This is a genomic window from Raoultibacter timonensis (assembly GCF_022845715.1).
Taxonomy (GTDB): Bacteria; Actinomycetota; Coriobacteriia; order Coriobacteriales; family Eggerthellaceae; genus Raoultibacter; species Raoultibacter timonensis.
This window is the reverse complement of sequence record NZ_AP025564.1, coordinates 1,672,470-2,133,842: the sequence shown is the minus strand read 5'-3', so window position 1 is coordinate 2,133,842 and position 461,373 is coordinate 1,672,470. Positions and strand designations below refer to the sequence as shown.

At 61.0% G+C, this 461,373-nt stretch carries 403 protein-coding genes and 10 tRNA genes (1 of these 413 cut by a window edge); 166 read left to right on the top strand and 247 right to left on the bottom strand.

Going from position 1 to position 461,373, the window contains the following annotated elements:
* The first annotated feature begins 120 nt into the window (after window positions 1-120).
* The 7 genes from mihF to holA all read left to right on the top strand — a co-directional run bounded on the left by mihF (window position 121) and on the right by holA (window position 7,100).
* A complete protein-coding gene (gene mihF / locus MWL89_RS08750) occupies window positions 121-429 on the top strand; it encodes an integration host factor, actinobacterial type (protein WP_102378045.1) in 309 nt (102 codons plus the stop codon).
* Between the two features lie 10 nt (window positions 430-439).
* Window positions 440-1,006 (top strand): guanylate kinase, encoded by a 567-nt coding sequence (gene gmk, locus MWL89_RS08745; protein ID WP_244385750.1) that lies wholly within the window; start codon window positions 440-442, stop codon window positions 1,004-1,006.
* 14 nt (window positions 1,007-1,020) lie between these two features.
* Window positions 1,021-1,281 carry a DNA-directed RNA polymerase subunit omega gene (locus MWL89_RS08740; protein ID WP_102378047.1) on the top strand — a complete coding sequence of 87 codons (261 nt, stop codon included), beginning with the start codon at window positions 1,021-1,023 and terminating at the stop codon, window positions 1,279-1,281.
* Between the two features lie 68 nt (window positions 1,282-1,349).
* The gene (gene thiI, locus MWL89_RS08735) at window positions 1,350-2,639 is read left to right on the top strand and encodes a tRNA uracil 4-sulfurtransferase ThiI (protein ID WP_102378048.1); all 1,290 of its coding nucleotides are present in this window, start codon (window positions 1,350-1,352) and stop codon (window positions 2,637-2,639) included.
* A gap of 388 nt (window positions 2,640-3,027) precedes the next feature.
* A complete protein-coding gene (locus tag MWL89_RS08730) occupies window positions 3,028-3,741 on the top strand; it encodes a ComEA family DNA-binding protein (RefSeq protein ID WP_244385748.1) in 714 nt (237 codons plus the stop codon).
* Window positions 3,738-6,119 (top strand): ComEC/Rec2 family competence protein, encoded by a 2,382-nt coding sequence (locus MWL89_RS08725; RefSeq protein ID WP_244385747.1) that lies wholly within the window; start codon window positions 3,738-3,740, stop codon window positions 6,117-6,119. The genes MWL89_RS08730 and MWL89_RS08725 overlap by 4 nt, the downstream gene beginning before the upstream one ends.
* Before the next feature lie 9 nt (window positions 6,120-6,128).
* Complete coding sequence (gene holA, locus MWL89_RS08720) at window positions 6,129-7,100, top strand: DNA polymerase III subunit delta (RefSeq protein WP_244385746.1); 972 nt, start codon at window positions 6,129-6,131, stop codon at window positions 7,098-7,100.
* Between the two features lie 152 nt (window positions 7,101-7,252).
* On the opposite strand, the gene rpsT is transcribed toward holA, so the two are convergent.
* Window positions 7,253-7,747 (bottom strand): 30S ribosomal protein S20, encoded by a 495-nt coding sequence (gene rpsT / locus MWL89_RS08715; protein ID WP_244385745.1) that lies wholly within the window; start codon window positions 7,745-7,747, stop codon window positions 7,253-7,255.
* Window positions 7,748-8,292: 545 nt separating this feature from the next.
* On the opposite strand from rpsT, the gene lepA reads away from it, so the two are divergent.
* From lepA to recO, 27 genes are all read left to right on the top strand, one after another.
* Window positions 8,293-10,098 (top strand): translation elongation factor 4, encoded by a 1,806-nt coding sequence (gene lepA, locus MWL89_RS08710; protein ID WP_102378053.1) that lies wholly within the window; start codon window positions 8,293-8,295, stop codon window positions 10,096-10,098.
* Between the two features lie 74 nt (window positions 10,099-10,172).
* Window positions 10,173-10,364, top strand: a complete 192-nt coding sequence (locus tag MWL89_RS08705) for a hypothetical protein (protein WP_102378054.1) — start codon at window positions 10,173-10,175, stop codon at window positions 10,362-10,364.
* A gap of 61 nt (window positions 10,365-10,425) precedes the next feature.
* Window positions 10,426-10,962 carry a nitroreductase family protein gene (locus tag MWL89_RS08700; protein ID WP_244385744.1) on the top strand — a complete coding sequence of 179 codons (537 nt, stop codon included), beginning with the start codon at window positions 10,426-10,428 and terminating at the stop codon, window positions 10,960-10,962.
* A 14-nt stretch (window positions 10,963-10,976) separates the two neighbouring features.
* Window positions 10,977-11,987, top strand: a complete 1,011-nt coding sequence (gene dusB / locus MWL89_RS08695) for a tRNA dihydrouridine synthase DusB (protein ID WP_244385743.1) — start codon at window positions 10,977-10,979, stop codon at window positions 11,985-11,987.
* The gene (hemW, locus tag MWL89_RS08690) at window positions 11,971-13,080 is read left to right on the top strand and encodes a radical SAM family heme chaperone HemW (RefSeq protein ID WP_102378056.1); all 1,110 of its coding nucleotides are present in this window, start codon (window positions 11,971-11,973) and stop codon (window positions 13,078-13,080) included. Before dusB ends, hemW begins: the two co-directional genes overlap by 17 nt.
* 167 nt (window positions 13,081-13,247) lie before the next feature.
* A complete protein-coding gene (hrcA, locus tag MWL89_RS08685) occupies window positions 13,248-14,255 on the top strand; it encodes a heat-inducible transcriptional repressor HrcA (protein WP_244385742.1) in 1,008 nt (335 codons plus the stop codon).
* 28 nt (window positions 14,256-14,283) lie between these two features.
* The gene (dnaJ, locus tag MWL89_RS08680; RefSeq protein WP_244385741.1) at window positions 14,284-15,405 is read left to right on the top strand and encodes a molecular chaperone DnaJ; all 1,122 of its coding nucleotides are present in this window, start codon (window positions 14,284-14,286) and stop codon (window positions 15,403-15,405) included.
* Between the two features lie 12 nt (window positions 15,406-15,417).
* A complete protein-coding gene (locus tag MWL89_RS08675) occupies window positions 15,418-16,200 on the top strand; it encodes an RsmE family RNA methyltransferase (RefSeq protein ID WP_244385740.1) in 783 nt (260 codons plus the stop codon).
* The gene (locus tag MWL89_RS08670) at window positions 16,197-17,507 is read left to right on the top strand and encodes a MiaB/RimO family radical SAM methylthiotransferase (protein WP_244385739.1); all 1,311 of its coding nucleotides are present in this window, start codon (window positions 16,197-16,199) and stop codon (window positions 17,505-17,507) included. The genes MWL89_RS08675 and MWL89_RS08670 overlap by 4 nt, the downstream gene beginning before the upstream one ends.
* 245 nt (window positions 17,508-17,752) lie before the next feature.
* Window positions 17,753-20,503, top strand: coding sequence for a hypothetical protein (locus tag MWL89_RS08665; protein ID WP_244385738.1), 2,751 nt, complete (start codon window positions 17,753-17,755; stop codon window positions 20,501-20,503).
* 121 nt (window positions 20,504-20,624) lie between these two features.
* Window positions 20,625-21,581, top strand: coding sequence for a PhoH family protein (locus tag MWL89_RS08660; RefSeq protein ID WP_102378062.1), 957 nt, complete (start codon window positions 20,625-20,627; stop codon window positions 21,579-21,581).
* Between the two features lie 3 nt (window positions 21,582-21,584).
* Window positions 21,585-22,094 carry an rRNA maturation RNase YbeY gene (gene ybeY, locus MWL89_RS08655; RefSeq protein ID WP_244385737.1) on the top strand — a complete coding sequence of 170 codons (510 nt, stop codon included), beginning with the start codon at window positions 21,585-21,587 and terminating at the stop codon, window positions 22,092-22,094.
* A gap of 19 nt (window positions 22,095-22,113) precedes the next feature.
* Entirely contained in the window at window positions 22,114-22,533 is a 420-nt protein-coding gene (locus MWL89_RS08650; RefSeq protein WP_244385736.1) for a diacylglycerol kinase family protein, read from the top strand.
* Window positions 22,534-22,541: 8 nt separating this feature from the next.
* The gene (gene era / locus MWL89_RS08645; RefSeq protein WP_244385735.1) at window positions 22,542-23,468 is read left to right on the top strand and encodes a GTPase Era; all 927 of its coding nucleotides are present in this window, start codon (window positions 22,542-22,544) and stop codon (window positions 23,466-23,468) included.
* A 4-nt stretch (window positions 23,469-23,472) separates the two neighbouring features.
* Window positions 23,473-24,606 carry a C39 family peptidase gene (locus MWL89_RS08640; RefSeq protein WP_244385734.1) on the top strand — a complete coding sequence of 378 codons (1,134 nt, stop codon included), beginning with the start codon at window positions 23,473-23,475 and terminating at the stop codon, window positions 24,604-24,606.
* Window positions 24,607-24,825: 219 nt separating this feature from the next.
* A complete protein-coding gene (locus tag MWL89_RS08635) occupies window positions 24,826-25,332 on the top strand; it encodes an FKBP-type peptidyl-prolyl cis-trans isomerase (RefSeq protein ID WP_279611910.1) in 507 nt (168 codons plus the stop codon).
* Between the two features lie 18 nt (window positions 25,333-25,350).
* The gene (locus MWL89_RS08630) at window positions 25,351-25,641 is read left to right on the top strand and encodes a hypothetical protein (RefSeq protein WP_244385733.1); all 291 of its coding nucleotides are present in this window, start codon (window positions 25,351-25,353) and stop codon (window positions 25,639-25,641) included.
* A 20-nt stretch (window positions 25,642-25,661) separates the two neighbouring features.
* Window positions 25,662-26,897 carry a GAF domain-containing sensor histidine kinase gene (locus MWL89_RS08625; RefSeq protein WP_244385732.1) on the top strand — a complete coding sequence of 412 codons (1,236 nt, stop codon included), beginning with the start codon at window positions 25,662-25,664 and terminating at the stop codon, window positions 26,895-26,897.
* Window positions 26,884-27,582, top strand: a complete 699-nt coding sequence (locus MWL89_RS08620; RefSeq protein WP_244385731.1) for a response regulator — start codon at window positions 26,884-26,886, stop codon at window positions 27,580-27,582. The genes MWL89_RS08625 and MWL89_RS08620 overlap by 14 nt, the downstream gene beginning before the upstream one ends.
* 203 nt (window positions 27,583-27,785) lie before the next feature.
* Window positions 27,786-30,440, top strand: a complete 2,655-nt coding sequence (locus MWL89_RS08615) for a molybdopterin-dependent oxidoreductase (RefSeq protein ID WP_244385730.1) — start codon at window positions 27,786-27,788, stop codon at window positions 30,438-30,440.
* Window positions 30,441-30,455: 15 nt separating this feature from the next.
* Window positions 30,456-31,256: a 4Fe-4S dicluster domain-containing protein gene (locus tag MWL89_RS08610; protein ID WP_244385729.1), complete on the top strand. Its 801-nt coding sequence runs from the start codon at window positions 30,456-30,458 to the stop codon at window positions 31,254-31,256.
* 97 nt (window positions 31,257-31,353) lie between these two features.
* Complete coding sequence (locus MWL89_RS08605) at window positions 31,354-31,605, top strand: zinc-ribbon domain-containing protein (RefSeq protein WP_244385728.1); 252 nt, start codon at window positions 31,354-31,356, stop codon at window positions 31,603-31,605.
* Window positions 31,606-31,643: 38 nt separating this feature from the next.
* Entirely contained in the window at window positions 31,644-32,456 is an 813-nt protein-coding gene (locus tag MWL89_RS08600) for an SDR family NAD(P)-dependent oxidoreductase (RefSeq protein WP_244385727.1), read from the top strand.
* Between the two features lie 243 nt (window positions 32,457-32,699).
* Complete coding sequence (locus tag MWL89_RS08595) at window positions 32,700-33,218, top strand: VOC family protein (RefSeq protein ID WP_244385726.1); 519 nt, start codon at window positions 32,700-32,702, stop codon at window positions 33,216-33,218.
* Between the two features lie 24 nt (window positions 33,219-33,242).
* Complete coding sequence (locus tag MWL89_RS08590; RefSeq protein ID WP_244385725.1) at window positions 33,243-34,682, top strand: MFS transporter; 1,440 nt, start codon at window positions 33,243-33,245, stop codon at window positions 34,680-34,682.
* Window positions 34,683-34,908: 226 nt separating this feature from the next.
* Window positions 34,909-36,333, top strand: coding sequence for a PASTA domain-containing protein (locus tag MWL89_RS08585; protein WP_244385724.1), 1,425 nt, complete (start codon window positions 34,909-34,911; stop codon window positions 36,331-36,333).
* Between the two features lie 6 nt (window positions 36,334-36,339).
* Window positions 36,340-37,113 (top strand): DNA repair protein RecO, encoded by a 774-nt coding sequence (gene recO / locus MWL89_RS08580; RefSeq protein ID WP_102378068.1) that lies wholly within the window; start codon window positions 36,340-36,342, stop codon window positions 37,111-37,113.
* Between the two features lie 17 nt (window positions 37,114-37,130).
* Here the strand turns inward: recO and MWL89_RS08575 are convergent, their stop codons facing one another.
* Both MWL89_RS08575 and MWL89_RS08570 read right to left on the bottom strand, forming a co-directional pair.
* The gene (locus MWL89_RS08575; RefSeq protein WP_102378069.1) at window positions 37,131-37,376 is read right to left on the bottom strand and encodes a TIGR03905 family TSCPD domain-containing protein; all 246 of its coding nucleotides are present in this window, start codon (window positions 37,374-37,376) and stop codon (window positions 37,131-37,133) included.
* 36 nt (window positions 37,377-37,412) lie between these two features.
* Window positions 37,413-38,309: a C39 family peptidase gene (locus MWL89_RS08570; protein ID WP_244385723.1), complete on the bottom strand. Its 897-nt coding sequence runs from the start codon at window positions 38,307-38,309 to the stop codon at window positions 37,413-37,415.
* Between the two features lie 190 nt (window positions 38,310-38,499).
* On the opposite strand from MWL89_RS08570, the gene MWL89_RS08565 reads away from it, so the two are divergent.
* From MWL89_RS08565 to hflX, 24 genes are all read left to right on the top strand, one after another.
* On the top strand, window positions 38,500-39,195 hold the full coding sequence (locus tag MWL89_RS08565) for a response regulator transcription factor (protein WP_102378072.1): 696 nt from the start codon (window positions 38,500-38,502) through the stop codon (window positions 39,193-39,195).
* 9 nt (window positions 39,196-39,204) lie between these two features.
* The gene (locus MWL89_RS08560) at window positions 39,205-40,335 is read left to right on the top strand and encodes a sensor histidine kinase (protein ID WP_102378073.1); all 1,131 of its coding nucleotides are present in this window, start codon (window positions 39,205-39,207) and stop codon (window positions 40,333-40,335) included.
* Window positions 40,336-40,552: 217 nt separating this feature from the next.
* The gene (locus tag MWL89_RS08555) at window positions 40,553-42,604 is read left to right on the top strand and encodes a transporter substrate-binding domain-containing diguanylate cyclase (RefSeq protein ID WP_244385722.1); all 2,052 of its coding nucleotides are present in this window, start codon (window positions 40,553-40,555) and stop codon (window positions 42,602-42,604) included.
* Window positions 42,605-42,782: 178 nt separating this feature from the next.
* Entirely contained in the window at window positions 42,783-43,070 is a 288-nt protein-coding gene (gene rpsO / locus MWL89_RS08550) for a 30S ribosomal protein S15 (protein WP_102378075.1), read from the top strand.
* Between the two features lie 185 nt (window positions 43,071-43,255).
* Complete coding sequence (locus tag MWL89_RS08545) at window positions 43,256-45,484, top strand: polyribonucleotide nucleotidyltransferase (RefSeq protein WP_102378076.1); 2,229 nt, start codon at window positions 43,256-43,258, stop codon at window positions 45,482-45,484.
* A 393-nt stretch (window positions 45,485-45,877) separates the two neighbouring features.
* Window positions 45,878-46,642, top strand: coding sequence for a 4-hydroxy-tetrahydrodipicolinate reductase (dapB, locus tag MWL89_RS08540; protein ID WP_244385721.1), 765 nt, complete (start codon window positions 45,878-45,880; stop codon window positions 46,640-46,642).
* Between the two features lie 74 nt (window positions 46,643-46,716).
* On the top strand, window positions 46,717-47,616 hold the full coding sequence (gene dapA / locus MWL89_RS08535) for a 4-hydroxy-tetrahydrodipicolinate synthase (RefSeq protein WP_244385720.1): 900 nt from the start codon (window positions 46,717-46,719) through the stop codon (window positions 47,614-47,616).
* 21 nt (window positions 47,617-47,637) lie between these two features.
* Window positions 47,638-49,527 carry a ribonuclease J gene (locus MWL89_RS08530; protein WP_102378080.1) on the top strand — a complete coding sequence of 630 codons (1,890 nt, stop codon included), beginning with the start codon at window positions 47,638-47,640 and terminating at the stop codon, window positions 49,525-49,527.
* A 134-nt stretch (window positions 49,528-49,661) separates the two neighbouring features.
* Window positions 49,662-52,136 (top strand): DNA translocase FtsK, encoded by a 2,475-nt coding sequence (locus tag MWL89_RS08525; RefSeq protein ID WP_244385719.1) that lies wholly within the window; start codon window positions 49,662-49,664, stop codon window positions 52,134-52,136.
* A gap of 4 nt (window positions 52,137-52,140) precedes the next feature.
* Window positions 52,141-53,250, top strand: a complete 1,110-nt coding sequence (locus MWL89_RS08520; RefSeq protein WP_244385718.1) for a helix-turn-helix domain-containing protein — start codon at window positions 52,141-52,143, stop codon at window positions 53,248-53,250.
* A gap of 209 nt (window positions 53,251-53,459) precedes the next feature.
* The gene (locus MWL89_RS08515) at window positions 53,460-53,957 is read left to right on the top strand and encodes a YajQ family cyclic di-GMP-binding protein (protein WP_102378082.1); all 498 of its coding nucleotides are present in this window, start codon (window positions 53,460-53,462) and stop codon (window positions 53,955-53,957) included.
* 39 nt (window positions 53,958-53,996) lie between these two features.
* Window positions 53,997-55,283, top strand: a complete 1,287-nt coding sequence (gene rimO / locus MWL89_RS08510; RefSeq protein WP_425226266.1) for a 30S ribosomal protein S12 methylthiotransferase RimO — start codon at window positions 53,997-53,999, stop codon at window positions 55,281-55,283.
* A gap of 3 nt (window positions 55,284-55,286) precedes the next feature.
* Window positions 55,287-56,531 (top strand): CDP-diacylglycerol--glycerol-3-phosphate 3-phosphatidyltransferase, encoded by a 1,245-nt coding sequence (gene pgsA, locus MWL89_RS08505; protein WP_244385716.1) that lies wholly within the window; start codon window positions 55,287-55,289, stop codon window positions 56,529-56,531.
* Between the two features lie 226 nt (window positions 56,532-56,757).
* Window positions 56,758-57,810: a recombinase RecA gene (gene recA, locus MWL89_RS08500; RefSeq protein ID WP_102379516.1), complete on the top strand. Its 1,053-nt coding sequence runs from the start codon at window positions 56,758-56,760 to the stop codon at window positions 57,808-57,810.
* Between the two features lie 14 nt (window positions 57,811-57,824).
* The gene (locus MWL89_RS08495) at window positions 57,825-58,406 is read left to right on the top strand and encodes a regulatory protein RecX (RefSeq protein ID WP_102378085.1); all 582 of its coding nucleotides are present in this window, start codon (window positions 57,825-57,827) and stop codon (window positions 58,404-58,406) included.
* A 217-nt stretch (window positions 58,407-58,623) separates the two neighbouring features.
* Window positions 58,624-60,156, top strand: coding sequence for a ribonuclease Y (rny, locus tag MWL89_RS08490; RefSeq protein ID WP_102378086.1), 1,533 nt, complete (start codon window positions 58,624-58,626; stop codon window positions 60,154-60,156).
* Complete coding sequence (locus MWL89_RS08485; protein WP_244385715.1) at window positions 60,157-61,248, top strand: ATP-binding protein; 1,092 nt, start codon at window positions 60,157-60,159, stop codon at window positions 61,246-61,248.
* A gap of 129 nt (window positions 61,249-61,377) precedes the next feature.
* Entirely contained in the window at window positions 61,378-61,725 is a 348-nt protein-coding gene (locus MWL89_RS08480) for a stage V sporulation protein S (RefSeq protein WP_279611909.1), read from the top strand.
* A 27-nt stretch (window positions 61,726-61,752) separates the two neighbouring features.
* Entirely contained in the window at window positions 61,753-63,141 is a 1,389-nt protein-coding gene (gene miaB / locus MWL89_RS08475; protein WP_244385714.1) for a tRNA (N6-isopentenyl adenosine(37)-C2)-methylthiotransferase MiaB, read from the top strand.
* Window positions 63,131-64,099 (top strand): tRNA (adenosine(37)-N6)-dimethylallyltransferase MiaA, encoded by a 969-nt coding sequence (gene miaA / locus MWL89_RS08470; RefSeq protein ID WP_244385713.1) that lies wholly within the window; start codon window positions 63,131-63,133, stop codon window positions 64,097-64,099. Before miaB ends, miaA begins: the two co-directional genes overlap by 11 nt.
* Window positions 64,100-64,114: 15 nt before the next feature.
* The gene (gene dapF / locus MWL89_RS08465; protein ID WP_244385712.1) at window positions 64,115-65,041 is read left to right on the top strand and encodes a diaminopimelate epimerase; all 927 of its coding nucleotides are present in this window, start codon (window positions 64,115-64,117) and stop codon (window positions 65,039-65,041) included.
* 84 nt (window positions 65,042-65,125) lie between these two features.
* Window positions 65,126-66,292: an LL-diaminopimelate aminotransferase gene (locus MWL89_RS08460; RefSeq protein WP_244385711.1), complete on the top strand. Its 1,167-nt coding sequence runs from the start codon at window positions 65,126-65,128 to the stop codon at window positions 66,290-66,292.
* Between the two features lie 175 nt (window positions 66,293-66,467).
* Window positions 66,468-70,283 (top strand): InlB B-repeat-containing protein, encoded by a 3,816-nt coding sequence (locus MWL89_RS08455; protein WP_244385710.1) that lies wholly within the window; start codon window positions 66,468-66,470, stop codon window positions 70,281-70,283.
* 189 nt (window positions 70,284-70,472) lie between these two features.
* Window positions 70,473-71,783, top strand: coding sequence for a GTPase HflX (gene hflX, locus MWL89_RS08450; protein ID WP_244385709.1), 1,311 nt, complete (start codon window positions 70,473-70,475; stop codon window positions 71,781-71,783).
* Between the two features lie 78 nt (window positions 71,784-71,861).
* Here the strand turns inward: hflX and lexA are convergent, their stop codons facing one another.
* Window positions 71,862-72,506, bottom strand: a complete 645-nt coding sequence (gene lexA, locus MWL89_RS08445; RefSeq protein WP_244385708.1) for a transcriptional repressor LexA — start codon at window positions 72,504-72,506, stop codon at window positions 71,862-71,864.
* A 115-nt stretch (window positions 72,507-72,621) separates the two neighbouring features.
* Here lexA and MWL89_RS08440 point away from each other — a divergent pair, with 115 nt between their 5' ends.
* The 10 genes from MWL89_RS08440 (at window position 72,622) to MWL89_RS08400 (ending at window position 80,535) form a co-directional block, all read left to right on the top strand.
* Window positions 72,622-72,921, top strand: coding sequence for a hypothetical protein (locus MWL89_RS08440; RefSeq protein ID WP_102378095.1), 300 nt, complete (start codon window positions 72,622-72,624; stop codon window positions 72,919-72,921).
* A gap of 411 nt (window positions 72,922-73,332) precedes the next feature.
* A complete protein-coding gene (locus MWL89_RS08435; RefSeq protein WP_244385707.1) occupies window positions 73,333-74,853 on the top strand; it encodes an ATP-binding cassette domain-containing protein in 1,521 nt (506 codons plus the stop codon).
* Between the two features lie 97 nt (window positions 74,854-74,950).
* Window positions 74,951-75,397 (top strand): transcriptional regulator NrdR, encoded by a 447-nt coding sequence (nrdR, locus tag MWL89_RS08430; protein WP_102378097.1) that lies wholly within the window; start codon window positions 74,951-74,953, stop codon window positions 75,395-75,397.
* Between the two features lie 3 nt (window positions 75,398-75,400).
* Window positions 75,401-75,844: a dUTP diphosphatase gene (gene dut / locus MWL89_RS08425; RefSeq protein WP_102378098.1), complete on the top strand. Its 444-nt coding sequence runs from the start codon at window positions 75,401-75,403 to the stop codon at window positions 75,842-75,844.
* Window positions 75,845-76,183: 339 nt separating this feature from the next.
* Window positions 76,184-76,597 (top strand): MerR family transcriptional regulator, encoded by a 414-nt coding sequence (locus MWL89_RS08420; RefSeq protein WP_244385706.1) that lies wholly within the window; start codon window positions 76,184-76,186, stop codon window positions 76,595-76,597.
* 142 nt (window positions 76,598-76,739) lie between these two features.
* A complete protein-coding gene (locus MWL89_RS08415) occupies window positions 76,740-77,171 on the top strand; it encodes a hypothetical protein (protein ID WP_102378100.1) in 432 nt (143 codons plus the stop codon).
* Entirely contained in the window at window positions 77,137-77,418 is a 282-nt protein-coding gene (locus MWL89_RS16320) for a helix-turn-helix transcriptional regulator (RefSeq protein ID WP_279611908.1), read from the top strand. The genes MWL89_RS08415 and MWL89_RS16320 overlap by 35 nt, the downstream gene beginning before the upstream one ends.
* A gap of 164 nt (window positions 77,419-77,582) precedes the next feature.
* Window positions 77,583-79,841: a molybdopterin-containing oxidoreductase family protein gene (locus MWL89_RS08410; protein WP_244385705.1), complete on the top strand. Its 2,259-nt coding sequence runs from the start codon at window positions 77,583-77,585 to the stop codon at window positions 79,839-79,841.
* A gap of 4 nt (window positions 79,842-79,845) precedes the next feature.
* A complete protein-coding gene (locus MWL89_RS08405) occupies window positions 79,846-80,169 on the top strand; it encodes a 4Fe-4S binding protein (RefSeq protein ID WP_102378121.1) in 324 nt (107 codons plus the stop codon).
* Window positions 80,170-80,361: 192 nt separating this feature from the next.
* On the top strand, window positions 80,362-80,535 hold the full coding sequence (locus tag MWL89_RS08400; protein WP_244385704.1) for a DUF6019 family protein: 174 nt from the start codon (window positions 80,362-80,364) through the stop codon (window positions 80,533-80,535).
* A gap of 173 nt (window positions 80,536-80,708) precedes the next feature.
* Here MWL89_RS08400 and MWL89_RS08395 read toward each other — a convergent pair whose 3' ends face one another.
* The 5 genes from MWL89_RS08395 to MWL89_RS08375 all read right to left on the bottom strand — a co-directional run bounded on the left by MWL89_RS08395 (window position 80,709) and on the right by MWL89_RS08375 (window position 84,618).
* Window positions 80,709-81,578, bottom strand: a complete 870-nt coding sequence (locus MWL89_RS08395; RefSeq protein ID WP_244385703.1) for an ABC transporter ATP-binding protein — start codon at window positions 81,576-81,578, stop codon at window positions 80,709-80,711.
* 32 nt (window positions 81,579-81,610) lie between these two features.
* Window positions 81,611-82,354: a hypothetical protein gene (locus MWL89_RS08390; protein WP_244385702.1), complete on the bottom strand. Its 744-nt coding sequence runs from the start codon at window positions 82,352-82,354 to the stop codon at window positions 81,611-81,613.
* 32 nt (window positions 82,355-82,386) lie between these two features.
* Window positions 82,387-83,061 (bottom strand): hypothetical protein, encoded by a 675-nt coding sequence (locus tag MWL89_RS08385; RefSeq protein ID WP_244385701.1) that lies wholly within the window; start codon window positions 83,059-83,061, stop codon window positions 82,387-82,389.
* A 133-nt stretch (window positions 83,062-83,194) separates the two neighbouring features.
* Window positions 83,195-84,061, bottom strand: coding sequence for a hypothetical protein (locus MWL89_RS08380; protein WP_244385700.1), 867 nt, complete (start codon window positions 84,059-84,061; stop codon window positions 83,195-83,197).
* A complete protein-coding gene (locus MWL89_RS08375) occupies window positions 84,058-84,618 on the bottom strand; it encodes an RNA polymerase sigma factor (protein WP_244385699.1) in 561 nt (186 codons plus the stop codon). The genes MWL89_RS08380 and MWL89_RS08375 overlap by 4 nt, the downstream gene beginning before the upstream one ends.
* Window positions 84,619-84,810: 192 nt before the next feature.
* Between MWL89_RS08375 and MWL89_RS08370 the strand changes: the two genes are divergently transcribed.
* The 3 genes from MWL89_RS08370 to MWL89_RS08360 all read left to right on the top strand — a co-directional run bounded on the left by MWL89_RS08370 (window position 84,811) and on the right by MWL89_RS08360 (window position 88,842).
* On the top strand, window positions 84,811-87,018 hold the full coding sequence (locus tag MWL89_RS08370; protein WP_341801918.1) for a HelD family protein: 2,208 nt from the start codon (window positions 84,811-84,813) through the stop codon (window positions 87,016-87,018).
* Window positions 87,019-87,537: 519 nt separating this feature from the next.
* Window positions 87,538-88,170: a transglutaminase-like domain-containing protein gene (locus tag MWL89_RS08365; RefSeq protein WP_102378127.1), complete on the top strand. Its 633-nt coding sequence runs from the start codon at window positions 87,538-87,540 to the stop codon at window positions 88,168-88,170.
* Between the two features lie 177 nt (window positions 88,171-88,347).
* Window positions 88,348-88,842 (top strand): GyrI-like domain-containing protein, encoded by a 495-nt coding sequence (locus MWL89_RS08360; protein ID WP_244385698.1) that lies wholly within the window; start codon window positions 88,348-88,350, stop codon window positions 88,840-88,842.
* A 118-nt stretch (window positions 88,843-88,960) separates the two neighbouring features.
* Here the strand turns inward: MWL89_RS08360 and speB are convergent, their stop codons facing one another.
* On the bottom strand, window positions 88,961-89,962 hold the full coding sequence (gene speB, locus MWL89_RS08355) for an agmatinase (protein ID WP_244385697.1): 1,002 nt from the start codon (window positions 89,960-89,962) through the stop codon (window positions 88,961-88,963).
* Window positions 89,963-90,060: 98 nt separating this feature from the next.
* Window positions 90,061-92,133, bottom strand: coding sequence for a HelD family protein (locus MWL89_RS08350; protein ID WP_244385696.1), 2,073 nt, complete (start codon window positions 92,131-92,133; stop codon window positions 90,061-90,063).
* Between the two features lie 301 nt (window positions 92,134-92,434).
* Between MWL89_RS08350 and MWL89_RS08345 the strand changes: the two genes are divergently transcribed.
* Window positions 92,435-93,019 (top strand): TMEM175 family protein, encoded by a 585-nt coding sequence (locus tag MWL89_RS08345; protein ID WP_244385695.1) that lies wholly within the window; start codon window positions 92,435-92,437, stop codon window positions 93,017-93,019.
* Window positions 93,020-93,075: 56 nt separating this feature from the next.
* Here MWL89_RS08345 and MWL89_RS08340 read toward each other — a convergent pair whose 3' ends face one another.
* A complete protein-coding gene (locus MWL89_RS08340) occupies window positions 93,076-93,540 on the bottom strand; it encodes a low molecular weight protein-tyrosine-phosphatase (RefSeq protein ID WP_244385694.1) in 465 nt (154 codons plus the stop codon).
* A 3-nt stretch (window positions 93,541-93,543) separates the two neighbouring features.
* Complete coding sequence (locus tag MWL89_RS08335; RefSeq protein WP_244385693.1) at window positions 93,544-93,993, bottom strand: acyl-CoA thioesterase; 450 nt, start codon at window positions 93,991-93,993, stop codon at window positions 93,544-93,546.
* A gap of 35 nt (window positions 93,994-94,028) precedes the next feature.
* On the opposite strand from MWL89_RS08335, the gene MWL89_RS08330 reads away from it, so the two are divergent.
* Both MWL89_RS08330 and MWL89_RS08325 read left to right on the top strand, forming a co-directional pair.
* Entirely contained in the window at window positions 94,029-95,201 is a 1,173-nt protein-coding gene (locus MWL89_RS08330; protein WP_244385692.1) for an Mbeg1-like protein, read from the top strand.
* Between the two features lie 86 nt (window positions 95,202-95,287).
* Window positions 95,288-96,187: a prenyltransferase gene (locus tag MWL89_RS08325; protein WP_244412597.1), complete on the top strand. Its 900-nt coding sequence runs from the start codon at window positions 95,288-95,290 to the stop codon at window positions 96,185-96,187.
* Here MWL89_RS08325 and gluQRS read toward each other — a convergent pair.
* The 17 genes from gluQRS to MWL89_RS08240 all read right to left on the bottom strand — a co-directional run bounded on the left by gluQRS (window position 96,184) and on the right by MWL89_RS08240 (window position 113,492).
* Window positions 96,184-97,167 carry a tRNA glutamyl-Q(34) synthetase GluQRS gene (gene gluQRS / locus MWL89_RS08320; RefSeq protein ID WP_244385691.1) on the bottom strand — a complete coding sequence of 328 codons (984 nt, stop codon included), beginning with the start codon at window positions 97,165-97,167 and terminating at the stop codon, window positions 96,184-96,186. The genes MWL89_RS08325 and gluQRS overlap by 4 nt on opposite strands.
* A 4-nt stretch (window positions 97,168-97,171) precedes the next feature.
* The gene (locus MWL89_RS08315; protein ID WP_244385690.1) at window positions 97,172-98,497 is read right to left on the bottom strand and encodes a phenylacetate--CoA ligase family protein; all 1,326 of its coding nucleotides are present in this window, start codon (window positions 98,495-98,497) and stop codon (window positions 97,172-97,174) included.
* A complete protein-coding gene (locus MWL89_RS08310; RefSeq protein ID WP_244385689.1) occupies window positions 98,491-98,928 on the bottom strand; it encodes an amino acid-binding protein in 438 nt (145 codons plus the stop codon). Before MWL89_RS08310 ends, MWL89_RS08315 begins: the two co-directional genes overlap by 7 nt.
* Window positions 98,925-99,524 carry an indolepyruvate oxidoreductase subunit beta gene (locus MWL89_RS08305; protein ID WP_244385688.1) on the bottom strand — a complete coding sequence of 200 codons (600 nt, stop codon included), beginning with the start codon at window positions 99,522-99,524 and terminating at the stop codon, window positions 98,925-98,927. The genes MWL89_RS08310 and MWL89_RS08305 overlap by 4 nt, the downstream gene beginning before the upstream one ends.
* Window positions 99,514-101,277 carry a thiamine pyrophosphate-dependent enzyme gene (locus MWL89_RS08300; protein ID WP_244385687.1) on the bottom strand — a complete coding sequence of 588 codons (1,764 nt, stop codon included), beginning with the start codon at window positions 101,275-101,277 and terminating at the stop codon, window positions 99,514-99,516. Before MWL89_RS08300 ends, MWL89_RS08305 begins: the two co-directional genes overlap by 11 nt.
* Before the next feature lie 70 nt (window positions 101,278-101,347).
* Window positions 101,348-101,800 carry an FHA domain-containing protein gene (locus MWL89_RS08295; RefSeq protein ID WP_244385686.1) on the bottom strand — a complete coding sequence of 151 codons (453 nt, stop codon included), beginning with the start codon at window positions 101,798-101,800 and terminating at the stop codon, window positions 101,348-101,350.
* A gap of 43 nt (window positions 101,801-101,843) precedes the next feature.
* Window positions 101,844-103,250 (bottom strand): D-alanyl-D-alanine carboxypeptidase family protein, encoded by a 1,407-nt coding sequence (locus MWL89_RS08290; protein WP_244385685.1) that lies wholly within the window; start codon window positions 103,248-103,250, stop codon window positions 101,844-101,846.
* Complete coding sequence (locus MWL89_RS08285) at window positions 103,243-103,668, bottom strand: ACT domain-containing protein (RefSeq protein ID WP_244385684.1); 426 nt, start codon at window positions 103,666-103,668, stop codon at window positions 103,243-103,245. The genes MWL89_RS08290 and MWL89_RS08285 overlap by 8 nt, the downstream gene beginning before the upstream one ends.
* Complete coding sequence (locus MWL89_RS08280) at window positions 103,665-104,975, bottom strand: phenylacetate--CoA ligase family protein (RefSeq protein ID WP_102378139.1); 1,311 nt, start codon at window positions 104,973-104,975, stop codon at window positions 103,665-103,667. Before MWL89_RS08280 ends, MWL89_RS08285 begins: the two co-directional genes overlap by 4 nt.
* Before the next feature lie 20 nt (window positions 104,976-104,995).
* Window positions 104,996-107,041, bottom strand: coding sequence for a VanW family protein (locus MWL89_RS08275; protein ID WP_244385683.1), 2,046 nt, complete (start codon window positions 107,039-107,041; stop codon window positions 104,996-104,998).
* Between the two features lie 200 nt (window positions 107,042-107,241).
* Window positions 107,242-107,904: a CDP-alcohol phosphatidyltransferase family protein gene (locus tag MWL89_RS08270; protein ID WP_244385682.1), complete on the bottom strand. Its 663-nt coding sequence runs from the start codon at window positions 107,902-107,904 to the stop codon at window positions 107,242-107,244.
* Between the two features lie 143 nt (window positions 107,905-108,047).
* Window positions 108,048-108,425, bottom strand: a complete 378-nt coding sequence (locus MWL89_RS08265; protein WP_102378142.1) for a 4Fe-4S dicluster domain-containing protein — start codon at window positions 108,423-108,425, stop codon at window positions 108,048-108,050.
* Between the two features lie 5 nt (window positions 108,426-108,430).
* Window positions 108,431-109,519, bottom strand: coding sequence for a hydrogenase large subunit (locus MWL89_RS08260; RefSeq protein WP_102378143.1), 1,089 nt, complete (start codon window positions 109,517-109,519; stop codon window positions 108,431-108,433).
* 1 nt (window position 109,520) lies between these two features.
* Window positions 109,521-110,216, bottom strand: coding sequence for an NADH-quinone oxidoreductase subunit C (locus tag MWL89_RS08255; RefSeq protein ID WP_244385681.1), 696 nt, complete (start codon window positions 110,214-110,216; stop codon window positions 109,521-109,523).
* Window positions 110,213-110,656: an NADH-quinone oxidoreductase subunit B family protein gene (locus tag MWL89_RS08250; RefSeq protein ID WP_102378144.1), complete on the bottom strand. Its 444-nt coding sequence runs from the start codon at window positions 110,654-110,656 to the stop codon at window positions 110,213-110,215. Before MWL89_RS08250 ends, MWL89_RS08255 begins: the two co-directional genes overlap by 4 nt.
* Window positions 110,657-110,669: 13 nt before the next feature.
* On the bottom strand, window positions 110,670-111,539 hold the full coding sequence (locus MWL89_RS08245; RefSeq protein ID WP_102378145.1) for a complex I subunit 1 family protein: 870 nt from the start codon (window positions 111,537-111,539) through the stop codon (window positions 110,670-110,672).
* Window positions 111,540-111,551: 12 nt separating this feature from the next.
* Window positions 111,552-113,492, bottom strand: coding sequence for an NADH-quinone oxidoreductase subunit 5 family protein (locus tag MWL89_RS08240; RefSeq protein WP_244385680.1), 1,941 nt, complete (start codon window positions 113,490-113,492; stop codon window positions 111,552-111,554).
* A gap of 328 nt (window positions 113,493-113,820) precedes the next feature.
* Here MWL89_RS08240 and MWL89_RS08235 point away from each other — a divergent pair, with 328 nt between their 5' ends.
* Both MWL89_RS08235 and MWL89_RS08230 read left to right on the top strand, forming a co-directional pair.
* Complete coding sequence (locus tag MWL89_RS08235; RefSeq protein ID WP_102378148.1) at window positions 113,821-114,252, top strand: MOSC domain-containing protein; 432 nt, start codon at window positions 113,821-113,823, stop codon at window positions 114,250-114,252.
* A 230-nt stretch (window positions 114,253-114,482) separates the two neighbouring features.
* Window positions 114,483-114,686: a cold-shock protein gene (locus tag MWL89_RS08230; RefSeq protein ID WP_102378149.1), complete on the top strand. Its 204-nt coding sequence runs from the start codon at window positions 114,483-114,485 to the stop codon at window positions 114,684-114,686.
* Between the two features lie 105 nt (window positions 114,687-114,791).
* On the opposite strand, the gene MWL89_RS08225 is transcribed toward MWL89_RS08230, so the two are convergent.
* A complete protein-coding gene (locus MWL89_RS08225) occupies window positions 114,792-115,052 on the bottom strand; it encodes a GlsB/YeaQ/YmgE family stress response membrane protein (protein ID WP_102378150.1) in 261 nt (86 codons plus the stop codon).
* Between the two features lie 273 nt (window positions 115,053-115,325).
* Between MWL89_RS08225 and MWL89_RS08220 the strand changes: the two genes are divergently transcribed.
* Window positions 115,326-115,790 carry a GNAT family N-acetyltransferase gene (locus tag MWL89_RS08220; protein WP_244385679.1) on the top strand — a complete coding sequence of 155 codons (465 nt, stop codon included), beginning with the start codon at window positions 115,326-115,328 and terminating at the stop codon, window positions 115,788-115,790.
* Window positions 115,791-116,279: 489 nt separating this feature from the next.
* Here the strand turns inward: MWL89_RS08220 and MWL89_RS08215 are convergent.
* Both MWL89_RS08215 and MWL89_RS08210 read right to left on the bottom strand, forming a co-directional pair.
* Window positions 116,280-116,356 (bottom strand) — tRNA-Pro (locus tag MWL89_RS08215).
* A 159-nt stretch (window positions 116,357-116,515) separates the two neighbouring features.
* Window positions 116,516-117,478: a helix-turn-helix transcriptional regulator gene (locus MWL89_RS08210; protein ID WP_244385678.1), complete on the bottom strand. Its 963-nt coding sequence runs from the start codon at window positions 117,476-117,478 to the stop codon at window positions 116,516-116,518.
* Between the two features lie 322 nt (window positions 117,479-117,800).
* Between MWL89_RS08210 and arcA the strand changes: the two genes are divergently transcribed.
* The 3 genes from arcA (at window position 117,801) to MWL89_RS08195 (ending at window position 121,724) form a co-directional block, all read left to right on the top strand.
* Window positions 117,801-119,018, top strand: coding sequence for an arginine deiminase (gene arcA / locus MWL89_RS08205; protein ID WP_102378155.1), 1,218 nt, complete (start codon window positions 117,801-117,803; stop codon window positions 119,016-119,018).
* Window positions 119,019-119,105: 87 nt separating this feature from the next.
* Window positions 119,106-120,545 carry a basic amino acid/polyamine antiporter gene (locus MWL89_RS08200; RefSeq protein ID WP_244385677.1) on the top strand — a complete coding sequence of 480 codons (1,440 nt, stop codon included), beginning with the start codon at window positions 119,106-119,108 and terminating at the stop codon, window positions 120,543-120,545.
* Window positions 120,546-120,605: 60 nt separating this feature from the next.
* A complete protein-coding gene (locus MWL89_RS08195) occupies window positions 120,606-121,724 on the top strand; it encodes an aminotransferase (RefSeq protein ID WP_244385676.1) in 1,119 nt (372 codons plus the stop codon).
* Between the two features lie 78 nt (window positions 121,725-121,802).
* On the opposite strand, the gene coaBC is transcribed toward MWL89_RS08195, so the two are convergent.
* Window positions 121,803-123,032: a bifunctional phosphopantothenoylcysteine decarboxylase/phosphopantothenate--cysteine ligase CoaBC gene (coaBC, locus tag MWL89_RS08190; RefSeq protein WP_244385675.1), complete on the bottom strand. Its 1,230-nt coding sequence runs from the start codon at window positions 123,030-123,032 to the stop codon at window positions 121,803-121,805.
* Window positions 123,025-124,050: a ferrochelatase gene (gene hemH / locus MWL89_RS08185; protein WP_102378159.1), complete on the bottom strand. Its 1,026-nt coding sequence runs from the start codon at window positions 124,048-124,050 to the stop codon at window positions 123,025-123,027. The genes coaBC and hemH overlap by 8 nt, the downstream gene beginning before the upstream one ends.
* 107 nt (window positions 124,051-124,157) lie before the next feature.
* Here hemH and MWL89_RS08180 point away from each other — a divergent pair, with 107 nt between their 5' ends.
* Window positions 124,158-125,060 carry a putative ABC transporter permease gene (locus tag MWL89_RS08180; RefSeq protein ID WP_244385674.1) on the top strand — a complete coding sequence of 301 codons (903 nt, stop codon included), beginning with the start codon at window positions 124,158-124,160 and terminating at the stop codon, window positions 125,058-125,060.
* Window positions 125,061-125,165: 105 nt separating this feature from the next.
* Here the strand turns inward: MWL89_RS08180 and MWL89_RS08175 are convergent, their stop codons facing one another.
* The 3 genes from MWL89_RS08175 to ileS are packed head-to-tail and all read right to left on the bottom strand — an operon-like array spanning window position 125,166 to window position 129,659.
* Complete coding sequence (locus MWL89_RS08175) at window positions 125,166-126,185, bottom strand: RluA family pseudouridine synthase (RefSeq protein ID WP_244412569.1); 1,020 nt, start codon at window positions 126,183-126,185, stop codon at window positions 125,166-125,168.
* Entirely contained in the window at window positions 126,185-126,811 is a 627-nt protein-coding gene (gene lspA / locus MWL89_RS08170) for a signal peptidase II (RefSeq protein ID WP_244412568.1), read from the bottom strand. Before lspA ends, MWL89_RS08175 begins: the two co-directional genes overlap by 1 nt.
* Before the next feature lie 4 nt (window positions 126,812-126,815).
* Window positions 126,816-129,659 (bottom strand): isoleucine--tRNA ligase, encoded by a 2,844-nt coding sequence (gene ileS, locus MWL89_RS08165; protein ID WP_244412567.1) that lies wholly within the window; start codon window positions 129,657-129,659, stop codon window positions 126,816-126,818.
* A 196-nt stretch (window positions 129,660-129,855) separates the two neighbouring features.
* Between ileS and MWL89_RS08160 the strand changes: the two genes are divergently transcribed.
* Window positions 129,856-130,728: a DegV family protein gene (locus MWL89_RS08160; protein ID WP_102378164.1), complete on the top strand. Its 873-nt coding sequence runs from the start codon at window positions 129,856-129,858 to the stop codon at window positions 130,726-130,728.
* Window positions 130,729-130,922: 194 nt separating this feature from the next.
* On the opposite strand, the gene MWL89_RS08155 is transcribed toward MWL89_RS08160, so the two are convergent.
* Complete coding sequence (locus MWL89_RS08155) at window positions 130,923-132,062, bottom strand: pyridoxal phosphate-dependent aminotransferase (RefSeq protein ID WP_102378165.1); 1,140 nt, start codon at window positions 132,060-132,062, stop codon at window positions 130,923-130,925.
* A gap of 105 nt (window positions 132,063-132,167) precedes the next feature.
* Here MWL89_RS08155 and dinB point away from each other — a divergent pair, with 105 nt between their 5' ends.
* Window positions 132,168-133,493, top strand: a complete 1,326-nt coding sequence (gene dinB, locus MWL89_RS08150) for a DNA polymerase IV (protein ID WP_244412566.1) — start codon at window positions 132,168-132,170, stop codon at window positions 133,491-133,493.
* A 101-nt stretch (window positions 133,494-133,594) separates the two neighbouring features.
* Here dinB and MWL89_RS08145 read toward each other — a convergent pair whose 3' ends face one another.
* Together MWL89_RS08145 and glf are read right to left on the bottom strand one after the other, a co-directional pair.
* On the bottom strand, window positions 133,595-134,623 hold the full coding sequence (locus MWL89_RS08145) for a glycosyltransferase family 2 protein (RefSeq protein WP_482124269.1): 1,029 nt from the start codon (window positions 134,621-134,623) through the stop codon (window positions 133,595-133,597).
* 8 nt (window positions 134,624-134,631) lie between these two features.
* Entirely contained in the window at window positions 134,632-135,852 is a 1,221-nt protein-coding gene (gene glf, locus MWL89_RS08140; RefSeq protein WP_244412565.1) for a UDP-galactopyranose mutase, read from the bottom strand.
* Window positions 135,853-136,031: 179 nt separating this feature from the next.
* Here glf and pta point away from each other — a divergent pair, with 179 nt between their 5' ends.
* Window positions 136,032-137,036, top strand: a complete 1,005-nt coding sequence (gene pta, locus MWL89_RS08135; protein WP_244412564.1) for a phosphate acetyltransferase — start codon at window positions 136,032-136,034, stop codon at window positions 137,034-137,036.
* A 122-nt stretch (window positions 137,037-137,158) separates the two neighbouring features.
* On the opposite strand, the gene MWL89_RS08130 is transcribed toward pta, so the two are convergent.
* The 6 genes from MWL89_RS08130 to rnd form a co-directional block, all read right to left on the bottom strand.
* On the bottom strand, window positions 137,159-138,373 hold the full coding sequence (locus MWL89_RS08130) for an acetate/propionate family kinase (RefSeq protein WP_102378168.1): 1,215 nt from the start codon (window positions 138,371-138,373) through the stop codon (window positions 137,159-137,161).
* 276 nt (window positions 138,374-138,649) lie between these two features.
* Window positions 138,650-138,997, bottom strand: coding sequence for a histidine triad nucleotide-binding protein (locus MWL89_RS08125; RefSeq protein ID WP_244412563.1), 348 nt, complete (start codon window positions 138,995-138,997; stop codon window positions 138,650-138,652).
* Between the two features lie 65 nt (window positions 138,998-139,062).
* On the bottom strand, window positions 139,063-139,314 hold the full coding sequence (xseB, locus tag MWL89_RS08120) for an exodeoxyribonuclease VII small subunit (RefSeq protein WP_102378170.1): 252 nt from the start codon (window positions 139,312-139,314) through the stop codon (window positions 139,063-139,065).
* Window positions 139,304-140,623, bottom strand: coding sequence for an exodeoxyribonuclease VII large subunit (gene xseA / locus MWL89_RS08115; RefSeq protein ID WP_244412562.1), 1,320 nt, complete (start codon window positions 140,621-140,623; stop codon window positions 139,304-139,306). Before xseA ends, xseB begins: the two co-directional genes overlap by 11 nt.
* A 10-nt stretch (window positions 140,624-140,633) precedes the next feature.
* Window positions 140,634-141,305 (bottom strand): zinc metallopeptidase, encoded by a 672-nt coding sequence (locus MWL89_RS08110; RefSeq protein ID WP_102378172.1) that lies wholly within the window; start codon window positions 141,303-141,305, stop codon window positions 140,634-140,636.
* A gap of 110 nt (window positions 141,306-141,415) precedes the next feature.
* Window positions 141,416-142,564, bottom strand: coding sequence for a ribonuclease D (gene rnd / locus MWL89_RS08105; protein WP_244412561.1), 1,149 nt, complete (start codon window positions 142,562-142,564; stop codon window positions 141,416-141,418).
* Window positions 142,565-142,627: 63 nt separating this feature from the next.
* Between rnd and MWL89_RS08100 the strand changes: the two genes are divergently transcribed.
* Window positions 142,628-143,533 carry a diacylglycerol/lipid kinase family protein gene (locus MWL89_RS08100; RefSeq protein ID WP_102378174.1) on the top strand — a complete coding sequence of 302 codons (906 nt, stop codon included), beginning with the start codon at window positions 142,628-142,630 and terminating at the stop codon, window positions 143,531-143,533.
* A gap of 122 nt (window positions 143,534-143,655) precedes the next feature.
* Here the strand turns inward: MWL89_RS08100 and MWL89_RS08095 are convergent, their stop codons facing one another.
* Window positions 143,656-144,630 carry an endonuclease domain-containing protein gene (locus MWL89_RS08095; protein ID WP_244412560.1) on the bottom strand — a complete coding sequence of 325 codons (975 nt, stop codon included), beginning with the start codon at window positions 144,628-144,630 and terminating at the stop codon, window positions 143,656-143,658.
* A gap of 475 nt (window positions 144,631-145,105) precedes the next feature.
* Window positions 145,106-146,218, bottom strand: coding sequence for a TerC family protein (locus MWL89_RS08090; protein ID WP_102378175.1), 1,113 nt, complete (start codon window positions 146,216-146,218; stop codon window positions 145,106-145,108).
* 250 nt (window positions 146,219-146,468) lie between these two features.
* On the opposite strand from MWL89_RS08090, the gene MWL89_RS08085 reads away from it, so the two are divergent.
* The 6 genes from MWL89_RS08085 to MWL89_RS08060 all read left to right on the top strand — a co-directional run bounded on the left by MWL89_RS08085 (window position 146,469) and on the right by MWL89_RS08060 (window position 152,201).
* A complete protein-coding gene (locus tag MWL89_RS08085; RefSeq protein ID WP_244412559.1) occupies window positions 146,469-147,248 on the top strand; it encodes a teichoic acid transporter in 780 nt (259 codons plus the stop codon).
* 191 nt (window positions 147,249-147,439) lie between these two features.
* Window positions 147,440-148,030: a 4Fe-4S dicluster domain-containing protein gene (locus tag MWL89_RS08080; RefSeq protein WP_244412558.1), complete on the top strand. Its 591-nt coding sequence runs from the start codon at window positions 147,440-147,442 to the stop codon at window positions 148,028-148,030.
* An 86-nt stretch (window positions 148,031-148,116) separates the two neighbouring features.
* Complete coding sequence (gene napA, locus MWL89_RS08075) at window positions 148,117-150,672, top strand: nitrate reductase catalytic subunit NapA (protein WP_244412557.1); 2,556 nt, start codon at window positions 148,117-148,119, stop codon at window positions 150,670-150,672.
* 10 nt (window positions 150,673-150,682) lie between these two features.
* On the top strand, window positions 150,683-151,024 hold the full coding sequence (locus tag MWL89_RS08070; protein ID WP_244412556.1) for a hypothetical protein: 342 nt from the start codon (window positions 150,683-150,685) through the stop codon (window positions 151,022-151,024).
* 20 nt (window positions 151,025-151,044) lie between these two features.
* Complete coding sequence (locus MWL89_RS08065; protein WP_102378180.1) at window positions 151,045-151,293, top strand: chaperone NapD; 249 nt, start codon at window positions 151,045-151,047, stop codon at window positions 151,291-151,293.
* Between the two features lie 8 nt (window positions 151,294-151,301).
* The gene (locus MWL89_RS08060; protein WP_102378181.1) at window positions 151,302-152,201 is read left to right on the top strand and encodes a 4Fe-4S binding protein; all 900 of its coding nucleotides are present in this window, start codon (window positions 151,302-151,304) and stop codon (window positions 152,199-152,201) included.
* Between the two features lie 107 nt (window positions 152,202-152,308).
* On the opposite strand, the gene MWL89_RS08055 is transcribed toward MWL89_RS08060, so the two are convergent.
* The 3 genes from MWL89_RS08055 to MWL89_RS08045 all read right to left on the bottom strand — a co-directional run bounded on the left by MWL89_RS08055 (window position 152,309) and on the right by MWL89_RS08045 (window position 154,504).
* Window positions 152,309-152,959: a response regulator transcription factor gene (locus tag MWL89_RS08055; RefSeq protein ID WP_102378182.1), complete on the bottom strand. Its 651-nt coding sequence runs from the start codon at window positions 152,957-152,959 to the stop codon at window positions 152,309-152,311.
* Window positions 152,956-154,146 (bottom strand): GAF domain-containing sensor histidine kinase, encoded by a 1,191-nt coding sequence (locus tag MWL89_RS08050; RefSeq protein WP_244412555.1) that lies wholly within the window; start codon window positions 154,144-154,146, stop codon window positions 152,956-152,958. Before MWL89_RS08050 ends, MWL89_RS08055 begins: the two co-directional genes overlap by 4 nt.
* Window positions 154,147-154,429: 283 nt before the next feature.
* Window positions 154,430-154,504 (bottom strand) — tRNA-Val (locus MWL89_RS08045).
* A gap of 158 nt (window positions 154,505-154,662) precedes the next feature.
* Here MWL89_RS08045 and MWL89_RS08040 point away from each other — a divergent pair.
* A tRNA-Gly gene (locus MWL89_RS08040) sits at window positions 154,663-154,738 on the top strand.
* 65 nt (window positions 154,739-154,803) lie between these two features.
* Window positions 154,804-154,877: transfer RNA gene (locus MWL89_RS08035), tRNA-Cys, on the top strand.
* Window positions 154,878-154,976: 99 nt separating this feature from the next.
* Here MWL89_RS08035 and MWL89_RS08030 read toward each other — a convergent pair.
* From MWL89_RS08030 to uvrC, 13 genes are all read right to left on the bottom strand, one after another.
* A complete protein-coding gene (locus MWL89_RS08030; protein WP_102378184.1) occupies window positions 154,977-155,429 on the bottom strand; it encodes an 8-oxo-dGTP diphosphatase in 453 nt (150 codons plus the stop codon).
* A 136-nt stretch (window positions 155,430-155,565) separates the two neighbouring features.
* Window positions 155,566-156,258: an HAD family hydrolase gene (locus tag MWL89_RS08025; RefSeq protein WP_244412554.1), complete on the bottom strand. Its 693-nt coding sequence runs from the start codon at window positions 156,256-156,258 to the stop codon at window positions 155,566-155,568.
* A 105-nt stretch (window positions 156,259-156,363) separates the two neighbouring features.
* A complete protein-coding gene (locus MWL89_RS08020) occupies window positions 156,364-157,272 on the bottom strand; it encodes a cation diffusion facilitator family transporter (protein WP_102378186.1) in 909 nt (302 codons plus the stop codon).
* A gap of 89 nt (window positions 157,273-157,361) precedes the next feature.
* A tRNA-Leu gene (locus MWL89_RS08015) sits at window positions 157,362-157,450 on the bottom strand.
* A gap of 73 nt (window positions 157,451-157,523) precedes the next feature.
* The gene (secG, locus tag MWL89_RS08010) at window positions 157,524-157,775 is read right to left on the bottom strand and encodes a preprotein translocase subunit SecG (RefSeq protein ID WP_102378187.1); all 252 of its coding nucleotides are present in this window, start codon (window positions 157,773-157,775) and stop codon (window positions 157,524-157,526) included.
* A gap of 74 nt (window positions 157,776-157,849) precedes the next feature.
* On the bottom strand, window positions 157,850-159,403 hold the full coding sequence (gene gpmI / locus MWL89_RS08005) for a 2,3-bisphosphoglycerate-independent phosphoglycerate mutase (protein ID WP_244412553.1): 1,554 nt from the start codon (window positions 159,401-159,403) through the stop codon (window positions 157,850-157,852).
* Between the two features lie 10 nt (window positions 159,404-159,413).
* Entirely contained in the window at window positions 159,414-160,187 is a 774-nt protein-coding gene (tpiA, locus tag MWL89_RS08000; RefSeq protein ID WP_244412552.1) for a triose-phosphate isomerase, read from the bottom strand.
* Between the two features lie 29 nt (window positions 160,188-160,216).
* The gene (locus MWL89_RS07995; protein WP_102378189.1) at window positions 160,217-161,401 is read right to left on the bottom strand and encodes a phosphoglycerate kinase; all 1,185 of its coding nucleotides are present in this window, start codon (window positions 161,399-161,401) and stop codon (window positions 160,217-160,219) included.
* A 186-nt stretch (window positions 161,402-161,587) separates the two neighbouring features.
* The gene (gene gap, locus MWL89_RS07990) at window positions 161,588-162,589 is read right to left on the bottom strand and encodes a type I glyceraldehyde-3-phosphate dehydrogenase (protein WP_102378190.1); all 1,002 of its coding nucleotides are present in this window, start codon (window positions 162,587-162,589) and stop codon (window positions 161,588-161,590) included.
* Between the two features lie 188 nt (window positions 162,590-162,777).
* A complete protein-coding gene (whiA, locus tag MWL89_RS07985) occupies window positions 162,778-163,707 on the bottom strand; it encodes a DNA-binding protein WhiA (RefSeq protein WP_102378191.1) in 930 nt (309 codons plus the stop codon).
* On the bottom strand, window positions 163,686-164,810 hold the full coding sequence (locus MWL89_RS07980; protein WP_102378192.1) for a gluconeogenesis factor YvcK family protein: 1,125 nt from the start codon (window positions 164,808-164,810) through the stop codon (window positions 163,686-163,688). Before MWL89_RS07980 ends, whiA begins: the two co-directional genes overlap by 22 nt.
* Window positions 164,807-165,763 (bottom strand): RNase adapter RapZ, encoded by a 957-nt coding sequence (rapZ, locus tag MWL89_RS07975; protein WP_425226283.1) that lies wholly within the window; start codon window positions 165,761-165,763, stop codon window positions 164,807-164,809. The genes MWL89_RS07980 and rapZ overlap by 4 nt, the downstream gene beginning before the upstream one ends.
* Entirely contained in the window at window positions 165,760-167,751 is a 1,992-nt protein-coding gene (gene uvrC, locus MWL89_RS07970; RefSeq protein ID WP_244412551.1) for an excinuclease ABC subunit UvrC, read from the bottom strand. Before uvrC ends, rapZ begins: the two co-directional genes overlap by 4 nt.
* 509 nt (window positions 167,752-168,260) lie before the next feature.
* Between uvrC and gdhA the strand changes: the two genes are divergently transcribed.
* The 3 genes from gdhA to MWL89_RS07955 all read left to right on the top strand — a co-directional run bounded on the left by gdhA (window position 168,261) and on the right by MWL89_RS07955 (window position 171,255).
* Window positions 168,261-169,592 carry an NADP-specific glutamate dehydrogenase gene (gene gdhA / locus MWL89_RS07965; RefSeq protein ID WP_244412550.1) on the top strand — a complete coding sequence of 444 codons (1,332 nt, stop codon included), beginning with the start codon at window positions 168,261-168,263 and terminating at the stop codon, window positions 169,590-169,592.
* Window positions 169,593-169,791: 199 nt separating this feature from the next.
* The gene (locus MWL89_RS07960; protein WP_244412549.1) at window positions 169,792-170,586 is read left to right on the top strand and encodes a glycoside hydrolase family 25 protein; all 795 of its coding nucleotides are present in this window, start codon (window positions 169,792-169,794) and stop codon (window positions 170,584-170,586) included.
* Between the two features lie 18 nt (window positions 170,587-170,604).
* Window positions 170,605-171,255 (top strand): GNAT family N-acetyltransferase, encoded by a 651-nt coding sequence (locus MWL89_RS07955; RefSeq protein WP_244412548.1) that lies wholly within the window; start codon window positions 170,605-170,607, stop codon window positions 171,253-171,255.
* A 61-nt stretch (window positions 171,256-171,316) separates the two neighbouring features.
* On the opposite strand, the gene MWL89_RS07950 is transcribed toward MWL89_RS07955, so the two are convergent.
* The 4 genes from MWL89_RS07950 to uvrA all read right to left on the bottom strand — a co-directional run bounded on the left by MWL89_RS07950 (window position 171,317) and on the right by uvrA (window position 177,780).
* Complete coding sequence (locus tag MWL89_RS07950; protein ID WP_102378196.1) at window positions 171,317-172,300, bottom strand: ICP22 family protein; 984 nt, start codon at window positions 172,298-172,300, stop codon at window positions 171,317-171,319.
* A 112-nt stretch (window positions 172,301-172,412) separates the two neighbouring features.
* The gene (locus tag MWL89_RS07945) at window positions 172,413-172,991 is read right to left on the bottom strand and encodes a GNAT family N-acetyltransferase (RefSeq protein ID WP_244412547.1); all 579 of its coding nucleotides are present in this window, start codon (window positions 172,989-172,991) and stop codon (window positions 172,413-172,415) included.
* 154 nt (window positions 172,992-173,145) lie between these two features.
* Window positions 173,146-174,660: a GNAT family N-acetyltransferase gene (locus tag MWL89_RS07940; RefSeq protein WP_341801952.1), complete on the bottom strand. Its 1,515-nt coding sequence runs from the start codon at window positions 174,658-174,660 to the stop codon at window positions 173,146-173,148.
* Window positions 174,661-174,867: 207 nt separating this feature from the next.
* Window positions 174,868-177,780, bottom strand: a complete 2,913-nt coding sequence (uvrA, locus tag MWL89_RS07935) for an excinuclease ABC subunit UvrA (protein WP_244412546.1) — start codon at window positions 177,778-177,780, stop codon at window positions 174,868-174,870.
* Between the two features lie 523 nt (window positions 177,781-178,303).
* Here uvrA and MWL89_RS07930 point away from each other — a divergent pair.
* Window positions 178,304-178,648, top strand: coding sequence for a nitrous oxide-stimulated promoter family protein (locus MWL89_RS07930; RefSeq protein ID WP_102379534.1), 345 nt, complete (start codon window positions 178,304-178,306; stop codon window positions 178,646-178,648).
* A 357-nt stretch (window positions 178,649-179,005) separates the two neighbouring features.
* Here the strand turns inward: MWL89_RS07930 and MWL89_RS07925 are convergent, their stop codons facing one another.
* From MWL89_RS07925 to rplS, 13 genes are all read right to left on the bottom strand, one after another.
* On the bottom strand, window positions 179,006-181,156 hold the full coding sequence (locus tag MWL89_RS07925) for an ABC transporter permease (RefSeq protein ID WP_244412545.1): 2,151 nt from the start codon (window positions 181,154-181,156) through the stop codon (window positions 179,006-179,008).
* On the bottom strand, window positions 181,146-181,985 hold the full coding sequence (locus tag MWL89_RS07920; protein WP_244412544.1) for an ABC transporter ATP-binding protein: 840 nt from the start codon (window positions 181,983-181,985) through the stop codon (window positions 181,146-181,148). Before MWL89_RS07920 ends, MWL89_RS07925 begins: the two co-directional genes overlap by 11 nt.
* Before the next feature lie 233 nt (window positions 181,986-182,218).
* Window positions 182,219-183,256 (bottom strand): sensor histidine kinase, encoded by a 1,038-nt coding sequence (locus tag MWL89_RS07915; RefSeq protein ID WP_244412543.1) that lies wholly within the window; start codon window positions 183,254-183,256, stop codon window positions 182,219-182,221.
* A gap of 9 nt (window positions 183,257-183,265) precedes the next feature.
* The gene (locus MWL89_RS07910; protein ID WP_244412542.1) at window positions 183,266-183,931 is read right to left on the bottom strand and encodes a response regulator transcription factor; all 666 of its coding nucleotides are present in this window, start codon (window positions 183,929-183,931) and stop codon (window positions 183,266-183,268) included.
* Between the two features lie 64 nt (window positions 183,932-183,995).
* Window positions 183,996-184,484 (bottom strand): hypothetical protein, encoded by a 489-nt coding sequence (locus tag MWL89_RS07905; protein WP_102378201.1) that lies wholly within the window; start codon window positions 184,482-184,484, stop codon window positions 183,996-183,998.
* A 9-nt stretch (window positions 184,485-184,493) separates the two neighbouring features.
* Window positions 184,494-185,063: a TetR/AcrR family transcriptional regulator gene (locus MWL89_RS07900; protein ID WP_244412541.1), complete on the bottom strand. Its 570-nt coding sequence runs from the start codon at window positions 185,061-185,063 to the stop codon at window positions 184,494-184,496.
* Window positions 185,064-185,272: 209 nt separating this feature from the next.
* The gene (locus MWL89_RS07895) at window positions 185,273-186,214 is read right to left on the bottom strand and encodes a tyrosine recombinase (RefSeq protein WP_244412540.1); all 942 of its coding nucleotides are present in this window, start codon (window positions 186,212-186,214) and stop codon (window positions 185,273-185,275) included.
* On the bottom strand, window positions 186,207-187,568 hold the full coding sequence (gene trmFO / locus MWL89_RS07890) for a methylenetetrahydrofolate--tRNA-(uracil(54)-C(5))-methyltransferase (FADH(2)-oxidizing) TrmFO (protein WP_244412539.1): 1,362 nt from the start codon (window positions 187,566-187,568) through the stop codon (window positions 186,207-186,209). Before trmFO ends, MWL89_RS07895 begins: the two co-directional genes overlap by 8 nt.
* A 28-nt stretch (window positions 187,569-187,596) precedes the next feature.
* Window positions 187,597-188,592, bottom strand: a complete 996-nt coding sequence (dprA, locus tag MWL89_RS07885; protein ID WP_244412538.1) for a DNA-processing protein DprA — start codon at window positions 188,590-188,592, stop codon at window positions 187,597-187,599.
* A gap of 13 nt (window positions 188,593-188,605) precedes the next feature.
* Complete coding sequence (locus MWL89_RS07880) at window positions 188,606-190,096, bottom strand: YifB family Mg chelatase-like AAA ATPase (protein WP_244412537.1); 1,491 nt, start codon at window positions 190,094-190,096, stop codon at window positions 188,606-188,608.
* A 15-nt stretch (window positions 190,097-190,111) separates the two neighbouring features.
* Window positions 190,112-190,600 carry a YraN family protein gene (locus MWL89_RS07875; protein ID WP_244412536.1) on the bottom strand — a complete coding sequence of 163 codons (489 nt, stop codon included), beginning with the start codon at window positions 190,598-190,600 and terminating at the stop codon, window positions 190,112-190,114.
* A gap of 265 nt (window positions 190,601-190,865) precedes the next feature.
* The gene (locus tag MWL89_RS07870) at window positions 190,866-191,645 is read right to left on the bottom strand and encodes a ribonuclease HII (RefSeq protein WP_102378207.1); all 780 of its coding nucleotides are present in this window, start codon (window positions 191,643-191,645) and stop codon (window positions 190,866-190,868) included.
* Window positions 191,646-191,747: 102 nt separating this feature from the next.
* Window positions 191,748-192,095 carry a 50S ribosomal protein L19 gene (gene rplS / locus MWL89_RS07865; protein WP_102378208.1) on the bottom strand — a complete coding sequence of 116 codons (348 nt, stop codon included), beginning with the start codon at window positions 192,093-192,095 and terminating at the stop codon, window positions 191,748-191,750.
* 335 nt (window positions 192,096-192,430) lie between these two features.
* Between rplS and MWL89_RS07860 the strand changes: the two genes are divergently transcribed.
* Genes MWL89_RS07860 through MWL89_RS07845 form a run of 4 tightly spaced genes read left to right on the top strand, consistent with a single transcriptional unit; the run spans window position 192,431 to window position 198,524 of the window.
* Window positions 192,431-193,849 carry an MFS transporter gene (locus MWL89_RS07860; protein WP_244412535.1) on the top strand — a complete coding sequence of 473 codons (1,419 nt, stop codon included), beginning with the start codon at window positions 192,431-192,433 and terminating at the stop codon, window positions 193,847-193,849.
* 9 nt (window positions 193,850-193,858) lie between these two features.
* Window positions 193,859-195,838, top strand: coding sequence for a glycoside hydrolase family 2 protein (locus MWL89_RS07855; RefSeq protein ID WP_244412534.1), 1,980 nt, complete (start codon window positions 193,859-193,861; stop codon window positions 195,836-195,838).
* Window positions 195,835-197,049, top strand: coding sequence for a galactokinase (locus tag MWL89_RS07850; RefSeq protein WP_244412533.1), 1,215 nt, complete (start codon window positions 195,835-195,837; stop codon window positions 197,047-197,049). The genes MWL89_RS07855 and MWL89_RS07850 overlap by 4 nt, the downstream gene beginning before the upstream one ends.
* The gene (locus MWL89_RS07845; protein ID WP_244412532.1) at window positions 197,049-198,524 is read left to right on the top strand and encodes a UDP-glucose--hexose-1-phosphate uridylyltransferase; all 1,476 of its coding nucleotides are present in this window, start codon (window positions 197,049-197,051) and stop codon (window positions 198,522-198,524) included. The genes MWL89_RS07850 and MWL89_RS07845 overlap by 1 nt, the downstream gene beginning before the upstream one ends.
* On the opposite strand, the gene MWL89_RS07840 is transcribed toward MWL89_RS07845, so the two are convergent.
* The 3 genes from MWL89_RS07840 to MWL89_RS07830 all read right to left on the bottom strand — a co-directional run bounded on the left by MWL89_RS07840 (window position 198,514) and on the right by MWL89_RS07830 (window position 201,042).
* A complete protein-coding gene (locus MWL89_RS07840; protein WP_244412531.1) occupies window positions 198,514-198,849 on the bottom strand; it encodes an AzlD domain-containing protein in 336 nt (111 codons plus the stop codon). The genes MWL89_RS07845 and MWL89_RS07840 overlap by 11 nt on opposite strands.
* Window positions 198,846-199,529 (bottom strand): AzlC family ABC transporter permease, encoded by a 684-nt coding sequence (locus tag MWL89_RS07835; RefSeq protein ID WP_244412530.1) that lies wholly within the window; start codon window positions 199,527-199,529, stop codon window positions 198,846-198,848. Before MWL89_RS07835 ends, MWL89_RS07840 begins: the two co-directional genes overlap by 4 nt.
* A gap of 469 nt (window positions 199,530-199,998) precedes the next feature.
* On the bottom strand, window positions 199,999-201,042 hold the full coding sequence (locus MWL89_RS07830) for a deoxyguanosinetriphosphate triphosphohydrolase (protein ID WP_102378215.1): 1,044 nt from the start codon (window positions 201,040-201,042) through the stop codon (window positions 199,999-200,001).
* A gap of 376 nt (window positions 201,043-201,418) precedes the next feature.
* Here MWL89_RS07830 and MWL89_RS07825 point away from each other — a divergent pair, with 376 nt between their 5' ends.
* Window positions 201,419-202,195: a hypothetical protein gene (locus MWL89_RS07825; RefSeq protein ID WP_244412529.1), complete on the top strand. Its 777-nt coding sequence runs from the start codon at window positions 201,419-201,421 to the stop codon at window positions 202,193-202,195.
* A 23-nt stretch (window positions 202,196-202,218) separates the two neighbouring features.
* Here the strand turns inward: MWL89_RS07825 and mtnA are convergent, their stop codons facing one another.
* The 45 genes from mtnA to MWL89_RS07600 form a co-directional block, all read right to left on the bottom strand.
* Window positions 202,219-203,253 carry an S-methyl-5-thioribose-1-phosphate isomerase gene (gene mtnA / locus MWL89_RS07820; protein WP_244412528.1) on the bottom strand — a complete coding sequence of 345 codons (1,035 nt, stop codon included), beginning with the start codon at window positions 203,251-203,253 and terminating at the stop codon, window positions 202,219-202,221.
* Window positions 203,254-203,540: 287 nt separating this feature from the next.
* Window positions 203,541-206,279 (bottom strand): pyruvate, phosphate dikinase, encoded by a 2,739-nt coding sequence (ppdK, locus tag MWL89_RS07815; protein WP_244412527.1) that lies wholly within the window; start codon window positions 206,277-206,279, stop codon window positions 203,541-203,543.
* A gap of 575 nt (window positions 206,280-206,854) precedes the next feature.
* Complete coding sequence (locus MWL89_RS07810; protein ID WP_102378219.1) at window positions 206,855-207,742, bottom strand: pyruvate, water dikinase regulatory protein; 888 nt, start codon at window positions 207,740-207,742, stop codon at window positions 206,855-206,857.
* A gap of 4 nt (window positions 207,743-207,746) precedes the next feature.
* Window positions 207,747-209,834, bottom strand: a complete 2,088-nt coding sequence (gene glyS / locus MWL89_RS07805) for a glycine--tRNA ligase subunit beta (RefSeq protein WP_244412526.1) — start codon at window positions 209,832-209,834, stop codon at window positions 207,747-207,749.
* A 1-nt stretch (window position 209,835) separates the two neighbouring features.
* The gene (locus MWL89_RS07800) at window positions 209,836-210,786 is read right to left on the bottom strand and encodes a glycine--tRNA ligase subunit alpha (RefSeq protein ID WP_102378221.1); all 951 of its coding nucleotides are present in this window, start codon (window positions 210,784-210,786) and stop codon (window positions 209,836-209,838) included.
* A gap of 40 nt (window positions 210,787-210,826) precedes the next feature.
* Complete coding sequence (gene lepB / locus MWL89_RS07795; protein WP_102378222.1) at window positions 210,827-211,396, bottom strand: signal peptidase I; 570 nt, start codon at window positions 211,394-211,396, stop codon at window positions 210,827-210,829.
* A 198-nt stretch (window positions 211,397-211,594) separates the two neighbouring features.
* Window positions 211,595-212,161 carry a signal peptidase I gene (gene lepB / locus MWL89_RS07790; protein ID WP_102379539.1) on the bottom strand — a complete coding sequence of 189 codons (567 nt, stop codon included), beginning with the start codon at window positions 212,159-212,161 and terminating at the stop codon, window positions 211,595-211,597.
* 73 nt (window positions 212,162-212,234) lie between these two features.
* A complete protein-coding gene (trmD, locus tag MWL89_RS07785) occupies window positions 212,235-212,981 on the bottom strand; it encodes a tRNA (guanosine(37)-N1)-methyltransferase TrmD (RefSeq protein WP_244412525.1) in 747 nt (248 codons plus the stop codon).
* A 61-nt stretch (window positions 212,982-213,042) separates the two neighbouring features.
* Window positions 213,043-213,558: a ribosome maturation factor RimM gene (locus MWL89_RS07780; RefSeq protein ID WP_244412524.1), complete on the bottom strand. Its 516-nt coding sequence runs from the start codon at window positions 213,556-213,558 to the stop codon at window positions 213,043-213,045.
* Complete coding sequence (locus MWL89_RS07775; RefSeq protein ID WP_102378225.1) at window positions 213,559-213,813, bottom strand: KH domain-containing protein; 255 nt, start codon at window positions 213,811-213,813, stop codon at window positions 213,559-213,561.
* A 4-nt stretch (window positions 213,814-213,817) separates the two neighbouring features.
* Window positions 213,818-214,063: a 30S ribosomal protein S16 gene (gene rpsP, locus MWL89_RS07770; RefSeq protein WP_102378226.1), complete on the bottom strand. Its 246-nt coding sequence runs from the start codon at window positions 214,061-214,063 to the stop codon at window positions 213,818-213,820.
* Window positions 214,064-214,235: 172 nt separating this feature from the next.
* Entirely contained in the window at window positions 214,236-214,727 is a 492-nt protein-coding gene (locus MWL89_RS07765; protein WP_244412523.1) for a GNAT family N-acetyltransferase, read from the bottom strand.
* 35 nt (window positions 214,728-214,762) lie between these two features.
* Entirely contained in the window at window positions 214,763-215,602 is an 840-nt protein-coding gene (locus MWL89_RS07760; protein ID WP_244412522.1) for a hypothetical protein, read from the bottom strand.
* The gene (locus tag MWL89_RS07755; RefSeq protein WP_244412521.1) at window positions 215,596-216,342 is read right to left on the bottom strand and encodes an ABC transporter ATP-binding protein; all 747 of its coding nucleotides are present in this window, start codon (window positions 216,340-216,342) and stop codon (window positions 215,596-215,598) included. The genes MWL89_RS07760 and MWL89_RS07755 overlap by 7 nt, the downstream gene beginning before the upstream one ends.
* A 30-nt stretch (window positions 216,343-216,372) precedes the next feature.
* A complete protein-coding gene (gene ffh, locus MWL89_RS07750; RefSeq protein ID WP_244412520.1) occupies window positions 216,373-217,788 on the bottom strand; it encodes a signal recognition particle protein in 1,416 nt (471 codons plus the stop codon).
* Window positions 217,789-217,914: 126 nt separating this feature from the next.
* A complete protein-coding gene (ftsY, locus tag MWL89_RS07745) occupies window positions 217,915-218,835 on the bottom strand; it encodes a signal recognition particle-docking protein FtsY (protein ID WP_102378231.1) in 921 nt (306 codons plus the stop codon).
* A 1-nt stretch (window position 218,836) separates the two neighbouring features.
* On the bottom strand, window positions 218,837-222,379 hold the full coding sequence (gene smc, locus MWL89_RS07740; RefSeq protein ID WP_244412519.1) for a chromosome segregation protein SMC: 3,543 nt from the start codon (window positions 222,377-222,379) through the stop codon (window positions 218,837-218,839).
* 6 nt (window positions 222,380-222,385) lie between these two features.
* Window positions 222,386-223,249 carry a ribonuclease III gene (gene rnc / locus MWL89_RS07735; protein WP_102379540.1) on the bottom strand — a complete coding sequence of 288 codons (864 nt, stop codon included), beginning with the start codon at window positions 223,247-223,249 and terminating at the stop codon, window positions 222,386-222,388.
* A 5-nt stretch (window positions 223,250-223,254) separates the two neighbouring features.
* On the bottom strand, window positions 223,255-224,298 hold the full coding sequence (gene plsX / locus MWL89_RS07730; protein ID WP_244412518.1) for a phosphate acyltransferase PlsX: 1,044 nt from the start codon (window positions 224,296-224,298) through the stop codon (window positions 223,255-223,257).
* Between the two features lie 328 nt (window positions 224,299-224,626).
* Window positions 224,627-224,806, bottom strand: a complete 180-nt coding sequence (gene rpmF / locus MWL89_RS07725; protein WP_102378234.1) for a 50S ribosomal protein L32 — start codon at window positions 224,804-224,806, stop codon at window positions 224,627-224,629.
* 181 nt (window positions 224,807-224,987) lie between these two features.
* On the bottom strand, window positions 224,988-226,796 hold the full coding sequence (locus tag MWL89_RS07720) for an ABC transporter ATP-binding protein (RefSeq protein WP_244412517.1): 1,809 nt from the start codon (window positions 226,794-226,796) through the stop codon (window positions 224,988-224,990).
* Between the two features lie 43 nt (window positions 226,797-226,839).
* Window positions 226,840-227,385 carry a YceD family protein gene (locus tag MWL89_RS07715; RefSeq protein ID WP_244412516.1) on the bottom strand — a complete coding sequence of 182 codons (546 nt, stop codon included), beginning with the start codon at window positions 227,383-227,385 and terminating at the stop codon, window positions 226,840-226,842.
* Window positions 227,385-227,855, bottom strand: coding sequence for an ATP synthase subunit B family protein (locus tag MWL89_RS07710; protein WP_102378236.1), 471 nt, complete (start codon window positions 227,853-227,855; stop codon window positions 227,385-227,387). The genes MWL89_RS07715 and MWL89_RS07710 overlap by 1 nt, the downstream gene beginning before the upstream one ends.
* 257 nt (window positions 227,856-228,112) lie before the next feature.
* Window positions 228,113-228,694, bottom strand: coding sequence for an acyltransferase (locus MWL89_RS07705; RefSeq protein WP_279611966.1), 582 nt, complete (start codon window positions 228,692-228,694; stop codon window positions 228,113-228,115).
* 3 nt (window positions 228,695-228,697) lie between these two features.
* Window positions 228,698-229,663, bottom strand: a complete 966-nt coding sequence (locus tag MWL89_RS07700) for a Gfo/Idh/MocA family protein (protein WP_244412515.1) — start codon at window positions 229,661-229,663, stop codon at window positions 228,698-228,700.
* Window positions 229,663-230,787 carry a DegT/DnrJ/EryC1/StrS family aminotransferase gene (locus tag MWL89_RS07695; protein ID WP_244412514.1) on the bottom strand — a complete coding sequence of 375 codons (1,125 nt, stop codon included), beginning with the start codon at window positions 230,785-230,787 and terminating at the stop codon, window positions 229,663-229,665. Before MWL89_RS07695 ends, MWL89_RS07700 begins: the two co-directional genes overlap by 1 nt.
* Window positions 230,788-230,955: 168 nt before the next feature.
* Complete coding sequence (locus MWL89_RS07690) at window positions 230,956-231,303, bottom strand: EamA family transporter (RefSeq protein ID WP_102378240.1); 348 nt, start codon at window positions 231,301-231,303, stop codon at window positions 230,956-230,958.
* Window positions 231,293-231,682 carry a DMT family transporter gene (locus tag MWL89_RS07685; RefSeq protein ID WP_102378241.1) on the bottom strand — a complete coding sequence of 130 codons (390 nt, stop codon included), beginning with the start codon at window positions 231,680-231,682 and terminating at the stop codon, window positions 231,293-231,295. Before MWL89_RS07685 ends, MWL89_RS07690 begins: the two co-directional genes overlap by 11 nt.
* A 17-nt stretch (window positions 231,683-231,699) precedes the next feature.
* Window positions 231,700-232,779: a DegT/DnrJ/EryC1/StrS family aminotransferase gene (locus MWL89_RS07680; RefSeq protein WP_244412513.1), complete on the bottom strand. Its 1,080-nt coding sequence runs from the start codon at window positions 232,777-232,779 to the stop codon at window positions 231,700-231,702.
* Window positions 232,779-233,735, bottom strand: coding sequence for a dTDP-glucose 4,6-dehydratase (locus MWL89_RS07675; RefSeq protein ID WP_244412512.1), 957 nt, complete (start codon window positions 233,733-233,735; stop codon window positions 232,779-232,781). The genes MWL89_RS07680 and MWL89_RS07675 overlap by 1 nt, the downstream gene beginning before the upstream one ends.
* An 85-nt stretch (window positions 233,736-233,820) precedes the next feature.
* Entirely contained in the window at window positions 233,821-235,950 is a 2,130-nt protein-coding gene (locus MWL89_RS07670) for a sulfatase-like hydrolase/transferase (protein ID WP_244412511.1), read from the bottom strand.
* The gene (gene yidC / locus MWL89_RS07665) at window positions 235,943-237,856 is read right to left on the bottom strand and encodes a membrane protein insertase YidC (RefSeq protein WP_244412510.1); all 1,914 of its coding nucleotides are present in this window, start codon (window positions 237,854-237,856) and stop codon (window positions 235,943-235,945) included. The genes MWL89_RS07670 and yidC overlap by 8 nt, the downstream gene beginning before the upstream one ends.
* A gap of 246 nt (window positions 237,857-238,102) precedes the next feature.
* Complete coding sequence (locus MWL89_RS07660; protein ID WP_244412509.1) at window positions 238,103-238,897, bottom strand: GNAT family N-acetyltransferase; 795 nt, start codon at window positions 238,895-238,897, stop codon at window positions 238,103-238,105.
* 31 nt (window positions 238,898-238,928) lie between these two features.
* Complete coding sequence (locus MWL89_RS07655) at window positions 238,929-239,672, bottom strand: SDR family NAD(P)-dependent oxidoreductase (protein WP_244412508.1); 744 nt, start codon at window positions 239,670-239,672, stop codon at window positions 238,929-238,931.
* A gap of 7 nt (window positions 239,673-239,679) precedes the next feature.
* Complete coding sequence (locus tag MWL89_RS07650) at window positions 239,680-240,753, bottom strand: acyl-CoA reductase (RefSeq protein ID WP_244412507.1); 1,074 nt, start codon at window positions 240,751-240,753, stop codon at window positions 239,680-239,682.
* Window positions 240,754-240,880: 127 nt separating this feature from the next.
* Entirely contained in the window at window positions 240,881-241,924 is a 1,044-nt protein-coding gene (locus MWL89_RS07645; RefSeq protein WP_244412506.1) for a LuxE/PaaK family acyltransferase, read from the bottom strand.
* Window positions 241,918-243,285 (bottom strand): AMP-binding protein, encoded by a 1,368-nt coding sequence (locus tag MWL89_RS07640; protein ID WP_244412505.1) that lies wholly within the window; start codon window positions 243,283-243,285, stop codon window positions 241,918-241,920. The genes MWL89_RS07645 and MWL89_RS07640 overlap by 7 nt, the downstream gene beginning before the upstream one ends.
* 25 nt (window positions 243,286-243,310) lie before the next feature.
* Complete coding sequence (locus MWL89_RS07635) at window positions 243,311-243,550, bottom strand: acyl carrier protein (protein WP_102378250.1); 240 nt, start codon at window positions 243,548-243,550, stop codon at window positions 243,311-243,313.
* Window positions 243,551-243,576: 26 nt separating this feature from the next.
* A complete protein-coding gene (locus MWL89_RS07630; RefSeq protein ID WP_244412504.1) occupies window positions 243,577-244,512 on the bottom strand; it encodes a glycosyltransferase in 936 nt (311 codons plus the stop codon).
* A gap of 97 nt (window positions 244,513-244,609) precedes the next feature.
* Complete coding sequence (locus MWL89_RS07625) at window positions 244,610-247,180, bottom strand: YfhO family protein (RefSeq protein WP_244412503.1); 2,571 nt, start codon at window positions 247,178-247,180, stop codon at window positions 244,610-244,612.
* Between the two features lie 61 nt (window positions 247,181-247,241).
* Complete coding sequence (gene coaD / locus MWL89_RS07620; RefSeq protein ID WP_244412502.1) at window positions 247,242-247,724, bottom strand: pantetheine-phosphate adenylyltransferase; 483 nt, start codon at window positions 247,722-247,724, stop codon at window positions 247,242-247,244.
* Window positions 247,721-248,320, bottom strand: a complete 600-nt coding sequence (gene rsmD, locus MWL89_RS07615) for a 16S rRNA (guanine(966)-N(2))-methyltransferase RsmD (RefSeq protein ID WP_102378254.1) — start codon at window positions 248,318-248,320, stop codon at window positions 247,721-247,723. Before rsmD ends, coaD begins: the two co-directional genes overlap by 4 nt.
* Before the next feature lie 2 nt (window positions 248,321-248,322).
* On the bottom strand, window positions 248,323-250,554 hold the full coding sequence (locus MWL89_RS07610; RefSeq protein ID WP_244412501.1) for an ATP-dependent DNA helicase RecG: 2,232 nt from the start codon (window positions 250,552-250,554) through the stop codon (window positions 248,323-248,325).
* Window positions 250,555-250,575: 21 nt separating this feature from the next.
* Window positions 250,576-252,210: a DAK2 domain-containing protein gene (locus MWL89_RS07605; RefSeq protein WP_102378256.1), complete on the bottom strand. Its 1,635-nt coding sequence runs from the start codon at window positions 252,208-252,210 to the stop codon at window positions 250,576-250,578.
* Between the two features lie 77 nt (window positions 252,211-252,287).
* The gene (locus MWL89_RS07600) at window positions 252,288-252,635 is read right to left on the bottom strand and encodes an Asp23/Gls24 family envelope stress response protein (protein WP_102378257.1); all 348 of its coding nucleotides are present in this window, start codon (window positions 252,633-252,635) and stop codon (window positions 252,288-252,290) included.
* A gap of 203 nt (window positions 252,636-252,838) precedes the next feature.
* On the opposite strand from MWL89_RS07600, the gene rpmB reads away from it, so the two are divergent.
* On the top strand, window positions 252,839-253,042 hold the full coding sequence (rpmB, locus tag MWL89_RS07595) for a 50S ribosomal protein L28 (protein WP_425319338.1): 204 nt from the start codon (window positions 252,839-252,841) through the stop codon (window positions 253,040-253,042).
* 364 nt (window positions 253,043-253,406) lie between these two features.
* On the opposite strand, the gene queD is transcribed toward rpmB, so the two are convergent.
* The 6 genes from queD to rpe are packed head-to-tail and all read right to left on the bottom strand — an operon-like array spanning window position 253,407 to window position 258,866.
* Window positions 253,407-254,483, bottom strand: a complete 1,077-nt coding sequence (gene queD, locus MWL89_RS07590; protein ID WP_219724275.1) for a 6-carboxytetrahydropterin synthase QueD — start codon at window positions 254,481-254,483, stop codon at window positions 253,407-253,409.
* A complete protein-coding gene (locus MWL89_RS07585) occupies window positions 254,483-255,205 on the bottom strand; it encodes a zinc ribbon domain-containing protein (RefSeq protein WP_244412500.1) in 723 nt (240 codons plus the stop codon). Before MWL89_RS07585 ends, queD begins: the two co-directional genes overlap by 1 nt.
* Window positions 255,206-255,215: 10 nt before the next feature.
* A complete protein-coding gene (locus MWL89_RS07580; RefSeq protein WP_102378261.1) occupies window positions 255,216-256,112 on the bottom strand; it encodes a Nif3-like dinuclear metal center hexameric protein in 897 nt (298 codons plus the stop codon).
* 27 nt (window positions 256,113-256,139) lie between these two features.
* Window positions 256,140-256,949, bottom strand: coding sequence for a histidinol-phosphatase (locus MWL89_RS07575; protein ID WP_244412499.1), 810 nt, complete (start codon window positions 256,947-256,949; stop codon window positions 256,140-256,142).
* A 2-nt stretch (window positions 256,950-256,951) separates the two neighbouring features.
* Window positions 256,952-258,145 (bottom strand): cysteine desulfurase family protein, encoded by a 1,194-nt coding sequence (locus MWL89_RS07570; RefSeq protein ID WP_279611965.1) that lies wholly within the window; start codon window positions 258,143-258,145, stop codon window positions 256,952-256,954.
* Window positions 258,138-258,866, bottom strand: a complete 729-nt coding sequence (gene rpe, locus MWL89_RS07565; protein WP_244412498.1) for a ribulose-phosphate 3-epimerase — start codon at window positions 258,864-258,866, stop codon at window positions 258,138-258,140. The genes MWL89_RS07570 and rpe overlap by 8 nt, the downstream gene beginning before the upstream one ends.
* 265 nt (window positions 258,867-259,131) lie before the next feature.
* Between rpe and MWL89_RS07560 the strand changes: the two genes are divergently transcribed.
* Complete coding sequence (locus MWL89_RS07560; RefSeq protein WP_102378264.1) at window positions 259,132-259,611, top strand: methylated-DNA--[protein]-cysteine S-methyltransferase; 480 nt, start codon at window positions 259,132-259,134, stop codon at window positions 259,609-259,611.
* Between the two features lie 53 nt (window positions 259,612-259,664).
* Window positions 259,665-261,704 (top strand): NAD(P)H-hydrate epimerase, encoded by a 2,040-nt coding sequence (locus MWL89_RS07555; protein ID WP_244412497.1) that lies wholly within the window; start codon window positions 259,665-259,667, stop codon window positions 261,702-261,704.
* A gap of 22 nt (window positions 261,705-261,726) precedes the next feature.
* Here the strand turns inward: MWL89_RS07555 and MWL89_RS07550 are convergent, their stop codons facing one another.
* From MWL89_RS07550 to MWL89_RS07425, 26 genes are all read right to left on the bottom strand, one after another.
* Window positions 261,727-262,350, bottom strand: a complete 624-nt coding sequence (locus MWL89_RS07550) for a hypothetical protein (protein ID WP_244412496.1) — start codon at window positions 262,348-262,350, stop codon at window positions 261,727-261,729.
* Between the two features lie 39 nt (window positions 262,351-262,389).
* The gene (locus MWL89_RS07545; RefSeq protein WP_102378267.1) at window positions 262,390-263,391 is read right to left on the bottom strand and encodes an NAD(P)H-dependent glycerol-3-phosphate dehydrogenase; all 1,002 of its coding nucleotides are present in this window, start codon (window positions 263,389-263,391) and stop codon (window positions 262,390-262,392) included.
* A 116-nt stretch (window positions 263,392-263,507) separates the two neighbouring features.
* Window positions 263,508-264,236, bottom strand: coding sequence for a glycerol-3-phosphate 1-O-acyltransferase PlsY (gene plsY / locus MWL89_RS07540; RefSeq protein WP_102378268.1), 729 nt, complete (start codon window positions 264,234-264,236; stop codon window positions 263,508-263,510).
* A 9-nt stretch (window positions 264,237-264,245) separates the two neighbouring features.
* Window positions 264,246-265,565, bottom strand: a complete 1,320-nt coding sequence (gene der, locus MWL89_RS07535) for a ribosome biogenesis GTPase Der (RefSeq protein ID WP_102378269.1) — start codon at window positions 265,563-265,565, stop codon at window positions 264,246-264,248.
* A gap of 41 nt (window positions 265,566-265,606) precedes the next feature.
* A complete protein-coding gene (locus tag MWL89_RS07530) occupies window positions 265,607-266,962 on the bottom strand; it encodes a DUF512 domain-containing protein (RefSeq protein WP_244412495.1) in 1,356 nt (451 codons plus the stop codon).
* Between the two features lie 4 nt (window positions 266,963-266,966).
* Entirely contained in the window at window positions 266,967-267,803 is an 837-nt protein-coding gene (gene ispH, locus MWL89_RS07525; protein WP_244412494.1) for a 4-hydroxy-3-methylbut-2-enyl diphosphate reductase, read from the bottom strand.
* Window positions 267,800-268,666: a lysophospholipid acyltransferase family protein gene (locus MWL89_RS07520; RefSeq protein WP_244412493.1), complete on the bottom strand. Its 867-nt coding sequence runs from the start codon at window positions 268,664-268,666 to the stop codon at window positions 267,800-267,802. The genes ispH and MWL89_RS07520 overlap by 4 nt, the downstream gene beginning before the upstream one ends.
* A 62-nt stretch (window positions 268,667-268,728) precedes the next feature.
* Window positions 268,729-269,406, bottom strand: coding sequence for a (d)CMP kinase (cmk, locus tag MWL89_RS07515; protein WP_102378273.1), 678 nt, complete (start codon window positions 269,404-269,406; stop codon window positions 268,729-268,731).
* The gene (aroA, locus tag MWL89_RS07510; protein WP_244412492.1) at window positions 269,403-270,731 is read right to left on the bottom strand and encodes a 3-phosphoshikimate 1-carboxyvinyltransferase; all 1,329 of its coding nucleotides are present in this window, start codon (window positions 270,729-270,731) and stop codon (window positions 269,403-269,405) included. The genes cmk and aroA overlap by 4 nt, the downstream gene beginning before the upstream one ends.
* Entirely contained in the window at window positions 270,721-271,869 is a 1,149-nt protein-coding gene (locus MWL89_RS07505) for a prephenate dehydrogenase/arogenate dehydrogenase family protein (RefSeq protein WP_244412491.1), read from the bottom strand. The genes aroA and MWL89_RS07505 overlap by 11 nt, the downstream gene beginning before the upstream one ends.
* A gap of 51 nt (window positions 271,870-271,920) precedes the next feature.
* A complete protein-coding gene (locus MWL89_RS07500) occupies window positions 271,921-272,733 on the bottom strand; it encodes a pseudouridine synthase (protein WP_244412593.1) in 813 nt (270 codons plus the stop codon).
* Window positions 272,734-272,839: 106 nt separating this feature from the next.
* The gene (gene scpB / locus MWL89_RS07495) at window positions 272,840-273,748 is read right to left on the bottom strand and encodes an SMC-Scp complex subunit ScpB (RefSeq protein WP_244412490.1); all 909 of its coding nucleotides are present in this window, start codon (window positions 273,746-273,748) and stop codon (window positions 272,840-272,842) included.
* A gap of 3 nt (window positions 273,749-273,751) precedes the next feature.
* The gene (locus tag MWL89_RS07490) at window positions 273,752-274,543 is read right to left on the bottom strand and encodes a segregation and condensation protein A (RefSeq protein WP_102378277.1); all 792 of its coding nucleotides are present in this window, start codon (window positions 274,541-274,543) and stop codon (window positions 273,752-273,754) included.
* Window positions 274,544-274,555: 12 nt separating this feature from the next.
* Entirely contained in the window at window positions 274,556-275,230 is a 675-nt protein-coding gene (locus tag MWL89_RS07485) for a site-2 protease family protein (RefSeq protein ID WP_102378278.1), read from the bottom strand.
* 531 nt (window positions 275,231-275,761) lie between these two features.
* Window positions 275,762-276,349, bottom strand: coding sequence for a tRNA (cytidine(34)-2'-O)-methyltransferase (locus tag MWL89_RS07480; RefSeq protein WP_341801951.1), 588 nt, complete (start codon window positions 276,347-276,349; stop codon window positions 275,762-275,764).
* Complete coding sequence (locus MWL89_RS07475) at window positions 276,349-278,463, bottom strand: ABC-F family ATP-binding cassette domain-containing protein (protein ID WP_244412489.1); 2,115 nt, start codon at window positions 278,461-278,463, stop codon at window positions 276,349-276,351. The genes MWL89_RS07480 and MWL89_RS07475 overlap by 1 nt, the downstream gene beginning before the upstream one ends.
* 198 nt (window positions 278,464-278,661) lie before the next feature.
* Complete coding sequence (locus tag MWL89_RS07470) at window positions 278,662-278,997, bottom strand: 4Fe-4S dicluster domain-containing protein (protein WP_244412488.1); 336 nt, start codon at window positions 278,995-278,997, stop codon at window positions 278,662-278,664.
* Window positions 278,998-279,024: 27 nt separating this feature from the next.
* Window positions 279,025-281,310, bottom strand: a complete 2,286-nt coding sequence (locus MWL89_RS07465) for a molybdopterin-dependent oxidoreductase (protein ID WP_102378281.1) — start codon at window positions 281,308-281,310, stop codon at window positions 279,025-279,027.
* Between the two features lie 454 nt (window positions 281,311-281,764).
* A complete protein-coding gene (locus MWL89_RS07460; protein WP_244452965.1) occupies window positions 281,765-282,946 on the bottom strand; it encodes an MFS transporter in 1,182 nt (393 codons plus the stop codon).
* A gap of 133 nt (window positions 282,947-283,079) precedes the next feature.
* On the bottom strand, window positions 283,080-284,282 hold the full coding sequence (locus MWL89_RS07455; RefSeq protein WP_244412485.1) for an MFS transporter: 1,203 nt from the start codon (window positions 284,280-284,282) through the stop codon (window positions 283,080-283,082).
* Window positions 284,283-284,357: 75 nt separating this feature from the next.
* The gene (locus tag MWL89_RS07450; protein WP_244412483.1) at window positions 284,358-285,668 is read right to left on the bottom strand and encodes a trigger factor; all 1,311 of its coding nucleotides are present in this window, start codon (window positions 285,666-285,668) and stop codon (window positions 284,358-284,360) included.
* Between the two features lie 49 nt (window positions 285,669-285,717).
* Window positions 285,718-287,106, bottom strand: a complete 1,389-nt coding sequence (locus MWL89_RS07445; RefSeq protein WP_102378285.1) for an MmgE/PrpD family protein — start codon at window positions 287,104-287,106, stop codon at window positions 285,718-285,720.
* Window positions 287,107-287,452: 346 nt separating this feature from the next.
* Complete coding sequence (locus MWL89_RS07440; protein ID WP_102378286.1) at window positions 287,453-288,961, bottom strand: MFS transporter; 1,509 nt, start codon at window positions 288,959-288,961, stop codon at window positions 287,453-287,455.
* Window positions 288,962-289,020: 59 nt separating this feature from the next.
* Window positions 289,021-289,353: a 4Fe-4S dicluster domain-containing protein gene (locus MWL89_RS07435; protein WP_102378287.1), complete on the bottom strand. Its 333-nt coding sequence runs from the start codon at window positions 289,351-289,353 to the stop codon at window positions 289,021-289,023.
* A gap of 26 nt (window positions 289,354-289,379) precedes the next feature.
* Window positions 289,380-291,644, bottom strand: coding sequence for a molybdopterin dinucleotide binding domain-containing protein (locus MWL89_RS07430; protein WP_102378288.1), 2,265 nt, complete (start codon window positions 291,642-291,644; stop codon window positions 289,380-289,382).
* 27 nt (window positions 291,645-291,671) lie between these two features.
* Window positions 291,672-291,908 carry a hypothetical protein gene (locus tag MWL89_RS07425; protein WP_102378289.1) on the bottom strand — a complete coding sequence of 79 codons (237 nt, stop codon included), beginning with the start codon at window positions 291,906-291,908 and terminating at the stop codon, window positions 291,672-291,674.
* 102 nt (window positions 291,909-292,010) lie between these two features.
* Here MWL89_RS07425 and MWL89_RS07420 point away from each other — a divergent pair, with 102 nt between their 5' ends.
* Window positions 292,011-293,624: a helix-turn-helix transcriptional regulator gene (locus tag MWL89_RS07420; RefSeq protein WP_244412482.1), complete on the top strand. Its 1,614-nt coding sequence runs from the start codon at window positions 292,011-292,013 to the stop codon at window positions 293,622-293,624.
* A 53-nt stretch (window positions 293,625-293,677) separates the two neighbouring features.
* Here MWL89_RS07420 and MWL89_RS07415 read toward each other — a convergent pair whose 3' ends face one another.
* Window positions 293,678-297,010, bottom strand: coding sequence for an ABC transporter permease (locus MWL89_RS07415; protein ID WP_244412480.1), 3,333 nt, complete (start codon window positions 297,008-297,010; stop codon window positions 293,678-293,680).
* Between the two features lie 6 nt (window positions 297,011-297,016).
* Window positions 297,017-297,718 (bottom strand): ABC transporter ATP-binding protein, encoded by a 702-nt coding sequence (locus MWL89_RS07410; protein ID WP_244412478.1) that lies wholly within the window; start codon window positions 297,716-297,718, stop codon window positions 297,017-297,019.
* A 1,707-nt stretch (window positions 297,719-299,425) separates the two neighbouring features.
* Here MWL89_RS07410 and hdcA point away from each other — a divergent pair.
* The 3 genes from hdcA (at window position 299,426) to trpS (ending at window position 303,231) form a co-directional block, all read left to right on the top strand.
* A complete protein-coding gene (gene hdcA, locus MWL89_RS07405; RefSeq protein WP_102378301.1) occupies window positions 299,426-300,379 on the top strand; it encodes a histidine decarboxylase, pyruvoyl type in 954 nt (317 codons plus the stop codon).
* A 19-nt stretch (window positions 300,380-300,398) separates the two neighbouring features.
* Entirely contained in the window at window positions 300,399-301,892 is a 1,494-nt protein-coding gene (locus MWL89_RS07400; RefSeq protein ID WP_102378302.1) for a basic amino acid/polyamine antiporter, read from the top strand.
* A gap of 292 nt (window positions 301,893-302,184) precedes the next feature.
* Window positions 302,185-303,231 carry a tryptophan--tRNA ligase gene (gene trpS, locus MWL89_RS07395; RefSeq protein WP_244412476.1) on the top strand — a complete coding sequence of 349 codons (1,047 nt, stop codon included), beginning with the start codon at window positions 302,185-302,187 and terminating at the stop codon, window positions 303,229-303,231.
* A 158-nt stretch (window positions 303,232-303,389) separates the two neighbouring features.
* Here trpS and MWL89_RS07390 read toward each other — a convergent pair.
* Both MWL89_RS07390 and MWL89_RS07385 read right to left on the bottom strand, forming a co-directional pair.
* Window positions 303,390-303,464: transfer RNA gene (locus MWL89_RS07390), tRNA-Asn, on the bottom strand.
* A gap of 101 nt (window positions 303,465-303,565) precedes the next feature.
* On the bottom strand, window positions 303,566-304,117 hold the full coding sequence (locus tag MWL89_RS07385; RefSeq protein ID WP_244412474.1) for a YcxB family protein: 552 nt from the start codon (window positions 304,115-304,117) through the stop codon (window positions 303,566-303,568).
* 172 nt (window positions 304,118-304,289) lie between these two features.
* Here MWL89_RS07385 and MWL89_RS07380 point away from each other — a divergent pair, with 172 nt between their 5' ends.
* Window positions 304,290-305,225 (top strand): DUF1848 domain-containing protein, encoded by a 936-nt coding sequence (locus MWL89_RS07380; protein ID WP_244412472.1) that lies wholly within the window; start codon window positions 304,290-304,292, stop codon window positions 305,223-305,225.
* A gap of 102 nt (window positions 305,226-305,327) precedes the next feature.
* On the opposite strand, the gene MWL89_RS07375 is transcribed toward MWL89_RS07380, so the two are convergent.
* A tRNA-Ile gene (locus MWL89_RS07375) sits at window positions 305,328-305,402 on the bottom strand.
* Between the two features lie 157 nt (window positions 305,403-305,559).
* On the opposite strand from MWL89_RS07375, the gene MWL89_RS07370 reads away from it, so the two are divergent.
* A tRNA-Val gene (locus MWL89_RS07370) sits at window positions 305,560-305,634 on the top strand.
* 47 nt (window positions 305,635-305,681) lie between these two features.
* Here the strand turns inward: MWL89_RS07370 and MWL89_RS07365 are convergent.
* Window positions 305,682-305,963 carry a hypothetical protein gene (locus MWL89_RS07365; RefSeq protein ID WP_244412470.1) on the bottom strand — a complete coding sequence of 94 codons (282 nt, stop codon included), beginning with the start codon at window positions 305,961-305,963 and terminating at the stop codon, window positions 305,682-305,684.
* A 217-nt stretch (window positions 305,964-306,180) separates the two neighbouring features.
* On the opposite strand from MWL89_RS07365, the gene MWL89_RS07360 reads away from it, so the two are divergent.
* Together MWL89_RS07360 and MWL89_RS07355 are read left to right on the top strand one after the other, a co-directional pair.
* Window positions 306,181-306,429 carry a hypothetical protein gene (locus tag MWL89_RS07360; RefSeq protein ID WP_244412468.1) on the top strand — a complete coding sequence of 83 codons (249 nt, stop codon included), beginning with the start codon at window positions 306,181-306,183 and terminating at the stop codon, window positions 306,427-306,429.
* Between the two features lie 115 nt (window positions 306,430-306,544).
* Window positions 306,545-306,709: a hypothetical protein gene (locus MWL89_RS07355; RefSeq protein WP_180995043.1), complete on the top strand. Its 165-nt coding sequence runs from the start codon at window positions 306,545-306,547 to the stop codon at window positions 306,707-306,709.
* 143 nt (window positions 306,710-306,852) lie between these two features.
* Here MWL89_RS07355 and MWL89_RS07350 read toward each other — a convergent pair whose 3' ends face one another.
* The gene (locus tag MWL89_RS07350; RefSeq protein WP_244412466.1) at window positions 306,853-308,016 is read right to left on the bottom strand and encodes an ABC transporter permease; all 1,164 of its coding nucleotides are present in this window, start codon (window positions 308,014-308,016) and stop codon (window positions 306,853-306,855) included.
* An 8-nt stretch (window positions 308,017-308,024) separates the two neighbouring features.
* Complete coding sequence (locus MWL89_RS07345) at window positions 308,025-308,801, bottom strand: ABC transporter ATP-binding protein (RefSeq protein ID WP_244412464.1); 777 nt, start codon at window positions 308,799-308,801, stop codon at window positions 308,025-308,027.
* A 280-nt stretch (window positions 308,802-309,081) separates the two neighbouring features.
* Here MWL89_RS07345 and MWL89_RS07340 point away from each other — a divergent pair, with 280 nt between their 5' ends.
* The 5 genes from MWL89_RS07340 (at window position 309,082) to MWL89_RS07320 (ending at window position 311,744) form a co-directional block, all read left to right on the top strand.
* Window positions 309,082-309,522 carry a universal stress protein gene (locus MWL89_RS07340; protein ID WP_244412462.1) on the top strand — a complete coding sequence of 147 codons (441 nt, stop codon included), beginning with the start codon at window positions 309,082-309,084 and terminating at the stop codon, window positions 309,520-309,522.
* A gap of 145 nt (window positions 309,523-309,667) precedes the next feature.
* The gene (locus tag MWL89_RS07335) at window positions 309,668-310,000 is read left to right on the top strand and encodes a hypothetical protein (RefSeq protein WP_244412460.1); all 333 of its coding nucleotides are present in this window, start codon (window positions 309,668-309,670) and stop codon (window positions 309,998-310,000) included.
* Window positions 310,001-310,233: 233 nt separating this feature from the next.
* A complete protein-coding gene (locus tag MWL89_RS07330) occupies window positions 310,234-310,428 on the top strand; it encodes a hypothetical protein (RefSeq protein WP_244412458.1) in 195 nt (64 codons plus the stop codon).
* A 12-nt stretch (window positions 310,429-310,440) separates the two neighbouring features.
* The gene (locus tag MWL89_RS07325; protein ID WP_102378312.1) at window positions 310,441-310,584 is read left to right on the top strand and encodes a zinc ribbon-containing protein; all 144 of its coding nucleotides are present in this window, start codon (window positions 310,441-310,443) and stop codon (window positions 310,582-310,584) included.
* 161 nt (window positions 310,585-310,745) lie between these two features.
* Complete coding sequence (locus MWL89_RS07320) at window positions 310,746-311,744, top strand: FAD:protein FMN transferase (RefSeq protein WP_244412456.1); 999 nt, start codon at window positions 310,746-310,748, stop codon at window positions 311,742-311,744.
* On the opposite strand, the gene MWL89_RS07315 is transcribed toward MWL89_RS07320, so the two are convergent.
* From MWL89_RS07315 to MWL89_RS07300, 4 genes are all read right to left on the bottom strand, one after another.
* Entirely contained in the window at window positions 311,731-312,957 is a 1,227-nt protein-coding gene (locus tag MWL89_RS07315; protein WP_244412454.1) for an MFS transporter, read from the bottom strand. The genes MWL89_RS07320 and MWL89_RS07315 overlap by 14 nt on opposite strands.
* Window positions 312,958-313,050: 93 nt before the next feature.
* On the bottom strand, window positions 313,051-314,484 hold the full coding sequence (locus tag MWL89_RS07310; protein ID WP_102378315.1) for an SLC13 family permease: 1,434 nt from the start codon (window positions 314,482-314,484) through the stop codon (window positions 313,051-313,053).
* 165 nt (window positions 314,485-314,649) lie between these two features.
* Complete coding sequence (locus MWL89_RS07305) at window positions 314,650-315,474, bottom strand: 4Fe-4S dicluster domain-containing protein (protein WP_244411996.1); 825 nt, start codon at window positions 315,472-315,474, stop codon at window positions 314,650-314,652.
* Between the two features lie 2 nt (window positions 315,475-315,476).
* Complete coding sequence (locus MWL89_RS07300) at window positions 315,477-318,092, bottom strand: molybdopterin-dependent oxidoreductase (protein ID WP_244412452.1); 2,616 nt, start codon at window positions 318,090-318,092, stop codon at window positions 315,477-315,479.
* Between the two features lie 323 nt (window positions 318,093-318,415).
* Here MWL89_RS07300 and MWL89_RS07295 point away from each other — a divergent pair, with 323 nt between their 5' ends.
* On the top strand, window positions 318,416-319,897 hold the full coding sequence (locus MWL89_RS07295) for a helix-turn-helix transcriptional regulator (protein ID WP_244412450.1): 1,482 nt from the start codon (window positions 318,416-318,418) through the stop codon (window positions 319,895-319,897).
* Between the two features lie 125 nt (window positions 319,898-320,022).
* Window positions 320,023-320,367, top strand: a complete 345-nt coding sequence (locus tag MWL89_RS07290) for a TIGR04076 family protein (RefSeq protein WP_102378319.1) — start codon at window positions 320,023-320,025, stop codon at window positions 320,365-320,367.
* A gap of 50 nt (window positions 320,368-320,417) precedes the next feature.
* On the opposite strand, the gene MWL89_RS07285 is transcribed toward MWL89_RS07290, so the two are convergent.
* The 3 genes from MWL89_RS07285 to MWL89_RS07275 form a co-directional block, all read right to left on the bottom strand.
* Window positions 320,418-322,184, bottom strand: coding sequence for a PAS domain-containing hybrid sensor histidine kinase/response regulator (locus MWL89_RS07285; protein ID WP_102378320.1), 1,767 nt, complete (start codon window positions 322,182-322,184; stop codon window positions 320,418-320,420).
* 422 nt (window positions 322,185-322,606) lie between these two features.
* Window positions 322,607-325,075, bottom strand: coding sequence for an excinuclease ABC subunit UvrA (locus MWL89_RS07280; protein WP_244412448.1), 2,469 nt, complete (start codon window positions 325,073-325,075; stop codon window positions 322,607-322,609).
* A 44-nt stretch (window positions 325,076-325,119) separates the two neighbouring features.
* On the bottom strand, window positions 325,120-326,310 hold the full coding sequence (locus MWL89_RS07275) for a winged helix DNA-binding domain-containing protein (RefSeq protein WP_244412446.1): 1,191 nt from the start codon (window positions 326,308-326,310) through the stop codon (window positions 325,120-325,122).
* A 227-nt stretch (window positions 326,311-326,537) separates the two neighbouring features.
* Here MWL89_RS07275 and MWL89_RS07270 point away from each other — a divergent pair, with 227 nt between their 5' ends.
* From MWL89_RS07270 to MWL89_RS07245, 6 genes are all read left to right on the top strand, one after another.
* Window positions 326,538-327,446, top strand: coding sequence for an NAD-dependent epimerase/dehydratase family protein (locus MWL89_RS07270; RefSeq protein ID WP_244412444.1), 909 nt, complete (start codon window positions 326,538-326,540; stop codon window positions 327,444-327,446).
* Window positions 327,447-327,541: 95 nt separating this feature from the next.
* Window positions 327,542-328,252 (top strand): nitroreductase family protein, encoded by a 711-nt coding sequence (locus MWL89_RS07265; RefSeq protein WP_244412442.1) that lies wholly within the window; start codon window positions 327,542-327,544, stop codon window positions 328,250-328,252.
* Between the two features lie 82 nt (window positions 328,253-328,334).
* Window positions 328,335-329,072, top strand: coding sequence for an AAA family ATPase (locus tag MWL89_RS07260; RefSeq protein ID WP_102378325.1), 738 nt, complete (start codon window positions 328,335-328,337; stop codon window positions 329,070-329,072).
* Between the two features lie 268 nt (window positions 329,073-329,340).
* Window positions 329,341-330,972 carry an FAD-binding protein gene (locus tag MWL89_RS07255; RefSeq protein WP_244412440.1) on the top strand — a complete coding sequence of 544 codons (1,632 nt, stop codon included), beginning with the start codon at window positions 329,341-329,343 and terminating at the stop codon, window positions 330,970-330,972.
* 161 nt (window positions 330,973-331,133) lie between these two features.
* Entirely contained in the window at window positions 331,134-332,543 is a 1,410-nt protein-coding gene (locus MWL89_RS07250; protein WP_180995048.1) for a response regulator transcription factor, read from the top strand.
* 485 nt (window positions 332,544-333,028) lie between these two features.
* Window positions 333,029-333,478 carry a GNAT family N-acetyltransferase gene (locus MWL89_RS07245; protein ID WP_102379546.1) on the top strand — a complete coding sequence of 150 codons (450 nt, stop codon included), beginning with the start codon at window positions 333,029-333,031 and terminating at the stop codon, window positions 333,476-333,478.
* An 87-nt stretch (window positions 333,479-333,565) separates the two neighbouring features.
* On the opposite strand, the gene MWL89_RS07240 is transcribed toward MWL89_RS07245, so the two are convergent.
* The 7 genes from MWL89_RS07240 to MWL89_RS07210 all read right to left on the bottom strand — a co-directional run bounded on the left by MWL89_RS07240 (window position 333,566) and on the right by MWL89_RS07210 (window position 339,727).
* The gene (locus MWL89_RS07240) at window positions 333,566-334,498 is read right to left on the bottom strand and encodes a magnesium transporter CorA family protein (protein WP_244412439.1); all 933 of its coding nucleotides are present in this window, start codon (window positions 334,496-334,498) and stop codon (window positions 333,566-333,568) included.
* A 217-nt stretch (window positions 334,499-334,715) separates the two neighbouring features.
* Window positions 334,716-336,212: a sensor histidine kinase gene (locus MWL89_RS07235; protein WP_244412437.1), complete on the bottom strand. Its 1,497-nt coding sequence runs from the start codon at window positions 336,210-336,212 to the stop codon at window positions 334,716-334,718.
* Complete coding sequence (locus MWL89_RS07230; RefSeq protein ID WP_244412435.1) at window positions 336,200-336,862, bottom strand: response regulator transcription factor; 663 nt, start codon at window positions 336,860-336,862, stop codon at window positions 336,200-336,202. The genes MWL89_RS07235 and MWL89_RS07230 overlap by 13 nt, the downstream gene beginning before the upstream one ends.
* Window positions 336,863-337,007: 145 nt before the next feature.
* Entirely contained in the window at window positions 337,008-337,424 is a 417-nt protein-coding gene (locus tag MWL89_RS07225; RefSeq protein WP_244412433.1) for a hypothetical protein, read from the bottom strand.
* Window positions 337,417-338,220, bottom strand: coding sequence for an ABC transporter permease (locus MWL89_RS07220; RefSeq protein ID WP_244412431.1), 804 nt, complete (start codon window positions 338,218-338,220; stop codon window positions 337,417-337,419). The genes MWL89_RS07225 and MWL89_RS07220 overlap by 8 nt, the downstream gene beginning before the upstream one ends.
* Window positions 338,221-338,228: 8 nt before the next feature.
* The gene (locus tag MWL89_RS07215; RefSeq protein ID WP_244412429.1) at window positions 338,229-339,020 is read right to left on the bottom strand and encodes a lantibiotic immunity ABC transporter MutE/EpiE family permease subunit; all 792 of its coding nucleotides are present in this window, start codon (window positions 339,018-339,020) and stop codon (window positions 338,229-338,231) included.
* Window positions 339,017-339,727, bottom strand: a complete 711-nt coding sequence (locus MWL89_RS07210; RefSeq protein ID WP_102378335.1) for a lantibiotic protection ABC transporter ATP-binding protein — start codon at window positions 339,725-339,727, stop codon at window positions 339,017-339,019. Before MWL89_RS07210 ends, MWL89_RS07215 begins: the two co-directional genes overlap by 4 nt.
* 578 nt (window positions 339,728-340,305) lie before the next feature.
* Between MWL89_RS07210 and MWL89_RS07205 the strand changes: the two genes are divergently transcribed.
* Window positions 340,306-341,292, top strand: coding sequence for a serine hydrolase domain-containing protein (locus MWL89_RS07205; RefSeq protein ID WP_244412427.1), 987 nt, complete (start codon window positions 340,306-340,308; stop codon window positions 341,290-341,292).
* A 284-nt stretch (window positions 341,293-341,576) separates the two neighbouring features.
* Window positions 341,577-342,743: a prealbumin-like fold domain-containing protein gene (locus tag MWL89_RS07200; RefSeq protein ID WP_244412425.1), complete on the top strand. Its 1,167-nt coding sequence runs from the start codon at window positions 341,577-341,579 to the stop codon at window positions 342,741-342,743.
* Between the two features lie 201 nt (window positions 342,744-342,944).
* On the opposite strand, the gene MWL89_RS07195 is transcribed toward MWL89_RS07200, so the two are convergent.
* On the bottom strand, window positions 342,945-343,466 hold the full coding sequence (locus MWL89_RS07195; RefSeq protein ID WP_244412424.1) for a hypothetical protein: 522 nt from the start codon (window positions 343,464-343,466) through the stop codon (window positions 342,945-342,947).
* A 600-nt stretch (window positions 343,467-344,066) separates the two neighbouring features.
* On the opposite strand from MWL89_RS07195, the gene MWL89_RS07190 reads away from it, so the two are divergent.
* The 4 genes from MWL89_RS07190 to MWL89_RS07175 all read left to right on the top strand — a co-directional run bounded on the left by MWL89_RS07190 (window position 344,067) and on the right by MWL89_RS07175 (window position 348,685).
* Entirely contained in the window at window positions 344,067-345,338 is a 1,272-nt protein-coding gene (locus MWL89_RS07190) for a DNA polymerase Y family protein (RefSeq protein WP_244412422.1), read from the top strand.
* A 10-nt stretch (window positions 345,339-345,348) separates the two neighbouring features.
* Window positions 345,349-345,621 carry a hypothetical protein gene (locus MWL89_RS07185; protein WP_244412420.1) on the top strand — a complete coding sequence of 91 codons (273 nt, stop codon included), beginning with the start codon at window positions 345,349-345,351 and terminating at the stop codon, window positions 345,619-345,621.
* A 331-nt stretch (window positions 345,622-345,952) separates the two neighbouring features.
* On the top strand, window positions 345,953-347,572 hold the full coding sequence (locus tag MWL89_RS07180; protein WP_244412418.1) for an FAD-dependent oxidoreductase: 1,620 nt from the start codon (window positions 345,953-345,955) through the stop codon (window positions 347,570-347,572).
* 195 nt (window positions 347,573-347,767) lie between these two features.
* Window positions 347,768-348,685 (top strand): LysR family transcriptional regulator, encoded by a 918-nt coding sequence (locus MWL89_RS07175; protein WP_244412416.1) that lies wholly within the window; start codon window positions 347,768-347,770, stop codon window positions 348,683-348,685.
* Window positions 348,686-348,927: 242 nt separating this feature from the next.
* Here MWL89_RS07175 and MWL89_RS07170 read toward each other — a convergent pair whose 3' ends face one another.
* A complete protein-coding gene (locus tag MWL89_RS07170; RefSeq protein WP_244412414.1) occupies window positions 348,928-349,260 on the bottom strand; it encodes a winged helix-turn-helix transcriptional regulator in 333 nt (110 codons plus the stop codon).
* 77 nt (window positions 349,261-349,337) lie between these two features.
* Between MWL89_RS07170 and MWL89_RS07165 the strand changes: the two genes are divergently transcribed.
* The 7 genes from MWL89_RS07165 to MWL89_RS07135 all read left to right on the top strand — a co-directional run bounded on the left by MWL89_RS07165 (window position 349,338) and on the right by MWL89_RS07135 (window position 355,113).
* The gene (locus MWL89_RS07165) at window positions 349,338-349,484 is read left to right on the top strand and encodes a 4Fe-4S binding protein (RefSeq protein WP_244412412.1); all 147 of its coding nucleotides are present in this window, start codon (window positions 349,338-349,340) and stop codon (window positions 349,482-349,484) included.
* On the top strand, window positions 349,484-350,350 hold the full coding sequence (locus tag MWL89_RS07160) for an SIR2 family NAD-dependent protein deacylase (RefSeq protein WP_244412410.1): 867 nt from the start codon (window positions 349,484-349,486) through the stop codon (window positions 350,348-350,350). Before MWL89_RS07165 ends, MWL89_RS07160 begins: the two co-directional genes overlap by 1 nt.
* Window positions 350,347-351,186, top strand: a complete 840-nt coding sequence (locus tag MWL89_RS07155; RefSeq protein ID WP_244412408.1) for a protein-ADP-ribose hydrolase — start codon at window positions 350,347-350,349, stop codon at window positions 351,184-351,186. The genes MWL89_RS07160 and MWL89_RS07155 overlap by 4 nt, the downstream gene beginning before the upstream one ends.
* 32 nt (window positions 351,187-351,218) lie before the next feature.
* Entirely contained in the window at window positions 351,219-351,890 is a 672-nt protein-coding gene (locus tag MWL89_RS07150) for an SOS response-associated peptidase (RefSeq protein ID WP_244412406.1), read from the top strand.
* Window positions 351,891-352,035: 145 nt separating this feature from the next.
* Window positions 352,036-352,728, top strand: coding sequence for a TetR/AcrR family transcriptional regulator (locus tag MWL89_RS07145; protein WP_244412404.1), 693 nt, complete (start codon window positions 352,036-352,038; stop codon window positions 352,726-352,728).
* Window positions 352,729-352,869: 141 nt separating this feature from the next.
* On the top strand, window positions 352,870-354,186 hold the full coding sequence (locus MWL89_RS07140; protein WP_244412402.1) for an MFS transporter: 1,317 nt from the start codon (window positions 352,870-352,872) through the stop codon (window positions 354,184-354,186).
* A gap of 177 nt (window positions 354,187-354,363) precedes the next feature.
* Window positions 354,364-355,113, top strand: a complete 750-nt coding sequence (locus MWL89_RS07135) for a GNAT family N-acetyltransferase (protein ID WP_244412400.1) — start codon at window positions 354,364-354,366, stop codon at window positions 355,111-355,113.
* Between the two features lie 75 nt (window positions 355,114-355,188).
* Here the strand turns inward: MWL89_RS07135 and amrS are convergent, their stop codons facing one another.
* The 15 genes from amrS to metK form a co-directional block, all read right to left on the bottom strand.
* Complete coding sequence (amrS, locus tag MWL89_RS07130; protein WP_244412398.1) at window positions 355,189-356,169, bottom strand: AmmeMemoRadiSam system radical SAM enzyme; 981 nt, start codon at window positions 356,167-356,169, stop codon at window positions 355,189-355,191.
* Window positions 356,162-357,559, bottom strand: coding sequence for an AmmeMemoRadiSam system protein A (gene amrA, locus MWL89_RS07125; protein WP_244412396.1), 1,398 nt, complete (start codon window positions 357,557-357,559; stop codon window positions 356,162-356,164). The genes amrS and amrA overlap by 8 nt, the downstream gene beginning before the upstream one ends.
* Window positions 357,560-357,928: 369 nt before the next feature.
* The gene (gene rlmKL, locus MWL89_RS07120; RefSeq protein WP_244412394.1) at window positions 357,929-360,190 is read right to left on the bottom strand and encodes a bifunctional 23S rRNA (guanine(2069)-N(7))-methyltransferase RlmK/23S rRNA (guanine(2445)-N(2))-methyltransferase RlmL; all 2,262 of its coding nucleotides are present in this window, start codon (window positions 360,188-360,190) and stop codon (window positions 357,929-357,931) included.
* Window positions 360,191-360,200: 10 nt separating this feature from the next.
* Window positions 360,201-361,361, bottom strand: a complete 1,161-nt coding sequence (gene rpoD / locus MWL89_RS07115) for an RNA polymerase sigma factor RpoD (RefSeq protein ID WP_244412591.1) — start codon at window positions 361,359-361,361, stop codon at window positions 360,201-360,203.
* 301 nt (window positions 361,362-361,662) lie between these two features.
* Window positions 361,663-362,019, bottom strand: a complete 357-nt coding sequence (locus MWL89_RS07110) for a DUF2200 domain-containing protein (RefSeq protein WP_102378357.1) — start codon at window positions 362,017-362,019, stop codon at window positions 361,663-361,665.
* Between the two features lie 46 nt (window positions 362,020-362,065).
* A complete protein-coding gene (locus MWL89_RS16315; protein ID WP_279611964.1) occupies window positions 362,066-362,188 on the bottom strand; it encodes a hypothetical protein in 123 nt (40 codons plus the stop codon).
* Window positions 362,189-362,457: 269 nt separating this feature from the next.
* Window positions 362,458-362,775 carry a hypothetical protein gene (locus MWL89_RS07105; protein ID WP_244412392.1) on the bottom strand — a complete coding sequence of 106 codons (318 nt, stop codon included), beginning with the start codon at window positions 362,773-362,775 and terminating at the stop codon, window positions 362,458-362,460.
* A 176-nt stretch (window positions 362,776-362,951) separates the two neighbouring features.
* A complete protein-coding gene (locus MWL89_RS07100) occupies window positions 362,952-364,130 on the bottom strand; it encodes an MFS transporter (protein ID WP_244412390.1) in 1,179 nt (392 codons plus the stop codon).
* Window positions 364,131-364,319: 189 nt separating this feature from the next.
* Complete coding sequence (locus MWL89_RS07095) at window positions 364,320-365,570, bottom strand: MFS transporter (RefSeq protein ID WP_244412388.1); 1,251 nt, start codon at window positions 365,568-365,570, stop codon at window positions 364,320-364,322.
* A 31-nt stretch (window positions 365,571-365,601) separates the two neighbouring features.
* Complete coding sequence (locus MWL89_RS07090; RefSeq protein ID WP_244412387.1) at window positions 365,602-366,405, bottom strand: 4Fe-4S dicluster domain-containing protein; 804 nt, start codon at window positions 366,403-366,405, stop codon at window positions 365,602-365,604.
* Between the two features lie 3 nt (window positions 366,406-366,408).
* On the bottom strand, window positions 366,409-368,982 hold the full coding sequence (locus tag MWL89_RS07085; protein WP_244412385.1) for a molybdopterin-dependent oxidoreductase: 2,574 nt from the start codon (window positions 368,980-368,982) through the stop codon (window positions 366,409-366,411).
* Window positions 368,983-369,589: 607 nt separating this feature from the next.
* On the bottom strand, window positions 369,590-370,507 hold the full coding sequence (locus MWL89_RS07080) for a LysR family transcriptional regulator (RefSeq protein ID WP_102378361.1): 918 nt from the start codon (window positions 370,505-370,507) through the stop codon (window positions 369,590-369,592).
* Between the two features lie 224 nt (window positions 370,508-370,731).
* Window positions 370,732-373,644, bottom strand: coding sequence for an ATP-binding protein (locus MWL89_RS07075; RefSeq protein WP_244412383.1), 2,913 nt, complete (start codon window positions 373,642-373,644; stop codon window positions 370,732-370,734).
* Window positions 373,645-373,811: 167 nt separating this feature from the next.
* Window positions 373,812-376,136 carry a replication restart helicase PriA gene (priA, locus tag MWL89_RS07070; RefSeq protein ID WP_244412381.1) on the bottom strand — a complete coding sequence of 775 codons (2,325 nt, stop codon included), beginning with the start codon at window positions 376,134-376,136 and terminating at the stop codon, window positions 373,812-373,814.
* A complete protein-coding gene (gene metK / locus MWL89_RS07065) occupies window positions 376,133-377,395 on the bottom strand; it encodes a methionine adenosyltransferase (RefSeq protein ID WP_244412379.1) in 1,263 nt (420 codons plus the stop codon). The genes priA and metK overlap by 4 nt, the downstream gene beginning before the upstream one ends.
* A gap of 320 nt (window positions 377,396-377,715) precedes the next feature.
* On the opposite strand from metK, the gene MWL89_RS07060 reads away from it, so the two are divergent.
* Both MWL89_RS07060 and MWL89_RS07055 read left to right on the top strand, forming a co-directional pair.
* Window positions 377,716-379,131: an ATP-grasp domain-containing protein gene (locus MWL89_RS07060; RefSeq protein ID WP_244412378.1), complete on the top strand. Its 1,416-nt coding sequence runs from the start codon at window positions 377,716-377,718 to the stop codon at window positions 379,129-379,131.
* A 6-nt stretch (window positions 379,132-379,137) separates the two neighbouring features.
* Window positions 379,138-379,908, top strand: coding sequence for a lipoprotein intramolecular transacylase Lit (locus tag MWL89_RS07055; RefSeq protein ID WP_244412376.1), 771 nt, complete (start codon window positions 379,138-379,140; stop codon window positions 379,906-379,908).
* Here MWL89_RS07055 and MWL89_RS07050 read toward each other — a convergent pair.
* Window positions 379,905-381,476, bottom strand: a complete 1,572-nt coding sequence (locus MWL89_RS07050; protein ID WP_244412375.1) for a response regulator transcription factor — start codon at window positions 381,474-381,476, stop codon at window positions 379,905-379,907. The genes MWL89_RS07055 and MWL89_RS07050 overlap by 4 nt on opposite strands.
* Window positions 381,477-381,710: 234 nt before the next feature.
* Between MWL89_RS07050 and MWL89_RS07045 the strand changes: the two genes are divergently transcribed.
* Window positions 381,711-383,525: a flavocytochrome c gene (locus tag MWL89_RS07045; protein WP_102378369.1), complete on the top strand. Its 1,815-nt coding sequence runs from the start codon at window positions 381,711-381,713 to the stop codon at window positions 383,523-383,525.
* 436 nt (window positions 383,526-383,961) lie between these two features.
* Here the strand turns inward: MWL89_RS07045 and MWL89_RS07040 are convergent, their stop codons facing one another.
* Window positions 383,962-384,699, bottom strand: a complete 738-nt coding sequence (locus MWL89_RS07040; RefSeq protein ID WP_244412373.1) for a hypothetical protein — start codon at window positions 384,697-384,699, stop codon at window positions 383,962-383,964.
* A 935-nt stretch (window positions 384,700-385,634) separates the two neighbouring features.
* Here MWL89_RS07040 and gltX point away from each other — a divergent pair.
* Window positions 385,635-387,134 carry a glutamate--tRNA ligase gene (gltX, locus tag MWL89_RS07035; protein ID WP_102378371.1) on the top strand — a complete coding sequence of 500 codons (1,500 nt, stop codon included), beginning with the start codon at window positions 385,635-385,637 and terminating at the stop codon, window positions 387,132-387,134.
* Complete coding sequence (locus tag MWL89_RS07030) at window positions 387,127-388,338, top strand: 4Fe-4S dicluster domain-containing protein (protein WP_244412371.1); 1,212 nt, start codon at window positions 387,127-387,129, stop codon at window positions 388,336-388,338. The genes gltX and MWL89_RS07030 overlap by 8 nt, the downstream gene beginning before the upstream one ends.
* A 142-nt stretch (window positions 388,339-388,480) precedes the next feature.
* On the opposite strand, the gene MWL89_RS07025 is transcribed toward MWL89_RS07030, so the two are convergent.
* The gene (locus tag MWL89_RS07025; protein ID WP_244412369.1) at window positions 388,481-389,098 is read right to left on the bottom strand and encodes a hypothetical protein; all 618 of its coding nucleotides are present in this window, start codon (window positions 389,096-389,098) and stop codon (window positions 388,481-388,483) included.
* A gap of 458 nt (window positions 389,099-389,556) precedes the next feature.
* On the opposite strand from MWL89_RS07025, the gene MWL89_RS07020 reads away from it, so the two are divergent.
* The 10 genes from MWL89_RS07020 to MWL89_RS06975 all read left to right on the top strand — a co-directional run bounded on the left by MWL89_RS07020 (window position 389,557) and on the right by MWL89_RS06975 (window position 399,612).
* Window positions 389,557-390,168 (top strand): NUDIX hydrolase, encoded by a 612-nt coding sequence (locus MWL89_RS07020; protein ID WP_244412367.1) that lies wholly within the window; start codon window positions 389,557-389,559, stop codon window positions 390,166-390,168.
* Window positions 390,169-390,461: 293 nt separating this feature from the next.
* Window positions 390,462-391,826: a hypothetical protein gene (locus tag MWL89_RS07015; protein WP_244412365.1), complete on the top strand. Its 1,365-nt coding sequence runs from the start codon at window positions 390,462-390,464 to the stop codon at window positions 391,824-391,826.
* 18 nt (window positions 391,827-391,844) lie between these two features.
* Complete coding sequence (locus MWL89_RS07010) at window positions 391,845-392,264, top strand: PaaI family thioesterase (RefSeq protein ID WP_244412363.1); 420 nt, start codon at window positions 391,845-391,847, stop codon at window positions 392,262-392,264.
* 301 nt (window positions 392,265-392,565) lie between these two features.
* Complete coding sequence (locus tag MWL89_RS07005; RefSeq protein ID WP_244412361.1) at window positions 392,566-393,387, top strand: 4Fe-4S dicluster domain-containing protein; 822 nt, start codon at window positions 392,566-392,568, stop codon at window positions 393,385-393,387.
* Window position 393,388: 1 nt separating this feature from the next.
* The gene (locus tag MWL89_RS07000; RefSeq protein ID WP_244412359.1) at window positions 393,389-395,614 is read left to right on the top strand and encodes a molybdopterin-containing oxidoreductase family protein; all 2,226 of its coding nucleotides are present in this window, start codon (window positions 393,389-393,391) and stop codon (window positions 395,612-395,614) included.
* 91 nt (window positions 395,615-395,705) lie between these two features.
* The gene (locus tag MWL89_RS06995; protein WP_244412357.1) at window positions 395,706-396,362 is read left to right on the top strand and encodes a TorD/DmsD family molecular chaperone; all 657 of its coding nucleotides are present in this window, start codon (window positions 395,706-395,708) and stop codon (window positions 396,360-396,362) included.
* Window positions 396,363-396,437: 75 nt separating this feature from the next.
* On the top strand, window positions 396,438-397,256 hold the full coding sequence (locus tag MWL89_RS06990) for a 4Fe-4S dicluster domain-containing protein (RefSeq protein WP_244412355.1): 819 nt from the start codon (window positions 396,438-396,440) through the stop codon (window positions 397,254-397,256).
* Window positions 397,257-397,290: 34 nt separating this feature from the next.
* Window positions 397,291-398,169, top strand: coding sequence for an NrfD/PsrC family molybdoenzyme membrane anchor subunit (gene nrfD / locus MWL89_RS06985; RefSeq protein ID WP_244412353.1), 879 nt, complete (start codon window positions 397,291-397,293; stop codon window positions 398,167-398,169).
* A 45-nt stretch (window positions 398,170-398,214) separates the two neighbouring features.
* The gene (locus MWL89_RS06980) at window positions 398,215-398,589 is read left to right on the top strand and encodes a GntR family transcriptional regulator (RefSeq protein WP_244412351.1); all 375 of its coding nucleotides are present in this window, start codon (window positions 398,215-398,217) and stop codon (window positions 398,587-398,589) included.
* Between the two features lie 54 nt (window positions 398,590-398,643).
* Complete coding sequence (locus tag MWL89_RS06975) at window positions 398,644-399,612, top strand: slipin family protein (protein WP_244412349.1); 969 nt, start codon at window positions 398,644-398,646, stop codon at window positions 399,610-399,612.
* A 93-nt stretch (window positions 399,613-399,705) separates the two neighbouring features.
* Here MWL89_RS06975 and MWL89_RS06970 read toward each other — a convergent pair whose 3' ends face one another.
* The 4 genes from MWL89_RS06970 to MWL89_RS06955 form a co-directional block, all read right to left on the bottom strand.
* Window positions 399,706-400,749: a dipeptidase gene (locus tag MWL89_RS06970; protein WP_244412347.1), complete on the bottom strand. Its 1,044-nt coding sequence runs from the start codon at window positions 400,747-400,749 to the stop codon at window positions 399,706-399,708.
* On the bottom strand, window positions 400,739-401,812 hold the full coding sequence (locus MWL89_RS06965) for a DMT family transporter (protein WP_244412345.1): 1,074 nt from the start codon (window positions 401,810-401,812) through the stop codon (window positions 400,739-400,741). The genes MWL89_RS06970 and MWL89_RS06965 overlap by 11 nt, the downstream gene beginning before the upstream one ends.
* Window positions 401,778-405,230: a transcription-repair coupling factor gene (mfd, locus tag MWL89_RS06960; RefSeq protein ID WP_244412343.1), complete on the bottom strand. Its 3,453-nt coding sequence runs from the start codon at window positions 405,228-405,230 to the stop codon at window positions 401,778-401,780. The genes MWL89_RS06965 and mfd overlap by 35 nt, the downstream gene beginning before the upstream one ends.
* Window positions 405,231-405,524: 294 nt before the next feature.
* Window positions 405,525-406,118, bottom strand: coding sequence for a cyclophilin-like fold protein (locus MWL89_RS06955; RefSeq protein WP_244412341.1), 594 nt, complete (start codon window positions 406,116-406,118; stop codon window positions 405,525-405,527).
* 124 nt (window positions 406,119-406,242) lie between these two features.
* Here MWL89_RS06955 and MWL89_RS06950 point away from each other — a divergent pair, with 124 nt between their 5' ends.
* The 6 genes from MWL89_RS06950 (at window position 406,243) to MWL89_RS06925 (ending at window position 412,628) form a co-directional block, all read left to right on the top strand.
* Entirely contained in the window at window positions 406,243-407,136 is an 894-nt protein-coding gene (locus MWL89_RS06950; protein WP_244412339.1) for a LysR family transcriptional regulator, read from the top strand.
* Window positions 407,137-407,246: 110 nt separating this feature from the next.
* Window positions 407,247-408,620, top strand: coding sequence for an MFS transporter (locus tag MWL89_RS06945; protein WP_244412338.1), 1,374 nt, complete (start codon window positions 407,247-407,249; stop codon window positions 408,618-408,620).
* Complete coding sequence (gene nth / locus MWL89_RS06940; protein ID WP_244412336.1) at window positions 408,560-409,243, top strand: endonuclease III; 684 nt, start codon at window positions 408,560-408,562, stop codon at window positions 409,241-409,243. The genes MWL89_RS06945 and nth overlap by 61 nt, the downstream gene beginning before the upstream one ends.
* Window positions 409,244-409,573: 330 nt before the next feature.
* The gene (locus tag MWL89_RS06935) at window positions 409,574-410,230 is read left to right on the top strand and encodes an RNA polymerase sigma factor (protein WP_341801950.1); all 657 of its coding nucleotides are present in this window, start codon (window positions 409,574-409,576) and stop codon (window positions 410,228-410,230) included.
* A complete protein-coding gene (locus MWL89_RS06930; RefSeq protein WP_244412334.1) occupies window positions 410,220-410,888 on the top strand; it encodes a hypothetical protein in 669 nt (222 codons plus the stop codon). The genes MWL89_RS06935 and MWL89_RS06930 overlap by 11 nt, the downstream gene beginning before the upstream one ends.
* A gap of 108 nt (window positions 410,889-410,996) precedes the next feature.
* Entirely contained in the window at window positions 410,997-412,628 is a 1,632-nt protein-coding gene (locus MWL89_RS06925; protein WP_244412332.1) for a vWA domain-containing protein, read from the top strand.
* A gap of 63 nt (window positions 412,629-412,691) precedes the next feature.
* Here MWL89_RS06925 and MWL89_RS06920 read toward each other — a convergent pair whose 3' ends face one another.
* From MWL89_RS06920 to MWL89_RS06910, 3 genes are all read right to left on the bottom strand, one after another.
* Window positions 412,692-413,108, bottom strand: coding sequence for a DUF488 family protein (locus tag MWL89_RS06920; protein WP_244412330.1), 417 nt, complete (start codon window positions 413,106-413,108; stop codon window positions 412,692-412,694).
* A 236-nt stretch (window positions 413,109-413,344) separates the two neighbouring features.
* Window positions 413,345-413,911 carry a hydrogenase maturation protease gene (locus tag MWL89_RS06915; protein ID WP_244412328.1) on the bottom strand — a complete coding sequence of 189 codons (567 nt, stop codon included), beginning with the start codon at window positions 413,909-413,911 and terminating at the stop codon, window positions 413,345-413,347.
* 3 nt (window positions 413,912-413,914) lie between these two features.
* The gene (locus MWL89_RS06910; protein ID WP_244412326.1) at window positions 413,915-414,343 is read right to left on the bottom strand and encodes a viscotoxin-A3; all 429 of its coding nucleotides are present in this window, start codon (window positions 414,341-414,343) and stop codon (window positions 413,915-413,917) included.
* Window positions 414,344-414,577: 234 nt separating this feature from the next.
* Here MWL89_RS06910 and MWL89_RS06905 point away from each other — a divergent pair, with 234 nt between their 5' ends.
* Window positions 414,578-415,141, top strand: a complete 564-nt coding sequence (locus MWL89_RS06905; protein WP_244412324.1) for an NADPH-dependent FMN reductase — start codon at window positions 414,578-414,580, stop codon at window positions 415,139-415,141.
* A 173-nt stretch (window positions 415,142-415,314) separates the two neighbouring features.
* Here the strand turns inward: MWL89_RS06905 and MWL89_RS06900 are convergent, their stop codons facing one another.
* From MWL89_RS06900 to rbr, 6 genes are all read right to left on the bottom strand, one after another.
* Window positions 415,315-416,229 (bottom strand): DMT family transporter, encoded by a 915-nt coding sequence (locus tag MWL89_RS06900; RefSeq protein WP_244412322.1) that lies wholly within the window; start codon window positions 416,227-416,229, stop codon window positions 415,315-415,317.
* Between the two features lies 1 nt (window position 416,230).
* Entirely contained in the window at window positions 416,231-417,103 is an 873-nt protein-coding gene (locus tag MWL89_RS06895; RefSeq protein ID WP_244412320.1) for an AraC family transcriptional regulator, read from the bottom strand.
* Between the two features lie 172 nt (window positions 417,104-417,275).
* On the bottom strand, window positions 417,276-417,962 hold the full coding sequence (locus tag MWL89_RS06890) for a cytochrome b/b6 domain-containing protein (RefSeq protein ID WP_102378393.1): 687 nt from the start codon (window positions 417,960-417,962) through the stop codon (window positions 417,276-417,278).
* Window position 417,963: 1 nt separating this feature from the next.
* Window positions 417,964-419,622, bottom strand: coding sequence for a nickel-dependent hydrogenase large subunit (locus MWL89_RS06885; RefSeq protein ID WP_102378394.1), 1,659 nt, complete (start codon window positions 419,620-419,622; stop codon window positions 417,964-417,966).
* On the bottom strand, window positions 419,623-420,843 hold the full coding sequence (locus MWL89_RS06880) for a hydrogenase small subunit (RefSeq protein ID WP_102378395.1): 1,221 nt from the start codon (window positions 420,841-420,843) through the stop codon (window positions 419,623-419,625).
* 283 nt (window positions 420,844-421,126) lie between these two features.
* Window positions 421,127-421,666 carry a rubrerythrin gene (rbr, locus tag MWL89_RS06875; protein ID WP_102378396.1) on the bottom strand — a complete coding sequence of 180 codons (540 nt, stop codon included), beginning with the start codon at window positions 421,664-421,666 and terminating at the stop codon, window positions 421,127-421,129.
* A gap of 272 nt (window positions 421,667-421,938) precedes the next feature.
* On the opposite strand from rbr, the gene pheA reads away from it, so the two are divergent.
* On the top strand, window positions 421,939-422,787 hold the full coding sequence (pheA, locus tag MWL89_RS06870; RefSeq protein ID WP_244412318.1) for a prephenate dehydratase: 849 nt from the start codon (window positions 421,939-421,941) through the stop codon (window positions 422,785-422,787).
* Window positions 422,788-422,944: 157 nt separating this feature from the next.
* Here the strand turns inward: pheA and MWL89_RS06865 are convergent, their stop codons facing one another.
* From MWL89_RS06865 to MWL89_RS06745, 25 genes are all read right to left on the bottom strand, one after another.
* Window positions 422,945-423,523, bottom strand: coding sequence for a manganese efflux pump MntP (locus MWL89_RS06865; RefSeq protein WP_244412316.1), 579 nt, complete (start codon window positions 423,521-423,523; stop codon window positions 422,945-422,947).
* A 226-nt stretch (window positions 423,524-423,749) separates the two neighbouring features.
* Window positions 423,750-424,610, bottom strand: a complete 861-nt coding sequence (locus MWL89_RS06860; protein WP_244412314.1) for an HhH-GPD family protein — start codon at window positions 424,608-424,610, stop codon at window positions 423,750-423,752.
* A 15-nt stretch (window positions 424,611-424,625) separates the two neighbouring features.
* Window positions 424,626-425,159: an RrF2 family transcriptional regulator gene (locus MWL89_RS06855; RefSeq protein ID WP_244412312.1), complete on the bottom strand. Its 534-nt coding sequence runs from the start codon at window positions 425,157-425,159 to the stop codon at window positions 424,626-424,628.
* Window positions 425,160-425,163: 4 nt separating this feature from the next.
* Window positions 425,164-426,690, bottom strand: coding sequence for a ribonucleotide reductase subunit alpha (locus MWL89_RS06850; RefSeq protein ID WP_102378400.1), 1,527 nt, complete (start codon window positions 426,688-426,690; stop codon window positions 425,164-425,166).
* 212 nt (window positions 426,691-426,902) lie between these two features.
* On the bottom strand, window positions 426,903-427,715 hold the full coding sequence (locus tag MWL89_RS06845) for an HAD family hydrolase (protein ID WP_244412310.1): 813 nt from the start codon (window positions 427,713-427,715) through the stop codon (window positions 426,903-426,905).
* 68 nt (window positions 427,716-427,783) lie between these two features.
* Complete coding sequence (locus MWL89_RS06840; RefSeq protein ID WP_244412308.1) at window positions 427,784-429,649, bottom strand: ABC transporter ATP-binding protein; 1,866 nt, start codon at window positions 429,647-429,649, stop codon at window positions 427,784-427,786.
* The gene (locus MWL89_RS06835; RefSeq protein ID WP_244412306.1) at window positions 429,646-431,799 is read right to left on the bottom strand and encodes an ABC transporter ATP-binding protein; all 2,154 of its coding nucleotides are present in this window, start codon (window positions 431,797-431,799) and stop codon (window positions 429,646-429,648) included. Before MWL89_RS06835 ends, MWL89_RS06840 begins: the two co-directional genes overlap by 4 nt.
* Before the next feature lie 36 nt (window positions 431,800-431,835).
* Window positions 431,836-432,336 carry a MarR family winged helix-turn-helix transcriptional regulator gene (locus MWL89_RS06830; protein ID WP_244412304.1) on the bottom strand — a complete coding sequence of 167 codons (501 nt, stop codon included), beginning with the start codon at window positions 432,334-432,336 and terminating at the stop codon, window positions 431,836-431,838.
* 708 nt (window positions 432,337-433,044) lie between these two features.
* Window positions 433,045-433,121, bottom strand: a tRNA-Asp gene (locus tag MWL89_RS06825).
* A 191-nt stretch (window positions 433,122-433,312) separates the two neighbouring features.
* Window positions 433,313-433,933, bottom strand: coding sequence for a TIGR03936 family radical SAM-associated protein (locus MWL89_RS06820; RefSeq protein WP_244412302.1), 621 nt, complete (start codon window positions 433,931-433,933; stop codon window positions 433,313-433,315).
* Complete coding sequence (locus tag MWL89_RS06815) at window positions 433,926-435,794, bottom strand: TIGR03960 family B12-binding radical SAM protein (protein WP_244412300.1); 1,869 nt, start codon at window positions 435,792-435,794, stop codon at window positions 433,926-433,928. Before MWL89_RS06815 ends, MWL89_RS06820 begins: the two co-directional genes overlap by 8 nt.
* Entirely contained in the window at window positions 435,791-436,981 is a 1,191-nt protein-coding gene (locus tag MWL89_RS06810; RefSeq protein ID WP_244412298.1) for a YcjF family protein, read from the bottom strand. The genes MWL89_RS06815 and MWL89_RS06810 overlap by 4 nt, the downstream gene beginning before the upstream one ends.
* A gap of 17 nt (window positions 436,982-436,998) precedes the next feature.
* Window positions 436,999-438,186 carry an FtsW/RodA/SpoVE family cell cycle protein gene (locus tag MWL89_RS06805; RefSeq protein WP_102378406.1) on the bottom strand — a complete coding sequence of 396 codons (1,188 nt, stop codon included), beginning with the start codon at window positions 438,184-438,186 and terminating at the stop codon, window positions 436,999-437,001.
* A gap of 8 nt (window positions 438,187-438,194) precedes the next feature.
* Window positions 438,195-440,351 (bottom strand): penicillin-binding protein 2, encoded by a 2,157-nt coding sequence (mrdA, locus tag MWL89_RS06800; RefSeq protein WP_102378407.1) that lies wholly within the window; start codon window positions 440,349-440,351, stop codon window positions 438,195-438,197.
* A gap of 12 nt (window positions 440,352-440,363) precedes the next feature.
* Window positions 440,364-440,993 (bottom strand): rod shape-determining protein MreD, encoded by a 630-nt coding sequence (gene mreD, locus MWL89_RS06795; protein ID WP_244412296.1) that lies wholly within the window; start codon window positions 440,991-440,993, stop codon window positions 440,364-440,366.
* Complete coding sequence (mreC, locus tag MWL89_RS06790) at window positions 440,983-442,698, bottom strand: rod shape-determining protein MreC (RefSeq protein WP_146040611.1); 1,716 nt, start codon at window positions 442,696-442,698, stop codon at window positions 440,983-440,985. The genes mreD and mreC overlap by 11 nt, the downstream gene beginning before the upstream one ends.
* A gap of 18 nt (window positions 442,699-442,716) precedes the next feature.
* A complete protein-coding gene (gene mreB / locus MWL89_RS06785) occupies window positions 442,717-443,772 on the bottom strand; it encodes a rod shape-determining protein (protein WP_102378410.1) in 1,056 nt (351 codons plus the stop codon).
* A gap of 175 nt (window positions 443,773-443,947) precedes the next feature.
* Entirely contained in the window at window positions 443,948-445,237 is a 1,290-nt protein-coding gene (locus MWL89_RS06780; protein WP_102378411.1) for a Ni/Fe hydrogenase subunit alpha, read from the bottom strand.
* 21 nt (window positions 445,238-445,258) lie between these two features.
* Complete coding sequence (locus MWL89_RS06775; RefSeq protein WP_244412294.1) at window positions 445,259-445,996, bottom strand: NADH-quinone oxidoreductase subunit B family protein; 738 nt, start codon at window positions 445,994-445,996, stop codon at window positions 445,259-445,261.
* A gap of 37 nt (window positions 445,997-446,033) precedes the next feature.
* On the bottom strand, window positions 446,034-446,945 hold the full coding sequence (locus tag MWL89_RS06770) for an FAD/NAD(P)-binding protein (protein ID WP_102378413.1): 912 nt from the start codon (window positions 446,943-446,945) through the stop codon (window positions 446,034-446,036).
* The gene (locus tag MWL89_RS06765) at window positions 446,935-447,972 is read right to left on the bottom strand and encodes a 4Fe-4S dicluster domain-containing protein (RefSeq protein ID WP_102378414.1); all 1,038 of its coding nucleotides are present in this window, start codon (window positions 447,970-447,972) and stop codon (window positions 446,935-446,937) included. Before MWL89_RS06765 ends, MWL89_RS06770 begins: the two co-directional genes overlap by 11 nt.
* Window positions 447,973-448,040: 68 nt before the next feature.
* Window positions 448,041-448,445, bottom strand: coding sequence for a nucleoside-diphosphate kinase (gene ndk, locus MWL89_RS06760; RefSeq protein WP_102378415.1), 405 nt, complete (start codon window positions 448,443-448,445; stop codon window positions 448,041-448,043).
* Window positions 448,446-448,563: 118 nt separating this feature from the next.
* Window positions 448,564-449,928: a tetratricopeptide repeat protein gene (locus tag MWL89_RS06755; protein ID WP_102378416.1), complete on the bottom strand. Its 1,365-nt coding sequence runs from the start codon at window positions 449,926-449,928 to the stop codon at window positions 448,564-448,566.
* Window positions 449,929-449,976: 48 nt separating this feature from the next.
* The gene (locus tag MWL89_RS06750) at window positions 449,977-450,510 is read right to left on the bottom strand and encodes a peptidylprolyl isomerase (RefSeq protein ID WP_102378417.1); all 534 of its coding nucleotides are present in this window, start codon (window positions 450,508-450,510) and stop codon (window positions 449,977-449,979) included.
* A 254-nt stretch (window positions 450,511-450,764) separates the two neighbouring features.
* Window positions 450,765-450,840 (bottom strand) — tRNA-Arg (locus MWL89_RS06745).
* Window positions 450,841-450,909: 69 nt separating this feature from the next.
* Here MWL89_RS06745 and rlmD point away from each other — a divergent pair.
* Window positions 450,910-452,229, top strand: coding sequence for a 23S rRNA (uracil(1939)-C(5))-methyltransferase RlmD (gene rlmD / locus MWL89_RS06740; protein ID WP_244412292.1), 1,320 nt, complete (start codon window positions 450,910-450,912; stop codon window positions 452,227-452,229).
* Between the two features lie 45 nt (window positions 452,230-452,274).
* Here rlmD and MWL89_RS06735 read toward each other — a convergent pair whose 3' ends face one another.
* The 3 genes from MWL89_RS06735 to MWL89_RS06725 all read right to left on the bottom strand — a co-directional run bounded on the left by MWL89_RS06735 (window position 452,275) and on the right by MWL89_RS06725 (window position 456,276).
* Window positions 452,275-453,591 (bottom strand): MFS transporter, encoded by a 1,317-nt coding sequence (locus MWL89_RS06735; RefSeq protein ID WP_244412291.1) that lies wholly within the window; start codon window positions 453,589-453,591, stop codon window positions 452,275-452,277.
* A gap of 169 nt (window positions 453,592-453,760) precedes the next feature.
* A complete protein-coding gene (locus MWL89_RS06730) occupies window positions 453,761-454,096 on the bottom strand; it encodes a 4Fe-4S dicluster domain-containing protein (protein WP_102378421.1) in 336 nt (111 codons plus the stop codon).
* Window positions 454,096-456,276 (bottom strand): molybdopterin-containing oxidoreductase family protein, encoded by a 2,181-nt coding sequence (locus MWL89_RS06725; RefSeq protein ID WP_244412289.1) that lies wholly within the window; start codon window positions 456,274-456,276, stop codon window positions 454,096-454,098. Before MWL89_RS06725 ends, MWL89_RS06730 begins: the two co-directional genes overlap by 1 nt.
* 519 nt (window positions 456,277-456,795) lie before the next feature.
* Here MWL89_RS06725 and MWL89_RS06720 point away from each other — a divergent pair.
* The 3 genes from MWL89_RS06720 to MWL89_RS06710 are packed head-to-tail and all read left to right on the top strand — an operon-like array spanning window position 456,796 to window position 460,178.
* Window positions 456,796-457,794 carry a LysR family transcriptional regulator gene (locus MWL89_RS06720; protein ID WP_244412287.1) on the top strand — a complete coding sequence of 333 codons (999 nt, stop codon included), beginning with the start codon at window positions 456,796-456,798 and terminating at the stop codon, window positions 457,792-457,794.
* Between the two features lie 36 nt (window positions 457,795-457,830).
* On the top strand, window positions 457,831-458,847 hold the full coding sequence (locus tag MWL89_RS06715) for a P1 family peptidase (protein ID WP_244412285.1): 1,017 nt from the start codon (window positions 457,831-457,833) through the stop codon (window positions 458,845-458,847).
* 8 nt (window positions 458,848-458,855) lie between these two features.
* Window positions 458,856-460,178, top strand: coding sequence for a chloride channel protein (locus MWL89_RS06710; protein WP_244412283.1), 1,323 nt, complete (start codon window positions 458,856-458,858; stop codon window positions 460,176-460,178).
* Window positions 460,179-460,361: 183 nt separating this feature from the next.
* On the opposite strand, the gene rsfS is transcribed toward MWL89_RS06710, so the two are convergent.
* Window positions 460,362-460,799, bottom strand: coding sequence for a ribosome silencing factor (gene rsfS, locus MWL89_RS06705; protein ID WP_244412281.1), 438 nt, complete (start codon window positions 460,797-460,799; stop codon window positions 460,362-460,364).
* On the bottom strand, window positions 460,796-461,373 hold the 3' portion of the coding sequence (gene yqeK, locus MWL89_RS06700) for a bis(5'-nucleosyl)-tetraphosphatase (symmetrical) YqeK (RefSeq protein WP_102378427.1). Its footprint extends 67 nt past the window's final position; the window shows 578 of its 645 coding nt (coding positions 68-645); its start codon lies beyond the right edge, outside the window — the gene reads right to left on this strand; the stop codon is at window positions 460,796-460,798. Before yqeK ends, rsfS begins: the two co-directional genes overlap by 4 nt.

The following is a 461,373-nucleotide window of genomic DNA, read 5'->3' as shown; positions in this document are numbered from 1 at the left end:
TTCCTAAAATACTGTGCTGTAGCGCTGAATTTTTAAGAAAAACAGGCGTTTTGCCATGCATAATTCCTGATTGCGTGCTACTATCTCGAAATTGCTTTTGGAGAAGAAGGAGAGAACATTATGGCTATCCCTCAGCTTACCCCCGAAGAGCGCCAAGCTGCTTTGGAGAAGGCAAAGGCTGCTCGCATCAAGCGCGCTCAGGTTCGTGATGATTTGAAGTCCGGAAAGCTCACCCTCGAGAAGGTTCTCGGGATGAAAGACGATCCGGTCGTCGGTCGCATGAAGGTCTCCACTCTCATCGAGACCATGCCTGGGTACGGTAAGGCAAAGGCAGAGAAGATCATGAAGGAGCTTCAGATCGCCGAAAGCCGCCGTCTTCGCGGCCTGGGCGAGCGTCAGCAGGCTGCCCTGCTGGAGCGTCTCGGCTAAACCGCGTCGCATGCGCCACGGCAATCTATTTGTCATATCTGGGCCATCAGGTGCCGGCAAAGGCACGCTGGTGGCCCGTCTTTTGGACGCAGTCGAAGACGCCTGGGTGTCGGTATCGGTGACCACGCGGTCGCCCCGGCCCGGCGAGATCGACGGCGTACATTACTTTTTCGCATCCGACGAGGAGTTCGACGGGCTCGTAGCCGAAGACGGGCTGCTCGAGTGGGCGAACGTTCACGGGTGCCGATACGGAACTCCGCGCAAGACGGTAGGGGAGCATGTGGCCCGAGGAGAGCAGGTCATTCTCGAGATCGACGTGCAGGGCGCCTTTCAGGTGCGCGCCTCGATGCCCGAAGCGCATCTCATCTTCATCGAGCCGCCCTCGCTCGAAGTCCTCGAAGCGCGGCTTCGGGGGCGGGGAACCGAATCGGAAGATGTGATCGAAAAGAGAATGAAAACCGCGCTTCTGGAGCTTTCCCAGAAAATGGAGTATGATATACGGCTGGTAAACGACGACCTCGATGCGGCGACTTCTGAACTGATCGCCTACATCGACGAACAAGCCGAATCGAACTGAAGGATTACAGGTATATGAGCATCATCGAACCGAAGATCGACCAGCTTCTCAACAGGACCGATAACGATCGTTTTCTCCTGTGCTCGCTCGCATCGAAGCGCGCGCACGATATCAACGACATGATGCGCGGCCAGCGCGATCGCGCGATTCAGCTGCAGACCGCCGTCGAGATCGCCCGTGCGGCCGACAAAAAGCCGCTCAGCTTGGCATTTAACGAGATCGCACGGGGAGAGGTCTCCTACGATCCCGAGTCGATCGACATCAAGAACCACTAACCGATACCGAATAGCAACCGTGATAATCCCCTCGGGCGGCCGCTTGGCGAGCCTCAGGGGATTTCGGTATGTTTTGGGGCTTCCCAATCGTTCGGAAGCCATCCGACTGCACCGCGCGAAAGGGTCCGACCGTGTTTCAGCGAATATGCCTCGTCCATTACCATGAAATCGGCCTTAAAGGCCACAATCGCAGCTCGTTCGAACTGAGGTTGCTCAAGAACGTCGAAGCGATGCTCGAAGGTTATCCGGTTGTGACCGTCCGCAAGATCTCGGGCCGCGTATGCGTTTTCATTCGGGAGGAGACCGACTATGCGGTTGCCTGCGAAATCGCCGATAAGCTCGCCTGCGTGCCGGGCGTGGCGCGTGTTTCGAGTGGATACAAGACGGAGCGCGATATCGAGGAGATAGGACGTGCCGCAGTCGACGCCATGAGCGAAGCGGGCGAGTTCGAGAGCTTCAAGGTTGCGGCGCGGCGAAGCCATACCGATTTCGAAATCGATTCCATGCAGATGAACCAGCTCGTCGGATCGCTTCTATGCGACGCGTTCCCCGAAAAAAAGGTCAAGATGAAGGATCCCGACCTCAAGGTATGCGTCGAGGTCGTGCAGAGTTCAGCGTACGTGTACGCTCGGAGCGTTCCCGGCGTCGGCGGCCTGCCCGTAGGCAGCAGCGGGCGCGTTATGTGCCTGCTTTCTTCCGGCATCGATTCGCCCGTTGCAACGTGGAGGTTGGCCCGAAGGGGAGCGGTCTGCATCGGCGTTCATTTTTCAGGAAGGCCGCAGACCTCTTCGACGAGCGAGTACCTGGTCGACGACATCGCCCATGTGCTCGAGAGAACGGGATGCATCGCCCGCGTGTACGTCGTGCCCTTCGGCGATTATCAGCGAGAGATTGCCGGGTCGGTGCCGCCCGGGCTTCGCGTTATCATGTACCGCAGGCTCATGTTCAAGGTCGCGCAGGCGCTTGCGGCGCGCGAGAAGGCCGGCGCCCTCGTGACGGGCGAAAGCTTGGGGCAGGTGGCATCGCAGACCCTCGAGAACATCGGGGCAACCGATGCAGCGGTGAGCATGCCCGTGTTCAGGCCCCTTATCGGTACCGATAAGCAGGAGATTATCGCCCAGGCGCAAAAGCTCGGTACCTTCGAAATCTCGTCGCAGGATGCCCCCGACTGCTGCACGCTGTTCATGCCCCGTAGCCCGGAAACGCATGCGAAGCTCGCCTGCGTGCTCGAAGCGGAAGCGCCGCTTCCGATCGACGAATGGGTGGCCGAGATAGTCGAGCATGCCGAGGTGCGCGATTACCGCTGCCCCGCTTACAAGCCGCCGAAAACGCGTGCTGCAAAAGGGGGATCCCGCTAAACCTCGCTGTTCGAAAGCGCATACAACGAGAACCGCAGCGCCCTTTGCGAGCTCTGCGGTTCTCGCTTCTGCCCAAAGCACCCGTCTCATGCCGCATGCGTGAGCGCAGCGCTTGTCCGTGCAACGCAGGGTCGTGTGCTGCATACGGGATTCGTATCGCTCGGGGCGTACGGATGCGTAAGGCCTGCATCCCGGATACCGCTTGACGGGGTAGCATCCGCATCGCTGAGATCCCGCATCGTGTCGCGCTGCGCCGCAGATCCCGTGTAGGCTGCGTTGGAATCATGGAGAACCGAAGCTGCAATCGGGCAAGGGTACGGTGCAGGCGGGGGCGCCGATCTGCGCAATGCACCTGCTATGCTTTCGCCAAAGGAAGCTGGGAGGTGCTATGCCGTTCGTTGAAAGCGCCGAAACGTTGCGCGCGAAGCTCCATATGACCGATGCGAAAACATCGTCGCTGGTGGGAGTCTGCATTGCGGTCGTCATCGTCATCGCGCTCTTGGTCCAGGGCGTGTTCGGCATCGTTTCGGGAGGCGCGTTCGAGGTGGTCAAGGCCGACGAACAAGCTGGGGAAAGCGAAGCGGGGGCCGCTGGCGAAGAGGCGGGTGAAAAAGAGAATGCCGAAGCCCTCGATCTGTATGTGCATGTTGCGGGCGCGGTGGAGCAGCCTGGGATGTATGCGTTGCCGGAAGGCTCGCGGGTCCAAGACGCCATCGATGCTGCGGGCGGGTACGCCGACGATGCGGCCGAGTCATCGCTCAACCTTGCACGTCCCGTGTCGGATGGCGAAAAGATCCAGGTTCCGACTGCCGAGGAGGTCCAAGACGCCGATGCGGCCGCATCGGCCAACGGAGGCGCGGGGGCAAAGGCCGGAAACGCGTCGTTGTCGGACGGATCGGTTATCGGGGGAAAGGTGAACATCAACGCAGCCGACGCGTCGAAGCTCGACGAGCTGCCGGGCATCGGCAAGGCAACCGCCGAGAAGATCGTCGCCGATCGGGAGGCGAACGGCCCGTTTGCGACCGCCGCCGATATCCAGCGCGTATCGGGCATCGGCGCGAAGAAATACGAACAGCTCGAAGACCTCATCTGCGTCGGATGAGCGAAAGAGCGAAAGCCGAGCGACTCGGGCGGACGTTGGGGAGCGTCGATGCGCGAACACCGCGCATGTCGATGCCGCCTATGGCCCTTCTCGCGGTTTCGTGGTGGGCCGCATCCGCGATCTCGTTCACGGCAGCGCAGGGCGCATCGGCGCATGCATGCGCTATCGGGGCGGCACTCGGTGCAGGTTTCGCTGCCTTGAGCTCGCTTGCGCTCATCGCGGCGCGCAAGCGGAAAACGGCGCGAGCGCTCTTGCTTTTAGTGCTCGGATGCATGGTGGGCGTTTCGTGCGGGCTGCTCCGCTGCGCGGAGCTGGACAAGCAGGCAAACGATCTGCAATCGCTGCCTTTGGAAACGTACCGGCTCGAGTTGGCCTCCGATGCGCGGGAAGGCGATTTCGGTTGCACTTGCGTTGCGGACCTGCGTATGCCCGACGGCGGATCGGTGGCGGTGAGTTTGCGCTATCCGACCGAATACGGACTGCTGCGCTACGGTGCCGTGTACGATGTACGTACGCGGTTCTCGGAGCTATCCGAGGAATCGAAGGCGTATTATCACGGGTTCGGGGTGGCGGCCGCTGCAACGGCGGACGAGCTGGTGCGCGTCGAGTCCGGTGGGCTTAAGGATATCCTGGTTGCGTTTCGGGAATCCGCTCTCGCCCTGTTCGACGGATACCGCGGGCAGGGCGCAGCGTTTCTGCGGGCCGTTCTTCTCGGCGATCGCAGCGAACTCGACTCTTCGGGGCTTTATCGGCAGGTGAAGGCGGTCGGCCTGGCTCATGTCGTTGCCGTTTCGGGAGCCCACCTCTCCATTGTGTGCATGCTGCTGGGGGTTTTCCTCATGGCGATGCGCGTGCCGAAGCGTGCGGTTGCTGTCGTGCAGGCGGTGTTCGTTCTCGCGTACCTCGTTTGCACGGGGATGCCCGTCTCGGGGGTGAGGGCTGCGATCATGACGGCCGTTTCCCTGTCCTCTGTCTATGCGCGCCGACGGTCGTCGGGCCTTGCGGCGCTTGCGGTGTGCGCATGCTTCATGCTGGCGTTGTCCGCCGAGGTATCCGTATCGGTTTCGTTCGCGCTGTCGGTGCTGTCGACCGCCGGCATCATCGTGTTCGGACCTCTGGCTCGCGACTGGTGCCTCGCGGCAACCGGGGCCCGCGCCCATGCGCTATGCGATTGCGTTGCGCTTACCGTTTCCTCGGGCGCGCTCACCATGCCCCTCTCCGCCTCGATTTTCGCGCAGCTGCCCCTCGTCTCTCCTCTGGCGAATCTGTACGTCTTGCCGTTCTTCGCGCTTTTCTGCGGGGGAGGCCTCGTCGTAATCGCAGTCTGCTGCGCTTTGCCCGATGCCTGCAGCTGGCTGCTCGATGCCCTCGTCGGCGCGGCGCAGGGATTCTGCGAGGGCATAGGCGTCATGGCCGATATGCCGGTCGCATCGATTCCCTGCGACCTGCCGCTTGGGTGGGCGCTCGCGATAAGCGGCGTGACGGCTGCGCTTGCATGGTTGCTGTGGCCGCGTCCGCCGACGAGGCGGACGGTTGCGCTTATGGCGGCGCTCGGCGTGCTGGCTGCCGCGATCGGGGGAGTCGCATTCGGGAACCGTGCGACGGAGGTGGTTATGCTCGACGTAGGACAAGGGGACGCCTTCGTCGTGCGCAGCGAGGGCCGCGCCGTGCTTGTGGATACCGGCAATCGGGATACCGAGCTTTTGGCGGCTTTGGCGCGCAACGGCGTGCTCTCGCTCGACGCTGTCGTGATCAGCCATCCCGACGACGACCATTGCGCATCGCTTGCCGCGCTCGACGGCGTTATTCGCGTCGGGTGCGTGTTCGTTGCCGACGATCTCCTCGAATGCGCGTGCGCCTCGTGCTCGAAGCTGAGAGCGGCAGCCGGCGCGCTCGTGGGCTCTGAGGGGGTAAGGGGGCTTTCGGTGGGGGACGAGCTTCGCATCGGCGCGATTGCGCTTCGCGTTATCTGGCCCGACGCCTTCGTCGACGACGGGGGCAACGCCGATAGCCTGTGCTTGCTCATGGCGGTCGATGAAGACCGAGACGAAAGGAGCGAGTGGACGGGTTTGTTCTGCGGAGATGCCGAAGACGCGCAGCTCGACGAAATGATAGCTGCGGGGCGGCTCGGGAAGGTCGACCTGTACAAAGTCGGCCATCACGGCTCGAAAGCCGCGATCGATGCGGAAACGGCTTCGGTGCTCTCGCCCTCGGTCTCGCTTGTGAGCGCGGGGGCGCGCAACCGCTACGGCCACCCGGCAGCACAAACGCTATTTGTACTTGAGGGCGAGGGGAGCGCCGTGTACCGAACCGATGTTGCGGGGGATGTTGTGTGCAGAATGAAATCGGATGCGCTCGAGGTGGAGACGCTACGCTAAAATAGCCGTATGACTACTGAAAAGAAAGATGTACTGCTGCCCGCCTACCTTGTGAACGGGGAAGACGAACTCAAGCGCGAGGCGGTCCTCAAACGGCTCAAGGCGAGGATCGCCAAGCTCGGCGATCTTTCGTTCAACTCGGATACGTTCGATGGCGAACGCGCAACGGGGGCCGACATCGTGGCGGCATGCAACACGATGCCGTTTGCCAGCGAGGCGCGTCTGGTGCTCGTGACTTCGGCGGACAAGCTCAAGAAGGCCGATGCCGAAGCGCTTGTCGCATACCTCGCATCGCCGTTTGCTTCGACAGTGTTGGCGCTTGTCACCGATAAGCTCGCGAAGAACACCCGGCTCTACAAGGCGATGGCGGCGCTCGGTAAAACCGCTATCATCGATTGCGCGCCCCTTAAACGCTACGAGCTTCCGAAAACCGTTCGTTCGCTCGCGGTCGGGCACGGCGTTACCATCACCGAAGGCGCTGCCAACAAGCTTATCGAACTGGTTGGCGAAAACACCGTGCATCTCGATAGCGAACTGAAGAAGATCGCGCTGTCCCATCGGGGCAACGATGCGGTTAACGAGCACGAGATCGCATCGCTCGTCAGCCGAACCGCCGAGATCAAGCCGTGGGAATTCGTCGATGCTTTCGCGGCACGCAACCAGAAGAAGTGCATAATGTGCCTTCAGCGCATGGAATCCGCTTCGCCCCACGCTCTGCTCGCCATGTGCGTTACACGGCTGCGCGAGCTCATATGCGCGCGCTCCTTGGAGGCCCGCGGTGCCGAGCGGAGCCTCGCCGCAACGCTCAAGATGCCCGATTGGCGCGTGAAGAACCACGTGGCATGGGCTCGGTCGTATACGGCCGAAGAGTTGCGCGGGGCCCTTATCGGAGCCCGGGATACCGAGCGTGCCATGAAGAGCGGCACCGACCCCAACGACGCGTTCCTCGATTGGGTGCTTGCCGTAACAAGACGCGGCTAGACGCTTGGCCCGCAACGGCGATCGTCGGTGGGCGCCAGCGCTCGTCATCGCGTGTTGGCGGAGCTCGAATACGGCAACCATGAGAAAAGGCCCTTTCGGGCCTTTTCTCACTTGATATGCGGACGAACCCGAATGGTTCGATCATGCGTTAGTTATTCGGCAGCTTCTTCGGAGGACTCTGCGGCAGCCGCAGCTTCGGCTTCGGCCTTCTTCTTCGCGGCGGCCTTCTGGGCCTTCTCGGTCTCGGCGCGACGCTTCGCCTTCTCCTTTGCAGCAGCCTCTAGAGCCTTCTTCTTCTCGGCTTTCGCGGCGGCCTTCTTGGATCCGCCCTTGACTTCGGCCTTCTTCTTCTCGACCGGCTTGTAGGCAGCGATGTCCTCGGGGGTTACAACCGTGTTCGCCAGAAGCATGATGCCGCTCTTACGGTTTGCGGCCTGGCGCTTATGGATGACGCCCTTGGAGACGGCCTTGTCCATCAGACGGCAAGCAGCGAGGGCTGCAGCATAGGCCTCGGCGCCGTTGCCTGCGGCGACAGCGTTCTGGACTGCGCGGGTAGCGGTTTTGAGTTCGGAGCGGACAGAGCGGTTGCGCAGGCGAGCCTTCTCGTTGGTCTTGATGCGCTTCTTCTGACTTTTGATGTTAGCCATGTAGGTAGTTCCTCCAATGAATCACGAGCTTGTATCTTGCGAAATCAATCGACTTCCTGTATCCAGCGTTCCGATCGCGGGGCTTCTGCCGCGTGCGATCGCCGATATTGCCGATTGCCTCGCAAGAGGATCCGAAAACGGATCATGCCCATGCATGAAAGCGCATGCCCAACCTGCGATGCGTGAGAAACGGCGGGATTTTCACGTTTCTCGGACCAATCGGTCAACCAGCGAGACGAATCCTCAATGCAGCCACGTCTGCGGATTCGGCGGTATCGGTTACCGCGCGAACGTATCGCTGAATACACAATGAGATAGAATAGCAAACGTTCAGGGCGTTTCGAGGGAGAATTTACCGAAACTACGCATTTCCGCCCGATCGTCGGAAAGCCGATGGAAAGCTGCAAGGGAATTCGGGAAAACCGACGCACATGCAAACCGCTCTCTTGCGGGCAGGCGATCCTCGGCTATCATAGAAAGCCACCGAAAACCGCGCCGCGGCGGGCATGCGCCCATCCGGCTTGCTCATGCACGAAAGACAGGTTATGACCCAAGACCCGAAATACATCCGTAATTTTTCGATCATCGCGCACATCGATCACGGAAAATCGACGCTCTCCGATCGCATCCTCGAGTTGACGGGTACGGTTTCGTCGCGCGACATGAAGGAACAGGTCCTCGACTCGATGGATATCGAACGCGAACGCGGCATCACGATCAAGAGCCAAGCCGTTCGCGTCGACTACCGCGCCGATGACGGCGAGCTTTACCAGTTCAACCTCATCGACACGCCCGGCCATGTCGATTTCACCTACGAGGTGTCGCGTTCGCTTGCGGCCTGCGAGGGCGCGGTGCTCGTCGTCGATGCGACCCAGGGCGTCGAGGCCCAGACGGTTGCCAACGCGATGATGGCCATGAATGCCGATCTGGAGATCATCCCGCTCATCAACAAGATCGACCTTCCCGCAGCGGAGCCCGAGCGGGTGAAGCAGGAGATCGAAGACGGTCTCGCCATACCCGCCGACGATGCGGTGCTCGCGAGCGGCAAAACGGGCGCAGGCGTGCACGACCTCCTCGAAGCGGTCGTGTACGACATCCCCGCTCCCGAGGGCGATCCGTCCGCGCCGCTGCGCGCCCTCATCTTCGATTCGTACTTCGATGCGTACCGGGGCGTTGTGGCGCTCGTGCGCGTGGTGGACGGGTCCATGAAGAAGGGCGATCGCATCCACATGATGGCAACCGGCATCGATGCGCTCGTTGAAGAGGTCGGCGCCCGGCGTCCCGCCGAAACCCCTATGCCCGAGCTTTCGGTGGGCGAGGTGGGCTATCTCGTGACGGGGCTTAAAGACGTTTCCCATGTAAAGGTGGGCGATACCATCACGAACGCGGCGGGCGGCGTGAGCGAACCGCTTCCGGGCTATCGCGAAGTGAAGCCGATGGTGTTCACGGGTCTGTTTCCCATCGAGGGCGACCAGTACGAACCGCTCAAGGAGGCGCTCGAGAAGCTTTCGCTCAACGATCCGGCGCTTATCTGGGAACCCGAGAAATCGCACGCGCTCGGCTTCGGCTTCCGCGTGGGCTTTTTGGGGCTTTTACACATGGAGGTCATCAAGGAGCGCTTGGAGCGCGAGTTCGGCCTCGATCTTCTTGCGACGGCGCCCTCGGTCGAGTACCACGTGTACAGGCAGGGCGGCGAGATGATCTCGCTCCATTCGCCGCAGGAGATGCCGGATCCGGGCGAGATCGAGCGGATCGAAGAGCCGTACCTCAAGGCGAAGATACTCATCCCGCCCGACTACGTGGGCGCGGTCATGGATTTGACGGTGGCGCGCCGCGGTACGTTCGTCACGATGAACTACCTGTCGACGACAACGGTCGAGATGCTGTGGGAGATACCGCTTTCCGAACTCATCATGGATTACTTCGACAAGCTCAAGTCGAACACGAAGGGATACGCGAGTCTCGATTACGAGTTCGACGGCTATAAGCCCTCGAAGCTCGTGAAGCTCGACATCCTGCTTTCGGGCAAGCCGATCGATGCGCTTTCGTTCATCGTGCACCGGGACAAGGCTTACGATCGCGGACGCATCCTCACCGAACGACTCAAGGAGATCATTCCGCGCCAGATGTTCGAAGTTCCGATTCAGGCCGCTATCGGAGGCAGGGTGCTTGCGCGCGAGACGGTGAAGGCGAAGCGCAAGGATGTGCTCGCAAAGTGCTACGGCGGCGACATCTCCCGCAAGCGCAAGCTGCTCGAAAAGCAGAAAGCCGGAAAGAAGCGCATGAAGAACATCGGCAATGTGGAGGTTCCGCAAGAGGCTTTTATGGCTATTCTGAAGGTGGACGACTAGGGGGCCGTGTTCGGGTAAACTGGAAGTTGCGGCTCGAGCGGGAGCTGTTCGACTGGATATGAAAAGCGATTGGTATGGCTAGGAATCGAAAAGAAGACTACGATTGGCTCGACGATCCGTTCGACGAGCGGAAGAACCAGAAACCGCAAGGCGGCTGCTCGGGCATCGCTCTCGTCGCGATGATCCTCGTCGTCGTGCTCGTTGTGGTCTTGGGCTTCGTCGTCATCGGAAGCTTGGGAGCCATCGGCGACGTGTACACCGGGTAGCAGGGATCCTGCGCCATGAGGGGCTCGGCGCTGAGCGCCGAGCCTGCATTGGAGTTGCATCATGAAAACGAACGGCACGATCGAAACAATCTTGAAAAGGCGCTCGGTCAGATCGTTTGACGAACGTCCGATACCCCACGAGGAGCTCGAAACCATCGCCCTGTGCGCAAAGCACGCCCCATCGGCGAACAACCGGCAAGAGTGGGTGTTCGTATTCGTAGAAGATCGGGGCAGAATCGCACAGCTCGCGAGCGTCATGGGCGAGGCGATGGGACGGGAATCCTACACCATGTACGCCCCGCAGGCGCTTGTCGTCGTCGCCCATAAAAAGGGCGCGCCGTTCGGCCGCGAGGACGACGGTTGCGCCATGGAGAACATCATGCTCGCTGCGGCGAGCTTCGGCATCGGCAGCGTGTGGATCAACCAGCTGCAGGGGATCTGCGACGAGCCGGAAGTGCGCGCGTGCCTCGACGCGCTCGGAGTGCCGGCCGACTACGAGGTGCACGGAATGGCGGCTCTCGGGTATGCCGCATCCGAGCCGGTTCATCTCGAGAGGACGAGTCCGGTGGTGTGGGTCGGTCCGGATGCCGATGCGTAAGGTTTGAGAACCGCGTGAAAACGAACGATGCCCTGAGACCGTTCTTCGAAGAGCGGCGCGTATTGCTCGCCCCCATGGCGGGCGTTTCCGATACGGCGTTTCGAACCCTGTGCCGCGAGCAGGGCGCCGATGTCACCTATACCGAAATGGTGTCGGCCAAAGGGCTTTCGTATGCGAACGAAAAGACGCGCCGTTTGCTCGATCTGGCGGACGGCGAGGATATCGTCGCCGTGCAGCTGTTCGGCCACGAACCCGATGTCATGGCCCGGGAGGCCGCATGGATCGAGGGCGAGCTGGGCGAGCGCCTCGCATACCTCGACATCAATATGGGCTGTCCCGCCCGAAAGATCGTTTCGAAAGGCGACGGCAGCAAGCTCATGACCACGCCCGATCTCGCCCGCGAAATCATCGAGCGGGTTGTCGATGCGGTTTCGGTCCCGGTTACCTGCAAGTTCAGGAGGGGATACGCCGTCGGCGAGGAACTTGCGGTTCCGTTCGCCGTCATGGCCGAGCGGGCTGGTGCGGCGGCGGTCGCCGTGCACGGACGCTATGCGATGCAGTACTACAGCGGAAGCGCCGATTGGGATACGATTGCCGAAGTGAAGCGCGCCGTAGCGATTCCCGTCATCGGAAACGGCGACGTGAGAAGCGGCGACGACGCGCTCGCTATGGTGAAGAAGACCTGCTGCGATGCGGTGATGGTCGCCCGAGGCGCTGAGGGAAACCCCTGGGTGTTCGCCGACGTGAAAGCTGCGCTGGCGGGCTCCGATCGGCCGAAGGCACCGAGCTGGGAAGATCGGCTCGCCATGGCCCATCGTCACGCCGATCTGCTCGATCGGCGAGGCGGAAAGAACATCGTGCGCATGAGAAAGCACGCCATGTGGTACCTAGCAGGGCTTCCGCACGCGTCGGTTGCCCGCAAGGAGATCAATTCCTGCCAAACGCTTGCGGATTTCGATCGCGTACTCGAAGCGCTGCGGCTGGCGATCGAGAAGGGATGCGAAGACCATGTACGACCCGTATAAGGCGCTCTACCTGCATATCCCATTTTGCAAGCAGCGGTGCGCGTACTGCGATTTCGCAACGCGGGCTGCGGATTGCGACGATCCCGCGATCGCCGACTACGTTGACGAGCTCGTGCTCGAGATCAGGCGCGCTTCGCGCGAGGGAAAGCTCGGCAGCATCGAGACCGTATACATCGGGGGCGGAACGCCGAGCCATATCGGCATGGGCAACCTCTCGAAGCTCCTGTACACGCTTTCGACCTCGCTACATCTGACGCCCGAGGTGGAGTGCACGATGGAGGCGAACCCCGAGAGCCTGACCGAGCCCATGGTGAAGGACCTGTGGGCGCTCGGGGTGAACAGGCTCTCGATCGGCGTGCAGAGCTTCGACGACGATCTGCTGAGGAAGCTCGGGCGCGTACACGATGCGGAAACCGCGAAGCGGGCCATCGCCTGCGCTCAGACGCGGTTCGAGAACGTGAGCATCGATCTCATGTGCGGAATTCCCGGGCAGAGCCACGAGAGTTTCGCGGCGGATCTGGCGTGCGCCATCGAAGCGGGCGTTGCCCATGTGAGCGTGTACCCGCTGACGGTCGAAGAGAACACGCTGCTCGAAACCCTCGTGGAGTCGGGCGCTCTCGAAGCGCCGGTTGAAGACGTGCAGGCTATCATGATGGAAACCGCGCTGCGCGTACTCGATCCGGCAGGCTATGCGCGCTACGAGGTCGCAAGCTACGCGAAACCCGGATTCGAATGCCGCCACAACATCGCCTATTGGACGGGGAAGCCCTATCTCGGCTTCGGCACGTCGGCCGTCACCATGACCCAGAACGAAGCGCGGCGCATGCGCGTTCAGGATGGGCAGGTCATCGACGATCTCGACAGGAGGCAGATGTGCGCCGAGGACCTCATGCTCGGCATGCGCATGGTGCAAGGGGTGAGCGACGAGCAGGTTGGGGCTGCGGCGCTTCTGCTGCCCGAGTCGTTGACCGTTTTCCGCGGGCTTGTCGAGGCGGGGCTCGCCGAACGCCGCGAAGGGCGCTACCTTCCCACGGTTATGGGGTGGCTGTGCGGCAACGAGTTGTACGGGCGCATCTTCGATATGGCTCCGTAAGCCGCCGGTCCGTTGCGGGCGGCGATCGGCTCCCGACCGTAGGGACCGTCTCTGTGGTGCTTACGTCAAGATACCGATAAAACACAAGAATGATTAGCACTCCTTGGGCGAGGCTGCTAAAATACGTGGTTGGCTTCGTATGGGATCGAACGGAAGGAAGGCGAGCGGTGCTCTCTGACAGACGGCAACGGGTTTTGAGCGCTCTTATCGAAGAATACGTTGCCCGGGCGCTCCCGGTCGGATCGCGCACGCTTGTCGAGAGGTACAAGCTGGGCGTGAGTCCTGCAACGGTGCGCAACGAGCTTTCGGTGCTCGAAGACGCCGGTTATATCGTGCAGCCCCACACGTCGGCAGGGCGCATTCCGACCGACGTCGGGTATCGTGCGTTCGTCGACGAGCTGCTCGAAAGCGGGCTTGCAACCGATGAGCTTCCCTACAGCGATACGGTCGAGGAGCTGAAGAGGAACGCAAGCGAGCTCGACGATCTGATCGAGCGCACATCGGTTGCGCTGACGCGTTTGACCGATTGCCTCTCCATCGTTTTAGCGCCTTCGGTGCTCGCTCTGCGCATCCGCCAGATTTCGCTCATCTCGCTTTCGGTCCATCGTGCTTTGGTGGTGCTCGTAACCGAGGACGGCCAGGTTCTCAACCGCTCCGTCGAGTTCTCGGAAGAAGTCTCCTCCGACGATCTGGCAGCCGTGCAGAACCTCTTGAACGACGTATTCGCGGGAAGATCGCTTACGGAGGTCAGGGATCGCATCGATCTCGAGGCGGCCGAGGCGTTGGGCGATCCGCTGGTGAGGCTCGTGCTCGAAGAGGTCATGTACTGCCTGCAGGAAAGCGATACGGGGCGCGCCCATCGCATCGGCGTGAGCACGCTCTTGCGACAACCCGAGTTCAGCCACGCCCAAGCGCTCCTTCCCATCATGCAGATCCTCGAAGACGACGCGGTGCTGCTTCACGTGTTCGACGATGCGACGGCGGGTATCGGGCCGATCGTGCGGATCGGGCACGAGAACAACGACGAGGCTCTTTCCGGCGTTTCGGTCGTTGCAACCCAGTACGGTCGCGGCGAGGCTGCAGGCGTCGTTGCGGTGATCGGACCGACGCGCATGGATTATTCAAAGGTCATCAAAGCGGTCAGGCTCGCGCAGAGCGCGTTGCAGGACAGCTGATTGTAGATTGTAGAAAGGTATCCGAGCAATGGCCAAAGACCTCTACGAGGTGCTCGGCGTCTCGAAAAACGCCAGCGAAGACGAGATCAAGAAAGCGTTCCGCAAACAGGCGAGGGAGCTTCACCCCGATGTGAACAAGGCTCCCGACGCAGAGGACCGTTTCAAGGAGCTCAACGAGGCATACGATGTCTTGAGCGATCCGAACAAGCGGGCCCAATACGATAGGTTCGGGACGATTCCCGGCGCGGCAGGCGGCGGATCCCAGTACGTCGATTTCGAGGACCTGTTCGGCGGAGGCTTCGGCATGGGGGATCTTTTTAGCTCGTTCTTCGGCGGTGCCGGAAACCATGCCGTCACGCGCAAAGAGGGCCGCGATATGGGCGTGGGTCTCAGGCTGACGCTCGAAGAGGTGGCCGCCGGTGCTAAGAAGGAGATCGTCTACGACCGTTTGGCGCCCTGTCCCGATTGCGACGGAACGGGTCTCGGACCCGACGGCAAAGAGGTTACGTGTCCCGATTGCCAGGGCAGGGGCCGCGTCGTCACCGTGCAGCATACGTTCTTGGGCGACATGCAGACCGCGCAAACCTGCAAGACCTGCGGGGGCACCGGCACCACCATCGACAACCCCTGCCCCGAGTGCGAGGGCCAGGGGCGCGTTCCCGATCGGCAACGCGTCACCGTCGAGGTTCCCGTGGGCATACGCGACAGCCAACAGCTGCGCATATCCGGATTCGGGGAGGCGGGCATGCAGGGAGCTGTGGCGGGAGACCTCATCGTCACCTGCCGCATCCAACCCCACGAGTTCTTCGAGCGCGAGGGCGACAACCTCCATGCCCGAGCGAACATATCCATCGTGCAGGCGACGCTCGGAGCGGAAATCGAAATAGACGGCATCTTCGACGACGAGGTCGTCAAGGTGCGCATTCCCGAGGGGTGCCAGAACGAGCAGGTGGTCCGCGTACGCGGGTTCGGCATGCCGCGCTTCAAGAGCGATAACCGCGGCGATATGTACGTGCATGTCAACGTGGTGATCCCCAAGAAAGTGACGAAGAAGCAGCGGGAGCTGCTCGAAAAGCTCGCCGAGGAGATGGGCGACGACGTGGCCGAGGAGCGCACACCGCTCCAGAAGCTTCGCGACGTGTTCAACTAAAGGCGAACGCGCATGTCGCTTCCTCATTTCTATCTCGACAACCAGGTTCTCGCGGACGAGGCGGACGAGGTATTCCTCTTGCGCCTCGCCGAAGACGACGCGAAGCATGCGCGGGTGCTCAGGCTCGCACCCGGTGAGCACATTGCCGTGATCGACGCTGCGCAGGACTACTTCGAATGCGAGATCGTCTCGTTCGACCGCGATGCGTGCTGCGTGCGCATCGCGCAGAAAATCGAGAGTGAAAGCAACGGGGCGACGGTGGTGCTCGTTCAGGGGATCGCGAAAGGCGATAAGATGGACGGGATCATCCGCCACGCGACCGAGATCGGTGTAGCGGGATTCGTTCCGTTTTCCTGCGAGCGCTCCATCGTGAAGCTCGATGCGAAGAAGGCCGCATCGCGTACGGCTCGCTGGCGCACCATCGCGAAGAGCGCTGCCATGCAGTCGGGTCAGACGCGCGTCCCCGAGGTCTTGGAGCCGACGGGCCTTGCTGGCGTGCGCGAGATGGCGGGGAATGCGACAGCCGTGCTCGTCTGCTGGGAGGAGGAGCGAAGCACCTCGATTCGCCGCGCTCTCTGCGAGGCGATGAGGGGGCGGACCCTTGGACCCGAAGGCGCTCGCGTGCTCGTGGTCGTCGGACCGGAAGGCGGCCTTTGCGAAACCGAGGTGAAAGCGATCTGCGGTGAAAACCGATTCGCGTCTACGGTCAGCCTCGGCGCCTCCATCCTCAGAACGGAAACCGCCGGGCTCATCGCGCCCGCTCTCGTGCTGTACGAACTCGGCGGCCTTCAGTGAGGTACTCGATTGTCAACCTCGGGTGCAAGGTGAATCGGGTCGAATCGGACGATCTGGCCGTTTCCCTCGAAAAGCTCGGCATGGAGCCGTGGAGTCGCCGTCATGGCGAGGGGGGCCACGCGGCCGAAGCCTCCGGAGGCGGCTTGCTCGGCGAAAGCACGGGTGCCGATCTCGTCATCGTGAACACCTGCACCGTTACCGGCGAGGCGGAAAAGAAAACGAGGAAGGCCGTTCGACGCGCGCTGCGCGAACATCCTCGGGCTTCCGTGGTGGTAACGGGGTGTGCGGCCGCTATCGACGCCGAAGCGTTTCGCGCGCTCGACGGGAGGGTGGTTGTCGCGGGGAAGCGCGAGCTCGCCGAAGCGACGCGGCAAGCCGATAGGCTGATGGAGCTCATCCCGCCTCTTCGGAGCAGTTTTCGCGCCATGCCGCCGCGCGTCGACGGGCGGGGCGAAGACCCGATCTCGGTTCTGCGCGTTGGAAGAGGGTTCCCGACGCGTGTGGGGATCAAGGTCCAGGACGGGTGCGACAACGCCTGTACGTACTGCATCGTGCACGTTGCGCGGGGAAGGGCTTGGAGCCGTCCTGCCGACGAGGTGGTCGAAGAGTATCGGCGCTATACCGAGGCGGGGGTTCGGGAGATCGTGCTTTCGGGCATCAACATCGGAACCTATCGCGAAGAAGGCCTTGATTTGGCTGACCTGCTCGAAAGGCTGCTCGGGGCGTCGAGCGAAGCACGCATCCGCATATCGAGCATTGAACCACGCGACGTTTCAGAGCGGCTGATCGATTTGATGGCGCGGTCGGACGGCAGGATCGCCCGTCACCTTCACCTGCCTCTGCAGGCGGGCAGCTCCCGCGTTCTGCGGGAGATGGCGCGTCCGTATTCGGCCGAGCGGTATGTCGATCTCGTGGACCGTTTGTACGCGGCCATGCCGTCGCTTTCCCTTTCGACCGACATCATCGTCGGGTTCCCCGGCGAAAGCGACGACGACTTTGCGGAGACCCTCGCCATGGCGCGGCGTTGCCGGTTCTCGAAGATCCACGTGTTCCCGTATTCGAAACGGGAGGGAACCCCTGCAGCGATCAGGAGCGATCAGGTTCCCCCGAACGTGAAGGCGCTCCGTGCGGCGGCGTTGTCCGAGCTCGGCGACCGCTTGCGAAACGCCGCATACGAGGTTCGGCGAGGATCCGTCGAATGCGTGCTCGTCGAAACGAACGGCAAGGGCATGACTGAGAGCTATTTCGAGATCGACGTTGCCGCCGAGCTATCGCCAGGCGAGCTTGTCGAGCTTCGGCTTCCCTGACGGATTGCGCGAAGCTTTCGGCCGCATCCTGGATTGCTTGAGAAACCGTTTCGGCCGAACACGCGCGCAGGTGCTTCGGTCGGTCGTGCGCACATGCCCCCGACGAAAACAAACGATGAGATAACGGTCCAACTCTTTTGTCGAAATCTGTGGATTGCCCTCAACGAATGGTTTAATATAATAAAAATACTTAGCATTGCCAGATTGGCGAAAACGTAGGGGTACATCGTAGAAGGAACAAGGCTATGCTGCATCGTGTTCGCACCTTTGGATCGTGTGCGCTTTCAATCATTCTCGTCATGTCGCTGACATCGATCCTCTCGGGTTTCTCGGCTCAAGCCGAAGAAGCTCCCCTGTCTCGGGACGAATTCGGAAACACATCGATGGAGGAACCCTTTGGCGGTGAGCCCGAAACCGCTCAAGAGGAAGGATCGGTAGACGAAGGCACCCCGGACGCCGTCTTCGGCGGTAGCGGGATCGCCGAAGACGAAGAAGCCGTTGACGGGATCGGCAACGGCATCGACGACTCCGGTTCGGAACCTCTTGAAACGGAAACGGCAACTGCTTCCATGCAAACCGATAGGGTGCAGTCCGATCGGGGCATCCTGATCGATGGCTCGACCCTGTACGCCAACGGTGTTGCCGTAACGATAAAGAGGGATTCCGATGGAAAACTCTACGTTTTCGACGAGAGCGGAACCGAGAAGCTCACGCCGGCGTTGAGTAGCCTGAGCACGGTTTACGGCGGCGGGAAGAACACCCCGGTTGACGGAGATACGAACATCAGGATAGGGGGAGTGAAAATCGGCACCGTATACGGGGGAGGGTACTCCGACGGATCGGGTTCGGCCGATGTTTCGGGGAATGCCACCGTGACGATTACGGGAAACGTCGATGCGGGAACGGTGCACGGGGGCGGATATGCGAATGCGTACAAGGGAGACGCTTCGGCAAACGTAGCGGGGGCTGCGTCGGTTGTCGTTTCGGCAACGCCGACGGGAAATCACGGAAATCTCTACGGAGGAGGATCGGCGTTCTCGCAGAAGGGCTACAACGCCTCTGCTTCGGTCGGATCGACGTATGCCAGTGTTGCAGGACGAACGTACTCGCTTCGCGGTGGCGGCAGCGCGGAACTCGCAAGCGGCGCTACGGGTAGTGCGACGGCGGATGTTCGAGGGCATATCGAGGTTCAGTGCACCGACGTTGATATACGCGAGGTTTACGGGGCGGGTTATGCGAACGGGGCCAATACGAGCGCAACCGCGGATTCCGTTTCGGTAGTGGTCGATGGCGACGAAGCGATGTCGGTTCAAGGTGGCGGATCGGCTCATTCGGGTGGCATGGCCGATGTGTTCGGCCATGCGGCGGTTGAGATAAAGAACTGCAGCAATCTATACGGTTATTTTTTTGGCGGCGGGGAGGCGTACAACGGCGGTGCGGCCCGTGCTGGTTCGGCGAGCGTAACCGTCCGCGATTCCGCGTATCCCGTTAGCACGCAATTCGGCAGCTATGTTGCGGGTGCGACGTTTGCCGGGGGAAATGCGCAAGGTGCCGGAGCGGATGCTTCGATCTCGGGTACCGTATCGGTTGCGATGAGCGATTGCGTTGGGGGAGGAAACATCTACGGGAGCGGAGATGCCGGTTCGGGCGGTAATGCACGCGTCTTAGATTCACGCGTTGCGCTACGCAACGTTTCGAATACGATGTACGACGACGTTTGGTTTTCGAGCGTGCTGTACGCTGGCGGCGAGACAGACGATGTTGCCGCCTCGCCGGTGGAACCGAATTCCGTTTCGGTGTCGATCGAGGCATCGTGGGTGGAACAGCTTGCAGGAGGCGTGCTCGTCGGGGAAAAAATCGTGCCGATCGTCGGCAAGAGCGCTATCGACATCGTCGGATCGGCGAACGAGATCCAACTGTTCGCCTGTTTCGATACCGCGTCGATTTCTTCGCCTCTGCACATCGACTCGTTCGTCGGAAAGGCGCCTGGGAACCCGGTTAAACTATCGATTTCGGGAATCGCCGAAGGGGAGCCGGCGGTCGTATGCAAGGACGAGGTATCGCAATCGAACTGGTTTTCTCGCGTAGGAGGAAGCCTCAAGCACGCTGTTGAAGAAATCGACGGGTACCGGTCTTCGGTTTGGCGCGTGGGAGACGAGGTGCCTCCCGGTCCAGGAGCGATTGAGACGGTCGTCCCGGAGGAGCCCGGCATGCCGTCGGTTTCGGTCGAAAACGTTGCGGGGTTGGCCGATCGGCTGCTCACCGACGAAGATCGAAACGCCATGGAGCAAGGTTCGCTCATCGGCTTCTCCCTTCACGTTGCGATGCTCGAGGAGGTTCCGTCCGAGGTTGCGGCGGTTGTCGATCAAGCTTTTGCGGAGCATGGATGCACGTTGGCGTATCATCTCGACATCGATCTCGTCAAGTCGGTCGACGGTGTTGAATCATCCGTTTCGTCGGTACAGCAAACGGGATCTCGATTGCGTTTCTGCCTCGAGATTCCCCAAGAGGCAATTGCCGAAAACCGCACGTTTTCCGTCATGCGGTTCCATAAACTGGATGACGGGGGCATCGAAGTGACGGAGCTTCAGGATCTCGACGGCGACCCCGCTACGATCACATTCGAGACGGATCGGTTCTCGGTGTATTCGCTTGTGTACGGGGATCCGGAACCGATCGATCCCGATGACCCCCATAATCCCGGGGGAGATTCGGGCGGCGGAGACAATCCTGAAAGCCCCGATGGCAATCCGGAGAATCCCGATAGCCGCCCATCGGGGACAACGGGGGAACCGGATGGTCAAGACGATCCGAAGCCGCTTCCGCAAACCGATGCGGGTTCTGTAAAACGCGCGTACGAAACGATGCGGTTCCCGACGACGGGCGATCCTGTCGGCGACGCCGCCTTGGCGGGAGTCGGCATGGCCGTTTGCGCTGCGCTGATCGTCGCATCGGCGCACCTTCGCCGGCGCTCGACGCGGGGCGGGCGCAGATAGGTTCGAATCGATTGCGCGCAGCAAGCATCGGCGGTCCCGTTCGATCGGGACCGCCGTTTTGGTGCGGTGTCGGTTTGGTTACGTCACCATGCGTTTTATGGGCGCATGGTACAATGGCGATATGACAGATCAAACGCAAATTACCCTCACCGCCCCCGACAACGTGAGCATGGTCCAGATCGTCGGGCAGGCCGACGAGCTGCTCCATGCCATCCAGGATGCCTTCGGTGCCCGCATCACCGTAAGGGGTACGACTATCGAGCTTTCGGGCGATCCGCTCGAAGTGCAGTCCCTGACGGCGCTGTTCTCGGATATGATCAAGATGGTCGAGAGCGGCAACGAGCCGACGCTCGAGTACGTGCGCCACGCCATCGATCTGCTCCATACGGCGGAGTTCGCCCCGCAGGCGCTGCGCGAGGACATTCTGCTCACGTATCGCGGGCGCGCCATACGCCCGAAGACCGCCGGGCAGAAGCGCTACGTCGACGCGATTCGGGAAAACACGATCACGTTCGGCATCGGCCCTGCGGGAACCGGGAAAACCTATCTTGCCATGGCCATGGCCGTCGCCGCGCTCAAGCGCAAGGAGGTCGGCCGCATCATTCTCACCCGTCCCGTGGTGGAGGCCGGCGAGAGCCTCGGGTTTCTGCCCGGCACGCTCACCGAGAAGGTGGATCCCTACATCAGGCCCCTCTACGACGCGCTGTTCGACATGACCGACATGGAGAAGGCGAACCAGCTCATCGAGGGAGGCGTCATCGAGATCGCCCCCTTGGCGTTCATGCGCGGGCGCACGCTCAACGACAGCTTCATCATTCTCGACGAGGCGCAGAACACCACGCCCGAGCAGATGAAGATGTTCTTAACGCGGCTCGGATTCGGTTCGAAGATGGTCGTGACGGGCGATGTCACGCAGCTCGATCTGCCGCGTGGCGTTTCGGGGCTCAAAAACGTACGCGCGATCCTCGAAGGTCTCAACGACATCTCGTTTTGCGATTTCACCGGCAAAGACGTGGTGCGCCATTCGCTCGTGGCCGCCATCGTCGCCGCGTACGATTCTGCTGAAAGGAAGCGGTAAACCATGGATGTACAGATCGATTACCAGCATCGCAAGGAAGAGCTCGAGGCGCTGCCGATCGAGGGCCTTGCCGTATTCGTGCTCAATCACGAGGGAAAGCCGTTCAATACCGAGGTCTCGATCAGCTTCGTCACCGACGAGGCGATCGCCGAGCTCAACAAGCGCTACCGCGGAAAAGAGGGTCCGACCGATGTGCTGTCGTTCGAATGCGACGGCCCTGACGAAGATCTTTCGGCCATGTTCGGCGTCGAGGAGGCGGTGCTGACGCTCGGCGACGTGGTCATCGCGCCCGATGTGGCTATCCGCCAGACGGCGGAATTCGGAACGACGTTCGAAGAGGAGATAAGCTTGCTGCTCGTGCACGGGCTGCTCCACCTCTGCGGATACGATCATGTGGAGGACGACGAGGCCGAGCGCATGGAATCGCTCGAGGCTGAGATCCTCGAAGCGTGGACGAAGCGCAGAGTTTCGGTAAGCGCGACGGGGAATGCGGGTTCTGCTCCGGTCCAATAGAACAGCAAAGGTCGAGAGCATGGGAGATGGGCGCAAGCGGTTTGTCCGCAACGCGAAGGATAAGCAGGTCGGCGAGCGTTTTTCGCTCGGCCGGGCCTTTTCGTGCGCGGCGTGCGGCATAGCCCATGCGTTCAATACGCAGCGCAACATGAAGATACACCTTGCGGTGGCCTTGCTTGCCGCTATCCTCGGCATCGCGTTGGGAATCGAGCTCTGGGGATGGACGGCCATCGCCGTCTGCATCGTTGTCGTGTTCGCGTTCGAGTGCATGAACACGGCGATCGAGGCAGCGGTCGATCTCGTTTCGCCTGCGTATTCGGAGCTCGCCAAGCACGCAAAAGACTGCGCCGCCGGTGCGGTCCTCGTCTGCGCGATCGGATCGGTCATCGTTGCGGCAATCGTATTCGTTCCGCCCGTCATGGCTTTGATGGGCTTCTAGGAGGTTACATGGATGAAAAACTCGAACACGACGGCGAATCCTCGTTCAGATCGGGTTTCGTGACACTGGTCGGAAGGCCGAACGCCGGTAAGTCGACGCTCATCAACGCCGTGATGGGAAAGAAGATCGCCATAACGTCCAATACGGCGCAGACGACCCGCCATCGGTTCAGGGCCGTGCTCACGCGTCCCGGGTTCCAGCTCGTCATGGTGGATACGCCCGGGCTTCACAAGCCCCATGATGCGCTTGGAGAGGAGCTCAACACGTCAGCCTTGAAGGCGCTCGAAGACGTCGATGTCGTCGCCATGCTCATCGACGCCTCGAAGCCGATCGGAACGGGCGACGAATGGGTCGCAGAGCATGTGAGGGGCGCGAAAGCGAAGCGCATCCTCGTCATCACCAAGACCGACCTTGCGAGCGCCGACGAGATCGAGAAGCAAAGGCTTGCAGCCGAGTCTTTGGCCGATTGGGACGGCGTCGTGGAAGTGTCTGCGGAAACGGGGAGCAACGTCGAGGCGTTCGTCGACCTTGCCGAGAGCTTCTTGCCCGCCGGGCCCAAATGGTTTCCCGACGATATGGATACCGACCAATCGCTCGAAGTCATCATTGCGGAGTTCATCAGGGAGAAGATCCTGAGGAGCTTTCGCGAGGAGATACCGCATGCGATCGGCGTCGTAACCGACGAGCTCGAATACGTGCGGGCCAAGGACATGTACAGGATATTCGCGGTCGTGTACGTCGAGCGCGAGAGCCAGAAGGGCATGATAATCGGGAAGGGCGGCTCGGCCATCAAGCAGGTGGGCACGCAAGCCCGCGAAGATCTCGAGCAGCTGCTCGGATGCAAGGTGTTTCTCGACCTTACGGTAAAGGTGAAGAAGAACTGGAGGCGCGATCTTACCCAGATACGGCGCTTCGGGTACGGCGAAGGATTGTGAGCCTATGGCGAACCGGGTGCCCAACGATGCCGAGGAAGCGCGCAGGCGCGCGCGGGAGCGGCTTGCTGCCCGTCAGGAACGACGGGCTGTAGAGGAGGGCAAACGGCCTGCGAAAGGCAGTCGCCGCGAGCGGTCGGAAAGCCGTGGGATGCGGCGGGCCGAGCAAAGCGAAAAGGATGAACCCCAAGGCGGGTCGGGCGTTGCGGGAGCGCTCGGCGGGGCGGTGCGGGGGTTTGTCGGGGCCGTAGGACTCAGGCGCATCGCCATTGTCCTCGGTGCGATTCTCGTTTCCGCCCTTCTCGTGTTCGGCATTGCGAGCCTCGCTCACAGCTGCTCGGCAGAACAGACCCCCGAGCCCGACGAGTCCGTGCAAGACGAGGGGCAGGGCGGCGAACCCGAGCCGGTCAGCATCCCCGAAGGCCTCGATGCCGAGCTTACCGGCAGGCTCGAGACGGCGGCGGCCGGCAACAGCGATATCGCTTGGATAGCGAACCATGCGAACGATTATGCGGTGGACGGCGATGTCGTGCAATACAAGCTGCTCAAACTTGCCGTGGACGAACCGGAAGCGGTTGCGTTCGTGCGGGGGTTCCCCGAATTCTACCCCGCTGACGGGGGAGACCCCTACGAGGATGAGATCGCAGACTCGTCGGTTCCCCGGCTGTACCAATGGGATCCGCGATGGGGCTATACCGTCTACTCTTCGACCACGTTCGCGTTGACCGGCTGCTGCCCGACCTCGCTATCCATGGTGTACATGGGGTTGACCGGCAAAACCGACATAACTCCCTACGACATGGGTTTGCGCGCTCAAAACGGCGGGTATATGACCCAGTACGAGGGCACCGACGGAGCGTTTCTCGTCAACGAGGCGGCAAGCCTCGGCCTGTCGTGCACCGAGATCGGGGTGAGCTCCGATGCTCTGCGGGAAACGCTCGAGGGCGGCAACGTGGTGATATGCAACGTCGGCCCCGGGGATTTCACGGAAGGCGGACACTATTTCGTCATCACCGGCATCGCCGACGACGGCGCCGTTTCGGTGAACGATCCGTATTCGGCAGAACGCTCCTCGAAGACCTGGGACATCGATCAGGTTATCGGCCAGACCAAGGCGCTGTACTCCTACGCGCTTGCTTAAGGTTTCGCAGGACGACGCATACGCTTCGAAGCGCGGCATGATTGAACAATACCTGATAGGCTATTGATTGGACCCGATCGGCCTCAGATCGCGATGCAGCATCTGGACGGGTGTACACTAACCACCAGGTTGTGCGATGCCGACTCTGCCGAGCTGCTCGCATTATCGTTGCCGGCATTGAAGCGAGCGGTCATGGTGAGTCGATCTCAGGGGGATGATATGGTCGAGACAGGTCAAAAGGTTTTGGTCCATTACGTGGGAACGCTTGACGACGGTTCGGAGTTCGATAGCAGCGTTCGAAGGGGAGAGCCCCTTGAGTTCATCGTGGGATCGAGGACGATGCTTCCCGCATTCGAGCGGGTTGTCGGCGACATGGAGCCGGGCGAGGAACGGACGGTTCGGATCCCTGCGGAGAAGGCGTACGGCCCCTATGACGAATCCCTTGTTGAAATGGTACCTGTCGACGCTTTTCCGCATGCCGAACAGCTGCCCGTTGGCGAATACATCGTCATGTCGATCGGTTCGGAGCCCTTGCGCGTCAAAGTGGACAAGATCGAAAACGGCTACATCTTTTTCGATCACAACCACGAACTTGCGGGACGCGACCTCACCTTTCTCATACGGCTCGAATCGGTGCGGCATGAATCCGCGATCGAACGCGAACGGCATCCTGCGGGTTGCGCATGCGGCTGCGATCGCTTGAAGAAAGCGCTTTCCGCTTCGTAGGCAAGCAGGGATCGTATTATGATTAGCGCACGAGTGGTTAAGATGCATCTGAGCAGCAGGGGGATAGCGGAGATCCCCATATGCGACATGGATAGGGAAAGATTTGTGCTTGTCGACTTCGGCGGACGCAGGTACCATGAGCTCAAAACTAATCTTTGGACGGAAGCGGATGACGATGACCAAGACATCGTCTATTTGGGTACGGGCAGACATGGTGGCGGCATCGTGCTCAAACCTCTGTTTGTGAAAATAAGCGGTCGATGGTTCAACGTGACGACAGGGCAGGAGGCCCCCGTCGACCTGCCGTAAACCGGATACGGAGGCGGGCCATGGAAGAATACGGGATCGGGTGTGGAGGTTCCGATACGGTCTTGGGAAGCTGCCTCGACCAACACAGATGGCAGCGGAGGTGCGAGAGCCTGACGAGGATCTGCGAGGCCACAGCGTGGTCCGCCGAGCCCGAACTCGTGTACCAGCGCATTGTCGATGCACTCGCCGACGTGCTCAGATGCAATCAAGTCCATCTGCACCTTACGGCGGCTGGAAGCGATCGGTTCGTAAAACTCGCATACCATGCAAACGGGTACCATCAATCGGAATGGGAAGATGCCCTGCCTATGTCGATCGGCCGAATGCAATGGATGGTGAAGACGCTCGAGCCGATCGTCATGGATTACGAGCATCCGCATAGAGAAGACAGGATCCCCGTCGAAGCCTTCGAGCATGGCTTCAAAAGCGCCGTGAGCATACCGCTTGTCGCCGAAGGCGAGGTGGTAGGCATGTGCTCGGTCGTATATTCGGCGGCAATATCTTGGGATGACGACGGCCTCGAGTACCTGCAGAAGATCGGGCGCATACTCGGCGTTGCGATTCGCAGGATCCAGATTACGAAGAAGGCCTCCGAACTCCAGGTTCTAGCTGAGCGCAAGCGTTTGAGTTCGGAAATCCACGATAACATATCGCAGCTCATCGGATCGTTGTCGCTTAACGCCTCGACGGCCCTTGAATCGTACGAAGCGGAAGACGACGAAGCGCTTCGCGCCGATCTTGAAAGGCTGGAGGATACCTGCGGAAAAGTCATGAGAATACTCAGGGACGAGATGCTTTCCCTGCGCATACCGCTTGAGAGGACCGATGGTCTCATCGAGGGTGTCGAGGAATGCATCGCTCACTTTGAGAAGAACTGGGGGATACCCGTGAAACTCCAGGTGAAGACGGTAAGCAGACCTTTGGTTGTCCCCTTGCAAACGTCGATGCAGCTTACACGCATTCTCAATGAGTGCCTATCGAATACGTTGAGGCATGCGCAAGCGAGCCGCATTACAGTGGAGATAGCCGAAAGCGCGCGTTGCCTTACCATGACGGTCGAGGACGACGGCAAGGGGTTCGATCCTCGCTCAGTGGCGCCAGAGAGGCTTGGCTTGAGAATCATGCATGAGCGAGCCGATGTTGCTGGAGGAACGCTGTCGATTCTCTCGGGGGAAGCGGGAACGACCGTTTGCGTGGATATTCCGAGGAGCAGCATGTCCGACATGGGGGAAAGAAGGCGCTATGATGACCATTGAGGAGAGCCTGTCGGCTGAAAACCCCGTAAGGGTCCTTCTGGTTGACGATCAAGTGCTGTATAGGGAAGGCCTTCGCGAGCTTATCCGAAGATGGCCTGAATTCTCTGTGATAGGCGAAGCCTCGAACGGGAAAGAGGCTGTAGGATTCTGCCGAACGCATTCTCTCGATCTCGTCCTTATGGACGTGCAAATGCCCGTTATGGACGGCGTTGAGGCAGCGGGCGTCATATGCAAAGAGAACCCTGAATTGTCCGTCGTCATGCTGACGGTTGCCGCAGACGATGAATACCTTTTCGGTGCATTGTACAACGGGGCGCAGGGTTATATTTTGAAGGACATGCCTTCCCGGCAGCTCCGTAATCGGTTGCAGGGTGTGGTGAGGGGGGAAGCTGCTCTTTCCGGTGCCGTTACGGCACGGGTTCTCGAGGAGCTTACCTCTGGAAGCACGGGGTCGCTGTACGGTGCAAAACCGAACGAGGCGAACCTTTGCGAGAAGCTCACCGAGCGGGACATCCGAATCCTGAGGCTTGTCGCCCAGGGTCTCTCGAACGAAGAAATTGGCGCCCAACTGTATTTGAGCGCTGGGACGGTTAAGAAGCACCTGAGTCTGATCATGCAAAAGCTTTACCTCTCGAATCGCGTTCAGGTTGCCGTGTATGCCATCAAAGCCGGTCTTGCAGAGTGAGGCCTTCGTCTTGGGATGTACCCAATCGGGTACGCGGCTTGGCCGGTCGGGTCGCTTAGGCGGTTTCAAGCAGCGGCGATAATACCTGATCGGCACAGCTGATCGTGGCCGCCTGAGGATTATCGATCAGTATCGATCTTCCTACAATAGAACATCATGGACCTCCATACGAGGTCGTGTTCCTATCGTAGGAAGGGGTACAGATGAAGGAAGGAAAAGCCGGTACGGCTTCTGGCGTTCGCCAAAAACCGGAGACAACGACGGTGCAGAGCATCGCGTGCGGCGGCACGGGGGGCGATCTGACGGCTGTCGATGCTCGGGACGGCAAGATCGTTCGAATTCGCCCCGTCAATTACCTGGATACCTACACCGAGGAGGAGCTCGCTCCTTCCATGTGGAAGATTCAGGTTGGGGACGAGGTGTTCACGCCTGGGTACAAGTCGGCGCCGAACTACTTTGCACTGGCGTATAAGAATCGCGTGTATTCGAAGAACCGCGTTATGCATCCGCTCAAGCGTATCGACTGGGAGCCGGGAGGAGATCCCGCGAAGATCAACGCCAAGAACAGGGGGAAATCGAAGTTCGAGCGCATAAGCTGGGACGAGGCCCTCGACATTATCGAATCGGAGCTAAGGCGCGTCATCGACAAGTACGGCCCCTATACGGTGCTCTGCATCGGCGAGGACGGGCATCGCGAGTCGAAGGACCTCCATGCGGGCGGCGGCATGCACGCCACGCTCATGAGCAAGCTCGGAGGCTATACGCGCGAGACGCGCACGCCGGACTCGGTCGAGGGATGGTACTGGGGAGCAAAGCACTTCTGGGGCTCGGGCTGCAACAAGGGCCTCGGCATGCCCGCACCCCCGCAGACCGGCTACAACCCATGGCACGTTCTCAAAGATATTTCCGAGAATTCCGAACTCATCGCATTCGCGGCTGGCGACTGGGAGCTAACGCAGAACTATGCGAGCCAAATGTGGTCGCGCCTTTTGAAGTTCTGGGAAAAGATCGGCAAGGAGTTCGTGGTCGTCGACCCGTTCTGCAACTATACGGCAGTTTGCCATGATACGATCAAGTGGATTCCGATTCTGCCGAACACCGATGCGGCACTCGACTTTGCGGTCATGTACGTTTGGATTACCGAAGATCTGTACGACAAGGAATACATTGCAACGCATTCTGTCGGGTTCGATAAGGTGAAGGCGTACGTGCTCGGCGAAGACGAGGAGGGGATCCCCAAGACTCCAGCATGGGCTGCCGAGCGCTGCGGTGTTCCCGAATGGACGATTAAGGCCTATGCGCGCAATCGCGCGAACAAAGTTACCGCTTCGGTACACTTCAGCTCCGGTGCCATCAAAGGCCCGTACTCGCATGAACCAGGTCGCACTCATGCCTATCTCCTCGGCATGCAGGGTTTCGGGGGGCCAGGCGTTCAGCAGGCATTTATGAACGCGTCGCTCATCGGCAAGGAAACCATCGCCCGCTCGACGTCGGCTCCGTTCACGTCTACCACGCAGAGCCGTATGTTTTACCCGAGCGTTCAATCGCTACCGCGCACTATGGTCGCCCGAGCTCTTCAGGAAGGGCAGGTTACATGGTGGGGGAGCCCGTGCATCGTATACGTCGATACGACCGAGCAGTTCCAGGAATTCAACTATCCTGCACCTGCTGATCAGGGCGGAAGCAAGATACACTTGCTCTGGTCCGAAAAGCCCTGCAACATGAGCTGCTGGGACGGCGGGTTCAACTATCAGGATGCTATTCGCTCCGACGAGGTGGAATGCTTTATCACAAACCACCAATGGCTTGAAAACGACTCGTTGTTCGCTGATCTGGTACTGCCGGTTACCACCTGCATCGAGGACGACGATACGGTCGGCGCCTCGATGGTGGTCTCAATGCGTTCTGCGGCGCTTACTCCTTCCGGTTGCGATCGCGTCGGCGAATCGTTCTCTGATTTCGAGATCGCCTGCAAGATCGCCGAGCGCTTTGGGCTGCGCGACGAGATCGATATGGGCATGAGCTATGCCGAATGGCATAAATACGGTTTCGATCAATCGCGCTTAGGGGAGGAAATCAGTTGGGAGGATTTCCAAAAACGCGGCTACTACTTCCCGCATCAGGATCCCGATGCTGATTCCGTCCTTCCCGGCATGCGGGGTTTTTACGAAGATCCCGAGAGCTGGCCACTTGACACACCAAGCGGGAAGCTCGAATTCTGGTCGGACGCCCTCGCTGAGAATTTCCCCGATGATTTCGAACGTACGCCGATGGCGCGTTGGATTACGGGAGGCCCGAAGTCCGACGGGTGGTATCACGACGAAAGTCTGTGGGGCGAGCGATGCCATGATTACCCGCTGCTCCTCGTTGCCAATCCTGCTCGCTTCCGCGTGCATGTGCAAGGTGATGACATCAAATGGTTCCGCGAGATCGAAACCTGCAAGGTCAAGGGCAAGGACGGCTATCTCTACGAACCTATCTGGATCAATCCCGACGACGCCGAGGCTCGCGGCATCGAGGCGGGCGACATCGTGAAGGTTTACAACGACCGCGGGACGATTCTCACTGGTGCGCGTATATCGGAGCGCGTCATTCCCGGATCGGTCATGGTTCACAAGGGCTCGCGCGTCGACCCGATCGCACCGCACCTCGATCGCGGCGGTTCGACGAATCTCATCAGCCCGACGGATCAGGTTTCCAAGCACTGCAAGGGATTCGCGGTTTCAGGGTATCTGGTTGAAGCGGCGAAAGTCGAGGACGCCGAGATGAACCAATGGAAAACCGAGTACCCCGATGCCTTCGCGCGCGATTACGATCCGGCCATCGGCATCAATTACCGCTCGTGGGTCGAGGATTAGGAAGGAAGGATCGTCATGAAGGCATTTCTCATTGATATGGAAAAATGCGTTGGGTGCCATGATTGCCAGATCGGCTGCAAGGACGAGCACGTCGGCAACGATTGGTCGCCCTACGCAAAGCCGCAGCCGGAGGTGGGGCATTTTTGGTTGAAGCTCAATCAGTACGAACGCGGAAGCCGCCCGCACGTGAAGGTAACGTACATGCCCGTCATGTGCAATCACTGCGAGAATGCGCCTTGCATGAAGGCGGCGAAGGACGGGGCGGTGTACCGTCGCGACGACGGCCTCGTGCTCATCGATCCCGCGAAGGCGAAGGGCCAGAGGGCCATCATGGAAGCCTGCCCCTATCACGCGATCTACTGGAACGACGAGCTGAACATTCCGCAGAAGTGCACGGGATGCGCACATTTGCTCGATGGCGATGAGCCGATCAGCGTGCCGCGCTGCGTGGACAACTGCCATGTCGACGTGATCACGTTCGGCGAAGAGGGCGACCTCGATCTCGAGGGTACCGAGGTGCTTCATCCCGAATGGGGCACGAAGCCGCGCGTCTTCTATCGGGGTCTGCCGAAGAAGTTCATTGCGGGAACGGTTTACGACCCCGACGCCAAAGAGGTCGTGATCGGCGCCAAGGTAAAGGCCGTCGGCGAAAGCGGGACGTTCGAGGCTGCAACCGACGACTGGGGCGATTTCTGGTTGCGCGGACTGCCCGAGGACGACTGGACGATAACGATCGAAGCCGACGGTAAGGCAAGCGTGCTCGAAGTAAGCACCAAGGAGAAGGACATCGGTTTAGGCGACGTTGCTTTGGGCTAGGTAGCCGACCGAGGTAAACGAAGGAGCATCCGCCCGATCGCACGCGAACAAGCTTCGATCGGGCGGACCGAAAAGGCAATGGAGGCAGGAGAGCATCATGTGTTTCAGACCAGCGGAGATTTCGATGAAGACGTGTCCGGCATGCGGGAAAACAAACAAGCCGGTAGCTACGGTATGCGAGGCGTGCGGATCCGAACTCGATAACTCGGTTAAGGATTTCGATGCCGATCAGGCGGCGCTCGATGCGGCTGGTACGCGGGTTGCCTCTAAGGCTCCCAGCGTTGCACCTGCTGCTCCGGGTGCCCCCAAGCCTCCTGAGGCACCTAAGCCTCCCACCTCATTGTCTTGAAACGAGAAGCGGTATAAGCCGCAGAAGGAGTGATCGATATGGGTCTGGCTTTACTTGAGGGAAAGAACCTGCTTGAGGGAAAGAAAATCATCGTTACCGGCGGCGCGGGCGGCATCGGGTCGGCGACGGTCGACGAGTTCGTGCGCCAGGGCGCGACCGTCACGTCGGTAGACGTAAAGGACGAAGAGGGATTAAAGTACGCCGAAGAGGCAAACGCCCACGGTCCCGGATCGTGCACCTACGTGCATTGCAACATCGAGCAGGAAAAGGAAGTCGAAGAGGCCTTTGCCCAGGCAAAAGAGGATATGGGGGGATTCGACGTCCTCATACATTGTGCAGCCGTCATGCAGGCGATGCGCCCCGCAATCGAATATCGGCGCGAGGATTTCAACTACATATTCGACAACGACATGTGGGGAACCATTCTTGTCGATCAGGTAGCGTGCCGACTCATGCAGGAATACGGCAAAGGCGTCATCGTCAACTACGGATCGGAAACGGGCTTGCACGGATCCCCTAACGACGGACTGTACTCTTCGGCGAAAGCCGGCGTTGCCACCTGGACGCGCGTTATTGCCGCAGAATGGGGCCATGCATACAACATTCGCTGCAACACCGTGCTGCCGACGATCAAAACGCCGATGTATCGTGCCTATGTCGCGAACATGGAGCCCGACGAGTACGAGAAGTTTATGGAGTCACGGCGCGCCAAGCACCCCATCAAGGGCGACATGGGCGATGCCGATATCGACATCGCGCCGGTAATGGTGTTTCTCGCCTGCGATATGTCGCAGTACATCACCGGTCAGCTCTTTGCAGTCAACGGCGGCAACACCATGGTACGCGGGTAATTCATCTTTGCCCGTGTCCGGCTTGCGCTCTCGATGGCGGATTCGCATCGCGTTTCTCGGATCCGGGGATCTTCCCGTTTATCGACGGGTCGATCTTCGTCGGATGAAGTGATACGCGAATTGCCTGTTAGCTGCTGCAGTCTGTTTGGCGCATCGCCGGCGATGCAACCGGGCCGGCGGGCACGACATCTAAAGCGTCGTGCCCGCCGAGAATACGATACCAACGACGAACGGAGGCTTCGCATGTACGAGAAGCTCTTGAACAAGTATGCAATAAACCAGTTGGGTTACGTGGTGGACGATCTCGAAAAAGCGGCGCTGGCGCACTCGAAGCTCTTCGGGTCGGGTCCGTTCGTCCATTTCACGCCGCCCGCGCCCGAGAGGACGCTGTTTCGGGGCGAAGAGGTGAAAAACACGATGGAGGTCGCATACGGCATGTACGGCGATCTGCAGATCGAGCTCATCAAGCCCACGAGCAGCGATCCGACGCCCTACACGGTTCCCGAGCGGAAGGGGTTCAACCACTTCTCCGTCTGGGTCGACGATTTCGACGCCGCCGTCGAGGATTTTGAGGAGGCGGGATTCGAGGTGGCCATGCTCATGGAATCGAGCGGTGGGTTGAAGGTCGCCTATGTCGACTGTCTGGATGTGTGGGGGCACTACGTGGAGATACATAATCCGCAGCCGTATCTGGTCGACATGTGCAAAAAGATCGCCGAAGGTTGGGATGGGACGGATCCGTACCGCGCAATGGGCTCGTGACGGCCCGATACATGAGGGGTAGCTATGGATACTAAGCATGATAAAGGGGGCTCGGGTGAAGCGGTGCGCAATCCGTTCGTCGAGGCTCCTCATTCGAAGAAAATGATGACGATCGTCGGCATCTACATTGCCGTGGTCGGCTCGATCATCCAATCGTCGACGCTATCGACGCTTCTGCCGGTGGCTGTTAGCGAGGTCGGGGGATTGGATTATTATTCGCTCGCGAGCACGCTTTCGGGCATCATAAGCGTCGCGGTCATGCCCCTGTGGGGTTATCTCGGCGCGAAGAACCCGGCAATCAAGCGACCGCTGTTCACCGTTTCGCTGCTCATCGGTGCCGTGGTCCTCTTCGCACGAGCGCTCGCTCCCACCATGATGGCCATCGTCGTACCGTCGATGTTCTACGGTTTCGTCAGTGCGGGCATCTTCGTACTGGGCTATTCGATGATACGCGATATGTTCGAAGCCCAAAAGGCCGGAACGTACCTCGGCATATGCGGAACCATGATGGCTATCGGCATGTTGGCCGGGCCTGTACTCGGCGGATTTATCATGGACGTCGCGAGCTGGCGTTGGGTGTGCCACATGATTTGGCCGTTTATGCTCGCGGGTGGCTTGCTCGTGTTCTTCGGTGCCAAGGCCACGACCGAGGAGGCCGCCGGCATGGCGAGTGCTTCGGGTAAGTTCGACGTATCCGGCGCGATAGCCGTCATCGTATTTCTCGGTGCACTCATAACCGCTCTCTCGCTCGGTACGAGCTTCTTGCCGTTCGGGACGCTCGGAAGCAACGTTTTGCTGATCGTTGCGGCCGCCGCTCTCGTTGCACTCGTGTTCGTCATTCGCAAAAAGCAGGGAAATGCCATCATTCCAGCAACCGCATTGAGGAACCGCAACACCTTGAGCTTCGGCATAGCCAACTTCTTCTGCATGTTTTCCAACATGGCGGTGTTCTTCTTCTTGCCGATGTACGTGATCACGGTCATGGGCCACTCGGCTACCGAGGCGGGTTTAACCACTACGCTGTACTCTGTGGCGGGGCTGTTCTTGAGTCCGCTGTTCGGCAAGATGATCGGCAAGGCGGGCAATGCGCGCGGGGTTCTCTCGTTCGGGTGCATCATGCGCATCATCGTGGCGGCGGCGCTCCTGCTCATCATGGCGCCCGATGCAAACATCTTCGTCATCTACGTCATCATGCTTTTCGCCGGCTGCTACAACAGCGTGCAGAGCTCGGCGTTCTCGGCGGGTCCCCAGATTCAGCTTCCTGCCGACATTCGCGTTCAGGGTAATTCGATCATTCAGGTTGGGCAGAACCTGGGCGGAGCGATCGGGACGGCCATCTATACGGTGATTCTCGGATCGATGGGCGTCGTCGGCGGCATGCCGATCGCCTTGACGGTATCCATCGTCGCTGCGGTATGTGCGCTCGTGTTCGCATTGAGGTTGAGAAAGCTCGAAGAAGAATGAGTCTGTAGGTTTTCGAACAACCGATCAGCGTGTTTTGGCATGCGCCGTCCGGGAGGTCTCGCCGGGCGGCGCATGCTCGGCGCGGCGATCTTCGCTCCTCAGCGCTCTCGCCGTCCGATAATCGTGGCGTTTTTCTAGCCGCAGGCCAAATGCTTGTTTCCCCCGTACGCAAGCGTAGCCGTTTCGGCTACAATACTCCCGAGTAAATTGAAAAGGGAGCCGATGCATGATTTGTCCAAAATGCAGCTTTGAAAACATACCAGGGGCCAAGTTCTGCAGCGAATGCGGGTCGCCGCTTACCGATAGCGGCAAGATCGCCGGTTTGTCCGTCGAGCCCGAAAAGCATGCCGATTCGCCGCGAGGCGACCTCGACACGTCTAAGATACCCGACATCAGAATCCCCGGCGTCAACGCCGACGAGACGGACGCCCCCGTCGGCCAGGGCGTGCTCGATCAATCCGGGGAAGATGGGTTCGACTTCGATCCCATCGACGATGAAGAGGAACCCGAGTACGGCGACTGGGGCCCCTACGCCTACGATCCCGATAGCGATGGCACGACGAAGCGAATCCAGGATACGAGGGGAATCGACGAGTTTCTCGTCGAGCCCGGCTACACGCCGCCCGCGCCCGCGTGGAAAACGGGCGATACGATGGAAATGCCCAAGGTGGAAGGCGGCGCCACGCCTCAGAAAAAGGAATTCAAGGCTCCCGGCGCCGAAAAGAAGAGGGGTGGCAAGGGAAGGTTCGTGATCATCGGGTTGATCGTCGTCTTAGTCGCGTGCGCTGCTGCGGCAGGCATCACGTATTCCATGGAGCTTTGGGGCGGCAAAACGGTGCCCAACGTCGAGGGCATGCAAAAACAGCAGGCCATCGACGAGCTCGAGGCGCTTGGGTTCACGGTCCGGACGACCGAAGTGAAGTCCGACGATGCGGCGGATACGGTTCTTCTCATGGATCCGAACGCAGGCAGCCGCATGGAAGAGGGCACTGAAATCGTTTTGCACCTTGCGGTGAACAGAGCCGTTCCCAGCGTGGTGGGCATGACCCAAGAGGAAGCAGCCGGTGCGTTTGAGGCCGAGGGACTCGAAAACATCGAGTACGTAACGGAAAAGTCGAACGAAGCGGAGGGCACGGTTCTCTCCGTCGATCCCGAAGCGGGAGCCAAGGCCCTGTCGAATCAGAAGATCACCGTGACGGTGGCCGAAGCCTATATCGTGCCCGACGTTGCGGGCATGTCGGAATCCGAGGCGCTCGCCGCCCTCGCCGATGCCGGGTACTCCGGATACTCCACGTACGTATACGCCGAAAACCCCGAGGGAACCGCGATCGGAACCGATCCCGAAGCGGGCAGCAAAATCGCCTCGGGCACCGATGTCGGCGTGATGATCGCCAAGTCGCGGGCGAACGAGGTCATCGCCCTCACGAACGATTACCTCGGCAGCGCGGGAACCGTGACGATCGGAGGAACCACCTACGAGATCGTTTCGGTGGACGGGTCGACAACGTACAAGGGCGATAACACCACGGAAACATCGGTGACCGTGCGGGCTATGACGACGCTCGACGGGGAAACCGTGTACGGATCGTCCAAGCAGCGCACGATCACGATCGTGTGGAGCAGCGAGAACACCGTAGAGAGCGTTTCGTAGCAGTCGATGGCGGCGGGAACCTACAGGGCGCGTGTCATCGTCTTGCGCAAGACGCGCCTTGGCGAGAGCGACCTGATCCTCACCATGCTCTCCGAAGACGGTTCGCAAATCAGAGCGGTGGCGAAAGGCGCCCGAAAGCCATCGAGCCAGTTCGCGTCGCGACTCGAGCTGTACGCGGTCGCCGAAGTGCTCCTTGCATCAGGCAGGAGCCTCGATATCGTGAAGGAAGCGCGTCTCGTGCGGGGTTTCAAGCGCATTCGCAGCAGCATGGAGCGTGCCGCGGGGGCGTCGGGCATGGCCGAGCTGCTCGATCGGGTAACGCAGCTCGGCTTGGAGAACGAGAAGCTGTTCGCTCTCACGGAATCGGCTTTCGAGCATCTTGACGGCGCGGAGATCAAGGCGGTACCGGCTCTCACGGCCGCCCACATTCTCAAGGCAATGGCGTTTTCGGGTTTTCGGCCGAGCCTTGCGACGTGCGTGTGCTGCGGCAAAGACGTGGACCTTGCGCAGGCGGGATCCACGATCTTCGTGTCCTACGCCGAGGGAGGATCTATCTGCGCCGCCTGCGCGCCCTCGAACGAGACGATACGCCTTCAATCCGAGGTATGCGCGTGGGCAAACGTTTTCCTCGTATCGACGTTCGATCGGATAGAGGCGTTCGACGTAGACCTCTCGACGTCGTTTTCGGTGCTCCAATTTTGCCAGAGCTGGGTTCGCGAACACGTCGGAGCCAACCTCAAATCGCTCCAGTTCTTCTTCACCAGCGGCTTGTTCGAATAGCGCGTGCAGCGGCGCTCTCAGGCGTTCTGCGCCAGCCTCAAACCCTTTACGAGCTGATCGACGCATGAGGTCGGTTTACGGCCGCACGTGTTTCCCTCGAAGAGTTCGGCTACCTCGTCGACGGTCATTCCTTCGACCACCTTGGAAATGGCCTTGAGGTTGCCGTTGCAACCTCCTTCGAAATCCACGTGCGAAACGATATCCCCGTCAAGTTCGATGTTGATTGCGCGCGGGCAGACGCCGCGAGGGGTGTAGGTGTACATGATGCTCCTTGGCCGAAATCGTCTTGAACGGCCTCATTATATAAGCGAGTAGCTCCACATGGCGCGGCATTGTCCGAGTACGGTATCGAAACTCCAGGATTTGGCGGTACGCTCGGGGCTGTTGGGGTCGCGGACGACGAGGTTGCTGTTCTGATCGATGTCGGTGATGACGATGAAGTGCCCTGTGGTCGTAAAGTCGCCGGGCCCCATGCTGCAGATGATGGGGCGTCCCGCAACGATCTCCCTGCGAATGCTCTGCTCGTCGGCGGGAACCTCGGTTGCGTTGAGCCCGAGCGCTCGGGCTCCCTCCGTCATGAACAGCCATGCGGTCCCGTCGGGCCCCGCGTAACCGCCGTCCGTTGCCAGCGCCGCCATGGCGGCTGGATCCTTGTCGGTCGCGCCCGTGAGCGCTGCATACACCATTGCCATGCAGGTGGGGCCGCAGCCGCTTTCGGAGAAGCTGTTTTCGGCGTAGCGGACGTTCGCCCAATCGGGATCGGTTTGGTACAGGGCGGGCACGGTGCCCTTCTTCCACTCGGATTTCGGTGTGCTCAACGCCGATCCCGGATCGTTTTTGCCAGCCGCATCGGCAACGGGATGGTTTCCTTGGATGGCCTGCAGGGAGAACCAGCCCGCAAAGCCGACGGCGGCTACGAGCAGCAGGGCGGTGAAGGCCGTTGTTATCGAGCGCGCGGAAGAGCGGTGCGTTTGTTGGGGATAATGCTGGGGAAACGGTTGAGCCGGGCGGATGGGGGCCGCGTTGCGCCCGGCTTGCCGGGCGCGGGCCGACGGGCTTTGGCTTGCGACCGGCTGCGGGCGGGCGCCGGGGGCTTGGGCCCGCCTCGGGCGCGGTGGGGTTTTTCCGTAGGTCCGGTCGATGCGGTCGACAGCGTTTCTCTCATGCGGCCTCTGCTCGCTTCTCCTGGCTTGCATGGTCAACCTCCTTGGCCGGGGTGTGTCTCGTTGCGGGCCCGCCCGGTCACGTTCGCTGCGAACGGGCCCCTATCGAGTATCGCCATCAGGACTCGATTCGTCCTAGAAGAAGCAGTAACCGATTCCTTAAATTTTCCTTAATTGTTGTGTACGCAGCGATTTCGCGACCCCTTGACGGTACAATTGGGCCATGGAGCCACTTCAACACATATGCGTTTGCGATGACGAGGCGGCGATCGCCGATTTGGTCGGCAAGCTGCTCGCCGACGAGGGGTACCGCCCCTCGGTGTGCTATTCGGCCGCCCAGGTTCTCGAGCTGATGGAGCGAGACCGATTCGATCTCGTCATTCTCGACATCATGATGCCCGGTATCGACGGGTTCACCTGCTGTCGGGAGATCAGAAAGAAAAGCCAGGTGCCCGTCATCTTTCTTACGGCGAAAGACGAGGAGATCGACAAGGTGGTCGGTTTCGAGCTCGGCGCCGACGATTACGTCGTCAAGCCGTTCAAGCCGCGCGAGCTCATGGCGCGCGTGAAGGCGCGGTTGCGCAGATCGGCCGTCGAAGTGCCGAAGGCGAGCGCCTCGACGGTTCTCGAGGTCGGCGGAGTGAGCATCGACGAGGAATCGTATACCGCAAGCGTGCTCGGCGAGGAGCTGTCGCTTACCCCGAAGGAGTACGCGATACTGCTGTGCCTTGCGAAGCGCGCGGGTAGACCCGTGGCTTCAAGCGAGCTCTTCGAATCGGTGTGGGGCGAGGCGGCGAGCGTGCAGGGCAACAACACCGTCATGGTCCATATAAGGCACCTGCGAAAGAAGATCGCGCAGGTCGATTCGTCCCAGGAGTACATCGAAACGGTGTGGGGCGTCGGATACAAGCTCGGATAGGGTCTCCCGATGCCGGCGAAATACACCAACGACCAGACCAAGGCCTTGCGCCGCTCGATTCTCTGGAGGACGATTATCAACGCGGTGCTGTTCACCGTGGTGTTCGCCGCCGCGTTCCTCATCGTCGAGCTTCTGAAGCCGTCACTTTCGAACTTCGTGTTCTACAGCCTGCTCGGGGGCATGGATTATACGCTGTACAACGCGTTGTCGACGCTGTACTACCTCGGCGCGGCTCTCGGGTACCTCTTCGGCATCATCCTGATCATCCGAGCGGGGATCAATCGGGCGCTCCGGTACTTCGATGCGCTCTTCGAGGCGGTCGGCGGCATGCTCACGCACGATGATGCCCCGATCGATCTTCCGTCCGAGCTTTCGACGACGGCGCTTGCCCTCAACAACATACAGGCGGAACGGGAGCGCAGCGAGCGGGCGGCGAAAGCGGCAGAGCAGCGCAAGAACGAACTGGTGGTCTATCTCGCCCACGACATAAAAACTCCTTTGACCTCCATCGTCGGATACCTGACGCTGCTCGCCGAATCGCCCGACATGCCCATCGAGACCCGGGCGCGCTACGCGAGCATCACGCTGGAAAAAGCCTATCGACTCGAAGAGCTCATAGAGGAATTCTTCGAGATCACGCGCTACAACCTGCAGACCATTCCGATCGAGCGAAGCCGCTTCGACGTGACCTTGTTCTGCCAGCAGGTGATCGACGAGTTCTACCCCCAGGCTGCGGCCCGCTCGCTTTCGATCGAGCTGGACGCCCCCGAGGAGCTTCCCACCTTCGCCGACGCGAACCGTCTGTCCCGCGTGTTCAACAACGTGCTGAAAAACGCGCTCGCCTACGCCGACGAGGGAAGCACGGTCGACGTGCACGTGGGGGAGAGCGTGATCGGGACGACGAACTGGCTCAAGATCATGGTCGTCAACAGGGGCCGGGAGATTACGCCCGAACATCTCGATCGCATATTCGAGAAGTTCTACCGCGGCGACGATGCGCGCACGACTTCATCGGGCGGTGCGGGGCTCGGGCTGGCCATCGCGCGGGAAATAGCGCGGGCGCATGGCGGCGACATCACCGCAGCGAGCGAAAACGGCATGACGAGTTTCGCCATCTGGATTCCGCAGGCGGGCTTCTAGGCGGCGCTGTCGGTTTTTCGCGTGGTGCAACTTCTGGTACGCCCGAAGCGCCTTGCCCTGCTATACTGAAACAATGATCAAAACAATAACATATAGGGCTGCGCGGAGAACCGCGTTGCCCTGGCTCTTTTTTGTTTGTGCGCTCCTTTTTGTTACGTTGGCGACGGCATCGGCTGCGTGCGGGATCGCCTTCGGAGACGAGGAGGACCGGGGTGCCGTGCAGCAAGGTGCGGCTGCGTCAGGGGAGCAGAGGGTCGTTCGCGTGGGGTTCCCGCAGCAGGAGGGCCTTTCTGAAATCCTCGCAGACGGAACGTACACGGGTTACACTTACGAGTACCTCGAACAGGTCTCGCAGTACACGGGGTGGCGCTACGAGTACGTGACGGTCGAAGGCAGTCTTGACGAGCAGCTCGGAGAGATGCTCGACATGCTCGAAGCGGGCGAGATCGACATGCTCGGCGCCATGTCGTACAGCGATGCGCTCGCCGAGATCTACGACTTTTCGGTCAAACCGTACGGCAACGGCCATACGGCGCTCTTTGCCGATAACGAGAACGCCATGATAACCGATACGAACATCTACCGGCTCGACCACCTGCGCGTTGCGACTAACGGGCCCGCTCCCGTAGCCACGGCGGAGCTCAAGGCGTTTTGCGCTATGAACAATATCGAGCTTGAGATCGTCGAATGCGACGGCCAGGAGAGCGCCGCGGAAGCGGTTTCGAGGGGGGAAGCGGATGTCGTGCTCGGCGTCGACCTCTCGCCGATCGAAGGCATGCATATCGTGACCACGTTCAAGCCGAAACCGTTCTACTTCGGGATAGCGAAGGGCAACGGCGATATCGCCGCCCAATTGAACGAGGCGATCGCGAGCCTCGAGAACGCCGACCCTCAGCTCCAAAGCGAGCTGTACGCAAAGTACATCGGGGGCAACGAGAATACGAGCGGCCTTTCAGCGGACATGGTTTCCTACCTTGAGCAAAAAGGCACGGTTCGGGTCGGGTACGTGCCGGGAGCGGCCCCGATTCAGGACACCGACGATGCCACAGGGGAGATGCGCGGTGCGAGCAGGGGGGTGCTCGACTACGTTTCCGAGTACACGGGGCTGTGCATCGAAACCATTGAGATTCCCGACGATATGGCTCCGGGCGATGCCATCGCAGCATACGACCTCGATATGGTTGCGGGCGTTCCCCATGACTTCGAGTACGCTCGCAATGAGAGCTTTCAGCTCGGTACGCCCTATCTCAAATCCCTTTCATGGCAAATCGTCAACTCGTCGGTCGATACGAGCGATCTGAGCGGTAAGCGCTTGGCGGTCACGAGGGATCGCGCGAGCGTCTACGATGAAGCGGACAACGTGGTCGTCTTCGATACGATGAAGGAATGCATCGACGCCATCGACGAGGGGAAGGCCGATTACACCAATACCGACGGGTACACGGCTCCCTATTACATGGCATCGCGGGAGTACCGCAACATCGCCGCGATTCTCGACGCGAGCATTTCGAACAGCGTATGCTTTGCGTTCCCGATATCTTCCGATCCTACGCTCTTGAAGATCGTAAACAAGGCGATAGAAAACATGCCGACCGGGGTCGTGAACACGAGCTTGTACGGCGAGGTCTCGCAAACCCAGAAGCTCACGCTCGAGCAGTTCGTTAAGGATTATGCGGTCGAAATCGTTCTCGTCGCTTTGCTGGTTGCGATGGTGATCATCGTGCTCGCCGTGCTGTACGCACGTGCCCGAGCCAGGGCGATGCGCATTGTCGAGGCGGAGAAGGACCGGCTCGAGATGCGTGTCGAACAGGATGATCTGACGGGTCTTTTGGCGGTCGGAACCTTTCGAGACAAGGCGCGCGCTCTTATCGAGGAGGGATGTGCGGGCGCCTTCTTCGTCATCGACATCGACGATTTCAAGCGCGTCAACGACACGAGGGGGCATCTCGAGGGCGATGCGGCGCTTATGGCCTTCGCGGAAGCGCTGCGCAAGACGTTTCGTAACGTCGACATCGTGGGCCGTCTCGGCGGCGACGAGTTCGCCGCCTGCGTAAGAGGCCCCCTTTCCGATGAGAGCGTCGAACTTCTGTGCGGTAGGCTTCTGGCGCACGTCAACGAGGCCGCAGGAGCGCTTGGCTACGAGCTCGGGGTGAGCATAGGCGTTGCGTTGATTCGCGGAAAGGAACGCTACGCCGATCTCTACGATCGCGCCGACAAGGCGATGTATCGGGCGAAGCGCAACGGCAAACACGGATTCGCCATCGGGTAGCCACCTTGTGTTCAGCCTGTGGACGTGCGCGTTCGCCCCAAACGCATTCTTGCCCCATCAGCGGAAAACCGATACACTATGCAGGTTGCCAAACGGCAGCCCGACTTCGCACTTGGTTTGCATGCCCACCTGCTTGCCTTCCCAGCGCGAAGCGAACGATTACCAGGAAAGGTGAAACATGGCTAACAAAGACAGTATCTCCAAGGAGCGTACCGCGGAACTCATCAAGGAATTCGGCAAGGACGAAAAGGATTCCGGCTCCGCCGAGGTTCAGGTCGCGATTCTCTCCGAGCGCATCCGCAACTTGACCGAGCACTTGAAAGAGCATAAGAAGGATCATCACACCCGCCGCGGTCTGATGATGCTCATCGGTAAGCGCCGCAGCCTCCTCAAGTACATCAAGAATCGCGATATCGAGGAATACCGTACTCTGATCAAGAAGCTCGGCATCCGCGACAACATCTAGTAAGCATGAGCCCGCACAAGCGGGCTTTTGTATATCGGGGCCCTGCAGAATGCGGGGTGCCGGATCGGTCGGAGGCGCAAGGGCGACTCTGCTCGAGGCAGCGGGAAACATAAGTACCCGCACAGCCGAAGAAGCTTTCGCGCAATAGGGCGCGGGGGGCAAAAGAGAAAGAAAGAACAAGCACTATGGAAAAAATTGTCGAATCCTTCGAACTGTACGGCAAGTCGTACCGACTCGAAACCGGCGAGCTCGCCAAGCAGGCTACCGGTGCCGTGCTGGTCACCCAGGGCGATACCACCGTTTTGGTCACCGCTGTGGTGGGCAAGGAAAAGCCCGATTACGACTTCTTCCCGCTGACGGTCGACTTCATCGAGAAGATGTACGCCGTCGGCCGCATTCCCGGCGGCTATCTCAAGCGCGAGGCCCGTCCTTCCGACAAGGGCACGCTGACCGCGCGCATGATCGACCGTCCCATCCGCCCCGGATTCCCCGACGGGTACAAGTACGAAGTCCACGTCGTGGCCACGACGCTTGTCGTTGACAGCGTCAACCCGCCCGATTGCATCTGCGTTGCCGGCGCGTCCGCGGCGCTCATGGTCGGTGGCGCACCGTTCGACGGCCCTGCGGCTTGCGTGCGCATCGCCCGCGATATAGAAACGGGCGAGTTCATCGTGAACCCGACGTTCGAGGAGCAGGAGCATTCCGATCTCGAGCTCACCATTGCCGGCACGGCCGATTACATCTCCATGGTCGAAGCCGGCGCCGACGAGATATCCGAAGAGGATATGCTTGCGGCCATGACGTTCGGTCAGGAGGCCATCGCAGCGTTCTGCGAGAAGCAGGCTGCGTTCATCGCCAAGGCGAACCCCGAGCCCATGTCCTACAACGTGCATGAGGCAGATCCCTCTATCGCGGCGCGCATCGAGCCGTTCCTCGATCAGATGTCGGCGGCGCTCAAAGATGCCGACAAGCATGCCCGCATGGACAAAGTCGCCGAGCTCAAGGCTTCCATCAAGGAGAACGAATTCTCCGAAGAGGAGTGCGCTGCCTGGGGAAGCGACATCGCCGCCGAGCTCAAGAAGCTCGAGAAGCACGCGATGCGCGCCATGGTCATCGAGACGGGCGAGCGCGCCGACGGTCGCACACCCGAAGAGATCCGCCCGCTGCACATCGTTCCCGGCTACCTGCCCCGCGTTCACGGCTCCGGCCTGTTCCAGCGCGGTCAGACCCAGGCGCTCTCCATCTGCACGCTCGGCATGCTCAACGAATGGCAGCGTCTCGATACGATCGATCCTGCTGAGGGCAAGCGCTACATGCATCAGTACAATTTCCCGCCGTACTCCACCGGCGAGACCGGCCGCATGGGCGCCCCGAAGCGCCGCGAAATCGGCCACGGAGCGCTTGCGGAGCGCGCGCTCATTCCGGTGCTTCCGGACGAAGACGAGTTCCCCTACGCCATCCGTGTGGTTTCTGAGGTGCTCGAGTCCAACGGCTCCTCTTCGATGGCTTCTACCTGCGGCTCGACGCTTGCCCTGATGGATGCGGGCGTGCCGATCAAGCGCCCGGTTTCGGGCATCGCCATGGGCCTCATCAAGGAAGGCGACGACGTTGTCATCCTTTCCGACATCCAGGGCATCGAGGACTTCCTCGGCGACATGGACTTCAAGGTGTGCGGCACTGAGATCGGCATCACGTCGCTTCAGATGGATAACAAGGCGAAGGGCCTCTCGGTCGATATCCTCGCCCGTGCGCTCGCTCAAGCCAAGGACGGCCGTGCCTTCATCCTGTCGGCCATGCTCGACGAGATCGCAGAGCCGCGCGAAGAGCTGCGCGACACCGCGCCGCGCATCGAGACCATCCATATCCCGGTCGACAAGATCCGCGATATCATCGGCACCGGCGGCAAGGTCATCCGCGGCATTCAGGACGAGACCGGCGCAACGATCGAGGTTCAGGAAGACGGCACCGTGCATATCGCCGCCGTCGAGGGTCCTGCAGGCGAAGCCGCTAAGGCCATCATCCTCGGTATCGTGAAAGAGCCCGAGGTGGGCGAGGTTTACGACGGCGAAGTCGTCGGCATCAAAGACTTCGGCGCATTCGTGAAGCTGACGCCCGGCAAAGACGGCCTGCTTCACATTTCGCGTATGGCCAACGGACGCGTCGCCAAGGTCGAGGACGTGCTGGCTCTTGGCGATATCGTGAAGGTCGAGGTCATCGAAGTGGGCGACAACGGCAAGATCTCGCTCGATCGCGTCGATAAGCCCGATGCCCCCGCATCTTCCGGCAACAGCGACAAGGGCGACAACCGTCCGGGTCGCGGCGATCGCAAGGAGCGCAGCGACCGCGGTAACGGCGGGAGCTCCGGTAAGAGCGAAGGCGGCAACAACGGCCGCACGCCGCGCCGCCGCCACTAGCGGATACGTCACCGCTGAAGCGTTAGAACCAACGGGCGGGCCCCGCATCGACCGCGATGCGGGGCCCGCCATGCTTCGACCGCGGGTTGTAGGGCTTGCATTCGCATATCGATGGGATGCCCTTCTCGGCTTGTTGCGGCGCAGCCGTGCGGGTGGCCGTTGCGGGTGGATGGCGAGAGGCGCGTGCAAGCGGGGCTTTTCCGGAAAACACCCGAGGAGCCCCGAGGCAGCAGGATGCCGCTTCGAAGCTCCCGCTGCGAAAACGGTCCTCGCAAAAACATGCAAGGTCCTGGTGGGCGGCGTCTCGGTTTACCTTGCCGGTTTCCGAAGGGACGAAGGCGGGGCAAGCGGGCTGTGATACCATTGCGGTAAACGAGAGATAGGGAGTTTCCGATGATTCGAGTTGCGGTTTCCGGCTGTGCCGGACGAATGGGAAAAACCGTTGTCGACGCGGTGGGCGCCGCCGACGATATGGATGTGGTATGCGGTATCGACCCCCATGGGGCCGACGCTCCGTTTCCCGTGTACGCTTCGGTTGCCGAAGCGGTCGACCGAGCCGAGTTCGACGTGCTCGTCGATTTCACGCAGCCCGATGTGGTGGCGGGCAACTTGGCCGTCTGCCTACCCGCGGGCATCGATTGCGTAGTGGGTACGACCGGGCTTTCGAACGACACTCTCGAGCAGCTGTCTGCCACTGCAGAAAACGGGGCGTGCCTGTTCTACGCGCCGAACTTCACGACGGGCGCCGTGCTTATGATGCAGTTCGCCAAGGCTGCGGCCCCCTATTTCCCCGAAGCCGAAGTCATCGAGTTCCACCATGCGAAAAAGAAGGATGCGCCGAGCGGTACGGCTGTGCGTACGGCGCAGATCATCGCCGAAGCGCGCGCGTTCGAAAGCTCGGCTCCTGGGGCGGAGACCGAGATCGAGGGATGCGAGGGCGCCCGTGGTGCGCTCGTCGACGGCGTGCCGGTGCATTCGGTGCGATCGATGGGGTACGTAGCCAGCCAGGAGGTCGTATTCGGCTCGATGGGCCAATCGCTCGCGATTCGACACGATTCATGGGATCGCACCTCGTACATGCCCGGCGTTCTTCTCGGTATCCGCAGCGTAGGGGAGCAGCAGGGACTCATTGTAGGTTTGGAGAACTTCATGGCCTAGAGCGTACATCCGTGGCATAATGTACGGTCATGACAACACTGAAACCGAGAAACGCAGTATCGAAGGAGAGCAGCATGGCAGCAAAAGCCGAGCCCCGATTCGGGCGCATGATACCCGCGATGGTCACCCCGTTCGACGAAAACCGCGAACTCGACCTCGATAAGGCACAGGCTTTGGCTAACCGTCTCGTCGACGGCGGAAGCGATTCGCTCATCGTCAACGGCACTACCGGCGAGAGCCCTACGGTGTTCTATCCCCAGAAGATCGAACTGTTCCGCGCTATCGTATCGGCAGTGGGAGACCGCGTGCCCGTACTTGCGAACGTCGGCGATAACTGCACGGCCGATACGGTCGATTTCGCCCGAGAGGTCGAAGCGCTTGGCGTCGACGGCCTTATGCTTGTGGTTCCGTACTACAACAAGCCTCCGCAAGAAGGCCTGTACCAGCATTTCAGGACCATTGCCGAAGCGGTCGACCTTCCAGTCATCCTCTACAACATCCCGGGACGCTGCGTTGTCAACATGGAGGCCGATACCACGTTACGGCTCGCTCACGATGTCGAGAACATCGTTGCCGTGAAGGAAGCTTCGGGTAACATGGAGCAGATCAAGAGGATCATCGAAGAATCGCCCGATACCTTCCAGGTGTACTCGGGAGACGACGAGGCGACCCTCTCAATCATGAAAATGGGAGGTGCCGGTGTCATTTCGACGATCGGCAACGTTGCTCCCGCACGTATGAAGGAATTGGTTGAGCTTGCCGCCGCCGGAGATTACGATGGCGCGCAGGCAGCTCATAATGCGTTGCAACCGCTGATGAAAGAGCTTTTTGCCACATCGAACCCGATCCTCGTGAAAGAGGCGCTTAAGCTTTCCGGGTTCCCCGTTGGGGGCGTAAGGCTCCCCTTGGTGGATGCAACGCCGGAGCAGTCCGAGCATCTCGCGCAGGTTATGCGGGAAGTCGGAGTGCTGTAAGCGCTAAGACAAAGGAATAGTATGGAACAGAAGAATACTCGCGATACTCGCGAGAATGATCAAGCGCGTAAAGAAAAGAATACGCGCTCGTACAAGCATGTCCAGCTGGAGCGAAAGAGGCCCCAGCTCACCAAGGGCGACGAAGCGCAGAACCAGCCCGCTGCAAAGCGGGGTGCAGCCACGCAGAGCCGCAGCACGAGAAACCGCAACCAGCAAAGCGACAAGCGCTCCTCGGAAGCGCCGAAGAAGGATTCGAAGGCGACGCTTAAGATCATCCCGCTCGGCGGCCTTGATGCCATCGGCAAGAACATGACGGCCTTCGAATGCAAGGGCGACATGATCCTCGACGACGCGGGGTTGATGTTTCCCGACGACGATCATCCGGGCATCGACCTCATCCTGCCCGATTACACCTATGTGCTCGAGAACGCCGACAAGCTGCGCGGCATCATCATCACGCACGGGCACGAGGATCATACGGGGACGCTGCCCTACCTGCTCAAAGACCTCGATAGGCAGGTTCCCATCTATGCGACGAAGCTTACGCTCGGCCTCATCGAGGGCAAGCTGGCGGAGCATAAGATCAAGAACGCGAAGCTCGTCGAGATAAAGCCGGGCGATCAGATCAAGCTCGGATGCTTTACGGCCGAGTTCTTCGCGGTCAACCACTCGATTCCCGGTGCGGTCGGCGTGTTCTTTCAGAGTCCTGCGGGAAACGTGCTTCACACGGGTGACTTCAAGCTCGATCAGACGCCCATCGACGGGGTGCATACCGACTTCGGGGCGCTCTCGAAGTTCAGCAGGATCGGCGTCGATCTCATGATGTCGGACTCGACGAACGCCCAGAACCCCAACTTCACGCCCTCTGAGGCCGAAGTCGGAAAGAATCTTTCGAAGATCATCTCGCAGGCCAAAGGCCGCGTCATCATCGCTTCGTTCGCGAGCCACATTCACCGTATGCAGCAGATCTGCGATGCGGCTATCGCGAACGGGCGCAAGGTGGTCGTCACCGGCCGAAGCATGATCCAGAACACCGATATCGCCCGCAGGCTCGGATACTTGAAGGTGAGCGACAGCGATATCATCGATGCCTACGATCTTAAGGGAATACCCGCCGACCAGGTGGTCATCATGTGCACGGGATCGCAGGGGGAGCCCCTTTCGGCGCTCGCGCGCATCGCCAACGGCGAGCACCGCACTATCAGTATCGAAGAGGGCGACACCGTCATCATCTCGGCCACGCCGGTGCCCGGCAACGAAAAGGCCGTCACGCGGGTGATCAATTCGCTCGCGAAGATCGGCGCCGATGTGTACGATAAGAAACGCGCCATGGTGCATGTATCGGGCCACGCGGGTGCCGAGGAGCTCAAGCTCGTACTCTCGATCGTGCAACCGCGCTCGTTCATGCCCGTGCACGGCGAAGCCACCCACCTGAGGGCCCACGCGAAGCTCGCCGAGGCGACGGGTGTGCCGAGCGAGAACATCTTCATCTGCGAAAACGGCGAAAGCCTCGAACTCACCTCGAGGGGCGTGCGCCGGGGTGAAACCGTGCAGAGCGGCATCGTGTTCGTGGACGGCCTCTCGGTCGGCGACACCTCGCAAAGCGTGCTCGACGAGCGCAACGCGCTTGGAGCGCAAGGGTTCGCAACCGTTGCAGCAGCCGTGTCGAAGAAGCGCAAGGACGTGGCGAGCGAGGTGCGCGTCGAGATGCACGGGATTACGGGAGGCGATGACGAATACCTCCAAGAGGATGCCGCCCAAACCGTGAGAAACGCGCTCAAGCGGGCGCTTGCGAAGGAAACCCAGACCCGTGAACTCGAAAAGGCGTGCAAGAGCGCCCTGCTTTCGGTACTGTGGGAGCGGACGAAGCAGCGCCCGATGGTGATCGTGAGCATCCTCGACGTGCCGTAAGGGTAAGATAGGAAACACACCCGTGACGATTCGTCGCTGAACGGAGAAAAAAGCCCGCGCAAGCGGGCTTTTCGTCTATAATGGGCGAAGTTTGACAATCGCAGCATAAACACAGTATATAAAGGAGCTCTGACGTGGCTCGCCAGACAAACTCAGCAGCCAAGCAAAAGCAGTCCCAGGGCAAGGGCGCGAAGGCAGCCTCACCCAAGGAAAAACAGGCCCAGAAAAGCAAAGGCGCCCGTGCGGCAAAGGTGGAGGAGGCCCCGCGCCTCTTCGACGAGCGCACGCAGCGCGATATCGTCGGCGTCGTGTTCGCCGTCGTCGCCATCGTGCTGTTCGTTGCCGCCGTCATGCCCTCCGATGCGGTGGTGACCGCGTTTCTCTCGACGGTGCTTCACCTCACGCTCGGCGTAGGCGCGTACCTCTTGCCGTTCTTTCTGCTCGTTATCGGGGCGAGCTTCCTCATTCGGTTCGAGCGCCAGCAGGTGCCGGTTCGCGTCGCGGTCGGCCTCGTCATGATCTTCGTGGCCGTGCTGGCCCTCCTCTCCCTCTTTACGCCGGGCGCGCAAACCGATGCGATGCTCCTGTTCGACGAGGGCGCGCTTGCGGCGCGCGGCGGCTATATCGGAGCCGGAATCGCATGGGCGGGCCTCACGCTGTTCGGCCAGACCGTTGCGGCCATCATTCTCGGAGGCATCATCGTCGCGGGTCTTGTCGTCATCGGGTTTTCCATCTCGAGCCTCATAGAGAAGGTGCGTTCGCTGCGCGAGCACGACGATCTCGATGAAACGACCGCGCTCGACGCGCCGCCGTTCGAGCCCCGGATCAAGCGCCAGCGCGATTCCGTCAAGGAGGAGGCCGCTCCCGCCGCCGTCGCCAACGCGTACACTTCGAAGATCGAACGTCGGCCGAAGCGGGCGACCTCGTCGCTCAACACCCAGGTGCTCGCGGGCGCGGTGCCGGTGTTCGACGAGCCCGAAGCCCACGAGCAGCCGATGACGCGCAAGCTCGGGAAGAAGAGCGCCGAGAAGGAGAAGACGGCGGAGGCGCCGAAGACGCAAACCCTTCCCAAGGCCGCATCCAAGAGCTCGACGCCGCTTGCCGCACCCCAGCCTCTCGAGGGATTCTCTCTTCCGCCGATGGATCTGCTCGCCCGTTCGTCGGGCAAGGGGTCGGGCGCAAGCGAAGCGGACCTGCGCGAAACAGCCGCATGCCTGCAGGAGACGCTCGAAGACTTCAACATCCTCGCCGAAGTGGTCGGCTGGGTTGCCGGACCCACGGTTACGCTTTTCAAGGTCGATCTTCCGGCGGGCGTGCGCGTAAGCCGCGTTACCGCTCTCGAGGACGACATCGCCCTCGCGCTCGCCGCTCCGGGCGTGCGCATATTCGCGCCGATTCCCGGGACGAACTACGTGGGCATCGAGGTGCCGAACAGCAAGCGCGAGAGCGTGCTTCTGGGCGACGTACTGCGCGATGCGACCGAGGGCCCGTTGCAGATAGCCATCGGCAAGGACGTCGAGGGCGCTTCGATCGTGTCGGATCTCGCGAAGATGCCGCACCTGCTCATCGGCGGCACGACCGGTTCGGGCAAGTCGGTTTCCATCAACGCGATGATCATGTCGATCCTCATGAGGGCGACCCCCTCCGAGGTCCGCTTCATCATGATCGACCCCAAGCGGGTCGAGTTCACGCCCTACAACGGCATTCCCCATCTGTACGTGCCGGTGGTCACCGAGGCGAAAGAGGCGGCGAGCGCGCTGTCGTGGGGCGTTGCCGAGATGGAGCGCAGGCTCAAGATCTTCTCGAAGGTCGGCGCGCGCAACATCGGGCAGTACAACGCGAAGGTGCAGCGAGGGGATGTGGGCGACGAGGAGGCGAAGGAGCTTCCCTACATCGTCATCATCATCGACGAGCTTGCCGACCTTATGATGAACGTCGGCAAGGAAGTCGAGTTCTCCATCGCCCGCATCGCTCAGCTCGCCCGTGCGGCCGGCATCCATCTGATCGTTGCAACGCAGCGCCCCTCCACGAACGTGGTAACCGGCCTCATCAAGGCGAACATCACCAACCGCATCGCATTTAACGTCGCATCGGGCATCGATTCGCGCGTCGTGCTCGATACGCCGGGCGCCGAGAACCTTATTGGTCTCGGCGATCTGCTGTTCTCGAAGCCCGAGTACGCAAAGCCCCAGCGCATCCAGGGCTGTTACGTTTCGGAAGACGAGATCGGCGCCGTCGTCGATATGCTCAAGGCGCAGGGGGAGCCCGAATACCACTCGGAGATCCTCACGACGAACCTCATCACGCTCGGCGCCTCGGCTCCCGACGGCTCGGGGGGCAGCGGATCGAGCGACGATCCGCTCATCTGGGAGGCGGCCGACATTGTGGTGTCGAGCGGCCTCGGATCGACCTCGAACATTCAGAGGCGCCTCAAAGTTGGCTATTCTCGAGCTGGGCGTATAATGGATATGCTTGAAGAAAAGGGCGTCGTGGGACCTCCGAACGGCAGCAAGCCGCGCGAGGTGCTCGTCGATGCCATGGAACTCGAAACGCTGAAGGCGTTCGAAGCCCAGGACGAAGCCGGCGAACCATCGTTTGCGGAGGAGTGACGACGTGGACCAGGTAAGTTTTGGAACGGTTTTGCAAGACGCCCGCATGCGCAAGGGCTACGATTTAGCGACGGCTGCCCGCCGTTTGCGCATACGCCCCGATATCCTGCAAGCCATCGAGGCTGCCGATTTCTCGCGTATGCCCCCGCGCGGGTACGCTCGCAATATGGTGAACGCATACGCCCGTTACCTCGGCCTCAATCCGACCGAGGTAACCCGCATGTACCTCGACGAAGCGTATGCCTATCAGGTGGGCCGAGCGCGCTCGGGCGCCCGTCAAACCGGGTTCGATATGTCGGCAGCGAGCGGACGGGGGAGGGCTCGGCGCGATTACGACGAACCGGAAACGTCGGCTCTCGGGCGCAAGCTCTACGTTGACGATCCGCATGGGGACAGACGTCGTACCGAAGCGGCGCGCGGAGCGGGGCGAGGCGAGGAGCAGACGCACCGCTCGAGCAGAAGCGCGTTGCCGAACACCCAGTACACGAATTTCTACTCGGGGCCGAAGGCGCCTTCGGTTGCCAGCTCGAAACTGCCGTTCATCATCGCAGGAGCGGTTATCCTCATCCTGCTCGTAATCGTGCTCGTGCTGGTGTTCGGGCAGGGTAATTCCAACGACGCCGATGCACCCAAGATGCCCGTCAGCGGATTGACCGATCCCGAGGATTCGGGTGCGACCGATTCGGGAGCGGACTCGGGCGGAGACGTCCAACAGCCGACGCCCACCAAGGTTGCGCCGGCGAGCACGGTGTTCAAGTACGAGATCGGGTCGGGAGCGAGTCCCTACGTGGAGATCATCCAAGATGACGTAACCATCGTTGCCGACGATATATCCGGGCCGGCTGACAAGGAATACGAAGTAACGGGCAAGCTGAGGTTCAAGACGACGAACCCCGATGCGGTCAAGGTGTACCAAGACGGAGAAGAGCTCGAGCTGACCTCGCCCTACAATGACGGCGTGTACGAGGTCACCGTCGATTTCGCCGCCGTGCTGCAAAAGTGGCAGGAGGAGAACGGCACCGCAGGCTCCGCCGGAACCGCTGGTTCGGACGGGACTGCCGAGGGTGCGAACGCGAACAGCGGGGGAGACGCGGGAGGCTCTTCGTCGGAATAGGCCTTCGAGCATGCAACCTGCAAGCCCGTTTGGGGCGAAACAGGGATGTTTTCCGAGTATCTGGGCGAGCGGGAGCGAAAATGCCCCCGCTCGCCTATAATAAAGCGGTACATTGAGAGGCTCGGCTTGCGCCGGGCCTTATGCGCGATGCACGCACGTTCGATCGTATGCGGCAACGCATCCATAGAGCACGAGCTGAAAGGAACGACATGGCAAAGGAATCAAGCTTCGATGTTGTATCGAGCGTCGACATGCAGGAGATCGACAACGCGTTCGGCCAGGCGAAGAAGGAACTGACACAGCGTTACGACCTCAAGGATTCGGGTGCCGAAATATCGCTCGACAAGCAAGGCAAGACGATAACGGTGGCCGCCCCGAGCGATTTCGTCGCCAAGCAGGTTATCGACGTCATCGGATCGAAGCTCATCAAGCGGGGCATCGATCTTGCGGCAGTCAAATGGGGCGCCGTGCAGGCGGCCGCCGGGCAGAGCGTCCGTCAAACGGCATCGATCGTCGAGGGCATCGACCGCGATACCGCATCGACCATCAACAAGGATATCAAGGCAGGGAAGTTCAAGGTCAAAGTGCAGATCGAAGGAGATAAGCTACGGGTGAGCTCCGCGTCCCGCGATGCGCTTCAGGAGGTCATCGCCTTCCTGAAGGAAAAGGATTACGGCCAACCGCTCCAATACGTCAACTACCGATAGCCGGCGAACGCTATGGTTCTGCGAAGCGATACGCCGAGCGTGGCTTTTGTAACGCTCGGGTGCGCGAAAAACGAGGTCGATAGCGATCGCATGGCGCGGCGTGCCGAGGCTGCGGGTTTCGCGTTGGCCGACGACCCGCGGGAAGCCGATGCCATCGTCGTCAACACCTGCTCGTTTATCGAGGCGGCAACCGAGGAAAGCCTGGAGGCGATATTCGACCTTGCGGGCATCGAGCGGCCCGCAGGCGGGGTCGTACCGCTCATCGTTGCCGGATGCATGCCGGCGCGCTACGGAGACGAGTTGGAAGCGGAGCTGCCCGAGGCGGCGGCGTTCGTCCCTTGCAGCAAGGAAGACGACATAGCGGAGCTATTGGCCGAGGCGCTCGAAGTCGATCTGGCATCGATGCGGTGTGGGTCCGCGTCTGCCGGTCGAGCCGCATCGACTGCGGCCGTATCGGCCTACGTGAAGATATCCGATGGGTGCGACCGCTTCTGCTCGTACTGCACGATACCTTTCATCAGGGGGCGGTATAGAAGCTTTCCCTACGAGGAGATCGAAGCGGAAGTCGATCGCCTCGTATCCTCGGGTACGAGGGAGATCGTTCTCATCGCCCAGGATACCGGCCGATGGGGAGATGATCTCGCTGAACCGTCTACGCTCGCGGAGCTGCTCGCGCGCCTTGCCGGACGGTTTTCGAATACGTGGTTCCGAGTCATGTACATTCAGCCCGAAGGCATCAGCGATGCGCTGATCGAGACGGTGGCAACCCACGACAACATCTGCAGTTATCTCGATATCCCCCTGCAGCACGTAAAGCCCGCTATACTGCGCGCCATGAACCGCACCGGCTCCCGCGAGGAGTTCGAGTCGCTTGTCGGGCGCATCAGAAAGAGGATTCCCGATGCGACGCTGCGCACGACGCTCATCGCGGGTTTTCCCGGTGAAACCGAGGAGGATTTCGACGATCTGTGCGAATTCGTCGAATCGGTCGATCTCGATTATGTAGGCGTGTTCGCGTATTCCCGCGAGGACGGCACGAGGGCGGCGGACATGCCCGACCAGATCGACGAGGACACGAAGCTCGAGCGCGCCCAAGCGCTCCGCGATATCGCCGATGCCGCATGCACAGCGCGCGTTGCCGAGCGCATCGGGGAGAGCATGGAAGTGCTTGTGCTCGGGTGCGAGGAAGACGGCCAGCTTTTCGGACGGGCGAAGTGCCAGGCTCCCGACGTGGACGGCGTGGTGTATCTCGGGGAAGGCGTGCCCGGCCAGATCGTGTCGGTGACGATCGCCGACACCCTGCTGTACGAAATGGAGGCAGAGTAGCTGATGGCAGCTCCCAATCCCACCCATGAAAAGCTCTGGACCCCGGCGAACATCGTAACGTTGCTCCGCATCTGCGGCGTACCGCTGTTCGTCATCGCGATCATCAGCCCTTGGCCCGCATGGCTGCCCGTATGGGCCGATGCGGAGGTATGGAAATCGTGGATCGCGGCCGGTATCTTCATTCTGCTCGCTGCGACGGACGGCCTCGACGGCTATCTTGCGCGCAGCAGGGGCGAGGTGACGAATCTCGGCAAGTTCATGGATCCGCTCGCCGACAAGATACTCGTTGCCGCGGCCCTGCTCGCGCTCATCGAGCTCGGCGTGCTCCCCTCATGGGTGGCCCTCGTCATCCTGTGCCGCGAATTCATCGTTTCGGGCATTCGCATGGTGGCCGCCAGCCAGGGTGTCGTGATCGCGGCGAGCTGGTACGGAAAAGCGAAAACGGTTACGCAGATCATTGCGATCGTCCTGTTCATCATCAAGGATTCGACGCCCGTTACGACGTTTTCCGAAGTGCTCAGCAACCATCTCTACCTCATATCGTGGGCGGTCATGTTCGTCGCCCTCGTGCTTACGATCATCTCCATGCTCGATTACTTCGTCAAGGCGCGCGAGATCCTCGGGTTCACGAAATCGGCCCGTAGGGCCCGCAAGCAAGCCGAACGCGAAAGCGCCGCCTCGGGCGAACCGGGCGGCTGTTCCGGAAGCGAATCGCTGACGGCCGGGCAGATGGCGTCCATCGAGCCCGCCGCCCTCGAAACACTTGCGGCAGAGGTTCTTGACGCCGCGAAGGCTGCGGGCCTTACCGTAGGTACGGCGGAAAGCTGCACCGGCGGCCTTATCGCCGCGACGCTCACGGCGATACCGGGAAGCTCCGAGAGCGTTGCGGGCGGAATCGTAAGCTATTCGAACGAGGTGAAACAAGCGGAGCTGGGCGTAAAGCGCGAAACGCTCGACCTTGTGGGCGCGGTGAGCTCCCAAACCGCCGAGCAGATGGCCGTCGGCGCGCGCGCGAAGCTCGGCGTCGATATAGCCGTGTCGGTTACCGGCATCGCGGGACCTGGCGGAGCGGCTCCGGGAAAGCCGGTGGGCACCGTGTGGATCGGCCTTGCGAACGCGGGCATCACGGTCTCGAAGCTCTGCCGTTTTCCCGGCGATCGCGAGCAGGTCAGAATGCTGACAGTGAGAGCGGCCCTCGAGTTTCTGCGCGACGGAATCGAGGGGCTCGAGGAGGCGGGCGCGTCATAGAGCGGCTTTCGAATCCCATGCGCGTATGAACCGGCTGCGTTACCCGTAAGGTTTTGCAGCCTTTGCGGTAAGGGTGCCGCGGCGAGGGGATCTCGATTCCGCAAGAGCGACGTGCCATAATCGGATTTACCGTGGGATTCGAAACAAGTTCTTGACTAACAAACATCTGTTCGTATAATAAAACAGTCCCTATGCAACATAGATGCGCTACGGCAAGGAGAGGTACATGAACCAGGACAAAGCCAAGATGCTTAAGCTAACGACCGATCAGATCGAAGGCAAATTCGGTCAGGGGTCGATCATGAAGCTTGGCGAAGACGGCAAACATCTCACCATCGGCGTCATTCCTACCGGAGCGTTGCCCCTCGATGCTGCGCTTGGCATAGGCGGCGTTCCCCGAGGTCGCATCGTCGAGGTGTACGGACCGGAAGCCTCGGGCAAAACCACCCTCGCTCTTCAAATACTCGCCGAAGCCCAGGCGCTCGGCGGCGTAGTGGCCTTCATCGATGCGGAGCACGCGCTCGACCCCGTCTACGCCGCCCGTCTCGGCGTCGATATCGACGAAGTGCTCATCTCGCAGCCCGATACGGGCGAGCAGGGCCTCGAGATCTGCGATATGCTCGTACGCAGCGGAGCCATCGACTGCATCGTCGTCGACTCGGTAGCCGCCCTTGTTCCCCGTGCGGAAATCGAGGGCGAGATCGGCGACACTTCGGTCGGTCTGCAGGCGCGGCTTATGTCCCAGGCGTTGCGAAAGCTTGCAGGTTCTCTGTCGAAATCGAATACGACCTGCATATTCATCAACCAGTTACGCGAGAAGATAGGCGTGATGTTCGGCAACCCCGAAACCACTACGGGCGGGCGCGCACTCAAGTTCTTTTCGAGCGTCCGCATCGACATCCGTCGCATCGATTCCATAAAGAAGGACGGCGAAGTGGTCGGCAACCGCGTGCGTGCCAAAGTCGTCAAAAACAAAGTGGCACCGCCGTTTCGACAGGCCGAGTTCGATCTTATGTACGGTGAGGGCATCTCGCGCGAGGGGTGCATCGTCGATATGGGCGTCGAGGCGGGCGTCGTGAAGAAGAGCGGTGCGTGGTACACCTACGGCGAGGAGCGTCTCGGCCAAGGCAGGGAAGCGGCGAAACTCACTATGAGGGAGAACCCCGATCTGCGTGACGAGATCGAAGTCAAAGTACGCGAGTTCTTCGAGATCCCTGTCATTACCGCTTCCGAAGAGTCGGAGACGGAAGCAGCGCCTAAACCGTCGTCCAAGAAGTAACTGCACCTTGCTTCATGCCCTACATCGACGAACAGTTCATCGAGGATTTGAAGCGGCGGCTCGGGGAGACCGAGCCGCCGTCTTGCCGAGCGGATCGGAGCGGGAAGCGGGCCGATCCGGCCACGCGCGCCGCTCGGCCGCAGGAGACGCTCGGCGACGAGGCGTTCGACGCTTACAAGAAGATACAGCGGCTTGTCAGCGTAAGCGAGCGCTCGACGAAAGGGTTGCGGGAGCGCCTTGACCGAGACGGCTTTTCACCCGAGTCGATCGAGGAGGCGCTTGGGCGCGCGGTTTCCTACGGCATCGTTGACGATCGCCGTTACGCTGAGGCTTACGTACGCTCGAAGCTCAGGGCGGGCAAGGGAAGGCGTGGCATCGAATCGGAGTTGCGCGATCTCGGCATCGACCCCGACGAAATCGACGAATGGACCGAATCGGAAAGCGAGGACGAGGTGGCGCGCGCCCTCGAGCTTCTCAACAGGAAGCCTCCCACCGCAAAGAACAAGCGCGATGCGGCGTATCGCAGGCTCGTATCGAAGGGGTATAGCGCTTCTGCTGCTCAGAGCGCCGCTCGCATATGGAGCGAATCGTTATAATTTCCAAAAAGCCTTTATCAAAATCGCAGAAACCTTTATCATGGTATGCAGCTTGAGCGTTTGCGTACCCGATAGGGTGCTGACTATAGAGACAATCCAATATCTGTACTCTACTGTGCGCGTATGCTCATGCCAGGTGTTCTGCCCGGCATTTTTTATGCCGAAAAAAATGAAAACGAATACATGACCAGTACAAACAGATTGAAAGGGGGAGCGAATGCCCGAAGTGTTATGGCTCGTAATCGGGGCTGTCGTCGGTATCGCTCTCGGCTTTGTTATCACGCGTTTCGTCGTCAATGCGTCGACGAAACGGGCTGCACAGGAGGCGGAGAGCCTCGTTGCAGATGCGAAGAAACAAGCCGAAACGCTCCGAAGGGAAGCGATCGTCGAAGCCAAAGACGAAGTTTTGAAGATGAAGCAGGATGCCCAGGCGGAGAACAAAGAGCGGCTGCGTGAGGTTCGCGCTGCCGAAAACCGTCTGTCGCAGCGTGAAGAATCGCTGGATCGTCGCGTTGAATCGCTTGATTCGCGCGAACATCAGATCTCGTCGATGCAGGGTCAGCTCGAACGTCGGGAGCGCGATCTCAAAGACGCTGCCGAGGAAATCAACCACCGCCTCGAGCGCGTTGCGGGCATGTCGCCCGACGAAGCGAAAGCGGAGCTGCTCGATACCTTGAAAGAAGAGGTAACGCACGAGTCGGCCGCCATCATCCGCGATGCAGAGGCCCGTACGAGGGCTGAAGCCGATAAGAAATCGCGTGAGATACTGAGCCTTGCCATCCAGCGCGTCGCAGCGGACCACTCGGCCGAGAATACGGTTTCGGCTATCCATATTCCGTCGGACGATCTGAAGGGCCGTATCATCGGTCGCGAAGGACGCAACATCCGTTCCTTCGAACAGCTGACCGGCACGAACCTCATCATCGACGATACGCCCGAGTGCGTAACCATCTCGTGCTTCGATCCCGTACGCCGCGAGATCGGCCGCGTTACCATGGAGAACCTCATCGCCGACGGGCGCATCCATCCCGCGCGTATCGAGGAGATGTTCGGCAAAGCCGAAGAGTACGTGAACCAGCGGGTTCAGGAGGCTGGCGAGCAGGCTACGTTCGACACGGGAATCCACGATCTGCATCCCGAACTCGTGCGCACGCTCGGCCGGCTCAGGTACCGTACTTCATACGGACAGAACGTTTTGAACCATTCGCTCGAGGTCGCTTACCTCAGCGGCGTTATGGCCGCCGAGCTCGGTCTCGATCCGATTCCCGCAAAGCGCGCCGGACTCCTTCATGACCTCGGCAAAGCCGTTGACCACGAGGTTGAGGGAAGCCATGCGGTCATCGGTGCCGATCTCGCCCGTCGATTCGGCGAAAAGCCCGAGATCGTTCATGCGATCGAAGCCCACCATAACGATGTCGAGCCCAACAGCGTGCTCGACGTGCTCGTACAGGCTGCCGATGCAGTATCGGCAGCGCGACCGGGAGCTCGTAAAGAAACACTTGATTCGTACATCAAGCGCCTTGAGAAGCTTGAAGAGATCGCCAACGCACACAAGGGCGTTGAGCGCACGTACGCCATTCAGGCGGGCCGTGAGGTTCGCGTCATGGTGACGCCCGAAGTCGTCGACGAAGCGGCCACCACCGTTCTTGCCCACGATATCGCTCACCAAATCGAAAGCGAGATGCAGTATCCCGGGCAGGTCAAGGTCGTTGTGATCCGCGAAAGCCGCGCTTCAGCAGTAGCAAAGTAAATGACGGGCCAATCGCTGACATCGTTCATCGAGGAAGTCTGCGGCGACAGCCATCTCCGAGTCGAAGACGATCTCGGGGGTGGCTTCGTCCGTTTAAGGAGCGCCGAAGCCGAGCGCAGGCAGGCAAAGCACGATATTCGATCGACCGAGGATATCGTCATCGAGATGCTGCGTAACGCCCGTGACGCGGGTGCCCGCAGCATATTCGTCGCGCTGTCCCGTGAGGGCTCCGTACGTAAGATATGCATGATCGACGATGGCGCAGGCGTGCCCGAAGCGATGAGGGGGGCGATATTCGAACCCCGGGTCACCTCGAAGCTCGATACCATGCACGTGGATAAATGGGGCGTGCACGGCAGGGGCATGGCCTTGTTCTCCATCGCTGAAAACGCCGAGAGCGCGTATGTGGTCGCTTCGGCGGCGGGGATGGGGGCATCGTTGGCGGTGGTGACCGATCTCGGACGTTTGCCCGAGAAGACCGACCAGTCGAGCTCGCCGGTGTTCTCGTACTCCGAAACAGGCGAGCTTCAGGTGCGGGGGCCGCGCAACATCAACCGCATAACAGCGGAGTTCGCTTTCGAGCACCGGGATGCCGTATCGGTGTACAGCGGTTCGCCGACCGATATCGCCGCTACGCTGTACGAGTACGCGAATGCGACGGTTTCCGCCAACACGCGGGCGTTTACAGCCGACCCGGAAGAGCTGCCCGTCGTGAAAAGACTGTGCCTGGCGGTCGATCCGGCGGGGTTTGTCGAGCTGGCGCGCGGGATCGGTCTCGAGATGTCCGAGCGTTCCGCGAGAAGGATCATGGACGGAAGCATCAGGGGCCTCGAGTCGGTTGCCGAGACGATTGCGTTCGAGCAGCGGGGCCCGTCCGCCAAAAAGAACCGAAGCGCTTCGAGCAAGGCCCTCTCGGTCGACCCGCGGGGACTCAAGATCGAGCAATCCGATATGGCGGCGTTTTCGGAAAAGCTTCAGCGGGCGTTTTCCGATTTGGCCGAGCAGTACTATCTCGAACCGGGCGTCCAGCCGGAGGTGCGCGTCGCCCGTGATGGGATACACGTGAACTTTCCCCTCCTCAAGCTGCTATAAGTTGCGCGCCCATTCATTAATAGCTACAATAAACCACACGTTTGAAAAGCACATATGTAAATACGACGGCATATTAATCCAGCGACTGAATGCACGTGATACGTACTACAACGACCAAAGGATATGCGCGTGTCTAACTCATCCGAACAGAGACCCGAAACGGGGTGCCTCAAAGTATCGTCGAAGTCCTCTCCGGCTTCGGTCGCCGGTGCGATTGCCGGCATGATCAAAGATGGCGTGAGCGTTGAGATTCAATCGGTTGGAGCAGGTGCCGTCAATCAGGCCGTGAAAGCCATCGCCATATCGAGGGGCTTTCTCTCGCCGATAGGAATCGAGATCTACTGCGTTCCCGCGTTCGCCGACATCGTGATAGACGGCGAGTACCGTACGGCCATCCGCTTTACCGTCGAACCTCGCTATACAAGGGGCGTTTCCCGAGCCGCTGGATCGTCGGGCGAATACAGCGTAGACGAATAACAGCCTTCACACGCAAGGACATAGAGCATGCACCATACGTTTTCAGATATGACGTTTTGCATCCGCACGTTCGGGTGCCAGATGAACAAGCACGATTCGGAGCGCATAGCCGGCATGCTGGAGGGCCTCGGCGCCCTTCAGGTAGAAACCTCCGAAGAGGCCGATATGGTCGTGTTCATGACCTGCTGCGTTCGCGAGGCTGCCGACGTGCGCCTTATGGGGCAAGTTGCTTCTCTGAAAAACCTCCCTTTGCGCGAGGGGGCGGCAATCGGGCGGCGCATCATTGCAGTCGGCGGTTGCATCGGGCAGCGAGACGGTGAAAAGCTCACGCGTGAACTCCCGCACCTCGATGTGGTGTTCGGCACGCACAACCTCGGCTCGCTTCCGAAGCTCATGGAGCGCGCGATCGGGGGCGAGGGGCACCAGATCGAAGTGCTCGACTCCGCCGAAACGTTTCCAACCGATCTGCCTACCGCCCGCGAGCACAGTTGGGCGGCGTGGTTGCCCATAACCATCGGGTGCAACAACTTCTGCTCCTATTGCATCGTCCCCTATGTGCGCGGACGCGAAAAATCCCGCTCTTTGGAAGACGTCGTGGCCGAAGCGAAGGCGTACGTCGACGCGGGTGTCAAAGAGATTACCCTGCTCGGGCAGAACGTCAACTCTTACGGGCGCGATCTGTACGGAGCCCCCCGCTTCGACGATCTGCTCGATGCGATCGACGGGACGGGCATAGCGCGCCTGCGGTTTGCGACGAGCCATCCGAAGGATCTGACCGACGGCGTCATCGAGCGGTTCGGCACGCTTCGCTCGCTCATGCCGGCGCTCCACCTGCCCGTCCAATCCGGTTCTGATCGAATCCTCGAAGCCATGAACAGGCGCTATACGAGGGATCACTACCTTGAGCTGATCGCGAAGCTGCGAAAAGCCTGTCCCGATATAGCCCTTTCGAGCGATATCATCGTCGGGTTTCCCGGCGAGACCGAGAAGGATTTCGAGGATACGTACCGTCTCGTCGAAGAAGTTGGCTACAACCAGGTGTTCACGTTCATCTATTCGAAGCGCGAAGGCACCCCAGCTGCAAGCATCGAGGATTCTACGCCGCGTGAAGTCATCCAGGAGCGTTTCGATCGCTTGGTCGATCTTGTCCAGGACAAGGCTTGGCAGAGCAACCAATCGGATAAAGGCAAGACGGTCGAGGTACTCGTCGAGGGTGCGTCCAAGCGCGATAGCGGCATCCTTGCCGGAAAAAGCCCGAAGAACCAGACGGTGCATGCAAAGGTTTCCGCAGGACAAAGCGCGGAAGACCTAGCTGGCAGCTTCGTCAACGTGCGGGTAGACGAAGCTAAAACGTGGTACCTTGCAGGGACCGTCGTCGATGCCGACGAAGGCGCGCGGGGAAGCGATGGGTGCTAGGCAGTCCATGCGCGGCGATGGATTGCCCGTCGTCTGCATCGTCGGTCCCACGGCATCGGGGAAAAGCGATCTCGCCCAAGCGGTGGCGGTTGCGCTCGACGGCGAGGTGGTAAGCGCTGATTCGATGCAGATATATCGCGGCATGGATATCGGCACGGGCAAGGTTATGCCCGAGGATAGGGTGGTCGCGCATCATGGCCTCGATCTGGTCGATCCGGGTGAGCCGTATTCAGCCGCCATGTTCCAATCGTACGCGAGAGCTTGCTTCGACAGCTTGGCCGCACGCGGCAAGCGGGCCGTTCTTGCGGGCGGAACGGGCCTGTACGTGCGAGCCGCCATCGATGATATGGATTTTCCGAAAGGCGAGCAGGTGGACAATCCTGTTCGAGACCGCTACATGCGCTTCGCCGAGGAGTGCGGAGCTCAGGCGCTTTGGGACGAGCTCGACCGCATCGATCCGAAGAGCGCCGCTCTCATCCATCCCAACAACGTGCGCCGGGTCGTAAGGGCCTTCGAGATGCTCGCCGAGGATACGACGTACGCGGCACAGCACGAGCGGCTCCAGCACCTGCCGCAAGCGGTTCCAGCTGCATTCTTCGGGTTGGGTATCGATCCTGCGATTCTTTCAAAGCGCATCGATCGCCGTGTCGATGCCATGCTCGAAGCGGGACTTGTCGATGAAGTAAAATCTCTGTTACATCACGGGTTTCGGGAGGGGATCACCGCTCCTCAGGCGATAGGATACAAAGAGATCGTTTCGGCGCTCGACGGATCAACGTCGTTCGAAGAGGCGATTGCGCAGGTGAAAACGGCGACGAGGCGCTACGCGAAGCGGCAGCGCACGTGGTTTCGAAAGGATGCAAGGATCCACTGGCTTTCAGCCGACGATGGAGATACGGCATCTTTGGCACGCGAGGTGCTTTCACAGCTGAACGGAGCCGCCGCCGACCGACGATAAGGAGCAGCGTCTGCCATGGAACTCGATTTTGTGAAGCTTCACGGTGCGGGAAACGATTTCGTCTTCATAGACGATTTCTCGGGCACCCTCGAGTTGACGAAGGAGCAGATTGCCTGGCTCTGCGATCGGCATTTCGGAATCGGCGCTGACGGCGTTATCCTCGTTCGCCGCCCGAACGACCCCGCGTGCGCAGCGTACATGCACTACATCAATTCAGATGGAACTTTGGCCGAGATGTGCGGCAACGGCGTGCGCTGCTTCGCCAAGTACCTTGTCGACTACGCCTTTGTCGATCCGGGCGACGGCGCCCTTGCGGCCGAAACGCTTGCGGGTGCGAGGCCCTTGACGTTTTCGGTGGACGAGGACGGCAAGCTCGTCTCGGCTACCGTCGACATGGGCACGCCGCGCCTTGCGCCCGACGAGGTGCCCACGACGCTCGCCGCGAACGCCGTATCTCCCTACGGCGAAGCGTTCGTCCTCGACGCTTCCGTGGATTCGCCTTGGGGTCCGTTTTCGTTTACCTGCGTATCGATGGGAAACCCCCATGCCGTCTGCTTCTTGGACGATATGCGCGCCCTGCCGGACGAGTTGTTCGCCGATCCCCTCGCAAAGAGCCTCGACACGCTCGACCTCGATCGGGTCGGTGCGTTCTTCGAAAACCATCCGGTCTTTCCCGAAAAGGCGAACATCGAGTTCGCCGTCGTGCAAAGCGGGGGAATCGCCATGCGGGTGTATGAGCGGGGATGCGGGGAAACGCTCGCCTGCGGAACGGGTGCATGCGCGACGGGTGTCGCAGCATGCTTGTCGGGGCGCTCGGGGTGCAGCAACGAGGTGCACTTGCCCGGCGGTGTGCTCACGGTCTCGTGGGGCGATGACGGGCACGTATCCATGAGGGGGCCTGCTGCGGAAAGCTTTTCCGGGCATGTTCGCCTGCCCCTGTAGCGATTCGCTTGTGCGCGTTTGTACGATTGGCTTGCGCGGATCCCGATGCGGTTGCGCGATGAGGTTGCGATGAAAGGAACGTATGTGAGAACTGCAGAATGCTTGGATCATTTGGCCCCGTACCTGTTCGCCCAGATAGACAAGAAGCGCGATGCGCTCGTCGAGCAGGGAGTCGACGTGATTTCGCTCGGCATCGGCGATCCCGATCTGCCGACGCCCGATCATATCGTCGATGCCATGGTCGATGCCGTGCGCAAACCGGAAAACCACCGGTATCCCGACTACGAGGGGTCGCTTGCGTACCGAACGGCCTGCGCCGATTGGATGAGGTGCCGTTTCGGCGTTGAGGTCGATCCGAAAACCGAGGTGCTCGCCCTCATCGGCAGCAAGGAAGGCATCGCGCACCTCCATACGGCATTCGTCGATCCCGGCGATTACGTGCTCGCCCCCTCGATCGGCTATCCGGTGTATTCGGGCGGTGCCACGCTCATGAGCGCGCAGACGTATTTCATGCCCATGCGCGAGGGGGACGGGTTTCTCGCCGATTTCGACAGCGTGCCCGAAGACGTGCTGGCCAAGGCAAAGATCATGTTTCTGGGGTACCCGAATAATCCCACAGGTGCCGTTGCGACGGGGGAGTACTTCGACCGCGCAATCGCGTTCTGCCTCGAGCACGATTTGCTGCTCGCCCACGATAACGCGTACAGCGAGATCGGCTTCGACGGGTACCGCGCACCTTCGATTCTCGAACGACCTCGTGCGAGAGAATGCTGCATCGAGTTCTTCAGCCTATCGAAGGCGTACAACATGACCGGGTGGCGCATCGCGTTCGCGGCGGGAAACGCCAAGGCGATAGCTGCGCTCGGAACAGTGAAGAACAACCTCGATTCAGGGCAGTTCACGGCAATCCAGGATGCCGCGATCGTTGCTCTCACCGGATCGCAGCAGTGCATCGACGACATGTGCGCCATCTACGAGCGCCGTCGCGATCTCATCGTCGACGCGCTTCGCGCAATCGGCGTGGAGTGCGAGAAGCCTCGGGCCACGATATACGTGTGGGCGAAAGTGCCGCACGGCTATACGTCGGAATCGTTTGCCACGGAACTGCTCGAACGGGCACACGTAATCGTTACGCCAGGCAGCGGCTACGGCCCTGACGGCGAGGGGTACATCCGCATTTCCCTCACCACGCCTGACGAGAGGCTTCTCGAAGCGGTGAGGCGTATAAAGGGCATCGCGGATCTCTCGTAAATGTATCTACATAAGTAGCAAATACTTCTTTATCTCGATAAGCGGATGTGTCATACTACCAAATTATAATACCTTACTTAATTACGTAAGTTATTCTATATAGGTGTATATGGCAATCTGCATGCACGTTCGATCTTGGTCGCGCGTGGAAGTTTTCGGTATAAAGGAGACTTGTATGGACTGGCTGAGAGACAAACGGCGCAGTGCGGCTCGTGCAATCGTATCGGTTGTTGTGGCAACGACGGTCGGCGTCCCGTACAGCGCGATGGCGGAAGAACCCGCCCGTTCCCCTGACCCAAATGCGGGAGGTGCGACGGTCGCGTCTGAAAGCGGGTTTGCGGGCGGATCTGCATCGACGGCAGAGGCCTCTCCCGCGGCGGATACCGGACAAGCTGGGGCCGACGAGGCAATGGCCGGGCCCGATTCAGCAGATGAGCTTTCCGACGGCGGCTCCCAAAAAGACATCGAATGCGGCACGGGATTCGCTCAAGCGGACCGACTCCCGATTGAAGGCAGCGAGCCGGCAAGCGAATCGGGCGAAGGCTCTGCAGAGGCGAACATGCTGGCAGGCGATGCTGCCGAGGAGTCCTACGAAGCCGACAACCAGGAAACGCTTCAGAATCTGATCGACGAAATAGCCGACGGAACGAGGCAGAACCTGCCGATCGAGATCAAAGGCTCTTTCGAGCTTGTCGGCCCCGTCGCCGTTCCCGCGCTCTCGTCCGGCTATCTGGCTATCTTCGCCGATGCACCCGTCGTGCTAACCGCTTCGCCCGCCGCCCGCCACGTGGTAATCGAGCCGCAAAGCGAGGATAGGGCCCTCTATTTCAGGAATATAGTGCTCGACGGCAACGGCAATGGCGGCGGGATAGAACTCGAGCAGGGAACTTCGTCGTTTTATCTCAATTCGACTTCCGATGCAACGGTTCCCCCGGGTTTCGAGAGCCCGAGCCTCACGATAAAGAACTGCACAGCTATCGACGGAGCCGCACTGCATGCGATCGATACCGCACTGTACGTACACGATACCTCGATTGTGGGTAACGCAGCGGCGGAGCGCGGAGGTGCCGTATTCCTCGGAACGGAAGCGTGGATGCACCTTGGTTCCTCGAGCGTTTCAGGCAACACTGCAGGCGATGGTGGGGCGGTGTATGCATCGGGAGCCGGACAGCCGGCGATCGAGGTGTACGATTCCGCTCTTGAGGGAAATACGGCGAATCGAAACGGTGGGGCAGTGTACGCAGAGCGCTATCTGGAAATCGTATCCTCGACGTTGCGGGGAAATGTCGCGCATGAAAACGGCGGCGCGATCGCGCTCGTCTCGAAAGACGTAGATTTTGAGGCTTCGCTTACGCTTGCCCATGCGAACGTGTTCGGGAACGAAGCGTCGGGATTGAGCGGACAGGGTAACGGCGGCGCGATCTACCTCTACGGAGACAATGCCGACATGCTCATCGACGATTCCGATACAAACTCTCGTGCAACCGATATATACAACAACACCGCTAAGGGCTCCGGGGGCGGGGTGTACGTTGAAGGCGCGGGAGAATCGGGTACAGCCAGCACCACGATGGCTACCGGCTCGGTTCGCGACAACGCCGCCGCAGGGGGGCAAGGCGGCGGTTTGGCCTTCGCGGGACAGTACGTTTCGATCGCTTTGGGGCCGACGCATAGCTTCGAGCCTCCCGTTCTCGAACCGCGCATCTATGCAAACCATGCGCAGGGAAGCGGAGGCGGCATCCACGTGTCTTCCGCAGAGGACGTGTCGTTTGAAAGCTACTACGGAATCATCGAGACCAACACGAGCGAATCGGAAGGAGGCGGCATCGCCGTAGGCCAATCGGCTTCTGCGACCCTCGTGCTTAGCGGTACTGCCGTGAACGGGAATGCCGCCGCCGGCAACGGTGGCGGCATTGCGGTAAACGCCCACTCGAGCTTCATCTACCCCAGCGCCGCACTCGATGGGTCCGGTTCGTTCGTTGCGAATAGCTCCGTATCGAACAACAGATCGGGAGGCAACGGGGGTGGCGTGTATTCCGAGAACCCCGACAGCGGTGATTACCATATGTTGGCGATGCAAATGCAAGGTGCGTTGATAGACGATAACGTTGCCCGAGGCAGCGGGGGCGGCATCTACGGAGCTGCAACCAGCAGCGCCACGCTGCATGCAGCGGCTGGAAGCGAGGCTTCGAGCATGAGCATTTCTCGAAACATTGCGGGTGCATCGGGCGGAGGCGTATACCTGGCATCTGTGCAATCGTCTTCGTTTTACGGAAACGGTGCAGCTCTTGAGGGCAATACAGCAGGAAGCGAGGTTGCTAGAGGCGATGGCGGGGGCGTGTACCTCGCTTCGAACGAGGGGTACGCAACGTACGGATTCAGCGAATCGAGCACTCAGCAGAAAAACGCGGTTTCGGATAATCATGCCTACGGAAACGGAGGCGGCGTGTACGCCGTTTCAGGCCAGCAATCATACGGCCAGGTCGAAGGTGTGGATATTGATGGAAACGTAGCCGAGGAGAGCGGCGGCGGCATCTACGCGAAGGCGTCGTACGCCTCTTTGTCGATGCATGGAGGCTGGGATCCCGAAACCGGGGATCCCAGCCGGAGAAGCCTTTCCGAAAACCGCGCACGCAATGGATTCGGGGGAGGAATCTATCTTGAGGGATCCCAGATCGAAAACCGTTTCGAGCGCATCGATGCCCGCGCCAACGTCTCGCATGAAGACGGCGGAGCGCTGTATGCGTCAGGAAGTGCGGCGGGAGGCGATTCGAGCACTTCGCTTGACACGAGCGTGGCAGAATCGTCGTTTGAGAAGAACGAGGCCGGAGGATCCGGGGGAGCGGTGTACGCCGCGAGAAGCGGGGAAGCCGAAGGCGCATGGTCGTCGTTTGCCGCGACGAGTGTGCGGTTCAGCGAAAATGCCGCCCGAGCCGGTTCGGGCGGTGCGGTGTATCTCGGGAAGAACGTAAACAACCTCTCGCTGCACGCCGCCGGTTCGGGATCGGGACCCATGGAGTTTGCCGGCAATGCAGCCGCGCTCGACGGAGGGGCTCTGTGTCTTGAGGGCGGATGGCAGACAGGGCTTGTGCAGCAGGTGGTCATGAGCGGCAATACGGCGGGAAGAAACGGCGGAGCATTCGCGTTCGGCGCCATGGATGACGATCAGAACGCTACCGAGATGTTTGTCTCGTCATCGAGCATTACGGACAACGCGGCAGGGGATTCGGGCGGCGGTGTTTGGACGCCGTACGAAAACCTTGGGCACTTAACCGTCGATACCGAAGGGCAAATCGAGGATACCACGGTGTTCTCCGGCAATACCGCTTCGCGAGAACTGGAATCGGTGCTGCTCGGCAACCCTGGCGATATTGCCTTGCATGACGAGAGGATTCATACGCGAAGCTTCTCCGAACGTCCCGAGAGCTACGACGCGTCAGGCCTCCCGTTCCGCGCAGCCGATGCTGTCTTCGAATACGGGTACAACAACTACGACATCAGCTATCGGAGAGCCGCGATGGTGCTCTACGACGGAAATGGGGCGACGGGCGGTGCGGTGCCGGTCGATAATCGAAAGTACCTGCCTGGCGATGTCGCCGCAGTGAAAGCGGAGCATACGCTCGTGCGAGAAGGGTACACGTTCGGAGGTTGGTCTTTCAAGGCGGACGGCGGCGAGCCGGTGCCGGTGTCTATCGACATGGGGGATACCGATGTGACACTGTATGCTATATGGGTGAAAAACCCCGATCCGGTCGATCCCGTTGACCCGACGGAGCCAACCGATCCCGGCGAGTCGACCGATCCCGGGACCCCTGGGCAGCTCGTCGGCTCCAACCAGCCGAGCGGCTCTGCGAGTTTGAAAGACTCCGCAGCTGGGCTGGCGAAGACGGGTGATGCGCTCGCCGCTGTCGGTATCGCGGTTGCGACACTCGGCAGCCTAGCGGCTGCGATAGCCGCATGGAGCAGGAGCAGGCGGCGCATGCCCGAATGACGTGACTCCGCGAAGGGAAGCGTAACGAAATGCAAACGCGGGTGTTGCCTGCCGTGCGGCACCCGTGCTAGTATCTGAGACCGATGTTCGTTCGGGAAAGGACGGGGTACGTACATGGCCACGATAAGGTTGCGGTAAGCGCTCTCATTCATATACACGCCATCTGAACCTTACGAAAGGCCATAGACCATGACCCAATCCAAGCATTTCACTATAGAAGAGGTACGCGAGCGCGCCGTGCTCGTGGGGGTCGATCGCGGCGATACGACGTGGCCCGTTTCCGAAAGCCTTGCAGAACTCGAGAGGCTCGCCAACACCGCCGGCGCCGACGTGGTTGCGGTAACGTCGCAAAAGCTCGATGCGCCGAATCCGCGTACGTTCGTCGGCTCGGGAAAGGCCGAGGAAGTTGCCGACCTCTGCCGCGCCCATAGCGCCGATATCGTGATATTCGATGACGAGCTTACCCCATCGCAGCAAACGAACCTTGAGAGGGTCGTTCCGAAGGAGGTCAAGGTAATCGATCGAACGGCGCTGATCCTCGATATATTCGCGCTGCATGCGACGAGCAAAGAGGGGCGTTTGCAGGTGAGGCTTGCTCAGAACCAATACCTTCTTCCGCGTCTTCGGGGCATGTGGGCCCACCTTGCCTCGAACCGCATGGGCGGCGGCGTCGGATCGAGGTTCGGCGAGGGCGAAAGCCAGCTCGAGGTCGACCGCAGGATGGTGCGCAAACGCATAACCTCGATCAAACGCGAGCTGAAGCAGCTGAACGAAGTGCGCGCGCTTCAGCGCGAGGGGCGGTACAAAAGCGGCATGTTCAAGGTATCCCTTGCGGGCTACACCAACGCCGGCAAATCGAGCCTCCTCAATGCGCTCACCGATGCGGGCGTGCTCAGCTACGATAAGCTGTTTGCCACGCTCGATTCGACGACGAGGAAATTCGTGCTTCCCGAGGGGCGCGAGATAACCCTTACCGATACCGTCGGATTCATTCAGAAGCTTCCGCATACGCTGGTCGAGGCATTCAAATCGACGCTCGACGAGATCGTGGGCGCTGATTTGATCCTTCATGTCATCGACGCTTCTTCAGACGAACGGGAGGCGCAGATTCAGTCGGTCGAAGAGGTGCTCGGGCAGATCGGAGCGCACGACATCAAGCGCGTCGAGGTGTTCAACAAGATCGATCTTCTCGGCGAGGTCGAAAAGGAGGCGCTGTCGAACAGGCATCCCGATGCGATACTCGTCTCGGCGCTCAGTGGAGCCGGCATAGACGCTCTGGTGAAGAGAATTGCAGCGGTGGCCTCAGCTCACGACGAGCTTATCAGCGTGCTGGTTCCCTACAGCAGAGGCGATCTTGTCTCGATCGCCCACGAACGTGCCTTGATCGTTCTCGAGGAACACGGCGAGGACGGTACGCGCATCGATATGCAGATAGGCCCCGCATACGCTTCGATGTTCGAGGCGTTCCGCGTCGAGGTGCAATCGCCCATCGACGCGTAGCCTCGTAGCTTCCGGAAAAGAATCGGCCCCGATCGACGATTGCGATCGGGGCCGACTGCCGTTGGGCGGAAAACGTATTTAAAGGCGCCTGAATACGGCGACGACTTTACCGGCTATGGAGCAATCGGTTGTGATGATGGGATCCATCGACGAGTTTTCCGGTTGCAGGCGTATGTGATTCGATTCTTTGTAGAAGCGCTTGACCGTAGCGCCGTCGTCCATGATGGCTACTACGATATCGCCGTTATCGGCGGTGGGTTGCTCTTTCACTACCACGTAATCGCCGCTGTTGATGCCGGCCTCGATCATGGAATCGCCGCGGACGGAAAGCAGGAACGCTGCGGCATCGCCGACGATTTCGGTTGGGAGGGTGATGGTGTCGGTGATGTTCTCCTCTGCGAGGATGGGAGAACCGGCTGCGACATCGCCGACCAGAGGAAGGTTGACCAGGTTGCCGAAGGTGGGCTGTATAAGATCGTCGATGCCCGATCCCGAGTGGTCTTCAAGCTGGTAGGTGAGGGCGATCGAGCGGGACTTGAGCGGATCTCGCTTGATGAGCCCTTTGTCTTCGAGCGCTTTGAGATGGACGTGAACCGTTGAAGGGGAGGAGAGGCCAAGGCTCTGACACACTTCACGCACGGTGGGGCCGTATCCCTTCTCGCGAATGCAGTCCTCGATGCAGTCGAGTACTGCCTGCTGGCGTTTCGTGACTTTTTCTGCCATGTGGCTTCCTTTCAAAACTTCGAACAAATGTTTGAAAAATATCTTGACATGAACTTTTGTTCGCCATATAGTATACACGAACAAAGGTTCTAGGCAAGAGCAAGGAGGCACATTTATGAAGAATTTCGAAGCGCGCTATACCGTGGTCGGAACATCCGCCCTCAAGGTCGATGCCTCCCAAAACCAAGCCCATGCTGCTATCATCGAATTCCCTGCATCCGGCAAAACCGGAAGGCCGCGCCATGCGGCGAGCCGGCATCTGCACGGAAGAGTCTCCGATCTTGAACTTGTCAGCGAGCTCCGAACGGGAACCGCCCGCGGCAAGGCATTCGGGCGCATTGCTCCCTGGCAGTCCGTTTCCGCTGGCGTTGTGCTCGCTGCAGCTGCTTTTGCCACCATCTTCCTTGGGATATAACGGTTAACCATCCTATCTTCCGCAGAAGCTGCGTTCTGTGAGAAGAGCTGCGTAGCGCCCCGGTTCGCCGGGGCGCATTTCGTTTCGAGGGGAGCTTGCTTCGCCGTGCTGATGGTGGGCGGCACGTATCGGGCGAGCGTTGCTATTCGAAGGCCGCCCGCGCGCCTCCGAGCGGAAAGCGTGCTTTTCGATTTTTGTATGATGTGTTACACTTCGAATGATCATACGCCATGGGCGTTGTACCCGTCATCAAGGAGAAGGACATGCGCAAATAACGATTGCCTTCGGGCATCCCCTAAGCAGACAGTATTCTTTTGTCGCAACCGGGTGCGCAATCGTTATCGTATCAGCCATGTCCCAGATTTCCATTGCATTTCATTCGCGTTGCGCCTTCGTTCAATGGAGGTCGCCATGTTCATTACCTTGCACAATGTGTCATATACCTACGATGATTCCCCTGTACCTGCGCTCGAAGGGCTTTCGGCGACGTTTGCCGAGGGGTGGACCGGTATCGTGGGAAACAACGGAGCCGGGAAAAGCACGCTCCTAAAACTCCTTTGCGGACATCTTCGGCCCGACGGGGGTACGATCAGACCTGCGGCTTCAGGGGTGTATTGCGCTCAAGAGACCGCCTTGGAGCCCGAAAACCTCTACGATTTCGCATCCGACTACTCAGCCGAGGCGGTTCGCCTCCGCGCTTCGCTCGAACTCGAAGACGATTGGCTGTGGCGTTACGGCACCCTTTCGCATGGCGAGCGCAAACGCATACAGGTTGCCTGTGCGCTTTCCCTTAATCCGGCGGTTGTGTCGCTCGACGAGCCGACGAACCATCTCGATAGCCAGACGCGGGAAGTCCTGCTCGGTGCGTTGAAGGCACATCGTGGCGTCGGTTTGCTCGTTTCGCACGACAGGCGCTTCCTCGACGAATTGGTTTCGCAGTGCCTGTTTATTGACGCTGGACGGGCGACGATGATCCCAGGCTCTTACACCGAAGCCAAAGCCCAGCTCGACCTGCGAGAGCAAAGCGCTCGAACCGAGCGAAAGCAGGTGCGCGACCAGCTTTCCCGAACCCGAAGCGAGATGAATCGGCGAAAAGCGGTGGCAAGCCAAAGCGCTGCCCGCCGATCGGGTCGTAACCTCGATAAACACGATAGCGACGGCCGCGAAAAGCTTCGCCTGGCCGTATATTCGGGACAAGACGGAAAAACCGGTCTGTTGGCCGCCCAAATGGATAAGAAGATCGAGAGAACCCGAGAGCGCCTCGATGGAATCCGGACCAAAAAGATCTACGAGAAGCCGCTCGATATACATGCGGAACCCTCGAAAAGGCGCTACGTGGCCCATATCGAACGAGGATCGATCAATATGGGAGATGCGAGGGTGCTTCATTATCCCGAGGTATTCGTCGGCCCGACCGATCGCATTGCGCTCCGCGGACGCAACGGAGCAGGGAAATCCACATTCCTCTCTGTGCTCCTTGCTTCGATCCCCGATCTTGACGACCACCTCGTCTATATTCCTCAAGAGGTTGATTCCGCGGATGGAAGGAAGGTTTTGGAGAAACTGAAGAGCATGCAGTCGTCGCAAACCGGGGAGGTGCTCTCGATCGTTGCGCGACTCAACTCCCCGCCCGAGAGGATACTATCCGGAGACGAACTGAGCCCCGGCGAGCTCAGGAAGGTGATGCTGGCCATGGGGCTGCTCGAGCGTCCGCATCTCATCGTTATGGACGAGCCGACCAATCATCTTGATCTCCCCTCTATCGAAGCGCTGCAAGATGTTCTTGCGCAATGCCCCTGCGCCCTCATCCTCGTATCCCATGACGAGCGGTTCCTCTCCGCCCTGAGCGAGATATCATGGAACTTCAGAGAACCGGATTGCGGGGAAGAGGGGAGGGTCGCAAGGGGAGATACCGTTCTCGTTGTTTCGTGATGGAAAACGTTTTGAGAATTTGCCGCAAGTGTGGAATGCTCGTTGTTCCACAATATGTAGTATGGTAAAGTGATCGAAATACCAACAAAGGAGTAAGATGCGCTGTCCTTCATGTGGTTATGCTGAATCGAAAGTCGTAGACTCGCGCCCCTCGGAAGACGGCGCGTCGATACGGCGAAGAAGGGAATGCCTCGATTGCGGGCGTCGGTTCACCACCTACGAGCGCCTTGGCGACAATCCCCTCGTTATCGTTAAATCCGACGGATCTTCCGAAGCCTACAATCGCGAAAAGCTGTTCAGGGGCGTTCTCATCGCTTGCGCCAAGAGACCCATTTCCTCCGAGCAGATTGCGATCCTGATCGACGATATCGAGCTGGAGCTGCGTAACGACATGCGCAGCGAGATCAAATCGAAGGATCTCGGTGAGATGGTCCTCGCTCGTCTCCGTAAACTCGATGACGTCGCTTACGTCCGATTTGCAAGCGTGTACAAAGATTTCCAGAACATCGAGGAATTCGCTACCGCGCTCGAGGGGCTGGATTAGGCCGTGGCGGAAATAGAAGTTCCCATACGGCTTGTCGATAAGGATCTCGAGATGCCCGCCTATGCGTATCCGGGCGATGCCGGACTCGACCTAAGATCGTCTGTCGATATAGAGCTTGCTCCCTTTCAGCGAGCGCTTATTCCGACGGGTATCGCGATGGCTATTCCTGAGGGTTATGCCGGATTCGTGTTGCCTCGTAGCGGATCGGCCATCAAGCACGGGCTTTCGCTGGTCAACGCTCCGGGCCTGATTGACAGCAGCTATCGGGGCGAGATAAAGGCCATCGCCATCAACCTCGATCCCGAAAACGTTTTGAGGATACAGAGAGGCGATCGGGTAGCGCAGCTGGTTATCATGGCAACGCCGCTTGTTACCCTTTCCGCACAGGAGGAGCTTGAAGCATCGGAGCGCGGAGCCGGTGGATTCGGCAGCAGCGGTTCGGCATGACGATAACAGGCGTGGGCGTACACGCCCCCGACATTGCGGGATAAGCGGGCAAACGCAGTTCAACTGCAGAAGATCCCCGCTTTCTCGATACTGGTAGTTTATAAACCACATACGCAGCCGCTACCAAAGGAAGGGCTCCTACGGGAGTCCTTCCAAGTTTTGAAAAGCACGTCCATAGTTGACCTTAGAGTAGCTCTAAGGTACTATTTCCTTAACGGTTAGAGTAACTCTAAGCTCATAGAGAAATGGTTAGAGTTACTCTAAGGGTGACGTTGTTTGCAGTAGAGGCTCGTAAGTTTGATCTGTCGGCAGAGCGCTGCTCGAGGTTTCGGAGGTTCCATGATCGATCATGTGCTGGGAAACAATCATTCGGGCAATGATGGCGCTCCGCGGTACTCGATCAGTGAAGTGTCGGAAATGACCGGCATATCTGCATTCACTATTCGATACTACGACAAGTGCGGGTTCTTTCCGAAGCTCCAGCGCGACAAAAACAACGTGAGATCGTTTGCCGATCAAGATATCGCCGCGTTACATCTTGTTGATGCTTTGAGGAAAAGCGGGTTGTCTATCGAAGGCATCCAGTATTATGTCAGACTAAGCCTCAAGGGAGATTCGAGTCGCAAGGAGCGCATGGCCATCCTTGAGGCTCGGGAAACCGTACTCGAGTATCAGCGTGAGGAGTTGGGCGAAAGCCTCAAAACGCTGCACAGGGAGTACGGGGGCTTGGAAAACAGCAGCGAAGGCTTCTGAAGCCCTCTCGGCCCGAAGAAGGTTAAAAAACAACGAGCTAGGAGTCGTTAGAGTTCAAGATAGGGCCTTAGAACGGCTCTCAGAGCTTCGTTTGTAAAAGCCCAGTTCAGAGGCTTATTTTTAGCATATGAAAGGAAAACAGATGGCAGACGAGCAAAATCAGCCACCGCAGCCCTCAAATCCCCAGCAATTCAACTACAACGACGGACGTGAGCTCAAGTCCGCGCAGAACCTTGTGATTGCAGCAAGCATCACCGGGCCTGTTTCGATGGTGATCGGCGGTGTGTTTTTAGGCATCGTCGGATTGGTATGCGGAATCCTTGCATATCGGAAGATCCGGGCGCTTCGGGCAAAAGGCGGAACGATCGGACTCGTGGCCTCAAGGCTTCGTACGGCGTGCATAGTGGCTCTGGTGGTAACGGCCATAGCGTTGGTTTTGAATATAACGTATGTGGTATCCGTATATCCGCTTATGGTGGAAGCGCTTGAGACGGGCGATTACTCGAAGTTATTCCCGCAAGGAACTGCGCCATCGACTGGTGGGTCGAACAGCGGAAACGCAACTTGGGGCTAAGAGTGGCAAAAGGCGGTTCGACGCTTCATCCCACATTGGAATCCAAATTATTGATAATACATCTTATGTAAAGTTGGAACAGCGTGTAATACGGAGGCTCGGTGATAGGCACCATCATTCGGGATACATCAGGGAGAGGCTGGTCATCTCCCGCGATACCGTGAGCAGCCATCTCAAGCACATCTACGCGAAGATGGGCATCCATTCGAAACGTGAGCTTTTCGACCTCATTGAGTCCCGAAAGTAGGCTCGGGGCTCTAGCCGTCTTCGTTGTAGGCGGCCATCTTCCCGTTTGTCTGCTTGGTGATCTCTTTTCGCGATGCCCTATCGTATATCCCTATAAAAGCCTTGTTCTGGACGCTCGTATAATTCTCTTAGCGATATGCGCCGCCTAATGCAAGAGGAGGAGATATGTCTGAACCGAAAACGGCCGACAATCCGGAAGGTCGCAAATGGAAATGGCGAGAGGGCGAATACGAGGTTATTCGAAGCAGTGCCCGCTCGGGTCCCGGATGCCATGACAACTGCGGAGTCTTGCTCTACGTGAAGGATGGCAAGCTCGAGAAGATCGAGGGCGATCCCGAAAACCCCTATAACCAGGGACGCCTCTGCCCGAGATGCCTTGCCTACAAGGAGATGCTCTACCACCCCGACCGTTTGCTCTACCCCATGAAACGCGCTCGCGAAGACCGCGGCAAAGATGCGTTCAAGCGCATTACCTGGGATGAGGCGACCGAGATCATCCTGGAGGAAATGGGCAAGGTCATCGACACGTACGGGGCCGAGTCCATCTGGGTCACCCAGGGAACCGGCCGCGACATCAACGGATACGGTCCGCTGATGGCCCGCTACCTCGGCACGCCGAATTACGGAACGGGCTTCCTCTCGGGCATCGCCTGCTACGCGCCGCGCCGTTTCAGCACCGCGCTGAAATCGGGCGGCCTGTTCATCGCCGACTATTCTCAGTACTCCCCCCTCCGCTACGACGATCCGCGGTGGAAAGCGCCCGAGTACATCCTCATCTGGGGCAACAACCCCGTCGTTGCCAACTCCGACGGCACGCTCGGCCACTGGGTGGTGGAGTCCATGAAGCGCGGATCGAAGCTCATCACCATCGACCCGAAGCTCACGTGGCTCGCAGGCAAGTCCGATGTGTTCCTTCAGCTGCGCCCCGGCACCGATACCGCGATAGCGATGGCCCTGTGCAACCACATCATCGAGAACAACTTGCAGGATCAGGAATTCTGCGACTGCTGGTGCTACGGCTACGACGAGTTCGCCGAGCACCTTAAGCCCTACACGCCCGAATGGGCCGCCGAGATCTGCGGCGTCGACGCCGACCTCATCAAAGAAGCCGCCGTCAAGATCGGCAAGGCCGAGAACTGCTGCTTGCAGTGGGGCGTCGCCATGGACCATACGTCCGAGGGCTTCGTGACCGGCATGGCCGCCTACGACCTCATGGCTCTCACCGGCAACTTCGAGAACCCGGGCGGTATGGTGGATGCGCCCTTCGCCTTCGATGTCAACGTACCGTGGTCGGGCGGAGACGATTGGGAGTTGTGCACCGCCGATCTGCCCAACCAGGATAAGAAGATCTGCGGCGAGTGGCCCGCCAACAAGGCGATGCAGGCCATCAGCCCCGACGATCTGCTCGTGGCGATGGAGACGGGCGAGCCTTATCCCATCAAAGCTATGTGGATGATGCAGAACAACGCGCTCGCCTGCATGGGTGCCGCACCGCAGCGCATCATCAAAGCGCTGCAGGAGAACATGGACTTCAACGTCGTGGTCGACCTGTTCCTCACCCCGACGGCGCTCGCCTGCGCAGACGTTCTGCTGCCTGCCGCAACCTTTGCCGAGCGCATGGGCATCTACGGCCACCAGCCCTATCTTCTGGGCTCCATCAACCAAGCCATCGAGCCTTTGGGCGAAGTGAAGCCCGACCAGGTCATCATGTACGAGATCGGCAAGAAGTTCGGTCGCGGCGAAGGCATGGAGCAGTGGCAGACCGAAGAAGAGTTCTACGACTTCTGCCTCCGGAAATCGGGCTTCACGTACAAGACGCTGCAGGAACGCTCGTGGGCGTTCCCCGAGTTCGAGTACGAGAAGCACAAGAAGGGTCTTCTGCGCCCCGACGGGCAGCCTGGGTTCAATACGTCGACAGGCCGCTACAACTTCTACAGCCGCGAGATGGTGTACTTCGGGTTCCCGCCCTTCCCCACCTACGAAGAGCCTCCGGAGAGTCCGGTTTCCGCTCCCGAGCTTGCGGAGAAGTATCCCTTGGTGCTGACCACCGGCGCGCGCCATTGGGGCTTCTTCCATTCCGAGCATCGCCAGAGCCCCTCGATGCGCCGCCTGCATCCCGATCCTACGGTTCTCATCCATCCCAATACCGCCGCGAAGTACGGCATCGAGAACGGCGACTGGGTCAAGATCGAAAACCAGTTCGGCGAATGCAAGCAGAAGGCGGAGCTCAGCGTGCGCCTGCGCGAAGACACCGTAGCGGCGGACCATGCATGGTGGTTCCCCGAGCGCGATCCCGGCGACGGCACCCTGTTTGGCGTCATGGAGTCGAACATCAACAAGCTCATCCCCATGCGCCCGGGCAAATCGGGTCTCGGCGCTTCGTATAAGTCCCAGCTGTGCGCCATCAGCAAGATCGAGGAGTAACATTATGCGAAAATATCTCGCCATCGATTACGATTACTGCACCGGTTGCCATACGTGCGAAATAGCATGCCAGCAGGAACACGGGCTGGATCCCGAGCATTTCGGCATCAAGTTGACCCAGATCGGTCCCGACCAGATAACCGATCGCCATTGGCAGTACGAGTTCGTCCCCGTTCCCACCGAGCGTTGCGACCACTGCGCGCAGCGCCAGATGGACGGCAAGCTGCCCTCCTGCGTCCAGCATTGCCAGGCTGGCTGCATATACTACGGTACGCTCGAGGAGCTTGGCGATAAGATCGACAAGCTGAAAGTAGCGATCTTCTCGTAGCGCCCCTTCAGACGTCGAGCTTCGGTTAGCTCGCCTTGCATCCCCCGCACGTTTCGTTACGACTCGTGCGGGGGATGTCTGTTTTTGGGTGCATGCGCGTCTCATGCGGTAAAATGCGCTTGCGAACGCGATCGCCCGCTGTACCGCCTCGCATGCTATCATCTCCCTATCGAGAAAAGATGGGAGGCGGGCATGAAAATGCTTGGGATGGGAATACCTGAAATGGTTATGGTTGTCGCTATCTACGCTTTGGTCATCTTCGTTTTTTACCTGATCATTAAAAAGGCCGTTAAAAACGGAGTCCTCGAAGCCCACCGGCAGCTTAGAGAAGAGGGCGAGGAAAACAAGGGGACCCCGGTCGCATAGCTTCGGTGGGCAAAGCTCGAACGAGCCTTGCCCACCGAAGCCGGACCGTCCCCTAACCGTGCCCCCCTTGTCCGCGCTTCGGGGCGTCGTTCGATGGCGCTTCCGATTTATTGCCCGTCTTCGACTCCCGCATTTTAATGCTTAGAGTTACTCTAACCTCGAGGCGAGGGCGATTACCCATCCGCGCTTCCCGCAGCTAACGCCATATAGCCGTCCTCGAGCGTCGGAGCCACCGGTTCGGCGCCTTCGGGGCACCTGTCGGCTATCACGCGGTAGCGCGTTCCGTACGCATCCCCCACCGCATTCACCACAATGGCTCCCTCGGGCGGAGCCATGCGCGGCCCGGTCAGCCAGGTGCGCCCGTGCGCTTCGTCAACGAGGTTTCCCGTCGCCCCGTCAAAGCGGAGGCGCCCTTTGCGCAGCACGCATACATAGGGGCAGGTTTGCGCGACGTCGTCGAGGATGTGGGTCGATAGGATTACCGTGCGATCCCTTCCCAGTGTTGCCAGAAGCGTGCGGAAACGCATGCGCTCTTCGGGATCGAGCCCTGCTGTCGGTTCGTCTACCACAAGCAGTTGCGGATCCCCCATCAGCGCTTGCGCGATGCCTACGCGTCTGCGCATGCCGCCCGAGAACCCGCCGATGCGGCGCGTCCGCACATCGGCGAGTCCCACACGCTCTATGAGCTCGTCGGCCTGCCGTTTTCTCTCGCGCTTATCATCCATGCCTTTAAGCACGCCCACGTAGTCGAGGAACTCGAGCGGGGTCAGGCTGGGATAGGGTTCGATATCCTGCGGCAGATAACCGAGGGATTTTTTGAGCGCCCTTCGGTTGCGCGCTTCGGCTATATCGCAGCCATCGACAAGCACGTTTCCCCGACTCGGCCGTACGATGCCGCAGAGGATGCGCATGAGCGTGGTTTTTCCGGCTCCGTTCGGTCCGACGAGTCCGATCATCCCCGAGGGGAGATCGATCGTAAGATCGTCGAGCGCACGCGGTTTTTTTGCAAAATCCTTGCCGAGATGGCTTACGGATACGAACATGGCTGTCCTTTCGTTAGGGCGGTTACGGTTGCTTACCTGCGTTGGAAGTTTCTTTTTCGAGAAATAAGCGCTGCGGCCGCAACGAGCGCCAGCGTCAATGCGATCCTCAGAACCAGCAAGAGCGCCGCATCGAAAGCCGTATAGGCGGCGCTTCCTCCCATCACATCAAGGTCGATAACGGGCTGACAGCCGAAGAAGCCTTGGCAAATGGTGTCGGTTACGACACCCATCTTCGATCGGCTCGCGCCGACGGGCATGGGCGCGAAGGTGGTGAAGCATACCACCACGCACCAAGCGGCGGCCGCGGTTATGCGCGCCAGCGCCTGGGGCAGAAGCGATCCGACAAACGCCGAGAGCGCTGCGGCGAGGAAAGCCAGCGGCACAGCGGTGGCCGCGAATACCGCAAGTGCGGTCAGAACCGACGAGAAGCCGTTTGGAGATTGCATGAAACCGCAAACGGCAAGGGCCGCAGCGGAAGGCCAGATCATGACCGAGAGCATCCCCGTCACCCGAGCCGCCAAGAGCTTAACGGGCGAAACCGGCGTAGAATCCTCTATTTCCATGATGCCGAGGCGAGCAGGCGCAGAGGCGAGGTCGGTGAAAGCCGCTGCATAGGCGATTGCCGGCACCAATCCGAGCGTCTGTCCGAGAAACGCCAAGTCGACCTGGGATCCCGTCGGCTTGGCCAAATCGGGCATCGCGATGAGCGCAATGCCCACAGCGATTAACGTGAGCAGGATCGATACCGCCCAGAGCGCCGATTGGCGTCGGGCCATACGCGCATGAACCCTTGCGAGGCGAAGAAAGCTCATCGCGCATTACCCCCTGCCCTTTCCAGCAGTCGCTCAGAGCGACCGGATGCGAACCACGCGATGGCCGCCGCCGTGCAGGCGACCAGCAGCGGCCCTTGCCTCTGGTCGATGGGGTTCGGTACCTGAAGATCCCAAAAGAGCGTGAGGAAGATCATGACCGCGATGACCGCCATGGTGGCGGAACGCACCGATCCGGCAAGAGACACGGCGGTATAGGCGACCAGCACGACGATGGCGGCACCCCCGACCGGCGAGAGTGCGCTCAACCAGCCGATGTCGTTGGGGAAGACGCCGAACGCACGGAGCACCGCGAACAGCAGGCACGCCCCGATCACGCCGCCCGCCAGCATGACGGCAAGACGTGCAAGCTGCACCGCGCGGAAGCCGACGAACGTCGATTCCTGAAGCTCCGCAAGCAGGTCGTCGCCAAGCGCGACAACGGCGCACGCCCCCACCGAGATGGGGTAGAGCTGCACGATAAGCATCATCGCCAAACTTGCCGCCTCCCTTCCTGCGAGGTGTGCCAAAACCACACCTGCGATGCTCACGAGCGCGCTCGTGCCGAGCGGTACGGCGAGCATAACCGCTTTGCTGCGGTGCACCTGCGCGGCGGCAAGCGATAGCGCACGACGCGGCTGCAGCCGCGAATGTCCTATGCGTGCAATGTCCATGCGAACTCCTTCATGTCGACGATCCCGATCGGATCCTGTATTCGTTAGTAGCGCCAAATGCCAAAGCGGTTCGCGTAAACGCTTGAAATTATCCGCTCAATCGGCGCTGCGCGATGCCGGTTCCCCGTCGGCCCTACGCCGCCTGCATCCTCGCGACGGCCGCCCTTCTTGCGGAGCATACGGTAGCGGCGAGCAGCGCGATGCCGAAAACGACGATGCCGACGGGGCCGAGTGCTCCCTGCAGGCCGGCGATAAGCAGTCCGATCCCCGAATCCGCAGCTGCATGGGCGACGGGTGCGACAACGGGTATCGATGCCGCACCAACGATCGAACCCGCCCAGGAAGAGCCCGTCCATACGGCGATAAACGCCGACGCCCCCGAAACGGCGGCGAGGGGCACGAGCCATGCCGAAGCGAGCGCCCCGAGATCGATCGGCACGCCCGCCAGCGAGGCGGCGGCGCATGCGGCGATTCCCGAGGCAGCGTCGATGCAGAGCACCGCGGCCAGGCGAACGAGCGTTACGGTCTGCGGCCCTACCGGCGTTGCAAGCGCGATGGAATCGGGGCGCTCCGAGGCGAGTGCGAGCGTCGCGGTAAGCGCGGCGCCCACAAGCAGGATCATCGAAAGCAGCCAGGTGGCGTCGAGCAGCGAATCCGCGTATCGCGCCATGCTCGCCCCGATCACGGCTGCCGCGGTCACGATGAGGGCTGCCGGAAGCACGGTCTGCGGTACGATGCGCAGCTGCGAAAGGGCGAGTTCGCCCGCCACGCGCAGGCTCTTGGCGGCCGTCCATGGCGCGGCGTCGATCCTCGAGGGTTCCTTCCGTATGCGCGCGGCCACGCTTGCGAACGCGGGCGCGCCCGCAGCGAACTCGGCTTCCTGACATCTCAGGGCATCGCGAAGCGCGTTCGCTTGGCTGTCGGGCGGTTTTACCCCCCGTCGATCCGAATCGGTTCGGCGGAAGGCGGAGTCGGATTCTCTTCTCGGCAGTTTGCTCATAGCATTCCCCTTAAGGATTCTTGCATCATCCGGCGCGCACGGGACACGCGCGACTTGACGGTGCCCACGGGTACGTCGGTTACGGCGGCGATGTCCGCATAGGGAAGCTCGTGCAGCCAGGCGAGGCGCAGCGTTTCCGCAAGATCGTCGGGCAGGGCGTCGAGAGCCGAAAGGATCGCCTCGACTCCGACGCCTGCAAGTGCGAGGCTCTCCGGTCCCTCGGCGCTGTCGGCAATGGCATCCGCATGTTCGTCGAGGGGAATAGCGCCCGCACGCTTGCGGCGCGTGTTCGTGTACACCTGCCGCTTCGCTATGCCGAGCAGCCAGGTGAGTACGCGACTCTCGCCGCGAAAGGCCCGCGCCGATCGCCAACATGCGAGCCAGACATCCGCCGCCACTTCCTCTGCGGCCTCGCGGTCCGACATCCGTGCGGCGATGAACGTGAATACGGCCGGCGCATAGGCGCAGTACAGCTCCTCGAGAGCCTCCTCGTCGCCGCGCGCGATCGCGCTGAGCGCTGAGCGCGCCCGTTGTTCGTCTTCGTCGTATCCGGCCATTCGGTTCTTGCCGTCTTTCTCGTTGCACGTTTCCCGTTGTTGTATCTTAGTAGCACTTCGGTGCTGGACGGTTCACGATTGTCCGAACTTTTTGCTGCATCTGCGCTTCGGTGGGCGACTTGCGCTAAGATGGCAACCTATCAGAAACGCATCGTATGCGGATGCCCAAAATACCGTACCGAGGAGAATCGCGTGTCCGGCCACCATGAAACGAGAAACGCTTCGACCCGAAACACCGTTGGCTTTGCCGAGGGCGATGCTCAAGCAATCGCACAGACCGACCGCTCGGTCGACCCCGTCTTCGCTCAAGAGCAGAAGCACTTGAGCGATACGTACGAAACGCTGGAAGCCATGGGTCGGTCTCTCACGGCGAAAATCAGAGCGTTGGACGAATCTGCGGCTGAAGACAAGCGCTCGATGGCCGAAGAGCTCTCCCCCAACTTCGCGAGCTATGCCGATGCGATGGAAACCTATGCGGATTTCGCCACGGTGAACCGCGTGGTCGACGGCTACAACGTCGCGCACGACCTGAATGCCGAGAAACTTGCCCGCATCGAGGTGCTGCTCAAGCAGCCTTATTTCGCAAAGGTGGTCCTGCAGTTCAAAGCCGGCGAAGAGGCAAAGGAACTCTATATCGGTAATGCGGGCGTGTCCGATGACGCGTATCGGCGGCTTGTCGTCGATTGGAGATCGCCGGTTGCCGAAGTGTATTACAACCAGGACATGGGTCCCACAACGTACCGTGCGAACGGGCGGACCATCGACGTCGATCTCAAACTGCGCCGCCAGTTCGATATTGCGGGCAGTGTGCTCAACGCGTATTTCGACACGAACGTCGCCATTCAGGATTCGCTTTTGCTCGCTTCGCTCTCCAAGGAGCGCACCGCCCATATGCAGGCGATAACCGCAACCATCCAAAAAGAGCAGAACGAGGTGATCCGCCACGACGATGTACCCGTTTTGCTGGTGAGCGGCATTGCCGGCAGCGGGAAAACCTCGGTGCTTTTGCAGCGCATCGCGTATTTGTTCTACCAACGGCGCGGCGAGCTCGACCCGAGCGAAGTCTTTCTCATCACTCCCAATCCGGTGTTTCGCCACTATATCGACAACGTGCTTCCCGACTTGGGAGAAAGCAATCCCGAAACGTTCACGTGGGACGATTTCCTCGAACGGCTGATGCCGCCCGACCGAAGCCATGGCGAAACCGATGTCCCCCTGAGCACGTTCGAGCGTATCGACGGCCTCGTTGGAACGTTCGCTTTCGAGCAGAACGACTTCAAAGAGATCCGCTGCAAGGACACGCGGCTCATTCCCGTGGGGCAGATTGCGCAGGTTGCGGCGAAGTACAAGCATCTTCCCGCCGGCCCGCACCTCGTTTCGCTTATGCGCGAAGCGCTCGCCGAACGTCTGGAAAGCCGTATCGCGCAGATGGCGGGAACCGATGCGGTGCATGACGAGCTGCTTGCGCTCGACTTGAACGAACAGCTTGAGATATTCCACGAAACGATCGATCCTCAGGATGACGAGGAGATCCGATCCTTTGCGCTCCGCTACCTGAACAACCGATTCGCCGACGCTTTCGAGGCCGTGGAAAACGACGACTGGCTGCGAATCGATCGCATCGGCATGCGGCTGCTCGACGCGACGCACCTCGAACCCGTTACGTGGCTCTATGTGAAAATTGCGCTCACTGGTCTGGGAAACCCCTCCGCAAAGTACGTGATGATCGATGAGGTGCAGGACTACTCGGCAGCGCAGCTCGCTGTGCTCGGCCGCTACTTCAGGCGCGCGCACTTCATGCTGCTCGGTGACGAGAACCAGGCCATCAAGCCGAACACAGCGACTTTCGGCGAGGCGCGAAGCGTATTCGAATCACTGCACGAGACCGTAAGCGAATGCAAGCTCATGACGAGCTACCGTTCGTCCCCCGAAATAACCGCCCTGTTCGCGAGCCTCCTTAAAGACAGCGAACGCATGCGCATCTCGTCTATACAGCGTGCCGGCGAAAAGCCGGTCGTCATCGAAGGCTCCGATAGGGATATGTGGGTATCGGCGTTGCGCCAAGCGGTTGAAGCCGCGGAAGGGGAAGACGGCCTTACTGCCATCATCGTTCCTTGGAAGAGCAATGCGAAACACGTGCAATCTCTGATCGGGGACAACGCACCCGCTCTTGTAAAGAAGAACGCGGCGCTGCCCGACAAAGGCGTGGTGGTCATTCCTCTCGAGCTCGCCAAAGGACTGGAATTCGACCACGTGATCGTGCCCGATGCGAGCGAAGCCGTCTTCCCCCATGACGAGCTCTCTCGCCGCCGCCTCTACACGACCGTATCGCGCGCAACAAAGAAGATCACCTTGCTTTCCCAAGGCGCGCTTACATCGTTGCTGGACGAGCGTCCGTAGAGCTCGGCGGATTTCCAAGTTTACCTGCAGCGAACCCATTTAGGTATTATGTTTCAGTTTGAAAAATCGACTCCTGGGTACATTTTATTGCGGTTGCGCGCGCTTGCTTTTTTTCTGAGAGCATTGAAGTTGGCTCCTAGGGACATCCACCCGGGCAAAGGCTTAACGATTGCGGCAGGCGCGGCGGGCTGGCTGCTTTCAAAAGACGATTCTTGCTGTTTCGGTGCGCACAGCCGCAATTTTGTGCACCCATGTGACGTTTTTCGCTGCACTCTCTGACATATAGAACCCACTCAGCCGAACCTCAGCCCCATTAAGGAGGCTCTTTGTGAAAAAGCTTGGTGAAAAGGATGCTTCGAACCATGATCGGCGTAGCCGAGCACGCGAAGTTGCTTCGACGCCGCATCGGTCGTCGAATTCATAGTGAAAAGCTGGAATGGCCAAAAGAATTACACCTCTTCCCTTTCTAATGCTATATCATGCATTAGAAGAATCTCTTACCTGACTTTGGAGTGCCGCATGAAACCATTGCGTTTGACTGCCGATATCGACGAATATCTGGAAAACACCCACTACGTGGGAAGCGAATCGAAAGTCGTTTCAGAGAAGGCCGAACGTCTGTGCTCAGGCCTTGCAAGCGAACCCGAGAAGGTTGCCGCCTGCTTCGATTACGTTCGCGATTGCATTGCCCACACAGTCGACATCGGCGAGAGCATCGTGGCCAAAACCGCCGATGACGTGTTGGATCTCGAGCACGGAACCTGCTACACGAAAAGCTTGCTGCTCGTAGCCCTGCTCCGAAGCATCGATATCCCGAGCGGTTTCTGCTACCAGCGGCTGTACGAGGACGAGGGAGACGATCCGCATTTCTTTTTACACGGTTTGACCGCTTACTATTCGTCGGTAAAGGACGCATGGATCCGCCTCGATGCGCGCGGAGGCGCGAAGGACGCCGACGCCCCCGCCGTCACCCCCGAACTCGTATTGGACGACTACCTCGCGTTCGAGCCCGATCAGTCGATCGGCGAGGTCGATTACCTTGAAGTGCTGCCGCAGCACCCAGAGCAGGTTGTAGCGATCCTCGAGATCAGCAGCAACTGCATACGGATGATCGAAGAGGATCTGCCGACCTTTTTGGATGAATCGGCGTAAAGCGAACGCATTCTTTCGGCAGAGCGCTTGACTGCGACACCGTGTCGTACTTTATGATCGGTGTCGGTCGCGGCAAGCGATTGCGGGGATGCATGCAACATTCTTTGCTCGAGAACACCGAACCGGAGGATACGCAATTCGATCTTCTGCCGCCAATCAAACCGAAGGAGCATCGCAATGACCGACATCGAAAAAGCGACGGTACCCGCCCAGGCGATCGTATCGATAACGCACGAACACGTGCGGGTCGACCAGCTGCCCGCCCTGATAGGCCCCGGCTTCATGGAGATAGGAGGCTATCTCGAATCCCAGCATGCCGAAATCGCCGATGCGCCGTTCGTCGCGTTCTACGGTATGGATGAATCCATCAAGCTCGACGAGAACGACATGCGCGTCGAGATCGGATTTCCCATCCGCGCTGCGATCGCCGCCGACGCCCGTTTCACTCAATACGAACGGGCATCATTCGAGGCCGTACGGGTCGTGTATACGGGAGACTACAATGCGGGCATGATGCGGGTATATCAGGATATCGCGTCCTGGTTGGCAGAGCGCGGGATTGCGTTTCCCGGTCTTGCCTACGAGTGCTATCTTACGGGCGAGGACGTGCCGCTCGACGAGCAGATAACGGTCATCACCGTGCCCTTTGAGGTGCCGAAGCGCCTAGGGTAGCGCGCACGTGCACCACAATCTCATGCGGTAGGGAGAAGATGTGCTCGGTCGGTTCGGCAAGGCCCATGCGCTCCCCTTTCTGAGGCATCATCCGGGTTTGGGCTCGCCGCTCCGAGCGTTACTCCAAGTACCCTTGCGAGCGCTTTTTCGTGTAGAAGCAGATGAAGTCGAGGATGATCTGGGCGGCATAGAGCGACGTCTGGTCGGCATGGTCGTAAGGCGGCGCCACCTCGGACACGTCGAAGCCGACGACGTCGCCCTTCTTCACGACGGCGTATACGAGATCGTTCACCTCCTCGTACAGAAGGCCTCCCGGCTGCGGCGAGCCTGTGCCGGGGCACAGGGACGGATCGAACCCGTCGATGTCGACGGTGATGTAGTAGTGCTCGGCATCGGGAATCCTCGCGATGATCGCCTCCATCCCCTCTCGCCTGAGCTCGGGAGCGGAGACGATCGTGCTGCCCCATGCGCGCGCTTCGGCGAAATCGGCCGGACCGCTGCTGCCGAGGCCTCGCAGGCCTATCTGCATCATCTTGCCGACATGCGCAAGCTCCGACGATCGCCGCATGGGAGAACTGTACGAACAGGTGAACTCTCCGTACGAGTCGGTCCAATCGAGGTGCGCATCGAACTGGATTATGCACACGTCATCGTAGCGGTCAAGCGCCCTGACGACGGGGATCGTGGTCGAATGGTCGCCTCCGATGACCACCGGCACCGCACCGGAATCGATGATGCACCGCACCGCGGCCTCGCAGTTTTCGAACGACTGCTCGAAACCGCACGGGGAAACGTCCACGTCCCCGCAGTCGATGATGCGCTCGCCTTGATCGAGGTACTCGACGTTTCTGACCGGATCGTACAGGCCGTACAGGCCATCGCAGTACACGGTCGATGCATCGCGGACGCCGCGCGGCCCGAAACGCGCGCCGCTTCTCGCCGATGCGCCCACATCAAAGGGGAACCCGAGGATCGCCACATCGTATCCTGGCTCGAGCGCATCGAGCGAGGGGCAGATCTCGGTTTTCATGAACGAAGCTATGCCCGTGAAAGGGAGGTTGAAGAAGTTGTCCCCGTTGGTCGAGAAGTTGACGTTCGCGTTCCTGCTTCCGAATTCCACGATGCTCCTTCCGCGCGTTTGTCGCCTGGTTATCCCATGATACGCTTTCGCATGGGTGCGGCGCCATCCGTAGCGGGGATGTTTCTTTCCGATATCGGTTACAGTCCGAGAAGCGGAGTCGGTTTATCGCGGTACAGGATCGTGAGCCGGTGCATAGCGCGCGTGACGGCTACGTACAGCAAGCTGCGCTCGTAATCGCTTCCGTACTGCGAATCGTCGGCATCGAGGACGATCACCTCGTCGAATTCAAGGCCCTTCGACATCTTCACGGAAGCGATCGAGACGCCGTCCGAGAAGGTCGCGCTTTCGTCGGATAGGAGGTGAACGCGATGCGACCCCGCCAGCAACTCGTAGTACACTCGCGCCACCTTGTCCGATTTATGGATGATTCCGAGCGTCTTGAATTCGCTTTGCTCGAACGCGTCGATGAGCTCGGTGAGTTTTGTGAGCACGCCTTGGGCGTTTCCGCACCGCTCGGTACGAACCTCGTCGCCGTGCCGTTCCATGAAAACCGGATCCGCGACGGGCTTCACCCGTTGAGCGAGCTCGTTGATCTCAAGGGTCGACCGATAGCTTTCCCGAAGATGGAACACTTCGGGCTTCCCGTACATATCCGCCATCGCCTCGAGCGTCATGGCGTTCGTCGGATCGACCGTCTGGTTGAAATCGCCGAGAATCGTCTTCTCGCAGGGAAACAGGCGCGCGATGAGCAGGTGCTGCATCGGAGTCAGATCCTGCATCTCGTCGATGAGCAGGTGCTTTACTTCGGCAAGTTCCTCGAAGCCGCCGAACGCCGATTGCAGGTACGCGATCGCGCAGGCATCCTCCCATTCCACGGTACCCTTTGCCGGCATTGTGAAAAGGCTCTTGCTCCCGGCTTCGGCCATGAAGAGGCGATACAGGCTCAAAGCATCCTTGGCGGCGAGCATGGCGTTGAGTTTTTGGCGAACCTCGTTCTTCTTGGGAACCTCGACTCTCCTGCCGATCGAGCGCGACGACATCTCGGCGACGATCTCCGACGCCAGAAGATCGATGCGCTCTTTGACCGTGAGCCTGCCGTAGCTGCGGTATCGCTCGGTCAGCCACGAGCCCGAAAACGTGTTCGACCCGAAGCCGAGGTCGACTCCACGAAGGGCCTCATCGCGAAAACGTTGCGCATACGACGCAATCGATTCGGCGAACTCGACGGTTCCCTTGAAGGAGGCTCGCTTGAGCCATGCGGAGTCGATTTCGTCAACCGGATAGCGCTGAGGCGCGATGCTCAGGTTCGATCCGAGCATCGTTTCGGCGACGGTGCGTACGTCCATCTCGCGTACGGGCTCCTCGCCGAGCTCGGGTAAGACGTTTGCGATGTAGTCGCCGAACACCTTGTTCGGCGACAGGATGGCGACAGAATTCGAACTGAGCGTGCCTTTGCGCCGATAGAGCAGGTAGGCGATGCGATGAAGCGCTATGGAGGTTTTCCCCGAGCCTGCAACGCCTTGGATGACGAGGGTGCCGCCGGTTTCGTCGCGGATGATCTGGTTCTGTTCGCGCTGGATCGACGAAATGATCGAACGCATCTTCTTGTCCGATGTGCGGCTGAGCTCCCGCTGCATCACTTCGTCGCGAATACCCGAGTCATCCTCGACCGCGTAGACGAGCGCGCTGTCTTCGACCTTGATCTGCCGCTTGCCCGTAAGCGTACCTGCCATGAGCCCCGAAGGCGCGGCGTATTCCGCCCGTCCCCTGTCGAAATCGTAGAAAAGCCCCGCGACCGGGCTCCTCCAATCCGATATTTCGATGCTTCCCTCGTGGCTGAAGGCGAACCTGCCGATATAGCTGGTCTTCGCATCGTCTTCCCCGTCTACGCGAAACGTCACGTTGGCGAAGTACGGCGAATCGTAGAGCTGCACGAGGCGCTCTCGGGAAAGGTGGGCGATCTCGGCGTTGCGGTCGACCTCTTTGAGGTAGAGCTCGTTTTGGTACATCTCCTGAGGGTCGATCTCTCCCCTGTTCTCGGACATGTAGAATTTGGTTGAACGGTAGGCGTCGTTGGTTTGCTCGAACAGCTCCGAGGCGTGATCGATCGCCTGGGCGAGTTTCTCGAGCGTTGCGCCGAGATGCTCCTCTTCTTCAGCGAATACATCGGGGGTTTTCGGGTCGGGGTCGGCTCCGGTCGTCGTGTCCATGGAATTCTCCTTAGCGCCATCCGCCCGCCCTGCCGCATGTTTGAGGCGGCAGATTTTCGGATGGGTGTAAAGAAATTGGGCGGAACGCGCTATGATAGCAGAAGTTGAGGGGAAATGCCGTGAGAATCAAGGAACGAATTGCCGATTGGGGTTACCGATGATACGCGATTTCGATACCTTGTCGAGCGGCGATAGCCGAGCAACGGTTTCACCTCAGCCTGTTATCGGAATATCCCCGGAACGCTACGGGCAAAAAACCTTGAGCTACACTGGTGCCGTAACGCGAACGAAAGGCATCAGCATGTCGAAATCGAGACTCGAGGCGTTCACCGACGCGGTTATCGCCATCGTCATGACCATCCTCGTCCTGGAGCTTCACGAACCGACCGCAGGCAGCTTCGCCGCGCTGTTCGAGGAGTGGCACCGCCTCGTCATCTACGTGGTGAGCTTCCTCATGCTCGCCATCTACTGGAACAACCACCATCACATGTTCCAAGCGGCCAAAACCATCAACGGAAAGGTGCTTTGGGCGAACAGCCTCTTCATCCTGAGCCTTTCCGTATTCCCGTTCGTCACCTCGTGGATGGGCGATTTCTTCTCGGATCTGGCCCCGCAGCTCTCGTTCGGCATCGCCATCATGATGGCCGACGTGATGTTCTTCGCGACCGCCTACAACCTGAAGAAGGCGACCGACGACAATGAGACCGTCTCCGTGTTCTTCAACAAGTACTACAAATCATGGGTGTCGATCGGCACGAACGTGATCGCCATCCTGCTCGGCGTTCTCATACGGCCCGAGCTCATCTTCATCCTCAACGCGGTCATGCTCGTGCTCTGGGTGGTTCCCGAACGCCGTATCGAGCGGGTGTTCCAACAGCAGCGCTGAGGATCCTGCATGCGAGAGCCGTCCGCAATGCGGCGCATTGGGTGCACGGCGCCGGTTTACGGGCGCAAGAACCGATACAGGCCCCAGCAGCCGGCGAGCACGTCGTCGTAGGTGGCATCGAAATCGCCGGTGTACCACGGGTCGGCGATGTCGCCGTCGCTGCCCGCGTATTCCAGGAGCTTCTTCACCTTGCATGCGGGGTCTCCTCCGAACAGCCGAATCATGGTTCGTGCGTTCGCTTCGTCCATGCCTACGAGCAGATCCCAAGCCGCGTAATCGCCCCGTCTGAGCCTGCGCGCGTATTTCCCCTCGCATGAGATGCCCGCCTTCGCGAGCGCGGCGGCGGTTCCCGGATGAACCGGATTGCCAATCTCCTCGTCGCTCGTAGCAGCCGACGCGATGTCGAACAGGGCTCCTTCGCCGTTCTTGTCGACGATGTCCCTCATGACGAATTCGGCCATGGGCGAACGGCAGATATTGCCGTGGCAGACGAAGAGGATGCGGTACGGAACCGAGGCCACGCCCTACGCCTCTTTCTCTTCAAGCGGCTCCATGACCTCGAGGTACCGCTCGTAGAGCTTCGGTGCTACCTTCTTGATGCTCTGCGGGCGAAACGTCTTGGCATCAACGACGCAGTGGGTGGTCGTGGCGGTGCAACACGGCTTGTCGGCGCCGATTTCTTGGCCCTGTTTGTACACTTCGTAGGCGTATACGGTCCTCGTCGGCCGCGATTCGATAACGCGCGTTTGAACGATGGCGGTATCGCCGTAGGTAAGCGGAGCGCCGTACGATATATCGACGTTCACGACGGGCGAGAGAAAACCCGCCTCCTCGAGATCCGAGTACGGGCAGCCGATGGTCTTGAGGAAATCGGTCCGGGCGTCTTCGAAGTAGAGGAGGTAATTCGCATGGTAGACGATGCCCATCATGTCGGTTTCTCCATAGCGTACGTGTATAGTGGTTCTAGCCTGCATATGCTCGTTCTCTCCTGATTGGATACAATGGTCGTATGGGTAATATCGTAACGTATATGCAAGAAGAGCAGCGCACTTTCTCGGAATTACCGTTTCACGCGGTCGATAGCCTTATTTGCTCGGTTATCTGCTACTTCGACTTCGATCGCTCCCCCGTAGCCGTTCGCGCGGGCGGCGAGGAGACGCTGCTCCACGACATCGTCGCCTTGAGCGATTGGGACGCGCTTTGCGCCGGCAGCTGGCTCGAGGATTCCAAGGAAACGGGGGCTTTCATGCAGGCTCTCATGGCGAGCAGACGATACCGGGCCATGTCCGTTGCGTTCTACGCGAACGAATTCTCCAATGCGGTCGAGAAGCAGTTCAGCGCCGTCACGCTGTTCCTCGGGCAGGGGGATGCCTATCTCGCCTACCGCGGCACCGACGGCAGCTTCGCAGGTTGGAAGGAGGATTTCAACCTGTGCTTCAGGCACGTGATCCCCTCTCAGAGATCGGCTGAGGCGTACCTGTCGGGAGTCGCCTCCGCGACGGGATCGCGGCCCCTCATCATCGGCGGCCATTCGAAGGGCGGAAACCTTGCCGAATACGCATCGCTCGTATGCCCCGAAGGCGTCTTCGAGCGCATCGTCGCCGTTTACAATCATGACGGGCCGTCGTTTCTCGAAGATCCTTCTCCCCGCATCGAGGATCCGACGTTCGCCGCCAAGCTTCATAAGACCGTTCCCGAATCGTCGGCATTCGGGATGATCCTCGAACGGAGGAGCGGCTACCGCGTCGTGCGGTCATCGGCGCTTTCCGTCTTTCAGCACAATCCGTTCAGCTGGGAGGTCGAGGGTACGGGGTTCGCCTGCCAAGATGCGCTCAACAAAAGCGCCGTGTTCTTCGACGCTGCGCTCGACGAATGGCTGAGGAGCAAGACCGCCGACGAACGAGAGCGATTCATCGACACCATCTACGACCTGTTCGTATCGACGGATGCCGGTAGTTGGGCAGAATTCCAGAGCCAGCTTTTAGCCAACACGAAGAAACTCGTCGGAAGAGGCGGCCGGCTCGACCCCGAGACGCGCGCGTTCATCCTCTCGACCATCGCTTCGCTCGGCGGCATCCTCAAGCGCGAAACGCTCAAGAGATTTCGCCCCTCGCCGCGAACTTGGCTTCCTTTTAGAAAAGAGCGGTACAATACCTCTTCGAGTAATCGACGCGAGAACTAGACGAGGCGGAATAATTGGTGGAACAAGTCGCTCAAACCCCAGAAAACGGCGCTGACGACGCAGCGTACGCAAAGCTCACGGCAACCATGGCCATGCAGCTCGCCGCTCCCCATACGTGGCCTGCGGCCATCCTGCCCGTCCTGTTCGCTACGGCGCTCGCGGGCATCTGGCACGGAAGCCTTTCGGTGACCCTGGTCCTCTCGCTCCTCGTCATCTGCGTGCTCATGCAAGCTTCGGTCAACACGCTCAACGATTATTACGACTTCGTCAAGGGAGCCGACAATATCGAAAACCAGCTCGATCCGACCGATGCGGTGCTCGTCTACAACAACGTCAATCCGAAATCGGCGCTCAAGCTGGCCGTCGGGTTTCTCGCCGCCGCATTCGCCCTCGGCGTTTACGTCATCGTTGCCGCGGGATGGATTCCGCTTGCCATCGGGCTTGTCGGGGCGGGGATCATCGTGCTGTACTCGGCGGGCAAAAGCCCGCTATCCTACTTGCCGGTCGGCGAGTTCGTGAGCGGCATCACGATGGGCGGGCTCATTCCGCTCGCATGCTACCAAGCGCTCACCGGAAGCTTCTCTTGGACCGTGCTGCTCTTGTCCGTGCCGCTCGTATGTGGCATCGGACTCATCATGTTCACGAACAACACCTGCGACATCGAGAAGGATGCCGCAGCCGATCGCAAGACGCTTTCCGTCCTGCTCGGCCGCGAACGCGCTCGAGCCGCCTATCACGGTACGATCGTCGCATGGATGGCGAGCATCGTCGTGTTCTCTGCCGTGTTCTTCCCTGCCGGCCTTATCGTGGCGCCGTTCATGCTGATCGCCCTCTATCCTGCCGCGAGCGCCCTCTGGAAAAACCCGCTTACGCCCGCAACGCGTCTTCAGGCGATGCCGCAGTGCTTGAACCTCAACATCGCCCTCGGGGCCTTCTATGCTGCAGCCATCCTCATGGGCGGCGTCGTGCAGCTTTGCGCGTTCTAGCGCCACTGAATCTGTATCGTGCCCCGCAGCGCCTCCAAAGAGAATCGCTGCAAGAGCTCGTCGAGTGCGATAGCGTCGCAGGTGTCTGCGATCCCCGTGATGCCCGCCAGGTGTCCGATCAGCGCTTCGGGCGTTTTGAAGCGGGCGCGTAGCGCTTCCATATCGGCGTCGCGATCGCGTTTCGAGAGGCGGCGGTTCGGCTCCCCTGCGATAAGCGGGATATGGGCGTAGGCGGGGTGCTCGAAACCGAAGAGGTCTTGCAGGTAGAGCTGCTGGGGCGTCGAGCACAGAAGATCGCAGCCGCGTACGACCGTGGTCACGCCCTGGTCGGCATCGTCGAGCACGACGGCGAGTTGGTAGGCGAACGCCCCGTCCGAGCGCCGCACGAGAAAGTCCCCGCATTCGTCGGCAAGGTTCTGCCGGTACGTTCCCTGGATCGCATCGTTCAGCCCGTAAACCTCGGCGGGCACGGTAAGGCGCATGGCGGGATCGCGCGTCTTCGCTCGCGCGATGCGCTCGTCGGCCGTCAGAGAGCGGCACGTGCCCGGATAGACGGCCTTCTCCCCGCGGTGCGGGGCGGATGCTGCATGGAGGTCGGCCCTCGTGCAGAAGCACGGGTACAGAAGCCCCCGCGATTCGAGATCGCGGTAGGCTTCCTCGTAGGCGTTCTTCCGATCGCTCTGGTAGTAGGGACCCCGGTCCCAATCGAACCCCAGATACTCGAAATCCCTCATGATGGCGCTGGCGAATGCGGATTTCGAACGCTGCTCGTCGAGATCCTCGATGCGCAGCACGATCGAGCCCCCGTCGCGCTTGGCGATGAGCCACGCCATGAGCGCCGCGAACACGTTGCCGGCATGCATGCGCCCGGTGGGGCTCGGCGCAAAACGGCCAACCGGCGCTTTTGCGCCCGTGCGGCAATCCGTTCCCGCTCCCCCTCGCAGGAGATGAGCCTGTCCCCCGAGATCGTGCGCGACCATGGCCTTACAGCTTCGCCCGCCTGTCCTCGACGTGCTTGGTCTTCCCGAGGCAGCGCTCGATGCCGCCCGGTTCGACGAGCTTCACGTTCACGCCGACGAGCAGCACGGCTTTGAGCTTCTCCGCGATGCGCTTGGTAAAGGCGCTCATCTCCTCGAACGAATCGCTGAACGCCGAGGCCTTGAGCTCCACGTGCACGGTCATGCTGTCGAGGCCGCCGACGGTTTCGACGACGATGCGGTAGTGGGTCGTAACGCCCTCGATGCCCGCAAGCACGTCCTCCACCTGGCTCGGGAACACGTTGGTGCCGCGGATGATGAGCATATCGTCCGAACGTACCCGCACTTTCTGCATGCGGGCATGCGTCCGGCCGCATGCGCACGGCTCGGTTACGACGCGCGTGAGATCGTGCGTGCGGTAGCGAAGCACGGGTATCGCCTGCTTGTCGAGCGGCGTGAGCACGAGCTCGCCTTCGACGCCGTCGGGAACGGGATCGCCCGTCTCGGGGTCGACTACCTCCCAGAGGAAGTGGTCTTCGGCGATGTGCTGCATGTCGCGCGAAGCAAGGCACTCTCCGGAAACGCCCGGTCCCATGACTTCGGTAAGGCCGTAGTTGTCGGTGCAGACGATGTGCATCCGCGATTCGATTTCCTGTTTGAGTTTCGGCGGGCACGGCTCGCCCCCGAACAGGCCGACGCGCAACGTGCTCGCCTCCCAGTCGAACCCGAGCTTCTCCCCCACCTCACACATGTGCATGGCGTAGGACGGCGTTGCGATGAGCACCGTGGTGCCGTAGTCCTCTATCATGGCAAGGTGGCGTTCGGTGTTGCCCGAACCGGCGGGGATCATCATGCAACCGAGTTTCTGCAGGCCGTAATGAAGGCCGAACCCACCGGTGAACATCCCGTACCCGAAGGCCATCTGCGCCCGATCCCCCGGAACGACGCCTGCCATCTGGGCGAGGCGCGCGATGCAATCGCTCCATACGTCCATGTCGTGCACGTTGTAGCCGACCACGATAGGTTTGCCCGTGGTTCCCGACGAAGAATGGAGCTCGATGACCTCGTCGAGCGGGACGGCGAACAGCCCGTAGGGAAACGTCTCGCGCAGAACCGACTTGTCGGTGAAGGGCAGAAGGCGCACGTCTTCGAGCGTCCTGATGTCGGCGGGCGCCACGCCGCGCTCGTCGAGCTTCTCGCGGTACCAGGCAACCCGATCGTAGGTCCAGGCAACCTGCTCTTTGAGCTTGGCGAGCTGAATCTCGCGGATGCGCTCGCGCGGTGCCGTCTCGATCTCGCGATCGAAAACGGGCATGGTCGAGAAATCTAGCATGGACCAACACCCCCGACGGGCTTTCTCAGGTCGTCCTGCGTGATGAGCTCTATGGGCTGGTCAGCAAGCAGGCGCTCCGCCAAAGCGATATCCTTGACGCTCAGGGCGATGTAGGTCGATATGAGCGAGTAGCTGTAGATGACGTTGATTTCGCAGTCGGCCATGACGCCGATGAGCCGGGCGAGTTCGCCCGGCCTGTCAGTGAGCTTTGCGCAGAGCACTTCCGATTTCGTGGCAGCCGCGCCCGCCGCCTCGAGCGCGGCAAGCGCCCGATCGGGGTCGTCGACGATGAATCGCACGATGCCGTAATCTCCTGTGTCGGATGCGCTGTAGCCGCGCACGCTGATGCATTCCTTCTCGAACATCTCGAGTACGCGCTTGAGATGTCCGGGCTGGCTTTCGAGGAAGACGCTGATCTGCGATACGCTCATGCCTTCACTCCTTGCGCGGCCTCGGCCCCCGCACGAAACGCTGCCAGGTTGGCATCGATCGTGTGCGCGGGCACGCGCTTGGCGATCTGGTCTTCCCAGAGCGCCAGATCGAAATCCATGCCCGAAGCCAAAGCGCCGAGCAGTACGACGTTCGTCGATTTGGCGTTGCCGGCCGTCTTTGCGATCGCGCCGGCGGGGACGAGCACGGCACCGAGCTCGCAAAGCCTCTCGCGCGCACGCTCGGGCATGGATGCCGATCCCGTGAGCACGGGAAGCGGCTTGATCGATTCGTCGTTGACGAGGAGCATGCCGCCCTGTTTGAGATAGGGGGCGTTGCGCAGCGCCTCGGTCGTTTCGAACGCGATGATGTAATCGGCGCTTCCGGGATCGGTCACCATGGAGGAAACGTCGTCTCCGAACCGCACGATCGTCGTTACGGCGCCACCGCGCTGCGACATGCCGTGGATTTCGGACAGCTTGACCGTGCATCCCGCGGCGATCGCGGTCTTCGCCAAAAGATCGGCGGCGAGGATCGTTCCCTGCCCGCCGACGCCGCACAGAAGCACGGTGGTGGTGTTCGTTGCGTTAACGGGCATCGGCGCCCCCTTTCGTCCGATCGGCCGTGGGTACGATGGCCGAGAACCCGCAGTACTGGGCGCACTGGCCGCATCCGATGCACATGACATCGTCGATTGCGGCCATCCCCGTGTCGGGGTCTTTCGCGATGGCGGGGCATCCGAGCGTCGGGCAGACGCCGCATGCGCGGCAGTCCTGCGTGACGGTGAACGCCGGTTTGCGGGTTCGGTCGATGAGCACGCACGGTGCTCTGAACACGATGACCGAGAGGTTCTCGGAATCGGTTGCCCTCTTGAGCGTCGAGCGAACCGCCGTCATATCGTGCGGATCGACCGTCGATACGTCTTCGATGCCGAGTGCGGCGAGGATGCCCTCGAGATCGAGCTCCCGAGTCGGACGCTTTTGCAGCGTAATGCCGTTGAAGGGGTTTCCCTGCTGGCCCGTCATGGCGGTCGTACGGTTGTCGAGGATGCAGACCGTTCCCGCGCCCTGGTTATACACCGTGTTGAGCAGCGAACTCAACCCGGAATGGCCGAACGTCGAATCGCCGATGACGGCGACGACCGGACGATGCTTGGTCTCGGCAAGCGCCAGCTCGAACCCGTGCGCCATCGAAATCGATGCGCCCATATCGACGCAGGTGTCCATGGCCGAAAGCGGGGGCAGCGCCCCGAGCGTGTAGCAGCCGATGTCGCCCGTCACGATCGCGCGCAGGCGCGAAAGCTCTTTGAACACGAGTCGGTGGGGGCAGCCCGCGCACAGCGCCGGCGGCCTGCCGGGCACATCGCCCTGCGTGGGAATATGTTCGGCCTCCTGCATGCCGAACGCAAGGCGGATCATGCTCGGCGTGAGCTCGCCGTCGGGCGGAAGCTCTTTGCCGGGAGCGGCCGAGAGCTCGATGCCAAGGGATCTGATCTGGTTCGAAAGGTAGTCGGATGCTTCCTCCACCACATAGAGGCGATCGACCGATTCTGCAAAAGCTTCGAGGACGCGTGCGGGAAGCGGCCAGGTCACGCCGAGTTTGAACACGCTCGCCTCAGGCAATGCCTCGGCTACGTGCTGGTAGGTCGCGCCCGCGCATACGATGCCGATCTCCGCGCCCTTGCGCTCCACGACGTTGTACGGGCATTTCTCGACCCACTCCCTGAGTTCAGCCGTACGCGCGTCCTGCACCTTGCGGCGCGGTTTCGCAAACGCGGGCATCATGACCCACTTGGCCGCATCTTTTTCGTAGGGCTTCAAATCGTGCTCGAGTCGGGGGCCGATCTCGACCGGCGTCTTGGTGTGCGAAATGCGCACCGTCGATCGGATGAGGAACGGCACGTCGAAGCGCTCTGACAAATCGTACGCTTCGCGCGTGAACGCAAGCGCTTCGGCCGAATCGGAAGGTTCGAGCATCGGCATGCGCGCCGCAAGCGCATAGAAACGGGAATCCTGCTCGTTTTGCGACGAGTGCATGCCCGGGTCGTCGGCAGCAAGAATGACGAGTCCCCCGCCGACGCCCGTGTAGGCGGCGGTGAACAGCGGATCGGCGGCGACGTTCACGCCAACGTGCTTCATGGTCGCCAGTACGCGTGCACCTGCGGCAGAGGCGCCGATGCCGACCTCGAGCGCCACTTTTTCGTTCGGGCACCATTCGGCGTACACGCCTTCCTTCTCGGCGAAGGATTCCATGGTTTCGGTTGAGGGCGTACCGGGATATGCGACGCCGATGCGGACGCCCGCCTCCCACGCCCCTTGGGCTATCGCCTCGTTGCCGGAGAGCAATTCCATCTGAGCAACCTTCCGTCTTTCGCCGCCTTCACTGCTGTCTTCGAGCGGCTCTCTCGTCTTTCGCTTTCACTTACGCTTCGGGGCTCTCCTGGTACAGCAGGCAGAAGACTCCGATTTGGATAATGTCCCCATCGTGCAGAATCGCCGAATCGACGCTCTTGTTGTTGATCCAGACACCGTTGTACGAATTCGAATCGGAAATGAGGTACTTCCCGTTTTCGGGGGCGATCAGCGCATGCTCGCGCGATACCGTCATGTCGTTGAGGAAGATGTCGCAGCGGGGGCTTCTCCCCACGGAGAGCTCTTCTGCGCCGAGCTTGAACACCGTCTCGATCTGCGGGCCCCTCACTACGCGCAGGATCGCATTCGCGGGGGCTTCGGAAACCGCAGCCGCAACGTCTTCGCCGCGAAGATCCAGCGGCTTGAAGCTCTGCGTCGAACCCAACAGCTTAAAGCCGCAGTTGGGGCATGCAGCCGCGCCGTCGGGCAGCGGATTATCGCAAATCGGGCAATTCTCGCTCATACCTTTACCTCATTCGTATCGTTTCACGCGCAGGCCGCTCGACTCACGCGCTGGTCTTGTCAACGACAAGCGGCGTCTCATTGTACAGAACGCTCTCTGCAACCGTGGACTGTCCCGAGAAACCCCTGAACAGGCGATCCCACCAAACGCCGATGCCCTCGAACAGATCGGGCGCATTCACGTCTTCGGCGGCGATCAGATCGACCGTAGCCATCACGGAGTTACGCTGCTTGAACGTGAGCGTTCCGATCTTGTCGCCCGCATGCACGTTGCCCGTAAGCTCGTCGTATTCGACCGACTGGCTTATGTTGCCGTTCAGGTCGAATATGTCGATGACCTGATCGGGGTCGGCAACGGTCGCCTTGACCGTACGGTCTATCCATTCTGTATGGGCGACCTCGGCGACAACCGGAACGTCGGCGGAACTTCCGTTAACGTCCGATGCCGTGGTTTGCGAGGTGTTCACAAGCCGATAATCCCCAGTATGCTCGTATACCCAGTCGAGGAGCGTCTGCGCATCGGTGAAACGCTGCGCTTCGGACGTGGAGTGGATGACGATGGCGTACATTTCGACGCCCTCGCGGTTTGCGGCGCCTGCAAACGACCATCCCGCAAGGGCGGTGAACCCCGTCTTGATGCCGCATGCGCCGTCGAATCCGTTTTTGAGCATCTCGTCGGTGCTCTCGAGGTACAGGCTCGCCAGGCTTCCGTCGGCCCGCGTAACATCGATGGTCGTCGAGGGGGTCGCAACGATGGAGCGGAACGTATCGTTCTTCATGACCGCTTGCGCCATGATTCCCACGTCGGCTGCGCAGCTGTGATGAGAGCCCTGCCAGATGCCGTCGTCGAGGCCGTGCGGGTTCTCGAACACCGTATCGGTGCAGCCGAGCTCGGCAGCGCGGGTGTTCATGCGCTCCACGAATACGTCGTAGGCGTCCTCGTCGCTTAATGCGGCGTCGCCTGCGATAACGCGACCGACGCTTTCCGCGATGGCAATGGCCGCATCGTTGCCCGACGAGAGCAGCAGCGCATTGAGCGCTATCTCGAGCGTCATGGTGTCGCCCTCGGCAAGCGAAGCGCTCGACTCGCCCACCGTCGCCGCCCGTGCACTCGTCGTGACAACGGTGTCGAGCGGGGCGCTCTCGAGCGCAACGAGGGCGGTCATGATCTTGGTGATCGATGCTATTTGGGTCGAATCGGCGGCGTTTCGCTCGAAATAGACCGTTCCTTCCGAATCCATGACGAGGGCGTACTCCGCGTCGATGCTCGGACATTGCGCAACCGATAGGCCTCGCGAATCGACCGAAACGCCGTAGATGACATCTGCCTTGCGAACGTCGGCATACGCTGCCGGAGCAGCGAACCCGAAGCCGAGAGCCAATACAAGTACGCAAGCCGTGAAGCTCGCGTACCAGGATAGTGCCCTCTGTTTTACGAGTGGCTTAATCAACGTGATAGATTTCCTCCGGTGCAACAGGCGTGAAGCCCGCGTCTTCCAATGCGTCTTCAATACTATGGTCGCTCACCTTGAGCACGTCAATGGCGTACTCTTGGTTAACGGAAAAACAATAGCCGTACTCGATGTTGACGTCGTGCTCGTTGAAGAACTCGAGCAGATCCGCCAATCCTCCCGGCCTGTTCGGCACGCGAACGCCGAGCACGGGCGTGAGCGTGGCGCGATAGCCCGCGTCCTTGAGCGCCTCGACCGCCGCCTCGGGCGTATCGCAGAAGATGCGGGCTACGCCGAAATCGGCAGTATCGGCTAAAAACAGGGCGCTCATGTTGATACCCGAGTCGGCGATAGCGCGGCACGCGCTCGCCAGGCGGCCCTTTTCGTTCTCGAGAAATACCGTCAGTTGCGAAATCATGCTTGCGTCCCTTCTCTCAGGTCTACAATGCGTTTTGCCTTGCCCTCGCTGCGCTCGATCGTCTTCGGCTCGACTATCTTGATGTCCACGGCGATCTGCAGGTTGCTCTTGAGTTCGCCTGCGAGGCGGGCTTTCAGCTCCTCGAGCTTGCGGATCTCGTCGAACGGGTAGTCGGGAACGGTCTCGACCTGCAGCTCGACGCGGTCGAGCGGTCCCTTGTTCGTGAGGATGATCTGGTACTGCGCTGCGATCTCCGGGAATCCGACGATAACCTGCTCGATCTGCGACGGGAACACGTTGACGCCGCGTATGATGAGCATGTCGTCGGTGCGGCCCACGATGCGGTCGATCTTGCGATGGGTGCGTCCGCAGCTGCATTCTTCGGCGATGATGCGCGTGACGTCGCGCGTGCGGTAACGCACGAGCGGGCAGCACTCGCGGGTGAGCGTGGTGAACACGAGCTCGCCCCACTCGCCGTCGGGCAGCGGTTTGAGCGTATCGGGGTCGACTATCTCGGCGAAGAACTGGTCTTCGGCCACGTGGAGGCCGTTGGCGGCGGCGCATTCCATCGCCACGCCCGGTCCCATCACTTCGGACAGGCCGTACACGTCGCAGTACTGCACGCCGAGCTTCTCGCGGATATCCTGGCGCATGCTCTCGGATGCGGGTTCGGCGCCGAGGATAACGCCCGAAACCTTGAAATCCTTCGCGGGATCAAAGCCCATCTCTATCGCCGTATCGGCAATGAGGAGCGCGTAGGAGGGCGTACAGGCTAAGATATCGGTGCCGAGATCCTTCATCATCTGAATCTGGCGCTTCGTGTTGCCCGACGAGGTGGGGATAACCGAGCACCCCACGGCCTCGCCGCCTGCGTGGGCGCCCAAGCCCCCGGTGAACAGGCCGTATCCGTAGGATACCTGGATGGTCGATTCGGCGCTTCCGCCGACCATGTAGATGCCGCGCGCAAAGCAGTCGCCCCAGTTCTTCAGGTCGCTTGCCGTATGGCCGACAACCGTCGCCTGTCCCGTCGTACCCGACGAGGCATGGATGCGGGCCACGTCCTTCTGGGGTACGGCGAACAGGCCGAACGGATAGGCGTCGCGCATGTCCTGCTTGACGACGAACGGGAAGGAAGCCAGATCGTCCAGAGATTTGAGGTCGCCCGGTTCGACGCCCGCCTCTTTAAACGACGAGCGATAGAACTCGACGTTGTCGTAGGCGTGCTGAACCGACCATTGCATCCGCTCGAGTTGGAGCTGCCGGAGCTGTTCTGCCGGCATGGTTTCGATATCTGGCTGGAAATACACTGAAGCTACCTTCTTTCGTTCTATTCGCTCTTCTGCGTGTCATCCTCGTTTTGGCCTGAGGCGTCCGTTTCTTTGGCCGGAGGCCCCTCGACCTTCACTTCGTTTAAGGGGTCGTACGTCGAGGAGAAAAGATCCTCATGGAGTATTGTGCCATTTTTGTCCTTCACCGTACGCACGATCGAGATTTTTCTGCCGTCCGACCCGACGGTTTTCACATAACTGGTGCCCGGAGCGAGGTTTTCATCGACCGTCGTCTTGGTCTTGTACTTTTCGCCCGCCTGCCACTCGCCCACCTGCGTGCTTACCTGATACTCGGGATTGACGCCGTACAGCGTGGCGGTTACGGTCGTGTCGGTGTAGGTCATCGCAAGCAGCACATCGGATGCGCTGTCGTTCTCCCATACCAAATTAAGATCGGGGTAGGCGACTGCGGCGTCACGTCCGACGGGATAGCTCGCGATGTAGAGCGAGTGGTTGTGGCGCGTGATCACCGGGAAGCCCGATTCGTACACCGCGTTGAACACGGTCGTCGCAACCTGGCAGATGCCGCCGCCGATCGCATCGACGAATTCGCCGTCGAGGATGGCGCCTGCGCCCTGGAATCCCGCCTCTTCGTTGTAGTCGCCCGAGATGTCGTTGAACGACCATCTTCCTCCCCCGGCCTCGATGATCGAGTTGTTGAGCAGGTCGGCGCCGAGGTGTATGTTGTGCTGGCGGGAGGTCGGCTCGACGGTGTACTCGGTGGTGAACGAGGCGATCGAGCTGATCACGCCGTTTTCGAGCGCTTCGTCGAACGTCATCGTGTCGGGAACGCGTTTCGAGTCGACCGGTATCGTCGGCGCCGTAGCGTCGGAAGACTCGGAGTCCTGCGCGGCGAATAGAGCCGATTCGAGCTTTTTCACCGCATCTCCCGCGACGGGAATGGTTTCGTCCGTTTCGGTGTGGACGATGCGCTCGCCGTTCGAAACTTCGAAGGTGACCTTGATGGCATCGCCCTCGAACGTCGCCTTGAGATGGTTGATCAGGATGCCCTTTGCAACATCCTGATCGAGGAACGGCACGAGTTCGAAGGAATCGCCTTCACCCTCGATGCGCGTTTTGACCCAGTTGCCGATATCGGTCGCCGATGCGTTCCACGTCGTGTCGCCGAACGTGAACACGGCACCCGAAGCGATGGACCCGTTTACGAGGTCGCAGACGCGCTGCGCCTCGTCGCGGGTAATCTGGATGGGAGCGTATTCGGTTTCTGCAACGAAGATCGCGCGAGCGCCCTCGTTGGAGAGAAACGCTTCGTTGAGCTTCGATTCGAACCATGCGCGGTCGACCATGTCGCCGTCGTGTCCGTCGGTTACCTGCGCAACGCCGTCGGCTACCGCGATATCGAAGTTCACGCGCGGATCCCCTATCGCCGCATCGATTTCTGCGGCGAGCGATTCGAGGGCGGCGGCATCGAATCCGACCTGCGGCTCGATATCGTATCCGAAGAGAAGCGCGCTCACGCGTGCGGGAAGTCCCCCCTCGTCGCGGCCGACGGCCAAGGCCCTATCGGCGAGCGCATCGACGTCGAGTACCGCCGAAAGGGAATCGACGTCGGCCGTCCAGAGCACCTTGTTGGCTTTCGCCTCGTCGACCGACTGCTGTTCTGCCAGGGCGTTGTTCTGCGTCTTCTCGAGTGCGGCCTCCACATCCCTACTCGCCTCTTCGTTCGCGAAGATCAGCACCTCTTTGCCTTCGAGCTGGGCAGCGTAGGCTTCGGACACCATCGAACGCGCCTCTTCGGGCGTCTTCCCGCCAAGATCCAGGTACCCTATGCTTACTCCCGGGTAAATCTTTCCCGAGTTCAAGCCGAGGTCTACAGCCCATATGCCCGCGATGACGACCATGAGCGCTACTGCGGCGACGGCGATTTTGCTTTTCGCTATCGCATGGGCGGCGTATCCGAAGAGCCGCCCTATCGCCATGAATGCAGCAGCGCATGCGCCCGCGACGGCACGTACGAACGCATGCGCTGCGCCGTTGCTTGATCCCCGGGCCGGCTCTTTCGTCCAGAGCGTGGTTTGTCCCAAGGGGTTTTGGGCGGCGGGTTTGCTCCCTCGCGCTTTGTCTCGAGTCCGGTTCGCGGTGCTCTGCTGCAAGGGAACGCCCGTCGGCGCAGCGTTTTTCCCGTACGGCGCACGAGACGAGCGCGCAGGGGGCGCTTTCCTGACGCTCGGCTTCTTGCGTTCGGGCTTTTCGGAATATGTGCGACGGCTATCGGCCACCGAGGTTAAGCGGCTTCCCGGTTTTGCGCCGCCTTCAGTTCCTTGCAGGCGGCGATGACATAGTAAACCGTCGTGATGAGCGCAAGAAGCAGACCCGCGTACACGAACCAGATGCCCCACGATACGGGATCCGCGTTGAATCCGGGGAGCCATGCGGCATCCGCGATTCCGAATCCGCCGATGAGCGGCCAGTTGAGCAGCAAGCCCACAAATCCGACGAACAGAAACGTCGTAGCGACTTTCCCAGCATATATGACGGGAACCCTGATGCGGTACCTGCTCAGGAGGAACGCTCCCCCAACGAGCAGCAAACCGTCGCGCACAAGCACGACGGCGATGATCCAAAGCGGCAGCCTGCCCACCATGAGCAATCCGAGAACCCCCGATATCATAAGCAGCCGATCGACGGCCGGATCGAGAAGCTGTCCGAGCTTCGAGACCGTGTGGGTGCGGCGAGCGATCTGCCCGTCGATCCAGTCGGTGCCCGCCGCAAGCGCGAAAATGAACGTCGCAAGCACATCGTAGCCCTCGGTAAGAAGCACGAGGAACACGGGTATCATGCACAGGCGGATGGCGGAGATGACGTTCGGTACGGTGAGTATTCTGTTCGAGACCGGTTCTTCCTCGGCCGTAGCGCTCTCATCCCGCTGATCGGTAGCCTTCGACATTCCTCTTCTTTCTCGCATAACGAAAACAGGGCCCGCATTACACGAGCCCTGTTAGATGACGGATAAGGTTTTCGTCCCGATGAAACCATCGGATGCTCGTGCAGCCAAAGCTCACAGGCACCCATTCTATCAGGTTTCCGAGATTACTCGGCTTCCTTCGCAGCAATTTTACCATCTGTTGCCGTTTCTTTGGAAACGACGTCGACCGACTTCTTGGTTGCGGGGGGCGTGTAAGCCGGGTCCATGTGCAGGCACGCCTTCGGGCACTCCCGTACGCAGCTTCCGCATTGCACGCATCTGAACCGGTCGATCGCCCAGGTTCCCGCCGGTTTGTCAACGGTGATCGCCCCGGTCGGGCACCGCTTCATGCAGATGCCGCAGAGGATGCATGCGTCGATATCGTTGACGACGTGGCCTTTGAGGCCTTCGGGCGCGAACCTTGTTTGCGCCGGGTACTGGATCGTCTCCGGCTTCTTGAAAATCGATCCGAGCGTCATTTTACCCAGTTTGAAGCTTCCCATGGCCCTTACCTTTCCGTGCAGCTGATGCAGGGGTCGATCGTCAGCACGATCATATTCACATCGGCCAGATCGCATCCTGCGAGAGCGGTTGTCATGCCTGCAAGGTTTTGGGAGGTGGGCGTCCTCATGCGCATGCGCTCAAGGTACTTCGTTCCATTGCCGCGTGCGTAGTAGTAGCACTCGCCGCGCGGCTGCTCCACGACGTTGGCCGCTTCCGCACCGGCAGCGGGCGAACCCTTGACCGCCACCTCGATATCGCCGGCAGGGATCTTGGAGATCATCTCTTCGATGATGTCGATCGACTGCAGCACCTCGAGCGCACGAACCTTGACGCGCGCGTAGCAATCGCCTTGGGCGTCGAGGATGGGCTTGAAATCGGAAAGATCGCCGTAGCCGCCGTTGCCGAGGCAGCGCACGTCGTTGTTCACGTTGGATGCGCGGGCGAACGGACCGACCATGCTCAGGTTGACGGCGTCCTGCTCGCTGATGTAGCCGACGCCCACGGTGCGGTTCTTGACCGAGCTGTCCTTGAGAAACGCATTGCATATCTGACGGTATTCGTCTTTGATGCCCTCGAGCGTCGACTTCATGTTCTCGAGCTGCGTTGCGTCCATGTCGCGCACCACGCCGCCGACCTTGACGACGGAGAAGATCACACGGCCGCCCGTCGTCGCCTCGAACACGTCGAGCACGCGCTCGCGGAGGCGCCAGCAGTGCATGAACAGGCTCTCGAAACCGAACGCGTCGGCAGCGAGGCCCATCCACAGGATATGCGAATGGATACGCGAGAGCTCGTGCCAGATAACGCGCAGGTATTCGGCACGCTTCGGTATCTCGACGCCCATGAGTCGCTCGACCGTTTCGGCGTAGCCCATTGAGTGCCCGAACGCGCAGATGCCGCAAATGCGCTCTGCCACGTAGATGAACTGGTTGTAGTCGCGCGTCTCGACGAGCTTCTCGAGCCCGCGGTGAATGAATCCGATCTGGGGAATGGCCTCGATGACTTTCTCGTCTTCGACAACCAGGTCGAGGTGGAGGGGTTCGGGCAGTACCGGGTGCTGCGGCCCGAACGGGATGACGGTTGCTTTTCCCATGCTACTCACCTTCTTTCTGGTCGGTTGCGACAGGTTTCGCCGCACTGTCGGCCTGTTCCTTCTTGGCCGCCTCGCGGGCCGCCTTCGCCTCCATGGCCGCCTTGAGCTTTGCGGCTTTCTCAGGATCGAGGTTGGCGATCTTGTCGGCTTTGGCAGCCTCGGCTTCGGCAGCTTGCTTCTTCGCCTTCGCCTCCATGGCCGCGCGAACCTTCGCAGCCTTCTCGGGATCCATACCCGCGAGCTTCGCCTCCATGTCGTCGGCGGTGCCTGCGCCCTTCTCTTTTGCGGCTTTCGCAGCGGCGAGCTTTTCGGCCTTTTCGCGCGCCGCCTTCTGGGCGGGGGAAATAACCGTCATGGGCTCGGACTGGGCGACGTGGTAGAACTTGCCGCCGAAGTCGATGGCGATCCCTTCGATCTCGGCTCCGAACAGATCGTGCGCCTCGTTTTCGAATACGAACGCCTCGAGGAAAATATCGGTAACCGAAGGCACCTTCGTGCCCTTCTTCACGCCTTTGATCGTGTATATCTTCAGGTCGGCACCCTGCATGTAGGCGTACTGCAGATCGAGTCCGTCGTCGGTGTTGACGGCGAGCATCTGCACGTAGCGGTAACCGCGATCCTTCATGTCGGCTGCGCACTGCTTCACGTTTGCCAGCTCGAGGGGAAGAAACTCCGTTTGCAAGCTCAACGCGCTCACGCTCCTTTCTTGTTTGCCTCGAGGGCCTTCGCCTTCTCGTCGAGGATCCCGAGACCCTGGACGACGGCGTCGATGATGGCTTCGGGCCTCACCGCGCATCCCGGCGCGTACACGTCGACGGGTATTGCCTGATCGACGCCTCCGATCACGTTGTAGCAATCGTGGAAGATGCCGGCCGAACAGGCGCAGATCCCGCAGGCGATGACCACCTTCGGCTCGACCATCTGGTTGTAGATCTCCTGGACCACCTTGATGTTCTGCTCGTTGACGCTGCCGGTCACGAGGAATATGTCGGCGTGCTTGGGATTGCCCGTGTTGATGATGCCGAAGCGTTCCACATCGTAGCCGGGGCACAGCGCCGCGAGCACTTCGATGTCGCAGCCGTTGCAGCTCGACCCGTCGTAGTGGATGACCCACGGCGATTTTGTTGCGTAAGACATATGCATACCCCCTTTACAGATACGCGAGGACGGCTATGTTGATGCCGCCGGCGACGAGCGCCACGACCCATGCCGATTTGAGCATGGCCTGCCACTTGACGCGGGCGAAATTGTTGTCGATCCAGATCTCCAAGAAGTAGATGAGGATGATCGCCACGAGGGCGATTGCAAACGAAACCGGGTTGCCCCATATGAAGAACATGCCCGTCCATCCGAGGAACAGGATGTTCTCGCACCAGTGCATGATCTCGACCTTGGCGAGAGTCGGGCCGCTCATCTCGGTCGTGATGCCCTTGACGAGCTCTTGGTGGGCATGATGCGAGTACGACAGGTCGAACGGCGATTTGCGCAGCTTGATCGTCAGAATGAACAGAAAGCCCAAGAACACGAGCCAAATGTTCGTGATGATGGGCGCGTCGAGCGCGAATACGCCCGCAACGTCGAAAGTGCCGGCGGCCATGAAGAACCCTACGGCCATGAACAGCACCATCGGTTCGTAGGCCATGACCTGCAGCGTTTCTCGACCGGCGCCGATCTCGGCGTAGGGCGAACGCGTGGAGTACGCTGCCACGATGAAGAACAGGGCCGAGAGCGTGATGACGAATACGCTCATCAGCAGGTTCCCTCCGCTGAAGAAGATGCCGCCCGCAAGGATCGTGAATACGAGCGCGCAGGTGATGTAGACGCCTTCGGATGAGTTGACGCTCACGTTCTCTTTTCCGAGCAGCTTGCGCACATCGTAGTAGGGCTGGAGCAGCGGGGGCCCCACCCTGCCCTGCATACGGGCGGATATGATGCGGTCGACGCCTGCGAGCAGGCAACCCAGCACGGGAGCGATGATGGCGAAGGCAATGGTTGCGATGATGATAGCGATGATGTTCATGTCAGCCTCCTTCTACATCAGACCCGGCAAGCCGACAGCCGCAATAGCAAACGACGCGACGATCACGATAGTGCACATGATCGTACCGACGGGTGCGATGAGCTTCTCGCCGAAAATAGAATCCAGATACATGTTGCGCGACGTCGCCTTCGTCTCCTGCGAAAGGGAGTTCTGGAACGTACGCTCGTTGTTGTCGATGCTTACGCCCGAGAGGTACACGTCGACCTTGCGGGCCTTGCTTTTGCCGAGACCCGCGAACAGGACGATCACGATGAATACGACCGCGACGCTTGCTATCCACAGGTTGTCCGACGCTATGCCTGCGGCAACGGTGCCGTAGACGCTGTACACGTACGGCTCGACGATAGCCCACGAGATTGCGGGGATCGCGATGCAGCAGGCGATTACGAGCACGGCCATGAGCGAGATGGAGACCCACTCGGAGCGGTGGACGGTCACTTCGTCGTTCTCGGGTTCGGCGGCGATGCCCGAGAGCTTGCCGAGCCATTTGCCCCAGAACATGAACGTTGCAGCGGAGCCGAACGCGAGCAGGATGATGAGGGCGATGTTGCCCGTTTCCACGAACGAGACGAGCGTCGCCCATTTGGCGATCAGCATGCCGAACGGGGCGATGAACATGCACATGATGCCGAGCATCATGAAGCGGGCCAGGCGCGGCATGCGCTCGAACATGAGGTCCATGTCCTCGATGTCGCGGCTGCCGATATGGTGCTCGGCGGTGCCGACGCAGAGGAACAGAAGCGATTTCGCGATGGCGTGGAACAGGACGAGGAACGTGGCCGCCCAGATGGCCTCAGGCGTGCCGACGCCGGCGCACGCGACGATGAGGCCGAGGTTGGCGATCGTCGAGTACGCGAGCACGCGCTTGGCGTTGCTCTGCGAGATGGCCATGAACGAGCACAGGGCGAACGTGATGCCGCCGACGAGCACGACCATGAGGCTCGGCATGACGGTCATGAAGTTGCCCGAGAACGATGCCGTTCCCGCGTAGAAGATGGGAGCGAGCTTGACGAGCAGGAAGACGCCCGCCTTCACCATCGTCGACGAATGCAAGAGCGCGCTCGTGGGGGTCGGGGCCACCATGGCGCCTAAGAGCCAGGTATGAAACGGCATCTGTGCGGCCTTCGTGATGCCCGCGAACGCGAGGCAGGTTACCGGCAGCACGACGATGGCGGGGTTCTGAATGCCGAACACGATGAAATCGACGAAGGAGAGCGTACCAAGGCCGATGACCATGAAGTACAGGGCACCCAAAAATCCGAGGCCGCCGAGGATGTTCATGATGATTTGGCGGAAAGCGTTCTTGATCGCCTCGTCGGTCTTCGTGTACCCGATGAGCAAAAACGAGCAGACCGTCGTGATCTCCCAGGCTGCGAACAGCCACATCATGTTGTTCGAGAACACGATGCCGAACATGGCGGCGAGGAACAGGAACATAAGCGCGAAGAACGTCGGCCTGCGATCGGGTTCGTCGGCGTGATGGGCTTGGAAATCTTCCATGTAGCCGATTGCGTACACGCAGATCCCCGAGCCGATAATGCCGATGACGAGCGCCATCAAAAGCGAGAGGGAGTCGAGATAGAGCCCGTATTGAACGCTCACATGGTGCGCGAACCCGAATTCGAGAACGAGCGTGCCGACAACCTGGATGATTGCAAGCACCGAGGCGAGCACATTCCTGTACTTGATGCCGTAAGCGAGTATGACGACGGCTATCAGGATGCTGATGCCCGTACATACGTAGTCGATCACCGGCGATGCGTACTCGAAGTACACTCCCCCGGCTCCGAGATAGGTTCCCGCTAGCAGCACGGATGCGAGGCCGATGACAAGGGCCGAAACGCTGACAATCACTTTTCTCGCTTGGTTGTTTCTCACGACGAGAAGAACCGCCGCAACAACCAGCGGGAAAAGGATTAGAAATCCAAGCATACCCACGTGGCTTCCCCCTTCGAATAAAGTGCCATTCTTACAATAATGGCGGCACGAGCCGCCGCGTAAACTCTAGCAAAGATGGAACTCGTCGCCCGCTCGACGCTTCAGACGTGGGGTTTTTATTCGGTCAGCGGGACGTTGGGGCAAATCGTACGATACGATCGGTAGGATAAGGATGGCGGACGGCGCAAAGCCCTCCCGCCCTCTCGCGCTCCCCGAGATTCCCATTCCGCAGCCTGCGACCGCTTTTCATATACCTAGCAATATGCTAGGATTACCAACATTATTCCGAACCGTGATTATTTCAGACGAGAAAGGATCGGACATGGGGACTATCAAAGCCGTATGCGTAAGCGATGCGAAGGGCGTGCAGAAGGAGGAGGTCGGATCGGCGGTTATCGAACCCGATTTCGGCATCGTCGGCGACGCCCATGCGGGTAAGTGGCACCGGCAAGTCAGCTTGCTCTCGTACGAGAGCATCGAGGATTTCAAGGCGCGCGGCGCTGAAGTGGTCGACGGATCGTTCGGCGAGAACCTCATCGTCGAAGGCATCGACGTGAAAGCGCTCCCCGTAGGTACGCAGCTTGCTTCGGGTGACATTCGCATGGAGATCACGCAGATCGGCAAGCAGTGCCACAGCCATTGCGCGATCTACCATCGCATGGGCGATTGCATCATGCCGCGTGAAGGAGTGTTCGCTAAAGTGCTGACCGGTGGAACCGTGGCCAAAGGCGATACGATCGAGGTATGCGAATAGCACATGCGTGCATGCGAAAAGCGCTTGCGGCGAGGTTTCTTCGCCCGAAACAGCTCGAAGCGTGTTGATATGATGTGCGAACGGCACAATTATCGCCCTACCGTCGGAATGCGCCCCGTAGCCCCCTAGACTCGAATATGCGGCACAGAGTCGCTTATCATCGGCAACGCGTTCAACATGGTTGCAAGCGTTACCAGCATTTGCCCTGCGGGGTAGGAAGTTAGGTTTTCATGTCTACAGGTACAGTCAAGTGGTTCAGCTCTGAAAAAGGTTACGGCTTCATCTCTCAAGAGGGCGGCGAGGACCTTTTCGTGCATTTCAGCGAAATCCAAGGCGACGGGTTCAAGAACCTCGAAGAGCACGACCAGGTCGAGTTCGTCATCGCCAAGGGTTCTAACGGCAAGAACCAAGCGACCCAGGTTCACACCATCTAAACTGCTCGAATATAGTACGAAAAAACGGCCCCGATGGGGCCGTTTTCTTTTCGCGCAACCAAGGTTAAACGCCCGGATTCCCAAGCGCTTCCTGCTCTGCATCGACTACGCGTGGTGAGCGCGAGTGCCGGTCAAGAGGTTGATGATGGCGATCAGGATGATGGAGCCTATCAGGGCCACGACGAACGACCACAGGTTGAACCCGGTAAAGCCGCTCGCTCCGAAGAAGCTCATGACGAACCCGCCCACCAAGGCCCCGATGATGCCCGTCACGACATTCTTAAGCAGCCCGCCATCGGTTTTCATGATCATATTCCCGATCCAGCCCGCGAGCCCGCCGATCACGATCCATACTATAATGCTCATGTTCTCGCTCCTTTCCAAGGGGTAATTCGATTACTGCATGACTTATGGTAGTGCGCCGACTGGGAGGCCACGTTCGGAAAAACCATTCGTACCCTTCCCGTATGCGGGCTGTTTTCGGCGGAAACCGAACGGAAACCATCCCGTCACCATGGGCGGTTGCGCACCCTCCGCTCGCCGATGCGACGCCAATCATCCCCCTGAAGCGCAGGATGCGCTTACGGGATGGCATCATGAAGGTTGAACCCGCAAGCAAAGCGCTTTACGAGGAGACTTATGATTAGGCCGATAGATGCAGATCAGCTTCGGGACTCCAAAGCGATGCCGCTGGTGCTTCGCGTTTTCGGAGAGTTCGAAGCGCCCGAGTATTCGGATGAAGGCGTTCGGGAGTTTCAAGAGTACGTCGACGAACGCGCAATGGAGCAGCGGCTGAGGAGCGGCGAGCTGCTCATGTGGGGCTATTTCGTGGACGGTCGGGTTGTAGGCGTGATCGCGATGCGGCCGATCGGCCATGTATCCCTCCTCTTCGTCGATAAGGAGCACCATAGAAGGGGCATAGCGAGGCGGCTGCTCGACGTCGCCGTTTCAACCTGCATGAAGCGCAGCGCCCGCATCGAGACGACCGTGAACCCTTCTCCGTACGCTGTGGGGTTTTACCGTAAACTCGGATTCGTTGAAACGGATGGCGAGCAAACGCTGAACGGGATTCGCTTCGTGCCGATGAAGCGAACAGAACCATAGCCGTCGGTGCCTGCATGCAGGGGGGGGTGCCGATGCGCCGTCCGAGCGATGGCGAGGATTCGGGCAGAACGACGATGAGGTTCCGACCGCATCCGCATTCGGAATCGCCGCCGCCCGCTCCGAAGGCGGATTCGTGCGAAAACGCCCCTTGGGTGGCGGCCAACCGTCGTTTTGCGAAAAGAAATCGACCTCAGAGACGGCTGGGGAGTGCCCAACCTGACAGTGATTCGCGAAACCGCAGGTCACAAAATCGCCGACGGCGATCTCGACGGTCAGGGTTTCGCAAAAGTTTCGCAAAGCGACGGTTGACCGCCATTTTTTGGTGCTTTTCGGCAAAATCGGATTAACAATGCCGACATCGACCCGTTTCGCCCCGAATCGCAATGAAACGCCTTTTCACGGGTTCGCAGGCAGCATGCAGAGCAGCCGCGCTGCATGCAAAAATAAAGCAGGCCACCGTGTTTCCATCGATGGCCTGCTGTAAGTTGCTGGTCGGGTTGACAGGATTTGAACCTGCGACCCCTTGACCCCCAGTCAAGTGCGCTACCAAACTGCGCCACAACCCGTAGATTCCGCTTTTCGCTAACCTCAAAAGCAGCGTTGTTTATATTAGTGGTAATCTCCCTTCGTTTCAAGGGTGCATTTTCGAAAATTGCTGAAAAACGGTCTGTTTTCTCGGGTTTACGTCAGGTTTACGAGAGCAGACGTATCCGGGCGGGCAATCATTACGTCTTCCAGAAATCACGAATGAGGTCGCGCCGATCGGCTTGCCCCGTTTTGTGGAGGATGTTGTGCACGTGAACCTTCACCGTGCTCAAGGCGAGGTGCATGGTCGAGGCGATGTTCTGGTTGTCGTTGCCCAAAAGCACGTAGTAAAGCACCTCTAATTCGCGCTCGGAAAGCTGATGGCGGTTTCCGTAAAGCCTGAGATTTTGGTTTATCAGCTCTTCTTGCCGTCCCCCGCCCTGCACCAAAGGTCGCTCGAACCGCAATGCGAGCGTTCTCACGGCATCGCGGGCTGCGACGAATGCAACGATGAGCATGAGGAGGTTCTCCATGTAGTTGCGCTCGACGCCGAAAGTCCGTACGCCGGCATCGAGCGTAGCAGGCTCGACCAGCAGGAAGAAGTTCGCGTCCGATGCAACCACCGCGATCCCGAGCACCCAAAGCATGGCGTAGAGTCCCCCACGTCGCTTCAGGCGCGCCCTCTCCTCGTCGGATTTCGTCGCCGCGAACCGAATTCCTATGTAGAGCAACATCCAGAACAGCATGAGGGCTCGCATCGAGTAGAACACGAAGCGTTGGACGTTTCTCTCGGGCACCAGGACAAGCGCGAGAACGCTTCCCAGAACGAAGACGATGCCCGGCGCAACGAGCACCGCCCGTCGCGTTTCGCCCAAGTAATCGCAAACGATCAGCCAAAAGGATACGAGGAACCCTCCCCCCGCGATAATCGAGGCAACCGAACGGGCAACCACGTAGAACGAATCCATCGCCCCCTCGGTCAGGAACGTCACGAAATCGTCTTGGAATACCCAGGCGACATCGAAGAAGTAGAACAAGAACGCAACGAACGCCAGGAGCATCATGCGCTTGCGCGACACCAGGTAGGCCGAAAGGCACGTCGCCGAAGCGAGAATGGAAGCAAGAAGCACGATAAGCGTGAAGTGGAAGAGCAGCAATTCCATCCGAGCACCTCATTCGACGACGATTCAGGCAAACGCGTTCCATGATACACGATCGGCTCGCTTGCTAAACGGCGATCCCCGTTTCGAGCCGGCAGCTTCCCGATCGAAAGCACCACCTCTTCTATCAGGGGTTTAGCGAGGGTGTAGAGACAACTCCCGCTTTTTACACCCACGCTCGTCCCCTCGGTAAACTCCTTTACACCTTTCCTTCACAAATCGAGGGGTCCATGCTGGGCGCCAAGGGGCCGTCGTCGGAGGCTTGAAGCGCCTCAGTTCACGGCTTGGCGAAGAATCTCAACCGTTAGAGAAAGGGAGTTCGCACATGGCTGGTGTAAACGTCAAGAGCGAAATCAAACCCTTGAAGCAGGTGCTGCTTCACCGACCGGGAAAGGAGCTTTTGAACCTCACGCCGAATACGCTCGAAGAGCTGCTGTTCGACGACATCCCGTTTCTGAAAGTCGCCCAGGAGGAGCATGACGCCTTCGCGCAGGCGCTTCGCGACAACGGCGTCGAGGTGTACTACCTCGAAGACCTGACCGCCGACGTGCTCGAAGCCGATCCGGCGCTTCGCGAGCAGTTTCTCAGGCAGTGGATCGAAGAGGCCGGCATCCGCACCGACCGCTATCAGAAGATCATCTTCGACTACATGCAGGAAAACTATCCCAATGCGTTGGACTTCGTGCTCAAGACCATGGAGGGCATCAACCTTGCCGAGCTGCACACCGACAAATCGAACTCGCTCGTGGACCTCGTGAGCGAATCCTCGAAGATGGTGATCGCACCCATGCCGAACCTCTACTTCACCCGCGACCCGTTCGCTATGATCGGCAACGGCGTTTCCATCAACAGGATGTACTCGGTCACCCGCAACCGCGAGACCATCTACGGCGAGTACATCTTCGCGCATCATCCGCTGCTCAAGGGCACGCCCGAGTACTACAGCCGTTACAACACCTTCCACATCGAAGGCGGCGACATCCTGAACCTCAACGACCACGTGCTCGCCATCGGCATCTCCCAGCGCACCGAGCCCGATGCGATCGACGCCATCGCAAAGAACATCTTCGGCGATCCCACGAGCCCGATCGACACGATCCTCGCGTTCAACATTCCGAACTCGCGCGCGTTCATGCACCTCGATACGGTGTTCACGCAGATCGACACCGATAAGTTCACCATCCACCCCGGCATCATGGGGCCGCTCACCGTGTTCGAGATCACGCCCGAGGGCGAAGGCATCAAGGTGCGCGAGATGAACGATACGCTCGAAACCGTCCTCGAGACCTACCTGGGGCTGCCCGTCGAACTCATCCCCTGCGGCGGCGGCGACCGCATCGCAGCCGAGCGCGAACAGTGGAACGACGGCTCGAATACGCTCTGCATCGCTCCGGGCACCATCGTGGTGTACGAGCGCAACGACGTGACGAACAAAGTGCTCAAGGACAAGGGGCTCAAGGTGATCGAGGTTCCCTCCGCCGAGCTCTCGCGCGGCCGTGGCGGCCCGCGCTGCATGAGCATGCCCATCTGGCGCGAAGACTAGATCATACGGCTTTAAGACGGTGCCGGATTCGACGGATGCGTTGGTCCGGCACCGCTCGTTATCGGACGATTCTTGGAAGGGATGCACATGGAAGAACAGAAGAAACAGGGCATCGGCCTGTTCGGGCTGATCGGCATGGTGGTCAGCTCGTGCATCGGTTCGGGCGTATTCGCCATCACCGGGCAGCTCGCACAGGTCGCTGCGCCCGGCAGCGCGCTCATCGCCTGGGGCATCGTCGGCTTCGGGTTCATGATGCTCGCGCTCTCGCTCGCGAACCTCGGCGCCAAGCGCCCCGACCTCCACGGCATATTCCAATACGCCGAAGAAGGCTTCGGACCGTTCGCTGGATTCCTTTCCGGCTGGGGGTACTGGCTCTCGGCGTGGCTCGGCAACGTCGCGTTCGCCACGATGATGATGTCGACGGTCGGGTATTTCTTCCCCTCTTTCTTGCCCGGCAACACGATCCCCTGCATAGCCGTGGCCTCGGTCATCATGTGGCTGCTCACCCTGCTCGTCATCCGCGGGGTTGAAAGCGCGTCGTTCCTGAACGCCATCGTCATGGTGTGCAAGGTCGCTTCGATCGCGGTGTTCATCGCGTTCACGCTGTTCCTGTTCAACGCGAACGTGTTCACCGCCGACTTCTGGGGCATGCTCCAGAACAACATGGCGGCCATGGGCGAGCTCGGAGGCGAGGCGGTCGGGATCGGCAGCATCGGGGAGCAGGTGACGAACTGCCTCATCATACTCATGTGGACGTTCGTGGGAATAGAGGGCGCAACCGTCATGTCGTCTCGCGCACGGCGCAAGAGCGATGTGGGAAAGGCCACCGTCATCGGCCTTATCTGTCTGCTCGCCATCTACGTCTGCGCGTCGGTGCTCCCCTACGGCTACATGCCCTACACCGAGATCGCAGCCATGAACTACCCCGCCATGCTCTACGTGTTCGAGTCGATGGCGCCCGGCTGGGGCGGTGCGTTCGTATCCATCGCCATCATCATCTCGGTCATGGGCTCGTGGCTTTCCTTCACGATCCTGCCCGCCGAGACCACCTCGGACATGGCCGAGCGCAAGCTTCTGCCCGCAGCCTGGGGCAAGCTTAACGCCAAGCGCGCGCCGCAGTTCAGCCTGCTTCTGGTGGGCGCGTGCACGCAGGTGTTCATGCTCACGCTCCTCTTCTCCGCCGACGCGTACAACTTCGCGTTCTCGCTGTGCACCGTGGCCATCGTGATCACGTGGACCATGGCGGCGGCCTACCAGGTGAAGTACTCGGCCGAGAACAGGCAGACCGGCCAGATGATCATCGGCATCGTAGCCGTCGCCTTCCAGGTTATCGGCGTGCTGTTCAACGGCTGGTCGTTTTTGCTGCTCACGTGCGTCGGCTACGTCCCCGGATTCCTCGTGTACGCAAAGGCGCGCAAAGATCAGGGGCGCGGTCTCACGAACCCCGAGAAGATCGGCATGGGCACCATCACCGCGCTCGGCGTGCTCTCGCTCGTACTGCTCGCGCTGGGCGTCATCAGCTTCTAAGTTCCTTGCATCTTCTGCTACGGCGGCGTACGGTTGAGCTGCCTCGAAAGGAGTACCGTTATGAACATAGCCACGATCGGCGTCGAAGACTGGCTCAACGTGTGGGAGAAAAGCGCCACTTACGACATCGCGCAATCCACCATCTCTTCGATGACCATGGACGAGATCCTCGCGCTCGACGAGCATGAGGGCGCCGATTTCTACGAGCGCCTCGGCAGAGAGAAGATGAACTACGGATGGATCGAAGGCTCCCCCGAATTCAAGGTCGAGGTATCGAAGCTCTACCGCTCGGTCGATCCCGACAACATCCTCCAGACCAACGGGGCCACCGGCGCGAATCTGCTCGCCTTGCTCGCACTCGTGGAGCCGGGCGATCACGTCATCGCCGAATACCCCACTTATCAGCCGCTCTACGAGATCCCGCGCACGCTCGGAGCAGAGGTCGAGTACTGGCACATCCGCCAGGAGCACGGCTGGAACCCCGACGTCGAGGAGCTCAAGCGCCTCGTGCGCCCCGACACGAAGCTCATATGCATCAACAACGCGAGCAACCCCCTCGGCACCGTGCTTTCCGCCGACATGCTCGAGGAAATCGTCGAAATCGCCCGTTCGGTCGGCGCCTACGTGCTCTCCGACGAGGTGTACCTGCCGCTTGAGGACACCGAATCGTATCGCTCGATGGCCGACCTCTACGAAAGGGCCGTGGTTACCAACAGCCTCTCGAAGACCTACTCGGTTCCCGGCGCCCGCATCGGTTGGACCGTTTCCAACAAGGAGCTCGCCGACCGGTTCCGCGTGTACCGCGACTACACCATGATCTGCGACGGCGTATTCAACGACGCGCTCGCCGTGCACGTGCTCAGGAACAAAGAGAAGGTGCTCGATCGCAACCGCGCCATCGTTGAGAACAACCTGGCCATTGCCCAGGCGTGGGTCGACGGCGAGCCGCGGGTGAGCTGGGTCGCGCCCAAAGCGGTTTCAACCTCCTACATCCAGCTCGATATCCCCATCGACGATGAGCGGTTCTGCATCGACCTGCTGCGCGACTACGGCGTGCTGCTCGTGCCGGGCAGCAGATTCGAGCTCCCTTGCGGAGCCCGCCTCGGATACTGCGCCGCAGAAACGACGCTGCGCGAGGGTCTCGATCGTTTGAGCCGGGCGCTGCGCCGATTCGACTAGCACACGCAACGAAGGCGCCCCGAACGCTACCGGGTTTCAAACCGGACCTCGTTCGGGGCGCCTTCGCATGGACGGGCTCTATTTCTCGATGAACCGCGCCGCCCGATCGAGTACGATATCGGCGATCTCGCTTTTCGCGAGCCGAGGCACGTCGAGCACGCCGTCGGCGCTCACGAGCCACACCTTGTTGTCGTCGGTGCCGAAGCCGAGGCTTCCCCCCACATCGTTCGCAACGATCATGTCGGCATTCTTTTTCGAAAGCTTGACCTGAGCGTTCTCTATCACATCATCGGTTTCGGCTGCAAACCCAACCACCACCTGGGAAGTTTTCGCGTTGCCGAGCGTCGAGAGGATATCGGGGTTCTCGACAAGCTCGATCGTCGAGAGCTCGGCGTCGGCAGCTCCCTTTTTGAGTTTTCGAGAAGCGGGATTCTTCGGCCTCATATCGCTGACCGCAGCCGCGAACACGGCGATGTCGCAACGGGCGAACGCCTCCTCTGCCGCAGCGAGCATTTCCCTTGCGCTTTCAACGGCAACCGTGCGCACGCCTCGGGGGGCGTCAAGCGCCGTAGGACCCGATACGAGCGTGACTTCCGCTCCGCGCAACGCGGCCGCCTGGGCGATCGCATATCCCATCTTGCCCGAAGATCGGTTCGTAAGGTAGCGAACCGGATCGATGGCCTCGACGGTCGGGCCCGCGGTTACTAGCACCCGCTTCCCCTGAAGGTCCCGCTCGACACCCAGCACGCGAAGCGTCCGATCGACGATCTCGTCAACATCGGCCAATCGGCCCCTTCCCGCTTCGCCGCAGGCAAGGTAGCCGTCGCCCGCCTCGATGAAGTGCGTGCCGCGGGTATGGAGCACGCCCATGTTCTTGCGCGTTGCCGGGTTCTCGTACATATGCACGTTCATTGCGGGAGCGATGATCAAAGGGACCGTCAACGCGAGCGCCGTTGTAGTGAGCAGATCGTCGGCGATGCCGCACGCCAGCTTTGCGAGCACGTTCGCCGTGCAGGGCGCGATGAGCATCGCGTCGGCTTCCTGAGCGAGCGATATGTGGTGTATGGGATCTCCCGGCTCGTCGAACAACCTGACTGCAACCGGTTCGCGCGTAAGCGCTCGAAACGTCGTGGGGCCGATGAATTCGCACGCGTGCTCGGTCATCACCACCTTGACGCGGACCCCCGCTTTCTGAAGCCCCCTCACGATCTCGGCCGACTTGTAGGCGGCAATGCACCCCGTCACGCCGAGTAGGACGGTCTTCTGGGCGCATTCCGACCGGCGCGACCCGTCCGCTGCTCTATCCATCGATGCGCTCCTTAACATAAGGGATCGTTACGTCGAAGAGCACTTTCGCATGCGCCTTGCTGCGATCGAGGCACGGCACGTATACGAAATCGCCATCTCCGATCGGATTTCCCGCTTCCCGCGCCTTCTCTTCGTAGAACGGCTTGAGTTCGGCTCCGATGTCGTAGATCGTCTCAAGGCAGTCGACTGCGAATCCGGGGCAGACGAAGAACACACGCCCTTCCCTTGCCTCGGCCCAGCGGGCGAGCACCTCGGTCGTGTAGGGCGAAAGCCACTCGCGGCCCTTGTCGAAGCGGCATTGGTATCCGATGGTCCAGCGCTTGCGATCGATCCCGAGCTCGCTTGCGATCTGGAGGCTCGACGCACCGGTCTGCAGCTCGTAGGTGTCCCCCGCCTCGATATCCTTCAGGGGAATCGAGTGGAACGAGAGCAGCAGCTGATCGTCGGATTCGGGATCGAATCCCGCATGTTTGATCGAAGCGGCGAGGGCCTTTATGTACATCGGATTATCGTGATAGTTGTCGATGAAATCGTAGGTTCCCTTCCAGCCTGTCTTCTTTACGGCTCGCTCGACGCCGTCGTGAACCGAACCGGTCGTCGAATGCGCGCTCTGGGGGTACAGCGGAAGCACGACCACGTGGCTGCAGCCTTCGCCGGCGAGATCTTTGAAGGCCGATTGTATGCTCGGATCGCTGTAGCTCATCGCGTGGCGCACGACGACGTCGCCGTAGCCGCCCTCGGCGAACGCGGCGGAGAGCCCGTGCACGAGCTTCTCGTGGGCGATGGTGAAGGGCGATCCTTCCTCGGTCCAGATCTGCTCGTATTTCGCGCCGCTTTTGCGACCGCGCACCGGCAGGATGCACAAATGCACGATGAGCCACCAGCAGACCCTGTTCATCGGGGCTATTCTTTTATCCAAGAGAAACTTACCCAGGTACTTACGCACTGCTTTCGGCTTCGGGGAAGAGGGGGTTCCCGTATTCACCAACAACACGCCGCATCGAGTATGCGCCGGCATATTTCCATCACTCCTGCCCATTCGGTAAGTTGAAACGAAACCGTCATGTAGGTTCACGAACAATCTAGTATACTCTAGCCTCGTATCAAGGCAATAGGAGCGCAGGGATGGGAAAGCAAACGGAAAAAACGGGTTCCCGCCAAACCATGGCGAGCGAAGAAAAGGCACAGGACCCCGAGTCCGGCACATCCCGCACGCCCCCGTCTTCGCAGGCAAGCGAGGATGGGCAGCGAATACCGGACGACGGACCACTCGGCACATCGGCCGATGTGCCGAGCCGCGAAGCGCCGAAGGCGGCGGGGAAAGAATCGCCCCTCGTCCAGTTCGCCAGCGAACTCAAAGCCCAGGTGTTCCATAACCAAGGGTTTCTCAAGATCGACTATTTCACGATGTTCTGGCTGTTCGTGGCCGGATCGGTATTCGGCCTGACTGTCGAAACGGTCTACCACGCCATCGTGTTCGGCGGATGGGAGAGCCGAGCCGGCCTCGTATGGGGGCCGTTCTCCCCTATCTACGGCACAGGTGCGGTGCTGCTCACGCTGTTCCTCAACCGCTATTATCACTCTCACAACCTTGTAATATTCCTCATCTCGATGGTGGTGGGCTCGGCGATCGAGTACGTGACCAGCTGGGGCATGGAAACGTTTTGGGGCGCGATCGCTTGGGATTACACGGGCACCTTCGGCAGCATCCAGGGCAGGACCAACTTTTTCTTCGGGATGATGTGGGGCATGCTCGGACTCGTGTGGGTCCGCATCATCATGCCCGTCGTGAAGCGCGTGTTCTCCCATATCGATTCGAAGAACAGGATCGCCCGCATCGCCACCGTGCTCATGACGCTGTTCATGGCAGCGAACATCGCCTGCACGTGTTTGGCCCTCGACCGGGAAAGCCAGCGCATGGCGGGCATCCCCGCAACCGATCCCATCCAGAAGTTCTGCGACGACGTGTTCCCCGACAGTTTTCTCCAAGCGCGATTTCAGAACATGACGGTCACGGCTAAGAAATAGCCGGAGGCCGAACCGCTGCGGCCTAAAAGGTACCTGGGCGCTCTCCGGGTCGAGACGACCGAGCGAACTCCGGCGACGACGTCGCACGCCGCACGCAGGTTTCGGCTATCGCAGCGACCCTTTCCCGATTGCGGCACATGCCGTTTCGCCTGCTTCGGTTCTCCCCCGAGAACGATCGGAGATCGATTCGAGTGCGCGAGCCAGATCTGCGGGCAGACCATCGACGAATTCGAGGTCCTCGCCCGTTGCGGGATGGGTGAATGCGAGGCGATAGGAATGGAGGAACTGCCTCGTCAAGCCGAGCTGCATTGCGGCCGATCCGCTTCCGTACACGGGATCGCCCACACAGGCATGCTTGATGTAGTTCATATGCACGCGTATCTGATGCGTCCTTCCGGTGAAGAGCTTGCAGTCGACGAGCGTGTACCCGTCGTCCTTCGGTCCCGCGTCGAAGCGCTCGAGCACGGTAAACGTCGTAATCGAGTCGCGGGCCGAAGCGGAATCGCTGACCGCCATGCGCGTGCGCTCGCGATCGGCACGCGCTATGGGAGCGTCGATCATCCCCGTATCGTGCGGGATGACGCCCTGTACGAGCGCCAGATAATGCCGATCGACGATGCGGTCGCGGATGTCGTCCATGAGGCTTTGGCCCACCTCGTCGGTCTTGGCGGCGAGCATGAGGCCGCTCGTATCGCGATCGAGCCGGTGGACGATGCCGAGGCGGTCGCGCTCCCCCTGAACGTTGCAGAGGCTGTCGGCTCCGCAATGGTAGATGAGGGCGTTCACGAGCGTTCCGTCGAAGTGATCGGGCGACGGGTGGCATACCAGTCCGACCTGCTTCGACAAAACGATGAGGTAGTCGTCTTCGTAGCGGATGTCGAGATCGATCGGCTGCCCGACCAGGTGCGTTCGGGGAGCCTCTTCGTATACCTCGTAGACGATCGTATCGCCCGCGCAGACCGCCGCCTTCTTCGCAAGCGATTCGCCGTTGACGAAGACGCGGCCTTCCTCGATGGCTTTGACCGCTGCCGACCTGCTCGGATACAGCTTTCGGGCGGCAGCGAGGGCGTCGAGGCGCATCCCGTCGTCTTCGGGGGCGACGATATGGACGAGTGAACGCGCCATCAGGCCGCAGGCCCTTTCCCGTCGTCGCCTCGATCGGCCTTCTCCCCATCGTCCCCAAGTGCCGTCGTTGCGGCAGCGCGAAGGTCGGCTTTTCTCCACGCGTAGAGCATGCTGGCGATGAATACGACGAAACCGCACGTGACGCCGATATCGGCGACGTTGAACACGGGGAAATCGATGAACGTGAAATCGACGAAGTCAACCACATAGCCGAGCGTGAAACGGTCGAGCGCGTTGCCGATGCCCCCCGCGAACACGAGGGCGAGGCCGATGATCTGACCTGCGTTCATGTCCTTCGAAGCAATGACGAGGTACGCGACGAGCGCGATGCAGACGACGATCGACATGATGCCGAGAGCGAACGTCGAATCGCCGAACATCCCCCATGCGGCACCGGTGTTGTGAACGAGCCTGAAACGAAACAGCCCTGCAATCGGATCGCCTATCACATCACCCGGTGCAAACGACGTGTTAAAGTAGCTTTTGGTCGCCACGTCGACGGCAAGCCACACGGCCGCCAAACAAGCGAACAAGAGCGCCGCACGTCCGCGTCCGCATTCCTTCGGAGATTTCGCCGAAGGCTTTGCGGAAGGCTCGGTCTGGGTCTCTGTCGGGGTTTGCTCCACGGCGCTATTCCTTGTAGCCGATGGCGTCGAGCGCATCGCCGCAGCGCTTGCACACATCCGGGTGGTTCGGGTTGCCGCCGAGCTCGCGGTAGTTCCAGCAGCGCGGGCATTTCTCTCCGTGTGCGCGGCCGATGCGCACGGAGAGCTCGTCGCCCTCGACGAACGTGACCTGCGATACGATGAACAGCTCCTCGAACACCTCGGGTGCGAACCGCTCGGTATAGTCGAGCACCGAGCGCGGTGCGGTGATCTCGATGGACGCCTCTTGGCTCTTGTTGATCTCCTTGGCGCCGCGCGCCTCCTCGAGCGCCTTCATGGCCACCTCGCGCACGCCGAGCACGACGCCGAACGCCTCGGAGACATGCTCGGCTCCCCCTGCGGGAACGGCCGGCATGAAGTCGCTGTCCTCGGGCCAGCCCGCGAGCTGCACGCTCTGCGGATGCCCGTTCTCGGAGCGCAGGCCTTGAGGGTAGCTCTCCCACACCTCGTCGGTCGTGAAGGACAGGATGGGGGCGAGCACGCGCACGAGCACCTCGAGGATGTTCATGAGCACGGTCTGGGCGCCGCGGCGCAGCAGCGAATCGGGTGCCTCGGAGTACAGGCGGTCCTTGAGCGCGTCCATGTAGACGGCCGAGAGGTCGCTCACGATGTAGTCGTACACGGCTCGGTACACCAGGTGGTATTTGTAGGCGTCGTAGGCCGCCTCGACGTCGTGCAGCAGGTGCTGCACGCGCACGAGCGCCCACTGGTCGAGCGGCGAGAGGTCGCCCCACGAGGCGACCGCATCGCTGCGGTAGTCGAAGTCGGCGAGGTTGCCGAGCAAAAACCTGAACGTGTTGCGGATGCGGCGGTAGGCCTCGCTCGTGCGATCGAGTATCTCGTCGCCGATGTTCACGTCCTGCGAGTAATCGACGCTCGCAACCCACAGGCGCAGCACGTCGGCGCCGCTCTTGGCCATGACGTCGGCCGGATCGATGCCGTTGCCCGCCGATTTCGACATCTTCTTGCCCTCGGCGTCCATCGTGAATCCGCAGTGCATGACCGATTTGTACGGAGCTGCCCCGTAGGCCCCCACGCTCGTGAGGATGGAGGACTGGAACCACCCGCGATGCTGGTCGGAGCCCTCGAGGTACATGTCCGCCGGGAAGGTGAGGCCCTCGTCTGCGCGGTAGCGGCACACGCTCGTATGGCTCACGCCGCTCTCCCACCACACGTCGAGGATGTCCTTCTCGGGAACGAGCTCGTGGGAGCCGCACACCTCGCACGCGACGCTCTTGGGCAAATACTCGCTCGGATCCTTCGTGAACCACGCGTCGGCTCCCTCGGTTCGAAAGAGCTCGATCACCGCGTCGAACGTCTCCTCGGTGGCCACGGTGCTGTTGCACTTGGCGCACTTGAATACGGGGATCGGCACGCCCCACGAACGTTGGCGCGAGATGCACCAGTCGGGACGGTCGGCCACCATCGAGCCGATGCGGTTCGAGGCCCATTCGGGAATCCATGTGACGTCGTTCTCGATGACGCGCATGGTGTTCTCGCGCAGGCCGGTTTTGTCCATCGAGACGAACCACTGGTCGGTTGCGCGGAAGATCACGGGCTTGTGGCAGCGCCAGCAATGGGGGTAGCTGTGCGTGATGCTCTTCTCGGCGACGAGCGTTCCCTGCTCGCGCAGCCACTCGATGATGACGGGATTCGCCTCGTCGGTATCGAGCCCCGCGAACTGGCCCGCCTCGTCGGTAAAGCGCCCGTTGTCGTCGACGGGCATGAGCAGCGGGATGTCGAATTCGATGGCTACGAGGTAGTCGTCCTGGCCGTGGCCCGGTGCGGTATGGACCGCGCCGGTGCCGGTGTCGAGCGTCACGTGGTCGCCGTAGATCACGGTACCCTTGAGGTCCTGGCGAACGGGAGCGGTATAGGTGAGGCCGTAGAGCTCGCGGCCTTTCAGGGCAACGGGTTCGCCGTCGGCACCGGAAACGATGCGGTAGGTATCCCAGCCCGCCGTCTCAGCCACCTGCTCGACGAGGTCGAGGGCCATGAGGAGGTAGCTCCCGTCGACTTCGACCATCACGTAATCGGCATCGGGGGCTAAGCTCACCGCCGTGTTGGCGGGAAGCGTCCAGGGCGTGGTGGTCCAGATGAGCACGTAAGCGTCCGCATCGACGCCGGCAGCCTCGAAGACGCCCGGAACCGTGTCGAGCTTGAACTTGACGTAGATGGAGGGCGACGTCTCGTCGCTGTACTCGATTTCGGCCTCGGCGAGGGCGGTATGGCAGCTTTTGCACCAATGGATGGGCTTGCGGCCCCGGTAGATCGCGCCGTCGAGGTACATCTTCTTGAATATCTCGACGTTGCCCGCCTCGTATCCGGGCGTGAACGTGAGGTACGGATGGTCCCAATCGGCGTTGACGCCGAGGCGCTTGAAGCCTTCGCGCTGCACGTCGACGTACTTCTCGGCCCACTCGCGGCACAGGCGGCGCAGGGTCGGTTGGTCGATGGCGGCCATCTTGTCGGGGCCGAGCGTCACCTCGACCATATGCTCGATGGGCTGGCCGTGGCAGTCCCACCCCGGGATGTAGGGCGTATAGAAACCGCGCTGGGCATGGCTTTTTATCACGAAATCCTTGAGGATCTTGTTGAACGCGTGTCCGATATGGATCGGACCGTTCGCGTACGGGGGGCCGTCGTGCAGAACGAAGGGTTCGCCGTCTTTGTTCTTCTCGAGCACCTTCCAGTACAGGTCGGCCTCCTCCCACTTCGCCAAGCGCTTCGGCTCGTTTTCGGGCAGATTCGCGCGCATGGCAAAATCGGTTTTGGGCAGATTCATCGTTTCCTTGTAGCTGTTTCCCACGCCGTCTCCTCAGGTTATCGTATTCACTCGGGCCAGCGGCCCGGATAATCGCATCAAACTTGAACATTATAGGGGAATTTCCTCATTTCCCCCGTGCCTTACGATACTTTTCAAAATTGTGACATACGGGGTCGTACGAGAATGTTTATACTGGCTCAGGACACAATTTAACGACAAGCATGATTCGAGGTGACCCATGGGCTTTGAAATCGTTACCGATTCGAGCTGCAATCTCTTAGAGGATATGATCGACGACTTCGGTCTCCATATTCTTCCGCTCACGTTCATGATCGATGGCGAGCAGTACCAAAGCTATCTCAAAGGCGAACGAACCGATCTGAAGCAGTTCTACACCATGATGCGCGAGGGAAAGGTCATCACCACCTCCCTGCCGAACCTCGCCGATTCCGAAAAGCTCTTCAGGAACCTGCTCGAAGAAGGGCAGGACATACTCTATCTGGGATTCTCCAGCGGGCTTTCCGGAACCTACGAGGCGATCGACCTTCTGTTGAAGGATCTGAAGAACGAGTTCCCCGAGCGCACGATCCGCTCGGTCGAAACGCTGGCGGCATCGGGCGGCCAAGGGCTGCTCGTGTATTACGCGGTGCAGAAGAAACGCGAGGGAATGGACATCGACGGGGTCGCGGAATGGGTGAAGGACAACCGCCTTCGCCTCGCCCACTGGTTCACGGTCGACGACCTCATGTTCTTGTTCCGCGGGGGCCGTGTTTCGAAAACGAGCGCGTGGGCCGGAACCATGCTCAACATCAAGCCCGTGATGCACGTTGACGACGAGGGCCACCTCATCCCGATGGAGAAGGTTCGCGGGCGCAAGAAGTCGCTCAACGCGTTGGTCGACCACATGAGGAAATCGGCCGTCGAACCGATTTCCGAGCAGGTCGTGTTCATCACGCACGGCGACTGCATCGAGGATGCGGAGTACGTTGCCGGCAAAGTACGCGAGGAGTTCGGCGTGGGCGAAGTCCACATCAACTACGTGGACCCGGTCATCGGAGCCCACTCGGGTCCCGGCACGCTCGCACTGTTCTTCCTGGCAGACAGGCGCTGATCGAGCGCCGGGCCGAATCGAATCGATGCCCCCGACCGCCGTTGAGCGGTCGGGGGCTTTTTTACATGATCGGCTGCGCATGCGGTCGCGCGAGGCAAGCGGCTTGCGCTCGGGGAACGAACCGGCGCCCACTGGCGACGATCGTGTTCGCCGGGGCGCATGCGCAGGAAGGAGGCTCGCGTACGGCTGGGCTACTAGCGCCTGCCGATGATGATCTCACGGAGCGCGGAGAGCAGTTTCTCGTTGTCCTCTCGGCTCCGTACGCCGACGCAGAAGTACTTGCCGCCGGTGATCCCGGGCATCCCCTCGAGCTTTCTCACGAGGAAACCCGCAAGCTGCAGGCGCAGCACGAGCTCGGAGGTGTTTGCAACCGCCAGATCCATCGGCGCCGCGTTGTCGAACGAGCACATGACGAAGTTCGCTTCGGCCGGGAATATCTGAATGCCGGGGATGAGGTTGAGCATGCACTGCATCCACGGGATCTCGGTATCGAGGAACTCGCGCGTTCGCTCGAGGTAATCGGCCGATTCGCCGTACACGTGCGCCCCAACGACCTCGGCGAACATGGAGAGGCCCGAATTGTCGAAGAAGCGCTCTATCTGGGCGATCGTATCGGGATGGGCGATGCAGTAGCTGATCGGAACGCCGGGCATGGCGAACGCCGACGAGAGCGACCGTATCACGATGAGGTTGCGGTAGCGGTCGGTCAGGGAGATCATGCTCTCGCCGCCGAGGGTGAGCTCGATGAGGCTTTCGTCTACGACCACCCACGAGCATGCCTCCAGGTAATTGACCAGCGTCTGCTTGGGCAGCAGGCGGCTTGTCGGGTACGTGGGGTTAGCGAGCACCGCAGCATCGAACTTCAAACCGTTATCGTGCGCCGCGTGCACGTCGGGAACGACGAACGCATGCGGGGTGGAAAGCTCGACAACGTCGTGGCCCGCATTGGCAACGGCCAGCATGAACTCGGCTGCCGCAGGCGACACGACGCCCACCGAGCAGGGGCGGTACGTTTGCGCAACCGAGCGGACCATATCGCTTACCGAAGTGCCGCACAGAAACGATTCGGGGGCAACGCCGAACTTCCGCGCAAGCGTTGCACGGAACGTATGGGCGCTGCGGTCGGGCATATAGCTCAATTCGCCGTCGACGAGCGCTGTGTGCATCGCCCGGATGAACGATTTGGGTGTACCGAGGGGGTTTGCCGTTCCCGAAAAGTCGACCCAGTTCATCTCGGTTCGAAGCTCGTAGGGCAACGACAGGGGCTTCTCGGGCTGCGCCGTCGTGGCGTCGCGAACGCCCGAACGAGCGTTGAACCCAAACAAAGCCGACATGTCTTTCTCCCTCCGTACCGTGCGACGCGACGATCCCCGTCGCGGGGTAACCAATCCTAGCACAATTCAAGCGCCTTATGCCCGACATGTTAGACTATGAACACCATGTATCGCACACACGGACATAACGTCGGCGGCGAGGGGCCGCAAGTCGATGCCGCCGGGCAGCTTCCCGCTTGGCACGGCTCGGCGATCCTGCTTGTCGACCTCGATGCGTTTTTCGCTTCGGTCGAGCAGCTCGACCATCCCGGATGGCGCGGCAAGCCCGTCATCGTCGGCGGCGACCCCGACAAGCGAGGCGTCGTTTCGACCGCATCCTACGAGGCGCGCGTCTACGGCGTGCGCAGCGCGATGCCGTCCTCGCAGGCCGCACGCCTGTGCCCCGATGCGATATGGACGCACGGGCACTACAGCCGCTACCGTGCGATGTCGAAGCGCATCATGGAAATACTCCTCGACGAGAGCCCTCGCATACAACAGGTGAGCATCGACGAGGCGTTCCTCGACATCTCCCCCACCGCACACGTTGCCGAGCACCCCATCCTCGTTGCCCAGCGCATCCAGAAGCGCGTTTCCGAACTGGGTGTAACCTGCTCGATCGGCCTCGGCACAACCAAGACGATCGCCAAGATCGCCTCCGACATGGATAAGCCCCAGGGCCTTACGATCGTGTACCCCGGACGCGAGAAGGATTTCTTAAGCCCTTTGCCCATCCGCACGATGAGCGGCATCGGACCCGCTGCCGAAAAGGAGCTCACCGCGCACGGCGTCCGCACGCTCGGAGAGCTCGCCAAGGCCGACGAGTCCCTGCTCAAGCATATCTTCGGGAAAAACGCCGAGATGATCATGGCGCGGGCCAACGGCGGCGATCTTACGCCGGTCTCCGACGACGACCCCGTCAAGTCGGTATCCAACGAGACGAGCTTTGCCGAAGACCTCTCGACGGTCGAGGATGTGGAGGCGGGCATCGCCACGATGGCGTCGAAGGTGGGCAGGCGCCTGCGCAAGAAGGGCATGCGCGGGCATACGGTCAGTTTGAAACTGCGGTTTTCGGACCGCAGCGTCAGAAGCGTGCAGAGAAGGCTCGACGAACCGACCGACGACGACCTGTTCTTCACCCCCCTGTTGTACCGAATGGCACGTGAGATCTGGGAGCCGGGCATTCCCGTTCGGTTGATCGGCGTGGGCATGGCGGGTTTCGATGGCGAAGGGCCGGTGCAGGGGGCGCTGTTCGACGTTTCGCAGGAGGCCCCGAGCGACGACGACGTGAAGCCCGTCATTGCAGACGATGAAAAACGCAGCGGACTGCTCGCCGCAACCGATAAGGTCAAAGACCGGTTCGGCGACGCAGCCGTCAGATTCGGGCGCGAGATTGCGATGGAGCGCCGAACCACTGGATCGGGTTCGAAGAACTCCTCCGACTACAAATGAGCCCGGCCGAAGCCGGGCTTTAATCGAACGGTGTGAATCCGGCGCCTATACGGTGGGTGCTTCCGCCCGAAAACCGAGGCCGGGCGCCGCGAGGTGCTGCGTCAATTGAATTTGAAAATCTTCTGGGCCATGCGGTATCCCGTCAGGCCGATGCGCCTTCCGAACTCGGTGGGAAGGTTCGTTCCCATGTTCAGCACGCTGCGCCTGATGCGGCGGTACAGCGTCTCGTTGCTGTCCTTGAGGTACATCCAGATCTCCTCGCGCTTGTCTTCCGACTCGTCGGTGTTTTGCATGCGCAGGAAAATGGAGCAGATGCACATCATCATGGACAGGTAGTTCTCCATGTAATGCTCGAGGCGCCTATCCGAGACGTCGTCGGGAAGACGGACCGAGTCGATCATGACGCGCGTGACGCGAAGCTGCTGATCGATGCGCGACATCATGACGCTCTCGTTGACGCTCTGATCCTCGCGTCCGATGAAGTACCGGTACATGTCGACATCGCGGTAGTACATCGTCTTCACATGCGGAAGCGGAACGTACACGAAGATGTTGTCGACGTAGAAGGTGTGCTCGGGAAGCTTCAGATCGATGTCGCGCAGCAGCTCCGTTCGGTAGATGACCGAATGCATGAGCAGGTACTGGCTTTGGGAGAAGTGCCCGACGTCCTCCCACCCGAACTCCTTGCTTTCGGGAAACACGTTGCGGTAGTGCATGATGGTCCGCTTGCCCTCGTGCACCTTCTCGTACACGTAATTCCCTATCACCATATCGGTAGGGTTCTCGCGCGTCGCCTGCTCGCGCAGATAGGCCATGATCTCGCGCATGGCGGCCTCGTCGAGCCAGTCGTCGGAGTCGACCACCTTGTAGTACAGGCCGGTTGCCGCGGCCAGCCCCGCATTCACCGCAGAACCGTGTCCGCCGTTCTCTTTGTGGATCGCCTTGATGATGCCGGGATGACGCGCTTGCCATTCATCGGCTTTCTCGGCCGTGTCGTCCTTCGTCGACCCGTCGTTGACGATGAGGATCTCGATATCGTCGCCGCATTTCATAATCGACTCGATGCAGACGTCCATGTACGATGCGGAGTTGTAGCACGGTATCGCAAACGTTATTGTCTTCATAGCCATACCGCCGACTACTCTTCGCCGACGAGTTCGTCGGCGAGCGCGAGCGCACGGCCGATGATGACGTCCATGTTGTAGTAGCGGTACTCGGCGAGCCGTCCGAGCGGATGGAAGTTGTCGAGGCCGCTCGTCAGCTTGAGGTAGCGATCGTAATGCGCGGCGTTCTCTTCGTTGATGATCGCGTAATACGGGATCTGCGTCTTCGGGTCGTCGTAGGAATGGGAGTATTCCTTCATGATCGTCGTCTTGGGATGATCTTGCCCCGTCAGGTATTTGAACTCGGTGATGCGCGTATAATCCTCGGTTACAGTGAAATTGACCGTGCCGCACGGAAGCACGTGATCGGCATCGTGGGTCTCGTAGACGAAGTCGAGGCTGCGGTACGGAAGCCTGCCGAACCGCGAGAGGAAAAGCTCGTCGAGCGGGCCGGTGTAGACGATGGGCCCGGTGATCGCCACGTCCTTGATGGAGATGGCGCAAAGCGGCGCGTTCTCGTCGTCGCTCTCGAACTCGAGATCGAAAACGCTCTCGGCCTCGGTCTCGAGGCATACGTCGATGAACTCGTGGTCGAGCATGTTCTCGAACACCGCCGTGTAGCCGTCGGCGGGCATTCCCTGGTAGGCGTCCTGGAAGTAGCGGTTGTCGCGCGAAACGAACACGGGCACGCGCGCGGTTACGCTCGGATCGACCTCTTCGGGCGTGAGGCCCCATTGCTTCTGGGTGTAGTACAGAAACACGTTCTTGTAGATGAAGTCGGCGATCTCGGAAAGCTCCGGATCGTCTTGGGCGCGCAGCTCGTTGATGGTCACCTTGCGTTCGTCGCCGAACGTTTCGATGAGCTTGTCGATGAGGCGGGCGGCCTTCTCCTCGCCGTAGACGATCTCCATGGAGTTCTTGTTGAACGGAACGGGCATGTACGTGCCGTACCAATCGGCGAGCACCTCGTGTTCGTAATCGCGCCACTCGGTGAAGCGCCTGATGTACTCGAAAGCGCGCTTGTCGTTGGTATGGAAGATATGCGGCCCGTAACGGTGGACGAGGATGCCGCTCTCATCGAGCTCATCGTGCATGTTGCCGCCGATATGCGCCCGCTTCTCCACGATCAGCACGCGCTTGCCCGCCCGTTCGGCAAGCTCCCGAGCCACGACGGCACCCGCAAAACCGCTTCCCACGACAACCGCATCGTAGTCGGCGACGTCGAGCTCCTTTAAACTGCGCACCTGTACACCCATGTGAACCCTTCCTTTTGGAAATGCATGAGACGAAGCGGCGCCCCGGCTCATTTCCGCCGATGCAGCGCGGCTTGCTATTGTCCTGCATATTCTGCCGAGAAACCATTTTACCGTGAGACATTGCACCTCGTCCCATTATCATATAATTTGGACAAATCGAGAAAGGACGGATTACCAACATGGGATCATTCATCGAAACCATCCTTGCGAAGGCTGCATCCGATAAGCAGACCATCGTGTTGCCCGAGGGAGACGACGAGCGGACGCTTAAAGCAGCCGAGGCAATCTTGGCCGACGATATCGCCGATTTGGTGATCCTCGGGAACGCCGAAGCGATCAACGCGAGTTCCTACAACCTCGAAGGCGCTGCCGTAGTCGATCCGCGCACCGCCCCCGAACGCGCCGAATTCGCCTCCGCGCTCTACGAGCTTCGCAAGGCGAAGGGCATGACCGAAGAGCAGGCGCTCGAACTCATGGACAACGTACTGTACTTCGGCAACATGATGGTGAAGCTCGGCCGCGCCGACGGCATGGTGTGCGGTGCCTGCCACTCCACCTCAGACGTGCTGCGCGCTTCGCTCCAGATCCTGAAAACCGCACCCGGCGTTCGTCTCGTGAGCGCGTTCTTCATCATGATCGTCCCCGATTGCGAATACGGCGACAACGGCGTGTTCCTGTTCGCCGACTCCGGCCTCGAGATCCAGCCCGATTCCGAACGGCTCGCGAACATCGCGGTGAGCTCGGCCGGGTCGTGGAAGACGCTCATCGGCACCGAACCCGTCGTCGCCATGCTCTCCCACTCGACCTACGGATCCGCTTCGGCGAACGCCGACCGCGACAAGGTCATCGAGGCGACCGAAATAGCCCGGGAGCTCGCACCCGGTGTCGCCATCGACGGGGAGCTGCAGCTCGATGCCGCCATCGTGCCCTCGGTGGGCGCGTCGAAGGCACCCGAATCGACGGTTGCGGGCAGGGCCAACGTCCTTATCTTCCCCGACCTCGATGCCGGAAACATCGGCTACAAGCTCGTGCAGCGCCTTGCGAAGGCCGAAGCCTACGGCCCCATCACCCAAGGCCTTGCCGCGCCGGTGAACGACCTGTCCCGCGGCTGCTCGGCCGAGGACATCGTCGGCGTGATCGGAATCACCTGCGTGCAATCCCAGGCGAAGAAGGCGGCGAACTGACACCATCCGCGCGAGCGCTTCGCAGCGCTGTAGCGAAGAAAAAGCGACCCCGATGATCTGCCGATCATCGGGGTCGCTTCGTTTTGCGGGGCAACGGGATGCCGGGAGCGCGTGCTTTCGGCTTACGCCTCCACAAGCTGGCTCTTGGCGTACACGATTTCGTAGGTGTCACGGGCGATCATGTACTCCTCGTTCGTGGGAATGACGATGATCTTGACCCTCGAATCGTCGCTCGAGATCTCGCGCTCGAACCCGCGGTGGCGGTTCTTCTCCTCGTCGAGCACGATGCCGAGCGGTTGCAGGCCCGAGAAGATCATGCGGCGCATCTTCTCGCAGTTCTCGCCGACGCCCGCCGTGAGCACGATGGCGTCGACGCCGCCCATGACGGCGATGTACTGCCCGATGTACTTCTTAACGGAGTTCGAGTACATGTCGTAAGCGAGCTGGGCTCGTTCGTGTCCCTGCTCGGAAGCCTCCTTGACGCTGCGCAGATCGTTGCTGATGCCCGAAATGCCCAAAAGGCCCGATTTCTTGTTCATGAGGTCGTTGACCTCGGAAGTGGTCAGACCCTCGTGCTCCATGATGAACGGAACGATGGCGGGATCGATCGCGCCGCAGCGGGTTCCCATCATGAGGCCGTCGAGCGGCGTGAGACCCATCGAGGTATCGACGGCGACGCCGTGATCGATGGCCGAGGCGGAGCAGCCGTTCCCGAGGTGGCAGGTGATGAGCTTGAGCTCGTCGAGCGGTTCCCCGAGCACGACGGCGGCGCGCTCGGCCACGTAGCGATGCGAGGTTCCGTGGGCGCCGTACTTGCGGATGGCATGCTTCTCGTACATCTCGTAAGGCAAGGGGTACATGTACGCCTTCGGGGGGAGCGTCTGGAAGAACGACGTGTCGAACACCGCCACCATCGGAACGTTCGGCATGAGCTTCTGGCAGGCGTGGATACCCATGAGCGCTGCCTTGTTGTGAAGCGGTGCGAGCTCTGCAAGCTCGTCGATCTTGGCAATCACGTCGTCGTCGATGAGAGCCGATTTGTCGAAGTACTTGCCGCCCTGCACGACGCGATGCCCGATCGCGTCGATCTCGTCGAGCGAATCGATGGCTTTCGTGGGTCCGTCGAGAAGTGCATCGATGACGAGTGCCATTGCGGCATCGTGGTCTTTCATCTCGGCATCGAGCACATGCTCGTTCTCATCGAGTCCGTGCTTATGAAATGCCCCGCTCGAGCCTACCCGCTCGCAGATCCCCTTGGCGAGGAGCTTCTGCTGCTCGACGTTGACCAATTGGTATTTCAGGGACGATGAACCTGCGTTGACAACCAATACGTTCAATATTCCGCCTCCTTGTGCACTCGGTAAGCTATTAATTTTAGGGGTTATCAGCCCATCTGTCCGATTGAGTGGTCAAGGATCTCGGCAAGCGGCAGCATGTTATAGAAAATCCACAGGTATCGACCCGAGAATAAAGAAAAAGGCCGCATACGCGGCCCGAGTTGCCCGCGGTTCGCACCGCAAGCCGAACCCGCAATCCATCATCGCCGCATCGCCTGCGGCGAGCAGCGGAAAGGGACGCGGGCGCATCGAGCTCGCCGCACGGGCGAGCGAACCCTACGACAAAGCGGGAGATCCCGAATTCATCGGCGCGCCACCGAGTACATGCACATGAAGGTGGTGGACGGTCTGCTGCGCATCGGATCCGGTGTTGACGATGACGCGATACCCCGAATCGGCGATGCCTTCGATTTCGGCGACTTTCTTCACCGTGTTGAATACGTGGCCCATAAGATCGTCGGGGACGCCGTCCCCGATGTTGGCGTAGTGCTCTTTGGGGATGATGAGCGCATGAACGGGCATTTGGGGATTAAGATCCTCGAATGCAAGAACGCGTTCGTCCTCGTACACTACGGTTGCGGGTATCTCCCCTGCCGCTATCTTGCAGAAAATGCAATCGTCCATACCGGTTCCTTTCCTTCTGACCTGCATCGGTTTCAGGTTTTCGTTTCTGCCGCTACGATGACATTCTACGACAAGGTCGTATCGGTGGCTGCATCGTTTGCACCCGCTTCGAGTTCGCCCATGAGGACATCGACCTTTTGCTGGGCCTCGTTCAGGCGCTTCTTCAACGCGGCGAGCAGTGCAACGCCGCGCTCGTAGCTTTTCAGGGAATCCTCGAGCTCAAGGGTGTTGCCCTCGAGCACGCCGACGATTCCCTCGAGCTCGGACATCGCCTCCCGAAACGTCATCTCTTCGATAGGCCGCGCGTTATCGTTCATCTAAGCCTCCAAACAAAATGTTCTCACTCGTAATCTTCTCTATCTTCTCGACGGTGCAGCCGAGACGGCCGTCTGCAACCTCGACCTGGACCGTATCGTCGAGCCGTACGGCATCGACGCTCTTGACGATGGAGCCCTGTTCGTCTTTGGCGATCGCGTAGCCTCTCGAAAGAATCGTGAGCGGCGATAGGTCGTGCAGGCGCGCGGCACCCATGGCGAGCTGGTTCTCGAAACGCGGCAGCATCGCAGCGCCCGCCGAGCGGACTCGCTCCTCGAGATGGGCGAGTCTCACGCGATCGCGATCGAGATTGATCGGAATGGCCCGCTGCAGGCGGTCTTCGAACAAGTCGAGGCTCTGCGCTTCCACGGCGAACAGCATGTTCGGGTCGGCGAACACCGGGCGATCGGCGATGCGGTCGACCGCCGAAAGCGCCCGCTCGATCCTCGTCGTCAAGACGCGGGAAAGGTTCGACCCCTCGATGTCGAGCTCACCTTCGAGGCTCTCAAAGGTCGGACTCACCGTCTCCGCCGCCGCAGTCGGCGTCGAAGCTCTCACGTCGGCCACCATGTCGGCGATGCTCGTGTCGGGCTCGTGTCCGATACCGGTAACCACCGGCACGCCGAGCGATGCGATGGCACGCGCCAACGCCTCGTCGTTGAACGGCATGAGATCCTCGAACGACCCGCCGCCGCGCACGAGCAGCACGACCTCGGCCCCCGCATCCCGTACCGCCTCGAGCGCCGCTATCAGCCCGGCGGGCGCATGCTCCCCTTCGACGGCGACGCCTGCGAGCATGACCCGTGCAAGCGGATAGCGCCTTCTCAGCGTTCGCAGCACATCGTGGACCGCCGCACCCCGCGGGGAGGTTACGAGGCCTATGCGCTCGGGAAGCTGCGGAAGGGGCTTCTTGCGCTCGGGCCGCATAAGGCCTTCGGCCTCGAGCTTTTTGGCAAGGTTCGCCACTTGCAAACGCAGGTTTCCCTCGCCCGCGAGGGAAAGGCCGAAAACGTCGAAGTTCATACGGCCTTTCGGCGCGTACAGGGTGAACCGCCCCGTCAGCTCGACGAGCATGCCGACCCGCAGATCAACGCCCGCGCTCTTGTAGCGGTTGAGCCACATCATGCAGGGCATGCTCGCCCCGGAATCCTTGACCGAGAAGTACACGGCTTTGTATCCGGGCTTGTTCGAGACCTCGGAGACCTCGCCGATGAGCTTGACGGTGAACGACTCGAGCGATTTCTTGGCAAGCGCAAGCGCCGCCGAAACGCTCAACGGTTCGTCTTGGCGCTGCTCGAAATCCTCCGGCATGCGCGATCGCCTAGTTGTTGTCGCGAAGGGACAGCAGGTACAGCAGCTGCAGGATGGAGGTCAGGGCCGCAGCAACATAAGTGAATGCGCAGGCGCGCAGCACCGAGAAGGCACCTGTCTGCTCGCCCTGCGACACGCCGGTCGTACCGAGGTACGCCATGGCGCGGCGGCTCGCGTTGAACTCGACGGGCAGCGTCACGATCTGGAAGAGCACCGCAGCGGCGTACATGATGATCGCAAGGTCGACAAGGCCCATAAGGTTCATGAAGATGCCGATGAGCAACAGGAACATCCAGGCGTTCGACGCCAGGTTGACCACGGGGACGAGCGCGCTGCGGATCTTCATGGGCGAATAGCCCTGCGCGAACTGCACGGCGTGCCCCGCTTCGTGGCAGGCCGTCGCGATGGCCGTGATGCTCGTGCCGTTGTACTCGTCGGGTCCGAGCGAGATGGAGTTGCTGCGCGGATCGAAGTGATCCTGCCCGGGTGCGCCCTGATGGATCGAAACGCCGGACACCCCGTTGGCGGCGAGCATGCGGCGCGCCATCTCGGCACCCGTTATGCCGAGCGCGGACGGAACCTTCTTGTACTTCTTCAACTTGGAGTTGACGTAAAAGGTCGCAAACCCGCCGATGGCGAGCGTAACGACGATCAATGCGATATAGAGGGGGCTAATTGGCATAGCGCTCTCAGTCTCCTTAGATATGCGCGCAGATCATGCCTGCGTCTGAGCTTCCATGTTTCGAAAACCATTATACGGGAATCGGTCATCCGTTCGAAAACATCACAGGATTACTGTGAAGTTTTCGTAACCTTGAGCGCACCTTTTTCAAGACTCAAGGCAATGTTGCCCGCCAGCAGGTTGAGGAGTTCGGCTCCCACGAGGGCGCGCCTCCATCCGCGGAGCAGATCGATCCCCTCGGTATAGCCCCGCGCCACCCGCGCGAGATCGTCGTGCGAGGCGAGCGTCGGGAATGCAACCCCGTTCTCCTTCGCTCGCAAGCGCACGAGCGCGCACATCAAATCGAGTTCCGCGTCGACGTTGCGCTCGTTCTTGCCGGTGCGATCGGTCTCGGGCCAGGTCTCTTTCGGAGCGTCGATGCCCTTGGCTATGAGCCCCACCACCGCTCGAGCGTCTTTCGTGCTCAAACGGTCTCCAAGGCCCCTCACCATAAAGAGCTCGTCGATGGTGCGGGCTTCGCGCTTGCATGCTTCGACGATCTGCTCGTCGGTTACGATCCACTTGCGCGGCACATCCCGACGCTGGGCCTCCACCTCGCGCCAAGCAGCCACCTCGCGAGCCGCCGACAGCTGTTTCCTCGAAAGCTGGGACACGCGCTTGAGCCTGCGGTAGCGGTCGCGTTCGTCGATCTCGTAGCGACCCGGGTCCGAAAGCGATTCGAAATCCTGATCGAGCCAATGAAGCCGGCCCTTCTCTTCGAGGGCCGCATGCATCGAAGCGTAAAGCTTCGGCAGGTATATCACATCGTCGGCCGCATAGCTGAGCTGCGATTCCGAAAGAGGCCTTCGGGACCAGTCGGTGAAGGAGTCGATCTTCTTCAGCTGAACGCCGCATTCCGAGTACACGAGGGCGGCGTAACCGATCTGCTGGGTGTGGCCGAGCAGGGCCGCGGCGATCTGCGTGTCGAACACCGGCTTGGGCAGCACGCCGATTTCCCGGTACAGGATCTCAAGATCCTGCCCCGCTGCATGAAAGAGCTTCACGATGGATTCGTTTTCAAGCAGCAATGCGAGCACGCCAAGATCATCGACCGCAAATGGATCGACGATGACCGTCTCGTCGTCGGTTGCCATCTGGAGCAGGCAAAGGCGGGCATAATAGGTCTTCTCGCGCAGGAACTCGGTATCGATTGCCAGAACGCTCGACGCTTTCGCACGATCGACAAACGACACGAGTTCGTCTTGGTTTGCTATGTACAAGGGACGTCCTTCGTGTTTTCTCATTCCGTATGATGTACTATCATAGCAACAGAAAGGGAATCTGTGAAACTGCTTATTGTCAACAATCTCTCATCCGGCTTCGGCGAAGGCGCGATCTACGACTTCGTTCGCTCGTTCGTGTCCGACGGCGACGAAGTCTGCATCCGTTCGACCGACGGAACAACCGATCTGACCGACATGCTCGAAGATGCGTCATCCTACGATGCCGTCGTTGCGAGCGGAGGCGATGGGACGGTCGCCGCCGTCTGCTACGAACTGCGCAACACCGGCATCCCCATCCTGCCCTTCCCCGCCGGCACGGCCAACATCCTCACGCTCAACCTCGCCTCGCCCCTCGAGCCGCACGCTTTGGCGAAGCTCGTCAAGTCGGGCCAGACGCTCGACTTCGACCTCGGGGAAATAGAGGTCGCGGGCAAAACGTTCGGCTTCGCCATCATGGCGGGAGCCGGCTACGATGCGGCCATCATGCATGACGCCAAACCCAACAAACGCCTGCTGGGACCCATGGCGTACTTTTCTGCCGCCATCACGAACCCCCTTCCCGAGGTTTCCCGGTTCACGCTCACCATCGACGGCGAGACGATCGAGCGCGAGGGGCTCGGCATCCTCCTCGTGAACTTCTCGAAGATCCAGTTCGATATCTCGGTCACTCACGAAAACGAACCGCGCGACGGGGAGTTCGAGGTCGTCGTGCTCAAGGCTGAAAACGCATTCGGGCTTATCCCCGCCGTCGTTGCGGGACTGCTCGACCGCGGCGGAGATTTTCCCGATCGCAGCGATGCGCTCGAAATCCATCGCGGCTCGAAGATCGAGGTGTCGGCCGACCCCCCGATGCAGGTTCAGTACGACGGGGAGGCAACCGAGCTGACCACACCGTTTTCGGCCCACATCCTCAAAGGAGCCACCAAACTCTTCATCTCAGACGAAGGTTACGACCTGTTCTCCTGACGGTTTGGCGGCGTGAGCGCCTGACAATCCAAAGACCCCTCAGAGGCACCGCGTTGCGGTGGCGCATGCGCCCGGCCGATAACCGATCGGCTCCGTCGCAAGGGTCGCATGCAGCGGGTTCCTCAGTCCGGACGCACGGAAACCTGGAGTTCGGCGCGGAGCGCGTAGTGGGCTGCTACCGACTCCGGGCTCATGCACCGCAGCCGCCTGCCCATCATCTTCGCCAGCAACCGTGCGACCTTCCGCAGTTCCTCGACGTCGTCGAGCTGCGCCCTCGTCACGCCGACAACGCGAACGCCTTGCGCCAGCAGCGTGTTACGACGTTTCGCGTCGCTCGCTATCCTCGCTGCACCCGTATGCCACCGGTCGCTATCGTATTCTACGGCGATCTTCGATTCCGGCCAGTAAAGGTCGCATACGCAATACCTTCGATCGGCCATCGATTGCGATCTTCTTCCCGTATCGATACGGTAGTTGAGCAAAAGCCCGTCAAGCCCGAATCCGCCCAATCGGTACGGAAGGCTCAGCAGTATTGCCAGCACCGTCTCCCTCGGAGAAGCCGATCCGTCCAAAACGTAACGCAGAGCGCGAGCGGCTTTCTTCTTTCCGTATATCTCCGGAGCGTCATCCAGGAAGGCTCGAAGCTTTACGGAGGAAGTAAGCGGGGCCATGCAACGGGCTCCGGATGCAGGCTTGCCGTTCTCGGCATACGTGCCGCACAGTTCAAACCCGAGCCGAATGAGCTCTGCCAGTCCGATCCGAGTTGCCATCTGCACGAATATAAATTCGGGCGTGCTCACAAGAAACCCCTTGCCCGCATCCGCGAACGAGTTGTCGGGAAGTTTTCCTCCAACGTATCGACTTGCGATCGCGCTCGTGCTCGTCCGTGCGCATGCATTGCCAACCAGCACGCTTAACGGCAGCGTGCATCCGCCCGGACGAAGGTTGCCGCTTTCGAGACGGGGCTTATCGGTGCAATCGAGCGCTAAACGCGCCGCCTCGGTCGCCTTTCTTCGCGAGGCCCCGTCACGCAGAAACTTTGCACCGACGGTGTTCCAGTATTCAAGCGCAGACGTATGACTTACGAGGATAGTCATGGTTTAACAGTACCATAAACCACTCGGGACAGCACGGCGCAATCGCCTTGGCAAAGGCGATTCGAATTCCCCCGAGACTTACACGATGCGCGCTTCACGCCGATCGTCGTACGTGACGGAGTGAAAAGCCCGGCGCAGGCTGTGCCGTTGCGGCACATTGACAATCTCAGCCAGTTTTCCCGCTCGACTATCGAGCTGCCCAAAAAGCGGAACCGCGGCCGCCGCATCACGCATCGCGTATCGCGCATTCAAGCGGAAGCCTCACTGCGTCGGCGGAGATTCCAACCGTCCGAAACGCCGCGATGCGCCCAGCTCGGCTCGTCGGGAATGCGCACGCACACGGAAAAGCGGCCGCCCTCATCGGACAGCCGCTTTTATACGCGCGTGTTATGCAGCGATACGGGCAGCCGCCCGCACCGTCTGTTCTCTGAGCGAAGTCGATGCCGAGAACGGGCAGGACGCTTCAGCGGGGCGATTACTTTCCAGCAGTCGGCTCCTCGGGCTCCTCGGGCTTCTCGTTTTGATCGATGTCCTCGACCTCGACGTATTCGGCTTCGATCTCGAGCGGAGCGTCCATCGGCACGTTCGCCTTGTGGGGGGCCTCCATAAGGGCCTTGAACGTGGTCGCATCCTCCCCGTCCACCGGCATCATGATGTAGACGTTGCTGCCGATGATGACCGGCGTGATAACCGACGCCGGCGTCGGTACGGTACCCTCTTCGACGGCTTTCTTGTCCTTCTCCATCTTCTCGAGCATTTCCTCGCGCACGCGCTCGACCTGCTTGGCGGTATCCTCGATCCAGCGATCCTTCCTCCAGGCGGCGTAATTCTTGTTGTAGCGCATTTGGATCAACTCGAGCACGATGCAGAACACCATGGCGAAGTAGACCATGAGCTTCTCAAGCGGCATGTGCAGAAGTTCGATGCCGGTATGGAATCCCGCGCTGTCGATCACGAGCAGGGCGCCGATGGCGACGATGAACGTGAGGGCAAGCATCTTCATCTCGGGATGGCCGTTGATGAAGTTCGAGATGGGATCGATGAATATCATCATCATGAATACGGCGAGCATGACCGCGATGATCATGATGATGAGCTGGTCGACCATTCCCACAGCCGTGATGACCGAATCGATGGAGAACACCAAGTCCATGACCATGATAGTGCCCACCGCCTGAGGCAACGTGACCATATGAAGCGCTTTATGCTCCTCGCAATGCTCGGCTTTGATTTCGGTAAGCCTGAGCATATCGCGCAGCTCGGCGATGCCCTTGTAGATAAGGTAGGCGCCGCCGATGAGCAATACGAGATCGCGCACCGAGAACCCATGGGAATACGCACCGAGATCGACGGTGAACAGCGGATCGGTCATATGCACCAGATACGATGCGAAGCAGAGGAAGACGATGCGCATGATGAGCGCGCCGGCCAAGCCGAGCTTACGGCCGATATGCTGTTTTTCCTCGGGAAGGCGGTTCGTCGTGATCGAAATGAACACGAGGTTGTCGACGCCGAGCACGATCTCGAGGAAGATGAGCGCGACGAGGCTGATCCACGCCTCGGGTGTCGTAAAGATCGATAGATCCACAGGTTCTCCTTTACTCGTCTGTACTGCGCCGGGGCCGTATCCGGTCATAAAAAAAGACTCCGGCACAGTTTTTCCACTGCGCCATGAGTCTCGTTATTTCAGACACGCCAGGTTTTACCCAGGATGTTGACGTGCCGCATAGGATATATGCCAACTACTCCCCCACGGTGCGGAGTATCCTACCATGAGCATTGTCGCTGCGCAATGCTATAATGCCCGAAGTACAAAAAGCCCTCAGGAGAAAACAGCCATGGCAATGCACGACAACAAGCCCTCGTACGTTGATACCGACGATGCGGTACGCTATCTCGACGGAAGCAGGCTTTCACGACCGTTCAGCATGCCTGCGCCCCAGCGTTTGATAGCCGCAGCGTTTCTTCTCGTCGCGCTCGGCATCGGCGGATACTTCGGGTTCAAGGTCATCGACGAGGTGGTCAACGCACCGGCTCGCGCTGCCGCATCGGTAGAGGAGAACCTCAATCGCGACGTGTCGCTCGACCTCCCCTCGCTGCCAAGTCTCACTTCCTACGACGACGAGGGCATACGCGCGTCCTTCGACGAGGCGGGCTACACGGTCTACGACAAGACCGACGAGGAGATCGCCGCTGCCGGGGTCGGGTTCGACCTTATAAAACTTCCGAGCGATGTGAGCCTCGAAGAAGCGGGGGTTCTGTACCTGCAGGGAATCACCAAGCTCTCCGCAGCCGATGCTGCCAAGCTGCTCAACGGATCCTGGGAAATGATCGTCGACCGTTCGAGCGGAACCGATTACCGTCTCAAATACGCCGATTTCGCCTCCGGGTCGATCGATGCAGCCATACAGAACGCCATCATAGCCGAGGGCCTCGACTCGTCTGCTTACGGCGATTCCGGCATCGACGGTTCGGGCAATACGTTCCAGGCCGGTACGGTCGACATCGACGGATATACGTACAGCTGGCAGGTGTCCGCCTGTCCGCTATCGGGCGTCTATTCGGTTGACGGCCTCCCCGACACGGCCGTTTACGTCGGAATACGCTTGTACAGCTAAATCGATTCAAAACGGTTCTTTTGGATCTCGGTAACCTGTTGTTGTTTACCCTGTTCATTATTATGCTGATATTTGAATAGTAATAATCCCTACCTTGCAAGGGGTATTTCACTCCCTAAAACCCGTAACACCCCCGATTGTCCGAGGTTTCGTCTGGATGCACGATTGCATAAGACGAAATGAGGGGTTTCATGGGTATCGCGAAATACTTGCCATATGCAGCAGCGGCCTTACTCGGCGTTCAGGCCGTCGCCTACATCGCCCATCCGACCGACGGCCTCATCAGGCCTCCGGGAGCACAGGGAGAGAAAGACTTCTCTTCCCGCTGCGTCAAATGCGGGCGCTGCATCGAAGCCTGCCCTTACGCAGCGCTTGTTCCCGCCAGCGCCGATGCGGGTTCTGCCGTCGGTTCCCCGACGCTCGACCTGCGCAATCAGGCATGCAGGCTCTGCCACGACTTCCCCTGCGCCGCCGCGTGCCCCACCGATGCGCTGCGCGACGTCGCAGCGGTCGAAGACGTCGACATGGGGCATGCGGTCATCGACGAAGACCTCTGCATCGCGCTGCAGGGCATGCGCTGCGAGGTGTGCTATCGCGCCTGCCCCCTCATCGATCGGGCCATCACCATCGACTACCGCCTCCGCGAGGGCGATTCCATCCATTCCGTGTTCGCGCCGGTCATCGACGAGCAAGCCTGCGTCGGTTGCGGCCTCTGCGTCGAACGATGCGTCATCGGGCAGCCGGAAGTCGCCATCAAAGTGGTTCGCGGCAATTCGACCTAACGGGCATCTCCTCTGCCTGAGGGGATCGCCCGAAGCAGAGTTTGCATACAAAGCGTACAGACAAGACAAGTGGGAGGAAAAGCGGTATGGAGATTTCCAGACGAGAATTCGTGAAGGCGACGGCAGTCGCCCTTGCGACCGCAGCAGCCGGCGGCTCGCTTTCCATGCTCGTGGCCTGTTCGGGCCAGAGCGAAAGCGCGGTTTCGGGCGGGGACACCCAGAAGTACAGCGCCGTCTGCCGTTTCTGCGGGTGCGGATGCGGCGTTATCTGCGAAGTGAAGGACGGCCGCCTCGTATCGGTGACCGGAGACCCAGACAACCAATCGAACAAAGGGCTCAACTGCGTCAAGGGTTACTACCTCGCCAAGGTGCTCTACGGCGAGGACCGCTTGACGACGCCGCTCATCCGCGACGATTCGTCGACGAAGGGCACCGAGGGCGGCCTGAGGGAGGCGAGCTGGGACGAGGCGCTCGATCTCGTGGCATCGAAGCTCAAGGAAACATGGAAGGCCGATAAATCGCGTCTTGCGTTCTGGGGATCGGGCCAGCAGCCCATCACCGAAGGCTACATCACCGCGAAGCTCTGGAAGGCGGGCCTGCTTTCCAACAACATCGACCCGAATGCGCGCCTCTGCATGGCGAGCGCGGTCGTCGGCTTCATGAACGTGTTCCAAACCGACGAGCCCGCCGGATGCTACACCGACCTCGATTATGCCGACGTGTTCGTCACCTGGGGCGCCAACATGGCCGAGGCCCATCCGGTGCTCTACTCGCGCCTCACGGCGCGCAAGCTCAACGACCCGAACGTCAAGCACTACGACCTCGGCACGCTGCGCACGCGCACCTCCGCGAGCGCCGACAAGACGCTCGTTTTCCATCCCGGCACCGATCTCGCCATCGCGAACTGCATCGCCAACTACCTCGTTGAAAACGAGCTCTACGATGCCGATTTCGTCGAGGATCACCTGCAGTTCAAAGCGGGCACCGAAAACATCGGCAACGCCTACGACGACGGCTACGATGCAAGCGACGTCGGCCAATCGGTCGACAAGGTATGGAACATCGAATTCGCCGAGTACGCCGAAATGCTCAAGCCCTACACCTTCGAGTACACCTCCGAGCTCTCGGGTGTCGCCGTCGAGGACCTCAAGGAACTCGCCGACGTGTTCGCCGACCCCGATAAGAAGGTCATGTCGCTGTGGACCATGGGCGTGAACCAGCACAACCGCGGCACCTGGATGAACCACAACATCTACAACATCCACCTCCTCTCGGGCAAGATCGCCCAGCCGGGCTCGGGCCCGTTCTCACTCACGGGACAACCGACGGCATGCGGCACGGCGCGCGAGGTGGGCACGTTCTCGCACCGCCTTCCCGCCGACCTCCTCGTTGCCAACCCGCAGCACCGTCGTTATTCGGAAGCCATCTGGAACCTGCCGGAGGGCTACCTCGACGAGATCCAGAAACCGGGCTTCCATACGGTCAAGATCTTCCGCGAGATGTCGAAGGGCAACATGGACTTCCTCTGGTCGGCCCACAACAACTGGGCGCAGTCGATGCCCAACCTCACCCGCTTCCTCGGCCGCGGCGACCAGAAAGGCGTCTTCGACACGTTCGTCGTCGTGAACGAGGTCTACCCCACCCTTTCCACCCAGTATGCCGACGTCGTGCTGCCCGCAGCGCTCTGGGTCGAGCGCGAAGGGCAGTTCGGCAACGCGGAACGCCGTACCGCCGTGTTCGAGAAGGCGGTGGATCCTCCGGGAGACGCCAAGTGGGACCTCTGGATCATCCTGCAGGTTGCAAGCCGCGTGCTCGAGGGCGAGCAGATCGACGGCCAGGATGCGTTCGACACGCTGTTCGGCTTCATCTGGGACAAATCGGCAGGCGACTTCAAGGGCGACTCGCGTCAGACCAACATCGACATCTGGGAGGAGTACCGGACGTTCTCGAACCCCGACCTCAACGAGAAGGCGAAGGCCATCAACGACAACGCCTCGGGAGAATTCGAGGGCAAGCTCAAGATGGAGGCGAAGCAGCTCGCCCCCTACGAGGAGTACCTCGCCAACCACGGCCTCACCTGGCCCGTCCGAGAAGTGGACGGCACGTGGCTTCCCACCATGTGGCGCTTCGCCAACGGCTCGCAGGAAGAGGGCTTCGACGAAGTCGGCATCGCCCAGTACGGCGAAGAGGGCCTCGCGGGCGGGGTCAGCTTCTACAAGACCGCCAAAGGAAAGCCGTCGGTGGTGTTTCGTCCCTACGAACCTCCCGCGGAAGAACCCGACGACGAATACCCCTTCTGGTTCTGCACGGGGCGCTTGCTCGAGCACTGGCACACCGGCACGATGACGCGCCGCATTCCCGAACTCGACCGCGCACTGCCCGAAGCGCAGCTCAACGTGCACCCCGACGACTGCACCAAGCTCGGCGTGACAGACGGCGATCTCGTGCGCGTGAAGTCGCGCCACGGCGAATTCGAGATACACGTCTCGACAGCCGGCCGTACCGAGCCCGCACCGGGAGTCGTGTTCGCACCGTTCTTCGCGCAGGAGACCCTCGTCAACCTTGCCGTGCACGATTACTACTGCCCGCTGTCCAAGGAGCCGGACTACAAGAAGACCTGCGTCTCCATCGAAAAGGTTTAAGGAGCCGATCATGAAAAAGCGCATTATCACGACCTGCTTGTGCCTCGCCGTCGTCGGCTCGCTCGGCCTCTTCGCGGGATGCTCCGAAAGCGGTGCCACGCCCTCGGGCACCTCGGATCCGAAAGCGGGCGCCCTCGGCGCGCCTGCCCTCCAGCCCGCAGACCACGAGGGCAAGTTCGAGCGCGGCGGCTCCAATATGTGCTACGGATGCCACGGCAACGGCTCGCTCGCCAACCCCCAGCTGACCGGAGCCGTCATCATCCCCGAAGACCACTACGTCGACGGGAGCTACGACTCCAAGGAGCTCGACCCCATCCGCGCGGAGTGCATCACCTGCCATCCGGTCGCCTAGCGGCCAGAAAGGAACATCCCATGGTTATCTCAAGCCTCGTCGTCGACGCCGTGCCGGGCACCGAAGACGCCATCGCGCAGAGCCTCGCCGCCATCGACGGCGTCGAGGTCCACAACAGGGAGGAGAACCGCCTCGTCGTGACCATCGAAGCCGAAACGGTCGACGCCTCGCATGCGGTCGCAAGCAGCTTCATCGAGATCGACGGCGTCATGAACATCAACCTCGTCTACGCGAACTTCGAAGACGATCCCAGCCTCAGAAAGGCTTGAGGCGAACCATGAGTACCGAAGCATCGGGCAGATCCCCCCGCAAACGCTGGCTTACCGCACGCAGAATCGTGCAAACAGGCGTGCTGATCGCCTTCGCGGCCCTCGTTGTCGCAAGCGGGTGGGGTCTGTTCGGGCTCGTCCAAGGCGGAGACGATCCCGTACCCACACCCTCCGACATGCCCTTGTACGGCACGCTTTCGTCTTCCCACCTGCTGGGCCTCGATCTGCTCGACCCGTATGCCGTGCTCCAGATAACCGCCGCGTCGAAAAGCTTCTCGTTCGACTGGCTGCTTTTCGCTCTGCCGATACTCGTTTTGTACGCAGCCGTTCGGGGCAGGGCGTTCTGCGGCTGGGTATGCCCGGTGAACCTGCTGCTCGAAGGCGTCGACTGGCTGCGGGGGAAACTCGGTTTGAAGGTTGCCGAGCGCACCGTTCCCCGCCACGCCAAGCTCGGGATCGCGCTCGCGGTCATCGTCGCCTCCGCGGTGACCTCGGTTCCCGTGTTCGAGGCGTTCTCGCCGATCAGCGCCGTGAACAAGGGGATTCTCCTTGGAAGCGTTGCCGGGCTCTGGGTGCTTGTCGCCATCGTCGTGCTCGAGCTGTTCTGGAGCCATCGCGTATGGTGTCGCGCCCTCTGCCCGCTCGGCGGCTTCTACGAAGCGGTAGGGCGGCTCGGATTTCTCAACGTACGCATCGACCCGAAGGCCTGCATCCACTGCAACGCCTGCAAAGAAGCATGCCTGGCCGACCCCGAGATCCTCGATCCCATCCTGCTCGAGCAGGCGATGTACGTGAGCGCGGGAGACTGCATGGTGTGCGGAAAATGCGTCGACTCCTGCCCCGCGAAAGCGCTTTCGATCGAACCGGGGCTCGATCATTACCGTGCCCGTCCAAGGCGCAGCCGATAGACGGAAAACCGCAGCGCCGTCCGCCACGAGGGGAAACGCAGGCCAGAATAACAGCGGCTCCCGTGTTTTCCCTTGCGTGCGCCGCCGTTCGTACGGCGGCCGGCACCCTATATATCGAGCAGCTTGTGCGCCATCGCGTAGGCGACGAGATCCGCCCGCGTCTTGAGGCCGAGCTTCGCATATATCTTGCTGCGATGGGCTTCGACGGTTTTCACCGAAAGGAATATCAACTCCGATATCTCCTTGTTGGTATACCCTTTCGCCAGAAGCTGCAAGATCTCGAGCTCGCGCGTCGAGAGCTTCTTGTAGGAAGCATCGGCATCTTTGCCCCCCTCGGTAGCGAACAGCTGCTTGGTAAGGCTCGCGGCCATTTTGGGGTGGATGTAGGTTCCGCCCCCGACAACCGATTTGACGGCTCCTAAAAGCTCGTCGGAACTCGAGTTCTTGAGCACATAGCCCGAAGCGCCGCCGCGCAGCGTAAAGTACAGGTACTCGGGTTCGGCGAACATGGTGACGATCACGATGCGCGTTGCGGGATGGTCTTTCGCAATGCGCTCGCAAGCGACAAGGCCACTCTGTCCCGGCGGCATCGAGATGTCCATGAGAAGCACGTCGGGCTTCTCGCGCGCCACCACTTCGTACGCCTGCATGCCGTCGGCCGCCTCGCCGACTACCGCCATGTCGGGATCCTGTTCGATCAGCATCCTGAAACCCGATCGGACGATTTCGTGGTCGTCGGCCAATACGATCCTAATCATGCAACCCCCCCATCCATGCCCATGGGGGCGACGAGCGTGACCGTCGTGCCGCTTCCCCCCGATTCGATCGACAGCGTTGCGCCGATCAGATTGGCTCGTTCCCTCATACCCGGCAACCCGCATCCGGACCCCCGTATCTCGGGACTGTCGACGTTGAAGCCGCGTCCGCTGTCGGAAACGCTCACATGGAGCCATCCGCCCGCGTTTTCGATCGAAACGTGGATCTTATCGGAATCGGAGTACTTGCAGGCGTTGAGGATGGCTTCCTGGCATATGCGGTAGGCCTGCGTTTCCAAAGCCTGGGGAAATCGCTCGGTCGTCAAATCGCCTTCGAACACGATTTCGGCTCCGTAGGTCTTTTCGAATATGGCAGCCTGCGAGCGAAGGGCCGAAGCGAAGCCGAGATGGTCGAGTGCCGAAGGCCGTAGCTCGACCGTGATGTTGTGGAGCTCGTCGAGGATTCTTTCGATGTTGGAGCCCGCCTCGTCGATAATGGTGCGCTCCTGCTCGCTTCCCACCATGCCGTGCAGGCGCTTGAGGGAAAACGATACCGACCAGAGCTCCTGGGCGATGCCGTCGTGCAGCTCGCGGGAAATCCGCTTGCGTTCGTCTTCCTGGGCACCGATGATGCGGGTGATCTCGGAATGGGGTATCGGCGCATCGCTCTTGGCCGGGCGTTTCTCTTCGACGATCTTTTCGAAGTTCATGAAGCCTTCGGATACGACCTCGAGGTCGCAGATCGTGCCATCGAGGTCGTCGATCATACGCCGGTACACATCGACATGGTTTTCGTCGACCGAACGGAACGCAGCGAGCAGCGAGCCCACTACGCGCCCGCCTTTCTTCAGCGGCAAGGCGCAGAAGCTCCGGAGGTCCTCCGCGAACACGATAGGGTACGAAGAGTACTCCTGAGGGTCGATCTCCTCGTCGATGTCGGTGAAGAGCATGGGCTTACCGGATTTGATGACGATGCCGCCGATGCCGTGACCGGGGGCCAGTACGATGCGCTTATGGCGCTCGCCGGTTGCTCCCGCGCTGTATATCCACTTCAACGGGGCGCCGACGAAGGCGGTCAGCCCGATGGCGACGAAGTCGAACCCGTAGCGCTCGCAAACCTTCGACACCGCCTGCGTGTACTCGGCGCAAGCGCCGGCAAGCGTATCTTCCGGAAAATTCGATGCAGCCATATATCCCCGTCCGTGCCCGTACCCGATTATTCTGCCTGTTCCATGATAGCACTTGCGCTCGGCATGCAACCAGATCGGACGCGGTGCGGGCGAAAAGGCGGACCGCCGCGCTAAAACGCGGACAGGCGAACCCGCTTCCGCACGAGTCCGGCGTCGAATCGGCGTAAGAGTTTCCGCTCTACATCGGCGGCATCGAGAGAATCAGAGCGGCAAAGACGGCGATAGCCGACTTGGCGGAAAACGAAAAGGAGCCTTCGATCGGTGAAGGCTCCTTCGATATCAATGGTGGGCGATAGAAGATTTGAACTTCTGACCCCTACCGTGTCAAGGTAGTGCTCTCCCCCTGAGCTAATCGCCCGCTTTGACGCATCGCGTAGGCGTTGCGCACCAGCGAATGGATATACTACCAGATTGAGCGCTTCTGGCAAAGGATATTTTGAAAAATCTTATCTGAGAATTTTTCAAAAAAAGGGCTTGCGCTCGGTGGTCGGTTTCAGTATCATATCTCCTTGCGTTGCGGACGTGGCTCAGCTGGTAGAGCACGACCTTGCCAAGGTCGGGGTCGCGGGTTCGAACCCCGTCGTCCGCTCCATCGTAGATTCGGGCCGGTCATTCATAACTGTGTATGGCCGGCCTTTTCGATGAAGACGCACGCATGGCGACGTGGCCAAGTGGTAAGGCAGAGGCCTGCAAAGCCTTCACCCCCGGTTCGAATCCGGGCGTCGCCTCCAGAAATTCCCTGAACGCCTTCGGGCGTTTTTTCATGTCCTGCCCTTGCCGGTTTGCCGCCGTCTCGGGCAGTCGACGGCTTCGGAACGATCCCGCGCGCTCTAGTGCAGCTCGAACCAGCTGTTCCCGTCTTTGCCGGTGCGGTACATGAACTCCTGCAGTTCGGTTGAATCGAATACGGCGAGCAGCTCCCTGAAATCGGGGACAAGCGGATACGAATCGATATCGGCGCGTTTGATCCAGCGCATTTTACCCTCGGCCGACGACGAGAGCTCGCCCGAGAATTCGGAGGTCTTGAATAGCAGCGCGATATAGCGCTCGTCGTCTTCCGACTGAAACTGCTTGACGCCGCAGAGACGCGGGTGCTCGATGGTGAGACCGGTCTCTTCCCATATCTCGCGCTTCACCGCTTCAACGAACGATTCGCCGTGCTCGACATGGCCGCCGGGAAACGTCACCCCGGGCCAGTTTTCGGCCACGCGATCCTGCAGAAGAATCTCGTCGTCTTTGTACACCATGCACAGCACGGTTACGATTGCCTGTTCGCTCGCCATATCAGCACGCTTTCGTCGCACGCGGCCGTCAGCCGCCCTCCGTTCAATATACCACCGTTACGCCCGGCTTCGGACGAAGCGGCGATCCGCAATCCTCCGATTACCCGTCGTTTGCGAAACCGTTGCCGACGCGCGCTCAGAAGCGCTCGACAAGCTCGGCGAGCGATCGCACGGTTGCATACCCGCAGTCCTCGCAAGCTCCCGCCCTGTCGACGATGATCGGCCTTATGCCCGCGGCTTCGGCTCCCCTGCCGTCGGCATCGGGACGGTCGCCCACATGAACCGCCTCCCCCGCTTCGATGCCCATCCGCTCCATTGCGATGGTGAAGATCATGGGATTGGGCTTGCGGTATCCCACATCGGCCGACGAAACGATCTCATCGAAGTACGGAGCCATTCTGAGGCCCCTGATAAGGCTCTCGAGGTTCGAAGACCAATTGGATACGATTCCGAGCCTCAGATGGCGTCTCTTCAGCTCCTTGAGGCATGGCAGGACATCGTCGAGTATCCGCCAGTGCGCCGGCCGGCAATAGGATTCGTTCACTTCCCGGGCTATCCCCTCGGCATCGTGGCCCAAGCCCGTCAGGTGGCTGAGATAGCGGTACATGTCGAGGTACATCTCGACCGACCCCTCGGGAGAACACCAAAAATCGCCGTCCCTCAGATACTCCTCTTCGTAGAAGCGGTTCACAGCGGGAAGATGGACGCTCACCTCGGCCCGCTCGAGTTCATGGCCGCGTCGGGCGGCAACCTCGTGAAAGGCGCCGTCGATATCGGGGTCCGCATCGATAAGCGTCGAGCCCACATCGAAAAACACCGTCTTGATCACGCTTTCTCCTCCGCTCGCAACCAGTTGTTCGAATCCGTAACGAACGATGCGCGCATCGTTCGATCGATCGGAGCACGCCGAGCCCCGCAGTCCTCGTGGCCGCGCTCAGTCCTCGTGGCCGTCGTCGGGTTCGATATGCACGAGAACTTCGATAACCTGGGGGTAACGCAGCTTGATGGCATCTTCGACCTGCTCGCTCAGGTCGTGCGCCGCGCCTACCGTCATGTCTTCGTCTACGCAGACGTGCAGATCGACGTACACTTCGCCCTCGGTGCCCCTCGTTCGGATGCGGTGCGCCTCCTTAACGCCGGGAATTCCCATGACGAACGCTTTCAACTCGTCTTCGGGAATGCGCGCATGATCCGAAAGCGTGGCGAGCGCATGCTTGAACACGTCGTAAGCGGTCGCCAGGATTGCGACGGTGACGATGAGCGCGACGATCGGATCGGCCGCGGGAAAACCGAGCGCCACGAAAACGAGCCCGACGATGACGCCCACCGACACGAGCGCATCCGACAGCGTATGGCTTGCATCGGCTGCGAGGACCTCGCTTTTAAGCTCTTTTCCTCGCCGTCTCTCGTAAAACGTGACGCCGAGATTCACGCAGAGCGTCACGATCATCACGACGAACGAAAACGGCGTGACATCGGCCGTATAGTTTCGAGATACGAGCTTCACGACGGCGCTGCTTCCAACCTCGAAGGCGGCGAGCAGCAGCAGGATGCCGATGGCGAGGCTCGCGTAGGTTTCGAACTTCGCATGCCCGTACGGATGGCTTTCGTCGGCGGGGCGCGATGCGAGCGCGATGCCGATAAGCCCTATGACGTTTCCCGCCGAGTCGAATACGGAATGGATGCCGTCTGCCTGCATGGCGGCCGAGCCGGTTGCTGCTCCGTACAGGTACTTGGCGGCCGCTACACCGAGGTTCAGAAACAGGATGACCCATAAAACGCGCCTGATCGAGCGCATGCGATCGGATACGGGAGGTTTTGCCAGCATCGCCGTTCTCGCCATGATCCCTTCCTTTCGCCCGTTGCGTCCAAGACCAGCTCGGACTGCCTGACTATACGAAAAAGGGAGTCCGTAGACTCCCTTCGATTTCCTGGTGTCGGAGGCGGGATTTGAACCCGCACACCCGTAATGTGGGCACTAGCACCTCAAGCTAGCGTGTCTGCCGTTCCACCACTCCGACGTATGCATTGCTCAAAAGCAACGTTGGATATTCTACCAAAACCTGAGCCGTTGTACAGAACTTTTTTCAACTATTATCGGATAGTTCCGTGGGGATAGATGATCATGAGCACCAAAAGCGAGAGCAGGAATACAACCGCGAAGATAATCGTGATGCGATCAAGGTTTTTCTCCACGATGCTCGTACCCGTTTGTGTCGAGTAGACCGAGCTGGCGATCATGTCGGAAATGCCGGTGCCCTTACCCGAGTGCAACAAGATGAATATGATCAAGCCGACGCCCGAAACAACCAGCAAAACCAGCGTGATAATCAACAAGGGGTTCAACGTATCTCTCTCCTCAAAACCGTACTTCTCTGCATTCGCTCACAAGTTATCGATTATAACCGCATGCTGCACCTTTACGCAAGTAGGCTTTTGCCCGTCATCTCGGAAGGCGCACATAACCCGATCAGCTCGAGCAGCGTCGGTGCGATATCGCACAGCGCACCCCTTTCGTCGGCGAGTTGGCGCCCCGTTTCGGCGTAGTCGATCAAAACGAGGGGGACGAGCGCCGTGGTGTGGGCCGTGAAGGGCGTACCGTCTTCGGCGAGCATCTTGTCGGCATTGCCGTGATCCGCCGTCAGAAGCGCAACGCCGCCCTTTTCCCGCAGCGCAGCAAGCACCTCGCCCACACCCGCGTCGACCGCTTCGACCGCTTCGATCGCAGCGGGAATGCTTCCGGTATGCCCCACCATATCGCAGTTTGCAAAGTTGACCAGGTATACGTCGGCTTCGTCGGCGCGTATGGCAGAGGCGAGCGCCTCAGCCACCTCCGGCTCGCTCATCTCGGGCTGCAGATCGTAGGTCGCAACCCTCGGGCTCGCTACGAGCTTGCGCACCTCCTGGGCCTTCGGCGCTTCGACTCCCCCGTTCAGGAAGAAAGTCACGTGCGCGTACTTCTCGGTCTCGGCTATGTGGTACTGGACGAGCCCCGACTCTGCAAGCACGTCGGCAAGCACGTTTCGGGGGAATTCCTTCGCAAACGCAATCGGCGCGCCGATGGTCGGATCGTACTCGGTCAGGCAGACGAACGAAACGCGAGGATGCGCTTCCCTCTCGAAACCCGCGAAGTCTCCATCGGTAAACGCGCGCGTCAGCTCGCGGGCGCGATCGGGCCTGAAGTTGAAGAATACGACCGAATCGCCGTCGCGTACGCCCCGCTCGTCGAACGATACGGGCTCGAAGAACTCGTCGGTCACGCCGGCGTCGTAGGACGCGCGCATCGCATCGACGGGGTCGATCGCCGAATACGGCTCTCCCCCCACGATCGCTCGGTACGCCCGCTCGACGCGCTCCCAGCGGTTGTCGCGGTCCATCGCGTAGTAGCGCCCGTCGATCGATCCGATGGACAGGGCGGTTTTGTCCGTGGAAATGCGCTCCATCTCGCCTTCGAGCTCCTCGATGAACCCAAGGCCGCTCTTCGGCGGCACGTCGCGCCCGTCCATGAAGCAATGCACGCGCACCTCGGGAACGCCCATCGAAGCGGCAAGCTCCAAAAGCGCGTAGAGATGTGCGTTGCTCGAATGCACGCCGCCATCCGAGAGCAAGCCCATGAGGTGGAGCACCGCCCCCGGCTTCGACGCGTTCTCGTACGCGTTCCGTATAACGGGGTTCTCGGGCAGCGAACCGTCACGGCACGCGCGGTTGATCCTCGTCAGCTCCTGGTACACCACGCGCCCGGCGCCGATGTTCAAATGCCCGACCTCCGAATTGCCCATCTGCCCGTCGGGCAGGCCCACCGGTTCGCCCGAAGCATCGAGAACGGTTTTCGAGCACATGCCGAACAGTTCGTCGAGCACCGGCGTCGAGGCAAGGGAGATCGCGTTGCCGTCGCCGGGTTCGGCCAAGCCGAACCCGTCCATGATGATGAGGCACGCGGGAAGCGTCAGATCCCGTTTTTCTGCAGAGGCCATGGATGCGCTCCTACAGGCAGGCTTTGATAAGCTGCACGAACGTTTCGGCCTTGAGGCTGGCACCGCCGACGAGTCCTCCGTCGATGTTCTCCATGGCCATGAGCCCCTCGACGTTGCCGGGGTTCATCGAACCGCCGTAGAGCACGCGCATGTCTTCGGCCGTTTCGGCATCGGCGATTTCGGCCACCGTACGCCTAATGGCCGCGCACACCTCGTCGGCCTGTTCGGGCGTAGCGGTGCGGCCCGTGCCGATCGCCCAGATCGGCTCGTAGGCAACCACGCATGCGGCTACCTCGTCGGCATCGAGTCCCGCAAACGCCGCGCGCACCTGGGCGCACACGAACTCGAGCGTCGTTCCCTCTTCGCGCACGGCAAGCGATTCGCCGACGCATACGATAGCGCCGAGATCCTCGGCGATGAGCGCCTTGACCTTCTTGTTGACGGCCTCGTCGGTCTCGCCGAACAGCTCGCGACGCTCGGAGTGGCCGACGATCGAATAGGCGCAGCCGATCTCCTTTATCATGGGCACTGAGATTTCGCCCGTGAACGCCCCCGAAGGCTCCCAGTACACGTTCTGGGCAGCAACTTTGATCTTGACCTTGTCGAAGTCGAGCACGGTCTTTGCGGGTTTGAGATCCGTGAACGGCGTGCACAGCACGATCTCGACGGCGTCCTCCCACTCTTTCTTCTCGTACTGGTTGGAAATCTCCTGCGTGAGGACGACGGCTTCGGAGATGGTGTTGTTCATCTTCCAGTTTCCGGCCATCATGGGGATGCGCGCCATGTTCATCATTCCTTTCGCTTGCTATGCGTTCATCGGAGGGCTTCGACGCCGGGCAGGGCCTCGCCCTGGACGAGTTCCATCGAAGCGCCGCCGCCCGTCGAGATGAACGTCATTCTGCTTCCCAAATCGAATTTGTTGACAGCCGCTACGCTATCGCCGCCGCCGATGATGGTATCGGCTTCTTGGTTTTCGGCGACGGCCACGGCAACGGCCTTGGTGCCGGCCTCGAACGCCTTCATCTCGAAAACGCCCATGGGGCCGTTCCAGAATACCGTTTGCGCCCGAGCTATCGCCTCGGCGTAGAGCTTCGCGGTCTCGGGACCGATATCGAGGCCCATCATATCAGAGGGCATCGCGTCGGTCGAAACGGTTTCCGTCTTGGCATCTTCCGAAAACGCATCGGCCGCAATTACGTCGACCGGCAGCAATATCTCAACGCCGGCTTCCTTAGCGCGGGCAAGCGTCGCCGCGGCGCGCTCGATCCAATCCTCTTCTTTGAGGGAGGTGCCCACCTCTTTGCCCGAAGCGAGCAAGAACGTGAAACACATGCCGCCTCCGACGATGAGCGTGTCGCACTTTTCGATGAGCGCATCGATGACCTTGATCTTGTCCGACACCTTCGAACCGCCGAGTATGGCAACGAACGGGCGCTTCGGCTTCTCGAGCATGCCCGTAAGCGTCGAGACCTCCTTCGAGAGCAGGTACCCGGCATAGGCGGGCAGAAGCGATGCGATGCCCGCAGTCGAAGCATGGGCTCGATGCGCCGTGCCGAACGCGTCGTTCACGTACACGCTTCCGAGGCTGGCAAGTTCTTCGCAGAACGCCGGATCGTTTTTCTTCTCGCGGGAATCGAAGCGTAGGTTCTCGATCAGCAGTATCTGCCCGTCTTCGAGCGATGCGGCTTTCGCTTGAGCGTCCTCGCCTACGGTATCGGCAGCGAACACCACCGGACGCCCGAGAAGCTCGCTCAAGCGGCGCGCAGCAGGCCGGAGAGAAAAGGCCTCCTCGAAGCCCGTACCCGAGGGACGCCCCAAGTGGCTCATCAGGATGAGCCGAGCGCCCTTGCCCGCAAGGTAATCGATAGTGGGCAGCGCGGCCCTGATGCGGGTGTCGTCGGCCACCTCGCCGTCTTTGAGCGGGACGTTGAAATCGACGCGCACGAGCACGCGCTTGCCGGCAACGTCTGCCGATTCGAGGGTTTTGATATCGGACATGGAACAGCCTCCTTGATACATGATCGAAACGCACTATCGCAGGTTCGCCGAAGCCATCAAGAAGCCCCGAGGTGCCCGAGATTGCCACGAGGGCCCGGCGATGCGCGCTTTCGCACGCGAACCGGGCCCAAAGCGACAAGATTGGGTGCCTCGGGGCTTTGCAGCGTCGGCTTGAGTTCTCACCCGTTAGAGCAGGATCTTCGCCAAATCCTTCACGCGGTTCGAGTAGCCCCACTCGTTGTCGTACCAGGAAATGCACTTGGCGAAAGTACCCTGGCCTCCCATGACCATAGTGAGCTTGCTATCGAAGACCGAGGAGTGGGCGTCGCCCACGATATCGACCGATACGATCGGATCTTCGGTGTACTCGAGAATACCCTTCATCGGACCCTCGGCAGCCGCCTTCATGGCTGCGTTGATCTCCTCGATCGTCGCCTCACGCTCGAGTTCGACCGTGAGGTCGACCATCGATCCGTCGGGAGTGGGAACGCGGGTTGCGAATCCGTCGAGCTTGCCTTTGAGCTCGGGAAGCACGAGCGACACCGCGCGGGCGGCACCGGTGGTGGTCGGGATCATGGACAGCGCAGCGGCACGGGCGCGGCGCAGGTCCTTATGGGGAAGATCGAGGATCTTCTGATCGTTGGTATAGGAATGGATCGTATTCATATAACCGCGCTTGATGCCGAACGTGTCGAGCAGAACCTTGGCGAACGGGGCGAGGCAGTTCGTCGTGCACGACGCGTTCGAGATGATGTTGTGCTTGTCCTTATCGTAGTCGCCGTCGTTGACGCCCATGACGATGGTGATGTCCTCGTTCTTCGCGGGAGCGGAGATGATGACCTTTTTCGCGCCGGCCTCGAGATGTGCGGCGGCTTTCGTGCCGTCGGTGAAGAAGCCCGTCGATTCGACGACGATGTCGACGCCGAGCTCGCCCCAGGGGAGATTTGCGGGCTCGCGCTCGGAAAGAACCTTGACCGCACGGCCGTCGGCGACGAATCCGTCTTCGGTCACCTCGACGGCGTCGAATGCGCGTCCATGGATGGAATCGTACTTCAGCAGGTGGGCCATCGTCGGAATGTCGCCCAGATCGTTTACGGCGACCACTTCGAGCTCGGGATCGTTCGCCATCGCACGGAACACCAGACGGCCGATGCGACCGAATCCGTTAATACCTACCTTGGTTGTCATTCGTATCCCCTTTCCATAAAGATACTCAAGCGGGCCTGCGTCTTCGAGGCAATGGTACCCTTGCAGGCAACAAAGCCCCTATAACCGCAGGCATTCCCACAAAAAAAGCATCCGAACCAACGGGCTTCGAGACGCTTCGCACGCGCCGATGCCATCCGCGGCGGATGGCCTCGGTTGCGGATTTCAGTTTAATCCCCAAGCTCCTTGGCCATCTGCTCAATACGGCGAACGCGGTGATACACCGCCGATTTGGACAGCGGAGGATTAGCTTTCTCGCCGAGCTCTTTGAGCGTGGCATCGGGATTGGTTACCCGCAGCTTGATGAATTCCTGCAATGCGGGCGGCAGGTTCTCCATCCCGTAGGCATCGACCACTTTGCGGATGGCGAATATCTGATCGACCGAAGCGTTGGCGGCTTTCGCCTGGTTGGCGATCTCGGCATTGGTGATGCGGTTCACATCGTTGCGCACGCTTTTGATGACCCGTTCGTTTTCCATGGAGAGCGCACTGTGATGAGCTCCGACGAACGCGAGGAACTCGAGGATCGCCGTACCGCTCTTCAGGTACACCATGTACGAGCTTCTCCGCTGCATGACGCGCGCGTTGATCCCCTTGCTCGCCATAAGCTCGACAAGCCCCTCGGCAAGGCTTTCCGACTCCACCGTGATCTCGAAGTGGAAATCGCCGCGCGGGTTCGAGATGAACCCGCTGCCGAGAAACGCGCCCCTCAGATACGCCGCCGCGCAGCACTGCTTTTCTACGAGTTCGGGCATTATGCCCATCTCGAGGCCCTCCCCGGACAGTACGCCCATGTCGCGCAGCGCACCTTCGAGCTTGGGCTGCGTCGGCACTTCGATGAGGTAGTTCGGCGTTTTGTGCAGCACGCTTCTGCGTACGGTGAGGTTGGTCTTGAGCTCGTATATGCCGTGCAGAAGCTTGATCACGAGGCGCGCAACGCTCGGTACGTCGGTCGCTATCTCGATGCGGTAGCGACCGGGGCCGCCGAAGAAGAGCGTACCCTCGATGCGCACGAGCGCCGCAAGCGTCGCCTTGTCGCAGTGGCTGCACATCGGGGCAACGCGTGCGAGCTCGTCTTTCACCTCCGCGGTGAACGACATAGTCTCATCACCCCCGCAAACGCAGCCCTAAGCGCACGGGGATCATGCCATGTCGGGCGCTGGGGATCGACGAGGTTGCGCGCTACGACCACGGGGCCCTCCGCCTGTATCGCCTGCACGTCGGCGTAGGATACCGCAACCGGACGGACGCGCCCCGAAAGCTGGGCGTCGCCAAGCTCCGACATCGTCGAAACCCTGTCGCCTTCCCCCACCGCTGCATTGTAGCTTTCCGAAAGCGCGTCCTCGGGGCGCAGCGGTTCGGGTGCGTGCACCAAGACGTAATCGAGCAGGCCGCGCATACCGTGGTCCATGAGCGCCGAGACGTGCTCCTTGGCAGACAGGCCCCACGTCTCCCCCTGCATGTCGGCAAGCGAGCACACGAACAGGGTGCGCCCCTTCGAGGTCTTGATCGCCTCGACGATGCCGGGAACGAGCAGGTTCGGGATGATCGAGGTGAACAGCGACCCCGGCCCGAGCACGATGAGATCGGCGTTGCGAATGGCCTCGAGCGCGGGGCCGTAGGGTTCGGGCTCCCTGCTGGCCTGCAGCCATACGTACTGGAGCGCCGTCGACGATCGGCAGGCGTTCGCCTGGCCCATAAGGCGGGATCCGTCGCGCGTCTGGGCGCACAGCGTCACGCGGTCGAGCGTAGACGGATAGACGCGTCCGCGCGCATCGAGCAGCTTTTCGCAGATGGCGATGGCTTCGGGAAACGAGCCTGTCGCATCCTCGAGCGCCGAGAGCATGAGGTTTCCGAGCGTATGGTTCTGAGCGAACTCGAATCGGTATTTGAAAGCGCGGGTGAGCGGGTCGTTCGCATCGGCGGCGAAGGCGGCAAGGCACTTGCGCACATCGCCGGGCGGCGTCACGTTCGCCTCTTCGCGCAGGATGCCCGTCGAACCCCCGTCGTCGGCCATCGCCACGACGGCGCTCGTCTCGAACCCCATGGAGAGCAACGTGCGGATGGACACCGGCGCACCCGTTCCTCCCCCGATCACGACTGCGCGTATATGCTGATTCCCCGAAACGAGCGGTTCGGATCCGCTGATGGCCGCAAAGGCGGCCGTGTTGGACGGATCCTGGCTGAACGGATGGCCCATCATTGCAGGCTCCGTTCGCCCTTGCCCGTTTCCGCAAGCGACAGATCACGATGGGCGATGCTCACCCGATAGCCCTTGGCCTTGAGGTACTCTCCCGTCGACTCCGCTATCGCAACGCTGCGATGCTGGCCTCCCGTGCAGCCGATGGCGATGGCGAGCTGTTGCTTGCCCTCCGCCACGTATCCGGGCATGACGCAATCGAGCAGAGAGCGCCACTTCTTTTGAAACTCCTCGGTTTCGCTGCGGTACATCACGAAATCGCGCACCGGGGCGTCGAGGCCGGTCAGGCGTTTCAGCTCGGGCTCGTAGTACGGGTTCGGAAGGAACCGCACGTCCATGACGATATCGGCGTCGAGCGCCGCGCCGTGTTTGAATCCGAACGAGTAGACCGTCACCGTGAGTGCCGCGCGCTCGTCGCCTTCGGAGAACAGCGAACGGATGGTGTTCTTAAGCTTCTGGGGCAGCATGTCGGTCGTGTCGATGAGGTCGCTCGCCGTATCCTTGACGGCCCGCAAAAGGCTCCGCTCCTGCTGGATGCCCTGGCCGATCGTCATGCCCTCGCCGCACAGAGGATGGCGGCGCCTGCTCGATTTGTAACGCGCGATGAGCTTGTCGTCGTCGGCGTCGAGAAACACGAGACGGTAGGCAACGCCGCGTTTCTTGAGATCGTCGAGTTCGCACATGAGGTCCGAAAAGAAATCGCGGTTGCGCGCATCGCATACCACGGCGAGCCTGCGCGCCGCATCGGGCTGCCCCGGCATCCCCTCGAGCGCAAGCAGCGTTCCGATCAGGCTTGCGGGAAGATTATCGATGCAGAAGTAACCGAGATCCTCGAATGCGTGCATCGCTTCGGTACGGCCCGCGCCGCTCATGCCGGTCACGATGACGAGTTCGGGCATGATGCGAGCGTCTTGCTCTGAACAGGATGCTCCGTCTCCGATGGCGGTTTCGTTCATGATGCCTCCTCGGTTGGGTGTTTGTCGTGTACGAATTCCGCGCCTGCCCGCGCATCTTCGCCTTCGGCGGGCTGCTCGGTGTTTTCCTTCTCATTATACTGCCTGAGCACCGCGTACAGCTCTTCGGCGACTTCGACGGGTACGGCGCGCGACGCCTTGATCTCCTCAAGCGATGCCGCCTTGAGGTTGCGAAACGATTTGAACGCCTTCATGAGCGCCTTCTTGCGCACGGGGCCCAAGCCCACCACGTCGTCGAGCACACTTGCCGTCATGCCCTTGCCGCGCAGTTCGCGGTGGAACGTGATGGCGAATCGGTGCGCCTCGTCGCGGACCTGCTTGACGAGGTAGAGGGACGACGACCCGCTCGGCAGCACCACAGGGCCCGTATCCTGCCAGGGGACGAACAGCTCCTCGTCGCGCTTTGCAAGGCCGGCGAGCGCGATGTCGTCGATGCCGAGCTCGTCGAACATGTCGATCGCCGCGGAAAGCTGCGGCTTGCCGCCGTCGAGGATGATGAGGTCGGGCTTGCTGCCGAACCGTTCGTCGGCCATCCGCTCGGGCGAATAGCGGCGTCCGAGCACCTCCTGCATCGAGAGGAAGTCGTTCGCCTCGTCGAGCGGGGTCTTGATCTTGAACCGTCGGTACTGGTTCTTGTCGGGCTTGCCGTTGGTGAACACGACCATCGAGGCCACCGTGTAGCTGCCGTGGATGGTGGAGATGTCGAAGCACTCGATGCGCATCGGCGGCTCGTCGAGCGCAAGGGCGCTCTCGAGCTGCAGCAGCGCGTCGTTGATGCGCTTGTCCTCGTAGTTGGTGCGCACCTTGTAGCGCATGAGCGCGTGCTTCGCGTTGGTCTCGGCCATGTCGAGCAGATCGGCCTTCTCCCCTTTCCGCGGGGCGGTGAGCCTGACCTTCGCCCCGTACGGGCTCGCGAGCTTCTCGGTCAGCCATTCCTGCATGACCTCCGCGTCGTCGGGCTCGTCGCGCACGATGACCTCGTGAGGAACGGATGTGGTCGTGTCGTAGTAGCGCAGAAGGAACACGTGCACGAGATCTTCGTCGGGAACGTCTTTGCCCTTGTTGAGGATGAATTCGTTGCTGTTGATGATACGGCCTTCGCGGATCATGAACACGTTGACTCCCGCGATCGTTTCCTCGCGGAACACGCCTACGACATCGGCGTTGAGGTTGCGCGAAGAAACCGCATGCTGCTTGTCGCACAGCGAATTGATCGTACCGATGCGGGATTTGATGCGCGCCGCCCGCTCGAAATCGAGCTCTGCGGCCGCCTCCTGCATTTCCGCTTCGAGCTCCTCGACGAATTCGCGGTGCGAGCCCGAGAGGAACCGCTCGATGCGCTTGACGTTATCGCGGTACTCTTCGGGCGTGATGCCGCCGCAGCAGGCGCCGGGACCGAGCCCCACATGGGCGTCGAAGCACGGCTTCACGCCGTCGGCTCCGAGGAACGCCCCGAGGTCCTCGCTCTCGAGCTTGCGCTTCATGCGGCGCCAATCGGCGCACGAGGTCGAGCACAGCGGCACGACCCTGCGTGCGATGTCCACCATCTCGCGCGCGGCGCGGCTGTCGGTGTAGGGGCCGAAGTACTTGGTGTCGGCGCGGTGCTTCTCGCGCGTGTACTTGATTGCCGGGAACACGTCGCCTTTGGTGAGCGCGATGAACGGGTAGCTCTTGTCGTCCTTGAAGTCGGCGTTGAAGTACGGCGAGTACTGGTTGATGAGGTTCTTTTCGAGCACGAGGCTCTCGTGCTCGTTTTCGGTCACGAGGTAGTCGAACGAGTCGATCTGGTCGACGAGCAAAGGGATCTTCGCGCGATCGTCCTGGTAGTTCACGTACTGGCGCATGCGCGCACGGAGCTGCTTGGCCTTGCCTACGTAGATGACCTGGCCCGACTTATCCTTCCACAAGTATACGCCGGGCAGCGCCGGTACGCTCGCGAGTTCGTTTTTGATGCGTTCGAGTTTTTCCATGTTGCCAGTATACGATATAGGGCAAACGGACGTTCACCCACGTTCACGGTTCCTTCAAAGGAACGCGGATGCACATCAGCGTTCACGATGCCCGCGCGGGCAGAAAGCCAGGAGGTCGAACCGCCGCGGTCGGGCGCTACCGACATCCGCTTGGCCGCCGACTTCCCGTATAATGGCAGGAAACGCAAGATTTACGTCGCCGCACAAGCCCCGAAGACCCGTTTTCAAGGAGAGGCGACCGCTGGCATGCCGCCGAACTGGGCAAACGCATCATTTCCGACGCACACATCACGACGCCAAGGCCGCCCCCCTCCGCTGCGACGAAAAACCTCCGTTTTCTGCTGCAAAACCAAGGATCGGCCGCCGAGTCGGGCGAATTCCCGCTCACCGCCGAAGATGACGTGTCCGTCGGCAGCGTTATTGTTTCGTCTTTTTTAAATCTTGGTTTCCCCCTCGTGAACCTCCCTATAATGGAACAATCCGTACAACCCCATAAAGGAGGTCCTTTGATGAGTTATGTCGATAACGTCATCGAGCAGGTCAAGGAGAAGAACCCGAACGAGCCCGAGTTCATCCAGGCCGTCACCGAGGTGCTCACGTCGCTCAAGCCAGCAATCGAATCCAACCCCGCATACGAGAAGGCAGGGCTGCTCGAGCGCATCGTCGAGCCCGAGCGTGTGGTCATGTTCCGCGTTCCGTGGGTCGACGACAAGGGCGGCGTTCACGTCAACCGCGGCTACCGCGTCGAGTACAACAGCTGCCTCGGACCCTACAAGGGCGGCCTGCGCCTCCATCCTTCCGTGAACCTCGGCATCATCAAGTTCCTCGGATTCGAGCAGATCTTCAAGAACAGCCTCACCACCCTTCCCATGGGCGGCGGCAAAGGCGGCAGCGACTTCGACCCGAAAGGCAAGTCCGACATGGAGATCATGCGCTTCTGCCAGAGCTTCATGACAGAGCTCTGCCGCCATATCGGCGCGAACACCGACGTTCCCGCGGGCGACATCGGCACGGGTGCCCGCGAGATCGGCTTCATGTTCGGCCAGTACAAGCGCATCCGCAACGAATGGGTCGGCGTGCTCACCGGCAAGGGCCTCTCGTACGGCGGCTCGCTCGTACGCACCGAGGCGACGGGCTACGGCCTCGTGTACTTCGTGCAAGAGTACCTCAACTGCCATGACGATTCGTTCGAGGGCAAGACCGTCGCGGTCTCCGGTTCGGGCAACGTCGCCATCTACGCGACCGAGAAAGCTCAAGAACTCGGAGCCAAAGTCGTCACCATGTCCGATTCGACCGGCTGGATCCACGATCCCGCAGGAATCGATCTCGCCCTCGTCAAGCAGATCAAGGAAGTCGAACGCGCGCGCATTTCCGAATACGCGAACCGCAAGGAAGGCGTCGAATACCATGACGGCAAGGGCGTTTGGTCGGTTCCCGTCGACATCGCATTGCCGTGCGCTACCCAAAACGAGCTTCTGATCGACGACGCCAAGCTGCTGGTGGCCAACGGATGCAAGATCGTCGCCGAGGGAGCTAACATGCCCACCACCATGGACGCAACCGATTACCTCATGGAAAACGGCGTGGTATTCTGCCCCGGCAAGGCCGCCAATGCCGGCGGCGTAGCCACTTCGGGACTCGAAATGAGCCAGAACTCCGAGCGCCTATCCTGGTCGTTCGAAGAGGTCGACGCCAAGCTGCAGGGCATCATGAAGAACATCTACCACGCAGCCGATGACGCGGCCAAGGAGTACGGCCATGAGGGCAATTACGTCATGGGCGCAAACATCGCCGGGTTCAAGAAGCTCGCCGACGCCATGATGGCGCAGGGCATCGTGTAGTTCTGCCGGCAACTGCCGGATTAACGCAGCGGCTCAACGCGAAACGCTCCGATGAATCGGGGCGTTTCGTTTATGTGCATCTTTCGCAGGGCTTTCCCGCTCGATGCCCTTCCGTTACGATTATCGCTTCGATCGCACGGGGATCCTCGGTGCACGTCAACCTTCGGGCCCCCGTTTACCCATCGTTCGAAAGGAACGCATGAACCGCACGTCTCTTCGCATCCTCTTCACCGCAGCGCTCGCCCTGGCGCTTCTCGCGCTTGCAGCCTGCTCGTCTTCAGGAGAGCAAGCCCCTTCGAAGCCCGCTTACGTGAGCCCCTATGACTGGTCGGGTCTTGCCAAGGAGGACGGCCGCTACACCTACGCCGAAGGCGGCGAGGTCTGCTCGTTCACGGGAATCGACGTATCGGAGCATCAGGGGGCGATCGACTGGAACGCCGTCGCCTCCGACGGTATCGATTTCGCGTTCATCAGGATCGGCAATCGGGGAGCCACCGAGGGAGCCGTGTATCTCGACGAGCGCTACGTCGAAAACATGACCGGAGCTAGAGAAGCCGGCATCCCCGTCGGCGTTTACTTCTTTTCGCAAGCCATTACTGCAGAAGAGGCGCTCGAGGAAGCCGATTTCGTGCTCGCCATGCTCGGCGACGCCGAATTGGCCTATCCGATCGTCTACGACCACGAGCCGGTAGCGGGCATCGAGGGACGCGCAGACGGGCTTTCGCGGGAGCAGATGACCGAGAACGCCCTCGCTTTCTGCACCCGTATCGCCGAAGCGGGGTACGAGCCGATGGTCTACGGCAACAAGCGCGATATCGCACGGTTCGATCTTTCGCAGCTCGAAGGCATCGACGTCTGGTTTGCGGAATACGGAGCGGCAACGCCCTCGGGGCAGTTCGATTTCTCAATATGGCAGTATGCCAACGACGGCACGGTTGCGGGCGTATCCACCGCCGTCGATCTCAACATCCTGTTCATCGCAGACGCGCGGTAGTCCCGAAAGGACGGTTTCATGAGCGAAACGGAAAACCTCCAAGAGACATCGGCTGGAAAGACGGCGGGGACGGAGCGCCGCTTAGACGACCCCGTCAGCGCCGTAGCCCGCCTGTCGACCGGCCGTTTGACGCTGCGCGCGTTTCGGCCTTCGGATGCCGACGACGTGTTCGCTTACTCGAGCGACCCGCGCATCGGCCACGATGCCGGGTGGCCGCCCCACCGCAGCCTCGACGATTCCCTCTCGTTCATCAACGACATCGCTTCGCAGGGCCACGTATGGGCCATCGCGCCCGAAGCGACCGTTTCGGAAAGCAGACCGCAGGGCACGGTGATCGGATCGGTCGGCCTCATATCCGACCCCGCTCGCAACTACGATAAGGTCCTCATGCTCGGATACGCCATCGGGGCTCGGTTTTGGGGCAAGGGATACACGACCGAGGCCGCACGGGCCGTGATCGCCTACGGTTTCGAAGAGCTCGGACTCGAGGCGATTTCCTGCACGTGCTATCCCTGGAACGCAGCTTCGAAACGGGTGATCGACAAGTGCGGCTTCGAATACGAAGGCACGCGGCACCTGGTCGAAATCGGCCAAGACGGCATACCGGAAGATTTCCTCTGTCACGTGCTTACGAAAGGGCGATGGAACGAACTCGTTCGAAGCGCCTGAAAACGGCTTCGCGGAATGCCAGCCGAAAGCGATCGGCATTCCTATCGAGAGGATTGCCGCATTAGCTCGGCTGCACGACTTTGGCCGAAACAACGTTGCTCGGCGAAATGAGGATGATGCCCGCAGATCCGAGCTGGGGCGCGTTCACGTAAAACGTTCCGTTGATGGTTTCTCCCATGACGAACAGCCCCTCGTCCTGCGTCGATATGACGATGTCGATCCCCGCAACCTCTTCGACGATTTTCTTATCCGGCGTTAAAACGACGATGAAGTCAACCTCGTACTCCTCGAAGTACTCGATCTGCTTCTCGATCATCTTCGTCGTCATCCTCGGTGCAACGCTGAAGATGCCGAATCGGTGATCGCCTTTTTTAAGGATAGTTCCCTCGCGGTACCTTCCCGGGTTCTCCGAATCGATGGAGAATACCGTCGCGTTTTTATCGAGATAGCTCTGCTCGACCTCCTCGACATCGATGGGCGTTTTCTTCTTGGCGCTCGGCGAGGACGAGGATGTCGATCCGTTTCCAGACGGGTTTGCGTCGGATGACGGGACATCGGGACCGGGCTCATCGTCATCGGCGGCGGTCTCGCCTTGTTTTGCCGCTGCGGAACCGTTCTGCGCATGTTTTTCACTGCCGGAGCCGCTTGCTGCGCTCTCGTCTTTACCCGAACCCGCATTCCGCTGAGCCGGACTGTCGGCGCTCTCCTTGCCGTCGGAATCGTCGCTCGTGGCGCCCGGAGCCTCAAGGCCCGAAAGGCCCGCCTCGGCTTCGTCGGCTGCTTTATCGAGCGCATCGGGGTCGGCCGTACCCTGCTGGCCGGATTTCGCACCCGATCCGCTCTTCGCCGTTTCCTCGGGATCAACCGTCCCCTTGAAGACGATTGCCGTGTAGCCGTCCATACGACCTGCAGCGTCATCGATGTTCGAAGCGGCAACGTTCCACGAGTGGCCGATAGCCAGATAGCCGACGAGTCCGCACAGCGAGGCAGCGATAAGCCCGACGAAGACGACGAGCGCGATTTTTTCACGAGATACATTCGACATGGTGCAATCCATTATACCTTCGTCGAAACCATGGGTTTCAGGTTCCGACCAAGTGACATAATTTCAGAGCAAACGGGGATCCTTATTCGGATATATCGTACTTTTCCGCAGGTCAGCGCATTGCAACAAGAGGCTTGGCCTCACGGGTAGCCGCAACGCCGACCATCTTCTCGTAAGCGTAGCGCTCGGGCGTGGCGCCTTCTGCATGGCTGATGCAGATGATTCCGCATTTCGAGAAGCCGTTCTTTTCGAGAAGCCGCTGCATGGGGATATTGCCGGGGTGGGTGTCGATGCGGACGCTTGAGCATCCGAGCTCCTCGGCAAGCCATGCGGCATATTCGAGAATCGAAGCGCCGATGCCGCCGTTTTTTCGATCGCCCGCCACCGCAACGCGGTGCACGACGACGTAGCACGGATCGCCGGGCAGCGATTCGGTGAGCCACGCGCCGTCGGTTATTTCGCGGTAGTCGAACTCTTCGCGACAGGCCACCATCGCGGTCGCCACGGGATTGCCGTTCTCGTCATCGACGACAACGCCTTCCCTGCGGGCTATATCATGCTCGATCACCTCTCGTGCGGGATATCCGCCCTGCCATTGGTCTATGCCCAAAGCCGCAAGGGCGCTCCGGCCGTCGGCCAGTATTTCCATGATGCGGTCCAGATCGGAGAACTCCGCTTTCCTCAGCTCCAATACCGTGCTCTTTCTCTAGTAAAATTAAGCGAACAGACACAATAGCAATCACCGAACCGCGATTCAATGGTTTTTTCCATGTTCTTACGCCGTCTTTTCGAAATTGTTGACCTAGCGGCGCATACTCACTGGTTCGATGGCGCTCTTCACCGATTCATCGCAACATCTTCTCGAAGGCCACGCGGCGTTTCTCGCGGCCGAAATAGTCCTTCACCGCCACTACGCCGCACTCCGAATACCCGTACTTCTCGAGCAGTGCGCGCATCGGCTCGTTCTCGGGATAGATATCCGCTCGCAGCGATTCCCTTCCCCGCTTCCTCGCGAGCCTCTCGGCATCGTCGAGGATGAAGCGCCCGACGCCGCTTCTCCTGGCGGCAGGCGCTACGCTCACCCAGTGGAGTACCGCATACGGCGGCTCTCCCCCAGAATCCTGCGTAAGCCACCTTCCGGAAAACGGTTTGCCGTACTGCGGATCGGGGCTGAAGGATACGGCGTACATGCCGATAGCCACGCCGTCTTTGTTTTCGATGAGGTGCGTCGTTTTGTTCTTTATGCTGTGCATGAGTCGGCGCGGCGAGGGATATTTCTTTCTCCCCTCATCGATGCCGAGTTCCTTGAACGTTTTATGGCCCTCGTCGAGCAGCGCCATCGCCGTCCCGTAATCGTCGCGCTCGGCCACGCGGCTCGAAAAATAGCCGAGCACGGCAGCGGGCCCCAAGAACAAGGGGGCATCGGGTGCCTGCTCGAAACCGCCGTCTTCCGCTGCGGGCTTTTCCTCCCTCTGCGTAACGAGCAGTACCATTACGAGGATGAGGGCGCATCCCCCGATGTCGTAAACGGTTATCGCCGTCTTGAGCCACACCGCGGAAATGACCATCGCCGACACCGGTTCGACGGCGCACAGAAGGCTCGCCTTGACCGGCCCCGCATCGGTGATGCCCTGCAGGTAGAGCATGTAGGCCCCAAGCGTGCCGACCACGACGATCGCGGCCATCGTTGCGACCATGCCCGGCTCGACGGCAACCGGGATCGTCCACGGCTGCACGAACGCGGTTGCAGCCGCACCGCCGAACGTCATTGCGAGACCTGTGACAATGAGCGACCCCCACTTTTTAAGCACGCGCGCCGGCATAAGGGTGTAGAATGCGAGCGCAAGAGCCGCCACCAAACCCCACGCCAACCCCTCTATCGGAATGGCGAGACCCCCGAGGTTCCCTTGCGTCGAAATGACGACCATGCCGATGAGGGCGAAAACGAGCCCGATCGCCTCGCGCAGCTTGGGAAGCCTGCGGGTGCGCAGGCATACGTAGACCATTATGAACACAAGCCCGATCTGCTCGAGCATGGTGCCGGTGCCCGCATCGGTGTACCCGATGGTGAGCAGATAGCTCACTTGGGTCAAAAGAACGCCGAACAGCGCAAACGCCGCAATGGATATGAGGGAGCGCCAGTCGCGAAACACCGCGACAAGGCCGCGCGGATCCTTCACCGCCGTCGCCGCGAGAAACAGGGCTCCCGCGATACTCATGCGCACGCAGGTGATCCACAAAGCGGGAACATCGTAGGTCGACATGAGGAGCTGGGCGCACGTGCCCGAGAAACCCCACAGCACACCGCCGAGCAGAGCGCATACGACGCCCCTCATCACATGGTTGCCCTGCACGACCACCGCCCGCCCTTTCTGTATGGTTCGAAGTAATCCGGCAATCCCCTGAAATAAGCCGCGAGCATTGTCGCACGCCGCTACCCTGCGGTAAAGACGCTTCCCTAAGTTTTCACGATCGGCGCAACCGCAGCGAAAAAACGCACCGCCGAAGCGGTGCGCGGAGACAATGCGATTGAAATCCTGCAGGGGTATGCCGGCAGGGGTGCGCCGCTACGACGCCTTCCCCTGAGCTTGTCCGCCCTTGGCTTGATCGAGTATTTTCGCAAGGAACCGTCCCGTATAGCTCTCGGGCACCGCCGCAACATCTTCGGGCGTTCCCGTCGCCACGATCGTACCGCCGCGATCGCCGCCTTCGGGGCCGAGGTCGATGAGGTGATCGGCGCATTTGATGATGTCGAGGTTGTGTTCGATGACGAGCACCGTATTGCCCGCATCGACGAGCCGTTGCAGAACCTCGAGGAGCTGGCGCACATCCTCGAAATGGAGGCCCGTCGTCGGCTCGTCGAGGATGTAGAACGTCTTGCCGGTTTGCCGCCGCTGCAGTTCGCTCGAGAGTTTGACGCGCTGCGCCTCGCCGCCCGACAGCGTGGTGGCGGGCTGGCCGAGCCTGATGTACCCAAGCCCCACATCGTGCAGCGTCTGGAGCTTGCGCTTGATACCCGGGATGTTCTCGAAGAACGCAAGCGCTTCTTCAACCGTCATCTCGAGGATGTCGTAGACGTTCTTGCCGCGGTACGTTACCTGCAGGGTCTCCCGGTTGTAGCGCATGCCGCCGCACACCTCGCACGGCACGTACACGTCGGGCAGGAAGTGCATCTCGATCTTGATCTGGCCGTCGCCCTTGCACGCTTCGCAGCGCCCGCCGCTCACGTTGAACGAGAAGCGGCCCGGCGAGTATCCGCGCGCCTTGGCCTCTTGCGTGGATGCGAAGAGCTGACGGATGTCGTCCCACAGCCCGATGTAGGTGGCGGGATTCGACCGCGGCGTGCGCCCGATGGGGCTCTGGTCGATGTTGATGACCTTATCGAGCAGATCGCTGCCGGTCATCTTCCGATAAGCCCCCGTGCGACGGCGGGCATGGTTGACGCGGTTTGCGAGCGCAGGTGCAAGCGTGTCGGTGATGAGCGAGCTCTTGCCCGAACCCGATACGCCGGTCACGACGGTCAGCTCGCCGATCGGGATCTCGATGTCGACGTTCTTGAGGTTATTCTCGGTTGCGCCTAAAAGCTTGATGGCCCCGCGCTTCGCGTGGCGGCGCTCTTCGGGCAGCTCGATCTTCCTGCGGCCCGACAGGTAATCCGCCGTAAACGAGTTCTTCGCCCTGAGGATCTGCTTCGGCGTTCCTTCGGCGACCACCTCGCCGCCGTTTTCCCCCGCGCCGGGGCCCATGTCGATAACGTAATCGGCATGGCGGATCGTATCTTCGTCGTGTTCGACGACGATGACGGTGTTGCCGAGGTCGCGCAGCCGTTCGAGCGTCGCGATCAGGCGCTCGTTGTCGCGCTGGTGCAGACCGATGGACGGCTCGTCGAGGATGTAGAGCACGCCCATCAGACCCGCGCCGATCTGTGTGGCGAGCCTAATGCGCTGCGCCTCGCCGCCCGATAAGGTAGCGGTTGCGCGCTCGAGGGTAAGGTAGTCGAGCCCCACGTCGACGAGGAAGCGCAGGCGCGCCGCAATCTCCTTCACGATGGGCCCTGCGATCTGCTCGTCGGACCCCGTGAAGGAAAGGCCCTCGAAGAAGGCGAGCGAATCGACGGCGCTCATCTCGGTGACCTCGTGGATGTTCCTGCCCCCCACCGTGACGGCGAGGATCTCGGGCTTGAGGCGCTTGCCCCCGCAGGTTTGGCACGGAACGATGGCGAAGTACTGCGCGTACTTCTCTCGCTGGCTATCGCTCGTGGACTCCTGGTAGCGGTGCATGACCGCAGCGCAGGCGCCCTCCCAATCGATGTACCAGTACGTTTCGCGCCCGTCGACGGTTACGTAATCGACGCGCACCTTCTCCTTGGGAAGCCCGTAGAGCAGCGCATCGCGCACCTTCTTCGGCATGTCCTCCCAGGGCGTATCGGATGAGACCCCCATATGCTTTGCAACGGCACGCAGCACCTGCGGGTAGTAGTTCCCCGAGGTGAACGGCGCGATAACACCCTCGTCGAGCGAGAGCGACGGATCGGGAACCAAAAGGCTCGCGTCGACCTCTTCCCTGCTTCCGATGCCGAGGCAATCGGGGCAGGCGCCGTAAGGCGCATTGAACGAGAAGTCGCGCGGCTGCAGCTCGTCCATGGAGTGGCCGTGCTCGGGGCACGCGAGCGCGAGCGAGAACACGTACTCGCCTTCCTGCAAGCCGCCCGTTGCACCCGAAGAGGTGGCGCCGCTCGCCTTGGGCTTGCCGTCTTCGCCGAGCACCTGCACGAGCACGCGCCCGTCGGCGAGCTTCGTGGCCATCTCGACCGCTTCGGCGATACGGCTGACCGCGTCGCGCTTGAGCACTACGCGGTCGACGACGACGTCGATGAAGTGCTTGATCTTCTTGTTGAGCACGATCGTCTCGCCGTCGAGCTTCTTCACTTCGCCGTCGATGCGGACGCGCGAGAAGCCCTCCTTCTGCAGATCCTGGAAGAGCTTCGTGAACTCGCCCTTGCGGCCGACGACGACCGGTGCCATGACGAGCGCCTTCGCGCCTTCGCCGATCGAGAGGATCTCATCGGCCACCTGATCGGTCGTCTGCTTCTTGATCTCGCGGCCGCACTCGGGACAATGGGGCACGCCCACGCGGGCGAACAACAGACGCAGATAGTCGTAGATCTCGGTCGTGGTGCCCACGGTGGAGCGGGGGTTCTTGCTCGTGGTCTTCTGGTCGATCGAGACCGCCGGCGAAAGCCCGTCGATGCTGTCGAGGTCGGGCTTGTTCATCTGGCCGAGAAACTGACGGGCGTAGCTCGACAGGCTCTCGACGTAGCGGCGCTGCCCCTCGGCGTACATGGTGTCGAACGCCAGGGAGCTTTTTCCGGAACCCGACAATCCCGTGATCACAACGAGCTTGTCACGCGGAATGGTCAGGTCGATATCTTTGAGGTTGTGCTCGCGAGCACCCTTGATGACGATTGAATTCTGTGCCATATTCGTTAGCTTCTTTCGCTTCGCTTTCGGGCCGTCCGGCTTCCAGAGCAAACTCGGCTGACAGTCCGACCGTACGTATCACGCAAACGCCCATTGTAACGCAGACGGTCTCAAAAGCGGAACAAAATTAGAACAATCGTTCCCTATTCAAATGATTTGCACATTCTGTTCGATAGCGCCCTTTCGAGCGCGACGGAAGGCGGGGGCGCCCCGTGCGGCGAAAGGCGCGGAAGGCGGGTTCGCTTCGCTTACGGCGCGCTTCAGACTCGCAGCCCGCGATGCGCACGCTGCACGCCAAGGTCGGAGGCAGCCTGCACCGCGAGGTTTCCCGCTGCGGATCGCGATACGCCCGCTGCACGCCAAGGTCGGAGGCAGCCTGCACCGCGAGGTTTCCCGCTGCGGATCGCGATACGCCCGCAGCTTGCAATGCGCACGCATCCTCGCACAGCCCGCCCTTAGGGATTTCCCGAAATTCGCCTCGTTTAACTTCTGCATCGATACAGGAAGTGCTATTCTTCGCTCCATGGAAGACACACCGAACATAGCGAAGCGGCGCCTGCGCGAGGAGCGCACCATCTCCCAGATGATCTCATTGTACTGCGCCGGCAACCACAGCGACCGCGACCGGAGCGAAACCGCCTACTGCGGCGAGTCTCTTTGCGAGGAGTGCAAGGCCATCGACGACTACGCGGTGCTCCGTACGCAACGCTGCCGCAAGATGGAAGTCAAGACCTCGTGCGACGAGTGCGAGCACCACTGCTACAAGCCCGAAGAGCGAAAGAGCATCCGCACGGTCATGCGCTACTCGGGGCCCCGCATGATGAAGGCGCATCCCATCGCCGCCCTACGCCACCTTCTCGGCAGATAGCCGGGGTCGGCCGTGGTCCGGCGTTGCAGCATAGGCCGGACGCATGGACGCACGAGTGTTGCGGAATCGCCTGCTCGTGGCAGAAAACGCAAGGTTTTCGTCGCCGGAAGCGGGCGCCCCGCGCTGCCGCCGCCCCTGTAAACGGATTACCCCAGGTAGGGCCTTCCTGCAAGGAATTGCATCGGGTGGGAAGGCGCGACTTTGGACGCTAGCGCGACGAAAACCTTGCGTTTTCTGCCACGAGTTCCCTCGTCCGGCGCATGCGACCCCGATCGGGCCGATCGGCTCAGCGCTCCCGCTTCGCCCCCGCCCGTTTGACATGGCGGGCGGCTCTGCACCGCCCGCACGCCATGCCGCCTACCTGCGCGAGTCGATGGCCTGGCCGATGATACCGCGCGCAGCACCGTACGTAACGAGCAGATACGACCCGTACACCGCCACAACGAGCAGCACGGTCATCAGCGTAGGCCCGGTAATCGAGACGCCGACGCTTGTAAACAGGCTCGTACTCGTTACGCCGATCGCGCAAACGGCGTGGCACACCGCAAGACCGAGCGGCGCGATGAAGTAGATGAGCACTTGGGCGAGCAGTGACCGCGCGATCATCGGGCGATCGCACCCGAGCTTCGAGAGCAGCCGATAGCGCTCGATGCTGTCGCTGGCTTCGGAAAGCTGCTGGATGGCGAGCACGGCGGCGGTCGTGATGAGGAACACGAAGCCGATGTAGAGCGCAAGGTACGTGATGAGCATACGCATGCCGCCCGATTGCGCAATGACCTCCTGTGCGGTGAACGTCATCGACACGGGCCACGAATCGCTCTTGTAGGCGAACCCGTTTCGCGCTGTTTGATCGTCGGGCGGCAGAGCCTTGCCGAGCGCTTCCATAAGAGCCGTATCGCCTTCGGTCCGATCCGCCTTGTAGTCGATGTTGAGGTAGCTCATATAGGGCACGGCCCCTTGGTCCCTCACGGCGGCAATAACGTCATCGGGTACGATGAGCTGCGCGGCATCGCCCGCGAAGGAGTGGACATCGAGCGATTGGGCGTATACGCGATCGCTCTTGCTTTCGAGGGCGACGCCTCCTACCGTCACATCGCCGTCGAGCTGGGCGAGCCGATCGGAAAGCACGCTTCCCGATTCTGCGAGGTTGTTCACAACGTAGCCGTTCGATCCGACGTCGACCGGATCCTCTCCCGTCGCTTCGCGCAGTGCGTTAAACTGCGATGCGCTGATGATCTGGACGGGCGTTGTCTCGACCATGGCAGCCCTGTCTTCGGCAAGCCCGAGCGTGCTCGTGTCGACAAGCTGCCCGTACATCAGATCGGGCGCCTGGTATATATCGAGCTGCATGACGCGCTCGGCAAAGGCGTCCCAATCAACGCCCAACGAGGCCAGGTACGTTTCGATGTCGAAGTCGTTTTCCCTCCCTAAGGCGATAACGCGTTTGGCGTCCTCTCGGTACTCGGGATCCATGTCCTCGACGTTCTGGCTGTCCCAGAACACGTTCGCCGTCAAAGTGGCATCGTAGCGCGTTCCGTCTTCGACGCCGCTCGTAAACGCCTCGACCATACCCATGCCGCACGAGAACACGGTGATGCTGAAAAACAGCATCACGCAGACCACCGAAAGCGACACGAACGCCGTATTTATCTTGCTCGCGATCTGACGCACGGTAAAGGTGTTGAGGCCCTTGTAGTACACGCGTTTGCTGCGCTGCAGCATCGCGATGGCGAACCCCGACAGCGAATAGAAGAACAGCGTCGTGCCCACGACCATGAGCACGGTCGCCCAGAGGAACTTCGGGTCGTCGAGCATGACGAGCCCGTTCTGTACGAGCAGCGCATAAGCAACGGCCAATACCGCGACCGAAACCACAAACAGCACGAGGCTCGCCCACGGGCTTCTCATCTTCATCTTCTCGTTCTTCGCCCGGGCGGAAAGCAGATCGATCAGCTTGTAGCGGCTCACCGTGAAGGTGTTGAACAGGGCGACGATAAGGTATATCACCGCAAAGCATATAAGCGTGAGCATGCAAGCGTCGCCCGAGAACACGAATTGGTACTGAGCCATGGGTATGCTGAATAGCGCCGCCGTCAAGAACGAAAGCCCCTGGGAGAGCGCGATGCCGAGCGCTAGGCCGATCGCAAGCGATACGATGCCCACCAAGAGCGTCTCGATCAACACGATCTGAGAGACCGTCGAAGGCTTCATGCCGAGCGTCAGGTAGATGCCGAACTCGTGCTTGCGGCGGCGGATGAGAAACCTGTTCGCGTAGATGATGAGGAACCCGAGCACGCAGGCTATGAACACCGAAAAGATACCGAGGAACTGGCCGGTCATGATGAAGATGCTCTCGGTTGCCTCGTCCTTGAGATCGAACAGCACCGATTGGTTCTGGATCGAGTTGAACGCATAGAACACGGCAACGCCGAACACGAGGGTTATGAAGTATATCGCATAGTCTTTGAACGACCGCTTTATGTTGCGGACGGCTAGTTTAGCGCGCATCGCCCGCATCGCCTCCCAAAAATGTGACCACTTCCATGATCCGGCCGAAGAAATCCTTCCGCGAGGTGTCGCCCCTGCGTATCTCGTTGAACACCGTGCCGTCTTTGATGAACAGGATGCGCTTGGCGAACGAAGCGGCATAGGAATCGTGCGTGACCATCATGATCGTCGCACCGAGATGCGCGTTCATCATCTCCATGGTTTCGAGCATGATCGTCGCGCTGCGGGAATCGAGCGCGCCGGTCGGCTCGTCGGCAAGTACGAGCTTCGGATCGGCCGCCATGGCGCGAGCCGCGGCGATGCGCTGTTTCTGGCCGCCCGACATCTGGTAGGGATACTTCTTCAGCACATCGGAAACGCCGAGCGTTTCGGCGATGGCGTTCACCTTCGCTGAGATCTGATTGGCGGGAATGCCCTTGATCGAAAGCGCGATCGAGATGTTCTCGAACCCGTTCAGGGTATCGAGCAGATTCGAATCCTGGAAGATGAAACCGAGCTCGTCGCGCCTGAACCGCGCAAGCTCGCGAGAGCGCAGGTTCGTGATGTCGCGCCCGCCGATGAGGATATGCCCGCTCGTCACGGTATCGATGGTTGCAACGCAGTTCAAGAGCGTCGTTTTGCCGGAGCCCGAAGGACCCATGATGCCGATGAACTCGCCGGGCACCACGTCGAAGCTCACGCCCGCGAGCGCATGGGTGATCGAATCTTTGGTGCCGTACACCTTCTCGATATGCCGCACGGATAAAATGGGCTGGACACCGCCGAAACCCTGGCCTGTGCGGGCCGCTTCGGTACTGCTCGAAATAGGGGTTGCGTAAGCTTCTGCCATGATGTCTATCCCTCGCTTCTTCCTGCTGCGTGCAACGGGGAGATCAAGCGTCTGACCGCATCGATCGCCTCGAGTATCCTGATTACAGCCTTCTCGTTCATGACTGCCTCCTTTTCTTGACACCGAACATCCTAGAGGAGGCAGCTCGCGCGATCCATCGATCAGGCTTACCGCTCTCTTACGCTTTTGTAAGCTAGCGGTTTTTTTCGGATGAGCCTACGGCGCAGGCGCGCTCAGCGCAGGGCATCGAGCCGCCGCCTGTCATGGGGGAACGCGATCATCACCCGCGTACCGCTCCCCTCCTCCGAAGCGATGGCGATACCGAGGCCCATCTCGGCGCACATGACGGCGCAGAGGTACAAACCCATACCCGTCGAAGTCCCATGGGTTCTGCCGTTACGTCCGGTGAACCCCTTCTCGAACACCGAATCGATGTCGGAGGCGGGAATGCCGCAGCCGTTATCGGCTATCTCGAGCACCGTTCGCGAAGCCACGGTTCCCTGGTCTTCGACATGCGCCGTCGCAACGATGGAAGTCGAATCATATCGCGCCGCATTTGCGAGAATCTGCCCGAGCACGAACTGCAGCCATTTAGCGTCGGCGAATACCGCCGCATCGTCGTCTACGTCGACGCACACGCCGACGCCGCTGCCGATAAGCAGCTGAGCGTTCTTCCTGACCGACTCGCGCACGCATGAGGCAAGGTTGACCTCTCTGATCGAATAGTCTTTCTGCAACGAGGTGGACCGGGCGTAATACAGAGCCTGCTCGACGTATCCCTCGATCCTCCCAAGCTCCGATTTGATCTTGTCGGCCTCCGGTCCGTGAAGCTCCGAAGACATGATCTTCGCGGCCGCTATCGGTGTCTTTATCTCGTGAATCCACGTCTCTACGTACTCGCGATACGAATTTACCATGTCGCGGTAGCGCGCCACCTCGTCGTTCATGGATTTTCCCGCCGCACCGATCGCATCGTAGGCGGCGCGCCCCTCGAGAAACGACGGGCGCTCGACGAGCTCGGCGGCAAGATAGGCTTCCGTCTGCCGCGACAGCGACTCGACGATCGCATCGAGCTCGTCGTAGAAGCGCCTGCGTCTCGCGTACCCGTAGACCGTCGTAAGCGCGAGACAGGCAACCATGATGGCCGCCAAGAACAGGATCGCGGAAGTTCCCACGCCGAGAATGGCGAGCATCCAACCGATGACGGCTATGACAACGACCCACGCCGCAAGCGATACGACGTTGTCGACAAGGTATTCCGACAGCTTCATAAACGCCTCTCAGACAAGGTAGCCTTGGCCCCTCCGCGTGACCAGGTAGTCGGTAACCCCCACGCGCTCGAGGCTCTTGCGCAGCCTATTGATGTTCACCGTCAGCGTATTGTCGTCAACGAATTCGTCCGATTGCCAAAGCTCGTTCATGATCTCTTGACGAGAGATGATCGTATCGTGGTTCTCCATGAGTAAGGCGAGTATCTTCAGCTCGTTTCGGGTCAAATCGATGCTGAGGTCGCCTGCTGTTACGACCCCTTTCGCCAAATCGAGCGTAAGGCCCTTATGGGTTATCCTCGAAGGCGCCGCATGGCGTTGCGTCCGCCTTAGCACCGATTGGATGCGCGCCAGCAGAATAGCCGGATTGTAGGGTTTCGTCACATAGTCGTCGGCGCCGAGATTCATGCTCATGAGCTCGTCGAATTCGCTATCGGACGAAGTGAGCATGATGATGGGAACCTGGCTTTTTGCCCGAAGGTCGCGCACGATGTCAAATCCCGATGTTCCGGGCAGTTTGAGGTCGAGGACAACGCAATCGGGACCGTATTCGAGTATCTCGTCAACCGTGCGATCGAATCGGACGGCTGCGGCGCACTGGTATCCCTGAAGCTCCAAAACGTGCAGGAGTTCCGTTCTCAGCGATGCGTCGTCTTCGACGACGAACAGTTTCGGCACCGGATACTCCTTTCGAGACGTTTTTCCTTATGGTAAACGAATCGGCTCGAGAGCGGCGTGCCCGTCACTGTTTCGTTGACGTCGTTTTCCCGGCCCCGGCACCCTTCGGCACGACGGGACACGACGGATCCGAGCTTTTGAAATAACGGATGATGAAGCTTATGCCCGCAACGGCGAGCGCAAGGCCGAGCCCCGTATAAAAAAAGGCGATGAACCATTCGGGTACAAGACCCGACATGCGAAGCGCGATACCGCCGCCCATCATGAACGCCATGATGAGGTAGCCTTTCTTGTCAAAGAACTTCCAGATGTGCGTCCGATCATCCGCATAGCCCCTGATCCTGTTAGCATGCTTGCCGACCATCTTCGTAAACACGAAGATGTGGAATACGATGAAGATGACGACGGTCCCCACAAGCAGCACCCAGAATATCCATCCGGCCTCGTGGAGATACGCCCCTATGCCGATATTGGCGATATTGAGTCCCGCTATCATCCAGACGATGCCCGCCACCAAGAGCAGCTTCTCCGTCGCTATTTTAAGCACACCCATTGCAGAGACCTACCTTCTCGAATCGTAGAGCGAAGCGCGCAGCAGCGAAGCGAGCACACGGCAATCCGACGCGCCCTCGCTGAGCGCAGAGAGCATCGAATCGAGCACGAACCCCGAGACATCCTCAGGCGCCATGCCCTCCAGCCTTCCGACGTCGGCATTCGGATCCGACTCCAGCACGCGCGTCAGGCCATCGCCCATATGCGCGAACACCTGCTTTTCGCGCTCGTGCCCTACGGCTTCGCCTCTCAGCATCATGGCCCTGATCTCTGGCAGCCAATCCGATCGAAACGCTGCGAGCGCATTGCGCATGGCCTCGTATACGCGCTCGACGTACTCGACGAAATCCTCGTCTTCGAGGGGGTTGCACGCCGCGGCCGCTAGCGAGTTTCGCCAGAACATGGCAACGACTTCGGCGATCAAGCCGCCTTTCGAGGCAACGTGGTTGTAGATGGTGCCGACCGACACGCCGCACGCCGTAGCGACCTCGCGGATCCCAAGCGACGAGAGGCCGTTTTCCGAAGCCATGCAATACGCCGCTTCGACGATCGCCTGTTTATCTATCGTTTGCCGCGCCACCGAGGTCCTTTCCCGCGCGAACGTCTTCGCCCTTGCTTTTTTACAAGATGCCGCATTCGTGTATGAACTTTGTTCAGTATAGCGCTCCCAAGGCGGCTCGGCAGCATTTTGAACTACGTTCATAAAGTCGATACAATGCGGGGGCTTGCACGGCGGGATGCGCTATTCGGAACGACGGCCCAGCGCTCGATGCGGGTTGCGCGCAGCGATCAGCGACCGCTGCGCGGATGCGCCTGCCCGTGCACTTCCTTGAGCCTATCGGGCGACAGATGGGTGTATATCTGCGTCGTCGAGAGGCTTGCGTGCCCGAGCATCTCCTGGACGCTGCGCAGATCCGCTCCTCCCCCCAAAAGATCGGTGGCGAAGGTGTGGCGCATGTCGTGCGGCGAAAGCGTCTCGTCGACTCCGGCTGCGCGAAGCGTCGCCTTGAACATCTTGCGCATCGCATCGGTTCCCATGCGGTTTCCCCTCGTCGACACGAAGAAGAACTCGCATTGCCCCCCGTTGAGCAGCTTTGGCCTCCCGAAATGGAAATAGCGCGCCATCGACGAGGCGGCAAGCTCGTGAATCGGCACGATGCGCTCCTTCGAGCCCTTTCCGAACAGTTTCACCTGCGAGTTCTTGAGGTCCACGTTGGCGATCAGCAATCCCGACGCTTCGGAGATACGGGTACCGCATGCATAGAGCAGCTCGAGCAGCGCCTGATCCCTCATGTCCGAAAAAGACTGCTCGCGCGGATTGCCGGACAGATCCTTTGCGCCGTGAACCGTGAGGATCTTCGCCATATCGGCCGGCTTGATGGTGTGCGGCAGGCTCTTCGGCTGTTTGGGTCCCTGCATGACGCCTGCCGGATCCTCGGCAATCGCACCCGTTGCGCACATCCAGCCGAAGTAACCGCGCAACGAGCTCAGTTTGCGATTGATCGTCGTTCGCGAGTACTGCGCCCGATCGAGCTCGCCGAGATAGAGCCTCAGCTGCCGATGGGTCGTCTCCAAGGCGTTCATATTGTTGCGATCGGCCCACCGGAGGAAATCGAGGATGTCGTTGCGGTAGGCCCTCAGCGTATTGGGCGAAACGTTTCGTTCGACCCGCATGGTTTCCAGATACGCTTCGGCGAACGCCAAAGCGGGACCGTCGGAAGCCTCAGCCATCGTTTCGCTCCGTCGCCATAAGACCCCTATCGCGAAGCGCCTCCGCATATGCCTGCAAGGCTGCTTCTCCCCGATCGGCATACGCCGCATAGCGCAGGCGTTTGTTCTTCATCCGTTCGGGCAGCGGCTCCATGATCCCGAAGTTCACGTGCATGGGTTGATAATCGGTAACCGTCGGGTCGGTCGCATAGGCAAGCAGCGCCCCGAACGCGGTTTGCGGCGGCATCTCGGGAGCCTGCTTACCCGACAGCGCGGCAAAGACGCCGATCGCCGCGTGGAGCCCCGACATAACGGCTTCGCAATACCCTTCGGTTCCCGCAAGCTGCCCCGCCACGTAAAGGGGACACCCCGAATCGCCCGCATCCGTCAGACGCAGATCGCGCCCCAGCAGCCTCGGCGCGTCGATAAAGGTGTTGCGGTGCATGACGCCGTATCGGGCGAACTCGGCATGAGCAAGCCCGGGTATCATGCGAAACACCCGCGCCTGCTCGCCGAAAGTAAGATTCGTTTGGAACCCTACGAGGTTGTAACTTTCTCCGTGCGCGTCTTCCGCACGCAGCTGCAGCGCCGCCCACGGCCGCCTGCCGGTAGCGGGATCGGTCAACCCCACGGGCTTCAGCGTTCCGTAACGCGGCGCGTCCATTCCTTTTCGGGCGATCTCCTCGATGGGCTGGCATGCCTGGAAGAGTTCACGCGTTTCGAAATCCTTCATGACCACGCGCTTCGCGTCAACGAGCTCGCTTATGAACCGTTCGTACTCGTCCTTCGAAAACGGCGCGTTGAGGTAATCGCCCTCGCCTTCTTCGTAGCGGCTCTGCCGAAACAGCTTGCCGTAGTCAAGCGAATCGGCCATGACGATTGGGGCTGCTGCATCGTAGAACGATAGGTGTCCGCAGCCAGTCAGGCTCTCGATGGCATCGGCAAGCGGTTCGGAGGTGAGCGGGCCGCTCGCGAGTATCGTCGCATTGGCTCCGCGGGGAATCTCCGTCGCTTCGAGGCGAACGAGCTCTATGAGCGGGTGCTCTTCGATGCGCGTGGTAACCGCTCCCGAAAAAGCGTCGCGGTCGACCGCAAGCGCGCCTCCTGCGGCGACGCGGTTTTCCTGCGCAAGGGCGTACAGCCGGGATCCGAGCACCGATAGTTCGGCCTTGAGCATCCCGGCAGCGCTGTCGCGCTTTTCGCTTTTAAGGGAGTTCGAGCACACGAGTTCGGCGCAGCGGTCCGTCGCGTGCACCGCCGTCTTCGTCTTGGGCCTCATTTCGAACAGCCTAACCGACACGCCCCGATCGGCCAGCTGCAATGCCGCCTCGCTCCCGGCGAGTCCGGCACCCAGTATGTCAACATGTTTTTTCATGGAAACGATCTTAGCAAATGTCGGGGCATCAGACCACGACGGGTCCGTATCGTCCATCGGGATATCGTACGATACGCCCGCTTTTCTGCAGTTCGGCAAGGCGCACCATAAGATAGGTGATCGCGTTTCCCCCAAGGCGAAACCCCTCCTGCATGCCGTTCGACTCGACATATCCGAGCATTTCCTCGATGCTCATCGGATTGGCGCACATAGCCTCGAGAATGGCATCCTCGCTTCCGGCTTTCGAAGAGGCGACGCAGCCGTCGGCCCGAATACGGAGCCTGGGCTGTTCGCAGACCTGGGCGAAACCCTCGATCTCCTGCTGGCCGAACAGGGCTTCGAGCACGCTGGAAAACGTCTCGTCGTCGACGATGGGCGTTGCGCCCTGGAAGAGCAGCCTGTTCGATCCGCGCGAGAACTTCGATGCGATAGAGCCCGGTACGACGAGCACTTCTCGGTTGGCGGCAAGTGCCTCGTCTGCCGTCGAGAACGTCCCCGACGGCAAGCCCGCTTCCACGATGAGCGTCGCCCGCGCCAAACCGGCGATAAGCCGGTTGCGCGCCCTGAACGTATGCCTCATGGGAGGAAACGACCACTCCTGCTCCGAAACCACCGCACCGCCCGCATCGACGATCTCTTGGAAAAGGCCATAGTGCGATGCCGGGTACAGCTCGTCGCATCCCCCTCCGAGAAACGCAACCGTCGTGCCGCCCGCATCGAGCGCAGCCCGATGCGCCGCCGCATCGCAACCGCGGGCACCGCCTGAAATGACGGGGATCCCCCGCTTCGCCGCCGTTCCCGCAAATCGCTTCGCGCACGATATGCCGTAGGGCGTTGCGTTTCTCGCACCGACGATGGCGATTCCCTCGCCGAGCGCGCTCGGGTTTCCCACGACGAAAAGACGCTCGGGAGGATCGGCTATCAGGCAGAGTGCTTCAGGGTACCCCGTTTCTTCCTTTTCGAGCACCGTACGCTCGCCCCTCAACCTTGGCCCCGCATAACGTGCAAACTCTTTCTTCTGCATCGAATACCTCCTGTCATACCGAACCGACGCCGTCCCGTAGCCGCAGCCCGAGCGCCTCGCATACGTGGTCTTTGCCGACCCGTGAGCATGCGTCCATGTCGGCGACGGTTCTCGCTATGGAGAGCGTCTTCATGATCCCCCGGCCGCTCATGCGGTGCAGGGAGGCCATCTCCTTGAGAAAGTCCTCATCTTCGGCATCGAGCGCGCACGATGCGATGAGAGAGTTCGCCGTGCGCGCGCCGCCTCCCTTCTGCTTTCTGTGCAAAGCGAACGCCCGCGCCTCCATAACGCCCTCCTTCAGCTTCTCGGACCCCGTTTTACCGCCGGTGCCCAGTACCATGTCGGGCGAGGACCGCCATACGTCGACATGGATGTCGATCCTATCCATGAGCGGACCGCCTATGCGGCTCTGGTAGTTCCTTATCTGAGCAGCCGTACAGGTGCAGCGTTCGGCAACATCTCCGAAATAGCCGCATGGGCAGGGATTGGACGCTGCAACGAGCATGAACCGCGCGGGGAACGCGACGCTCCCCTCCGCCCTCGTCACCACGATCCGCCCCGATTCGATCGGCTGGCGAATGGCTTGCAGCACCGAAGGTTTGAACTCCGACACCTCGTCCAAAAACAACACGCCCCCGGTTGCAAGCGAAATCTCTCCGGGACGCAACGGCGAACCGCCGCCCACGAGCCCCGCCATGCTCGCCGAGTGATGGGGTTTGCGAAACGGGCGCTCTCCTGCGAGGATGGATCCTATGTCCTCCCCCGCAACCGAATGCACGAGAGCCGCCTCGATCATCTCGTCGTCCGCAAGAGGCGGCAGTATCGTCGGCAGACGCGAAGCGAGCATCGTCTTGCCCGATCCCGGGGGACCCATCATGAGCATGCCGTGCCCGCCCGCTGCGGCGATCTGCAGCGCGCGTTTCGCAGCTTCGTGCCCCGCAACGTCGGCGTAGTCCATCGAAGGGCCCCTGCCCGCTCGGCCCCTCATCGTGGGAGACGAAAAGGAACCTGCGTAAAACGCCGAAAGGCTCGACACGGTTTTGCATTCGAGCTCTTCGAGTCCGATCAAACCGTCGTCTGGCTGCGCGCATATGAGCGAAAGCCCCTGCTTTTTCGCACAGAGCTCGAAAGCCAGCATACCCCTGATCGCACGGACGTCGCCCTCGAGCGACAGCTCCCCAACGCACAGGCTCCCGTCGATGCGCGAAGCGTCGAGCTGCCGCGTAGCCGCGAGGATCCCCAACGCTATGGGCAAATCGAACCCCGATCCCGTCTTCTTGAGCGAACCGGGCGCGAGGTTGACGACCACCTTCTCGGTCGGCATGCGAAACCCGCAGGCTTTGATGGCGGCCCGAACCCGTTCGCGCGCCTCTTGGATGGCGGCATCGGGCATGCCGACGATCGAGAAAGACGGCATCCCGCTGCCCACGAGCACCTCGACGGAAACCGGCACCGCCTCCACGCCCCTGATCGTTGCGCTCCATACGCTGTACTGCGCCTGCATCGAAGCCGCCCTCGCTCATTCGCCGACGGAAAACGCATTGACGTGGTGCCGCAGGAACGCACGCTCCGATCCGATAACGAGGATGGATACGACATCGAACCGTACGGCGATATCGACGGTTTCGTACGTCTGGAGAAAAGCGGCGGCAATCCTCTCGTAGCGTTCCCTCTTGCGCTCGTCGACCGCTTCCTCCGGAAGGCCTTTTTCGGTATTCGATCTGGTTTTAACCTCGACGAATACCAGCGTATCCTCATCCTGGGCTATGATATCGGCTTCCCCCGCAGAGCACGTCCAGTTACGCTCGAGCACCTCGAAACCGCGCCGCTCGAGAAAGCGCGCCGCCGCCTCTTCCCCCCGCCTGCCGAGTTCGATGTTGTGCCTCGACTCTTCCGCGTTCTGTGCCGCTTCGACGGAGGACGAATCCCCCGGCCGTGACCCTTCCGATGCGGCTATGCCGGGAGGGTCCTGCGCTTCGCGCCTTTCCAGCGTTGCTTCGATCACCATTTCGACTCCTTTCTTCGCTAAGCCATGCTAGCGGGCGCAGCTTGCGGTATCGAGAAGACAAAAGGAGTGCAATCTATACGATCAAACGGCTCAAAGCGAACCGGGAGCGAAGCGCATCCGATCCGTTTCATACCGACGGATTCGCCCAGAGCGGCAGGAAAGGAGACGGCCGGGTGCGCGCGAAAGGAGGAAAGCTACCGGATTGCCGACTGATTTCCGGAATTCGCTTGCCGTATCGCGGGGCACGGCGCATTGATCGAACGGATCAGAAGAGCGTTTCTTGGGTGAAGGCAGTGCAGAAGGAGACGCGGTGAATGGGACTTAGCCCATGCTCCTTGATAGCGTCGATGTGATCTTTGCTCGCATAGCCCTTGTTCGCGTCGAATCCGTATACGGGATAGCGCTCGGACATGCGGCACATGATGCCATCGCGCTCGACCTTTGCAACGATCGAAGCAGCCGCGATGGATGCGCATTTCGCATCGCCTTTGACCACGTTTTTCTCACGGGGATCGAGGCGCATCGGATTTCCGTCAAGCAGTACGGCATCGAAGGAAACGCCCTGCTCCTCGATGGCGCCGAGAGCCTTGAGGAACGCGAACCGCAGCGAAGCCGTCATGCCGACCGCATCGATCGAATCGGGTTCGACGTGCTGCACGGTCCATGCGATGGCCGTTTCTTTGATCTGCGCAGCCAGCTCTTCGCGATGTTGGGCAGTCAGCTGCTTCGAGTCGTTCAGCCCGAGTATCCGAGGCTCGGGCGGCAACACGACCGCCCCGACCGTCAAGGGGCCCGCCACCGGGCCGCGACCGACCTCGTCAAGCCCAACCGCAACACCGCCTCGGGCAAGCTCGCACTCGTACGCATACAGGCCCTCGATGCGCGTCGCCTCCGCCTGCTGCGCCTCGAGCCTCCGACGCGCCGATTCGATCGCGCTCAAAACGCCCTTGCGCGTATCGGCGACCAGCGAGCGCTCGAGCACAGCGAACTCAGCGGCATCCGCCTCTTGGAGCCTCTTTCGTATGTCGGCGACGGTTTGGATCATAGGTTTCAGTATATCCGATCCGATATCTCCAGGGTTGCAGGACGGGCGCAGCGCAGAAAAAGACCCCTTGCGGGGTCTTCCGTTCTCTCTGTAGCCCGAGGATTAGTTGAAGGACTTTTCCTTGATTTTGGCTGCCTTGCCAACCTTGTTACGCAGGTAGTACAGCTTGGCGCGGTTCACATCGCCCTTGCGCACGACCTCGATCTTCTCAATCTTCGGCGAATGCACCGGGAAGGTGCGCTCGACACCGATGGAAAAGCTGATCTTGCGAACCGTGAACGTCTCGCGGTTCGAAGCGCCGTGACGGCGGATGACGTCGCCCTGGAAGACCTGGATGCGCTCGCGATTACCTTCGGTGATGCGATAGTGGACCTTCACGTTGTCGCCCACGTTGAAATCAGGGACGTCCTGCTTGATCTGCTGTTGTTCGATAGCGCGAATGATGTCCATGTTCGTTTTCCTTCTATATACTCAATATAATTCTTCGACATACCAAATTGTATGGTGCTTCCATAAAGACACGATCAGTTAGTATAACGCCACATCCGATCAGGCGCAAGAGAAAATCGAAGCAATATGGGAGAAATCGAAGAGCTCCACACGAAGCCTATTCCGTCTCGCAATCGGCCCCGAAACGCGACGCCCCGACCGTGGGAATGCGAACAACCGCGGCTTCGCAGGAAAAGCCCGCCCAAGCGGTTGTGGGAGCGGTTGAGCCATGCGCTCATGCGCATTATCTAGTAGGATAGCAGCAGAGTTGTTTCCCAAGAGAACCAGGCGATGCCATGACCGAAGAAAAGACGCCTCATCCCCAGAACCGCCCCATCTTCGCAACAGAAGCGGATGCCCGAAAGGGACAAGCGGCCGACGCGAAGCAGAAGCCTCCGACCTACGCCGCCGAACCGGCTCTCACGAAGAAATCCTGGCTGCTCATCATCCTGCTCTCGTTCGTGGGCCAGGTGGCATGGGCGCTTGAGAACAACTTCTTCAACCTGTTCATCCAGGACGTCTTCAACGCGTCGCTCTCCGACGTCGCGCTCATGGTGTCTGCCTCGGCGCTTACCGCTGCGGCCACCACGCTGCTGGTGGGCGCGTGGTCCGATCGGGTGGGAAAGCGCAAGGTATTCATCGGCGTGGGCACGATCCTCTGGGGCGTCTCGATCATCGTGTTCGCCTACCTGCAGACCATCTCGTTCGCACTCGCGGACACCGCAGCGGCGGCGATGGCGTTCGGCGTGACGCTCACCATCGTGTTCGACTGCGTGATGACGTTCTTCGGCAGCCTCGCGAACGACTCGTGCTTCAACGCCTGGGTCACCGACATCACCACCGATAAGAACCGCGGCAAGGTCGAGGGCGTGAATTCCGCGATGCCGCTTCTGGCGATGCTCGCGGTGTTCGGCGGCGCGATGTTCCTTATGATCGTGCGCCCCGACGGCACGGTCACCTACGACTACCCGCTCTTCTTCATCATAATCGGTTGCGCGGTTATCGCACTCGGCATCCTCGTGCTCGTCCTCATGGACGATTCCGCCCCCGAGCGAAAACGGGACGGCGGCTATCTGAAAAGCGTGCTCTACGGGTTCCGCCCGAGATCGATGGCCGACAACAAAATGCTCTACCTCGTGCTGCTCGCCTACCTCGTGTTCGCCACGGCCCTGCAGGTGTTCATGCCCTACTACGTGCTCTACCTGCGCCTCCCCTACGTCCTCGGCGAAAGCTACGTGTTCGTCATGGCGCCGGGCATCATCATCGCAGCGATATTCACCATCCTCTACGGCAAAACGGTCGACCGGCGCGGCTTTTTGCGCTCGGTCATCCTCCCGCTCGTTCTGTTCATCGCGGGATGCGTCGTGCTCACGCTTTTCACGGGTACCGCGTTCATCTTCGCCGGCTCGGTGCTCATGCTGAGCGGCTACCTCGGAGCTGTCGCCTGCTTCGGCGCCGAAGTGCGTAACAACACCCCGGGCGGCTATGTGGGCATGTTCCAGGGCGTCCGCATCTTCATGGTCGTGCTCATCCCCATGCTCATCGGGCCGTGGATCGGATCGGCTTTGAGCGCGTCGTCGGGCTCGCTCGGGTTCGGCGTCGTCGGGGACGGGTTCACACCCTCGTCGCTCGTGTTTCTGGGCGGGGCGGTCGTGGCGCTTCTGACGTTCATCGTACTGCTGGCCATCCGCGCAGAGCGCTCGAAAGCCGAATAGGATACCGCCATGCTCGACATCAAACGCGTGCTTGCAAGCGCACCCCGAAAGCCCGAACAGACCGCGCTCGAGCCGCTCTACACCGTGTGGGGCGAGCGCATCGCCGAGGGATGCGAGAGCGAGCCCGTCCATCCGCATCCCCAGTTCGAGCGCACGAGCTTTCAATCGCTCGACGGCTGGTGGGACTACCGCATCGTTGCCTGCGAGAGCGCAGAGACCGCTTGGCGAACCGCCGAAACCCCAACGGACTTCGAAGGTTCCATCCGCGTTCCGTTCTCCCCTGAGGCACCGCTTTCGGGCGTGAACCGCCAGCTCATGCCGAACGAGCTTCTGTGGTACCGCCGAACGTTCCCCACTCCGAGCATCGGCGCGCACGACCGTCTGTTCCTGCACTTCGAAGCGGTCGACTACGCATGCGCCTGCCTCGTGAACGGCACCCGCGTAGGGAACCACGTCGGCGGCTACCTTCCCTTCTCCTTCGACATCACCGACGCTCTCGCAGACGGCGCAAACGAGATCGCCCTGTGCGTGTACGATCCGAGCGACGAAGGCGTGCAGCTGCGCGGCAAGCAGAAGCTCGACCGGGGAGGCATCTGGTACACCGCGCAGAGCGGCATATGGCAGACGGTATGGCTCGAGGCCGTACCCGAAGCGCACATCGAGTCGATCGAGATCGACGCGCAGGCGGATGCGGGCGTGCTCGAACTCGTCGTAACCGTGCATGACGATGAGAGCGCGGCGAACGCGGGATCCACCGCCCTGACCGTCCGGCTTCTCGACGGCGATGCGGAGGCGCTCGCCGCCGTCTCGGATGCACCCGCAGAAACCGCGCACGCCGACACCGGCTCCGGCGCGAGCGAGGCAGGCTGCGCGTCGCACGCACTCTGCACCCACAGGCTCGTCCTCGATGTCGCTCGCCCGCACCTGTGGAGCCCCGAAGATCCGCACCTGTACCGCCTCGAGCTCGTCTTCGGAGACGACAGGGTGAAAAGCTACTGCGCCTTCCGCACCGTGTCGATGGAGCCCGACGAACACGGCATCGTGAGGCTCTGCGTAAACCACGAACCGCGGTTTCTGCGCGGCGTGCTCGATCAGGGATACTGGCCCGACGGCCTCTTGACCGCACCCTCCGACGAAGCGCTCGCCTTCGATATCGAAACGTGCCAAAAACTCGGCTTCACCATGCTGCGCAAGCACATCAAGATCGAAAGCGACCGCTGGTACTACCACTGCGATAGGCTCGGGATGCTCGTATGGCAGGACATGGTGTCGGGCGGCTCGCCCCTGAGCGCCTGGCACTCGAGCTACAAGCCCACGTTCTTCCGCCGGTCGTGGACCTCGTGCGCCGACGACACGCCGAGGCGCCATCGCGCCTATTCGGCGGGAAGCGATGCGTACCGTGCTGAATGGACCGACACCTGCGCGGGCACCATCGCATACCTGAAGAACCATCCGTCGATCGTCACGTGGGTGCTCTTCAACGAGGCGTGGGGGCAGTTCGATGCCCGCTCGGCGACCGAGGCGGTGCGCGCACTCGATCCGACCCGGCCGATCGATGCGGTCAGCGGGTGGTACGACCAGGCCTGCGGCGACTTCTCAAGCGTACACAACTACTTCCGCCCTCTTGAGGTGTACGCAGACCAAGCGCAACCTCGACGGGCGTTCGTCATCTCGGAGTTCGGCGGACTGTCCTATCACGTGTCCGATCACAGCTCGCTTTCCTCCTCGTACGGCTACGGAAGCTTCACCGATCTGACTGCTTTCAGGGCGGCCGTCGGCAAAGCCCTCGCAGACGCCGATTCGCTTGAGAGCGAGGGGCTTGCGGGATTCGTGTACACCCAACTCTCCGACGTCGAAGAGGAAACGAACGGGATCCTGACCTACGACCGGCGCATCAACAAGCTCAACGGCGATCCGATCGGCGAAGATCCCGCAATCGCGGCATGCGGCGCGGCGCGCGCCTCTTCGCAGGAAGGCGAGCAGCGATGAGCGCACTGGGCAACGCAGAGCAGCGGGCGAAAGAGCTGTACGCCGCACGGTTCGCAGGCACCCCCTCGGTATCGGCCTCGGCTCCCGGCCGCGTCGAGCTCGCGGGCAACCACACCGATCATCAGGGTGGTCGCACCATCGCAGGTGCCATCGACCGGCGCGCGCACGCGTTCGCCGCGCCCAACGGCTCAGGCGAAGTGCGCGTCGTCATGGGGGGATTCGGCGAAGTGCGCATGAGCTGCTCGGATCTCGCGCCGCGCGAGAGCGAGCGGGCAACGTCGGCAGCGCTCGTAAGGGGTATGGCAGCCGCCCGCGCCCGGTCGGGAAAGCCGCTCGGCGGTTTCGACATGGCCGTCGCATCCGACATCCCCGCCGGATCGGGCGTTTCGTCGTCGGCGGCGTTCGAGGTACTCGTCGGAGCGGCGATGCGCGCCCTGTTCGACCGCTCAGGGGAGCTGTCGCTAGACGAGCTGATCGCACTCGCCCTGGAAGGCGTGCAAGCCGAGCGCGCCTATTTCGGCAAGCCGTGCGGCGCACAGGACCAGATAGCCTGCGCGCTCGGCGGCATCGTGGCCATGGACTTCTCGGAAGAGACGCCCCGCGCAGTACCGATCGCCTTCGATGTCGATGCCTGCGCCTTCTCGCTCTGCCTGATAGACAGCAGATGCGACCACGCCGCATTCACCGAAGAATACGCCGCCGTACCCGCCGACATGCGCGACGTCGCGCACCTCTTCGGGAGCGATCGGCTCGAAGAGGTGCCGCAGCGCGCCTTTTTCGAAAACCTGCCGCGCGTCCGAACCGAGCTCGGGGACCGCAAAACCCTGCGCGCGCTCCACTACTTCGACGAAACAAAGCGCGTGCTCGCCCAGCAGCGTGCGCTCGAAGCGGGAGACTTCGAGGCGTTTCTCGCGCAGGTGCGCCGGTCGGGCGCCTCGTCGGCCGAATTCCTGCAGAACGTCTCGCCGCGCCTCGACGCTTCGGGCGCCCATCAGCCCGCCATGGTCATCCTCGCGCTGTGCTCCCATCTGCTCGGCGCTGCGGGCGCCTACCGCATCCACGGCGGGGGCTTCGGCGGCAGCGTGCTCGCCTTCGTCCCCTCACGCGAGTCGGAAGCGTTCGCAGCGGCTATGGACGGCCTGCTCGGATACCGCGCCTGCATGCCCGTCTCGCTCGGCCAGCCCGGTGCCTATGGGATAAGGCTCGCCTGATGTCGAAGCGCCTGCCAAACCCCGACGAGGTGCGCTCAACCTTCGCCCGCCTGTTCGCCGACGATCCCGAGAAGGCTACCGCTTACCTGTACGATCTGGGCGTCGCAAGCGGCTACATCGAAACGGAGGCGGTCGAGAGAAACATCCGCTGGACGAGCGAGAGCGCCTACGGAACGCTCGAATGCACCATCAACCTGTCTAAACCCGAAAAAGATCCGCGCGCCATCGCCGAAGCCGCGGCATCGCCCGCCAAATCCGCCGCCGCGGGCGCGCACGACGCCGTCGCCGACGCGACCGAAGCGGAAAACCGCATCCCTTCCGCATGCTCTTCGTCAGACTCGGCCCCGATTAGATCCGTACCCCGATGCGACCTCTGCTGGGAGAACGAAGGGTTCGCCGGCAGCCCCGAGCATCCCGCGAAGCCCGGCCTGCGCATCGCCGCCATCGAACTCGGCGGTGAGCGATGGGGCCTGCAGTACTCCCCCTACGCCTACGTGCCCGAGCACTGCATCGCGCTTTCCGAAAAGCATCGACCCATGAGGATCGCCGCCGCCTGCTTCGAGCGGCTGCTCGATTTCGCCGATGCCTTCCCGTTCTACTTCATCGGCTCGAACGCCGATCTGCCCATCGTGGGCGGCTCGATCCTCTCCCACGACCATTTCCAGGGCGGGCGCCATACGTTTCCCCTCATGAAGGCGCCAGTCGAACGCGACGTCGCCCTGGAGGCCTTCCCCGATGTACGGTGCGGCATCGTCCGCTGGCCCGCCTCGGTGCTGCGCTTGGAATCCGCCGATCGAGCGAGCCTCTGTTGCGCGGCGGCGAGGATCCTTCGCGCATGGCAGAGCTTCTCGCATGACGCGTGCGCGATCGCCTCGCACAGTCCGAACCCGTCGAAGGACGGTTGCGCCGTCCTCCACAACACGCTCAACCCCATCGTGCGCAAAACGGGTGCGACCTATACGATGGATCTGGTGCTGCGCAACAACCGCACCGACGCCGGGCACCCCTGGGGCATCTTCCATCCTGGAGACGAGCTGCACCACATCAAGAAGGAGAACATCGGGCTCATCGAGATCATGGGACTCGCCATCCTGCCCGCACGGCTCGCCCGCGAGCTTCCCGCAGTACAGCGCGAACTCGTGCGGGCCGCCCGCAAAAACCGAAGCGTCGCCTGGGTGCAGGCGAAGCTGCTCGAACAGAAGGCGACCGCACCCCACGCATCGTGGGCGGCAGACGTGTACGCCCGCAGAGCCGCCGAATTCCTCGACGCAGGCGAGAAGTCGGACAACGAAGGCTCGACCGACGGCTTCCCCGAGCCGACGCGCAGGCTCTCGCCTCCCATGCAAGAAGAAGTCGGGCGCGTGTTCGAGACCATCCTCGAGACAACCGGGGTCTTCAAGCGCGACGAGACGGGCGCAGCGGGCTGGAACGCGCTCATCGAAGCGATCAGGCGAACGGACAGCCCTAGATCATGAGCAGGAGCGCATAGGCGGCAACGCCCGTAATCGCGCACCATAGAAGCGATTTCGTCTTAAGACCCACAACGACCACGATCGCCGCTGCGAGAAGAGGCGCCGCAGCCGGCCAGAGACCCGCATCGAACATTCCAGGCGTAAGCAGGTCGTTCGCAACGAGAGCCGCGAACGCCGCAGGGGGGATGAATCCGAGCGCCTGGCTGACGCTCTCGGGCAACTCCTTGCCTTTGAGCAGGAACAGAGGCACCACACGGCAGAGGAGCATCGTGCCCGCGCAGCACGCGAACACGATGAGAAACTCGGGCCACCCCATCAACTCGTTCATCGGGCCCTCGCTCCCGAAAAGACCATGGCCGCCACCACGCCCGCAACGGCTCCGATCAGAATCGCCGGACCGGAGAACCCTGCTGCCTTGCATAAAAACACGCCGATCATGGCAACGCCGACTGCGACTCCGTTGGCCGCTGTGATCTTCTGCGTACACAGAAGGCAGATGAAGATCGAGGTCATGGCGAACGACGCGATGGCGAGCGGAATGCCGATCGCGTTTCCCACGAGCACGCCGAGCACGTTCGAAAGGGCCCACGAGGTCTGGGAGAACAGGTTCACCATGGTGGCCCTGCCCACCGACCAGCCGCCCTCCTCGAATTTCGCCATGTTCACACCGTAGCTCTCGTCGGTCACCGTCGCGGCGAACAAAAACGATACCCGCTTGCGCGCGCCTTCGCAAGCTTTCGCAAACGATGCGCTGTAGAGCATCTGCCTCGTGTTCACAAGCGATACCGATGCGACGATGGCCGAGATGGGAGCGCCCGCGATCCACATGTTGGGGATCATGAACTGTCCCGCCCCCGAATAGAAGAGAGCCGAGAGCAGAAACACCTGCAGCGCATCGAGTCCTATCGACGAGCAGAGGATGCCGCACGGAATACCGATGGCAACGTATCCGAGCATGATCGGAAGCGCTGCGGAAAGCGACTGCTGTATGTGTTCCCTGGATGGCATAACCTGCATGATTATAGCGGTACGCTGCCGTTTTGTAAGCCCCTATCCGCCTTCGCGGCAGTCTTCCCGATAAACCGAGCCGTTCCAAACTACCCCGAGCAACCAGACGGAGGCGAACTCGCCGCGCGCTCCCGAGCGCCTCTTTCCTCGCCCCGGACACCCGAGCGATATCCGAGCAGCCTTTTGCACTTCTGTCCCATGCAATCGAGAGGTTTTGTGCGAAAACAGGCTTCTGCTGGCAGTCAACCGCCGTTATGCGACGAGATCGGGGGCCTGGAGATCTCTTCAGAGCGCCCGCTAGCAAACAGTCCGGCAAAACCGCAGGTCAGAAAATTAATAGAGGCTAACTTCCTCGTCGGCATATCGCATATCGACGGTTGACTGCCAGCAGAAGGCCGATTTCCGACAAAACCTCGGTTGGCGGGAGGCCAGCGGGATGATAGCGCGGCAGCCTGGCTGGCGGCGCGGCTCAGCGATGAAGCGACTGGGGCACGAACAGATCCTGATAGAGGCTCTTCGCGTAGCGGTCGGTCATGCCTGCCACGTAGTCGGTCACCGCACGCAGATCGTCTCCCTCGGATATGGCGCAGTACTCCTGCGGAACCTCGTCGATATGCTCGACGTAGTAGTCGAAAAGATCCCCGATGAGGTGCATGGCCTTGCGCACTTCGACCATGACGACGGGGGCCATGTACACGCGATCGAACAGAAACGATCGGAGCTCGCTCATGGCGTCCCACACCCGCCCGCTCATGAGGATATCGTCGTTTGCCGCCGAGGTTTCCACCATATCGAGCACGAGCGTCTGGATGCGCGAAGAGTGATCGGGGCCCAGAACCTCGTGCGTCGAATCGGGAAGGTCTGATTCCCGCAGGACGCCCGCACGGATCGCGTCGTCGATATCGTGGTTCACGTACGCGATGCGGTCGGCGGTGGCTACGATGCGCCCCTCGAGGGTTTCGGCGCGCTGCTCGCCCGTATGGCAGATGATGCCGTCGCGCACCTCGGGCGTGAGGTTCAAGCCCTTGCCCCCGTTCTCGATCACCTCGACCACGCGCAGGCTCTGTGCGTTGTGGTGGTAGAGAAGCGGACTGTCGGCATCGCTGTGCGGGATGCCGCGATGCCGGGCGATGCAGATCGAAAGCGCCTCTTCGCCGGTATGGCCGAACGGCGTATGGCCGAGATCGTGCCCGAGCGCGATCGCCTCGGTAAGATCCTCGTTCAGGCCGAGCGCCCGGGCGATCGTCCGGGCGATTTGGGAAACTTCGAGCGTATGGGTCAAGCGCGTGCGGAAGTGATCGCCTTCAGCCGCAAGGAACACCTGCGTCTTGTGGGACAGGCGGCGAAACGACTTCGTATGAAGGATCTTGTCGCGGTCGCGCTGGTAGTCGTTTCTCAGGATATCGGGCTCGGTCGAGCGCGCCCTGCCCTCGCTCTCGTCAGCAAACGCAGCTTCCTCGGACAACGAAACGTGCTCACGCTGTTCCTGATCCTCGCGGTAGATAATGCGCATAGCTCCTCCTCGGCGTCGAACACAAGGTCCTTATCCGTTTTCCGCAAGTGTAGCAGAAGAACGCCCCGATGCCGAAACGAACTGCAGGGCTTGCGTAGCGAGCTTCGGCGCGCTCGCACGACTTCCTTCAAGCGCGCGAACGAAACAGGCGTAACCGCGCATAAGATGCGGCCGCACCGAACCCCGCTCTCGCGTTCCGGGATATCGCAGACGGTCGATCCCCGGTATTTCCGATCCCTGCCTTTTTAAGGTAATTTCTTCTCATTTTTTGCCTCACTATCGGGTATAGTCGTTTGGAAAACGCGGAGGATACCGGCTGGGACAGGGGCTGCGTTGCCGCGTGCAAACGAAAAGCATTCGCTCGAAAGGGTCTAACGTGAAAAAGAGCGGGTTGTTTGTAAGTGCAGGTATGGTTGCGTGCCTGGCCATCGGGTTGGTTGGATGCGGGGGATCCGATGCGCCGAGCGAGGAGACGGCGTCAGCTCCGGCAGAGGCCGGCAGCGAATCCCCTGAAGCGTCCGTCGACGAATCCGTCGAGATAAAGCCTTTGGAACTAGAGCAGTCGGAAAAGACCTCGACGCCGTTCAGCAACGTGTCCACCGCGATCGATAAAGAACAGATGGTTTCGCAGCGCTTCACCATCACCAATCCGAACAGCAACGCCTATGCCGTTTTGGAGTCCGGTCTCGTCATCGATCCGTCTGCGCTCGTCATCCACCAAACCATCGTCATCAAACCCAATGAGACGATACGGGTCGTTGCGCATACCCTTCAGAAAACCGATGCGGAGATTTCCTTCGCCGTCTCCGCGAACACCCCCTTGGAAGGCGCGGTTTTCATGAGCGAGGCGGAGCTCCCCGAGACGTGGGCTCAATTCCTCGGCCAGAAGCTTGACGCTCCCGACGTCACAGCCGTGCTGACCGAACAAAGCAATATGGAGCCCGAGCATCTGAAGCTATTCGTCGAGATGCCCGAATTCACGACCAAGGGAGATATCGGCTACTATGTAACGTTTGCGGCCATAGACGGTGAGGGCGGCTTTCTCGGGGGAGATACGGCGAAGGGCTTCGCTACGACGGAATCAGATTACATCCCCCCTGCGTATGCAACGGGCAAGTACGAGGTTTCCTTTGTGCCCTACGTGCGCGATTGACGAAAACGCGCCGGCAGCGCCTTCTAGACGGATTCCGGATCGAATACGCCCCGCTCGGTGATGATCGCGGTTATCAGGTTCGCAGGCGTTACATCGAACGCGGGGTTGAACACCTCGACGCCTTGGGGAATGCAGGCCGACACCTCGGTCGCGGCGCGCTCTTCGATGGGAATCTGCGAACCCGCAGCAAGCGAGGCGTCTATGGTGGAAGTCGGCGCTGCTACGTAGAAGGGTATGCCGTGATGACGTGCGAGCACGGCTAGACCGTACGTGCCTATCTTGTTCGCGGTATCGCCGTTTGCGCAGATGCGGTCGGCACCGACGACGACCGCATCCACCTTGCCGGCAGCCATGACCGAAGCAGCCATGTTGTCGCAGATGAGCGTACAGGGGACTCCGGCTCGACCGAGCTCCCAGGCGGTAAGCCGCGCGCCTTGGCCGACCGGACGCGTCTCGTCGGCGTACACCATGTCAATCTTGCCTTGCCGATGCGCCGCATACACCACCCCGAGCGCCGTACCGTAAAAGGCCGTGGCGAGACTTCCCGCGTTACAGTGCGTGAGGATGCGGGTGCCGGCGCCGAGCAGCTCGGCGCCGAAGGCTCCGATCGCACGGTTGGCCGCCTCGTCCTCTTCGATCATAGCTCGCACGTCAGAAACGAGCGCATCCGCTACTGCGCTCGCCGCTGCGGTTCCAGCCGCTGCAACGCGGGCGACTTCGAGCGCTCGGGCAACTCCCCAGGACAGGTTGACGGCCGTGGGGCGCGCAGTCGAAACGGATTGCGCGACGGTTTCGAGCTCCGACAGCAGCGCGGCCGCATCGTCCGCCCCCGATTCGTTCTCCGCGTACAGTGCAAGCGCCGCCGCTCCCCCGATGCCGATGGCGGGCGCGCCGCGAAGCGCAAGCGTCTTGACGGCATCGATCATCTCGCGGTGGGTTTTCACGTCGGAATAGCTCAGATCCCGAGGAAGTGCGCGCTGGTCGACGATACGGGCCGTTCGGCGCCCATCGGCCGATTCGGTCATCTCTATGGTGCGGGGCAGGTTCTCGATACCCAACGGTTCCTCCGATCGTGTGCGCTTCCTTGCAGGGATCGAACGTAAGTATAGCGGAACGGCCGGGAAATCCCCCGATCGGCCTTTGAACCTCACGGCACCGTAAGCTTCCGTCTCCCTCAATGTAGAACCTTGCCAGAAAGCGACGGTTTCCGCTCGCATCACGCAAAGCGCCCCGACCATCGAAGGTCGGGGCGCTTTCTAAGCGCTATGGACAGGCAAGCCGGCTTTGCGATTCGCCTCGTCTCGGCACCGCGCATTACGGCATCCTCCGCCGCAAGCGCGCAATCCTACTTGTCGCGCGTGTTGCCCATCTTCTCCTCCAGGGCAGCCTGGGCGGCGGCGAGGCGCGCGAGCGGAACGCGGTACGGCGAGCAGCTCACGTAGGTGAGGCCGATCTTGTGGAACATCTTCACCGAATCGGGGTCGCCACCGTGCTCTCCGCAGACGCCGAGCGTGATGTCGGGGTTGGTCGCGCGACCCTTGGTGCAGCCCATATCGACGAGTGCGGCGACACCCGGGTCGACGGTTTCGAACGGGTTGTACGGGATCAAGCGGCGCTCGAGGTAGCGCGGGATGAACTTCGACTCGACATCGTCGCGCGAGAATCCGAACGTCGTCTGGGTGAGATCGTTGGTGCCGAAGCTGAAGAAGTCGGCCTTGGTGGCGATCTCGTCAGCCGTAACGGCGGCACGCGGCAGCTCGATCATAGTGCCGATCGGAATCTCAAGCTCGACGCCCTCCTCTTCGCACACCTGGGCGATGGCGGCTTCGCATTCCTCGCGCAGCACGGCGAGTTCGGGCAGCACCGACACGAGCGGGATCATGATCTCGGGCTCGGGATCGAGGCCTTCCTTCTTAAGCTGCGCCATAGCCGTGGCGATAGCGCGCACCTGCATGGCGGGAAGCTCGGGATACAGGATCGCGAGGCGGCAGCCGCGAAGCCCGAGCATCGGGTTCGCTTCGCTCATCGCGTCGATCTGATCCATGAGCTTGCGCTTCGCGGCGATGTCGGCAGCGGGGGCGCCGGTTGCCTCCATGCGCGCGATTTCGACATCGAGCTCACGGGGGCTCTCGAGGAACTCGTGCAGCGGAGGATCGAGCAGGCGCACGATGACCGGCAGGCCGTCCATGGCCTTGAACATGCCGTAGAAATCGCCCGTCTGAGCGGCGAGCAGGTCGGAAAGGGCCTTCTCGCGCACCGCGGGGTCGTCGGTGAGGATGAACGACTGGATGATCTGCTTGCGATCGCCGAGGAACATGTGCTCGGTACGGCAGAGACCTATGCCCGTCGCACCGAAGGAGCGGGAAAGCTCGGCATCCTCGGGGTTGTCGGCGTTCGCGCGCACGCCCATGGTGCGGAACTCGTCGGCCCATTCGAGGATCGTATCGAGATCGCCCGTGAGCTCGGGGAGAACCAGCTCGACGGCGCCCAGGACAACGATGCCCGTCGTACCGTCGATCGAGATCATATCGCCTTCCTTGATGACGATGTCGGTTCCGATAACGGAGGCCTCCTTCTTCTCGGCATCGATCTTGAGCGCTTCGACGCCGCAGACGCACGGGGTGCCCATACCGCGGGCGATAACGGCCGCATGCGAGGTCTTTCCACCATGGGAGGTAAGGATGCCCTCGGCGGCGATCATGCCGGCGAGGTCGTCGGGATTGGTCTCCCAACGCACGAGCACGCACTTGCGGCCCGCTTCGGCGACGGCCACGGCATCGACGGCCGAGAAGACCGCTTCGCCGACAGCGGCGCCCGGGCTCGCATTGAGGCCTTTGGCGAGCACATCGTAGTCGGCGGTCTTGTCGAACTGCGGATGCAGGAGCTGGTCGAGCTGCTCGGGATCGACGCGCATAACGGCCTCTTCCTTGGTGATGAGGCCTTCCTTTTCCATCTCGATTGCGATGTGGAGCGCGGCGGCGGCGGTGCGCTTGCCCACACGGGTCTGCAGCATCCAGAGCTTGCCCTGCTCGATCGTGAACTCGATGTCGCACATATCGCGGAAATGGTTCTCGAGGGTGACGAACACCTCTTCGAGCTCGCGGCCCGCATCTTCGAGACCGGCCACATGCTTAAGATCGGCAATGGGGCTCGTATTGCGGATGCCTGCGACGACGTCTTCGCCCTGGGCGTTCACCAGATAGTCGCCGTAGAATTCCTTTTCCCCGTTTGCGGGGTTACGGGTGAAGGCAACGCCCGTTGCGGAGGTCTCGCCCTTGTTGCCGAAGACCATCGACTGCACGTTCACGGCGGTGCCGAGATCGTCGGCGATCTTGTTCTGCTTGCGGTACAGCGTTGCGCGTGGATTGTTCCAGCTGCCGAACACCGCTTCGATGGCGAGACGCAGCTGCACATCGGGATTCTGCGGGAAAGACGGCTTGCCATCGACGACGAGCGAGGGATACGCCGAAGCGTCCACGTTGTCGGAGAAGATCTGTTTGAACTCGACCACGAGCTCCTGCAGATCCTCGGCGGTCAGATCGGTATCGGATTTCACACCGCGTGCGTTTTTCATTGCCGTGATGGCGTTTTCGAACAGATCGCCGTCAAGACCCATGACCACGCCGGAGAACATCTGAATGAACCGGCGGTAGGAGTCCCACGCGAAGCGGGGATTGTCGGTCTGTTTGATGAGGCCGTTGATCGATTCGTCGTTGAGTCCTAGGTTGAGCACGGTGTCCATCATGCCCGGCATCGACATCGGCGCGCCGCTGCGAACCGATACGAGCAGCGGATCCTCCGCGTCGCCGATCTTCTTGCCCATGCGGGCCTCGAGATCTTCACGGTACTCCTCGATGGTGTCCAAAGCGCCCTCGGGCCACGTGTTGTCGGCGTTGGCGTATTCCATGCATGTCTGACACGAGATGGTGAATCCCGGAGGCACCGGCAGGCCTATGTTGGCCATCTCGGCGAGGTTAGCGCCCTTGCCGCCCAGAACCGCCTTCATGTTCGTGTTGCCCTCGGTCACGTTGTTGCCTTGTGCGTCCTTGCCGAACGCATAGACGCGCTTCACTTCTTCGGTCACCTTTTTCTCCTTAGCGCTTGGTTGCCAAAACACACACCACGTACTCATTATGAGCCAAAGCCCTCGCCGAGGGCCTCCGTTCATCATATCAGCAGAGGTCGGGCGCGCTGTTTATAGTACCGCAAACGCGCTGCCTCGACGCATCATCCATGAGCTTTTCGGCATCTGGAGCAAGGCGGACGGGTTGCGGGCGGCCCTTAACGGCGGCGGACGGTCAGCGGATCGACGGCGGCTCTGGACAAGAACGTTTCGCGGACGGAAAGTGCCGGGAATTGACGGCGTATCCGGCGGCGCGATCCCCTGAAATGGCAGAGAATTCGACCTGTGTCAAAATGTAATATAGTATATTTGAACTAATCGCTGTATGCAAAAATTACGACCTGGCATTTCACGAGGCTTTTCCTCAATTCCAACTTAGTAATATATTCTATAATTGACACAGGTCGAATTCTCTGCCATTCCGAGCTTCCCGTCGTCGAAAGTGCCTACGGCGTGCGGCAGGCGACACGAGACTCGCGACGCACGGCACGCCGCATGAAACACGCGGAGCGCATGTCGCACGTGACTGCGTTTTGCTACATCAGCGCTTCCGCTGAAGGCGGATGGCTGCGCTCGAAATAGCGCAGAATCTCCTGGGCCGTTTCCTCGACAGCGCGATTGTCGGTACGCACGACGATGCAGCCGAGCTTGCGCATGAGCGCCCTCGATTCCTCGAGATCGCGGTGCACCTCTTCGGGATCCGCGTAGCTCGCCGCGACCGCGCTTGCGTTTCCGAGGCGGCGCTGTCGGATGTTGATGAGCACTTCCGCCGTCGTCATGAGCCCGAACAGGCGCGTCGATTCGACGTCTTCGAGTTCGCGAGGCGGGTCGGTGTGCAGATCGAGGGGGATGTTCGCCACCTTGTAACCCTGCTGCGCGAGGTAGATGGAAAGCGGCGTCTTCGACGTGCGCGACACGCCGATGAGCACGATGTCGGCCTGGGTGAGATCCTGCGGATTGCGCCCGTCGTCGTGCGCGATCGTGAATTCGAGGGCGGCGATGCGGCGGAAGTAGTTCTCGTCGGCAACGTGCAACCCGCCCGGTTTGGTGGAGGGCGAAAGCCCGCTCATATCGGCGATGGCGTCGATCGCCGCCGACAGGAGGTCGACGGCGACGATGTTGTCATGCTCTTCGACGTACGCCTTGAGCTGGATGCGCAGCGCCTCGTCGACGAGCGTGTAGAAGACGAGCATGCGGTCCGTGCCGAGAACCTGCCTGTGGTAGGCCGCATGCTCCTCGAAGAACTCCTTGATGTCGCCGAACGTATGCACCTTCGGCAGCACCTCGATGCACGGATCGGTGACGCCGAACTGGCTCGTCGCCGCACGGGCGACCGCCTGCGCCGTGAGGCCCACCGAGTCGCTTATGACGTGGATCGTCGGAAGCGGCGTGTTGTTGTCAACCGTAACCGGCTCGAGAACCATGACCCTACCTACCCGATTTGGCCATCTTGCCGAAGTCGGCTACGCGGGCGAACACCGAGACGAAGCGGTTGAGCAGCTTCAACCTGTTCGTTTTCAGCGCCTCGTCCTCGTCCATGATGAGGACGTCTTCGAAGAACCTGTCGATCGGGCCGCGCAGAGCCGCCAGCTCGCGCAGAGCCGTCGCATACGCGTTTTCAGCGAGCGCAGCGTCGGCTTTCGCCTGCACGCCCTCGAGCGCCTCGGCGAGCGCGCTCTCGGCCTCCCCCATAAGCGCCTGATCGACCGTATCGCCGAGCGATGCGTCGCGCAGGTTGTTCGCGCGCGCGTACGCCGTAGCGAGATCGTCCATAACGTCGGCCATATCGTCGCGAGCGCCCTGCAGCGCTTCGACACGGGCGATGATCTCGGCGGGTTCGGTCACGCCAGTGGCGAGCACCGCATCGATTACGTCGGGAGATTTACCGCCATCGCGCAGCATGACTTTCGTGCGCGTAACGAAGAAGTCGGCCACCTCGCGCTGAACGGCCTCTCGATCGAATTCGACGGCCGAATAGGTATCGAGGGAAGCCGAGATCGCGCGGTCGAGCGAAACGGGCAGGCCCGCAGCGAGCATGTTCACGATGCCGATCGCCGCACGGCGCAGCGCGAACGGATCCGACGATCCGGTCGGCCCCTGGCCTACCGCGAATAGGCCGCAAATGGTATCGAGCTTATCGGCGGCGGCGACGATTCTGCCAACCGTGCTCTCCGGCAGCTCGTCGCCCGCGAAGCGCGGGCGGTAGTGGTCGGCGATGGCACGGGCCACCTGGGCCGTCTCGCCCGACGCCTCGGCGTAGTAGGAGCCCATGATGCCCTGCACGCTCGTGAACTCGACGACCGCGTTGCTCACGAGGTCGGCTTTGCTGAGATAGGCGGCGCGATGGGCGTCGGCGGCGTCGGCCTTCGACAAACCCGCATCGCCCGCAAGCGCATCGGCGAGCTCAACCACGCGATCGGTCTTCGCCTTCATGGTGCCGAGCGCTTCCTGGAACACGACTTCGTCGAGGCGGTCGACGTAGGCTTCGAGCGGCTGCTTCAGATCCTCTTCGTAGAAGAACTTCGCATCGGCGAGGCGCGCGCGAACCACGCGCTCGTTTCCATCGATGATGGTCGAGGCGCAGTCGGGGTTTCCGTTCGTCACGACGATGAAGCGGTTCGTAAGCCCGCCCGCGCCGTCGTAGAGCGGGAAATAGCGCTGGTGCATGAGCATGGCGTCGACGATGATCTCCGCGGGAACGCGCAGGAACTCCTCGTCGAACGAACCGACGAGGACCGTCGGAAACTCGGTGAGGTTGATCACCTCGGTGAGCGTCTTGGCCGGAAGCTCGGCGGTAGAGCCCGTCTCGCGCTCGGCCGCGGCGACGCCTGCACGGATGGCCTCTTCGCGCAGAGCCTCGCTCGGGACGACCTTCGCGTTCAACACGACATCGATCAGCTCGTCGGCGGAAGCGACCTTATGGGGTCCGGGTGCGAGGAAGCGATGCCCCCTCGTGGTGTCGCCGGCGACGAGGTTAGCGAACGTTACGGGCACGACCTGGGTGCCGAACAGGGCGAGAAGCCAGCGCACGGGACGGGAGAACAGCACCGTCTGGGTGCCCCAGCGACACGATTTCGGCCATGAGATGCTCTCGATGAGGCCGCCGAGCGCATCGGGGAGCAGATCGGCGACGGGTCGCGCCGCGATGCTCTTGGTCGCGTACACGTACTCGATGCCGTCGACCTCCCTGCGCTCGAGATCGGCGACGCTCACGCCCTTGCCGCGGGCGAAACCCTCTGCAGCCTTGGTGGGGTTGCCGTCAGCATCGAACGCGATCTTGATCGAGGGACCCTTATGCTCCAGGACGAGCGCCTCGGTTTCCTCGGCGACTTCTTCGACGATGGAGATCAGGCGGCGCGGCGTAGAGTAGAGGCGCACCTTCCCGTGCGGTATGCGAAGGGCGTCGAGCGCTACGGGCACGAGCGTCTCGAGCTGCTTGGTGGCGTTCGCCAGGTCGAATGCGGGTATTTCCTCGGTTCCGATTTCGAATGCGAGCGTACGGGTATTCTCCGCCATCTTACGCCTCCTTCCCTTCCTCATCGCCGCCTGCGGGCTTTTCGCCCACCACGTGCTCCAGATACGACGCGCACACCGCCTTGGCGAGCGTGCGCACGCGCAGGATGTAGGCCATGCGCTCGGTTGCCGATATCACGCCGCGGGCGTCGAGCAGGTTGAAGGCATGGCAGCACTTGAGCACGCTGTCGTAGGCGGGAAGCGGCAGCCCGGCGTCGAGCACGCGCATGCACTCCTTTTCGCGCTCGTTGAACTCTTGGAACAGAAATTCGGTATCGGCCACCTCGAAGTTGTACGCCGAGTACTCGCGCTCGTTTTCGAGGAACACATCGCCGTAGGTGAACACGACCCCGTCGTCGCCCCGCGACCAGACGATGTCGTAGATGGAATCGACGCCCTGGATGTACATGGTCAAACGTTCCAGGCCGTAGGCGATCTCCACCGGCACCGGGTTGCATTCGAATCCGCCGACCTGCTGGAAGTACGTGAACTGCGTGACCTCCATGCCGTCGATCCAAACCTCCCAGCCAAGACCCCATGCGCCGAGCGTCGGGCTTTCCCAGTCGTCCTCGACGAAGCGCACGTCATGGGCGTCCACATCGATGCCGATAGCGCGCAGGCTGCCCAGGTAGAGATCCTGGATGTTGTCGGGCGAGGGCTTGATGAGCACCTGGAATTGGTAGTAGTGCTGCAGGCGGTTCGGATTCTCGCCGTAGCGGCCGTCGGTGGGACGGCGGCATCCCTGCACATAGCCCGTCCGCCACGTATCGGGGCCGAGCGACCTGAGCGTCGTCGCGGGCGCGTTCGTACCGGCGCCCACCTCGTTGTCGTAGGGTTGCAAGATGACGCACCCCGCACTCGCCCAGTAACGCTGCAGGCCCATGATGACGTCCTGGAACGTCGGGGGCAGCGATTCGGGTGCGAACTCGGTTTCGGTTTCGACAGCTGATGACATGGTTCTCCTTGCGATCTGATTCGTACTTTTCCCGAAAGCCCTACTGGAGAACCCCGAAGTTCTCCAAAGGCCAGTATATGAAGCAGGCTTTCCCGGTCACGCTCTTTTCCTTGACGGAGCCGAAGTAGCGGGAGTCCTTCGAGTTCGTGCGGTTGTCCCCCATCACCCATATCTCGCCCTCGGGCACCGTATAGGGGTAGGCTATGTCTACGAGCGTGCTCGCGAACGGATCGGACGGGAGCCCGTGGGTGTAGGGCTCGCTGAGCGCGACGCCGTCCACGTACACCTTGCCGTCGACGAGGTCGACGGTCTGGCCGCCTACCGCGATGCAGCGCTTTATGAGAATGCGTCCCGGGATCTCCTTGTCCTCGAAGGTGACGATGTCGCCCGGCTCGATGTCGCGGAAGTAATAGCTCACCCGCTCGGAGAACACTTTATCGCCGGTCATGATGGTGGTTTCCATGGACCCTGAGGGAATCTCGTAGGGCTGGATGACGAATTCGCGGAGGAACCACGAGAGTCCCACGACGAGGGCGACCATGATAAGAAGGCTCAGCAGGCTCCGAAAGAGGGACGGCCTACGGGGATCGGCGTGCTGACCGGCATCCATGAACGTTTGCTTCCTTTCCATCCAGACCTCGCCAATCGATACGCCTGAATACGCTTCGACGGTATATGATACCGCTTCGCGCCTAGTCGGGAACGCCGTTCGATAAAGATTTCAGAAATCCATGATCAGCGGCACGGTCACGCGAGCAGGTTCGAAAACCGCCTTGGACACCGCATGCGAAACGGGTCTCCGCACGCCTTAAAGGACACCGAAATCGCCGAACGGCCAGTAGACAAGACACACCCTCCCGGTCACGCTCTTTTCCTTGACGGAGCCGAAGTAGCGGGAGTCCTTCGAGTTCGTGCGGTTGTCCCCCATCACCCATATCTCGCCCTCGGGCACCGTATAGGGGTAGGCTATGTCTACGAGCGTGCTCGCGAACGGATCGGACGGGAGCCCGTGGGTGTAGGGCTCGCTGAGCGCGACGCCGTCCACGTACACCTTGCCGTCGACGAGGTCGACGGTCTGGCCGCCTACCGCGATGCAGCGCTTGAGGAGTATCCTGCCGGGAATCTCCTTGTCGTCGAACGTGACGATGTCTCCTGGTTCCACGTTTCGGAAGTAGTAGCTGACCTTCTCCGAAATCACCTTGTCCCCGGTGATGATGGTGGTCTCCATGGACCCCGAGGGGACCTCGTAGGAATGGATGACGAACGTCATGAGGAACCACGAGATGCCGAGCGCGATCGCGATGGTTGCGACAAAGCTCGCAAGCCCCTTGAGAAGCGACGGCCTATCGGGGTCGGCGTGCCGACCGGCATCCATGAATGCCTGCTTGCCGGCCATCAGCGGCCCGCCGATCGAACCGCATGCGAAGCGATGCGAGGGAAATCCGGGGTCATCGCGAGCAGCCTTCCCCGCCGATACCGAGCGATCCGAGAAACGTCCGGTCGCTTGCGTCGAGATTCGCCGATGCGATCAGGTCGGGACGCAACCTCGCCGTACGCTCGAGGCTCATTTCGCGCCTCCACCGCTCGACGGCCGCATGGTTCCCGCTGAGAAGCACGGCGGGAACGTCCATGCCGCGAAAGCTCGCAGGCCTCGTGTATTGGGGGTATTCGAGCAGGCCGTCGTAGAAGCTCTCGTCGATCGCGCCCGCCTCGTCGCCGAGAACGCCATCGATCTTGCGCACCACCGCATCGATTATCACCATCGATGCGAGCTCGCCGCTCGTCAGCACGTAATCGCCGATCGAAATCGTTTTATCGGCGAGCGAATACGCACGCTCGTCGATGCCCTCGTAATGCCCGCACACGAACAGCAGGCGCTCGCAAACCGACAGCTCGGTGGCAAGCGCCTCGGAGAACGGCTCGCCAGTCGGACTGAGGAAGATCGTGCAGGGCTTGCCAATTCCCGAGGCCGCGATCTCGTCGTACGCCTCGAATATCGGCTCGCACTTCATGACGAGCCCTTGACCGCCTCCGTACGGATCGTCGTCGGTCGTGCGATGACGATCGTGCGTCCAGTCCCGAAGGTCGTGAGCAGTGAATTCCAATATGCCCTTCTCCTGGGCGATGCGCATCATCGACGAACCCATGATCGAGTCGAACATGCCGGGAAACGTCGAAAGCGTTTCGATCCTCATGGATCCGTCCTTTCCCATCTCAAGCGAACCGGTTGATCCCGTTTCGCATCCTCGCCGAACCTCAACAATCGAGCAGGCCCTGCGGCATGCGCGTCCTCACGGTGCGAGCCTCCCGGTCGACGTCGATCACGATCGCATCGACGTACGGGACAAGCACCTCGCCCGCCTCGCCGTCGATCGCGATGAGCCGCTGCGCGGTGTTGTCGATGATCTCGCGCACGCTGCCGACGAAACCGGCGTCCTCGTCGTAAACCTCGAAGCCCGCAAGTTCCCGTTCGACTACGCGATCGAAGCCGTCGGGAAGATCGGACCGGCGCACAAGGCACGAGCAGCCCGCAAGGGCTTCGGCGGAATCGATCGAATCGACGCCGTCGAACAATACGAGATACGCGCCGTCGCCCAGATGGCCCACCTCGCGCACGACTCCGCGCCTCGGAGCGTCGAGCACCGGCGGAACGAACGCGACCTCCGTGCCCTCATGCAGCAAAAAAGGAAGGCCAGGCGCACTGCGTGCGACCAGCCCCCCTTGCAGGCTCTTCGGTTTTACCAGTTCGGCGACGTTTGCCCAGTCGTGCATCTAATCGATGAGTTCGACTTCGACATGCGTGTCAGTGCGGGAGGCCGCCGCGCGCGCGAGCGTGCGGATCGCCTTGATAACCCTACCCTGGCGCCCGATGACCTTTCCGGCATCGTCTTCGTGCACGCGAATCTCGACGAGGATCGTTCCGTCGTCGGCTTCGCTCGAAGTGATCTCGAGGTCATCCGGAAACTCGACCAGCGGCTCTACGACCGAGCTCACCAATCCGGCGATGTCTGTCGCTTGCGCTGACATGGCGCTACTCGCCCTTGCGAGCGGTTTCGAGCAGACGGGCAACCGTATCGGTCGGCTGCGCACCGTTCTTGAGCCAGGTATCGACCTTTTCGAAATCGAACTTCACCATAGCGGGATCGACGCAGGGGTTGTAACGGCCGACCTCCTCGATGAAACGGCCATCGCGCGGAGCGCGGGCGTCGGCAACGACGATGCGGTAGTAAGGTGCCTTTTTAGCGCCGTGGCGGGCGAGACGAATCTTAACTGCCATGAAGATGAACTCCTTTTACCATGAAATACAACGTTTGGGTGCTCGACTCTACGCGAATCGACCTCCTGAAAAACAGCAATTGCTAATAATAGGGTGAAAATGCGCTTCTGGCAAGCATTCAGCGAAAAGGCGGCACGAATTACAGAAAGTGCACCATTGCGCAGCAGGGTGCCTACACTCGATGGAAGTATATCCGCGTATCCTCGAACGTGCCGTCCTTCAGGCGAAACCCTCCGGGTATCGTGCCGATGCAGGCGAATCCAAGGTCCTCGTACAAATGAACGGCCCCCGCATTGCTTGCGACGACGGCGTTGAACTGCAGACCGGAAAACCCGAGATCGCCCGCACGCACAAGCGAATCGCTCACAAGCATCCTGCCAAGCCCCCTGCCCCTCGCCTCCGAAGCGACCGCGTAGCTCGCATTCGCAACATGTGCGCACCGGCCGACGTTGTTGGGGTGCAGAATATAGAGGCCGAGAACCTTCCCGCCGCCCTCGGCAACCGCAGTTGCCGACTGCGACGCGAAAAACTCGCGAGCCGACGCTTCATCGAGAAGCTCTTCCTGGGGAAACGCGATGCCGCCCTCGACGACTTCGTTCCATATCGCGCACATGGCTTCGATGTCCGTCTCCTTGAAAAGACGGATGCCCAACGGTTCTTCCATACGTGCCGCTTAATCCTTCCTGCTCCGAACGACCCCTATGACAAGTTCGTCTTTCGATCGATGACGAATACGCAGATGGCGTAGAAGACAACGGCGGTCACGAGGTACAAGACGAGCGAGACGCCCGAAGACATCACGTTCATCGCTTCGTAGCCGAACGTTGAATCGTAGGCGAAACCGGTCGCAATGAAAACGCTTTTTATGCTGTGGATCAGCCCCGCAGCCCACGAAAGGGCGAAGAACAAACCGATACCGGCCGCCACCTTGTGCTTCGAAGCGAGAGCACCTCCGAGGGCGAAGGCGGCGTAGGCCGTGAGCACCATCGTAAGCGCCTGCATTGCCGCCGTGGCTGCGGCGACGAGGAAGCTGACGAACGAGACGATGTCGGAGAACCCGAACGACGACACGAGCATGAAGTACGGTATCGTCTCGTCGAAATCGCCTGAAAACCCCATAGCCGCGATCGAGGCGAAGTACCCGCAGAAACCGACGATGAGCGCATCGATGAGCACCCACACCATAGCCGCTATCACCTTGGACGCGATATGCTGGTTCGCGGTGACGGGAAGCGTGAGCGTCAGGTACCCCTCATCGGTGAAGAAATTCCTATAGAAGCGGTGCACGATCGCAAAGAGCGTAGCCGCGGAGGCCATGAAGAGCGCAAACAGGCAAAAGGCACCCGTCATCGCGAGCATGACGAGCATCGACGTGCCGAAGCCCGACGAGCTGTTCCACGAGCCGTAGGACGAGTCGAGCATGTGCACGCCGAAGAAGCACGCAGCAGCGCCGAGACCCACGGCGACCGCCGCGATGTGCACGGGGACGAGAATGCGGGAAAGCGCCTTCAAGTCGTATTTCAGCAGTTTTCCTAGCATCGATAAGCCTCCCTGAAGTATTGGTCAAGGCTTCGCCCGGTCTGCTGGTACACCAGCTGAGGCGACGAGTACATGGCGATGTTGCCGTACTGCAAAAGGATGAAATCGTCGAGCGCGTGCTCGACGTCGGATACGAGGTGCGTCGAGACGAGAATCGTCGAATCCCGATGGTAGTTTGCAATGATCGTCCCAAGGATGAAATCGCGCGCCGCAGGATCGACGCCTCCGATCGGCTCGTCGAGCAGGTAGAGCGCCGCCCTGCGCGCCATAACGAGTACGAGCTGCACCTTCTCCTTCGTCCCCTTCGATAGGGCTCCCATGGTTGCCGTCGTGGGCACCGAGAGGCGCAGAAGCATGTCCTCGGCGAGCCTGCGATCGAAGTCCGCGTAGAAATCCGCAAAGAACGAGAGCGTGTCGGTCACCTTCATCGACGGACTGAAGTACGGTCGCTCGGGCAGATAGGACACCCGCGCCTTCGGCGAAGCACCGGGCTCTTCGCCGAGGATGTAGGCGGAGCCCGCAGTGGGCTGCAAAAGCCCCGCTATGAGCTTGATGAGCGTGGTTTTGCCGCTACCGTTCGGCCCGAGCAGGCCGACCACGCGTCCGCGCGGAATCGTAAACGTCACGGCGTTAAGCGCGTTGACGCTCCCGTAGCGCTTGGTGAGGGACCGGCAGTCGAGTACCGGAGCGAGCCCCAGGTCGGGAGCGGGTACGGTCGGTGGTGCATACGCTTGGTCCATTGGACCTCCTATCGAAAGGAAATGCCGCTTCTATTTATCGAGATCCTTGAACATGTCCTGCATCTTCTTCATGTCGGCCATGCTCATGGAGCCCATACCGGGAAGCGAGCGCCTGCGGCGGCCCTTCTTCCCCTTCTTGCCCTTTCTCCCCCTGCCGTCGTCGGCGGGCATGAACTGCTTCATCATCTTCTTCGTCTCGTTGAACTTCTTGATGACCTGGTTCACGTCGGATACCTGCACGCCGGCGCCTGCGGCAATGCGCGCGCGGCGGCTGCCGTTCAAAAGATCGGGCTTCTCGCGTTCCTGCAGCGTCATGGAGTGGATGATGACCTCCATGCGGTCGAGGGCGCTCTCGTCAACCTGACCCTGCGACATGGCCTTGTCGCCGCCCGGCAGCGCCGCGACGAGCTTCGAGACGCCGCCCATCTTGCGGATCTGCTTGTTCATGTCCAAGAAGTCGTTGAGATTGAGCTGCGCACGCATCATGCGCTCGGCGGCCTCGGCCTCCATCTCTTCGGCTTCTATCTTCGCAGCGCTTTCGATAAGGCTCACCACATCGCCCATGCCGAGGATGCGCTTGGCCATGCGGTCGGGGTGGAACTCCTCGAGCGAATCGGGCTTCTCGCCTGACGAGATGAACTTGATGGGCTTGCCCGTCACCTGCTTGATGGAGAGGGCGCCGCCGCCCCGGGCGTCGCCGTCCATCTTCGACATGATCACGCCGTCGAAGTCGACGCGCTCGGCGAAGGCTGCGGCTACGTTGACCACATCCTGCCCGGTCATGGCATCGACGACCATGAGAATCTGATCGGGCTTGACCGCTCGCTTGATATTCTCGGCCTCGGCCATCATCTCCTCGTCGACGTGGAGGCGCCCCGCCGTATCGATGATGACGACGTCGCGCAGGCTGTCGATCGCATCCTGGATGCCCTCGGTTGCGATCTTCACGGGATCCTTGCCCTCGCCGCGGTACACCCGAACGCCGATTTCGTCGCCGAGCGTCTCGAGCTGGTCGGCAGCTGCGGGGCGGTACACGTCGCATGCTACAAGCAGCGGTTGATGGTTCTCCTGCAAAAGGCGGTATGCCAGCTTGGCCGCAGCGGTAGTCTTGCCCGAGCCCTGCAGGCCGACGAGCATGATGACGTTGGGGATGCGGCTGCCCAGCACGAGCTTCGAATCGGTGCGGCCTAAAAGCTCCGTCAGCTCGTCGAGCACGATCTTGATGACGTTTTGGGCAGGGGTCAGCGATTCGAGCACCTCGGCGTCGAGGCAGCGCTCCTTGGTATTCGCGATGAAGGTCTTCACGACCTTGAAATTGACGTCTGCTTCGAGCAAGGCCATGCGGATTTCGCGCATGGCCTGGTTGATATCGTCCTCGGTCAGGCGGCCCTTGCCGCGCAACCCCGAGAATATGCCCTGCAGTCGTTCGGAGAGGTTCTCAAGCATTCCGGTAAACTCCCATCGTAGGTATGCGTTCGCTTGATTATACTAAAGCGCTTCCATACCGAACCCAATACGACAAAACCACCCCATTCGGCGGCGCAGCGCTGCGCACACGCCGAAAGGTGCGGCTCAGTCTCGTTCGTCCAGATCCCCGACCAGCGCTCTTGCGAAGTCGAGCGGGTCGAAATCCTTGAGGTCGTCCAAGCCCTCGCCCACGCCGATCTTGAGCACGGGCAGATCGAGCTCATGGGAAACAGCGAGCGCGATACCGCCCTTGGCAGTACCGTCGAGCTTCGTGACGATCACGCCGTCGAGATCGAGCGCACGGTCGAACTCGCGCGCTTGCGAAAGACCGTTCTGCCCGGTAGTCGCATCGGTGACGAGTACGGTGTACACGGGCATGTTCGCCCGCTTGCGCACCACGTTCACCACTTTCTCAAGCTCGCGCATGAGGTCGGCCGATGTATGAAGGCGCCCCGCCGTGTCGATGAGTACAAGGTCGGCGCCCGTCTGCTCGGCGCGCTCGATGGTGTCGTAGCATACGCTCGCAGGATCGCTCCCCCGCTCGCGCGTGCAAATCTCGACGTTGGCGCGCTTCGCCCACACCTCCAACTGCTCGATGGCCGCCGCGCGAAACGTATCGGCGCTTCCGAGCAGAACGCGACGACCCGCATCTGTTGCTTCTTTGGCTATCTTTCCCACCGTTGTGGTCTTGCCGGTTCCATTGATGCCTACGAACAAGACGATGGCCGCCCCGTCCCCGAACACGTTCTCGCCACCTTCGGAAAACGTGCGGGCGATCTGGTCGTAGAGCAGATCGAGCACCGCGTACGCATCGGGCAGCGCCTTTCGCGTCGCCTGGTCGCGCAGGTTCTCCACGATGGTGGAGGCGGCGGACGCACCCACGTCGCTCAAAATGAGCGACTCTTCGAGACCGTCCCAGAACTCGTCGTCGAGATCGGGACCGCGGTCCAAAAGGACGTTCATCTGCTCCTTGAACTTTTCACGAGAGCGGGAGAGCCCCTCGCTGATCCTATCGAAAAATCCCATGTTATTCCTCCGCGTATCGAAGTGCATGATCGAGCTTTTGGCTCACCACGCGCGTAACGCCATCGGCCTGCATCGATATGCCGTAGAGCACGTCGGCCATCTCCATGGTGCGGCGCTGATGGGTGATCATTATAAGCTGTGTCGTATGCCTCAGCGAATCGAGGTACGCGCAGAGCCTGCGCAGGTTCGAATCGTCGAGTGCGGCCTCGACCTCGTCGAGGATGTAAAACGGCGTCGAGCGGATGCGGTACACCGCGAACAGGAGGGCAAGCGCCGTCAAGGATTTCTCGCCGCCGCTCATGAGCATCATCTTGGTGATGCGCTTGCCGCGCGGCTGCGCGGTCACCTCGACGCCCGTGTTCTCGGGATCCTCCGGATCGACGAGCGAAAGTTCGGCCGAACCGCCGGGGAACAAGATCGCGAATATCTCCTGGAAGTTGATGTTCACCTGCTCGTAAGTGGTGATGAAGTCCTCTTTCATGCGCGCATCGATCACGCCTACGATCTTGGAAAGCGACCGACGTGCCGAATTCAGATCCTCGAGCTGGGCAGCCATGTAATCGTAGCGGCACTTGAGCTCGGCGTACTCGACGGCGGCATCGGGATTGATCGTCCCCATGTTGGCGATACGGCGGCGCAGCTTGAACGTCTTATCCTCGGTTTCGGCGCGATCCTCGAGCGCGGGCATCGCAAGGGCAGTCTCGAGCGGCGTTTTGCAATCGTTCACGATCGTGCCGATCGCCGCCTCCACCTGCACCTCGAGCCTGCCCTTGTCGACGCGGGCCTGCGAGAGCTTCGCATTCACCTCGTCGAAGGCGTCGTGAGCCTCGCGGGCGGCCTTCCGCGCTTCGTTCATGGCGGCATGCAGCCCGCTCGAGGAATCCTGCGCCGCAAGCGTCTCGTCCTCAAGGCGCTGCGTCCATTTCTTCGCGCTGTCCGACAGCTCCTCGAACACGGCGAGCAGCGGCACGACGCGCGTTCGCGCGAGCGCCTTTCTGGCAAGGTTTTCCTTCGCCGATTCGTCCTGCGCCAGAATCGATTCGATCTCGCGTTCGCGCGCCTCGACGACGCGCTTGGTATAGGTCTCCCGCTCTGCGGAGGTCGCCGCGGCAAGACGTGCTTCGGAAAACTCGTTCGACAGATCAAAGCCCCGTTTCCTCAGCGGAGCGACCTCCTGCTGGAAACGGGCGACGTTCTGCTTCGCCTCCTCGAGCGCACGGTCGAGCTCCGCAAGCTTCGCGACCAGCTCGTCGGCAGTCGGTTGCGCGGTTTTGAGCACTTCCTGGGCTTCGGCGCGCTGCCGTTCGAGATCCTCGAATTCGCGCTGCAGCGCAGCGAGCTTCTCCTCGGCGCGCTTGAGCTCCTCCTTCGAGGAGTCGGTCTGCCCTTTGAGTTGAGCGAGATCCTGCGAGAGCTTCAGGCTCTCCCCCTGCGCCTCGCGCAGTGCCGCATCGGCCGCATCCCTCTCGACCTCGGCTTCGGCCTGCGCTTTCTCCGCACGTGAAAGCTCCGCTTTCAGCTCTTCGATACGGCGATGGCGCGCAAGCGTACCCTCCTCGTCGTGTCGGTTCGCGCCGATGACGATCTTGCCGTTGGGCCAGATGACGAACAGATCGCGGGTGGCGAACCGGGCCCCCGTATCGTCCGCCTCGTATGCGGCGATGGCCTCCTGCCTCGTCTGGCACAAATACACATCGCCGAGCAGGCCCGAAACCGCCTCAGCGTGCGTCTCGGGGTACTCGAGCAGGTCGATGAGCCGTTCGCCCGATTTCGCCGTCCGATCGTGCGCGCTCATGTTCTTTCCGGGAAGCAGGACGACCTCGCCCGTCTCGTCCACGTCGACGAGCGCGTCGGCGATGGCGTTCGCGCTTGCCGTATCCGACACGAACAGCGCTGCAAGGTCGCCGCCGAGCAGATGCTCGACGAGCGCCTCCGACCCCTTCGGTGCGATGATGACATGAGACAGCGGCTCGATCTCGGTTTCGAACTCGCTTCGGTGATCCATAAGCCATGCAAGCGCCGGCCCCGCCGCTTCGCTTGCCCGCTCGACCTCTTCGAGGCCGCGAATCTCCGACGCGAGAAGCGATGCCGCATCGCGCGTGCCGTCGAACGCCTCGCGCGCGCTCTCACGCGCGGAGAATGCAGCCGACACGGTCTCGCGCGCCCTTCCCTCGAGTTCCTTGAGCTCGGCGAGCTTCGCTTCGTTTTCCTGCGCCGCCCCATGGGCGCGGTCGTAATCGCCCTTTGCGTGGGCGAGCTGGATCTCGAGCTCCTTGCTGTGCCCGGCGATGAGCTTCTCGTGCGCACGGCTGTTGGTCAGAAGCTCGTTGGTCTCCGCTTGGGCGAGCCTCGTCGTCTCTATTTCCCGGGTGAGCGATTTCTCCTTGCCCGTCCACTCCTGCACGCTCCGCTCGAGTGCCGAGCGGGCCTCCGTCAACGAGCGCTGCTCGGCAAGCAGCGCTTCTACCTGCGCATCGGCCTTACGTTTCTCTGCAGCGACCTCTTCGAGCTGCGCAAGCGCCTGGGCTCGGTCCTCCTGCGCCTGACGGGCCTTCTCCTTGTTTGCGGCGAGCGAAACCTGTATCTCGCCCTCGTAGCTTTGCGCCGCGCGCTTCTTCTCGTGGAGCAGCAGCGTCGTCGCATCGAACCGCTCGAGCGCCGACTGGGCGCGACGGTAGCGCCGAGACAGCTCGCCGGTGTTGACGTTGCGCTCCTGTATCGTCTCCTGAAGCGTCTCAATCTGCTTTTCGGCCGCGTCGATCGCCTCGCGCATCGAGGCGAGCTGTTCATCGAGATCCTTCTCCTGGCCGGTCGCCTTGCCCCATTTCTCTTGGAGCACGCGCAGGTCGTCGACAGCAAGCATCAGGTTGAGCTCGGCGAGCTCGTCTGCAAGGCCCTGATAGGCCTGCGCGCGCTTCGCCTTGCGCTCGAGGGGTTTGAGTTGGCGCTCGACCTCCGCGGCAACATCCCTCACACGCGTGAGGTGAACGTCCATCTGCTCGAGCTTTCGCTGGCTTTTGAGCTTTCGCTGCTTGTGCTTGAGCACGCCGGCCGCCTCCTCGATGATGGCGCGACGATCCTCCGGCTTCGACTGCAGGATCGAATCGAGGCTGCCCTGCGAGATGATCGAATGGGTGCCGGTTCCCAGCCCCGAATCGTGCAGGATGTCGAGCACGTCCATGCGCCTGGCTAACGCGCCGTTTATGAGGTACTCGCTCTCGCCGCTCCGGTACATGCGGCGCGTTACGGCAACCTCGGTGTAGTCGACCGGAAGCGTTCCGTCGGTGTTGTCGAGCACGAGATCGACTTCGGCGATGCCGACGCTCTTGCGAGCCGACGAGCCTGCGAAGATAACGTCCTCCATGGCCTGGCCGCGCAGGTTCTTCGCGTTGCGCTCGCCGAGCACCCACAGCACCGAATCCGAGATGTTCGATTTGCCCGAACCGTTCGGGCCCACGATAGCCGTGATACCCGGCTCGAGCGAAAGCACGCTCCTATCGGCAAAGGACTTGAATCCTTTGAGGACAAGGGATTTTAAATACACGTCTCTTTACTCCCGGTTTTTCTTTTGGTTTTGCTTGTTCTGTTTGCTCTGCTTGGCGCGATCGCGCTCGCTTTTCTTGCGCGCTTTGTCCTCGGCCTTCGCAGCAGCCAGCGCCGCTTTCGCAGCGGCTTTTTCGGTACGGGCCGCTTTCGCATCGGCTCCCAAACCGAAAAAGTCGCTCAGGCGGGCGAGCGTCGACTTCGCGGCCTGGCTTTCGGCTTCCTTCTTCGTTCTTCCGGTCCCCCGCGCAAGCCCCTGCGTTCCCGCGAACACCTGCGCGACGAACGTACGGTCGTGCGGCGGGCCCTGCGTCTCCACGAGCTTGTAGGTTGGCGTTATTCCGTCTTCCTGAAGCTTCTCCTGCAGAGCGCTCTTGGGGTTTTCGGGTTCCTTGGCCATGTCGAGCGACATGCGCGGAATGAGGGTTCGCTCCACGAACGCGGTCGCCGTCTCGAGGCCGCCGTCGAGGTAGAGTGCGGCGACGATCGCCTCGTAGACGTTTTCGAGCGCGGAGTGGAGCCCGCGTTTGCCCGTGCCCGTCTCCGACGAGCCGAACACGATGATGTCGGCGAACCCGAGCTCGGCCGCCACATCCGACAAGCTCGTACCCGACACGAGCGCCACCTTGATACGGGTGAGGCCGCCTTCGTCGAGATCGTGGAACCGATGGAACGCCACCGTTGCCACGATGGCGCCGAGGATGCTGTCGCCCAGAAACTCGAGGCGCTCGTAGGAGAATTTGACCGACTTGCCCTCGGTGGCCGACGGGTGGGTTATGGCGGCGAGCAGCAGCTCTTTATGGCCGAACGAATAGTCGAGTATCTCCTCGGCGCGATCGAGCTTTTCGCGTTGCTCTTCCGAACTGGTCATCTCGATCACCGCGCTTTCGCAGCTACCCGGTCGGCCGTTTCGGCCGACTTCGCCGAAGTCCCGCCGAGAACCGTCTCGGCGATCATCTCCGACACATTGGTGCGGACGATCTTCGCCGTCGTATGGATGCCGTTCTTGATGGCCGTCGCGTTCGACGAGCCGTGGCCGACGATGCACGCGCCCTTGACGCCGAGCAGCGGTGCGCCCCCGTACGTATCGGGGCTCACTTGCGCCATGAGGTCTTTTAAGCCCCCTTTGATGGTCAGCGCGCCCAGCTTGGTAACCGTGCTCGAATAGAAGATGTCCTTAAGCGCCTTGAAAAGCGTCTTGGACGTACCTTCGATGGTTTTAAGGCACACGTTTCCGGTGAAGCCGTCGGTCACGAATATGTCGTAGTTGCCCGGAAGGATGTCGTTGCCCTCGCCGTTTCCGACGAAGTTGGGCACCTGTTCCTTGAGCAAGGCGAAGGCTTCCTGTGCGAACGCCGAACCCTTAGTATCCTCTTCGCCGATGTTCAAAAGCGCCGCTTTCGGCTCGTTTACCCCGATGACCTGCTCCATGTATATAGTCGCCATCTGAGCGAACTGTACGAGGTACTCCGGCTTGCAATCGGCGTTGGCTCCCACGTCGCACATGACGACCGGTTTGGCGGGCGATGGAATAACGGTGCAGAGCGCGGGGCGGGAAACGCCCTTGATACGGCCCATCACGAGCGTGGCGGCGGCAAGGCACGCCCCGGTCGAACCGGCGGAGAAGAACCCGCTCGCTTCGCCCTCCTTGACCAGCCTGCATCCGACGACAAGCGAAGAATCCTTCTTCTTGCGAACCGCGTTCGCGGGATGCTCGTCCATGGCGATGAACTCGGTCGTAGCGACGGCCCGGCACCGCTCGTGCTCGGCGCAAAACGGCTCGACCGTATCGGCAGGGCCGCACAGTACGATATGCAGGTCGGCATCTTCGGCGAGCGCTGCGGCAACACCGTCGAGCACAACGCCGGGCGCATGGTCTCCGCCCAACGCATCGACCGTTAAGGTAACTTGTTCAGACATCGTTTCTCCTTGCGTTGCAGACGGCGGGAAACGCCGCTGCGTACTCGGTCGGCCTTGCGGCCACGAATCAATTATAGGCAAAGAAGACGCACCGTCAGCGCCGCCCGGCCATCTTTATCCGAAAACTAAAAACGGCACGGACCCGCACCGTCGCATCGGCTCGGAAAACCCGCTGGCAAAGCGCGGCGCAAGGCGCCCGACGCGACGGGCATGCACGCTTCCTGCACGCAAAACGAAACGAAGCTCTCGGAGATGCCTCGAACAAGGCAGCCCGGAGAGCTTCGCTTTCAACCCGAACGGAAACACCGCACGGATGTGCGATCCGAATCTACTCGGTCTCGATGACTTCGCGGTTCTTGTAGTAGCCGCAGTTCGGGCACACGCGATGCGGAAGCTTCACTTCGCCGCACTGCGGACATACGGAACGAGAAGGTGCTGCAATTTTGTCGTTAGCACTCCGACGGGCGTTGGTGCGAGCACGACCCATTTTACGCTTAGGTACTGCCATGATCCTTGTACTCCTTTTCCAAGCCGGACTGACTGCCCGGTATTAAAAAGCAATCGTTAAACACGCGAAGAGATATTCTATCAAACGCATCTCCCCCGTGCAATATGGGTTTTATGGAATCCGCATCTTACGCGGCATTGGGTTTGCGCGCATCGAGTCCGCCGAAACCCGCGAATCCGCGCTACTCCCCGAATTGCATGCGGTAGTAGCGCGCATACGTGCCGCCCGATTCGAGCAAGTGCCCGTGCGTGCCGAACTCGACGACGCGGCCGTTTTCCACCACGGCTATCGCGTCCGCACCGCGAATGGTCGAAAGGCGATGGGCTATGACGAGCGTCGTCCTTCCCCGCGACAGATCCTCGAGGGATTTCTGCACCTTCCGTTCGCTCTCGTTGTCGAGCGCGCTTGTGGCCTCGTCGAGGATGAGGATGCGAGGGTCCTTCAAGAAGATGCGCGCGATGGCGATGCGCTGCTTCTGGCCGCCCGACAACCTTGCACCTCGCTCGCCCACATAGGTTTCGTAGCCGTCTTCGAGATCGCAGATGAAATCATGGATGTTCGCAAGCACCGCCGCCCGCACCACCTCGTCGTCGGAGGCGTCGGGCCTACCGTACGCGATGTTCTCGCGAATCGTGCCGTCGAACAGGTACACGTCCTGCTGCACGATGCCGATTGAGCGGCGCAGCGAATCGACCCGCACGCGGCGCACGTCGATGCCGTCGATCGACAGCGATCCCGCCGACACGTCGTAGAAGCGCGGCAGCAGCGAGCAGGTGGTCGTCTTGCCTCCCCCGCTCGGGCCCACGAGCGCGACCGTCGAGCCGGCGGGAACATGCAGGTTGAGACCTTGCAGCACATCGTGCTCCCCATCGTAAGAGAACCGCACGCCATCGTAGCGGATCTCGCCGGTCGCCCGTCCGACCGTATCGGATCGCTGTTCGCGTTCGATCTCGTCGAGGTCGCGGGCGTCGGGAGCGTCCTCGATGTCGGGCCGCACGCGCAGCACCTCCATGAAGCGCCTGAAGCCGGCATAGCCCTTCTGGAACTGCTCGGTGAAGTTGATGAGCTGCTCGACAGGCGAGACGAAGATGCCGATGTAGAGGGCGTATATGGCCAGATCGGTAACCTCGAGGGTGCCTTGCGCCACGAAGTAGCCGCCGCCCACGACGGTAACCGTATAGAGTACGCCGATGAACACCGAGTTCACCGCGTGGAACGATCCCATGAACCGGTACGACAGCTCCTTGGTGTCGACGAATCGATGGTTGCTCTCGTCGAACTTGCCGATCTCGACGCCCTCGTTTCCGAACGATTTCACCACGCGGATGCCACCGAGCGAATCCTGGAGCCGTGCGTTGATATCGGCCATCTTCTTGCGGTTCTCGGTGAATATCGTCCGCTTGCGGTAGTTCCGCCAGAACGCGTAGGCCGCCATGAGCACGGTGGCGACGAGCATGATGAGCGTGAGCGGCACGTTGACGAGGAACAGAAGCGCGAACGAGCCCGCGATCTTGAGGATGCAGATGAAGAGGTTCTCGGGGCCGTGGTGGGCGAGCTCGGATATGTCGAACAGGTCGGTAACGAGCTTGCTCATCATGGTGCCGGTGTTGTTGCGGTCGTAGTAGGAGAAGCTCAAGCGCTGGTACTGCTCGAACAGATCCTTGCGCATGTCGGCCTCCATGCGCGCGCCCATGATGTGGCCCCAGCTCGTGATGAAGTACTGGCACGCCGTGCGGACGGCGTACATGACCGCGAGCAGAACCGCGATGAGCCCGAGCGACGCGACGATGACGTCGGGAGGCTCGAGGAAGAACTCCTTGGTGAAGAAGTTCAGTATCTGGGGAAACGCCAGATCCACGACCGCAAGCACCGAAGCGCAGAACAGATCGAGGATCAGAAGCGCCCGATAGGGCCTGTAATACGAAACGAACGCCCCCACCACTTCGGAGGCGCGCACGGACGGCTCGTCTGTTTCTTCGCCTGGACGCATCGGATCCTCGCATCGCCTTCCTTCGGGCGTCGTGCAGCCCGTCTCAGCTTTCGAACGTAATGTCCTTGAGCACCGAGAAGGGATTGGCGGGCGCTTCGTCGGCAGACTGCTTCTCCCCGCATGCGCAGGGTCCTTCGTTGAGGTCCGCGCCGCAATCGGGGCAAATGCCCTTGCAGTCGTCGTCGCACAGGGGAACGAGCGGCATCTCCAGCAGCAAAGCCGCCTTGAGCAGCGAATCGAGTTCGATCACGTTGTTCTTCGGAAGGTAAGAGAATTCGTCTTCGTCCATATCCTCGGGGGCGTCTTCCTCTTCGGAAAGCAGGTAATATCCCTCTATCTCGCCTGTTACGGGAAACTCGAAGGTGTTGAGGCAGCGTGCGCAAGCGGTCTTCGCCGTTCCCTCGACCGTTCCGGTCACGAGCAGGGCGCCGCCCGTATTGGTAACAGTCGCCTGCCAGGCAAGCGGGGCGGCGAACTCGTAGAGATCGGGTCCTGCCTTGAGGATTTCGAGATCGTACGTACCTTCAAAATAAGAACTCTCCGCAGGGGCGAAGAGTTCGCTCGGTACCAGTATGCGGGTATCGGACATTATCGACCCGCCATCGAGTTAGCGTTCAAACGGTCGCGGCAGCGGCGAACGTTTCCAAGCAAGGTGTCGAGACTCTGCTCGACGTGGCCGAACACCTCGTCGGCGTAATCTTCGGCTCCCGCGCGCGTCTGGCGCTCGAGTTCACGGGCGTCGCCCATGATGGTTTCGGCCTGCTGCTGCGAGATGCGGACGATCTCCTGCTCGCTTGCGATGGTCATCGCCTGGCTGCGCGCATCGTCGATCATGCGGCTCGCCTCGGCCTCGGCATCGTCGAGCAGGCTTTGCCGCTCGCGAACGATTTGGCGAGCCTGGGAAAACTCGCTCGGGAACGTGTCGCGGATCTCATCCATGATCTCGAATGCGGCTGCGATATCGACCTGGCGCATATTGCTCTTGCCGAAAACCGGCTTAGAATCTTCCAAGAGGATAGAGAGCTCTTCGAGTAAGCCCAGCACTCCCGTTTCGTCCATTGCTGTCCTTCCAACCTTGCTGCTGCGTTTGAACTGCGTTTATGGGTATGAAGCGTTGCTTCGGTATACACCATCGCGATATTTTAGCATGAAGCTCCATAAAATCGAAACTCCCTGCATAAACCGCACATTTGCGTCAACGAAGGGTTACGGTGTCGCAATCGGCGCGAAACGCGCTTCGACAACGGGCGGGCGGCTCCGTCGTCGAAGCCGCCCGCCAAGCAGTACGCAGCTGCCGGGCGAAAGTCGCCCTATCCCTATTCGGCGTTCCTCGCCGCCAGACCGTTTTCGGCCTCGACATAGCGCAGGCCGCAGGCAGGGCACGTGAATTCCCCTTCGAGCTTCGCTCCGCATTCGCATACCCATCCGATGCGGCGGGCGGGCACGCCCGCCATAAGAGCATGCGATGCGACATCGTGCGTTACGACAGACCCCGATCCGATCATGGCATATTCGCCAATCGTATTACCGCACACGATCGTCGCGTTAGCGCCTATCGAAGCCCCCTTTTTCACCACCGTCGAACCTACCGTCCAACCCATAGGCCCATGGGCTCGTGGCATAAGATCGTTTGTGAACACGCATGAAGGCCCGCAGAACACCTCGTCCTCGAGGACGACGCCATCGTACAGAGAAACGTTGTTTTGGATTTTGCAGCGGTCCCCCACCACGACATCGCCCGCAACGTTGACGTTTTGCCCAAGCACGCATCCTTTGCCAATGCGTGCACCTGATTGGATGTGGGAGAAATGCCAAACCTTGGAACCGTCGCCTACCTCGGCCCCCTCATCGACGTACGATGACTCGTGGACGAAATACCCCGTATCTTCGCTCGCCATGGATTACCCCACCAATGCCTCGTTTTGGATTCGTTCGCAAAGCTCAAGGGCCCGCTTTCCCATCTCTCCGGATGTAGCGATCTCGCTTCCGTCTTTAATGCACGAGAAGAAATGCTCGAACTCGGCACGCAGCGGCTCGCTGATCGGCACCATGACCTTCTCGACGATGTTCTCCTGCCGATACTGAACCGGATACCCGACATCGAGGGAGAAGTTCGTCTTCCGGGATATCTCGACGGTTCGGTTGAGGTAGTCAACGTCGATGTAGCAGTTTTTAGCGCTGATCTCCGCTTTTCGAATCTTCGATTCCGTGACGCGACTCGCCGTCAAACTGGCAACGAGGCCATTGTCGTACGTAACGAGCGCCTGAGCGTAATCGAGCTTGTCGGTATAGACCTTCGCACCCTGGCTCGCAACGCGCTTGATGCCCGCATCGCCCGCGATGGCGTTGAGCACATCCACATCGTGGATCATGAGGTCTTCGACGACGCTTGCATCGGACACCCTACCGTAGAACGGGCTCATGCGACGGAAGTCGACCGAAATCACCTCTTCCTGATCGATGATGTTCATCAGCGTTGAGATGGCCGGGTTGAACCGCTCGACATGGCCGACGCATAAACGCACGCCGGCATCGCTGCAGGCGTCTATGATCGCCTGCGCATCTTCCACGTTTAGGGCTATCGGTTTCTCAACGAGAACATGACAGCCAGCCTGGGCTGCGGCAACAGCGTATTCCTTATGCAGGAAGGAGGGTACGACGATATGGGCGACGTCGACGGCCGCGTACAGCTCCTCAGGCGAGCCGAATGCCGCGATACCGTATCGTTGGGCCTGCTCCTTCGCCAATGCTTCGTTTACGTCGTAGCAGCCGACAAGTTGGCATTCGGCCATCGTCGAGAGGACGCGGACATGGTTTTTTCCCATGTTGCCCGTTCCGACGACACCGACCTTCAATGTTTCACTCATTATCTCAATCCTTCCTTAACAGCTGCAACGATTTGCTCGATATCGGACTCCTGCAAATACGGGTGCATCGGGATGCTGAATACGCGATTGGCAAGATCTTCGCAAACAGGCAGATCGCCAAGCTTGTATCCCAAGCTCTTGTAGGCTGTCGAAAGATGGATCGGAATCGGATAGTAGACGGCCGTCGGAACACCCGCCGCCTTGCATGCATCGATGATGGCGGTGCGCTCATCCGCATCCTTTGCAACAAGGGTGTACTGCGCCCACACCGAAAGCTTTCCGTTCGTCACAGCCGGAACAGCAAGCACATCGGAAAGCCGCTCTGAGTAGGCATTCGCTACCCGGTTGCGAGCCTCTACTTCGCTATCGAAGATAGCGAGCTTGGAGAGGAGCACCGCCGCTTGAATGGAGTCGAGGCGACCGTTGACGCCGATCCTTACATTATCGTACTTATCGCTACCCTGCCCATGCACGCGAATCGACTTTATCAGCTCGGCAAGATCATCGTCGTCGGTGAAGATGGCGCCGCCGTCGCCATAACAGCCGAGCGGTTTTGCGGGGAAGAACGAGGTCGATGCAACATTGCCGAACGAACCCGCCTTTGCACCCTTGTACTCGCCGCCGAACCCCTGCGCGGCATCTTCGATGACAAACAGTCCGTGCTTGTCGGCAATGGCCAGAATCTCATCGTAATCGGCGGGCTGGCCAAACAGATCGACGGTGATGATGCCCCTCGGAGTGAGCTTGCCTTCCGCGAGCGTCTCGTCGATAGCGCGATCAAGATCCGCTGGCGACAGGTTGAACGTCGTTGCATCGGAGTCGACAAAGACCGGCGTGCCGCCGGCAAGCGTTATGCTTTCAGCAGAAGCGAAGAAGGTAAACGAGGGCACGAAAACCGCATCGGTAGCCTTGAGATCGTAACCCATCAACGGTATTACAAGCGCATCGGTGCCGCTCGAGCAGGAAATCGCATGCCTGACGCCCGCGTATTCGGCAAGCTTTTCCTCTAGCTCGGCAATCTCGGGGCCCATAACGTACTTCTGGCTCTGAAGCACCGTACTCACGCGCGAGAACACATCGTCTTCAATGCGTTCGAACTGTGTTTTCAAGTCGATAAATTGCATGTCTTCTCCTATCGCAACGAGCAACTTTCGTGCAAGCGTTTCCAGTATAGCCCATAACGTTTCCAACAGAACATCAGGATGCAATCCGCAGCAACTCTCGACAACGCGGAAGCATCGGAAGTGCAGGTAAGCGCACAGCTTGACCGAAAGGCAAGCGGCTGTTCCGAATCAAAGAGAGAACACGATTACACCGACCACGATAAGCACCATACCAAGGGCGGCTTTTGGCGTCACTCGTTCGTGGAGCACGAATACACCGAGTATCCCCACGAAAACATAAGCGAGGGATTCGAGAATGGGGCCCATGGAGAGGGGCACGTACTTGAATGCGTACACCGTCACGAGAGTCGAGAGGAAAAACAGCGTATAGGCGCCGATAACGGGCGGATTAAGGTACTGCGCAAGCAGATTAGGGTACTCTTTATCGGCGCTTTTCTTCAAAAGCACCTGAGATACCGAGCTGATGAGCACCGACACGACGAAAACAAGGATGTAGGGCAAAGCATCATTCGACATTGCTGCTCACCACCAACACGATGCCGCAGAACACGATTGCGGCGCCGATGACCATCGTCAAAGACACCGTCTCGCCGAACAGCAAAACCCCCCACAGAACGCCCCAGATGATAGTCACGCCCTTGTTCGCAAACGCCGTGATAAGGGGCAAGCGACGTAGCACCTGCTGCCAAACTGCCGCGTATACCACCAAAACGGCTAGCAGTCCCGCGTACCATCCGATGTAGCCAACCGAAAGGAAGGGGTAACCCGAGGCCATTTTCGAGCATACGGCACCAAGGGAATACAGAAACAGTATCCCGTGCAGCATAAGATAAGTCTTGAGCTTCTGGCCGGAAGCTCTTGTCGTCTGCGCATTTCCCGTTTCGTCGTTCGCCATAATACCGTAGGCTGCGCTTACCGCGACGCCATGTAGTCGGCAATAGCAGCGCACACTTCGCCGACAGGCACGTCGGTATAGCAGGGCAAAGTGATCGTGTGGTGCTGCAGATAGGACGCGTTAGGTTGGACGCTGTCGTACTTGGCCCTGTAATACGCGCACTCGCTCAGACAGTACGTCCCGATTGTGCTCTCGATCTCACGACCCGCAAGATAGCGGCACAGGTCATCGCGATCGATGCCCTCGGGCACGGTAAACACGATGCTCTGCATGTTATGGTAAGCGTTTTCCGCCGCCTTCTGGGCGGTAAAACCGAGCGGCTCGAGGAGACGGGCGTATTCGGAAGCCTGAGCCCTGCGCTCCTTGACGATATCGTCGATTTTGTCGATCTGCGAACACCCCATAAGCGCAGGGATTTCCGGAAGACGGTAGTTGTACCCGTACGACACGAAGTCGCCCGACGCGTCGGCGCCATGGTTCAGTTTGTAGGAGAGGATTTCGGCGTACGCATCGTTATCGGTTGCAATGATGCCTCCTTCGCCGCATGTCAGCAATTTGCGAGGGTGGAGGCTGAAACAGGTGATGTCCGCGATGGAACCCACCTTGCGCCCGCCTACGGCGCTTCCTATGGCGCAGGCGGCGTCTTCGATCAGCACGATACCCTTATCGCGGCACAGTCCGGCAATCCGATCGAGCCCGGAGGGATTTCCCAGGGCATCGACGAAAATTACCGCCTTGGTTCTTTCGGTGATCTTCGAGGCGAGCTCGTCGAGCGTCATGTTGTAGGTCTCAAGCGAAACATCGGCGAACACCGGGGTGGCCCCCACATCCTCGATCACGTTGACCGACGCGGGAAACGAAAAATCGGAGACCACGACTTCGTCGCCCGGTCCTACCTCAAGGACCTTGAGCGCCATCGTAAGCGCCGTCGTTGCCGAGGTCGCGTTGAACGCGTACTTCGCCCCGGTATAGGCCTCCACCTTCTTGGGAAAAAGTTTCGAGTACGGACCTTTCGTAAGTATTCCCGAATCGAAGATCGCCTCGAGCTCCGCGGAAACCTCATCGAAGAAGATGTAGGGCTTAATGAGCTTGATCATTACAGATTCTCCTTGTACCAATCGAGCGTTTCGGCAAGACCTTCGTCGAACGAGCGGATCTTAAAGTCGATCATACTCTTGACAAGGGCATTCGTGGCGTTATGGCAATCCACATCGGCACCTCGCCTTGGCTTGCGCACAATCTCGCCCTCGTAGCCCATATATGTGCTGATCTTGGTGATCACATCCTCCATGGAGGTATTTCCATTGGCGGATATGTTCACTTCCTGGCCTTTTTCCATCTTATCGAACAGATCGATCACCGCATCGACCGTATCGAGCACATAGATGAAATCGCGGCTCTGCTTCCCCGTCCCATGGATCTCCGGTGCAATACCGTCCATGATGCGCTTCGCGGTCAGGGGTATGATCGCAGCCATGGGCGGCTCGGCGTTTTGCCGCGGGCCGTAGTTGTTGAAGGGCCGCACGATGAATGCATCGAGGTCGAACATGTTGACGTAGGTTCTGAGCATGATGTCGGCGGCAGCTTTGCCCCCGGCGTATGTCGTCGTCGGATTATACGGATGCTTCTCGTCCATAGGCTCGTACACGGCGGTACCGTACACCTCGGAAGACGAGAAATGGCACAGCGTCGAAAAAGCTCCTGCACGCTGCAGCTCGAGGAGGTTTCCGATAACGACGACGTTTGTCTCGAACGCATCGCACGGATCGATGAACGAATAGTTCAGAGCCTTTGTCGCGAGGTTGAACACGATATCGACGGCATGCTCTTCGATCATGCGCGAGAGGGCCTCTTTGTCCTCAGCGTCCTCCTTGTACAGAATCGCGCCGCGCTTTATCGCGTCGGCAAGGTTCTCCTCCTTGCCGAGGAACATGTTGTCGATGACGACGACGCTTGCAGCCCCCTTATCGAGCAACCTGTCTACGAGGTGACTGCCGATAAAACCCGCTCCACCGGTCACCAGAATGTTCGAACCCTCAATGCTCTTCCTCATGCGATTCACGTCCTTCTTTGTCGCCGCCGTGCACCTGCGCAGGGCGCATGCTTCCGTCATAGATCGCCGTCTTTCCGCAACGGCCCTATTTCGTGTAGTTCTTCGAGTCGTAATACCACTTTCGTCCCGTGAGGTGCCAATTGTCGAAGTCCGACATAGGTCCGTCTATCTCGAATTCGATTATCTCGTTTACATAGCCTTCCGAGTGATCGGTTGTGGTCATGTAGTAGTAACGCGCACGGTCCTTGTCGTCTATCTCGAACATGGTCGACCCGTATTTCGAACCGTCGCCCCCGACCGCATCGATGACGGTCGGGAAAAGATCGGCATGACTCACCGGCATATCCGATATCACGCAGGGCTTCTCCGAATCCTCCTTGCTTTGCGCGGGTTTCGCAAGCATCAGAGGGCTCGTCGGCTCCGTTAGGGGGTCTTTCGATACATACCAGTCCCCATGATCGGCCATAACGATGATCGTCGAGTTTTCGTAGAGCCCCTTCTCTTTGAGTTGGCCGATATACTCCTCCACGATGCCGAGCGCTCCAATGCTCTGCTCGTCGCGCGTCGATTCGCCTCCCTCGGCAGGTTGGCAGTTTTCATCCATCACATACGGCTCGTGCGAGCCGTTCAAATGTATCAACCGGAAATCTCCCTCGGCACCGCCGTCTTCAACTTTCAGGCCGCCGTTCGCGAGCATATCGTAATAGCGCAAATCGTTCATCGTGTAGGGGGTGTCCGCGCCGTTCGCATCGCTGTCCCGAACGACCATCGCATCGTTGACTTGGTCGGTGTAGAACCAAAACGGAGGCTTGAACACCCAAGGTAGATCGCGATACAAAGCGCATTGATACAGGATTCCCACAGCGCCCTCGACATCGAGAGAGCTTCGGCGCTCGCCCAGAGGATGGATGTTCACCGTCTTGTCCGCCAACTCGCCTATATCTCCCCACCCGAGCGAATCGGAATAAATCCCCACATCGTATCCCTGCTTAGCAATGTCCTCGAGAAACGTGCTGCGGGTGTATCGCTCGTCAATGTAGCGGGTGAACTCCTCTCCTTCTTGAGGGAGCTCCCCTGTCACAAGGTAAGGAAGCGCGAACATGGTGGGAACCATCGAGCCGGTAGAATCGGGGAAATACGTAAAGCCCGTAAAAGGATCGAGCAAGTCGGGGTTTTCGTCGAGCAGATGCTCCATCTCGAACGTATCGAACTTATCGAGAATGAACACGATAACGTTTTCCTTGCTTGAAACGCTGTACAGCCCGTCCTCCGTTACCACGAGCGGCTCCGTGGAGGCTTCCGCCACGGTGTCGGCATCTGCCGCCTGGGGCGTCAGAAACAAGCTTGCTACCGCCACGGACTGAACGATGATGAGGCAGGCGCCTATCGCAACGGATACCCCGCGGCACAAGCGGCTCCGATACGCGGCAAAACCGACGAAAGCGGCCACTACCGCAATCCATACAGCGGCGCTGACGGCCGTTGCAGTGGTATAGTCGCCCCAAACCACCGAAGCACCATCCGCTGTCGGAAGCGAGGTGTTAAGAAACATGACCTGCACATACGCGCATACGCCAAGGGCAACGACCAAAACAACCGCTACATCGAATACCTTGCCGCGAAAAATCGAGAGAACGAGCGCGAGACATACCGTGATAACGATGCCGCCGACGGCTATCGGCGCCCATATATCGGAAAGGCCGAACACCAGACTGCTTGAATTGCTCGCCACTATCTCGTAAGGGGCCACCACGAACACGGTGTATGCGAGAAACGCTGACGCGACCAGAGAGACGACGATCCGCTTCGGCCAAGGAAGCGGCTTGCCCGACCTTTCCTTCTTTTTGGCGTATCGAGCGTCGGGGGCTTCGGCGAAAGATCGCGTCCGACCCGCTTCGTCGCAATCCGCCTCAGCCCAAGCCGCTCCCGTGCGGTGCACATCGCCTTCGACCTCCTTCCCGGCATTCTCATCGATGTTCAGCGCCTTCATGAGCACTTTTCGCGTCCGCCTGAAGGCCACGCCGGCAACTGCGCCGAGAGCCACGGCCACGCCCGCAAGCGCTTGAATGGTATAGGTCATAACAGATGGGTCGACGTATGCATACGCCAGGGGAGGAAATGCGACATGCGCGACGCACACCAGCGCACACGCTGTAAAAATGCTTCGAAGCACCGCCGTACGGTGCGTCATCGTCTTCGCTTGCATATCAGACATGACCGATCTCCGCTTTCTTTGCCTCCTGCTTGGCCAATATGCTCTCAAGCAGGTACTCCCCTGCCGCGCTGCCACCGTGTCCGAGATTGAAGATGAATCCCGCCCGAACGCTCTCGATCCGATGAGCCCACGCATCGTGGTTGCCGAGCATATCCTTAACGATAGCGGGAAGGGCGGCGAGGTTGTCGGGCGAAACGGAAACACCGATCTCGTTTCGCAGCGAGATGTCCGTAGGCTCTATCCCGTACTCGCGCCAATCGGGGTTTCCCACCTTCATCGGCGTATCGACGAACACAGAGGGTTTCCCTGTCGAAAACGAGAAATCGCATGCAACCGAGGACCAGTCGGTTATGAGCAGATCCGAGGTGAAAACGGTATCGGTAGACCCGAAATCGCGCTCGAAGAAAAGATCCCCGTCGTCGACATCAGCGAATCGGGCTTGCAACGCTTCCCATCGAGGTCGGTATCGCTTTACGTACTCGGGATGCGGTCTCACGATAACGCGATACCCTTCGGCAAGCAAAAGCTTCAGCATCTCATCGGCGCACGTATCGAGGATGCAATCGTCTTGCCACGAGGGCGCGACGATGACGACAGGTCGCTCGTGCTTGCTCTTCTCCAGCACCTCGTAAGACGCTATCAGGCGATCGAGCAAATCGTAACCGCATGGAACAAGGTTCCTCGCGGGCAAACCGTACAGCTCCTCCGCTCGCCTCAGTTCCTCAACCTGATGGGGGCCGGCGCACATTATCGTCTCGTAGTGGTCGTAGGCATTCTTGTTTGCAACCATGTGAGCGCTGGTCATATGATGGAACATGAAAACGTACTCGATATCGTGGCGAATATACGAGCGCTTGATATAGTAATTCTCCAGATCCTCGAGAGAGGTGACTACGATGTCGGCATCCATCTTCATCATGAGCGTAATGAGCCGCTTGTCGCCGATGAAATACGGGAGCATGCGCGGCTCGGTCTTTGCGATTTCGAAGACCTGATCGTTCGGATCGCTCGTGATGTAATGGATGCGCACGTCGGAATTAGCCAAAAGCCACTCGATCGCGCCCTGGAAGTATCGGTAGAAACCGCTCCCCTCGGAATAGAATACGATGTGCTTGTTCACGATATTGAAGAAGCGCTTGTAATCGGCCTTCTCGCGCTTCGCGAGAGGATCGCGCTGATACCATTTGGTCGTCCTTTTCGAAAGGGCGTTCAGCTCGTCGAGCGAGACGCGGCTTTCCGCCAGATCTTCGTAGTCGATGTGCTTGCTCGGTTTGATGATGACGTTGCAGAGCGCCTGCACGGCAATCGACGAGAGGTTCGAGCATATCCAGTAAAACGCCATGCCAGCCGAAACGAAAATGCCGAGCACGAACGACAGGGCGATCGAAAGGCCGTTCGTCACGTTCTTCTCGGTTTTCGATTGCTCGCGCTGCAGGGGGTTGATCCTGTTCTGAGCAAAACCCATGATCACAGCAGAAAGCCCCGCAAGCAAAGGCATAGCCCACGAGGCGCCGCCGTCCTCGAACGGCACCAGGCCCATGAACTCGGTACCGGGCGCACCGCCTTCCGTAATGGAACGGACGACCTCGACGAGCCCGAACAAGATTATGATCTGGATGGCGAGCGGCACGAGGCTCAGCATCGGATGGTATCGGCGCTCTTTGTACAGAGCGTTTTGCATCTCTCCGATAGTCTCGCGATCACCGAAATGTTTGACCGTAATGCGATTGAGGTCGGGCATGAGCTGCACCATGACGATGGCGTTTTTTTGGCACCACAGAGCGACCGGCATGAGAACAATCTTGATAATTACCGTGAACAGGAGGATGGCGAGCCACCAATTCCCCGTCAAGTCATAGCACGGCTGAACGATCAGCGAAAGAACGCTGGCTAGCGCATCGAGCATTATGAAATCGACCCTTCTCGCAAAGAATAAACCTAGTATCACCCCGAAAGCGCTGCAACAACCGCCGCCTTCGGCATTGTCAACCCGTCAAGAAAACCTGACAGCACCGGTATCCAACCATAATCTTCTTCATTCTAGCAGATATGGCATCCACCGCTTAACCGTCGCAAGCAGCCACACGGTTTACACCGAACAGTCGCCTATGAAATCCCGACGCGGTTTCCGGCAGCAGAAAAACAACACCCGTTATTCAACGTAATAGTGGAATACGATAGTGGGGTCCCTGAATGAGAATCCAAGGTTTGCCATCACATTCAAGACGGGGCAGTTTGCCATGCTGATTCCCCCGTCTATGTGCTTCACGCCCCGATCCTGGCAACGGGCAACCGTGCTGGCATAGAGCATCATCCCAAGACCCGCGTTCTTGAGGTCGGGGCGCATCCCCGCCAGGCGAAAGACCGTCTTGCCGCCATCCTCGTGACGCAGAAGGCTGAACCCCGCAACGCTGCCATGATGCATGATGGCGCATATGTCCTCACCGCCCTCATACGCGTTCATCAGCCAGCGGAGGTATCTCTCGTCAGCGCGCTGATCGCCGACGTGCGGATCGAGATTGAAGCGCAGCCCGCGAAACGTGGCTCGAGCTATCTCCTTAACCTCGCCTATCCTCTCGTCATCGATTTCGACCATGGGGCAGACATACCTCTCGTAGCGGTGCCTGTCCCAATGGCGCGTTTTAAGAAACGGTATGATCGAGCTTTCGATGAAATAGAAGCCTGCCGCCTCCGCAGCCCGAATGGCGCCTATATCGTCTGCGGGAAGCCTCAGATAGAGAAGATCGCCGGAGACAAACCCCTTTTCATCGATGAATTCGCCGAAAAGCTCGGGGAAAGACTCCGTGTCCCAATCGAGCACTTCCGCCGTTCGGTTATGAAAGCATTCGCTCTCGAAGGTGCGCTCTCGGTACTCGATGGCGCCGCTCCCCTCGCGACCGAAAAACGTCTCATCCTGCGTGTCGCTCACATCAAAAGATAATTTCATCTCGCTATGCCCTTTGCCCGTTCGCGCTTGCCTACATCAGCGCCGAACCATCGACTCCTATGACCTGCCCCGTCACATACCGGGAAAGATCGCTTGCCAAAAATACGCACACGTCGGCAACGTCCTCGGGTGCGCCCACCCTGCCCATCCCGATGCATGAGGAAAACCGTTCAACGGCCTCTTCACCTGCCGAACGGAACAAATCGGTATCGATCATGCCCGGCGCAACAGCGTTGACCCGAATTCCTTTCGGGGCGAGCTCTTTCGCAGCGGCCTTGGTGAGAGAGATCACGGCGCCTTTCGACGCAGCATAAACGGCCTGCCCCCTGTTTCCGTTGACCCCGACAAGCGACGACATGTTTATCACGCTTCCCGACCCCTGTCTGAACATGAGCTTCGTTGCAAGCTGCATGAGCTCGATCGCCGAGAAAACGTTGGTCTCGAACGTTGCCTGCACGGTGCTTCGATCGATCATGCCGATAAGGGAATCTTTCATAATGCCTGCGTTGTTCACCAGAACATCGAGTCTTCCCTGCTCTTTTTTTATCTGCATGATCGCCGCTTTCTGCCCGGCGGCATCGCATACGTCGAAGTAAACGGGAACGATCGTTCCCTTGCGTCGACCCGCATTGCTCTCGCAAAGGGCGTCGAGCGAGCCTTCGCTTCGCGCGTTCGCGTATACCGTCGCGCCCTCTTCGGCAAAACGCGTCGCAATCGAGGCCCCGATGCCCCTGCTTGCCCCCGTTACCAAGCATACGGATTCTTCTAATAGCATAATCCTCCTATCGAACGTCCACGATGCGGGATAGCTCGGCAACAAGATCATACCCATCCCAGACGATGTCTATATCCATTGCATGACCGACGGGCACGATGCGATCGATTCCCCTCAGCTTCTTTTTCAGTACAAAATCCCTTATGTCGGACGCTTCGACCCCAAAATAGAGAAGGGTCTGAAACCTTTCCGTGACAAACGGCTCTATCTCGTTAAGGTCTGAGACGACCTGCTGATAAAAGTAGCCGCCCTTTCCCCGCAATCCGCAGATATCGTCCGGAGTAGACAAGACGTCAACCACGGTGAGCAAGCCGTCGAAGCGCACCTCGCCTCCCGCAACCGCATCAAGTACGTCCTCGCAAAGCTGCACGTACTTGTCCATCGCGATTTGAGGCTGTAAAACATACCGACGAGCAGCGCTTTCGCGAACCGCTGCCCAAAATCGGTCCCTGCTTTCGGGAACGTCATGAAGCCAATAGATCATCTGCGGAGACGAGCAAGCGTTTTGATCCATAAGGTAGGTATCGTTGTAAAACCCCTCGGCTAAACGAGAGAGGTCCTCATCGCCGATATCCTTCATCGCCCTGCCATCCATCAAGGCGACAGAATAGCGATCCGAGAACAGGATGTCGACGCAACGAGGTTTCGACGGCAACCTTCGAACGGAAGCTATCGTCGAATCCCCGCCCCAGATAAGCCGAGCGTCCGAAACGAGCGAGAAAGCACCTGTTACCTCGTCGTCGACCGGATAGGTGACGACGGCGCATCGTTTCGCTATTTCCGGATGCTCGGGTAAAACGTCCTCTATTGCACGACAGATCACTCCTGTCTGCTCGAACGGCTTGCTCGGAACGCGAACGATGCATGCATTACCCGCAAGAAGCCCGAACGCGAGCGAAAAGGCAAAGTTGACGGGAATGTTGGATGGAGCGATGTGAAAGGTCAGACCCCGCCCGATTCTTTCATCGAAATACGCTGTTCGAGACCGGGATTCGTCGCGTTTCTTTTCGATATTCGACTTCCTGCACCAATACGCAAACGAAATGATATCGGGGAACCCCTTCACAGAGCGGTCCTTCATAAGCCTGCTCGACAACGCAGCAAGAAAGGATATCGCCTCTTCGCTATAAGGGAGCAGCGGTTCTGCGACGATACCGTCGAGGCAGCCCGCAAGGCACTGTATCGTCCCGCTTATGCGTGGATCCATCTCAACGGCGTTCATAAGTATCCGAGCACCCCCTGATCTCCGCGCCCTTCATGCGACCGTGTACGGTAAAATACGTCCCCTTACGACCGCAAGGACAATCGTCGACACCGACGATCTCGCCCTCGTCTTCGGTAAGGAGGATATGGCCCGGATAGCTTGTGGGAAGAAGGGACGTGCAACGTATCAAGCCCCTTCCCGAAGCAACGGGCTCCATGGTCGTCGGATCGATGATCGCAACATCCGAGAACACCGACGCATGCAAATGACCGCATTCGCACTCCATGAATATCGAGCCCGTTTGCTCCACCATGCCGTAATAGTTGTAAACCTCTTCTACGCCGCAGGTCTCCCTTGCCACCCTTTTGAACGTCTCGTTCGATACGGCCTGATCGGCAAGCTTCTTCCATCCTCCGCCGTGTATCAGTACTCCGTCGATTTCAAGTTTCTCGCCTCTTCTCCTCAAAGCCTGGAAAAAATGCTCCCATATCATAAAGGTGAAGCCGAAGAGAAATATCCGCTCTCCGTGATGTCTTTCGCAAAACGACTCGATGGCCTCGATGTCGAGGTCCATGTTCTCGTCAAGGGCGTACGTGCAATCCCGCCCAAGCATGGAGAATCCGAGGATGCCCGCCCCTCGCGCGGAAAACATCGCGCGGTTTTTCACAACGGCGCTCGAATCGATGATAAGCATGGGCATGCGAGCCTTGCCGGTAAATGAAGATACTATCCGGGAGAGCGCTTTCGATTGCCGGAACGAAGTCTGTTTATCCAGGTATATCTTCGATACACGCTGCCCTGTAGTTCCCGATGAAGTCATGGTTTTGGCAACGTCATCTTGCGCGATGCTCCTCAGATCGTATTCCTTGAAGAGCCGCACGGGAATTGCCGGATTCTCGCCGAGGGCACGAACGAGACGATCGTACGGAACACAGAGCTTTCGATGGTGCTCCGATAGATCTCGAAGCCATCGACGATACAACAGGCTCTTGTCCTGTGCATTAAGCCCGTAAGGGTCAAGCGAAAAGAGCTCGTCGTAATCTAGCATAGATCCTCCAGAGAAGAGTATTGGATCTTGCCTGCATCATTGCGAGGCAGAGCATCGATGAGCCGGACGTCGAAAGCACCTTTGTATAAACCGGTCTTTTCGGAAACGATCGATTGAATGCTTTTCGGATCGCCGTCTTCAACAAACACCCTGAGAGCATCATCTTCACCCGAACAGGCCGCAACGATCCCCTCGACCGCGAGCATCGACTCCAATTCGTCAAGATTGACCCTATTGCCGTATATCTTGAGGAAGCGCTTCATGCGGCCGACGATGCGGTAGAAGCCATCTTCGTCGCGGCAGGCCAAATCGCCCGTAGCGAGCACGCCGCCGAAATCATCGCCCCTTGACACGTCGATGCGGCTGCTTGCATACCCCATCGAAACGTTAGGACCTCGGTACACGAGCTCGCCAGCGGTATCCGGTGCTTCGACCTCGCCGCCCGACTCGTCACGTATCGACAATTCACCCCCGGGGATAGCGATGCCGACGCTGCCGGCCTTCTCGACGCTGCGGCTTGCAGGCACATAGGCAATGCGGGCAGTCGCCTCCGTCTGACCGTACATTGCGATAAAATCGATGTTCTTCTCGGCGCATAAGCGCGCAAAGTGCTCGTGCAGATCCCTGCCGAGCCTTCCTCCAGCCTGAGTGACGTAGCGAAGGGAGGGAAGATCCATTCGTTCGAAGCGCAATCTCTTCAGCATGGAATACGTGTAGGGCACGCCACCGAACGTGGTGACGCTCCTTGCGCGAACGAGATCCCAGAACTCCCTGTCGAACATCGTCTTCTCGGTCAGCACGAGCGAAGAGCCCGCCAAAAGATGGCTGTTGATGATAGACAGCCCATAAGAGTACGAAAACGGCAGCGTCGTAATCGCGCAATCGCCTGGCGATATCCCAAGGTAATCGACAATCGAGAGCGCATTCGCCCGAATGTTCTCATAGGTTAGCCGCACGTACTTCCTGCTTCCCGTCGACCCCGAAGTCGTAAGCATCAATGCGAGATCGGAATGGGGTTTCGCTTCGCCCGTCATGCCGGTTTCGCACAAACGGTATCTTCCGTACGATTTCTCGGAATCGGAAGAATAGCCGAACGAATCCGGGCACCAAACGTATTCGGGTTTATACGCCTCGAGCAGCGCTTCGAGCGAATCCGCATCTATACTCGAAGCAGCCATCATCACAACGGCTCGATTTCTCAAAAACCCCAGGTAACCTTCAAGGGATTCACCGGTATTGGTAGCGACGAACAGAACGAGGGAACGAGGCTCTACCCGCTTCCCTATGCGGTCCGCATTCTCAAGCATCTCTTTGTAGGTGACACTGCGTCCCTCGTCATGGTATGCAATAGCGTCGAACATGCTGCTCAAGCATCCCAATTCTAACTTACAGCTCTACATCGTAGCGAGAGAGGATTGCCTTGCCTGCCTCATAAGAGTTGAAATCGATGATGTCGTCGGTGTCGAGCATGATGTCAAAAGCGTCTTCAAGCGCCGCAATAAGCTGCATGTGCCCGACCGAATCCCAGTTCTCCACGCTCTGGTATACGAGATCGGCACCAAGCATGGCGTCATCCACTTCAAGGGTATCCTTGAAAGCCGTGTTATACGTTTCGATGTTGCTCATAAAAGTATCTCCTACTCATTACGTCCTTATCGTCCATCCGGCGCATGGTCTTCCATTACCGTATCGACGATGAATGTCTTCTTGTTTCTCGCCGCATCGAGCGTACGTACAAGATATTCGGCAATGATGCCCAGCGAGACGTTCGTTACCCCGAACCCGAGCAGCATTATGCTGATCATCGTAGGCCAGCCGGCGGCAAATTCAAATATGTTGAACAATTTAGCAATGATGATTCCGATTGCGCAAACGATTCCCACGGCAGCGAGAAGAATCCCGATCGATGTTATCACGCGGATGGGCGCATACGAGAACATCACGAAACTATCGACGAACAACTTCACTTTCTTCGCAAGCGTCCATTTCGATTCACCCTGCTCTCGTTCAAGGTAGGGCACCTCTATAGCAAGTCTGCTGAACCCCATTTGGAATATCTGGAAGAATACCGATGAGTTGGATTCTATGTCAGTGTTGAGCTCCTTTTTTATCTTGCTTCCGAAAGCAACGCCGATAAGGCCTTCTGCGGGGTAATTCTCATCGATGCATCTATTGACGAGCTTCGAAAACAACCTGCTCCCAAGATCGCCCCGATACCCCGTCCGCACCGAGTATACGAGCTCGTATCCTTCCTTGAGCCCCTTGTAAAACCGATCCGCGTCTTCGATGGGCTCGGGCATATCGGACGAGTAAACCATGACAGCATCCGCATCGGCATGGTATATACCCGCTCGAATCGCCGCATGCGAACCGTAGTTTCGAGACAGCTTAACCACCTTGCTATGAGCTTTCCCGAGGTCCCACGAACACAGCACTGAGTACGTTTCATCGACGGATCCGTCGTCGACAAAGACGAACTGCAGATCAAGGTCCGTCGAATCGATGTATCCCGTGATCGCCTCGTAGAGCGATTCGAGGCTTTCGATTTCGTTGTAAGCGGGGACGACTATGGACAGATCAAGCTTCATTGCATTCCTTTACCATGCTCCACTGACATCAAACCTATCTAGAGTACCATAGCCATGCAGACCGCCGATCTTTTTCATAAAATGGCTAGCTTGCCCATCAGCGCAGCTGCCGATCCCTCCGGCGCATGGCAACTGCAGAAGCAATGAAACCGGCTACCGCAAGCCCCGACAAACCCGCCGCGAGGCCAAGGGCGGGCGGGAAATACGTCATCTTGATTGTGTTTTCACCAGCTTCGACATCGAAGGCGATGAATGCGTCTTGGACTACCTGGGGCTCGACCACCGTCCCGTTCACCTCGATCGTCCAACCCGCATCGTAGGGTATCGTCGTGAATAGCACGCCATCGCCATCGGAAACGTAAGTCCCCGCGACTTCGCCGTCCTTAAACGTGTCGATTTCGAAAGGATGGCTGGCAAGCTTGTCGCACGCTGCCCCGAATTTATCCATATCAACATAAGCGGCATGGAAAACCAGGTCGTCTGCGTTTTCGGGAATATCGCCCTTGAGCATGATCGAGTGGACCCCGTCCTCGGTTTCGGCGGTTATCGGAAACACTCCTTGCGACCAATCGTCAAGATAGACGTAGAGGTATTCGTCGTTATCGTAGAGATCGACCGAGAGCTGCCAGCCATACTCGAAGTAGCCGTACAGGATAGCACCCTCAGGAGCATCCGCAGGCAGCTCGATTTCCCAAACCCATTCGTCATCGCCTCGTTCGACGAGACGACCCCTCACATCGACGATGCAATCGACCTCTTCGCCGACAAGTTTGTTCACCAATTCGTTTTGGTACTCGAACGGGTCTCCGTCGAATTCGATCTCGTCGAGTATCTCCGAACTCGCTTTGTACCCAAGGGGAAGAGCGTAGGGGTTTTCGTAGAATCTCTTGCCCTCCCACGTCGATTCGATATCGGATTCGACAAACCCGGGCGGGCATTCGTCATCGGAAACGTATCTGATGCCAAGCAGGGCATCGGATACGATCATGGGATCGTTGTAGCTGGTTCTGATGCCGCGATCAGGCGTGTACCCCAAGCGGGAAAGCACGTTTTGCACCCGATCGTCATAGGCCGAATCGTAAAGCGCTATACCCGCATAGTCAAACGCCATCGTCTCGTTGAGCGCGATACGGCGGAACGGCGAAAGGAAATTGTACGTTTTCTCCAACCTATAGGCATTGACGTCGGTTCCGTCTTTGGCATCGACCTCCTCAAGCGCGTTCTCTCCTTCTTCGTAATACGAACCATAGCGCGAATAATAACTGGGATTGTCCGAATCGAGCCGTGTCCTGAAAATCCCATGACAGCTCAAGAGCGCCTCGAAGCTCACCGCCAAAACAAGGATCGCCGAAAGGGCGGACCGACGAAAAGCATTATCCCGGAATCTATCCAGCAAGATAACGACAAGCGGTATAGCAACGCACATGGCGATCGTCGCCACGAAAAACCGCGTGCGGGGAAAGTTCCCGTCGCAGTAGATGACTACCGCGACGATCCCAACGATCGCCGCCGCCTTAACAAGCCCCTTGTACGATCGATGTTCCCACCCGACCGATAAGGCCCGGGCTGCGACGAACAAAAACAGGGCCGAGACCAGAAAGGTAAAGCGACAGTAGAACGAATTGCCGTCGCGCAAGCCAAGCCAGATCCGGTCAAACGGTGCGTACCACGTCGAGAACACCATAAAGCCGATGAATACGCCGGCAGCGACCTTCTCGCGCTTCCCTATCTTATCGCTGAGGAAGAACCAGATCGCGCAAATGAGCGTGAGCGTACCGCAGTACATCTGGGGAAGCTGTTCTTTCTCGTATACGCCGAGGAAGAAGCTTCGAGCAAGATCATTGAGATCGTAGCGGAACTCGAACGTGAACAGTCCACCGGGAACAGCCCCCTTGCCGCCAAGCAGGCCTAACACCGTTGGCAGCAGTATGAAAAGAGACGAAAAGACCGCAAGGGAGAACGCGATCGAAAACCTGCCCGGATTGACCATGATTCCGGCCCGCACCCGCTTTGCCTGCGGAACGAACAGATAGCTTTCGAACAGGTAGAACATTATGCTGAACAGGCAGACCATGTATCCGTTGTAGTAGTTGCAAATAATGGTTGCAAGGAGACTCACGTAGAAGAAGACGACTTTGCCCCGATGAACAATGCAGTAGACGCCGTACATGACAAGAGGTAGGAGGATCACCACTTCCATCCACATGGGATTGGCGGACTGCGTCGTCATAAAGAGCATCATGGAGTAGCAGACCGACAAGCACAGGGAGATCGGGCGCGACAGCGCGAACCTCCGCCTAACATAGAAATACGACGTCAGACCGGCAAGCCCGAATTTGAGAACGATCATGAGCGTGACGAAGTCCATCGGGTTGTCGCCGCAAAGCAGGATGAGCCAATTGATGGGACTCGTCAAAAGCCCAGACCATCCAGCGTACATGTTTCCGCCAAGCGATTTTGAAAACGAATAGAAAATGTTTTGATTGCCGGCTAGGCAATCCCTGAACCATTCGTAAAAGTACGTGTAGGTGATCTGCAGATCCCATACCGAGACCGCTCGATCCCCGAATGGGTACATGGACAGTATGAAAAACGATGCAACGACAATGCCGCATGGTGCCAAAAACGACAACGCGTAGAACAGAGAGCTTAAGCCATAACGTTTCATAGGTGATCGCATTATTCTTTCCGCGCTATTCCCGACAATTCTGTGTATGGTATCAAATTTCTTACTGTTCGGCGTACTTCTTCTCGAGCGCTTCTCGCACGCAGGGGGGGACGAACTGGCTCACGTCGCCATGAAGGCTCGCTATCTCGCGCACGACCGAAGACGAAAGGTACATGTACTCGGGCGGCGACATGATGAAGAGCGTTTCGAGGTTGCGGTCGATCTGGTAGTTGATGGCGGTCATCTGGAACTCGTATTCGAAATCCGTAATGGCTCGCAGGCCCTTGATGGCGACCGTGGTTTCCATGCGTTCGGCAAAGTCGACGAGCAGCTCGTCGAACGGTTCGACGCGGACGTTCGGCAGATACGAGGTCGCCTGCCGTGCGAGGGCGACGCGTTCTTCGAGCGTGAAGAGCGGCTTCTTTTTCGGGGAGGCCGCAACGGCTACGATGATCTCGTCGACAAGCTGGGCGGCTCTCGTGATCACATCCAGATGGCCTTCGGTTATCGGATCGAACGTGCCGGGCGTCATTGCTCGCTTCATGAGTTTTCGCGCATCCTTCCGAACAAGGCGATTCCCGTATCGCCGTAGTGTTTTTTCGAAACGGTTTCCCATTGTAGCGATGCGAATGCCCCCTCAACCGCAGAATCGTCCGATTTCGCATATTCGTACGAAACGAGAGCGTCGGGGGCAAGCGCGCCCGCCCGATCGAGCGCATCGACGAGATCCGCGACGGCTGTCGGATCCATCGCGTACGGCGGATCGAGGAACACGAGGTCGAAGGCGGGGTTCGCGTAGGTCGGCGGATTCTTGAGCACGTCGTCGCGATGGAGGCGCGCCCGCGCGCCCCTTCCGAGCGTTTCGATCCCCAGGGTCTTCACGTTGTCGGCAAGCGTGCGCATCGAAGCGCCGTCGCGCTCGAAGAAGTGGACCGATGCGGCACCGCGGGACAGCGATTCCAATCCCAGCGCGCCCGAGCCGGCGAATGCGTCGAGCACAACCGCATCGCCGAAGCCTCCTCGCGCACTGGCTACTACGCTCATGAGGGCCTCGCGCACTCGATCGGTCGTCGGTCGCGTGGCGTCTCCCCTCGGAGCCTTCAGGGGACGGCCTCGGTACTCTCCCGCTACGATTCTCACGCCTATCCTCCCTTTACTTCGTCAAAACCTCTGAACGCAAGCCTGACTTCACGCCCGAACGCACGATAGCGATCCGATTCGAGGGCCGCGTCCTCGGCGAGCATCGCGCGGGCGTCCGCATGGGCCGCTTCGATTATCTTGCCGTCGCGCACGACGTTCACGAGCTTGAGCATCGAAGCGCCGTGCTGGCGGTTTCCGAGGATGTCGCCCTCGCGGCGCAGCGACAGATCGTAGCTCGCGAGCTCGAACCCGTCCTCGGTCTTCTCCATGGCCGCAAGGCGCTCGAGGGCGGACGGCGCCTTCGATCCCGAAACGAGGAACACCTCGCCGGGCTCTGTGCCGCGCCCGACGCGTCCCCGCAGCTGATGAAGCTGCGAGAGGCCGAACCGTTCGGCGTCTTCGATGATCATCACCGTTGCGTTGGGAACGTCCACGCCGACCTCGATCACGGTCGTCGCCACAAGCACCTGGCTTATCCCCGCCCGAAACCGATCCATGACCTCTTGCTTTTCCGCACCGCTCATCTTTCCGTGCAAAAGGTCAACCCTATAGCTCGAAAAGGTCTTTTCCTGAAGGAAAGCCGCCTCCTGGATAGCCGCCTTCGCATCGTCTTCGATATCGGACTCGTCCTCGATGCTGATGACGGCGTACTCGTATTCGTCGGACTCGAGGTCGTTTTCGCGCTTCGCCTTCCGTTCGGCCTCGGAATTCGGATGGGGCTTCCCCACAAGGGGACAGACAACGTAGACCTGATGCCCCTCGGCGAGCGCGGCGAGCGCGGCGTCGTAGGCGCGGCCCCTCTCGCTTTTCGCGTAGACCTTCGTCGTGTTCCCCGCGCTATTGAGCGGCCTGTTCTTTATGTAGGACAACGTGAGGCTGCCGTACAGCGCGAGCGCGAGCGTACGCGGAATGGGCGTCGCCGTCATATAGAGGGCATCGGGCGCTTCGCCCTTGGCAAGCAGCGCCGCACGTTGGTCGACCCCGAAGCGCTGCTGCTCGTCGATGACCACGAACGTAAGGTTGCGAAACCGCACATCGTCTTCTAGCAGCGCATGGGTGCCGAAGAGGACGTCTACCGTTCCGCCTGCAACCCGCTCGATGACGGCCTCGCGCTCGGCCGGTGCAGTCGAGCCCGTCAGCACCTCCCAGGTGATGCCCGCAGCATCGAGCAGCGGACCGAGCTTGCCGGCGTATTGGCGGGCAAGAACCTCGGTGGGGGCCATCATGGCCGCTTGCGTACCCGTATCGGCAACCGCCGCCAGCCCGAACGAAGCGACAACGGTCTTGCCGGTGCCGACATCGCCGAGCAGCATGTGGTTAGCCGCCTGATCGGCCGCCATCGCACGCAGAATGTCGTCGCGGGCCGAAGCCTGCTCGTCGGTGAGCGTGAACGGAAGATTCTGCTCGAGCGCCCTCATATGGGAGCCGTCCGTCGCGTGCGCCGTCACCGGCTTGCCTGCGCTGCGCCTCGTTTCGTCCATCATGAGGTGAAGCTCGAGCATCAGCACCTCTTCGTATACGAGGCGGCGCCGCGCCATCGCCACCTCGTCCATCGATACGGGGAAATGAATCGACGAAAGGGCGCTCATCCTGCTCGGAAGGCGGTACTTCGCTCTCAGATCGACGGGCAGCGGGTCAAACGCCCCGCGACACAGAGAAAGCGCGTTGCCCACCAGCCTGCGCATCCAGGCAGTCGATATCCTCTCGGTCGCAGGATGGACGGCGATGATGCGCCCATGGCGCTCGTCGAACGAATCGTCCGCTTCCTCGATGAAGGGATTGGTCATGCGCTTGAACCCGTAATTGAATTCGAGCTTTCCCGAAACGGCGAGCCGATCGCCTTTCTTGACCTGGTCCATAAGCCACGGCTGACGAAAGCAGGTGATCATGAGCACACCCGACCGATCGGTCAGCGCGATCTCGACGAGCGAAAAGCGCGGTTTGGGCTTTTTGAGCTTGATCTCGTGCACGGTGCCCGCGATCGTAACCATCTCGCCGATCTGCGCATGGGCCACGTCTTCGATGCGCGACATATCGATGTAGCGGCGCGGGAAGTGCGTGAGCAGATCGCGCACGGTTCGCACGCCGAGCTTGGCGAGGGCGCTCGCCCGCATGGGGCTGACGAGCCGCACGCGGCTCACCGGCTCGTCGAAGGCCAAAGTAGCAGCAAGGCGGTCGGGGGTTCGCTCCCCCGCCGCCTTGCCATTGGATGCTGTTGTGGCTTGCGTGCTCAAGCGACTCTCTTTCGGAAACGCCTACTCGACCGACATGACGATCGGATAGAGAGGCTGTTCGCCGCGGTGAGAATCGATCTCGAGATCCTCGTATGCGTCCTCGATGGCACCGATGAGCTCCTCGAACGCATCGTCGGTCATGTCCTCGCCCGCAAGGATGGTGAGCGTATCGGCATCGCCTGCGCCCATCGCATCGAGCAGATCCATGACCACCTGGGCAATCGAGCTGCCGACCGCTTCGATCGATCCGTCGGCTATTCCGATGGTGTCGCCTTCCTTGATCGGATTGTCGTGGGCGTCCTTCGCATCTTTGATGGCAACGGTCACCTCGCCCGTCTTCACATCCTCGTACGCCTCGGTCATCGACTCGACGTTCTCCTCGAGGCTCGCTTCCTCGTCGAACCCGAACAGAGCCGAAAACGCCTGGGGTACGCTCGTGGTGGGCACGACCGCGCACGGCACGTCGGACAACCCCGCACAGCTCTGGGCGGCCATGATGATGTTCTTGTTGTTGGGAAGGATGATGACCGCATCGGCGTTCACCTTGTTGACCGCATCGAGCAGATCCTTTGTCGACGGGTTCATGGTCTGACCGCCCGAAACGACGACGTCGACGCCCAGGCTTTCGAGTATCTTCGCGTTGCCCCTGCCCGGTGCCACCGCCACGAAACCGATCGGCTTATGCTCGGCTTCGGCTTCTTCGGCCTCAAGTCCCGCAGCGCGCGCTTCGCTTTGCAGCTGCATGTTATGGATGTGGACCTCCGAGATCTGACCGCGATCGAGGAAGTACTTGAGCACTTTATCGGGAGTGTTCGAGTGCACATGGACCTTGAACTTGGGGGCCTCGCCCACGCAGAGCTCGCAATCGCCCATCGTGGCAAGGAAATCGAGCGCCTCGTCCTTGTCGAGGCTGTCGGAATCGACGAGGAACTCGTTGCAGTAGCGGTACTGGGAGCCCTCCCAATCGTTAACCTGCTCGATCTCTACCCGAGGAACCGCGCCGCGCGCAAACGCAAGCTCGTCGACCATAGGCCCCTCTTTGCCGACGAGCGCGGAGGCGAATGCGTCGAAGAGGATCGCGAGGCCGAATCCGCCGGCGTCGACCACGCCGTTGTCCTTGAGGACGGGGAGCAGATCGGGCGTGCGCCGAACCGAGGCGTAGGCTTCCGAGACGATGAACTCGAGCGCTTCTTCCACGTCGAGCTTCTTCTTGCGCGCCTTCTTGGCAGCCAGGGCGCTGTCCTTGAGAACGGTGAGGATCGTTCCCTCGACCGGCTTGCGCACCGCCTGGAACGCCACTTCGGCAGAATGGGAGAAAGCCGCATCGATGCTCTCGGTGGTGAGCTCGTCGTAGTCTGCGCTGCCCTCGCACAGACCGCGCAAAATTTGCGAGGTAATGACACCGGAGTTGCCGCGCGCGCCCATGAGCGCGCCGGTCGTGATTGCCTTGCGAATTTCCGCGCCGTGCGCTCCGATGGGGAGCTTGGCGATGTTGTCGACGACCATCTCGACCGTCAGCGACATGTTGGTGCCGGTGTCCCCGTCGGGTACGGGGAACACGTTCAGGCGATTGACCTCTTCTTTACGCTCGGCCAACGCCTTCGAGGCGACCGCGATGGCGTTGAGAAGGTCGTTCGTTGTGTATGATTCTGGCATCTTGAGTCTTACTCCTAGCTTGCAATCCGCACGCGATCCCACCCGGGCCGGGCGCGGTCTTCCATATACCGTACGGGCTACTTGCGAACCTTGATTCCCTGGACGTGAACGTCGACGCCGTCGAGCGGCACGCGCGCGTATTCGGTCAGAGCGAACGAGACCTGGTCGATAAGGTTCTGGGACACGGCGTTGATGTTGGTTCCGTACTCGATCACGACGTACAGATCGACGTGAACGCCCTTTTCGGTGGTCGTCACGATGACGCCGCGGCGCAGGCGCGACGCCGGCAGGATCTTCGCTATTCCGTCAGCGGCAGTGGGAGCCGCCATGCCGACGACGCCATAGCATTCGAGCGCAGCATTGCCGACGAGATCGGACAGAACGTCGTTGGCAACATGAAGGTTGCCCGGAATTGTCTGGGTCATGATGGTCCTTTCGCGAACAAGCTTGCTATGGTAAACCTATGTGCTTAGACTAGCTAAGCAGTATAGCGCATGGGGCAGATGCTGTGCAGAATGCCTGATAACTCCACGGGCGATAATACACTAAAAATTCTTGTATGCGCCGGATTTCCTGTGGTATAGTGTTTAGGCTTTTTTGTCATCAACGGTTTAATGCCGAAACGTACATGGAGTTGATTAAGATGTCTAAGGTTTGTGAAATTTGCGGAAAAGCACCGGTCGCCGGGCGCAACGTCAGCCACTCGCATCGAGTGACCAATCGCACCTTCCGTCCGAACGTTCAGAAGGTCACCGTCAAGATCGACGGAAAGGTCAAGCGCGCCAACGTATGCACCAAGTGCATGAAGGCCGGAAAGATCGAGCGCGCCTAAAGCCTCCTTTTCGCTTGCCTCGAAAGCTCGCCTCGCGGCGGGCTTTTTTGCGTTTGGCCCGCCGTGCGCATCGGGCCGGGATCCGGTGCCCCGCGGCCCCGAACGGACGCATGCCCGCCGTAAGCATCGGGCCGCCGCACTCCCTCATCGTGGCAGAAAATGCAAGCAGTTCGTCGCGAGTAGCCGCTGGGCGAAGCGCGTACGGCTGATTCCGCTCGCAGCCGCCGCGTGACCCCAGTTCAGTGAATCGACACTGGCATCGCCCGCAGAAACGATAACGAATTGCGACGAATTGCTTCGTTTTTCTGCCAGAAACTTCGGGTTCGGATACATGAGCCCGAAGCCTTTCGGGAGGGCTTGCGCCTTACGGGCGATACGCCACGCGGGCAGCAGGGCTCTCCCACACGGCGACCTCTTTGAGGGAAATCGGGGCGGGCAGCGTTTTCTCAAGCTCGTAGAAGATAACGCGCGCCATGTGCTCGGCGGTCGGATTGATGATGTCGAACGGAGCGACCTCGTTGATGCAGCGATGGTCGAAGTTCTCGAGAACCGCATGCAGATCGCGCTTTATGTCTTTGAAGTCGTAGAGCATCCCCACGTCGTCGAGGTGCTGGCCTGCGATGGTGACCTCGATATCCCAGGTATGCCCATGGAGGAAACGGCAGGGGCCATCGTAGCCCGGAAGGGCGTGCGCCGCGTCGAAGTGATCCTTCACCGTCAGCTCGTAATGGCCGCCCGCATGTTCGTACGTTTCGCCCGTCAGCCGGCCGGGGCCGGAATAGGCGGGATTGTGCTCCATGGATGTCCCTTTCATCGGTTCGTTTTCGTGCAGCGCCGCCTGGCAGCGCTCGGCGCACGGTTCAGCTTGATCGCGGCTGCCGGCGGACGCCGTCCGGTCGGGGCCTTCGCCGTTCGATGTCCGGGCGTTCCATTCCGCAAACGACATCGCTTCGGTTTTTTCGGATCGCAGCGGTGCCGCGGCTCCGACGTCGAATAGGTTCGTCGGCGATTCTTCCCATGCCACGAGGTAGCTGCCCACCGGGCCGCGCGCATCCATGGTCTCGTTCGCAAGCGCGTCGGCGCGCTTGTTCTCCGTGCGGTACACATGCGCGATCGACGCTTTCGCGAACCGGGAGAACAGATCTTTCGCCCGCATGAACAAGGGCTTGAGATCCTCGCTCTTCACCTTGTACTGCCCGAGCATCTGCTTGACCATCAACTCGGAGTCGGCCCGCACCGTGATATCCGCAACGCCGGCGGCCAGCGCGTTTTCGAGGCCCCACACCAAAGCGGAGTACTCGGCGACGTTGTTCGTCGCCTTCGGCAGAAACCAGCCGCCCGAAGCGATCGGCGCGCCGTTTTCGTCAACGAGATCGAACCCGAAGCCCGCAATGCCGGGGTTTCCCCTGCTGCCGCCGTCGGTGTTGAGAAACGCCTTCATCACTCGCCCACCACCAGCATGCGCTTGCAGGCAGGACACGTGCTCAGGGGAGCTTCGGCCTGCACCTGCAGAAGCTTGCCCTCGGTAATGGTCGCTCGGCATACGCTGCACGACCCGTTCGCAAGCCGCGCTAACGCGATGCCGCCCGATTTGCGGGCTATCTTCTCGTACTCGGCAAGCAGCTCGGCGGGAAGCGATGCCGCGAGCTCCGAGCGCTGCTTTTCTGCTCCCGCGATACCGGCATTCAACCCGCCGCCCTCTTTCTGAAACGAAGAGACGTAGGCGTTTTCCTGGACGACGATCTTCTCGAGCGCTGCCGTGATCTGAGATTGAACCTCCTCTATCTGAGCAAGCTTCCCCCTCGCTTCGGCAAGGTCTTCCTCGAGGGTCTCTCGGCGCTTGGTAATGCCGCCCATGTCCTTCGTAAGCGCCTCGACGCTGCGGTAATCGCCGCGCGACTCCTCGATCTTCTCCTGGGTTTCGCGCTGGCGGCCCGCAAGGCGCTCGTCTTCGTCTTTGATCCGTGCGGCCGCAAGATCGGCTTCCTTCCTCATAGCCGCGATCTTCGCCTGCTTCTCCTCGACGGCCTGCTTCTTCTTGCGGATCTCGAGTATCTGAGCGCGCTGCGGCAGCTCGGCAAGCTTTTTCTTTGCCCTGATCAGTTCCATATCGATATGCTGCATGCTGAGCAGCGTGGCCAGATCTTTCGTGTCTGCCTTCATAGGCTCTTCCTTACATCCTGGTCGTTTCGGGATACATCCAATTCGCGCTCTGATCGAGTACGGCCATCCTCTCCTTCGGCACTCCCGCCGCCTCCACCGCAGCGGCCAACACCGCCACAAGGGGCATCTCGCTCGTGTCGTGCCCCAGGTCGATCACCGCGAGACCCGCCTGTGATGCTGCGAGCGCATCATGGTATTTTACCTCACCTGCCACCAGACAATCGGCTCCCGTTTCAAGACAGGCGCGCGAAAGATCGGCCGCACTGCCGGTACAGGTGACCACCGTCGAAAGCTCTTGGGAGAAATCGCCCCACACGCGCGGCTGCCTGCCGAACACCGACGTGCAACGCGCAGCGAGCTGCCCGAGCGTGAGCGGCGCATCGGCTGCGCGAACCGTGCAGAGCTGCCCGTATCCCTTCCGCTTGCTCGCCTCGAGCGGCTGGACGATGCCCTTGAGCATGAGGTTGAGCATGCCTGGCAGCGCGCGGGCAGCGTCCTGGCTCACATCGAGCGCCGTATGAAACGACATGACGGCAACGCCGCTCTCGACGGCGGCCCACACGACCGCCCCATCGACGAGGGCACTCGAGGGAGCAGGCCGAAACGTTGCAGGAGCCTCGAGGAATACGGGATGGTGGGTGACGAGCACGTTGGCTTTGAGGCTCGCTGCCTCCTTCACCGCCTCGACGGTCGGATCGAGCGCGATCGCGACGTTCTCGATCGGACGGGTCGGATCGCCGACGGTAAGCCCCGTCCTATCCCATGCTTCCGCATCGGCGGCGGGGTACTTCTTGAGCAGCGCCCGCTCGAGACCTCCTACGGTCATGACGAACGCCTGTTTTGACAGCGTTCCCGACGCCCGCTGCGCAAGTCCGTTCTTCGTCTTTTCCTTTCGAGCTGAAACCATGGCAACCTCTTTTCCTCGACGTGCGGTTTACTCGATTGTAATGCTTCTTCGATCCCCGTCCCGTGTCGGTACCGTAACCTCGCGGTAACCAGCTTCGTACATCGCGCGGTACCCCTTTTCGATATCGCGAGCCACCAGATGCGGTTCATGGGCATCGGTGCCGACCGTGCAGGGTATCCCGGCACGGCAGAATTCAGCCAAGAGCTGCGGCGAGGGAAACATTTCGGCGCACGCGTAATACGAACCCGACGTGTTGACCTCGACCATCCTGCCGCTTTCGCGCAGCGCCTCGGCGGCGTCGCGGTAAAGGCACATCGGGTCGAACGAGGGGCGGTAGTTGAACTTCTTGACCAGATCGGGATGGGCCATGATGGAAAACGGCATGTCGGAAGACACCGATTCGCACCATACCTCGAAATAGCGGCGCCATATGCTATCGGCCCCGACGTTCTCCCAATGATCGCGCTGGGCGGGATCGTCGAAGGGCCACGCGTCCACGAAATGGACCGACCCCATAACGACCTCGAACCGGTCGAACTCGTGCGGCGCAAAGACGCGGTCCTCGTCGTCGCCGAGCCAATCGAGCTCGCAACCGAGCAGGATCTCTATATCGTCGTAGCGGCTGCGGGCCGCCTCTATGTCGGCAACGTACCCTTCAAGGCGCTCGGCGGCCATCCCGACATAGTTCTTCGGGTCGATCGCGGCCGACAGCGGATAATGCTCGGTGATCGCGAGCACGCTGATGTTCGCAGATCGCGCCGCATTCACCAGCTCGTCGACGGTCCCCTTTCCGTGGCCGGTGAATCCCGTATGCGTATGCGTGGTGACAAGCTCCATGCTCAGATTCCCTTCAGGCTCTCTTCGAAAGCCGCCATGAACGATTCCACATCCTCGGGCTCGGTGTAGCGGCCGAGCGATACGCGCAGCGACCCGAAAGCCCGGTCGTCGGAAATGCCGAGCGCTTTGAGCACATGGCTCGGATCGAGCGAATACGACGAGCAGGCCGAGCCGCCCGATACCGCAATGCCCCTCATGTCAAGGCGCAGTATCAGCGTCTCGCTCTCGAAGCCCTCCACGCACACGTTTACCACATGGGGCGCAAAATCCCTGCTCCCGCGCTCAACCTCGACGCTCGGGTACACACGGGGGAATTCTGCGAGCCGCTCGTAGAGATCGTCGCGCAAAGCCCGCAAACGCTCGGCCTCAAGCTCCTGCATCGCACACGACGCCGCGCAGGCCGCAGCGAACCCCGCCGCAGCGCAGACGTTCTGGGTGCCGCTTCGACGTCCCGACTCCTGGCCTCCGCCCACAACGAGCGGATCGAACGGCGTGTTCGTGCGCAGGTAGAGCGCACCCGAGCCTTTCGGGCCGCCGATCTTGTGGGCTGAAAACGACGCCGCATCGACGCCGAGCGCATCGAGGTCGATGCGCATCTTGCCGAGCGCCTGCACGGCATCGGTATGGAACAGCGCACCCGCATCGCGCGCGATCGCCGCAAGCTCGGCGACGGGCTGCACCGAACCTATTTCGTTGTTCACCATATGGATGGACACGAGCACCGTATTTTCCTTGAGCGCCGCCTCGAGCGCCCGGACTTCGACGAAGCCCTGCCGATCCGGATCGAGCACGGTCACCTCGCAACCCGTACGCTCGAGAACGCGGGTTGCCGCAAGCACCGCATCGTGCTCGATCGAAGACGTGATCAGGTGGGGAACGAAATTTTTCGCCCCAGCCCGACGCTTCTTTTCCGCACAGGCGGATACGATCCCGACGAGCGCGGCATTGTCCGCCTCGGTTGCACCCGACGTGAAGACGATCTCGTCGGGACGCTTCGCCCCCAGATCGCGCATAAGCGAATAACGGGCTTTCTCGAGCGCGTCGAAAGCGGCCCTTCCACCCGAGTGAAGCGAGTTGGCGTTGCTGCCCGCGGGAAAGTTGTTCGGACCCGGAACCATGTACGGCTCCATGGCGCGCGCCGCTTCTTCGCACAGGGGAGCCGTAGCGGCCCAATCGAGGTACACGGCCCTACCCACGATCGCGCACCCCGCCTTCCCCTGCCGCGAGGGCACGCTCGCGCGCCTCGTCGGCAATGCGTGCGATCTCGGCGATAGCCGCTCGCGGGTCGAGCGCGCCGAACACCGCGTTGCCCGCCACGAGCACGTCGGCGCCGCATGCGGCGACCGATCCCGCCGTCTTTACGCCCATGCCGCCATCGACCTCGATAAGCGGGCGCGTGCCCGCAGCAGCCGCCATGGCGGCAACCTCGGCGACGCGCGCATCGCTTCCCTCGATATAGGATTGCCCCGAGAAACCCGGGTAGACGCTCATCACGAGCACCATATCGAGCAAGGGGATGTAGGGAGCGAGGGCCTCCGTCGGCGTATCGGGCTTGATGCTGATCGCCGCTTTGGCACCGGCATCGCGGATCATCCCGATCGCCTGCTCGACCTCGCCGGCGACGGCGTCGAGCGCTTCGAGGTGCACCGTAACGATATCGGAGCCCGCTTCGAGGAACCACGGGATCTGCACGAGCGGATTCGCTATCATGAGGTGGACGTCGAGCGGGATCTCGGCAACTTCCTTCAGCTGCTTGACGAACGGCACGCCGAGGGTGAGGTTCGGCACGAAATGCCCGTCCATGACGTCGACGTGCACGTACCCCGCACCGCCTTCTTCTATCATCGCGATATCGCGCTCCATGTTCATGAAGTCGGCCGAGAGTATCGAGGGGGCGATTTTTACCGGTTCAAACATGCCTGCTTCCTTTCATCGCTCTCACGATTGTAACGTATGCCCAGCCGAGGACGGCCGCGTTCGCCCCTTATCCGAAAAATCACACGCCGCATGCCATCGAAGCACCGTTTGCAGAGCGATGAGCCTGCCGCAGGCGCCCTGCGCGCATGGTGCGCCGGCACCGAAGCCGCCCGCTGTCACGCCCGCATCGTTGTCATCCGTTCGTCACGGACGGATGCATCGCCCTGCACTATAATGGGCGCATGCAACCGAAAGAAGGCGAGCCATGACACCTGATTGCCCAACGTATTTCTGCTACGTCACACCGGTCGGGCACGTTACCATCGCCTCCGACGGGCAAGCGATCACCGAACTCGCCTTCGGTGCGCGGCAGCTCGAAGGAGCTGAAAAGCCCACCGAGCTCACCAACCGGGCTGCGAACCAGATTCAGGAGTACTTTGCGGGAAAGCGCACGGCGTTCGACCTTCCGCTCGCCCCGCGGGGCACCGCATTCCAACAACGCGTTTGGGAGGCGCTTCGCGCAATCCCCTACGGCGAGACGAGGAGCTTCAGCCAGATCGCCGAAGCGATCGGCAGCCCCGGCGCCCAAAGGGCGGTCGGCAAGGCGAACAACAAGAATCCCATTCCCATCGTCATCCCCTGCCATCGCGTCGTCGGCGCGAACGGCAAATCGGGAGGATGCGGCGGCGGCCTCAAGGTTAAGGAGTTCCTGCTCTCCCTCGAAAGAGGCCGCCAGGCTCCGTAGCAACCGCAAGACCCGCCCGCATCCACGCACCGACACCCGACGAGAAAGCAACCATGAACGTTTACACGAACAACATCATCGCCGCAGCCATCGCTTTTCCTGTTATCGCATTCGCCATCACCGTTCCCTACATGATCTACCAGTACCGCAAATTCGGGTCGATCCCCTGGATCAGAACCCTCATCGTATACTCGCTTGCGTTCTATCTGCTCTGCGCGTACTTCCTCGTCATCCTTCCGTTGCCCGAAGACCGTTCGGCCGTGGTCGCCTACGCGGCGACGCCGCAGCTCATGCCATTCAACTTCGTCCGCGAATTCCTTGCCGAAACGACGTTTTCGCTCGGCGATCCGTCAACGTGGCTCGCCACGCTGCGCGACCCCTACGTGTACGAGGCGGCCTTCAACGTGCTTCTGCTCGTCCCCCTCGGCATGTATCTGCGCTATTACTTCAGACGCACCTGGTATCAGACGTTGCTCATCGGGTTCTCGGTCACGCTGTTCTTCGAACTCTCGCAGATCACGGGGCTCTGGGGAGCCTATCTGCACCCGTACCGCCTCTTCGACGTCGACGACCTCATCCTCAATACGCTGGGATCCATGGTTGGCTTTTGGCTCGTCGGTCCCGCCATGCGCCTGCTTCCCGACATACGCCTCGTGAACGAAGAGGCGCGCGAGGCGGGCATGAGGGCGAGCGTAACCAAGCGCGCTCTCTCGTTCTTCATCGACGTCTTCGTTGCCCAAACCGCCTCGACCATGGTTGCCGGAGCGCTCGATGCGACGGGCGCACGCGCCGCAGCCGAGGCGCAAGGCGTATCGTGGGGGCTGGTCAGCATGGCGGTCGATGCCGTGTTCTACCTGCTATGCTTCGTTGCGATCCCCGCCCTTACCAAGGGCCAGACGCCCGCGCAGATGCTCCTGAAGCTACGCATCGTCCGCCCCGACGCGAGCCGGGCGCGATGGTATCAGTACCTTGCCCGGTACGGCTTCCTCTACGCGCTGGCGCTGGCGCCGTTCCTCGCGCTGTTCGGCATCGTATCGCTCGATCCGGCCCAGGCTTCGGAAATGAGCTCGATTGCAGCATTCTTCGCCGACCACCGCGCCGGGTTCGTCGTCGCATGGCTCGTATTCATGGGCGCATGGGCCCTATCGCTTATCGTGCGGGCGATCCGCTCGGCGGTGAAAAAGCGTCCCTTCATCATGCTGAACGGTGTATTGAGCGCAACGCGCGTCATGACCGTCGACGCCGTGCAGCAAGAGCGCGATCGGAGAAGCCCGCTCGACGTTTCCGCCGTGACTGCGCTCGAATCGATGATCGCCGACGACGGGGTGCCGCTTTCCGAGCTCATGAAGCGCGCCGGCACCGCCGTAGCCGACGAAGTCCGCGCCTGGGTACCCGACCCCTCGCCCGTTGTCGTTTTCGCCGGATCGGGAAACAACGGCGGCGACGGGTGGGTAGCGGCCCATGCGCTCGCGGAAGCGGGCTACAGGGCGATTCTCGTCACGCCCGATATCGCCGAGCGCATCAAGGCGGAACCCGCCCGATCGACGGCTATGGCGGCGTTCGCCGACGCAAGCGAGAGGGGCCTGCCCCTCAGCGTGCTCGTCGCGCCCGACGCCGATGTGCTCGCGAGTGCCCTCGATGAGGCGAAAGCGGTCGTCGACGCGGTTCTCGGAACCGGGTTTTCAGGGACCGAACTGCGCGAACCGTACGCCGGATGGATCCGTGCCGCGAATAGACGGCGTTTCGAGGGGTCGCGCGAGAAGGGACGCGGATTCCATCGGAAGCGCGCCTTCGAACGAGGCGACCACGACCGGTCGAGAAAGAGCCTGCCGACGAAGGCCAAGGACGCGCCGCTCGCCGTCGCCGTCGACGTCCCGAGCGGACTCGGCGCGCAAACCGGCACCATAGCGCGCCCGACGTTCGCAGCCGACACGACGGTGACCATGCTCGCTTACAAGCCGGGGCTCGTAAAGCCGCAAGCGCGCCGCTTCACCGGATCCGTCGAGCTCGCCCGTCTCGTCGACACCGCCCCCTACCTCAGCCGCCTGCGCGGCATCGATGCCGCCGATAGCGGAGTCGAACCCTCGGCATAGCTCCGCACGATCCCGCTATCGCCTACGGCAGCATCGGCTCGTCAGGCGTTTCCCCTCGGCAGAGCGCTGCCTCGAGGATGCGCACTGCCAAGGAGAGCGCCGCAGCCTCCGAAAGCACCGTCGGCAGAACGGCACGCGCAGCGGCGTCGACCTCAGCTGCGCTGCGGCGCATGTCGATCGCCCCCTCGATGCGGCAGAACGGCACATCGGCAACGAGGAGCCTGCGCTTGCCGCACCCGCTTCTCACCGCTACGGCCGTTTTCTCGGGCAGCTGCGCATACGCATCGGCATCGTATCCTGCGCGTTCGTAAAAATCGGGGACGCTCGCTATGCCGAAGGCCCGGAAGAATTCCCGTATCTCGCCGCACCCCGCAAGCGGATACGGCGGAATATCGTAGCCGAGCTGACGGGCGTATACGTAGATGTAGCGCGATGCGTCGCAGACGGTAACGGCCGAACCGAGTACCGAAACCGTCAGTCCGAGCAACCCGCGCCCGCCGAGGCCGTCGAGCCGTTCTTCCAAAAGGCTTTCGAAGAGCAGGCAGGCGCGCCGCATCGGGGCGTGCGCCCCGTCGGCCGAAACCGCAGCATCGTCTTTCGAAGAAAGCTCCATCTGCCGAACGCCTTCGCCTATCGGTGTCGCCATTGCTCGCCGAACGCTTTCGCCACCCATCGCGATCGCATCCTATATGCCGTAGAATTCCGTTTTGAGAGGCCTGCTCGCCAAATCGAGCGCCGCCTGCTTCACATCGGCGCCTTCCCACACCACGCCGCGTACCACCGACGTGATGGGAAGTTCCACACCGTACATCTCGGCCAGCGTCTGAAGCGTACGGCACGCAAGAGCGCCCTCGGCTACCATATGGGTCGATTCCGTGAAGTCGGCGAGCGTCTTGCCCTCGGCGACCATGGTTCCGAAGCGGCGGTTCCTCGAATGCTCGGACGTGCAGGTGGCGATGAGATCGCCTGTTCCCGCCAGACCCATGCAGGTAAGGGGATTGCCTCCGCATGCCGCCACAAGCCTGCTCATCTCCGCAAGACCGCGCGTCATAAGCAGAGCTGCGGTGTTGTCGCCGTAGCCGATCCCGTAGGATAAGCCCACGGCGATGGCGATGACGTTCTTGAACGCCGCGCAGAGCTCGACTCCGCAGGTATCGTCGCTCACGTACGTGCGAAACGTATCGGTGGCGAACAGCCTCTGGAAGAACTCCGCAGTCGCTTCGGACGACGAGGCGACGACCGTCGCGGAGAACATGAGCTTGATGACCTCTTCGGCGTGGTTGGGGCCCGAAAGCACGGCCAAGCGGTCCTTGCCGCCGAGCTCGGCTTCGAACACCTCCACCGGCAAAAGCCCGCTCCCCTCTTCGACGCCCTTCGAGCAGACGACGATCGGGGTCTCATCGGTGATGTACGCGGCAATGGCCTGCGCCGTTTCGCGCATGAGGCTCGACGGCGTCACGATCACAACCGCCTCGGCGCCGTCGAGCGCCTGCCCGTACGACGTCGTTGCCTTGATGCGCTCCGACAGGAACACGTCGCTCAGATAGCGGGGGTTCACGTGGCGCTCGTTGATCGAATCGACCACTTCGTCCTTGCGGGCCCACAGCATCACTTCGTGCTCGCCGACCGCAAGGAGCTGCGAGAGGGCGGTTCCCCACGAGCCGGCGCCGATGACCGAGATCGTCATGTGTCCTCCTATCGAATGCGGCCGAAAGCCGCCGTACGCTTAAACCCGCATGCGCGGATTCGATGGGTTTGCGCATGCGCGATGCCGCCCGCAGACGAGCCGGACGTCATCGAAACCTACGCCTTCTTCTTGCTTCCCACACGGTTTTCAGTGCCCGAGAGCAACCGCTTGATATTTTCGCGATGCGCCCACACCACCGTGAGCCCGGCAAGCGAGCAGAGCGCGAAGGCGAGCCAGTCGCCCCAGAAGAAGTACAGCGAGAAGAACGGGCATGCGAGCGCTGCGGCGATCGAGCCGACCGACACGTAGCGCGTCGCGACGACGAGTACGATGAAGATGGCGAGCTCGAGCACTGCGCCGACGACGCCGAACGTGACGAACAGGCACCCGACGGCAACCGCGATGCCCTTGCCTCCCTTGAACTTGAGCCACGGCGAGAAGATATGCCCCCACACGCAGCCGAGAAACGATACCGCAAGCAGCACCTGCGAGAACTGCGTCGCAAGATCAAGGGGATCGCCGACGGGCCCCAGCCTGAACGGCGCAAGGATCGCGGTCAGATCGCTTGCGAGCGCACCGTAGCCGTGCAGCGAGAAGAACAGCTGCCCGATCCAGATGCCGAGAAAACCCGAGAGCAGCCCTTTCCCGAAATCGAGCACGAACACCGAATAGCCGCCCACCTTGCCCATCGTCCGAATGGCATTGGTGGTTCCGATGTTGCCCGACCCGTGTTCGCGGATATCGGTTTTGTAGAACACCTTCGAGATGATGAGGCCGAAGGGGATCGAACCGAGCAAAAACGTCACAACGAACGTGACGACGAACGCATCGATGAAATCTTGCATGGGTGACGCCTAGTCCTTCCGCTTGAACTTGAGTTTGATCGGGGTTCCCACGAGATCGAAACTGTCGCGCAAGCGGTTTTCGAGGTAGCGCTCGTAGTTGTCGTCGACGATCTCGGGGTGGTTCACGAAGAACGTGAACTGAGGCGGCCTCACTGCCGTCTGGGTCACGTATTTCATCTTGAGCATCTTCTTGCCCTGGCTGATGGTGTGACCGAAATCCCTGATGCCCTGTAGCCACGTGTTGAGCTTGCTCGTGGGGATCCCTTGGCTGAAGTTGGCGTATGCCGTATCGACCGCGTCCCATATGCGGTTCACGCGCTTGCCGGTCGTCGCCTGGATGGAAATGACCGGCGCGTATCCCACAAACGACATGCGATCGGCGATCCTCTCGCGTATCTCGGCTTTGGCATCGGGGCCTTCGATGAGATCCCACTTGTTCAGCACGATCACCATAGCGCACCCGCGCTCGGCCGCGAAACCGGCCACGCGCTGGTCTTGATCGGTGAGGCCGATGGAGGCGTCGATCACGAGCAGGGCGACGTCGGCGCGATCGATGGCGCGCATGGCGCGCACGAAGCCGTAGTACTCCACATCCTCGTCGATCTGGCTCTTGCGGCGAAGCCCGGCCGTATCGACGATCGTGTAGTAGCGGCCGTCGTGTTCGATGGTCGTATCGATGGCATCGCGCGTGGTGCCTGCCACGTCGGATACGATCGAGCGGTCGTTTTCGGTCATGGTGTTCGTCAGCGAGCTCTTCCCCGCGTTCGGCCTGCCGATGATGGCCACGTTGATCGCGTCGAGGGGCTCTCCCCCAACCTCTTTCTCGGGCAATGCCCTGAGCTCTTCGACAAGCTGATCGAGCATGTCTCCCGTTCCGTTTCCGTGCATGGCCGAAACCGGCCACGGATCGCCCAAGCCGAGCTGGTAGAACTCCCACATCTCGTCCACTTTGTTCGGCGTGTCCATCTTGTTGACCGCAAGCATGATGGGCTTGTCCGACTTGCGGAGGATTCGTGCAACCTCCTCGTCGTCGGCGTTGATGCCCGTTTTGCCGTCGACGAGGAACACGATCAGATCGGCTTCGCGGGTCGCGGCGAACGCCTGGGAGCGGATCGAGCCCTGGAACGCGTCGTCGGTTCCCATTTCGATGCCGCCGGTGTCGACGAGCGTGAAGTGCACGCCGTTCCAATCGGCTTCATGGTAGGATCGGTCGCGGGTCACGCCGCGCATCTCGTGCACGATGGCCTCGTCGGCCTCGGCTATGCGGTTCACGAAGGTGGATTTGCCCACGTTGGGCCTTCCCACCACTGCCACTATCGGTAATGTCATGTTAATTCCTTATTTCGATCCACGCTTCCACAGGGTGGCGGCTAGCATTCGGCATCAGGGGCCAGACGCTCCACATGCGCTGCAATTTCCCCGAAATACTCGGATGCATTACAGGATACCACGGCAAGCGGAACGGCGAGTTCGTTTTGCATTTTCCCCAAATCCATATCGTCGAGCGTCATGCCGTCGGCGTTGAAGACCACCCGGGGAATCGCCGCCAAATCGAAACCTCGTGCGCGCTTGAGCTCCCGCACGATATCGGAGGCGGTAAGCAGCCCCGTCACATCGACGTTGCCGCCGAAGTACTCGTTCTTGACGGGAAGCACCTCCATGAGCCCCGCAAGCGGTCCGCGGGCAACGAGCGGCTCGAGGAACTCCCGCTGCGCGTATCCCACCACGTAAGCGACGCGCCTCCCGGTGCGATCGAGCAGCGAAGCGAGCCGGTTTTCGGCATCGCCGCTCGACTCCCAGTCGTCCACGAACGACCGGATGATGCCGATGCCGTCTTCGAACATGTCGTAATCGCCGTAATACGAGGCCGGAGGCAAGTGGTCGAGCAGGTCCTTCGGGTAGGCGTTGCGATAGAACTCGTCGGCCGCAAACACCCATGGTGTGGAGCGCTCGACAAGAGCTCGTTTTTGGAACGGTTCGATGCACGCGATGACCGCACGGGCGTCCGTCTCGTCGTTGAAGCTCTTATCGAACGCCGTTTGATGCTTCGTGAATCCGACCGGCACGATGCCGATGCTCTTTACGTTGGGTCGCGCGTAGGCCCAGGCGAGCGTACGGTCGAGCTCTTCCCCGTCGTTCACGCCCGGCAGCAGCACGATCTGGGCATGCACTTCGATGCCGGCTTCGAGCAGCCGGTCCAAGGCGGCGATCCCGTGGGCGGCGTGCTTGCCGATCAGACCGCGGCGCACCTCGGGCGTCACGGCATGCAGCGATACGCGCAGAGGCGAGATGCGCTGCTCGACGATGCGGGCCTCATCCTCGGCGCCGAGGTTCGTGAGCGTGACGAACGTTCCCTGGAGAAAGCTCAAACGGAAATCGTCGTCGCGCAGCACAAGCGAGGGGCGTACGTCGTCGGGAAGTTGGCGCATGAAGCAGAACGTGCAGGCGTTGCGGCACAGCTTCACATCGTCGTAGATGGCGCCTTCGAACTCGATGCCCCACTCCTCACCCCCGTCTCGCTCGAGCGTAACCGATCCCTCGTCGCCGTCGCCGTCGATGTAGGAGAGCTCGATCTCGTCTTCGGCGCTCATCCAACGCCAGTCGATGATGTCGCGTACGGGGATTCCGTCCACCGCGGTGATCGAGCATCCGGCATAGAACCCCGCATCGTCAGCAGGGCTTCCCGCTTCAACCGACGCTATGAGCGCTCTCGGTGCATCTCCCATGGCCCTACAGCGATTCCAACCGCTCGACAACCGCGTCGATCTGATCTTCGGGGGTCGATGCCCCCGCCGTCACGCCGATCGTCTCGCAGCCGTCGAACCACGAGGGGTCGATCTCGTCAGGCGTTTCAACATGGTGCGATTCGAAGCAGATGGCTTTGCAGATATCGTACAGGCGCGTCGTGTTGGACGAGTTCCGTCCGCCGATCACCACGAGCGCATCGACGCTTTCGGCAAGTTCGGCCGCCGCCTCCTGACGCTGGCGCGTCGCGAAGCAGATCGTATTCTTCACCTGGGGTTCGATGCCCCGATCCCGCAGCGCTTCGACCACCGCGTCGAGCGCTTCTTTCGATTGGGTGGTCTGCACGACGATGCCCACGGGCTCTTCGAGGCGCTCGGGAAGCTCCTCAGGGCCTGCCACGACGATGCACTCGCCGCCGGCAACCTCGGCATGCGCTTTCATGCCCTCGACTTCGGGATGGCCCGCCTCGCCCACGGCGATCACGTGATATCCCTCGTCGGCAAGACCCGACGCCGCCTTTTGGGCGCGTGCCACATGCGGGCAGGTCGCATCGATTATGGGAAGGCCTTTTGCCTCCGCATCGTGCTTGACCTGCGGAACGACACCGTGGCTTCGGATGATGACGATACCCTCGTCGATATCGTCGAGGGTCGAGGCGACGGCTACACCGCGCTCTTCGAGCCTGGTCACAACCTGGGGATTGTGGATGAGCGGGCCGAGCGTGTAGGCGCGGCTTCCATCGCAGATGGCGGCGTAGGCCATGTCGAGAGCGCGTTGGACGCCGTAGCATGCCCCCGCATGACGAGCTTTTACAACCTTCATGCCGCGCGCTCGCCTCCGTTCGATTCCTGCTGCGCCTTGCGCTCGATCTCCGATACCAGCTCCTGCGTCGTATGGCGGACGACGGGGTGCTCCGCGAACACGGCCGCATAGTCGCGCGAGGCGGGAAACAGTTCCCGCATGTCCACCTCTTCGGGAGCGCATCGTCTCGAGAGGGCGAAGCACTCGCGCATGGCGTACCACGTGCACGCGTCGAGCCGCTCCTCCTTCGGAAGGAAATCGAAATCGGAAACCAGCAGAGGATCGCCGTATTCGATCGTTATCTTGGGAAAGCGGAAGAATCGCCCTTTTTCCTTGACCCTCTCGGCATCGCGCACCGTCATGGGCAGGATGGGCGCATGGCCCATACGTGCGATGAAGGCCGCGCCGCTGTGCAGTTCGGGATCCTTCGACCCCTTGCCGCGCCGCGTGCCTTCAGGGAGAATGCCCACGCATTCCTTGTTCTTGAGCATGCGGGTTGCCCGCTTGATAGCCGAGCGATCGGCCGAATCGCGTTTGATGGGAAACGCGCCGACGCGCGAGAGGATCTGGCCGACAAGCCCTTTGGCGTTGTCGAACAGATCCTCGCGACCGAGAAAGCGAATCCACTGGTTCGGACGTGCAGCCAGGTACATGAAGGCAACGTCGAGAAACGAGGTGTGGTTGCTCACCACGAGCACGCCGCTTTTTCCCTCGAACCCGCGCAGCTTCTCGCGTCCGTCGACGCGGTAGCGGAAACACACCTTGAACACGGCTGCAAGGAACCCGTATATGATGTTTCCTGCCCAGTGGGGCACCTGCTTCTCGTCGGACTCGCCGCCGAGCGGCATATCCCACATCTTCTCGTATGGCAGAAACAAACTCATCGGGTTCCTTTGGATAGATCGCGTTGCACCTCGAATGCCGCCTTCGGCAGCAGCAACCTATTCTAGCGGTTCATCTTGTTGCGTGCCATCTCGCAGATGCGCTCGATCACATCTTCTATATAGCTTCCGGTGGAGTCGATGTGCACGGCATCGTCGGCCGGTTTCAGAGGCGAAGTCGCGCGCGTCGAGTCATGTTCGTCGCGGCGCTGCAGATCGGCGAGCACTTCGCCGTAATCGATCGACCCGATACCGCGATCGACGTTCTGGCGAACGCGACGATGGGCGCGCTCTTCGTCGGATGCGGTCAAAAACACCTTCACTTCGGCTTCCGGGAACACCACGGTGCCGATGTCGCGCCCCTCGACCACGTAGTTGCCCGCCCGCCCGATGCGCTGCTGTTGGGCGACGAGCGCCTCGCGCACCGGCTTCGCGGCGGATACGGGGCTGACCGCCTTATCGATCTCGGCCGTACGGATGGCCTCGGTCACCTCGATGCCGTCGATGAACACGCGCTTGGGTACGGGATCCCCGTCCGCATGCCCGAACTCGATGTTCTTCTCGCAAGCGATGCGGCCGAGCGCCTCTTCGTCGTCGAGGGCTACGCCGTCGGAAAGCGCCTGCCACGCAACGGCCCTGTACATCGCGCCGGTATCAAGGCAGGAGAAATCGAGCTTCTTCGCAACGGCTTTTGCAACCGTCGATTTTCCCGCCCCCGAGGGGCCGTCAATAGCTATGATCATCGCGTCAACCTTTCAATATCGTCCAAGAATTCCGGATAGCTGATTTTCACCGAATCGAAGTTCTCCACCTCGATCGGCGTCGAACCGCACAAGCCCACGAGCGCCCACGTCATGGCGAGGCGGTGATCGCACTTGGAATCGAACACCGTGCCGGGCTCGGCCTTCAGCCCGGGCTGGCCTTCGATGAACAGATCGTTTCCATCGATCCATGCGTCCACGCCAAGCAGATCGAGACCTTCGACGATCGCCGCCAAGCGGTCGGTCTCCTTCACGCGCAGCTCGCTCACGTCGCGAAACACCGTCACGCCGCGCGCATGGGCGGCCACGAGCGCCAGCACGGGCACCTCGTCGACGATGCTCGCGATTTTATCGGCCGGGACTTCGCAACCGCGAAGGGTGCCGGTATAGGTCGCCTCGATCATACCGTAGGGCTCCTTGCCCTCCGACCCCGTATGGCGCACCGAGATGTCGGCGCCCATGCGCTCGAGCGTGCGGGTGAAGCCGATGCGGGCCGTGTTGAGGCTGACGTTCTCGACCTGGATGGAGCTGCCGCGCTTGAGCAGCGCCGCGCACACGAGGAAGGCCGCCGACGAGGGATCGCCGGGCACGACGACCTCTGCTGCGGCGGGAACGCTCGGACCGACCACGCTCGCCGTACGCGCCGCCGCCGTCGTCTTCACGCCGTACTCGGGCAGCATGAGCTCGGTGTGATTCCTCGACTCGGAGGGCTCGTTGACCGTCGTGGTGCCGTTCGCGTACACGCCTGCGAGCAGGATGGCGGTTTTCAGCTGGGCCGAAGCCATCGGCGCGTCGTAGGCGATCGGCTTCAGCGATTTCGTTCCGCACACCGTGATGGGCAGGTTCTCCTGGCCTTCGGGGGCGAAGCGGACGCCCATCTTCATGAGCGGCGCCGTGATGCGGCGCATCGGCCGCTTCTGGAGCGAATCGTCACCCGTGATGGTTACCTGCACGGGCCACGGGGCCAGAACGCCCATGAGCAGGCGCGCCGTCGTTCCCGAGTTGCCGCAGTCGATCGGCTCGTCGGGCTGCACGGGGCCCTTTTCGCCCCAGCCCGTGATGCCGCCCGCCAGGCTGCCGTCGGGCTGCTTCTCGAGCGACACCTCGGCTCCGAGCGCTTCGATCGCGCGAATCGACGAACGCACGTCGGCGGAATCGAGGATGCCCGTGATCTGCGACGTGCCCTCGGCCATCGCCGAGAACAGCACGGCTCGATGGGAGATGCTCTTGTCCCCCGGAACGTGCGTCGAACCGGCGATCGGGGCCGAAAGCGGGCGGATGGCGGTCTTTCCTGCTTCATTCGACATGGGTGTGCTCCTTAGGGCTCAATGGGGAAAACGATACCGAAAAACCTGCTTTGATAAGCTGGGCCGAAAGCTGGCCGACATCGCCTTCGTCGGTGAGGACGAGGCTCAAAACGGCGCTGTCTTCGGTGATGTGGTCGATCTCGATGGATTGGATGTTGCACCCCGCCTGGCTCGCTATCGTCGTCGCCTCTGCGACGACGCCCTTGCGGTCCTCCATGGGAATGCGCACCTCGAGAAGCTTCTCGGTGCTCGGCACCCATGCGGCGGGAAGGGCTCGGCGGGCTTCGGCGGCATGGCTCAAAAGCGCTGTCATGGCCTCGCGGTCCCCCGCTTCGAGCGCTTGGGCGAACTGCCCGACGATATCGCGTATCTCGGCGAGGCCCCGGCTCAGTGCGGCGGCGTTGTCGAATGCGATGCCGCACCACAGCTTCGGCGAACCGGCGGCGATGCGCGTAGAATCCTTGAAGCCGCCCGCCGCAAGGCGGAACAGCGCCTGCTGGTCGTCGGCGTGCCTGCTCGCAAGCTCGACGAGCGACGAGGCGATGATGTGCGGTACGTGGCTTACCACGGCGACCGCTTCGTCGTGATCCTCGCGCGGAAGCGAGATCACGCGTGCACCGATGCTCGTGATGACCTCGTGCAGAAGCTGGAAATGCTCCGCCGCCGTATTCTCGTCGGGGCAGAGGATCCAGTGGGCCCCTTTGAAAAGGTCGGCGCGCGCACCTTCGATGCCGTTGACCTCGGAACCGGCCATGGGGTGACCCGGCACGAAGTTATGGGGATGGGGAAGAAGCTCGCAGGCCGCCGCAAGGATGTGGGCCTTGGTCGATGCCGTATCCGTGACAACGCCTCGATAGTCCCATGCCGACAACCGCTCGAAGTACTCGTCGACCGCAGCAATGGGCGTGGCGATGACGACGATCTCGCATCCCCCTTTGACGAACTCCTCGAAAGAGGCATCGCCTGGTTCGGCCGCAGCCGTGACCCATCCCCGCTCGAGCGCCGAAGCGTTCGTTTCCGGGGAGATGTCGACGCCGAGCACTTCCGATTCGGGGCACTGGGCGCGGTAGGCGGCCGCAAACGAGGCTCCCACAAGGCCGAGGCCCACAACTGCAATCCTGGTAACGCATGCGGACATGCTTGCTGCTCAACTCCTTGAATCGATCGGTTCAGTAGGGCTATTCTAGCATCATCGGCGCAAAGCGCCATACAGCGCGGCAAGTTCTTCGCCTTCGATTCGCCGCCACGAACCAGGCACAAGGTCGCCGATGGAAACGGGCCCGAAATCGGTGCGGTGGAGCGCGGCTACCGGATGGCCGATCGCCTCGAACATCCGACGCACCTGACGCTTTCGCCCTTCGTGGACGACGATGCTCGCCACCGATCGGTGCTCCGACCGGTTCGCCAGCTCGCGCACGTATTGCTCCGATGCCTTCTGCACCGTGCGCGCCGTTTCGACGAGGGTCGACAGCGCTGCGGCAGCCTCTTTCCCTTCGAGCAGCTCGACCGCCGCGGGAAGCGTCATGCCATCGTCGAGTTCGATGCCGCCCCGCAACCGTTTCAATGCAGATTCGCTCGGCCTTCCCTCGAGGAGCGCCACGTAGCGCTTCTCGACGTGCTTCTTCGGATGAAGCAGAGCATGCCCCAGCTCGCCATCGGTCGAGAAGAGCAGCAAGCCCGTCGTGTCGCGATCGAGCCTGCCGATCGGATAGAGCCCCGGATAGCGATCGGTGGGCACAAGCTCCGCCACGCAGCGGCGGCCCTGCGGATCGCTCATCGTGGTAACTACGTCGGCGGGTTTGTTGAGCGCCAGGGTAACCGCTTCGTCGGAGAGCCGCACGACGATCCCGTCGACCGCCACCTCGTCGACGCGCGGATCGACCTTGCTGCCGAGTTCGGTTACCACCCGGCCGTTGACGGTTACGCGGCCCGCGGTCATGAGGTTTTCGGAGCCGCGCCTCGATGCCGCTCCCGCACGGGCGAGGAACTTCTGCAGCCGCATGACGACGATGCGCTCCTCGGGCTGAGCGCTGCTCGCGGTGGCAGTCCGCGCTTCGGTCGCACGCCGCTCGGGTTCGGCGGCCCCCGCGGTATCCGCGCGGCGTCCGCTATTCTTCTTCGAAGGTGAGCTCATCGAAATCGATCTTCTCCACCAGACCGAACCCTGCCGCCATCGCCTCGGCGAGCATCGCCTGGCCACCCGTCGGCTCCGGGTGCAGCGCCGCATCCCCTTTTCCGTCGGATCGTCCCGCCTGTTCTTTCTCGCCCGCTTCGCCCCCGGTTCGCTCAGGCGATCCCGCACCGTCCGAAACCGGCAAAGGCCCGCCTGCAGGCTCGGCGTTCCCAGCGCCGCCCGCCCCTGCACGTTCGGCCATCTCGTCGATGTCGAACCGGGCTTCGAAATCGCCGTATCCGTCTTCCCCGTCGACGGGCGCATCGGATCTCGTCGCACTCAACCGCTCGCAGATGAACGCGCGCGTTTCGTCGTCGGGAGCGTATTCGGCGATGTCGGGCAGATCGGCGGTCGAGCGCAGCCCGAACTTTTCGAGGAAGGTGCGCGTCGTCGCGTAGAGCGTCGGATTGCCCGGGGCGTCCTCGGTGCCCGCTTCGCGCACGAGCCCCTTCTCGACGAGCGAGTTGATGGAGCTGTCGGAGTTCACGCCGCGCACCGACGCTACGCCGCCGCGGGTAATGGGCTGGCCGTAGGCGACGATCGCGAGCGTCTCCATAGCCGCCTGCGAAAGCTTGCGCGTATCCCACGAGAGCACGTAGCGCTCGATGAGTTCGTGGTATACCGGGTGCGTGAACAGGCGCCATCCGCCTGCAACCTCGCGCAGCTGGATGCCGCGGTTCTCGTCTTCGAGCTGAGCGCGCAGATCGACGAGCGCGCACTCCACCTCGCCCGGCTCGACTTCGAGCATGTCGGCGAGCGTGATGGTGCTCACCGGCTCGTCGGTCACGAAGAGCATCGCCTCGAGCGCGCCCTTAAGCTGGTAGTCCTGCAAACCCGAGAACATAACCTATTCCTCCCCTATCGAGGTGATGGCGTCGTCGCCGTCGAAGATGAGTTCGCCCGACCCCTCGATGAAATCGATATCGATATCCCCGAACGAGGTTTTCTGCTTGATGGTGACCATGGAGCGCTTGTACAGCTCGAGAATGGCGAGGAACGTCACGACCACGATGGGCGTGGGCGTCTGCGCATCGACGAGATCTGAAAAACGCAGGTGCTTGCTGTTTTTTACGCGCTGGTGAATCGCCCGTACATGCACTTCCACCGGAATGGGCTTCGCGGCGATATGCTCCGATTCGAGCAAGAATACATCGCGGCGCGCATACGCTGCAGCGCATAGATAGGCGAGCGCGTCGAGTGTGACGTGCTCGAGGTAATCGGGCACGAGCGAAAGGAAATCCAGGTCCGGACCGAAAGGCCGCGAGTGCATGCGGCCCTCCGCGACGAACCGGGCGTGAAGCCCCGCCGCCGCGTTCTTGAACTTCTTGTACTCGAGCAAGCGTTCGACGAGAATGTCGCGCGCCTCGGAAGGCGGGATCTCCTGGAATTCCTCGGCAGTCGCCGATTTCTCCTGCGGAATGAGGCTTGCGGCCTTGATCTCGAGCAGCGTCGAAGCCACAAGCAGAAAGTCGCTCGCCACATCGAGGTCGAGGTTGCTCATGCGCGACACCTCGGCCAGGTACTGATCTGCGATCTCGGTGATGGATATGGCCCCGATATCGACTTTCTGCCTGCTGACCAGATACAGCAGCAGATCGAACGGCCCCTCGAAGCTTTCTATGCGAACCTTGTACGACATGGGCGCCCGCTATCAGATAAGTCCCATAAGATGCGCCAGGTTGTATGCCGTGACATCGAGGTACATGCCGATGGGGTTCACCTTGAGCACGTAGGGCACGGCGATGACCACGATCATGAAGATGGGCAGCGCATATTGCTGGATGCGGTAGTACTGCGGCAAATACTTCTCGGGCAAGATGAACGCGAAGATCGACGACCCGTCGAGCGGCGGTATCGGCAGCAGATTGAAGAACATGAGAAACAGGTTGATGAGTCCGAACAAAGGCAGGTACAGGTAGCAGAAGTACACGAGCAGCTCGTTTTGGAACGCCGCAGTGGGCACGACGAGCTCTATGAACCAGAGGAGCAGCGCGGCAACGCACGCCATGACGAGGTTTGCCGCAGGTCCCGCAAGCCCCACGATAAGATCGCCCTTGCGCGGGTTCTTGAAGTAGCGCGGATTGTACGGCACCGGCTTCGCGTAGCCGAACACCGGCATGTTCATGAGCATGAGCAGCGCCGGCATGATGACCGTACCGAAAGGATCGACGTGCTTGAGCGGATTGAGCGAAAGCCTCCCTTGGCTCTTCGCCGTGGGATCGCCGAGCTTGTAGGCCGCAAAGCCATGCGCCACCTCGTGGAACACGATGGCGGGAATGAAGCTCAGGACACTGCAGATGAGGTATGGGATATCGATTGAATTCATAGTGGTAGCTAGTCTACCCTGACAACGCCGCCCAAGACAGCGTGCCTGCAAAATTTCACAAGTTCCGAAATGCCGAAAGCCGAAAACCCGACTCTGCGAGCGGGAAAAAGCGAGAAGCGCAACAATCGGACCCGATACATGGATTGCGGGCGCTCGGCGGAAGGCGCAGCCCATCGCGGCAAGGGCGGATCGGATCCGATCTGGCAGAAAATTCGACCTGTGTCAATTATAGAATTTATTACTTTATTGATAATGCGCCTGATATCAGAGAATCACCTGGTCGCCGATCCCCCGAAAACGCATGTGTCAACAACGTACTGTAGTACCTTTTGACACAGGTCGAATTTTGTGCCATATTCGGCCCTATCGCAGGCAAACCGCTCCGAAAATCCAGGGTTCGCGGCCTGTCGCCATTCCGGTAATCGGTTTCGCTACGCTCATCTTCGAGAAGAACCGTGCGCCGCTTTCCCATCAGCCGCCGTTGGATCCGGGCACCGCCCTTCCGAAAGAGCCGCCTCCGGCATCGGAGGATTACCGCAAGCCGGAAAACCCCCGTTGCCGAAGCACCTCGTACGCACCGACGGCGACGGCGTTGGAAAGATTGAGGCTGCGCAGGCCCTCGCGCATGGGGATGCGCACGAGCTTATCGGGATGAGCTTCGAGAATCGCGTCGTCGATACCGCGGCTCTCGCGGCCGAACACGAGATAGGGTTCGGGTCCGTAAGCCACGGAGGCATATCGGCGTTCGGCCTTCCCCGTAAAGAAATGGAGCTCGCAATCGGCATGCTCTTCGAGAAACGCAGCCGTGCATGCATGGCGCACGATCTTTACCTCGTCCCAATAGTCGAGCCCCGCGCGCCCGAGATGCTTCTCGGTCAGGCGGAAGCCCATAGGCTCGACCAGGTGGAGCACCGCACCGATGCACGCGCAGGTGCGGGCGATGTTTCCGGTGTTCTGCGGTATCTCCGGCTCGAAAAGAACGATGTGCAGGCGGCCCTCGAAAGCCGCCCTTCCCGCCCTTCCCGCATCAGGGTCCTTGGCAACCGGGCATTCGCTCCGCCCCGCATTCGACCCCCTCGGCGCTTCGCTTTCTCGATCGGGCGAAGCCGACTCGGTCATCACGCGTCCTCCTGCTGGCGGCGCAGCTCCTCTTCGAGCTCTTCGGTGAGCATGAACCATTCCTCTTCGGCGGCAGCCAATCGCTGCTTGAGCTTGGCGTGTTCGGCGATCGCGTCGCTCGATGCGTCCTCGTTGGTGTAGAACGAGGGATCGGCCATAAGGGCCATGAGCTCGTCCATGCGCGCGTTGTCGGCTTCCATCTGACGATCGAGTTGCGCGATGCGCTTGCGGTGGTTCTTGAGGGCAGCGTAAGCGCGGTTGCGCGCTTCGGCCTCCTTGCGCTTCTGCTCCTTGGTCTTCGGCGCACTGCCACGCGGAGCGGTAAGCAGTACGGCTTCCGGCTGCTCGTCGGAGTTCGCCTCCGCCTTTCGACCGCGCCGGTTAACCGTGACAACAGTCTCCTTCGAGCCCGATGACGAGCCGCGCCCGTTCTTGCCCGCAGGCGATCCCTTCGCGCCCGGACGCGAACCCTCGCCCACCATCTCGTCGACGAGCGACTGGCCCTGGGGCTGCTCGCCGTCGAGCTGGCCGCTCTTGAACAGGTAGTAGTCGTAGTCGCCGTCGTAGTTGGTAACCTTGCCGGGCTTCACTTCGATGATGCGGTTCGCCACGCCCCGGATGAGGTGACGGTCGTGCGTGATGAAGAGTATCGTTCCCTCGAACTGCTTCAAGGCCTGCTCGAGAATGTCGGCGCTCGCGATATCGAGGTGGTTCGTCGGCTCGTCGAGGCAGAGCAACGGCGTCGGAGCCACGAGCATCTTGGCAAGCGCAAGCCTGCTCTTCTCGCCGCCCGATAGAACGCTCACCCGCTTTTCCACCGCATCGCCCACGAAAAGAAACGCGCCGAGCAGGGTACGTACCTGCGATATAGACCAACCCGGCGCCACGCGGTCGAGCTCCTCGAACACGGTATTGCCCGAATTGAGCTCCTCGAGCTGGTGCTGGGCGTAGTAAGTCTTCGTCACGTGGATGCCGTAATCGATCGAGCCCGCATCGGGGGCAAGCGCGCCTGCCACCATTTTGAGCAGAGTCGATTTGCCAGCGCCGTTGGGCCCTACGAGCGCCACCTTATCGCCGCGGTACAGCGTCACGTTGAGGTCCTCGTACACCACGTGCTCGCCGAAGCGCTTCTGCACGTGTTCGACGCCGACCACCTTGTCGCCCGTGCGCGGCGGCTGTTTGAAGTTGAAGTGCACCTTCTTCTTCTCTTCGGGAACCTCGATGCGCTTGATCTTCTCGAGCTTCTTGACGCGGTCTTGCACCTGCTTGGCCTTCGTGGCCTTGTAGCGGAACTTCTCGATGAACGCCTCCATGTGGGCGATCTCCTCGGCCTGCTTCTCGGCGGCTGCCCTGAGCTGCTCGATGCGCTCTTCGCGCGTACGCAGATACGCCGAGTAGTTGCCCTTGTAGAGCGTCACCTCGCCGTTGTCGATCTCGGCCACGCGGTCGACCATGTTGTCCATGAACGCGCGGTCATGGCTGACCACGATAACGGTGCCCGCGTAGCCGCGCAGAAAACCCTCGAGCCATTTGACGCTCTCGAGATCAAGGTGGTTCGTCGGCTCGTCGAGCAGGAGCACCTCGGGGTTTCTGATGAGCAGCTTGGCAAGCGCAATGCGCATCTGCCACCCGCCCGAGAACTCGGTCGTCGAGCGCTCGAGGTCCTCCTCCTTGAACCCGAGGCCGAACAACACGCTTCGAACGCGGGGCTCGAGCGTATAGCCGCCGAGCGCTTCGTACATGTCGCGCGCACGACCGCACGCCGCAAGCTCTGAATCGGTCGGATCGTCGCCGAGCGCGTGCTCGAGGCGGCGCAGGTGCTGCTCGGCCTGTAGGATCTCGACCTGTGAAGAGATGACCTCCTCGAAAATCGAGCGATCCTCCATCTCGATCGCTTCCTGTTCGAGGTAGCCGACCGCTGCGCCCTTGGCGAAGAGCACGCGACCCGCATCGGCATCCTCCTCGCCCGAGATGATGTTCAAAAGCGTGGTCTTGCCGGCGCCGTTTGGCCCGACAAGCGCAAGCCGATCGTGTTCTTCGAGCCGAAACGTCACGTCGGAGAACAGCACGCGGCTGCCGAACGCTTTTGAGATATGTTCGAGTTGCATAATCACGAGGGCATATGGTATCGGTTCAACCGCTCGAACGCAAACGGAAAAGGCGGATCCGCTGACGTCTGCACACGCTTTGCATAGGTATGGTTTTCCACCGGGACAGGCAGAAAGCGCCCCCGGCCGCGGCTCGGGAGCGCTAACGCGTGCATCAGCTCATGCTCGGTATTCGAAGCGAATCCGGTTTAGGGCAGAAACATCTTAGGGCAGAAACATCGAGCACTGCTTTCCCTTTTCCGCCATTTTGACAGCCAGCTCCTCGAGCGTACCGTATTCGATGACGTCCGCGAGGCAGTGAAGGGCACACGCCGGGATCCCTCCCGCTTCAACGCGCTCGGCGCAGAGGGTGCAGTACGTCGTCGGAACGGGAACGAACTTTGTCTCCCATTTCCCGTCAAGCTTTTTCCAGGGTCCCAGCTCCAGAAGCTTTATGCCCCATTGGCCTTTCGGGAGATCGAGCTCGTTGCGGCACGCGATCTCGCAGGAGTGGCAGCCCGTGCAGTATTCGTTGTCTATCATCAATCCATAAGTAGCCATATTAAACCTCCTTCCACCTTCCCGTCGTTAGCCCTCAGCACGATAGATCTTGCAGGGTATGGCTCCATAGTGCGAGCCAAGGCCCAGCTTGCCGATCTCTTTGTGCGGCATGAGCTCGTTGATATTGGATTTCCAGACGCTGTAGAGTTCCTTATCCTTGTCTTCGGGATACCACCAGCCGTGATCGCAGCTTATGACATCCTCTTTTACAACCGGAGTGATTTTCGCAACCATCTTGCAGCGTCCCCACGGGTTCTCGATGTACACCCAGTCGCCTTCGTGTATCCCCTGCTTCTCAGCCATCGAGGGGTGTATCTCAACGGTTGCATAGGAGTGGATCTCGCGCAGGGAATCGATCATGCGATGCTCGGTGTGGAACGAGGTCACCTGACGAGCGCCCGTAACGAACGTGAGCGGATACTCTTCGGCCCATTCGGGACGCGATATCTTCGAGAAACGAGGCTCCTCGTAATACGGCAGGGGATCCTCGCCAAGATGCTGCATCACCGTGCTGAACAGCTCAACGCGACCGGTCGGCGATTTGAATCCGGGCTTTCCGTCGGCACGCAGAAGGCCGAGCTCGTACTGCTTGTACGGAACCTCGTACTGGCCGTACACCCATTCCTGAAGCGTGGGATAATCGATATCGACATCGGGAATGGAGCGGATCTTGTCGGTCAGATAGCTTTGCGTATCCAACCACTTCTTCTCGCTCGGGTCGCGGTCGGGATTGATGCGATGGTCGATGTCGAGCATGATCTCAAGATCGGATTTGCATTCGCCTTCGGGCTCGAGGACCTTCGTCAGCGCATTGAACTGGCCGGGCTGATTACACCCATGGAAGGTGACCAGACCCTCGTGCTCAAGCGCAGTGGATACCGGCAGCACCAGATCAGCGAGCGCTTGGATCGTGGGATTCATGAAAATATCGGTGGCGACGCAGAACTCCTTGTGACGGCACGCCTCAAGCCAGCGCATCGGCTGCTGCGTGATGCACGACGAGATGAAGTTCGAGCTCTGAATGAAGAGATACTCGATCGGGTACGGGCTTCCCGTAAGCAGCGTATCGAGCGTGCAGTCGGGCTGCGTCGTGTTGATGATGAAATCCATCGCAGGGTACTGCTCGTGACCGGCGATGGGGATGGGGTTCTCATCCTCCTTCTGAACCGTCATGCCGACACCGCCGCGGCCGGTCGATCCGCCGTTCTTCATCGTCTGGCCAAGCTTGACGCCGCCGGGATTATCGAGGTTGCCGCAAATCGCGAAAATGCCCCAAACAGCGTGGCCGATCTGAATGCAGTTCGGATTCTGGTCCACTTTCAACCCGACAGAAGCGGTGGAGGGCTTTTGAGCCAGGCATCGGGCGGCCGCCCGGATATCGTCGGCCGGAACGCCGGTGATCTCTTCAGCCTTCTCGGGAGGCATGGTCCTCATGCGCTCTGCGTACTCGTCGAATCCGTAGCACCAGTACTCGACGAACTCGTGATCGTAGAGGTCCTCCTCGATGATGACGTTGTTCAGCGCCATCGCAAGCGCCGTATCGGTGCCCGGGCGAAGCTGGAGATGGTACTCGGCGTGCATGGCGAGCCAGCTGGCGCGCGGATCAGCGACGATCAGCTTCGTTCCGCGCTTCATCATGTCGATGACGCTGTGCCCGAACAGGCCGTCGGGGTTTGACCAGAGCGGGTTGCGGCCCCACACGAGCATGTACTTCGGAAGCTCGTAGCGCGGGTCGTCGTAGCGGTCCTCGAACCCGAACGCACCGTCGTACTCGACGTATGCGCACCCGAGAACCCAGTCCATTGCCGTCTGGCGGGGGATGATGCAGGACCAGCCTCCGTTGGCGTGTATGGCGGTTCGGCTATGGAACACCTGATTGCAGAGCTGGAACTGGTAGGCGCTCGCCTCGCGCCCCGTGCCCGTCCACACCGATATGCTGTCAGGTCCGTATTTCTCGCGAATCTCCCAATACTTGGAGACGAGAATGTCGTACGCCTCGTCCCAAGAAATCCGCTCCCAAGCCTCGGGGTTCCCTCGCTGATCGCGAGCGCGCTTCATTGGATAGAGCAGTCGATCCTCATGATAGTAGTACTCGGGAAGCGTCAGGCATCGCACGCACAAACGCCCGTTGGTGATCGGCTGATCGGGATCCCCCTCTACCTTTACCAGCCTTCCATCCTTCACGAACACCCTCAACCCGCAGCCGACTCCATGGCACCCCGGAGGTGACCATTGGGCAGTCCGAAACACCTTTGTGCCGTCAGCCAGCTCTTCGACGGCGGGAGTGTCCGACACTCTACGTAACTCACTCATCCTGCATACTCCTTCCTGTTTCCTGCTCGTTGTCTCTTGCACAGCGCATGCAGCTTTCTCGACTGCCCGTTCGGGCTTGCGAAAGCCACGTGCATTCGTCCTACGGCAAAGCCCGCTAACACCCAATCAGCGACCCTCGCTGCCGCGTTTCAATCATCGTTGCGAAAGGGGATCCCGTCATCTGCTGAGAGGTATGAAAGAGCCGATCAGGTAAGGTTTTTCAAACACGCCTGATCGAGCGTTGCGCCCTATGACTCTCAGTACTACCTTCCGTCGTCGCCCGTCTGTACTCGATGCGCTCGCCTCCGCAGCGCGCGCATTTCTTCGGGCTCTCCCCTGGCTGTATCTCCCGCCCGCAGTCGCTGCAGACGAGGACCATATTCGCGACTGGAAGATCGGGCATCGTGCATTTCCCGCAATGATTGCACTCGTAGCATCCGGCCATGATTTTGTCCTATTCCCCTTCTCCCTTGACGCTCGGCTTGCTTTTTCGCATATGATTTCGATACAGAAGCTCGACTCCAGCGAGCAGCGCGAACCCCGCTGCCCCGACGAGCATCCCCGCTGCAGCCGATGACGACGAAAGCAACGTCGTCTTGAGGGTTGTTATCACAAGGGGAGAGAAGGTGATGCCAATGTTGACGAACACGAGGCCGAGCGAAATGGCCATCGTGGCGCGTTTCTCCGCTTCGTTGCTCAAGTAGTATATCGTGCTCACTTCCTGGATCCCCGAGCCGAAGCCGAACAGAACTCCCCCGATCATGAGCATCGCAAACGATGAGCTGAACGACGCGATCAGCAGACCGAGCGCCAAAACGGCAAACCCGAAGGCAAGCGTTCTGTCCTTCATCACGCCGGACAGCTTCCCGTACGTTATCCCCAGTACGAACGCCACCAGATAGTTGAGCGATGTTATCTTTGACACATCAGCCGATGTTCCCATGCCCTTCTCGCCGACCATCATGGCAATGTTCGAATGGAAGGAGAACGAGAACAATGCGGCCATCATGAACAAAAGGAGCAGATAGACGACTTTCGGTGTGAACAGCTCTTTGAGTCCTTGGGCCTTATCCTCTCTGTTGATGAGCTTTCTCTCAAGGCCTCCTCTCGGCAGGCGAAAGATCGTGATGAGAAAAACGGGAATGACCGCAAGGTAGACCAGATATGCGTTGCTCCACCCCGTCAGGGCCAGATACCCGACCACCAAGGCGACGACAGCCGCCCCGACGTAGTTTGCAGCCTGCTTGAACCCGAGCACCTTGCCTCGCTGCTTGCCGGACCACCCCTCGCAGATGATCGCCGAGGCGAGCGGGTGCATAAGACCCTGCGCGATTCCGATGAGCGCGCTGCTCGCAAAGAGGATGTAGATGCTCTGGGCTCGGAACAGCACGGGTATCATGCCGCCGACGAACAGGATCGCCAGCGCAACAAGCCCGATCGAGCGCTTTCTCACATACGACGCCAGAAAGCCCGAAAGGAGCATTGCCGGAATCGAGAGAAGCGAAGGTATCGAGAGAACCATCTGGATGACGACAACCGGAACATCGGGGAACTGATCGCCGATCATCGCCAGCACGGATGAGAATGCGCTGAACGCGCTATCGAACACGGCAAACGAGCAGACAGGTATCAGCACAATCGCATGCTCGACTCTGAAATACGCTACAATGCCTTTTATCCATGAGTGCATAGACCCTACCCCCATTATTTCGAAGATCCCCAGTGATGGTGCGATGTCCGGCTTTCGGCCCTCGCGGCTCGGGCCGGCTCTAACTTCGCCTTCTATACGCCAAGAACACGAGCAGCGACAGAAGCAGCGCCGCCGCGTTGAACGCAAAGGTCGCCGAGGCGCCGAACGTCTGCAGCACGAAGCCGCCCAGGACAGGGCCCAGTCCCATTCCGATATCCGGCCCGATGTAAAACGTGTTCGCCGCCCTTCCAAGCTTCCTCTCGTTGACCTTTCGCACCGACTCCGCCTGAAGCGCCGCGTATGCCGACGCCTGCCCCACTGCCATGCACACCGCAGCAACGCAAACAGCCAAAGCCGAGCGAATCAGCGAAAGCTGCACCATGCCTATCGCGGCAACAGCGAGCGCGGGAACGACGACGGCAGCCACTCCCTGGCGATCGCTGATCCTGCCCGCTAACGGCTTCGAAGCGAGCGTGACTATCGAATAAACGACGAAGTAGAGCGGTGCCCCCTGAACCTCGCCCCGCTCGCCCATGAAAACGAGAAACGTATTGGTCGTCCCCTGAGCGACCATCATGAGCCCCGCTACGAGCGAGTACGCGATCGCGGGCCCGTAAAACATCGTGCTCGGCCTGAAAAGCACCGCCAAGCTCATCTTCGAGCGAACGTCGGCGCCCCGAAGCAGGGGGGCATGATGCGACGAGGCGGCCGGAGCCTTGAACGTAACCGCGAGAACGAACCCCACGACAAGCAAACAGGCTGACAGGAGGTACACGACCGAGTACCCAAACGAGCCTCCCAAAGAGGAGCCTATGGCCGGGCCGAGCGCGCATGCAACGGTGTAGGCGATGCTCAACCACCCCACGCCGCTTCCCAAAGACTCCCTCGGAACCACAAGCGAAGCCATCGATATGATCAGCGTCGACTTGAACGCGAAGGCGAAACCCTGCACGGCGCACCATGCGCCGAGCATGAGCGTAGTTGTGGCGGTCGCGCAACCGAACGCGGAAACGGCAAAGAGCGCCGCTGCCGCCACAAGAAGGTTTTTCTTGCTGAACAGATCTGAAAAAGACCCGCTCAGCGGACGAACCACCACGGCAGCCGTCGCAAGAAGCCCCGCGACGAATCCGGCGGCGGCAACGGAGGCCCCAAGCGATACCGCGTAGCTCGCCGTAATGGGCCTCGTCAGATAGAGCGCCATCTGCATGACGATCTCCATCAAGAGCACGTGAACGTATTTGCGGTTCCACAGCCGTTCGGGATGCATTTCGCTCGTATCCAATCTGCTCGGTCATCCTCCGATCATCCCAGCCGTAAGCGACGGTGCCTGCATGGCTCTCTCGCGGCCGCACGGCGATCAGGCCTTCATGCGCGGCGTCGTTACCTCCGCCGTCTCGACAAGCCAGCCTATCGCCTTCATCCTCTTCGCGGCCTCCTCCACCACGCGGTGCTTGCCGCTGCTCCGCAGCGCCTCTTCATCGCAGGAATCCGACCCCAGAAGCCTCACGCATGCCGCCTCGATATCCTTATCCGAAAGCGTCATGCCCCTTCCTTCGAAAAGCGTTTCCAGGGCGAAGCCCTGGCGAAGGCTCTCCCCGGATCTGATGAGCATCTTCATGCTGAACTCCTCTTCGTTGGTTTTCTCTTCCTCGAAGTAGTCGTCCAAGGTCTTGCCCTGCATCGCCAGCTCTCGCTCGAGCTTGTCCATCTGGGCTTTGTACGAAGCCCGGTAGAAATCATCGTGAATCTCGCCTTGCAGTCGCTTTTCGAGCTCGATGTTGGCCAAGCGGGCTTTCGTGTCCTTGTTGAGTGCCCTTGCATCAAACTCCATATCCCGGCGCAGCTCTTCGAGAAACGATGCAACCGACTCGACAGGGGGAAAGGTTTCGCGCACCCACTCGTCGGTCAGCTCGGGGGTGGTTTTTCGCTGCTGGCTCAGCACGGTAACCGTCGCAACGTAGCGGTCCACATCATCGGGCGCAATGGCGCGCGGGCGCTCGACCGCGTACTCGATCGTCCGCGTCTCTCCCACGTGCATGCCGAGCATCCCCTTGATGAAGGGCGCGGGCATAGCGTGCTCGTCAACGTCGAAGAGCATGCCCTTGCCTGACAGGCGTGCGACGGTCTGATCGCCAAGCAGCGTCGTAACGTCAACCTTCACGTGATCGCCCTGCCGAATCGGACGCGGATCATCTTCAACGTATTGAGCATGCTGATCGAGGATCTCCGCAACGCAATCGGCAAGGTGCTCGTCGGTCACGATCGACTCCTCCATCTCTATCCTTACCGGATCGTAGGAGCTCAGCGTGAGTTCGGGTCGCTCGATCACGGCCAAGGCGTACGAATACGCCTCGCCGTCCTCGGGGTATTCGAGAGCATGTATCCTGGGAGTCAGGGCGGGAGCGACATCCAGCGCCCTCAAAACCTCACCCGTCACCCGTCCGATAACGAAGTCGCGGCGCAGCTCGCGAAGGTGCTCGCTAGGAAGGGAATCCGCGAGCTCCTTCTCTATTTCTGCCCACGATGCGCCGTTTTGCAGATTTCGGCTTTCGGCCAAAGCATCGTAAAACTCGCCGAGAAGAGCGTGGATGTCGTTTGCGCTCGCAGACACCTCGATCTCAACGGCACCTGCCCCGGTTGCATTCACCTCAAGTTTTTCGAAGTCCATAGCATGTCCTCACGTCAGCGATTGCCAAGCAAACAGTTCCCACCTGCAGCTACCTTGCCAACTCCATGATCCGTGACACATCATCGACCTCTTCAAGATGCTGCACGGCATCGATGATCGACTCGATCGCCTCGGCTTTCATGGCGTGCTTGGCGTATGAGGCGCAGTCTCGGAACTTGCGAGCGAGGTCAGGCCACTGCATTCGATTTCTCGGATGTCCGTACACCGCATCGACGCGGCGCTCGAAGACGCGTGCGTCATCCAGCTCGATGCGAACCTTACCCGGAAGCATGGTCTTTGACAGCGTGCTCGCAAGGCTCTCGTCGTACTCGTACGATGTCTTCGCGCACAGCTCAAGCAGCATCGGATCCTTCAGCGCCTCAACCGAGAAGTCGCCGATCTCGATCTTGCGGTACGCGATCGCCTGGGCAACGGTGAACGGAAGGCTCAGCTTCGCGCCAGGTATCGACGGCGGGTTCTTGCGCACGTCTTCGGGCTCGAGGCACCGCTTGACGTCCTCGGCGGCATAGTAAAGCGTGATGTGCGCCACTCGGGCGGGATCGATGTCGTTGTCCTCGGCTAAGCCGAGTGCGGCATCAACGTGTGAATTCGTGAAACGACAGCACGGCCACGGCTTGATGGACACGCCAGCGCCCTCGAACCTCGCGCCCAAGTCGTCGAACGCGCTTTTATCGTACACGCCACCGTAGTAGACGGAGAAGAAGCCCGCCTTGCCCTCGAACGTCTCCTTGAGACCGGGGACGCCGTTCTTCGCGAGAAGAGCAGACAAAACGCCGGTCATGTTGGGAAACATCCCGTACAGGCCGCGCAGCGCACCAGGCTCGATGACGAGCTCCTTCGATCCGCCTGCCCTGTTGTAGGCGATTCCGAGCGCGTTTTCGGTCTCTTCAGCGCTCAAGCCGAGTATCTTCGCCGATGCGGCGGTCGCCGAGAATGTGCCGAGCAGTACGGGAAGCATCCAGAGCAGCCCTTCGTTCTCCCGCGGATTCGAGACGGCGAAACCGAGGCGGCAGATGAGGTCGTTGCCGACGGTCACCGCAGCGATAAGGTCTTTGCCCGATGCCGCAACGCTCTCCCCGAGCGTCAGCGCTGCGGGAACAACCGATGCACTCGGATGGACAAACGCATCGTCGTGCGCATCGTCGTAGTCGATGCTGTGGGCAAGCGATCCGTTCGCCATAGCTGCGAGCAGCTCGTTTCCTCGCTTCTCGCAGCCGACCACCGTACAGCGCCCGGCTCCCCCCAACGTGTCAACAAGACCGACGACGCTTTCGATCCCCTCACCTGCCCCGCTTCCCGCAAGCATGCATCCCAGCGTATCGAGAACCGCCATCTTGGATGCCTCGACCGCATCGCAAGGAAGCATGTCATAGTGCGTATCAGCGATGGTGCGGGCAAAAATCGATCCCAAATCCATGGTTCAGCTCCTCTCTGTCGCCACGTCCTCGCGGCATGCTATTCGGGTGCTCCGGGTGCACTCGGCGGCTTCGGTGCACCGGGCGCCTGAGGAGCTCCTGGCGCCTTCGGTGCTCCCGGTGCTCCCGGCGCGCCCGGAGCCGATCCCACTTTCGGGGCTCCGGGCAGCTTGGCACCGCACTGATCACACGTATCGTTGCCAAAGTCGTTGTGCGCGCCGCATTGGGGGCACGTCTTGCTCATGTCGATTTCAGCTGGTCTGAAGCACATGTCGTTTACCTCTTTCTTTTCCTTTTTTCATACGGCCTCGACTGCGAAACCGTGTCGCAGTCGAGGCCCACAAGTACCTAAGCCGATGCGTCAGCCTCTTTCGACGCCTCTCGCCGTGCAAGATCCTCCGCAATCTGCTCCATCTTCTTCGGAGGCAGACGGTATCCGAAGAAGAAGGCAACGAATGCAATGGCGAAGGCGATTGCCGGTATCAGGCAGATGATGTTGATCATGCCCTGAGCAAGCTCCGGCGATGCCTCCATGCCCGACACGAACCCGATGGCGGCCAATCCGAAACCCGTCAGAGCGCCGGCTACGGCGTTGGCGATCTTCGGGCACCACTGGAATGTGGACATGATAAACGCCTTCGCAGTCTTGCCGTCGCGCCACTCACCGTATGCGATGGCGTTGGACTGCATACCCATCATTGTGCCGTTCATGAAGTTCATACCAAAGTACGCGCCGCAAATGCACACGATGAACGCCATTTCGCCCGAAGCGCCGACGAAGTAGCAGAAAACCATGGAGATGCACGAGATGGCGATGCCCGCCAAATAGGTGATGCGGATGCCGACTTTTCGCGCGATAGGCTCGGAGACGAACGTCGCGACCAAACCGGTGATGTTGGCCGCAGTGAGCATCACGGCAGCCATGGCTACATCGCCGAACGCATACGTGAACACGTACATGGCCATACTCTGAATGGTCATCTGAGCGATGAAGCGAATGATCTCGGCGAACAGGCCGATGATAGCCGGCAGGTTGGTGATCCAGTACTTGATCATCTCAACCAACCCGACCTTCTCGCCCGGGTCGATCGGGGGCACTTTCTCACCGCGCTTCTTCGCCGCTGCCCGCTCTTCGCACAGCTTCTGCGTAGGATCCATGCCATCGATGCGCTTGTACATGACGATGAACATGACGATCATGATGATGCCGAAAACCAAAGCGAGCACCGTAAAGCCCATGGGGCCCGCGTTCTGCGCATTCTCTCCGGCGGGAACACGATACACCAGCCCGTTGATGGCGAGTATAGCCGGCAGGGATATGGCCGCAAACAGCACCTTGACCAGCATATTGCCCTGAGCCTTGCGCTGCGAGAGCAGCGTGCGGTCGGCTTCGGTACGGCTGATCACCGGCACGATCGACGTGGCTGCAATCATGAAGAAGCTCGCAAAGAACCCGCCGACGATCTGGAAGAATATCATCCACGCCGTCTTCGCACCCATATCCAGGAAGCTCGGATCGACGAACGTCATAAGCAGACATACGAACGTCGCCGGAGGAGCGATGAGAAGCCAGCTTCTATACTGGCCGTGCTTGAGCCACACACGCTCGATGATAATGGCTGCGATGATGACGAAGAACCACTCGCCAACACCGGTTACCGCCTTGACCGTACCCATGACCGTCGGTTCGAGACCGCAGATCTCAGTCAGGAAGTACGACCAGTAGTTGCTATTCATCTGATTGAATGCCGTCCAGGTAAGCATGCCGAGGCCGTAGATGAGACCGAGGGCCTGCGTTACGTTGTTCCTGACAGCGTATTCAACCTTTTCCCCTAGTGAAGCTGTTGTTGTGCTCATGAAACCCCCTTTGATAAGCAATGGGCACTGTCCCGGCGCCTCCCGGCGCCGGGAGGCGCCTACTGGACCGAATACAGCACCATGCGAGGCTTGGTAACCTTCTTTGCCAGCTCCTCGATGGGGCCGAACTCCATGACAAGCGATTGGCAATGGTGCACGCAGGCAGGGACCTTCCCCGCATCGATGCGGTCCTGGCAAAGATCGCACCGTTGGGTTGGCATCGGCAGGTAGTCCCACTCCCACCTGTCCTCATCAAGCTTCCATGGGCCAATCTCGGCGAGCTTGATTCCCCATTCGCCCTCTTTGAAACCCTTTTCAACCTTGCAGGCCATCTCGCAGGAATGGCAGCCCGTGCAAAACTCGTAGTCAATCAGAAGACCGTGTTGCGTCATGGCTCATCCTCCTTTCTCAGTCGTCTTTAGTCAGCCTTGTACACTTTGCAGAGTTGCGTTTTGTACGAAGACCCGTAACCGCTCGGGCCGAAATCTCCCTGGACGGTCAGGCAGTTGATGTTGGATTCCCAAAGGCCGAACAGCGAGGGCTCTTCAGGGTCCTTTTCCGGGAACCACCAGCCGTGCTCGGCGCTCACAACGCCTTTGAGCATGGTGTCGGTCAGATGCGCACGCAGCTTGCACGAGCCATGCGAATTCTCGAGAACGGCCCAATCGCCCTCCTTGATTCCCGCCTGCTCGGCATCGGCGGGATTGATCTCGAAGATGGGATCGGGATGGAACTCACGCATCGACTTGAGCTGGCGGTGCTCCGAATGGAAGAACTCCCATGACCGACGTCCCGTGGTGAGCACCAGCGGATACTGCTCGAACAGCTCCGGGGTCGAATACGGGCTCTCGGGCGGCTCCTTGTGGTACGGAAGCGGATCCATGCCAACGTTGTTGTACATGTTGCAGAACAGCTCGACACGCCCCGAAATGGTGTTGAATCCGAGCTCTCCGTCGAAGCGGAGCTTGCCGGTGCGGAATTTGTTGTACTCGAACTTCGGGTATATGATGACCTTCTCGCGAAGCTCTTCAAGGCTGACCTCGATCGGAACCGTGGCCATGTTGTTCGTGCAGAACTCGAGCATCTCGGGAACGTCATCCCAGTAGAACAGATCGGGATTCATGCGCTTGCCCAGCTCGAGCATCATCTGCTCGTCGCCGATGGCCTCGCCGGTCTGAGTGACCTTCACGATGGAGCGCAGCGGCGTATACCAGCCGCGTACGCCATCGCGCTCGCAGCTCATGGCCATCGGGATGAACAGGTCGGCGCACGCCATGGCCGTTGGAGTCATGAACAAGTCGCATACCACAACATGGTCCATCTCCTTGTACACGTCGTATACGCGCCGCGCCTGCCCCGCCATGTTGGTGAACGCGGTGGTGCTGCACAGGAAGAGCATCTTGACCGGGTACGGCTCGCCCGTCTCGGCAGCATGGAGGATGGCTTCGGGAACCGCATGCCCGCCTTTGCCGATGGCGTTGAGCGCACCCCAGTTGCCGTCATCGCCGAGGCGATCCTTGCGGACCTCGGGCCCGAGCTGCTTCGAGACGTTTTCGCGGATATCGCTTTGGACGTAACCGAAGTCGATGGCGACGAACCCGCCGGGATTGTCGATGTTGCCGGTGAGGATCTGCACTGAGGCGATCGCCTGGGACGTGCCGTTGGCCCATTTCGTCTGGTCGACCGCAACGCCCCATTGCAGCGTCGTCACGCCGGCGTTGGCGATGAGGCGCGCTGCCTCGTATATCTTCTCTTCGGAAACCCAGCACAGCTCAGCGGCCATGGCGGGGGTGTACTCCTTTACGCGTTCCTTGAACTCGTCGAACCCGTAGCACCAGCACTCCACGAACTCGTGATCGTAGAGGTCTTCTTCGATCATGACGTTGCAGATTGCCAAAGCGAGCGCCGCATCGGAGCCTGGGCGCACCTGAAGGAACATCTTCGCATGCGCCGACAGCCAGGTGACTTGGGGGTCGACAACGAACAGCTCGCTGCCGCGCCGCATGCAGTCAATGATCCAGTGCCCGTAGAAGCCGTCCGCGTTGGCACGGACGGGGTTGTTTCCCCAGATTATGAACAGATCGGGACGACGGTACTCGGGCTCGTCGAACCGCTTTTCGTTGAGCTGCCCGCAGTCGGCGATAAACGTGGAGCCGAACAGCGCGTTCATCGCCTGCATGCGCGGCGTGTAGCAGCAGTTGCCAGCGAGAAGGCCGGCGTTGTCGTTCGGCGTGCCGAACCCGCCGTGTCCCAGCACGTTGGATTGCCAGGTAGCGTTCCTTCCCGTGCCCGCACCGGTGCAGATCGACTTCGCGCCGTACTTCTCAGTCGTATCGTTCACCATCTCTATGACAAGATCGTATGCCTCGTCCATGGTGATCTGCTCCCATTTGTCGAAGCCGCGGTCTTCCTTGGCGCGCTTCATGGGATGTATGATGCGATCAGGATGATACACCGCCTCGACCATGGCGAGACAGCGCATGCACAAGCGACCGTCGGTAACCGCCGAGTTGGGATCCCCCTCGATCTTCACCAGCTTGCCGTCCTTGTCGGTGTAGAACAAGACACTGCAGCCCTGATGACAGCCTGGCGCGGACCACTGGCAGGTGCGGGTGACGGTCAGGTCGCCCTCTTGGTACTGCCAATCCTTTTTGTATACGTTCGGATCAAAGCATTCCCTCATGCAAAACTCCTTTCAACATCGACTTCGCTATTTGACGCGCTCGCCCTTCTTTTGAGCACGCGCCCATACCCCCAGCATGATCAGGTTCTCGTCCGACACCACGTTGTCGTCGCCCACCTTGTGATACGTCATGCGAGCCTGCAGCTCTTCTGGATCGCGAAACTCGTACCTGATGTAGAGTTCGCCCTCGTACAGGTACGCCTCTTTGGTCTCCAGCAAGTCGAGAGTCGGCGCATATTTGTCCAACACCTCTTGATCTGCCATTTGAACCTCCTTACAATTAAGTCGCCCGATTAACCTGTCCGATACGTTGCCTTAGACCCCCCTTCGCGAACCACGATGCATGCACGAACCCCAATTCGAAGCATGCAAAACCGACGGGATGAGTTTTTCATTCCGGATTCTTCTGCACATCTGTTGTTGGATATGATTAGCCTGATTGAAATGCGACTCAGGATACTATCTGGGCGGAAAGGCGGGGGTATGACTCAGGGTATTAGTTTCGGGGATAACCAGATCAACGGGATGTTTTCGGAGAAAACCGCGCTTGGTATCGTGGGATTCACCCTTTTTACCGCAAGCAGCTTGACGAGCGTATACAGCCCGGTGTTCTTCACCGCCGTATCCGAATCACCGACTATCATCGGATGCTTGCGAAGCATTATGTTCGTCAGCATGGCCGCAGTGTTTTTCGTCCTGTACCGCTTCGTGAGGAAGCGGGACTCTTTCGTCAGATCGAACACCGTCAGAACGGCTTTCTTCCTGTTGCAGCTTTTGCTGCCAGCAACCGTGTTGGTCGATCGGCTGACCGGCATCGAGGTGCCTTTGGCCCTCGTCGCCCTGGCCTGGGCATTCTGGGGTATAGCAAACGGTTTTTTTGCCTGCGCGTGGGTCGACGGACAGGGAAGCATCGACGAGTCGTATATAACCAAGATAAGCTTTTGGTCGTTCGCCCTTGGCAGCTGCCTCGTAACCGGCATGTCGGCCATGACATCGCCAACCAATATCGTAGCAATGGCTGTCTCCACCATTGCATCGTTTATTTTGCTATTGCGCGCGTTTCCCCATGGCTATGCCGAATCGGACGTTCATGACGAGGAGTGGCTTATAGAGAAGAGCAAGTTCAATCGCAACGGATCATACATCATGCTCGTAGACGGCATCCTCATTGGCATAGTCGCTTGTTTCCTTTTTTACTCGATTAAACAAACAGGGCTCACGCCTGCCATATTAGGCGTCGCCCTCATCGGCACCGCCATCTTGTTCTTCATATTGCGAACGCATAGCCCCGAGCTGCTCTCGTTGGAACACAGCCAACTTGTGTTTCTTCCTATAATCGTCTGCGGACTGCTATTTATGGAGTTCACGGAAGCCCCATGGCAGCTCGTGTTCTCGCTTGTGCTGTTCATCGTGCTCTATCTCTTCGATTTCACAAACTCAGCCGTACTCTCCCTGAGGGGCAATCTTCTTTCGATTTCAGCATGCTACTGTTTTTCGAAGGGTCGCCTCTTCATCGTTGCCGGACAGGGTATCGGATGGGCGTGCGGCGCGTTTCTCACCACGGAACTCGGAATGATGGCCATGCCTGTGTTCATCATTGTTCTCATTGCATCGGTATGCCTCTACATTACCGTTGCTGCAATAAACCCGAACAAGTATCCGCTTATCATAAACACAGACAACGAACGTTTTCCCGACAAGGACACGAATCACCCACCGAAGAGCGAACCCGCTGTCATCGAACGGCCATATAAACGTAAGTGCTCGCTTGCTGCTCAAAAGTATGACCTCACGCCACGAGAGGGGGAGATATTATTTTACCTTGCCAAAGGTCACAACGCCAAATCCATTGCCGATCAGCTATTCGTTGCCGAGCGAACAATCAAGACCCACACGTATCACATCTACCAGAAAATGGGCGTTCATTCGCAGCAGGATCTCATAAACATCGTTGAAGGCGAAGCATCCCCTGCCAATTGATCAAAGAGCCGCATGGCTTCAAGGCCGCATAGCGTGCCGGTCTGCCAGACACCCTACTCGATCGACTTGAGGCTCTCCACCATGTCGATCTTCGCGAGCTTGCGGCGCATAGCAAGCGCCACGAGCACCGCGAACGCCATCGTGAGAAGAAACGCTATGACGAAGCTCATCGCATGGATCTCGCGGCCGAACATGACCTGATCGACCTCGGCGGTCACCACGACGAAGTTCTCCATGAACACACCGAACACAAGCCCCACCAAGCAGCCGATGACGGTGAGCAGCATGATCTCGCGGAAGATGTAGGCGTCCACCTCGCGCGTCGTGAAGCCGAGCACCTTGAGCGTCGCGATCTCGCGCTGCCGCTCGGTGATGTTGATGTTGGTGAGGTTGTAGAGCACCACGAACGCGAGCGCCGCCGCCGCTACCACGAGCACGACGACGATCGAGTTCACGCTGCCGAGCATCTTCTCGTACGAATCGATGGTTTCGTCGTTGTAACCCACGGTGCGAACCGATTCGATCGAAAGCAGCTCGTCGCTTAAGCTCGAACGCACCGCCGGGTCAGAGGATGCTTTGGCGAAGATGGTCGTGAACTCGGGGGCTTCCCCCGAGACGCGCTCATAGAGCTCGGGCGTCATGAACACGTACTGGCTCACGTAATTCTCCATGATACCCGTAACCGTTACGGTATAGCCCTCGTCGGTGGTGTTGCCGATCGCGTCCTGCTTGGAGAGCGTGATGGGGTCGCCCACCTGCAATCCGAGCTCGGTAGCGATCTTCTCGCTGACGAGCACCGCGTCGCCCGAAAGCTCGAGCGGCACGTGCCCCACGCGCTCGCGCATGGTGACGAACGATTGGAACGCTTCGGGATCCTCCGGCACGATCACATGGACGCTCTGGTCTTTCTCGCCGGGGGCGCTTGCCGTCATCGAGGTCGTATCGGCGTACGTGTACGCCTCGATCGCGTTCTTGTCGTCGATGGCGCTTCGCACCTTGCCCATATCGTCGTCGGTCGGATCGTCGGATAGGCCGATGGTCGTGTTGTACTGGTATATCTGCCCGAACTGCTTGGTGATGATGTCGTTGATGGCATCGGAAAGGCCGAGACCCGTCAGCAGCAGGGCCGTGCACCCGGCGATGCCGATGAGCGTCATGAAGAACCGCTTCTTGTAGCGGAAGATATTGCGGAACGTGACCTTCCACGAGAACGACATGCGCCGCCACAGAGGCCCGATGCGCTCGAGCAGGATGCGCTTGCCCGCCTTGGGCGCACGCGGGAGCATGAGCGTCGCAGGCTGCTCGCGCAGCGTTGCAACCGCAGCGGCCGCCGTGGCCGCAAGCGTCACTCCGATGCCGAGGCCCGCCGAAATGGCCGCGAACACGGGGTCGATGGGCGTCGGCGCGACGGGCACCGTATAGATGATGCCGTACGCGTTCATGATGACCGCAGGAAGGAGCTGCGAAAGCGCGAGGATTCCGACGAGGGCACCGGTGCCGCTCGCGATGCCCGCATAGGCGAGGTATTTCATCGAGATGCGAGCCCTGCTGTAGCCGAGCGCCTTGAACGTTCCGATGAGCACGCGCTCGTCTTCGACCATGCGCGTCATCGTCGTGAGAGCCACCAGCGCTGCCACGAGGAAGAAGATGAACGGGAACACCTGGGCTATCTGGTCGACACGCTGTGCATCCGACTTGAAGCTCTCGGCGCCGACGTTCTTCGTGCGGTCCATGACATAGATTTCGGGCGCCTCGATGTCGTCGATCTCCGCCTGCGCATCGTCGATCTTCTTCTCGGCATCGGCGAACTTCTCTTCGGCTTCGGCCTTCTGGCTCTCGTACTCGGCCAGGCTGTCCTCGTATTCGGCGAGGCCCTCGTCGTAGCTCCGCTTCCCGCTCTCGTAATCCTGCTGCCCCGAAGCGAGCTGCGCGCGACCCTGCTCAAGCTGAGCCCTGCCGTCCGATAGCTCGGCGGCGGCTTGGTCGAGCCGAGCCTGGGCGGCGGCGAACTGCTGCTCGGCAGTGTCCTTTGCGGCAGCCAGCTCCGATCGAGCCTGTTCGAGGGCTGGAATACCGCCCGCGAGCGCCTCCCTGAGCTTCTCGACGCTCTCTTCGAGCGCCGCCACCTGCGCGGCCAGCTCCCCGTAGCCGGGATCCGTGGGCTGCATGCCCGCAAGCTGCTGCTTCGCAGCCTCGAGCTGCGGTTCGAGCCGGGAAAGCGTCGCCTGGGCCGTATCGAGCTGCGCTTGCTGCTCGTCGATCTCCGCCTGCGCCGCATCGAACCTCCCTTGCGCTTCGGTGCGCTGGTTGGCGAGCTCGGACACCCCGGCATCGTACTCGGCCTGACCTGACGATATCCGCTGCTCGCTCGAAGCGATCGTCGCCGCCGCCCCGTCGAGCTGCGACGGCGTCGCGTCGAGCGTCTCCTTTGCGGCATCGAGTTCCTGCTTGGCGTCGTCGAGCTGCTGCTTCGCCTCGTCGAGCTGGGTCTGGGCGTCTGCGCGCTCGCGCTCGTACTCTTCCCTATTCTTGTCGAGCTCGTCTTGAGCCTCGCGCTTGACCTCGTCAAGCCTGCGCGCCTCGAGCGAGGGGGCCGCGTCCTCGATGCGCGCCAGCACGGCCGCCACCCTTTCGGCATACCCCTCGCCCGAGGCGAACTCGTCTTTTGCGCCCGCGACGGCGACGTAGGCCTCGGTGTAGGGCTGATCGGCCTTAAACGACGAGGTGGACACGTACATGTACTGCGCAAGCGCGCCGCTTCCGAGGCTCGTCGTTCCGAGACTTCCCGAGGACATGTAGTACGAAGCCCGCACGAATCCCGTAATCGTATAGGTTTTCGAAACGAGCGTATCGTCGAGATCCTGCGACCCCTCGGAAAGCTCGATCGTATCGCCGACCTTCAACGGCGTCGCCATCACGGCGTCCGCCGACACCACGCACTCGTCGGGCTCGGCAGGCCACGTTCCCTCGACGAGCAACGGCCTGTTCAGATAGTCGGAATCGTCGGACACCGCGTTCAACCCGTCCGATGTATCGCTCGCGTGCGCCGCGTCGATGTCGAGCGAGTGGATGCGCACCGTCACCTGCTCGCCGCCCATGAGCGACATGGCGTCAACCTGGTAGGCGCCCATCACGCCCCCGACGCCCTCGATCTTTTCGAGCGCGGCGATGTCGTCGTCGGCCAAGCCCATAGTCGAGAGCACCCGAATGTCGTACAGGTCGGTGCCGTCGTAGTAGGCGTCGGCTGCAAGCTCCATGTCGGGAGCCGTCATGCGCAGGCCCGCGTAGAAGCCCGCCCCGAGCGCGACGATGGCCGCGATGGCAAGGAAGCGGCCCCACGAATGCGAAATCGATCGCCAGAAATCTTTAGAGAAGGCGCTTCGCATGGACCCTTACCACTCGATCGTCTCAGCCGAAACCGGACGCTCGTTGACTTCCACTCCTGCGGCCCTGCCCTCGCGGACGTGGATCACGCGATCGGCGATGGCCGTGAAGGCCTGGTTGTGCGTGATAAGCACAACGGTGCGGCCCATGACCCGGCTCGTATCCTGCAGCAGCTTCAGGATCGCCTTGCCCGTCTGGTAGTCGAGTGCGCCGGTGGGCTCGTCGCACAAAAGGAGTTTCGGGTTCTTCGCAAGGGCGCGTGCGATGGCGACCCTCTGCTGTTCGCCGCCTGAGAGCTGCGCCGGGAAGTTGTCGAGACGATGGCCGAGGCCGACCTGTCTGAGCACGTCGGCGGCGTCGAGCGGGTCTTTGCATATCTGGGAAGCGAGCTCCACGTTCTCGAGCGCCGTGAGATTCTGCACGAGGTTGTAGAATTGGAACACGAAACCTATGTCGTAGCGGCGGTAGTACGTAAGCTCCCTCGCGTCGAACGAGCTCACCTCGCGACCGTCGAGCACGATGGTTCCCGACGTACACGAGTCCATGCCGCCGAGCATGTTCAGAAGCGTGGTTTTGCCGGCGCCCGAAGGCCCTACGACCACGACGAGCTCGCCTTCTTCGATATCGAAGGTCATACCGTCGACCGCAGCGACTTCGACCTCGCCCATCCTGTATGTCTTCCGCACATCGCGAAACTCCACGAACGCCATACTGACTCCTCCGTCGGTTTCATCCATTATAGGCGTTGTTCGGGAGCAGCAGAAAATCGGCACGGTTTCGCGATAAAGCGGGTGCCCGGCTGCGCTCAACGCTCAGCGCGGAGTCCGGAGTACGATGTACGGACAGCGCTCCGGCATCCGGTCTGAGCGCCGGGGACCGAGCGGCGGGTTGGGACCGGGTGGCGGACGGCGGGTTGCGTCGGGATCCGGACGGCGGGTTGGTTGCCGCGCTGCAGACCCCGTTTCGGTCGCCCGGTCAGCCTCCGAGTCCGAACCATTGTGCTCTGCGCAAAGAATAACGGGGCTTCGGTGCACGAATTTACGTTTTTGCGAACAAATCTCCGGCAAGCGGCCTCCGCCAAGGCTCTTGCCGAAACGATGCGCTGAAAAAGCAACCGTTTGTCCAGGTGGACACCAGGCGGCAGATCCATGGAGCTGAAAAGCGTTTCCATAGCTCGGGTAGCTTTCCCGCCCGCGCGTCGAATCTCGGCGGTTGGCCGCCATCGGAAGGGCGTTTTCCGGCAAAACCCCGGCCGGGGACGCGGTTTACGGGCGGGGCGGGCCTCGGTTCCGCGTTGGAGGCTCGGTTTCGGCGGGGTTTGCGGTTGCGGCCTCTTCCGCAGCCAGTTTTCCGGCCATCCCCCGACCGGTCTCGCACCGTACCCCCCCGGCCGACTAATGCACGCTTTTGTCAAGCATTTTGCGCCTTTCCAAGCGGTTTTGCTTGACAAAAGCGTGCATTAGTATCGTAAAGCGAAAGCCCGCCGCTTCTCTCGGCGACGCTGGCCGGCTCCTCACCCGAGAGCGGCTCACCAATCGGGACGTCGGATAGCTTTGCGATATCGTGCGATGAAAACGGCCGGGTTCGCCGGCCGCGCGTTTGGCCGCTTAAAGGAGGTCCGGGCGACGGCTCCGTTTCCCTGCCGCGGACCCGGGGATCCGCGGCACGGCCGGGACTCCGGAGCGCTGCATGTCGATGGCGGTTTAGCGGCGGAGTCTGCATGTCGCAGAAAAGCCAAGCGATCGCGACCCGACTGCAACATAAAAGCATCGCTTCCCAATCACCTGGCGAGAGCAGGTTCGGTGCGAGCCGCAAGAACAGCATCTGCATGATGCACGAGATCGAGAAAGGAATGGCAATGACCCGTTGCGCTTTGCTGATCGATCGAAAAAGCGCAGCGGACGCCATCCGTACGAAACGGCCTGCCAGATGAATCCCGCATTGCCGATCGAGCAATGCGGCGCATAACCCGAACAACAGCATCGGCGCCTTGAAGCCCGCTATGCTGCGGCGGGGCTCGGCCGTATCGAGCCCCCTGCATTAACGTACTAGCACAACAAAACGCATAATCGCAGTTCGAGTGTACATTCAGATAAGCGGAGCCGGCCTTTTCGCAGTCACGATTTCCGTTTCGTCGTTACCTATCCTGCCCGCTTATAGCACAAACTAGGTACCATATTATAGAAGGTGACGGGACAGTTTCAAAGGGAGCACGATACGTTTTCGATCGCCCGATACGGGTACCGCGACGCAATTTCAGGTCGTAGTATCGGGCCAAGGTTAACCGAGCAAGCAAACGCTCAGCCCACCGGAATCGCCGAAGCAGCAGGGCCTTGACGGAAGGCGGCGGACCGAACGCTTGCAGCGAAGCGCTCCGAACCGAATCTGTAAAGCGTCACGAACGAAAGGAACCACCCATGAGTCTCGAAGAGAGAAGGAACCGCGCCCTCGCGCTGTCCCAGCACAAGCACGAGCATATGCGTGCCCCCCACATCGACAAGACCGCCATCAGCCCCTACGACGATTACTGCGACGGCTACGGCATGCCCGGCGCCTACGGCAACGGCTACGTGTCGATCCTGAAGGTCTCGGCGGGCACCGTCGAGAAGACCGACGACGGGCTCATCGACCGCATCGTCACCTACGACAAGGCAGAAGCGGCCGATGCCTACATCGGGCAGATCAACATGCTCACCGCCTCGTCCTTCTGCGGCATGGCCGGCCAGGTTTGGGGCTACGACCTCGCCCGCCATGACGATATCACGTCGGGCAAGAGCCAGCCGCTGTTCTCCGTGAAGCAGTTCGATGGCTCCGAACTCAAGGTGTTCGACGCCCAACCGCTGCTCGATGCCGGCAAGGAGCTCTTCGGCACCGAGGAGAACCGCCGCTACCACCTCATCCCCGGCGCTCACACCATCTGCGCGAACAAGGGCATCACGGCATACCGCCCGAAGTCGGGCGAGCTTCAGGACGGCGAGGCGTACGGCGTGTGGTCCTTCATCGCCATATCCCTTTCCGCCGACCGCGACTTTTCGGCAGACCTGTTCATCGAGGATGCGGGCGTATGGACCGAAAACGATAACGAAGAGGACATGATCGCATTCCTCGAAGACCATCGCAAGGAGATCGTCTGGTCCGTCGTCGAGTGCGGACGCGACTCCAACGTGCTGTTCGACCGCACCTACGTCGGCTTCGCCTACCGTATGATGAAACCCGGCGAGATCGGCAACGCCATCACCGTCGGCCCCTACGTCACGCTCGCGCGCAACGCGGTTCCCGCAGACGGCTTCACATCGCTCAACGACATCAACCTGACCGAATGGCTGAAGGAAATGAACTTCCAACCCCTTACCGATATCGCGCAAGGGTAATTGAGACAGGACTGGAATCATGGCAGACAAATCATCTTCCGGTTCCAGCGGAGCACCGACCCAAGACAGCACCAAGAAAGTAGGCCTCATCGGCCTGGTCGGCATCGTCATCAGCGCCATGATCGGCGGAGGCATCTACAACCTTCCGCAGAACATGGCGCAGGATGCCTCCGCGGGAGCCATCATCATCGCCTGGCTGGTGACAGGCGTCGGAATCTGGTTCATCGCGAACACGTTCCGCATCCTTTCGGCAGCGCGCCCCGAGCTGACCAACGGCCTGTATGCGTATGCGGAGAAGGGATTCGGCAAGCTCGTCGGGTTCTTCGTCGCGTACGGGTACTGGATCTGCAACTGCTTCGCACTCGTTGCGTACTCGGTGCTCATCATGGCCACCCTGAACTACTTCATTCCCGACTTCGCCGGAGGCAACAACATACCTTCCATCATCGGCGGGTCCATCATCACGTGGATCATGTACTTCCTTGCGCTGCGCGGTGCAAAGCAGACGAGCTTCTTGAACATCATCGGCACCATCGGCAAACTGGTACCCGTGATCATCTTCATTCTGGCCGTTGCGACCATCTTCAAGTTCTCGGTCTTCATGGACAACTTCTGGGGCATGAAAGACGGCGTTGCCCTCACGCTCGATTGGGCCAACGTCATGCCGCAGGTGCAGTCGACCATGCTCGTGACGCTGTGGCTGTTCCTCGGCATCGAAGGCGCAGTCGTGGTGTCGGGCAGGGCGAAGTCGCAGACCGCCGTGCGCAAGGCGACCATGATCGGCTTCTTGGTCACGCTCGGGCTGTACGTGATCGTCTCCCTGCTGCCTTTGGGCGTCGATTCGCAGGAGGCCGTCGGCAAGATGGCCGATCCCTCGATGGCCGCCATCATGCTCCAGTCGTTCGGCAGCTGGGGCGAGATCATGGTGAACGCCGGCGTCATCATCTCGGTTTTGAGCTCGTGGCTCGTCTGGATGCTCATGCTCGGCGAGATGCCGTTCGCGGCAGCGAAAGACGGCATCTTCCCCACGGCATTCGAGAAGGAGAACAAGAAGAGCGCACCGTCGACATCGCTTCTGTGGACGACCATCGTCATCCAGGTGGTACTCGTCGCATCGTACTTCATCGGCAGCAACGCCTGGACGACCATGATCAGCATCACGAGCGTCATGGCGCTGCCGTGCTATCTGTTCTGCACGCTGTTCCTCTTCAAGATCGCCCTCAAGAAGGACAGCTACCCCACGGGCATCTTCGCGAGCCGCACGAGCGCCATCGTCACGGGCGTGATCGGATCGGTCTACGGGCTCTGGCTCATCTACGCGGCGGGCCTGAACTACCTCATGGTGGCCTGCATCGTGTACGCCGTCGGCATCCCGCTCTACATCGCGGGGGTCAAACAGCACGACGCGAAGGCGAAGCTGTTCACCAATAAAGAAAAGATCATCGTTGCGGTGGTGATCGCGCTCGGCATCGCCGGTGCCGTGTACTCGGTCTTGCAGTTCGGTCATTTTTAGAAGCCTGTATCCCACACGGCAAACCGCACCCCAGGCGCCTCGCATCCATCATGCGAGGCGCATTTTTCATCCAAGCAGCCCCGCGGCGCGCGCAGCGCGGCGCCGCTAAGACCCGCGTGAGCACCAGGGCGCACGGCGCATGCGCCAAAGGGACATGCAGCCCGTATGCGTATGCAACGGTCGGGCGCAATCAGGGCGCGAGGCGCATAAAGCTCTTCGGCGCGCACGCGAAAAACGCTATACTGGTGTGATCGTATTCGCATATCCGTACGACCACGAAAGAGAAACCGCTATGAGCATCGACAGTTACGAGGCGAGCCGCAAGCGCTCCGACGAGATTCGCGCCGACCTTCCCGAACATCCCGAGAAGTACACCATGTTGACGGGCGATCGGCCGACGGGGCGATTGCACCTCGGCCATTATTTCGGCACGATCCGCGAACGCGTGGCGCTCCAGAACCTCGGTGTGGCAACTCGCATCATCATCGCCGACTACCAGGTGATCACCGATCGCGATTCGACCGAAAACATTGCCGACAACGTACGCAACATGGTTATCGACTATCTCGCCTGCGGCATCGATCCCGAGAAGACCATCATCTTCACGCACTCGTCCGTTCCCGCCTTAAACCAGCTCATGCTTCCGTTCCTTTCGCTCGTAACCGAGGCCGAGCTTCTACGCAATCCCACGGTTAAGGCGGAAATGGAGGCCTCGGGCCACACGCTTACAGGCCTTTTGCTCACCTATCCCGTGCACCAGGCGTGCGACATCCTGTTCTGCAAGGGCAACATCGTACCCGTCGGCAAAGACCAGATGCCCCATATCGAGCAGACCCGCCAGATCGCACGACGTTTCAACGAGCGCTACGGCCACGTGTTTCCCGAACCCGACGGCCTGCTGAACAACTCGCCCGCCATCCCGGGCCTCGACGGCCGCAAGATGTCGAAGAGCTACGGCAACGCCATTTCGCTTTCCTCCACCGACGAGGAGACGGCGAAGCTCATCAAGAAATCCCAAACCGATGCGGATCGCACCATCACGTTCGACCCGGAAGCGCGCCCCGGCGTATCGGCACTGCTGACCACCGCGGCGCTGTGCACGGGCCGCACCGAAGAGGAGATCGCCGCCGAGATCGGCGATGGCGGATCGGGCACGCTGAAGAAGTACGTCACCGAAAGCGTGAACGGCTACCTCGCCCCCATCCGCGCCCGCCGGCAAAAGCTCGCTCAGGATATGGGCTATATCGAAGAAGTGCTGCACGAGGGCAATCGCCGCGCAAACGAAATCGCCGACGCTACGCTCGACGAAGTGCGAGCGACGATGGGCATGGTGTATTAGCATCCCGCCTCAGAAGCTCTGTCCGCGCATCGGGGCATCCGAGAGGAGCCCCTATGCGCGTTTTCAGCCGGATTGCCGACGGCGAAGCCCGCGTAGGTCCTTCGCTTCTTGATCCGAAAACAATTCGAACCCCGAAAGGGGTTCGAACGAATCAACTATGGCTCCCCGGGTAGGATTCGAACCTACAACCCTCCGGTTAACAGCCGGATGCTCTGCCGTTGAGCTACCGAGGAATGGGCTGCGCTTCATGCGCAAGTGGAAATTATACCGCAACCCGGATGTTTGGCAATACCGAATTTTAAACCGTTCGAATACTTTTTGACATGCGGTTACCTCAAACCGCCGATCCCTTCGTCAAACGCTCGATAGTGGCAAGCTCCTCGGAAGAAAACGCCTCCTTCTTCACGATCAATGCTCCCTGTTTTTTGCACGTCATGACGAACAGGTGCTCCGTTTGATCGGTTCTCTCGACATCTTCGTAGAAAACGACAAGCTCGCCGTTTTCGCCTCCCGCCTCGACCCGATCGCCGAAGAACGTCACCTCGTGCTCCACCGCACCGCCGCGGGGTCGCGCTCGCTTGAATGCGACGTATCCGAAAACGATCGGAACGATGAAGCGCATCGCAAGCAGCACGGCGGCCACGCCTGCCGCTTCCATCATGATATCGTGATTGGCGATATGGAAAAACGCATCGAACGGCAAGAGGACGGCGCAAATAAACATCAGGAGCAGCGCAACGGGAAGGGCAAGCGTATTGAGCACCTTGAGATGCGTTCCGCCAAGCCACTCGCGATAGTCGCCCATCGTAAGCGTCACGTTGCTTCGAGCTACCGCATCCACAGGTGCGTCCACATCCTTTTCGCCGTATGCCGTTTCGCTGTTCATATATCCCCACCACGCTACCGCCGCCATATGGATGCCCGATGGACATCGGCAGCCTTTCATCGTTTCGTTGGAGAACGGGTGCACAACCTTCAGAATGTTTAAGGTTTTACTACGAACATTTGTTTGCTATACTGAATGATGCGATAACGGATGAAGGGAGCCTGAAAACATCATGATCGTCAGCGCGTCGCGTCGCACCGACATACCTCGATTCCATATGGACTGGCTTCTCAACCGCCTTTCGGAAGGCTACGCTCTCGTCCGAAACCCCATGAACCGCTCAAGCGTTTCCCGTGTGCCCCTTACTCCGGAAGCCATCGACTGCATTGCGTTTTGGACGAAGAATCCCGAACCCATGCTCGAGCGCCTCGACGAGCTTTCCCCGTACCCCTATTACGTGCAGTTCACGCTGAATGCATACGGGGCCGATATCGAAGGGGCGCTGCCACCGAAAGCCGATCTCATTCGGACTTTCCAAGAACTCTCCGCCGCCGTCGGGCCCCATCGCATGGTATGGCGCTACAGCCCCATCCTCATAAGCAAGCGCTATACGATTTCCCACCATCTTCACTATTTTGAAACGTTCGCCAAGCGGCTCGAAGGCTTCACCTCGCAATGTCGCATCAGCTTCCTCGACGTGTACCCGAAGATAGAACGCCTTATGGGCAGACGGGGACTGCAATGCGTAGCACCCGAGAAGGAAACCTTTCTTGCGAAATCGCTTAGCGCCATCGCGGTCTCTCGCGGAATCGAATGCGGCGGCTGCGGCTCGATGGATCTCGAAGCGGCGGGCATGAAGCGCGTAGGCTGCATCGACGCCTCGTTCGTAGAACGGGCAACCGGCCTCAACGTCGCCGAAACGGGTACGGAGAGCTCGCGCGAGGGATGCTACTGCATACCGAGCGTCGACATCGGCGCGTACGACACCTGCGCGAACGGTTGCGTGTACTGCTATGCGAACGGCGGCGGCGAACGCAACGCCCCGAGGAGGTTCGACGCGTACGACCCCTTATCCGAAATGCTGTGCGACCGTACCGAACCGGGCGATGTCATCGCCGACAGGAAGGCAACGAGCTTGCTCGTTGCGCAGACAAGGCTCGTGCTGTAAAGGACGCAAGGGACGCCGCGCAACCCTACAGCGAAGACGGTGAATGCTGCGGATCGTGAAAAACGAAACTCCCTAACGAGGGAGTTTCATCTGAATTTAGAATGGTGGGCCCAGCAGGATTCGAACCTGCAACCAAAGGATTATGAGTCCTCTGCTCCACCGTTGAGCTATAGGCCCGCGGGTTTCGCGCATGCTTTCTCGCGCGAGTCAGTATTCTATCGCAAGTCCGTCTATACCGTAAGCCCCGAATATCAGATTCTCACTTGCGCTCGGACGACATGACCGCTAAAATACTTCGAGCACGCGGAAAGCACGGCTTTTCGAATGCGCGTTCGGTCGCTTGGCTCAGCGGGAGAGCATCGCCTTCACACGGCGGGGGTCACAGGTTCAAATCCTGTAGCGACCACCATAAACAACAGGCCATCGGCTCCCGGTGGCCTGATTTGTTTCATGACGCTATTTCGGATGCCCGAGCGCTTCCGTCCGCCGATCCTCTAAAATCCTCTCGGCCTCTTCGCAGAGCGCAACCGTGCTCGCACGCACATGCTCGGCAGAAAGCAGCAGCACGTTGAGCGTGCCTTCGATGTACATTTCCGGATCGCTCAGCTCGGAGCAAACGGCCATGCGCGTACATTCGATCGCACGAGCCAAATCGCCGGCGGAGTTTGCCGCAATCCTTAAATTGTCGATGAATTCGATGGATACCGTAACCGAGCCACCACAAAAAAGACCTCCCACGATACAGTCACCCTCCTAGAGCCATCGCTCCGAATCGGCGGTGAGCACCCCTTGACTGGCAAGGCTGCGTGGATACCCGTCTTCATGTCCCTTCCTCTGCGTAGGTTCACTATATGCCCATTAGAAACTATGCACAATATATGGTAGGTCAATTCATCATATACACACAATACATACTAGGCGTATGGTATCATATTGAGGCAAAGGGGGTCGTTCGATGAAAGCACAGGACGCACTGCGCGTGGCAATCAGCTCGTCTGGCAAAAGTCAGGCGGGCATCAGCAAGAGCATCGGCAAAACGCGCAACTACGTAAACGCACTGGTCACTCAGGCCGATAACACCGGCGGCACGCTCGAGTGCGGCACCGTGGCGGGCATCGCAAGCGCCTGCGATTACGCGCTCGTCCTCGTTCCCAAAGGGTCGGAACCGCCCGATTCCCTCGTCATCGACCCGCCCGAGAAATAGAGGCGGCTGCAGCCGACACCGTCTTGTTGGGCATTCGTTTCCGTACCTCATCCAGCGCCAAAGGTTTCCTCCTAGAATATTCGTTGACAGAGAACATCAACGAATGGAGGATCCCATGTCCGATATCATGAACAAGATCAAAGACACCGCTAACGATGCGAAAAACGCCGTTAAGGATGCCGCCCACGACGCCGGCAACGCGGCAAAAGACGCTGCACACGATGCGAGGAATGCCGCCGAAGACGCAAAGACCGATCTTGAGAGCAGCATGGGCAAATAGGCGTGCGGGTTCGCCGAGGTCGCGGCATCCGCCAACGAAACCGCACCCGAGCACAACCGCATAATCGACTGCGAAGGCCGGCGAGGGACTGCAACCCCTCGCCGGCCTTTCGTACGAACCGAGCCCCTTGATCGTCGGCTTGGCTACCGAGCGAACATGAGCCGCTCGCTCTTGAACATCTTTTGGAGCACGTATATTCCGATGCCGGTGTATACCAGGTTGCTTGCCACGCATGTCACCACAGCCGCCGGCTGGAAATCGAACGTGAAGATGCCGATCATGCACTGCACGCTGTTGTACAGGGGAATGAAGTAGTACCCCAGCTCGGGCTTCGCGCCATCGCCGAACATGCCGAGCAGTCCGATCACCATGACCACGATCATAAGCGGCGTCAGGTACAGTTGCGCTTCCTTCGTGGTCTTGGCCAACGCCGATACCACGGTGATCAGCATGACGATGAGCAGCGTCGTCGAGAAGATGACGAGCGCAAGCAACAGGTACTCGGGCGCGCCGTACACGTTTATATCGAGTTCGCCTTGGGTGAGGTTCGGCAAACTGGCAAAGATGCCGATAGCGCTCGAAGCGGCGATAGCCAACCCGATGAGCGCCAGTGCGAGGATCTTCCCCAATGCGATATCGCTGCGTTTGATGGGCGTCGCGAGCATGGTCGCCATCGTTCCGCGCTCCTTCTCCCCCGCAACGGCTTCGGATGCGACCGACATGCATCCGCTGAACAAAAGGATAAGCAGCAGCATCGGCACGATCGACACGATAATCGTAGCCGCGAGGTCCTTGTCTTCGGCGACATCGTAGGTTGCTTCGCCTGCATTCACGTCGAACTTATTGGAAAGCGATGATTCGTAGGCATCGAGCAGGGCCACAAACGACGCATACGCTTTGCTCGACGACGAGTCGGCCGAATTGTAGTACACCTCGACCTGCGGAGCCACCGCGCCCGAAGCGGTATCGTAGGAAGCGACCGCTTCGTCGAATCCGTTGGGAAACACGACGAAAGCCGAAACATCCCCCTTGTCGATCTGCTCGCGCATCTCTTCGGCGCTTGGAATACTTGCGCTCTCGACAAGGTCGATCCCCGATGCGTCGGCCATCTGCTCGACGCTCGCCGGAAGGCCGACGACGGCAATCGTCGATTGATCGGTCCCGTCTCCGGAGATCATGCCCGACATGGCATTGCCCATGATCGACCACATGCCGAAGATCAGAAGGCCCGGCAGGACGATAGCGATGAGGGCCGATGCCTTGTTACTGAAGAAGCGAGCGAGTTCCTTCTTCGCGATAGTCAGCACACTGCTCTTCACGATGCATCACCCACCGTCATGCGATACATGTCGAAGAAAGCATCTTCGAGAGAGCGGTCTCCGGTCAGCTCGTCGAGCGTTCCGTTTGCGACCATGCGCCCGCCGATGATGACGCCCGCACGGTCGCATACCTTCTCGACCAGGCTGAAGATATGGGTCGACAGCAAAATGGTCTTCCCCTCCCCCTTGAGCTCCAAGAGGAAATCGGTAACCGTTTTCGCGGTCAGCACGTCGAGCCCGTTGGTGGGTTCGTCGAAGATGATGACGCTCGGATCATGGGCGACCGACACGGCGAGCGATACCTTCTGCTTCATGCCGGTTGAGAGATCGGCCACCTTGGTCTGCGCAAACGCTTCGATGCCGAAGCGCGCGAACAGGCTCTTCTTGCGAGCGTCGCGCTTTGCCGGTTCGATATGATGCAGCTCGGAGAAGAAATCGAACAGGTAGTCGGCCGAGAACACCTCCTCGAGCTTGAGCTCGCTCGTGAGAAACCCGATGGTCTTGCGCACGCCCATCGGATCGGACACGATGCTCGCGCCGTTGATCCACGCGTCGCCCGAATCGGGCTTGATAAGGGCTGCGAGCATTCTCAGCGTCGTGGTCTTGCCGGCTCCGTTCGGGCCGAGCAGTCCGTAGATCTCTCCTTTCACCACTTCGAAAGAGAGGTTCTCGACAGCGGTCTTGTGCCGTTGGTCGGTTCGTTCGAGTTTGCGCTGCTTTGCGGAAAGCGGGTAGGTTTTCCGCAAACCCTGCGCGCGGATGGCTGGTTCCATGGGCCTCGTTTCCTGATTCGCCGGTCATCTGTCGACTCGTTGAGCCGCACAGCCCAGTATACCGATTCCCGCAAGGCGCCCGATCGCGGCAGCGAAAAAACTTTGACGACCGAAGCAAACCTCATGCGCGTACCGTTCCCCCGCACGGTGCCGAGTGCTGCGCTACCGAAAACGCAGCCGAACGCACGGACGAAGCACAAACCGTAACCGATACGACACGTAGTTTTTACGTCCGTTTGCTAAGCTTTTCCGAAGATCCGGCAACCGAAAGGAGCGCTTCATGCCCTACCACAAGATACTCGTCGCATACGACGGCTCGGAGCACGGAAAACAAGCCCTCGCAGCAGCCCTCGATCTCGTCGATCACGATATGGCCAACAGGATCATCGTCCTGCATGTGGTCGCAACCCATCGAGGCGTCGAGCCGATGCTCGAAGCAGGCAGCATGATGGCGGCAAGCGACACCGAAGCGTTCGAAGACAACGACGCAGCCGCCGTCGCGCAGGAAATCGCCGCGATAACGAAGGACTTCAAGGACATCGTCGAGGTCATGATGCGCGTCGGAACGCCGCGAAGGGAGATCGTCCACGTAGCCGAAGCGCACGAGTGCGACCTGATCGTCATGGGGTCGCGCGGCCTCGGCGCCGTCATGAGCATGCTCGGCAGCGTGAGCTCGGCCGTCCTCGCCGAATCCGAAGTTCCCGTTCTCGTCATGCGCTAATCCGAATACCCGCCGCGCCGAGCGCGCCCAACCGCACGAAGCAAATGAGCCTCGACCTGAAAGGGACTTGTCTTTCGATGCCGTTCGCGGCATCATCTTCCTTAACTGCAACTTCAGCCGGTACCGGCAAACCCGAAAGGAATCCATGCAGCTCGCCTACACCATCTGCCTCGCCCTATCGCTCGGCATCATCATCGGCTTCTCCTTCGGCGCGGCCAAAATCGCCAAGAAACCGACCTACAGCGAAAAGCAGGTGAAACGCACCGCTGCGTTTCAGAAAAAGGCCTCAAACGTCGCCAAATACCTGACGTTCTTCATCCTTGCTCAGGGGCTTGTTTGGTGCTGCTACTACCTTGTACTCGGAGCCATCGATCCCGAGCAGGTCGACTATGCAACCGGCATGTCGCAGCTAATCGTTTCGGTACTCACCATCGTCTCCATCGCGTTCGCGTTCTTCGAGTTCCTCAGGAGCAAATAGCCGCGCATCGGAAGCGCGCAATGCGGATTCGAAAGCGGATTCTCGTTGCCGCGCAGGCAAACGTCCTACCCGACCCTCGGGCATCGACCAGTCCTCCGGTGCGGCCGTCGCCGCGAACAACGCCGAAGCGAGCTTGCTTTCAGTTCATCCAACCGTATCTTCCCCGTTTCCTTCCCGACAACGGATACGCCTTCCGAGCTGCTATGATTGATGCGAAAACGAGGTGATACACCATGAAGGACTTCAACGATTTCTTGAGAATTCTCGCCAGCGATGAAAGCAAAGCGGAAGTCGAATGCATCATTTTAGACAACGCTATGGAAGAGGAGCGCGAAGGAAACGACATCCACACGTACCTCTATACCGTCATCGATGCCGTAACCGATTACAAGCTGCGGAAATACCACGAATGGGCTTCGCAGGGCTGAACGGAGGACCCTATGATCTACAAAACCGGCGAGACGCCCGGCAAAGGCACCTACCGCTGCACCAAATGCGGTTTCCTCGTGCATCTTTACCGCGACGACGAGAAGCTGCCGGCATGCCCCGCATGCATGCACAGCGAGTACACGAAAGTCGACTGACCTCGAGTTGCAACCACTCGGCCGCGTCACCCCGCGCGGCATTTCCCGAAGGGCGCTTCCCACCACACCCAATCCCAGGAAGCGCCCTTTTTTCATCGCCAGAAACCGTGCGTTCGCGTCACAAGGAAAACGTCGGCGCAACATAGTGGTATGATCGACCCATGCAGCAACTACTGACCGACATACCCCTCGAAGACTCGGTGAGCGTTACCGGGCCCGACGCCAAGGGCGCTTGGTCGTGCAGCTTCTTCGCCTTCAATACCGAAATCCTGCTTCAAACGTACCCGGGCGACCTTGCCGAATCCGTCCTACGGCGCGGCTTCGCCGCCGCCATCGAGCGCTGCAGGACGTTCGAGCGCCTGCTCTCGCGCCACCTCGCCGGAAGCGACATCGTACGCATCAACGAATCGGCGGGCGAGGCGGTTCCCGTCGAACGGGACACCTACAGGGTGCTCGCTTCGAGCCTCTTCTACTGCGAAGCGAGCGGGGGCGTCTTCGACATTACGATGGGCGCGGTGTGCCGGCTCTGGAATTTCGCCGACGAAACCCTGCCCGAGCCAGACGAACTCGAACGAGCGCTCGCCCACGTCGACTGGCATGCACTGGTTATCGCCGAAGACGAAACGGGCTTTTGGGCCCAATTGAAAGACCCGGCCGCCTCGATAGACGTCGGCGGTACGGCGAAGGGGTTCATAGCCGACGATCTGTGCGACCTCTTGCGAGAGCAAGGATTCTCCAACGCCATCATCAACCTCGGCGGAAACGTCATGACGTTCGGCTCGAAGCCCGACGGCAAGCTCTGGACCATCGGGGTGAGAAACCCCGCCGCCCCCTCGACGCTCATCGGTGCCGTTCCGATCGCTCAGGGGTCGGTGGTTACGAGCGGCCTGTACGAACGCTGCTTTACAAAGAACGGCATCCGCTACCACCACATCCTCGACCCGAAAACGGGCTACCCCGTGCAAACCGACATCGCGGGAGCCTCGATCGTTTCCGAACGCTCGCTCGACGGGGACGGCTATTCCACAACCGTCTTCGCGCTCGGCTCCGCAGATGCGCTCGATTTCGTAGAACGCACCTGCGGCATCGAAGCGCTGCTCGTGCTCGACGACGGCTCGATCGTGCGATCGAGCGGGCTCGAGGGTTTCATCGAACTGTAGACTCCGCCCCTTCCCCGCTCCCCCTCAGATTCACGAAAGCGAGCAAGGCCGCACCCACCAGGCCGAGCACCATTACGGTAAGGCCCATCGCCATCCATCCGCTTTCGAGCACGAGCGGCATAAGCGCGATGCCCAGAAACTGCCCGAGGCTCTGGACGAGGATCAAGAGCCCCATAGCCACCGGCATAACGGCTTCGTCGCCGACGGCACGGGGATAGACGGTCAAATACATCGTCGGCGATCCGAGGCCCACCAGCCCCATGACGACGGCGGCGATCCACATGACGGGGCCCGTCGTCGTCAACAGCGCGCAGGCGCAGGGTCCCATCGCGAGCATGGCCACCACCGAGAGCAGACGCACCTTGCCCGTCTTATCGGCGAGCATGCCGAACACCGGAGAGCTCACGATGGCGATGAGCATGGGGAGCGTACTCGCGAACCCCGCCTGGCCGGCATCCATACCCTGGCTTTGCAGAAACGTCGGGGAGAACGACAGCATCGAAAGAAGCACCATGTTGAACATGAGGAAACTCCCGAGCACAAGCAGCACCCGCGGTTTCACAAGCAGACGGTAGTCGGGTTTTGCCTTGGGGCCCGTTTGAGCGCTCGCCCTTTCAACCGCTTCGAAGAAGGTGCCCGAGGAGGGTTTAAGCAGAAAGAACAGGACCGCGCCCGCAACGACGGCAACCGCAGCCATGAAGAACCACACGCCCCGAAAGCCGATAGCCTCGAACAGCGCAGGCGTGAGCACGCCGCCGAAGAACGATCCGAGCGAAAACCACAGAGCCCAAACGCCCATCGCGAACCCGATCTTGTCGGGCGCGACGTAGCGCTGAATGGCGAGCGGAGCCGCCACTCCGCAGAACACGAGCGCGATGCCCTCGATGGCGCGCGAAAAGACGAGCATGCTGCCGCTGGTGGCGAAAGCGCCGATGAGCGTGCCGGCGGCGATGATGGCCACTGCGGCCATCATCATGTTCTTCGGTCCGAACTTACGTGCCAGGGCTCCGGTGGGCAGGGCGAGGAATATTCCTGCGAACGTGAAGATGGACATAAGCCACGAAGCCGACCCGACATCCATAGAGAATTCTTCCATGATGGCCGGCATGACGGACGGCACCTTGAACTGCCCGAGCGCGATCGCAATGCCCACAAGCACGACGACGATCGCGACCAGTACGTGGTTCTGATACTTTTTCGATTTGCTTTTCAAACCTTCTCCTCATCGCGCAGTCCGGGCCTCCGGCATGCGCCGAAGGCCCTTTTCTGCATACGCTTCCTGCAACTTGCCTGTGCTTAGCCGCGGCTACAGTCCCAGCACGCCCGCGATGAACGGGACCCACAGCACCATGCAGACGCAGAAGATGATCGCCGGGATCACACCCGCTTTGAACATGTCGCCGAAGGTGTAGTAGCCCTCGCCGTACGTGACGATAAGCGTTGGATTGACGGGAAGCAGGAAGTTGCCCGCAACGATGAACGCAAGCAGCATGGTCGGAATGGCCGGGGAAACGCCGAGCGATACGCAGATGCCGATGAGGATCGGGAGGAACAAGCTGATGATGGCCGCGCCTACCGGTGCGATCGTGTGCAGCAGATAGACGAATACAACGGTTACCAGCAGGAACAACGTAAAGTCGAGCGAAGTAACGCCGCTGTTCATGAACATGTTCGTCACGAACTGATCGGCGCCGGTCGACGAGAAGATGCCGCCGATGGAAAGAACCGAACCCACCATGAGGATGATGCTCCACGGAACCTGCGCAGAGAACTCTTCCCACGTAAGAAGGTTAATGCCCGGGAAGAACATGATACCGAGACCGATGATTGCCACCGTCGTAACGTTGAGGATCGGAATCCAGCTGCCGAGAATCCAGAGAAGGGGAAGCGCGAGGATCATGATGAGAGCACGTATTTCGAACGAGTTGGGCTTGCCCGCCTCATCGGCGGCTTGACGGAGCTTATCGAACGCCGACGATTCGATCGGCTCGGGCTTGAGGATCTTGACGATCGAGAACCAGCAGAGCGGAATGCAGAGGATGGCGATCGGAAGGCCGACGACGATCCAGTTCAAGAAGCTGATGGTCTGTCCGGTCAGCTCCTGCATGAGACCCATGGCCACGACGTTGAACGAGCTGCCGGCGGGCGTGACGACGCCGCCGATAACCGCGGCGATCGGGATGGCGATCATCATGCACTTGCCGAGGTTCGATTTTCCGGGCTGAGCATCCGCCGCCCTTAAAACAACGTAGGAAATGCCCATGAACAGAACCGCCGCAGGAACGTCGGACATGATGGTGGATACGAGTGCGGTACCGATCATGAACGCCAGGATGAGCTTTTCCGAACTCTCGCCGGTGATCTTGAATATCCTGTTCACCAGACGCACGCCCCACTCGGTCTTAAGGAGCAACGCGGGCAGCGAGAAGATCGCGATAACGTAGAAGACGACCGATGCGCTGAATCCGCCGAAGGCCGTCTTATACGTTGCCGCACCGATGACCACGGCGACCACGAGCGCGAGAATGCCCGTGACGCCCACGGGAAACGTTCCGCATACCCACAGCGACACGGCGAACAGCAGCGTCGCTATCGCCATAATGCCTTCGCGGGAAAGCTCGGGCGTTGCGGGAACGAACATGGCGATCACGAGTACCGCAACCGCAAGAACGATGCCAACGCCCTTCTTGTTTAAAAACCCCTCTTTGCTGAAAAACTTGGTTACCATTTCTTGTGCCATTTGTCTTCCTTTCAGAAAGCAACTACCGGCATATGTGATATCCCCTTACACCGCTCGGCCGGGCCCGTTGCACCGAGCGGCGATCGGCTCTTATACGGTCCGACGATCTCGGAAGATCCCCGGATCCAGCAGCCCTGCCGCCCGTAGGCGGCAGGCAGAAACTCATTACCCGATCTGGTTCTTGAACAGCTCGACCACGCCGACGTTCCGGTCCTCGTCGGTCGCGTCGGTCTCGACCATGCGCGAGAGGTACCCCTCGGCCTCGACGTAGACGCGGTAGGGGGCGGCGGCCACCTGGTCGAACCAGAAGTCGCCGAACTCGTCGGTCTCGGCGGCGACGACCGTGCCGTCCGCGAGGTTCTCGAGGGTCACCGCAGCGCCGACGACCACCTCGTCGGCCTCGAGGTCGACGGCGACGCCCGCCACGAAGCGCTTCGGCTTGTTGAGGTAGTACACGCGGGGCGCATCGGACGCGCGCTCTGCGAGCAGCGGCTCGGCCGCGGCGATCTCGGCGGCGAAGTCCTCCTCGTCGCCGAAGCGGACGGCCCCGTGCGGGCAGACGTCGACGCAGTGCGGGACCTCGCCGGCGTCCACGAGGTGCGCGCAGCCGGTGCACTTCTGCGGGATATCGAGCTCCTCGTTGTAGAAGATCGCGCCGTAGGGGCACGCGTCGACGAGCCCGCGCATGCCCTTGGCCTTCCCGGGGTCGACGACGACGAGGCCGTCGTCGCGCTTGTAGGCAGCGCCGGGGGCCGCGTCCATGCAGGGTGCGCTGTCGCAGTGCTGGCACATGCGAAGCGTGTAGGAGACCTTCACCTTGGGAACGCTCCCGCGCACCTCCTCCTCGATGCGGCACCAGAACTGGCCCGTGTCGGGCTGGGGCTCGGCGTAGGGCGGCCACGCGTTGTCGACGTGCTCGTCCTTGCAGGCGATCTGGCAGTTGCGGCAGCCGTTGCACTTGGCGTGGTCGTAGACGAATACCTTTCCCATCTCTATGCTCCTTCCACGATGCGCGCCGTCGCGACGAGGCCGCAGTCGGGGTCGTAGTCGCGCCCGAACGCCTCGGGGTATTCCTCGGCGAGCGCGAACACGTCGACCTTCTCGATGTTGACGAGGAAACCGCTCGTTACCTCGCCGAACGCATGCTCGGACGTGGTCGCATAGGGCGCGATCAGGTTGTTCGCACCGCCGCGGTCGAGGCCGCCTTCGCCCATGACGATCGAATCGACGCGTGCGCCGTGATCCTGGTAGATTGCGCCGGGGATGATGCGCTCGGAGACGATGACGCCGCCGAGTACGCCGCCGCGCTCGTTGTATATCTTGGCGATGTCGCCCGATTCGAGGCCGAGAACACCGGCGTCGACCGGGTTCACCCACACCGGCTCGTACTTGTAGCCGTCGGGACCGGTCACCTTCACGTACTCCTCCATCTCGCGGAACCAGGTTACGTCGTCGAGGTTCGCATGCACGCGCCACCGCGGGTGGTTCGATACGATGAGGAACGGGTACTTCCTGCCGCGCGGCAGGTACTGGCGCTCCTGATGGCCCGCGCCTTCGTCGATCCAGTGCGGAACCGGGCCGCGTTCCTTGTCGTCAGGGAACATGCTCGCAAGCGTGGTCGAGTAGTACTCGAGCTTGCCCGACGGCGTCTGCAGCGGATGGCCCTCGGGATCGGCGTAGAACTCGCTTAAGCCTGCGGGAATGTCCTCCCAGTTCTCAATGGTCGGGAACGGGTAGTACTGCTTCTCCTTGAACTCCTCGAACGTCATCTTCTTGGCGGCTCCTGTGTTCTCGAAGCCCGCCTGGATGTACTCTTCGCAGGTCTTGCCGCCCATGTAGCGGTCGAACAGGTTCTCGTAGATGCCGCCGAACTTCTCGAGCGCCTTGGCCACCTCGCCGACGGCTTCCATGTCGGACTTGGACTCGAGGCGCGGCTTGATGGCCTGGCGCTCGAAGTACACGAGGTTCCATTGGCCGTTGTCGGAGTCGGTTCCGATGTCCTCGGTTTCGAACTTGGTGTTCGTGGGCAGGATGATGTCGGCGAAGTTGCAGTCGTTCTCCATCCAGGGATGCTGGATGATGATGAATTCGATACTCTCGTGGCGCAGCGCTTCCTGCATCTCGTTGCCGCCGTTCCAGCACGTCTCCCAGCACGGCGTGTCGGACCAGATCATATGCAGGCGCTCGTTGCCTTCGAGCGGGAACGTGAAGGGGCCGGTGAACTGGTCTTCGCGCGGGAAGCCCGCTCCGATGTGGCCGTACCACTGCACGGGCGGGTTCATGATCGCCTCGGGGATCATGGTCTTGGGAATGAAGCTCTCAGGGAAGCTCCGGTACCAGCCGCGATACGCGGGGCTGCAATCGGGGATCTCCGACGAGGGCGGCAGCGGCGTGACGGTCTGCATGCCGTAGAGCGTCCACTCGATGAACTTGAACTGGTTGGCGCCGGGCTTGCCGAGCCCCTGCATGCCGAGCAGCGCCACTTCGAGGCGGGCGGGCTCGTGAGCGTAGCACGACCTGATGAACGAGCCGCCGTTGCAGTGCGCGATCGACACGGCGTGCTTTGCCCAGTAGCGGGCGAACGCCTTGATGGTGTAGGACGGAATCCCGCAGATCTTCTCGGCCCACTTCGGGGTCTTCGGCACGCCGTCCTCGCCTCCGAGCACGTAGTAGCGGAAGTGGTCGAAGCCGATCGCATGGGTGTCGAGGTAGTCCTTGTCGTAGATGTCCTCGGTGATCCAGGTGTAGGCGATGGCCAGCTGGAGGGCCGCATCGGTGTTGGGCTTCACGGGGATCCACTTGTCGGCGTGCACCGCGTTGGTGTAGTTCACGTCGGGCGAGATGTGGATCTGCTTGATGCCGAGGTCGGTGAACCAGAAGCACAGGCGGCTCGCAAGATACCCTCCCCACCCGAGCGGGGTCGTCTCGACGTCGCAGCCCCAGAACAGCACCGCGTCGCCGTTCTCGGCGATGTCCTTGATGACGTTGTTCAGAAGCGACTGCTGCCCGAGCGGATCCATGCCCCAGATGTGCTTGGCGCCCCAGTACCAGCCCTCCCAGCTGTCGGGCTGGCGCGTCTGCAAGGTATAGGAGCCGATGAGGTCGAACATCCTGCTCTGGCAGCCGTGCGGCGCATGAACGAACTTCGTCTCGCCGTGGCCGTCGAGCTCGCAGAGGATCGAGTACGGGCCGTACTCGTCGTGGATCCGCTTGATCTCCTCGGCGGTGATGGCCGCCGCCTCGTCCCACGAGATGCGCACGTAGCTGCTCGTTCCGCGGTTCTGCGGGTTGCGCTCGCCGTGCGGATCCCAGTCGACGCGCTTCAGAGGATAGGGTATGCGGTTCTTGGAATAGACGCGTTTCTTATAGCAGAGGGACAACGGCGAGATCAGCGTCTTGAACCCTGGTTCGAACGTCTGGCCGCGGGCTTCGAGCTTCCAGGCGTTCAGATCCTCGGGTGTGTAATGCTCGTCGAAGCGAAGCGGCCTGATGCGGAGAATCTTGTCGTTCTCCTCGTCGATGTCGACCGAGCAGGCGTTGGTTCCGATGCCGAAGCTGTTGAACCCGAGGCCTTTCACGATAGGAGTACCTTTTGCGTTTATTGCCATATCTCCTCACTTTTCCTCGCCGACCGTTCGCTTGGGCAACGGCGGCAACGTCGGATGGATACGAAAAGAAGCATCCCGAAACGTAAGAAAAGCCCCGCGCTCTACCCCCTTTCCGGCTTTCCTTCCCCGGATGTCGAGGCCGATTGCATCCGATTCCCCGCCCGCACGCAATCGCCCTTTCGTTGAGCGAAAGCGTAAATCTTTCTAGCCATATCCTGTGTCGGGTGGTAATGTTGAAAAGGGTTTTTGCAGGTATAATCTTGTCGTACCAGAAGGTTGAAAGTGGGTTTCCTATGCAAGAAACACCTGTTCAGCAAGCATCGGTGGCACAGCCTACCTCCCATGACCTCCTGAACACCTACCTCATTGCCAGTCTGGGCTTCGGCTGCTTCATCGGATGGGATCTCATCGGCGCCTTCAGTCCCGCTACGGTGCTCCTCACCTATACCGACATACCCGACGCCTTCATCCTCAGGCTGGTAAGCCTCGGCGCGCTCGTACTCACCTACTTCGCCTGCAAGCTCAACGCCGATTGGTTTTTCGAGAACCGAGTGAAAGTGGCGGTGATAAGCACCGTGCTCTCGCTCGCGGTAGTCGCTAACGCCGTCGGAGGCAGGTATTTCTCGATTCCCGTGCCCTTGTCGGTTGTCTCGTGGGTGCTGTTCGGCATCGGAAGCGGCATCCTCGATCTCATCTGGTGCACCTACTTGAGCCTGCTGCCCACGCGGCGGACCCTCTCGACCATAGCCGCGGGCGCCTGCCTCGGTACGCTCATCTTCGTTATCGCGGCAAGCGCCTCGCCGGCGTCCGTCAGCCTGTTCGCGATCACGCTTATCCCCATGTTCTCGCTTTCCCTCCTCGTGTTCTCGTTCAAAAACCTTCCGCAAGCCAGCATCCTGCCCGTCAAGAACTATCGTCGCGCGCCAGCGCTCAGCGCAGCTGCTTCGATTTCAGTCGGAGCGCATGGCATTCTGTACGGATTCATAACGGCGTGCATGTTCTTCATCAGCCCGACCGCCGCCATCATCGTCGGCGGCAGCGGCATCATCGGAAGCATCGCCGCGCTCCTGTTCTCGCGTTACGAGCCGAAGATCGACCTCGACAACAGCTTCATCCAACGCGTTTCACTGCCGGTCATCGTGGTGGGTTTGCTGCTCCTGCCGCTGGTCGGGGAGACGGGGCAGGTTTTCTGCGGGTGCCTGGTCAACAACGCGCTCGCGTTCAGCTCGCTTCTGATCAGAGGGAACTCCTGCATCGAGAACGCCGAGTTTCAGCTCCATCCCGTCGATCGCTACGCGCAGCGGCAGGTGCCGCGCTGGTTCGGGTTCCTCGTGGGAACCTTCGTCGCGTTCGTCCTCGGTACGGCGATCCCCGAGCATGCCGTCGTATTCAACTTCGTCATCGTCATAATGGCGGGAATCGTCGTAACCGCATTCTCGATCTACAACGGCAACGACGGCAGAAACAAGGAGTTCCTCAACGGCCTTTTGACCGATCAAAGCTCGCCCGCCGAAGCCGAATCGTTCGTAAAGCTCCCCTCGCACTTCTACCAACGCTGCGACGAGGTGATCGCTGCCTTCGACCTATCGCCGAGGGAAGGTGAGATATTCTACCTGCTCGCAAAGGGGCGCAACGCAAAGCACATCCAGGAGAAACTCTGCATCAGCTCATCGACGGTGAAAACCCACATCTACCGCATCTATCAGAAAATGGGCATCAACTCGCAACAGCTGCTCATCGATGCCGTCGACAACAACGCGAGCAGATCGGGCGATCGGAGCGCTCCGCCTACCGAGGGCGTTTAGCGAAGCACGCGATTCCAACCGCTTTGGCAAAGCCGCAGACCTATGGAACACCGCACTCGTTTCATTTCCGAGCGCACAGTCCGGCATCGTCTACAATGGGACGATCCGACCGAGAGGACGAACGCATGAACAAGGTGAAGATAACGGTTCTCAAAACCACGCTCGACGAGGAGCTTGCCGCCGAGTACGGCGCCGAAGGCCTTAAGGCGTGCCCCATGCATGAGGTCGGGCAGATTTACTACGCCGACTACGCCAAACCCGAAGGGTTCTGTGACGAAGCATGGAAGGCTCTCTACCAATACGCCTTCGCGCTCGCGCACGGTGCCGATGCGGGCACGTTCTACTACGGCGACTGGATTCGCACGCCCGGCGTCGCCATCTGCAGCTGCAACGACGGGCTGCGTCCCGTCATCTTCAAACTCGAGGCCACCGACGAAGAGTCCGCCATCGGCTACGAACCCGTTCGCTAGCGGCCTCGTCGATCAGCCCACCTAGCCGATGCGCCCAACCGGCAGCCCGTCTAGCCGCATAGCCTGCACAAAACGCGGCCGAGATCTTCGAGATCGACAGGTTTGGCAACGTGGGCGTCCATCCCTGCGTCCAGAGCCGCCTTCACATCCTCGGCGAACGCATTCGCCGTCAATGCGATGATCGCGACGTCGTGCGCGCACCCAATGTCCGACGCCCGTATGGCCTGAGCCGCCTCGTATCCGTTCATAATCGGCATCATCACGTCCATGAACACGGCATCGTAGTACCCTGCGGGCTTTTCCGCGAACATCCGAACAACCTCTTCGCCGTTTTCGGCCCACTCGACCTCCGCCCCCCGCAGTCCGAGCAATTCGATCAATATCTCTGCATTGAGCTCGTTGTCTTCGGCGAGAAGGAACCGCTTTCCCCCGTAGTCGTATTCGTCTTCGGAAGCCGGACCGTCGATCGGCTGTTCCGCCTCGCCGGCAACCGCTATCCTCAGATCGAGGGTCACGCAGAAAACGCTTCCGACACCTTCCTTGCTGTCGACTTCGATCGTTCCACCCATTGCATCGACGAGAGCTTTGGTGATCGACATGCCGAGTCCCGTTCCCTGTATCTTCGAACTTGACGCCTGTCTGCTGCGCTCGAACGGCTCGAATATCCTCTCGACGAACTCCTCGGGCATGCCCATCCCGTTGTCGGAAACCGTGAACTTGATCTTAGCGTAGCTGGGGCTTGCCTGCCCGAGTTCCCTCACATCGAGAACGATGGCACCCCCCTCCTGCGTATACTTCACCGCATTCGACAGCAGGTTCAGCAGGATCTGGCTGATGCGAAGCTCGTCGCCAGTATACTCCCGATGAGACGGCCTCGAGCAGTCGATGCGCATCTTCTGCCCTCTCGCCTGAGCCTGCGGGCGGATAATGGCCTCGACGCCCTCGACGATAGCATCGAGCGTGCATCGCTCTTCCTGCAAAGACATCTGCCCGCTTTCGATGCGCGACATCTCGAGTACGTCGTTAATGAGGTTGAGCAGATGCTGGGATGACAGCATAATGGTATGCAGGCAGCTTTCGACCTTCTCGCTCGCCTCGCCGCTTTCCTGCGCGATCCTCGCCATGCCCACAATGGCGTTGATGGGGGTCCTGATATCATGTGACATGTTCGCGAGGAACAGGCTTTTTGCCTCGTTCGACGAGCGGGCTATGGCAAGAGCCTGCTCCAGCCGGGCGCTGTTCATGCCCTCCCTCGTCCTGTCGGAAAGCACGAGGATGTACTTGTCCACTCCGTTGATGGACTCTCGGTACAACGTCTCTTGGTACCATCGGCGCTCCCCGGTGTTTTTGCGGATGCGCTCGCGGTCGATCTGGAGGCACTCGCCTTCGCCGAGGCATTCAATATCTTCCGCCGCCGGATCGCACGACGGGTCGACCGCCGAATCGACGAGGGCACGAATGTCGTGCCTGACATCATCTGCGGAAACGCCGAGGAGCTTCTCGATGTTGGGACTCACGTACTCCACCGCGAACCCCTCGGGCGAGAACATGATGTATATGTCATCGGTGTTGTCGACCAGCATGCCGAACAACTGCTCGCGATACTTGATCTCGAGCTCTTTGGCGTTGAGTCTCTTCTTGTTTTTGTCGACCACGAACAGGATCGCCGCAAGCGCAAGTACGGCGAACACGCCGACGAGTGCGGCGATGGCGAACACGCTTTCGTCGTACACCACCCGCTCGACTAGCTCGGTATAGCCAGCGAACACGCCGACGAGCAGAACGGCCCCGAGGGCAACGGCTATGAGGATTCGCATACGGTGCACTCCCGCATCTCCTTCCCGCAAAACCCTCTTTAGAGCGCTGTGCCGCCGAACGGCCCGGACGGCGGCCTCATTGCCGGCTCGACCGCCAAGAGTATTGCAACAGGAGTACCCATCACCAGGTTTTCTTCCATCGGCCCTTGCTTTCCCTCAATCTTGAGATCGTCCTCATCAAGCATTCAATTAATGCCTGATCATATATTACCTTATTGCGTATGGTAACAGAATTATCCAACAAGGGGAGATGCTCCGGCAACTGTCAGAAAACCGACATGTGGCGCTGGGTTCGCCTGCGCAGCGGGGGTCGTCAACCCCGCATTCGCGGTGTACGTGCACCGCGCCTGTCGGAGTCCGCCGCAGCCAACAACATCGCGCAGTCGGCTGCGGAGAATCGCAACCAACGCACGTACGAACGCTCAGCGCGCGTTGGCTGAGCGCAAACAGCGTGCCGTTGCGCTCGCATCGCATTCGAGCAGATCGGCCGGCGTCCCTGCGAAAACGACCGATCCGCCCTTATCGCCGCCCTCGGGGCCGAGGTCGATAACCCAATCGCTGCGTTCGATCACCTGGGCGTTATGCTCGACCACGACCACCGTAGCCCCCGCGTCGATCAGACGGTCGACAAGCGTCAAGAAGTGGTTCACATCCTGCGGATGCAAGCCCGTCGTCGGTTCGTCGAGCAGATACAGGTCGTTCGAGCCCCGCCGCATGCCGATTAGCTCCTTGGCCAGCTTGAGGCGCTGCGATTCGCCGCCCGAAAGCGTCGTGAGCGATTGGCCGAGCGCAAGATAGCCCAGCCCCACTTCGTCGAGCAGGCCGAGCGTGCGGGCGATCCGCGGATGATCGCAGAAGACCCGGGCCGCTTCCTCGACGGAAAGATCCAGCACATCGCTGATCGAGAGGTCCCCGAACCGAACGGAAAGCACCTCATCGGAAAAGCGCTTCCCCTGGCATGCCGGGCACGGCAGCTCGATGTCGTTGAAGAAGAGCATGTTGCTGGTCACGAAGCCGAGTCCCTCGCATCTCTCGCAGCGGCCGCCCGGCGTATTGAAAGAAAAATGCTTGATGCCGAGACCGAGGCGCTTCGCATCGGCGGTAGCGGCGAACACCTTTCTCACGTCGGCATACGCTTCGGAATACGTCGCCACGTTCGAGCGCTTCATCTTCGCTATCGGCGCCTGGCCGACCACCACCATCCGGTCGAACTGCGCGCATCCGTCCACCGCGTTCTCGTCGCCTTCGCGATCGCCGCGGGCTATAACCTCGAAAACCAGCGTTGATTTGCCCGAACCCGAGGGGCCGGTTACGGAAGTGAGACAACCGCGCGGGATATCGAGGTCGATGCCGCGCAGATTGAAACGCGTTGCGTTTCTCACCCGAACGGCACGCTGAGCGGGATTCCGATAGGCCTTCTTGGCCGGATGGGCCTCGCGAAGCCAACGCCCCGTAGCGGATCGCGGCGCGGATTCTATCTGCTCAAGCGAGCCGAAAGCCACGATCTCACCGCCACGCACCCCCGATCCGGGACCCACATCGACGATGTAATCGGCCTCCCGCATCACATCGGTATCGTGTTCGATGACAAGCACCGTGTTACCGAGATCCCGCAAGCTCTTCAACACGGCGACCATGCCCGCCGTATCCTTGGGATGAAGACCGACAGTCGGTTCGTCGAGTATGTATATGATCCCCGAAAGCTCTGAATCGAGCACACCCGCAAGGCGCACGCGCTGCAGCTCGCCTCCCGAAAGCGTAACGATCTGCCGATCGAGGGAAAGGTAACCGAGCCCCACCCGCAAAAACCTCTGCAACTTGGTTTTTATATCGAGAAGGTAATCCTCGACAAGGCTACGCCGGCGCTCGTCAAGCGTTTCCGAAAGCCCGCTCACCCATGCGAACAGCTCCTCGATCGACACCCCCGAAAGCTCGGGCAGCCGCACGCCTTCCACGGTAATCGAGCGACCGAGATCGCCGAGGCGCTCCCCGTGGCAGGTCGGGCACACTTGGGAGGCGAAGTACCGATCGAGCTTTTTCGCGTCGCCGCCCTTCTCGGCGAGCTTTCTCCACAGCATCGGATAGACGCCCTCGAACCGTCCGCTCGCAACCGATTTCGGGATCTCGGTATCGGGAAACGCCCGTCGAACGCCGTCGCTGCCCACCCCGTTCAGAAGGATGTCCTTTTGAATATCGCTGAAATTCGCAACGGCTACGTTTTCAGGGATGGGCACACCGAGCGCACGGTAAGCCTGGAAGAGCACTCCTATCTGGTATTCTTTGTACTTGTGCTCCCAAAAGGAAACGGCACCCCCCGCAAGCGACAGGCTCTCATCGACCGCGTGTTCCTCATCGATGGCGAAAACCCGCCCGAGGCCTTCGCATACGGGGCATGCCCCGCTTTCGGTATTGAACGAAAACTCGGTTCGGGTCACCTTGTCCATCCGCTTCCCGCACAGGTTGCAGTACATGTACACGTAGAAATCGCCGTCGATCTTTTCGGTTTCCTCCACGCAATCGGCAGCCGATATCGTCCGTGCGCAATGGGGGCACTGGCGCACGCCGAGTTTCTCGTATACCATGCGCAGATCGGTGTAGACGTCGCTTGCCGTACCGACCGTGGAGCGAGGATTTCTATTGTTGTCGGTTTGGGATATCACGATAGCGGGCGACGCATTGCGAATCCGCTCCACGCGGGGCTTCTGGATGCCCTGCATGCTCATCGCTTCGAGGTACTGGCGCTGGCACTCGTTGAAGAGCACGTCGACGAGCAGCGTCGATTTGCCCGATCCCGAGAGCCCGGTGAACACCACGAGCTTTTCTTTGGGTATCTCGAGCGAGACGTGCTTGAGGTTTCCCTCGGTCGCATTCTGGATGTGGATGCTCCGCATTGCAACTCCCGACTGCCGTTCAACGATAGCCGCTTATTATACCCCTACCCCAGTTGGAAATTTCGCAGCTCCAATGACCTGAATGCCGCATACTGCTCGGCAAGGGCTACGAGCTGCTTTCGTTTCACGTGCGGCGTATCGTCCCAAAGCGTCATCGACACGTCGATCTTCCCCTTGATCGCCTTCGTCTTCCATATGCCGACGACCTTGCCGCCATCGAGGATCGCCCCGGGATTGCCGACGTACTTCCACACGAGCTTCTGAAGCGACCTGTCCTGCAGGATGACGTTTCGATCCCGTAGATCGAGATACGGATCATGAACCCCAAGGAGGAGGAGCCGCGCAGTGCAATCCGATGCGTCAAGCAGGCTTTCCCTGTCCGACGAGAGCGCGAAACAGGTTTTTCCCTCGAACCGAACCGGCTCCATCTCTTCGGAAGCGGCCTCCCACAAGCGCCGCGCCTGCTTGCGCGAGCTACCGAGCCAAGCCCTCAGGCTATCGAGCGTGGTAGGACCGTAGCAATGCACGAATCTGCGAACCAGCTCCCTATCCGCATCAGGTATGCGATCCGGCGCATGCCCGATCCAATTCTCGAACGAAGTGAAGGTCGGACTCGACTCTTGCCGCTCGCCGAACACCACGAGCGACGAAAAGGAACACGGCCTCAGCAGAAACGAGACGGCCGCTTGGCCAACCGTTTGCCGCTCGGGATCCCCGTACATCGACGGATCTCTCCACCGCGCCTTCCGATCGGAAGGCAGATCCCTCTCAATCAGTTCGGCGATCGTCGCATCGAGCGCTTCCTTGCTTCTGACGGTATGTCCGTCGAGGTACCCGACCGCCGCTTTCGTCCGATTAAAAAGATCGTCGAACGGCATCTGCAGATGGTCGAGCGCACCGGTGATTCCCGAGGTGTAGATCCACGGGCCCTCGCCCGCTCGGGCAATGAGGGATCCAAGGAACACATCGCTCTGATCGGTCGGGAACACGACGGGAGCGCCTCGGTAGCTCCAAGCCTGGAGAAGGCTCTTCCGTTCGTACAGAGCCTCGCGAATCGCACCGAGCGTGCAGTTCTCCACGCGGTTCCATAGAGCCGTTTCCCAAGCGCCGGGCGGAGAGTTCTGCACGCCGCACGCACCGACGACTTCCTCGACGCGCCCGAGCAGTACGCGCCCGTCCAAATGATGGGCGCGAAGCCTATGGTTGCGAGCCGCACTCGCTTCGACGGTATCCATATCGCTTAAACCCCATTCAGCACGCAGCCATCCGAGCAGTTATCCCGATTCTACCACTGCGGCAGCGCGGAAGCGGGCATATGAGAAGCCGCCCGCGCTCGGCGAAACCGTCGAACGGCGACCTCGCTCGAAAGAGAAACGTCGAGCCGGACGCCAGAAGTTCGCTATAGAATGATAGACATCGACTGCCAGTGGATTCCATTGCCCATCGCGCCTAAGGAGCACAGGTGAATATCCTCGTCGTTGGAGGCACACGGTTCTTCGGAAAGCAACTCGTCTGGGAGCTGCTCGGCCAAGGCCATACCGTCGCCGTGGCAACACGCGGAAAGACGCCCAACCCGTTCGGCGGCCGCGTTACAAGGATCGCTTTGGATAGAACCGATTCCCGCAGCGTGCGCGATGCGCTCGGCGGTGCGGACTACGATCTCGTGTACGACAATATAGCCTATGCGTCGAACGACGTTCGCCGTCTACTCGATACCGTGAGAACGGATCGCTACATCCTCACATCGAGCACCGCCGTATACGACAAGAAGATAAACACGGTCGAGACCGACTTCGACCCCTTGGCACAACCCGTATCCTGGGGCGAACGGGCCGGCTTTTCCTACGCTGAAGGCAAGCGACAAGCCGAGGGAGCGCTTTTCCAGGCATACGGCCGCATACCGGCGCTTGCGGTCCGCTTCCCCTTCGTCATCGGGGACGACGACTATACGCTGCGGCTGCTCTTCTACATCGAGCATGCCGTTTCAGGCGCCCCCCTCTACGTAGACAACGAGTTCTCGCAGATGAGCTTCATTTCGCGCGACGAAGCAGCTCGATTTCTCGCCTTCCTTGCAGACCGTGATTGCACAGGTGGCGTCAATGCGGCCTCCAAGGGCACCATCGCGCTCAACGAGGTGTTCGGTTTCGTATACGAGAAGACGGGTAAGCGCCCAATTCTCAGCGATTCGGGCGAGGCGGCTCCCTACAACGGGGAACCATCCTACAGCATCAACACCGACAAGGCCAAACGACTCGGGTTTGCGTTCTCGAATGTCAGGGAATACCTGTTTCCGCTCGTCGAAAAGCATCTCGAGGACGCATTCCGAACGCACGACCGCCTTTCAGGCGAAGGTTACAGCCCCGTATCATGAGAAGCCACCGAGACGGCTCTTGCGAAAAGCTGCTGTACAATGACCTTGCCCATAAGGGTATGCACAATGTTCCCATCCACGTTACGGAGTTCGCCATGGATTTATATGCCTCGATCGCACAGCGCAAATCATGTCGGAAATACGACATGGAACCCTTGAGTCGCGAAGTCATGGACGAAATCGAGCGGGCAATCGAGGGCTTCGACCACCTGTATCCCACCGTCGAGCTCGAGCATCGCTTCACCAAAAAGGTCAAGGGCCGCTTCCGCGTCGAGGCGCCGCACTACCTCGTTGCAAGCGGAAACGGAGCACCCGGCGAACAGGAAGCCGCCGGTTTCCTGTTCGAGCAGCTCGCCCTCTGGTTCGACGCCATGGACATCGGCTGCGTCTGGCTCGGATCCTCGAAAGACACCGAAACCTCGGACACGAACCAAGACATCATCGTACTCGCCTTCGGAAACTGCCCCGAATCGGTTCACCGCACGATCGACCAGTTCAAGCGCCAGCCCATCGAAGATATGACGAACGCCCCCGACGACGCGTGCATACAGGCGGCCCACCTCGCACCCTCGGGCATGAACACCCAGCCGTGGTACTTCGAGAAGCAGGGCGACAGGGTTCTCGTGTACGAAAAGAAGTTGAAGCCGCCCATCTCGCTCGCCTACAAGCTTTCGGATATCGATATGGGCATCGGCCTGTGCCACTACGCCCTAGCATGCAAAAAAGCGGGTGGGGATTTCGCCTTTGCTCGCGATGCGGGCATCCCGAGCAAAGCGGGCTATCTGCCGTTCGGGGTTATCGAGTAGCACCCCGGGAAACTGGAGTAGAATATACCGAGCACACCTGAGTACGCCCGAGAAAGCACGTATCCGCTGCAAGGACGGCATCATGGACGACAGCGCCATCCCCACCAACTTCATCGATTCCATCTCGATCAAATGGAACGAGGTGCCGGACACCGCCGTCTACCCCTTCAACGTAGCATCCCTGTCCAGTCTGACCACCTTGCATCTCGATGCACCCGTCACCTTTTTCTGCGGAGAAAACGGTACGGGAAAATCGACCCTGCTCGAAGCGATCAGCATCGCCTTAGGGATGAACCCCGAAGGAGGCTCCCGCAACTACCTGTTCTCCGTCAAAAAGACCCATTCGGAGCTCCACGATTACCTGGCTATCGAGCGCTCGCTTCGCCGACCGAGCGACAGCTTCTTCGTCCGATCCGACACCATGTTCAACCTCATAACGGCAATGGACGAGCTCGAAGACGACAAGAGGTACTACGAAGGCCGCTCGCTCCACCGCCGCTCGCATGGGGAGGGCATCCTGGCGCTCGTATCGCGGAGGTTCGCGGGCAACGGCCTCTACATCCTCGACGAGCCCGAAACCGGGTTGTCGCAAATCGGCCAGATCGCGCTTCTCTGCGAAATAAAGAGGCTCGTCGGCGCAGGCTCCCAGTTCGTCATCGCCACCCACTCGCCCATCCTCCTGTGCACGCCCGATTCGGAGGCGTTCCAGTTCGATGACGAGATTTCACGCATCGATCCCAAAGAATCCCTCGAATGGACCGTCCTTCAAAGGTTCATCGAAGATCCCGAAAGAGCAATAGACGAGTTTTCCCGGTTGTAGAAAACGCAACGGAGGCGATATGCGCTAGATTTCAGCCGCGTTGGTCGCGTCTGCTTGCATTCCCACCGAATCTGCTCCCTTTTCGCTCTTTCCAAAACCGCAGGTAGATGTCTTGGGTTATACCGCGGGTTAAACATTTAACCCGATTTTACGCGTTCGCCCGATGCGCTGCCCGCTTCCTCGGCACAAGCTATGTCCCGCATCGCCGAATCCGCAGAAACGATTCCCGCGATGCCGTGCATGCAATCATCAAGGAAGGGATACCATCATGTCGAAAATGGAAGTCACGCGCCGCGACCTTCTCAAGTTCGGCGGTCTCACCGCCGTCGGCGCCCTCGGAGCCACCGCGCTCGCAAGCTGCGCACCCGCCGCATCCGCCGGGAATGGAAGCGGAAGCGGAACCGCGACGGCATCGGGTAGCGAGGGCTATCCGGCGTTCTTGCAGCAGCCCGAACCCATCACCGAGTTCGCCAACACCAGGGAGTTCGATGTCGTGGTCGTCGGCGCAGGCGAATCGGGGCTATCCGCCGTCCATGCCGCGCTCGAGGCGGGTGCGAGCGTAGCCTGCGTGCAGAACATCAACACCGTGCAGACGGCGGGTAACATGGCTGCCGCGCTCGATCTCGACAAGACCGACGAGGCCGGCATCAAAGCCTGCATCTCGTTCATCAACTACAAGAGCGACTGGCGCTCGAACCGCGACGTGGTCGAGGTGTGGGCGCGCAACTCTCAAGAAGCGCTCGCCTGGTGGGAGGCGGAGGCGGCAAAGGGCGGCATCGAATCGCAACCCTACGACTACAGCCTCACCTACAACGGATACGACTTCTACCTGCACGCGAACACCTACTTCCATATCGAGGGAGCCCATCAGGCCGCAGCGCTCGTCATCGGCGACGCCCTCGCTTCGCGCGGAGCGGAATTCTTCTTCAACACCCCGTGCGTGCAGCTCTACAAGGAAGGCGATCGCGTGACGGGCGTCGTCGGCGAAGGTGACGAGGGACACATTCTGTTCAAGGCGTCGAAGGGCATCATCATGGCCACGGGCGACTACGTGGGCAACCGCGAGATGCTCGATTTCTACGCACCCGACACCAAGGGGCTCCATCAGGCCATCCTGTTCCGCGACGGCAGCGGACTGTGCGCCGCCATGGGAGCGGGCGCGCAGATGTGCGCCCCCAGCCACACCAAGATGGTGCACGGCGAAGGCGCACCGGTACGTTTCGAGATGCCGTTTCTGTTCCTCGATCGCCACGGAGAGCGCTTCATGGACGAGGGCTGCTGCCGCATGGGCTACCTCAACGAGTTCAGCAAGCAGTACCTCGCAGAAACCGGATTCGAGGATTCAACCGCCACCAAGTTCTTCAGCATCGTGCCCTCGAACTGGCAGGACTACTACGAGCAATGGGACGCGCTTGCCCCCTACGACATCTCGACCAACAACGCCTACCGCAAGGTCGATCCCGAGAAGTGGATTCACGGCGACACGTTCGAGGAGCTTGCCCAGGCCATGATCGACTACGCGAACGAGCAGCCCTGGGACCACGACTACACCGTCGAGTCCATCGTGGCCTCCATCGAACGTTACAACGAGCTTGTCGCCAAGGGGGCCGACGAGGATTTCGGCAAGCGCCCCGAATACCTCACCCCCATCGAAGCGCCCTGCTACGCCGTTCCCCGCGGTGCGAACAACATCGACGCGATGCTCGATGGCCTCGAGGTCGACGGCAACTACCAGTGCCTCGATGCTGACAGGAAGCCCATCGAGGGCCTGTTCGCCGTCGGCAACGCTTCCGGTCGCTTCTTCGGCGGCGGCAACTATCCGATGGACATCGAGGGCCTCTCGGTCGGCCGCGCCATCACCACGGGCTTTGCGACCGGCAGATACGTAGCCGGCCTCTAGCGTCTGGAACCACCGCACACGTCTTCCCTCCCGGTGCCGCCGCCCTCCCGCGGCGGCACCGCTGTTCGTCAGCGCCCATGGACGCGACCGCGAAGCCCGCCAACGCCTTCGCCTCCCGTTCTGGTAGCATGGTTGTCTACCACCAAGCGGAAGGAAGCAGCATGAAGCGCATCGATCATCTCGAGCAGATGATTCCCTATATGTTCGCACTCGGTTGCGCTCGCACCTGGCTCACGCTCCTGTTCGCCGAACCCGCAATAGCGTCGGCCGCGATCCCGTTCAACCCCCACGTGTTCTTCGACTACTCCTACGCGCTCGTCGGCATCGCCGTCGCGCTCGCAGCGCGCCGCATCGCGCCTTTGCAGGAAAGCCGCTGGGCGAAACCGCTGGCGCTCGCTTTGTGCCTCATCGCGTCCACCTGCATGCTCGCGGCCGCTCGCCTGCCCGAAACGGCTGCGCCCCTCTCCTTGTGCGGTGCGATCGCAGGTGGAGCGGGGTTTCTTCTGATAGTCTTGCTCAACGCCGAGGCACTCGTTCCTTTGAGCCTTCTGCGCATCCTTTTATACTGGGCTTCCTCTCAATTCATCGCAGTCCCGCTGGCCTACTTCTGCCAAGGACTCGATCAGCAACGTCTCGAACTGGCGCTCTTCCTCCTGCCCATGATCGCCGTATGGTGCGTTTCCTTCGCCTACAAAACCGCACCCGCCTCGGGCCGCCCGAACCGAACGTGGCCGCGCTACACGTTCCCCTGGAAACTCGTGGCGCTCTATGCCATCTACATGTTCGCCTACGGGCTGCGCGAGCAGCATCTCATGGCTGTCGGCGGGGCGGGCATGCACTCGTCCCTCTCGACCGCCCTTGTCACCGGCGGACTCATGATAGTCTGCCTATGCGCGGGAAAACTGCCCATCAGCGCCCTGTACCGCTCGCCGCTTCTGCTCATGGTGTGCGGATTCCTCCTCATCCCCATGGAGGGGATCCTCGGAAACGTCGCCTCGGGATACCTCATCTCCATGGGCATGACGTTGACGGGGCTCTTGCTGGGGCTTTTGCTGTTCGACCTCTCGAAGCGCATGGGGATCGCCATCATCGCGCTCATGGGCGTGGAGAAGGCGGCCTACCTGTTCAGGATATGGGGAAACGATTTCGCCTCCCTGCTCGATACGTCTCCTTTGCCCATGCAGACGCAAGACACCGTCCTCATGGTTGCAGTCATCATGCTCGTGCTCGTGGGCACCTTCATTCTGCTCTCCGAAAAGGAGCTCGCCTCAAGATGGGGCATCCGCCTGCTCGACACGGGTGATCTGGCCGAAGAGAGCCGTCGCACCGAGCTCGTCGCCGCGCGCTGCGACGAGATAGCGCGCCGCTATCGCCTCTCGCCGCGCGAGGACGAGATCCTGCGGCTGCTCGCACGGGGAACGTCGAACCAGGCCATCGAGCGCGAGCTGGTCATCGCGAGCGGCACCCTCAAGGCCCACATCCAGCACATCTACGCCAAGCTCGACGTACACAGCAAGAAAGAGCTCGCCGCGCTGTTCGAGGATGCGGGCGAGGAAGGAGAGGGCCGCTAGGCAGCAGCGAGCCCCTCCCGCCTTCGAACCGCAAGCCGCAGCCCACTACCACGGCCCCTGTCGAAGCTCCGCTGCACGAATGGACTCAGAAAACCGATGCAGTGAACGCTTCGAGCGCTCGGGGGTTTCCGAAATGCAGGATTTTGCTCGTTGTGTTGCGGCCGAAAGGCGCAGAGGAACGCTCTTGTCTTTCAACCGCTCAATAACACCTGGTCACAAGCTTGCCCAAAAAACCAGCTGCGAGCGTGGACGTGATTTGCAGACCATCCGACCGCTTTCGTAGGCGCAACCGCAACACTTCGGTAAAAAACCCGCGAACGGGCTCTGTGTGCTCTTTCGAGCGCAACGGTTCGCCCGAGAACAAAGAGAAAATCCCGAAACGGCAGCCGAACCGGACTCGTATAACGTTCATTCACCGCTACGGGTTATACTTGCATCGTGCATTCAGCATGCACCCGCAGGCCGAAACCTCAGAAGGGCAGGATATGGACTACCGAATTGCCGAAGTAACCGCGAACAAGAAGAAGTATCTCGATCTGCTGCTGCTCGCCGACGAGCAGGAAGACATGATCGATCGGTACCTCGACGACGGCTCTCTCTTCGTCCTCGACGACGAGGGCGTCAAATGCGTTGCGGTGGTCGTTGCGTTGAACGCGGAGGAATGCGAGCTGAAGAACATCGCCACCTATCCCGAGCACCAGAACAAGGGCTACGGCAAGGCTATGGTCGATTACCTGTCCGGTCGGTACCTGGGCGAGTTCGAAACCATGTACGTCGGCACAGGCGACGTGCCGAAGATCCTGAGGTTCTACGAGCGATGCGGCTTTCGCATATCGCACAGGGACGAGAACTTCTTCATCGACAACTACGACCACCCGATGTTCGAGGACGGCGTCCAGTTGCGAGACATGGTCTACCTGCGCAAAGACGTCTAACCGCCCGCCCGAACCGAGCGAGCCCTCACCCGCACCCGCCCGCAAACGATGGCGACCGCAGGCATCCTGCATCCGTGCGCTTGGGCGTCAGAACCAGCGGAGCTTCTTCAGCACGAACAGGAGCGTCAGAGCGACGAGCGTCGTGCAGCCGGCCACCACGGCGAAGCCCCACGGGTAGTCCGCAAGGGGTATGCCCAAGAGGTTCATGCCGAAGAACCCCGCCACCGCCGTGGGTATGCACAGCACAAGCGTTACCGTAGCCACCACCTGCATCGTGCGGTTCAGATCGTGTTCCATGAGCAGGCTGAAGTGGTTGATCGTGGAATCGAGGATCTCGGAGTATATCCGCGTCGTCTCGAGCGCCTGGCGGTTCTCTATCAGCACGTCGTCGAAGCGGCCGCGGTCGTCTTCAGTGGGAAAGGGCGACCGACGCAGGTACTTCTCGAAGATCGCATCGTTGGTGACGAGCGATGTCTTGAAGTACACGAGTGAGGAATCGAGCACGTAGAGATCCTCAAGCGCCTTGCGCGAAGGGCGCTTCGTCGTGGACGTGAGCTCGGCGCGCCGTCGGTTGATGATGCGCAGCGCCATGAAGTAGGCCGAGGACGAGGCCATGAGGATGTCGGCCGCAAACGCATGCACGTCTTCGGTCGGAGAGAGCTCCTTCGACGCCTTGAGCTGGTCGATGAGCGGTATCTTGTACACCGAACAGATGGTCACCACGTTCTGTGGCGTCTCGAACAGCGCGATCGGGATGGTCTTGTAGCTGCGCTCGTTGGACGAGCGGTCGCGCACCGGCGTGTCGAGGATAAACATGGTGTAGCCGTGGTCGTCCTCGATGCGCGAGACCTCTTCGAGGTCCAACGCGGCGAGAGCGTCCTCCTCTGCGAAGCCGAACCCGGCGCGCACATGGGAGAGCTCATCGGAAGTCGGCTCGAACACGGCTATCCAGCAGCCGGGCTCCTCCTTGTCGATCTTTTTGAGCGAACAGTGCTCATCGGTGCGGAAGTACTCGATCATGCGCCTACACCTCGCAACAGGCGGGCGGATACGTCGACGGTTGTCACGAAGCACACTCCTTTGCATACGATAGCCCGGCACATCGGCGCGGCGAGCCATGCGTTCGGCGAAGCGCGCAGCGCCTCCGATATTCGATTATAGTCCATTCTTACGTTTTTCAGGCGCGGCGTCGACCAAATGACGGGCACGCCGTCCGCTCGATGCGAAACCTACGAGGTCACACCCGAAGCGGACCCCCGCTTGAGCAGGGAATGCTCATGATAACGCGCGCGCCGACGATGCGCCCCGCCTCGTCTGTCCTGTTGGAAAGCTCGACCGTCCCGCCGTGCGCATGCGTTGCCTCGGATGCGGCAGAGAGCCCGATGCCGTAGTGCGCAACGGACGCGGCGGCGCTCCGCGACGAATCGCCGCGGAAAAACCGCTCGCACCCCCGTTCGAGCGCTTCCGCGGAAAAGCCCGGTCCGTCATCGTCTACCGCCACCGCGAAGGAGGTGCCGCCTTCGTCGAATCCGAAAGAGAGCTCGATGCGCCCGCGTGCGTGATCGAGCGCGTTTGCGACGACGTTCATGACGGCCCGCCTGAGCGCCTCCCGATCCGCTTCGATGCAGGCCCCTGCAAGCCGGCCGCACACGATACCGAGTTCGATGTTCGCCGTTCGCGCAAGCGCCGCCGCCTCCGCCTTGAGCTCATCGGCAAAAGAGTCGAGCGGAACGGGCGCTTTGGTGCAGGCCGCAGCCTCGCCGTGTGACGCCTCGATGAGCAGGCGCACGTATTCGTCGAGCCGCTCCGCCGCCGCAGCGATGTCGCGGGCCGCAGCGGTAACGTCCTCGAGTTCTCCCGACGCAGAAGCGCTTTCGGAACCGGCTAACCCGCAGGCTTCCTCCGCCACGTAGTCGGCGTTCGCGCGCACCACGGTAAGGGGCGTCTTGAGGTCGTGGGCAAGCGCGGCCACCTGGTTGCGCTGCGCCTGCTCGGCCCGCCAGCGGGCTTCGAGCGATTCCTTGAGCGAAGAGCGCATGCGTTCCATCGCTTCGAGCACCTCGTTCACCTGCCGCACGTTGCTCGAGTCCACCGTGAAATCCAGATCCTCCTGCGCGATACGCTCCGCCGCGCCCGTGAGCGGTGCCATCTTGCGTGCTATGACGCGGCTCGCACGGTGCGAGATGAGCAGAATGGAGGCGATGCTTCCCGCGCAGGCGACGACGAGCATGATGTTCTGCGGGTTGGGAAGCACGTCGCGAAGCTCGCGGGAGGTGAACTGCGGCATGAACTCACTCGCAAGCAGGCATGTCGATCCATCGGGAAGCCCGAACACCGTGTAGGTCATGCCGTTTTTCCCGATTACCGCCGCCTGTTCGCTCGCGGTCCCCCCGTCGCCAAGATGCTCGCGGGCGATGCTCAGCGCGGATTCCAGGTCCTCGTCGGGCATGTCGCCGTCGAGCACAGCGCCCGCATCGTCTATGCGCAGATAGCGGTAGGCGGTCGGAACCGCATCGGGGTCGAACTCGGGCGCGGAGCGCAGAGCCTCGACCGTCTCGTCGACGTGCCCCGCCCCGTAGCTTGCCGGATACACGGCGCCCGCGTTGATCGCCATCGAGATGGCCATGAACGACACCATCCACACAGCGGCGACGGCAACGATGACGTAGATGAAGTAGCGCACGATAACGAGCGAAAGCGGAATGCCCCGCCCGGAAAGCCTCACAGCTGCCACTTGTACCCCACTCCCCACACGGTTGCGATGGGATCGACGCCCGCGCTGGCGAGCTTCTTGCGTGCGCGGCTCACATGCATGGAGATGGCGGCATCGTCCGCATCGCTGTCCCAACCCAACGCCGATACGCGAATCTGCTCGCGCGAGAGCACCTGCCCGCGGCGACGTGCCAGAAGCTCGCAGATCTCGTACTCGGTGGGCGTGAGGGGAACGAGTGCGTCGCCCACAAAGACCTCCTTGGTGCCGAGGTTCACACGCACGTTTCCGAGGGTCAGGGCGTTCGCGTGCTCGCGCTGCTCGCGCCTTACATGAGCGGCGACCTTCGCGCGCAGCTCGGCTGCGCCGAAGGGCTTGCGCACGTAGTCATCGGCTCCCAAGCCATAGCCCACGACGGCGTCTTCCTCGGCAACCTTGGCGGTGAGAAAGACGATAGGGCCGTCGAAGCACGGGCGGATCCGCCTCACCAGGTCGAACCCGTCGAGCTCGGGCATCATCACGTCGCAGAGAACAAGGTCGAAGCGCGCAAGATCCATGGAAAGCGCTTCCGCTGGCTCCGTAACGCATACGATCTCGTGCCCGTCTCGCCTGAGCACACGCTCAAGCGCGGCAAGTATCGCCTGCTCGTCGTCTATAGCCAGTATGCGCGCCATCGCTTGCGCACCTCCCTGTCCGTCGTGTTCTCGCCATGATACCTGATATTGTCCGCAGTTCGACAGCGAACCCTATCCGCCAGCCCCGCCCGCCACGCAGGTTTTCCGCTCGGCCTTCACGGCCTTCCAAGCCGGGCCGCATGCCCTACAGGGCATCCTTGGCGCCCTCGGGCACCTCGGCCTCGTCGACGGCACGGTAATGGACGCCCGAAGAGCCCTTGGCATCGATCTCGAGATAGCCCTCGCCCGTCGCCTTGTTTCCGAAGGATATGATCGTAAGCTCGCGGCGGTCGCCTCCCTCGGTAGCTGCATCGATTCTGTACACGTAGTTGGTGCCCGCGCCCGTCGCATCGCTGTAGCTGTCCGTATAGGAATCGGGCTGCGGCACCGGCGCCCACATCGTCGTCTCGGGACCGGGCATAAGCCGGTCGAGGACCGATTGCGCCGCCGCGCCCCAACCGCCGGAGCAGCCCGGAAGCGCCAGAGCCAATGCGACAACCGCAGCCGCAAGCGCGAGGAGCAGAGCGGCAAAGCGGTGCGTCCGCCTTTCAGAGCTAGACATAGGTTTTCCCTTCTTCGAACCGTTCGAACCATGCGAGAAGCGCCGCTACCGCAACGAGCGTGAGGGCCGCGCACAGAAGCGACGCGTCTGTCGCGGCGGCGGATACCTGCGAAGCGGCTTGCGCGGATCCGAGCGCTTCGGCTATGGCCCCCTCCACGGCAAGCGAACCCAAACGCGCGGGCAGGGCGAACGGCTCGAGGCCGAGCAGCCCCGAAGTCACCGCCGTGAGCTCGCCGGTCATGAGGCCGTGGGCAAGGCCGCCCATTGAGAAGAACGCGAGGATGAGACCCGCCGCCCCCACTCCGATGGTGACGTTGCGCCCGAAGCGAAGCGAGAGCGCCAGCATGAGCGCGTACAGAGGCGCGCTGCCGAGAGCGAGGCCGCCGACCGAGAGCGCAAGCGTGCCTGCTCCCAGTGCGAGCCTGCCTGCCCCGGCGAGGATGCCGGCGAAGATGCCGACGGCGAGCGCGAGGGCGAGAAGCCCCATGAGCCAGAGCGCCGAGCCCTTGGCCGCAACGGCGATGCGCCGCGAGGGAACGGCCGTGAGGTTGGAAAGCCCGCCTGCGCGCCGCTCCTCTTCCACCGAAAGGCCGCAGACGATGCCCGCCATGAGGGGCATCATGGCACCGAGCAGCTGCACGTAGGCGTCCGCTCCCATCGAGGGATCCCACGGTGCGACGGCGAAGTACGCTCCACAGGCAAGACCGCCTGCAAGGGCGCACACGCCGTGCGCAGGCGCGAGCGGCGAGCGCAGAAGGCGCATGAACTCGCAGCGCAGAGCTCGCAGAAACGTCATACGGGGCATCATAGCTCCTCCGACCTCTTGAGCCATGCGGCGCCCGCGACCGAGAGCGCCGCGAACACGGCTGCGGCCACTGCAAGCCCCGCCACGGTGAGCGAGCCCGATGCAGCGAGCGCCCCGCCGAGCACCGTGTCGGCCGCAAGCGGCTCGCCGCTCGGCAGCACCGGCAGAAACGCCGTGGGTATCACCATGGTGGCCGAAGGCGGAAAGAGCTGCGGGACCGGTATCGCAGACCAGGCGAACCCGCCCACGAGCTGCACCGCCAGAGGCACGAAGATGCCCGCGAGCATGCCCGCGCGGGCCGTAAGGAACAACCCGACCGGAATCATCCACGCGCTCGTTACCACTACGGCGAGCGCCGCCGAGAGCATCGTAAGCGCGCCTGCGAACAACATGTCTGGGGCAGGCCCTCCCGCACCGAAGACCGCCGTAACCAGGTAGATCGCGAAGACGACGAGGTTGGACAGAAGCGAGAGGCCGAGGCAGTACAGGACTTTCGCCCACCACGAAGTGCGAAGCGACGTTCCCACCCCGAGGATCGAGCGGTTTTTGAGCCGCGCGTCTGCGTTCGCCACACACGCCGTCACAAGCGCGATCGTCACAGGCATGAGCAGGGCGTACCAGTAGTTCCATGGCGAGAACGAGAGCATGCCGCCAAAGCCCGTCATCGCGCCCAAAAGCGCGAACGGCAGCGCCATGACGATGGCCAGGCGCACGGGAGCCGCATGGTGGAACTTGAGCGCCTCGGCTCGCAGCGCCGAGATGAGCGTCGTTTGAAGATGCGCTTCCATCATGCAGCCCCTCCCTTCCGGCACACGTCCATGAAGAGCTTTTCGAGATCCTCGCCCGGACGGAGCACGTCCTCGTAGGAAAGGCGTCCTTGCGTGATGATGCCGATGCGATCGGCCATCTGCTGCACCTCGGTGAGGATGTGGCTCGACACGAGCACCGTGATGCCGTGCGTCGGAAACGATCGGATCAGGTCGCGCAGCTCTTCGATGCCGATGGGGTCGAGCCCGTTGGTGGGTTCGTCCAGGATGAGGAGGCGCGGATGAGCGAGGAGCGCGAGCGCGATGCCCAACCGCTGCTTCATGCCCATCGAGAAGCGTCCGGCGCGCTTCTTGCCGGTGTTTTCGAGGTCGACCGTGCGGAGCACCTCGTCGATGCGCTCCTTCGGCAGGCCCAAGAGCGTGGCGCGCACGCAGAGGTTCTCGCGGGCGGTGAGGTTCGGATAGATCGGCGCCTCCTCGATGAGCGAACCGATGGCGTAGAGGTCGTCGCGCTGCCACGGGTGCCCGTCGAAGATCATCTGGCCTTCCGTGGGGCGCAGCATCCCGCAGATCATCTTGAGCGTGGTCGATTTACCCGCGCCGTTGGGGCCTAAAAGCCCGTACACCTCGCCGTTGCCTATATGCAGGCTCACATCCGCCACAGCCGTCTGGGCGTTGTCGCCGCGGCCGAAGCGCTTGGTGAGCCCCCGCGTTTCGAGCATGCAATCCATGCCGTCTCCCTTCGTTTGAGTCCGCCTCGCAGCGGACGTCGTTCTCGGTTACTGGTACCAGCATGAGGGCCAAGTCTAACGAAGCTGTAACGGAGGCACGGAAATGCGAAGGATTCGTCGGAATCGCGGGCGCCTTTTCGCCGCCGAACGCACCGAGGAACGCTGTTTTGGGCATACCATCGGACCGGAACGCAACCACCTAGGAGAGATCCGAGTGCAAACCAGCCTGGACGAAAAGCCGAAAAACGACTGGCGCGAGGTCTGCAGAGCTCTCGCTGTCTGCGCAGCCTACCTCCTGTTCACGACCTTCGCCTTCGCGCTCTACAAGTCGAAATCGCTCTTTGTCCCCATCTTCATCCACGCGATCATGGACTACCTGGGCGTCATTGCGCAAACGAATGGCTTTCCGCGCAAACGCGAGCGCGGCCGCGATTCGTCTTTTCCGATACCGCTAGGGCCCCTGAGCCGAGAAGGCCCCATGATAGAATGCGTATGCACTCCTCGAAGCACCCAACCAACGAAGCACCGGGCGCACCCGGCTTAGCACGAAGACGAAACAAGGAACAGGCGGTTTTCTCATGCACCTCGACGAAAGCGATATCCAGAAGTACTGCAAGAACAAGCCGCACGTTGTCCTAACCGTTGCGACGCACGAAAAAGGCGTCGACGATATCAGGAGCTTCGGGAGCGGCGGCGTGCCCGTCGCGCCCGAGAGCCGCTCCTACGAAGTGGGCTCCATCTCGAAGGTGTTCCTCGCGACCCTGCTTGCGAAATGCCTGGAAGAAGGCCTCTTGCGCCTCGACGACACCGTCGATCGTCACATCGATCTGCCCGCCGGGCTTTCCTACCCGACCATTCTGCAGCTCGCCACCCATACGTCGGGCTATGCTGATCCCGACCTCTTCGACTCCAAACTCGATGCCCTTTCCTATGTCTTCTCTTCGGGCAAAAAACAGAGCAACCCCTTCGACGGCTTTACGTCGGACTGGCTTATCGACTCGATACTCGAGGCTTCCCGCAAACCGCGAAAGGAAGGGAAGTTTCAGTACTCGAACTTCGGGTATTCGGTGCTGGGGCACGCGCTCGGCCAAGCGATGGGCAAAAGGTATTTCGACTGCATCACCACCTACATCAAAGAAGACCTTGGACTGGCAGCGACCTCGTGCAACTCGAATGAGCTTTGCATGGTTCACGGCTTCAAGAAAGAGGCCGACCTGGGAAACTGGACATGGTCCGACGATTCGGCCTACGCTCCCGCCGGATGCATCTGCTCGAACGCATCCGACATGCTCGCGTTTGCCAAAATGAACCTTTACGGCGAGAGAAGCCACCTCGCCTACAGCCACCAGAAGCGAGTTTCCGACAAGCATCTCGACGTGGGCCTCGGCTGGATGATCGAAAAAGATGACGATACCGTTTGGCACAACGGAAGAACGGGTTCGTTCCATGCTTTTCTGGCGTTCAGCAAAAAGAGAGAACGGGCCGTTGTGCTGCTCTCGAATTGCATCAAGTACCTGGCTTGGCCTGAGGACGGGATCGCTCTTTCGCTCATCAAGAGCGAATAGGCAGACAGCGAGATCGTCTTCCGTTCGAAGCTCCTTCGATAAACGCACAGAGCGTGGTGTCCCTCGGCATAGCAGCTCGTTGCGAGTGCGGCCGTTTTCAGCACCAGGGTTCATCGTATCCGCCGTCCCCGGTAGGTAACCTCCAATCTTTCTCTGCATTCTTTGGGTGAAAATGCACTGAATGACATGCTAGAATAGAGAAAGGTAACATACGATATTAGGTTACACATGAAAACGAAGCCTTTGGGAAATCCGCTTATGCCGATTGCATTCATGCTCGCAGTTTGCACGGTGCTTCTCATCCCCATACCGCATACGCCGCGCAAGCCTCTCAAGACGGTGTCGTCTTAGAGCTCACCACCGACAAAGCACAGTACAGTGCCGGTGACACCATCGAGGGGCGCGCCATCGTCACCAACACCAATTCTTTCGCGATCGAAGATGTGACGCTTGATGCTATCCTTCCCGCCGGTCTCGATTCTTCTCTCAGCGGCCAAAGCCTAGACGCGGCAAGCCTCGCTTCGGGGGAGTCGCTTACGCTGGACTTCACGGCACGCGTTCCCGCCGATACCAAGCCTGCTGACCTCGGTAACAACACAACACCCGGTCAATCGAGCGGCCTCGCTAAGACCTACGACGAAGCCGTGGCCGGTGCTTTGCTGGTCTTTGCCGTGCTCGTAGCATCCATCCTCGTGCTCGCGTATTCACGCAAGAAGATCAAAGGGAGGCACGGTCTGTTCACGCTTGCCCTTCTGCTTGCCTTCGCCTTACCGATTTCGGTAAGTGTGCCATCACCTGAGGCTTTTGCAGGCGAATCGAGCCTGTCGGCCAAAGAAAACATCACGGTCAAAGGCGAAGCCTACGAGCTAGAAGCACAAGCGAGCTATACGATGCCGCTTCAAACCAAGGACTTCAGCTTCTCGAAGATTAAGGCTTCGCAGCCCTACAATCCTTTAGCGGAAGCGGAGTTTGCCTTGACCCTCGAAGACGGCAGCGTACGCACTGCCACATCCGGCTCCGGCGGCACGGTGAGCTTTACCGATATACCTTTCGGAACCCATAGCCTGGTTGAGACCAAAGCACCTGCCGGCTATCACCTCGGGACTTCCACCTACACGATTACGGTCTCTGCGCGCGGCGTGAACATCGATGGCCAGCCCATAGAACAGGCTACCATCGGAAACATGCCTCTGCTCAAGAGCGACGAACCCACGATAGACGCTACGCCAGCTGGCAGTTCCACCATCTCCGGAGACGGCGTACCCTATGCAACGGTCTACGTCTTGTTGCCCGATAGGCCTTATTACTGCGATCCAGTGCAAGTTGATGGTTCAGGAAAATGGACTGTTCATGTAGCAGGGAACCCGCTGCAAAACGATGAACCCATCACAGCATATCAAGTCGAAAAAGACAAAAACCCTAGTGACGCAGTCGTTCAATCAGTCGGTTAGATGAACTGGGAGCTCGCGGGGCTGCAATACTCTTGATGGGAACGGACACCCTTTTGGGTACCTGAATTCGTCGACGATGCTCTTACGGGAAGCACAGGGCTCTTGCCTCAGCATCTCTTGTCGGGCAAAAGGTGCTGAGATAGAGAATATCGGACTAAAAAAACCCTTTTCTCGATGCTTTATCTTTCTTCGTTCCACTCCCTATCCGATAGCGAAACTCCCAAGCTCCGTCCTGCCGTCCACATCGTAGACAGTCAGGGGCGGAATTCCATGCATAGCCTTATCCGTCTGCGCCCAGACGGTATCCTCTGGACTCTCCGGGGGCGACCCGAAAAAATCTTCCTTCTTCACGTAGCCGACGGCTCCGTTCGTGGCCTCGACGCGGATGAGATCCGGGTACATGCCGACGAAATCCTCGTACGATCCCCAAGCCCCTTCGGGGACGTCATCAAGCCCCCCGTACGTCTCGCCGTAGTCGTTGACGGGATAGTCGACGTTGAGCCCTGCGGCATTGACGGCAGAAACCCCATCCGAAAACACAGGCTCCTCGGAAACAGGATTTGCCTCGATCGACGACTCCCGCTGCGACGGCGCGCAGGATTGGAGAACAGCCATGCAGACCATGCTAGCCGCCAACATCAAGAAAAGGTATCCTAGAACCCTTTTCCCGAAAATCCGTCTCAGGCTGATTGTCTCGACACGCATAAGCACCACCCCTTTCATTGAGAAGCCATGGCTCCCTACTCGCCCGAAAACCGCTCCATGAAAAAGAACGACTATCCTACACGGCCGCTTCGGTCAAGGGCGCGGTACCACAACACGGGATAAAGTTGGTTTAGATGAGGTACCGCCTGAAGCTGATCAGCTCCGGCCGGCGATCGGAAGATTCTTCTTCGGTCGACATAGGCACCGCCTCCAGGATAAGAAAAGTCGGCGATCCGATAAAACTTTATTGGTGTGATTATAATTCATTTTTCCTACATTAACAACACGGGTGGCCGCAGGAGGCCGGCTCCCTCTTCGGAGACGAACCTCGGGGTGCGGGCGCTCGGGAAGCCGTCGAAGTGTTCGCGCCGCCCTCATCGACATCCCGCTCGCGTGGATGCACCCGTCGATGTTGTCAAGCTCCCGTACGTCTCCGGGTTCCACGGCGAACGCGACTTTACGCTCAAACCAACCCCAACCCTAACCCAGCCCCGACTCTCGCCCCGCAATCTCCACGGTTTGTTCGCTTGCGCTCCCCGTTCAATGATGCGAACATCTGTACTTTATTGAAGAAGTTACCGGTTGCGTGGGGCAGCCGACATCGAAACGGGGCGAGCTATGGACGAGAGAATCATCATGCACGTCGACATGAACACCTTCTACGCGTCGGTCGAGCAGGCCGAGCACCCGGAGCTTCGGGGCAAACCCGTCGTGGTGGCGGGCAAAGAGGAGCTGCGCCACGGCATCGTGCTCACCAAGAGCCAGGAGGCGAAGGCCTACGGCATCAAGACGGCCGAGGCGCTCTGGGAGGCGCGGGCGAAGTGCCCCGGCCTCGTCGTGCTGCCGCCAGACTACCCGCTTTACAAGAAGTACTCCGCCCTGGCGCGCGACATCTACTACCAGTACACCGACCTCGTCGAACCGTTCGGCCTCGACGAGAACTGGCTCGACCTCACGGGCTCTATCCATCTGCACGGCGGGCAGCCGCGCGTTGTGGCCGAGGAAATCAGCGAGCGCATCCGCGCCGAGCTCGGCGTGACCGTGTCCATCGGCATCTCGTGGAACAAGATCTTCGCGAAGCTCGGCAGCGATTTCGAAAAGCCCGATGCCATCACCGAGATCACGCGCGAGAACTACCAGGACATCGTCTGGAACTCCCCTGTCGGCGAGCTGCTCTACGTGGGGCACGCCACCGAGCGGAAACTCGCCGCCTACAACGTGAGAACCATTGGGGATCTGGCCCACGCCTCGGACGCCTATCTGAAGCGGCGCTTCGGCACGATCGGACTGATGCTGCGCACCTTCGCACGCGGCGAGGACGCGACGCCGGTGAAGGCCTACGACCCCGCGCGCAAGGACGTCGAGCGTACGGTGAAGAGCTACGGCAACGGGCTCACCGCCCCGCACGACATATTCACCGCAAGCGATGCCAAGGCCCTCATCTACCTGCTCTCCGAATCGGTGGCGCAGCGCCTGCGCGAAGACGGCATGCGCGCCCGCACCATCGCGATCGGCGTGCGCGACGGCGAGGACCTCACGAGCTACACGCGCCAGACCAAGCTGCCGTACGCGACGGCCGCCACGCGCGACGTGGCGCGGACGGCTTGGACGCTCGTGCTCGCAAACGAGCGGTTCGACGGCACGCGGCCCATCCGCGGGCTCCACGTGCGCGCGACCGACCTCGTAGCCGCAAGCGAGCCCGAGCAGCTCTCGCTCTTCGAGAGCAAACGCGACATCGCCCTGCGCCTCGATTTCACGATCGACGAGTTGAGGCGGCGGTTCGGCAACCTCTGCATCCAGCGCGGCGCCGAGCTTGTCGACGAGGCGCTCCTCGGCGTGGACATCAAGGGCGAGAACACGGTCCACCCGGTCGGATACCTGCATTCGTGAGGCATGCGCCATGAAGGGAATCGAAAGCAGGAAGAAGCGCTACGTGGAGGTCGTGGCGCTTCACCGCGAAGACGGGTCGGTGCGGCCGCTCTCGATCGTCTGGGAAGACGGCCGCCGGTTCAAGGTGGATCGGATCCTCGACACGCGCCGCGCCGCATCGCTCAAAGTGGGCGGCACCGGCGTGCGCTTCCTCGTGCGCATCCGGGACAGGGATACGTTTCTCTTCTACGAGAACCCCCGCTGGTTCGTGGAGGAGAAGGTGCGCACAGGAGAAGCCCGTTGACGCGAAAACTCGCTTCAGCATAAGAGGCTGGCACTCTTTTCCACCTGATGATCGGCAAGATGCTTGACGCGAAATATGTTTTTCACCTCGGTGTACTGATTCTGCGTACCAATATTGTGAAGGCCTTGCGAAAGAACCTGCGTTTGACTCGACGGGCTTGCATGTGACGCTGGAAGGGGTCTCGATTGCCGCGAATCGTTCAGTTGCTCCCAGCATTGAGCAAACAGTTCAATCGAGTGAACCTCGCGTTAAACGCGCATTTGTTGTCCTCATTCATGCAAGCTCGTAATCTCTTCTCGTCATGAAGGACGATCACAAATGGAGGGGTACTATGAAACTCAACCAAAACAGTATTTCGAGGCGCGGATTTCTGCAGGGCGCAGCAGTGGCCTCCCTTGCCATGGGAGCCGGACTTTACGGGTGCTCATCTGCGAACGGGTCGGGAGAAGACGACTCCGCACCCGCTCAGGCAGCTCCGTCGGTTTGGGACATCGAGGAGCTCGGCGAACCCGCGGAGACCCTTACCGCCGACGTGTGCGTTGTGGGCGGTGGCGGTACCGGCATGGCTGCCAGCATTCAGGCGAAGCAGCTCGGACTGGATGTTCTCCTGATTGAAAAGCATAGCCAGCTTGGCGGAAGCTTTTCCGGAACGGAAGGCATGTTCGCCATCGGCACCCAGTGGCAGAAGGATGCCGGAATCGAACTAAACAAGGACGACCTCCTCGTGAAGGCCGTTGAGTTCCATCATTATGTGGCCAGCCAGGAGCTCTACAAAGCCTTCTTCGACAAGAGCGCCTCGAACATTGAGTGGTGCGAAAGCCTCGGCATCAAGTTTGCCGAAGTCCGCGCCATGGGCGCCTCTGATCCCTGCTGGCATGTGTACGAAGGTGCGCCGGCTCCCGGTGCCCAGTTCGTCGAGAACATGATCAAGGCGGTCGAGAAGCACGAGATAAGAACCGAGTTCGAACTTTCCGGCAAGAAGCTGCTGACGAATGAAGACGGATCCGTCGCCGGCCTGCTGGCCGCGCGAGCCGATGGAACGGTCGTGCAGATCGACTGCCCAGCAGTTATCGTCGGCACCGGCGGTTTCTCGAACAACATGGGCCTTGTCGAGGAGCTAGGCAACAACCCCGACCTCGTCGCGGCGATGCTCGACAACGGACGCACAGGCGACGGCATCAAGATGGTCAAGGCCGCCGGAGGTGCCATGGTGTCTTCGCCCGGCACCCTCATGACGGGTGGACCCAGCGTCATCGGAACGTCCTTCGGCGTCTCCGAGGCGTTCGCCTGCGGTGTCCAGCCTGCCATCTGGCTTAACGAAAGGGCTCAGCGCTACGTACGCGAAGACATGTTCGAGCGCAACTTCTCCTACGCCGGCCAGTCCAGCGCCCAGCAAAAGCGTGTGCTCTCATTCGTCAACCAAGCTCTCGTCGACAGGTTCGAGAGCGGCGAAGGCGCTCTTGTTGGCGTGGGCACGCACATCCTCAAAGGCACTCAGATGCCCAACCTCTCAAGGGAGCTGGAGTCGCTTATCGAGATGGGTATTGTGGCTAAGGGTGACACCGTCGAGGACTTGGCGGCTCAGTTCGACCTTGACGGTAACGCGCTTCGTGCAACGCTCGATCGTTACAACGAGATGTGCGCAAATGGCAGGGACGAGGATATGTTCAAGCCCGCCGAGTTCATGATCGCCATGGAGGAGGGTCCATACTACCTGATGGATTGCTATGTCTCCTACCTGACTACCGTCGGCGGTGTCAAGGTGAACCCCAACGCTGAGGTCCTTCGCGATGACAGCAGCGTCATCCCCGGCCTGTATGCAGGCGGCTGCGATGCGGGCGGACTCTACGGCGACACCTACAATGTGTACGTCGCTCCCGGTTCCCAGGCGGCATGGTGCATCTATACGGGCAGGGTCGCAGCTGAGCAGGCGGCAGCATATATCGCCTAAGGGTGGTGCATGGCTTCCCTTTGAAAGCTCCCGAACCGAGGAAGGACTCAGCACGGGAGCTTGCGACCACGAAAAGTCAATGAGAAAACTGAGGTCCAGCGTGCGTCTAAGATGCTCGCTGGACCTCAGAGCCTTTGATCATATATACTGCTCAGCTGCAGGATGCGGTTCGACCCTATCTATGGAAGGTGTGCTATGCACCGCTACTTGTTCTCAGAGCGTCTGTCCTACTTCATGGCGGTCTACAGAATCGGTAACTATGCCGATGCGGCGCGATCCATCCCCATAAGCTATCAGGGATTGGCGAAGGCGATCCGCTCGCTCGAAGCCGAGCTGGGCGTCTGCCTGTTCAAACCTGCAGGTAACTCACGGCTGGAGTCGACGGAGTACGCCGATAAGCTTTACCAGCAGACCCTAGATTGGGCCGAGGATATCCGATACCTTGAATTCGAGTTTAGCAGAATGCTTGGGAATGCGAAAAGGACCATCCGCCTCGGCGTCGCAACGGGGGTCATGGGCTATCTGGGACTTGATGCCTTCAGCGATTTCGAGCTAGACCATCCTGAGTTCTCCTTGCGGGTAGAGGAGTGCCCTGACTTTATAGTGGACAAAGGTCTTGCGGAGGGGGATTACGATTTCGCCATCACCGTGGCCCCGTACGACAAGCGGTTTCGAACGCATACCATCGACAGGATTCGCGGCTTCGTGGCCGTTAACAAGGAGAACCCCAAATCACAATTGGAAAGATTCACGCCTCGGGATTTTCAGGGAGAGGTGGTCTTGGGTGTCGGGTATCAGTACAAAACGTTTGACAGACTCAGCGGGATACTCGATGAGGGAGATATCGCGCCTCTTTCCTGGATCAACTCAAGCGAGCTGTTCTGGCTTTATGCTCTGGCGGCGGAGAACAAAGGTGTCTGCCTTTTGCCGGCTCACGTGGTCTCTCTGCTTGGGCAAAGCGATCAGGTGACGGCGGTTCCTTGCGAGGACTTCTGGGAAATCGGATTGTCTTGCCTATCCTCAAGGAAGATTGACAACGACGAAAGGATCCTCCTTGCCTTTCTAGCGAAGAGGTGTCAGAAGCAAAGGCTTCGCTTCGGTATCGATGGCTAGAAGCCTGGGGGCTTTCCATCTATCAAAGAGTCCGTCGAAGGCAGAACATAGCGCTTACACCCGAAGGGTCGTATCGGCTTCCCGCGTGCACCTCCGTGCCCGCAGAGCTCATCTCTGCGCTCTTCTCCTATAGTATCCCAAAGAAACCTAGCGCACTTCGAAGTGCTTACTTACCAATCGGGCGGCGCGCTTGTATGCTAGGGTCGTAAGAGCAAAACGCGCGCAAGGCAGGCGCGGCAGAATCAGCCGATCGCCCGCTTGTAGCCCGCACCCCACTCCTGCATGCTGTCGAGGACGGGCTTGAGGCTGTGCCCGAGCTCGGTCAGCTCGTACTCGACATGGGGCGGCACTTCGGGAAACACGGTGCGCGTGACAAGGCCGCACTCCTCCATGGCGCGCAGGTTCGCCGTGAGCACCTTCTGCGTGATGGCGCCGATGCTCCGCTTGAACTCGCCGAAGCGGCGCGGGCCGTCCATGAGGTCGCGCAGGATCAGCACCCTCCATCGGTTGCTGATGAGCGTGAGGGTGGTCTCCACCGGGCAGGCGGGCAGGTGCGGTTTGGTCTCGTCGGGCATGGCGGTCCTTCCGGACTGGTTTCTCAAAGGCTGTTGGCGTATATATGATACCAACTTGACGAACAAAGGGGCAAGACATGGACGCAGAACGCTACCTCCGCTTCCTGCACGAGGACATCCGCGAATGCGCGTTCGCAGGCCCCTACCGCGTCACGGACGCATGCACCGGCTGCGGAGCCTGCGCCGAAACCTGCCCGCACGACGCAATCGGGAGGAGCACGTGATGGCCGCATACGACTACCGGACCAGCATCGAAGCGGCTCGCCGGGCGCTTGCGAGTGCCGACAAGATCATCGTCGGAGGCGGAGCCGGGCTTTCGGACGCGGCGGGCCTCACGTACGGCGGCGCGCGCTTCGAGGAGCTGTTCGCTCCGTGGATCGAGCGCTACGGCATCCCCGACATGTACGCGGGAGGCTTCTACCCCTACCCCACCGAGGAGGAGCGATGGGCGTACTGGGCCAAGCACGTCCTCGCGAACCACTTCGACGAGCCGCCCCTTGCCCTCTACGCCGACCTGCTCCGCCTCATCGAGGGCAGGGATTTCTTCGTCATCACCACCAACGTGGAAAGTCAGTTCGAAAAATCGGGCTTCCCCACCACGCGCATCTTCGAGGTGCAGGGAAACTACGGCTTCATCCAGTGCGCGAAGGGCTGCCACGACGCGCTCTATCCCGACGAGAGGCTCATGCGCGCCATGGCCGCGCGCACCGAGGACCTGCGCATCCCGCGCGAGCTCGTGCCCGCATGCCCCGTATGCGGCGGCCCCATGGATATCCACGTGCGCAAAGACGCCTTTTTCGTCGAGGACGGGACCTGGCGCGAAGCGAGCGAGCGCTACGGCGCCTTCGTCCGATCATGTGCGAGCGCCCGCACCGTGCTGCTCGAGCTCGGTGTGGGGTTCAACACGCCCGGCATCATCCGCTACCCGTTCGAGAACATGGCCTTAAACGATCCCGAAAACGTCACGCTCGTCAGGCTGAACCGCGACCAGCCGAGGGAATGGGCGGAAAACGGGGAATGCACTGTAACCTTCGCCGAAGAGATGTCCCAGGTGATCGCAGACCTTACCCGGGAAGGAGACCGCCCGTGACCGAAAACCTCCGTCCCGACCGCACGGGTCCCGCAAAAGCACCCGCATCGGACCTCTTCGAACCCGCAGACACGGCCGAACTCGCAGGAATGCTGCTTGCCGAGCGCCCGGATCTGCACGGGCTCCCGGTACCCGACGACCCGCTCGAACGCTGGCGCCTCGTACGGGCGCTTATGAACACGCGGGAGCCCGTGCCCGCCGCCGACGCCCTGCTCGAGCTGCAGGACGGCGTGCTCGCGCGCATCCGCGACGTCCGCGGCACAACCGAAGCATCGAGCATCGCGCCGCTCGGCCGCAGCGGGCGAACGGCGCTTTGGCAAGGCGATATAACCACGCTCGCCGCCGACGCCGTCGTCAACGCCGCGAACAGCAGGCTCCTCGGGTGCTTCGTTCCCAACCACCGCTGCATCGACAACGCGATCCACACCTTCGCCGGCATGCAGCTGCGCCTCGCCTGCAACGACATCATGCAAGTCCGCAGACGCGACGAGCCCACCGGCACCGCAACCCTCACGCCCGCTTTCAACCTGCCCGCCGAACGCGTGATGCATACGGTCGGCCCCGTCACCTTCGGCACGCCGAGCGCGAGCCAAGAACGCGAGCTCGCATCGTGCTACACCTCGTGCCTTGAGGCCGCGGCGGAAGAGAAGCTCGAAAGCATCGCGTTCTGCTGCATCTCGACGGGCGAGTTCCGCTTCCCGCGCGAACGGGCGGCCGAGATCGCGCTGCGCACCGTCGAAGAGTTCCTCGCACGCGACACGACCCTCGAAACCGTGGTTTTCAACGTGTTTACCGATGAGGATCGCATCGCCTACGAGCGTTTGCTCGTGCTATGATCGCCTGAGGCGGCAAGGAAAGGAGACCGGGCATGTGCGGGCATTTCATCATGGTTCCGCGCGACGTCATCGAGCTGATCGTCCGCGACATCGAGATAGAGAATCACGTCAACGTCATGCCCGATTGGCCGGCGCGGGCAACCGACGCCTACCCCGGCTCGACCGTTCCGCTCGTGGTGCCGTGCACCGAAGGCCTCCGCGTGGCGGATATGACCTGGGGGTACACCGTTTCCGGCAAAAGCGGCGTCGTGTTCAACGCCCGTTCGGAAACCGCGCTTTCGGAAACGAGCATGTGGCGCGATTCCCTTCTGAACCGCCGTTGCGCGGTGCCCGCATTCGGATTCTTCGAGCCGCACAAAACCGAGACGTCGATAAGCGAACGGACCGGCAAACCGATCAAGCGGCAGTACCGCTTTGACGGTCCGCGCCGCCTGCTGTTCTTGGCGGGCATCTACCGAAACGACCGCTTCTCCATCATGACCACGGCCCCGAACGCAGCGGTCGAACCCGTGCACGACCGCATGCCTGTCGTACTGCTCGAACACGAACTGCCCCTGTGGTTTTCGCCCGATTTCGAGCACCTGTTCGACCGCACGGGCATCGCGCTTGCCGCCACCGCGCAGGGGCCCGATGCGACGAACATGCCCGCGATCGCCGCGAGGCCGATCAAACCGGCAGCCCCCGGCCAACAGGCGCTGTGGTGAGATACCGTCGATCGCCAACACCACTGATCCCGAAACATTTTGGATGGGACCAGAAAACGCTTGCGCTGAATGATTTGGAGATCTATCATACATACCAACGGTATGTTTAACGCTCGCCCGCAGGCACAGAAGGATAGGAGGATCGATGGCCCGCAACAAACACCCCGAAGAGACCGTTGCCAAGATCCTCGACGTTGCGCTCGAGCTGTTCTTCACCAAAGGCTACGACAACACGAGCATCCAGGACATCATCGACAACCTGGGAGGCCTCACCAAAGGAGCGGTCTACCACCATTTCAAGTCGAAGGACGAGATCCTCTCCGCCGCGCTCGATCGCGAGAACGAAGCTTTGTACCGCGAGCTGAAACGCATCCGCGACGACGCGCACATGACCGGGGCGCAGAAGCTCCAAGCGCTGTTCGAAACTTCCGTCAACGGCTCGCAGCTCGAAATCTGGTCCACGATCGCACCGGCAACCGATCCGGTTAAGAACTCCCGGCTGCTCGGCCTGCAGTACCAATCCGTGCTCGAGGAAACGGTACCCTACTACGTCCTGCCGATCGTCGAGCAAGGGGTGCGCGACGGGAGCATTAAGACAAACCATCCGAGGGAGCTGAGCGAAGTGCTCGTGCTCCTCGCCAACCTCTGGGCCGGTCCGATGTTTCGCACATCGACGCCCGAGGAGCTGGGCGGGCGCATCGCCTTCTACATCGAACTCGCCAGCGCCCTCGGGGTCGAGCTCGCCGATTCGGGCATGACCGAAGCCCTCAAGCGCTACCGTGTCGTATTCGAAGAGCGTGCAGACCTCTTCAGCGAAGGGAAGGAAGGCGTATCGTGACCGCTTGACCGAACAACGCGCTGCTCCGCGCACGCGCCAAACCCGACCCCTGCCGCATAAGCGCGCAACCGCTGCTCACGCAGCATTCTTTTTACTCTTTATACATACCGACCGTATGTATGTTTAATTGAAAGGACCGCAATGTCAAGCCAGAAAGCAACGCGCAATCGCCTCTTCACGCCCCCCTTCGCAGCCGTCGCCTCCGCCCAGCTGTTCTCACTGCTCGGGGAGGCCATCCTCAAGTTCGTGCTGCCGCTCTACCTCTTGAACCTCTCAGGGTCGGCCACCCTCTACGGCATCGTCGTCGCGTGCGCGTTTCTCCCCTACATCTTCCTCACGCCCATCGGAGGTGCGCTCGCCGATCGCGTGAACAAGAAGTACGTCATGGCCGCACTCGACCTCGTCATGGCCGTCTCGGCGCTCGCCTATGTCCTGCTTTCCCAAACAGCCGATCTCGTCGTGCTGACCATCGTCATCCTCATGCTTCTGTACGCGGCGCAAAGCGTCTACCAGCCGACAGTCCAATCGTCGGTTCCCTCGGTGGTCGCGCACGACCGCATTCCCTCGGCTACCGCCATCGTCACGCAGGTAAGCGCGCTCACGGGGCTCGTAGGGCCCGTTGTCGGCGGACTCGTGTTCGGATTCTTCGGCGTCATGCCCATCGTCATCGTGTCGATCGCTGCGTTTTTCGTCTCGTCGATCCTCATTATCCTGTTCGTCAAGATTCCCCCCGTCAAGCACGAATCGACCGGAAGCCCGCTCGGCATCCTGAAAAGCGACATCAAAGAAGCGGCGGCATTCCTCAAGCAGAATCCGATCATGGGAAAGACGATCCTGCTCGCCACCGTCATCAACTTCGTGTCCTCGGCCTTCATCATGGTGGGCACCCCCTACATGATCACCGAGGTGCTCGGGCTCTCCAACCAGCTCATGGGGTTCGCCGAAGCGTCGCTCGCCCTCGGCGGACTCATCGGCGGCATCCTCATATCCGTGAAGCCCGGCCTCTTCCCCATCACCAGAGCTCCCCGGTTTCTCTTCGGGGCAGCGCTCGGCTTCGTACCCATCGCCGTGGTCATGGCCGCAGGCATAGGCCCGATGGCAACGTATGCGATCCTACTCGTCAGCCTCACCTGGATCATGGCGATGTGCTCGATGTTCTCCATCATAGGCATATCGTTTTTGCAGATGGAAACGCCGTCCGACCTCATCGGCAAGGTGATCGCCCTCACCATGTCGGCGGCGAACATCGCCCTTCCTATAGGTCAGCTCGTCTACGGCGTCGGCTTCGATGCCGTTTCCGTGCCGGCGCTCGCCGTATGCGTCGTACTCGTCATGCTCGTCATTTCGGTATTCGCGGCGAAAACGTTCCGCAAGGAATTCGGTACCGGCGCAGGTACCGGCGCCGAGCCGATGGCGACCCCCTGCGAGAAGCCGGCATCGGAAACCATCCCCCTGTAACGCCTGCAACCCCATGAAAGCGAGGCGCTTGCCGAAAACCCATCGAGCAAGCGCCTCAGGGAGAACATTTGTTTGTTTTAAGCAATGTGCCGCTCGTGGAGACGCACGCGGCATCGCAGGGGTACGATGGGTTCATACCGAGGCAAGCATCGAACCCGACCCGAAACGAGGGAGCCCATGGACGCTGAGTTCATCAACCTGACGCCCGAGAACATAGCGACCGAGCATCTGTGCTGCATCATCCGCAGCAGGAAACCGCACCCCGGCGTCGAAGCGAAGAGGCAATGGCTCGCAGACCGGCTGGGCGAAGGCCACGTCTTCAGGAAGCTCGATGCGAAGGCCACGGTCTTCATCGAGTACGCGCCCCTCGAAACAGCCTGGGTTCCCATAGTCGGCGACAACTACGTGTACCTGTACTGCCTCTGGGTCACCGGTGCCTGCAAAGGGCACGGATACGGAAAGCAGCTGCTGGAATACTGCATCGCCGACGCTCGGCAAAAGGGCAAATCGGGCATCTGCATGCTCGGGTCGAAGAGGCAGAAGAACTGGCTGTCCAACCAAGCGTTTGCGAAAAAGCACGGCTTCGAAGTCGTCGACACGACCGACAGCGGCTACGAGTTGCTCGCGCTCTCGTTCGACGGAACGGAGCCGCAGTTCACGCAAAACGCCAAAAGAGAGCGCATCGAGAACCAGGATCTGACGATCTACTACGACATGCAGTGCCCCTTCGTGCCCCAGTACGTCGAATCGATACGGCAGTACTGCAAAGAGAACGGCGTCGCCGTCGCCCTGATCCAGGTGGATACGCTGCAGAAGGCGAAGGAGCTCCCCTGCGTCTTCAACAACTGGGCCACGTTTTACCGGGGCGAGTTCGAATCCGTGAACCTGCTCGCCATCGACCAGCTGAAGAAGCTGATCGAGAAGTAAGGCAACCCGACCTTCCGGAAGCCGATGCCCTCGGTTTCCGACGAGCTTTGCGGCTGCGAACAGCTCGGATCCCGGCTACACGTTGCCCAGATACACGTGCGCAAGCGACGCTTCCGCGATGCGGCGGAACCGCTCGAGCAGCTCGCGCGACGTCGGCTGAGCATCGGCCATGCGGTACGTCGGGAAGAACCGCGAGAGGTGCAGCGGGATGGACGGGTCGATCGAGGCGAGCCATGCGCATTCCCGCTCGAACAGCTCTTCGTCGTCGGACAAGCCGGGAACCACGAGCGTCGTGACCTCCACGTGCGCACCGGCTGCAACAGCAGCCTCGATCGAGCGTTTGACGACGGCAAGCCCCCCGGGCGCACCGAGCGAACGATAGCCCTCCTCGGAGTAGCATTTCAGATCGATGTTGACCGCATCGAGGCAGCGCAGGGCGGCATCCCACGCATCCGCCGAGATGTACCCGTTCGTCACCGCAACGTTCGCGAGCCCCGCCTCGCGGGCAAGCGCGGCGCAATCCAAAAGGTACTCGGGCGCGATCAAGGGCTCGTTGTACGTGTAGGCGATGCCGATGTTGCCGCGGTCGCGCAGATCGAGCGCATGCGCCACAAGTGCTTCGGGAGACACGAAGCGGGCGCCGCTTGCGGCCCTGCCCTCGGCATCGGCCATCGAAATATCGCTGTTCTGGCAAAACGGGCAGCGCAGGTTGCACCCGAAGCTTCCATACGAGAGGACGAGCGAACCCGGATGAAAGCGCGCCAGGGGCTTTTTCTCTATCGGATCGAGCGCGAGAGCCGTAGCCTGCCCGTAGCTCAAAGAAACGATGCGCCCCGCCGATACGGTTCTCGTGCCGCACACGCCGAACGATCCTTCGCGCAATCGGCATTCGTGGGGGCATACGGTGCACACGATCGGGTCGCGCGCGCCCTGCGCTTCGAGCAGCGTTTCGGGAACGAGGGCCGTGCCGAAAGCGTCTGCCCCCCGCGTCTCGCTGCCGCATTCGGGCGCGCCGGCGAACCGGCCGCTATGCGACATGCCGCTTCGCTCACTCATGGCGCACGACCTCGAACCGCTCGATGTCGATGCGATCGAACCCGCCGCGCGGATCGATGCCCGCCTTCATGCACGCGATCCTGATCTGCTCCTCGACCGTATCGACCCCCTCGAGATCGGGAAGCAGAAGCCCGCGCTTGAACCCCTGCGTGACGATGACGCCGTAACGCCTCTCATCGAGGTCGGCCACCGTAGCGGGTTCGGGCGGAAAGAGCACATCGACGCTGATGGAGAGATCGTCGAGCTCGCAGGGCGCTATGGCGGGAAAACGCGGGTCGCGGGTCGAGGCCGAGACGGCGTTCTCGATTACCTCGTCGGCAAGCGTCGGTTGCACAGGTTCGATGGTGCCGATGCACCCGCGCAGCTCGCCGGTGCTCGCGGTGTGGATGGAAACGAAGCACGCCGCCCGCTCGGGCAAGCTACTCGGCAGCGTCGGCGCCGTTGGCACGCTTTTAGTGCGCACGTACTGCTCGACGGTCGCCCGCGCAAGCGCGACAAGGTGATCGGCATCCGAGGCGTCTGCAACCCCGCGCGCGGTCTCCTCGCCGTTTGCCGCAGCCTGCTTTTCGCCGGTCGGCTCGAATGCCGCAACACCGTACCCGACACCGAACGGCCCCTCGTACGACAGCAGCTCGGACGAGAACGCCGCGCCCCCGGCTTGCGCTTCGCCAAGCGCACCGGCCAGCATGATGAATCCCGAAAGCCCGCACTCGGCGGCGTCTTCGCACATCGAAGGATCGAGATCGGCGAATCCGGCTGGATCGCCCGATTCGACCACGGCCGCAAACGCCTCGTCGAAGCGCGGGGCGGCCGGATCGAACCCGTAGGGGCCGTCGGCCTTGAGCTTATGGGACAAGTCGCCGCTCACGAGCAGAACCGCCTTGCGATCGAGGTCGGCCGCCGTCTTCGCCATGCACCGACCGAACGCGAGCAGCTCTTCGCGGGCAACTCCCGAGCCGCCGATCGAGACCGCACGGTAGTTCTCGGACGGATAACGCTGTTCGAGGTAGTACAGGGGAACAAGCACGCCGTGGTCGAGCTCGCGGGCGCGTTCTGAAACGCATCCCGCCGGTAAGCCCGCAGCATCGGCGCACGCGGCGAGCGCATCGCGAAACGCCTCGTCGTACTGCAACGCGAAGGAGACCTCAGATGCCCCGAATTGAGAAAGGGATCCCGCAGCGCCGTCGCCCGCGCCGAGGTAGATCCAATCGGCGTAGTAGGCGCTATGGGGGCTTACGATCAGGATCGTTTCGGGAGCTATCTCTTCGATGCGGCGCGCGACCTCGCGATACCCGGCCAAGGTAGCGGCGATCCCCGACTCGCTCCCCCTGCCCACTTCGGGAACGGCAAGCGGGGGATGCGGAACGACGTACGCGGCTACAAGCGACATGACGGCCTCCTTCGTCCGATGCTGTGTCGCTTCGATTGTACCGCGCATGCCCGCCGCGCGTACAGCATCGCCTCGGCAACGGCCGAGCATACGGGCGCAAGCCGTGTCCGCCAACCGCCTTCGTGCGAGGGATCAGACGCATGACGAAGGCAACTTGCTCGCATATCCGCAGGTCGCAAGAATCCATGCTTCGCCGACATCCCGAAAATCCTCGCACAGAGGCGGTTGGCGGACAAGACAGGCGGCTTGCGGGGCGGTTGGCGGACAGGGCGGGCGGCTTGCGGAGGCAAGACAGTGCGCAGCAAACGAAGACGGACAAGAACGGTTGGCGCACCCGGCGCAGCGAACGAGAGAAGGCCTCCCGCGTCGCTACGAAGTCTCGATGCGCTCCACGAGGTAGCACCTGTGGATCTTGGGATTGCGCGCGAAGTCCTCGGGGATCGTATCGGCCGTGATGTCGGTGAGCCGCACGCCGTAGCGCTCGAGTGTCTCGGTATCGGGTTTAAACGAGCGGAGGTTGCATGAGAACACGGCTTTGCCGCCTCGGGCGAGCAGTCGCGAAACCCCGATGAGCAATTCGGCGTGGTCGCGCTGCACCGACCAGGTATCCTTGCCCATCGCCTTCGAGTTCGAGAACGTCGGCGGATCGACGAAGATGAGGTCGTAGCGCCGCTTGCTCGCCCGCTCCTCCGTTATCCACCGCACCACGTCAGAGCGCACGAACCGATGGTTGCGCCCCGAAAACCCGTTGAGTTTCATGTTGCGCTCAGCCCACGAAAGGTAGGTTTGCGAGAGGTCGACCGTTACGGTGCTCGCCGCACCGCCGCCCGCCGCATGGACCGTGACGGTTCCCGTGTAGGCGAACAGGTTGAGAAACCGCGCGCCCTCGGCCATCGAGCCTACGAGCTCGCGCGTCATGCGATGATCGAGAAAGATGCCCGTGTCGAGGTAGCCGCCGAGATCGATTTCGAAGACGTAGCCCGACTCCCCCGTCCAGGCCACGCGGGAACGACCGCGCATGTCGCGGTACTGCCCGCCGCCCTTATCGCGCCGACGGGTCTTCGAGAACACGTGCGATGCGTCGATGCCGAGCACCGCGGGCACGATGGCGAGCACGTCGCGATAGCGCCGCTGCGCCCGCTCGGCATCAACCGACGAAGGCGCCTCGTATTCCGAAATGTGCACGAACCGCTCGCCCGACGAGCGGCCCGCACCCCCGTACAGGTCGATCGCAACCGCATAATCGGGCAGGTCGGCGTCGTAGAGCCTGAAACAGAGCACGTCGTTTCTGCGGGCCCACTTCATGCGCTCCTTCGCGACTTTGCGAAACCGCGCTGCGAACTGATCGCTGTTCTTTTCGGCCACGGTAACCGACCGCTCGTCGCCGGCAAGCGAGACGACGGGAAGCTCGATGCGCGTCGAGGGAGCCGTTTCGTAGATGCGCAACGAGGTTTCGATGCGGCCGTTGTAGAGTGGCGCAGCCTCGGTAGGCGCAAGCCCGAGCGCCGTATCGATGGAAGCGTCGGGCGTGATGACGGCGAGCGTCCAGCCGTCGGGTACCGCGCTCACACCCTCGGAAAGGGCGGCGTACACGGCAGGCAGCTGGGCCTCTGACGAAAGCCGCTCGCCGTAGGGCGGATTGACCGCCACGAGGCCGAGCGCTCTGCCGTCGCCCATCGGCGCTGCAGCGTCTGCGCCCGCGCGCCCGCCCTGCCCCAGCCATCCGCCGAGCCGGGCGGCATCGGCAACGCGAAACTCCACGGTGTCGGCAAGCCCCGCGCGCTTCGCGTTCTCGTGCGCGATGGCAACGCTCGCCTCGTCGATATCTCCCCCGACGATGCGCGGCATGCTCCCAAGCCCCATCGCCAACCGTTCGTCGGCCTCGTCGAGAAGCGCGTTCCACACCGCTTCGTCATGGCCCTGCCAACCGGAAAACCCCCAGTAGTCGCGCATGATGCCCGGTGCCATGTCGGCGGCGATCATAGCGGCTTCGATGGCGAGCGTGCCCGATCCGCACATGGGGTCGATGAACATCCCGCCGCCCCGGGCGATCTTTCTCCATCCCGCAGCGAGCACGATGCCCGCCGCCAGCGTCTCCTTGAGCGGAGCGTCGGTCTGCACGCTTTCCTTGCGGTAGCCGCGCCGATGGAGCGGCTCGCCCGACAGATCGAGCGCGATCGTCGCCTTTTCGCTGCGCACGGCAACGTCGATGGCGACGTCGGGGCGCTTCGGCTGCACGTCGGGGCGCTGCCCGCGCTCCTCGCGCAGACGGTCGCACACGGCATCTTTCACCTTGACGGCGGTGAACTGGGTGTTGCGCAGGCTGTCGTTCATGCCGTGCGCGTACACGGCGATGGTTCCGCCCTCTCCCGCATGCGCCGCCCAATCGATATCCTTCACGCCTGCGTAGAGCGCATCGGCGTCGCGTGCATCGACACGGGCGAGCACGAGCAGAACGCGCGATGCGACGCGCGACCACAGGCAGGCGCGATACGCGTCGCGTACCGTGCCGAAAAACGCAACGCCCCCTTTAAGGGGACGTACGCGCTGTGCTTTCAGATTCTTCAGTTCGGATGCGAGCAGCGATTCGAAGCCACTCGCGCACCGTGCGAAAAACTCGTAGGTTTCCACGTTATCCGTTCTAGTCTTCCAGGTAGTCTTTCAGTTTGGACGAGCGGGACGGATGGCGCAGCTTCGCAAGCGTCTTGCTCTCGATCTGACGGATACGCTCGCGGGTGACGCCGAATTCGCGGCCCACTTCCTCGAGTGTGCGCGGATGCCCGTCCTCGAGGCCGAAGCGCAGAGAGATCACCTTGCGCTCGCGCTCCGCCAATCCGTCGAGCACCTTGGAAAGCTGCTCTTGCAGCATCGAGAAGCTGGCGGCATCGGGCGGCACCACGGCGGCATCGTCTTCGATGAAATCGCCGAGCTGGCTGTCTTCCTCTTCGCCGATGGGCGTCTCGAGCGATACCGGCTCCTGCGAGATCTTCTGGATCTCGCGAACGCGTTCGGCGGGAAGACCCATCTCCTTGCCGATTTCCTCGGGGGTGGGTTCGCGACCGAGCTCCTGGAGAAGCTGGCGCTGGATGCGGACAAGCTTGTTGATGGTCTCGACCATATGCACCGGGATGCGGATCGTGCGGGCCTGATCGGCGATTGCACGCGTGATGGCCTGGCGAATCCACCAGGTAGCGTAGGTGGAGAACTTGAAACCCTTGGTGTAGTCGAACTTCTCGACCGCGCGGATGAGGCCGAGATTGCCTTCCTGGATGAGATCCAAGAACAGCATGCCGCGGCCCACGTAGCGCTTCGCGATGGAAACGACGAGGCGAAGGTTCGCTTCGACGATCTGCTGCTTCGCGTCGAGGCCGACCTGCTCGATGCGGGTCAGGCGGCGGCGTTCGCGGCGTTCGAGCTCGATGCCCTCGTCCTCGGCTTTTTCGAGCTGCTCGGTCGCCTCGATGCCGGCCTCCATCTTCATGGCGAGGTCGATCTCCTCGGCGGCGGTCAGAAGCGGCACTTTGCCGATTTCCTTGAGGTACATGCGCACGGGATCGCCCGTCAGCATGGTCACCGATGTATCGGTGGAGCGCTTGCGCGATTTTACCTTGCTCTTGCCGCCCACTTTCGGAAGCGGTATCTCAACCGTTGCTTTGAGCTCGTCTTCGGGGATGTCCTCGAGCAGCTCGTCGTCGGTGAAGTTCGTATCGATCTTATCGTCGTCGAGAGAATCGGAGACCGACGAATCGTCGATGACCGAATCGGCGTCGGGTTCGACGTCGAGGTCGTCGTCCTCGATCATATCTTCTTCGATTTCGGTATTCTCGCTGATGGGGTCTTCTGCAGAGGAGATGTTCTTAGAGGCTGGAGCCACGTAGTCTTCCTTTCCGATCAACGTGTTGCCCAAACGGAAGTAACCTGTTTTTGGGCGCAAAGATTCAGCGAATTAATATACCACAAAAATTGCCAGGCTAGAAGAGCTATTCTCGTTCGTTGAAAAGAGCGGAAATTGCAAAATCAAGCGGAGAGAGCTTGTCCGAAAATCTCCGCGAGCCTCAGCCCGTCGCCTCAAAGCGAGATGCCCAAAGAAAAGTTTACCCCGATCAACCCCTCAAGATCTTATCCATCGCCTTGCCCCTCGCCAGCTCGTCAACCAGCTTATCGAGCCAGCGAATCCGCTGCGTGAGCTCATCCTCGATATCTTCGACACGCACGCCGCATACGGTTCCGGTGATTTTCGAGGCGTTCGGGTTGATGCGCGGGGCGCCGGCGAAGAACGTCTCGAAATCGACACCGCTGTCGATGCACGCTCGCAGCCCCGCTTCGTCGTAACCGGTAAGCCACCGTATGATCTCGTCGACCTCTTCGCGGGTACGACCCTTTCTTTCGGCCTTCCGGACGTAGAGCGGATACACGCTTGCGAAGATCATGGTGTAGATCCGCGGTTTTGCGCTTGCCATATTCCGAACTCCCTTGCTCTTTCGCCGAACGGAAGGAAATCCGCCGTCAGTCCCCCGCCCGAACGCTGCCTTCGATGGTCGCGATGCGCCACGCCGTGATGTCCGCGATCAAATCGTAGTCGACAGACTCGCTGTAAGGGAATCGTATTGCGCCTTTGGATTGCCTCATAGCGCACCGCCTCACCGATTGCCGACCTTGCCATGGTAAACGCACGCGTCGGTTCGCGCACTCCGAAAGCGCATCTGTTCCCGATTTGCTACGCACGCAGAACGCGCGTCGATGCCCTGAGCCGGCCCGATCCCGAATCGGCCCGGCTGATCGCTCAGCATAACGCCCGCCAGCCGATTCGCGGCCAAAAAACAGCCCGCCCCGGAACCCATGTCCAACGGGGCGGACCAGCGTGCCATCGCTTCGCACGAACGTGCCGATATGCGTTTTTATTTGCCGGGCACCGGCGGAACGAAGGGCTTCTTCTTCGTTCCGGAAGACTGCACCTTCAGCGTGGGAACGCACGACTGCACCTTGGCACCGGGGGCGTCGCCCATGAAGTCGGCGCTGCTGCCCTCGCCGTCATCGGGTTTGGCCGCACTTGGCGCAGAGGGCACCTTCGGGCCGCCAGGCGCAGCGGGTGCCGACGGCGCGCCGGGTGCACCTGGGGCAGCGGGAACACCAGGGACTCCCGGTGCAGCGGGCGCACCGGGAGCGCCCGCCGTTGCATTTTCATCCATTTGGGCAGTAGGCGGTCTAAAGCACATGATTCTTTCCTTTCTCGTTAGAGCCACTTCAAGCGCAGTGGCAGCGCATGGTTGAACAAAGTCGAACAAAACCGTTGAGCCGAAAGCAAGCATGCGACCCCAGCGGGCAACGGGCCGAGCGCGCTTCGGCGAGTCGCCGCGCCGAAGCGCAAGTCGCTTCGCCCGTAGCGCCTTTCCTATCCCCCGACGCGAACTCGCCGCCGAAGGGCGATCGACGCCGCAAGCACGAGCACCCCTATCGCCGTAAGCGCTACAGCCGAAACCACGATCAGATCGGCGCCGTAGCCTATACCGAGAAGAGCTACGCACCAAGCCCCGACGATAGGGTTGAAGAAGTTCCCGAAGCCCTGCAGCGCACCCGCCGCCGCAATCGCCATAGCCTGCGAGGCCGGCTTGCACAGCTCGGTGATGCGAATGCAGTACGCGGGCCACACGATGCCCACTCCCATGCCCGCAACCACCATGCCCGCATACACGCCCAAAAGCGAGCCCGCATGCGATACCGCGAAGAACCCGGCAGCCATAAGCAGCCACGATGCCGGAATCACGAAATACCTGAGCCGCTGCTTGAGCCATCCGTAGAAGAACGCGCCGAACGCGGCACCGATCATCTGGATCGACAGGGCCAATCCCGTGTCCGCCGCCGTGCCGATCCCCGTGCCCTCAACGTACAGCGACAGGTTGGACGTCACCAGCGTGGCAAACATATTGCCGATGAAGTACACGGCGATCTCGGCCCAAGCGAGCCATTTGATTCCCGACATGACCACCGACAACGTCGGCTTTCCCCCTTTGTCGTCTTTAACCATCGGAATGCGCGGCAAGAGCAGCAACACCAGCGCAAGCGATATCAGGCCGACGCCGTAGCCCAGAAAGCTCAGATGCCAATCTTGAACGGCAAACTGGCCGCCTATGAAGATCATCACCGTACAGCCGATCGCGCCGACGGTCATGTTCCATCCCATCATATTCTCGCGCAGACGGCCCTTGTAAAGGCGGGGAATAATAGAGTCGCATGCGGGAAGCGTCAACCCGGCGCCCATCCCCAAAACCACACGGCACGCGAGAATAGCCTCGAACGACGTGAGGAACATCGGCGCCATGCCTCCCACGACGAACAGGACAAGTCCGCCGATAACCAACGTTCGCGGGTTCACCCGCACCGAAAGCCAGCCGTACAGAATCGAAACGATGCAGCACGCGATGCTCGGCAACGTAACCAGCAATTGCACGATCGAGACCGGTATCTCGGGATACGTAGCGCAGATCGAAGCGATTGCCGGAGATATGCACGCGGAGGCGGAATCCTGCAGCCCGATGGCCAAAACAGGAATAGCCAACACGTACGGATTCATTTCCGTGAAATCCTTTTTCACAATTCCCCCAAAGAAATACGCGCTCGCGAATGAAAGCCCAAGGCCCCGCGTGAGGCTTTGACCCCCACCCGTCCGCATGCGCATCGCCGGCCGTCGGCCAGAACCAAAGCCGGCGATGCGTTGAGCGAAACAGCTTACCTTATTTTCAGCACCCGCGAGCGACGGCCGCTATGCTGCAGAAGACTCGTCTTTGTTCTTAAGAACGTATTTGCGCTGGTACAGGGTCGCTCCAAGAGCGCACAGCGCCGCCAGCACGGCAAACCCGACCACGAGGAAATCGCACGCGGTCCATACACCGCCGGCATCCTCGACGAGTTTGGCGGGCAGGAAGGTGGAAAGAGCGCCGCCCACGTTCGCGCCGATCATGACGAGCCCGAGGCCCATGGCCAAAAACTCAGGGCGCTTCATGGCGTCGGGTGCCATCGCAAAACCGACGGGCATGTTGAACTGGGTCACTGCGGAGAGGACCACGGCGAACACCGTTACGATCACGAAGGACGAGGGAATCCTGAACTGCAACGCGAAAGCGACGGCGCTGATGACGGCAATGACGACCAACAGGATACCGCGATTGCGAATAGCCGTCTTGTTGATAACCCAGCCGACGAGCAGCGAGCCCACCATGCCGCCGAACGTAGAGATGGAAATGATGTTGTTGGCAGTCGTGGGATCGAAGCCGAGTCCGGTTTGCAGGAAGGTCGGGTACAGGCCGGTGTAGCAGCCGCAGCCGACGGCGAGCAAACCGAGGGCAAGCGACATCAGCGCCACCGCCGGTTCCTTCAAACCTTCGAGAACCGACGGCTTCTTCCCGCCGGCAACGGGCTCGGGCTCTTCTATCGCGGGATCCTTTACGAACAGGATGAACAAAACGAGCATGACAGCCTGCATGACCGCCGCGGCGATCCATTCGCCCTGCCAGCCGAACGAAGGTACGAGCACGTTAGCCAGCTGAGCGACGAGCAGGTTTGCAAGGGACACCCAAATGACCCAGATGCCGTTGGGCAAACCGCGCTTATCGGCGGAGAAGTTCGCTGTGATGATGGCGACGCTGACCATGGTCATGCAGCCGTACGAGATGCCTTCGAGGAAGCGGGTGGCGAGCAGCACCTCGAAGGTCGGTGCAAAGGCTCCGATCACATTCTCGATGATGGCTGCCGCGATGACGATAAGGCCGAACTTCTTGGCACCGATCTTCTGCATGATCGCGCCTGCGGGAATGGCGGTGAAGATGCAGGTGAGGCCGACAACCGACATGAGCAAACCAACCTGGCTCATCTCGACTCCGTAGAAGTTCATGATATTGGGCATGTTGACGGGTACTTTGAACATGCCGAAGGCGATGGTGACGCCCGTGAGAAATACGATGAAGAATTGCAGCCAGCTCTTACCGCTGTTCAGCTTAATATCCGTAGCGCTCATTGTTCCCCTTTCTGAAACACAATCGATATCGCTATTCCCTGTCAAGCGGGAAATCCCCTATGTTCAAACTATCGGTAAGCTCGATGGTCCGCCGCACGCCCTTAAAGCCCGTCGATGCGATTTCGAGCGTGTAGGTGCCCGCGTCGAGGTGCTTGAACCAGAAGTCGCCGAATCCGTCGGTTACGGTCTCGAGAACCTCGCCGGCTTCGTCGGTCAACCTCACAGCTGCGCCCTCGATGATGAGGTCGGCCGCCGGATCCCATACCTCGCCCGAAACGAACAAGCCGAACGGGTTGAGATAGTGGACGCGCGGCGCCGTGCCTTCGATATCCCACCGATGCGTCGACTGGGCGATAAGATCGGCGAGATCTTCTTCTTCGCCGAACATGAGAGCCCCGGTCGCGCAGGCGTCCACGCAATGCGGAAGCTTGCCCTCGTCGACCAGATGCGCGCAGCCCGTGCACTTCTGCGGAATCGAAAGCTCCTCGTTCCAATAGATCGCGCCGTAAGGGCATGCGTCCACGAGGGCCTTGTTGTCCTTGGCTTTCTCGGGATCGACGATGACGAGGCCGTCGGCTCGCTTGTACACCGCCTCGGGAGCGGCTTCGATGCAGGGGGCATTGTCGCAATGGTTGCACAGCGCAGGACGGTACTCGGCAAGCACCTTCGGCACCTGACCGTGGATCTTCTCGTGCATCTTCAGCCAGAAGTGGCCCGTGTTCGGCTGCGGTTTCGAATAGGGCATCCAGTCGTTTTCGACGGTTTCGTCTTTGCAGGCAATCTGGCAGCCGTAGCAGCCGTTGCATTTTCCCAAATCGACAACAAATGTTTTCATGGTTTACGCCTCCTCGGTCCAACTCGTGATGCCAACGCCCTCGTCCGGATCGTAGGGACGGTTGAACGCTTCGGGGTACTGCTCGGCCAGCTCGAACACGTCGACCTTCTCGATATCCACCAGAAATCCGCTCGTCACTTCGCCCGGGGCGTTCTTCGACGTGGTCTTCGTCGGCGCGATGAGGTTGTTGGCGCCGCCGCGATCGGATACGCCCGACTCGATCGGATCGAGACGTGCGCCATGGTCCTGGTACACCACCGATTCCCGGATTCGCTCGGTCACGTACGCACCGCCGAGCACCCATCCGCGATCGTTGAGGATCTTGACGATGTCGCCGCTCTCGATCCCGCGCTTCTCGGCGTCCTTGGGGTTGATCCACACCGGCTCGTACTTGTAACCGTCGGGGCCTACCACCTTGCAGGTCGGGATCTCGCGGAACCAGGGGATGTCATCCATGTTCGCATGGATGCGCCACCGAGGATGGTTCGACACGATCAAAAACGGGTACTTCTCGGAGCGGGGGTGCAAAAGGCTTTCCTGATGGCGCTCTCCGTACGGGATGAAGTGGGGTACGGGCGGACGCTCGTCGTCATCGGGGAAATGCTCGGCCAGAGCGGTCGCGTAGAACTCGACCTTTCCGGTCGGCGTGGAAAGAGGATGCGCTTCCGGATCTTCACAGAACGGCCCGAATCCACGGGGCAGCTCCTCCCAATCGTCGAGCGTGGGGGCGATGAAGTAGCCTTTATCCTTGAACTCCTCGAACGATATATCGCTCGGCTTCTCGGCTCCGTCGAAGCCGATCTTGATCCACTCGTCGACGCTCTTGCCCTCGACGAACTCGTCGTACACTCCGAGCTTCTTGGCAACCTCGCCCACGGCCTCCCAGTCGCTCTTCGATTCGCCGATCGGCTCGACGGCCTTCTCCTCGTAGTAGATGAGGCCGAAGGGCGCAGCGCCGTTGTCCTGACCGATGTCCTCCTCCTCGTACTTGGTGTTGATGGGCAGGAGGATGTCGGCGAACAGGCAGTCGTTCTCCATCCAGATATGCTGGGCGACCACGCATTCGATCTTCGGGCTGCGGATCGCCTCGATCATGGAGTTCCCGCCATTCCAGCACGTGGTCCAGCACGGCGTGTCGGTCCAGATCATGTGGATGCCCTGGGCTCCGGGGATGGGATACTGGTACGTGTTGTACTGATCCTCGCGCGGCCAGCCGGCGACGGTGTAGCCCTGCCAGGTCAGCGGATCCTCGGGCGTGTAATCGCCCATGATGGCCTTGGGCACGAGCGTCTTGGGGATAAACGACTTGGTCTGCACGAAGTCCCATCCGCGGTACGCGGCCCCCACGGTCATGTTGCTGGAATAGCACGGGGCCGGCTGCTGCGACGGAAGGCCGTACATGTACCATTCGATGAACTTGACCACGTTGCGCCCCGGCTTGCCCAGGCCCTGCATGGTCATGAGCGCAACTTCGAATCGGGCGGGCTCATGGGAGTAGCAGGAGCGGATGAACGAACCGCCGTTGCCGTGCGCCATGCTCGTACGCTTCTTCGCCCATTCGTGCGCGAGCGCTTTGATCTGGCGCGACGGGACACCGCAGATGGGCGCCGCCCATTCGGGGGTCTTCGGCTCGCCGTCCTCGTTGCCGAGGATGTAGTATTCGAACCAATCGTAGCCGATCGAGTGCGTATCGACGTAATCCTTGTCGAAGAGCCCCTCGGTCATCCACACGTAGGCAATGGCCGCCATGAGAGCGGCATCGGTATTGGGAAGCACCGGAATCCACTTGTCAGCATGCGCTGCAGCTCCGTAGTTCAAATCGGGGCACACGTATACCTGCTTGACGCCGATTTCGGTCAACCAGAAGCAATACTGGCTCGGCAGCTGGCCCTGCCAGCCCCAGGTGGTGGTTTCCATGTCGCACCCGCAGAAGATAAGCATATCGGTGTTCTCGGCGATATCGAGCAAGAGATTGCCCATGTCGAACTGACCGAGCGGATCCTGGCCCCACATGTGCTTGGCACCCCAATACCAACCCTCCCAGCTGTCGGGCTGGCGCGCCTGGTACGTCCAATCGTCGCCGAGGACGTTCATGAGGCGCGTAGCGCAGCCGTGAGAGGCGTGCACGACTTTAGTTTCCCCGTGGCCGTCGCCCTGAATGAAGATGGAGGGCAAGCCGTATTCGTCGATAATGCGGTTTATTTCTCCGGCGATGAGATCGGTCGCCTCGTCCCAGGAAATACGGACGAACTTGCTCTTGCCGCGGTTCTCGGTGTTGCGCTCGCCCCGCGGATCCCAATCGGCACGCTTGTACGGATGGAGGATCCTGTTCTTCGAGTACACGCGCTTTTTATAGGCGTACGCGTACGGCGGAAGAAGCGATTTCATCGTGGAATGAAACTCGCTGCCGCGGGCCTTGATGGTCCACGGCTTCAGATACTCGGCTGAATACTCCTTGTCGTAGCGCATGGGACGCACGCGTACGATCTTGTCGTCCTTCACGTCGACCTCGGCCACATTCGCGCCGATGCCGAAGGAATTCATGCCAGTCGATTTGTAGACTGTCTTTTCCGGCATAAGCCAAACCCCCTTTACTTTACGTTTCGAATGCCGCCGAAACACCGAAACCGCACTTCCCCTTTCATCCGTGGTTCCCTGCTGGTTTCGATACGGCTGCTTCGTCGAACCCGTCTTGACATGCACTTGCATCGTAAAAGCGGGGGCTGCTTCTGGGTAGACAACTTGTTTTCATACGTCGTATGCCGAAATGGAATACCGCGTTTGGGCTGCTAGAAGGCGTGCCGAAGCGGAGGCGTCCATACGTCTCCAGCGTTGTGGCGGCGCGGGTTTCGATGGCCGCATCCCACCTGAGCGGATGCCGAGCGCGCTCATGCGCGACCGCATCGCGCGAAGTCGCCTCCCCCCGAAAGTTCGGCGAGGGCGCGGCGGTTCGCCAACCGACGGATGCACGCCGGAATACCTGTTTTTGCGCGAAGTGTTGCGCTGTCGGGCGGGCTCGAAGGGTCCCGGTTCTTCGCTCGGATCGTTATGCCAGATCGTGGCTTCGCGTTGCTCTGCCCGACGCCGTCCGCGCCGTCGCCGGAACCGACAATCGCCCTCCGAGCGCCAAAACTTGCGACACTTCGATCAAAAACACGCGTTTCGGTACGCGAGAGCCGTTTTGCTACTCGTCAGCGCAGCCCGCACCGTCGAGACGACGCTGCTCCTCATCGAACGGTATGCTATCGAGGAACAGCGAAACGAACTGGTTTCTGACGGTCTTGCGATAGGCGAAGTACACCGGAAGGTACAGCGGCGTGTCGAACTCGACGATATCGACGTTTCGCGATGCCTTGAACACGCTGCACATGAAATCGGGGATGACGAAGAAGCCGTTCAGCGAGACAACCGACGAGGAAGAGACCTCAACCTCGTCGACCTCGACTATGCGCCTCGGCCGGAACCCCGCCGATACGACCAGATCGTTCAGCACATCGGTCGTCTCTTTGGTCTTCAGGCACACAAGCGTCGCCTCCGCAGCGTCCGCGGGGGTTATGTAGCCCCGCTCTGCGATCGCACCGCCCTTGGGCACGACGGCGTGAAGCTCGTCTTGTCCGATGCAGCGATAGGCGATCTGCCCCCGGTCGTCGAAGCGGGTCTGTCCCAAAAAGCCGATGTCGAGCGAGCCGTCGATAACGCCCTCTATGATGGCGAGGGGGTTCTCGGTCGCGTATGACAGCGCGATGTTGGGGTAGCGTTGGTTGAACCGCTCCGCAACCGGCGCGATGTAGCTGTCGAACCCCATGGTGAGGATGCCCATGCGCAGCTGCCCGCACAGCACGTTGTTCTCGGACTGGAACAAGCACAGGATGTCGTCGTACTTGCCGACGATTTCCCGAAAGGTATGGTAGGCCTGCTTTCCCCGGGGCGTCATGGTGAGCCCCTTGGGAGAGCGGAGGAACAGCTGCACGTGCAAGGCTTCCTCCATGGCGCGAATGTGCTTGCTCAGTACCGGTTGCGCGATGTGCAGCTTCGAAGCGGCAGCCGAAACGCTGCCCTCGTCGGCAACGGCCAAAAACTCCCTCATGTATTCGATCTGCATAGCGCCCCCGTGTCGTACGCACCGCCATGTACCTCCGCACGCAATCGCCCGGCAAGACCCAAAGCGCGGCAAAAGAGGAATTGCGAGGCATCCCAGAGGATATCCCCGCTTCGGTTCACATTATAATATGCGAGTCAACAGCGCGGTGTTCGATCGTCCAAAACGCTCTGCGCTTCCGAGACACGCCGACGGCACCCGGATCCAGCCAGAACCGACCGAGCGGCCTAAACCAGCGCAGTACGGCTTTCGCCGCCGCCTGCCCGCCCCTTGAATTCGCGCAGCACGTCGTAGAGCTGCTCGGCGTCGAAGGGCTTGGGCACGAACCCGTCCATGCCGGCCTCCTTGGCGCTGTCACGATCCTCCTGGAAGGTGTTGGCGGTGATGGCGATGATGGGGATCGTTTTCGCATCGGCCCTCTCGAGGCCGCGGATCGCCCGCGCAGCGGAAAGGCCGTCCATGACGGGCATTTTCACGTCCATGAGCACGAAGTCGAATCCGCCTATGCCGCTCGCCTCGAACAGATCAACGGCCTCGCGCCCGTCGGCGGCGCGCTCGACCTCGATGCCCTCCATCTCGAGCAGCGCAATGGCTATCTCGGCGTTCAAATCGTTGTCTTCGGCGAGCAGGAGCTTCGATCCCTCGAGCGACACGCTCGCGTAATCGTCTTCCTCCCCCGCACTGGTCGCGCACTCGTCCGAAATGGGCAACTCGATCGAGAAGTAAAACTCCGATCCCTTGCCCACCGCGCTATCCACTTTGAGCGTGCCGCCCATCATCCTCACGAGGTTGCTGCTGATGGCGAGCCCGAGGCCCGTTCCCTGCACGTTCGTGCGGTTCTCGGCGGCCTGCTCGAACGACTCGAATACGCGCTCGACGTCCTCGGGTGCGATGCCGATGCCCGTATCGCGCACGCCGAAGCGGATGCGCGCCGTCTTGCTGTCGCGCGCGACTTCCCTGATGGACAAGGTGACCGTGCCGCCAGGGTCGGTGAATTTGAACGCATTCGAGAGGAGGTTCGCAAGCACCTGCTGCAGACGGATGTGATCGCCTACCACGCATCCGTCCTCGGCAACGCACTCGGTCACCATGGCAAGGCCCTTCTCCTCGGCCTGGATGCCCACCATGCTCTGCATCTGCTCGGCGAGGGCCCGCACGGCGAACGGCGCGCATTCGAGCTGCATCTTGTTGTTGTCGATCTTCGACATGTCGAGGATGTCGTTGACGAGCGCGAGCAGAAACTGCGCCGAGGTGTTGATCTTCTCGAGGCTCGATTTGATGCCCGGCGTGGCCTCCCCCGACTGCGAGGCGATGGTCGAAAGGCCGATGATCGCGTTCATGGGAGTCCTGATCTCATGCGACATGCGCGAGAGGAAATCCGACTTCGCACGACCCGTTTCCTCGGCCTTCTCAAGCTTGAGTGCAAGGATGCGCGTGCGTATCTTCGAACGCGCGATGAGCAGGATCACCCCCACGATGAGCAGCAGAACGACGAGCGCGGCCGCAAGCGTTGCCACGGGATTGTCGTAGAGCACCGACTGGATGGACACCTGGCGGTTGGTCAGCGAGATGACGTTCTTCGAGAGCACCGTCTCGACCTCTTCGGCAGAAAAGCTGTTGACAGCCTTGTTCACGACGGAATACAGCTCCGAATCGACCGGCTGCGGAAACGCGATCGAGAAGTTCGATTCGATATGGTCGACGGCGACCGGCGTGATGTTGGCGTAGTAGTGATCGGTGTAGAGGCCTTCCGCATACGACGCCGGAAGGCAGGTGAGATCGACTTTGCCCTTGTTGAGGGCTTCGAGGCACAGCTCGTAGGACGGATAGTATTCGACGCGGGCCGCCTTGATCCCCGCAGGCTTATCCCTGCCCTGCGGCAACGCGAGCACGAGGCCGTCCGAAGGGTATTCCGACGACTTGTTGCGCAGCACGACCACATCGAGCGTCGTATAGGTCTTGGTGAGCGCGAGCCCCATGTCGTTTGCGTAGTACTCGTCGTCCATGAAGCCGCCCATGACGTCGGCCTCGCCCGCGAGTACCATATCGAGCGCCGCTTGGTAGTTCTCGGCCTTCACGTATTCGAAGGCGAGGCCCGTGCGCTCGCCGATGAGGTCGAACACGCCCTTGACGATGCCGCGGTACGCCCCGTTGCGTTCGTAGTACACCGGGTACAGATCGCCCACCACGGCAACGCGGATGGTCGGCGCCTGCTCCACGAAGGCGCGGTCCTCTTCGGTGAAGCTGATCGAGTTCACGTGGACATCGGAGAAGTACTTGTCGTAGAGCTCGTCGGCGAAGCTCGGATCGGCGGAATAGATGTTGGTCATCGCCTGGTTCAGCTCGGATGCGATCTCCGGCTCGTCGCCCGCCGCCACGATGTAGCAGGGTTCCGCCTTGAAGCGGGCGGCCACATCGCAATCGTCGCGCATCTCGATATCGCTGCTCAGCATGATATCCGCCTCGCCGTTATCGAGGCAGCGCAGGTAGGATTCCTCGTCGTCGTAGTAGCGGATACCGCATTCGATGCTATTGAACTCCAAGAAGTTCGTAAGGCGGTCGATCTTGTCGGACGCCTTGCCGAGCACGCCGACGGACTTGCCGTTCAGGGTGTTCAGATCGAAGCTCTTGATGTCGGTGTTGGTCTTCTTGTACAGCAGCACCGAGTAGTTCGAGCCCATGATGTAATCGGGGTAGATGATGTCCTCGGCGAGCTCTTCCCGATAGAACATACCTCCCATCAGGTCGTATTCTCCCGCCAGCATGCCGGGCAGCAGTTCTTCGATATCACCGGTTACGAACTCGTAGTTCCAACCCGTATACTTCGATATCTCGACGAGCCAATCGTAGAAGCTTCCCGTGTGGATGCCGTTCTGGTCGGTCTCGCTGATTCCCCTGGCCTGAGGGAACGCAACTTTGAGCGTGCGGCCCGAATCGGCGTGCATGTCGACGTCGGGAAGATCGGCTCGGGCGGACGAGTCCCGCGTGGTATCGGCGCCGGATGCCGCATCGGAGCTCGACGATCGGGAGCCGTACGCGCTCGCATCGGATATCGCAGCCTCCCCCGCGGCAAACGCCGAACAGGGAAGCGCGGCAACGGCAAGGATCGCCGCCAAAGCAACGGCCGCAAGCCTTCTCATCGATGAATACCATCCTTCCAACAACACGCTGAAACCCACCGAATCGCGCATGCGCGAACCGATCCGAAATTTATGTTATAACCTACCGAACAGCTCGAAGGCGACTGACAATCAACCGTTACCGTTAGGGTAGCGCTCATCGATGGGAAAAGACAGTAACAGTCGGTCTACAGCATGTCGTGGGGATCGACGTCGATGGCAACGTTGACGGTCTTGCTCGCCTTGCGCTTGCGGAACAGCGGCAGGAGCACCCCCGATACGTTCTCGCCCGCGGGAGCCTTCACCACAATATGCCAGCGGTACGTTCCCCTCAAGCGGGAAAGCGTGCAGGGGTTGGCGGACAGCACCGTCCACGAGCCGCCCGCCTGCTCGGAAACCGTGCGCTCGATATCGACGGAAAGTTCGCGGGCCGTCCTCTCGACCTCCCGCTCGTCTTTGCCCCATACGAGCACGTTGGCCATGCGCACGTAGGGCGGATACCGCAGAAGCTTGCGTTTGGGAAGCTCGTCTTTCAGGAAGAGCGCCCGGTCGTAGGTCGCCGCAGCCTGGATGGCGCACGAATCGGCCCAGTAGGTCTGCACCATGACACGGCCCGGCAGCTCGGCGCGCCCCGCACGGCCGGCGACTTGCTCGATGAGCGCGAACGTTCGCTCGGCGCTGCGGAAATCGGGGAGCTTCAGCATCGTATCGGCGTTGATCACGCCCACGAGCGTCACGTCGTCGAAATCGAGCCCCTTCGCGATCATCTGGGTACCGAGCAGCACCGCCGCACCCGACGAGGCGAACTCTTCGAGCAGGCGCTGGTGCGCGCCCTTGGTCGACGTCGTATCAGCGTCCATGCGCACGACGTGGGCCCCCGTGCCCTCGAGCACGCTCACGAGCTCGGCTTCGACGCGCTGGGTTCCGGCTCCGAACTTCTTGAGGTAGGGGCTTCCGCATTCGGGGCACACCGGGGGCACGGGCTCCTTGTGCCCGCAGTGGTGGCACACGAGCACGCTTCCCTTCTCGTGGTAGGTGAGCGAGGTGGAGCACGATGGGCATTCGGGCACGAACCCGCACTCGCGACACAGAAGGAAGCTCGCGAACCCGCGCTGGTTGAGCAGGAGCACGGCCTTCTGCCCCGCCTCGATGGTTTCGAGCAGGGCGCAGGTGAGCTTGCGGGAGAACATCGAACGATGGCCGCTGCCGAACTCGCGCGCCATATCCACCACCTCCACCTTGGGCATCGGCTTGCCGTTCGCACGTTCGGCCAAAACCACGCGGTGCCAGTTGTCGCGCTTCTCGCAGTTGTAGAGCGTCTCGATCGCGGGCGTGGCCGAGCCGAGCACGAGCGTCGCACCGCGTTCGCGCACCATCCACGCCGCCACGTCGCGCGCCATGTAGCGCGGCGACGAATCCTGCTTATAGGAACCCTCGTGCTCCTCGTCGATGATGACGAGGCCGAGCGCCGGCATCGGGGTGAAGAGCGCGCTGCGGGCGCCCACCACGACGCGGGCCGCACCCGAGCGGATGAGGTCCCACTGATCGTAGCGCTCGCCCTGGCTCATGCGCGAGTGCATGACGGCGACCGTATCGCCGAAGCGGCCGCGGAACCGCGCGACAGTCTGCGGCGTAAGCGAGATCTCGGGAACGAGGACGATGGCGCCGCCGCCCTCGCCGAGCGTCTCCTCGATGGCGCGCAGATACACTTCGGTCTTGCCCGAACCGGTCACGCCGTCGACGAGCACGACATCGCCCGCCGCACGCTTCTGGGCGGCGCTGATAACGTCGAGCGCTTCGGCTTGCCCCTTGGTGAGCTCCGGTTTCGCGCTGGGAACGAACGCCGTCGACCGGTCGCCCTGCCGGGTTGCACGCGCCGCGCCGTCATCCACCCCGCGCAGCCTGCGGCGCGATTCTATCTCGATGACACCCTTGTCGGAAAGCGTCTTGAGCACCGACGAGATGGAGCCGAGCTCCATCGAGAGCTCGGCGACGCGCAACTCGCCTGAGGCGAGCGCGTCCACGATGGCCTTCTGCTTGACGGCGGTCCTCTTCGGCTCGAAGCCTTCGGCGGCGGGCCCCAGGCGCACCCAGCGATCGTCGACCGGGCCGATCTGCGGCTCCTCGAGCCGCCAGTACTTTCCGGAGCGCACCATACGCGGCACGCCGCCCGGCGGCGTGAACAGGCGCACGCACGAGCAGAGCGGCGCGATGTACTCCTCGCTCATATGCTGGGCGCACGCGGCACCCAGCTCGTCGAAATACGAACGGGAGAGCACCCGCTGGACCGCGCGGATCCGATCGGGATCGAGCCCGAGGGCGGCAAACGCCGACGGATCGGCCTCGTCGACCTCCTCGAGGCCGACGATGTAACCTATAGCTTGGCGGTTGCCGAAGGGCACAAGCACCGCGCAGCCCACCTCGGCGTCGACAAGCTCGTCGGGCACTGCGTAGGTATAGGCCGAATCGAGTGACTGCGTCGGAATGTCGAGTATGATCTGCGCGAGCTTCACGAGACCCCGCAAGCATCCTTAAGCTCGGCTGCGCGATCGGTCCGCTCCCACGTGAACTCGGGAATCTCGCGGCCGAAATGCCCGTATGCGGCGGTCTTGCGATAGATCGGCCTGCGCAGGTCGAGCGCGTCGACGATGGCGCCGGGCCGCAGGTCGAACACCTTGCCGACGGCCTCGACGATCGCATCCTCGGAAACGTGGTTCGTGCCGAACGTCTCGACCATGACCGAGACGGGCTTCGCCATGCCGATGGCGTAGGCGATCTGGATCTCGCATCGGTCGGCAAGACCGGCGGCCACGACGTTTTTAGCCACCCACCGGGCGGCATAGGCGGCAGAGCGGTCGACTTTCGTGCAATCCTTGCCCGAAAACGCGCCGCCGCCGTGGCGGCCCATGCCGCCGTAGGTGTCGACGATTATCTTGCGTCCGGTGAGACCCGCATCGCCCATGGGGCCGCCGATAACGAAACGACCGGTGGGGTTCACGTGTATCTCCACATCCTCGGCAAGCGTTACGCCCTCGCGCTCGCAAACCGGCATGATGACGTTGTCGATAAGCTCTCGGCGCAAAGCCTCGTGCTCGACGTCTTCGGCATGCTGGGTCGACACGACGATCTTCTCCACCTGGGTGGGCCTATTGTCGATGTAGCGCACGCTCACCTGCGTTTTCCCATCGGGGCGCAGATACGGCATCACGCCCTCTTTGCGCACGCGGGCAAGTTCCTCGGCGAGGCGGTGGGCCAGATAGATCGGCAGCGGCATGAGCGTCTTGGTCTCGTTGCAGGCGTAGCCGAACACCATGCCCTGATCGCCCGCGCCCACCTTGTCGTACTCGTCGCCCGCAACGCCCCTCTGCGCCTCCCACGACGTATCGACTCCGAGCGCGATGTCGGGCGACTGCTCGTGGATGGCGTTCATGATTCCGCAGGTCTCGCTGTCGAAGCCGAACTTCGCACGATTGTAGCCGATGTCGGCGATGACGCCGCGCACGATCGAGGGGATGTCGATGTAGGCCTGGGTGCGGATCTCTCCGGTCACCATGACGAGCCCTGTCGTCGCAAGCGTTTCGCACGCGCAGCGCACGGCCGCCGGATCGGCGGGCATGCCGCCCGGAGCCACGTAACCCGCATCGGCAAGCTCGATCTCCTTCTCGAGGATCGCGTCGAGGATCGCGTCCGATATCTGATCGCATACCTTGTCGGGATGACCCTCGGTTACGGATTCGGATGTGAACAAATACGATGATTGCTGGTTTGCCATGAATTCCTCTCCTATCGGTGTCGGCAGGACCACCTTGGCTCATGCGCCAGGTTGGTGCCGGGATCTTCGAGCCAACTCTCTTCCCCGGCTCTTGATAAAACGGGTACGTACGAAGTGCTCGCGGACTCGGCCGCAAGCCAATCGATGGTAACCCAAAAGCACAGGGGGCGCAAGGCTCGGGAAAGCCCGCGAAAGCCAAGCGGACGCAATAAACATTCGAGCAACCGAACTGTGATTGTCGTGCGCGAAACCCCATGGGGCGCGATCGGGCATGGTACACTTTTCGGAAAAGAAACCACCCGCATACGAAGGATCTGCCCATGTCCACCAATGCAGACTACACCAGCGAATACTTCGATATCCTCGACGGACTCGGGGGCGATGTGGAAAGCCGTCGCGCCGCATACTCCTACATGGAGTCGTCCACGGCCATCGTGCACCACGAAGTCGTCGCCTGCTCGTTTGTGCCGAGGCTCTTCAACGCGAGAACCTACGACGTGTTCAAGCAGACGGCCGAAACCGCGCACCGCATCCTCGTCAAAGTCATGCAGCGCTACCTCGACGACCCCGAATACCGCACGATCTTCTCATTCGACCCGCGTCTCGAAGAGCTCATCTTGCTCCCGCGCGGCTACGATGCACTGCTCCCGTTCGCCCGCGTCGACGTGTTCCTCGACGAGGACGATTACCGTATCGGCTTTTGCGAGTTCAACGCCGACGGCTCGTCGGGCATGAACGAGAATCGCGAGATCACGAACTCCCTGCTCGGCTCGGAGAGCTTCAAGCGCTTTTCGCAGAACCATGCCGTCAAACCCTGCGAGCTGTTCGAATCGTGGGTAGACGAATTCCTCGCCATATACGCAACCTACGAGCACCGCGTCGACAACCCGCATGTAGCCATCTGCGACTACCTTGAAAACGCCGTCATCGACGAGTTCAAAGTGTTTGCAGGCCTCTTCGAGGCGCGCGGCGTCGAATGCAGCATCTACGATGTGCGCGAACTCTCTTTCGACGGGAGTGCCCTCGTGGGCTCGGATGGAAAACGCGTCGACGCCATCTGGCGGCGCAGCGTCACCAACGACGTCATCGAGCACTGGGACGAATCCCAAGGCCTCATCGAAGCCGTTCGCGCCGAAAAGGTTGCCCTCATCGGCAGCTTCGCCGGCCACATCGTACACGACAAGCAGATATTCGAGGCGCTGTTCCATCCCAAAACCGTCGAGATGCTCGACGCCGACGAGATCGACTTCATCGAGCAGACGATTCCGACAACGTCGTTTCTCGACGACGAACATGCCAATCTCGACCAAATTCGCGCCAATAAAAACGAGTGGATCATCAAGCCCACCGACCACTACGGCGCCGACGACGTATATGCGGGCGCCTACGTCTACGAGGAAGAATGGAACCGCCTCATCGACCGGTTCGCCAACGGCGCCGCAGGAGAGCCCTTCCTCGTGCAGCGCTACATCACACCGTACAAGACCGCGACGCTGCCGCCCGACACGCACATCGCCGAAATGACCGACGAGCAGGTGCGCGAGCGAACGAGTAGCGCGCCGTACAACAACCTCTCGGGTCTCTATCTGTACAACGGCACGTTCCAGGGCGTGTTCTCGCGCCTGGGGCCGCGCCCCACCATCTCGAAGGACATGGCGGGCATTACGGCGGCGACCATCTGGGTCGATGCCGAAAAAACCGCCGAAAACGACCCGTCTGACACGGAAGGCCGGTAAGCTCGGATGGCATCATCGAAATCGCCGCGTCGAGGCGGAGTCCTTGCCGCCGTCCTATCCGTCGTCGCCGCCGTCACACTCGCCGTCACGCTCGTCGCCGTAGGGCTCGCCGCCTGCTGCGCACGCCCCACGACCGCGATGCTCTCGCAGGCAACGAGCGCAAGCGACGTCTCGCCGTACTCGAGGGGCACGCTCATCGATCTGGCGGTCGCCACACGCGATTACACGGTCGACGGCATCCCGCGCGAAGACGTGCTCAAGCAGATCATGGCCGCTGCCGAGCTCGAAGCGCCCGATGTGCTCGCCGACTCCGACGACCCCTCGATAGCGCTCGCAGGCGCTTCCGAGCGCTATACCCTGCCCGCAGACGCGCTCTCGCATCTCGACGACGTGTACGCCGTCATCTCGACGGCGGTACCCGTTCTCGTCGGATGTGCCATTGTAGCGCTCGCCAGCTTGACCGCACTCGGGTTCGTCGGCGGAAGACGGCGCGCGGGGCTCACGCTCGTCGCCGCGCCGATCGTCGTCGTGGTCGCATTCGCCCTGCTTGCCGCATGGGTGATCGTCGACTTCAACGGGTTCTTCGCCGCGTTCCACTCGCTCTTCTTCGCGAACGGCACCTGGACGTTTTCAGTCGATTCTCTTCTCATCTGCATGTATCCGCCCGATTTCTGGATCGGCATGGGAGCGGTTTGGCTCGCCGCCACGCTCGTTGCAAGCGCGGTGGCGATAGCCGTCGGCATGGCGGTCAAAGGCAGGCGAAGCGCGAAGGCCTAACCGCGCGGCAGCACCGCAGAAACGCCCCCGTCGTCCTCGCGAGAAGGGGAATCCTCTTCGAGCATCTCGAACAGCTCTTCGCGGCTGTGGACGCCGAGCTTGCGATAGATGTGGCTGATGTGGGCTTTGAGCGTACCGTGGGCGACGTAGAGGTTCTTCTCGATCTGCGAGGGCGATTCCCGCCTTGCCAACAGCTGAAGCACCTCCTCTTCGCGAGGCGTCAGATTGTGTTCTTTCGAGACGTCCGAAACACGCATGGCAAGACGGCTCGACGACATGGCGCCGTCGATACCGCCGCCCCCGTGCAGACTCACGCCCCACTTGGCCGAAAGGCCCCGCTCCGTGAAGAACACCACCACGAACACCACGATCATCACGAGCGCGATGCCCGTGTATATCCCCGAGACCACCGACGAGGATGCAAGCAGGGGCAGCGTGGCCGACAGCGCCCACCCGGCTATCTCGACGAGATAGCGTATCCCCCGCTCTATCCCGTTGATCCAAACGGCGCTGATGCCGAACCGGTAGGTGATGTTGCTCAGCACGAGCATCATGAACATCGAGAGCATGGTGTAGCCCGCGTCGTAGCAGGCGGCCATCACCACGGAGTTCGCGCCCACCGAAGGCGCCACGAACAGAAACGCGATGATGGACAAGGGAAACGCAAGCTGGTAGATCGTATCGAAGTTGAACCACTTCGACTCCGAAAGCACGCCGATCACGACAAGTACCGTAACCAGAAGAACCCCGAGCGTATTGCCCGGACCGAGCGTCTGCATGGGAAGCGTGCCGAAGCCGCAGGCGAACGTGCAGGCCGACATGAGCAGAACGGGTTTCCAGGGAAACGCAGCGCCTCCTTCGGCCTTGTCGTATTTATGCGGCAAATCCCTTTCGGGCAGCCTTTTCATGCTCGAGCGGACCTGCGCGAGCGAGACGAGCGGCAGCACGATGGCGAAAAAGGCGAGGTACGGCGCCGACAGCCCCATGAACACCCATTTGATTGCACACCCCACCATGATGGCGAGCGCATGGTAGAGCGCCACGCGCATCGGATTGAGCGAGCCGTAGAACTCCGCCCACATGAGGATGAGCGAGCCGAGCCCGCCTCCCGCGAGCGCCAAACCAGCGAGTTTGACCGCGCCGGTCTGGAGCGCGAAGCAATCGAGCACGATGAGAGCCGAGCCTCCCACAAGCGACACGGCCGTCGCGATCGAGGCGGTGCGGTTCGACCAGAGAGGCACCACGCGCCGCGCGGAAAACGCCAGGGCGAAGGACACCACGGCGATGGCTCCTTCGAACACGGCGTAATCGGCGAAGCCGATCGTGGGAAACGCCTCGTATCTGAAAAACGTCGCGAGCCACGCCCGGTAGATGCCCACGCCGAGAAAGGCGAACGGGATCGATCCGACGATCTTGAGCATAGTACGCCACTGAGACAGCAGCCCGCTTTCGCGCTCGCGCGAATCGTCGTGCGGCGCGTCTCCCCTTCCCGAGCCGACGCCCTCGCCCGAAAACCCCGCCCCGCTTTCTCCCGACCGATTCTGCTCCGAAGCAATCACCCTGCGCATCCGTCCTCCCATGCCTCGCACGAGCCTCAATCATAGCGAAACGCTTCTTGTTATCAAGGGGTTACAAGGGGGTTATGCATTTAACCCCCAGGGCCAATGGACGGCTGCCGACGCCGAGCATAAGGTTGCGATCGGCGGCAAGGGAAGCATCGAAGGCGATGAGGCCGCCCGCTACACCAGCCCGCGCCGACCCAGGCAGATGCGGCGCAGGCACCCAGACAAAGGAGGAATCACATGAAAGCACTATCACGACGTTCTTTTCTCACCGGCTCGGCACTGGCAGCAGCTTGCGGCGGGCTCGCTCTCGCGGGCTGCTCCCCTTCTTCGGAAGGGTCGGCGGCATCCTCGTCCGCCGCTAACGGAGCCTACGTCGGCAGCGGCATGGGAAAGCACGGGAACTTCGACATCGAAGTCGTTATGAAGGACGGCGCGATCGACCGCATCACCGTACTCTCGTCCAACGAGACGCTCGGCATCGGCGACGTCGCCATGGAAACGCTCTCGAACCTCATCGTGGAGAACCAAACGCTCGACGTGGATGCCGTTTCGGGCGCTTCGCTCACGAGCATGGCGTTCATGCAGGCGGTCAGCGATGCCATCGACGCGTCGGGAGCCAAGGCGAGCGACTTCAAGAAGAACGGCCATGCAACGCCCGCAGTGCCCGACGACCTGCCGACGGAAGCCGACGTGATCGTCGTCGGATCGGGCGGAGCGGGGTTCGCTGCCGCCATCACCGCCGCACGCCTCGATAAGAAAGTCATCTTCCTGGAGAAGCTCGGCGTGCGCGGAGGCTCGACCGCCCTTTCCGGCGGCGAGATGGCCGCCCCGAACCACTGGATCCAGGAACGCGAGGGCATCGAGGACTCACCCGAGCTTCTCGCCGAAGACATGCTCAAAGGCGGCGACTACATCGGCGACCCCGATCTCGTAAACGTGATAGCCCACGGCGTGCTCGACGCAACGCAGTGGCTCACCTACGAGGGCGGCGTCTCCTGGGAGAACAACCTTCTGTTCTTCGGCGGGCATTCCGTGCGGCGCAGCATCATCCCCAAGGGGCACATCGGAAACGCCATGACGACGGCCCTGACCGAGCGCTGCAAGAAGCTCGACAACATCACGCTCGTCGACTACATGAAGGCAACCGAGCTCGTCAAGGGTTCGGACGGCGCGGTCGCTGGCGTCAAGGCGGAAAGCACCGTCACGGGCGAGCCGTACGAGTTCAAAGCGAAGGCGGTCGTGCTCACCACGGGCGGATTCGGATCGAATGTCGAGAAGCGCACGCAGTACAACGCCGACATGGGCAAGGAAATCGGCTCGACCGACTGCGTCGGCGCGATGGGCGAAGGTCTCGATATGGCGTCGGCGATCGGAGCCGAGCTCATCGACATGGAATACATCCAGACCTACCCCGTGTGCGATGTCGAAACGGGCGCGCTCATCTACATCGACGACCTGCGCCTCGAGGGCCGCACGATCATGTTCAACAAAGAGGGAGACCGCTTCGTCGAGGAGCTCGACCGCCGCGACGTCATCTCGAAGGCCATCGTGGCCCAAACGGGCGGCGTCGCCTACGAGCTGTTCACGCAGGACGCCGCCGACGAGACGGGCGTCGTCCAGACCCATATCCACGAGTACGAGAACCTGACGGCACGCAACCTGATCGCCACCGCCGACACCATCGAGGAAGCGTGCGAGCCGTTCGGGATCGACGCCGAAGAGCTCAAGAAGACCATCGAGCGTTGGAACGGGTTCTGCAAAGAAGGCAAGGACGAGGACTTCAACTTCCGTGCCGACCTCGTGCCGATCGAGGAGGGCCCCTACTATATATTCACGTGCAAGCCGGCGGTCCATTACACCATGGGCGGCCTGCACATCAACGTCGACGCCGAAGTGCTCGACGAGGCGGGCGAGCCGATCCCCGGGCTCTACGCTGCGGGCGAGGTCGCAGGCCACAAGATGGGCACGAACCGCCTCGGCTCCACCTCGATGGCCGACATCTACACGTTCGGCCGCATCGCCGGCGAAAACGCCGCCAACTTCGCATCGTAGCAGCGACACTTAGCCGTCCCGCCCCCGGAAGCGCCGGATTCCTCCAAGTCCGGCGCTTCCGGGCGCGTCTCCCGTATCGCCGCCGCGTTTCCAGTGGCGATTCCGGGACCGGGGGCGATTTCGGCAGCGAACCTCCGGGGCCGGGAGCTTCCGGCAGCGTACCTTCCAGGGCGCACCTTCCAGGGCGCACCTTCAACCGAGATCGCGTTTCCGAACTCAACCGAGATCGCGTTTCCGAGCATAAGCGGCTCCGTTTTACGGGTTTTTCTTCGTTGTGCTGCGTTTGGGAAGTAAAACCTCCGACCCGATTCTGCTTCCATGCGTCACGCATAACGTTTTCCCTGATGGTGAAAAAGAAGACGGTGATTGGAAGAGCTATGCAGGGCGGCCAATGCAACATAAAGAAGAAAAACCCGTAACGGGAGCCCTCGAGACTTCACCAACGGTCGACGGGAAGACCCAACTGCCGTCTGAGCCTCAGCTTCCTTGCGTGATAATCCGAAACGTAAACCTCCGATCGCTTTCCGAGGTGCCTGCGGATCGTCTGCGCTATCGCCTCCGTTGCAGCAAAGCTGTCCAGTTCGTCGTTGGTGATGCAGACCACCGTCCAACCCATGGCCATCAGCGCATTCGTTCTTCTCGAGTCCGAAATCCTGCGGGCCTCCCCCTCATGGCATTCCTTGCTCTGGTATTCCACATCAAGCTTGCACTCGGGCCAACACAGGTCGCAGCGAAAACTCGACTTGCCCGATATCGCCCGCGCCGCTGCGTTCGCGCGCACTTCGTAGTTCATACGGGGGATGCCCAGGCCATAACCTCCGTACATCATGGGAAGGCCCAGAACAAGGGCCTGCTTCGTTTCACGCGGCGAAGCCGAGCCATCGGCAAGATAGCGGATCGCGCGCCCTGCTTTCTTCGCTCCCTTTACGGATGGGTTCATGGACACGTAGGTGTGCAGCGCGCGAAGCGACACGAGGGGCTCCACCTGATAGCGCGTCGCGACCCCCGTTCGCTGGCTCTCGTATGTCCCGCATAGTTCGTATCCAAGCTCGAGAAGGGAAATCATGTCGTCTCCCCACAGAGCCTCGTGCACAAAGGCAAGGGCTGGGGTGCTGATGTAGGCACCGCTGCCGAAACGGTAAAACGACGTGCCCGCAAGGCGCGATGAGCACACGTGCTGACTGCATGCGATCGACGACCCGCATCTCGATGAGCTGCCGACCAAAACATGTGCGGGCCTTTCTATGGAAAGGCCCGGATAGGCCGATTCCGCGTACCTGATCGTATCTTCTATCTGACGTTTACGCGGCGGCCGATCGGGCAGAGCGCGTGCCGCGCCGATCGCCGGAGCAAGGTCACGAGGATTCGTCATCCTCATTATCTGCAGAGCCGTTCTGCCCCCAAAATAAACCCGCTGATCCGTTGTCGTGCACGAAGGTGAAGCGGGCGTCGCCGCATGAGAATCCGAAACAGGCATAGAGCCTCCTCCCGCCCTTGGGCTTGAGAGGATCTTGCAAGCGTGGTACAGAAAGCGAGGGCATCGCTTCCACAACGGGCCGCCTCGCATGGCGAAGGGCGCTTGCACTGGCTCTGCGTACGGGAGATTCTAGCACCTCGCATGAGCCGAATCGCAGGAAAAACGTCGAAATGCTGCATTTTTGCACACTCGGCAGTAGGATTCGCGCCCCGCAGCAGGAACCACAATGATGCGTTGACGACTGCAAAGCCACGATCAGGCGGTTTCGATGCGCACGAAAGCCAACCATTCCGCCAGCGATCGCCAAGCGCAACACATCGAAGAAAAACCTGCGAATCGAAATCCTTGGCGACGAAACCCGAGGTGGCCGAAATCAAAACCCGGATAAGCAAAGGGGCAGAGACGAGCGGACGCCAGGGCACGCCCTGACGCATGCCCTGGCGCATACTGCCAAGCGCATCCCGCCACGCCCGCTCGCTTCCCGCCGCTTGACGCGTGCCGAAAAAGCGAAGACGAGCGGGCGCTGTGGTTCGGAGGGCGTTCTTGCAGTAAAATAGGCGAAACCAAGATGAGAACCGACTCACCTGCAGAGCCCTGAAGACAGAACCCAGAAGAAAAGGAAACGACCCCCGATGACCGAATCCCCTTCGAACCGACCCGTACGCGTTCGCTTCGCGCCCTCCCCGACCGGCATGCTGCACATCGGCGGTGCGCGGACCGCAATCTACAACTGGGCGTTTGCACGTGCGACGGGAGGCACGTTCGTCCTGCGCATCGAAGACACCGACCCCGAACGCTCCACCGAGGAGAACACCCAGATCATCCTTCGCGCCATGAAGTGGCTCGGACTCGACTGGGACGAAGGCCCCGAAACGGGCGGCGCCCTGGGCCCCTACTTCCAGATGCAGCGCACCGACACCTACGCCGAGGCCCTGGAGCGGCTCAAGGCGAACGGCAGCGCCTACCCGTGCTTCTGCACCAAAGAAGAGCTCGACGCCAAGCGCGAGGCCGCCGAGAAGACCGAGGGCGGCTACGCGGGCTACGACCGCACCTGCCGCAACCTCGACCCAGCCGAGGCCGCGCGCCGCATCGAGGCGGGAGAGCCTCACGTGTGGCGTCTGAGGGTTCCCGACGATCGCGGCACCATCGAGTTCACCGACGCGGTGTACGGACCCATGAGCTTTCCCGCCGACGTCATGGACGACATGATCCTCGTGCGCACCGACGGCACTCCCACCTACAACTTCGCCGTCGTATGCGACGATGCCAACATGCAGATCAGCCACGTCATCCGCGGCGACGACCACCTGTCCAACACCCCGCGCCAGATCCTCATCTACGAGGCGCTCGGCTTTGAGACCCCGGTGTTCGCGCACCTCTCCATGATCCTTGGGCCCGACGGCAAGAAGCTCTCGAAGCGCCACGGGGCGACCTCGGTCGAAGAGTACTGCGAGCGCGGCTACCTGCCCGATGCGCTCGTGAACTTCCTCGCGCTTTTGGGCTGGTCGCTCGACGGCGAAACCACCATCATCCCCCGCGAGGTGCTCACCCGCGAGTTCTCGCTCGACCGCGTTACCAAGAAGGACGCGGTGTTCGACGAGACCAAGCTCGATTGGATGAACGGCGTGTACATCCGCGAGATGAGCCCCAACGAGTGGTTCAAGGCGTCGCTGCCGTGGCTGTTCAGGGCCGGTGCCACGCTTGAAGACATCGAGGCCCGCCCCGAGTGGTATCTCGCGCTCTACCCGCTCGTGGCCGAACGCCTCGTGCGGCTCGACGAAACGCAGGAGAAGCTCGCCTACATGTTCTGGGGCGCCGACGTGCAGCTCGACGAGAAAAGCGTCTCCAAGGTGCTTGCCAAAGAAGGCGCCCGCGCCGAGGAAGCGCTGCGCGGCTGCCGGGCCGTCCTTGCCGACGAGAGCATCCCCTGGGAATGCGAGCCTTTGCAGGAGGCGTGCCGCGCGCTCACCGAAACCCTCGACATGAAGGCGAAGCTCGTCTTCCAGCCCTTGCGCGTAGCCGTGTGCGGCAACATGGTATCGCCGCCGCTGTTCGAAAGCATCGAGCTTCTGGATCGCGAAGACGTGCTCGCCCGCATCGACAAGACGATCGCGGAGGTGTTCGGTGGCTAGCGAACGCGACGAAACCCTCGAAGCCGCAGCGGGGGCAGACGCATCCGGCGCGATGTCCGACGAAACGTTCGATGCGGCCATGGCCGAAGAGCTCGAACGCGAGGAGACAGGCGAAGAACCGCGCAAAGCGCCGAGCAAAGTGATCGTCGTACGCGACTACTGCGTCCGCCACAAGGGCGCGGCATGCAACCGTTGCGAGATAGCGTGCCCCAAAGGGGCCATCGGGTTTTCCGAGGAGGAGCTGCCCACGATCGACGAGTCGCTCTGCACGCGCTGCGGCATCTGCTTCGGCATCTGCGATGCGCTCTCCTCGACGCGCATCACGATGATCGACCTGCACGCCCGCATCCGCCGGATCGCCCTGCGCGGCGAGGACGTGTATCTCACCTGCAAGGAGAACATCTTCCCGGGCCTCGAACCCGCCGCCAATGTGGTTGTGCTGCCGTGTCTGGCGTGCCTCTCCCCCGAAATCTGGACGCTCGTTCTTGCCGAGAACATCAAGGTCAAGGTCGCCTGCGACTTAAGCTACTGCGCCGATTGCGAGCGGGCAGGTGAAATGGCCGAGATGCTCTACACCCACGCCATCGAATCGGCGGAGGCGTGGACGGGCGAGAAGGTCCTGTTCTCCAAGGAGATCCCCGAAAAGGAACAGCTCCTGAAAAACCTCGCAAACCCGACAGGCGTCGACCGCCGCGCCGCATTCACCAATCTGGTGGGCGACGTGGGCGACATAGCCTCGGGCAAGCGCCGCCTGCGCAACTCCGAGGTGCTCCAGCAGTTCTACGAACGCCGCGAGCGGGCGCGAGCCATCGCACGGCTCAATCTTGCCGAAGACGACGTGTTCAACGACTTCGTCCCCATGGGCCTTACGAAGAAGACCATGACGCCCAAACGGCAGCTGCTGCTCGAAGCGATCGACCGCAAGCCCGCGATCGCACCGCGCGTTCCCGTGTACCTCTCGGAAACCGATTGCGAGCGGTGCACCAATGCGCTCGAATGCACGAAAGCATGTCCGACCGGAGCGCGATTCCCCGATCCCGAAACGGGGATCCTCGCGATGGACGCACGCTATTGCATCGGCTGCGGTATCTGCGTCGAAGCATGCCCCGAAGGCGCCATCGACATGATCGAGGCCACGGCCGAAGCGCTTATCGTTGCCGCCGAGCACACGGATGCGAGCGCCCAAGACGCCGCGGAAGAATAGCCCGGCCGCCACGACGGACGGCAAACCGTCTCTTGCAGAGAAAAGTGAACGCGGCCCCGAACGTTTCGGGGCCGCGTCGATGATTGCGGAACTTCATGAGCGAGGGGCCGAACGATGCGGCGGCCGAAAGGAGTGCGCCGCCTTAGATCGATTCTCCCTGGCTGCCGTCAACGAGCGCCTTCTTGCCCACCAGCGCGCGCAGCGCTGCGGAAACGCGCTTCTCCTTCGCCGTGCTTCGGTACGCTTCCATCGCCGGAGCGACGAAGCCGCTGTAGAGCATCTTCACCAGAGGCCCGACGATAAAGAAGTTGAACAGGAATGCGGCGATCCATGTAGCCGGGTACAGCGAAGCGTAATGATCCCAGGTGATGCTCGACAAACCGCCCGTCACCGTCAGTCCGAACAGCCCCATAATCGAACCCATGAACAGCACGTTCACAAGCGTTACGGCAACCGATCGCACGGTTCCTTCGAGGCGTTTCGCCACCACGTTGTCGATGAGGGGCCCGATGATCGGGTTTGCAACGAACAAGCGCACGGCGAGCGCGAGAATGAACATGACGGGGTATTCGTACAGGGAGAGCGCGAAGTGCAAGGGCGAATGGTCGTCGGTGTGAAGGTTCCAATTGAACGTGACCATAACGGTGACCATGAAGAAAACCATCATGATCTGAAAAACCGTCTTGCCCGTCTTATCGTGCGGGGCGCCCGCTTTCCCGGTGATGCAATCCATGTAGCGTATCTGCTGCGTTTGGTTCATAGGTTGCGTTGATCCTCTCTTTCCCTACGGTTTATCAGCGGGCAAACGCGCCTCGGAATCGCGCGCACCGCCGTCGCCCGCACAAGGTGCGGGCGTACGCAATCGCCCGGTTCCCGGATCAATGCACGGTTGTCCTGACTTAAGGCTTTCAAAACCGCACGACCGTGCGGACAGATGAGCTCGGGCGGCGCGCCCGAGCGAAAAACACCCAAGAGTAAAACCCACTGGCGATCGGCACTGTGCCTGATCGCATTACCAGTATATCTTATGCGAGAATACATCCGATCCCGCAAGAGGTCATCTTGATAGAATCATCTCATTCGACCGTGCGGGCAGCCGCATGCAAGCACCTTCCGATCGGTTGCGCAGCATGCCGGACAGGGTTCCGTTAGACGGGGAAAAGCGTATACTTACCGCAACGCAACATCGGTAAAAGGGACGGAAAGGACCGGGTTTCCATGGGGCACTTCAAGCGATCGCAAGCATCTATCGCCGCATGCGTCCTACCCCTTTACAACGACGTCCTTGGCTATCAGCCGTTCAACGAACAGGAGGAAGCGGACAAGCGGGTCATCCTCGCGCAGCTTGCCTCGGATCCCGATTGCTTCGACCGTTCAGCACTTGCCCATATGGCTTGCTCGATATGGACGATCGACCCCCGCAAGACCCGAACGCTCATGGTCCATCACAACATCTACGATTCCTGGTCGTGGATCGGCGGACACGCCGACGGCGAATACGACCTTGCGGCGGTCGCCTTGCGCGAACTCGAAGAGGAAACGGGTGTAGCGAATGCGAGACTCGCCGATTGCGGCATCTACTCGCTTGAAGTCCTCACCGTAGACGGACATGCCAAACACGGAGAATACGTGAGCTCCCACCTGCATTTGAACGTTACGTACCTGGCAATCGCGTCGCCCGACGAACCGCTGCGCATCAAACCGGACGAGAACAGCGGCGTGAAATGGGTCGAGCTGGACAACGCGATCGGCCTTTCGACCGAGCCGTGGATAGCCGAGCACATCTATCGCAAGCTCATCGACAAGCTCGCAACCGTCAACCTAGGGTAAGCCCCGAACCCCAAAAGCCCGGCGATCCTCCGTGCGCCAACATGCCTGCGTACGCGCGGGCATGTTGGCGCACGTACGCAGGCGGACCGATGCCCTCTGCGCGAAATCCCGCTCGCAGCATGTCGACGAGCTTGCCCGCCGGTCGGCTTAAGATCTCCTTAATGCCTGTGTCGACGATGCGCTTTATGAGCAGCCTTGTTCGCCGGTCGGAAGTCCAGCAATGCGCTGTGATATCATGCTTGGCAGTCAAAAAAGCACTCGATCCGCCCATGCAGAACACGCAAGGAGATACGATGAGCGACCAGAACCTCGACGGCAACAACGCCGAGCCCGAAAACACCGGCATTCCCGCCGATCCGACCAACCCGAATGCAGAACCCGCCCAAGCACCGATCCCCGAGCCTATCGCTGCCCCGGATTGCGATACTGCGGACGGGGCGCAGCAGACGCCTCCGGCCGCACCGCCTTCCCCGTACGGCACGCCGCCGATGCCGCCCGAGCCCCAGGCGGCAAACGATACGTTCCAAGGACAGGCTACGCCCCAGCAACCCGTAGCCGCACAAGAGCAAACGGCTCCGGTCGGACAGGCCATGCCCCAGGGCTATACGCAGCACATACCGCAGCCTCCGACCCAGCAGTACGGAGCCCCGGCGCAAAACCCGTACGGCTACCAGCAACAACCGTACGGGCAGCAGAACGCCCAGCAGCCGTACGGCCAATCCACCAGCCAACCGCCCTACGGCCAGCCGTACCAACCGCCGCAGCAGCCCCCTTACGGGGGGTCGGCCGGCTACCAACCGCCGCAGCCCCCGCAGCCCCCATACCAGCCCTATGGCGTTTCGGGGCAGGAACCGCCGAAGCGGAAGGTCTGGCCGTGGGTGCTCGTCGGCTGCATCCTCATCGGCCTGCTCGGACTCGGCGGGTGCGTGGGCTGCGTAGCCTGCACGGCCTATATGGCCGACTCGGGCAGATCGAACAGCTACAGCTACAACTACCCCTACGATGACAGCTATGATTACAATTACAACTATGGCGACGAATACGGATACGACCCCGACGATTATTCCTCGCTGTTCACGTACAGCTACTCCGAGATCATGGAGAACAAGGACCTCTACGACAACACGATAGAGAACGGCATGATCTCGAACGGCATCTACGAGGTGGGTGTCGATATCGAGCCCGGGCGCTACTTCATCGAAGGCGATCCGACCGCAGAGGGGCGCTACGGCCTGTACGAGCCCAACGACGATGCGGTCGACAGCTACGAAATGAGCGAATCGATCGTGTACTTCGGCAACTACTACGCCGACCTCGAGAAGGGCGACATCATCGTCTTCTCTCCCGCAGCCGACCAGCACATGATGGCCGTCGCCGATGCGACGTTCGCGCCGACCGCCCCGTACTCGAGCGGCCTGTACCTGGTGGGCACCGACATCCCCGCCGGCACGTACACCGTAACCTACGAGCAGGACGCGGCGCTCAACGCCTCGGCGGAAGCGGCCGCCTACATCATGAAAGACCTCGAGTGGGACGACGACAGCATCACCGACGAGTACTACGCCGCCAAAGGCGGAAGCCACACCATAACCGTGGAAGACGGACAGTGGGTCGAAGCGTACGCCGTGACGCTCACCCCCGTCGAAGCCTCCTCGTAAGGATCGGTGAGCGAGTCGATGTCCGAACAAGCACCCATGGTACCCGACGGCGCGTCGCTCGAAGAGGTGCGCGCGTTCTTCGCCGACGATCGGTTCGCCACGCAGGCATGCAAGGCCGAGATCGTCGAAGCGCGCAAGGGCTACGCCGTCTGCGCCTGCCCGATCGAAACGGTCCACCGCAACGCCATGGGCAACGTCATGGGCGGCGCGATCTTCACCCTCGCCGATTTCGCACTGGCTATCGCCTCGAACGTCGGCGAAGCGCCCACCGTCTCGGTCAGCAATTCCATCGAGTTCATCTCGGCGGCGAAAGGCTCTCGGCTCATCGCCACCTGCACAGCCGACAGATCGGGGCGCTCGCTCGGCTTCTACACCGTAACCGTCGAGGACGACCTCGGAAGATGCGTCGCCAAGATGACCGCCACCTGCTATCGATAACGCCCCGATCGCGTCGCCGTAATGCGCCAGACGCACACCGCGTTCGCACCCAACGCCCGCCGTTCCTTAGCGGGCGTTTTCGTTTTCACCCGAATCACCCGAATCGCACGCTGCATAATCTTTCGTATTTCGTCTTGATTATTCTATAGTTCTATAATAATATAAATATAGAATATTAGGGGTGGGCGAAAGGGATGTTCGCTTCGCACTCGATATTCGGTTGCGCCTCGACCCATCCCGTAGATCGAGGCGGCGTATGAAAAGACGATGAGAACCTTCCGCTCAGTGAAAGGGGGATACTATGTCGAGATACGGCATGGTAATCGACATGACGCGGTGTTCCGGATGCCAAACCTGCGTCATAACCTGTCAAATGAACAACAACCAAAGGCCGGGCGTAGCCTGGAGCAAGGTCGACACGATCGAAACGGGCACCTGGCCCGAAGGCGATCGCTTCGCCCTTCCCCACGCCTGCATGCACTGCGAAAACGCACCCTGCGTGCACGTATGTCCGACGGGCGCGAGCGCGCAGCGCGAAGACGGCATTGTAACCGTCGACTACGACACCTGTCTGGCCTGCGGCGCATGCCTGATGGTCTGCCCGTACGATGCGCGCACCATCAGCTTCCGCAGCGATTGGTACTTCGGTGCCGAAGAGCCCGCGCCCTACGAGTCCTACGGAACGCCCCATGCCGACACAGCCGAGAAATGCATCTTCTGCGCCGAACGCGTCGACGAGGGCCTCATGCCCCACTGCGTCGGCGCCTGCCCTAACGCGGCGCGCATCTTCGGCGACCTCGATGATCAGCAGAGCGAGATCAACGCCTATATCGAGGAGAACGGCGCCGAGGCGCTTCGCGGCACATCCGTGTATTATGTTAAGGGCGACCGCGACATCAGCCTTCGCGAGGTGCTCATGACCAACGTCTCGAACGTGCCTTCCATCATGCTCGAGGAACCGTCCGCACAGCCGCAGGGCGAACAGCAGGGCGTCAACATCGCCGTGGTAGGCGCTGCAGGCGTCGCAGTGGCCGCAGCGGCAGCCGGCATCGGCTTTGCCGCAGGCAACAGCCATGGAAAGAAGAAGGCACCGATGAGCGCTTCCGGAAAGGACGGCGAATAACATGGCAACGAAAGTCAACTCCACGCTCGGTACGCTATCGCGCCGCTCCTTCATCGGCGCAACCGCCCTAGGGGCAGCCGCCGTCATGGCGGGCGGACTCGAAGCCGTATCGCCCGAGAAGGCCCTTGCGTCCGAGGGCGACGGCGACGAGACCTACGTGTACACCTCCTGCCCGATGTGCAACCAATCGGTGTTCTGCGGGCTGAAGGGCACCGTACAAGACGGTAAGCTCGTACGCGTCGAGGGCAACGAGCAGCATTCCAAGCCCAAGCCGTGCCTCAAAGGCCTCACGAGCCTTCAGTATCTGTACGATCCGAACCGCCTGCTCTATCCCCTCAAAAGGACCAATCCCGCAAAGGGCATCGGGGAGGATCCCCAATGGGAGCGCATCGGCTGGGACGAAGCGCTCGAGACCATCGCGGCGGAATTCAACAAGGCCAAAGAAACCTACGGGGCGCCGTCGGTAACCTTCCATTCGGGCGATCCCAAGGAGCACCTGCCCCTATTCCAGCGCGTCGCGGCGCTCTTCGGCACGCCCAACGTATCGTGGGGCGGCGCGCAATGCGCGTTCGCCTTGGCCATGTCGGGCATCCTCTGCTACGGCGCGACGGTAACCACGATGCCGAGCCCCGAAACCAAAGTGCACCTGCAATGGGGTTCCAACATCGCCTGGTCGCTCTACCCGCAGCCGACCGCCTACAAGGGCATGCTCGATGCGAAGAAGGCAGGCTGCAAGTACATCGTCATCGACACCCGCATGACCCCGACCGCCGTACAGCTCGCCGACCTCTACCTGCAGCCCCGACCCGGCTCGGACGGGGCGCTCGCGCTCGCCATGGCGAACGTGATCATCGAGGAGGATCTCTACGACCACGAGTTCGTCGAGAACTGGACCGAAGGCTTCGACGAATACAAAGAATACGTCGCGGAGTTCACCCCCGAGAAGGCCGAGGAGATCACCTGGGTTCCCGCCGATCAGATACGGGAAGCCGCCCGCATGTGGGCAGAAGCCGGGCAGGGTACCATGTGGGTGAGCCCCCATTCGACCACGCATCATTCCAACGGCGTGCAGAGCACTCGTGCAATCACGCTGCTCCTCGCGCTCATGGGGTATTGGGATCGCGAAGGCTGCCGCAAGCTCACTCCGGGCGTAACCGGCACGGCCGATGCCGAATTCCGTCTCACCGACCTCTCCGGCCCGCTGCTCGATCAGCGCGCAGGCGTCGACCGCTGGCCGGTCTGGTCGGCCATGTCGACGTACTACCAGAACAACGGGCTTCTGGAATACATCAACGACGGCATCATCCACGCCGGCGTGTTTCTGGGAACCAACCTCATGAACTTCCCTCAAACGCAGCTCGTCCAAGAAGCCGTCTCGACGCTCGACTTCGCCGTTGCCGTCGACATGCACCTCAACCCCTGGACGCATGATTACATGGATATGGTGCTTCCCGCCGCCGTCTGCTGGGAGAGAGTCGCCCCCTTCCAGTCGCAGCCCAACGGCATCATAGGGAGCCAAGCCGCCATGCAACCCGCAGGCGAAGCGCGCGAGGATTGGCAGTTCCTGCTCGACCTGGGCTGCGCGCTCGGGTTTGAGGAGGAATGCTTCCACGGCGACCTCAAAGCGGCCATGCAGGCCTACCTCGACGCCGGCGGGTCGGGCGCGACGGTCGACGATATCCAAAATGCGCTGCCCGGCGTCTACGAGCTGCCGATGGCGGGCGAATGGTCGCCGAAGCAGTACGAGAAAAACGGTTTTTCCACCCCGTCGGGCAAGGCGGAGTTCAAGTCGGGCCTGCTCGAACAGCTCGGCTTCGAGGGCCTGCCCGTCTACGAAGAACCGCACATCAGCCCGGTTTCCACACCCGAACTGCTGGAGCAGTATCCTCTGATCCTCACCACCGGAAACCGCGTGCCGTGGTACGTGCACAGCAAGTACCGCCATACGCCGTGGCTCAACCAATTCATGCCCGAACCCATCGTCAACATGAGCCACGAGGATGCCGAAGCGCGGGGCCTCGAGGAGGGCGATACGGTGCGAATCTACAACCAGTTCGGAGAAGTCCGGTTCAAGGTTGCCATCACCAACATGATGCATCCCGGTAACGTCGAGATCCTCCACGGCTGGGAACAGGCGAACTCCTGCCTGCTCATCGACCGCGTATTCGATCCGATCTCAGGGTTCCCGACGTTCAAGGATGCGCTCTGCGAAATAGAGAAGGCTTAACCCGCACACGACCGAGCCCCGAGCGGCGCCCTGCGCGACTCGGGGCTTCGCGTCAACACCGCATCGCCCGAAAGTCCGAGGAAGGACCATCATGCACACGAACCCAATCGAAGCCCTTGAAGACCGCGGGGCTACCTACGGTCTGCTTGCACGGCTTTTCAACCGGGAGGTCGACGAGGACCTTCTCGAGGCGGTGGGCAATCTGCCCCTCGGCGACGAAACAAGCTCCGACGCCATAGACGAAGGGTCGCGCCTCATGCGCGCGTACCTTGCCGAAGAACGACCGGACACGATCCGCGAGCTCGCGGTCGATTTCGCACGGCTTTTCATCGTGAGAACGGCGCGCACGGCTAACGCGCCCTACCCCTTTGAATCCGTGCACACCGCACCCGATCGGACGACCATGGGCGATGCACGGGACCGCGCGCTCGCAGCCTATCGCGAAGAGGGGCTCGACAAGAGCCCCTCGTGGACCCTTCCGGAAGACCACGTATCGCTCGAGCTCGAATTCGAGCAGACGCTCTGCCTTCGGGCGGCCGAAGCACTGCGGCGCGAAGATGAAACCGAAGCCGCTCGACTTCTGGCGAAACAGCGGGCGTTTCTTGCAAACCACCTGAACAACTGGGTTCCCGCCTTCGCAGAAACGATGGAAGCCTACGCGCGAACCGAGTTCTACCGGGGGCTTGCGCTGTTTCTAACGGGATTCCTCGAAGAGGACGGTGCCTACCTCGACGCGCTGCTCGGCTAGAATGGGCCCGCGGCCGCCGAAGGCACGACGCCTGTTGTGTTAAGATTGCGGCAGCGATTGCGGGAGGAGGCTGTCATGACGAGATACGGGATGGCCATCGATATGGATCACTGCATAGGATGTCAAACGTGCGTCGTATCGTGCCAACTCAACAACGCCCTGCGGCCGGGAACATCCCGCAACAGCGTCGACATGCTCGAATGGGGTCGATGGCCCGAAGGCGATCTCGCATTCTTCGCCCACGCGTGCATCCACTGCGAAAGCCCGCTCTGCGTCGACGTCTGCCCGACGGGCGCGAGTAAAAAACGAGACGACGGCATCGTCGTGGTCGATCACGAGCTGTGCATCGGCTGCGGCGTCTGCATAACCGCCTGCGAATACGGTGCCCGCTCGATTAACGTGCGCGATGGGTTTCACTACGGCGAGAACAGCCCCGCACCCTACGAGGCCAAAGGCATGCAGCCGATCAACGTGGCGGACAAATGCACCTTCTGCTTCGAGCGCATCGACGACGGCCTTCAGCCGGCCTGCGTGAGCGATTGCATCGCCGGCGTCCGCGCATTCGGGGATCTCGACGATCCCGCAAGCCCCGTCAACGCCTTCATCGCCGAACGCGGATGCACGCCCGTACCCGGCTCATCGCTGTACTACGGGTTCGGAACGCGCAATCTGGATGCCAAGGCGCTCATCACGGAGAACTACTACCGGTCCGCCAAAGCCGACCGAGAGCGCCAGGAAACCGAAGCTCCCCCGTTCAACCCCGCCGTGGTGGGCACCGCCGCCGTGGCGGCCGCCGCAACCGCCACGGCCCTCGGCGTATCGGCGAAGCGAAGCAGGGCGAAGAGAAAGACCGGCGGGCAAGGCAAAACGCGCGCCCGAGACGCGCGGAACTAGCGGCGAGCGGAAAAGAAACCGAGGAGGCGAGAAGGTGTTCGACAGCTCCATCGTATGGTATCTGTTTCTCGGCGGAACGGGCGCAGGCGCCCTCTCCGTTCTCGCCGGAGCCGACCTCCTCTTCTGGCGGCACGGCGAAAGGCCCGCTCGGCACCTTGCCTGGACGACGGGTTTGACAAGGTCCTTCCTTGCAAGGGGATTGGCCGTCTCCACCATGCTCCTCGCGCTCGGAGCGCTCTGCCTCCTCACCGATTTGGGGCATCCGGAACGTTTCTTCTACGTACTCGTGCATCCAACGGCTTCGGTTTTGACCTTCGGCTCTTACGTACTTGCCGGAACGGTGCTCTGTGCTGCGTTCCTCTGCTCGATAGCGCTGTTCAACCTCACCCGCATACCGGCGCTTGCCATCCGCATCGTCGAAGCGCTCGCTATCGTACTCGGATTCTGCACGATGGCCTATACCGGCGTGTTTCTGGCCGACATAGGCTTCGTTGCGCTCTGGGGCAATCCTCTGCTTCCCGTTCTGTTCACCTTCTCATCGCTTTCGTGCGGAACCATGTGCGTTCTCGCCTGCGCCCTGTTCGAAGCGCCCGAAAGGAAGGGGCGCCTCGTCGATGCGCTGGTGCGGATCGACGCCCTCGCCATCGTCTTGGAGCTCGTCAGCCTCGCCGCGTACCTCGCGTACGGCGCGCTCCTCGTTAACGGCTCCCAAACGATCGGGGTTCTCGTCTCAGGCGACCTGCGCGATCTGTTCTGGATGGGTTTTGTCTGCCTCGGCATGGTTCTGCCTTTGGCAATCGATGCGGCTTACACTAGAATAGGTACTGCCGCATTGCCCGCGCTGGCGATCCCCCTCATCCTGATCGGCGGGTACCTTCTGCGGTATTGTATGGTGAACGCGCCCTATGGATAAATCCCGTTCGGCACAAGGCATGGATCGATATGAAAGCAGGTATGCGTGGCGCTCTTCGAATTAGACGAACATAGCGGCATCCCCATCTGGATCCAACTGCGCAATCGACTCATGTACCTCATCGATTCGGGCTACTACGCAACCGGCGACCGGCTTCCGACGGTGCGGGCCCTCGCCGCCGACCTGAACGTAAACTACCACACCGTGAACAAAGTGTACACGAGCCTGGAACACGACGGCTACATCAGCTCGAAGCGAGGGCGCGGCGCCTTCGTAGAGAAAGCCGGGGGCGGCGATGACGGCATCGACATCTCGGGAGATGTCGTCCTCACCGAGAGCATCAGGCAATGCCTCGAGCTGGGCATGACGATCGACGATGTGAAAAACCACTTCGAAAAGGTCCTTGAGAATTTCGACTAGCACAGCCCATGGCCGGCACCGCGGGTGCCGCGCCATTCGAACGAAGGGAACGCCATGAAACGCACAGGCACCTCGAAAACCGACGCAGGCACCAGCGAATCGCCCCGCGCAACCGCGCTCGCCGATCCGCCGAACGCCTTCGTACCGCCCAAGGCGACCCGAAGCGGCGCCACCCTGTTCGCCGTGGTTCAGGCGGCCGTCGTTTTCATCGCCGTCGCGGCGGTCGCGTTCTTCGGGTTCGGCGCGCTCAACCTCTGGGTGCTCGTGACGGCACTCGTCATCGCCGTCGCAACCTCCATGACCGTCCATATCGCCATGGAGTGGGAGCGCATCGCCATCTTCCGCTTCGGTGCGTTCAACCGCGTCGCGGGGCCGGGGCTCATCTTCATGATCCCGGTCATCGAGCAGGCGGCGTGCCGCATCGACATGCGCACCATCGCAACGACGTTCGGAGCCGAGAAAACGTTGACCTCGGATCTCGTTCCCGTCGACATCGACGCCGTGCTGTTCTGGATGGTATGGGATGCCGAGAAGGCGTGCGTCGAAGTGGAGAACTACAGCGCCGCCGTGCTCTACATCGCCCAAACGGCCATGCGCGATGCGATCGGCCGCGCGAGCGTTGCCGAAGTCGCCTTGAGCCGCGATCAGCTCGACAAGGAGCTCAAAGAGGTCATCGAGCGCGAAACCGAACCGTGGGGCATCGCCATCCTCTCGGTGAAGATCCGCGACATCGTCATCCCCGAAGAGCTGCAAGACGTCATGTCCCTTGAAGCCCAGGCGGAACGCGAGAAGAACGCACGGCTCGTGCTGGCGAGCGCCGAACAGGACATTTCGGAGATGATCTCGGCATCGAGCGACGTATACGAAAACAACGACAGCGCCCTGAAAATCAGGACGATGCACCTTCTGTACGAAAGCATCAAGAAGTCGGGCGGTACCGTGGTAACCGTGCCGTCTTCCTTAAGCGACGGCCTAGGGTCGTCCGCTCAAGACGTGCTCAAGGGGCTCGGCGGCAAGGAATAGGACCGGACGCGGCACGGTGCTGACGATCGGCGGCACGTCCGCTTGCGCATGCCGGGCGCATTCGCCCGACCGCAACGACCGCAGCGCCAACGTCTAGCGTTCTTCGTTGCGCGCGAAGAACCTGTTCGCGTTCTCAAAGAACAGCTTGTCGGCCACCGCGCTTCCGAAATGCGCGGCAACGAGCGCGTAGAGCCCTGAGACCCTATCGGCGCTCGCAAGCCAGCTCGGAACATCGCAACCGTCGTAATCGCTGCCGAGCGCAAGCACGTCCTCCCCGCCGACCTCGGCGATGCGGTCAATGTGGCGCAGCACGTCGTCGTGCGTCGGATCTGCGGATGTTGCGCTGAGAAATTGATTGCAGTAGTTGAGGCCGATGATGCCCTTCGCCTCGGCGATAGCGCGAATCTGCGCGTCGGCGAGGTTGCGCCTGTGTTCGCACACGGCGCGCGCGTTCGAATGAGAAGCCGCGAACGGACGCGTCGCAACGTCGCAGAGATCGGAAAACCCCCGATCGTTGAGGTGCGACACATCGACGACGATCCCGCGGTCTTCGAGCGCCGCCACCACGCGTCTGCCGTAGGGTTTGAGCCCGCATTCCGTATCATGCCCGCTGCCTACGGCGTTTTCGCCGTTCCACGTGAGCGTGAGCATTTTCACGCCCGCCTCGGCGATGCCGTCGACCCGCTCGAACGACTTCCCGTCGAAGAAAGCGCCGCCTTCGACGGTGAGGAGAGCCGCGGACTTGCCCGCCGCGAGAACCGACCCGACCTCCCGCGCATCGAGCACCTGTTCGATGCGATCGGCTTGCTCGAGCATCTGGGCGGCAAAGTACGCGCGCACGTGCTCGAAGAAGCGCCAGGCCGCATCGCCGGAGAGCCCGTCGGGCACGAACACCGCAAAGCACTGGCACCACGCGTACCGCTCGATACGGTCGAGCGAGATATGGGCGTCGTTATCGGCAAGCGAGCTCATGCGCGCATGCGGCACCGCCTCGTCTTGGGGCGCGAACGCGGGATACGCGGACGAACCGTGCAGAGCGAGTCGATCGAGCGTATCGCAGTGCAAATCGAACACCGCGCGCTTCGACGAGGATCCTTTCCCCAATGCCCGCCCTTCCCTCATAGCCCTACCGTCCATGGTCCGTCCTTTCCCGAGATGCGATGCGTCCGTCAACGGCGCCGCCGGCCCCAGAATCGCCTTTCGACGTGGTCACGAGAAACACCATCGCGATCATGAGGGCGAATCCGATGCAATCGATGAGCGGGAACTGCGTGCCCAGCCATGCCCAGCTGAAAACGGTTGCCGATACCGGCTCGATAGCGCCGAGCAGGCTCGCCTTCACCGGGCCGATGTCCGCCACACCTTGCAGGTACAGCGTGAACGCTGCAAACGTTCCGAGCACCACGATGGCGACAAGGGCCGCTGCGCCGCCGCCGTCAAGAGAAACCTGTACCGCCCAAGGCTGCGCGAGCAGCGTCGCCGCTGCGCCGCCGACGAGCATCCCGAGCCCGGTGACCGCGACCGCGCCCCACCGCTCGAGCATCCGCTTGGGATACATGATGTAGAACGCGCAGGCGAGCCCGTTCGCGATGCCCCAGATGAGCCCCGGCAACGGGATAGCGAGCGTCGACAGGTCCCCGTGCGTGGCGATCAGCACCGTCGCCGCGACGGCGAGCACGAGACCGGCAAGCTCTTTCGCCTTCGGCAGCTTTCTTGCGAAGAAGCAGGTGAACACCATGACGAAGGCGATACCGGTGCATTGGAGCACGGTCGCGGTGCCCGCGTTGGTGTACCCGATCACAACCGTGTAGGTGATCTGGTTCGCGAACAGCCCCGCAACGCCGAACACGGCGATGCGCAGCATGGTCGGACGGTCTGAGAACATCGCCTTGAGCATCCCGCGCTTTGCAGCAAGCATGTAGGCAAGGAACAGCAAACCCGCGCCGAGCATGCGCACGCTTGTGATGAACAGGGGCGAGAGTCCGTAACCGCCCGCAAGGAGAAACTGCGCGCACGCGCCCGAGAAACCCCAAAGCGTACCTCCGAGAAGCGTGCAGACGACCCCGCGCACGAAATGCTGCGGACGGACCGCTTGCCCCTGCGCGCTCACGCGTACCCGATTCCCGCAGCAAAACCCGGTGCCGAGCCGCCCGAGAAGCGCGCCGTCATACGAGCTCCTTGAGAAAGCCTGCAATCGCATCGAGCAACCCGTCATCCTCGCCGACATCGAAATACCGCAGGGGAATCGAGAACTTCTTCGAAGCCGGAATGTAGCGGGCGCTGTGGCGGCGCAGCTTGGTTACCGTATCGCGCGAGAGCGTAACGGGTTCGACCGTGAGCTTCCCCCCGACCACCGATACGGTCTTGATGCCGCGCTCGTTGGCGAACGCCTTGATGCGCGCTTTGTCGAAGAAGTTCCTTGCCGCTTGCGGCATTTCGGGACGGCGCGCAATCGTGGCACCGTAAAGCTCGTCGACTGCATCGACCGTATCCGCCGAAGCGATCCGGCGGTACAGCAGCACGCGCTCGTCGGTATCGGGTATGTACTCTTCGGGCAGGTAGGTGTGGGCTGGCAGGTTTACCGATATGTCGGAGAGGGCGGGCGGGAGCGCTTCGGCCGCTTTCTCGTCGCCTTCGCGCGTCGCATTGACCGCCTGCGCGAGCATCTGTGCGAACAGGTCGAAGCCGACCGCGCTCATGTTGCCCGACTGTTCGGCACCGAGCAGGCTGCCCGCCCCCCTGATCTCGAGGTCGCGCATGGCGATGCGCATGCCGCTTCCCAGATCCTTGTGCTCGTCGATGGCGGTCAGACGGGCTGCGGCTTCCTCTGTGAGCGCCATGTGTTCGGGGAACATGAAATAGGCGTACGCCTGCGCAGCGGAGCGGCCCACGCGACCCTTGAGCTGGTACATCTGGGCAAGGCCGAGCCGTTGCGAATCCTCGATGATGAGTGTGTTGGTGTGCGGGTTGTCGATACCGCTCTCGATGATGGTCGTCGCCACGAGCACATCGAGCTCGCCCGCCACGAAATCCTCCATGACGCGCTCGAGCTCGTCTTTGCCCATCTGGCCGTGCGCTACGCCGACGCGCGCCTCGCCTGCGGCCTCCGTCACGCGCCGCACCGCATCCTCGATCGAGCGGACGCGGTTCGACACGTAGTACACCTGCCCGCCTCGGGCGAGCTCGCGGCGAATCGCGCCCGATACGATATCGGGATCCCACTCCCCCACGTGCACCTCGACCGGACGCCGATCGTCGGGAGGCGTGAGGATGAGGCTCATATCGCGCACGCCCGAAAGCGACATCTGCATGGTACGCGGGATGGGCGTGGCCGAGAGCGTGAGCACGTCGATGGACTCGCGCAGGTTCTTGAGCTGCTCCTTGTGACCCACGCCGAAGCGCTGCTCCTCGTCGACGATCACGAGCCCGAGATCGTGCGGGTTCACATCGCGCGAGAGCAGGCGGTGCGTTCCCACGAGCACGTTCACGCTGCCCTCGGCGAAACCTGCGAGAGCGCACTGCTGCTCGGCGGGCGTCTTGAAGCGCGAGAGCACCTCGACGGTCACGCCAAAAGGCTCGAAGCGCTCCTTGAAGTTCGTGTAGTGCTGCTGCGCCAAGATGGTCGTCGGACACAGCACCATGACCTGCTTTTTGTCCTGCGTCGCCTTGAACGCGGCCCGCAGCGCCACCTCGGTCTTGCCGAAGCCCACATCGCCGCAGACGAGCCTGTCCATAGGCTTCGCCGATTGCATGTCGGCCTTCACGTCGGCGATGGCCGCAAGCTGGTCGGGCGTTTCCTGATAGGGAAACGCCTCCTCCATCTCGTGCTGCCACGGCGTATCGGCCGAGTACCTGAACCCCTGGCTCGCCGCACGGCGGGTGTACACGTCCACGAGGTCGAAGGCGAGCTGCTTGGTCGCCTTGCGCGCCTTGGCGAGCGCGCGCGACCAATCCGAAGTGTTGAGCCTGGTGAGTCGGGGGCTTGCACCCTCGGGGCCCACGTAGCGCGTCACGCGGTCGAGCTGTTCGACCGGCACGTAGAGCTTATCGCCCTCGGCGTATTCGAGCAGCAGGTAGTCGCGCATGGCGCCGCCCACGTCTTGGCGTATGAGATCTTTGAAGAACGCGACGCCGTGCGCGGCATGAACCACGTAATCGCCCGGTTTGTACGGGAACGTGAGCTCGGTCACGTCGACGCGCTTGCTCGAACGAAGCGCCGTTGAGCCCTGCGTATCGGATATGGAGACGAGCGCGAGTTTGGCCTTGGGGATGATCATGCCGAGGGGGATATCCACATCCACCACGTTGACGATCCCGCGCTTGAGCGTTGCCGGAACGCCGTCTTCCACGTCGAGCGCCTCGACGATGGGCAGGCTGTTATCGACGAACGCGAGCTTCATGTCCTGGCGCGCGCGGTAGTTCGGTGCCGAGAATACCACAGTGTAGCCGCCGTCGACGAGCGTGCGCAGCCTGCCGAACAGTTTATCGGGGTGGCCCGCAACCTCCACGCGCTTGACGGGCAGCTCCTCGTCGACATGGGCTCCCACGCTCATGATCGAAACGTAGGTGGCGCGCTGGTTCTTCCCGAAGTCGAGTTCGGCGGGCGCCGCGTAGAGTCCCTTGACGGGAATGCTCGAACCCTTGGCTCGACCCTCGATGTCCTCGAACGCATGGCTCGCATCGTCGAAGAGCGACCGCGGCTCGACGAGCACGGTCAGCCCGTCGCCGCGCAGGTAGTCGCCGAGCGTCGAGGTGGTGTTGTACAGATAGGGCAACAAGGCGTCCGACCCGTCGAATCGAGCGCCGCCCTCGAGTTTCTCGAGCATCTCACGCAAAACAGGATTGGTTTTCGCAGGATTGAGGAGCTTCTCGCGCGCCCGATGAGCACCGCGGGCCGAAAGCGCGAACTCCTGCACGGGGTAGATCGCAACCGAGCCGAGCTCGGCGATGGTTTGCCCCGTCGACGGCACGATGCGCCTGATCTCGTCGACCTCGTCGCCGAAGAAGTCGAGCCGCACCGGGTAGACAAGGTTTCCCGGGTAGACGTCGATCGTGCCCCCGCGCACTGCGAACGTTCCCGGTCCCTCGAGTTCGCCGGTGTTCTGATAGCCGCGAGCCTCGAGCGCGCGGGCCACATCCTCGAATGAGGTGAGTTCCTCGGATTCCGATACGGACAGATCGTCGCTCTTCGCGAGAACGAGGGGGGTCCACGTCTGCGATCCCGCGGGCGGCAAGCACCGCAGCATCGAGCGCGCCGAAGCGACGACCAGGCACTGCTCGCCCGTTGCGAGCGCGCCGAGCGCGCGCATCCTGCCCGCCACCTGACGCGGATCGGGCGCTTTGGGGTTGAAGGGGAAATCGCTGCGCTCGAAGAAGCGAAGCACCCGCTCCTCCCCGACATAGGCTGCGAGGTTGCGCGCAAAGGCATCGGCTGCATCCTCCCCAGCGACAACGACGAGCGTCGGCTGGGGCTTATGGGTGAAGCGCGATGCGACGAGGAACGGGCGCGCCGACGAGGCGACGCCGAGCGAGGCGTCGTCGCCGGCGTCGAGCTTGTTCCAGAAAGCGTCGAGCGAACCCGAGCGCTCGAGCGCCTTAGTCAATGCATCGATGAGCATGCTTGTTCCCTATCTAAACGTTCGCGCTTACGATCTTCCGCGCATCCGCCCCTCTGATGGCGTCAGGGGGGCACCCGTCACCGTCACAAGGGCATTCGCCGAGGTTCGGGCAGCACGAAAAGCCGCGATCCCGCGGCTCTGCTTCAATCCGTCAATGCGAAGGCAAGGCATACGAGCTCCTGCCTCCAGAAAAGATAATTGTACTACAGACTGCGGCCTCCTTCGAACGCCTGCCTACAGAGTTCCAGCAAAAGACACGAGCGAACCATCGCATTCACCGACGGGCCACGATGTTCACATCTGCTCGAAGGTCGCACGAACGCTGCCTGCTAAGGCTATGTCCGCCAACGGAGCGGGATCGTCCACGCGGCCAAGGCGCGTATAGCTGTACGGGCTGTCGAACGACTCGTAGAACAGAACGATGCTGTCGTCGCCGTACAGCATGAGATCGCCAGCCTCGATGCGACCGGGCGCAGACGAATCGACCGGCAGCGCATCGGGCAACTCGGCGAACTTCTCGTTGCCGTTGACGTCGCGCAGTTCGAGCTCGAAGGGCAAGAGCGCCGCAAGGGCGCGTGCCGCCTCGCTGTCCTCGAGCGAAACCGCAAAGCTCTGGGTGCCTACCGTGATCAGCATGCGTCCCGTTTCCTCCCCTTCCGCACCCGCATCGCGGTGCGCATCCTCGTCGGCGCGCTCGCCTCCCTGCGCCGTATCGGCCTTTTGCTCCCCTGCAGGCGCCGCCTGCTCGCCCTGCGGCGTATTCGGCACCGGCGTCGGCTGCTGCGCTGCACCGTTTGCGGCGCAGCCGTTCAATGCGAGTACGGCAGCAAGCGCCGCAGCGCACGCTGATAAAACGTGTAGATCGGTTGCATTCGCTTTCGCTCGCATGGCGGCTCCTTTCAACGTATCGGGAAAAGCATACGGGCCGCACTCCGAAATATCAAATACGTATGTGCTATATTTATCCATAACCATTATCTATGGTTATGAGCTACCGAAACGAGGAGCCACCATGGAGCTGCGCGTTCTCCGCTATTTTCTGACCATCGCCCGGAAGGGAAGCATCACCGGTGCGGCAACCGAGTTGCACCTGTCGCAACCCGCGCTGTCCAAGCAGCTGAAAGACCTGGAAGCAGAGTTCGGAAAGCCGCTTCTCGTGCGCGAACCGCGCGGCGTCGCGCTCACCGAGGGCGGCATGCTGCTCCGTCGGCGCGCGCAGGAGATCGTGGATCTAGCCGATAAAACCGAGGCGGAACTGACAGCCGACGAAGAGAGCGTCGAGGGAGACGTGCACATCGGATGCGGCGAAACCCAGGGGATGCGCTTCATCGCGCGCGCCGCGCGCGAAGTGCGCGAGCGCTACCCCCATGTGCGGTTCCACCTTTTCAGCGGAAACAGCGTCGAGGTCGCCGAACGCCTCGACAAGGGGCTGGTTGATTTCGGCTTGTTCGTGGGCTTCTCGGACACCGGCAGATACAGCCAGCTCGACCTGCCCCGGGCCGATGAACTGGGTCTTTTGGTGCGTTGCGACCATCCCCTTGCATCGCGCGACTTCGTCGAACCCGCAGATCTCGCAAACGTTCCGTTGCTCGTCTCGCGCCAGTCGCTTGAACGCGACGAGTTCATCGGGTGGCTTGGACACCCGATGGAAGAACTCGACATCGCCGGGACGTACAACCTCGTGTTCAACGCGTCCATCATGGTGCGAGAAGGCTGCGGATGCGCGGTGTGCCTCGACGGGCTGGTGGAGACGTCGGGCGAAAGCGATGTGCGTTTCGTGCCGTTGGCACCGAAGGCCGAATCGCATCTGACCGTCGCTTGGAAGAAGTATCCCGCGTTCTCGAAGCCGGCAGAACGCTTTCTCGATGCTTTGCGCCGTACCGCGTGTCGCGCCGAGCCGGTATAACTTATAGCTATGGATTCCTATCTCACATAAGTATTATTCAAATTCTCTTCCTGGGAGTACCGTTAAAGCCGTAACAAGCCCAACGTTCTCCTTGGAAGGATCGTGTAGAAATGACCGCATCAACGTCTGGCCGCTCGTCCCTCTTAACCGCGCTGCTCGTAGCGCTGGCGTTCGCGCTTGGGTTCGCAGAATTCGTGCTCATCGGCATCACGCCCGATGTTGCCTCGGGTTTGGGAGAACCCCTTACCCTCATCGGCGACATCGTGGGGTACTATGCGCTCGCCTGCGCCATCGCCACTCCGGTGGTAGCGCTCGCCACCGCACGCGCCGACCGCTTCAAACTGATGGCAACGCTGCTGATCGTGTTCAACGCAGGGAATCTGCTCACCTTGCTCGCAAACGGCTACACGCTGTTCCTGATCTCCCGCCTGCTGCCCGCAGCCACATCCGGCACCCTTCTGGCCATCGCCCTCACCTACGTATCCGACATCGTCCCCAAGGGGAAAACGGCTTCCGTAGTCGGACTGCTGCTGGCAGGCTTCTCGGTATCGAGCGTCATCGGCGTGCCCATGGGCGCAACGCTCGCCGACCTGTTCGACTGGAAGGCAGCCTATGGTTGCGTGCTCCTCCTCGGCCTCGTCGTGAGCGCAGCTCTGCTGCCCTTGCTGCCGCGCACGGGCGGAGCCGCGCAGGCGGCGGCGACGCTTCGCTCTCAGCTGCGCCTTTTGGGCGACGGTCGCGTGCTGGCCAACATCGCCATGATCCTCGCAGGCGCCGCCTCGACCTACGTGTTCTACACTTACCTCGCCCCCATGCTGAAAGACGTCATGGGCCTCGGCAGCGAAAGCGTAAGCCTGGTGCTTCTGCTGTTCGGCGCGGCGTGCGTGGGATCGAACCTGCTGTCGGGCTGGGTGGCCTCCCGGTTCGGAATACGCGCACTGCCCCTCGCCTTCGCCGCCCATGGCGTGCTGCTGGCCCTCTTGGCCGCAAGCATCCCCCTGGGCGCTATCGGGGTCGCGAACATCCTTGCGATCGGGCTGCTCATGTATGTGATGAATTCGACCGCGCAGATGCTGTTCCAAGACGTGGCACGCACCGATTATCCCAGCGCGCTGACGTTTTCGGCATCGTTGCACCCCATGGCGTTCAACGCGGGCATCGCCATCGGATCGCTTGCGGGCGGCGTCGTGGTGAACGCCGGAGGCCTTCTGGCCACGGGACCCGCCGGAGCGCTGTTCGCCATCGCAGCCGCCGCGCTCGCCCTTGCGCTGTCGCGCATGACGTCCAAACAGCGCAGGCAACAAAGCGCGAACAAGAACCGCGGCTCGAACGCCGTGCCGCATGCGGCTGCCACATCGGCCGTCCCGTTTCCCAAAAAAACCCGATGGGGTATCATAGGCGAAACGACCGAGGAGGTTTGCGCATGCCCCGCGAAACCAAACAAGCCAAGCTCGAACGAGCCATCGAAGTTGCCGACCGCATGAACGAGCACTACCCGCAAGCCGAATGCGCGCTTCACTACGGGGGCGATCCGTTCCGCCTCACCATCGCCGTGCTCCTCTCGGCGCAGACCACCGACAAGGGCGTGAACAAGGTCACGCCCGCGCTCTGGGAGAGATACCCCACCGTGGCCGATCTCGCCCAGGCGAACGTCGCCGACGTCGAGGCCATCATCAAGACCATCGGCTTCTATCACACGAAGGCGGCCAACTGCATCAAGTGCGCCCAGATGGTCCTCGCCGACTACGGCGGCGAGATACCGCGCGACATCGACGAGCTGCAGAAGCTTCCGGGCGTGGGCCGCAAGACCGCCAACGTCGTGCTCAACGAGGCGTTCGGCATCGTCGAGGGCATCGCAGTCGACACGCACGTGTTCCGCATCGCGCACAAGCTCAAGTTCTCCAACGCCGACACCCCTGCGAAAACCGAGACCGACCTGCTCAAGCTGTATCCGCGCGAGTACTGGGGGTCCATCAACCACCAGTGGGTGCTCTTCGGTCGCGAGACGTGCATCGCGCGCCGCCCGAAATGCGAGACGTGCTTCATAAACGACCTGTGCCCCGCGTATGCGGCCTCGCTCAAGGCGGCCGAAAAGGCCAAGGGTTGAGAGGTGCCGTGCTGCGCTGCGAGCCTAAGGCCTCACGTCGCAGGGCGCTGTCCGGCTTCCGCCTCACGCAGACGGGGTTCGCGGCACGTAATCCGGCACTTTGCCGAGGGCATGTGCGATCCTTGCTGCACGCGGCTCAAGAAACCCCTTGCTGCCGTTCGCTTTGCCAAGCTTATTAGGTAATGTGCAACCTGCACTGTTTTGTGAAAGAATCAGCAGGTTTCATTTCCGGTAGATCAGAGATAGCCCAGATGGCAAAATGCAAGATACCGTTTCCCGAGGGATTTCTTTCACAAAACGTCGTAGGTTGCACATTACCGATCAGCAGAAATGCACGCTGCTCCGGCCCTGCTGCGCACCGCTCGTCGCCGTATGCCGCCGTATGCCGCCGTGCGGGGCGGCGCATACGCACTCGCACGGCTGCCCCGCAATGATACAATCAGCCGCGAATGCTTTCCGACAATCCGGCGCGCCCGCTCGTATCCGTACCAGAAAGGAAATCCTCTGCTAACGAACGAGGACATAGCCGCGATATACCGCCGTCACGTCAAGACGGTCTACCGCCTATGCTTTTCGTTTCTCAAGACGACCGCCGATGCAGAGGATGCGGTGCAGAGCGTTTTCATGAAACTCATTCGCAGCGATAAGCAGTTCGAGAGCGCCGAGCACGAGAAGGCGTGGCTCATCGTGTGCGCGTCGAACCACTGCCGCGACGTCTTGAAGAGCGCAGCCCGCTCCAAAGCGGGCGCCATGCCCGACGACGTAGCCGACGAGCGCGCGTCCGATTGCTTCGACGAGACGCTCGAAGCGGTGCTCGCGCTGCCCGCCAAATACAAGGATTGCGTATACCTGCATTACTACGAGGGATACAAGACCGACGAGATAGCCCATATGACCGGGCGCACCCCCTCGACGGTCAGAAGCCACCTGAGCGAAGCCCGGGCGCTGCTCAAAAGCACCCTAGGCGGTGACAGCCATGATCGATAGGGATGTTCGCGAAGCGTACGAGCGCATGACCCCCACCCCCGAGGCCGAAGCGCGCATGCTTGCAGCCCTGCTGGCCGAGAACGGTCGGGCAGCCTCGCATGCAGCCGAGCCGAAAGACGGCCGAGCGGCCGTAGCCGAACCGAAAAGGAAGCCGAAGCACGCCGCCGAAGCACCGAGAAGGCGATCCGCGCGCGCGTTCCTGCTTCCGCTCGCAGCCTGCCTCGTCATCCTCGCGGGCATCGGGGCGGCGGCTCTCTCGTACCTGGACGCCCTCAACGGCAACCTTGCAGCCAGCATGAGCGGCACGGACGAACCCGTAGGTGCCATGCTCCTCGAAGACGAGCTGTCCGAAGAGGTGCCCGAAGGCGCCGCCCCGTCCGCGGAATCGGCAGAACCCGGCGATGCGGCGAAGAACCTTCCCGCAATCCGAACGGAAACGGGCGTCCTGCTGCACATCGCCGCAGATGAAAACGGCAATCCTATCGTCGGTGCCAAAGAACTCGTCGGCACCGAATTCGACCGGGCGCAAGCGACGGGCGAAGGCGGCGTCTCGAGCATGGCATGCACCGTCTTCGCATACGGCGACGAACGCTACCCGTATGCCGTGCGCTACGACGGCGGCTCCGTCTTCTACCTCGCCGAAGCCCCTGCCGGCTAGACGTCCGCCCGCCCGCCGCCGCAGATGGAAGCCTGTCCGCGGCTTCCTCCGACAATCCTTACGCCTCGCTCGTATCCAAGGCGAACGAGAATGCAAGAGGAGGATCCTATGCGTACAGCACCCAAACCGGTCGTCTGCGTATCCCTAGCGCTCGCCCTCGGCGCTTCGCTCCTTGCCGGCTGCTCCCCCTTCGCCGACCAACGATTAGAGGCGAGCAAAGCGGGAGGCGCCTCGGATGCGGCCGACGACTTCGGGGTCGGCTCGGCGCTCGAAGCCCCCTACGGCGCCGATACCCTCATGCCCCCCGATCCGTATTACACCGAAAGCGCCGAGGAGTACTCGAGCTTTGAAGAGGTTGGCTTCGTATCGACGGCGATTCGCCCGCTTTCGACGTTTTCCGCCGATGTCGATACCGCATCCTACTGCAATCTGCGCCGCATGGTAGCGCAAGGCGCTCGCGCTTCCGACGTACCGAGCGGAGCGGTGCGCATCGAGGAGATGCTCAACTACTTCGATTACGGCTACACGCCGCCCGAGGGAGGCGATCTGTTCGGGGTGACAAGCCAGATAGCCGACTGCCCCTGGAACCCCGATACCAAGCTGCTCGTCATGGGTTTCGCCACTGAGTCCGCTGCCTACGAGAGCACGTCAGGCGCCAATCTCGTGTTCCTCATCGACACGTCGGGATCCATGGGCACCACCGACAAGCTTCCCCTCTTGCAGGACGCTTTCGCGGAACTCGTCGAGGGGCTCTCCGAAAGCGACTGCGTATCCATCGTCACGTACTCGGGCGAGGAGCGCGTAGTGCTCGAAGGGGCCTCGGGAGCCGACAAACGAGCGATCACGCGTGCCGTCGACAGTTTGACCGCCGGCGGTTCCACCAACGGCGAAGCGGGGCTCGAGCAGGCCTACCGCATAGCCGAGCGTTACCATCGAGAAGGCGGGGTAAACCGCATTATCCTGGCATCCGACGGCGATCTGAACGTCGGCATGTCGTCGGAGAGCGATCTTCACGATTACGTGAGCGAAAAACGCGAAACCGGTACATACCTTTCGGTGCTCGGTTTCGGCTCGGGAAACTACAAGGACAACAAGATGGAAACGCTCGCCGACCACGGCAACGGAACGTATCACTACATCGACTGCATCGAAGAAGCCGAGAAGGTGCTCGGAGAAAACCTCTGCGCCAACATCGTCCCCCTTGCCGACGACGTGAAGCTGCAGATCGAATTCAATCCCGGCGAAATCAAAGGGTATCGGCTGATCGGGTATCAGAATCGCGCACTCGCCGACGAGGACTTCACGGACGATTCGGTGGATGCCGGGGAGATCGGAGCCGGCCACCAGTTCACGATAGCCTACGAGCTCGTGACCGCCGATTCGCCGATGGAGATTCCCGTACCCGATCTGAAGTACGGCGGCCGAAGCGGCGTCGAATCCGATACAGGCCCATCGCGTGCCGAGAGCAGCGAATGGCTCACCTGCTCGATGCGCTACAAGCCCGTCGGTTCTCGGGAATCGGCCGAGCGGGCCTACCCGGTCGGCAGCGAAAGCTTCACCACCGATCCGAGCGACGATTGGGCGTTCGCCGCGGCAGTTATCGAATGCGGCATGGTTCTGCAGGATTCGGCGTATGCCGGATCGGCGAGCTTACGCGATGCGCGCAGAACGGTGGCGTCTCTGGACCTCGCCCGAGACGACCCGAAAGCCGGATTCGAGCGGCTGCTCGCGAGCCTGTAGGCAGACGTGCGCACCGTCGACGCGAGCAGATGCACGCACCAGCCAACCGAAGCAAGCCGCCTGCTACAGGCGCTCCGCAATCATTTCTTCGAGCACTTCGACGTGGCTGCGCCGCTTATGCGTTGTGGTTCCGAGCAAACACACGCTTGTTCGGTCGCCGTACGCCTCGAAGAAGTGATCGATCGCGCCGCGCTTGGCGATATCAACACGATAATCGGCCGCATACTCGTCCCACCCGATGGCTCCTTTGAGGTAGCGCTCGAGCGCCATCGGCTCAGGCGCGAACAGCAGATCGTGCACGTATTCGGCGCGGACGATCGTCGGAACGAAGTATTCGAGATCGGATTTCTTCGTGAAACCCGCAAGCTGATTGGTGTTCTTGCGGCGCGTATCGATGAGCACATCGACGTTCTCCCCCAGCAGATCTTCGAAGAAATCCTTCGCGGTAATCTCATAGGCGCTGATCGTGTAGACGTTCATGAACGCTCCCATCGGTCGATCCCCGATACGGAAGACAGCGGCCACATGAAAGGCGCAGTCGCGAATTCGACGCATCGAGCGGTGTTTGCGAACATCCTAAACCATTGCGCCGAGGATCGGACGCCTGCAAGCCGATTCCTTGCGCAGCCGACGACAACCCGTCAGCTCGCCGTTACACGCGCCGCCGCATACGCCCGAAGCCGCAGCCTCCCGAAAGCCGCCCGATACCCGAACGCCTACACGGCATCCTGGCCGGACTCCGGCACCATCGCATGGTGCCAGCCCGGCCCGACTTCCTCGCCGGTCGCTTTCACGCGGACGGTAGCGCCCGCCCTCGTCAGATCGGCGAGTACGGTATCGACGAGCATCGGCAGCGCCTCGTATACGGGAGGCGTCAAACCGATCGTCAAGTCGGCGGGATTCATGTTCTCCACCTGCATGCCGAAGCAGCGGCCCTCGGCAGCGTAGCCCATGAGCGCCGCCGCATCGAACAAATCGACGAGCTTCAGATCGTGGAGTGACTGCATGGCTCCCGTCCGGCGCGCCATATCTTCGGGTTCGAACTCGAAGATCGTCCCCGGCGCGCTGCCCGTTTTGTCAACCGCATCGACCGTCACGAGGTAGTCGTAGTCGCGCACATGGGGCAGCATGTCGAGTCCCATGCATCCCACGTCGAACAGCGTCACCTCGTCGGGCATCTCGTAGACAGCCGTCAGCTCGTCGTAAACGGCAGGGCCGATGCCTTCGTCGAGCATGAGCTTGTTTCCCACGCAGAACACCGCGATGCGCTTCTTCGATGCCATGGCTTACGCCCCCAGCGTCGGACGGATGACCAGATTGTAGTATGTCGCAGCCGCAATCATGGCGCAGCCTATGATCACGCAGACGATCGCCCAGATGCGCTCGCGCTTCAGGTAGTCTTCTTTGGAAACTCCGCGTGCAGCCGCGCGGTGGGCGGCAAGCGGCTGGCTCACGATGGCGAACACCACCGTGCCGACCGTGAGGCTCGCGAATACGAGCAGCGCAACCACGATCGAAAGCGCCGAGCGCTCGGTGAAGGCCGCGTAGAAGGTGTTGTCGGCGAACAGCCAGATGGGATACCACAGGATGGTTATCCATATACCATGGGCGGGACCCCAGATGGGCGGCAGGAACAACGCCCCGACGTTCACTCTCGGGATGCCTTTGAGGAATTTCTCTTCTTGCGCAATCTGCTCGTCGGTCAGCTCGGCCACGGCTTTCACCTATCGCTTGGGCCCATCCGATCAAACGATCGGCAGGCGGTTCGTGTATCGGCCCCATTATAGCCAAACGAATCCGCCTTCCCCCGCATATCGGCAAGTTTCACGGCCGATGGCTTTGCAGGAAAGAAACGCGAACGGCCGCCCGCGATCAACGCCGGTTCGTTGTGCTAGCATGGCAAGCAAACACCACGCGCCCGTCGGGCGCTCGCACGAAAGAAGGATCCCATGAAGATACTCGCCATTGTCGGATCGCTGCGCAAGGCAAGCTACAACCTGCAACTCGCCGAAGCAGCGGGCACCGTACTTGCGAAAAACCATCCCGATGTGGAGTTCGAGATACTCGATTGGGCGGATGTACCGCTCATGAACCAGGATATCGAGCACCCCGCGCCCGAGCCCGTCGCCCGCGTGAGGGAAAAGGTCAAGCAGGCCGACGGCATCTGGCTGTTCAGCCCCGAATACAACCATTTCTTCCCCGGTACGCTCAAAAACCTGCTCGACTGGCTCTCGCGCCCCGTTAGCGAATCGGAAGGCCAGGTGCTCCGGGGCAAGCCCTTCGCACTCGCCGGCGCATCGCCCGGGATGAGCGGAACCGCACATGCGCAGGACCACCTCGTTACGATGCTCTCGTTTCTGCAGGCGGACATCATGAACGCACCGCGGCTCGCCATTCCCCATATCGGACAGCAGATGGACGGCGGCAAGCTTTCGCTCTCGAGCTCCGCGCCCTACCTCGAAAAGCAAGCGGCGGCTTTCGTCGGCTTCATCGAGCGGCGCCAAGCCCTCTGATCGACCTCGGCTCGCCCGATAGAGCACGCACGAGGCCGCGCGTTCGGCAACGGCACCGCGTGCCCGCACGCGGTCTCACACGGGCTGCTCCGGGCACGCGGTCTCGCGCAAAAGCCGGACAGCGTGCGGCGTGCGGCTTTAGCCGGTTCGGACGGCTTGCGGGCGCGCCGGCTTCACTCCTTGTCCGCAGCGGCCTTGCGCTCGCCCTTGCCCCACTCCGAGATGAGCAGGCCCGCGCACGTCAGCACGACGCCGCAGGCAATCGCCGCAGTCATCGGCTCGCCGAGCACCGCCACCGAAGCCGCCACCGTGATCACCGGCACGAGGTAGATGTAAGCGCTCGTCTTCACCGCGCCGAGGATCTTGACGGCAAGGTTCCAGGTCACAAAGCAGAGCGCTGAAGCACCGAACCCGAGAAACGCCATGTTGGCCACCATGAGCGGATCGGCGAACCGCTCGATGCCGAACTCGAACCCCGTTGCGAACAGGGCGGGAACCATGAACAGAAGCCCCCAGAGAAACGTTCGCTTGGTCATCTGGATATTGTCGTATCCGAACGAGCCGATCTTGCGCGTGATGACCGAGTACACGGCCCACACCGCCGCAGCGCCTACCGCGAGCACATCGCCTACGATCGAACCGCCCCCGAAGACGCTGTCGAACCCCTGCGCGCTGATGAGCACGATGCCCGCCATGGCCACGACGAACCCGACGAAGAAGCTCGGTCGCAGCTTCTCGTCGCGAGCAGCGAAGAACGCGACGATGGCCGTAAAGAACGGGGCGACCGATACGATCACGCCCACGTTCGATGCCGTCGTGTACACGAGCGCGATGTTCTCGAGCAAAAAGTACAGCGTCACGCCGGTGAGTCCCGCCGCCGCGCAGAGCGCCTCCTCGCGCCACGAAGCGAGTTTGAGATGGCGCGGACGCAGTGCCAAAAGGGCGAGAAACCCTATGAGGAACCGGTAGAACAGAATCTCCACCGGCTGAAACTCCGTCAGCAGCACCTTGGTTGAAACGAAGGTGGTACCCCAGATGGCAATCGTCAGAAACGCGAGCAGGTGCCCGCGTGTGTCGGTTGCCGCCACGCTACTTCCCCCCAAGAAAACGCGAAGCGCGATACGCCCCCGGGGATACTCCCGTAACCTCTTTGAACGTGCGTCCGAAATGGGCCTGATCGGCGAATCCGAGCTTCGCAGCGACCTCGGCGGGGCCGGCGCCTGCCGCAAGCAGGCTCCTGGCTTCGATGATCCGGAGCGTCAACAGGTAGCGATACGGCGTTATCCCCTTTTCGCGCGTGAACGCGCGGATGAGGGCGTAGCGGCCCATACCGCCCGCATCGGCCATATCGTCGAGCGTCATCTTCGAGCGATAGCCCTGCTCGATGAAGCGGCAGACCGAAGCGACCGCTTCGGAATCGGGTACGGCGGCAGCCGAACCCAGCTCGTCACGGCGCGCCGAGCTTTCGGCAAGCAGCCGTTCGAAAAAGAGGTAGAACGGCTCCGCATTGCTCGCCCGCCCGCACTCGTCGCCGTCCTCGCATCCCTGAACGTGGCAATCGAGCGCGAGCGCGAACAAGCCGGGATCGCGCATGATCGGCTCGGGGAACAGCGGGCCTCTCGCTGCATCGTACGAAACGCCGAAATCGGCGAGCAGCGCATCCATCACCGGAGCCGCGATGTTGAAGCTGCGGTATTCGAGCTTGGTACCGTCGGCCGACTCGCACGAATGGGGGTCACCCGGGTTGATGACGAGAAGATCGCCGCACATCAGATCAAAGTCGCGTCCCCCCACCGTCAAACGGCGATTGCCTCCGGCGACGACGCCCACCATATAGTAGTCATGAAAATGGCTGGGGAACGGCTCTATCACGCCGAACAGCGTACAGAGCTCCACCTTGACGCCGTTGCCGTAGTCGCGCAGCACTACGCTGCGGGCTCCCGATTCGATATCCTGTTGCACGCGAATCCTTTCTTCCGTCGGACGAGTATAGCCCTCCTCAAGGCTGCGTTCTTGAACAATATTGCGCATGGATGCGATTCCTGCCGCAGGATCCGCACTGCAGTGCGGCGGGTAAAAAAGAACCCGGCTCGAAAGAGCCGGGTTCCCAAAACTATCGGATGTCCGCAGCGAGCTAATGCTCCATGCGATCCTCTCCGACGATCGTGTGCTTCTCGGGGTCGTAGACCAGTCCGCCGTGCTCTTTCCAGAAGAACATGAGCAGCGTCGGCGAGATGCCTTCGATGTTCGCCAGATAGATGTGGATGAACATGAAGACGATGAAGACGTACATCATGAAGTAGTGGATGATGCGCATCGACATGAGGCCGCCCACGAGGTTGGTGCCAGCCGAGAAGAAGCCGAGGTCCATGGTCGGAGCCCACAGGGCGAAGCCGGTGTAGGCCATGACGAGGATCAGGATCGGGATCAGCAGATAGGAGATCTTCTGCGGAACGCCGAGCTTGGCTCCCAGCGGATGGTCTTTCTTGAGGAACAGGTAGTACTTGATCCACGCACCGAGCTGGTGGCGGTTGTCGGTCTGGGGAAGCCAGGTCTTGAAGTCGGCAACCTGCGCGCGCGTGCCGCCTGTCGGCGAGCTCTTCACGAAGAAGGCCATGATGACGCGGACGATGCAGTTGATCAGCAGGATCGCGCCGCAGAACACATGGACGCCGCGGGCAACGCCCATGAACATCGGCCAAAACGGAAAGTGAATCGAGAACCCGGTGATGATCAGGAGGATCATGCAGACGAGGTTGATCCAGTGCGTAATGACGAACGGCATCGGATGTGCTTCGCGGTAGTGTGCGAGATGTGCCATCTTACTTCACCCCCCAAGGGCTTGTGACGGTCTTGAAGCTCTTACCCGTCGCAGGCTCGGTTACGTGCACGGCGCATGCGGTGCAGGGGTCGAAGCTGTGCACGGTGCGCAGCGCGTTGATCGGCATCTCGATATCCTCGACGGGAACGCCGATGAGGGCTTCCTCCATGGGGCCGTTGTTACCCTGGGCGTCGTGCGGTGCGAGGTTCCACGTGGACGGGATGATGATCTGGTAACCCTTGATCTTGCCGTTCTCGACGTCCTCGTGATGGTAGAGAGCGCCGCGCGGAGCCTCCCAGAAGCCCGTACCCGAACCGGTGATGGTCTCGGGCTTGCGGAAGTACTCGGAATCGCCGCCCTTGACAGCCTCCATCAGCTCCTGCACCCATTCCTTCATGAGGCCGGCGATGTAGAGCGTCTCGATCTGGCGGACGGCGGTACGGCCGAGCGTGGACTGAGCCTGGCCGAGCTGGATGCCGAGGGCCGCGGTGAACGCGTTGACCTGCTCGACGATGAACGGCACGTTGCGCTTGTAGGCGACGAGCACGCGGGAGAGGCCGCCGGCCTCTGCGGGCTTGCCGTCGTAAGCGGGGCACTTGACCCAGGTGTAGCGGTCGCTCACCGTGTCGGTGCCCTCTTTGTAGTACTCGGTGAACTCGGGTTCGGTCACGAAGTACGGCGAGGTGTAGGTCTCGTCGCCCTTGTACCACGAGTGGCCCATGTACTCGGTGATCATACTCTCCTCGACATCGGAGAGGTTGAGCTTCTCGTCGAGAACGCCGGCCGGCAGGTAGCGGTCGTTCATTTCCATGTTCTCGTTCTCGAATACGCCCCAGGCGATGTAGCGGCCAACGCCCTTGCCCCAGTTGAGCGCGTCGGCATACGCCGGAGCGATGGCAAGGGTGTCGGGAATCATGGTCGACTCGACCCAGTTGTAAATCTCGTTGACAAGCGCCCACAGATCGTCGAGCTTCTCCTCGGTGGGAACCCACATGGTGCCGCCCGGAACGAGCGTCATGACGTGGGGCATCTTGCCGCCGAGCAGACCAGCGACCTCGGAGGCCTTAGCCTGCATCTGCAGGGCCTCGAGATAGTGGGCGGTGCAGATGAGGTCGAGCTCGGGATCGAGTTTGTAGGCCTGGCCCTTGTCGGCCTCGAACCAAGCGCCCGAGAAGATGGACATCTGGCCGTTGTCGGCGAACTTGGCGAGGCGCTCCTTCAATGCGACGAAGTCGCTGTTGGTGGAGGTGCCTGCCGCGAGAGCCAGATCGTACGCATCGGCGGGATCCGCCTTGAGCGCATTGATCGGGTTCACGTAGTCGAGTGCGGCCAGATTGTAGAACCACAGGATATGGCTGTGGAGGAACTGGGCGCCCTCGAGGAGGTTGCGGATGATACGGGCGTTGTTGGAGATCTTGATCCCGTAGGCATGCTCGCCCGCGATAGCGGAAGAGTGCGCATGGGATACAGGGCACACGCCGCAGATGCGCTGCACGATCTGAGCGGCATCTTCGGGGGTGCGATCCTGAACGACGAGCTCCATGCCGCGGAAACAGCCGCCGGATACCCAAGCCTCAGAAACCTTGCCGTTGGTAACTTCCATCTCAACGCGCAGGTGGCCTTCGATTCGGGTGATCGGATCGATAATTGAACGGGTCATTTACTCCTGGCCTCCCTTCGCGTCGTCGTCATCGTACTTGCCGATGGATTTATCGGGGTGCTTCGCATCCCAAGCGCGCTTCTTCTCGAAGTCGGCGCCGCCGTCCATGCGGCCGGACACCTTCATGCCGAAGCCGTGAACGATGAGCGCACCGGCGACGACTGCGGTCACGATGAGCGCAACGGTGCCGGGCTGGAACACGAAATCGCCGACGCGCAGATCGCGATGGCGCTTGTAGAACGGGGTGTTGACCTCGACCCAGTTCTGGCCGGGGTTCATCGGGTTAGCCTCGCAGCAACCGATGCAGGGGGCGCCGGACTCGACGCACCAGCTGCGGCGGTGGTTCCAGCGAACGATCCCACAGTTCGACTTGGTCTGCGGGCCGCGGCAACCGAGCGGATACAGGCAATAGCCCATGGCTTCTTCGGGTGAGCCGAACTCGTACACGAATTCGCCGTTCTCGAAGTGGCCACGACGCTGGCAGTTGTCATGAATCGTCTGGTCGTAGATAACCGACGGCTTGTTCTCGCCGTTCAGCGCGGGAAGCCGCTGCATGAGCACCACGTCGACCAGGATCGCGACGAGCCACTCGGGGTTCGCCGGGCAACCCGGAACGTTGATGACGGGGGTCTCGACACCGGCCTCCTTGAGATACTGCTGCACGCCGAGCGCATTCGAAGGATTCGGATGCGCGGCCATCCAGCCGCCGTTGACTGCGCACGAACCGAGCGCAACGACCGCATTGGCCTTCTCTGCCGCATGGACGAGAATATCGGTTCCCGTCTCGTTGGCAACGCGGAGAGCCTGGCCGCCCCAATTCTTCAGGACACCGCCCTCGTACACCAATATATAGTTGCCAGCTTCGATCGTCTGCTCTTTCGCCTCTTCCATCGACCAACCGGCTGCGGCGGAAAGCGTCTCGCAATAATTCAGCGAGATCATTTCCAAAACTACTGTCGCAGGGTCCGGTGCATCGGCCTGGGCGAACGATTCGGTACAACCCGTGCAGGATGCTCCTTCGATCCAGATAACCGGATACAGGTTGCCCTTAGTTGCGCCGATCACAGAACTCTCGAGGGCCTGGGCTACCTGCGGAGCAGCGAGCTCGGTTAATCCGGCCGCCACCGCGACAGCGCCGCAGAGTTTCATGAAATCGCGACGGGTTACCCCGCGTTCGGATAGCATTTCCTGAAACTCTGATACAGTGGCCTCTGTTTCCATGTGCACACCTCCTCAGGTGCTCTCGTCTTACTACTACTGTGGGTATTGTCCCCGAGGATGAATTTTTTGTTGTGGACGGTTAAGCCAAGTGCCATTTTTCAGCCGCAAATGGCATCAAAATGTTACAAACATGATTACTCGTAACATATATACCCGATCTCCTGCATAAATGTAGGATGATATGCAACGACCCCGCTCGAAAGCGGGGTCGTTTTCGCATATTCATGCAGAATTCTGCATCGAAATGCACGTCCTCGAAAGATGCACTCCTTCGGCGGAACGTCTAGTAGTTTTCGCAGCGAATCTCGAAGTGGGCCTGCGGATGCGCGCACACGGGGCACTCTTCGGGAGCCTCCGTGCCGATGTGGATGTGCCCGCAGTTGTTGCACTTCCATGCGTACACCTCGCCGCGCTTGAACACCTCGCCGTTGTTGATGCGCTCGATAAGCGTGCGGTAACGCTCCTCGTGCTCCTTCTCGACGCCGGCAACGCCGTCGAACAGCTCGGCCAGATCCTCGAAGCCCTCCTCGCGTGCGACCTTGGCGAACTCGGCGTACATCTCGGTCCACTCCTCGTTCTCGCCCGCTGCGGCGTCGGCGAGGTTGTCGAGCGTCGTGGGGATGGCCCCGCCGTGCAGCGCCTTGAACCAGAGCTTCGCGTGTTCCGCCTCGTTCTTCGACGTTTCCAAGAAGATGTTCTGGATCTGCACGTAACCGTCCTTCTTGGCCTGCGATGCGTAGTACTCGTACTTCGTGTGAGCCTGCGACTCGCCTGCGAACGCGTGCCAGAGATTCTTCTCCGTTTGCGAACCCTTGAGTTCCATGTCCTCGCTCCTCTCGTGCCGGGCCCGATGACCCCGGCCATCCATCTGCCTTCCGTCTGTACGCCCGGCACCCGCGCGCAATCGCGTTCGAGCCGACCGTAGAATGCACTATAGAGCATTGGGCGCAAACGCGGCCTTGTCGTGGAAATATTCCGATAACTTTCCCCAGATGATCGCATGGCGTGCATATCTACGGCTAAGATGGTCGGGTTATCGAAACGCCGCAGACGCGCGTACCTGTCCGCCCGCGGCCCGAAACCGAAGGATGCACCATGACCGAACCGCACGCTCTCGCCTATCTCGGACCGCTCGGAACCTACACCCACGAGGCCGCCCGCGCCTTCGCCGCACGCCTCGGTATCGCCGACCCCGAGTTCATCGAGTGCTCCTCGTTCGACGAGGTGTTCGACTGCGTCGAACGCGGCAAATGCGAGTACGGCGTCGTCGGCATCGAGAACTCGCTCGAGGGATCGGTGACGGCAACGCTCGACAACTTCGCCTTCAACAGCTCGGCGAACATCCTCGGAGAAGAGGTGCTCGACATCCACCATAGCCTGATCCTGCACCCCGAAGCCAAACTCGAGGACGTCACCACGATCGCCTCGCACCACCAGGGGCTCGCGCAGTGCCGCCGCTACATCGCCGAGCGTCTGCCCGGCCGCGACACCATCACCACCTCCTCGACCGCCGAAAGCGCCCGCCTCGCCGCCTCCAACAAGCACATCGCCGGCATCGCGAACGCGTTCGCAGCCGAGCTGTACGGCGCGATCGTGTTCGACGATCAGATCGAAGACCACTTCGGCAACCAGACGTCGTTCGCCCTCATCGCCCGCCAGGGCCATCCGAGCGTGTTCGAAGGCGATCGCCACAAGACGTTTCTTGCGCTGTTCATGCAGATCGACCGTGCGGGCACGCTTTCCATGATCCTCTCGGAGTTCGCCTATGCGGGCATCAACCTCACGATGATCCAATCGCGCCCCACCAAGCAGGCGCTCGGCGACTACATGTTCTTCGTGAGCTTCGAGCGCTCGGTGAGCGATCCCCAGGTGCAGACCGCGCTCAACTGCCTGCGCCTCAAGCTACGCGAAGTGAAGGTGCTCGGCAGCTACCCGATCGCCTAGCACCTGCAGCGACCGGCCGCAGCCGACCCGTCGCACCGATCGGACACCCCGGCAGCCCGCAAAAAAGCGAACGGATGTTTCACGTGAAACATCCGTTCTGTTTTATAGGGCGACACCATCGCCGCAGGCCCGGCGGGAACGCGCACCGCAGCGCCGGCTACCCGAGAAAGCCCAGATGCTCGAGCAGGATCTTGAGGCCGATCAGGATGAGCACGACACCGCCCGCTACGGTGGCGGGCTTACGGAACCGCGATCCGAACTGATTGCCCGTCGCAACGCCGACGAACGACAGCACGAACGTGGTGGCAGCGATGGCTAGAGCCGCCGGCACGATGTCGACGCGCAGGAACGCGAACGTGATGCCGATGGCGAGCGCGTCGATGCTCGTGGCGATCGCGAGCATGACAAGCTCTTTGATGTCGAGGCGCTCTTCGTCCTCCTTGCATTCGGTGCATTCGTCTTCCTCGTGGAACGCATCCCACAGCATTTTGGCGCCGATGAACGCGAGCAGCACGAATGCGATCCAATGATCGATGCTCGTGATGTAGCTTTCGAACTGGGTGCCGAGCGCCCAGCCGATCACGGGCATGATGCCCTGGAAGCCGCCGAAGAACAGCGCGATCACGAGCGCGTGTTTCCAATTGAGCTTGCGCATGCCAAGCCCCTTGCATACCGATACGGCGAACGCGTCCATCGACAATCCGACGGCGATGAGCGCCAATTCAACGAACCCCATAGGTTTCTCCTCTCGCTTGCAGTCCACCGGCCTCTCACCGCACGCGGACGCAAAAAAACCGGTGCATCGCACCGGCCATAAAAAAACGGTGCGACGTCTCGTCACACCGCAAGTCTTGTCAATTAAGGCCAGCCAGCTTCAAAAAGCAGTATGTTGACATGGCCGCGGCCTTTTCGCCGCCGACTACTCCCCTACGGGTTTCGGGTATCCTACCACATAACAAGGCCTACGCGAAGAGAACTTCACCCTCGCGCCTGAAAAACCCTTCCGCCACCATATCGGCGAGAATCGATTCGAAATCGGCCCGATCGACACCGCCGCGACCGGCTTCCCGCTCGAAGGCGTCGAGCTTCGCGAACAGCTCGTCGGAAGCCATCCCCGACTCGGCGAGCACGCATCTGAGCATCTCGGCGCGCTTCTGCCTGCGCGAGCCCTCAAACGCGCTCTGCCGCGCGTAATGGGCGCTCCGGCGCGAGGGGTTGACAGTCGTCTGCTTGAGGTGGGCGCCCCAATCGAGGAGCGCATAGTACCAAGCGCGGGGTCGATCGACCGGGCAGGTTGCCTCGACAAGGGGCACAAGCTCCCGATCGGCCACCTTCTCGGCATCGGGGAACAGCTCGTGGATGAAGACTGTGCGCACGTTCGTCTCGATGTAGACCGACGGCTCGTTGTACGCGAACGATATCACGCCCGCCGCCGTGGCCTGCCCGATACCCGGCAGCTCGGCGAGCTCTTCGCGCGTACGGGGCAACGCGCCCGCGTAGCGCTCGGAGCACTGTTCGGCCGCTCGTTTGAGGGCAAGCGCCCGACGGTTGTAGCCGAGCCCCTGCCACTGTTCGAGTACGAACGCGGTATCGGCGGCCGCAAGGGCGTCGATCGTCGGGAACAGCGCCATGAAACGCTCCCAATGCTTGAGTACGCGCGATACCTGGGTTTGCTGCAGCATGACCTCGGACACGAGCACGCCGTAGGCGTCGTCGATGTTGCGCCAGGGAAGCTCGCGATAGCGGGACGCGCCCTCGGCCCAGACCCGCTCGACGAAGCGTTCGAGATCGAACGCTTCGAGCTCGATAGCAGAATCCGCCACGATAGAAGACCGCCGCTAGACCGCTTCGACGCGATCGGCGCTCTCGGGCGCCCCCGCTTCGGCATCGGCCGGCTTCACGCGCCCCGCGCACATCCACTTGTCGTATTGGGCATCGGGTCCAAGCACCTCGATCACCTTCGGATGCTCATCGCCCAAGGTGAGGATGTCGGCAAGCGTGAAGGCGGCGAAGTAGTCGTTGAGAAGCTTATCGGCACCCTGCCACACGCGGTTGTACGCACAGCCGCCCTGCTTCTCGCAATACTCGGGATCGACGGAGCACAGCGCGACGCTCACCGGCCCCTGCACCGCCTCGAGCACATCGAGCAACGTCACCTTATGGGGATCGCAGTTGAGCACGAGCCCGCCGCGTGCGCCGCGGACCGTCTTGATGAGCCCGCCCTTGACGAGGTCGTGCTGAATGCTGCGTGCGAACGCGTACGGTATGTCCTCCTTCTCGGATATCTCCGAAACCGAAACGTACTGCTCTCCACTCTGAAACGCGGCGCGCAGAATACGGCACGCATAATCGCAGCGTCGTGTTACATCCATCTCGTTACTCCCCTATCCCATTCAGAAGGTCGTCGATCTTGTCGATCTGAGCGCGGAAATCCTCAACGACAGCGTCCTCGAGCTGCCGGTATTCCTCGGAATCGAGCGGTTGGTAAGCCGCCAGCTTCTCGAACATGTTATCGGCCGAAACCGGCATGTAGCGGCGTGCCACCAGGCTCGCCTTATAGGCATCCTCCACCGCTTCACGGGCGGCCATGTAGATGTCGAAGCGCGACATGCCCGCCGAATAGCGCACGAGCGCAGAGCGGTCGATCGAGCGCATCGAAGGATGCTCCGAAGCGATCCGGATCCACAGATCGGCACGCTCCGAAGGCGAGGGGTCGTCGATGTCGACGACCGTCACCGGATCGAGCAGGTCGTAGAAGAACCCGTCGATCTCGCCGTCGCCGCCAGCCGATGCGAGCACGTACACCTCGGGGTTCTCGACCGCCGAGCGGATGAGGTTGATCGCCTCGCGGGCGCCACGGGACAGCTGGGCGTACGCGAACATGCCCATGTCGTCCGAACCGGCATCGGCAAGGGGCGAGCCCCACAGGTCGACGTCTTCGAGCACGAGGATGCCGCCGCCCTCGAAAGCGTTGCGGGCCGCGTTGAGCTTGGGCTGGTTGTCGGCCTGGGCCATGACGCAGAGCACCGGCATGCCCTGGAGGTTCTCCTCCATATGCATGCGAATCGCGGGCAGCCCGATTTCACCGAGCGTCGCCGACATGAACTGGTTGGCGTCCTCGCGCACCGGCGCGCGGAACAGGTAGGTGTCGATGATGGGCATCTTCTTGAGTCCGTGGCGCACGTTGAGCGTTTCGACGAGCTCCTGGAACTGGGGGTCGTCCTGCATTCCCACGCCGAACCCGTTCATCGTCTTCACGGCATCGCGGAAGCCCACGATGTCGCGGTAGGTAAGCCGCTCGACGAACTTTACGTCCGAAGACGCATCGTCCGCCTTGTCGGCTTGAGCATCGCTTCCTTGGGTGCCGCCCGATGCATCGCCGCCGCCTAGCCCCTTGGCCTTCTCCCCCGCGGTCCCCCCGTGCAGGGGAATGAGCGAAGGTGCGCCCGCCTGGCGGTGTTCGACCTTCATCATGAGGGGATGCGCCGACAGCCCGAGGAAATCCTGCGAGATCATGTCGGTCATGTCCTCGAGGTCCTCGCGCGTAAGGCCGAACTCCTCGAGCTTGTCGAGAGCCAAGCGCTGCAGCTGCTCGGCGCAGTCGGCGACCTCTTCGGGAGTCATGTACGGCTCGAGCTTCTCGAAGATGTACTCGGCCAAAGAGCGCTCCTTGAGCTTGCAGGCCAAGCGCCATGCCTGGCGCAAGCCGTCGATCGCGGCGCTATCGGGCATGTAGGCTCCATGGGTCGCCTTCTCGAAGGCCGCCAGGTAGAGGTGCATGCCCAAAACGGCATCGCCTGCCGCGCACGCCTGGGAGGCGCGGCGCAGGTATTCTGCCGACGTATTGTTCGTATCGTTGTTCTGACTTGGTGAGCTGTTCGTATCCGCATCGTTTTCAAACATCGTCTCTCACCCCTTTTCGCTCGCGTGTCTGGTACGGAGTAAATGTGTAAGTTCGGGTATCATTTTAATATGCCAACGCCTTGCCCAGGCGGTAAAGATCGTATTATGCAGAAAACGTCACACAACCGAGACGTCGTCGCCACCGTACGTCCACGCGTGCATCGCGCTTACAGGTAATATACTACAGTATCATCCGACCGCATCGGCCGGCGTCAATCCCAATCGAGTATCTCCCAGCCCTTCCGCCGCGCCGTCCGCGCAAGCGGCTTGTCCGGTGTGACCGCGAACGCGCGTTTGGCCGCCGACAGAAGCGCCCTATCCGAATGATGATCGCCGTAGGCGTAGCCGAGTTCCCAATTGTCCCGCCCGTAGCGCTCGTCCGCGTAGCGCCTTATCGCAGCCACCTTCTCTTCGCCTTCGATCGGCAGGCCCTCGACCTCGCACGTATAGCAGCCCCCGCCATCGATGCGCATGCGCGTGGAAACCTGATGGTCGAACCGGTGGAATTCCATGGCGCGCAGGATGATCGGCTCGAACGTTGCCGACACGATCACGACATCGTGGCCGGCCGCTGCATGGGCGGCCATCGTCTCGTCGGCCTGCCTGCGAAACCGCCGATCGACCTTCTCGTCGTAGAACTTCCGCATGAACGCATCGGCCTGCTCGTGCGGCATTCCGAGAAACGCCCTGAACACCAGTCCGCGAACCCAACTCTCGTTCTGCGGCAGGCGCAGCTTGTAGGCAGCCGCCCATAGAAGGATCCTCAGCACGACGGTGTTCTCGAGCATATCGTGCTGCATGAGGTAGCGGACCAGCATCACCGGCGAATTGCCCGAGATGCTCGTTCCGTCGAAATCGAACACCGCAAGCTCAACCGGTTCGGTTGCAGATCCGGCCCCATCGCCCGCAGACGGCGCAGCAACTTCGCCCCCCATCGGGCTTCCAGCGCCTTCGCCGCACGTCTGCGGCTGCCCCGACAGGTTCGCCGGAGCAGCCGTTTGCTTATCGTTATGAATGTCAGCCATGCCCTAATCTCTACAGTCCGAACTCGACGCGTGGGTCGCAGCGGGCGTGAGACGTGCGCGCTTGCGGCTTACTCTTCCACTTCGTCGATGCAGTCAACGAACTGTGAATTATACAGCTCGGAGTAAAAACCGCCAAGCGCCAGTAATTCCTCGTGCGTTCCCTGCTCCACGATATCGCCGTCCCGGATCACGAGAATCAGATCGGCGTTCTTGATCGTCGAGAGGCGGTGCGCGATAACGAACGACGTGCGGCCCCTCATGAGGTTGTCCATCGCCTTCTGGATGCGCTCTTCCGTTCTCGTATCGACCGAGCTCGTCGCCTCGTCTAAGATGAGCATGCGGCGATTCGCAAGAATGGCGCGTGCGATCGTCAGAAGCTGCCTCTGGCCTTGGCTGATGTTGCTCGCATCCTCGTTGATCTCCATGTCGTAGCCGCCGGGCTGCGTCTGGATGAAGTGGTGGGCGTAGGCGGCCTTGGCGGCGGCCTCGACCTCTTCGTCGGTCGCGTTCAAGTCACCGTAGCGGATGTTCTCGCGTATCGTGCCCTTGAACAGCCACGTATCCTGCAGCACCATGCCGAACATCGATCGGAGGTCGTCGCGGGCGAAATCGCGGATATCGTGTCCGCCGATGCGAATGGCTCCCGAGTTCACGTCGTAGAAGCGCATGAGCAGCTTTACCATGGTGGTTTTGCCCGCGCCGGTCGGTCCGACGAGTGCAACCGTCTGGCCCTCGGTCACCTTCGCGGAGAAGTCGTTGATGACGATCTTGTCCGGCGAATACCCGAAACGGACGTGATCGAACTCGACCTTGCATTCGACGTCCTTCGATGCCACCAGCGCATCGTCGGGCGTCTCTTCGGGCTCGTCGAGGAACTCGAATACGCGCTCTGCAGCGGCCGCCATCTGCTGCAGCACGTTGGAAACCTGCGTAAGCTGCGTGATGGGCTGCGTGAAGTTCTTCACGTACTGGATGAACGCCTGGATGTCGCCGACCGTGATGATGCCCTGGACGGCCAAGAAGCTGCCTGCAATGGCCACGGCCACGTAGCCGAGGTTGCCTACGAACGTCATGATGGGCATCATGAGACCCGATATGAACTGCGATTTCCACGCCGATTCGTAGAGCTTCGCGTTCGTCTGATCGAACTGGGCCGCCGTCGCGTCTTCCTGGCCGAACGCCTTCACGATGGCGTGTCCCGAGAACGTCTCCTCAACCTGGCCGTTGATCGCGCCGAGCGTTTTCTGCTGGGCCTTGAAGTAACCTTGGCTCCGCTTGACCACAACGGCGATCAGCACGATCGAGATGGGCACCATGACCACGGTGATGAGCGTCATGAGCGGGTTGATCGAAAGCATCATGACGAACACGCCGACGATGGTCGTGATCGAGGTGATGAGCTGCGTTACGCCCTGGTTGAGGCTCTGGCCGAGCGTGTCGACGTCGTTGGTGATGCGAGAAAGCGTATCGCCCACCGAGTTGCGCTCGAAGTACCCCATCGGCATGCGGTCGATCTTCTCTGAAATGCGCTTGCGCATAAGATAGCTCGTCCGTTGCGAGACCGAGCTCATCATCCAACCCTGGATAAAAGAGCAGATCGCCGACAGGAGGTAGAGTCCGAGCGTGAACAGAAGGATGCGCGCGATCGCATCGAAATCGATGCCGCCCGTTCCCGCGATTTTGGCCCCGATGCCGTTGAACAGCTCGGTGGTCGCCGTCGAGAGCACCTTGGGACCGATGATGTTGAAGATGGTGGAGCCGATGGCGAACACGAACACGATGGCGATGGCCACCTTGAAGTTGCCCATGAACTTGAGCATCTTCAGAAGCGTGCCTTTCAGGTCTTTGGGCTTCTCGCCGGCCATCATGGCGCCGGGGCCGTGCCCTGCGCCGAATCCGCGCCGCGGCGCCCTCTTCGTCTCTGCTGCGCTCATGCCGCATCACCTCCCCCGAGTTCCGCCGCCGAGAGCTGCGAAAGCGCTATCTCGCGGTACGGTTCGCAATCCACCATGAGCTCCTCATGGGTTCCCTTGCCTACCACGCGCCCCTCGTCGAGCACGACGATCTGATCGGCGTTGAGCACCGTCGAGATGCGCTGCGCCACGATCACCACCGTCGCCTCCCCGAGCTGGGTATGGAGGGCCTGCCTGAGCGCCGCATCGGTCTTGTAGTCGAGCGCCGAGAAGCTGTCGTCGAACAAGAACGCGCGCGCTCCCGTCGCCAACGCCCTCGCGATCGCGAGGCGCTGGCGCTGACCTCCCGATACGTTGGTGCCTCCCTGCGATATGTCGCTTTGGAAGCCCTCCTCCTTCGAATCGATGAACTCGGTCGCCTGCGCGATGGACGCGGCTCGCTCGATGCTGTCCTCGGACATGCCCTCGTCGGAGTAGGCGATGTTCGAAGCGATGGTGCCCGAGAACAAAAACGCCTTCTGGGGCACGTATCCGAGCATGCTGCGCAGCTTGCCCTGGGAAAGGTCGCGCACGTCGACGCCGTCGATGGTCACCGATCCGCTCGTTACGTCATAGAAGCGCTCGATAAGCTTGATCACCGTCGACTTGCCCGATCCGGTCGACCCGATGATGGCGGTCGTCTTCCCCGGCTCGGCGGTGAAATCGACATGCTCGAGCACGCACTCGCTCGAATCCTCGTACTTGAAGCACACATCGTTGAATGCGATGCGCGCACCGCCCCCAGACGCCATGCGGTCGTCCTCGCTCTGCTCGGGATCGCAGATCGTCGTCTCGGTATCGAGCACTTCGTTGACGCGCTGCGCGGCAACGTCGGCACGGGGCAGCATGATGGAGATCATGCCGATCATCAAGAACGACATGATGATGACCATGGAATAGGTGATAAACGCGATCAGATCGCCCGTCTGGATGGTGCCGTTGTCGATATAGGAGCCGCCCACCCACACGATGAGCACCGAGATGCCGTTCATGACGAGCATCATCACCGGCATCATAAACGTCATGACGCGGTTGGTGAAGAGCTGTGTTTTCATGAGCTTCGTGCTGGCCGCATCGAAGCGTTCCTCTTCGAACCGCTGGCGGTCGAACGCGCGGATGACCGGCAGGCCCGTGAGGATCTCGCGCGAAACGAGGTTCACGCGGTCGATGAGCTTCTGCATGATCTTGAACTTGGGCATCGCCACCACCATGAGCAGCGCCACCAGGATGCCGATGATCACCACCGCTATGACGATGATCCAGCTCATGGCGAAGTTGGTCTGCGACACCATAATGATGCCGCCGATGGCGAGGATGGGCGAATACAGCACCATGCGCAGCAGCATGACCGTGACCATCTGAATCTGCTGGATGTCGTTGGTGCCGCGCGTGATGAGCGAGGCGGCCGAGAAGCTCTGCACTTCGGCATCGGAGAAGGAAACGACCTTCTTGAACAGCTTTTCGCGAAGGCCCCGTCCGATCTTGGCCGCGGTCCGCGAAGCGATGAGCCCGATGAGGATGGCCGCGACCATCCCGAGCGCCGCAAGCCCGAGCATGATGGCGCCGATGCGCAGAAGGTAGCCCATCTGCATGGCGCCCATGTCGTAGCCGAGCTCTTCGTACTCGCCGATGGCGGCTTGGATAGCCTGCTGCTCAACCAGGGAATCGCCCACGTCGCCCATCTTCGCCTTCGCCTCGTCGACCATCTCGAGAAGCTGGTCTTTGGTGACGGCGCCCGAATCGTAGGCCGCCTTGAGCTGGGCGATGTCGACGTCGGGGATCTGCCCCGCATAGTGTATGACCACAAGCGGCATGGCCATGACCGAATCGAGTTCTTCGATCTCGCCTCGGCCCGTGTCGTTGAGCTTGTAGGTGCCTTGATCGGTTTCAGTGTAGGCGGCGCGCACCATAGCCTCGTCCTCGGCCGGCACGAGCATGCAGACCTCGTCGAAGGTTTCAGCGCGCATTTCGTCGAGCGCGACATGCTCCACGCCCGATTGCTGGATTCCGACGTCGACGATGTGCGACGTGTAGCGCGGCAGCGAGAGGTCGGTGAACGCCTGCACGATGAGCAGCGCCACGACCAGCAGGACCGCGATCTTGGAATCCTTGAGATAACGGATTATTCGCATGGGTATCCTTTTCGAATCAAACCTGTGGGAACCGTACTATTGCTTCGTCCGAGGGCAATGATGATCGACGCGTTCGATCTTTCCCTCCTCCGCTTGTTTTTCATGGAAGTCGAGGATCTTGTGCAGCGTGGCGACCATATGATCGATGTCCTCGACGCCGACGTACTCGACCATCTCGCTCAGGTGCCGTTCGCGCATGGCATCGGCCTCCTTCGCGATCTCGGCCCCCCGCTCGGTAAGCTCGAGGGAAACGGCGCGGAAATCGTCGCTTACGCGATGGCGCTCCACGTAGCCCTTCTCTTCGAGGAGCTTGAGCGTCTGCGAGAGCGCGCTCGGCGTCATGTGCATGCGCTCGGCGAGGAAGCGCGGCTGGATGGTCCGCTCGCCCTCAAGCCGGGCCGTGTAGATGCCCACGACAATGCGAGACTCCGAAAAGGTGAGCCCTTCCGGGGTAAGAAACGGGATATAGGCCCCCTTTCTGAATCGCCTCATGATCTCAAGCAGCCCTTGTTTGGTTTCCTTTGGCAAATCGGCCATACTGCATCCTTTTCGTTTCCTCCGCGAAAAGCTTCCGCGAGGAATCCGCCGCACAAGCAACCTCGTTTCGGCCATACAATTTAGCTTCTAAACAATATCACTACTTAATTGTTTTGCAACAGGGTTATCGTTTCGTAGGAAACCTTTCACAGTTCGCACATTCGACGGCGCTGAGGGCCCGGCGCAAAGCACCCCATGCGGCGGGCGGGTACGAAAGCAACCCCGCAGCGCAAACGGACCGCAGGCGTCAGCTCCGCAGTAAAAATCCTCGACTCGGAAAGCGGCGAACAGACGCTTGGATACTCGGCGCAGCTGCACAGCCTATGGCGAAGAACGGCTTTCCGCAACCGAGGGACCAGGTGCCGAGCATACGCGTGGCGCCTCCCAGGCGATGCCACGCAGCGCATGCCAGCGAATAGCCCGACAACAAGCCGAATGCAGGCGCGCCGATGGCGGCCCGCGAAACGCGCAGCCGATGCGCCGTGCGCGCATCGCACTCGGCTCGCTATCGCCGAAGCGCCCCGGACGCGCTGATACCGCCGTCATGGGCGCACCTGCACCGAATTCAGCATCGGATGGGATACGGCAGGCGGTCAAAGCGGCTTTTGGACAAACGGTTCCTGGAAAGCTGTTTCGGCAAAGCTCCGCAAACTCGCTTGACCTATGCCCCGCTATGAAAAAACCTCCCGAAGGAGGTTTGATTTCAGATGGCGGGATGTACGAGACTCGAACTCGCGACCTCCGACGTGACAGGCCGGCGCTCTAACCAACTGAGCTAACACCCCGTGCTTTCAGCAGCGTTGGATATTCTACTGGACAACCTGATCTTGCGCAATACCCTATTTTCAAACTTTTTTTCATCATTCGGAAACATGCTGAAATCGGGGCGCTCGCCCGCATGCTGCGGCAATCGCCTTCGCTCTGATGCCACCGGATCCTGCGGCATCGACCGCCCGCAGCGAAACGCGCCGCCGCCTCACACCGCCCGCTGCTCGGTGCGCGTGATGGAGAGCGCGTAGACGTCGGGGTCGTTCGCGAGCAGGTTCGCGAGCAGCACGTCGGGACGCAGGCTTCCCGTCGGCTTCGCCTCGAGCGAAAAGACGAGGATGTTCTTGTTCTGCTCGATTTCCCCTTTGAGGAATTCGCGGGGATCGAGTATTTTTTCCTTCTTCTTGCGCACGACCGTAATGCTCTGCGGCACCTCGAGGCGCTCGGGCGTGCCGGAAAGCACCACGCGGTACGTGCTCACCGGATACGCCACCGAAGCGGCAAGGTCGCGCGATCCGATGTACTCGCACGAGGTAACCATGAGATCGGGCACGCTTGCCTCCACGAGCGCATCGGATACCTTCTCGGGGGCGATATAGCGGGTCATCTGCAAATCGAAGCACTCCCTCGCTCCGCCGACCCCCACGGGCAATGCGGCGCCGAAGGCGATTTTCATATGGGGCGAAAACCCCTGCGAGATGGCGTACGGCAAGCCGGCGCGGCGTACGGCGCGCTCGAGCGCGCGGGCGACTTCCAAATGGGACAGCATCGCGCACCTGCCGCTCTTGCGAAAGTACACGCGCAAACGGAAGTTCGACGGATCAGGCATGGCGCACCTCCCTCGTCACGATATCGGTATCGAGCACGGGGCAGGCCCCGCATGCCGTGCACGAGGTGAACGAGCAATCGGGCGTTGTCTCCCCCGCGTCGGCGCGCTTACGCTCGAGGCGCATGAACGCATTGCTCACCCCTGTCGAAATGTGGTTCCACGGCATAACGTAGGACAGATCGTAGGAGCGCTGGGCCACGGATACGGGATCGAACCCGAGTTCCTCGGATGCTGCGTCCCACGCCGCCTGATCGAAGCTCTCCGACCACGCGTCGAAGCGCGCGCCGTGCTCCCATGCGCGCTCGACCCAATCGGCGCACTCGCGACCGCCCCTGCTCATAACCGCCTCGATGAAACTCGTCGAGGGATCGTGCCAGTGCACGTCGACCGCACGGTACTTCACCGACGAGCGCAGAAGATTCACCCTGCGCATGGCCTCTTCAGGCGGAATCTGACCGTCCCACTGAAACGGCGTCTGCGCCTTGGGAACGAACAGCGCGCACGAGACGCTCATGCGCACGTGTCCGCGCTGTTCGGGGGGGACCGCCGCCTTCGCGCGATCGTAGGCCCTCTGCGCGAGGCTCGCGATGCCCTTGATGTCGTCGTCGGTCTCGGTGGGAAGTCCGATCATGAAGTACAGCTTGCAGCGCCGCCATCCGGCTTCGAAGGCCGCATCGATGGCGCTGAACAGATCGTCCTCGGTAACGTTCTTGTTGATGACGTCGCGCAGGCGCTGCGTGCCCGCCTCGGGGGCGAACGTAAGGCCGCCCTTCTTCTGGCCCGCCACAAGGCCCGCCATATCGACGCCGAACGAATCGAGGCGCTGCGACGGTATGGATATCCTAATGCCCTTGCCCTCGCATGCGCGGTTGAGACGCGTGAGGATATCGGCTATCTGCGAATGGTCGGTCGACGAAAGCGAAGTCAGGCTCACTTCGTCGTAACCCGTCTCCTCAAGGCCCTTGATCACCGATTCGACGATGTTGTCGGCCGAACGCTCGCGCACAGGCCGATACATCATGCCCGCTTGGCAGAAGCGGCAGCCGCGCGTGCAGCCGCGCAGTATCTCGACGTTGAGGCGGTCGTGCACCGCTTCGGTGAACGGCACGATGCAAGGCTCCCATGCGGGGCTGTCGGCAAAGCCGTCGAACAGGCGCTTGGTGAATTCGGTCGGAAGGTCCTCGTGCTTCGGGCGAATCCACGAACCCGCATCCTGAGCCTCCGCCTCGCCCGCCCAATCGTAGAGCGAGGGAACGTAGCATCCGGGCAGCTTCGCCAGCTCGCGCAGCATCTCGGTGCGCGACGCGCCGCGCTCTTTGAGCGAGCGATGCAGCGCGAGCATCTCGGGCACCGATTCCTCCCCTTCCCCGATCGAGAAGGCGTCGAAAAACGGAGCGTACGGTTCGGGATTGAACGCGCAAGGGCCACCTGCGAACACGAGCGGATCCGATTCGCCGCGATCGACGGAGCGAAGCGGAATGCCTGCAAGGTCGAGCGTTTCGAGCACGTTGGTCGCCGCAAGCTCGTGCGGCAGCGTGATGCCCACGACATCGAATTCGATAAGCGGCGCGCAGCTTTCAAGCGAGAACAGGGGCAGCCCCTTCTCGCGCATCAGGTCGCAGAACTCGGGGGCGGGCAGAAAGGCGCGCTCGGCAGCCATGCCCGCCTGCTCGTTCACGACGTTGCAGAGGATGCGGATGGCCTGGTTCGCCTGTCCGAGCTCGTAGGTATCGGGGTAGACCATGCAGAACCGATACGGCTCGTGGGGCTTGTACGTACAGCCCCATTCGTGGTTAATGTAACGCGCCGGACGCTCGGCATCGCCGAGCAGCGCCGTAAGGCGCCCCCACAGATCGGTCATGCCCGAGAGCCCCTTCCGAAGCGGTTCGCCACCGTATCGCTCAGGCGATGGGCGACGTTCGTCGCCGCCTTCGCAGCAGGCCCCGGAACCACTCCCGCGGAAGCGACGGCGTCGACCGCCGAAGAGGCCATCGAAGACGCCACGGGGACGACGTTGCCCGCCGCATTGCTTGTAGCACGCCCGACCTTTGCCGCAGCAGCCTTTGCCGCAGCGGCAACGCTCGGCTGCTTGCGGGCGGAGTCCGCCGCCATAACGGCCTTGTCGCGCGCACGGCCGACCACTTCGGCAAGGTGGTCGATTTTGCCGTCGCCCTCGAAGTACTCGACGGCGGCGCGGCCCATGGCAAGCGTTCCGGTATAGCCGATCGCAGCCTTGATGGCCCATCCGAACGCAGGTACGAACGCAACGAGCTGCCGCGCGACGGCGCGGCAGGCGAACGCGCCGCCCACCACCGCTGCGAGTTCCTTCACGCGCTCGACGGCCATGGGCTGGCCGTAGGCCGCAGCGATCTGGAGCAGCATCTTCGCCTGGTTGAGCGTCATAATGGGCATGTCGGCGCCCGGCAGTATCACCACAAGTCCGATCCCCGCGTTCTGCACAGCCGTGGCGTTGACGGCCTCGAGCGAGAGCGGCTTGCGCACGAACCGAAACGCGAGCGCGAACGCAAGGCGCTTGTCGCGGCACGCCTCGATCACCCACTCGCCCATCCGCTTGTTGAGCGAAAGGGCCCCGTCCACCGTGAGCGGGTAGGGTTCGTGCACCCCGTTCGCCTCTTCGGGAAGGGCGAGCACGTCGTCGATAGCGGGTGCAACGAGATCGTCGTGCAGAACAGGGTGCCCGCTCGCTTCGGCGATTTCCGCAACGAGCTCGGGAAGCGTCGTCACGATCATGACGGGGACGCCCGCCGCACGGATATCGGCGGCGTAGCGCCCAACGTGCTCGTCGAGCCCTGCCACGATGACCGCCATATCGGCTTCGGGTGCGGCGACCACGGGAAAGCTCGGGAAGTAGACCATGCTGACGCGTGCGTGGACGCTCGCGCTCGCGAACGCCTGGCGGACATGCGCCTGCACATCGCCCGGAGCGGTCTCGTCCATGTATATGCTCACCGAAATCGGGGTTTCGCGCGCCTCGTCGATATTGGTAGCCTCGTCGATAACGGCCTTGATGTCCACGGGAATCTGCATGATTCGCTTTCTCCTGTCTAGCGGCCGTTATGGGCCCATACGGACCCGATGAGCCCGAGGAGCATGAAGTTCATGACCATGCCCGTCGACCCGTAGCTCACAAACGGCAGGGGTATGCCTGTGATCGGCATGAGCCCGAGCGTCATGCCGATGTTTTCAAGAATCTGGAACAACCACATGCCGACGGTGCACATGACGATAATCGTACCGAACAGGTCAGAGGAGGCGCCGGCAATTCGGAAGCATATCAAAACGAGCGCGGCGTAGAGCGCAAGCAGCGCCATTACACCGAAAAACCCGAGTTGTTCTGCCAAGACGCAGAAGATGAAATCGGTCGGCGCCTCGGGCAGGAAGCCGAGCGTCGCCTGCGTGGCGTTGAACAGCCCCTTGCCGAACAGCCCCCCCGATCCGATGGCGACCTGCGCCTGCTTGAGGTTCCATCCCTCGTCGGAAAGGTTCACGCTATCGTGTTCGAGAAACACGAGCAAGCGGTTTCTCTGGTACTGCTTGAGCAGCTTGTACTCGCCCGTCGCATCGTAGAGCACCTGGTCGATGGCGAACACGGCGGCGATGGCGGCGATGCCCGCGACAAGCGTGATCAGGAGGAACTTCGGCCGCGCTCCGCCGACCACGAGCGCAACCGCTGTGATGAACAGGTACACGAGGCCGGTTCCCAAGTCGGGCTGCGTCATGATGCAGAGAAACGGCACGAGCATGATGCCGAGCGCCTTGAGGTACTCGCGCACGTCGTCGAGCCTTCCGCCGTAGCGCGAGACGACGCTTGCAGCCAGCAGGATGACGGTGATCTTGGCAAACTCGCCGGGCTGCACCTGTATGCCGACCTTGATCCACGATTGGGCACCCATGCCCGCATCGGTGCCGAGACCCGGAATATGGGGCGATAAAATGAGTGCGACGCTGACGACGAGAAGAACCGTCGTGAAATCGGAGAGGTTGCGGTAGTCGAAGCGTCCGATGACGATCATGACCACAGCACCGATGGCAACGCAGGCGAGCTGGCGCGAGAAGCTGTAATCCGCATCGTTGTACACCGCCGTGTAGACGATGACGAGGCCGTAGGAGACAAGCAGCGCGAGAACGATGAGGAACGGCAGGTTGAAGTACTTGAACCGGCGGGGTTTCGTGGCATCGACGACGGCTCTGTCGGGCGCTTTGACCGATTGTATTTGCGGCAGCTGAGGCATCGGCGCTCCTAGTCCGTTCTTCCCGAGCCGTCGCTCTTGAGCGGCAGCGGTATGTACTTGCCCGAGGACGCGGCGACGACGCCCACGGTAGGATCGAGCTCGCCGGCATCGGCTGCAAGAACGGCCGCCATGATCTCGACGCCGAGCGGTGCGGCGACTTCGCTGCCGCCTCCGCCGTGGTTCACCTGGCAGGCGACCACGTACTTCGGATCGTCGAAGGGGGCGTAGCATACGAACCAGGCCGATTCGTTCTTGCCGTCAGAGTACTCCGCAGTACCCGTTTTGGCCGCCGCATCGATGCCGTGCTCGCCGAAGAGCTTCGCTATGCTCTCGTTCTCGGTCGCGACGCCATGGAGCGCATCGCGCATGATCTCGAGGTTCTCGGGCGGCACGTCGGGCACACCCGTGACCTCGGGCTCGAACGAAACCACCACTTCGCCCGAAGAGTTGCGGGCTTCCTTGAACAGATGGGGCCGCATGAGGTTGCCGGTCGCGATCGCGCCGTAGGCGACTGCCATCTGCAGCGGCGTGACGAGCACGTCGCCCTGGCCGATGACCATGTTGGTAAGATCGCCGCCCATCCACTGCTGCGCTTCGGGGTAATCCGCAAAGTGCTCGGCTTTCCATTGGGGCGTCGGAACGCGCCCCGCCGCTTCGGAGGGGATGTCGATGCCCGTCGTCTTTCCGAACCCGTACTTTTCCACGTACTCCTGCATGGCGGTGTCGCTGATCGTGCCGCCCTGCGAGGCGCCCGCCTGAAAGAAGTTCTTGCCTATCTCGTAGAACACCGTGTCGCACGACTGCACGATGCCCTCCCTGAAGCTGATGGGCCCATGCCCGGTTCGCAGCCAGCACTTCTGGGGGGCGCCCGTGTTGAAGCCGTCCCACGAACCCGTGCAGTCCCAGCTTCTGCCCGTATCGGCGAACCCGTACGCGAGGCCGGCAAGGCCCGTGAACGCCTTGAACGTCGAAGCCGCCGCATAGTTTCCCGCAATCACGCGGTTGAGCAGGGGCTGGAATTCCGAATCCTTAGTGTACAGGCTCCACATATCATCGCCGATGCCGCCGACGAACACCTCGGGAGAGAAGGTCGGGTAGCTTGCCATCGCGACGATGGAGCCGTCGCGCACGTCCATGACAACGGCCGAAGCCGAATCGCCCTTCCCGGTACCGATCGTCGCGTCGGTGGGTGCCACAAGATCGGCGAGCATCTGGTCGATCTTGTACTGAACGGGCGCCTTGATGGTGAGGTAGATGTCGTTGCCCTTCTCGGGGTCGGTCTCGCTCACCACGCGCTGCACCGTCCCGTCTGCAGCGGCGACCAGCACGCGCTGGCCGTGCGTGCCGGCGAGCAGCCGCTCGTAGCCCGCTTCCACGCCCGATTTGCCCACGACATCGCCCATTTCGAGCTCTGCGCCGTCGATCGGGGTTTCAAGGTCCTTATCGTCGGCGGTGCTCGCGTAGCCGAGCGCGTGGGCAGCGAGCGCGCCCCACGGGTACTCGCGCACCGAGCGCTCCTGCGTCGTCACGCCCGGAAAGGCCGACAGGTGCTCGGATATGAAGGCGATGTTGCGCAGATCGACGTCGCTTGCGACCACGCGCTGGCTCTGCGCGCCGGTCGTCGCATCCTGTATGCGGTACCGCACGACGTTGTGGGGAATGCCGAGCACTGCAGACAGGCGCTGCACGACGGTCCGATCGTCGGCCACCTCCACATCGGCGAGCACCGTGAGCGATTTGCGGTTGCGCACGAGCTCGATGCCGTCGGCGTCGTAGATGTAGCCGCGCGGCGCCGGCGTCGAGACGGTGGTGTACTGGTTCTCGTCGGCTTCCTTGCGGTATGTTTCGCTGTTCGACTGAAGGCTCCACGCCTTCACCGCAAGCGAGCCGAATATGCCGGCCGCGAGCACGCCCATGGCGATGAAGCGCGGCCTGAGCGTTTCGCCCAGATTGGTCGCCGATGTCTGCGGCGCATTGACCCGCGCGTCGGCATGGCCTCGCCCGCGGGAGCGCGCGCCGACGCCGACGGTGTTGATGGCGCGCACGTCCATCCGCTTGCTTGAGGCCTTGGGTGATTTCGTGCGGTTGCGGATTGTGAACACCACGACGAGCGCGATGATGAGCACGACGACGGTGACGATGGTTGCGATGATTGCAGCTAGCATGGATCCCCCGCCCTATCGGCGACGCTTCGACTTCGCCGACGGCCTCAAAAGGGGGCTTGCCGTCGGCGCGGCGGTCGATTTGACGATGGGACTTGCCGCCCTGGCGGCGGTCGATCCGACGATCGGGCCCGCCGCGGGAGCAGAGCCGCCCAGGGGCGATTCGGCAACGGCGAACCGCAGAGCGAGCGGATAGAAGACGAGGGCGGCCGCGCAGTCGTAGAGTGCGCAGGGGATGGCCCGCCGCACCAGCGCGTCGGCCATGCCCGACATACCCGTCAGCCCGACGAGGATCACCGCGTACAGAAGCTCGATGGCGAGCATCGAGGCGACGAGGATCGTCAGCGGCATGAACAGCGTTTCGTTGTTAAGCACCGTAAAGGCGCGCGACGCGGCGAACGCGGCCAGCACGAGGAGGAACGCCATGGCTCCCACGGGACCGTTGCCGAGAAGATCGTAGGCGAGCCCGAGTACGAACGCGAGCACGAGCGTCGAGCTCGTCGGACGCACGATGGCGATCGCAAGCACGTACGCCGCTATGAAGTTCGGCATAGCGGAAAGGATGGCTATGTTCGGCGCGATGACGATCTGGGCGAGAACCGCAATCACGGCGCCGACAAGCACCGCAAGGGTGTCACGATTCATGGCTTGCATCTCCTTCCGGGTCGGTTGAGGACGGATCGGCTCCGCCCGCGTCATCCCCGTCATCCCCGGAATCGCCTGCATCCCCCGAAGCCCCGTCGTTTGAGCCCGCGTTCGAATCGTCCGGCTTCGCTGAACCCGTGTCCGACGCGGCAGAACCCGACGCCGAGGCGTTCGGATCCCTGAACGTGCTCGACGCAGCGCCTTCGGAGGTCATATCCAAAACGACGAGCACTTCCTGCAAAAGCCCCCTATCGCCGTTCGGCGCCACAACGGCGCGCACGGTCGAACCGCTTGCATTCTTTTCGACCTTGGTCACCGTGCCGATGATAAGGCCTTTGAAATAGCTGCCTCCGAGGCCCGACGTGATAACGACGTCGCCCTCTTCCACCGTCGCATCGGCTGCCATATCCTCGAAGTACAGGACGCCCTCGACCGATCCGCGCACGATGCCGTCAACGCGACTCGATCGCGCCGTAGCGGAAACGCCGCTCTGCGCATCTTTGACAAGCCGCACGTCGGCCGTCGCAGGCGTCGTCGACACGATCATGCCGACGAGGCCCGATTGCCCCATGACGGGAAGGCCGCTGCGAAGCCCGTCATCCGACCCCTTGTCGATGGTTATGGTCCGATTCCACGAATCGGGGCTTCTGCCGATGACGCGAGCGCCGAGCGATTCGAACCCGTAGGCTTCTCGCATGTTCGCGAGAACCTGGAGGCGCTCGGATTCCTGCATGTACTCCTCGAGCCGGGAAACGCGTTCACGAAGCTGCTGGTTTTGCGCCTTCAGCCCGCTCAAGGTCGATGGATCCGAATCGCCGCCTTCGCTGCTCTGCTCCTGTTCGCCGGACGACCCCGCCTCGGATCCCGCAGCCCTCTCGCCCAAAACGATCCGGACATCCTGCATCGACCCGATCTCGCCGTTGGGCGCGACGACGGCCCGCACGATCGAGCCGCTCGCATTCTTCTCGACCTTTGTAACCGTGCCGATGATAAGCCCCCGCGAAGAGGAGCCGCCGAGGCCCGACGTGATGATGACGTCGCCCTCCCCGACCTCCGCATCGGAAGCCATATCCTCGAAGTACAAGACGCCTTCGAGGGACCCGCGTACGACGCCTTCGACGCGGCTCGATTGCACCATAGCCGATACGCTGCTCTGCGCATCTTGCACAAGCCGCACCTCGGCCGTCGTAGGCGTCGTCGAGACGATCGTGCCGACGAGGCCCGATTGTCCCATGACGGGAAGTCCGGAAGCCGCGCCGCTGTCCGAGCCCCGATCTACGGTGACGATCCGGTTCCACGAATCGGTGCTCCTCCCCACCACCCGGCCGGCAACCGAATCGAAGCCGTACGCGTCGGTGAGGCCGAGTGCCTCCTGAAGAGCCTGATCCGTCTGCGTATAGGATTCGAGCTGCGAGATGCGGTCGGCGAGCTGCCGGTTCTGCTCGCGCAGGCTTTCCCGCGCCGATTCGGAGGCCGTTGCGTCGGCGATCGCGGTTCCCGCCGAGCCGATGAGCGATCCGCCGAACGATCCGACGAATTTGAACGGCGCCGCAATGCCCGAGACTGCATTCTGGACGGAATGGAGCGGACCCTTGCCGTTTTCGCGGGCATAGACGGCCATGCACGCGAGCGAGAGCACCAAAAGAACAATCAGCAGCACAGGGCCGCCGATTGAAAGAGGTTTCCTTTGCTGGTTGAGGGCCACGAGGCGCTTCTCACCGCCTTATTTCGATCGCATAAGGGTCTGTTTGAGCGCGGTCGGGGTTTCGAGTACCTTGAGGCATCCGGTTACGACGTTGGTAAGCGCAGTCTCGCTGACCCATACGGGAATCTCGAGCTTGTCGGTAAGGTAGCGGTCGAGGCCGGAAAGCAGGCCGCCGCCGCCGGTGAGCAGGATGCCGTTCTGGATGATGTCGGAAGCCAAGTCGGGGTTGGTCTTCTTGAACGTTTCCTTTATGTGCACGACCATCTCGTCGATGGGCGCCTGCAGTGCGGCGCGCACATCCTCCGATTGGATCGTAACTTCTTTGGGTTGCTCGGTGACCACATCCTGGCCCGAGATGATCATATCGCGCTCGCGGCCGTCCTCGAAAGGCAGGATCGATCCGATTTTGATCTTGATGACCTCCGCGGTACGCTCGCCGATCTTGATGCCCAGAAGATCGCGCAGATGAACGGCAATGGCCTCGTCCATACGGTTGCCGGCCAAGCGCAGCGAAGACGACGTGACAATGCCGCCGAGCGAGATAACGGCCACTTCGGTGGTGCCGCCGCCGATGTCGACGACCATCGAGCCTGTAGGCTCGGTAACCGGAAGGTCGGCGCCCATCGCAGCCGCCATGGGCTCTTCGATGAGGTACGCCTGACGGGCGCCGGCCTGGATGGCCGCCTCGAACACGGCGCGCTTCTCGACCGAGGTTGCGCCGCAGGGAATGCAGATGACGATACGGGGTTTGGCCTGCCAGGGGTACTTGCGCACCGATGCCTTGCTGATGAACGCCGAGAGCATCGCCTCGGTCACATCGTAATCGGCGATGACGCCGTCACGCAGCGGATGCTCCGCCGAAAACGCGTCGGGCGTATGGTTGATCATGTTCTTCGCCTCGTGGCCGACCGCCAAAACGCGATGCGTGCTCTTCTCGATAGCGACAACCGAGGGCTCGTTGATAACGATACCCTCGCCCTTGATGGCGACAAGCGTATTGGCAGTCCCGAGGTCGATGGCCATGTCGGACGACATCTGGCCCCCGAATCCCGAAAACATATCGAAAATGGACATAAAGGCTAACCCCTTTATCATCATTAAACATGCGAACCTGCATTTTAGCACAGGGCAAAATGGACTGTGCCAAAATCCACAGGTGGTACATGCTGCGATTGAATCGCGCGAACGCAAACGGGGTCTCTGCCCATCTGGGCAAAGACCCCGCAATTCCAAGACTTCGGGCAGTCGCTCAGTGCACGCTGCACGACAGGCACGGATCGTACGCCCGCACGAGCTTTTCGATCTCGAGCCGAATCGAGTCCTCGGGCCGACCCTCGCCGCTGAGCCTTTCCGCGAGCTGGCGCATATCGGCCTCCAGATTCGCCACGTTCTGAGCGGTCGGCGTCATAATGGACGCATGAACGACCTTTCCCTCACCATCGAGCGTCAGATCGTGGAACAGGGCTCCGCGCGGCGCCTCGGTGAACCCGACCCCGCGGCCCGCCTTCACTTCGAATTCGACGGGTTCGCTCGATCCAGCGACCGCACCCGAGGCGAGCGCCCGGCAGATCCCCGCGCACCGATCGAGCGCGTCGACGAGTTCGACGGCCTGTGCGACGTTGTTCATGAACGGATTCTTCTCGGGCGGCCGCAAGCCCGCTTTCGCAGCGGCCACCTTCGCCTGCGAGCTCAGGTTCGCCCACGAAGCGTTGATGCGCGCAAGCGCTGCGGTCATGTAGGGCGCGCCCGTGTCCTTCACCCGCGCGAGCAGGGCGCCTGAATGGGGTACGGGGTATTCCTCGATATGGTCGTCGACGTCGTTCGCATCGAACTCGATGCCCGCTTTCAAGAAACGCGCGGTATCGGAGCATTCGATCGGGTAGTAATCGTCCATCACCATGGCGAGCATATCGCCCTCGGTGGCGATGTCGGGCACGTCGAAGGAGTCGAACAGATCGACCGTCTTGAGCACGAACGGCACCATGGCGTCCATCTTGTCGGCGAGCTCCAGGTATTCCGAGGCTTCGATCTCGTGGGTGAACCCGCCGACGACCGCCGTGATCGGATGGACGCTGCGGCCGCCGACCTTCGTGCACAGCTCGTTGCCGAGCGCCTTGAGCTCAAGCGCCTGCTCGAGCAGCGCCGGATCGCTTTCGGCCAACGGAAACACGCTCGGCAGGCCCACGAAATCGGGGGCAGCGAACACGAAGAGGTGCGTAGCGTGGTTCTGCAGATAGGATCCGTAGATCAAAAGCTCGCGCAACGCGCGGGTGCGGTCGGTCGGCCGAACGCCGAAAATGCGCTCGATGGCCTTCAGGTCGGTGACCACATGGCTTGCCGAGCAGATGCCGCAGATCCGCGAGGAGATGTAGGACACCTCGGTGTAACTGCGTCCGCGAACCATGCTCTCGAACAGGCGCGCAGGCTCGACGACGTTCATTTCGACCGTCTCGACAACGCCGTCCTTGATGACCACGTGCACGTTGCCGTGGCCCTCGATGCGGGCGATGTGATCGACCTGTATGGAGGTTTTCGTCATGGCTGAAACCTAATCCTTCGCTTATCTGTGAGGGTTCGTCTGGTTGAACATCTCAAGGGCCTTGTCGAACGCCTCGACCGATACGCCGTAGCGCTCGACCGATTCGCGCGCCGATTCCAGGTTGGCATCGGGCGATATGCCGCGGCAGCCGTTGCACGGGCGACCGAGGTTCACGCAGCGCGCGCCGCATCCGGCAAGCGTCACGAGGCCGAGGCACATCGTGCCTTCGCCGTAGAAGCAGCCCGTCTCATTGCGCTTGCAATCGCCGCACATCGTGCGCGTTGACTGCGTGGCGTTCGAGCCGTACAGCGCTCGGGTGAGCGTTTCGATGAACTCGAACGGATCGATCGGGCAGCACGGCACGCGGTACTCCACGTCGATGACGCTCGGCACCGAGCGCGGCGCGATCATGGAGCCGCATGCCTCGGGAACGCTCGCGTACACCTCGGTCGGGCGTGACCGGTAGTCGGCTGCCGCCATGCCGGGAATGCCCGCCGTATTGGCGCACGCGCCGATCGCGACGACCGCTTTGGCTTTGGACCGAAGCTCGCGCACGAGCGCCTCGGATTCCTCGGTCGTCACGGCGCCCTCTATGATGGCGACATCGAAATCGTCGGGCATCGGCTCGCTCGACGCGAGCTGCCAGTAGGTGAGGTCGATCTGCCCGAGCACCTCGAGCAGATGCGATTCGACGTTGGTTATCTGCAGTTGGCAGCCGAAGCAGCTGGCCAGACCCACGATCACCACACGGGGCGGCATGGGTTTCTCGTCGCATGCTATACAGTTCGCGCACATATCACATCGACCCCTGGATATTCTTGGCTTCCCAATAGTTGAACACCGGTCCGTCGATGCAGACGTACTGGTGCCCGATCTGGCAGTGGCCGCACTTGCCCATGCCGCACTTCATATGGCGCTCGAAGCTCACGTAGATGTGATCGTAGCTGATGCCCTTCTTGCGCATCTCGTCGATGACGAAGCGGTACATGACGGGCGGCCCGCAGATGGCTCCGAACGTGTTGGTGGCGTCGAGCTCGAGGTGCTCGAACGGCTTGGTTACGAGGCCCACTTCCCCATCCCACGTGTCGTCGGGCACGTCGACGGTCAGGTACAGGTCGAAATCCTTGCGGTGGCGCCACATCTCGAACTGGTTGCGGAACATCACCTCGCTGGGATTCTTCGCGCCGTAGATGATCGTGACCTTGCCGAACTCGCTGCGCTCGTCGTGGATGTTGTTGATGAGCGAGCGCAGAGGCGCAATCCCGAGACCCCCCGCAACGCAGAGGATGTCGTGGCCCTTCATCTCTTCGAAGGGAAAGCCGCGGCCGAACGGTCCGCGCAGCCCCACGATATCGCCGCACTGCATCTTGTGGAGCACCTCGGTGAATTCGCCGGTGCGACGCACGCACAGCTCGATGAACCCCTGCTTGGAGGGCGATCCCGAAATGGAGATGGGGCTCTCGCCCACGCCGAAGATGCTCACCTCGACGAACTGGCCGGGCTCGTGGCGAAACGCCTCGCGGACCCGCTCGTCGATCAGGCGGAACTCGAAGAGCTTCTCGGTGGGCGTGATCTCGATGATCGACGTGATGCGCGCAGGCCAGGGCCTGTACGGGTTTGCCGCCATCATCTCATCGCCCGTCATGGGCCGCGTGTAATCGGCTACGGGCGACACGTGCACGGTGTTCGCCGCACAGCTATTCGCCATCTTCGGCCCCCTTCCTCTCGAAGAATTTCAGTACTTCGATGGGGTTGATGTTCGCCTTGCATGCCTTCACGCACCGGCCGCATCCCACGCAGAGCATGCGGTCGTGGTTGGCAAGAAACCCGTTGAGCTTGTGGTACATACGGTGCCGCACGCGGTTGCGTCCGTTCTCGCGGAAGTTGTGCCCACCCGCTACCAGCGCGAATTGGGGAGCCGTGCAGGCGTCCCAGGTGCGTTCCCGCTTTCCGGTCTTGCCGTTCGCGTCGAGCGTGTCGCGAATGTCGAAGCAGAAGCACGTGGGGCACACCGCCGAGCACGCCGTACATGCCAAACACCTGCCACCGAGCTCCTCCCAGTAGGGATCCTTGTGGAACGCATCCATGAGCATGGCGACTTCCTGGATGTCGGGCACCTCGCGATTGAAGCTCTCCTGACGCTTGCGGGTGGCGTGGCGAAACTCGATACGGTCTTCATCGGTGGCGACACGCGGGTCGCATGCGGCCTCGAGGATGTTAGCGGCCTCGACGCTCGAAATGCTCACCAGATATTTTCCGCCGATATCCTGTAAAAACAGATCGTAGCCGAACCGCGCTTCGTCGCTTCCCCACAGATCGCAGAAGCAATGCTCGCTGGGCATGCAGGATATCCCCACGATGAGCGTCGCCTCGCGACGCGCCGTATAGTAGGGATCGGGGTATTTCCCGTCTTTGAACACGAGGTCGAGTCGGTTGATCGCATTGATATCGCACGCATGTGCGCCGAAGATGACCCGCGGCGTGATCTCCACTGCGAAATCGGTCACTTCGTTCACCGTCGCGTCGAATTCGAATAGCGTCTCCTTCGGGGGAAGGAAGTACTTTTTAGGCGACACGATCGTCGTATCGTAGTCGAGTGCTATTTCGTCGGGGCTTTCGATCGCATCAAACACGTAGCCCCGGCCTTGCTTGACCGGAGCTACGACTTCATACGAATCCATGAAAGCCCGAACGAGTGAGGGAAGCTCTGTCGCGTCGATAACACGATATAGCATGCACCTGCTCCTCTTCTTTCAAAACCCGTTTATGGATAAACGGTCCCGTCTGGCAGGTCCGATTGGCTTTACGCGAAGAATATGCCCATCTCGCGCTCGGCCGACTCAGGGGAGTCGGAACCATGAATGACATTCTCGTCCATAATGAGGCCGAAATCACCGCGAATCGTGCCGGGGGCAGCATCGGCGGGATTAGTGGCGCCCATGAGCGTGCGGCACTTCGCAACCGCGCCGTCGCCCGAGATGATCATCTTGACGACGGGACCCGAGGTGATGTACTCGATGAGCCCGTTGTAGAACGGCTTGCCCTCGTGCTCGGCGTAGTTGGCTGCCGCCTGCTCGGGGGTCACCATGCCAAGCTCCATGCGCTCGACGCTAAGGCCCGCACGCTCGAAGCGGTTGACGATCTCGCCGATGTGCTTGTTCTTCACGCCGTCGGGCTTGATCATGATGTAGGTCTTCTGTACTGCCATGTTCTTCCTTTCGAATGGTACCTGGTTTGCGCATACGGCCTGCGCAGGGCATGCCGCACAGCTATGCGATCAGGGCAAGAAGAGTCGGGCTGCGCAGGGCAATCCGGCTCGTCACCTGCTATGACTGGTTTTGGGAGGCAAAATACAGCTCGACGCTGGAAACCTTCCAGCCGATGACGTCGCGCACGAGCGACACCTCGTACTGAACCTCTCCCCCGTCGGCCGTCTTGGCCGTAACGTAAGCCGTCGATTCGCTCATCGACTTGTTCATGCCGTCGATCGTCGCACTGGGATCTGCGGTAACCTGCGCGAGCATCGATTGGACCTTGTCCTCGGACACGTCCTTCGCAAATACCGACGAGGACGCAGCCTCGGGATCGGCGAACAGCTCCGCGACCACCGTTTCCTGACTCGGATACCCATAGCCCTGGGTGAAAAGGAACACGCCGGCAGCGAGGGCGATCAGGATCAGCGCGATGAACACCACGAGGATCTTGAGGCCGACGTTGCGGCGTTTGCGATCCTGCTTCGCAAGGCCCTTCGACCACTGCTCGAGCTCTTCGTCGCTCGCGTTAAAGAAACGGTCGTCGGGAGCGTAGCCGGGCATCGCTTCGGCACCGTAGGGCTCGTTGTAGTAGTACGCATCCTGCGGATTGCCGTACGCGTACGGGTCGTCCGCCGGATAGGCCGGGGTTCCGTCGGCGGGGACGTCGAGACCCGACATGTCGGCGCCGATCGGCGACATGATGGCGGTCATCTCGGAGGTGCCACTCGCAACGGATCCGACCGCGCGCTGGTAGTCGACGTTTGCCGAATCGCTGAGGAAGTACGTCTTGTCGGCCAAGGCCGATTCGAATGCGGTAACCGCTTTCTGCATCTGCCCGCAGGCGACGTATGCCTGGCCGAGGTTTGCGAACAGCTTGTTCTTCGTCGCCGCCGGCATATCGAACTGCAAAGCGCTCTCGTAGGACGTCACCGCATCGGCAGGACGATCGAGAGCCATGAAGCAGATGCCGAGGTTCAGAAGCGCCTTGGTCGGATCGGGGTTGCCTTCGTCAAGCGCCGCCTGGCGAAACGCTACGCCTGCCTCCGCCGATTTCCCGAGCTTCAGAAGCGCGCTGCCCATCGCGGAATACGCCTTGTGAGGGGTGTCGTACTTCGCATCGGAGACCGAAATCTCGAAGTGCCTGACGGCATCCTCGTAATCATGGAGAGCCGCATACGCCATGCCCAGGTTATAGTTGACCGCGCCGACCGCGTCGTACGTCGAATCGGCAGTCGCCTGGGTGTAGGCGTGGATCGCCTCGTTGTAGTCATCCAGCTTGACAAGGCAGTTGCCGATCTGGTGGTACAGAAGGCCCATCTCCCCCGGAGCCAGCGGGTGGCTGACATCCTGCAAACACTGCGTATACGCACCGAGCGCCGCTTCGTAGTTCCTCGAAGCGTACGCAGCGCGAGCCTGCTGGAAAATCTCGTTGTTCATCTGCTTCCTTTGAGTGTCGTTTGTTCGAGCCGCCGAGCAAGCCCGCCTTTAGGCGTTGGCGTTCTCGATCTCGATGCCCTCGATCACATCGCCAACGCGCAGCTGCCCGATGACGTCTTTGCCCTCGATGGTCTGCCCGAACACGGTATAGCCCGAATCGAGCGAGTGTTGGGGCCCGAGGCACAGGTAGAACTGCGAACCTGCGGAATTCGGGTCCTGGGACCGCGCCATGGCAAGCGCACCGTCCTCATGGACGTTGTTGGGGTTGGTGGAGAATTCCTCTTTGATCGAGTAGCCGGGGTTGCCGGTGCCCAATCCCGCAAAGGGATTTCCCTCAGCGGCCTTCACCTGTTCGGGATCGAGTTCGCGCGTCTTGGGGCAGCCGCCCTGGATGACGAAACCGGGAACGTAGCGGTGAAACTTCAGGTTGTCGTAAAAACCCTTCTGCGCAAGCTCGACGAAATTGCCCACGTGGATCGGGGCGTCCTTGCCGGCAAGCTGAACGCGGATATCGCCCTTGGACGTCTTGATAACGGCGATCTCATCGCCTGAGGGCTGGTACTCGGGAGTATATAACGCCATGGTATGGCTCCTTCTCGCATCGCTTCGGCCCCAAACCGGGCGCATACCGTCATTGCAAGACGGAAGCCCGATGGTGGAACCACGGATTTCAACATACACGAAAGGAGATTTTAGCAGGTAAGTGCAGGCGCTGTCCAAAAACCTTTTATCTCGACTTCAAAACCACACCCACGGGAAACGAGAACGGGTACGCCAACCGATGCTACGACCAGAAAAAGAGGCCGGAACCAAGCTCCGGCCTCGCGCAATCAAAGTGGTGCCCTTGACAGGATTCGAACCTGCGGCTTTCTGCTCCGGAGGCAGACGCTCTATCCCCTGAGCTACAAGGGCACGGGAGCAGATTATACGCTATTATGTCCCAATCATAAAAACAAGTTTCGAAAGAATTCACAGGATCCCATGGAAGACACTGTTCGCATCGAGCGATTGAGCTACGGAAAGGATGCCATAGGGCATCGGACCGACGGAAAAACCATCTTCGTGCACGGCGGCGTACCGGGAGATACGGTGCGCGTGGCGATCGAAGACGAGAAACCGAGCTTCTGCACGGGCAGCATCGTCGAAATCGTCGAACCCTCCCCAGATCGCACGAAGGCGCCCTGCCCCTATGCCAAGGTATGCGGCGGGTGCCCCTGGCAGAACATCGCGTACGCGGCGCAGCTCGAAGCCAAGCGCGCGAACGTGGTTTCCGCACTCGTCCGCACCGCGCGCTTCGAGAGGAACGCCGCCGAAGAACTCGTATCCGCCTGCCTTCCGAGCAAGCGGGAGATGGGATACCGCAACAAGATCGAACTCGGCACCGCGCGCAACGACGCGGGGCGCTTCTTGCTCGGCTTTCGCAAGGAGGACTCGCACGACCTCGTCGCCGTCGAATCGTGCCCCGTCGCCCACGCCGCCATCGCCAAGGCGCCCAAAGCGCTGCGCGGAGCGCTCGGCTACCTGCAACGATCTCAGGATCTCGGCATCTTCCGCGTCGGCGTCCGCCACAGCATGCGCACCCATGATATGGAGATTGCGCTCTGGACCGAACCGGGGGCTTTCCCCCGCAAAGCGGTTGCCGCCACCCTCGAAAGCGCGCTCAAGGCCACGAGCATCGTGCGCGTCATGGCCGACCCGGGCAAAACCCGCAAGATCAAGGGCGTCGAAGCGCTCAGCGGCAAGGGGTTTTGGGAAGAGGACATGGCGGGAAACCGCTTCAGGACGAGCGCTCCGTCGTTTTTCCAAGTGAACACCGCCCAAGCCGAAAAGCTCATCGATGCCGTTCTCGAGGGCCTCGGCGTTTCGGACGGCGACGTGGTCGCCGATCTGTATGCGGGCGGCGGCACGTTCTCCGTTCCGCTCGCCAAAGCGGGAGCCGATGTGCTCGCCGTGGAATCGGCGTCCTCGTCGGTGCGGGACCTTCGGAGAAACGCCGATGCCAACAGCGTGTACGTCGAGGTCATCGGGGGCGACAGCGCGCGCGAGCTTCCGATGCTCGGCGATCTCGATGCGCTCGTGGTCGATCCGCCCCGCGCGGGGCTCGCCAAGGGGGTTGCGGAAAGCATCGCCGCCGCCGCACCGACGCGCGTCGCCTACGTGAGCTGCGATCCTGCCACCTGGGCGCGCGACGTGGCCCGCTTCCAGGCCGTCGGCTACGAACCCGTGAGCGTCCGCCCCGTAGACCTGTTTCCCCAGACCTATCACACCGAGGTAGTTTGCATCTTCGGGCGCCGGGGATAAGCCGGCGCCCGAAGAGGACCATGCCCAAACACGCTTGACCCGAACCTATTGCTTCGGATGCCCCCCGTTTGCCGCCAGGCGTTTCATGGGGCTAAGGGCGATGGCGGCCAGAAACAGGACAAGCGCTGCGATGCCGCACGCCGCGAGCACGATGAACCCCATGTTGTAGCCGAGATTCTGCATGACGGCGGCCACGATAACGAACACCGCCGCGCCTCCGAGGTAGAACCCGCCCATACCGAACGCGTTGATGGACGTATAGTCTTTCATGCCGAACAGCTGCGGAATGAACAGCGCGGGAAGTATCTGGACGGGGCCGATGAGCGCACAGGGAACAAGGCTTGCCACCGCTACGGGCAACGATCCCCCATCGGTCCAGGCCACCATCATGCCGACGCCGACGGCGAATCCGACGAACACGATAATCGAGGTGATCGAGGCTCCGAGCTTCTTCGATACGCTGCCCGAAACCAGGCTGATGACCGCAACGATCACCGCAAAGACCGACAGCAGCGTCGCCGCAAGCGAAGCCGACAGCCCGTTTCCCACGAAGAAATAGGATGCATACGCCGAAAACCCGTTCAGCGGGAACGAGGCGAGCACCATCGCGAGGAAGAACAGGTAGAGGGTCGGCGAGCGCATCGCATCGCGCAACGTGAAGCCCGCAGGCTCGACCGTCTCGGCAGGTTGGTCCGGGGATGCAACCGCCTCGTGGCCGTCGGTATCGGCAGGTGCGCCGGGCGTCGGCTGGGCCCCTGCGCCCGCCGCCTGCTTCGCCGCGCGCTCCGAGGGGAGGCGCCCGATGAGCACGAAGTTCGAGAGCAAACCGAACACGAGGGTTGCGGCCGCGAAGATGTATATGATCATACGGTAATCGAGCGCGTTGAGCATCATCGATTCGATCAGAACCTCGCCCGCCACGAGAAAACTCATGACACCGACTACGATACCGAATACCGTGGGGGTCCTCTCCCCGTAGAACTCAGCGAGTACGCCCGCTGCCGCCGCATGCGCGCCAATGGCGAGCACCACTCCGTTGATGACGTTCGCCACGTACCAGAGCGCCGTGCTCGTAGCCGAAGCGATGAGGCACAGCACTGCGCACACGCAGATCGTTCCGATGAGCAGGCAGCGCCGCGCTCCGATCTTCGTAATGAATTTCGCACCGATCAGGCTTCCGACGAACGCGAAGATCGTTGCGAGCATGGGTCCGAACGAATAATCGGTGACGGTAGCCCCCATGCCCTCAATGAGCAACGGAGCGATCGCGTTGAGGACAGAGGTTGATCCGATGCCGACTGCGAGGATGATCGCGCACCCCGCGGCGGCCATAGCAGGTCGTTTGCTTCGTGTTTCTTCCATAATCAAGCCTTTCCTTCGTCGTGCGAGGAATTGAGATATGGGATTTCGAACCCGGACGATGGCAGCAGCCATCCGCAGGACGCCGCCGCCCGTCTATCGGATGGAAGCCGCCGCGCCCAGCAGGCAACAGCGGCTTCCGTTCTTATGGTGAAGCAGTCTACGAACGCGATTACGCCGTGAAGATGGTGCAGTGCCGTCCTTCGGCTTCGCGCACCATGTCCATGAGCGAGCCTATCTTGAGCGCTCCCGCGGGACAGCCCGTCACGCACAGGGGGTTCGGATCGTCGTTGTAGCAGGCGCGGCACTTGTCGAGCACCGGCGCGACCAGGTGGTACTGGCGCAGCTTGCCGTCGACGAGGAACGGGGCGCGTCGCTCGGTCTTCATCCAGTCTTCGTCGTACGGGTAGCGATGCGTCTCGCGACAGGCCGATTCGCACCCGAAGCAGCCGGTGCAGTCGTCGAGGTCGAGGAGCAGGGCGATGCCTTCGCCGTCGATCCTTTTCATCACAGATCCCCCCTTCCGGATTCGATCTTGCACAGAGACGAACGCATGGGCGTGGCGCCGTATCCCGGCTCGGCCGGCACCGAGGGAACAAGGATGTTGCCGTTCGCCTTGTCCCAGCCGTAGCCGGGCAACCCGAGCTCGGGGCATTCGTCGCGCCATCCGGGGCGCGGCACCGCGACAACGCCCTTCTTGATCTCGCGCGTCACTTCGGCTTTCGAGATGATATGCCCGCGCGGCGACGAGATGGTGACCCACTCCCCGTCGGTGATGCCGTAGGCGCGCGCATCGTCGGGATGCACGAGTACGAACGGATCGGGGTAGAGCTTGCGCTGCGAGGGAATGTTCGTCCACGCGGAATGGAAGAACGAGTACACGCGATGGCCCGTGATGAGCGTGAGCGGGTACTCCTTCGCGAGCTCGGGCTGGCTGATCGGGCTCTCCGCCGGCTCGGTGTAATCGGGCAGGGGGTCGTAGCCGAACGCCGCCATGGTCGCGCAGTAGAACTCGACGCGCCCGGAAGGCGTCGGGAACCCAGGGCTCCCATCGGGGCGCAGCATGCCCTTTTCGTACTTCTTGAACACGGGCTCGCCCGCCTGGCCGCCCGGCTCGGTGGATCGCACGGGAACCGCCTGGAACTCGTCCCACGTCACATCGAAGCCGTAGAACTCCCTCAGGCGCCAGAGCACCATCTCCTTCTCGTTTTCCCACGGCCAATCCTCGGGGCTCATGCGCTTGCCCCATTGGAGGAAGAAGCGCCAATCGTCCCAGCACTCCCCCGGCGCCTCGACCGCCTGGTCGAACGCCAAGATGAGGTTGCCGTCGAGTTCCTCGTCGTACGTGCAGCGCTCGGACCAGTCTGCCGAGGGCAGCACGATATCGGCGAGCTTGGCCGTCGGAGAGAAGTAGAAATCCTTTACGGCTATGAATTCGAGGTTCGGAGACGTCATGGCCTCGTAGGTGAGGTTCGTGTTCTCGTAGCACAGAAGCGGGTCGTTCGCGATGGCGATGAACGCCTTCACGGGTCGGGGTTCGCCGGTGATCATGGCCTCGAAGGTGGCGTGCGGATCGTTCGAGCGGCCGAACGACTTGTACAGCGGATGCTCCTCGCCGCCGAACGTGAACAGATCGGGGCGCCCGGGGTCTTTGCCGTCCCACAGCGTGATCCTGTCGTCGAGCATGACCGAGAACGAAAGCGGCACGCTCACGCCGCCCGGCACGTCGATCCAGCCGAGCAGCCCCTGCAAGCAGGCGAGCGCGCGGCCGTTCTGGATGGCATTCGAGTGCATGCAACCCGGCCCAAGGCCTATCATCATGCCAACAGGGCCTTGCGTTCCCATCATTCGGGCGGCGGAGATAACCTCCTCGGGTGTTATCTCGCACACCGCCGCCGTCTTCTCGGGCGTCCATTCCTCGACGCGCTCGGCAAGCTCGGCGAAACCGTAGGTCCAGTTGTCGATCCACTCCCGGTCATACCACTTGTTGCGGATGATCTCGCGCATGATGCCCAGAGCGAGCGCCGCATCGGTGCCCGGGCGCGGCTGGATGGCGAGGTCGGCGTGCTTCGACATGTCCTGGTAGCGCGTGTCGATGACGATGAGGTTCGCACCGGCTGCCTGGTTGTCGTACATGATCTTGGTGAAGGCGCGCTCCATGGCGGGGTTCTGCCCCCAGAGCACCATGGTCTTGGAGTTACCGAGATCCCCCGCTGCGGGGCTGTAGATGCCGAGGCTGATGGCGTTCGGGAGGATGTGGGGCATGAGGCACACGTGCGTCGGCACGAGCGACCAGCCCTCGAGCCCGAGCGACGAGTTCAGGCGGCAGTGCCAATGGTTCGACGTGCGACCGGTGCCCTGCCCGGTGATGATGGCCTCGGGGCCGTATTCTGCAATGATGCGCTTGCAGTTGTCGGCGATGGCGTCGAGCGCCTCGTCCCACGTGATGCGCTCCCACTCCCCCGATCCGCGCTCGCCGACGCGTTTCATCGGGTAGAGGATGCGCCCCTCGGTGTTGTTGTGTATCTCGCGCTGGGACATGCCTGCACCGCATATGACGCCGGCTGATTTGGGATTGTCGGGATCCCCCTCGACCTTGATGATCTTGTTGTCCTCGTCGGAGTACACGATCACCCCGCATCGCGCGTGGCACGTCGTGCACATGGTCTTGGTCTTCTTAACTCCCATAACCGCTCCTTTCGCATGCTCGTCTTACGTACGCCTCAAAGCTTCCTTTCTCTTCGGTTCGTGCGGATCGCATCGGGCAGCCCCCGCCCGATGCATCTGGTACCTTCATCCTACGATCCTCGAAACCGCCCGTCCAACACAGAACGGTTCGCAACGTACAACCTTCCGTTGTGGATCGATGCCGGCATCCGGCCCACCGCCTTACCCGAATGGCAAACCCCAAGCTTGTGGCAGAAAACGGAAGTTTTTCGTCATCGAAAAGAAGCAAACCGCTCTCGACGGGCCCTCGGTGGGCCGTTCCTGACCGAACGGTTACGTTTTTCCTGATCATCGACGCGTCTCCGCATACGTTTCTCTTCGAGCGACCACAGAACGACGAAAAACTTCCGTTTTCTGCCAACTTGAGGGCCGCCGCCTGCCTGCTACCGTTTCACGGGCTCCAACGTCTCGGGCGAACCGCGCACGCAGCGCGAAATTTTGCTATCATGGCACAAGGTTCGGTGGGGTTTGGGGGCGCACATGCGAATCGAATCTCTTCACTACTTTCTCGAAGTCGCACGGATCGGCTCATTTTCGCTTGCCGCCCGCCAGCTCTACGTTTCCCAGCAAGGGCTCAGCAAAGCCGTACAGTCGCTCGAAAAGGAACTCGGAACAGCGCTGTTCGAACGAACGGGCAAACGCATTCGCCTGACCGAGGCGGGGTTCGATCTCGTACCTCTCGCCACCGCATGCGTCGAAGACTACGCCGCCCTTGAAAAGACCATGCGCAAGCACGCCGAAGCATCCCGCTCATGCGAAACCATCAAGCTGACAGCTATGCCGTTTGTAGCAGGACTGTTCACGCTTATGAGAGATTCGCTTGACAAATACGATCTCAGAAACGTCATACTCGCCGAAAAGAGCATGCCCGAAATACTCGAGGACATCGCCGACCCCACCCAAAGCCCCGAAACGGCGGCCATGGTCGTCGTACCCGATGCGGCCCTCGGCCGCATCGCCGAAAGCCGAGCAGCGGCCTACGTCCCCCTGTTCAGATCGAGCATCGTGCTCGTAGGCACGAAAGCCCTGCTCTCGCCTCGAAAGCGATGCTATACGATCGAGGAGGTTGCCGGGCTTCCCATCGCCTACTACAACGAACCCGTTCTCGAAAGCATCCTGAAGAGCATGTTCGTACGCCATCCGTTCGAAAACGTCATCATGCACGCATCGAACCTCTCGATGATAAACGAGTACATCGAATCGGGACGGGCGGTCACGTTCAGCGATGCCTTCAGCGCCTATCTGAGCGCCGGAGCCGAAGACGCGCTGTATCTGCCCATACGACACGCAGCCACCTTCACCGTCGGGTTTCTCTACTCGTCCGTCGAGCAGGTAGACGCGGCTACCCTCGCCTACATCGACCGCTTTAAAGCCTGCATCGAGGAAACATGCAGCCCGTATCTCGCCAAACACCCCCTCGTCGACGCGCGCCCCCGCCCCGAAGGGGAACATCCCGCAAGCGGGGCAACGCAGTCGTAGTACAATCGAGGCCGAAAGAAAACCGAAGGGAACCCCATGTTCGAACAAGCCAGCCTCGAAGACCTTGCCTCGTTTCGTTTCGGCCATGCCGCCGATGCCGAACTCGCAACCGGATGCACCGTCGTCATCGCACCCGAAGGGGCCGTGTGCGGCATCGACGTGCGCGGCGGCGGACCCGCTACCCGGGAAACCGATCTGCTCAAACCAGAGAACATGGTCGAGGCCGTGCATGCAGTCGTCCTTTCGGGCGGTTCGGCATTCGGACTCGAAGCGAGCTCGGGCGTTATGGACGCCCTCGCCGAACGGGGCGTCGGCTTCCCCGTCGAAACCGCACGGGTACCCATCGTTACCAGTGCGTGCCTGTTCGATCTGCTGATCGGAAAACCGGGTCACCCCGACAAAGCCATGGGCCGCCGCGCCGCCGAAGCGGCGTTTGCGTGCGAGCCGTTTGGAGAAGGCAACGTTGGAGCGGGAACCGGCGCAACCGTCGGCAAGCTCCTCGGGAGCGAACGCGCTATGAAATCGGGGTTCGGCATCAACGCGATGCGATTCGGCGACCTCGTCGTAGCGGCGCTCGTAGCGGTCAACGCGCTCGGCAACGTTCGAAACAAGGATGGGGTCTGGATCGCCGGATGCCGCGATGATGATGGATCAGTCATGGACGGGACTACGGCATTCGAATTCGCCGCGCAGGCGATGGCGGCTCAGGCCGCCGCTCAAACGGCGGCGGAAGCGCCGGAGTCGCCGGCAGAACCGGGCGGCACCCCCTGCGCCAACACGACGATCGGCGTCGTCGTCACCAATGCGCGCCTGACCAAGGCGCAGGCGACCAAAGTCTCGTCAACCTGCCATGACGCCTACGCGCGCGCCATCAAGCCGGTTCACACCTCAAACGACGGCGACACGATCTTCACGTTCGCTTCCGGCGATATCGCCGCCCCGAGCGATCTTGTAGCCGTCATGGGAACCGAGGCGATGCAGCAGGCCATCTGCCGAGCCGTCACCTCGGCTGCATCGGCGTACGGCCTGCCCGCTGCCGACGATATCGCGTGAGGACGGCCATGGACTCGCATAAGATCAGAAACCGCACGCTCTTTCTTGCGGCGGTCATCTTCACCGGCGCCCTCGCCGGTGCGTTCGTATGGGCGTTCTTCCTCGTTATGAACATCGGGTTGAACTTCGTCTGGAAAACGCTTCCCGACCGCATAGGATTCGCGTTCTTCCCGCTCGTGGTCTGCACGATCGGAGGCCTCGTCATCGGCCTGTACCAAAAGAGGTTCGGCCCCTATCCCGAAGAGCTGAACTCGGTTATGAAGAAGGTGAAGCAGAACGGGCGCTACGAGTACGACGATATCGGCATCTCGTCGGTTGCGGCGCTTCTACCGCTCCTGTTCGGGGGCAGCATCGGGCCCGAAGCCGGGCTCACCGGCGCCATCGCAGGCTTATGCACGTGGGTCGGCGACCGTATGAAGCGCTTCGGCTCCGACTTCAAGAACCTCACCTCGATCGGCACCTCGGCGGCGCTCTCCGCCATATTCACCGCGCCGCTGTTCGGATTCGCAGCGCCCCTCTACGGAAGCTGCGAGGAGAACGGCGACGATGACGACACGCTCGTGTTACCGAAAACCTCGAAGATCATCGTGTACCTGTGCGCCATCGCCGGAGCCCTCGGCGCGTTCATGGGGCTCGGCGCCTTGTTCGGCGGCGGCATGGGCCTGCCCCGCTTCACCGAGATACACATCGGAACAACCGAACTCGTCTGGCTGATTCCCATCACGCTCGTCGGCGCAGCCGGGGGATGGCTCTACCACCTGTTCGACCGCTTCTCGCTCGGGTTCAGCACGCTTTTAGGCAATCGCCCGGTCATCAAAGCGGTCATCGGCGGCATGGTGCTCGCCTCGTGCGGCATGGTGCTGCCGTTCACGATGTTCGCGGGCGAAAGCCAGACCCATACCCTATCCGGCATCTGGACGACGATGCCCGCCATCGTGCTTTTGCTGACCGGGTTCGCAAAGCTGTTCACCACGCCCTTCTGCATCCATACCGGGTGGCGCGGCGGCCACTTCTTCCCCGTCATCTTCTCGGGAATCTCGATCGGCTACGGCTGTGCGCTGCTCACCGGGGCCGATCCCGTGTTCTGCCTCTGTGCCAGCACGGCCGCCGTCTGCGGCGGCGTTATGCGCCAGCCGCTCATGGCGGTGCTGCTGCTATTCCTGTGCTTCCCCGTGAAAGGCGTCGTCATCATGCTCGTGGGGGCCATCATCGGCTCGGCTATCCCCCTGCCGAAGTTCCTTCAGCCCGAGGATGGGTCCCTTGCGAAACCGAGCGAGAAGGCCAATGAAGGGGACGGGGGGAAACCGGTCGGGAAAACCGGCACCTCGTAGCACCGGACGCGCTCATCCCCTTGCAGCCGCCAAGCGTCCAGTCGGACCCCCGAAGCGCCGATCCGACAACGCGGGCGGACGCGTGCACCCGATCGGCTTTGCTTGAGCGGGCCCCGAGCACGAAAAAGGGGCGCAGCTTGCGCAAGCTGCGCCCGACTTCGCTTCAACGAGGTGAGCGGGGTCTTACGATTCGATGCGGGAACGAGCCTCTTTGAGCAGCTTGGCGATGCGCTCGGAGTATTCCACATCGACAAGGCCCGCCTCCTTGGCCAAATCGATGATCGGCGCATCGTTCCAGAGCGCTTCGAGGCGGTAGTATTCGCGCGTTTCAGGCTGGAACACGTGTACGACGAACTCGCCGTAGTCGAGCAGCGCCCACAACCCGTCGGCTGTACCCTCGCGATGCAGGGGCTTCACGCCAGCGATCTTTCGTTCCTGCTCTTCTATCTCATCGATAATCGATTCTACTTGGCGGCTGTTCGCCGCAGTTGCGATCACGAAGTAGTCGGTCACGGAAATGAGGTCTTTGACCTCCTGGACCATGATATCGGTCGCCTTCTTTTCATCGGCTGCGCGCGCTGCGATGAGCGCGCACTCTTTTGCGGTCGGCGTTTGCGTCACTTGCTTCCTTTCTTCTGTTCCGCTTTTCGCGGTTTTTTCCTCACGTCGCGCGAACGCTCGACGTAGTAATTCCATACGTTTACGGTATCGGGGTGCATCCTGCGCTTCTTCTCAACGAGAAACGCGATCACATGCTGAAACGTCGCGAGGAACAGCTCTTCGAGGCTTACCTGGCCGATCCGCTCCCGCACGGCCGCCATGCCGTCGAAGGGGCGAAGCGGCTCGATGGCATCGGCAGTGTACACCACCATGTCGAGATCCGTCATGCCGACCTCGGCCGACGTATGACGGGCGATCGCCTGCAGCACATCGTCGCCGATTTCGGGATACGCCCGTGCGAGATCGAGCGCGGCGGTCGGCCCGTGCAGAAGACGCGGCATGCTCTCGAGTACGACGGGATTCGTCTGCACGCCGAGTTCGCGAGCACGCATGCGCGCGTCGTCGTCGGAATAATCTTTGTCCCAATCGTGGAGAAGGCCCGCGAGGCGGGCTTTTCTCTCGTCGACGCCATAGGCCCGTGCAAGACGGACGGCCATGTCCGAAACGCTGAGCGAATGCTCGTACCGCTGGGGGG

What these genes read in the sequence shown, in the direction of transcription:
- ybeY (WP_244385737.1), top strand. Translation starts at nt 21,585, where the DNA reads ATGGATGTACAGATCGATTACCAGCATCGCAAGGAAGAGCTCGAGGCG.
- MWL89_RS07005 (WP_244412361.1), top strand. Translation starts at nt 392,566, where the DNA reads ATGTCGAGATACGGCATGGTAATCGACATGACGCGGTGTTCCGGATGC.
- hemH (WP_102378159.1), bottom strand. Translation starts at nt 124,050, where the DNA reads ATGCCGGCGCATACTCGATGCGGCGTGTTGTTGGTGAATACGGGAACC.
- MWL89_RS07095 (WP_244412388.1), bottom strand. Translation starts at nt 365,570, where the DNA reads ATGAGCGCTACGGATATTAAGCTGAACAGCGGTAAGAGCTGGCTGCAA.
- MWL89_RS07960 (WP_244412549.1), top strand. Translation starts at nt 169,792, where the DNA reads ATGAACCGCACGTCTCTTCGCATCCTCTTCACCGCAGCGCTCGCCCTG.
- MWL89_RS07265 (WP_244412442.1), top strand. Translation starts at nt 327,542, where the DNA reads ATGGATTTATATGCCTCGATCGCACAGCGCAAATCATGTCGGAAATAC.
- MWL89_RS07105 (WP_244412392.1), bottom strand. Translation starts at nt 362,775, where the DNA reads ATGTGCTTTAGACCGCCTACTGCCCAAATGGATGAAAATGCAACGGCG.
- MWL89_RS08180 (WP_244385674.1), top strand. Translation starts at nt 124,158, where the DNA reads ATGGGAAAGCAAACGGAAAAAACGGGTTCCCGCCAAACCATGGCGAGC.
- MWL89_RS07160 (WP_244412410.1), top strand. Translation starts at nt 349,484, where the DNA reads ATGGCCGCATACGACTACCGGACCAGCATCGAAGCGGCTCGCCGGGCG.
- rpmF (WP_102378234.1), bottom strand. Translation starts at nt 224,806, where the DNA reads ATGGCAGTACCTAAGCGTAAAATGGGTCGTGCTCGCACCAACGCCCGT.
- MWL89_RS07140 (WP_244412402.1), top strand. Translation starts at nt 352,870, where the DNA reads ATGTCAAGCCAGAAAGCAACGCGCAATCGCCTCTTCACGCCCCCCTTC.
- MWL89_RS07310 (WP_102378315.1), bottom strand. Translation starts at nt 314,484, where the DNA reads ATGGCACAAGAAATGGTAACCAAGTTTTTCAGCAAAGAGGGGTTTTTA.
- MWL89_RS06970 (WP_244412347.1), bottom strand. Translation starts at nt 400,749, where the DNA reads ATGGACGGTAGGGCTATGAGGGAAGGGCGGGCATTGGGGAAAGGATCC.
- MWL89_RS07170 (WP_244412414.1), bottom strand. Translation starts at nt 349,260, where the DNA reads ATGCCCGACGAGACCAAACCGCACCTGCCCGCCTGCCCGGTGGAGACC.
- MWL89_RS08345 (WP_244385695.1), top strand. Translation starts at nt 92,435, where the DNA reads ATGTCGAAATCGAGACTCGAGGCGTTCACCGACGCGGTTATCGCCATC.
- queD (WP_219724275.1), bottom strand. Translation starts at nt 254,483, where the DNA reads ATGAAGGCGTTTCTCAACACCGACGGCGGCAGCAGGGGAAACCCCGGC.
- MWL89_RS07185 (WP_244412420.1), top strand. Translation starts at nt 345,349, where the DNA reads ATGAAGGGAATCGAAAGCAGGAAGAAGCGCTACGTGGAGGTCGTGGCG.
- MWL89_RS07255 (WP_244412440.1), top strand. Translation starts at nt 329,341, where the DNA reads ATGTCGAAAATGGAAGTCACGCGCCGCGACCTTCTCAAGTTCGGCGGT.
- MWL89_RS07320 (WP_244412456.1), top strand. Translation starts at nt 310,746, where the DNA reads ATGCAGCAACTACTGACCGACATACCCCTCGAAGACTCGGTGAGCGTT.
- MWL89_RS06885 (WP_102378394.1), bottom strand. Translation starts at nt 419,622, where the DNA reads ATGACCCGTTCAATTATCGATCCGATCACCCGAATCGAAGGCCACCTG.
- MWL89_RS06850 (WP_102378400.1), bottom strand. Translation starts at nt 426,690, where the DNA reads ATGTTTGAAAACGATGCGGATACGAACAGCTCACCAAGTCAGAACAAC.
- MWL89_RS07575 (WP_244412499.1), bottom strand. Translation starts at nt 256,949, where the DNA reads ATGGAGCTTGTCACCACGCATACGCATACGGGATTCACCGGCCACGGA.
- MWL89_RS08675 (WP_244385740.1), top strand. Translation starts at nt 15,418, where the DNA reads ATGTCGCTTCCTCATTTCTATCTCGACAACCAGGTTCTCGCGGACGAG.
- MWL89_RS07260 (WP_102378325.1), top strand. Translation starts at nt 328,335, where the DNA reads ATGGACGACAGCGCCATCCCCACCAACTTCATCGATTCCATCTCGATC.
- MWL89_RS08440 (WP_102378095.1), top strand. Translation starts at nt 72,622, where the DNA reads ATGAAGAATTTCGAAGCGCGCTATACCGTGGTCGGAACATCCGCCCTC.
- MWL89_RS08285 (WP_244385684.1), bottom strand. Translation starts at nt 103,668, where the DNA reads ATGATTTCGCAACTGACGGTATTTCTCGAGAACGAAAAGGGCCGCCTG.
- MWL89_RS08625 (WP_244385732.1), top strand. Translation starts at nt 25,662, where the DNA reads ATGGAAGAATACGGGATCGGGTGTGGAGGTTCCGATACGGTCTTGGGA.
- MWL89_RS07850 (WP_244412533.1), top strand. Translation starts at nt 195,835, where the DNA reads ATGAGCGCACTGGGCAACGCAGAGCAGCGGGCGAAAGAGCTGTACGCC.
- metK (WP_244412379.1), bottom strand. Translation starts at nt 377,395, where the DNA reads ATGGCAAACCAGCAATCATCGTATTTGTTCACATCCGAATCCGTAACC.
- MWL89_RS08565 (WP_102378072.1), top strand. Translation starts at nt 38,500, where the DNA reads ATGGAGCCACTTCAACACATATGCGTTTGCGATGACGAGGCGGCGATC.
- MWL89_RS08380 (WP_244385700.1), bottom strand. Translation starts at nt 84,061, where the DNA reads ATGAGCAAACTGCCGAGAAGAGAATCCGACTCCGCCTTCCGCCGAACC.
- MWL89_RS08095 (WP_244412560.1), bottom strand. Translation starts at nt 144,630, where the DNA reads ATGACTATCCTCGTAAGTCATACGTCTGCGCTTGAATACTGGAACACC.
- cmk (WP_102378273.1), bottom strand. Translation starts at nt 269,406, where the DNA reads ATGATCATAGCTATTGACGGCCCCTCGGGGGCGGGAAAATCGACGGTT.
- scpB (WP_244412490.1), bottom strand. Translation starts at nt 273,748, where the DNA reads ATGTTCTCGGGTTTGCAGGACTACCAGCTTAAGGGCGCGCTCGAGGCG.
- MWL89_RS07775 (WP_102378225.1), bottom strand. Translation starts at nt 213,813, where the DNA reads ATGTCAGCGCAAGCGACAGACATCGCCGGATTGGTGAGCTCGGTCGTA.
- MWL89_RS08125 (WP_244412563.1), bottom strand. Translation starts at nt 138,997, where the DNA reads ATGGACGATTGCATTTTCTGCAAGATAGCGGCAGGGGAGATACCCGCA.
- MWL89_RS08230 (WP_102378149.1), top strand. Translation starts at nt 114,483, where the DNA reads ATGTCTACAGGTACAGTCAAGTGGTTCAGCTCTGAAAAAGGTTACGGC.
- MWL89_RS08420 (WP_244385706.1), top strand. Translation starts at nt 76,184, where the DNA reads ATGATCGATCATGTGCTGGGAAACAATCATTCGGGCAATGATGGCGCT.
- MWL89_RS07015 (WP_244412365.1), top strand. Translation starts at nt 390,462, where the DNA reads ATGAGCGACCAGAACCTCGACGGCAACAACGCCGAGCCCGAAAACACC.
- MWL89_RS07545 (WP_102378267.1), bottom strand. Translation starts at nt 263,391, where the DNA reads ATGACGATCTCGGTCATCGGCGCCGGCTCGTGGGGAACCGCCCTCTCG.
- dapA (WP_244385720.1), top strand. Translation starts at nt 46,717, where the DNA reads ATGGCAGCAAAAGCCGAGCCCCGATTCGGGCGCATGATACCCGCGATG.
- MWL89_RS06925 (WP_244412332.1), top strand. Translation starts at nt 410,997, where the DNA reads ATGCGTACAGCACCCAAACCGGTCGTCTGCGTATCCCTAGCGCTCGCC.
- MWL89_RS08650 (WP_244385736.1), top strand. Translation starts at nt 22,114, where the DNA reads ATGGGAGATGGGCGCAAGCGGTTTGTCCGCAACGCGAAGGATAAGCAG.
- MWL89_RS07780 (WP_244412524.1), bottom strand. Translation starts at nt 213,558, where the DNA reads ATGCACGACTGGGCAAACGTCGCCGAACTGGTAAAACCGAAGAGCCTG.
- MWL89_RS08730 (WP_244385748.1), top strand. Translation starts at nt 3,028, where the DNA reads ATGCCGTTCGTTGAAAGCGCCGAAACGTTGCGCGCGAAGCTCCATATG.
- MWL89_RS07650 (WP_244412507.1), bottom strand. Translation starts at nt 240,753, where the DNA reads ATGAAGGACCGCTCTGTGAAGGGGTTCCCCGATATCATTTCGTTTGCG.
- MWL89_RS08600 (WP_244385727.1), top strand. Translation starts at nt 31,644, where the DNA reads ATGGGTCTGGCTTTACTTGAGGGAAAGAACCTGCTTGAGGGAAAGAAA.
- MWL89_RS07840 (WP_244412531.1), bottom strand. Translation starts at nt 198,849, where the DNA reads ATGAACGAGTTGATGGGGTGGCCCGAGTTTCTCATCGTGTTCGCGTGC.
- MWL89_RS07760 (WP_244412522.1), bottom strand. Translation starts at nt 215,602, where the DNA reads ATGCTAGGAAAACTGCTGAAATACGACTTGAAGGCGCTTTCCCGCATT.
- MWL89_RS08270 (WP_244385682.1), bottom strand. Translation starts at nt 107,904, where the DNA reads ATGTCGAAGGCTACCGATCAGCGGGATGAGAGCGCTACGGCCGAGGAA.
- MWL89_RS07345 (WP_244412464.1), bottom strand. Translation starts at nt 308,801, where the DNA reads ATGGAACCAGCCATCCGCGCGCAGGGTTTGCGGAAAACCTACCCGCTT.
- MWL89_RS08060 (WP_102378181.1), top strand. Translation starts at nt 151,302, where the DNA reads ATGAGTACCGAAGCATCGGGCAGATCCCCCCGCAAACGCTGGCTTACC.
- MWL89_RS07215 (WP_244412429.1), bottom strand. Translation starts at nt 339,020, where the DNA reads ATGATGGAAGCGCATCTTCAAACGACGCTCATCTCGGCGCTGCGAGCC.
- MWL89_RS08630 (WP_244385733.1), top strand. Translation starts at nt 25,351, where the DNA reads ATGATTAGCGCACGAGTGGTTAAGATGCATCTGAGCAGCAGGGGGATA.
- MWL89_RS08515 (WP_102378082.1), top strand. Translation starts at nt 53,460, where the DNA reads ATGGCAAAGGAATCAAGCTTCGATGTTGTATCGAGCGTCGACATGCAG.
- MWL89_RS07000 (WP_244412359.1), top strand. Translation starts at nt 393,389, where the DNA reads ATGGCAACGAAAGTCAACTCCACGCTCGGTACGCTATCGCGCCGCTCC.
- MWL89_RS08405 (WP_102378121.1), top strand. Translation starts at nt 79,846, where the DNA reads ATGCGAAAATATCTCGCCATCGATTACGATTACTGCACCGGTTGCCAT.
- MWL89_RS08160 (WP_102378164.1), top strand. Translation starts at nt 129,856, where the DNA reads ATGGGCTTTGAAATCGTTACCGATTCGAGCTGCAATCTCTTAGAGGAT.
- MWL89_RS08245 (WP_102378145.1), bottom strand. Translation starts at nt 111,539, where the DNA reads ATGAACATCATCGCTATCATCATCGCAACCATTGCCTTCGCCATCATC.
- yidC (WP_244412510.1), bottom strand. Translation starts at nt 237,856, where the DNA reads ATGCTCGATGCGCTAGCCAGCGTTCTTTCGCTGATCGTTCAGCCGTGC.
- MWL89_RS06725 (WP_244412289.1), bottom strand. Translation starts at nt 456,276, where the DNA reads ATGGGAGTTAAGAAGACCAAGACCATGTGCACGACGTGCCACGCGCGA.
- rpsO (WP_102378075.1), top strand. Translation starts at nt 42,783, where the DNA reads ATGGCTAACAAAGACAGTATCTCCAAGGAGCGTACCGCGGAACTCATC.
- MWL89_RS07755 (WP_244412521.1), bottom strand. Translation starts at nt 216,342, where the DNA reads ATGGACCAAGCGTATGCACCACCGACCGTACCCGCTCCCGACCTGGGG.
- MWL89_RS06730 (WP_102378421.1), bottom strand. Translation starts at nt 454,096, where the DNA reads ATGAAAAGGATCGACGGCGAAGGCATCGCCCTGCTCCTCGACCTCGAC.
- MWL89_RS07380 (WP_244412472.1), top strand. Translation starts at nt 304,290, where the DNA reads ATGATCGTCAGCGCGTCGCGTCGCACCGACATACCTCGATTCCATATG.
- MWL89_RS07490 (WP_102378277.1), bottom strand. Translation starts at nt 274,543, where the DNA reads ATGTCGTACAAGGTTCGCATAGAAAGCTTCGAGGGGCCGTTCGATCTG.
- MWL89_RS07190 (WP_244412422.1), top strand. Translation starts at nt 344,067, where the DNA reads ATGGACGAGAGAATCATCATGCACGTCGACATGAACACCTTCTACGCG.
- MWL89_RS06770 (WP_102378413.1), bottom strand. Translation starts at nt 446,945, where the DNA reads ATGGCGAATAGCTGTGCGGCGAACACCGTGCACGTGTCGCCCGTAGCC.
- MWL89_RS07845 (WP_244412532.1), top strand. Translation starts at nt 197,049, where the DNA reads ATGTCGAAGCGCCTGCCAAACCCCGACGAGGTGCGCTCAACCTTCGCC.
- MWL89_RS06990 (WP_244412355.1), top strand. Translation starts at nt 396,438, where the DNA reads ATGACGAGATACGGGATGGCCATCGATATGGATCACTGCATAGGATGT.
- glf (WP_244412565.1), bottom strand. Translation starts at nt 135,852, where the DNA reads ATGGGTGTACAGGTGCGCAGTTTAAAGGAGCTCGACGTCGCCGACTAC.
- MWL89_RS08640 (WP_244385734.1), top strand. Translation starts at nt 23,473, where the DNA reads ATGGCGAACCGGGTGCCCAACGATGCCGAGGAAGCGCGCAGGCGCGCG.
- MWL89_RS06855 (WP_244412312.1), bottom strand. Translation starts at nt 425,159, where the DNA reads ATGGATGTAACACGACGCTGCGATTATGCGTGCCGTATTCTGCGCGCC.
- MWL89_RS07685 (WP_102378241.1), bottom strand. Translation starts at nt 231,682, where the DNA reads ATGGCGAACGACGAAACGGGAAATGCGCAGACGACAAGAGCTTCCGGC.
- recO (WP_102378068.1), top strand. Translation starts at nt 36,340, where the DNA reads ATGGCGGCGGGAACCTACAGGGCGCGTGTCATCGTCTTGCGCAAGACG.
- rpsT (WP_244385745.1), bottom strand. Translation starts at nt 7,747, where the DNA reads ATGGCTAACATCAAAAGTCAGAAGAAGCGCATCAAGACCAACGAGAAG.
- MWL89_RS07225 (WP_244412433.1), bottom strand. Translation starts at nt 337,424, where the DNA reads ATGTCTAGCTCTGAAAGGCGGACGCACCGCTTTGCCGCTCTGCTCCTC.
- nth (WP_244412336.1), top strand. Translation starts at nt 408,560, where the DNA reads ATGCCCCGCGAAACCAAACAAGCCAAGCTCGAACGAGCCATCGAAGTT.
- MWL89_RS07520 (WP_244412493.1), bottom strand. Translation starts at nt 268,666, where the DNA reads ATGAGTTTGTTTCTGCCATACGAGAAGATGTGGGATATGCCGCTCGGC.
- MWL89_RS07675 (WP_244412512.1), bottom strand. Translation starts at nt 233,735, where the DNA reads ATGAGGAAGAGCATTGAGGGTTCGAACATTCTGGTGACCGGTGGAGCG.
- tpiA (WP_244412552.1), bottom strand. Translation starts at nt 160,187, where the DNA reads ATGGCGCGCATCCCCATGATGGCCGGAAACTGGAAGATGAACAACACC.
- rapZ (WP_425226283.1), bottom strand. Translation starts at nt 165,763, where the DNA reads ATGAACGAAACCGCCATCGGAGACGGAGCATCCTGTTCAGAGCAAGAC.
- MWL89_RS07530 (WP_244412495.1), bottom strand. Translation starts at nt 266,962, where the DNA reads ATGGGAGATGCACCGAGAGCGCTCATAGCGTCGGTTGAAGCGGGAAGC.
- MWL89_RS07930 (WP_102379534.1), top strand. Translation starts at nt 178,304, where the DNA reads ATGGAAGACACACCGAACATAGCGAAGCGGCGCCTGCGCGAGGAGCGC.
- gap (WP_102378190.1), bottom strand. Translation starts at nt 162,589, where the DNA reads ATGACAACCAAGGTAGGTATTAACGGATTCGGTCGCATCGGCCGTCTG.
- rnc (WP_102379540.1), bottom strand. Translation starts at nt 223,249, where the DNA reads ATGACCAGTTCGGAAGAGCAACGCGAAAAGCTCGATCGCGCCGAGGAG.
- MWL89_RS07640 (WP_244412505.1), bottom strand. Translation starts at nt 243,285, where the DNA reads ATGTTCGACGCTATTGCATACCATGACGAGGGACGCAGTGTCACCTAC.
- trmFO (WP_244412539.1), bottom strand. Translation starts at nt 187,568, where the DNA reads ATGAAAAAACATGTTGACATACTGGGTGCCGGACTCGCCGGGAGCGAG.
- MWL89_RS08610 (WP_244385729.1), top strand. Translation starts at nt 30,456, where the DNA reads ATGAAGGCATTTCTCATTGATATGGAAAAATGCGTTGGGTGCCATGAT.
- MWL89_RS07335 (WP_244412460.1), top strand. Translation starts at nt 309,668, where the DNA reads ATGCAGCTCGCCTACACCATCTGCCTCGCCCTATCGCTCGGCATCATC.
- MWL89_RS07625 (WP_244412503.1), bottom strand. Translation starts at nt 247,180, where the DNA reads ATGAAACGTTATGGCTTAAGCTCTCTGTTCTACGCGTTGTCGTTTTTG.
- MWL89_RS07165 (WP_244412412.1), top strand. Translation starts at nt 349,338, where the DNA reads ATGGACGCAGAACGCTACCTCCGCTTCCTGCACGAGGACATCCGCGAA.
- MWL89_RS07055 (WP_244412376.1), top strand. Translation starts at nt 379,138, where the DNA reads ATGGCATCATCGAAATCGCCGCGTCGAGGCGGAGTCCTTGCCGCCGTC.
- MWL89_RS07210 (WP_102378335.1), bottom strand. Translation starts at nt 339,727, where the DNA reads ATGGATTGCATGCTCGAAACGCGGGGGCTCACCAAGCGCTTCGGCCGC.
- MWL89_RS06835 (WP_244412306.1), bottom strand. Translation starts at nt 431,799, where the DNA reads ATGCGAATAATCCGTTATCTCAAGGATTCCAAGATCGCGGTCCTGCTG.
- MWL89_RS08335 (WP_244385693.1), bottom strand. Translation starts at nt 93,993, where the DNA reads ATGCAGGCTAGAACCACTATACACGTACGCTATGGAGAAACCGACATG.
- MWL89_RS07275 (WP_244412446.1), bottom strand. Translation starts at nt 326,310, where the DNA reads ATGGATACCGTCGAAGCGAGTGCGGCTCGCAACCATAGGCTTCGCGCC.
- MWL89_RS08485 (WP_244385715.1), top strand. Translation starts at nt 60,157, where the DNA reads ATGACGGGCCAATCGCTGACATCGTTCATCGAGGAAGTCTGCGGCGAC.
- MWL89_RS08725 (WP_244385747.1), top strand. Translation starts at nt 3,738, where the DNA reads ATGAGCGAAAGAGCGAAAGCCGAGCGACTCGGGCGGACGTTGGGGAGC.
- MWL89_RS07710 (WP_102378236.1), bottom strand. Translation starts at nt 227,855, where the DNA reads ATGGACGAAACGGGAGTGCTGGGCTTACTCGAAGAGCTCTCTATCCTC.
- MWL89_RS07915 (WP_244412543.1), bottom strand. Translation starts at nt 183,256, where the DNA reads ATGAAGCTGTCGGAATACCTTGTCGACAACGTCGTATCGCTTGCGGCG.
- MWL89_RS08065 (WP_102378180.1), top strand. Translation starts at nt 151,045, where the DNA reads ATGGTTATCTCAAGCCTCGTCGTCGACGCCGTGCCGGGCACCGAAGAC.
- MWL89_RS08575 (WP_102378069.1), bottom strand. Translation starts at nt 37,376, where the DNA reads ATGTACACCTACACCCCTCGCGGCGTCTGCCCGCGCGCAATCAACATC.
- MWL89_RS08260 (WP_102378143.1), bottom strand. Translation starts at nt 109,519, where the DNA reads ATGGGAAAAGCAACCGTCATCCCGTTCGGGCCGCAGCACCCGGTACTG.
- era (WP_244385735.1), top strand. Translation starts at nt 22,542, where the DNA reads ATGGATGAAAAACTCGAACACGACGGCGAATCCTCGTTCAGATCGGGT.
- MWL89_RS07880 (WP_244412537.1), bottom strand. Translation starts at nt 190,096, where the DNA reads ATGCAGGCGCAGTACAGCGTATGGAGCGCAACGATCAGGGGCGTGGAG.
- MWL89_RS08050 (WP_244412555.1), bottom strand. Translation starts at nt 154,146, where the DNA reads ATGGCTGCATCGAATTTTCCGGAAGATACGCTTGCCGGCGCTTGCGCC.
- MWL89_RS08620 (WP_244385731.1), top strand. Translation starts at nt 26,884, where the DNA reads ATGATGACCATTGAGGAGAGCCTGTCGGCTGAAAACCCCGTAAGGGTC.
- MWL89_RS07800 (WP_102378221.1), bottom strand. Translation starts at nt 210,786, where the DNA reads ATGTCATCAGCTGTCGAAACCGAAACCGAGTTCGCACCCGAATCGCTG.
- MWL89_RS07175 (WP_244412416.1), top strand. Translation starts at nt 347,768, where the DNA reads ATGCACCGCTACTTGTTCTCAGAGCGTCTGTCCTACTTCATGGCGGTC.
- MWL89_RS07445 (WP_102378285.1), bottom strand. Translation starts at nt 287,106, where the DNA reads ATGGATTTGGGATCGATTTTTGCCCGCACCATCGCTGATACGCACTAT.
- gpmI (WP_244412553.1), bottom strand. Translation starts at nt 159,403, where the DNA reads ATGGCCTCTGCAGAAAAACGGGATCTGACGCTTCCCGCGTGCCTCATC.
- MWL89_RS08665 (WP_244385738.1), top strand. Translation starts at nt 17,753, where the DNA reads ATGCTGCATCGTGTTCGCACCTTTGGATCGTGTGCGCTTTCAATCATT.
- pta (WP_244412564.1), top strand. Translation starts at nt 136,032, where the DNA reads ATGGGATCATTCATCGAAACCATCCTTGCGAAGGCTGCATCCGATAAG.
- MWL89_RS08705 (WP_102378054.1), top strand. Translation starts at nt 10,173, where the DNA reads ATGGCTAGGAATCGAAAAGAAGACTACGATTGGCTCGACGATCCGTTC.
- MWL89_RS07245 (WP_102379546.1), top strand. Translation starts at nt 333,029, where the DNA reads ATGGACTACCGAATTGCCGAAGTAACCGCGAACAAGAAGAAGTATCTC.
- gluQRS (WP_244385691.1), bottom strand. Translation starts at nt 97,167, where the DNA reads ATGGTCGCGCACGATCTCGGGGGACAGGCTCATCTCCTGCGAGGGGGA.
- MWL89_RS08235 (WP_102378148.1), top strand. Translation starts at nt 113,821, where the DNA reads ATGGGGACTATCAAAGCCGTATGCGTAAGCGATGCGAAGGGCGTGCAG.
- MWL89_RS08615 (WP_244385730.1), top strand. Translation starts at nt 27,786, where the DNA reads ATGAAGGAAGGAAAAGCCGGTACGGCTTCTGGCGTTCGCCAAAAACCG.
- plsY (WP_102378268.1), bottom strand. Translation starts at nt 264,236, where the DNA reads ATGCAAGATTTCATCGATGCGTTCGTCGTCACGTTCGTTGTGACGTTT.
- MWL89_RS08570 (WP_244385723.1), bottom strand. Translation starts at nt 38,309, where the DNA reads ATGCAAGCCAGGAGAAGCGAGCAGAGGCCGCATGAGAGAAACGCTGTC.
- MWL89_RS08410 (WP_244385705.1), top strand. Translation starts at nt 77,583, where the DNA reads ATGTCTGAACCGAAAACGGCCGACAATCCGGAAGGTCGCAAATGGAAA.
- MWL89_RS07585 (WP_244412500.1), bottom strand. Translation starts at nt 255,205, where the DNA reads ATGAAGGCAGACACGAAAGATCTGGCCACGCTGCTCAGCATGCAGCAT.
- rlmD (WP_244412292.1), top strand. Translation starts at nt 450,910, where the DNA reads ATGGAAGACACTGTTCGCATCGAGCGATTGAGCTACGGAAAGGATGCC.
- amrS (WP_244412398.1), bottom strand. Translation starts at nt 356,169, where the DNA reads ATGAGTGAGCGAAGCGGCATGTCGCATAGCGGCCGGTTCGCCGGCGCG.
- MWL89_RS06945 (WP_244412338.1), top strand. Translation starts at nt 407,247, where the DNA reads ATGACCGCATCAACGTCTGGCCGCTCGTCCCTCTTAACCGCGCTGCTC.
- MWL89_RS07355 (WP_180995043.1), top strand. Translation starts at nt 306,545, where the DNA reads ATGTCCGATATCATGAACAAGATCAAAGACACCGCTAACGATGCGAAA.
- MWL89_RS08020 (WP_102378186.1), bottom strand. Translation starts at nt 157,272, where the DNA reads ATGGCGAGAACGGCGATGCTGGCAAAACCTCCCGTATCCGATCGCATG.
- xseA (WP_244412562.1), bottom strand. Translation starts at nt 140,623, where the DNA reads ATGCCGGAGGATTTCGAGCAGCGCCAAGACGAACCGTTGAGCGTTTCG.
- MWL89_RS07010 (WP_244412363.1), top strand. Translation starts at nt 391,845, where the DNA reads ATGTCCGAACAAGCACCCATGGTACCCGACGGCGCGTCGCTCGAAGAG.
- lepB (WP_102378222.1), bottom strand. Translation starts at nt 211,396, where the DNA reads ATGGATGCCGGTCAGCACGCCGATCCCCGTAGGCCGTCCCTCTTTCGG.
- MWL89_RS07400 (WP_102378302.1), top strand. Translation starts at nt 300,399, where the DNA reads ATGGCAGACAAATCATCTTCCGGTTCCAGCGGAGCACCGACCCAAGAC.
- trmD (WP_244412525.1), bottom strand. Translation starts at nt 212,981, where the DNA reads ATGAGGATCGAAACGCTTTCGACGTTTCCCGGCATGTTCGACTCGATC.
- MWL89_RS07630 (WP_244412504.1), bottom strand. Translation starts at nt 244,512, where the DNA reads ATGAAGCTTGATCTGTCCATAGTCGTCCCCGCTTACAACGAAATCGAA.
- MWL89_RS08390 (WP_244385702.1), bottom strand. Translation starts at nt 82,354, where the DNA reads ATGGCCCGACGCCAATCGGCGCTCTGGGCGGTATCGATCCTGCTCACG.
- dapF (WP_244385712.1), top strand. Translation starts at nt 64,115, where the DNA reads ATGGAACTCGATTTTGTGAAGCTTCACGGTGCGGGAAACGATTTCGTC.
- MWL89_RS07080 (WP_102378361.1), bottom strand. Translation starts at nt 370,507, where the DNA reads ATGCAGATCGAATACATGAGGGAGTTTTTGGCCGTTGCCGACGAGGGC.
- MWL89_RS07720 (WP_244412517.1), bottom strand. Translation starts at nt 226,796, where the DNA reads ATGCGTCCAGGCGAAGAAACAGACGAGCCGTCCGTGCGCGCCTCCGAA.
- rpe (WP_244412498.1), bottom strand. Translation starts at nt 258,866, where the DNA reads ATGTTTGAACCGGTAAAAATCGCCCCCTCGATACTCTCGGCCGACTTC.
- MWL89_RS08030 (WP_102378184.1), bottom strand. Translation starts at nt 155,429, where the DNA reads ATGGCGAGCGAACAGGCAATCGTAACCGTGCTGTGCATGGTGTACAAA.
- MWL89_RS06815 (WP_244412300.1), bottom strand. Translation starts at nt 435,794, where the DNA reads ATGACCGATCTGTGGGGGCGCCTTACGGCGCTGCTCGGCGATGCCGAG.
- ispH (WP_244412494.1), bottom strand. Translation starts at nt 267,803, where the DNA reads ATGAAGGTTGTAAAAGCTCGTCATGCGGGGGCATGCTACGGCGTCCAA.
- lepA (WP_102378053.1), top strand. Translation starts at nt 8,293, where the DNA reads ATGACCCAAGACCCGAAATACATCCGTAATTTTTCGATCATCGCGCAC.
- coaBC (WP_244385675.1), bottom strand. Translation starts at nt 123,032, where the DNA reads ATGGATAGAGCAGCGGACGGGTCGCGCCGGTCGGAATGCGCCCAGAAG.
- MWL89_RS06810 (WP_244412298.1), bottom strand. Translation starts at nt 436,981, where the DNA reads ATGCAGATTCCCGTGGACATCAAGGCCGTTATCGACGAGGCTACCAAT.
- MWL89_RS07485 (WP_102378278.1), bottom strand. Translation starts at nt 275,230, where the DNA reads ATGAATTCAATCGATATCCCATACCTCATCTGCAGTGTCCTGAGCTTC.
- MWL89_RS06750 (WP_102378417.1), bottom strand. Translation starts at nt 450,510, where the DNA reads ATGGCGTTATATACTCCCGAGTACCAGCCCTCAGGCGATGAGATCGCC.
- MWL89_RS06755 (WP_102378416.1), bottom strand. Translation starts at nt 449,928, where the DNA reads ATGAACAACGAGATTTTCCAGCAGGCTCGCGCTGCGTACGCTTCGAGG.
- MWL89_RS08530 (WP_102378080.1), top strand. Translation starts at nt 47,638, where the DNA reads ATGGAACAGAAGAATACTCGCGATACTCGCGAGAATGATCAAGCGCGT.
- hflX (WP_244385709.1), top strand. Translation starts at nt 70,473, where the DNA reads ATGACCCAATCCAAGCATTTCACTATAGAAGAGGTACGCGAGCGCGCC.
- rpsP (WP_102378226.1), bottom strand. Translation starts at nt 214,063, where the DNA reads ATGGCAGTTAAGATTCGTCTCGCCCGCCACGGCGCTAAAAAGGCACCT.
- MWL89_RS08295 (WP_244385686.1), bottom strand. Translation starts at nt 101,800, where the DNA reads ATGAGCGAGAATTGCCCGATTTGCGATAATCCGCTGCCCGACGGCGCG.
- uvrC (WP_244412551.1), bottom strand. Translation starts at nt 167,751, where the DNA reads ATGGAAAAACTCGAACGCATCAAAAACGAACTCGCGAGCGTACCGGCG.
- MWL89_RS07920 (WP_244412544.1), bottom strand. Translation starts at nt 181,985, where the DNA reads ATGGCAGAAGCTTACGCAACCCCTATTTCGAGCAGTACCGAAGCGGCC.
- ftsY (WP_102378231.1), bottom strand. Translation starts at nt 218,835, where the DNA reads ATGGGATTTTTCGATAGGATCAGCGAGGGGCTCTCCCGCTCTCGTGAA.
- MWL89_RS07430 (WP_102378288.1), bottom strand. Translation starts at nt 291,644, where the DNA reads ATGAGGGAATGCTTTGATCCGAACGTATACAAAAAGGATTGGCAGTAC.
- MWL89_RS08325 (WP_244412597.1), top strand. Translation starts at nt 95,288, where the DNA reads ATGGCCATGCAGCTCGCCGCTCCCCATACGTGGCCTGCGGCCATCCTG.
- MWL89_RS08265 (WP_102378142.1), bottom strand. Translation starts at nt 108,425, where the DNA reads ATGGGAAGCTTCAAACTGGGTAAAATGACGCTCGGATCGATTTTCAAG.
- uvrA (WP_244412546.1), bottom strand. Translation starts at nt 177,780, where the DNA reads ATGGCACAGAATTCAATCGTCATCAAGGGTGCTCGCGAGCACAACCTC.
- MWL89_RS07950 (WP_102378196.1), bottom strand. Translation starts at nt 172,300, where the DNA reads ATGTCGAATGTATCTCGTGAAAAAATCGCGCTCGTCGTCTTCGTCGGG.
- MWL89_RS07180 (WP_244412418.1), top strand. Translation starts at nt 345,953, where the DNA reads ATGAAACTCAACCAAAACAGTATTTCGAGGCGCGGATTTCTGCAGGGC.
- MWL89_RS07075 (WP_244412383.1), bottom strand. Translation starts at nt 373,644, where the DNA reads ATGAGAAGGCTTGCGGCCGTTGCTTTGGCGGCGATCCTTGCCGTTGCC.
- mreB (WP_102378410.1), bottom strand. Translation starts at nt 443,772, where the DNA reads ATGTCCATTTTCGATATGTTTTCGGGATTCGGGGGCCAGATGTCGTCC.
- der (WP_102378269.1), bottom strand. Translation starts at nt 265,565, where the DNA reads ATGACATTACCGATAGTGGCAGTGGTGGGAAGGCCCAACGTGGGCAAA.
- nrdR (WP_102378097.1), top strand. Translation starts at nt 74,951, where the DNA reads ATGCGCTGTCCTTCATGTGGTTATGCTGAATCGAAAGTCGTAGACTCG.
- MWL89_RS08055 (WP_102378182.1), bottom strand. Translation starts at nt 152,959, where the DNA reads ATGATTAGGATCGTATTGGCCGACGACCACGAAATCGTCCGATCGGGT.
- MWL89_RS06880 (WP_102378395.1), bottom strand. Translation starts at nt 420,843, where the DNA reads ATGGAAACAGAGGCCACTGTATCAGAGTTTCAGGAAATGCTATCCGAA.
- rpoD (WP_244412591.1), bottom strand. Translation starts at nt 361,361, where the DNA reads ATGATCGAGGACGACGACCTCGACGTCGAACCCGACGCCGATTCGGTC.
- MWL89_RS06955 (WP_244412341.1), bottom strand. Translation starts at nt 406,118, where the DNA reads ATGCGAGCGAAAGCGAATGCAACCGATCTACACGTTTTATCAGCGTGC.
- MWL89_RS08350 (WP_244385696.1), bottom strand. Translation starts at nt 92,133, where the DNA reads ATGGACACGACGACCGGAGCCGACCCCGACCCGAAAACCCCCGATGTA.
- ffh (WP_244412520.1), bottom strand. Translation starts at nt 217,788, where the DNA reads ATGCTTGAGAACCTCTCCGAACGACTGCAGGGCATATTCTCGGGGTTG.
- MWL89_RS07100 (WP_244412390.1), bottom strand. Translation starts at nt 364,130, where the DNA reads ATGAATCCGTACGTGTTGGCTATTCCTGTTTTGGCCATCGGGCTGCAG.
- rny (WP_102378086.1), top strand. Translation starts at nt 58,624, where the DNA reads ATGCCCGAAGTGTTATGGCTCGTAATCGGGGCTGTCGTCGGTATCGCT.
- MWL89_RS07695 (WP_244412514.1), bottom strand. Translation starts at nt 230,787, where the DNA reads ATGCAATTTATCGACTTGAAAACACAGTTCGAACGCATTGAAGACGAT.
- MWL89_RS08660 (WP_102378062.1), top strand. Translation starts at nt 20,625, where the DNA reads ATGACAGATCAAACGCAAATTACCCTCACCGCCCCCGACAACGTGAGC.
- thiI (WP_102378048.1), top strand. Translation starts at nt 1,350, where the DNA reads ATGTTTTGGGGCTTCCCAATCGTTCGGAAGCCATCCGACTGCACCGCG.
- MWL89_RS08200 (WP_244385677.1), top strand. Translation starts at nt 119,106, where the DNA reads ATGGAAGAACAGAAGAAACAGGGCATCGGCCTGTTCGGGCTGATCGGC.
- MWL89_RS08330 (WP_244385692.1), top strand. Translation starts at nt 94,029, where the DNA reads ATGGGTAATATCGTAACGTATATGCAAGAAGAGCAGCGCACTTTCTCG.
- MWL89_RS07635 (WP_102378250.1), bottom strand. Translation starts at nt 243,550, where the DNA reads ATGAGCAACATCGAAACGTATAACACGGCTTTCAAGGATACCCTTGAA.
- MWL89_RS08195 (WP_244385676.1), top strand. Translation starts at nt 120,606, where the DNA reads ATGAACATAGCCACGATCGGCGTCGAAGACTGGCTCAACGTGTGGGAG.
- MWL89_RS07250 (WP_180995048.1), top strand. Translation starts at nt 331,134, where the DNA reads ATGAAGCGCATCGATCATCTCGAGCAGATGATTCCCTATATGTTCGCA.
- MWL89_RS07860 (WP_244412535.1), top strand. Translation starts at nt 192,431, where the DNA reads ATGACCGAAGAAAAGACGCCTCATCCCCAGAACCGCCCCATCTTCGCA.
- MWL89_RS07325 (WP_102378312.1), top strand. Translation starts at nt 310,441, where the DNA reads ATGATCTACAAAACCGGCGAGACGCCCGGCAAAGGCACCTACCGCTGC.
- MWL89_RS08080 (WP_244412558.1), top strand. Translation starts at nt 147,440, where the DNA reads ATGGGTATCGCGAAATACTTGCCATATGCAGCAGCGGCCTTACTCGGC.
- MWL89_RS07995 (WP_102378189.1), bottom strand. Translation starts at nt 161,401, where the DNA reads ATGTCCGATATCAAAACCCTCGAATCGGCAGACGTTGCCGGCAAGCGC.
- MWL89_RS07500 (WP_244412593.1), bottom strand. Translation starts at nt 272,733, where the DNA reads ATGCGGCTGCAGAAGTTCCTCGCCCGTGCGGGAGCGGCATCGAGGCGC.
- pheA (WP_244412318.1), top strand. Translation starts at nt 421,939, where the DNA reads ATGACCGAACCGCACGCTCTCGCCTATCTCGGACCGCTCGGAACCTAC.
- MWL89_RS07905 (WP_102378201.1), bottom strand. Translation starts at nt 184,484, where the DNA reads ATGGGTGTGCTTAAAATAGCGACGGAGAAGCTGCTCTTGGTGGCGGGC.
- MWL89_RS06920 (WP_244412330.1), bottom strand. Translation starts at nt 413,108, where the DNA reads ATGAACGTCTACACGATCAGCGCCTATGAGATTACCGCGAAGGATTTC.
- ndk (WP_102378415.1), bottom strand. Translation starts at nt 448,445, where the DNA reads ATGGCAGTACAGAAGACCTACATCATGATCAAGCCCGACGGCGTGAAG.
- aroA (WP_244412492.1), bottom strand. Translation starts at nt 270,731, where the DNA reads ATGTCGAATGAAGCAGGAAAGACCGCCATCCGCCCGCTTTCGGCCCCG.
- MWL89_RS07020 (WP_244412367.1), top strand. Translation starts at nt 389,557, where the DNA reads ATGGGGCACTTCAAGCGATCGCAAGCATCTATCGCCGCATGCGTCCTA.
- MWL89_RS07480 (WP_341801951.1), bottom strand. Translation starts at nt 276,349, where the DNA reads ATGACCGAGTCGGCTTCGCCCGATCGAGAAAGCGAAGCGCCGAGGGGG.
- trpS (WP_244412476.1), top strand. Translation starts at nt 302,185, where the DNA reads ATGAGCATCGACAGTTACGAGGCGAGCCGCAAGCGCTCCGACGAGATT.
- MWL89_RS07305 (WP_244411996.1), bottom strand. Translation starts at nt 315,474, where the DNA reads ATGGGAAAGGTATTCGTCTACGACCACGCCAAGTGCAACGGCTGCCGC.
- arcA (WP_102378155.1), top strand. Translation starts at nt 117,801, where the DNA reads ATGGCTGGTGTAAACGTCAAGAGCGAAATCAAACCCTTGAAGCAGGTG.
- MWL89_RS08590 (WP_244385725.1), top strand. Translation starts at nt 33,243, where the DNA reads ATGGATACTAAGCATGATAAAGGGGGCTCGGGTGAAGCGGTGCGCAAT.
- lepB (WP_102379539.1), bottom strand. Translation starts at nt 212,161, where the DNA reads ATGGATGCCGGTCGGCACGCCGACCCCGATAGGCCGTCGCTTCTCAAG.
- MWL89_RS07875 (WP_244412536.1), bottom strand. Translation starts at nt 190,600, where the DNA reads ATGGTGATCGAAGCAACGCTGGAAAGGCGCGAAGCGCAGGACCCTCCC.
- MWL89_RS07050 (WP_244412375.1), bottom strand. Translation starts at nt 381,476, where the DNA reads ATGCGCAGGGTGATTGCTTCGGAGCAGAATCGGTCGGGAGAAAGCGGG.
- lexA (WP_244385708.1), bottom strand. Translation starts at nt 72,506, where the DNA reads ATGGCAGAAAAAGTCACGAAACGCCAGCAGGCAGTACTCGACTGCATC.
- MWL89_RS07145 (WP_244412404.1), top strand. Translation starts at nt 352,036, where the DNA reads ATGGCCCGCAACAAACACCCCGAAGAGACCGTTGCCAAGATCCTCGAC.
- coaD (WP_244412502.1), bottom strand. Translation starts at nt 247,724, where the DNA reads ATGAAGCGAGCAATGACGCCCGGCACGTTCGATCCGATAACCGAAGGC.
- MWL89_RS07220 (WP_244412431.1), bottom strand. Translation starts at nt 338,220, where the DNA reads ATGACGTTTCTGCGAGCTCTGCGCTGCGAGTTCATGCGCCTTCTGCGC.
- MWL89_RS07505 (WP_244412491.1), bottom strand. Translation starts at nt 271,869, where the DNA reads ATGTCCGCATGCGTTACCAGGATTGCAGTTGTGGGCCTCGGCCTTGTG.
- MWL89_RS08595 (WP_244385726.1), top strand. Translation starts at nt 32,700, where the DNA reads ATGTACGAGAAGCTCTTGAACAAGTATGCAATAAACCAGTTGGGTTAC.
- MWL89_RS06735 (WP_244412291.1), bottom strand. Translation starts at nt 453,591, where the DNA reads ATGGAAGAAACACGAAGCAAACGACCTGCTATGGCCGCCGCGGGGTGC.
- rbr (WP_102378396.1), bottom strand. Translation starts at nt 421,666, where the DNA reads ATGGAACTCAAGGGTTCGCAAACGGAGAAGAATCTCTGGCACGCGTTC.
- MWL89_RS06915 (WP_244412328.1), bottom strand. Translation starts at nt 413,911, where the DNA reads ATGGCATCGAAGAAGCGCATCGCGGTGTTCTGCGTGGGAAACAAGCTC.
- MWL89_RS06830 (WP_244412304.1), bottom strand. Translation starts at nt 432,336, where the DNA reads ATGGCCGATTTGCCAAAGGAAACCAAACAAGGGCTGCTTGAGATCATG.
- MWL89_RS07440 (WP_102378286.1), bottom strand. Translation starts at nt 288,961, where the DNA reads ATGAGCACAACAACAGCTTCACTAGGGGAAAAGGTTGAATACGCTGTC.
- MWL89_RS08365 (WP_102378127.1), top strand. Translation starts at nt 87,538, where the DNA reads ATGAAACCATTGCGTTTGACTGCCGATATCGACGAATATCTGGAAAAC.
- rplS (WP_102378208.1), bottom strand. Translation starts at nt 192,095, where the DNA reads ATGGACATCATTCGCGCTATCGAACAACAGCAGATCAAGCAGGACGTC.
- dapB (WP_244385721.1), top strand. Translation starts at nt 45,878, where the DNA reads ATGATTCGAGTTGCGGTTTCCGGCTGTGCCGGACGAATGGGAAAAACC.
- MWL89_RS07330 (WP_244412458.1), top strand. Translation starts at nt 310,234, where the DNA reads ATGAAGGACTTCAACGATTTCTTGAGAATTCTCGCCAGCGATGAAAGC.
- MWL89_RS08250 (WP_102378144.1), bottom strand. Translation starts at nt 110,656, where the DNA reads ATGTCTTACGCAACAAAATCGCCGTGGGTCATCCACTACGACGGGTCG.
- MWL89_RS07765 (WP_244412523.1), bottom strand. Translation starts at nt 214,727, where the DNA reads ATGGAAGAACCGTTGGGCATCCGTCTTTTCAAGGAGACGGACATCGAA.
- MWL89_RS06890 (WP_102378393.1), bottom strand. Translation starts at nt 417,962, where the DNA reads ATGGCACATCTCGCACACTACCGCGAAGCACATCCGATGCCGTTCGTC.
- MWL89_RS07135 (WP_244412400.1), top strand. Translation starts at nt 354,364, where the DNA reads ATGGACGCTGAGTTCATCAACCTGACGCCCGAGAACATAGCGACCGAG.
- MWL89_RS07550 (WP_244412496.1), bottom strand. Translation starts at nt 262,350, where the DNA reads ATGGCGACACCGATAGGCGAAGGCGTTCGGCAGATGGAGCTTTCTTCG.
- MWL89_RS08070 (WP_244412556.1), top strand. Translation starts at nt 150,683, where the DNA reads ATGAAAAAGCGCATTATCACGACCTGCTTGTGCCTCGCCGTCGTCGGC.
- MWL89_RS07955 (WP_244412548.1), top strand. Translation starts at nt 170,605, where the DNA reads ATGAGCGAAACGGAAAACCTCCAAGAGACATCGGCTGGAAAGACGGCG.
- MWL89_RS07425 (WP_102378289.1), bottom strand. Translation starts at nt 291,908, where the DNA reads ATGGCAGATCAAGAGGTGTTGGACAAATATGCGCCGACTCTCGACTTG.
- napA (WP_244412557.1), top strand. Translation starts at nt 148,117, where the DNA reads ATGGAGATTTCCAGACGAGAATTCGTGAAGGCGACGGCAGTCGCCCTT.
- MWL89_RS08560 (WP_102378073.1), top strand. Translation starts at nt 39,205, where the DNA reads ATGCCGGCGAAATACACCAACGACCAGACCAAGGCCTTGCGCCGCTCG.
- MWL89_RS07060 (WP_244412378.1), top strand. Translation starts at nt 377,716, where the DNA reads ATGTCCACCAATGCAGACTACACCAGCGAATACTTCGATATCCTCGAC.
- MWL89_RS08300 (WP_244385687.1), bottom strand. Translation starts at nt 101,277, where the DNA reads ATGGAATTGCTCTCCGGCAACGAGGCGATAGCCCAAGGGGCGTGGGAG.
- MWL89_RS08435 (WP_244385707.1), top strand. Translation starts at nt 73,333, where the DNA reads ATGTTCATTACCTTGCACAATGTGTCATATACCTACGATGATTCCCCT.
- plsX (WP_244412518.1), bottom strand. Translation starts at nt 224,298, where the DNA reads ATGTCTGAACAAGTTACCTTAACGGTCGATGCGTTGGGCGGAGACCAT.
- pgsA (WP_244385716.1), top strand. Translation starts at nt 55,287, where the DNA reads ATGGCAGCTCCCAATCCCACCCATGAAAAGCTCTGGACCCCGGCGAAC.
- MWL89_RS06950 (WP_244412339.1), top strand. Translation starts at nt 406,243, where the DNA reads ATGGAGCTGCGCGTTCTCCGCTATTTTCTGACCATCGCCCGGAAGGGA.
- MWL89_RS06710 (WP_244412283.1), top strand. Translation starts at nt 458,856, where the DNA reads ATGGACTCGCATAAGATCAGAAACCGCACGCTCTTTCTTGCGGCGGTC.
- MWL89_RS07660 (WP_244412509.1), bottom strand. Translation starts at nt 238,897, where the DNA reads ATGAAATTATCTTTTGATGTGAGCGACACGCAGGATGAGACGTTTTTC.
- miaA (WP_244385713.1), top strand. Translation starts at nt 63,131, where the DNA reads ATGGGTGCTAGGCAGTCCATGCGCGGCGATGGATTGCCCGTCGTCTGC.
- MWL89_RS07560 (WP_102378264.1), top strand. Translation starts at nt 259,132, where the DNA reads ATGACACCTGATTGCCCAACGTATTTCTGCTACGTCACACCGGTCGGG.
- MWL89_RS08220 (WP_244385679.1), top strand. Translation starts at nt 115,326, where the DNA reads ATGATTAGGCCGATAGATGCAGATCAGCTTCGGGACTCCAAAGCGATG.
- MWL89_RS07980 (WP_102378192.1), bottom strand. Translation starts at nt 164,810, where the DNA reads ATGATGGGCCATCCGTTCAGCCAGGATCCGTCCAACACGGCCGCCTTT.
- mihF (WP_102378045.1), top strand. Translation starts at nt 121, where the DNA reads ATGGCTATCCCTCAGCTTACCCCCGAAGAGCGCCAAGCTGCTTTGGAG.
- MWL89_RS07855 (WP_244412534.1), top strand. Translation starts at nt 193,859, where the DNA reads ATGCTCGACATCAAACGCGTGCTTGCAAGCGCACCCCGAAAGCCCGAA.
- MWL89_RS08375 (WP_244385699.1), bottom strand. Translation starts at nt 84,618, where the DNA reads ATGGCCGGATACGACGAAGACGAACAACGGGCGCGCTCAGCGCTCAGC.
- MWL89_RS06975 (WP_244412349.1), top strand. Translation starts at nt 398,644, where the DNA reads ATGAAACGCACAGGCACCTCGAAAACCGACGCAGGCACCAGCGAATCG.
- amrA (WP_244412396.1), bottom strand. Translation starts at nt 357,559, where the DNA reads ATGTCGCTTGTAGCCGCGTACGTCGTTCCGCATCCCCCGCTTGCCGTT.
- mrdA (WP_102378407.1), bottom strand. Translation starts at nt 440,351, where the DNA reads ATGCTAGCTGCAATCATCGCAACCATCGTCACCGTCGTCGTGCTCATC.
- MWL89_RS08635 (WP_279611910.1), top strand. Translation starts at nt 24,826, where the DNA reads ATGGTCGAGACAGGTCAAAAGGTTTTGGTCCATTACGTGGGAACGCTT.
- MWL89_RS06935 (WP_341801950.1), top strand. Translation starts at nt 409,574, where the DNA reads ATGCACGCTGCTCCGGCCCTGCTGCGCACCGCTCGTCGCCGTATGCCG.
- MWL89_RS06765 (WP_102378414.1), bottom strand. Translation starts at nt 447,972, where the DNA reads ATGCTATATCGTGTTATCGACGCGACAGAGCTTCCCTCACTCGTTCGG.
- miaB (WP_244385714.1), top strand. Translation starts at nt 61,753, where the DNA reads ATGCACCATACGTTTTCAGATATGACGTTTTGCATCCGCACGTTCGGG.
- MWL89_RS07450 (WP_244412483.1), bottom strand. Translation starts at nt 285,668, where the DNA reads ATGGACTTCGAAAAACTTGAGGTGAATGCAACCGGGGCAGGTGCCGTT.
- MWL89_RS06805 (WP_102378406.1), bottom strand. Translation starts at nt 438,186, where the DNA reads ATGCCTCAGCTGCCGCAAATACAATCGGTCAAAGCGCCCGACAGAGCC.
- MWL89_RS07415 (WP_244412480.1), bottom strand. Translation starts at nt 297,010, where the DNA reads ATGCGAAGCGCCTTCTCTAAAGATTTCTGGCGATCGATTTCGCATTCG.
- mreD (WP_244412296.1), bottom strand. Translation starts at nt 440,993, where the DNA reads ATGAATCGTGACACCCTTGCGGTGCTTGTCGGCGCCGTGATTGCGGTT.
- MWL89_RS07410 (WP_244412478.1), bottom strand. Translation starts at nt 297,718, where the DNA reads ATGGCGTTCGTGGAGTTTCGCGATGTGCGGAAGACATACAGGATGGGC.
- MWL89_RS07150 (WP_244412406.1), top strand. Translation starts at nt 351,219, where the DNA reads ATGTGCGGGCATTTCATCATGGTTCCGCGCGACGTCATCGAGCTGATC.
- MWL89_RS08155 (WP_102378165.1), bottom strand. Translation starts at nt 132,062, where the DNA reads ATGTCGGCTTTGTTTGGGTTCAACGCTCGTTCGGGCGTTCGCGACGCC.
- MWL89_RS07465 (WP_102378281.1), bottom strand. Translation starts at nt 281,310, where the DNA reads ATGAGTGAGTTACGTAGAGTGTCGGACACTCCCGCCGTCGAAGAGCTG.
- hemW (WP_102378056.1), top strand. Translation starts at nt 11,971, where the DNA reads ATGTACGACCCGTATAAGGCGCTCTACCTGCATATCCCATTTTGCAAG.
- MWL89_RS08495 (WP_102378085.1), top strand. Translation starts at nt 57,825, where the DNA reads ATGCCCTACATCGACGAACAGTTCATCGAGGATTTGAAGCGGCGGCTC.
- MWL89_RS07655 (WP_244412508.1), bottom strand. Translation starts at nt 239,672, where the DNA reads ATGCTATTAGAAGAATCCGTATGCTTGGTAACGGGGGCAAGCAGGGGC.
- MWL89_RS07025 (WP_244412369.1), bottom strand. Translation starts at nt 389,098, where the DNA reads ATGAACCAAACGCAGCAGATACGCTACATGGATTGCATCACCGGGAAA.
- MWL89_RS08740 (WP_102378047.1), top strand. Translation starts at nt 1,021, where the DNA reads ATGAGCATCATCGAACCGAAGATCGACCAGCTTCTCAACAGGACCGAT.
- MWL89_RS07300 (WP_244412452.1), bottom strand. Translation starts at nt 318,092, where the DNA reads ATGGCAATAAACGCAAAAGGTACTCCTATCGTGAAAGGCCTCGGGTTC.
- MWL89_RS06775 (WP_244412294.1), bottom strand. Translation starts at nt 445,996, where the DNA reads ATGCCGCCCCGTGTGGTGATCGTGGGTCTGGCCAGCTGCTTCGGCTGC.
- MWL89_RS06820 (WP_244412302.1), bottom strand. Translation starts at nt 433,933, where the DNA reads ATGCCTGATCCGTCGAACTTCCGTTTGCGCGTGTACTTTCGCAAGAGC.
- MWL89_RS07715 (WP_244412516.1), bottom strand. Translation starts at nt 227,385, where the DNA reads ATGTCCGATACCCGCATACTGGTACCGAGCGAACTCTTCGCCCCTGCG.
- MWL89_RS08305 (WP_244385688.1), bottom strand. Translation starts at nt 99,524, where the DNA reads ATGCCCGTTAACGCAACGAACACCACCACCGTGCTTCTGTGCGGCGTC.
- MWL89_RS07700 (WP_244412515.1), bottom strand. Translation starts at nt 229,663, where the DNA reads ATGAGTGAAACATTGAAGGTCGGTGTCGTCGGAACGGGCAACATGGGA.
- MWL89_RS06840 (WP_244412308.1), bottom strand. Translation starts at nt 429,649, where the DNA reads ATGAGCGCAGCAGAGACGAAGAGGGCGCCGCGGCGCGGATTCGGCGCA.
- MWL89_RS07690 (WP_102378240.1), bottom strand. Translation starts at nt 231,303, where the DNA reads ATGTCGAATGATGCTTTGCCCTACATCCTTGTTTTCGTCGTGTCGGTG.
- MWL89_RS08400 (WP_244385704.1), top strand. Translation starts at nt 80,362, where the DNA reads ATGAAAATGCTTGGGATGGGAATACCTGAAATGGTTATGGTTGTCGCT.
- MWL89_RS08085 (WP_244412559.1), top strand. Translation starts at nt 146,469, where the DNA reads ATGGCAATGCACGACAACAAGCCCTCGTACGTTGATACCGACGATGCG.
- MWL89_RS06905 (WP_244412324.1), top strand. Translation starts at nt 414,578, where the DNA reads ATGAAGATACTCGCCATTGTCGGATCGCTGCGCAAGGCAAGCTACAAC.
- MWL89_RS08700 (WP_244385744.1), top strand. Translation starts at nt 10,426, where the DNA reads ATGAAAACGAACGGCACGATCGAAACAATCTTGAAAAGGCGCTCGGTC.
- MWL89_RS08455 (WP_244385710.1), top strand. Translation starts at nt 66,468, where the DNA reads ATGGACTGGCTGAGAGACAAACGGCGCAGTGCGGCTCGTGCAATCGTA.
- MWL89_RS06930 (WP_244412334.1), top strand. Translation starts at nt 410,220, where the DNA reads ATGATCGATAGGGATGTTCGCGAAGCGTACGAGCGCATGACCCCCACC.
- MWL89_RS07600 (WP_102378257.1), bottom strand. Translation starts at nt 252,635, where the DNA reads ATGACCCAGACAATTCCGGGCAACCTTCATGTTGCCAACGACGTTCTG.
- MWL89_RS06865 (WP_244412316.1), bottom strand. Translation starts at nt 423,523, where the DNA reads ATGGGGTTCGTTGAATTGGCGCTCATCGCCGTCGGATTGTCGATGGAC.
- MWL89_RS07680 (WP_244412513.1), bottom strand. Translation starts at nt 232,779, where the DNA reads ATGATCAAGCTCATTAAGCCCTACATCTTCTTCGATGAGGTTTCCGCG.
- MWL89_RS07045 (WP_102378369.1), top strand. Translation starts at nt 381,711, where the DNA reads ATGAAAGCACTATCACGACGTTCTTTTCTCACCGGCTCGGCACTGGCA.
- MWL89_RS07340 (WP_244412462.1), top strand. Translation starts at nt 309,082, where the DNA reads ATGCCCTACCACAAGATACTCGTCGCATACGACGGCTCGGAGCACGGA.
- MWL89_RS08545 (WP_102378076.1), top strand. Translation starts at nt 43,256, where the DNA reads ATGGAAAAAATTGTCGAATCCTTCGAACTGTACGGCAAGTCGTACCGA.
- MWL89_RS08225 (WP_102378150.1), bottom strand. Translation starts at nt 115,052, where the DNA reads ATGAGCATTATAGTATGGATCGTGATCGGCGGGCTCGCGGGCTGGATC.
- rpmB (WP_425319338.1), top strand. Translation starts at nt 252,839, where the DNA reads ATGGAGTTGATTAAGATGTCTAAGGTTTGTGAAATTTGCGGAAAAGCA.
- MWL89_RS08240 (WP_244385680.1), bottom strand. Translation starts at nt 113,492, where the DNA reads ATGCTTGGATTTCTAATCCTTTTCCCGCTGGTTGTTGCGGCGGTTCTT.
- MWL89_RS08395 (WP_244385703.1), bottom strand. Translation starts at nt 81,578, where the DNA reads ATGTTCGTATCCGTAAGCCATCTCGGCAAGGATTTTGCAAAAAAACCG.
- MWL89_RS07205 (WP_244412427.1), top strand. Translation starts at nt 340,306, where the DNA reads ATGCACCTCGACGAAAGCGATATCCAGAAGTACTGCAAGAACAAGCCG.
- MWL89_RS06715 (WP_244412285.1), top strand. Translation starts at nt 457,831, where the DNA reads ATGTTCGAACAAGCCAGCCTCGAAGACCTTGCCTCGTTTCGTTTCGGC.
- MWL89_RS06995 (WP_244412357.1), top strand. Translation starts at nt 395,706, where the DNA reads ATGCACACGAACCCAATCGAAGCCCTTGAAGACCGCGGGGCTACCTAC.
- MWL89_RS07195 (WP_244412424.1), bottom strand. Translation starts at nt 343,466, where the DNA reads ATGAAAGGGGTGGTGCTTATGCGTGTCGAGACAATCAGCCTGAGACGG.
- MWL89_RS08415 (WP_102378100.1), top strand. Translation starts at nt 76,740, where the DNA reads ATGGCAGACGAGCAAAATCAGCCACCGCAGCCCTCAAATCCCCAGCAA.
- MWL89_RS07420 (WP_244412482.1), top strand. Translation starts at nt 292,011, where the DNA reads ATGCAAAACCGACGGGATGAGTTTTTCATTCCGGATTCTTCTGCACAT.
- MWL89_RS08145 (WP_482124269.1), bottom strand. Translation starts at nt 134,623, where the DNA reads ATGGCTATGAAGACAATAACGTTTGCGATACCGTGCTACAACTCCGCA.
- MWL89_RS07555 (WP_244412497.1), top strand. Translation starts at nt 259,665, where the DNA reads ATGAACGTTTACACGAACAACATCATCGCCGCAGCCATCGCTTTTCCT.
- holA (WP_244385746.1), top strand. Translation starts at nt 6,129, where the DNA reads ATGACTACTGAAAAGAAAGATGTACTGCTGCCCGCCTACCTTGTGAAC.
- MWL89_RS06780 (WP_102378411.1), bottom strand. Translation starts at nt 445,237, where the DNA reads ATGACGAAAACCTCCATACAGGTCGATCACATCGCCCGCATCGAGGGC.
- MWL89_RS07705 (WP_279611966.1), bottom strand. Translation starts at nt 228,694, where the DNA reads ATGGCGAGCGAAGATACGGGGTATTTCGTCCACGAGTCATCGTACGTC.
- MWL89_RS06965 (WP_244412345.1), bottom strand. Translation starts at nt 401,812, where the DNA reads ATGCGATTGCAGGCTTTCTCAAGGAGCTCGTATGACGGCGCGCTTCTC.
- MWL89_RS07385 (WP_244412474.1), bottom strand. Translation starts at nt 304,117, where the DNA reads ATGAACAGCGAAACGGCATACGGCGAAAAGGATGTGGACGCACCTGTG.
- MWL89_RS07670 (WP_244412511.1), bottom strand. Translation starts at nt 235,950, where the DNA reads ATGTCTGATATGCAAGCGAAGACGATGACGCACCGTACGGCGGTGCTT.
- dnaJ (WP_244385741.1), top strand. Translation starts at nt 14,284, where the DNA reads ATGGCCAAAGACCTCTACGAGGTGCTCGGCGTCTCGAAAAACGCCAGC.
- MWL89_RS07230 (WP_244412435.1), bottom strand. Translation starts at nt 336,862, where the DNA reads ATGGCGCGCATACTGGCTATAGACGACGAGCAGGCGATACTTGCCGCG.
- MWL89_RS07810 (WP_102378219.1), bottom strand. Translation starts at nt 207,742, where the DNA reads ATGGTTCTCGAGCCGGTTACGGTTGACAACAACACGCCGCTTCCGACG.
- MWL89_RS07110 (WP_102378357.1), bottom strand. Translation starts at nt 362,019, where the DNA reads ATGGCAAGCGCAAAACCGCGGATCTACACCATGATCTTCGCAAGCGTG.
- MWL89_RS08210 (WP_244385678.1), bottom strand. Translation starts at nt 117,478, where the DNA reads ATGGAATTGCTGCTCTTCCACTTCACGCTTATCGTGCTTCTTGCTTCC.
- MWL89_RS08360 (WP_244385698.1), top strand. Translation starts at nt 88,348, where the DNA reads ATGACCGACATCGAAAAAGCGACGGTACCCGCCCAGGCGATCGTATCG.
- MWL89_RS07835 (WP_244412530.1), bottom strand. Translation starts at nt 199,529, where the DNA reads ATGCCATCCAGGGAACACATACAGCAGTCGCTTTCCGCAGCGCTTCCG.
- MWL89_RS07290 (WP_102378319.1), top strand. Translation starts at nt 320,023, where the DNA reads ATGAACAAGGTGAAGATAACGGTTCTCAAAACCACGCTCGACGAGGAG.
- MWL89_RS07240 (WP_244412439.1), bottom strand. Translation starts at nt 334,498, where the DNA reads ATGATCGAGTACTTCCGCACCGATGAGCACTGTTCGCTCAAAAAGATC.
- MWL89_RS07285 (WP_102378320.1), bottom strand. Translation starts at nt 322,184, where the DNA reads ATGCGAATCCTCATAGCCGTTGCCCTCGGGGCCGTTCTGCTCGTCGGC.
- MWL89_RS08310 (WP_244385689.1), bottom strand. Translation starts at nt 98,928, where the DNA reads ATGAGCGTATCGCAGATCAGCGTCTTCCTCGAAAGCCAGCCCGGACAT.
- MWL89_RS07435 (WP_102378287.1), bottom strand. Translation starts at nt 289,353, where the DNA reads ATGACGCAACACGGTCTTCTGATTGACTACGAGTTTTGCACGGGCTGC.
- hdcA (WP_102378301.1), top strand. Translation starts at nt 299,426, where the DNA reads ATGAGTCTCGAAGAGAGAAGGAACCGCGCCCTCGCGCTGTCCCAGCAC.
- MWL89_RS07470 (WP_244412488.1), bottom strand. Translation starts at nt 278,997, where the DNA reads ATGGCTACTTATGGATTGATGATAGACAACGAATACTGCACGGGCTGC.
- MWL89_RS07830 (WP_102378215.1), bottom strand. Translation starts at nt 201,042, where the DNA reads ATGCGCATTATCTACCGCGAGGATCAGGAACAGCGTGAGCACGTTTCG.
- MWL89_RS07580 (WP_102378261.1), bottom strand. Translation starts at nt 256,112, where the DNA reads ATGGTTTCAGCTCGAAAGGAAAAGACGAAGAACGGACTTGCGCAGCGG.
- MWL89_RS07925 (WP_244412545.1), bottom strand. Translation starts at nt 181,156, where the DNA reads ATGCGCGCTAAACTAGCCGTCCGCAACATAAAGCGGTCGTTCAAAGAC.
- MWL89_RS07085 (WP_244412385.1), bottom strand. Translation starts at nt 368,982, where the DNA reads ATGCCGGAAAAGACAGTCTACAAATCGACTGGCATGAATTCCTTCGGC.
- MWL89_RS08175 (WP_244412569.1), bottom strand. Translation starts at nt 126,185, where the DNA reads ATGGCGCGTTCACTCGTCCATATCGTCGCCCCCGAAGACGACGGGATG.
- MWL89_RS08385 (WP_244385701.1), bottom strand. Translation starts at nt 83,061, where the DNA reads ATGGACATTGCACGCATAGGACATTCGCGGCTGCAGCCGCGTCGTGCG.
- MWL89_RS08585 (WP_244385724.1), top strand. Translation starts at nt 34,909, where the DNA reads ATGATTTGTCCAAAATGCAGCTTTGAAAACATACCAGGGGCCAAGTTC.
- xseB (WP_102378170.1), bottom strand. Translation starts at nt 139,314, where the DNA reads ATGAACGATAACGCGCGGCCTATCGAAGAGATGACGTTTCGGGAGGCG.
- gmk (WP_244385750.1), top strand. Translation starts at nt 440, where the DNA reads ATGCGCCACGGCAATCTATTTGTCATATCTGGGCCATCAGGTGCCGGC.
- MWL89_RS16315 (WP_279611964.1), bottom strand. Translation starts at nt 362,188, where the DNA reads ATGAGGCAATCCAAAGGCGCAATACGATTCCCTTACAGCGAGTCTGTC.
- MWL89_RS07360 (WP_244412468.1), top strand. Translation starts at nt 306,181, where the DNA reads ATGAAAGCACAGGACGCACTGCGCGTGGCAATCAGCTCGTCTGGCAAA.
- dprA (WP_244412538.1), bottom strand. Translation starts at nt 188,592, where the DNA reads ATGCAGAAGAAAGAGTTTGCACGTTATGCGGGGCCAAGGTTGAGGGGC.
- MWL89_RS08605 (WP_244385728.1), top strand. Translation starts at nt 31,354, where the DNA reads ATGTGTTTCAGACCAGCGGAGATTTCGATGAAGACGTGTCCGGCATGC.
- gdhA (WP_244412550.1), top strand. Translation starts at nt 168,261, where the DNA reads ATGAGTTATGTCGATAACGTCATCGAGCAGGTCAAGGAGAAGAACCCG.
- MWL89_RS07280 (WP_244412448.1), bottom strand. Translation starts at nt 325,075, where the DNA reads ATGCGGAGCATCCACATCCAGAATGCGACCGAGGGAAACCTCAAGCAC.
- MWL89_RS07090 (WP_244412387.1), bottom strand. Translation starts at nt 366,405, where the DNA reads ATGAAAACATTTGTTGTCGATTTGGGAAAATGCAACGGCTGCTACGGC.
- MWL89_RS08315 (WP_244385690.1), bottom strand. Translation starts at nt 98,497, where the DNA reads ATGCTAGATTTCTCGACCATGCCCGTTTTCGATCGCGAGATCGAGACG.
- MWL89_RS08110 (WP_102378172.1), bottom strand. Translation starts at nt 141,305, where the DNA reads ATGCCAATTAGCCCCCTCTATATCGCATTGATCGTCGTTACGCTCGCC.
- mfd (WP_244412343.1), bottom strand. Translation starts at nt 405,230, where the DNA reads ATGCTCATCGATGCATTGACTAAGGCGCTCGAGCGCTCGGGTTCGCTC.
- MWL89_RS07645 (WP_244412506.1), bottom strand. Translation starts at nt 241,924, where the DNA reads ATGCTAGATTACGACGAGCTCTTTTCGCTTGACCCTTACGGGCTTAAT.
- MWL89_RS07870 (WP_102378207.1), bottom strand. Translation starts at nt 191,645, where the DNA reads ATGATCCAAACCGTCGCCGACATACGAAAGAGGCTCCAAGAGGCGGAT.
- MWL89_RS06845 (WP_244412310.1), bottom strand. Translation starts at nt 427,715, where the DNA reads ATGGCTGACATTCATAACGATAAGCAAACGGCTGCTCCGGCGAACCTG.
- recA (WP_102379516.1), top strand. Translation starts at nt 56,758, where the DNA reads ATGAACCAGGACAAAGCCAAGATGCTTAAGCTAACGACCGATCAGATC.
- MWL89_RS06720 (WP_244412287.1), top strand. Translation starts at nt 456,796, where the DNA reads ATGCGAATCGAATCTCTTCACTACTTTCTCGAAGTCGCACGGATCGGC.
- MWL89_RS07605 (WP_102378256.1), bottom strand. Translation starts at nt 252,210, where the DNA reads ATGCCAGAATCATACACAACGAACGACCTTCTCAACGCCATCGCGGTC.
- MWL89_RS07895 (WP_244412540.1), bottom strand. Translation starts at nt 186,214, where the DNA reads ATGGCTGAGGCTTCCGACGGTCCCGCTTTGGCGTTCGCCGAAGCGTAT.
- gltX (WP_102378371.1), top strand. Translation starts at nt 385,635, where the DNA reads ATGACCGAATCCCCTTCGAACCGACCCGTACGCGTTCGCTTCGCGCCC.
- whiA (WP_102378191.1), bottom strand. Translation starts at nt 163,707, where the DNA reads ATGTCGTTCACCGCGGAGGTGAAAGACGAGCTCGCACGCGTTGCCCCG.
- dinB (WP_244412566.1), top strand. Translation starts at nt 132,168, where the DNA reads ATGTATCGCACACACGGACATAACGTCGGCGGCGAGGGGCCGCAAGTC.
- glyS (WP_244412526.1), bottom strand. Translation starts at nt 209,834, where the DNA reads ATGGCGGAGAATACCCGTACGCTCGCATTCGAAATCGGAACCGAGGAA.